General features: G+C 62.3%; 385 protein-coding genes, 3 tRNA genes, 14 pseudogenes and 1 riboswitch (1 of these 403 running past the window's edge). Of the genes and pseudogenes, 251 read left to right on the top strand and 151 right to left on the bottom strand.

Features of this window, described 5'->3' with window-relative positions; all coding sequences use genetic code 11:
- From ASF84_RS08600 to ASF84_RS08640, 9 genes are all read left to right on the top strand, one after another.
- A protein-coding gene (locus ASF84_RS08600) for a transketolase (protein ID WP_056837224.1) crosses the window boundary here: on the top strand, window positions 1-751 show its 3' portion. 122 nt of this gene lie to the left of the window's left edge; only the last 751 of its 873 coding nucleotides appear in the window; the start codon falls outside the window, past its left edge; its stop codon occupies window positions 749-751.
- Between the two features lies 1 nt (window position 752).
- Window positions 753-1,754, top strand: a complete 1,002-nt coding sequence (locus ASF84_RS08605; protein WP_056837226.1) for a transketolase family protein — start codon at window positions 753-755, stop codon at window positions 1,752-1,754.
- A 10-nt stretch (window positions 1,755-1,764) separates the two neighbouring features.
- Window positions 1,765-2,616 carry an NAD(P)-dependent oxidoreductase gene (locus ASF84_RS08610; protein ID WP_056837228.1) on the top strand — a complete coding sequence of 284 codons (852 nt, stop codon included), beginning with the start codon at window positions 1,765-1,767 and terminating at the stop codon, window positions 2,614-2,616.
- 177 nt (window positions 2,617-2,793) lie between these two features.
- Window positions 2,794-4,116, top strand: a complete 1,323-nt coding sequence (locus tag ASF84_RS08615; RefSeq protein ID WP_056837230.1) for an MFS transporter — start codon at window positions 2,794-2,796, stop codon at window positions 4,114-4,116.
- 174 nt (window positions 4,117-4,290) lie between these two features.
- The gene (locus tag ASF84_RS08620) at window positions 4,291-4,908 is read left to right on the top strand and encodes a TetR/AcrR family transcriptional regulator (RefSeq protein ID WP_056837232.1); all 618 of its coding nucleotides are present in this window, start codon (window positions 4,291-4,293) and stop codon (window positions 4,906-4,908) included.
- An 80-nt stretch (window positions 4,909-4,988) separates the two neighbouring features.
- Window positions 4,989-6,098, top strand: a complete 1,110-nt coding sequence (locus ASF84_RS08625; RefSeq protein ID WP_056837234.1) for an efflux RND transporter periplasmic adaptor subunit — start codon at window positions 4,989-4,991, stop codon at window positions 6,096-6,098.
- A complete protein-coding gene (locus tag ASF84_RS08630) occupies window positions 6,095-9,187 on the top strand; it encodes an efflux RND transporter permease subunit (protein WP_056837236.1) in 3,093 nt (1,030 codons plus the stop codon). Before ASF84_RS08625 ends, ASF84_RS08630 begins: the two co-directional genes overlap by 4 nt.
- 209 nt (window positions 9,188-9,396) lie before the next feature.
- A complete protein-coding gene (locus ASF84_RS08635; RefSeq protein ID WP_056837238.1) occupies window positions 9,397-10,179 on the top strand; it encodes a hypothetical protein in 783 nt (260 codons plus the stop codon).
- A gap of 57 nt (window positions 10,180-10,236) precedes the next feature.
- On the top strand, window positions 10,237-10,686 hold the full coding sequence (locus ASF84_RS08640; RefSeq protein ID WP_056837240.1) for a thiol-disulfide oxidoreductase DCC family protein: 450 nt from the start codon (window positions 10,237-10,239) through the stop codon (window positions 10,684-10,686).
- A gap of 14 nt (window positions 10,687-10,700) precedes the next feature.
- Here the strand turns inward: ASF84_RS08640 and ASF84_RS08645 are convergent, their stop codons facing one another.
- The 4 genes from ASF84_RS08645 to ASF84_RS08660 all read right to left on the bottom strand — a co-directional run bounded on the left by ASF84_RS08645 (window position 10,701) and on the right by ASF84_RS08660 (window position 15,440).
- Entirely contained in the window at window positions 10,701-11,432 is a 732-nt protein-coding gene (locus ASF84_RS08645) for a DUF4198 domain-containing protein (RefSeq protein WP_056837241.1), read from the bottom strand.
- Window positions 11,433-11,720: 288 nt separating this feature from the next.
- The gene (locus ASF84_RS08650; RefSeq protein WP_056837243.1) at window positions 11,721-12,452 is read right to left on the bottom strand and encodes a DUF4198 domain-containing protein; all 732 of its coding nucleotides are present in this window, start codon (window positions 12,450-12,452) and stop codon (window positions 11,721-11,723) included.
- A 23-nt stretch (window positions 12,453-12,475) separates the two neighbouring features.
- Entirely contained in the window at window positions 12,476-14,587 is a 2,112-nt protein-coding gene (locus ASF84_RS08655; RefSeq protein WP_056837245.1) for a TonB-dependent siderophore receptor, read from the bottom strand.
- A 103-nt stretch (window positions 14,588-14,690) separates the two neighbouring features.
- Entirely contained in the window at window positions 14,691-15,440 is a 750-nt protein-coding gene (locus ASF84_RS08660) for a GntR family transcriptional regulator (RefSeq protein ID WP_082481458.1), read from the bottom strand.
- Window positions 15,441-16,021: 581 nt separating this feature from the next.
- On the opposite strand from ASF84_RS08660, the gene ASF84_RS08665 reads away from it, so the two are divergent.
- The gene (locus tag ASF84_RS08665) at window positions 16,022-17,086 is read left to right on the top strand and encodes a GlxA family transcriptional regulator (RefSeq protein WP_122700914.1); all 1,065 of its coding nucleotides are present in this window, start codon (window positions 16,022-16,024) and stop codon (window positions 17,084-17,086) included.
- 139 nt (window positions 17,087-17,225) lie between these two features.
- Here the strand turns inward: ASF84_RS08665 and fabB are convergent, their stop codons facing one another.
- From fabB to ASF84_RS08680, 3 genes are all read right to left on the bottom strand, one after another.
- A complete protein-coding gene (gene fabB, locus ASF84_RS08670) occupies window positions 17,226-18,446 on the bottom strand; it encodes a beta-ketoacyl-ACP synthase I (RefSeq protein WP_056837251.1) in 1,221 nt (406 codons plus the stop codon).
- Between the two features lie 10 nt (window positions 18,447-18,456).
- Complete coding sequence (gene fabA / locus ASF84_RS08675; protein ID WP_056837253.1) at window positions 18,457-18,972, bottom strand: 3-hydroxyacyl-[acyl-carrier-protein] dehydratase FabA; 516 nt, start codon at window positions 18,970-18,972, stop codon at window positions 18,457-18,459.
- A gap of 216 nt (window positions 18,973-19,188) precedes the next feature.
- Complete coding sequence (locus ASF84_RS08680) at window positions 19,189-21,105, bottom strand: response regulator (RefSeq protein ID WP_056837255.1); 1,917 nt, start codon at window positions 21,103-21,105, stop codon at window positions 19,189-19,191.
- A 297-nt stretch (window positions 21,106-21,402) separates the two neighbouring features.
- On the opposite strand from ASF84_RS08680, the gene ASF84_RS08685 reads away from it, so the two are divergent.
- The 9 genes from ASF84_RS08685 (at window position 21,403) to ASF84_RS08725 (ending at window position 28,131) form a co-directional block, all read left to right on the top strand.
- A complete protein-coding gene (locus ASF84_RS08685) occupies window positions 21,403-22,428 on the top strand; it encodes an NAD(P)H-dependent glycerol-3-phosphate dehydrogenase (RefSeq protein WP_056837257.1) in 1,026 nt (341 codons plus the stop codon).
- Between the two features lie 49 nt (window positions 22,429-22,477).
- Window positions 22,478-22,822: a DUF4389 domain-containing protein gene (locus tag ASF84_RS08690; protein ID WP_056837259.1), complete on the top strand. Its 345-nt coding sequence runs from the start codon at window positions 22,478-22,480 to the stop codon at window positions 22,820-22,822.
- A complete protein-coding gene (sixA, locus tag ASF84_RS08695) occupies window positions 22,819-23,277 on the top strand; it encodes a phosphohistidine phosphatase SixA (RefSeq protein ID WP_056837261.1) in 459 nt (152 codons plus the stop codon). The genes ASF84_RS08690 and sixA overlap by 4 nt, the downstream gene beginning before the upstream one ends.
- 44 nt (window positions 23,278-23,321) lie before the next feature.
- Window positions 23,322-23,765 (top strand): hotdog fold thioesterase, encoded by a 444-nt coding sequence (locus tag ASF84_RS08700; protein ID WP_056837263.1) that lies wholly within the window; start codon window positions 23,322-23,324, stop codon window positions 23,763-23,765.
- A gap of 74 nt (window positions 23,766-23,839) precedes the next feature.
- Window positions 23,840-24,256 carry a hypothetical protein gene (locus ASF84_RS08705; RefSeq protein WP_177339459.1) on the top strand — a complete coding sequence of 139 codons (417 nt, stop codon included), beginning with the start codon at window positions 23,840-23,842 and terminating at the stop codon, window positions 24,254-24,256.
- A 135-nt stretch (window positions 24,257-24,391) separates the two neighbouring features.
- Entirely contained in the window at window positions 24,392-25,201 is an 810-nt protein-coding gene (locus tag ASF84_RS08710) for an alpha/beta fold hydrolase (RefSeq protein ID WP_056837268.1), read from the top strand.
- Window positions 25,198-26,049, top strand: a complete 852-nt coding sequence (locus tag ASF84_RS08715; RefSeq protein ID WP_056837270.1) for an alpha/beta hydrolase — start codon at window positions 25,198-25,200, stop codon at window positions 26,047-26,049. Before ASF84_RS08710 ends, ASF84_RS08715 begins: the two co-directional genes overlap by 4 nt.
- Window positions 26,050-26,176: 127 nt before the next feature.
- The gene (locus ASF84_RS08720) at window positions 26,177-27,004 is read left to right on the top strand and encodes a DUF4892 domain-containing protein (RefSeq protein ID WP_082481506.1); all 828 of its coding nucleotides are present in this window, start codon (window positions 26,177-26,179) and stop codon (window positions 27,002-27,004) included.
- Window positions 27,005-27,078: 74 nt separating this feature from the next.
- Window positions 27,079-28,131, top strand: coding sequence for an AI-2E family transporter (locus tag ASF84_RS08725; RefSeq protein ID WP_056837274.1), 1,053 nt, complete (start codon window positions 27,079-27,081; stop codon window positions 28,129-28,131).
- 1,010 nt (window positions 28,132-29,141) lie between these two features.
- Here ASF84_RS08725 and xopAW read toward each other — a convergent pair.
- The 3 genes from xopAW to ASF84_RS08740 form a co-directional block, all read right to left on the bottom strand.
- Window positions 29,142-29,771 (bottom strand): EF-hand domain-containing protein, encoded by a 630-nt coding sequence (xopAW, locus tag ASF84_RS08730; RefSeq protein WP_056837275.1) that lies wholly within the window; start codon window positions 29,769-29,771, stop codon window positions 29,142-29,144.
- A gap of 138 nt (window positions 29,772-29,909) precedes the next feature.
- A complete protein-coding gene (locus tag ASF84_RS08735; RefSeq protein WP_056837276.1) occupies window positions 29,910-30,935 on the bottom strand; it encodes a sensor histidine kinase in 1,026 nt (341 codons plus the stop codon).
- The gene (locus ASF84_RS08740) at window positions 30,932-31,681 is read right to left on the bottom strand and encodes a response regulator (RefSeq protein ID WP_056837278.1); all 750 of its coding nucleotides are present in this window, start codon (window positions 31,679-31,681) and stop codon (window positions 30,932-30,934) included. The genes ASF84_RS08735 and ASF84_RS08740 overlap by 4 nt, the downstream gene beginning before the upstream one ends.
- A 231-nt stretch (window positions 31,682-31,912) precedes the next feature.
- On the opposite strand from ASF84_RS08740, the gene ASF84_RS08745 reads away from it, so the two are divergent.
- The 3 genes from ASF84_RS08745 to ASF84_RS08755 all read left to right on the top strand — a co-directional run bounded on the left by ASF84_RS08745 (window position 31,913) and on the right by ASF84_RS08755 (window position 38,023).
- On the top strand, window positions 31,913-33,946 hold the full coding sequence (locus tag ASF84_RS08745; protein ID WP_056837280.1) for a hypothetical protein: 2,034 nt from the start codon (window positions 31,913-31,915) through the stop codon (window positions 33,944-33,946).
- A 287-nt stretch (window positions 33,947-34,233) separates the two neighbouring features.
- Complete coding sequence (locus ASF84_RS08750) at window positions 34,234-36,432, top strand: autotransporter outer membrane beta-barrel domain-containing protein (RefSeq protein WP_082481460.1); 2,199 nt, start codon at window positions 34,234-34,236, stop codon at window positions 36,430-36,432.
- Window positions 36,433-36,547: 115 nt separating this feature from the next.
- On the top strand, window positions 36,548-38,023 hold the full coding sequence (locus ASF84_RS08755; protein ID WP_056837284.1) for a hypothetical protein: 1,476 nt from the start codon (window positions 36,548-36,550) through the stop codon (window positions 38,021-38,023).
- A gap of 17 nt (window positions 38,024-38,040) precedes the next feature.
- On the opposite strand, the gene ASF84_RS08760 is transcribed toward ASF84_RS08755, so the two are convergent.
- From ASF84_RS08760 to ASF84_RS08780, 5 genes are all read right to left on the bottom strand, one after another.
- Window positions 38,041-39,147 carry a fimbrial protein gene (locus tag ASF84_RS08760; RefSeq protein WP_056837285.1) on the bottom strand — a complete coding sequence of 369 codons (1,107 nt, stop codon included), beginning with the start codon at window positions 39,145-39,147 and terminating at the stop codon, window positions 38,041-38,043.
- A 35-nt stretch (window positions 39,148-39,182) separates the two neighbouring features.
- Window positions 39,183-41,696 carry a fimbria/pilus outer membrane usher protein gene (locus ASF84_RS08765; protein ID WP_056837286.1) on the bottom strand — a complete coding sequence of 838 codons (2,514 nt, stop codon included), beginning with the start codon at window positions 41,694-41,696 and terminating at the stop codon, window positions 39,183-39,185.
- A gap of 35 nt (window positions 41,697-41,731) precedes the next feature.
- Window positions 41,732-42,484 (bottom strand): fimbrial biogenesis chaperone, encoded by a 753-nt coding sequence (locus tag ASF84_RS08770; RefSeq protein ID WP_056837287.1) that lies wholly within the window; start codon window positions 42,482-42,484, stop codon window positions 41,732-41,734.
- Between the two features lie 70 nt (window positions 42,485-42,554).
- Window positions 42,555-43,106 carry a fimbrial protein gene (locus tag ASF84_RS08775; protein WP_056837288.1) on the bottom strand — a complete coding sequence of 184 codons (552 nt, stop codon included), beginning with the start codon at window positions 43,104-43,106 and terminating at the stop codon, window positions 42,555-42,557.
- A gap of 323 nt (window positions 43,107-43,429) precedes the next feature.
- Window positions 43,430-48,505, bottom strand: a complete 5,076-nt coding sequence (locus ASF84_RS08780; protein ID WP_056837289.1) for an RHS repeat domain-containing protein — start codon at window positions 48,503-48,505, stop codon at window positions 43,430-43,432.
- A gap of 177 nt (window positions 48,506-48,682) precedes the next feature.
- On the opposite strand from ASF84_RS08780, the gene ASF84_RS08785 reads away from it, so the two are divergent.
- The 7 genes from ASF84_RS08785 to ASF84_RS08815 all read left to right on the top strand — a co-directional run bounded on the left by ASF84_RS08785 (window position 48,683) and on the right by ASF84_RS08815 (window position 67,830).
- On the top strand, window positions 48,683-50,503 hold the full coding sequence (locus ASF84_RS08785; RefSeq protein WP_056837290.1) for a hypothetical protein: 1,821 nt from the start codon (window positions 48,683-48,685) through the stop codon (window positions 50,501-50,503).
- Between the two features lie 30 nt (window positions 50,504-50,533).
- Window positions 50,534-52,939, top strand: coding sequence for a hypothetical protein (locus ASF84_RS08790; RefSeq protein WP_056837291.1), 2,406 nt, complete (start codon window positions 50,534-50,536; stop codon window positions 52,937-52,939).
- An 18-nt stretch (window positions 52,940-52,957) separates the two neighbouring features.
- A complete protein-coding gene (locus ASF84_RS08795) occupies window positions 52,958-55,363 on the top strand; it encodes a hypothetical protein (RefSeq protein ID WP_056837293.1) in 2,406 nt (801 codons plus the stop codon).
- 31 nt (window positions 55,364-55,394) lie between these two features.
- The gene (locus ASF84_RS08800) at window positions 55,395-57,776 is read left to right on the top strand and encodes a hypothetical protein (protein WP_156684185.1); all 2,382 of its coding nucleotides are present in this window, start codon (window positions 55,395-55,397) and stop codon (window positions 57,774-57,776) included.
- A 31-nt stretch (window positions 57,777-57,807) separates the two neighbouring features.
- Window positions 57,808-60,120 (top strand): hypothetical protein, encoded by a 2,313-nt coding sequence (locus ASF84_RS08805; RefSeq protein WP_156684186.1) that lies wholly within the window; start codon window positions 57,808-57,810, stop codon window positions 60,118-60,120.
- Between the two features lie 45 nt (window positions 60,121-60,165).
- A complete protein-coding gene (locus ASF84_RS08810) occupies window positions 60,166-63,066 on the top strand; it encodes a hypothetical protein (protein ID WP_056837300.1) in 2,901 nt (966 codons plus the stop codon).
- Window positions 63,067-63,189: 123 nt separating this feature from the next.
- Window positions 63,190-67,830 (top strand): RHS repeat domain-containing protein, encoded by a 4,641-nt coding sequence (locus ASF84_RS08815; protein ID WP_082481464.1) that lies wholly within the window; start codon window positions 63,190-63,192, stop codon window positions 67,828-67,830.
- 74 nt (window positions 67,831-67,904) lie between these two features.
- On the opposite strand, the gene ASF84_RS08820 is transcribed toward ASF84_RS08815, so the two are convergent.
- The 3 genes from ASF84_RS08820 to ASF84_RS08830 form a co-directional block, all read right to left on the bottom strand.
- Window positions 67,905-68,165: a helix-turn-helix domain-containing protein gene (locus ASF84_RS08820; protein WP_162241248.1), complete on the bottom strand. Its 261-nt coding sequence runs from the start codon at window positions 68,163-68,165 to the stop codon at window positions 67,905-67,907.
- Between the two features lie 101 nt (window positions 68,166-68,266).
- Window positions 68,267-68,533, bottom strand: coding sequence for a DUF6124 family protein (locus ASF84_RS08825; protein ID WP_056837302.1), 267 nt, complete (start codon window positions 68,531-68,533; stop codon window positions 68,267-68,269).
- A gap of 530 nt (window positions 68,534-69,063) precedes the next feature.
- A complete protein-coding gene (locus ASF84_RS08830) occupies window positions 69,064-69,522 on the bottom strand; it encodes an REP-associated tyrosine transposase (protein ID WP_056837303.1) in 459 nt (152 codons plus the stop codon).
- Window positions 69,523-69,883: 361 nt separating this feature from the next.
- On the opposite strand from ASF84_RS08830, the gene kdpA reads away from it, so the two are divergent.
- From kdpA to ASF84_RS08855, 5 genes are all read left to right on the top strand, one after another.
- Entirely contained in the window at window positions 69,884-71,578 is a 1,695-nt protein-coding gene (kdpA, locus tag ASF84_RS08835) for a potassium-transporting ATPase subunit KdpA (protein ID WP_056837306.1), read from the top strand.
- Between the two features lie 10 nt (window positions 71,579-71,588).
- Window positions 71,589-73,640, top strand: a complete 2,052-nt coding sequence (gene kdpB, locus ASF84_RS08840) for a potassium-transporting ATPase subunit KdpB (protein ID WP_056837307.1) — start codon at window positions 71,589-71,591, stop codon at window positions 73,638-73,640.
- Window positions 73,641-73,872: 232 nt separating this feature from the next.
- Window positions 73,873-74,424 carry a potassium-transporting ATPase subunit KdpC gene (kdpC, locus tag ASF84_RS08845; RefSeq protein WP_056837309.1) on the top strand — a complete coding sequence of 184 codons (552 nt, stop codon included), beginning with the start codon at window positions 73,873-73,875 and terminating at the stop codon, window positions 74,422-74,424.
- Window positions 74,425-74,438: 14 nt separating this feature from the next.
- Entirely contained in the window at window positions 74,439-77,093 is a 2,655-nt protein-coding gene (locus ASF84_RS08850; RefSeq protein WP_056837311.1) for a sensor histidine kinase, read from the top strand.
- Between the two features lie 64 nt (window positions 77,094-77,157).
- Window positions 77,158-77,844: a response regulator gene (locus ASF84_RS08855; protein WP_056837313.1), complete on the top strand. Its 687-nt coding sequence runs from the start codon at window positions 77,158-77,160 to the stop codon at window positions 77,842-77,844.
- A 157-nt stretch (window positions 77,845-78,001) separates the two neighbouring features.
- Here ASF84_RS08855 and ASF84_RS08860 read toward each other — a convergent pair whose 3' ends face one another.
- Together ASF84_RS08860 and ASF84_RS08865 are read right to left on the bottom strand one after the other, a co-directional pair.
- Window positions 78,002-78,460 carry an REP-associated tyrosine transposase gene (locus ASF84_RS08860; protein ID WP_056837315.1) on the bottom strand — a complete coding sequence of 153 codons (459 nt, stop codon included), beginning with the start codon at window positions 78,458-78,460 and terminating at the stop codon, window positions 78,002-78,004.
- Window positions 78,461-79,183: 723 nt separating this feature from the next.
- Window positions 79,184-80,233 (bottom strand): patatin-like phospholipase family protein, encoded by a 1,050-nt coding sequence (locus ASF84_RS08865; RefSeq protein WP_056837317.1) that lies wholly within the window; start codon window positions 80,231-80,233, stop codon window positions 79,184-79,186.
- A gap of 149 nt (window positions 80,234-80,382) precedes the next feature.
- Here ASF84_RS08865 and ASF84_RS08870 point away from each other — a divergent pair, with 149 nt between their 5' ends.
- The 6 genes from ASF84_RS08870 (at window position 80,383) to ASF84_RS08895 (ending at window position 86,398) form a co-directional block, all read left to right on the top strand.
- The gene (locus tag ASF84_RS08870; protein ID WP_056837319.1) at window positions 80,383-80,661 is read left to right on the top strand and encodes a hypothetical protein; all 279 of its coding nucleotides are present in this window, start codon (window positions 80,383-80,385) and stop codon (window positions 80,659-80,661) included.
- 140 nt (window positions 80,662-80,801) lie between these two features.
- Window positions 80,802-81,719: an AAA family ATPase gene (locus ASF84_RS08875; RefSeq protein ID WP_056837321.1), complete on the top strand. Its 918-nt coding sequence runs from the start codon at window positions 80,802-80,804 to the stop codon at window positions 81,717-81,719.
- Window positions 81,716-82,672, top strand: a complete 957-nt coding sequence (locus tag ASF84_RS08880; protein ID WP_056837323.1) for a DUF58 domain-containing protein — start codon at window positions 81,716-81,718, stop codon at window positions 82,670-82,672. The genes ASF84_RS08875 and ASF84_RS08880 overlap by 4 nt, the downstream gene beginning before the upstream one ends.
- Window positions 82,673-82,713: 41 nt before the next feature.
- A complete protein-coding gene (locus tag ASF84_RS08885) occupies window positions 82,714-84,717 on the top strand; it encodes a transglutaminase TgpA family protein (protein ID WP_056837970.1) in 2,004 nt (667 codons plus the stop codon).
- Window positions 84,718-84,743: 26 nt separating this feature from the next.
- Window positions 84,744-85,502 (top strand): CHAD domain-containing protein, encoded by a 759-nt coding sequence (locus ASF84_RS08890; protein ID WP_177339460.1) that lies wholly within the window; start codon window positions 84,744-84,746, stop codon window positions 85,500-85,502.
- Window positions 85,503-85,600: 98 nt separating this feature from the next.
- The gene (locus tag ASF84_RS08895) at window positions 85,601-86,398 is read left to right on the top strand and encodes an acyl-CoA thioesterase (protein ID WP_056837326.1); all 798 of its coding nucleotides are present in this window, start codon (window positions 85,601-85,603) and stop codon (window positions 86,396-86,398) included.
- A 272-nt stretch (window positions 86,399-86,670) separates the two neighbouring features.
- Here ASF84_RS08895 and ASF84_RS08900 read toward each other — a convergent pair whose 3' ends face one another.
- From ASF84_RS08900 to ASF84_RS08910, 3 genes are all read right to left on the bottom strand, one after another.
- Window positions 86,671-86,871: a hypothetical protein gene (locus ASF84_RS08900; protein ID WP_056837327.1), complete on the bottom strand. Its 201-nt coding sequence runs from the start codon at window positions 86,869-86,871 to the stop codon at window positions 86,671-86,673.
- A gap of 384 nt (window positions 86,872-87,255) precedes the next feature.
- Entirely contained in the window at window positions 87,256-88,731 is a 1,476-nt protein-coding gene (locus tag ASF84_RS08905) for a methyl-accepting chemotaxis protein (RefSeq protein ID WP_056837328.1), read from the bottom strand.
- A 66-nt stretch (window positions 88,732-88,797) separates the two neighbouring features.
- On the bottom strand, window positions 88,798-89,637 hold the full coding sequence (locus ASF84_RS08910; RefSeq protein ID WP_056837330.1) for a TatD family hydrolase: 840 nt from the start codon (window positions 89,635-89,637) through the stop codon (window positions 88,798-88,800).
- A 183-nt stretch (window positions 89,638-89,820) separates the two neighbouring features.
- Here ASF84_RS08910 and ASF84_RS08915 point away from each other — a divergent pair, with 183 nt between their 5' ends.
- The 5 genes from ASF84_RS08915 to ASF84_RS29030 all read left to right on the top strand — a co-directional run bounded on the left by ASF84_RS08915 (window position 89,821) and on the right by ASF84_RS29030 (window position 93,156).
- Window positions 89,821-91,272 carry a transglycosylase SLT domain-containing protein gene (locus ASF84_RS08915; protein ID WP_056837331.1) on the top strand — a complete coding sequence of 484 codons (1,452 nt, stop codon included), beginning with the start codon at window positions 89,821-89,823 and terminating at the stop codon, window positions 91,270-91,272.
- A gap of 103 nt (window positions 91,273-91,375) precedes the next feature.
- The gene (locus ASF84_RS08920; protein ID WP_056837333.1) at window positions 91,376-91,816 is read left to right on the top strand and encodes a DoxX family protein; all 441 of its coding nucleotides are present in this window, start codon (window positions 91,376-91,378) and stop codon (window positions 91,814-91,816) included.
- A 221-nt stretch (window positions 91,817-92,037) separates the two neighbouring features.
- On the top strand, window positions 92,038-92,361 hold the full coding sequence (locus ASF84_RS08925; protein ID WP_056837335.1) for a hypothetical protein: 324 nt from the start codon (window positions 92,038-92,040) through the stop codon (window positions 92,359-92,361).
- 151 nt (window positions 92,362-92,512) lie between these two features.
- Complete coding sequence (locus ASF84_RS08930; RefSeq protein ID WP_056837337.1) at window positions 92,513-92,932, top strand: NUDIX hydrolase; 420 nt, start codon at window positions 92,513-92,515, stop codon at window positions 92,930-92,932.
- Window positions 92,933-92,958: 26 nt separating this feature from the next.
- On the top strand, window positions 92,959-93,156 hold the full coding sequence (locus tag ASF84_RS29030) for a hypothetical protein (protein ID WP_109513615.1): 198 nt from the start codon (window positions 92,959-92,961) through the stop codon (window positions 93,154-93,156).
- A 7-nt stretch (window positions 93,157-93,163) separates the two neighbouring features.
- Here the strand turns inward: ASF84_RS29030 and ASF84_RS08935 are convergent, their stop codons facing one another.
- On the bottom strand, window positions 93,164-93,430 hold the full coding sequence (locus ASF84_RS08935; protein WP_056837339.1) for a hypothetical protein: 267 nt from the start codon (window positions 93,428-93,430) through the stop codon (window positions 93,164-93,166).
- Window positions 93,431-93,867: 437 nt separating this feature from the next.
- Between ASF84_RS08935 and ASF84_RS08940 the strand changes: the two genes are divergently transcribed.
- Window positions 93,868-95,853, top strand: coding sequence for a methyl-accepting chemotaxis protein (locus ASF84_RS08940; protein WP_056837341.1), 1,986 nt, complete (start codon window positions 93,868-93,870; stop codon window positions 95,851-95,853).
- An 18-nt stretch (window positions 95,854-95,871) separates the two neighbouring features.
- On the top strand, window positions 95,872-96,792 hold the full coding sequence (locus tag ASF84_RS08945) for a substrate-binding domain-containing protein (RefSeq protein ID WP_056837343.1): 921 nt from the start codon (window positions 95,872-95,874) through the stop codon (window positions 96,790-96,792).
- Between the two features lie 12 nt (window positions 96,793-96,804).
- Here the strand turns inward: ASF84_RS08945 and greB are convergent, their stop codons facing one another.
- Entirely contained in the window at window positions 96,805-97,281 is a 477-nt protein-coding gene (greB, locus tag ASF84_RS08950) for a transcription elongation factor GreB (RefSeq protein WP_056837345.1), read from the bottom strand.
- A 247-nt stretch (window positions 97,282-97,528) separates the two neighbouring features.
- On the opposite strand from greB, the pseudogene ASF84_RS30180 reads away from it, so the two are divergent.
- The 4 genes and pseudogenes from ASF84_RS30180 to recR form a co-directional block, all read left to right on the top strand.
- Window positions 97,529-98,560, top strand: a pseudogene (locus ASF84_RS30180) (cache domain-containing protein); the annotation flags it as partial.
- Between the two features lie 48 nt (window positions 98,561-98,608).
- Window positions 98,609-99,418, top strand: a complete 810-nt coding sequence (locus ASF84_RS30185) for a methyl-accepting chemotaxis protein (RefSeq protein WP_442963040.1) — start codon at window positions 98,609-98,611, stop codon at window positions 99,416-99,418.
- A 121-nt stretch (window positions 99,419-99,539) separates the two neighbouring features.
- The gene (locus tag ASF84_RS08960; RefSeq protein WP_056837349.1) at window positions 99,540-100,004 is read left to right on the top strand and encodes a hypothetical protein; all 465 of its coding nucleotides are present in this window, start codon (window positions 99,540-99,542) and stop codon (window positions 100,002-100,004) included.
- 43 nt (window positions 100,005-100,047) lie between these two features.
- Window positions 100,048-100,149: pseudogene (recR, locus tag ASF84_RS28430) on the top strand (recombination mediator RecR); the annotation flags it as partial.
- A gap of 115 nt (window positions 100,150-100,264) precedes the next feature.
- On the opposite strand, the gene ASF84_RS08965 reads toward recR, so the two are convergent.
- Entirely contained in the window at window positions 100,265-101,170 is a 906-nt protein-coding gene (locus ASF84_RS08965; RefSeq protein WP_056837351.1) for a polyprenyl synthetase family protein, read from the bottom strand.
- Window positions 101,171-101,384: 214 nt separating this feature from the next.
- Here ASF84_RS08965 and fni point away from each other — a divergent pair, with 214 nt between their 5' ends.
- The 5 genes from fni to ASF84_RS08990 are packed head-to-tail and all read left to right on the top strand — an operon-like array spanning window position 101,385 to window position 107,347.
- Window positions 101,385-102,440: a type 2 isopentenyl-diphosphate Delta-isomerase gene (gene fni, locus ASF84_RS08970; protein WP_056837352.1), complete on the top strand. Its 1,056-nt coding sequence runs from the start codon at window positions 101,385-101,387 to the stop codon at window positions 102,438-102,440.
- Window positions 102,437-103,714, top strand: a complete 1,278-nt coding sequence (locus ASF84_RS08975) for a glycosyltransferase (RefSeq protein WP_056837354.1) — start codon at window positions 102,437-102,439, stop codon at window positions 103,712-103,714. Before fni ends, ASF84_RS08975 begins: the two co-directional genes overlap by 4 nt.
- Complete coding sequence (crtY, locus tag ASF84_RS08980; protein WP_056837356.1) at window positions 103,711-104,877, top strand: lycopene beta-cyclase CrtY; 1,167 nt, start codon at window positions 103,711-103,713, stop codon at window positions 104,875-104,877. Before ASF84_RS08975 ends, crtY begins: the two co-directional genes overlap by 4 nt.
- On the top strand, window positions 104,874-106,364 hold the full coding sequence (locus tag ASF84_RS08985; protein WP_056837358.1) for a phytoene desaturase: 1,491 nt from the start codon (window positions 104,874-104,876) through the stop codon (window positions 106,362-106,364). The genes crtY and ASF84_RS08985 overlap by 4 nt, the downstream gene beginning before the upstream one ends.
- Window positions 106,361-107,347, top strand: a complete 987-nt coding sequence (locus ASF84_RS08990; protein WP_056837361.1) for a phytoene/squalene synthase family protein — start codon at window positions 106,361-106,363, stop codon at window positions 107,345-107,347. The genes ASF84_RS08985 and ASF84_RS08990 overlap by 4 nt, the downstream gene beginning before the upstream one ends.
- On the opposite strand, the gene ASF84_RS08995 is transcribed toward ASF84_RS08990, so the two are convergent.
- Complete coding sequence (locus tag ASF84_RS08995) at window positions 107,241-107,777, bottom strand: sterol desaturase family protein (protein WP_056837362.1); 537 nt, start codon at window positions 107,775-107,777, stop codon at window positions 107,241-107,243. The two genes, ASF84_RS08990 and ASF84_RS08995, sit on opposite strands and share 107 nt — an antisense overlap.
- 207 nt (window positions 107,778-107,984) lie before the next feature.
- Between ASF84_RS08995 and ASF84_RS09000 the strand changes: the two genes are divergently transcribed.
- The 3 genes from ASF84_RS09000 (at window position 107,985) to ASF84_RS09010 (ending at window position 109,708) form a co-directional block, all read left to right on the top strand.
- Entirely contained in the window at window positions 107,985-108,749 is a 765-nt protein-coding gene (locus ASF84_RS09000) for an OBAP family protein (RefSeq protein ID WP_056837364.1), read from the top strand.
- Between the two features lie 2 nt (window positions 108,750-108,751).
- Window positions 108,752-109,072, top strand: coding sequence for a hypothetical protein (locus tag ASF84_RS09005; RefSeq protein ID WP_056837369.1), 321 nt, complete (start codon window positions 108,752-108,754; stop codon window positions 109,070-109,072).
- A gap of 81 nt (window positions 109,073-109,153) precedes the next feature.
- The gene (locus tag ASF84_RS09010; RefSeq protein ID WP_056837371.1) at window positions 109,154-109,708 is read left to right on the top strand and encodes a DsbA family protein; all 555 of its coding nucleotides are present in this window, start codon (window positions 109,154-109,156) and stop codon (window positions 109,706-109,708) included.
- A 230-nt stretch (window positions 109,709-109,938) separates the two neighbouring features.
- Here ASF84_RS09010 and ASF84_RS09015 read toward each other — a convergent pair whose 3' ends face one another.
- Window positions 109,939-112,455, bottom strand: coding sequence for an ABC transporter permease (locus tag ASF84_RS09015; RefSeq protein WP_056837372.1), 2,517 nt, complete (start codon window positions 112,453-112,455; stop codon window positions 109,939-109,941).
- Window positions 112,455-113,138, bottom strand: coding sequence for an ABC transporter ATP-binding protein (locus ASF84_RS09020; RefSeq protein ID WP_056837373.1), 684 nt, complete (start codon window positions 113,136-113,138; stop codon window positions 112,455-112,457). The genes ASF84_RS09015 and ASF84_RS09020 overlap by 1 nt, the downstream gene beginning before the upstream one ends.
- A 10-nt stretch (window positions 113,139-113,148) precedes the next feature.
- Between ASF84_RS09020 and ASF84_RS09025 the strand changes: the two genes are divergently transcribed.
- From ASF84_RS09025 to ASF84_RS09035, 3 genes are all read left to right on the top strand, one after another.
- Entirely contained in the window at window positions 113,149-113,754 is a 606-nt protein-coding gene (locus ASF84_RS09025; protein WP_056837375.1) for an arylesterase, read from the top strand.
- 57 nt (window positions 113,755-113,811) lie between these two features.
- Complete coding sequence (locus ASF84_RS09030; RefSeq protein ID WP_056837377.1) at window positions 113,812-114,096, top strand: hypothetical protein; 285 nt, start codon at window positions 113,812-113,814, stop codon at window positions 114,094-114,096.
- Between the two features lie 87 nt (window positions 114,097-114,183).
- Entirely contained in the window at window positions 114,184-115,152 is a 969-nt protein-coding gene (locus ASF84_RS09035; RefSeq protein ID WP_056837379.1) for a L,D-transpeptidase family protein, read from the top strand.
- Between the two features lie 146 nt (window positions 115,153-115,298).
- On the opposite strand, the gene ASF84_RS09040 is transcribed toward ASF84_RS09035, so the two are convergent.
- Entirely contained in the window at window positions 115,299-115,550 is a 252-nt protein-coding gene (locus tag ASF84_RS09040) for an Lpp/OprI family alanine-zipper lipoprotein (protein WP_056837380.1), read from the bottom strand.
- Window positions 115,551-116,067: 517 nt separating this feature from the next.
- On the opposite strand from ASF84_RS09040, the gene ASF84_RS09045 reads away from it, so the two are divergent.
- Window positions 116,068-116,361, top strand: coding sequence for a GNAT family N-acetyltransferase (locus ASF84_RS09045; RefSeq protein WP_056837383.1), 294 nt, complete (start codon window positions 116,068-116,070; stop codon window positions 116,359-116,361).
- 57 nt (window positions 116,362-116,418) lie between these two features.
- Here the strand turns inward: ASF84_RS09045 and ASF84_RS09050 are convergent, their stop codons facing one another.
- On the bottom strand, window positions 116,419-117,495 hold the full coding sequence (locus ASF84_RS09050; RefSeq protein WP_056837385.1) for a 3-deoxy-7-phosphoheptulonate synthase: 1,077 nt from the start codon (window positions 117,493-117,495) through the stop codon (window positions 116,419-116,421).
- A gap of 207 nt (window positions 117,496-117,702) precedes the next feature.
- Here ASF84_RS09050 and ASF84_RS09055 point away from each other — a divergent pair, with 207 nt between their 5' ends.
- The 4 genes from ASF84_RS09055 to cysB all read left to right on the top strand — a co-directional run bounded on the left by ASF84_RS09055 (window position 117,703) and on the right by cysB (window position 120,761).
- Complete coding sequence (locus ASF84_RS09055) at window positions 117,703-118,050, top strand: hypothetical protein (protein WP_056837388.1); 348 nt, start codon at window positions 117,703-117,705, stop codon at window positions 118,048-118,050.
- A gap of 54 nt (window positions 118,051-118,104) precedes the next feature.
- The gene (locus ASF84_RS09060) at window positions 118,105-119,010 is read left to right on the top strand and encodes a 5'-nucleotidase (protein WP_056837972.1); all 906 of its coding nucleotides are present in this window, start codon (window positions 118,105-118,107) and stop codon (window positions 119,008-119,010) included.
- Between the two features lie 94 nt (window positions 119,011-119,104).
- The gene (locus tag ASF84_RS09065; protein ID WP_056837390.1) at window positions 119,105-119,602 is read left to right on the top strand and encodes a universal stress protein; all 498 of its coding nucleotides are present in this window, start codon (window positions 119,105-119,107) and stop codon (window positions 119,600-119,602) included.
- A 184-nt stretch (window positions 119,603-119,786) separates the two neighbouring features.
- Window positions 119,787-120,761 (top strand): HTH-type transcriptional regulator CysB, encoded by a 975-nt coding sequence (gene cysB / locus ASF84_RS09070; RefSeq protein WP_056837392.1) that lies wholly within the window; start codon window positions 119,787-119,789, stop codon window positions 120,759-120,761.
- 46 nt (window positions 120,762-120,807) lie between these two features.
- On the opposite strand, the gene ASF84_RS09075 is transcribed toward cysB, so the two are convergent.
- A complete protein-coding gene (locus ASF84_RS09075; RefSeq protein ID WP_056837394.1) occupies window positions 120,808-121,542 on the bottom strand; it encodes a phosphoadenylyl-sulfate reductase in 735 nt (244 codons plus the stop codon).
- Window positions 121,543-121,700: 158 nt separating this feature from the next.
- Here ASF84_RS09075 and thrH point away from each other — a divergent pair, with 158 nt between their 5' ends.
- Window positions 121,701-122,318, top strand: a complete 618-nt coding sequence (gene thrH / locus ASF84_RS09080) for a bifunctional phosphoserine phosphatase/homoserine phosphotransferase ThrH (protein WP_056837396.1) — start codon at window positions 121,701-121,703, stop codon at window positions 122,316-122,318.
- Window positions 122,319-122,412: 94 nt separating this feature from the next.
- Here the strand turns inward: thrH and pabB are convergent, their stop codons facing one another.
- The 5 genes from pabB to rloA all read right to left on the bottom strand — a co-directional run bounded on the left by pabB (window position 122,413) and on the right by rloA (window position 127,725).
- On the bottom strand, window positions 122,413-123,756 hold the full coding sequence (pabB, locus tag ASF84_RS09085) for an aminodeoxychorismate synthase component I (RefSeq protein ID WP_056837398.1): 1,344 nt from the start codon (window positions 123,754-123,756) through the stop codon (window positions 122,413-122,415).
- 165 nt (window positions 123,757-123,921) lie between these two features.
- Window positions 123,922-124,467 carry a hypothetical protein gene (locus ASF84_RS09090; protein WP_056837402.1) on the bottom strand — a complete coding sequence of 182 codons (546 nt, stop codon included), beginning with the start codon at window positions 124,465-124,467 and terminating at the stop codon, window positions 123,922-123,924.
- A gap of 210 nt (window positions 124,468-124,677) precedes the next feature.
- Entirely contained in the window at window positions 124,678-125,655 is a 978-nt protein-coding gene (locus ASF84_RS09095) for an alpha-L-glutamate ligase-like protein (protein WP_161959208.1), read from the bottom strand.
- A complete protein-coding gene (gene rloB, locus ASF84_RS09100; RefSeq protein WP_056837406.1) occupies window positions 125,655-127,190 on the bottom strand; it encodes an osmotic stress tolerance membrane protein RloB in 1,536 nt (511 codons plus the stop codon). Before rloB ends, ASF84_RS09095 begins: the two co-directional genes overlap by 1 nt.
- A gap of 4 nt (window positions 127,191-127,194) precedes the next feature.
- Complete coding sequence (rloA, locus tag ASF84_RS09105; protein WP_056837408.1) at window positions 127,195-127,725, bottom strand: retropepsin-like aspartic peptidase RloA; 531 nt, start codon at window positions 127,723-127,725, stop codon at window positions 127,195-127,197.
- 281 nt (window positions 127,726-128,006) lie between these two features.
- Here rloA and ASF84_RS09110 point away from each other — a divergent pair, with 281 nt between their 5' ends.
- The 8 genes from ASF84_RS09110 (at window position 128,007) to ASF84_RS09145 (ending at window position 139,105) form a co-directional block, all read left to right on the top strand.
- A complete protein-coding gene (locus ASF84_RS09110; RefSeq protein WP_056837410.1) occupies window positions 128,007-128,714 on the top strand; it encodes a GntR family transcriptional regulator in 708 nt (235 codons plus the stop codon).
- A complete protein-coding gene (gene prpB / locus ASF84_RS09115) occupies window positions 128,711-129,604 on the top strand; it encodes a methylisocitrate lyase (RefSeq protein WP_056837411.1) in 894 nt (297 codons plus the stop codon). Before ASF84_RS09110 ends, prpB begins: the two co-directional genes overlap by 4 nt.
- A 56-nt stretch (window positions 129,605-129,660) precedes the next feature.
- Window positions 129,661-130,788, top strand: a complete 1,128-nt coding sequence (gene prpC, locus ASF84_RS09120) for a bifunctional 2-methylcitrate synthase/citrate synthase (protein ID WP_056837414.1) — start codon at window positions 129,661-129,663, stop codon at window positions 130,786-130,788.
- Between the two features lie 97 nt (window positions 130,789-130,885).
- The gene (acnD, locus tag ASF84_RS09125; RefSeq protein ID WP_056837416.1) at window positions 130,886-133,471 is read left to right on the top strand and encodes a Fe/S-dependent 2-methylisocitrate dehydratase AcnD; all 2,586 of its coding nucleotides are present in this window, start codon (window positions 130,886-130,888) and stop codon (window positions 133,469-133,471) included.
- Window positions 133,472-133,501: 30 nt separating this feature from the next.
- The gene (gene prpF, locus ASF84_RS09130) at window positions 133,502-134,683 is read left to right on the top strand and encodes a 2-methylaconitate cis-trans isomerase PrpF (RefSeq protein ID WP_056837418.1); all 1,182 of its coding nucleotides are present in this window, start codon (window positions 133,502-133,504) and stop codon (window positions 134,681-134,683) included.
- 161 nt (window positions 134,684-134,844) lie between these two features.
- Window positions 134,845-137,232 carry a hypothetical protein gene (locus ASF84_RS09135; RefSeq protein WP_056837420.1) on the top strand — a complete coding sequence of 796 codons (2,388 nt, stop codon included), beginning with the start codon at window positions 134,845-134,847 and terminating at the stop codon, window positions 137,230-137,232.
- Window positions 137,223-138,440 carry a hypothetical protein gene (locus ASF84_RS09140; protein ID WP_056837422.1) on the top strand — a complete coding sequence of 406 codons (1,218 nt, stop codon included), beginning with the start codon at window positions 137,223-137,225 and terminating at the stop codon, window positions 138,438-138,440. Before ASF84_RS09135 ends, ASF84_RS09140 begins: the two co-directional genes overlap by 10 nt.
- The gene (locus ASF84_RS09145; RefSeq protein WP_122702783.1) at window positions 138,437-139,105 is read left to right on the top strand and encodes a DUF1266 domain-containing protein; all 669 of its coding nucleotides are present in this window, start codon (window positions 138,437-138,439) and stop codon (window positions 139,103-139,105) included. Before ASF84_RS09140 ends, ASF84_RS09145 begins: the two co-directional genes overlap by 4 nt.
- Window positions 139,106-139,123: 18 nt before the next feature.
- Here the strand turns inward: ASF84_RS09145 and yfcF are convergent, their stop codons facing one another.
- Entirely contained in the window at window positions 139,124-139,759 is a 636-nt protein-coding gene (yfcF, locus tag ASF84_RS09150; protein ID WP_056837424.1) for a glutathione transferase, read from the bottom strand.
- A gap of 133 nt (window positions 139,760-139,892) precedes the next feature.
- A complete protein-coding gene (ppsR, locus tag ASF84_RS09155; protein ID WP_056837425.1) occupies window positions 139,893-140,711 on the bottom strand; it encodes a posphoenolpyruvate synthetase regulatory kinase/phosphorylase PpsR in 819 nt (272 codons plus the stop codon).
- A 228-nt stretch (window positions 140,712-140,939) separates the two neighbouring features.
- Between ppsR and ppsA the strand changes: the two genes are divergently transcribed.
- The 8 genes from ppsA (at window position 140,940) to ASF84_RS09195 (ending at window position 149,200) form a co-directional block, all read left to right on the top strand.
- Window positions 140,940-143,315: a phosphoenolpyruvate synthase gene (gene ppsA / locus ASF84_RS09160; RefSeq protein ID WP_056837427.1), complete on the top strand. Its 2,376-nt coding sequence runs from the start codon at window positions 140,940-140,942 to the stop codon at window positions 143,313-143,315.
- Window positions 143,316-143,457: 142 nt separating this feature from the next.
- A complete protein-coding gene (locus ASF84_RS09165; protein WP_056837428.1) occupies window positions 143,458-144,459 on the top strand; it encodes an alpha/beta fold hydrolase in 1,002 nt (333 codons plus the stop codon).
- 259 nt (window positions 144,460-144,718) lie between these two features.
- Window positions 144,719-145,207: a ribonuclease E activity regulator RraA gene (rraA, locus tag ASF84_RS09170; protein WP_056837430.1), complete on the top strand. Its 489-nt coding sequence runs from the start codon at window positions 144,719-144,721 to the stop codon at window positions 145,205-145,207.
- 13 nt (window positions 145,208-145,220) lie between these two features.
- On the top strand, window positions 145,221-146,216 hold the full coding sequence (locus ASF84_RS09175) for a zinc transporter ZntB (RefSeq protein WP_056837432.1): 996 nt from the start codon (window positions 145,221-145,223) through the stop codon (window positions 146,214-146,216).
- A gap of 86 nt (window positions 146,217-146,302) precedes the next feature.
- Window positions 146,303-146,551 carry a hypothetical protein gene (locus ASF84_RS09180; RefSeq protein WP_056837434.1) on the top strand — a complete coding sequence of 83 codons (249 nt, stop codon included), beginning with the start codon at window positions 146,303-146,305 and terminating at the stop codon, window positions 146,549-146,551.
- Between the two features lie 2 nt (window positions 146,552-146,553).
- A complete protein-coding gene (locus ASF84_RS09185; protein ID WP_056837436.1) occupies window positions 146,554-147,378 on the top strand; it encodes a mechanosensitive ion channel family protein in 825 nt (274 codons plus the stop codon).
- Window positions 147,379-147,465: 87 nt separating this feature from the next.
- Entirely contained in the window at window positions 147,466-148,056 is a 591-nt protein-coding gene (sigX, locus tag ASF84_RS09190) for an RNA polymerase sigma factor SigX (protein WP_056837438.1), read from the top strand.
- A gap of 106 nt (window positions 148,057-148,162) precedes the next feature.
- Window positions 148,163-149,200 (top strand): OmpA family protein, encoded by a 1,038-nt coding sequence (locus ASF84_RS09195; protein WP_056837440.1) that lies wholly within the window; start codon window positions 148,163-148,165, stop codon window positions 149,198-149,200.
- 131 nt (window positions 149,201-149,331) lie between these two features.
- Here ASF84_RS09195 and cobA read toward each other — a convergent pair whose 3' ends face one another.
- The 7 genes and pseudogenes from cobA to ASF84_RS09230 all read right to left on the bottom strand — a co-directional run bounded on the left by cobA (window position 149,332) and on the right by ASF84_RS09230 (window position 159,553).
- A complete protein-coding gene (cobA, locus tag ASF84_RS09200; protein WP_056837442.1) occupies window positions 149,332-150,102 on the bottom strand; it encodes a uroporphyrinogen-III C-methyltransferase in 771 nt (256 codons plus the stop codon).
- Window positions 150,103-150,112: 10 nt separating this feature from the next.
- A complete protein-coding gene (locus ASF84_RS09205) occupies window positions 150,113-152,848 on the bottom strand; it encodes a nitrate reductase (RefSeq protein ID WP_056837444.1) in 2,736 nt (911 codons plus the stop codon).
- Between the two features lie 8 nt (window positions 152,849-152,856).
- A pseudogene (locus ASF84_RS09210) lies at window positions 152,857-154,062 on the bottom strand (NAD(P)/FAD-dependent oxidoreductase); the annotation flags it as partial.
- A gap of 399 nt (window positions 154,063-154,461) precedes the next feature.
- Window positions 154,462-156,117 carry a bifunctional protein-serine/threonine kinase/phosphatase gene (locus ASF84_RS09215; protein WP_056837446.1) on the bottom strand — a complete coding sequence of 552 codons (1,656 nt, stop codon included), beginning with the start codon at window positions 156,115-156,117 and terminating at the stop codon, window positions 154,462-154,464.
- A gap of 9 nt (window positions 156,118-156,126) precedes the next feature.
- Entirely contained in the window at window positions 156,127-157,338 is a 1,212-nt protein-coding gene (locus tag ASF84_RS09220) for a nitrate/nitrite transporter (RefSeq protein ID WP_056837448.1), read from the bottom strand.
- Window positions 157,339-157,752: 414 nt separating this feature from the next.
- Window positions 157,753-158,328: an ANTAR domain-containing response regulator gene (locus ASF84_RS09225; protein WP_056837976.1), complete on the bottom strand. Its 576-nt coding sequence runs from the start codon at window positions 158,326-158,328 to the stop codon at window positions 157,753-157,755.
- 13 nt (window positions 158,329-158,341) lie between these two features.
- A complete protein-coding gene (locus ASF84_RS09230) occupies window positions 158,342-159,553 on the bottom strand; it encodes a CmpA/NrtA family ABC transporter substrate-binding protein (protein ID WP_056837450.1) in 1,212 nt (403 codons plus the stop codon).
- 222 nt (window positions 159,554-159,775) lie between these two features.
- Here ASF84_RS09230 and ASF84_RS09235 point away from each other — a divergent pair, with 222 nt between their 5' ends.
- Complete coding sequence (locus tag ASF84_RS09235; RefSeq protein WP_056837452.1) at window positions 159,776-160,801, top strand: quinone-dependent dihydroorotate dehydrogenase; 1,026 nt, start codon at window positions 159,776-159,778, stop codon at window positions 160,799-160,801.
- A 147-nt stretch (window positions 160,802-160,948) separates the two neighbouring features.
- On the opposite strand, the gene rmf is transcribed toward ASF84_RS09235, so the two are convergent.
- Window positions 160,949-161,164 (bottom strand): ribosome modulation factor, encoded by a 216-nt coding sequence (rmf, locus tag ASF84_RS28435; RefSeq protein WP_082481508.1) that lies wholly within the window; start codon window positions 161,162-161,164, stop codon window positions 160,949-160,951.
- Between the two features lie 559 nt (window positions 161,165-161,723).
- Between rmf and rlmKL the strand changes: the two genes are divergently transcribed.
- Together rlmKL and ASF84_RS09245 are read left to right on the top strand one after the other, a co-directional pair.
- On the top strand, window positions 161,724-163,943 hold the full coding sequence (gene rlmKL, locus ASF84_RS09240; protein WP_056837454.1) for a bifunctional 23S rRNA (guanine(2069)-N(7))-methyltransferase RlmK/23S rRNA (guanine(2445)-N(2))-methyltransferase RlmL: 2,220 nt from the start codon (window positions 161,724-161,726) through the stop codon (window positions 163,941-163,943).
- 237 nt (window positions 163,944-164,180) lie between these two features.
- A complete protein-coding gene (locus ASF84_RS09245; RefSeq protein WP_056837455.1) occupies window positions 164,181-166,583 on the top strand; it encodes a sensor domain-containing diguanylate cyclase in 2,403 nt (800 codons plus the stop codon).
- A 13-nt stretch (window positions 166,584-166,596) separates the two neighbouring features.
- On the opposite strand, the gene dacB is transcribed toward ASF84_RS09245, so the two are convergent.
- From dacB to ASF84_RS28440, 5 genes and pseudogenes are all read right to left on the bottom strand, one after another.
- Entirely contained in the window at window positions 166,597-168,072 is a 1,476-nt protein-coding gene (gene dacB / locus ASF84_RS09250) for a D-alanyl-D-alanine carboxypeptidase/D-alanyl-D-alanine endopeptidase (RefSeq protein ID WP_056837457.1), read from the bottom strand.
- Window positions 168,073-168,439: 367 nt separating this feature from the next.
- Window positions 168,440-168,784 carry a YggL family protein gene (locus ASF84_RS09255; RefSeq protein ID WP_056837459.1) on the bottom strand — a complete coding sequence of 115 codons (345 nt, stop codon included), beginning with the start codon at window positions 168,782-168,784 and terminating at the stop codon, window positions 168,440-168,442.
- Window positions 168,785-168,843: 59 nt separating this feature from the next.
- Window positions 168,844-170,535, bottom strand: a pseudogene (locus ASF84_RS09260) (ATP-binding protein); the annotation flags it as partial.
- Window positions 170,536-170,612: 77 nt separating this feature from the next.
- The gene (locus tag ASF84_RS09265) at window positions 170,613-171,719 is read right to left on the bottom strand and encodes a phage integrase Arm DNA-binding domain-containing protein (protein ID WP_056837463.1); all 1,107 of its coding nucleotides are present in this window, start codon (window positions 171,717-171,719) and stop codon (window positions 170,613-170,615) included.
- Window positions 171,700-171,942 carry an excisionase gene (locus ASF84_RS28440; protein WP_082481468.1) on the bottom strand — a complete coding sequence of 81 codons (243 nt, stop codon included), beginning with the start codon at window positions 171,940-171,942 and terminating at the stop codon, window positions 171,700-171,702. Before ASF84_RS28440 ends, ASF84_RS09265 begins: the two co-directional genes overlap by 20 nt.
- A 95-nt stretch (window positions 171,943-172,037) precedes the next feature.
- Here ASF84_RS28440 and ASF84_RS09270 point away from each other — a divergent pair, with 95 nt between their 5' ends.
- A complete protein-coding gene (locus tag ASF84_RS09270) occupies window positions 172,038-172,274 on the top strand; it encodes a hypothetical protein (protein WP_056837465.1) in 237 nt (78 codons plus the stop codon).
- A gap of 3 nt (window positions 172,275-172,277) precedes the next feature.
- On the opposite strand, the gene ASF84_RS09275 is transcribed toward ASF84_RS09270, so the two are convergent.
- From ASF84_RS09275 to ASF84_RS09285, 3 genes are read right to left on the bottom strand one after another with little or no spacing between them, the layout of a single operon-like run.
- On the bottom strand, window positions 172,278-172,508 hold the full coding sequence (locus ASF84_RS09275; RefSeq protein WP_056837467.1) for a hypothetical protein: 231 nt from the start codon (window positions 172,506-172,508) through the stop codon (window positions 172,278-172,280).
- Window positions 172,505-172,855 carry a hypothetical protein gene (locus tag ASF84_RS09280; protein ID WP_056837469.1) on the bottom strand — a complete coding sequence of 117 codons (351 nt, stop codon included), beginning with the start codon at window positions 172,853-172,855 and terminating at the stop codon, window positions 172,505-172,507. The genes ASF84_RS09275 and ASF84_RS09280 overlap by 4 nt, the downstream gene beginning before the upstream one ends.
- The gene (locus tag ASF84_RS09285) at window positions 172,852-173,238 is read right to left on the bottom strand and encodes a hypothetical protein (RefSeq protein ID WP_236709397.1); all 387 of its coding nucleotides are present in this window, start codon (window positions 173,236-173,238) and stop codon (window positions 172,852-172,854) included. The genes ASF84_RS09280 and ASF84_RS09285 overlap by 4 nt, the downstream gene beginning before the upstream one ends.
- A gap of 189 nt (window positions 173,239-173,427) precedes the next feature.
- Between ASF84_RS09285 and ASF84_RS29035 the strand changes: the two genes are divergently transcribed.
- Window positions 173,428-173,691, top strand: coding sequence for a hypothetical protein (locus ASF84_RS29035; protein WP_156684187.1), 264 nt, complete (start codon window positions 173,428-173,430; stop codon window positions 173,689-173,691).
- A 45-nt stretch (window positions 173,692-173,736) separates the two neighbouring features.
- On the opposite strand, the gene ASF84_RS09290 is transcribed toward ASF84_RS29035, so the two are convergent.
- Entirely contained in the window at window positions 173,737-174,660 is a 924-nt protein-coding gene (locus ASF84_RS09290) for a DNA cytosine methyltransferase (RefSeq protein WP_056837472.1), read from the bottom strand.
- Window positions 174,657-174,920, bottom strand: coding sequence for a hypothetical protein (locus tag ASF84_RS09295; protein ID WP_056837474.1), 264 nt, complete (start codon window positions 174,918-174,920; stop codon window positions 174,657-174,659). The genes ASF84_RS09290 and ASF84_RS09295 overlap by 4 nt, the downstream gene beginning before the upstream one ends.
- 176 nt (window positions 174,921-175,096) lie before the next feature.
- Between ASF84_RS09295 and ASF84_RS09300 the strand changes: the two genes are divergently transcribed.
- Window positions 175,097-175,489, top strand: coding sequence for a hypothetical protein (locus tag ASF84_RS09300; RefSeq protein WP_056837477.1), 393 nt, complete (start codon window positions 175,097-175,099; stop codon window positions 175,487-175,489).
- 331 nt (window positions 175,490-175,820) lie between these two features.
- Here ASF84_RS09300 and ASF84_RS09310 read toward each other — a convergent pair whose 3' ends face one another.
- The 17 genes from ASF84_RS09310 to ASF84_RS09385 all read right to left on the bottom strand — a co-directional run bounded on the left by ASF84_RS09310 (window position 175,821) and on the right by ASF84_RS09385 (window position 185,035).
- On the bottom strand, window positions 175,821-176,531 hold the full coding sequence (locus tag ASF84_RS09310; RefSeq protein ID WP_056837481.1) for a hypothetical protein: 711 nt from the start codon (window positions 176,529-176,531) through the stop codon (window positions 175,821-175,823).
- Between the two features lie 355 nt (window positions 176,532-176,886).
- Window positions 176,887-177,210, bottom strand: coding sequence for a hypothetical protein (locus ASF84_RS09315; RefSeq protein ID WP_056837482.1), 324 nt, complete (start codon window positions 177,208-177,210; stop codon window positions 176,887-176,889).
- Entirely contained in the window at window positions 177,210-177,623 is a 414-nt protein-coding gene (locus tag ASF84_RS09320; protein ID WP_056837485.1) for a DUF7740 domain-containing protein, read from the bottom strand. The genes ASF84_RS09315 and ASF84_RS09320 overlap by 1 nt, the downstream gene beginning before the upstream one ends.
- A gap of 72 nt (window positions 177,624-177,695) precedes the next feature.
- Window positions 177,696-178,157 (bottom strand): hypothetical protein, encoded by a 462-nt coding sequence (locus ASF84_RS09325; protein ID WP_056837488.1) that lies wholly within the window; start codon window positions 178,155-178,157, stop codon window positions 177,696-177,698.
- Entirely contained in the window at window positions 178,154-178,387 is a 234-nt protein-coding gene (locus tag ASF84_RS09330) for a hypothetical protein (RefSeq protein WP_056837490.1), read from the bottom strand. The genes ASF84_RS09325 and ASF84_RS09330 overlap by 4 nt, the downstream gene beginning before the upstream one ends.
- A complete protein-coding gene (locus ASF84_RS09335) occupies window positions 178,384-179,151 on the bottom strand; it encodes a lambda exonuclease family protein (RefSeq protein WP_056837492.1) in 768 nt (255 codons plus the stop codon). Before ASF84_RS09335 ends, ASF84_RS09330 begins: the two co-directional genes overlap by 4 nt.
- Window positions 179,148-179,906, bottom strand: coding sequence for an ERF family protein (locus tag ASF84_RS09340; protein ID WP_056837495.1), 759 nt, complete (start codon window positions 179,904-179,906; stop codon window positions 179,148-179,150). The genes ASF84_RS09335 and ASF84_RS09340 overlap by 4 nt, the downstream gene beginning before the upstream one ends.
- Window positions 179,907-179,914: 8 nt before the next feature.
- Window positions 179,915-181,018 (bottom strand): hypothetical protein, encoded by a 1,104-nt coding sequence (locus tag ASF84_RS09345; RefSeq protein WP_056837497.1) that lies wholly within the window; start codon window positions 181,016-181,018, stop codon window positions 179,915-179,917.
- Window positions 181,019-181,184: 166 nt separating this feature from the next.
- A complete protein-coding gene (locus ASF84_RS09350; protein ID WP_056837499.1) occupies window positions 181,185-181,400 on the bottom strand; it encodes a hypothetical protein in 216 nt (71 codons plus the stop codon).
- Window positions 181,397-181,594, bottom strand: coding sequence for a hypothetical protein (locus ASF84_RS09355; protein WP_056837502.1), 198 nt, complete (start codon window positions 181,592-181,594; stop codon window positions 181,397-181,399). Before ASF84_RS09355 ends, ASF84_RS09350 begins: the two co-directional genes overlap by 4 nt.
- Complete coding sequence (locus tag ASF84_RS09360) at window positions 181,591-181,995, bottom strand: hypothetical protein (RefSeq protein ID WP_056837504.1); 405 nt, start codon at window positions 181,993-181,995, stop codon at window positions 181,591-181,593. Before ASF84_RS09360 ends, ASF84_RS09355 begins: the two co-directional genes overlap by 4 nt.
- A gap of 17 nt (window positions 181,996-182,012) precedes the next feature.
- On the bottom strand, window positions 182,013-182,843 hold the full coding sequence (locus ASF84_RS09365; protein WP_056837506.1) for a hypothetical protein: 831 nt from the start codon (window positions 182,841-182,843) through the stop codon (window positions 182,013-182,015).
- 172 nt (window positions 182,844-183,015) lie between these two features.
- Window positions 183,016-183,085, bottom strand: a tRNA-OTHER gene (locus ASF84_RS09370).
- Window positions 183,086-183,421: 336 nt separating this feature from the next.
- Window positions 183,422-183,784 carry a hypothetical protein gene (locus ASF84_RS09375; RefSeq protein ID WP_056837509.1) on the bottom strand — a complete coding sequence of 121 codons (363 nt, stop codon included), beginning with the start codon at window positions 183,782-183,784 and terminating at the stop codon, window positions 183,422-183,424.
- Between the two features lie 57 nt (window positions 183,785-183,841).
- The gene (locus tag ASF84_RS09380) at window positions 183,842-184,123 is read right to left on the bottom strand and encodes a hypothetical protein (RefSeq protein ID WP_056837511.1); all 282 of its coding nucleotides are present in this window, start codon (window positions 184,121-184,123) and stop codon (window positions 183,842-183,844) included.
- A gap of 64 nt (window positions 184,124-184,187) precedes the next feature.
- Window positions 184,188-184,352 (bottom strand): hypothetical protein, encoded by a 165-nt coding sequence (locus tag ASF84_RS29040; RefSeq protein WP_156684188.1) that lies wholly within the window; start codon window positions 184,350-184,352, stop codon window positions 184,188-184,190.
- Window positions 184,353-184,783: 431 nt separating this feature from the next.
- The gene (locus ASF84_RS09385) at window positions 184,784-185,035 is read right to left on the bottom strand and encodes a DUF1654 domain-containing protein (RefSeq protein ID WP_056837513.1); all 252 of its coding nucleotides are present in this window, start codon (window positions 185,033-185,035) and stop codon (window positions 184,784-184,786) included.
- A gap of 183 nt (window positions 185,036-185,218) precedes the next feature.
- On the opposite strand from ASF84_RS09385, the gene ASF84_RS09390 reads away from it, so the two are divergent.
- Window positions 185,219-185,479 (top strand): DUF1652 domain-containing protein, encoded by a 261-nt coding sequence (locus tag ASF84_RS09390; protein ID WP_056837516.1) that lies wholly within the window; start codon window positions 185,219-185,221, stop codon window positions 185,477-185,479.
- 183 nt (window positions 185,480-185,662) lie between these two features.
- Here ASF84_RS09390 and ASF84_RS09395 read toward each other — a convergent pair whose 3' ends face one another.
- The 6 genes from ASF84_RS09395 to ASF84_RS09420 all read right to left on the bottom strand — a co-directional run bounded on the left by ASF84_RS09395 (window position 185,663) and on the right by ASF84_RS09420 (window position 189,329).
- Window positions 185,663-185,989, bottom strand: coding sequence for a DUF2388 domain-containing protein (locus ASF84_RS09395; RefSeq protein WP_056837518.1), 327 nt, complete (start codon window positions 185,987-185,989; stop codon window positions 185,663-185,665).
- Between the two features lie 95 nt (window positions 185,990-186,084).
- Complete coding sequence (locus ASF84_RS09400) at window positions 186,085-186,999, bottom strand: hypothetical protein (RefSeq protein WP_056837520.1); 915 nt, start codon at window positions 186,997-186,999, stop codon at window positions 186,085-186,087.
- Window positions 186,996-187,457, bottom strand: coding sequence for a DUF6932 family protein (locus ASF84_RS09405; protein ID WP_056837522.1), 462 nt, complete (start codon window positions 187,455-187,457; stop codon window positions 186,996-186,998). The genes ASF84_RS09400 and ASF84_RS09405 overlap by 4 nt, the downstream gene beginning before the upstream one ends.
- A gap of 200 nt (window positions 187,458-187,657) precedes the next feature.
- Window positions 187,658-187,969, bottom strand: a complete 312-nt coding sequence (locus ASF84_RS09410; RefSeq protein WP_056837524.1) for a hypothetical protein — start codon at window positions 187,967-187,969, stop codon at window positions 187,658-187,660.
- A gap of 52 nt (window positions 187,970-188,021) precedes the next feature.
- Complete coding sequence (locus ASF84_RS09415) at window positions 188,022-188,513, bottom strand: hypothetical protein (protein WP_056837526.1); 492 nt, start codon at window positions 188,511-188,513, stop codon at window positions 188,022-188,024.
- Window positions 188,514-188,534: 21 nt separating this feature from the next.
- Window positions 188,535-189,329 carry a LexA family transcriptional regulator gene (locus ASF84_RS09420; protein WP_056837527.1) on the bottom strand — a complete coding sequence of 265 codons (795 nt, stop codon included), beginning with the start codon at window positions 189,327-189,329 and terminating at the stop codon, window positions 188,535-188,537.
- A 109-nt stretch (window positions 189,330-189,438) separates the two neighbouring features.
- On the opposite strand from ASF84_RS09420, the gene ASF84_RS09425 reads away from it, so the two are divergent.
- The 17 genes from ASF84_RS09425 (at window position 189,439) to ASF84_RS09505 (ending at window position 197,411) form a co-directional block, all read left to right on the top strand.
- Window positions 189,439-189,633 (top strand): Cro/CI family transcriptional regulator, encoded by a 195-nt coding sequence (locus ASF84_RS09425; protein ID WP_056837529.1) that lies wholly within the window; start codon window positions 189,439-189,441, stop codon window positions 189,631-189,633.
- Between the two features lie 29 nt (window positions 189,634-189,662).
- Window positions 189,663-189,890, top strand: a complete 228-nt coding sequence (locus tag ASF84_RS09430; RefSeq protein ID WP_056837531.1) for a plasmid mobilization protein — start codon at window positions 189,663-189,665, stop codon at window positions 189,888-189,890.
- Between the two features lie 19 nt (window positions 189,891-189,909).
- The gene (locus tag ASF84_RS09435) at window positions 189,910-190,131 is read left to right on the top strand and encodes a hypothetical protein (RefSeq protein ID WP_056837980.1); all 222 of its coding nucleotides are present in this window, start codon (window positions 189,910-189,912) and stop codon (window positions 190,129-190,131) included.
- A gap of 70 nt (window positions 190,132-190,201) precedes the next feature.
- Entirely contained in the window at window positions 190,202-190,957 is a 756-nt protein-coding gene (locus ASF84_RS09440; protein ID WP_056837982.1) for a phage antirepressor KilAC domain-containing protein, read from the top strand.
- Window positions 190,954-191,763, top strand: a complete 810-nt coding sequence (locus ASF84_RS09445) for a hypothetical protein (RefSeq protein WP_442963036.1) — start codon at window positions 190,954-190,956, stop codon at window positions 191,761-191,763. Before ASF84_RS09440 ends, ASF84_RS09445 begins: the two co-directional genes overlap by 4 nt.
- Window positions 191,744-192,532: an ATP-binding protein gene (locus ASF84_RS09450; protein ID WP_056837534.1), complete on the top strand. Its 789-nt coding sequence runs from the start codon at window positions 191,744-191,746 to the stop codon at window positions 192,530-192,532. Before ASF84_RS09445 ends, ASF84_RS09450 begins: the two co-directional genes overlap by 20 nt.
- Entirely contained in the window at window positions 192,529-192,723 is a 195-nt protein-coding gene (locus ASF84_RS09455; protein ID WP_056837536.1) for a hypothetical protein, read from the top strand. The genes ASF84_RS09450 and ASF84_RS09455 overlap by 4 nt, the downstream gene beginning before the upstream one ends.
- On the top strand, window positions 192,723-193,133 hold the full coding sequence (locus ASF84_RS09460; RefSeq protein ID WP_056837538.1) for a phage protein NinX family protein: 411 nt from the start codon (window positions 192,723-192,725) through the stop codon (window positions 193,131-193,133). The genes ASF84_RS09455 and ASF84_RS09460 overlap by 1 nt, the downstream gene beginning before the upstream one ends.
- Complete coding sequence (locus ASF84_RS09465) at window positions 193,130-193,441, top strand: hypothetical protein (RefSeq protein ID WP_056837539.1); 312 nt, start codon at window positions 193,130-193,132, stop codon at window positions 193,439-193,441. The genes ASF84_RS09460 and ASF84_RS09465 overlap by 4 nt, the downstream gene beginning before the upstream one ends.
- Window positions 193,438-193,665 (top strand): hypothetical protein, encoded by a 228-nt coding sequence (locus tag ASF84_RS09470; protein ID WP_056837541.1) that lies wholly within the window; start codon window positions 193,438-193,440, stop codon window positions 193,663-193,665. Before ASF84_RS09465 ends, ASF84_RS09470 begins: the two co-directional genes overlap by 4 nt.
- Window positions 193,662-194,438 (top strand): hypothetical protein, encoded by a 777-nt coding sequence (locus ASF84_RS09475; protein ID WP_056837543.1) that lies wholly within the window; start codon window positions 193,662-193,664, stop codon window positions 194,436-194,438. The genes ASF84_RS09470 and ASF84_RS09475 overlap by 4 nt, the downstream gene beginning before the upstream one ends.
- Window positions 194,431-194,877 (top strand): recombination protein NinB, encoded by a 447-nt coding sequence (locus ASF84_RS09480; protein ID WP_056837545.1) that lies wholly within the window; start codon window positions 194,431-194,433, stop codon window positions 194,875-194,877. The genes ASF84_RS09475 and ASF84_RS09480 overlap by 8 nt, the downstream gene beginning before the upstream one ends.
- Window positions 194,874-195,602, top strand: coding sequence for a metallophosphoesterase (locus tag ASF84_RS09485; protein ID WP_056837547.1), 729 nt, complete (start codon window positions 194,874-194,876; stop codon window positions 195,600-195,602). The genes ASF84_RS09480 and ASF84_RS09485 overlap by 4 nt, the downstream gene beginning before the upstream one ends.
- Entirely contained in the window at window positions 195,599-196,231 is a 633-nt protein-coding gene (locus tag ASF84_RS09490) for a recombination protein NinG (RefSeq protein WP_056837548.1), read from the top strand. The genes ASF84_RS09485 and ASF84_RS09490 overlap by 4 nt, the downstream gene beginning before the upstream one ends.
- Window positions 196,228-196,821: a hypothetical protein gene (locus tag ASF84_RS09495; protein ID WP_236709398.1), complete on the top strand. Its 594-nt coding sequence runs from the start codon at window positions 196,228-196,230 to the stop codon at window positions 196,819-196,821. The genes ASF84_RS09490 and ASF84_RS09495 overlap by 4 nt, the downstream gene beginning before the upstream one ends.
- A gap of 125 nt (window positions 196,822-196,946) precedes the next feature.
- The gene (locus tag ASF84_RS09500; protein ID WP_056837550.1) at window positions 196,947-197,234 is read left to right on the top strand and encodes a hypothetical protein; all 288 of its coding nucleotides are present in this window, start codon (window positions 196,947-196,949) and stop codon (window positions 197,232-197,234) included.
- Between the two features lie 103 nt (window positions 197,235-197,337).
- Window positions 197,338-197,411: transfer RNA gene (locus ASF84_RS09505), tRNA-Thr, on the top strand.
- Window positions 197,412-197,556: 145 nt separating this feature from the next.
- On the opposite strand, the gene ASF84_RS09510 is transcribed toward ASF84_RS09505, so the two are convergent.
- A complete protein-coding gene (locus tag ASF84_RS09510) occupies window positions 197,557-197,940 on the bottom strand; it encodes a hypothetical protein (RefSeq protein WP_236709399.1) in 384 nt (127 codons plus the stop codon).
- 61 nt (window positions 197,941-198,001) lie between these two features.
- On the opposite strand from ASF84_RS09510, the gene ASF84_RS09515 reads away from it, so the two are divergent.
- The 5 genes from ASF84_RS09515 to ASF84_RS09535 all read left to right on the top strand — a co-directional run bounded on the left by ASF84_RS09515 (window position 198,002) and on the right by ASF84_RS09535 (window position 200,013).
- Entirely contained in the window at window positions 198,002-198,325 is a 324-nt protein-coding gene (locus tag ASF84_RS09515; RefSeq protein WP_056837552.1) for a hypothetical protein, read from the top strand.
- Window positions 198,322-198,675: a hypothetical protein gene (locus tag ASF84_RS09520; protein WP_056837553.1), complete on the top strand. Its 354-nt coding sequence runs from the start codon at window positions 198,322-198,324 to the stop codon at window positions 198,673-198,675. The genes ASF84_RS09515 and ASF84_RS09520 overlap by 4 nt, the downstream gene beginning before the upstream one ends.
- An 85-nt stretch (window positions 198,676-198,760) precedes the next feature.
- Complete coding sequence (locus ASF84_RS09525; protein WP_056837555.1) at window positions 198,761-199,054, top strand: DUF2829 domain-containing protein; 294 nt, start codon at window positions 198,761-198,763, stop codon at window positions 199,052-199,054.
- Between the two features lie 3 nt (window positions 199,055-199,057).
- Window positions 199,058-199,432 carry a hypothetical protein gene (locus ASF84_RS09530; protein WP_156684189.1) on the top strand — a complete coding sequence of 125 codons (375 nt, stop codon included), beginning with the start codon at window positions 199,058-199,060 and terminating at the stop codon, window positions 199,430-199,432.
- A 134-nt stretch (window positions 199,433-199,566) separates the two neighbouring features.
- The gene (locus tag ASF84_RS09535) at window positions 199,567-200,013 is read left to right on the top strand and encodes a hypothetical protein (RefSeq protein ID WP_056837559.1); all 447 of its coding nucleotides are present in this window, start codon (window positions 199,567-199,569) and stop codon (window positions 200,011-200,013) included.
- Here ASF84_RS09535 and ASF84_RS09540 read toward each other — a convergent pair.
- Window positions 200,003-200,341: a hypothetical protein gene (locus ASF84_RS09540; protein WP_056837562.1), complete on the bottom strand. Its 339-nt coding sequence runs from the start codon at window positions 200,339-200,341 to the stop codon at window positions 200,003-200,005. The two genes, ASF84_RS09535 and ASF84_RS09540, sit on opposite strands and share 11 nt — an antisense overlap.
- A 92-nt stretch (window positions 200,342-200,433) precedes the next feature.
- Here ASF84_RS09540 and ASF84_RS29045 point away from each other — a divergent pair, with 92 nt between their 5' ends.
- The 10 genes from ASF84_RS29045 (at window position 200,434) to ASF84_RS09585 (ending at window position 208,364) form a co-directional block, all read left to right on the top strand.
- Complete coding sequence (locus ASF84_RS29045; RefSeq protein ID WP_156684190.1) at window positions 200,434-200,583, top strand: hypothetical protein; 150 nt, start codon at window positions 200,434-200,436, stop codon at window positions 200,581-200,583.
- A gap of 55 nt (window positions 200,584-200,638) precedes the next feature.
- Window positions 200,639-201,136 carry a YfbU family protein gene (locus ASF84_RS09545; RefSeq protein ID WP_056837564.1) on the top strand — a complete coding sequence of 166 codons (498 nt, stop codon included), beginning with the start codon at window positions 200,639-200,641 and terminating at the stop codon, window positions 201,134-201,136.
- Window positions 201,137-201,146: 10 nt separating this feature from the next.
- Window positions 201,147-201,746: a hypothetical protein gene (locus tag ASF84_RS09550; protein ID WP_056837566.1), complete on the top strand. Its 600-nt coding sequence runs from the start codon at window positions 201,147-201,149 to the stop codon at window positions 201,744-201,746.
- Between the two features lie 3 nt (window positions 201,747-201,749).
- A complete protein-coding gene (locus ASF84_RS09555) occupies window positions 201,750-203,240 on the top strand; it encodes a hypothetical protein (RefSeq protein ID WP_056837568.1) in 1,491 nt (496 codons plus the stop codon).
- Window positions 203,240-204,619 (top strand): DUF4055 domain-containing protein, encoded by a 1,380-nt coding sequence (locus ASF84_RS09560; RefSeq protein ID WP_056837570.1) that lies wholly within the window; start codon window positions 203,240-203,242, stop codon window positions 204,617-204,619. The genes ASF84_RS09555 and ASF84_RS09560 overlap by 1 nt, the downstream gene beginning before the upstream one ends.
- On the top strand, window positions 204,609-205,652 hold the full coding sequence (locus ASF84_RS09565; RefSeq protein ID WP_056837572.1) for a hypothetical protein: 1,044 nt from the start codon (window positions 204,609-204,611) through the stop codon (window positions 205,650-205,652). Before ASF84_RS09560 ends, ASF84_RS09565 begins: the two co-directional genes overlap by 11 nt.
- Before the next feature lie 86 nt (window positions 205,653-205,738).
- Window positions 205,739-206,512, top strand: a complete 774-nt coding sequence (locus ASF84_RS09570) for a hypothetical protein (protein WP_056837574.1) — start codon at window positions 205,739-205,741, stop codon at window positions 206,510-206,512.
- 3 nt (window positions 206,513-206,515) lie between these two features.
- Entirely contained in the window at window positions 206,516-207,493 is a 978-nt protein-coding gene (locus ASF84_RS09575) for a hypothetical protein (protein ID WP_056837577.1), read from the top strand.
- Between the two features lie 51 nt (window positions 207,494-207,544).
- Window positions 207,545-207,982, top strand: a complete 438-nt coding sequence (locus ASF84_RS09580) for a HeH/LEM domain-containing protein (protein WP_056837579.1) — start codon at window positions 207,545-207,547, stop codon at window positions 207,980-207,982.
- A gap of 4 nt (window positions 207,983-207,986) precedes the next feature.
- Window positions 207,987-208,364, top strand: coding sequence for a hypothetical protein (locus tag ASF84_RS09585; protein ID WP_056837581.1), 378 nt, complete (start codon window positions 207,987-207,989; stop codon window positions 208,362-208,364).
- A gap of 6 nt (window positions 208,365-208,370) precedes the next feature.
- On the opposite strand, the gene ASF84_RS09590 is transcribed toward ASF84_RS09585, so the two are convergent.
- Entirely contained in the window at window positions 208,371-208,592 is a 222-nt protein-coding gene (locus ASF84_RS09590; RefSeq protein WP_056837582.1) for a hypothetical protein, read from the bottom strand.
- 38 nt (window positions 208,593-208,630) lie between these two features.
- On the opposite strand from ASF84_RS09590, the gene ASF84_RS09595 reads away from it, so the two are divergent.
- The 6 genes from ASF84_RS09595 to ASF84_RS09620 all read left to right on the top strand — a co-directional run bounded on the left by ASF84_RS09595 (window position 208,631) and on the right by ASF84_RS09620 (window position 211,838).
- On the top strand, window positions 208,631-208,996 hold the full coding sequence (locus tag ASF84_RS09595) for a hypothetical protein (RefSeq protein ID WP_056837584.1): 366 nt from the start codon (window positions 208,631-208,633) through the stop codon (window positions 208,994-208,996).
- Window positions 208,996-209,382 carry an HK97 gp10 family phage protein gene (locus ASF84_RS09600; RefSeq protein WP_056837585.1) on the top strand — a complete coding sequence of 129 codons (387 nt, stop codon included), beginning with the start codon at window positions 208,996-208,998 and terminating at the stop codon, window positions 209,380-209,382. Before ASF84_RS09595 ends, ASF84_RS09600 begins: the two co-directional genes overlap by 1 nt.
- On the top strand, window positions 209,379-209,801 hold the full coding sequence (locus ASF84_RS09605; RefSeq protein ID WP_056837588.1) for a hypothetical protein: 423 nt from the start codon (window positions 209,379-209,381) through the stop codon (window positions 209,799-209,801). The genes ASF84_RS09600 and ASF84_RS09605 overlap by 4 nt, the downstream gene beginning before the upstream one ends.
- A 67-nt stretch (window positions 209,802-209,868) precedes the next feature.
- Window positions 209,869-211,032 (top strand): phage tail tube protein, encoded by a 1,164-nt coding sequence (locus tag ASF84_RS09610; protein WP_056837590.1) that lies wholly within the window; start codon window positions 209,869-209,871, stop codon window positions 211,030-211,032.
- A 75-nt stretch (window positions 211,033-211,107) separates the two neighbouring features.
- On the top strand, window positions 211,108-211,581 hold the full coding sequence (locus ASF84_RS09615; protein ID WP_056837592.1) for a hypothetical protein: 474 nt from the start codon (window positions 211,108-211,110) through the stop codon (window positions 211,579-211,581).
- 17 nt (window positions 211,582-211,598) lie between these two features.
- The gene (locus tag ASF84_RS09620; RefSeq protein ID WP_056837594.1) at window positions 211,599-211,838 is read left to right on the top strand and encodes a hypothetical protein; all 240 of its coding nucleotides are present in this window, start codon (window positions 211,599-211,601) and stop codon (window positions 211,836-211,838) included.
- Here ASF84_RS09620 and ASF84_RS09625 read toward each other — a convergent pair whose 3' ends face one another.
- Window positions 211,839-212,219: a hypothetical protein gene (locus ASF84_RS09625; protein ID WP_156684191.1), complete on the bottom strand. Its 381-nt coding sequence runs from the start codon at window positions 212,217-212,219 to the stop codon at window positions 211,839-211,841.
- 21 nt (window positions 212,220-212,240) lie between these two features.
- Here ASF84_RS09625 and ASF84_RS09630 point away from each other — a divergent pair, with 21 nt between their 5' ends.
- The 13 genes from ASF84_RS09630 (at window position 212,241) to ASF84_RS29050 (ending at window position 226,189) form a co-directional block, all read left to right on the top strand.
- Entirely contained in the window at window positions 212,241-212,837 is a 597-nt protein-coding gene (locus ASF84_RS09630; protein ID WP_156684192.1) for a hypothetical protein, read from the top strand.
- A 55-nt stretch (window positions 212,838-212,892) separates the two neighbouring features.
- Window positions 212,893-216,873, top strand: coding sequence for a tape measure protein (locus ASF84_RS09635; protein ID WP_056837600.1), 3,981 nt, complete (start codon window positions 212,893-212,895; stop codon window positions 216,871-216,873).
- Window positions 216,873-217,466, top strand: coding sequence for a DUF2460 domain-containing protein (locus tag ASF84_RS09640; RefSeq protein WP_056837603.1), 594 nt, complete (start codon window positions 216,873-216,875; stop codon window positions 217,464-217,466). The genes ASF84_RS09635 and ASF84_RS09640 overlap by 1 nt, the downstream gene beginning before the upstream one ends.
- Window positions 217,463-218,380 (top strand): DUF2163 domain-containing protein, encoded by a 918-nt coding sequence (locus ASF84_RS09645; RefSeq protein ID WP_056837605.1) that lies wholly within the window; start codon window positions 217,463-217,465, stop codon window positions 218,378-218,380. Before ASF84_RS09640 ends, ASF84_RS09645 begins: the two co-directional genes overlap by 4 nt.
- Window positions 218,358-218,780 (top strand): C40 family peptidase, encoded by a 423-nt coding sequence (locus ASF84_RS09650; RefSeq protein ID WP_082481470.1) that lies wholly within the window; start codon window positions 218,358-218,360, stop codon window positions 218,778-218,780. Before ASF84_RS09645 ends, ASF84_RS09650 begins: the two co-directional genes overlap by 23 nt.
- A complete protein-coding gene (locus tag ASF84_RS09655; protein WP_056837608.1) occupies window positions 218,777-219,781 on the top strand; it encodes a hypothetical protein in 1,005 nt (334 codons plus the stop codon). The genes ASF84_RS09650 and ASF84_RS09655 overlap by 4 nt, the downstream gene beginning before the upstream one ends.
- Window positions 219,778-220,704, top strand: coding sequence for a hypothetical protein (locus ASF84_RS09660; RefSeq protein WP_056837611.1), 927 nt, complete (start codon window positions 219,778-219,780; stop codon window positions 220,702-220,704). Before ASF84_RS09655 ends, ASF84_RS09660 begins: the two co-directional genes overlap by 4 nt.
- Window positions 220,704-221,282 carry a hypothetical protein gene (locus tag ASF84_RS09665; RefSeq protein WP_056837613.1) on the top strand — a complete coding sequence of 193 codons (579 nt, stop codon included), beginning with the start codon at window positions 220,704-220,706 and terminating at the stop codon, window positions 221,280-221,282. Before ASF84_RS09660 ends, ASF84_RS09665 begins: the two co-directional genes overlap by 1 nt.
- Window positions 221,279-222,859 (top strand): phage tail protein, encoded by a 1,581-nt coding sequence (locus tag ASF84_RS09670; RefSeq protein WP_056837615.1) that lies wholly within the window; start codon window positions 221,279-221,281, stop codon window positions 222,857-222,859. The genes ASF84_RS09665 and ASF84_RS09670 overlap by 4 nt, the downstream gene beginning before the upstream one ends.
- The gene (locus tag ASF84_RS09675) at window positions 222,856-224,703 is read left to right on the top strand and encodes a DUF2793 domain-containing protein (RefSeq protein WP_056837618.1); all 1,848 of its coding nucleotides are present in this window, start codon (window positions 222,856-222,858) and stop codon (window positions 224,701-224,703) included. The genes ASF84_RS09670 and ASF84_RS09675 overlap by 4 nt, the downstream gene beginning before the upstream one ends.
- A 3-nt stretch (window positions 224,704-224,706) precedes the next feature.
- Window positions 224,707-225,174: a hypothetical protein gene (locus ASF84_RS09680; protein ID WP_056837620.1), complete on the top strand. Its 468-nt coding sequence runs from the start codon at window positions 224,707-224,709 to the stop codon at window positions 225,172-225,174.
- A gap of 63 nt (window positions 225,175-225,237) precedes the next feature.
- On the top strand, window positions 225,238-225,660 hold the full coding sequence (locus tag ASF84_RS09685; RefSeq protein ID WP_056837622.1) for a hypothetical protein: 423 nt from the start codon (window positions 225,238-225,240) through the stop codon (window positions 225,658-225,660).
- Between the two features lie 319 nt (window positions 225,661-225,979).
- Window positions 225,980-226,189, top strand: a complete 210-nt coding sequence (locus ASF84_RS29050) for a hypothetical protein (protein ID WP_156684193.1) — start codon at window positions 225,980-225,982, stop codon at window positions 226,187-226,189.
- 1,171 nt (window positions 226,190-227,360) lie between these two features.
- On the opposite strand, the pseudogene ASF84_RS09690 reads toward ASF84_RS29050, so the two are convergent.
- From ASF84_RS09690 to ASF84_RS09725, 8 genes and pseudogenes are all read right to left on the bottom strand, one after another.
- Window positions 227,361-229,307, bottom strand: a pseudogene (locus tag ASF84_RS09690) (transporter substrate-binding domain-containing protein); the annotation flags it as partial.
- 42 nt (window positions 229,308-229,349) lie between these two features.
- Window positions 229,350-229,976 carry a response regulator transcription factor gene (locus ASF84_RS09695; protein ID WP_056837628.1) on the bottom strand — a complete coding sequence of 209 codons (627 nt, stop codon included), beginning with the start codon at window positions 229,974-229,976 and terminating at the stop codon, window positions 229,350-229,352.
- Between the two features lie 280 nt (window positions 229,977-230,256).
- Window positions 230,257-230,655, bottom strand: a complete 399-nt coding sequence (locus ASF84_RS09700; protein ID WP_056837629.1) for a response regulator — start codon at window positions 230,653-230,655, stop codon at window positions 230,257-230,259.
- Window positions 230,656-230,881: 226 nt separating this feature from the next.
- Entirely contained in the window at window positions 230,882-232,213 is a 1,332-nt protein-coding gene (locus tag ASF84_RS09705) for a deoxyguanosinetriphosphate triphosphohydrolase (protein ID WP_056837631.1), read from the bottom strand.
- Between the two features lie 66 nt (window positions 232,214-232,279).
- A complete protein-coding gene (locus tag ASF84_RS09710) occupies window positions 232,280-233,443 on the bottom strand; it encodes an EAL domain-containing protein (protein WP_056837633.1) in 1,164 nt (387 codons plus the stop codon).
- A gap of 127 nt (window positions 233,444-233,570) precedes the next feature.
- Entirely contained in the window at window positions 233,571-233,927 is a 357-nt protein-coding gene (locus tag ASF84_RS09715; RefSeq protein WP_056837636.1) for a hypothetical protein, read from the bottom strand.
- Complete coding sequence (locus tag ASF84_RS09720; RefSeq protein ID WP_056837639.1) at window positions 233,924-234,316, bottom strand: phage holin family protein; 393 nt, start codon at window positions 234,314-234,316, stop codon at window positions 233,924-233,926. Before ASF84_RS09720 ends, ASF84_RS09715 begins: the two co-directional genes overlap by 4 nt.
- Before the next feature lie 4 nt (window positions 234,317-234,320).
- Window positions 234,321-234,635: a DUF883 family protein gene (locus tag ASF84_RS09725; protein ID WP_056837990.1), complete on the bottom strand. Its 315-nt coding sequence runs from the start codon at window positions 234,633-234,635 to the stop codon at window positions 234,321-234,323.
- A gap of 336 nt (window positions 234,636-234,971) precedes the next feature.
- Here ASF84_RS09725 and ASF84_RS09730 point away from each other — a divergent pair, with 336 nt between their 5' ends.
- From ASF84_RS09730 to ASF84_RS09775, 13 genes and pseudogenes are all read left to right on the top strand, one after another.
- Entirely contained in the window at window positions 234,972-236,180 is a 1,209-nt protein-coding gene (locus tag ASF84_RS09730) for an ammonium transporter (RefSeq protein WP_056837641.1), read from the top strand.
- A 141-nt stretch (window positions 236,181-236,321) separates the two neighbouring features.
- The coding region (locus ASF84_RS29660; protein ID WP_236709408.1) for a hypothetical protein at window positions 236,322-236,457 on the top strand (136 nt) is incomplete at its 3' end.
- A 1-nt stretch (window position 236,458) separates the two neighbouring features.
- A pseudogene (locus ASF84_RS30190) lies at window positions 236,459-236,558 on the top strand (hypothetical protein); the annotation flags it as partial.
- Window positions 236,559-236,657: 99 nt separating this feature from the next.
- Window positions 236,658-237,914: pseudogene (benA, locus tag ASF84_RS09735) on the top strand (benzoate 1,2-dioxygenase large subunit); the annotation flags it as partial.
- Complete coding sequence (benB, locus tag ASF84_RS09740; protein WP_056837642.1) at window positions 237,911-238,399, top strand: benzoate 1,2-dioxygenase small subunit; 489 nt, start codon at window positions 237,911-237,913, stop codon at window positions 238,397-238,399. The pseudogene benA and the gene benB, both read left to right, overlap by 4 nt.
- A 10-nt stretch (window positions 238,400-238,409) precedes the next feature.
- The coding region (locus ASF84_RS29670; RefSeq protein WP_236709400.1) for a 2Fe-2S iron-sulfur cluster-binding protein at window positions 238,410-238,636 on the top strand (227 nt) is incomplete at its 3' end.
- Between the two features lies 1 nt (window position 238,637).
- Window positions 238,638-239,534 (top strand): annotated as a pseudogene (gene benC / locus ASF84_RS09745) (benzoate 1,2-dioxygenase electron transfer component BenC); the annotation flags it as partial.
- Between the two features lie 27 nt (window positions 239,535-239,561).
- Window positions 239,562-240,335 carry a 1,6-dihydroxycyclohexa-2,4-diene-1-carboxylate dehydrogenase gene (locus ASF84_RS09750; RefSeq protein ID WP_056837646.1) on the top strand — a complete coding sequence of 258 codons (774 nt, stop codon included), beginning with the start codon at window positions 239,562-239,564 and terminating at the stop codon, window positions 240,333-240,335.
- Window positions 240,336-240,393: 58 nt separating this feature from the next.
- On the top strand, window positions 240,394-241,320 hold the full coding sequence (gene catA, locus ASF84_RS09755) for a catechol 1,2-dioxygenase (protein ID WP_056837993.1): 927 nt from the start codon (window positions 240,394-240,396) through the stop codon (window positions 241,318-241,320).
- A gap of 570 nt (window positions 241,321-241,890) precedes the next feature.
- A pseudogene (locus ASF84_RS30195) lies at window positions 241,891-242,340 on the top strand (methyl-accepting chemotaxis protein); the annotation flags it as partial.
- Window positions 242,341-242,592: 252 nt separating this feature from the next.
- On the top strand, window positions 242,593-243,483 hold the full coding sequence (locus ASF84_RS09765) for an amidohydrolase family protein (RefSeq protein ID WP_056837648.1): 891 nt from the start codon (window positions 242,593-242,595) through the stop codon (window positions 243,481-243,483).
- Window positions 243,484-243,534: 51 nt separating this feature from the next.
- On the top strand, window positions 243,535-244,764 hold the full coding sequence (locus ASF84_RS09770) for an MFS transporter (RefSeq protein ID WP_056837650.1): 1,230 nt from the start codon (window positions 243,535-243,537) through the stop codon (window positions 244,762-244,764).
- 105 nt (window positions 244,765-244,869) lie between these two features.
- Window positions 244,870-246,480, top strand: coding sequence for an amidohydrolase family protein (locus ASF84_RS09775; RefSeq protein ID WP_056837652.1), 1,611 nt, complete (start codon window positions 244,870-244,872; stop codon window positions 246,478-246,480).
- Between the two features lie 48 nt (window positions 246,481-246,528).
- Here the strand turns inward: ASF84_RS09775 and ASF84_RS09780 are convergent, their stop codons facing one another.
- Complete coding sequence (locus ASF84_RS09780) at window positions 246,529-248,154, bottom strand: NADP-dependent glyceraldehyde-3-phosphate dehydrogenase (protein ID WP_056837653.1); 1,626 nt, start codon at window positions 248,152-248,154, stop codon at window positions 246,529-246,531.
- Between the two features lie 161 nt (window positions 248,155-248,315).
- Between ASF84_RS09780 and ASF84_RS09785 the strand changes: the two genes are divergently transcribed.
- Window positions 248,316-248,391 (top strand) — tRNA-Asn (locus ASF84_RS09785).
- Between the two features lie 355 nt (window positions 248,392-248,746).
- Here the strand turns inward: ASF84_RS09785 and ASF84_RS09790 are convergent.
- Window positions 248,747-249,868 carry an SMP-30/gluconolactonase/LRE family protein gene (locus tag ASF84_RS09790; RefSeq protein WP_056837655.1) on the bottom strand — a complete coding sequence of 374 codons (1,122 nt, stop codon included), beginning with the start codon at window positions 249,866-249,868 and terminating at the stop codon, window positions 248,747-248,749.
- Window positions 249,869-250,191: 323 nt separating this feature from the next.
- Here ASF84_RS09790 and ASF84_RS09795 point away from each other — a divergent pair, with 323 nt between their 5' ends.
- Entirely contained in the window at window positions 250,192-250,758 is a 567-nt protein-coding gene (locus ASF84_RS09795) for an isochorismatase family protein (RefSeq protein WP_056837997.1), read from the top strand.
- A 26-nt stretch (window positions 250,759-250,784) separates the two neighbouring features.
- On the opposite strand, the gene ASF84_RS09800 is transcribed toward ASF84_RS09795, so the two are convergent.
- Window positions 250,785-251,729, bottom strand: coding sequence for an alpha/beta hydrolase (locus tag ASF84_RS09800; protein ID WP_056837657.1), 945 nt, complete (start codon window positions 251,727-251,729; stop codon window positions 250,785-250,787).
- A gap of 119 nt (window positions 251,730-251,848) precedes the next feature.
- Here ASF84_RS09800 and ASF84_RS09805 point away from each other — a divergent pair, with 119 nt between their 5' ends.
- Entirely contained in the window at window positions 251,849-252,787 is a 939-nt protein-coding gene (locus ASF84_RS09805) for a LysR family transcriptional regulator (protein WP_056837658.1), read from the top strand.
- Window positions 252,788-252,905: 118 nt separating this feature from the next.
- Window positions 252,906-253,517, top strand: coding sequence for a LysE family translocator (locus ASF84_RS09810; protein WP_056837661.1), 612 nt, complete (start codon window positions 252,906-252,908; stop codon window positions 253,515-253,517).
- 105 nt (window positions 253,518-253,622) lie between these two features.
- On the opposite strand, the gene purU (ASF84_RS09815) is transcribed toward ASF84_RS09810, so the two are convergent.
- From purU (ASF84_RS09815) to glyA, 4 genes are all read right to left on the bottom strand, one after another.
- The gene (purU, locus tag ASF84_RS09815) at window positions 253,623-254,519 is read right to left on the bottom strand and encodes a formyltetrahydrofolate deformylase (protein WP_056837663.1); all 897 of its coding nucleotides are present in this window, start codon (window positions 254,517-254,519) and stop codon (window positions 253,623-253,625) included.
- 1 nt (window position 254,520) lies between these two features.
- Complete coding sequence (gene folD / locus ASF84_RS09820) at window positions 254,521-255,432, bottom strand: bifunctional methylenetetrahydrofolate dehydrogenase/methenyltetrahydrofolate cyclohydrolase FolD (RefSeq protein ID WP_156684195.1); 912 nt, start codon at window positions 255,430-255,432, stop codon at window positions 254,521-254,523.
- A gap of 53 nt (window positions 255,433-255,485) precedes the next feature.
- Window positions 255,486-256,817: a D-serine ammonia-lyase gene (locus ASF84_RS09825; RefSeq protein ID WP_056837671.1), complete on the bottom strand. Its 1,332-nt coding sequence runs from the start codon at window positions 256,815-256,817 to the stop codon at window positions 255,486-255,488.
- 63 nt (window positions 256,818-256,880) lie between these two features.
- The gene (gene glyA / locus ASF84_RS09830; protein WP_056837672.1) at window positions 256,881-258,152 is read right to left on the bottom strand and encodes a serine hydroxymethyltransferase; all 1,272 of its coding nucleotides are present in this window, start codon (window positions 258,150-258,152) and stop codon (window positions 256,881-256,883) included.
- A gap of 125 nt (window positions 258,153-258,277) precedes the next feature.
- Between glyA and ASF84_RS09835 the strand changes: the two genes are divergently transcribed.
- Both ASF84_RS09835 and ASF84_RS09840 read left to right on the top strand, forming a co-directional pair.
- Window positions 258,278-259,177, top strand: coding sequence for a LysR family transcriptional regulator (locus ASF84_RS09835; RefSeq protein ID WP_056837674.1), 900 nt, complete (start codon window positions 258,278-258,280; stop codon window positions 259,175-259,177).
- Window positions 259,178-259,372: 195 nt separating this feature from the next.
- The gene (locus ASF84_RS09840; RefSeq protein WP_056837675.1) at window positions 259,373-260,413 is read left to right on the top strand and encodes an amino acid ABC transporter substrate-binding protein; all 1,041 of its coding nucleotides are present in this window, start codon (window positions 259,373-259,375) and stop codon (window positions 260,411-260,413) included.
- Window positions 260,414-260,544: 131 nt separating this feature from the next.
- Here the strand turns inward: ASF84_RS09840 and ASF84_RS09845 are convergent, their stop codons facing one another.
- Entirely contained in the window at window positions 260,545-261,429 is an 885-nt protein-coding gene (locus ASF84_RS09845; protein ID WP_056837677.1) for a LysR family transcriptional regulator, read from the bottom strand.
- Between the two features lie 112 nt (window positions 261,430-261,541).
- Here ASF84_RS09845 and argC point away from each other — a divergent pair, with 112 nt between their 5' ends.
- Window positions 261,542-262,486, top strand: a complete 945-nt coding sequence (gene argC / locus ASF84_RS09850; RefSeq protein WP_056837680.1) for an N-acetyl-gamma-glutamyl-phosphate reductase — start codon at window positions 261,542-261,544, stop codon at window positions 262,484-262,486.
- 15 nt (window positions 262,487-262,501) lie between these two features.
- Here the strand turns inward: argC and ASF84_RS09855 are convergent, their stop codons facing one another.
- Window positions 262,502-263,056, bottom strand: coding sequence for a MarR family winged helix-turn-helix transcriptional regulator (locus ASF84_RS09855; RefSeq protein WP_056837682.1), 555 nt, complete (start codon window positions 263,054-263,056; stop codon window positions 262,502-262,504).
- 212 nt (window positions 263,057-263,268) lie between these two features.
- On the opposite strand from ASF84_RS09855, the gene ASF84_RS09860 reads away from it, so the two are divergent.
- The 8 genes from ASF84_RS09860 (at window position 263,269) to ASF84_RS09895 (ending at window position 270,960) form a co-directional block, all read left to right on the top strand.
- Entirely contained in the window at window positions 263,269-264,519 is a 1,251-nt protein-coding gene (locus ASF84_RS09860) for a Rieske 2Fe-2S domain-containing protein (RefSeq protein WP_082481477.1), read from the top strand.
- Window positions 264,520-264,576: 57 nt separating this feature from the next.
- On the top strand, window positions 264,577-265,533 hold the full coding sequence (locus ASF84_RS09865) for a PDR/VanB family oxidoreductase (protein ID WP_056837686.1): 957 nt from the start codon (window positions 264,577-264,579) through the stop codon (window positions 265,531-265,533).
- A 149-nt stretch (window positions 265,534-265,682) separates the two neighbouring features.
- A complete protein-coding gene (locus tag ASF84_RS09870) occupies window positions 265,683-267,002 on the top strand; it encodes an MFS transporter (RefSeq protein ID WP_082481479.1) in 1,320 nt (439 codons plus the stop codon).
- Between the two features lie 116 nt (window positions 267,003-267,118).
- On the top strand, window positions 267,119-267,964 hold the full coding sequence (locus ASF84_RS09875; RefSeq protein WP_082481481.1) for an ABC transporter substrate-binding protein: 846 nt from the start codon (window positions 267,119-267,121) through the stop codon (window positions 267,962-267,964).
- Window positions 267,965-267,983: 19 nt separating this feature from the next.
- Window positions 267,984-268,964: a fumarylacetoacetate hydrolase family protein gene (locus tag ASF84_RS09880; RefSeq protein ID WP_056837690.1), complete on the top strand. Its 981-nt coding sequence runs from the start codon at window positions 267,984-267,986 to the stop codon at window positions 268,962-268,964.
- Between the two features lie 17 nt (window positions 268,965-268,981).
- The gene (locus ASF84_RS09885) at window positions 268,982-269,437 is read left to right on the top strand and encodes a PaaI family thioesterase (RefSeq protein ID WP_056837692.1); all 456 of its coding nucleotides are present in this window, start codon (window positions 268,982-268,984) and stop codon (window positions 269,435-269,437) included.
- A 60-nt stretch (window positions 269,438-269,497) separates the two neighbouring features.
- Window positions 269,498-270,037, top strand: a complete 540-nt coding sequence (locus tag ASF84_RS09890) for a cupin domain-containing protein (RefSeq protein WP_056837693.1) — start codon at window positions 269,498-269,500, stop codon at window positions 270,035-270,037.
- Window positions 270,034-270,960, top strand: a complete 927-nt coding sequence (locus ASF84_RS09895; protein ID WP_056837696.1) for a 3-keto-5-aminohexanoate cleavage protein — start codon at window positions 270,034-270,036, stop codon at window positions 270,958-270,960. Before ASF84_RS09890 ends, ASF84_RS09895 begins: the two co-directional genes overlap by 4 nt.
- A gap of 48 nt (window positions 270,961-271,008) precedes the next feature.
- Here ASF84_RS09895 and ASF84_RS09900 read toward each other — a convergent pair whose 3' ends face one another.
- The gene (locus ASF84_RS09900; RefSeq protein ID WP_082481483.1) at window positions 271,009-271,626 is read right to left on the bottom strand and encodes a TetR/AcrR family transcriptional regulator; all 618 of its coding nucleotides are present in this window, start codon (window positions 271,624-271,626) and stop codon (window positions 271,009-271,011) included.
- A gap of 339 nt (window positions 271,627-271,965) precedes the next feature.
- Between ASF84_RS09900 and ASF84_RS09905 the strand changes: the two genes are divergently transcribed.
- From ASF84_RS09905 to ASF84_RS09915, 3 genes are all read left to right on the top strand, one after another.
- Window positions 271,966-272,898 carry a VOC family protein gene (locus tag ASF84_RS09905; protein ID WP_056837699.1) on the top strand — a complete coding sequence of 311 codons (933 nt, stop codon included), beginning with the start codon at window positions 271,966-271,968 and terminating at the stop codon, window positions 272,896-272,898.
- 8 nt (window positions 272,899-272,906) lie between these two features.
- Window positions 272,907-273,272 carry a Rieske (2Fe-2S) protein gene (locus tag ASF84_RS09910; RefSeq protein ID WP_056838003.1) on the top strand — a complete coding sequence of 122 codons (366 nt, stop codon included), beginning with the start codon at window positions 272,907-272,909 and terminating at the stop codon, window positions 273,270-273,272.
- An 84-nt stretch (window positions 273,273-273,356) separates the two neighbouring features.
- Complete coding sequence (locus ASF84_RS09915) at window positions 273,357-274,259, top strand: SphA family protein (protein ID WP_056837701.1); 903 nt, start codon at window positions 273,357-273,359, stop codon at window positions 274,257-274,259.
- Between the two features lie 165 nt (window positions 274,260-274,424).
- On the opposite strand, the gene ASF84_RS09920 is transcribed toward ASF84_RS09915, so the two are convergent.
- Genes ASF84_RS09920 through ASF84_RS09930 form a run of 3 tightly spaced genes read right to left on the bottom strand, consistent with a single transcriptional unit; the run spans window position 274,425 to window position 277,962 of the window.
- Complete coding sequence (locus ASF84_RS09920; RefSeq protein WP_201783673.1) at window positions 274,425-275,876, bottom strand: NAD-dependent succinate-semialdehyde dehydrogenase; 1,452 nt, start codon at window positions 275,874-275,876, stop codon at window positions 274,425-274,427.
- 35 nt (window positions 275,877-275,911) lie between these two features.
- Window positions 275,912-276,922: a dihydrodipicolinate synthase family protein gene (locus tag ASF84_RS09925; protein WP_056837705.1), complete on the bottom strand. Its 1,011-nt coding sequence runs from the start codon at window positions 276,920-276,922 to the stop codon at window positions 275,912-275,914.
- Window positions 276,923-276,957: 35 nt separating this feature from the next.
- Entirely contained in the window at window positions 276,958-277,962 is a 1,005-nt protein-coding gene (locus tag ASF84_RS09930) for an ornithine cyclodeaminase family protein (RefSeq protein WP_056837707.1), read from the bottom strand.
- Window positions 277,963-278,147: 185 nt separating this feature from the next.
- Here ASF84_RS09930 and ASF84_RS09935 point away from each other — a divergent pair, with 185 nt between their 5' ends.
- The 5 genes and pseudogenes from ASF84_RS09935 (at window position 278,148) to ASF84_RS30205 (ending at window position 282,412) form a co-directional block, all read left to right on the top strand.
- A complete protein-coding gene (locus ASF84_RS09935; protein ID WP_056837709.1) occupies window positions 278,148-279,146 on the top strand; it encodes a fumarylacetoacetate hydrolase family protein in 999 nt (332 codons plus the stop codon).
- 148 nt (window positions 279,147-279,294) lie between these two features.
- Window positions 279,295-280,407, top strand: a complete 1,113-nt coding sequence (locus tag ASF84_RS09940) for an FAD-dependent monooxygenase (protein WP_056837711.1) — start codon at window positions 279,295-279,297, stop codon at window positions 280,405-280,407.
- Window positions 280,408-280,475: 68 nt separating this feature from the next.
- A complete protein-coding gene (locus tag ASF84_RS09945; protein ID WP_236709401.1) occupies window positions 280,476-280,679 on the top strand; it encodes a hypothetical protein in 204 nt (67 codons plus the stop codon).
- A gap of 110 nt (window positions 280,680-280,789) precedes the next feature.
- Window positions 280,790-281,293: pseudogene (locus ASF84_RS30200) on the top strand (MCP four helix bundle domain-containing protein); the annotation flags it as partial.
- A gap of 519 nt (window positions 281,294-281,812) precedes the next feature.
- Window positions 281,813-282,412, top strand: a complete 600-nt coding sequence (locus tag ASF84_RS30205) for a methyl-accepting chemotaxis protein (RefSeq protein WP_421958016.1) — start codon at window positions 281,813-281,815, stop codon at window positions 282,410-282,412.
- A 42-nt stretch (window positions 282,413-282,454) separates the two neighbouring features.
- On the opposite strand, the gene ASF84_RS09955 is transcribed toward ASF84_RS30205, so the two are convergent.
- Window positions 282,455-282,940, bottom strand: coding sequence for an Lrp/AsnC family transcriptional regulator (locus tag ASF84_RS09955; RefSeq protein ID WP_056837717.1), 486 nt, complete (start codon window positions 282,938-282,940; stop codon window positions 282,455-282,457).
- Window positions 282,941-283,086: 146 nt separating this feature from the next.
- On the opposite strand from ASF84_RS09955, the gene ASF84_RS09960 reads away from it, so the two are divergent.
- Window positions 283,087-284,127 (top strand): zinc-dependent alcohol dehydrogenase family protein, encoded by a 1,041-nt coding sequence (locus ASF84_RS09960; RefSeq protein ID WP_056837719.1) that lies wholly within the window; start codon window positions 283,087-283,089, stop codon window positions 284,125-284,127.
- A gap of 173 nt (window positions 284,128-284,300) precedes the next feature.
- Here the strand turns inward: ASF84_RS09960 and ASF84_RS09965 are convergent, their stop codons facing one another.
- Window positions 284,301-284,981: a type 1 glutamine amidotransferase domain-containing protein gene (locus tag ASF84_RS09965; protein ID WP_056837721.1), complete on the bottom strand. Its 681-nt coding sequence runs from the start codon at window positions 284,979-284,981 to the stop codon at window positions 284,301-284,303.
- A gap of 242 nt (window positions 284,982-285,223) precedes the next feature.
- Here ASF84_RS09965 and ASF84_RS09970 point away from each other — a divergent pair, with 242 nt between their 5' ends.
- The 4 genes from ASF84_RS09970 to ggt all read left to right on the top strand — a co-directional run bounded on the left by ASF84_RS09970 (window position 285,224) and on the right by ggt (window position 290,103).
- Window positions 285,224-286,294 (top strand): catalase family peroxidase, encoded by a 1,071-nt coding sequence (locus tag ASF84_RS09970; protein ID WP_056837723.1) that lies wholly within the window; start codon window positions 285,224-285,226, stop codon window positions 286,292-286,294.
- Entirely contained in the window at window positions 286,291-286,839 is a 549-nt protein-coding gene (locus tag ASF84_RS09975; RefSeq protein WP_056837725.1) for a cytochrome b, read from the top strand. The genes ASF84_RS09970 and ASF84_RS09975 overlap by 4 nt, the downstream gene beginning before the upstream one ends.
- Before the next feature lie 152 nt (window positions 286,840-286,991).
- On the top strand, window positions 286,992-288,284 hold the full coding sequence (locus tag ASF84_RS09980; protein WP_056837727.1) for an MFS transporter: 1,293 nt from the start codon (window positions 286,992-286,994) through the stop codon (window positions 288,282-288,284).
- A 91-nt stretch (window positions 288,285-288,375) separates the two neighbouring features.
- Window positions 288,376-290,103 carry a gamma-glutamyltransferase gene (gene ggt / locus ASF84_RS09985; RefSeq protein ID WP_056837729.1) on the top strand — a complete coding sequence of 576 codons (1,728 nt, stop codon included), beginning with the start codon at window positions 288,376-288,378 and terminating at the stop codon, window positions 290,101-290,103.
- Window positions 290,104-290,530: 427 nt separating this feature from the next.
- Here the strand turns inward: ggt and ASF84_RS09990 are convergent, their stop codons facing one another.
- Window positions 290,531-291,154 (bottom strand): LuxR C-terminal-related transcriptional regulator, encoded by a 624-nt coding sequence (locus ASF84_RS09990; RefSeq protein ID WP_056837731.1) that lies wholly within the window; start codon window positions 291,152-291,154, stop codon window positions 290,531-290,533.
- Window positions 291,155-291,337: 183 nt separating this feature from the next.
- On the opposite strand from ASF84_RS09990, the gene ASF84_RS09995 reads away from it, so the two are divergent.
- From ASF84_RS09995 to ASF84_RS29680, 9 genes and pseudogenes are all read left to right on the top strand, one after another.
- Window positions 291,338-291,862 (top strand): dimethylamine monooxygenase subunit DmmA family protein, encoded by a 525-nt coding sequence (locus ASF84_RS09995; RefSeq protein ID WP_056837733.1) that lies wholly within the window; start codon window positions 291,338-291,340, stop codon window positions 291,860-291,862.
- A complete protein-coding gene (locus ASF84_RS10000) occupies window positions 291,859-292,788 on the top strand; it encodes a PDR/VanB family oxidoreductase (protein WP_056837736.1) in 930 nt (309 codons plus the stop codon). Before ASF84_RS09995 ends, ASF84_RS10000 begins: the two co-directional genes overlap by 4 nt.
- A 16-nt stretch (window positions 292,789-292,804) precedes the next feature.
- On the top strand, window positions 292,805-293,818 hold the full coding sequence (locus tag ASF84_RS10005) for a heme-dependent oxidative N-demethylase family protein (RefSeq protein WP_056837737.1): 1,014 nt from the start codon (window positions 292,805-292,807) through the stop codon (window positions 293,816-293,818).
- 28 nt (window positions 293,819-293,846) lie between these two features.
- Entirely contained in the window at window positions 293,847-294,977 is a 1,131-nt protein-coding gene (locus ASF84_RS10010) for an aminomethyltransferase family protein (protein ID WP_056837738.1), read from the top strand.
- A gap of 39 nt (window positions 294,978-295,016) precedes the next feature.
- Window positions 295,017-295,877 carry a formyltetrahydrofolate deformylase gene (purU, locus tag ASF84_RS10015; RefSeq protein ID WP_056837740.1) on the top strand — a complete coding sequence of 287 codons (861 nt, stop codon included), beginning with the start codon at window positions 295,017-295,019 and terminating at the stop codon, window positions 295,875-295,877.
- 29 nt (window positions 295,878-295,906) lie between these two features.
- Window positions 295,907-297,274, top strand: coding sequence for a flavin-containing monooxygenase (locus ASF84_RS10020; protein WP_056837742.1), 1,368 nt, complete (start codon window positions 295,907-295,909; stop codon window positions 297,272-297,274).
- A 184-nt stretch (window positions 297,275-297,458) separates the two neighbouring features.
- Complete coding sequence (locus tag ASF84_RS10025; protein WP_056837744.1) at window positions 297,459-299,804, top strand: DUF1989 domain-containing protein; 2,346 nt, start codon at window positions 297,459-297,461, stop codon at window positions 299,802-299,804.
- Window positions 299,805-300,290: 486 nt separating this feature from the next.
- Window positions 300,291-300,590: pseudogene (locus tag ASF84_RS29675) on the top strand (PAS domain-containing protein); the annotation flags it as partial.
- Window positions 300,591-300,656: 66 nt separating this feature from the next.
- A pseudogene (locus ASF84_RS29680) lies at window positions 300,657-300,866 on the top strand (methyl-accepting chemotaxis protein); the annotation flags it as partial.
- Between the two features lie 190 nt (window positions 300,867-301,056).
- On the opposite strand, the gene ASF84_RS10035 reads toward ASF84_RS29680, so the two are convergent.
- Window positions 301,057-302,376 carry an ammonium transporter gene (locus ASF84_RS10035; RefSeq protein WP_056837748.1) on the bottom strand — a complete coding sequence of 440 codons (1,320 nt, stop codon included), beginning with the start codon at window positions 302,374-302,376 and terminating at the stop codon, window positions 301,057-301,059.
- 406 nt (window positions 302,377-302,782) lie between these two features.
- Window positions 302,783-303,748, bottom strand: coding sequence for a transcriptional regulator FeaR (feaR, locus tag ASF84_RS10040; protein WP_082481488.1), 966 nt, complete (start codon window positions 303,746-303,748; stop codon window positions 302,783-302,785).
- Between the two features lie 232 nt (window positions 303,749-303,980).
- Between feaR and ASF84_RS10045 the strand changes: the two genes are divergently transcribed.
- From ASF84_RS10045 to ASF84_RS10065, 5 genes are all read left to right on the top strand, one after another.
- The gene (locus ASF84_RS10045; RefSeq protein ID WP_056837752.1) at window positions 303,981-305,402 is read left to right on the top strand and encodes an APC family permease; all 1,422 of its coding nucleotides are present in this window, start codon (window positions 303,981-303,983) and stop codon (window positions 305,400-305,402) included.
- A 33-nt stretch (window positions 305,403-305,435) separates the two neighbouring features.
- The gene (locus ASF84_RS10050) at window positions 305,436-306,737 is read left to right on the top strand and encodes an NAD(P)/FAD-dependent oxidoreductase (protein WP_056837755.1); all 1,302 of its coding nucleotides are present in this window, start codon (window positions 305,436-305,438) and stop codon (window positions 306,735-306,737) included.
- Window positions 306,738-306,805: 68 nt separating this feature from the next.
- Window positions 306,806-307,195, top strand: coding sequence for a DUF4440 domain-containing protein (locus ASF84_RS10055; protein ID WP_056837757.1), 390 nt, complete (start codon window positions 306,806-306,808; stop codon window positions 307,193-307,195).
- Between the two features lie 52 nt (window positions 307,196-307,247).
- On the top strand, window positions 307,248-308,564 hold the full coding sequence (locus ASF84_RS10060; protein ID WP_056837759.1) for a hypothetical protein: 1,317 nt from the start codon (window positions 307,248-307,250) through the stop codon (window positions 308,562-308,564).
- A 282-nt stretch (window positions 308,565-308,846) separates the two neighbouring features.
- Window positions 308,847-309,227, top strand: coding sequence for a RidA family protein (locus tag ASF84_RS10065; protein WP_056837761.1), 381 nt, complete (start codon window positions 308,847-308,849; stop codon window positions 309,225-309,227).
- Window positions 309,228-309,484: 257 nt separating this feature from the next.
- Here ASF84_RS10065 and ASF84_RS10070 read toward each other — a convergent pair whose 3' ends face one another.
- The 5 genes from ASF84_RS10070 to ASF84_RS10090 all read right to left on the bottom strand — a co-directional run bounded on the left by ASF84_RS10070 (window position 309,485) and on the right by ASF84_RS10090 (window position 316,968).
- On the bottom strand, window positions 309,485-311,842 hold the full coding sequence (locus ASF84_RS10070) for a response regulator (protein ID WP_056837763.1): 2,358 nt from the start codon (window positions 311,840-311,842) through the stop codon (window positions 309,485-309,487).
- A 55-nt stretch (window positions 311,843-311,897) separates the two neighbouring features.
- Window positions 311,898-312,359: a response regulator gene (locus ASF84_RS10075; RefSeq protein ID WP_056837765.1), complete on the bottom strand. Its 462-nt coding sequence runs from the start codon at window positions 312,357-312,359 to the stop codon at window positions 311,898-311,900.
- A 15-nt stretch (window positions 312,360-312,374) separates the two neighbouring features.
- On the bottom strand, window positions 312,375-314,624 hold the full coding sequence (locus ASF84_RS10080; RefSeq protein ID WP_056837767.1) for an ATP-binding protein: 2,250 nt from the start codon (window positions 314,622-314,624) through the stop codon (window positions 312,375-312,377).
- Window positions 314,625-314,873: 249 nt separating this feature from the next.
- Window positions 314,874-315,971, bottom strand: coding sequence for an aromatic ring-hydroxylating dioxygenase subunit alpha (locus ASF84_RS10085; RefSeq protein WP_056837768.1), 1,098 nt, complete (start codon window positions 315,969-315,971; stop codon window positions 314,874-314,876).
- A gap of 31 nt (window positions 315,972-316,002) precedes the next feature.
- Entirely contained in the window at window positions 316,003-316,968 is a 966-nt protein-coding gene (locus tag ASF84_RS10090; protein WP_056837770.1) for a PDR/VanB family oxidoreductase, read from the bottom strand.
- 176 nt (window positions 316,969-317,144) lie between these two features.
- Between ASF84_RS10090 and ASF84_RS10095 the strand changes: the two genes are divergently transcribed.
- Window positions 317,145-317,909 carry a helix-turn-helix transcriptional regulator gene (locus ASF84_RS10095; protein ID WP_056837772.1) on the top strand — a complete coding sequence of 255 codons (765 nt, stop codon included), beginning with the start codon at window positions 317,145-317,147 and terminating at the stop codon, window positions 317,907-317,909.
- Here ASF84_RS10095 and ASF84_RS10100 read toward each other — a convergent pair.
- Window positions 317,906-318,457 (bottom strand): ATP-dependent Clp protease proteolytic subunit, encoded by a 552-nt coding sequence (locus tag ASF84_RS10100; RefSeq protein WP_056838005.1) that lies wholly within the window; start codon window positions 318,455-318,457, stop codon window positions 317,906-317,908. The genes ASF84_RS10095 and ASF84_RS10100 overlap by 4 nt on opposite strands.
- A 173-nt stretch (window positions 318,458-318,630) precedes the next feature.
- On the bottom strand, window positions 318,631-319,470 hold the full coding sequence (yghU, locus tag ASF84_RS10105; protein ID WP_056837773.1) for a glutathione-dependent disulfide-bond oxidoreductase: 840 nt from the start codon (window positions 319,468-319,470) through the stop codon (window positions 318,631-318,633).
- A 349-nt stretch (window positions 319,471-319,819) separates the two neighbouring features.
- Between yghU and ASF84_RS10110 the strand changes: the two genes are divergently transcribed.
- Genes ASF84_RS10110 through ASF84_RS10125 form a run of 4 tightly spaced genes read left to right on the top strand, consistent with a single transcriptional unit; the run spans window position 319,820 to window position 323,316 of the window.
- Window positions 319,820-320,746 (top strand): metal ABC transporter substrate-binding protein, encoded by a 927-nt coding sequence (locus ASF84_RS10110; RefSeq protein WP_082481490.1) that lies wholly within the window; start codon window positions 319,820-319,822, stop codon window positions 320,744-320,746.
- Window positions 320,739-321,623, top strand: coding sequence for a manganese/iron ABC transporter ATP-binding protein (locus ASF84_RS10115; protein ID WP_056837776.1), 885 nt, complete (start codon window positions 320,739-320,741; stop codon window positions 321,621-321,623). Before ASF84_RS10110 ends, ASF84_RS10115 begins: the two co-directional genes overlap by 8 nt.
- Entirely contained in the window at window positions 321,620-322,480 is an 861-nt protein-coding gene (locus ASF84_RS10120; RefSeq protein ID WP_056837782.1) for a metal ABC transporter permease, read from the top strand. The genes ASF84_RS10115 and ASF84_RS10120 overlap by 4 nt, the downstream gene beginning before the upstream one ends.
- The gene (locus tag ASF84_RS10125; protein WP_056837784.1) at window positions 322,477-323,316 is read left to right on the top strand and encodes a metal ABC transporter permease; all 840 of its coding nucleotides are present in this window, start codon (window positions 322,477-322,479) and stop codon (window positions 323,314-323,316) included. The genes ASF84_RS10120 and ASF84_RS10125 overlap by 4 nt, the downstream gene beginning before the upstream one ends.
- Window positions 323,317-323,326: 10 nt before the next feature.
- On the opposite strand, the gene ASF84_RS10130 is transcribed toward ASF84_RS10125, so the two are convergent.
- The 8 genes from ASF84_RS10130 to ASF84_RS10165 form a co-directional block, all read right to left on the bottom strand.
- Window positions 323,327-324,226, bottom strand: coding sequence for an AEC family transporter (locus ASF84_RS10130; protein ID WP_056837786.1), 900 nt, complete (start codon window positions 324,224-324,226; stop codon window positions 323,327-323,329).
- 97 nt (window positions 324,227-324,323) lie between these two features.
- On the bottom strand, window positions 324,324-325,334 hold the full coding sequence (locus ASF84_RS10135; RefSeq protein WP_056838010.1) for a FecCD family ABC transporter permease: 1,011 nt from the start codon (window positions 325,332-325,334) through the stop codon (window positions 324,324-324,326).
- Between the two features lie 8 nt (window positions 325,335-325,342).
- Window positions 325,343-326,308: an ABC transporter substrate-binding protein gene (locus tag ASF84_RS10140; RefSeq protein ID WP_056837789.1), complete on the bottom strand. Its 966-nt coding sequence runs from the start codon at window positions 326,306-326,308 to the stop codon at window positions 325,343-325,345.
- Entirely contained in the window at window positions 326,305-327,075 is a 771-nt protein-coding gene (locus tag ASF84_RS10145) for an ABC transporter ATP-binding protein (RefSeq protein ID WP_056837792.1), read from the bottom strand. Before ASF84_RS10145 ends, ASF84_RS10140 begins: the two co-directional genes overlap by 4 nt.
- Window positions 327,076-327,122: 47 nt before the next feature.
- Window positions 327,123-329,246 carry a TonB-dependent receptor gene (locus ASF84_RS10150; RefSeq protein ID WP_056837794.1) on the bottom strand — a complete coding sequence of 708 codons (2,124 nt, stop codon included), beginning with the start codon at window positions 329,244-329,246 and terminating at the stop codon, window positions 327,123-327,125.
- A gap of 126 nt (window positions 329,247-329,372) precedes the next feature.
- Window positions 329,373-329,577: riboswitch (cobalamin riboswitch) on the bottom strand.
- 77 nt (window positions 329,578-329,654) lie between these two features.
- Window positions 329,655-330,332 (bottom strand): OmpA/MotB family protein, encoded by a 678-nt coding sequence (locus ASF84_RS10155; protein WP_056837796.1) that lies wholly within the window; start codon window positions 330,330-330,332, stop codon window positions 329,655-329,657.
- A 6-nt stretch (window positions 330,333-330,338) separates the two neighbouring features.
- Complete coding sequence (locus ASF84_RS10160; protein WP_056837798.1) at window positions 330,339-331,649, bottom strand: hypothetical protein; 1,311 nt, start codon at window positions 331,647-331,649, stop codon at window positions 330,339-330,341.
- A 477-nt stretch (window positions 331,650-332,126) separates the two neighbouring features.
- Window positions 332,127-333,428 carry an Nramp family divalent metal transporter gene (locus tag ASF84_RS10165; RefSeq protein WP_056837800.1) on the bottom strand — a complete coding sequence of 434 codons (1,302 nt, stop codon included), beginning with the start codon at window positions 333,426-333,428 and terminating at the stop codon, window positions 332,127-332,129.
- Window positions 333,429-334,036: 608 nt separating this feature from the next.
- On the opposite strand from ASF84_RS10165, the gene tssA reads away from it, so the two are divergent.
- From tssA to ASF84_RS10250, 17 genes are all read left to right on the top strand, one after another.
- Entirely contained in the window at window positions 334,037-335,602 is a 1,566-nt protein-coding gene (tssA, locus tag ASF84_RS10170) for a type VI secretion system protein TssA (protein ID WP_056837802.1), read from the top strand.
- A 31-nt stretch (window positions 335,603-335,633) separates the two neighbouring features.
- Complete coding sequence (gene tssB, locus ASF84_RS10175) at window positions 335,634-336,140, top strand: type VI secretion system contractile sheath small subunit (RefSeq protein WP_056837804.1); 507 nt, start codon at window positions 335,634-335,636, stop codon at window positions 336,138-336,140.
- Between the two features lie 24 nt (window positions 336,141-336,164).
- Window positions 336,165-337,640, top strand: a complete 1,476-nt coding sequence (gene tssC, locus ASF84_RS10180; protein WP_056837806.1) for a type VI secretion system contractile sheath large subunit — start codon at window positions 336,165-336,167, stop codon at window positions 337,638-337,640.
- 13 nt (window positions 337,641-337,653) lie between these two features.
- Window positions 337,654-338,064, top strand: a complete 411-nt coding sequence (gene tssE / locus ASF84_RS10185) for a type VI secretion system baseplate subunit TssE (RefSeq protein WP_056837808.1) — start codon at window positions 337,654-337,656, stop codon at window positions 338,062-338,064.
- Between the two features lie 31 nt (window positions 338,065-338,095).
- Window positions 338,096-339,907 (top strand): type VI secretion system baseplate subunit TssF, encoded by a 1,812-nt coding sequence (gene tssF / locus ASF84_RS10190; protein WP_056838012.1) that lies wholly within the window; start codon window positions 338,096-338,098, stop codon window positions 339,905-339,907.
- The gene (tssG, locus tag ASF84_RS10195) at window positions 339,871-340,887 is read left to right on the top strand and encodes a type VI secretion system baseplate subunit TssG (RefSeq protein ID WP_056837811.1); all 1,017 of its coding nucleotides are present in this window, start codon (window positions 339,871-339,873) and stop codon (window positions 340,885-340,887) included. Before tssF ends, tssG begins: the two co-directional genes overlap by 37 nt.
- Before the next feature lie 4 nt (window positions 340,888-340,891).
- Window positions 340,892-343,495 carry a type VI secretion system ATPase TssH gene (gene tssH / locus ASF84_RS10200; protein ID WP_056837814.1) on the top strand — a complete coding sequence of 868 codons (2,604 nt, stop codon included), beginning with the start codon at window positions 340,892-340,894 and terminating at the stop codon, window positions 343,493-343,495.
- Window position 343,496: 1 nt separating this feature from the next.
- Window positions 343,497-344,996 (top strand): sigma-54 interaction domain-containing protein, encoded by a 1,500-nt coding sequence (locus ASF84_RS10205; RefSeq protein WP_056837816.1) that lies wholly within the window; start codon window positions 343,497-343,499, stop codon window positions 344,994-344,996.
- Between the two features lie 69 nt (window positions 344,997-345,065).
- Entirely contained in the window at window positions 345,066-345,206 is a 141-nt protein-coding gene (locus tag ASF84_RS10210) for a hypothetical protein (RefSeq protein ID WP_056837818.1), read from the top strand.
- 11 nt (window positions 345,207-345,217) lie between these two features.
- Window positions 345,218-346,423: a type VI secretion system-associated FHA domain protein TagH gene (gene tagH / locus ASF84_RS10215; RefSeq protein ID WP_056837820.1), complete on the top strand. Its 1,206-nt coding sequence runs from the start codon at window positions 345,218-345,220 to the stop codon at window positions 346,421-346,423.
- Between the two features lie 4 nt (window positions 346,424-346,427).
- Window positions 346,428-346,937: a type VI secretion system lipoprotein TssJ gene (tssJ, locus tag ASF84_RS10220; protein ID WP_056837821.1), complete on the top strand. Its 510-nt coding sequence runs from the start codon at window positions 346,428-346,430 to the stop codon at window positions 346,935-346,937.
- Entirely contained in the window at window positions 346,934-348,265 is a 1,332-nt protein-coding gene (tssK, locus tag ASF84_RS10225) for a type VI secretion system baseplate subunit TssK (RefSeq protein WP_056837824.1), read from the top strand. Before tssJ ends, tssK begins: the two co-directional genes overlap by 4 nt.
- Before the next feature lie 5 nt (window positions 348,266-348,270).
- A complete protein-coding gene (icmH, locus tag ASF84_RS10230; protein ID WP_056837826.1) occupies window positions 348,271-349,140 on the top strand; it encodes a type IVB secretion system protein IcmH/DotU in 870 nt (289 codons plus the stop codon).
- Window positions 349,141-349,150: 10 nt separating this feature from the next.
- A complete protein-coding gene (tssM, locus tag ASF84_RS10235; RefSeq protein WP_056837828.1) occupies window positions 349,151-352,639 on the top strand; it encodes a type VI secretion system membrane subunit TssM in 3,489 nt (1,162 codons plus the stop codon).
- Complete coding sequence (locus ASF84_RS10240; RefSeq protein ID WP_056837830.1) at window positions 352,636-353,307, top strand: PP2C family protein-serine/threonine phosphatase; 672 nt, start codon at window positions 352,636-352,638, stop codon at window positions 353,305-353,307. The genes tssM and ASF84_RS10240 overlap by 4 nt, the downstream gene beginning before the upstream one ends.
- Entirely contained in the window at window positions 353,304-354,179 is an 876-nt protein-coding gene (locus tag ASF84_RS10245) for a serine/threonine-protein kinase (RefSeq protein WP_056837832.1), read from the top strand. The genes ASF84_RS10240 and ASF84_RS10245 overlap by 4 nt, the downstream gene beginning before the upstream one ends.
- 118 nt (window positions 354,180-354,297) lie before the next feature.
- On the top strand, window positions 354,298-355,641 hold the full coding sequence (locus ASF84_RS10250; RefSeq protein WP_056837834.1) for a DUF7256 domain-containing protein: 1,344 nt from the start codon (window positions 354,298-354,300) through the stop codon (window positions 355,639-355,641).
- 450 nt (window positions 355,642-356,091) lie between these two features.
- Here the strand turns inward: ASF84_RS10250 and ASF84_RS10255 are convergent, their stop codons facing one another.
- Window positions 356,092-356,469, bottom strand: a complete 378-nt coding sequence (locus ASF84_RS10255; protein WP_056837836.1) for a carboxymuconolactone decarboxylase family protein — start codon at window positions 356,467-356,469, stop codon at window positions 356,092-356,094.
- An 87-nt stretch (window positions 356,470-356,556) separates the two neighbouring features.
- Here ASF84_RS10255 and ASF84_RS10260 point away from each other — a divergent pair, with 87 nt between their 5' ends.
- Window positions 356,557-357,468, top strand: a complete 912-nt coding sequence (locus ASF84_RS10260; RefSeq protein ID WP_056837838.1) for a LysR family transcriptional regulator — start codon at window positions 356,557-356,559, stop codon at window positions 357,466-357,468.
- Window positions 357,469-357,501: 33 nt separating this feature from the next.
- On the opposite strand, the gene ASF84_RS10265 is transcribed toward ASF84_RS10260, so the two are convergent.
- A complete protein-coding gene (locus ASF84_RS10265) occupies window positions 357,502-358,203 on the bottom strand; it encodes a DUF3053 domain-containing protein (protein WP_056837840.1) in 702 nt (233 codons plus the stop codon).
- Between the two features lie 334 nt (window positions 358,204-358,537).
- On the opposite strand from ASF84_RS10265, the gene ASF84_RS10270 reads away from it, so the two are divergent.
- Window positions 358,538-360,178: a methyl-accepting chemotaxis protein gene (locus ASF84_RS10270; protein ID WP_056837842.1), complete on the top strand. Its 1,641-nt coding sequence runs from the start codon at window positions 358,538-358,540 to the stop codon at window positions 360,176-360,178.
- A gap of 125 nt (window positions 360,179-360,303) precedes the next feature.
- The gene (locus ASF84_RS10275; RefSeq protein WP_056837844.1) at window positions 360,304-360,996 is read left to right on the top strand and encodes a tRNA (adenine(22)-N(1))-methyltransferase; all 693 of its coding nucleotides are present in this window, start codon (window positions 360,304-360,306) and stop codon (window positions 360,994-360,996) included.
- A 13-nt stretch (window positions 360,997-361,009) separates the two neighbouring features.
- Here the strand turns inward: ASF84_RS10275 and ASF84_RS28445 are convergent.
- The 4 genes and pseudogenes from ASF84_RS28445 to ASF84_RS10290 all read right to left on the bottom strand — a co-directional run.
- Window positions 361,010-361,240 (bottom strand): annotated as a pseudogene (locus ASF84_RS28445) (type II toxin-antitoxin system RelE family toxin); the annotation flags it as partial.
- A 186-nt stretch (window positions 361,241-361,426) separates the two neighbouring features.
- Entirely contained in the window at window positions 361,427-362,770 is a 1,344-nt protein-coding gene (locus ASF84_RS10280) for an MFS transporter (RefSeq protein ID WP_056838014.1), read from the bottom strand.
- Between the two features lie 388 nt (window positions 362,771-363,158).
- Window positions 363,159-363,533, bottom strand: coding sequence for a hypothetical protein (locus ASF84_RS10285; protein ID WP_156684196.1), 375 nt, complete (start codon window positions 363,531-363,533; stop codon window positions 363,159-363,161).
- A gap of 92 nt (window positions 363,534-363,625) precedes the next feature.
- On the bottom strand, window positions 363,626-364,588 hold the full coding sequence (locus ASF84_RS10290) for an arsenic resistance protein (protein WP_056837850.1): 963 nt from the start codon (window positions 364,586-364,588) through the stop codon (window positions 363,626-363,628).
- A gap of 87 nt (window positions 364,589-364,675) precedes the next feature.
- Between ASF84_RS10290 and ASF84_RS10295 the strand changes: the two are divergent.
- A pseudogene (locus ASF84_RS10295) lies at window positions 364,676-364,996 on the top strand (LysR family transcriptional regulator); the annotation flags it as partial.
- Here the strand turns inward: ASF84_RS10295 and ASF84_RS10300 are convergent.
- Window positions 364,993-365,901: an AraC family transcriptional regulator gene (locus tag ASF84_RS10300; protein ID WP_056837852.1), complete on the bottom strand. Its 909-nt coding sequence runs from the start codon at window positions 365,899-365,901 to the stop codon at window positions 364,993-364,995. The pseudogene ASF84_RS10295 and the gene ASF84_RS10300 overlap by 4 nt on opposite strands.
- 156 nt (window positions 365,902-366,057) lie before the next feature.
- On the opposite strand from ASF84_RS10300, the gene ASF84_RS10305 reads away from it, so the two are divergent.
- A complete protein-coding gene (locus ASF84_RS10305; protein WP_056837854.1) occupies window positions 366,058-366,816 on the top strand; it encodes an SDR family NAD(P)-dependent oxidoreductase in 759 nt (252 codons plus the stop codon).
- Between the two features lie 125 nt (window positions 366,817-366,941).
- On the opposite strand, the gene ASF84_RS10310 is transcribed toward ASF84_RS10305, so the two are convergent.
- Together ASF84_RS10310 and ASF84_RS10315 are read right to left on the bottom strand one after the other, a co-directional pair.
- Window positions 366,942-367,157 carry a hypothetical protein gene (locus ASF84_RS10310; protein WP_056837857.1) on the bottom strand — a complete coding sequence of 72 codons (216 nt, stop codon included), beginning with the start codon at window positions 367,155-367,157 and terminating at the stop codon, window positions 366,942-366,944.
- A 155-nt stretch (window positions 367,158-367,312) separates the two neighbouring features.
- The gene (locus tag ASF84_RS10315; RefSeq protein ID WP_056837858.1) at window positions 367,313-368,641 is read right to left on the bottom strand and encodes an aminotransferase-like domain-containing protein; all 1,329 of its coding nucleotides are present in this window, start codon (window positions 368,639-368,641) and stop codon (window positions 367,313-367,315) included.
- Between the two features lie 127 nt (window positions 368,642-368,768).
- Here ASF84_RS10315 and ASF84_RS10320 point away from each other — a divergent pair, with 127 nt between their 5' ends.
- Both ASF84_RS10320 and ASF84_RS10325 read left to right on the top strand, forming a co-directional pair.
- On the top strand, window positions 368,769-369,179 hold the full coding sequence (locus ASF84_RS10320; RefSeq protein WP_056837860.1) for a VOC family protein: 411 nt from the start codon (window positions 368,769-368,771) through the stop codon (window positions 369,177-369,179).
- Window positions 369,173-369,802, top strand: coding sequence for a LysE family translocator (locus tag ASF84_RS10325; protein ID WP_056837862.1), 630 nt, complete (start codon window positions 369,173-369,175; stop codon window positions 369,800-369,802). The genes ASF84_RS10320 and ASF84_RS10325 overlap by 7 nt, the downstream gene beginning before the upstream one ends.
- A 112-nt stretch (window positions 369,803-369,914) precedes the next feature.
- Here ASF84_RS10325 and ASF84_RS10330 read toward each other — a convergent pair whose 3' ends face one another.
- From ASF84_RS10330 to ASF84_RS10355, 6 genes are all read right to left on the bottom strand, one after another.
- On the bottom strand, window positions 369,915-370,829 hold the full coding sequence (locus ASF84_RS10330) for an SGNH/GDSL hydrolase family protein (RefSeq protein WP_056837864.1): 915 nt from the start codon (window positions 370,827-370,829) through the stop codon (window positions 369,915-369,917).
- 367 nt (window positions 370,830-371,196) lie between these two features.
- The gene (locus tag ASF84_RS10335) at window positions 371,197-372,834 is read right to left on the bottom strand and encodes a dipeptide ABC transporter ATP-binding protein (RefSeq protein WP_056837866.1); all 1,638 of its coding nucleotides are present in this window, start codon (window positions 372,832-372,834) and stop codon (window positions 371,197-371,199) included.
- A complete protein-coding gene (locus ASF84_RS10340) occupies window positions 372,831-373,745 on the bottom strand; it encodes an ABC transporter permease (protein WP_056837868.1) in 915 nt (304 codons plus the stop codon). The genes ASF84_RS10335 and ASF84_RS10340 overlap by 4 nt, the downstream gene beginning before the upstream one ends.
- Window positions 373,746-373,747: 2 nt before the next feature.
- On the bottom strand, window positions 373,748-374,698 hold the full coding sequence (locus tag ASF84_RS10345; RefSeq protein ID WP_056837869.1) for an ABC transporter permease: 951 nt from the start codon (window positions 374,696-374,698) through the stop codon (window positions 373,748-373,750).
- Window positions 374,695-376,341, bottom strand: a complete 1,647-nt coding sequence (locus ASF84_RS10350; RefSeq protein WP_056837871.1) for an ABC transporter substrate-binding protein — start codon at window positions 376,339-376,341, stop codon at window positions 374,695-374,697. Before ASF84_RS10350 ends, ASF84_RS10345 begins: the two co-directional genes overlap by 4 nt.
- 142 nt (window positions 376,342-376,483) lie before the next feature.
- Window positions 376,484-379,027: a TonB-dependent receptor plug domain-containing protein gene (locus ASF84_RS10355; protein WP_056837874.1), complete on the bottom strand. Its 2,544-nt coding sequence runs from the start codon at window positions 379,025-379,027 to the stop codon at window positions 376,484-376,486.
- A 591-nt stretch (window positions 379,028-379,618) separates the two neighbouring features.
- Between ASF84_RS10355 and ASF84_RS10360 the strand changes: the two genes are divergently transcribed.
- Window positions 379,619-381,787 carry a TonB-dependent siderophore receptor gene (locus ASF84_RS10360; RefSeq protein WP_056837876.1) on the top strand — a complete coding sequence of 723 codons (2,169 nt, stop codon included), beginning with the start codon at window positions 379,619-379,621 and terminating at the stop codon, window positions 381,785-381,787.
- Between the two features lie 356 nt (window positions 381,788-382,143).
- Here the strand turns inward: ASF84_RS10360 and ASF84_RS10365 are convergent, their stop codons facing one another.
- Entirely contained in the window at window positions 382,144-383,010 is an 867-nt protein-coding gene (locus tag ASF84_RS10365; RefSeq protein WP_056837879.1) for a LysR family transcriptional regulator, read from the bottom strand.
- 102 nt (window positions 383,011-383,112) lie between these two features.
- On the opposite strand from ASF84_RS10365, the gene ASF84_RS10370 reads away from it, so the two are divergent.
- The 5 genes from ASF84_RS10370 (at window position 383,113) to ASF84_RS10390 (ending at window position 387,326) form a co-directional block, all read left to right on the top strand.
- Complete coding sequence (locus tag ASF84_RS10370; RefSeq protein ID WP_056837881.1) at window positions 383,113-384,237, top strand: muconate cycloisomerase family protein; 1,125 nt, start codon at window positions 383,113-383,115, stop codon at window positions 384,235-384,237.
- 24 nt (window positions 384,238-384,261) lie between these two features.
- Entirely contained in the window at window positions 384,262-384,552 is a 291-nt protein-coding gene (gene catC, locus ASF84_RS10375; protein WP_056837883.1) for a muconolactone Delta-isomerase, read from the top strand.
- A 111-nt stretch (window positions 384,553-384,663) separates the two neighbouring features.
- The gene (catA, locus tag ASF84_RS10380) at window positions 384,664-385,593 is read left to right on the top strand and encodes a catechol 1,2-dioxygenase (RefSeq protein WP_056837884.1); all 930 of its coding nucleotides are present in this window, start codon (window positions 384,664-384,666) and stop codon (window positions 385,591-385,593) included.
- A 234-nt stretch (window positions 385,594-385,827) separates the two neighbouring features.
- Complete coding sequence (locus ASF84_RS10385) at window positions 385,828-386,508, top strand: histidine phosphatase family protein (protein WP_162241250.1); 681 nt, start codon at window positions 385,828-385,830, stop codon at window positions 386,506-386,508.
- On the top strand, window positions 386,508-387,326 hold the full coding sequence (locus tag ASF84_RS10390) for a phosphatase PAP2 family protein (RefSeq protein ID WP_056837886.1): 819 nt from the start codon (window positions 386,508-386,510) through the stop codon (window positions 387,324-387,326). The genes ASF84_RS10385 and ASF84_RS10390 overlap by 1 nt, the downstream gene beginning before the upstream one ends.
- Here the strand turns inward: ASF84_RS10390 and ASF84_RS10395 are convergent.
- Together ASF84_RS10395 and ASF84_RS10400 are read right to left on the bottom strand one after the other, a co-directional pair.
- Window positions 387,310-388,944, bottom strand: coding sequence for a phosphoethanolamine transferase (locus tag ASF84_RS10395; RefSeq protein ID WP_056837888.1), 1,635 nt, complete (start codon window positions 388,942-388,944; stop codon window positions 387,310-387,312). The two genes, ASF84_RS10390 and ASF84_RS10395, sit on opposite strands and share 17 nt — an antisense overlap.
- 313 nt (window positions 388,945-389,257) lie before the next feature.
- The gene (locus tag ASF84_RS10400; protein WP_056837890.1) at window positions 389,258-389,932 is read right to left on the bottom strand and encodes a response regulator transcription factor; all 675 of its coding nucleotides are present in this window, start codon (window positions 389,930-389,932) and stop codon (window positions 389,258-389,260) included.
- Window positions 389,933-390,186: 254 nt separating this feature from the next.
- Between ASF84_RS10400 and ASF84_RS10405 the strand changes: the two genes are divergently transcribed.
- Window positions 390,187-390,894 carry a phosphatase PAP2 family protein gene (locus ASF84_RS10405; protein WP_056837892.1) on the top strand — a complete coding sequence of 236 codons (708 nt, stop codon included), beginning with the start codon at window positions 390,187-390,189 and terminating at the stop codon, window positions 390,892-390,894.
- On the opposite strand, the gene ASF84_RS10410 is transcribed toward ASF84_RS10405, so the two are convergent.
- The gene (locus tag ASF84_RS10410; protein ID WP_056838018.1) at window positions 390,888-391,805 is read right to left on the bottom strand and encodes a LysR substrate-binding domain-containing protein; all 918 of its coding nucleotides are present in this window, start codon (window positions 391,803-391,805) and stop codon (window positions 390,888-390,890) included. The two genes, ASF84_RS10405 and ASF84_RS10410, sit on opposite strands and share 7 nt — an antisense overlap.
- A 288-nt stretch (window positions 391,806-392,093) precedes the next feature.
- On the opposite strand from ASF84_RS10410, the gene ASF84_RS10415 reads away from it, so the two are divergent.
- From ASF84_RS10415 to ASF84_RS10435, 5 genes are all read left to right on the top strand, one after another.
- Window positions 392,094-392,843, top strand: a complete 750-nt coding sequence (locus ASF84_RS10415; RefSeq protein ID WP_056837894.1) for an SDR family NAD(P)-dependent oxidoreductase — start codon at window positions 392,094-392,096, stop codon at window positions 392,841-392,843.
- A 103-nt stretch (window positions 392,844-392,946) separates the two neighbouring features.
- Window positions 392,947-394,245 carry an MFS transporter gene (locus ASF84_RS10420; protein ID WP_056837896.1) on the top strand — a complete coding sequence of 433 codons (1,299 nt, stop codon included), beginning with the start codon at window positions 392,947-392,949 and terminating at the stop codon, window positions 394,243-394,245.
- Between the two features lie 18 nt (window positions 394,246-394,263).
- On the top strand, window positions 394,264-395,124 hold the full coding sequence (locus ASF84_RS10425; RefSeq protein ID WP_056837898.1) for a transketolase: 861 nt from the start codon (window positions 394,264-394,266) through the stop codon (window positions 395,122-395,124).
- A complete protein-coding gene (locus ASF84_RS10430) occupies window positions 395,121-396,134 on the top strand; it encodes a transketolase family protein (protein WP_056837900.1) in 1,014 nt (337 codons plus the stop codon). Before ASF84_RS10425 ends, ASF84_RS10430 begins: the two co-directional genes overlap by 4 nt.
- A gap of 288 nt (window positions 396,135-396,422) precedes the next feature.
- Window positions 396,423-397,637, top strand: coding sequence for an aldose 1-epimerase family protein (locus ASF84_RS10435; protein WP_056837903.1), 1,215 nt, complete (start codon window positions 396,423-396,425; stop codon window positions 397,635-397,637).
- Window positions 397,638-397,680: 43 nt separating this feature from the next.
- On the opposite strand, the gene ASF84_RS10440 is transcribed toward ASF84_RS10435, so the two are convergent.
- Together ASF84_RS10440 and ASF84_RS10445 are read right to left on the bottom strand one after the other, a co-directional pair.
- Window positions 397,681-398,766 carry an aldo/keto reductase gene (locus tag ASF84_RS10440; RefSeq protein ID WP_056837904.1) on the bottom strand — a complete coding sequence of 362 codons (1,086 nt, stop codon included), beginning with the start codon at window positions 398,764-398,766 and terminating at the stop codon, window positions 397,681-397,683.
- 206 nt (window positions 398,767-398,972) lie between these two features.
- Window positions 398,973-400,364 (bottom strand): MFS transporter, encoded by a 1,392-nt coding sequence (locus tag ASF84_RS10445; protein WP_056837906.1) that lies wholly within the window; start codon window positions 400,362-400,364, stop codon window positions 398,973-398,975.
- Between the two features lie 215 nt (window positions 400,365-400,579).
- Here ASF84_RS10445 and ASF84_RS10450 point away from each other — a divergent pair, with 215 nt between their 5' ends.
- The 5 genes from ASF84_RS10450 (at window position 400,580) to ASF84_RS10470 (ending at window position 408,811) form a co-directional block, all read left to right on the top strand.
- Window positions 400,580-401,701 (top strand): AAA family ATPase, encoded by a 1,122-nt coding sequence (locus ASF84_RS10450; RefSeq protein ID WP_056837908.1) that lies wholly within the window; start codon window positions 400,580-400,582, stop codon window positions 401,699-401,701.
- Window positions 401,698-402,150, top strand: coding sequence for a bpX5 domain-containing protein (locus ASF84_RS10455; protein ID WP_236709404.1), 453 nt, complete (start codon window positions 401,698-401,700; stop codon window positions 402,148-402,150). Before ASF84_RS10450 ends, ASF84_RS10455 begins: the two co-directional genes overlap by 4 nt.
- A complete protein-coding gene (locus ASF84_RS10460) occupies window positions 402,150-403,982 on the top strand; it encodes a hypothetical protein (protein WP_056837911.1) in 1,833 nt (610 codons plus the stop codon). The genes ASF84_RS10455 and ASF84_RS10460 overlap by 1 nt, the downstream gene beginning before the upstream one ends.
- Window positions 403,975-406,959, top strand: a complete 2,985-nt coding sequence (locus ASF84_RS10465; protein WP_056837913.1) for a bpX6 domain-containing protein — start codon at window positions 403,975-403,977, stop codon at window positions 406,957-406,959. Before ASF84_RS10460 ends, ASF84_RS10465 begins: the two co-directional genes overlap by 8 nt.
- Window positions 406,960-407,719: 760 nt before the next feature.
- Window positions 407,720-408,811, top strand: a complete 1,092-nt coding sequence (locus tag ASF84_RS10470; RefSeq protein ID WP_056837915.1) for an acyltransferase family protein — start codon at window positions 407,720-407,722, stop codon at window positions 408,809-408,811.
- Here ASF84_RS10470 and ASF84_RS10475 read toward each other — a convergent pair.
- Genes ASF84_RS10475 through ASF84_RS10495 form a run of 5 tightly spaced genes read right to left on the bottom strand, consistent with a single transcriptional unit; the run spans window position 408,786 to window position 412,408 of the window.
- Window positions 408,786-409,193, bottom strand: a complete 408-nt coding sequence (locus tag ASF84_RS10475; protein ID WP_236709405.1) for a hypothetical protein — start codon at window positions 409,191-409,193, stop codon at window positions 408,786-408,788. The two genes, ASF84_RS10470 and ASF84_RS10475, sit on opposite strands and share 26 nt — an antisense overlap.
- 11 nt (window positions 409,194-409,204) lie before the next feature.
- Window positions 409,205-410,464, bottom strand: a complete 1,260-nt coding sequence (locus tag ASF84_RS10480) for an aminotransferase class I/II-fold pyridoxal phosphate-dependent enzyme (RefSeq protein WP_056837918.1) — start codon at window positions 410,462-410,464, stop codon at window positions 409,205-409,207.
- Between the two features lies 1 nt (window position 410,465).
- Window positions 410,466-410,810, bottom strand: a complete 345-nt coding sequence (locus tag ASF84_RS10485; protein ID WP_056837920.1) for an AzlD domain-containing protein — start codon at window positions 410,808-410,810, stop codon at window positions 410,466-410,468.
- The gene (locus ASF84_RS10490) at window positions 410,807-411,541 is read right to left on the bottom strand and encodes an AzlC family ABC transporter permease (RefSeq protein ID WP_056837923.1); all 735 of its coding nucleotides are present in this window, start codon (window positions 411,539-411,541) and stop codon (window positions 410,807-410,809) included. The genes ASF84_RS10485 and ASF84_RS10490 overlap by 4 nt, the downstream gene beginning before the upstream one ends.
- A 60-nt stretch (window positions 411,542-411,601) precedes the next feature.
- On the bottom strand, window positions 411,602-412,408 hold the full coding sequence (locus tag ASF84_RS10495) for a sugar phosphate isomerase/epimerase family protein (protein WP_236709406.1): 807 nt from the start codon (window positions 412,406-412,408) through the stop codon (window positions 411,602-411,604).
- Window positions 412,409-412,839: 431 nt separating this feature from the next.
- Between ASF84_RS10495 and ASF84_RS10500 the strand changes: the two genes are divergently transcribed.
- From ASF84_RS10500 to ASF84_RS10535, 8 genes are all read left to right on the top strand, one after another.
- A complete protein-coding gene (locus tag ASF84_RS10500; protein ID WP_056837927.1) occupies window positions 412,840-413,091 on the top strand; it encodes a glutaredoxin family protein in 252 nt (83 codons plus the stop codon).
- On the top strand, window positions 413,088-414,026 hold the full coding sequence (gene pcaQ, locus ASF84_RS10505) for a pca operon transcription factor PcaQ (protein WP_056838022.1): 939 nt from the start codon (window positions 413,088-413,090) through the stop codon (window positions 414,024-414,026). The genes ASF84_RS10500 and pcaQ overlap by 4 nt, the downstream gene beginning before the upstream one ends.
- 126 nt (window positions 414,027-414,152) lie before the next feature.
- On the top strand, window positions 414,153-414,872 hold the full coding sequence (pcaH, locus tag ASF84_RS10510) for a protocatechuate 3,4-dioxygenase subunit beta (protein WP_056837929.1): 720 nt from the start codon (window positions 414,153-414,155) through the stop codon (window positions 414,870-414,872).
- Between the two features lie 10 nt (window positions 414,873-414,882).
- On the top strand, window positions 414,883-415,485 hold the full coding sequence (pcaG, locus tag ASF84_RS10515; protein WP_056837931.1) for a protocatechuate 3,4-dioxygenase subunit alpha: 603 nt from the start codon (window positions 414,883-414,885) through the stop codon (window positions 415,483-415,485).
- 74 nt (window positions 415,486-415,559) lie between these two features.
- On the top strand, window positions 415,560-416,909 hold the full coding sequence (locus ASF84_RS10520; RefSeq protein WP_056837933.1) for an MFS transporter: 1,350 nt from the start codon (window positions 415,560-415,562) through the stop codon (window positions 416,907-416,909).
- Between the two features lie 22 nt (window positions 416,910-416,931).
- Entirely contained in the window at window positions 416,932-418,296 is a 1,365-nt protein-coding gene (locus ASF84_RS10525) for a 3-carboxy-cis,cis-muconate cycloisomerase (RefSeq protein ID WP_056837935.1), read from the top strand.
- Window positions 418,297-418,299: 3 nt separating this feature from the next.
- Window positions 418,300-418,695 (top strand): 4-carboxymuconolactone decarboxylase, encoded by a 396-nt coding sequence (pcaC, locus tag ASF84_RS10530; RefSeq protein WP_056837937.1) that lies wholly within the window; start codon window positions 418,300-418,302, stop codon window positions 418,693-418,695.
- A 292-nt stretch (window positions 418,696-418,987) separates the two neighbouring features.
- The coding region (locus ASF84_RS10535; protein ID WP_156684197.1) for a Rieske 2Fe-2S domain-containing protein at window positions 418,988-419,553 on the top strand (566 nt) is incomplete at its 3' end.

Genomic DNA, 419,553 nt, shown 5'->3' on the forward strand with positions numbered 1-419,553 from the left:
CGGCCAGGCACTGGGCTGGGCCGATGTGCTGGCGGTCGCCTACTGCCATGCCATGCAGCTGGACCCCGGTGATCCCACCTGGGAGGGCCGCGACCGTTTTTTGCTGTCCCACGGGCATTACGCCATTGCCTTGTACGCGGCATTGCTCGAAGCCGGCGTGATTGCCGAGGATGAGCTGGACAGCTACGGCGCCGATGACAGCCGGCTGCCGATGTCGGGCATGGCCACCTACACCCCGGGCATGGAAATGTCCGGGGGCTCGCTGGGCCAGGGCCTGGCCATCGGCGTCGGCATGGCACTGGGCCTGCGCATGAAGGGCAATCCGGCCTGGGTGTTCAATTCGATGTCCGACGGTGAGCTGGACGAGGGGGCAACCTGGGAAGCGGCCATGTCGGCGGCGCATCACAAACTGGGCAACCTGATTGCGCTGGTCGACCTGAACAAGCAGCAGGCCGATGGCAACTCCCACGAAGTCCTGGAATTCGAACCCCTGGTCGACAAGTGGCAAGCCTTTGGCTGGCACGTGCAGCGTGTCGATGGCAACGACTTGGCGGCCGTACTGGGTGCATTCGACACCGCGATGGCGGTGGCCGAGGCCCGGCCCCGGGTCATCCTCTTCGACACCTTGATGGGCAAGGGCGTGGACTTTCTCGAAACCCGCGAGAAAAACCACTTCATCCGCGTCGAGCCACACGAGTGGCAGGCGGCGCTGACGGCGCTGGACGCCCACTACGACCAAGGAGTGCACTGACATGGGCAGCGAAACCTTGCCAACGCCACGGCTGACCACTTCGGCGATGATTGCCTCGATTGCCAGCGAAGGACAGCGCACCGAAAGTGCGCCCTTCGGTCACGCACTGGTGGCCGCCGCCGAGCGCGATTCGCGCATCGTCGGCCTCAGTGCTGACTTGTCGAAATACACCGACCTGCACATCTTCGGCCGGGAGTTTCCCGAGCGACACGTGCAGATGGGCATGGCCGAGCAACTGTTGATGGCCGCCGCCGGTGGCCTGGCCAAGGAAGGCCTGGTGCCGTTCGCCACCACCTACGCGGTGTTTGCTACCCGGCGTGCCTATGACTTCATTCATCAGGTGATCGCCGAGGAGCACCTCAATGTAAAGATCTGCGCGGCCTTGCCCGGCCTGACCACCGGCTACGGCCCCAGCCACCAGGCCACCGATGACCTGGCCTTGATGCGCGCGATTCCGGGCCTGACCGTGATCGACCCGTGCGACGCGCTGGACACCGCCCAGGCCGTGGACGCCATCGCCCGCTACAACGGCCCGGTGTACATGCGCCTGCTACGTGGCAAGGTGCCGATGGTGCTGGACGAGTACGACTATCGGTTCGAACTGGGCAAGGCCAGCCTGCTGCGCGATGGCAAGGACGTGCTGATCATCGCCAGCGGCATCATGACCATGCGTGCCCTGGAAGTGGCCAAGGTGCTTGGCGATGGCAGTGCCGACGTCGCGGTGCTGCATGTGCCGACCATCAAGCCGCTCGACGAGGCGACCATTATCGAACAGTGCCGGCGCAGCGGCCGGCTGGTGATCGTGGCGGAAAACCACAGCACCGTCGGCGGGCTGGGCGAGAGCGTGGCCCTGGCCTTGCTCAAGGCCCGGGTGGCGCCCGAGTTCCGCCAGATCGCCTTGCCCGATGCCTTCCTGGACGCTGGTGCCTTGCCGACGCTGCATGATCGCTACGGGATTTCCACGGCCATCATGGCCGCCAACATTCGCCAGTGGCTCGGTTGAGGAGCGCCTTATGAACGTTGCATTCATTGGTCTGGGCGCCATTGGCCTGCCCATGGCCCTGCAAGTGAACAAGGCCGGCCACCGGGTGATTGGCATCGAGTTGCACGAGGCGGGACGTGCCCGCGCCCAGGCCGCAGGGCTTGAGGCCAGCGGCGACTGGCGTGCGGCGCAGGATGCGGCCGTGGTCGTGGTGATGGTCGCCACGCCGGCGCAACTTGAGGCCCTGGTGACGCAGTTCAGCGAGGTCCGTCAGGGCCAGCACTGGGTGATCATGAGCACCGTAGGGCCTGCGGCTGTGCGTGAGCAAGGGGCGCGGCTGGCGGCCATGGGCGTCAAGGTGATCGATGCACCGGTAACCGGCGGGGTGGCGCGGGCCAACACCGGCAGCCTGCTGATCTTTGCCTCGGGTACGCAAGCCGATATCGATGAGGTCGGGCCAGTGCTCGGTGCCATGGGCGAAGTCAGGGTCACCGGCAGCCATGTCGGGGACGGCCAGGCTATTAAAGTCGTCAACCAGCACCTGTGCTCGGTGCACCTGGTTGCCGCCGCCGAGGCGCTGAGCCTGGCCGGTGCACTGGGCCTGGACGCGGCCCAGGTGCTGGCACTGGTCGAGCGCGGGGCAGGTGGTTCATGGATGCTCTCGGACCGGGGGCCGCGCATGCTGCAGGGCACTGATGCGCAGGTCACCAGCATGGTCGACATCTTCGTCAAGGACAGCGGCCTGGTGGCCGAGGCGGCCCAGGCGTGCAAGGCCGCCGTACCGCTGCTGGACATCGCCCACCAGCGATTTTCCAGCGCCGCCCGTGCAGGCCTCGGCGCCCGCGACGACAGCCGCGTGATCGAGACCTGGGCGCTGCCGTAACAACGGTCCGGTAGGCGATCCGTCGTCGTGGCTTTTTTGTAGGAGCGACCAGCGGTCGCGAAGCGTCTGTTCGCGACCGCTGGTCGCTCCTGCGAGGTGGATTTCATATCCGATCATGAGTCAACAGGGCAGGCCCGGTCTGCCCACCCAGACAAAAACAATAAAGGCGGGTTTTTTATGAGTCATTCAGACAGCGCGGCGACCAGACCGCACGACAAGGCTTCGAAAGTCTCTTTTGCTTCGATGGTCGGTTCGGCGGTCGAAAGCTACGACTTCTTCATCTACGGCACGGCGGCGGCCGGCTGGTTCGGCTCGGTGTTCTTCCACACCACCGAGCCGATCGTCGGCATTCTTGCGGCCTTCGCCACCATGGCCGTGGGCTTTTTCATGCGTCCGCTGGGTGGCTACCTGGCAGGTCACTATGGTGACCGTATCGGGCGCAAGTCGGTGCTGCTGTGGTCGTTGCTGCTGATGGGCGGCGCGACGGTGCTGATCGGCGCGCTCCCGACTTATGAGCAGGCCGGGGTGATCGCCCCGATCCTGTTGATTCTATTGCGCATGATCCAGGGCATCGGCTTTGGCGCCGAGTGGGGCGGGGCGGTGTTGATGGCCTGCGAGCATGCTCCGCCGCATCGGCGCGGCTTCTTCGGTGCTGTGCCGCAGATCGGCATCCCGTTGGGGCTGCTGATGGCCAACGGCGCGTTCCTGCTGTCGGCCGCGTACCTGGAAGGCGACTGGATCTGGCGGGCACCGTTCCTGGCCTCGGTAGCGATGGTCGGTGTCGGCCTGTGGATTCGCATGGGCGTCAGCGAGTCGCCCGAGTTCGAAAAAATGAAGGCCGAGAACACCCTGATCAAGCAGCCGGCCCTGACCGTGATCCGCAATGACTGGCGCAAGATCCTGCAGATCGTCGGCCTGCGCCTGGCCGAAACCGGCGGCTATTACCTGGCAACCAGCTTCATGCTCTCGTATGTGTTGCTGGCGGGTGTGGCGACCCGGGAAAACGTGCTGTGGGGCACCCTGATCGGTTCGGCCCTGGGGCTGGGCAGCCACCTGTATTTCGGTGCCCTGAGTGACCGGATCGGGCGCAAGAAGGTGTTCCTGATCGGCTCACTGTTCACCATCGCCTTCGGTATCCCGCTGTTCCTGTTGATCAACACCGGTGTGGTGGCACTGATTGTAGTGGCGGTGGCGCTGTCCTTGCTGCTCAGCCATGACCCGATCTTTGCCGTGGAAGCCAGCTGGTTTACCGAGCAGTTCCCGCCCAATGTGCGTTCTTCCGGTATCTCGCTGGGGTATAACGGCGCCTCGCTGGTGGCCGGTGTCTTGCCCTTCATCGCCACCGGCCTGTTCGCGATGGTCGGCTGGATCGGGCCGGCCTTGTTGTTCAGCGCCCTGGGGGTGATCTCGACCGCCTGTGCCTTGCGCATGCCCGAGACGGCGCCAGCGGTGGTGGGCCAGGATCTGGTTCAGCCAGGCCTGGCGACATCGCCTCGCTGACCGTTACACGCCAGGTCCTGCCTGTGCGGACCTGGCGCGCCATGAGCCTTGCAAGCCTGATACTCTGCCGGCAACGTGCATCATGCCTACAGCGATGCACGTCATGAATGTTAGTGACCAAAATTATCATCGGTCACTTGTTGCCCTTTCACGATTGCCGGTAAGCTGCACACCATGAGCCAGACAGTCCCTTCCTCCGTTCCCGCACGCGGCCCGGCCGATCATGACGTTCGCGATCAGATCGTTGCCGCCGCCACCGAGCACTTCAGCCTGTATGGCTATGAAAAGACCACCGTGTCGGAATTGGCCCGGTCCATCGATTTTTCCAAGGCCTATATCTACAAGTTCTTCGAGTCCAAGCAGGCCATCGGCGAGATGATCTGCGCCCGCTGCCTGAGCGAGATCGAGGCCGAGGTGAGGGGCGCGGTCGAGCAGGCCCATACGCCGCCGGAGAAACTGCGGCGCCTGTTCGCGTCGGTGGTCCAGGCCAGCCTCAAGCTGTTTTCCCAAGAGCGCAAACTGTACGAAATCGCCACATCGGCAGCCACCGAGCGCTGGCCGGCAGCGATGGCCTACGAGGCACGGATTCGTGACCTGCTCAAGGACATCCTGCTCGCCGGCCGCCAGAGCGGCGATTTCGAGCGCAAGACGCCACTGGATGAACTGGTCATGGCGATCTACCTGGTGATCAGGCCTTACCTCAATCCGTTGCTGTTGCAGCATGGTTTCGACTACATCGAACACGCCCCGGCGCAGCTGTCGAGCCTGGTGCTGCGCAGTCTGTCACCCTGAAATGACGCGTTAGTGACTATTGACTAAATTGGTCACTAGACCCAAAGTGAGCGCCATCATCATTTTGGGCAGGACCGATCATGGCCGGGCGTCGCTTGTTTTCACTGTTTGTTCTCGGCGTCTTGCCGCTGGTGCTGGTCGGCTGCAGCGAGCAGACCCCGCCGGATGCGCGCACTGATGCACCGCTGGTGCGGGTCGTGACGGTCGAGCCGGCCACGTCGGCACCGCGTGCCTTTACCGGTATCGTCGCGGCGCGGGTGCAGAGTGACCTGGGCTTTCGGGTGGCCGGCAAGGTGCTGGAGCGACGGGTCGATACCGGGCAGCGGGTGCAGCGCGGCCAGGTGTTGATGCGCATCGACCCTTCGGACCTGCAACTGGCCGCCCAGGCACAACGCCAGGCGGTCACGGCCGCGCAGGCGCGGGCGCGGCAAACCACAGACGATGAACTTCGCTACCGCACCTTGCGCAGCAGCGGTGCGGTGTCGGCGTCCACCTACGATCAGGCAAGGGCTGCGGCCGATGCGGCCAAGGCTGACCTCAGCGCCGCCCAGGCGCAGGCCCAGGTGGCCTTCAATGCCACCGGTTACGCCCAGTTGCTGGCCGATGCCGACGGCGTGGTCATGGACACGCCGGTGGAACCTGGGCAGGTGGTCAGTGCCGGGCAGGTGGTGGTCCGCGTGGCCCATGCCGGTCCCCGTGAAGCGGTGATCCAGCTGCCGGAAACCCTGCGCCCGGCGCTCGGCTCCAGTGCCCAGGCCGTATTGTTCGGTAAACCGGGCGTCAGCGTGACGACTCGACTGCGGCAATTGTCGGACGTTGCCGAGCGCCAGACCCGTACCTTTGAAGCGCGTTATGTCCTGGAAGGTGAGCTGGCCGACGCGCCGCTGGGCACCACCATCACCGTAAACATTCCGGCAGCGGCCGCCGAGCCGGGGTCGCAGGTGCCGATCGGCGCACTGCACGACGCCGGCAAAGGGCCGGGGGTGTGGGTTATCCAGGGCGAGCCGGCCACGGTTCGCTGGCAGCCGGTCACGGTGGCGCACCTCGACGATGAAGGCGCGCGGGTGACCGGTGCGCTCAAGCCGGGTGAGCGCATTGTTGCGCTGGGGGCGCACCTGCTGCGCGAGGGGCAGTCGGTGCGGGTGGCGGTGCCTGTGCAAGCCACGACCGTGGCCGGAGCGCAACCATGAGCGAGGGACGGTTCAACCTGTCGGCGCTGGCGGTGCGGGAGCGCTCGATCACGCTGTTTTTTATTTTGCTGATCTCCCTGGCCGGGCTGCTGGCGTTCTTCAAGCTGGGACGGGCCGAGGACCCGGCCTTCACCGTCAAGGTGATGACGGTCATCACCGCCTGGCCCGGTGCGACGGCCGAGGAAATGCAGGACCAGGTTGCCGAAAAACTGGAAAAGCGCCTGCAGGAGCTGCGCTGGTATGAGCGGGCCGAGACTTACACCCGGCCGGGCCTGGCGTTCACCACCCTGACCTTGCTCGACAGCACGCCGCCGGCCGAGGTGCCGGATGAGTTTTACCAGGCGCGCAAAAAGATCAGTGACGAAGCGGCGAACCTGCCGCAAGGCGTGATCGGGCCGATGGTCAACGATGAGTACGCCGACGTCACCTTCGCGCTGTTCGCGCTCAAGGCCAAGGGTGAGGCCCAGCGCCTGCTGGTGCGCGATGCCGAGCGGCTGCGTCAGCAATTGCTGCACGTGCCGGGGGTCAAGAAGGTCAACATTGTCGGCGAGCAGCCCGAGCGCATCTTCATCGAGTTCTCCCATGAGCGCCTGGCCACGCTCGGCATCGGCCCGCAAGAAGTGTTTGCCGCGCTCAATGACCAGAATGCCCTGACAGCCGCCGGTTCCGTGGAAACCCGTGGGCCGCAGGTGTTCATTCGCCTGGACGGAGCGTTCGATCAACTGCAGAAGATCGGTGACACGCCCATCGTGGCCCAGGGCCGCACGCTAAAGCTTTCGGATGTTGCCAGTGTCAAGCGCGGCTATGAAGACCCGGCGACGTTCATGATCCGCAACGGCGGCGAGCCGGCCCTGCTGCTGGGCATCGTCATGCGCGACGGCTGGAACGGCCTGGACCTGGGCCAGGCACTGGACCATGAAGTGGGCGCGATCAACGCAGCGCTGCCGCTGGGCCTGAGCCTGACCAAAGTCACCGACCAGGCAGTCAATATCGACTCGGCGGTCGGCGAGTTCATGGTCAAGTTCTTTGTCGCGCTGCTGGTGGTGATGCTGGTGTGCTTCATCAGCATGGGCTGGCGCGTCGGTGTCGTGGTCGCCGCTGCCGTGCCCCTGACCCTGGCGCTGGTCTTTGTGGTGATGGCGGCCACCGGCAAGAATTTCGACCGTATCACGCTGGGTTCGCTGATCCTGGCACTGGGCCTGCTGGTGGACGATGCCATCATTGCCATCGAGATGATGGTAGTGAAGATGGAGGAGGGCTACAGCCGTATCAAGGCCTCGGCCTATGCCTGGAGTCATACCGCTGCGCCGATGCTGTCGGGCACCCTGGTGACGGCGGTGGGCTTCATGCCCAACGGCTTTGCCCGCTCTACGGCCGGTGAGTACACCAGCAACATGTTCTGGATCGTGGGCATTGCCCTGATCGCTTCGTGGCTGGTGGCGGTGCTGTTCACGCCGTACCTGGGCGTGCGCATGCTGCCGGACCTCAAGCCGGTCGAAGGCGGCCACCAGGCCCTGTATGACACGCCGCGCTTCAATCGTTTTCGGCGCGTGCTGGGCCGTGTGATTGCCCTCAAGGGGTGGGTCGCGGCGGCGGTCGTGGGGCTGTTCGTGGCCGCTGTGCTGGGCATGGGCATGGTCAAGAAGCAGTTCTTTCCCATCTCTGATCGCCCCGAGGTGCTGGTCGAGGTGCAGATGCCCTATGGCACCTCGATCGCACAGACCAGCGCCGCCTCAAGCGCCGTCGAAGCCTGGCTGGCCACGCAAGCGCAGGCGCAGATCGTCACGGCCTACATCGGCCAGGGGGCGCCGCGTTTCTACATGGCCATGGGACCCGAATTGCCCGACCCCTCGTTTGCCAAGATCGTGGTGCGTACTGGCAACGAGCACGAGCGCGAAGCCTTGAAGCACCGTTTGCGCAGGGCCATTGCCGATGGCCTGGCCGGTGAGGCGCAGGTGCGAGTGACCCAACTGGTGTTCGGCCCTTATTCGCCGTTCCCGGTGGCCTACCGGGTCAGCGGCCCTGACCCGGACCGGCTGCGTGAAATCGCCGCTTCGGTGCAGAAGATCATGGACGCCAGCCCGATGATGCGCACGGTCAACAGCGACTGGGGCAGTCGCGTGCCGACCTTGCATTTCACCTTGCAGCAGGACCGCTTGCAGGCCGTGGGGCTCAGTTCCAGCAGCGTCGCGCAGCAGTTGCAGTTCTTGCTCAACGGTGTGCCGATCACCGCCGTGCGCGAAGACATCCGCACCGTGCAAGTGATGGCCCGCTCCACGGGCGAGGGGCGTTTTGACCCGGCCAGGATCATGGACTTCACTCTGGCCGGCAGCAACGGCCAGCGCATTGCGCTGGCGCAGATCGGCGAGGTTGATGTGCGCATGGAAGAGCCCATCATGCGCCGGCGCGACCGGGTGCCGACCATGACCGTGCGTGGCGATATTGCCGAAGGCCTGCAGCCACCGGATGTGTCCAAGGCCATCACCGGCCAGTTGCAGCCGATCATTGAGCAGTTGCCTGCCGGTTATCGCATCGTTGAGGCCGGTGCCATCGAGGAGTCGGGCAAGGCGATGGCGGCGATGCTGCCGCTGTTCCCGATCATGCTGGCGCTGACCCTGATCATCCTGATCCTGCAGGTGCGCTCGATGTCGGCGATGATCATGGTGTTCCTGACCAGCCCGCTGGGGCTGATTGGCGTGGTGCCGACCCTGTTGCTGTTCCAGCAGCCGTTCGGCATCAATGCGCTGGTGGGGCTGATTGCGCTGTCGGGCATCCTGATGCGCAACACGCTGATCCTGATCGGTCAGATTCACCAGAACGAACAGGCCGGGCTGGCGCCCTTTGATGCGGTGGTCGAGGCCACGGTGCAGCGTGCCCGCCCGGTGATCCTCACGGCGCTGGCGGCGATCCTGGCCTTTATCCCGCTGACGCACTCGGTATTCTGGGGCACACTGGCCTACACCTTGATCGGCGGCACCCTGGCCGGTACGGTATTGACCCTGGTGTTCCTGCCGGCGATGTATGCGATCTGGTTCCGGATCCGACCGCCGCAGGGCACGCAGACCCCTGCAAACACAGGACATCTGTAGGAGCGCGCTTGCCCGCGACCGGCTGCGTCAGCAGTCGTAAAATTGCAGTGTTTCCGAAATTTTGGATGTGTTCGCAATCAAAAAATGCAGCGTTTCACACATTTTGCGAGCGCTACGCACTCGGTCGCGGGCAAGCGCGCTCCTACACGGGGGGTGTTTTCAGTCGGGCGCATCTGTCCGGTCCTCAGGAAGTGGAGCAATGACAATCAATGGACATTCGATTCTGCGGTAACAACACCTCAGGCAACCCCGCCGAGGGTATTTGCGACGAGTACCGCCTGAGCGCGATCGAACGCTTCGACGAACTGCTCGACGCCTGGCGCAAGCTGGGCGCCGAGCACCCCGGGCATCATATTTTGCTGTCGCTCGACGACCCCGGCCAGGCGCGCTACACCTCGGGCCATGTGCGCAATAACCTGTACCTGGACGAGGTGAAGCCACAAGACCTGGTGGGGCTGCCGGCCGAGTGCTTCGAAAAGGGTGAGCACATCGGCTACCTGACCACCAAGGCTGAATTCCCCATCTGCCTGCGCAACTTCATGGCCTTGGTAGCCGACGTGTCGTTTGCCGATGCCTGCGCGTTCGGCCTGACCCTCAGTGACGAGTCCTTGCAGGAATGGATCGACTATCAGGCGCAGCCCTTGTCGTTGCTGGACCAACCGCTGTTAGCCCTGGTGGTGCCAGTCGAACACGCCAGCCAGGCGCTGGCGGCTTTTCCCAACGGTTATTTCGAACCGGATCTTGGGCCTGCGCATAACCATGCGGTGGCGCAGCGGTTTTTTCTTCAGCACGGGTATGCGCTGTTGGGGGTGGGGGCATCCTACCTTGGCTTTGTGCGTGCAGAGCCGGCCAGTCCGGCCGTGGCCCAGGCGCTGGCCGAAGACCTGTGTGCGTTGTACAACACCGACGAAGCCCAGCGTCCGGCGCGCCTGGCGGCGTTTGCCGGGGCCATTATCGGTTGCTGCCACCTGTGGCTACGCTATACCGAATAGACCACGCCCTGACGGGGGCCTGAGAGGCCGGCCAGAACTTTTTTCAGGAGCTGCAATATGTCGACTTCACTGCGACGACCCGACCCCGCACCGCTGCTGGCACCCGGCGAAACCGTGGTGCTGTTCGACGGGGTGTGCAAATTGTGCAACGGCTGGGCGAAATTCCTGATTCGTCATGACCGCCACCGGCGCATCCGCCTGGCCACTGTACAATCCCCCGAAGGCCAGGCGCTGCTGGCCTGGGCCGGCTTGCCGATGGACCGCTTCGACACCATGGCAGTGATTCGCGACCGGCACTACTGGGTGCGCTCGGACGCGTTTCTCGAAGTGGTCCGCCAGCTTCCTGCGGCCTGGCCCTGGCTGGGCCTGCTGCGGGTCTTTCCACGGGCCGTGCGGGACTGGTGCTACGACCGCGTGGCGTTCAATCGCTACCGGATTTTCGGTCGCTACGACCAGTGCCTGTTGCCGACACCGGACCATGAGCAACGCTTTCTCAAGGCCCGATAGCGTTTCCACCGCCATCAATCGTGATGTTCGGCACCGACGAAGGTCAGCGAGGTGAACAGGCCACGCTTGGTGTAGTCGGCGTTGTCCTTGACTGGCACGCTGGTCTGCGCGGCGATCACGTTCAGGCCTTCATTGCGCACCACCACGGTGGCGCGGCCGTCGGCGTCGGTCTCGGTGCTGACGTCTTCCGGTGCGCTGCGGTAATCGCCCATCAGCTTGATGCCGGCGGCCGGCTTGCCGTCGAGCAGCACCTGCACAGGCAGGGCCTTGCCGACGCCGACTTCCAGCGGGTCGGCCTGCGGCACGATGACCAGCTTCAGGTGATCCAGCGCCGGCAGCTTCACGCCATGTTCATAGATGGCCAGGCTGTACTTGCGGGTCTGGATCGACTCGCCGCCACCGGTGACCTTGCTGCGTGGTTCGTTGAGCCACTTGTTTTCCGGGTTGCGGGTCCAGATGCCCAGGTCCAGTTCGGCAGCCACCGCTGCGGCAGGGCTGGCAGGCTTGAGGCGGGCGTGGTCGGCCAGGCGCTCGATGCTGACCTCAATCGGCTTGCCGGCCTGATCCCAGGCCCAGCCGCCGGTGACCTTTTCCGGCTTGTAGGCGGTGTCTTCGGCACCTTCGCCGAACACCACTTCGATATGGCCACGCCGCTGCTCGGTCCACAGTCCATGGGCACTGGCCTGGGTGGCGAACAACGTGGTAGCGAGCAGGCTCAAGGCCAGGAAGGAGGGGTTGATGCGCATGGTCGATCCTTGTAAATCAGAGGAGAAGGGCGGTTCAGGGCGCTTGTGATCCTGCTTACAAACGCTACTGATAATTCCTCTCATTTATCCTGATGTGCGGATGGTGGCACAACCTTTCTTTTGCCGGGGTTGTAACAGTTTTATACAGGGTATGTAGGAGCGCGCTTGCCGGTATGCCGGACCACCGCGACCGGCTGCGTTAGCAGTCGTAAAATTTCAGCGTTTCACAAATTTTTGCGAGCGCTGCGCACTCGGTCGCGGGCAAGCGCGCTCCTACCGGGCACCGGGTCAGTCGTGGTGTTCGGCACCCACGAAGGTCAGGGAGGTGAACAGCCCGCGTGCTTCGATGTCGGCGTTGTCCTTGACCGGCAGGGTGACTTCAGCGGCGATGATGTTCAGGCCTTCGTTACGCACCACCACTGTGGCGCGACCTTCGGCATCGGTCTCGGCGCTGACCTTGTCCGGTTCGCTGCGGTAGTCGCCGAACAGCTTGATGCCGGCGGCCGGCTTGCCGTCGATCAGCACTTGCACCGGCAGCGGCTTGCCCGGCCCGACTTCGAGCGGGTCGACCTGCGGCACGATGACCATCTTCAGTTTATCCAGCGCCGGCAGTTTGGCTTCGTGCTCGTAGATCGCCAGGCTGTACTTGAAGGTGTGGATCGACTCGGTGCCGCCTGGCACCTTGCTGCGGCCCTCATTGATCCACTTCTTGTCGGTGTTGCGCGTCCACATGCCGTTGTCCAGCGCCACGGCCATCACGGCTACCGGCTTGATCGGCTTGAGGCGCGCATGGTCGTCCAGGCGCTCGACGGTGACCGGTATCGACTTGCCGGCCGGGTCGTAGCCCCAGGCGCCGCTGACTTTCTGCGCCTTGAAGGCGTTGTCTTCGGGGCCGTGGCCGTAGACCACTTCGATGTTGCCACGACGTTGCTCGGTCCACAGACCGTGGGCGCTGGCCTGGCCGGCCAGCAGGGCCGCGCCGATGATGCTGAGGCTCAGCAGAGTAGGGGTAATGCGCATGTTGGATCCTTTATTGTTGTGTTTCAGAGGTTCAGGATGAGGCTGACGGTGAAGTTACGAGGTTCGCCGGGCGCAATCCAGTAATTGCTGTAGGAACGATCGTAATACTTCTCATCAAGGATATTATTTAGATTCAGGCCCACCGTGACGTTGTCGGTGGCCTTGTAATGGGCCAGCAGGTCGACGGTGTGGTAGGCCGGCAATTCAAAGCCAGTGCCCGCCTCGCCGGAGCGGTCGCCGACATAGGTGAACGCGGCGCCCACGTCCGAGCCACGCAGCCGGCCTTCCTGGAATTCATACACGCCCAGCACGCTGCCACTGCGTTTGGCCACGCCCAGGATACGGCTGCCTGTGGGGATGGTGCGGTCGCCCTTGGTCACTTCGGCGTCGATGTACGCCAGGGCACCGATCACCCGAAAGGCGTCGCTCAGTTGGCCGCTCACTTGCAGGTCCAGACCCTGGCTGCGGGCTTCGCCGATGGCGCGGCTGGTGTCGGTGCCCGGGTCCAGGGCCAGGACGTTTTCCTTCTCGATATGGAAGGCCGCCAACGTGGTGCTCAGGCGTTCATCGAACAGCTCGGCCTTGATGCCGGCTTCATAGCCGGTGCCTTCTTCAGGGTCGAAGCCTTTGCCGGCCGCATCCAGCCCGTTATTGGGCTTGAACGACGTCGAGGCGTTGGCGAACAGGCCCACCTGATCGGTGAGCTGGTAAAGAAGGCCGGCGCGCTGGGTAAAGGCGTCATGGCGCTGGGTCTGGCGGCTGTCGCCGGCGTAGTTATCGATCTGCTGGTCGAAGTGCTCGTAGCGTGCGCCGATCATGCCGCGCAGCTTGTCGGTGAAGATGATCTGGTCCTGCAGATTCAGTGCGCGGCTCTCGACGTGCTCGAAAAAGTCGGTGCCCGAACGGGCGCCGGCCGGCTTGGCCTGGCCGTACACCGGGTTATAGATATCGATGGCATAGGCGCTGCCGGCAAGGGTCGTGACCCGCTCGTTCTTGCGGTAGTTCTCGTACTCGGTGCCGATCAGCACTTCATGTTGCAGGCCTGCGGTGTCGAAGAAACCACGCAGCTCCAGTTGGGTGATGCTGTCATGCCAGTTTGTGTCACGCTCGCGGTAGCGGCGGTTGACGGTGCGGCCGTCGGCATTGAGCGGGCGGGACTCGCTGGCAAAACCGGACAGCTCGCCCTGCTTGTAATGGCTGGCCAGGCGCAGTGACCAGGTGTCGTTGAATTTATGGTCCAGCGCGGCCTGGATCAGGTTGTTGTCGTTGTCAATCTTGTCGTCGGGCTCGCCCAGGAAGGTCGAGCGCGAGACGCTGCCCAGACGGTTATTGGGGGCGACGATGCCGCGGTCGAAAATCGAATCGTGGCGTACGAACTCGGTCTGCACCAGCAAGGTGGTGTCCGGGGCCATTTCCCAGCGCAGCGACGGGGCCACAAAGACCCGGTGGCTTTCGACGTGATCACGAAAGCTGTGGTTGTCTTCCACCGCCAGGTTGACCCGCGAAAGCACCTTGCCGTCGGCATCCAGCGGGGTGTTGACGTCCAGGGCGGTGCGGTAGCGATCCCAGCTGCCGGCGCTGGTCTGCAGCGTAGTGAACGCTTCGGGTTGGGGCTGCTTGGTGACGATATTGACCGTACCGCCCGGATCACCGCGACCATACAGGCTGGCAGCCGGCCCCTTGAGCACTTCGATGCGCTCGACGTTGGCCGCATCCGGGGTGGCCGGGTAGCCGCGGTTGGCGCTGAAGCCGTCCTTGTAGAACTCCGAGGTGGTAAAGCCGCGAATGCTGTATTCGTACAGCGTCAGGCCGCCGAAATTGTTCTGCTTCGACACCCCGCCGGCGTAATCAAGCGCACGTTCCACCTGGCTGGTGCCCAGGTCCTTGAGCACCGACGCCGGGACCACGCTGATCGACTGCGGGATGTCCTTGATCGCCGTGTCGGTCTTGGTCGCGGTGGCCGAACGGGTCGCCCGATAGCCGCGCACCGGGCTGCTGGCGGTCTCGAAATCCTGATCGGCGGTGACGGTCACGGTATCGAGTTCGATAGGGGCGGCCGGATCGGCGGCATAAAGCGGTGCGCCAAGGACGCTCAGGGCGAAACCGGCCAGGGATGCGATTTTGCGGGACGACATGGGAGGTGATCCTGATAGTGATGGTTACAATATAACATCACTATCGGGAATTGTTGCTATCTGCATGCGCACACACGGAAAGCGCGCTCCGGTCCGTGTACGCTCAGTACACCAGGGCCACCTCGACCCCGGCAGGGGCGGCGTATTCGGCCATGCGCCGGCGTGACAGCTCGAAATGCGCGCGGACGATTTCGGCAGCGGCGTCAGGGTCGCGGCGCTCGATGGCTTCGATCATCTGGTCGTGCTGGTCACAGGCCAGTTCCAGGTCGCGTTGCATGTCGCCGGTGGTGGGGTGGCGGTAGAACGTCTTGCCCAGGCGGGCATGGTCGATCAGCAGCCGGCGCAGGCTGGGCATGAGGTAATCGTTGTGCGCCATCTTGCCGATTTCCAGATGGAACTGATCGTTGTAGATGATGCGCTTCTCGACATCGCGATCGACCAGGGCCTGGCGAAAGTTGCGCTGAATGGCCTTGAGCCCTTCGATTTCCGCCGCGCTGGCGTGCAGGGCCGCCAACTGCGTGGTGGCGATGTAGATCAGCGGGGCCGACAGGAAAAAGCTGTGCAGCGACTCATGGCTCATCGAGGCCACGCGCGGAGCGCGGTTGGCTTCAAGCTCGATATAACCTTCGGCCGCGACCTGGCGCAGCAGCTCACGCACCGGTGGGCGTGACAGGCCGAATTCGTCACACAGGGCCAACTCGTCAACGACCGCACCGGGGGCCAGTTCCATGCTCAGGATGCGCCGGCGCAGGGTGTCGCCCAATACCGCCTTGCGGTCCAGCGAGGCATCGGTAGCAGAGTGTTCCATCTCGGGCTGCGCCTTCGGTTTCAAGGCAGTCTTTATGCGGGTCATGAGCTCTTGTCTACATTGTGTATACGAAATAGTGGGATGTGCCGGACATTCTGTCTACAGGTATTTGTGCAGTGTCTTCAGTTGGGCTCTGGCCCTCTGCTGTGTCGATGTCATTTCGATGCAGCAACAAACGCATCAAATCTAATTTTTGTATACATAAAGAATACTTTTTGATTGACCCGGCCTGACAATAACAGGCAATGTCATCGGCACAGCAATGAGCGCTGTAGGGCACCTCTAAAAACTACCTGCGTTGTCATCGCTGTGTTAAAAACAGGCTCGAGCGCGAGTCCGATCGTGCGCGATCCCGGTCAAAATGCTCATTTACAACCTGTAAAGTCGGCCGCGACTCCGACCGTTTTTCGCCTGTTTTTGTGGGGCCGCCGTCGGTATTGCGCTGACTGCCTCGCCTACGTTTTTAGAGGCACCCTGTAGTCTCATGCACAGCGTTCAGGCATCTTCAAGGCGCGTTGACTGCGGCGGTGCGGGGTATGATGCCCCACAGCATATTGCCAACAAAAATATCGGGTGGCCGGACCGTTTATCAGCGGTCCGGTTTTCTATTTGAACAACAATAAGCAATGCAGAGGCCGCGCTTGGTCGAGAGAAGACAGTTCAGTGGAGGCATGCAAGGGCAGAACCTCCGATACGTGGGCGAGAAGGGTGACGCGCCACGCCAGGCCCGGGTCGGCTTTCTGCTGCTCGAGCATTTTTCCTTGCCGGCCTTTACCCAGGCCCTCGACACCCTGGTGACCGCCAACCTGATTCGGGCCGGGGTGTTTGCCACCCGCACCTTCAGCCTGGATGGCGAGTCGGTCACCAGCGACCTGGGGCTGGTGATCTGCCCCAACTCGGCGCTGGAACCGCGCCATTTGCAGGACCTGGACCTGTTTGTGGTCTGCGCCGGCCTGCGCACGCCGTTGCGGGCCTCCCCGGCACTGACCCACTTGTTGCAAGCGGCTGCCGAGAAGGGCATCGCCCTGGCCGGCCTGTGGAGCGGAGCGTGGTTTCTCGGCCAGGCCGGCCTGCTGGACGGCTATAAATGCGCCGTGCACCCCGAGCACCGCGCGGCCCTGGCTGAAACCGCCCGGGAAAGCCAGGTCACCAGCGAAAGCTACATGGTCGACCGCGACCGCCTGACAGCGGCCAGCCCCACGGGGGCTTTCACCCTGGTCCTGGAGTGGATCAACACCTTGCACGGGCGCAGCCTGGTGGATGCCGTGGTCGATATCCTGGCCTTCGAGGAGTCGCGCTACCGCCGGGCACGACCGTCGCTGCATGAAAAGATGAGCGAGCCGTTGCGCGAAGCCATCAACCTGATGAGCGCCAATATCGAAGAACCCCTGAACCAGGATCAGCTATCAGCCTATGTCGGTCGCTCCAAGCGCCAGATCGAACGCCTGTTCAAGGAACAGTTGGGCACCACGCCAGTGCGTTATTACCTGGAATTGCGCATTACCGAAAGCCGGCGCCTGCTGCAGCATTCGGACTTGCCGATCGTCGAGGTCGGGGTGGCCTGCGGCTTTGTCTCGCCCAGCCATTTCAGCAAGTGCTACACCTCGTTCTACGGCTACCCGCCGTCGCGCGAAGTGCGCTTTGGTTGCGTCAGCGGCCTGCGCCCGGGGCGGTTGCGCGGCCCCTCGTAACGTCTGATTCACAGAAGATCGCGCTCCTACGCGCCAAGCCATACGATAGGGTTCGCAAGCCGTGCGATAGCGTAGGGTGGAAGGCAAAAAGGCCAGTCTGAGACTGGCCTTTTTGTGGTTCAGCAAACAACAGGACGAATTACTTGCCCTGCCAGCGCTTGAGTACCAGGGTCGCGTTGGTGCCGCCGAAGCCGAAGCTGTTGCTCATGACGGTGTCGATCTTGGCGTTCTCGCGGGTTTCGCGCAGGATCGGCAGGTCGGCCACGGCCGGGTCCAGTTCGTCGATGTTGGCGGAGCCGGCGATGAAGTTGCCTTCCATCATCAGCATGCAGTAGATCGCTTCGTGAACACCGGCCGCGCCCAGCGAGTGACCCGACAGGCTCTTGGTCGAGCTGATGGCCGGGGCCTTGTCGCCGAAGACTTCGCGCACGCCTTTCATTTCCGCGACGTCGCCGACCGGGGTCGAGGTGCCGTGGGTGTTCAGGTAGTCGATCGGGGTGTCGACGGTGGACAGCGCCTGCTGCATGCAGCGGATGGCACCTTCGCCGCTTGGCGCGACCATGTCGTAGCCATCGGAGGTCGCGCCGTAGCCGACGATCTCGGCGTAGATTTTCGCGCCGCGGGCCAGCGCGTGCTCCAGCTCCTCGACCACCACCATGCCGCCACCGCCGGCGATGACGAAGCCATCACGGTCGTTGTCGTAGGCGCGCGAAGCTTTTTCCGGGGTGTCGTTACGCTTGCTGGACAAGGCGCCCATCGCGTCGAACAGGAACGACTGGCTCCAGTGCTCCTCTTCACCGCCACCGGCGAACACGATGTCCTGCTTGCCCATCTGGATTTGCTCCAGCGCCGTGCCGATGCAGTGCGCGCTGGTGGCGCAGGCCGAGGCGATGGAATAGTTCAGGCCCTTGATCTTGAACGGGGTGGCCAGGCACGCCGACACCGTGCTGCTCATGGTGCGGGTCACGCGGTAAGGACCGACGCGCTTGACGCCTTTCTCGCGCAGGATGTCCAGCGCTTCCATCTGGTTCAGGGTCGAGGCGCCGCCGGAGCCGGCGATCAGGCCGGTGCGCGGGTTGGACACCTGCTCTTCGGTCAGGCCCGAGTCCTTGATGGCATCGGCCATTGCCAGGTAGGCGTAGGCAGCAGCGTGGCCGACGAAGCGGAAAATCTTGCGGTCGATCAGTTCTTCGAGGTTGAGGTCGATGGAGCCGGAAACCTGGCTGCGCAGACCCATTTCGGCATAGTCCGGGTTGAATCGGATGCCAGGGCGGCTAGCACGCAGGTTGGCGGAGACGGTCTCTTTGTCATTGCCCAGGCACGATACGATGCCCAGACCCGTGATAACGACGCGGCGCATGCGGGAACCCTTAGAAGTTTTCAGTAGAAGTGAACAGGCCGACGCGAAGACCTTCGGCGCTGTAGATTTCGCGACCATCGACGCTGACGGTGCCGTCGGCGATTGCCAGAACCAGCTTGCCGCGCATGGTGCGTTTGATATGGATATTGTAGGTGACCTTTTTCGCGGTCGGCAGCACCTGGCCGAAGAACTTCACTTCGCCCGATCCCAGTGCGCGGCCACGGCCGGGGTTACCCTGCCAGCCCAGATAGAAACCGACCAGCTGCCACATGGCATCCAGGCCCAGGCAGCCCGGCATGACCGGGTCGCCTTCGAAATGGCAGGCGAAAAACCACAGGTCAGGGTTGATATCCAGCTCGGCGACCAACTCACCCTTGCCGTACTTGCCGCCTTCTTCACTGATGTGAGTGATACGGTCGACCATCAGCATATTGGGGGCGGGCAGTTGCGCATTTCCTGGGCCGAACAGCTCGCCTCGACTGCAGCGCAGCAGGTCTTCCCGGGTAAAGGCGTGTTGTTTGGTCATGCGAGCTCCTCAAAATATTCTCTTGCGGCAATGGACCTGTCGATCCTTGCCAGTCCTGGCAGGCTGATTCGCCAGGACATTGTCCGGCAGCCTAGTCGTAGACTGTTGCGTTGTCATGAAAGTCACAGTGCAGGCAAAACGAATGTACACCTGTTCACTGAAATACGTTACTCAGCCAGCATTACCGGTCGGGCTGGCTGACAAGACTGCCGCAATTTAGCATTTATCGCCAGTCACGGATGCCTCAAAGGCCAGCCAGCGCTGCAAAACCTGCAGCAGTTGTGCATGTTTGAACGGCTTGGCCAGGTAATCGTTCATCCCCGCTTGCAGGCAGGCGTCACGGTCGCCCTGCAGCGCGTTGGCGGTCAGCGCAATGATCGGCACGCCTTCAAGCCCTTCGATCCTGCGAATGCGGCGTGTGGCCTCATAACCGTCCATGACCGGCAGCCTGCAGTCCATGAGAATCAGGGCATGATGCCCGGTACGCGCCTTGTCGACGGCCTCGGCGCCATCTACCGCGACCTCGACGGCCAGGCCCAGACTGCGCAGCATGGCCTTGACCACCGTGCGGTTGACCGGATTGTCCTCGACCAGCAGCACGCAGCGCGGGTTGTCGGTCTGTTCAAGGTCGCCAGGAGCGGGCATGTCGGGCGCCGGGTGATGAACGGCGCGTCGCAACGGCAGGTTCAGGGTAAACACCGAACCTGCACCTTCTTCGCTGTGCGCAGACAGGGTGCCGCCCATGCGCTCGGCCAGGGTCCGGGCAATCGGCAGGCCCAGCCCAGTGCCGCCATAACGCCGCGAAATGGAGCTGTCGGCCTGCTGGAAGGCATCGAACATCGATTCGAGGTGATCGACATGAATGCCGATGCCGCTGTCGTGCACGGTGCACATCAACTGCACTTGAACGTCATCGAGCGCGACCCAGCCGGCCTCGATCCTGACCCCGCCCACCTCGGTGAACTTCAGCGCATTGCCGATCAGGTTGACCAGGATCTGACGGATACGGGTCGGGTCGCCGATCACGTCCAGGGTGTCCATGCCGTCGGCCAGGTGCAGGTGCAGGTCCAGGCCACGCAACTGGGCCATGGGATTGAAGGCGTGGGTCGAGGCCTGGATCAGCTCGGCCAGGTTGAAGGTAATGCCTTCGATCTGCAGGGCATCGCGCTCAATGCGCGAGAAGTCGAGAATGTCATTGATGACCTTGAGCAGGTGCTCGGTGGATTCGGTGGCCAGCGTGGCATATTCGGCCTGCTCGCTGGTCATGGTCGTGGTTTCCATCAATTGCAGCATGCCCAGGACACCGTTCATGGGCGTGCGCAGCTCGTGGCTCATCATGGCCAGAAAGTCCGACTTGGCCTTGTTGGCCTGTTCGGCCTGCTCGCGGGTCTGGATCAACTGCGCCATCGAGTGCTGCTGCTCGATGCTGGCCTGTTCCAGATTGGCCGCCAGGTTGTTGATATGCCGGGCCAGGGCGCCCAGGTCGGCATCGTCGGTGACCGGCAAGGGCGTGCGGTAATCGCCTTTCTGGATGGCCTTGAGCGCTTCGCCCATCTGGCTGATCGGCCGCGACAGGCTCAAGGCCAGGCCGCGGGCCAGCAGAAAGGTGAACAACAGCGCGGCCAGGGCCAGCAACCCGGCCTTGAGCAGGATGCCCTGCTGGCGCTGGCTGAAGGTGTCGCTGGACATGCCGACCAGCACGCGGCCCAGATAGCCCTCGCTGTTGGCCGCAAACAGGGGAATGGCCTGATTGCCGGCTGCCGGATGCGAGGCGGTGATCGGGGCCTGGAAGATTTCCAGCTGACGCTTGGGCTGGGTGTTCTCCGGGCTTTGCTCGACATAGGTCAACAGGCTGTTGCTGCTGTCCTGAATCTCGACGTATTGCACACTGGGCATCGACAGGGTGGCGCGCATCAACGCCTTGAGCGACTCTTCATCACCGTTGAGCACGCCACGCTCGGCAGCAGGCGCCAACTGGTTGGCGATCAGTTGCCCGGTGTGATTGAGCTCTTCGCGCAGGTCCTGCAGGCGCACGAAGGTAAAGAAGCCGGTCAGCAGGACAGTCAGCAACAGGGCAGGGCCCAGGCTGATGATCTGGGTGCGGGTATGGATGTCCCAGGGGCGCAGGGTCATGCCCGGTACCTGGCAGACACGCGGACACATGCCTGAAAATCGATTGAAGCGTCCATGGGGGTGTGCGCGCGGCAGTCTCCTCTGCATACAGCCTGCAACGGCCGAAATGTCGCATTGCCAATGCCGTGGGGGCGCATGGTAACCAAGATCAAGCCGATTTTCATGGACTTGTGCATTGTCCGCAGGCCAACTTCGCCATGGCCTGCCATGCTTGGGTGCGTTTGGCGCTGGCCGAGGCGCCAGCGCTCCGTATAATGCCTGCCATTGCCAGATCGCTGGCCCCGGATGGATTGTCTTATGAGCACACTGCAACCTGTAGCGGTTCTTGGTGGCGGCAGCTTCGGCACCGCCATCGCCAACCTGCTGGCACAGAACGGCCATCAGGTCCGTCAATGGATGCGCGACCCCGAGCAAGCCCAGGCCATTCGCGACAACCGTGAAAACCCGCGCTACCTCAAGGGGATCAAGGTGCTCCCAGGTGTAGAGCCTGTCACCGAGCTGGCCGACACCCTCGACGCCTGCGAACTGATCTTTGTCGCCCTGCCGTCGAGTGCCTTGCGCTCGGTGCTGGCCGAGCACGTCGAACGCCTGAACGGCAAGATGCTGGTCAGCCTGACCAAGGGCATCGAGGCACAGACGTTCAAGCTGATGAGCCAGATTCTCGAAGAAATCGTGCCCAAGGCGCGTATCGGTGTGCTGTCCGGCCCCAACCTGGCCCGTGAAATTGCCGAGCACGCCTTGACCGCCACGGTGGTCGCCAGCGAAGACGAAGCCTTGTGCCAGACCGTCCAGGCCGCGCTGCACGGGGCCACCTTCCGGGTGTATGCCAGTGCCGACCGCTTCGGTGTCGAACTGGGGGGCGCCCTGAAAAACGTCTATGCCATTGTTTCGGGCATGGCCGTGGCGCTGGGCATGGGCGAAAACACCAAGAGCATGCTGATTACCCGTGCCCTGGCCGAAATGACCCGCTTTGCCGTCAGCCAGGGCGCCAATCCCATGACCTTCCTGGGGCTGGCCGGGGTGGGCGACCTGATCGTCACCTGCTCGTCGCCCAAGAGCCGTAACTACCAGGTCGGTTTTGCCCTGGGCGAGGGCTTGAGCCTGGAGGAGGCCGTGGCCCGCCTGGGTGAAGTGGCCGAAGGGGTCAACACCCTCAAGGTGCTCAAGGCCCGTGCCCAGGAACTGAAGGTCTACATGCCACTGGTGGCGGGCCTGCACGCCATCCTGTTCGAGGGGCGCACCCTGGCCCAGGTCATCGAAGCGCTGATGCGCGCCGAGGCCAAGACCGACGTCGACTTCATTTCCACCACCGGCTTCAATTGACACCGGCTTCAACCCACGTACTGCCCCATCGCTGATCAGGGAGAAGGTCTTGAACGATTCGAAAGTGAAATCCAGTGAATCCATCGTGCTGCGCATCCTCTGGATGCTGGTATTTTTGTTGGTCTGGCAACTGGCCGAGATTGTCCTGGCGGGCGTTGTGCTGCTGCAACTGGGCTACCGGTTGTTCTACGGCGCGCCCAGTGCCAGCCTGATGAGCTTCGGCGACAGCCTCAGCCAGTTCCTGGCCCAGATCGGCCGTTTCGGCACCTTCAACACCGAGCAAAAGCCCTGGCCTTTCGCTGATTGGCCCACCCCGCGTGCGCCTGAAGGCGAGGCACCGCATATCATTCCGGCTGCCCCGCACCCGGTGCGCGACGAGGAACCCAAGGCATGAAGCTGTGGGTCCTGCGCCACGGCCAGGCTCAGTCCCAGGCGGCCAGCGACGCTGCGCGTGAGCTGACCGACGTCGGCCGCCAACAGGTCATGACCAGTGCCGCCCACCTGCAGGGCCGGCCCCTGCAGCGTGTGCTGGTCAGCCCTTATGTGCGTGCGCAACAGACTGCCGCCGTGGTGCAAGAGGTCTTGCAGGCCGGCATCACGCAACTGACCGTCGACTGGCTGACCCCCGACAGCCCCCCCTTCGAAGTGCTGCGCCATCTCGAAGCGCTGGGGCTGGACGAAGTGCTGCTGGTCAGCCATCAGCCGCTGGTCGGCAGCCTGGTCGGGTTGCTGGCCCACGGCAGCCTGCAACATGCCCAGCCCATGGACACCGCCAGCCTGGCGGAACTGGACGGCGACTTCATGCTGGCCGGCGGGCTGAGCCTCACGGCCATCCGGCATAGCCACTAGCCGCCGTAATGGACTTCAAACAATGACAAGATCAAGGACTGCACATGACCCTATGGCGTGATACTCCCCAGATTGATCGGCTCAACGCCGCCCAGCCCAACACCATCGGCGAAATGCTCGACATTCGCTTCGAGTCGTTCACCGACGACTCGCTGACCGCCAGCATGGCCGTGGACCATCGTACCCACCAGCCGTTCGGCCTGCTGCACGGCGGCGCCTCGGTGGTACTGGCCGAGTCCCTGGGCTCGATGGCCAGCTACCTGGTGGTCGACGCCAGCAAATTCTTTTGCGTGGGCCTTGAGGTCAACGCCAACCATGTGCGCGGGGTGCGCACCGGCCGGGTGACCGGCGTGGTCCGCCCGGTGCACATTGGCCGCACCACGCATGTGTGGGACATCCGCCTGAGCAACGACGAAGGCAAGCTGTGCTGCATTTCACGCCTGACCGTGGCGGTGGTGCCGCACGGGCAGGAGCCGCCGGCGCGCTGAGTGCGGTTTGGCTATAAGTCGCGGCAGATCGGGGCTCGATTGATCGTTGTGGGGCGAGACGGACCTGGCTTAGGGTGGACCTGCGCAAGGAAGCGTTTGCTTTAATCAAGGAGCCCCCCATGACCGAGTCCGATACCCATGTCACCCCCGATGACCACGAAGAGCTTGCACAGCGTCTGCGCAGGATCTACAGCGATCAGTGGGTTACAACCCTCGAGTTTCAACAGGTGCGCGACGATGCCGATGCCTTGTTCATGGCGCTGGCCAAGCGTTTCGCCCCCCGTCCTGAAGATCCCGTCGATCAGACCAATCAATTGCTGCTGGATGTACAACTGCGGGCTGATGAGGTTGTAAAAGCCATGAAAACGATGGTTTTGAGCATCAAGAAAGCCCGGCCGCAGCCAGCAGACAAAATCCTGGTCAAGCAAGCCCTTGGCTACCAGGTGGCTTATATCAAGGCCTGCCTTGATCGCGTGACCCAAGCGCTGTAAAGCACGCACTCCTGCCAGCGCCCGATGCCTATCGAGCATGGCGGGAGTGCCCTCTGCGATGGCCTATCCAATCATTGCGGCAGACCTGTCCAGGTGCGCACAATCCCCTCTGAACTGGCTCACGGACCTGCCAACATGCCGCAACAGGTGTTTTTCGCTCATGCCAACGGCTTTCCCTCGGCCACCTACGGCAAATTGTTTGCAGCGCTGGCGCCCGAGTACCGGGTCATGCACCTGGACCAGCATGCCCACGATCCGCGATTTCCGGTCGACGACAACTGGCTGAACCTGGTCGACGAGCTGCTGCACCACCTGCACGCACTGCCCGGGCCGGTCTGGGGCGTGGGCCACTCGCTGGGCGGGTTGCTGCATTTTCACGCCGCCTTGCGCTGCCCGGCGCTGTACCGGGGCGTGGTGATGCTCGACTCGCCGGTGCTCGGGCCCGGTGACCAGTGGATGATCCGTGCGGCCAAGCGTTTTGGTTTCATCGACCGCATCACGCCGGCCGGCCGTACCCTGGGTCGGCGCGAGGCCTTCGACAGCCTGGAGACGGCGCGGGCCTATTTCGCCAGCAAGAGCCTGTTTCGCCGTTTCGATCCCGACTGTTTCGAGGCTTACCTGCAACACGGCCTGCGCGCCGAGGGCGAACACCTGCGCCTGCGCTTCGACCCGGCGACAGAAATCAGCATCTACCGCAGCATCCCGCACGCCAGGCCCCGCGCCGCACAGCCGCTGGACGTGCCGCTGGCCATGGTGCGTGGCCAGCAGAGCCGGGTGGTCATGCCGCGTCACGGCCAGCAGGCCAGGCGCCTGCGCCGTGGCGAATACCTGAGCATGCCGGGCGGGCACATGTTTCCCCTTGAACACCCCGATGAAACCGCGCAGCTGCTCAAGACCCTCTTTGCCCGCTGGGACCTGCCGGCCGACTCACAGGAGCAACCATGAACCTGGTCGAAGAAGTGCGCCTGAACCTGGGCCATATCGAGCTGGCCGCGCACCTGTATGGCCCTGAAGACGGCCTGCCGGTGATTGCCTTGCACGGCTGGCTGGACAACGCCAACAGCTTTGCCCGCCTGGCCCCGGCCCTGCGCGGGTTGCGTATCGTGGCACTGGACCTGGCCGGCCATGGCCACTCCGATCATCGACCACCCGGCACGGGTTATACGTTGGCCGACTATGCGCACGATGTGCTGCATGTGGCCGAGCAGATGGGCTGGCAGCGGTTTTCCCTGCTGGGCCATTCGTTGGGCGCAATCGTCTCGGTATTGCTCGCCGGTGCGCTGCCGGAGCGGGTCGAGCGCCTGGCGCTGATCGACGGCCTGTTGCCCCTGACCGATGAGGCCGACAACGCCCCGCAGCGCCTGGGTGAAGCCTTGCGCGCACAGTTGACCTTGGCCGACAAGCAAAAGCCGGTGTACCGCGACCCGGAGCGAGCCGTGCTGGCGCGCATGAGCGGGCGCCTGGCGGTCAGCCGCGAGGCCGCCGAACTGTTGGCCCAGCGTGGCCTGATGCCGGTGCCGGGAGGTTATACCTGGCGCAGCGACAGCCGCCTGACCGTGCCGACGGCGGTGCGCTTTACCTTGCCGCAGGCCACGGCCTTCGTGCGCCGGCTGGCCTGCCCGGGCCTGCTGATTGCCGCCGATGACGGTTTGCTGGCCCCGCACCGGGCGTTGTTGAACGAGCTGCCGATCCAGGTGCAGGCCCTGCCTGGCGGGCATCATCTGCACCTGGACGACGCGACGGGGGCGACCTCTGTTGCAGACTGTTTCAATCGCTTTTTCGCCATTTCTTGACTTGCAGCGGGCAACTGCCGAGGCTGGGCGGGTTGAAACAGGAGTCAATCATGATGGATCAACCTGCAGTCTTTAATCCCGGCCCGTGTGGCGGCCTTTTTTTCGCCCCTTGCCGGGCAGCGTGCCGATGAGGGCCGCCATGCGTTCATTCAGTGTCCCGCTTTTATCCCTGTGCCTGGCCTTGTCGACCCAGGTGCTGGCCGAAGATGTCCCTGGCAGCCGCGACCTGGAGATCCTGCCACGCCCGATCGACACAGAAATTGTCGATCACCGTCCCGAGACCGAGCAGGAGCGTATCTACCCGCTGGGCGCCATTCGCAAGATCAGCGGCCAGTTGCGCTATGACGGTCAGGTTGCTGCGCGCGGCCCGCTGCGTTCGGTGACCTATGAACTCCCCGCCGGCCACAGCGCCGACGATGCCTTTACCGCCGCCCGTGAAGCCTTGCAGGCCAAGGACGCCGAACTGCTGTTCTGGTGCCAGGCCCGTGATTGCGGTGAAAGCAGCCTGTGGGCCAACCAGGTGTTCGGCAATGCCCGCCTGTATGGTGCCGATGAGCGCCAGGCCTACCTGCTGTTGCGTCTGGCCGAGCCGGACCAGGACACGCTGGTGGCGCTGTACAGCATTACCCGGGGCAACCGGCGCGCCTACCTGCACGTCGAGCAACTGGCGGCTGCCGCACCGCTGGGCGACATCCTGCCCACCTCGAGTACCTTGCTGCGCCAGCTCAAGACCCGTGGCAAGCTGGTCCTGGCCCGGCTCAAGGGCGAGCCGCAAGACACCTGGGCCAGTGTCCTGGCCCGTAGCCTGAACCTCGACAGCAGCCTGCGCGTGACGGTCTCCGGTGCCCAGGCTGAAGCCTGGCGCGAGGCGCTGGTCGCCAAAGGCGTACGCGCCGCACGCCTGGAAACCGGCACCGCCGACAAGCCCGGCCTGGTCCTGGAAGTCATTCGTTGAGCGGGACGGGCATGACGGCTGTCATGCCCGCCCGTTATGCTTCATCTTCCTGATCCTTTGCGGTAAGCGACTCCATGTTCAATAACGATCGTCTGCTGGTGCAGATCCTGCTTCTGGCGCTGCTGGGCGCCTGTGTCTGGGTGATGGCGCCGTTCTGGTCGGCACTGGTCTGGGGCGCGGTGCTGGCCTTTGCCAGCTGGCCACTGATGCGCCTGCTGACCCACCTGTTCAAGGGCCATGAAACCATTGCCGCCTCGGTGATGTGCCTGTGCTGGCTGCTGCTGGTCGCAGCGCCCCTGGTCTGGCTGGGCTTCAACCTGGCCGACCATGTGCGCGATGCCACCAATTTCATTCGTGATGTGCAGGTCGATGGCTTGCCGGACCCACCCAGCTGGCTGGCGGGCATTCCCATCGTCGGTGAGCGGCTGGTGGGGTTCTGGAACACCATCGATGAGCAGGGTGCGGCCATGATGGCCACGGTCAAGCCCTACCTGGGGCAGGTCGGTAACTGGCTGCTGGCCCGCAGCGCACAGATCGGCGGCGGCATCCTGGAGCTGACCCTGAGCATCGTCTTTGCCTTTTTCTTCTACCGCGACGGCCCGCGCCTGGCGGCGTTCGTGCTCAGCCTGCTGGAACGGCTGATCGGTGAGCGTGCCCAGTATTACCTGGACCTGGTGGCCGGCACCGTGCAGCGGGTGGTCAACGGTGTCATCGGCACCGCTGCCGCCCAGGCGATCCTGGCGCTGATCGGCTTTCTGATTGCCGGCATTCCCGGTGCCCTGGTGCTGGGTATCCTGACCTTCCTGTTCAGCCTGATTCCCATGGGCCCGCCGCTGGTCTGGATCCCCGCGACCGCCTGGCTGGTGTGGCAGGGCGAATACGGCATGGCGATCTTTCTGGGGGTGTGGGGCACCTTCATCATCAGCGGCGTCGACAACGTGCTAAAGCCTTACCTGATCAGCCGTGGCGGCAACCTGCCGCTGGTGATCGTGCTGCTGGGGGTGTTCGGCGGGCTGCTGGCGTTCGGCTTCATCGGCCTGTTCATCGGCCCGACCCTGCTGGCGGTGGCCTACAGCCTGCTGACCGACTGGGTCCAGGAAGGCCGCAAGCGCCCTCAGCAACCCTGAAACACCCCGCTGATTGACTCAGCCTTGTAGGAGCGCGCTCTGCCCGCGACCGGCTGCGCAGCAGTCGTAAATTTGTGGCGTTTCGCAGATTTTGAATGTGTTCACAACCATAAAATTGTGGCGTTTCGCAGATTTTGAATGTGTTCACAACCGTAAAATTGTGGCGTTTCGCAGATTTTGAATGTGTTCACAACCATAAATTTTTAGCGTTTCGCAGATTTTGCGAGCGCTTCGCACTCGGTCGCGGGCAAGCGCGCTCCTNAATGTGTTCACAACCATAAATTTTTAGCGTTTCGCAGATTTTGCGAGCGCTTCGCACTCGGTCGCGGGCAAGCGCGCTCCTACCACCCGCCCGGTGTTTACAAGGTGGACGCGCGGCACCAAGGCAGGTTACGCGGCGGTATCCAGATGCCTGCCCACCGCACTCAGCCTTGTAGGAGCGCGCTTGCCGGAATGCCGGACCACCGCGACCGGCTGCGCAGCAGTCGTAAATTTGTGGCGTTTCGCAGATTTTGAATGTGTTCACAACCATAAATTTTTAGCGTTTCGCAGATTTTGCGAGCGCTTCGCACTCGGTCGCGGGCAAGCGCGNCCGCGACCGGCTGCGCAGCATTCGTAAATTTGTGGCGTTTCGCAGATTTTGAATGTGTTCACAACCATAAATTTTTAGCGTTTCGCAGATTTTGCGAGCGCTTCGCACTCGGTCGCGGGCAAGCGCGCTCCTACCACCCGCCCGGTGTTTGCAAGGTGAACGCGCGGCGCCAAGGCAGGTTACGCGGCGGTATCCAGATGCCTGCCCACCGGACTCAGCCTTGTAGGAGCGCGCTCTGCCCGCGACCGGCTGCGCAGCAGTCGTAAATTTGTGGCGTTTCGCAGATTTTGAATGTGTTCACAGTGATGAAATTGTAGCGTTTCATCAATTTTGCGAGCGCTACGCACTCGGTCGCCGGCAAGCGGGCTCCTACCACCCGTCCGGTGTTTGCAAGGTGAACGTGCGGCACCAAGGCAGGTTACGCGGCGGTATCCAGATGCCTGCCCACCGGGTGATTGCCTTCGGTGTCGTAACGCTCGCCCAGGGCGGCAATCATCTTGCTCAGCGCCTGTGCTGCGATCGGGTTGCTGTCACTCTCGCTCAAGTCTGCGGTTTGCGCCGGTGGCTCTTTCGGTTGCAGGCTGGCGGTCAGCTCTTCAAGGCTGACAGTGCCGTCTTCATTGGTGTCCAGGGCGCTGAACACCTGGCGGCTGTCGGCACTGCTGCCGGCACCGGTCAAGCCGACGCTCAGTTCGTCGCTGCTGATGCTGCCGTCGCCATCAGTGTCCAGCGCGCTCAGCAGTTCGTCGGCCAGGTCGGTGGCCGGTGGTGGCGGCGGAGGTGGTGTCAGGGCCGCCAGTTCTTCGGCATCGAGGCTGTCGTCCTCGTCGCTGTCCAGCGTACTGAACGCCTGGCTGAGGCTGACGGTGATGCTGCCCTTGCTGTCGCTGTTCAAGGCCGAACCGAGTTCTGCCTTGCTGATGCTGCCGTCTTCATCCGTGTCCAGCTTGCTCAGCAAGGCTTCCTGAAAGCGCTGTGCCTGGGTGCTGGAAGTACTGCTGGTGCTGGTGTAGCTCGAATAGCTGCTGGTGCCGATTGCGCCGATCATCGGGTTGACTCCCTGAGGTGGATGAGGCCGACGACGGTGCATCGGCGTGTGCAGAGTCAGGGGCCGGTTTGTCCAGAGGATGTGAGTTGTGTACCGCCGGCGTTACATCGAAGCGGCATGAATGGCACGTTCATGCGGTCAGGCCCGGGGCAGGCTGAGCCGCGCAGTCAGGCCACCGCCCGGCGTCTGACCCAGTTGCAGGTCGCCGCCCATGCGCCTGGCCGCCTCACGGGCAATGGTCATGCCCATGCCGACGCCCCCGGAATTGCGATTACGCGAGCCTTCCAGGCGATAGAACGGCTCGAAGACCGTCTCGTGAAATTGCGGGTCGATGCCGGGGCCGTGGTCGATGACGGCGATGCCCACGCCAGTCGGCTCGTCGAGCAGCTCGACATGGGCGCTGCCGGCATAGCGCAAGGCATTGTCGATCAGGTTGTGCAGGCACGAGCGCAGGGCCATGGGCTGGGTCTTCAAGGGCCGGCAGGTGCCTTCGTAGGTCACCGCATCGCCATTGTCCTGGGCGTTTTCGGCCAGCGACTCGATCAGCGCCTGGACATCGAACGGCTGCATGGCCTCGTTCTGGCGGTTCTGATTGAAGTAGCTGAGAGTGGCGTCGATCATGCCGATCATGTCATTGAGGTCCTGGCTCATCTGAGCGTGCAGGCGCGTGTCGTCGATCTGCTCGACGCGCAGTTTCAGGCGCGCAAGCGGCGTGCGCAGGTCATGAGACACGGCCGCCAGCATGCGCGCCCGCTGCTGCAGTTGTTCGCGGATGCGTTCCTGCATCAGGTTGAAGGTCTGTGCGGCCTGGCGAGCCTCACGGGGACCTGTGATCTCCAGTGGCGGGCTGTCGAGGTTTTCCGACAGGCGCTCGGCCGCTTCGCTCAGGCGCTGCACTGGCCGGCTCAAGGCCTTGGCACCGTACCAGGCGGCCACCACCAGGGTGATCAACTGAAAGACGAACGGCACCACCGGCCCACCCAGTAACGGCGGGCGAGGGCGCGGCGTATTGGCCTCTTGTTGTTGCGCCGCCGGTTCTTGCCGGGGCGGGGGCGGCGGCCCGTAATGGGTGAACCAGACAAACGCCAGCAGGTGCGCCAGCACAATGGCCAGCAAGGCACCGCCGAACAATCGGGCAAACAGCGTGTCGGCCGCGCGGATCAACCCAGCTCCCGGGCATCGAACAGGTAGCCTTCGCCGCGTACGGTCTTGATCAGTTGCGGGTTCCTGGGATCTTCACCCAGCTTCTGGCGCAGGCGCGAGACCAGCAGGTCGATGCTGCGGTCAAAGGCTTCGATGGAGCGCCCGCGGGCGGCATCGAGCAACTGCTCGCGGCTCAGCACCCGGTGTGGACGCTCCAGGAACACCCGCAGCAAGCGGAATTCGGCATTCGACAGCGGCACCACCAGGCCGTCCGGGGCGATCAACTGGCGCAGCACGCTGTTCAGGCGCCAGGCATCGAAACGGATCGTGGTGCGCGGGTCATTGCGGTCGTCACGCACCCGGCGCAGCACGGTCTGGATGCGTGCCACCAGCTCACGCGGCTCGAAGGGCTTGGCCATGTAGTCGTCGGCGCCCAGTTCCAGGCCGATGATGCGATCGGTGGGCTCGCAGCGCGCAGTCAGCATCAGGATCGGGATGTCCGAAGTGCTGCGCAGCCAGCGGCACAGCGACAGGCCGTCTTCACCGGGCAGCATCAGGTCCAGCACCACCACATCGAAGGTGCCCTCGGCCAGCGCCTGGCGCATCTGTACGCCGTCGGTCACGCCCCGGGCCTGGATATTGAAGCGCGCCAGGTAATCGCACAGCAGCTCGCGAATGGCCACATCGTCATCGACGATCAGGGCGCGCGTGGTCCAGCGCTGTTCATGGACCGTGTCGTCGGTCGGGCTGTCGGGGTGTGTTTGCATGTGCGTCCTGCTGCCTGGTGATGCGCGCCGTGAGCGACCGTGGGTAGGGATGCCCGGCAAGAGGCGGCACGGGCGGTGCGCAAGCTTGCCCTGGGTGAATATCCAGAGCATGTCGCCAATGTATCAGGGGGGATACAAATTGCCATCCTAGCAATTGTAGGAGTACCCGCCTGATGACCGGCGCAGTTAAATGGTGACAGGAGTCATACATTCGCCACAGGAGTGCAGGTAATGACAGCTTCGAAAACCCGACGCAACCTTGATCAAGCGCAAAGGGTGCGTGATGAGTACCGTTTGCAGAAAGCCCGGCGAATCGCCGAGGTCGGGGATGACCTTGCCGACCCGGTTGTCGATGCCACATGGTTGGCCGATCCGGCCGACGGGACGCTCAAGGGCAATCTGGTCCGGGAGCAGAATCTGCCGGTCAGCGTGCCGGCATGGTCATCGCTGCCACCGCCCACGCAGCAAGACACGGTGCGTCTGCAATGGGCGCCTGGTGCAACGCCAGCTGAAGGCGATTATCAGGAGGTTGCTTCCATCGTTGTGGAAGGACCGGTCGATCCCGCTCTTTTTCCGTTGCACCTGGAGGTGCCCAACGCCAGTCTGCAACCGGACGGCGATTATTCATTGCGCTATGTCGTGGAAGCGTGGAACGGAAGCAGGTCGAAGTCAGGCGGGGTCAATGTGATATGCGACACCCTGCCACCCTGGAGGCACGCTGAACCGGCGGCCATGAGCCTGCCGGTCCAGGAACTGACCGATGATGTTCTGGCTACTTATCCCGACGAGATACCCGGGACATTGCCGGACTATGCAGACATTCAGCGCGGCGACAAGGTGGCGTTCTACTGGGTGACCACGCCATTGCCGGATGATCCTGACCAATTGCCATTGCCTGTTGGCTACATTGATGTGCTACCGGACAAGACCGTGGCTTATCCGGTCGACATGTTGAAACAGTCTCAAGACAAGGACTACTACGCCTTCTATGTGCTGTTCGACAAGGCCGGTAATCGTTCGCCCCTTTCGAGTTATCACAAGGTCGATGTAGCCCTGGGGCCTTTACCGAGCAACCTGCAAGACCCGATCGTGCCCCTGGCGGCCGACGGCGTGCTTGATCTTCCCGACGCCCGAGAGGGCATCAGTGTGCAGATTCTGGCCTTTGATGAGTGGAAGAAAACCGACCGTATCGAGCTGACCTGGGGTGATCAGGTGTTCAACTCGTCCGAAATCGGCGTGTCGCCACGCTTTCCGCTCGATATTGCCGTGCCCTTGACGGTGCTGCGCGATGCGTATGACCGTACGGCCGGTGGCGAGCAGGCCACCAACGTCAGTTACCGGGTGCTGCGCGGCGCCAAGCCTTCCGAGGTCAAGGCCATCAGCGTCAACGTCGACTTTTCTTATATTGGCCCCGACCCTGTTCCGGACCCCGACCCGGACTGGCCTGACCCGGTCAACGGCCAGTTGACGCGCGCCCGGGTATTTGGCAAGGCCTCGAATGTGCAGGACAGTCTGGCCCGAGCCGACGCCAACCAGGCCGCCGATCTGAAATTTGAGCTCTATACGCCTTTGGCAGAAGGTGAGGAGATCGATTTCTTCTGGGCGGGCACCGAGGTCAGCGAGGCCCGGTATGTCGTCAAGGACACCGATACCAGTAACGATGAAATCAGCGTGGAAATCCCCTGGAGTTACATTGCCAACGCCGGTAACCATCCCGCGTTGCCCGTGCATTATCGTATCCATGCCCCGGGTTCGGAAAACTACCAGAGCTCACCGATGACCCTGGTGAATGTGGATGCCATTACCGTTGTACCGGAAAAGCCAGCATTCGAAGGGCTTTACAATAACTCGGTCATCAATTGCGATTCTCTGTATGCCGACCCAACCAACCCGGCGACGGGCGAGCCCGCCGTGCGCGTCAGGGTCCCGGATTTGTCCAGATACCAATTGAACGACGGTGACAAGGTCACGCTGACGTGGACGGCCGTTGAAGGATTCACCGGTGAGGTTGAGGTGCCTGGCGTCGAAAAATCCGCAGAAATAACCTTGGGCGGGGCAACACCGGTCACAGGATTCGTCTGGTTGGTAGAGCCTTACGATACCCACCTGCTGCCTATCTACACGCAAGCCGGGGATGGCCGCGGGCGGGCTTCTTATACGTTCATCGCCCCGGGCAGTGGTGAAGAACTGACGTCTGAAGTGGCTGAGGCCATTGTGGCGTTGCATGTTCCCGGCGGCGCTTGCCCACTTGTTCCGACCCCCTGATAAAAGCTGGCTGTTTGCAGTGATAAAGCCATGCACAGTTGTGTAATAAGTAAGGCGAAAGTTATCGCAAAATAATTGGCTGGAATGACAGGGTGGCATGGAATTCGGACCAAGGCCGGGTGTACTTTAGTCGAGCGAGGAATAATCCTTCACCATTGTGAGAATGTTCCTACATTTAACTAAGGTTTAGATCTGTAGTATCGCGGCCCCGTCACTTCAGGGGCCGCTTTAGTACGCGGTGCTCAGGGGCGGGGTATTACATTCCTGACTGTACTAGAGATATCAATATGGCAGTAAGTATCGAATGTTCGTTGAAGCCTCTAGCGTGTTACATCAAATTAACAGTCATGGTGCCCTTGGTGCTGTATGGCACCTCTGTTGCCGCCCGGCCTGTCAATGGTCCTGAAACCATCACTGTATCCAACCCCCTGGAAAGTTATCAGATCGGCAGCCTCGGGCATCTGACGGGCAATGCGGCTTCGACACTGGACATCACCACACAGACCGGTGCCCGGCTGACCTTGAACGCCACCACGGTGACCGCTACGGGTAACCGCGCCGCCGTTCAGTTGCTGGGTGCCGAGGCGTGGATCAATGGCGGCACCCTCACCAGTGAAACCGACGCTCTGGTGCTGGGGCATGAGGCCGACCGCCAGGTCGGCTCCAGGGCCACAGTGATCGGCGCGACCCTCTCTGGTGCCAATCGCGGCGCTCTGGTCAGCACCTTGAGCGATCTGCACCTTGAAGGCGCCACGCTTATCGGCAGTGGTGCTTCAGGGCGCGGGCTTGAGGTGATCGGTAATGGGCGTGCCACAGCGTACGGCAGTACCATCAGCGGGCAAATGAACGGTATTCGTCTGCTCGCCGACTCAGTTGGAGCCAAAGGCGATCTGACCCTGGACAGCACCCATGTCAAGGGAGTCGATGGCGCGGCCATCGCTGTGGGGATGCCGGGCCTTGCCGGCCAGGCGACCATCAAGGTCGGCAATGGCTCTACGCTGGTGGGCGGCAATGGCCGGCTCATGGAAGTCGCCACCGGCTCCACGGCTGACCTGACGGTGGACAACAGCCAGTTGACCGGCGATGTCGTTGTCGAGCAAGGCGGCGCTGCCAGCCTGACCCTGCAGAACCAGGCCAGCCTGACCGGGCGCCTGGAAAACGTCGCACAACTGGCCGTCAACAGCCAGGCACGCTGGAACATGGTGGGCGATGGACAGGTTGCCAACCTGGCGATGGACGGTGGCTCGATCAGGTTCGGCGAGGCGGCAGACTACTACCGCTTGTCGGTAGACAAGCTGTCCGGCAACGGGACTTTCGTCATGGATGTCGACTTTTCCCAGGCGCAGACCGACTTTCTCGACATCACCGGGCACGCGACCGGTGAGCACAGTGTGCTCATTGGCAGTACCGGCACCGATCCACTGGCCGATGCGCGTCTGCATGTGGTGCATGCCGGCGCTGGTGATGCCCGTTTCACCCTGGCCGGCGGGCCCGTGGACCTGGGCACCTGGTCCTATGACCTGATCAAGCAAGGTGAAAACGATTGGTTTCTCGATGCTTCCAGCCGTACGGTCAGCCCGGGTACCGCTTCGGTCATCGCCTTGTTCAACACAGCACCTACCGTCTGGTATGGCGAGATGAGCACGTTGCGCTCGCGCATGGGCGAGTTGCGCATGCACGGCGGCCAGCCGGGCGTGTGGATACGCGCCCACAGTAACCGGTTCGACCTGCAAGGTGCCGCCGGCGTCGGTTATCGCCAGAACCAGCATGGCGTGTCGCTGGGCATCGACACCGCATTGCCACTGGGCGACGGTCAGTGGCTGGCAGGCGTCATGGTCGGGCAGAGTACCTCCGACCTTGATCTGGACCGGGGTTCATCCGGCAAGGTCGACAGCTACTCCACCGGGGCCTACGCCACATGGCTCGACACCGATACAGGCTACTACTTCGATGGCGTGCTCAAGCTCAACCACTTGCGTAACAGCGCCAACGTCAACCTGAGCGACGGCACGCGTACCAAAGGCGATTATGCCAACTGGGGAGCGGGTGCCTCGGCCGAAGCCGGTCGGCATATCAAGCTGGATCAGGACTGGTTCGTCGAGCCTTATGCGCAGTTGGCGGCGGTCGTCTTCCAGGGCAAGGATTACACCCTCGACAACGGCATGCGCGCCGAGGGCGAGCGTGCCCGCTCTCTGACAGGCAAGCTTGGCGCCACCGCCGGACGCGACTTCGACCTGGGCCAGGGCCGCACTCTGCAGCCCTATGGGCGAGCCGCACTGGCCCATGAGTTCGTGAAGCACAATCAGGTTGAAGTCAACGGCAACCGCTTCGACAACAACCTGTCCGGCTCACGTGCCGAGCTGGGCGTCGGTGTCGCTTTGGGGCTCTCTGAAGCCTTGCAGGTCCACGCCGACTTCGAGTACAGCAACGGCTCACGCCTCGAGCAACCCTGGGGCGCCAATCTGGGGGTCCGCTACGCCTGGTAGAGCCTGGCCACCCCGGCGTGTGTCAACCTGACATTTGTACCAGTAGTCAGCAGGGGGTGTGCCGGTCTACTGTCGATACATATCAGTAAACATTAACCGTCACGGAGGACGGGCGATGCCAATGTTTTCGTTGATCGACTGGATCTGCATGCGCTTGCGCGGCAGCGACGGACCGCTGCCGCTGCCGCAGGTCGACGGCCTGCTTGAAAATATTGACGGCGGTGAACCGAACCTGCTGCCCGTTGCGCTGTTGTCCAATCCGCTGCGCGTGGACATACCGATGTGGCAAAACTCCAATCCGACGCCCGAGCATCCGGAAACGCTGGAGCTGTTCTGGGATGACAGGCGGATCGACAGCAAGGTCTGGGAAAACCCCATCGATCCGGGTGAGCTGTTTTTCGAGGTGCCTGTGGCGAGCCTGAGCGACGGCAGTCATCTTCTGTGCTACGTCGTGACCGGCTGGAATGGTGGTAGCTCGCCTTCCGACCCCCTGACCCTGACCATCGATAAAATCCCTCCGGTTCTGAACAACGAAGGCCCGCTGATTTTCCCGCCTGAAATCACCAGCGGCGGTGTGACCCATTCCTGGCTCGTCGCCAACGATGAGCGGCTCAGCGCCCAATTGCCTGCCTATCAGACTGCCCGGCCCGGCGATGTGATCACCTGGTACTGGAGCAATTCAGTGACCGGCCGTGAACGTGTAGACGAACGCACTCTGAGCCAGGCCGATCTTGATCAACCCATCATGATCGACTTCGACGGGTCAATCATCCGCCAGCGCGGTAACGGCCAGCGCTTTGTCACGTATATCATCAAGGACCGGGCCGGTAACACCGCGCCGGCGGCTCGTGCAGTGGAACTCAAGGTCGAGGCCAACCGGCCACCCCGGCAGTTGCCTGCACCCAAGATCAAGGATGCCAGCGGCAGCGGCAGCAACTGGACCCTGGACCCGTTCAAGGCCATCAACGGTGCCACCGTCATCATTCCCGAGGAGGCAATCCTTTATGACGACGATGAGGTGTACTTGCAATGGGCCGAGCCGGGCAGCGAGTGGTCCTTTCGCACCGACGAGCCGACCTCTCCCGGGAGCCGGCAATACCTTGTGCCCAAGGATAAGCTGGCAGCGCAGATCGGCAAGACGGATGTGCCGGTGTACTACGAGGTATTCGAAGTGCAGGTGCCTGAGTCGCATGAGTCGACAAGGAGCAAGCTGAGAGTCAACGATCTGACCGGTTTGCCCGCATTGCAGTGCGATTGCCTGACCAGCCAGCAGATCAGCCTGGCAAGAGTGCACGATAACGGCAACAAGGCCAACTTCAGCCTGTCCCGCTGGCCGTTCATGGGCACCGGCCAGCTCGTCAGCGTGTCGGCGCACGGGGTCGACGCATCGGACGCTGCCCACGACGTGGTGATCCTGAAAGACCACCCCGTCGCGTCGGTCGTCGATGTACTGCCGACGGGCGATATATCGCTCGACCAGCTTGATGACTTCAAGATCGGCGGATCAATGGAGTTCAAGGCCAAGGTCAGTTTCGATGGTGGGCAGACCTGGAAAAGCTTTGTTTCAGCCAACTGCACGCTGGTCAACTGACACGCTGCTCATGCCTGCTACTTATAGGTCAGGGTAAAGCTCAGTGCGCCCTTGGCCAGGCCAGGGCGCACGGCGTCGCTGGGCTCGGTCTGGTAGAAGCGGGCATTGAAATCCAGGGTCATGTTCCCGGAAGCAATAGGCATCAGGGGGACTTCGGTATTCAACTCCACCGGTGTACTGCCGTCGGCCTTGAGCACCTGGATGCCGACCCCTTGCGCGCTCGAATCGCTGGTCAGGCTGAACACGCCGCTGCCTGGCGGGCCGACCGGCTGCGAGCCGTTGATGCCGTCCAGCCGGATATGCGCCATGGCAAAATCGGCACTGTCCGGATCGGTTTCGCAGTTGCTCAAGGCAATCTTGAACGGCACCACCGGGGTGGTGAAGCCGGGACCGGTGAAATCAGTGGTGCTCCAGTCGCCCAGCCGCACCGGGTCAGCGCTGACCGGGTTGGCATTGACGCTGCATTGTGCCTGGACCACGGTCCCGGTGAGGCCCAGGTTGAAAATCCTGCCAAGGGTGGTGACATGGCCGCTGAACAGCTCGCTGCCGTCCAGTGAATGAGCACCGGCCGGAATCGACCCGGTCTTGACCAGGGTGAGATTGCTGATCAGGCCCGTGATGGCTATCGTCGAGAGCATTTGTATGGGGGTGCGTTCAGCCTGGTAGGGCACCACGGTATGCCCTTCGGTGGGCCAGAAGGAGTTCCGCGCGCCACCACGGAAAGGCGGGCCCAGCCTGATCCGTACACCCACCCCCGGAATATTGGTCTGCAGGATCTTGCCGGTGACATCTTCGCCGCCCACAGGGGGTAAAGTGCCTGGAAAGACCGGTGCCGTGGCCAGCGCCTGGAAGATCAGGTTTTGCACCGCATGCTCATCAGTCGTACAGTCGACCCTTGCAGCGCCTGGCGCCTGCTGGCTGTAGCGTTTGTCGATCGGCCCGATGGGCGTACCCGCCGGTGCGTCGCGTGGAACATAAAGCGTGCCCAGGTCCATGTTCAGAATCATCTGGCCGCTGCCCGAGTTCCAGTAGCAGCCGAATGACGGGCTCTGGTTTGCCCACAAGTATGGGCTGACCATGGCCAGGGCCAGCCCGGACAGCAGCGCGTGTCGAGTGCGTTTCATGCGTGGTTGGCTCCTGGCCGAAGGTTGGAAAAGGTTCAGCGACATGTCACCTCCTGCAGGCGATAGCCCTCACGCTGCGGCATGCCGGCCGGGTCGATGGACAGACGGCACTGGGGCTGGGTGTCGGTGCCCCAGCGCACCTCCAGCACTTGCGGTTCTTCCCCGGTGGCCAGCATCAGCTGACCGGCCTGGCTGACCATGCCCAGCGCCTGGCCCTTGCTGTCGCTGACCTGTGCGCCGAAAGGCAGGGGCACTCCGTCCGGGCGGCGCACGGTGAGCACCAGGCGGGTGACCTTGCGGGCATCGAACCGGGCCTTGACCACCGCGCCGCGGCTGGGGACCACCTGGCTAATGCCATTGTCGATCTCTACCTCCGGGCCCAGTTCGCCCGTATCGAGCACCAATGGATTGACGCGATAGGGGCGCAGGTGTGAAACCAGTGCGTAGCCCCGTGCGTCGGTGCGCGTGCCGATGGCGTTTTCCACGCCAGCACCGCCGATGCCCGGCACCTGCACCAGGGCATTGGTTTCGCCAAGGCTGGCACCCAGCGCCAGGCCGTCGGCATGCAGCAGCACTGCACCGCTGGCGTTGAGCGACAGGCTGCGGTGCTCGCTGCCCTGGGTCAGACCAGCCCCGAAGCTGGCATGAGGGCCTTGATAACCCATCGACAGCGAGGCTGCCTGGGTGCGGTTGAGTTCGTTGCTGACGCCGACGCGGTAGCTCAGGCGGTTCTCGTCCAGGCTGCCGCCCAGGCTGGCTCGCTGGCTGTAACGCTCGCCGTTATTGAACAGATCGAAGGTGGCGTTGCTCGAATGCCCCCAGTCCAGCGGCATGGAAATGCTCAGGCCGAACTGGCGGTCGGTACCGCGCTTGTCGCTCAGCGACTGCGAGGCATAGAAGTTATAGGTCACCTTGTCGCGCCGGGTGCTGAAGTTGAGCTGGTACTGGCGCTGGTGGTAGTCGCTGCGCCAATAGTCCTGGTTGGACAGCGTCAGGTTCAGGCTGCTGTTGCTCCCCAGGCGCTGATGCACCGAAGCTTCCAGGCGGCTGCGTCGACTGCCTTGAAACCGGGTCGAATGGTCGCGTTGCTGCACGGCTTCATCGAAGTCTCGGTAGCCTTCGGTGGAGTAGCGGTAACCGGCAAAGCGCAGCGTGGTATGGCTGGTGAACGCCTTGCCGTATTTCACGGCATAGCTCAGGCCTTGAGGGGCAGCGTCCTGGCCAGACCCGAGGGTGGCCTCGGAACGGGTGACGTCCAGCGCCAGTGCGCCGACGCTGCCCAGGTCGCGAGCCAGTCCCAGACTGGTGGCGCGGTAGAAATCACTCGCCAGAACCCCGCCATACAGGGTCGAGTTCCAGCCCAGGCCCCAGGCCCCGGTGGCTTGCCAGAACAGCGGCTCGGTGGTTTCAGTCGCGCCGTTGTAACGTCCCAGCGCGGCGCTGTATTGCCAGACACCTTCGCGCAACAGGTTGCTGATCGTCGAGTAGGGCTGGCTGAAACGGCGCACCTGGCCGTCTTCTTCGGTCAGGACGATTTCCAGTTCGCCACTGCCGACGGTGGTCAGGTCGTCGATCTCGTAGGGGCCGGCGCTGACATAGGTCGAATAGATCGGATAACCGTTCTGCAGCACTTCCAGTTTGGCACGGCTCAGCGCCACGCCGCGGATGATCGGTGCATAGCCCTGCAGGTTGTCGTCGAGCATCTCGCGATCCGATCGCACCTGCAGGCCCTTGATCGGCAGGCTGCGGAACACGTCGCCGCCGGTGAAGGTCTCGCCCAGGGTCATGGCGGCGCGAGTGCCTGGCAGGTCGCGCTGGACATAGGTATAAGCCCTTGTCCAGGTGCGTTCGCCATGCTCGTCGTGTTGCAGCGAATGGTTGCTGCGCAAGCGCCAGGCGCCCAGGTTGATGCCGGAGTTGAGGTACAGGTCATCGCTGCTGCGGTTGCCGCCACGACGGTGGGTGCTTTGCATGGCCGAGGCCTGATAGTTGATAAAGGCCGCATTGATGCCATTGTCCCACTGTGCAGGATCGACCTGCCGGGCACTGTGGCGGCGCATATGGATTTGCGGAATGGAAATTGCCAAAGCCAGGGTGCCGGCATCGAAGTCCAGGCGCGCCTCGGGAACGACATCGAGCAGTGGCAGGCAGGCGGTCGCCTCCGAGAGGGGCTCGGTCAGGCTCTGCAGGCGCAGGCCCATCTGTTCCAGCAGCGCCGGGCTCAGGCAGGGCAGCAGGCGGGCGCTGTCGGCGTGTTGTTCGAAGCTCAGTTCATGCTCGCCGAAGTACTGGCGATTGACGTGGACCTGCACCCAGTACTTGCCGGGCACCAGGTCCTGGCCACGGCCCAGGGCCATGAGCGCCTGCAGCCCGGCATCGGCGGCATGGGCCTGGCCCTGACGCATGAAGCCGCTATTGAACTCGATATCCTGGGTCGCCAGCGCCAGCCTGGCGTCAAGCAGCAAGGTGCTCCCGCCCAGGCACAGCAGATGAACCAGGCGTGGGCGCACGCGAAAGCGCCCAGGCCCGCGTCCGGGGAAAAGCATCATGGTGTGTTCCTGAAAAAGACGAGACCGCCGGGCGGTCAGGGACTGACGCGGATGGGCAGGGTTACCGGCAGGCTGCTGCCACCGTAGTCATTGATGGCGGTGTACACGACCGCAAGGCCGGTGCCGGGCCGGGTTGCACTGAGCCGATAGCGGCGCGTGGCCAGGGGTTCAAGCATGTCGGCAGCCTTGAGCTGCTCGGTCTTGCCGTGGCCCTGGACTTCCAGGCGTGCGAACGACACATGAAACGGACTGGGGTTGTGCGCCACCAGGTGGACCTGGCCGTTGACCTGCTCGATCGACCATTGCAGGTCGGGAAGGCGCGCCATGGGGCTGTCCTTGAGCGAGGCGGGGCGGTAGAACAGCTTGATGCGGGTACGCAAGGCAATATTGAGCACATTGCCGTCATCGGCGGCCTGGGGAATCTCCTGCACATTGAAGTAGAACAGCGACTCGCGGTCGTGGGGCAGGTCGTTGGGCAGGCCGTTGATCTGCACCTGCTGCTCCTTGCCGGGGTCAAGGCGAAACAGGGGCGGCGTGGCAATCAGGGGCACAGCGCTGCTGTCGTCGTCGGCGGCCGTGTTGACCCAGGTCTGTACGGCGAACGGGCGGTCACTGGGGTTGCTGACAACCAGTGCAACACTGCGTTTGTCACTGGCAAGCACTACGCGTGTGGCACTGATGGACAGCGCCGCGTGGCTGGCGCGCAGGTCGGCGATCAGCACGGCGCAGGCCAGGCACAGGGCTGCGATCCACCGGGCGCCATGAGGCTTTGTTGGCAAGGCGAACATCGAAAGGTTTCCTGCGTGCCGCTGTACGCCAGGCCATCAGGCTCGACGTACAGCGGCTGTGGGTGATGGATCAGTTGATGGCAACCACGAATTGCACGTCAGCCGAAGCGACACCCGCGCTGACAGTGGCTTCGACCGAACGGTAGTACGCGTTGAAGGCCATGTCGGTGGTGCCGTTCTCGATCAGGTCGTAGGCGGCCGATTCGTCACCAGGGGCGATGGAGACGCCGGTCTTGTCCTTGATGACAATCGCAACGCCCTTGGCGCCATCGGCCGTCGGGGTCACGCCGAAGTAGTTGCCGGTGGTGTCCGGGGTGCCGTTGAAGGTCACCCGGGCCACGTCGTCAGTGCCGGTCAGGCCACAACTGCCGTCGTCCTTGATGCGCAGGGCAAAGCGCTTGCCGCTGTATTCCTGGCCGATGCCGGTGAAGCGCGAGGCCTCGACCGAACCCATCTTTACCAGGTTGCCGACCGAACCATCGCCGGGGTTGACGACTTCGATAGGGCAGGTGGTGCTGGTGATCTGACCTTCGAAGTTGATGGTGCCAGTGGTGGCGAAGGCCGAAGTACCGGCCGCAGTAATCGCCAGCCCCAGGGCCAGGGCAGAGAAATGCTTGATCACGAGTAATCCTTGTAAATGCGTAATTAGTTGATTGTCAGCAATGGATGTAACTAATTATGTTAGTTGGAAGTTGTTTATGTGCTACGTCATGACGGGGCAGGATTCTAGAGGGCACTGGAGCATTGTGATACGCGCAAAAGAGGGGAGAGTGGCAGCAGGTTCTGTAGGATTTTTCCTATATGTAATAGCGACATTATTACAGGTGTTTTTGATCGTAAATTTTAACCAGGCAGGTCACCTGAGTATCCCTATGGCGTTGATACTCAGGTGATCTTGACCCGTTGTCGGCAATGCCGGGTTGCAGGTGTTTGGCCCTGACTTGATTAAAACCGTTTTTCTGCCCAGCCCCTGTAAGCATTAAAGTCGGGCCCACGAACGGTCTGGTTGGGTACCGCCTCTGCCGGATTTTCTGGAATGGCTGGATGTGCGGAGCCTGTCGAACCTGCAGCGCTTTCGGCTACTGATGACCTGCGACTTACCGGCAGGGAGTTAGGAAGCTCATCGGAGATTGATGAGGCGCTGGTTCGACGAGCAGGTGCATCAGGCAGATATATAGGTCTTTGACGGAGCGCATTAGCTGGTTTAGGCCTGAGGCTTTGCAGAACAGGTCCTGTGGACAGTAATGAAGAAGTGCTGCTGGTACCGTGCTTGGCTGCCCGGACTGCCGCACGGCTCGCTGTGATACCCCCCATGACATCCATAGGCATCAGCGCTAAGTCGACATATTCTGCAAGTCTTACCCACGCTGCATGGCTGCCCAGCGTTCTGGCGATTGTCGTGGTGGCGGTCAAGGCAGTAGAGGTACTTGAAATACTGGCATTTATGATCGCCGCCGTGGACCCTACCGTTGCCGCTGTACCGGCCCCGGCAGCAACGCCGGCGCCCACGCCTGCTGCGTTTGCAGCGGCGGCGATGCTGGCGGCAGTCATGGTGCCTGCCGTTGCTCCCGCTACCGAACCTGCTGTAGCCGCTGCACTGGCACCCACTGCCGAGGTGGTGCCGGCAATCGAGGCCGCTGTCGCCGGAAAGGCTGCACCCAGTGTCACGACCGTGGCGGCCACCGATAATGCGATGGTCACGGCACCAATGGCCGCGATCAGCCAGGGAAAGCCGCCTGAGCCTCTCGACTCTTCCGGCCCCACGTCATCGTGGCGGATGCGCGTACGGCTACTGGTGCTCGAAGCGAAGTGGCCTGTGGGGTCGTGCAGGGCGATGGGGTTGCCCAGGCAGTAGGTGTAGGGGTTCAGGCCGCCGCTGCCAAACGGGCTCAGGCTGTCGGGGCTGTGAAAGCGCATCAGTGCCGGGTCGTAGGCCCGGTAGCCCTTGCCCAGCAGGTACCAGCCCGTGGCGCTGTCGAGCATCTCGCCGTTGTAGCCGCTCAGGCTCAGCAGCGGCTCGTCGCTGTGTCGCTGGCCGTAGGCGCTGTACACCGCGCGGCGCTCATCACCCTGTTGATATTCGGCGCGCAGGTTGCCGTTGGCATCGGTCAGCGCCAGCAGGGTCTGGTCCGGGTCGTGGCTCTGCTGCTGCCCCAGCACGCCCTGGGGGCCGTGCAGCCATTGGCTGGCAATGCCTTGCCTGACCGCACAACTGAGGGCGTCATCCTGATAGAAGCGCAGCGTTGGCGCCTCGGCGCCCTGGGTGGCATTGACCAGATGATTGTGGCCATCGTAGCCATAAGCGGCCACTGCCTGCCCGTCCGGGTGTTCGACTGCTGTTAACCGGCCTTGCAGGTCATAGTGCAGTTGGCGGCCCAGCCGGTCATTGAGCTGGTTGCCGTCGGCATCGTAGCGGAAGGTCGGGTAGCCAGATGCCCGCGCCGGCGTGTACCTGATCTCGTTCAACTGGCAGGGCACGACAGCGTCGTACACGTACTGGGCGAGTTCAACGGCCGGCGTGCTGCCCGGTGTAAAGTTGGTGCGCACCGTCTTGAGATTGTCCAGGGCATCGAAGGTGAATATCTGCTGGGTATAGGCCCGGCCCAGGTCATCCCGGGGCAATTGCTCACCGGTGCAGGTGTGGCTACCCAGGCGCCCGCGTGAATCGTATTCGAATGTTTCGTCCAGCACGGTGAGGGTGTCCTGACGCCAGCAGCGGCTGAGCAACAGGCCGTCCGCCTGCCAGCGCTGCTCCACGGTTTGCCGGGGTTGCCCGGTCATGTCCACGGTCCGGCAGGTCTCGCGGCCGTGCGCGTCATAGGCCTGCTCCAGTACCAGGACCGTACCGGCCGCCAGATCGCGGGTGGTGGTGCGCAGGATTTGCCCCAGGGTGTTGTATTCCAGCGTGGTGCGCAGGTTACCTTGCTCGAGGTGTTCAAGCCGGCCTAGCCGGTCGTATTCATGATGGGTTTCCAGGCCTGAGCCGGCCCCCTGGATGAGTTCGGTGCGGCGCAGTGGCCGGCCCTGCAGCGAGGTCACAAACGAACTCGACCAGCGCGTGCCGTTGCTGTCGACCCAGTGCTCACCGGTCAACTGGTTGTCGAGGTTGTAGTCGTATTCGCGCTGACCTAGCTCGTTGCCGACATGGGTGAGGCGTGCACTGACCGGGTCATAGGTGAATCCGGCCTGCAGGGCGTCGTCTTCGCGCCGGGCATGGATGAGCGTCGGCTCGTCGGTCAGCTGCAGGTTGTATTCATAGTCCAGGGTGGCGCCGCCCGCGGTGAGGCGTTGACAGGCCTGGCGCCGGCCGGGTTCGTAGAAATACTGGTCTGTGCGCGGCCCTACGCTGGACTCGGTCAGGCGTTGCAGGGCGTCGAAACGCTGCGTGCCGACCGTGACGAAGGTTCCGGAAGCATCGCCGACCAGCACTTCGGTGGGGAGATCTGCGGTGCTATGGGCGGCGTAGCGGCGTTGCACCCGGGTGTTGTCAGGCAGCTGCGTCTCGATCAGGCGCGACCACGGGTCGTACTCGAAACGCGTCATGCGGTTCAGTTCGTCATGCTGCTCGACACAGCGCCCCAGCCCGTCATAGATGAAGTGCCGGGCACTGGTTTCACGGCCATCGGCGGCCAGGCTGCGGATGCGGTCCGGCTTGCCGAACAGGTTCAGCCAGGTTTCGCTCAGCTCGCTGACCAGGCCGTTTTCCCCCGGGCCCTGCAACCAGCTGCGCTGCACCGGCACGCTCGATTCGGGGGTGCCGATCGGGTCGGTTTGCAGATAATGCCCGACGCCGTCCGGGCCGGTCTCACAGCAGCGCTCGCCCCACATGTCATAGTCGTAATGGCGGGTCAGCGCCAGGGGTTGGCCGTCGAGCCAGTCGTAGTCGGTCTGCTGGCTCAGATGACCCCAGGCATCATGGCTCGCCTGCATCAACAGATGCGTGGCCGCGGGGTTGGCGCTGTCGACGTGATCACGCTCTTCGAGAATGGCCCGGCCCAGGCCGTCGAGCAGGGTATGGGTCATGACCTGGCGGGCGTCCCACACGCGTTGCCCGGCCTGGTCGCCGGCCTGGGCGCAAAGCTGGTAGGTGTAGGTGCGCCGGGCCTGGTAAGCGGTTTGCGCGGCGACCACTTCCTCGACCAACCGCCCCAGGCTGTCGTAGCGATACAGGTTCTGCACGTCGTCGATCTGCGTGCTGACCTCCTGGCCGGTCCATGACGAGTGCTGGCGGACCACGGTCCTGGCGCTGGTATCGAAATCGCTGCTGATGGTTTCGCTCGACTCGACCACCGGGATGCCGAGCAGCGGTTGCTCCAGCGTGCGCCAGAGGCTGTCGGTAAAGGTAGAAAACCCGTTGAGCGTCTCGGTGGTGCGGCTGATGCGCCCATGCTCGAAGGGGTTGCCTGGCGCATTGAGGTAGCTGAAGTGCGTGTAGTGCAGTTGCTGTTCGGTTTCATCATCAAGGTCGAGCTGCACCAGGGTTTCGCTCTCGCGGGTGACGAAGTCGGCCAGCCCGCTGCCTGCCAGGGCGGGCAGGGCCAGGTAGCGATAACGGCTGCACAGCACCGGTGCCGCCGTCGCGGCAGGCGCCGGGGTCACGGTCCTGGACTTCAAATGGCGCACGAACCCTTCAGGGTCCGGCGGGCAGCCGTCCTCGGCGCCGTCGGCCGGGTACCAGGTGCTGGTTTCCAGCACCCCATCGGGCTGGCGCTGGGTCAACAGGTTGCCATGCACGTCGAAGGTGGTTTCCACGGTCTCACTGCGTATGAGGGTCGGATCGTTGGCGAGGCGCCAGCGCGTGGTGACGGTGCGGGGGATCTGGCAGATGCTGGGCTGCTTGTCGTAGGCCACGTTTTGCAGCAGGTGATAGGTGGTTTCGGTGCTGTAGACGGCATTGCCCTGGATCGTGGTCTGCAAGGTCTGCAAGTGGAACTGATTGAACGTGCGCTCGATGCGCCGTACCGGCGCGCCTTCGATGTAAAGGCTCTCGACGCTCTGGTACGCATAGTCGCCGATGTATTTGTAGAGATTGTCCAGTCCGTCGTCGGCCCAGGTAATGTTCAGGCCGGCCCCGAGAAAGTTGGTGTTGCCATGTGACAGCTGATAGCGGTAGCGCACATCCACCGGCGCCTGGCCCGAGCCCGGATCGAGCACATGGCGGGTCACCCGTGGCAACGCAGTGCGCCCGCTGCCTGAAGGGAAAGCATGCCCGGCATCGCCGTTGTCGCCATAGGACACCGATTCATGGGCACCGGTCGGGGTCTGGACTTTGACGATACACAGGTGGTTACGGATCATCGCGTATTCGAAGCGCCAGGAGGCCTGGTTGTCAGTGGGCAATTCGATGCGCGCGACCCGGCGCGGGGTATCCCTGAGCACCATGACAAAGCGCGCCAGCGGCTCGTCGCTGGCGTAGGGCTGCACGAGCAGGGCCACTTGCGAAGACGTGTGTTCCACGCTCAGCAGGATGTTTCCGTCAGCGTCCTTGATGCTCTTGAGCATCGGGTGGCCGTCATGGGTGGTGTAGACGAGTTCGACCCAGTGCCCGGCCGGTGACTGGATCCTGGCGGGCACGTGCAAGCGGTTCTGGGTGCTGCCCTGCGGCTTGAGCCACTCAACCGTGCCGGATTTATGCACTACCCGGTAAGAGAACTCGGACGGGGTGTCCTTGAGATCATGCAGATGAAAACTGTCGAGTTTCTGTTCCTTCATCTGCAACCGGTCGCTGCTGCTACTGGTGCCGGTGACCTTGAAGGTTTCACCGGTGCTGAGCGCAATCACGTTATTGCGCGGGTTGTACTGCGTCAGCGCAAGCTCCCAGCCGGTGCCGAAGCCCAGGTCCTGATTGTTGAGCGGGTTGAAGGCCAGCGACAGCTTGACGTCCGGCCCGCGCAGATTGTTGGCGGCCATGTCGGGCAGGTTGATCGACACCGTGTACTGGCCGGTTCGCGGGTCGACGCCGTTGTCGACAAAACCCACGAAGTTGAGCGCATTGGAGTGGACGGAGTTTGACGTACTCATCGGGCTGCACCTTCCTTGGAACATAAGGGCCGAAGCCGGGGCTGGCGACCACCATACCTGTCTGGTATCGGCCTGAAACCTAGCGAATCTGTCAGTACCGGGTTGCCTGGACAGGGCGTACAACTGCCGGCATCACCCACTTGAGCGGCGGCCGCACGCCGTCGACAGGAGCGCACCATGGTCTTGCCCATGCCATCAGTCCCGGCCCTGCACCCCGTGGAAAACTGGATCGACCTGGTGCAATTGGGCACCTCTGACCTGGAGACCTACATCTACCACCCGGACATCGCCGACAGCTCTTTCTGGATCAACTGGCGCGGCTGTGACGCCCAGGGCAACGTCGTCGATGTGTTCGATATCGAATACAGCGTGATTGGCGACCCGGGTCCCGGCGGTGTGCAGGTGCTCATCGATAATGCGGACGTTCAGGCGCTGGACCAGGGCTATGTGTTCTATTCCTATCGCATCGAGAGCACGGATATGCCCGGTCAGCAGGGCGAGGAGTCGCTGCGGCGCTTCTTTTATGTGGGCACCCGCGAACGCCAGGGCGTTATCCCGGCGTTGGCGGTGGCGCAGTTCAAGCAATCCCACCAGTTGCAGATCATCCTGGACTGGATCGAGGGGGACGCTGTAGTGGTGGTGCCGCCTTACCGCGCCATGTCCACGGGCGACACCGTGACGCTCACGCTGGATCTGTATTTCATGGGCGATCCATTCGACACGCTGACGCTGCCCAAAGTGCTGGTCCCTGAAGACCTTGGCCAGCCCTTGCAATGGGCGGTGAGCAAAAGCGAGCTGGAGATTATCGAAGGCTCCTTCGTCGACGTCAGTTACAGCATTGCCTACGCCGTGCCCACGACCTCCAGCTTCAGTCCGGTGCAACGCCTGGAGGTGGTGACTCAGGAACCGATCAGTCGCCTGCCGGCCTTGATCATCAAGGATTTCAACGACAGCGCCCTGAACCCCGAAGCCTTCCCCGACGGCGTGCGCTTGCAGGTGCCGCTGTATCCGGACATTCAAGTCTGGGATACGGTGGTGATGTACGCCGACAGTGTCGCTGCCAGTCGCCAGTCCCTTGACCTGTATCAGGGCCAGGTCAAAGCCCTGCAAGTGGACATCTCGACCCTTGACAGCCAGGTACTGGAACTCACCCTGGACTATCCCTGGCTGCAGGCCAATAACGGCCGGCAGATGCAACTGGGGTACACCTACGCCCGCCTGAACGCCGCAGAAAGTGGCGACGTTCTGGCAGTCATGCTGAGCAAACCGTTGCACCTTCCGACGCCCATCGTCGAGCAAGCCACGGCCGAGGACTCCGGAGAGGGGCCACCTCGTGGCTATCTGTATGCCGATGATGTCACTGCCGGCGTGCACATCCGGATACCCGATGAGGCCGAACTGGGGCTTGACGGCCAGGTGCAGATGCATTGGCAGGGGCATGCCGGCACAGGCAGCATCATTGTCACCGAACCGATGCCCAGCCAGCCCAGGCGCTATTTCATCCCCCCCGCTGCCATACCGGCCAACATGGACAAGCGGCTGGAGGTTTTTTATCAAGTGACGACGGCCAGTGGCGAAGGTCCGTTCAAGTCCAGGGCGTTTGACCTGGCCATTCATGCCCCAACTCATGGCTGGCCGGCCATCCAGCTGACCGAGCCGCCGAGCCTGGACACGCTCTCGCTGGCGGCGGTGCCCCCCGGTGGTGCCGTGTTTATCCTGGAACGCTGGATGTTCATGGCCGCCGGACAACGGGTCAGGGTGCGCGTCGACGGGCTGGGGCGCGACGATAATCCATTGCGCATCCCGCTGCGCCAGGGCGCTGAGGAGCCGGTGACGGACGCCGAGTTCGCGGCAGAAAAACTGCAGGTCATCTTTGCACTGAGCGGCTTGCAGGCACTCAAGCTCCATAACGACTTTGTTGTCCGGGTCGAAACCAGCTTCGATGATGGCGACACCTATCTGCTCTTTGTAAGTGCCGTCATCCTGCTGACCCCCTGAGCAGAACCCCTACCGACAAGGAAGTCGATAATGGCCACCCATACCCTTGAAAGCCTGCTGCAATGGATGCGCGACCCTGACACCAATGTGATGTGGGGCTGGAACATGATTGCCGTCATGGCGCGCAACAAGACCAACCAGATCCTGATGCAGGAGTACCTGGCCCGGTACGACGCCGACAGCTACCTGCCGGCGATTACCGCCGAGGTGGTTGCAGAGGATTCAGGTTTCAAGCAGGTGATTCACGACTACCAGCTCGATGCGCCGCGCCTGTCCTTCACCCATGCCGACCTTGACGACGCCAGAGCGCAATTGGCAATGGCAGTGCTGGGCGGGGTGCAGATCGGTCTGAGAAAAAACCTCGACCTCTGGCATGTGACAAGCATCAGCGAAGCCGATCCGCTGCAAGGCCCCTGGCTGACGCTGGAGCTCAACCTTGAAGAAGTGCCCGGCACCGTGGGCGAAGACAACCGTGTGCGCCTGGATTTGCAACACAGTGACAACTTTCGGTTGACCCTCTCCGGGGATGAATATGAACAGCGCTTGAGCGGTGACGTCTTCAAGGACCTGTTCAATGAACTGCCACCACAGCAACGGGTGTTCGTGCTGGGCAGCATCGAGCCCGGTGGCGCGCAGGGGTTCAGGCCGCAAAGCTTCACTCTGCGCACCCAGAGCGCCGGCGAGCCGGCGGCCGATGCGCGTTCGGCGCAAGATCTGGACGGCGCGCTTCTGGTGTTCGTGCGCATGCAGGGCAGCGATGAGGGCGACCAGGTGGGCGCCTCGTTTCGTTACCTGATTCCCAATGATGCCGATCAGGATTTTTCGGCCACCGTGGTGTTGTCCCGCCGGTGGTTAAGGCCACTGATCGGGGCAGAGGACAAGTTGTTCGAGGCTGTTCAGAGCCTGCTCACGGGCAATAGCACGTTTGCGCGTCAGTATGACAGTGACGGTATTATCCGCTCGGCCGTCGCCCAGGACGGTGAGCTTTATTTTGCTGAATCGGGCTCTACCTTGATCCCGATGCCATTCATGAATTTCATGATCACGACCCAGATCTATTGCTCCGGTATCCGGTTGCTGGCAAACAGCACGCGCCCCTTGTCCATGCAGGCCGACGCACAAGGTCACTTCGATGTCAGTTGGGAAACCTCGGCTGAGGTGGGTTACGTACTGACTTTCGACGTTACCGGTAACAACCCGCCTGACCTGCCCACAAAAGTCTATAAATACCGGTATGACCTTTCGCTCTCGGCACGCTATGAATTTGTCGAAAGCGACAATGACCTGAGCTTCAAGGAGGTGCATTGGGACCTTGATCTGACCTCTACACAGCTGGAGTCCAACGCGTCGGCCACTTCCGAGGGGGCCGAGTGGTTGCTGTTCATATGGAAGGTGCTGCTTGAAGTCGAGAAGGTCGTCAGGCACAAGGTAGAGCCCAAGCTGAAAGACGCACTTCAAGCGTTCGGTATCAATATTCCCATAGGGGCAATGATCAAGGACTGCGTCAAGCTCAATTTCGGCCATGCCATCGAGTCACTCAAGCTGCGCAGACCCAGAGATACCGGTGTATTCGGGCGCATCAATCCGCTCACCACCACCCTGGTCGTCAGCCCGTCGCAGGTGCTGATGCCGGCCGGCGGCACCCAGCAGTTCCAGATGACCGGTGCCAGCCAGGGTATCGAATGGTCGGTCCACGAACTGGCCGGTCCTCAGCGGTCTGCCGGCAGTATCAGCCCTCAGGGCCTTTATCGCGCCCCCGCGGCAGACGCTATAGGCGGTCATTTCCAGCGTGTACGGGTGACCGCCAGCGAGCCGGCCAGCGGCAAGCGCAGCTCGGCGCTGGTCACCGTGGGGACCAACGCCCTGACAATCAACCCGCTGTATCAGGAGTGCAGCGTGGGTGAACGGGTCGAGTTACAGGCCGGGCGGCTGGGTGAGGGCAGCCTGCAGTGGTCGATCAAGAGTCCGGTGGCCGGCGAAAGTGGCACCGTGGTTCCGAGCGAACTTCCAGGCGGCGATCACACCTATTGCGCCGTTGATAAAAAGGTTCGCGGCAAACTGTTCGTGCTGGATGAAATCGAGGTGTGCGACACCATTACCGGGCAGGCGCGTTCGGCGCATGTCCTGGTATTGATGTGGCTGGTAACCCTGTCAATCACGGCGCAGGTTGTCGATGAACAGACCGCGCAACTGACAGCACTGACCGATCAGGAACTCGTCGGCCCGGTTGAATGGCAGCTGTGGCTGGGGCCGGGCGCCGTGGATGCCCAGGGAGTGTACCGCGTGAGCGAACCGGGCACCGCCCGCTTTGCCTTGATGTCTGCCAAGGCGCCCATTCCCGATGATGACTATGTCACCGGGTACATCATCGTGCCGCTGCCGCTGAGCGAGTTCGCCCGCGCCCTCGACGACGGCCCGCACAGTGCCCGCACCTGATGCCAAGGAGGCAAGCAAATGCCAACCAATACACTCCAAAGCCTGCTGGACTGGATGGCCGGGCCCGAAAGCAATGTGATGTGGGGCTGGGACGCCATCGCGGCGCTCGCCCGCGGTAAAGTCAACCTGCTGCTGGCCGGTGATGCGCTGGCCAGGCTCGACAGCGACAACCCATGGCCGGCGTTCAGCGGTGAGGTCATTGTCAGCGAGAGTCGCGCGAAAAACCTGATGCATGGCATTGCGCTGGGTGTGCCGCGCTTGTCGTTCGAGAATGCCACGGCCGACGATAGCCGGGCGCGCCTGAGCGTGCCGGTGATCGGTGGAATACGACTGAATGTGAAAAAAGCCGTGGACCGCTGGCGAGTGACCCGGATCGATGAGTTCGACCCACTGCAAGGGCCGGTGCTGTCTCTGGACCTGCAACTGGCTCAACTGCCGGGTCAGGTTCAGGGGCAAACCTGGCTGGGCCTGGATCTGCGCCTGAGCGACAACCCGCGCCTGGGACCTGAAGGGACCGACGTCGAGCAGCAAAGGGCCGGCGAGTTCTTCAAGGCACTGATCGATCAATGGCCCGAGGACCTGAGCGTGCTACAGCTTGGTGTACTTGACGGGTCGCCTGACCAGCCACTGCCGTTGCAGGCTTACCGCCTGCGCAGTCAGTTGCGCCGCGACCAAAGCCTGGCACCCAGCGCGTCAGCGGATGGCGACGGTGCACTGTTGCTGTTCATGTGCCTGGCTGGCCACGAGGAGGGCGGCAGCGTGGGGGCTTCGTTTCGCTACCTGATCCCGGATGACGAAGGTGCGGATTTTTCAGCCACGCTCTTGTTCGATCAACGGCTCAAGGGCGTTGAGATCGGTCAGCCGGGCACCGTGTCCGAACGCTGCGCCCGGTTGATCGACAGTCGCGATTTCACCGTCGAGTATGGGCAGCAGGGGCAATGGCGTTCAATGCAGGCCAACGCCGGGGTGCTGGCATTCGAGGCCGCCACCCGGACCTTGCCCGGATTCAGCTTCAAGGGCGAAGGCATGACGGCGAGCATCGCCAGTCCGGCATTGGCCTTTGCCGCGAACAGCAGCACGCCGCTGCGTATCGAGCAGCTTGAAGACCAGCAGGTCAGCATTGAGTGGGGCTCGAGCAGCACCTTGGGCAGCGCTGTAAGTTTCAGTTCGGCCAGCCGTAACGATTGGCCTGGCGCCATGATCGAAGAAGAGTATTTTTTCCATCTTTCGGCCCTTTACGCGCCCGATGAAAATGACCCTGCACGGTTGCAGTTGCGTGCCTGGCATATCGACATCGACGCGCGGCAGCAGCCGATGGCGCCATTGCCAGCCGGGGCGGACATGGAAGCGCTGGCCTGGCAGGTCTTCACCCGGTACGTCGGCCGCCAGATCGTCAGGCTGCTGGGACCGGTGATCAAAGCTGGCCTGGCCGAGGCCCTGAAGACCGGGTTCAGGTGCGAAGCTTCGTTGATGGGCCTGTTCAAGAACACTATGACGCTGGATTTCAGGCAGGCCATTCACACGGATGTAATGGCCCTGCCCCGGGATATCGGCGTTTTCGGTCGTGTCGACGCACAGCACGGCGCGCCGCAAGTCGAGCCGTTACAACCTGTGCTTGTGGCGGGCGGCACCCAGGTATTCAGCTGCCAACCGGCCAGCCAGGACCTGCAGTGGTCCGTCGCCTCGCTGCAGCCGCCTGACGGCGAGGCCGGCACTATCGACGCCCAGGGGCTGTATCGGGCGCCGACAGCCGCTGCCTTGCAGGGCCGTTTCCAGCGGCTGCGGGTTTCCGCCACCGAGGCGGCCGGTGGGCAACGCAGCGATGCGCTGGTGACCGTGGTACGTCAGGGTCTGACGGTCAACCCATTGATCAGCGAATGCAATCGGGGCGAGCAGGCCTTATTGCAGGCCGGCGTCCTTGGCGACGGTGACCTTGAATGGACAATCCTCGACCCGGTCGAGGGGCTCAGTGGTCGTCTGATCCTGCCCGAAGGCAGCAATCGCACGTGCATCTATCAGGCTACCGACCAACAGCGACCGGGCTGCACCTATGTACCGGAGCGGATCGAGGTGCGCGACAGCCTGACCGGCGCCACGGCACACCTGCTGGTACTGGTGCTGCTGGCCACTTCGAGCGTGAGCATTGACTGCGTCGAAGATCCAGTCCTGACGCCTGACCAGTTACGCCTGCAAGCGACGCTCAATGGCCAGGTGCTCTCGGGCGTGCAGTGGCGCCTGGCCCCGGGCGGGATAGGCACTATCGATGCCGAAGGCCTGTACACCCGCGATCCTGACGGGCCACTGCCCTTTGTCCTGGTGCTGGCCAGGATCGAGGGGGCCGGAATGATCTTCGAGGGGCATCTGATCGTGCCGTTGCCCTTGTCACGATTTTCCGGCGCACTGGCAGCTGTGACCCGGCACTGAGGTTCGATTCGATTGCCAGGGAGGCAACGTCATGAGTAGCAACTCAAAGGAAAGCCTGTTGCAGTGGATGGCCAATCCGCAAACCGACGTCATGTGGGGCTGGGATTGCATCGTGGCCATGGCTCGCCATGAGGCCAACCGATTATTGATGCATGAATACATCGCCCGCTTCGATTCGGGCACTTACCTACCCGTGATCAGGGGTGAGGTGCAAGACGCTGATGGACTCAAGCAGGTCATCCAGGATTTTGTGCTGGACTGGCCGCGCCTGTCGTTCGCGCACGGCGGCCTGATCGACAGCAAGGCACAGTTGACCATGGCCGTGCTGGGCGGGCTGCAGGTGACGATGAGCAAGCATGTCGACACCTGGCACGCCGTTACGATCAGCGAAATCGACCCCCTGCAAGGCCCGTGTCTGTTCCTTGACCTTGACCTTGACGAGGTGCCGGGCACGGTCGGTGAAGACGGCAGGGTGATGCTTGATCTGCGTCACAGCGACAACTTCCGCCTCAGCTTCAACCTGGATGAGAACGAACCCAACAAGGGCGGTGAATTTTTCCAGACGCTGTTCAAGGCGCTGCCCGACGAGCAAAGGATCCTGCTGCTGGGCATGATCGAACCCAACGCCGGCAGCCTGAGCCCGCAGTCGTTCAAACTGCGTACCCAGCGCGTGGCCGAGCCGACTGCAGCAGACCCGGGCGACGGCGCGATCCTGATCTTCATGCGTATGCAGGGCAGCGAGGAGGGCGGGATACCCGGCAACGCCTACCGCTTCCTGATTGCCGATGACCCTGAGCCTGGCGACTCCGCCACCGTGCTGCTCAGTGAGCAACGCACGCGCGGCCTGCCGGCCGATTACCTGCTCGACAGTTGTGCCATGCTGATTGCCAGCGATGACTTCGACAGGCAGTACGATGCCAGCGGGCAGCTGACTCAGGCACAGGCCAGGAGCGGGGCGCTGCACTTTGATGCCCGCACCGACACGCTGCTGCCGTTCGTGTACGAAGGCCAGTTTCTGCTGGTCACTCTGGAGTCTTCCAGCCTGTCATTCCCGGCGGGCGGCCAGAATCCCTTGACCATCAGGACGCTGGACGAGGGGCGCATCGCAGTCGAGTGGCACACCGAGGCTATGCGCTCCACGACATTCAGGTTCACCAAGGCCCATGGCGGCGAGCAGGTGGCGCCGGACGACATGATCGACCAGCGTTATATCCTTGACCTGTCAGCCGTCTATGGCTACGTCGAGGAGTACGGTCAAAACGTGTTCAAACCGCTCGACTGGACATTGGATGTTGCCCACCAGGACGTCAATGCCGCAGAGCAAATGAACTCTGGAGCCAATCCGGGATGGACATTGGTGGTGGTGTATGTGGTGGCTCAGTTGGTGATGTTATCGCAGCAACTGATCGACCCCTATATCCGCAGCATGCTTTATCGTGATTTCAGGTTTAGCACGCCCGTGCGTGCGTTTCTGAGCAACAGTCTCCAGTGGGTGACAGGAAAAACCATTGAGGTCGACGACTATCACCTGCCCCGCGACACCGTTGCGTTCGGCCATGTCGCTGCACGGTTCAGCGGTTTTACCGTCGAGCCTGCCGAGGTGACCCTCGGTGCCGGTGCCAGCCAGTCCTTCAGGGTCACGCCGGCCATCGAGCCATTGCAATGGTCAATGGCCGGGTTGAACACAGCCAGCACCGACCTGGGCAGCATCGATGCCAACGGCCTCTACCATGCCCCTGCGGCACCAACCCTCGACAGCCGTTGGCTACGACTACGGGTCACGGCCACTGAACCTGACAGTGGCCAGCAGCATTCGGCCCTGGTGACGGTGGTACGCGAAGCGCTGACGGTCAACCCCTTGATCCAGCAGTGCGCCAAAGGCGAACAAGTGACCCTGTATGCCGGCTGCCTGGACGATGGCCCTCTTGAATGGTCGATCCTCGACCCCGTCGACGGGCAGAGCGGCAGCCTGATCCCCGATGAGCAAGGTCTGCGTTGTACCTATAAAGCCATCGAACAGGAGGTGTCGGGCAGCGCGTATGTGCTCGAGCGAATCCAGGTACGCGACAGCCTGAGCGGCGCCAGTCAGGTCGTGTGGGTGCTGGTGATCCTCGTCCCGCCCAGCCTGAGTATCGCGCTACTGGCCGATGCCGCCTTGCCGCCCGGTCAGGTACGGCTGCAAGCCCGGCTGGACAGCTATTTTCCCGAGGGGGTGGACTGGCACCTGGCACTGAACGGGCCGGGCAGTATCGACAACGACGGCGTCTACACCAGCGACCCTGCAGCCTTGCAGCGTTTCGTACTGGTGCAGGCCAGGCTCGAGGCAATGGGCATGGTGCTCGAAGGGCATCTGACCCTGCCTCTGCCGCTTCAGCAATTCCCGGATCAACTGGCCGCCATGATCCGGCACTAGCGCTTACCACCATTGCCAGGGAGGCAATATCATGACGAACAACTCTATCGAGAGTCTATTGGCATGGATGAGCGAGGGCACTCGCACCTATGAGTGGGATGCCATCATTGCCTTGTCCGGCGACGGTGTGAACCTGGGCCTGCAGCAACAATATGCCCGACGCCTGAGCGAGGGTGAGTCCTGGCGGTTGCCGGACGCCGTGGTGCCGGTGCCCGGAACCCACGTGACTCATTACTTCCATGATGTGCAGGTCGGCCCGCCGTGTTTCACCTTTGCACAAGCCGGCCTGGACCGCTCGGATACATCCTTGCGTCTGCCCGTCCTCGGTGGCGTGGGTTTCAGGGTCGCGAACGTGGCCGGCATCCAGGAAATCACTCGTGTCGCAGCCTTCGATCCGCTCAATGGCCCGCAATTGCGCATGGACATGCAGCTCGCCAGTCAAACCAGTGGCGTAGGACTGGACCTGGCCCAGGGTGAAGACGTTGTGCTGGATTTCAGTCCTGCACCTGCCGAGCAGCGCGCGGCGGGTGACGTGTTCAAGGCCTGGCTTCAAGGGCAGGACAGCGCCCGGCGCAGTTGGCCGGTGGCCCGGTTGCCCGAAGCGGACAACCCCTTCATGACCTGCAGGCAGATCAGCTTGCGCACCCAGGCGCGCCCTGGACAAACGCAGGCGTTGCCTCACGCAGACCGAGACGGCGCACTGTTGCTGTTTGCGCGTATGGAGCACGGCATTGCCGGTGGATACCCCGGTCAGGATTCGGACTTCCGCTACCTGATCCCGGACGATGAACAGCAGCACTGTGCCGTGACCACTCTCTTGTCTTCTCACTTGCTGCACCGTGCGGCATTGGGCGAAGCCATGTCGCAACTGGCCGACGACGTCGAGTTCGAGTACCAGCCTGCCGACTCGTCCCACCAGGGCCGCATGATTGCCCGTCAGGGACACCTGCAAGTGCCCGCCAGTGCCTGGCACAACAACGGCCAGGAATTCGAGTGCGATGCGTTCACGCTCCAGGCGGCAGACGGCGCCGGAGGATTGCGTGCCGAGTTCAATCGTACCGTGGCAGTGCAAACCTTGCGGGCGCCTTGCACAGTGACCATACGCCACCGGCCCGAAGGCAGCAGTGAGGACTGGCAGAGCAGCACCGGAACCTTCAACGTTCATATCGAGTACGAGTTCTATCTGTCCGAGGAGCCTGATGAGTCCGCAGGCATGCTTGGCAATCTGTTCGCGCCCCTGCGCCATGTTGGCGAGACGTCGCGGGTGGCCGGGCTGGAGAATACCGACCCGGTGGTCCTGGCAAAGGTCGAAGGCTTTTTGGCCTATGTCGTCAAGCAGGCCCTGTTGGGGCGCTTTGCGCGCACACTGAACATCGCAGCGTCGCAGCGCTTTATCGACACGTTTCAAACCGCAGGCGGGCAGGCCCTGCAGCCTGTGCGCCGTGCGCTGCCTCATGACCATGCCGCCTTCAACGCGCTGGGCACGGCCGGGCAAGACTGGCAGTTCGTCGAACAACAACCCCGGGTGGCTGCTGGCGAAAGTCTGTTGTTGCAGACCGAACCGCCACGCAGCGGGCTCAGTTGGCGTGTGGATACGCTTGCGGGCAGCAACGGTGATCCGGGCACTATCGATCAGCAAGGGCTGTACCAGGCACCGGTGGCCGAGGCCATGGCCGGTCCGGCCAGCCAGGCGCTGGTCACGGCCAGCGAGCCGTCTTCAGGCGCCACCAGCACGGTCTTGCTGACCGTGTTCAGGCAGCCGCTGGCCATCGATCCATTGATTCAGGTGTGCAGCTTTGGCGAGCGCGTATCGTTCAGCGGCCTGGGGTTGCAGGACGGTGACCTGACATGGTCGCTGGTCAATCCGGTGCCGGGCGAAAGCGGAAGCCTGGAGCCCGACCAGGCATCTGCAGGTGCCTGTGTTTATCAGGCGGGCGCGCAATTGGCCGACCGCAACCATGTGATCGATGAAGTGCAGGTGCTCAACGCCGGCACCGGTCATGCACGCTCGGCCTGGGTACTGGTACGCCATCAGTTGCCATTGATCTTCATCGAGCCCGAAGCAATCCCGGGCGATGCGGCTGATCAATTGCAGCTGTACGCCTACAGTGCCTCCACCGGCAACTCGGTCGACGCTGTCTGGAGCCTGCCGCTGCAAGGGCCGGGGTCGATTGATGAAAACGGCCTGTACCACGCCGACCCGACCGCCAGCGAAGCATTCGTGCTGGTGGTTGCCACCCGCGATTCGGCCAGCAACCCAAGCCAGGCGTACCTCATCCTGCCGCTGCCCTTGCAGCATTTTCCGGCATTGATCGATTCCCTGAGCCGGCGGACCAGGCCTTGACCCGGGTCAGGCCAGTGCCTACAAAATTTAGCGAGTGATACCGTCATGTCCTACACATTGAAAGAACTTGAACAGATCATCGAAGCCGAGGGCGAGATCAACCAGGGCTGGGGCGCCGTTGCCGTCCTCAGCCGAACCGTGCTTAACCAGGTGCTCCAGCAACAGTTTATCCAGAATTATGCAGTGGCCGAACACGTGACGGTCGACACCGAGCTGACGCTGAGCGGCGGCGACGGGCTGGTCGCCCGGTTACATGACATCCAGCTGGGCCCGCCGCTGTTATCGTTCGAAACCGCCTCGCTGACCAATTCGCAGGCCACGCTGACAATGAGCTTCGAGAGCGGGCGCTTCAGCATACGTCGCGTATCGACCAGTGCGCCGCCCCTTGTGCACACCCTCTATAGCGTGGCCGGGCAAGGGTTCAAGCTGGTGATGACCATTGACCTGCACCAGGTGATCGGTGAAGTTGATCGCCAGGGGCGGGTCACGCTCGATGTAGGCGATGCCATCGAATACACCTGTAACCTTGCCGGTCGCGACGAAGCGGTCAACCGGCAATTGGCTGACCTGTTCAAGCGACACTTCGCCAGCCTGCAACCGCTGCGCAGAACGCTTAACCTGGCCATGCTGGAGCTGTGGAGGCTAGGCCCTCTGACGGTGCAGAGCTTTCGCATCCTGACTCAGGCCGCTCCGGGTGCCCGTGTCAAGGGAGCCAATAATTATGGTGACGGTGTCGTATTGCTGCTGATGCGCTTGCAAGCCGATGTGGGTGAGGGCACCTTTCCAGTGTCGTCTGACTTCCCTTACCTGATCCCCAGTGATACTGACTGGGATGACCAGGGCGGGTTGACCGCATCGCTGCTCATACACAGGTACCATTTCAGCCTGTACCCCACAGAGATCAGAGAGATGCTGATCCCCAGCCTGCGGTTTTCCCATGGAGGTTTTTTCCAGCCGCTCGTGGAGATTCCGAAGACAGACGATTTGTTCAATGAACACTGCTACTTCGGCCGGATCGAATCGCCTCTGATCAAGACTCGCCTGGAACCGGCATTTGTCACCGTTCAGGCCGGTGGTCGTGTGGATTTCACTCTTTATGGCCCCTCGGGGGCTGTGGTGCCGGCCAGCGAATGGCATGCAGTGAGCTTTGAAGGTCGCTTGCCTGTCAACCACGGCACCATCTCCAACGGCCGTTACCAGGCCGTGTCGCGCGCGGAGATGGGCCATGAGTTGCTGCATGTACTGGTGACTGCCGACTATGAAGTGGATAACTATGTCTACAGCACCTCTGCGCTGGTCACGGTGGTCTATGACAACCTGGCGGCGACACCGCAAGTCGGCTCTTACAGTGGCGCCTTGCTGGACCAGCCGATCGGCATGACCGGCTTTGACGCCAGCGGTGCGGACCTGCACTGGTCGTTGCGCGGTAACGCGCATGGCCGGGTGACCCAGCTTGGCGCCAATACCGCAGTGTTCGATGCGGCCGCGCATGTACGGCGCAAAAGCTTGCTGGGCCAGCAGGTCGACGTGCAAGGCGGCGCGACCACAGCCTCGACGCTGATGTTCGCCAGCGGCCAGCTCCTGCTGGCGACCGAGCCCTACCACGTTTCAAAGGTGCCCAGCGCGTCAACGGTGCAATTGCATTCCGACGCGGATGTGCTGGCAGGCTTGCCCAGGCGCTGGCGGGTCATTGGCGGGCGCGGCAATGTCAATGCTAACGGCTTGTTCACAGCACCCGACGATAGCAGCACGCTCGCAAGCGTGGTGCAGTGCGAAGTGGTCCACAACGACGTGGTGTTTGCCAACGGCTACAGCGTGATCGAACTGTATGACCAGGTGGATGAGCCTGCCTGGGAGGAACTCGTTCGCTTCGAAGTCAAGGTTGTAGGCGCTGTGGATCCGGCACACGGATCATTGCTTGCCAATGGCTACCAGCAGTTGCAGATTCTGGTCATCGTGGAAACCGCATTAGTCGATGACAAGCCGGTTCCCTTGAGCATGCAGGAGCTCAATACGATGAAACTGGTCGATACCATCTCCCATCAGGAGCTGCAACCTATCCTTGAGCTCAAGGAAGAGGACGATGGCATTCCTGAGGACGACCCTGAGCTCTGGCGTGTGCGTGATAAACCTAACCGCTTTGAACTTGCCAGCCCGTCAGGCCTGGCCCCGCCGATACTGCCGGCCAATAATGCGTCGACCAGGACCAGGACGTTTTATCTGCACACCCGTGCCCCGGCTAATCAAGCCTCCAGCTTCTATGCCAAATTCAAGGCCTCCGCTACCGAAAAAGAGTGGGATTCGTTAGAGCACAGCAACGGTACTGTCGAGATCATCCCTGCCAGGGTCCCGGTTCCGGCGGCATCGGAATACGAGTTCAAGCGCGAGCGCGTGGCCGGTGGAAGGGGCGATGGCAGCAACCCCGATGATGATTTCCATTTGCATCTGCGCACGATTGATTACTGGACCCTTAAATATCACGATCGCTCGGGCGGGTGGGTAAGGTTTGTGAGAATGGAGGTGGTGAGTCCGACTCAGTATGCAGGCAGTTACATACCGACTGCATTGATCGCCTGGGAAAGTGAGGCTGCCTGGGAAACCATGTTCAGTTGGACAGGGCTCCAGTTCCAGGACCCTGTACATCCAGCGGGAGGTGTAAATATCAGGATTGATCCTGTTCTGACGGAAAGTATTTTTGGTGACTCCGTTACCGAGGACTTACCGGAAAACCTTCCGGACCCGGAACCAGGTGCCCTGGTCATCAGTTTGCACCGCACCGACGATGTTGCCTATAAGGACCCTAAAGATCCTGAACGTTGGAAATTCCACGACCATATGAATTTCCTGCTTCGGGATGAACTCGGCAATCCCCATAAGCTCAGGATCGCGTTCGGTGCGCTCGGCAGCGCGGGTCGTCGCAACGAGCTGAAATTGACTAACCGATAAGCTGATTCACTTGCGCGCAGGACAAGGACATCGATAAAGGCGCGCCCTGCGGCAACCGGGCCGCCACACGACGATAAGTCCTGACCCTGCATGATGACCTTCAAGGATGACAGGTAAACCATCATGACGACCTCCACTTCAGTGCATTCCAATGCATTCAATTTCATGAGCTTCCTGAGCAACGGCGTCGACCCGCGCACCGGGCAGTACACGGTGTCGATCAGCCTGCCCGAGGTCAAGGCCAACGCACTGCGCGGCCCGGGACTGCCGCTGGTGCTCTCATATAACCCGCTCAACACCGTCGACAGCGGCCTGGGCCTTGGCTGGTCCTTGCAGCTGTCGCAGTACGCGCGCGACAAAAGCATCATCTCCCTGAGCAGCGGTGAAAGCTTCAAGATCACCGGCACGCAAGGCGCTGACCGGCTGGTGATGAAAGAACAGAAAATCGACAGCTTTCATTTATACAAACAAGACAGCCCCGAGCAGTACCGGGTGATGCACAAGTCCGGCCTGGTGGAAATTCTCGAGCCTCAGGGCAGCGCATTTGCCGTGCCCAAAACGATCCACGCTCCCGAAGGCCATAAGCTTACGCTGGAGTACGTGGTCTTCGATAACCAGTGGCCGTTGCTGAAGGTGATCAAGGACCAGGCCGGCGAGGAGCTGCTGAGCATCGAGCGCGCCAGCAACGAAGTCGTGCTGCTGCTGGGCCCGACGGCCGGTCCCGACGGTGGGCCGCTGGCACGTTTCAGCATGACCCTGGACGGCGACACGACCGTCAAGCGCATCACATTACCCACCGATAACCTGGCCAGCTGGCGCTTCGAGTATGACCCGATCTACGGCAAACACCCGCGCATCGTCTCGGTCGAGACACCTACCGGTGCCCACGAGCGCCTTTACTACGAGGACAGCGGGCACCCCTTTCCTGGAAGCACTGGCCGCGACAACCTGCCACGGGTAACCCGGCATGTCATCGAGCCGGGCTTTGCGCAACCGCCGCTCGATGTGAGCTACACCTACAGCCCGGAAAATTTCCTGGGTGCCGGCCTGAGCATTGGCTGGGACGAGGACGGCCTGGACAACCTGTACAAATATGTAGGGTCTTACGCCTATACCAGCACCGAAAGCCAGGTGGTCGACAGCGTGTCGCGTGCCATCACCCGCACCTTCAATCAGTTTCACCTGTTGACCCAGGAGCACACCGAGCAGGGCAATGCGGTCAAGGACATTGAGACCCGCTATGGCCTCCTGGCCGGCAAGCCTTTCTACGAGCAACCCAGCGATTGCCAGTTGCCCAAGGAAGTCGACACCCGCTGGAGCCTGAAAAACGACGCAACCCTCCAGCGCACCGAGAAAGTCATCAGCGCCTACGACGCCTACGGCAACCTCACCCGCGAGCAGCAGGCCAATGGCGTGACCGAAACCCGTACCTGGTACCCCGCCGACGGCTCGCAGGACGGTTGCCCGGCCGACCCCGAGGGCTTTGTGCGTCAACTCAAGGAACTGACGGTGACCCCGGCAGCGGGTGAGGGCTGCGCGCCGGTATTACGCACGCGCTACCGCTATGTGGCTTTGCCGGCCCTCGACGGCAGTGGCCTGGCCGACTGGCTGACCCAGGACAGCGAAACCCTGCTGCAGGTCAACGGCAGCGCCGAGCAAACGCTGCAATCCACCACCTTCAGCTACATCAATGCCCCGGCCGTGGCCTTGCTGCATGGCCAGCTGGAACAGCAGACCCTGACCCTCAACGGCCTGGATACCAGCACCCACTATGCCTACAGTGTCGAAGACAGCCCGGCCTTCGCCCAGAGCGTATTGCACACCGTCCAGACCCTGAGCGGCTTCGATGGTCAGCAAAAGGTGATTACCCTGGAGCATTCATTGCTCAATGGTGAACCCTTGTTGAACCGTGACGACAACGATGTAGAAATCCGCTACCAGTACGATGTACTGCGGCGGGTGACCCGGGAAACCGTGGCGCCGGGTACGGCATTCGAAGCCTTGCGCCAGTACACCTACACCTTGTGCGCCAACGCCGGCGAGCAAGCCGAGCAGACCGTCATCGATGTCAAGCAGGTCAAGACCACCTCACGTTTCGATGGCCTGAACCGGGTGGTCTTCGAGGCGCGCGACGATGCCGACACCCTTGGCCGCGCCAGTGAGCCGCGACAGATCTATGCCGCCGAATACGACGCCTGGGGGCAGTTGGTCGAAGAAACCGAATTCGACTGGCTCGATGATCGACAACTGGCCCTGACCCGCAGGCTTGCTTACGACGACTGGGGACAATCGTTCAGCGAGACAGGTCCGGACGGAGTGAAAACCGTCGAACAAACCGACCCCATCGGCACTGACCAGTCCCTGGGGCCGATCCAGTGCAGCTGGCGTGAAGGCAGCGATGGCAGCCTCGGCGGCAAGACCGAAACCTGGTTCAATCTGTTCGAAAAGCCAACCCGCATCGAACGCAAGGACGCGGCGGGCACACCGGTGAGTCTTGAGACAGTCACCTATGACGGCCTGGGGCGTACCCATGAAGAAACGCAAATAGTCGATGGCGTGGCGCGCATCACCCGCTTCGGCTACGACGCCTTCGACCGTCTGCTCGACAATACCCTGGCCGATGGCAGCATTGTGTCGCGCACCTACGCGGCGCACAGCACTGAAGACTTGCCGGTGAGCATCCGGGTTCAGGACGGGGTCAAGCAATCGCTGCTGGGCGAACAGGTCTTCGACGGCCTGGACCGGCGGACCCGTGCCATCACCGGTGGCCGTGAGCAAGTGTTCACTTATCTACCCGGCCAGCGCCAGCCCGAAAGCGTTACCACGGCCAGCGGCCAGGTCATTGGCTATGAATACGATCTGCAACTGAGTGAGGAGCCGCGTCTGCGGCATTTGCCTGGCAACGTGGCCGCCCTGTACGAGTACGACGAACACAACGCCCGCCTGATCAGTTGCCAGGAGCAGGGCGAAAGCCTGAGCCGCGAGTACTTCAGCACCGGCGAACTCAAGAGTGAAACCCGCCAGTCCGGCGACGGTGTCGCTTACCAGATGTTCTATCGCTACAGTCGCCTGGGGCGGCTGCTGACCTACACCGATGTGCTCGGCCAGCAACAGCTGAATGTCTATGACACTCAGGGGCGGCTGGACAACACCACCCTGGTCACCACCACGGCGCACTTCACCTACGACGTATTCGGTCGCCTGATGAAGACCGAGACCGCAGACAGCGCCAGCGGTCAATACCTGCATACCGAGCTGGAATACGACGACTTTGACCGCGAAAAACGGCGCACCTTCAACCTCAATGGTGTTGTGCAGTCCCTTGAACAGCACTGGAACGAAGCCGATGAAGTGCGCCAGCGTACCCTCATGCAAGGCGCAGATACACTGCGTAAAGAGCTTTACCAATACGACAAGCGCGGTCGTTTGAAACGGTACGACTGCGCCGGCAGCCAGCCCCCGGTAGACCCCTACGGCAATGTCATCGTCAACCAGACCTTCACCTTTGACGGGCTCGACAATTTCAAGAATGTCCTGACCCGGTTTGCCGAAGGCTCCAACATGGCCACCTATACCTACTCGGTTGACGATCCGGCGCAACTGGTCCATATCAAGAACCAGGGCGCCAATTACCCGCAAGAGATCGCACTGACCTACGATGCCGACGGTAACTTGACCCAGGACGAGGCCGAACGCACCCTGACCTACGATGCCCTCAACCGCCTGACCTCGGTCAGCGGGCCGGGCGGTGGCGGCGGCTACCGCTACGACCCACTGGACACACTCAGTGGCCAGGATGACGATCAGCGCTTCTACTGTGGCGGGCAACTGACCACCCGCGTGAGTGACGCAGGCCAGGTGTCCTACCTGCGCGGCGCCGAACAGCTGCTGGCCGAGCACGGCAGCGACGAGCCGCAATTGCTGGCGACCGATTCCAATAACAGTGTGCTGGGTCAACTCGACAGTGACGGTGTCGATGGGCATCGCTACACCGCCTATGGCCACAGCGTCCCAAAGCCTGAAGGCTCGGTGGGGTATAACGGCGAATTCACCGAGCCTGCGACCCGCTGGCAACTGCTGGGCAACGGCTACCGGGCGTATAACCCGGTGCTGATGCGCTTTCACAGCCCCGACAACCTCAGCCCGTTTGAAGAGGGCGGGGTGAATGCGTATATGTATTGTGGTGGGGATCCGGTGAATCAGGTGGATCCGAGTGGGCACAGTCCGTGGGGCGGTTTTATCAGGCTTTTCAGAAAAGTGAAAACCGTTGGTGCCATCAATCCCCCACTGCCTAAAAAACTAGCCGAGGGAGGTGACACTGCGCGGCTCAGCAAACTGACATCGGACGATGTCGGTAGTCTGCAAAGACTGGAAAACTTCAAACGCACGGCTTACGAGAATGAGACAACCCTCTACAACAAAGCCGTGAATCGCATCGGCATGACCGACGCCGATATACAGCCGTATCAACAGCGTGTTGCCGCTGCAATGGATGAATTTCAGCGCGTAGAAAGTGCGCGTAAATATGCCAGTAATAATGTGGGCAAGCAGCGCATTACCCCGCAGTCACGTCACGCATTGAGTGAAGATCTTAATTGGCACGAGGCTCAATTGGCTGAAACCAAGCGTCAGGCTCAGTTGGTCTACCAACGAGGCCGTCAAGCGAACTACCAGCGCCAGGTGGGTGACTTTGAGACTCGGAGGAATGCCTATTTGACCACGGCCAAAAACAAAGACGTCAGAGCTCAAGAAAAATATAAATAGCCTGGAGGTGAGCGATAGAGCCTGAGTTCTACCGCTCCAAAACGTGTTAACAACCGTCATGCGCGTGGTGGTGATCAGTGTATCAACACCACGCCCTGCTCAATCGCCTTCACCACCGCCGCGCGCATGCTGCACACCCCGAACTTGCGTCGAATATTGCTCAGGTGAAAGTTGATCACCGCCTCGCTGCGCCCTTGTATGCGGGCGATTTCCCAGGCGGTCTTGCCGAGCATGGCCCAGTGCAGGGTTTCGTGTTCCTTGGGGGTCAGGTGCACCGTTTCAGTGTCGGGGCAGGCGTGTGTTTCGATGTGGTTCATTACAGGTTCCTCGTCCATGAAAACCGGACTTCACCTTAACCCGTCGCGCGGCGGCTGGAACCTGACAGAAATGACACCGGGCGCAGGCGCGGCTACGGCACGCACCTGCGCCCAAGGCGCTACTCGGGGGTGGGCGGTGGCGGCGTATCGATCTGCAGGTGATCGATGATCAGGTCGATCAGGTCCTGCGCCTGGGTGATCAGGTGCGTGGTCGACAGCGCCAGGGCCCGCCGCTGGCCTTGCAGGCTGTCGGCGCATTCATAGGCGGTGGCGTAGGCACACTGCAGCAACTCCGAGGCATGGGTGAGCGGCGCTTCATAGGTGAGCAGGGACGGCGGCAGAGGGCGCCGGGGTGGAACGGGTGGGTCGGGGACGATCTTTTTCATGGTTGACTCCGTGATGTTGATTGGAGTCGCCACCACCGCGCGGCCAAACGCATTGGGTGGCAACTGCACAAGGGTTGGCCGACCGGAATATGGAGTCAAAACCCGGCACACCCGAAGGTGTCCCTTGTACAGTCGCCATAACACGCAGATGCGGAAAAACACCCGCAACGACGTCTTACGCAACTCCATATCCATAGGCGGCCAAGCCCTGCCACCGGGACAATCCCGGCGACGTCAGGCAGCCTAGTGACTGAAATGCAGAGGCGCAAGCGGCCGGGATTTTCTCGGAAATTTCCTTCAATGGAAAGAGAGGCTTCTTGCAATCACCCGTCAGAAACGTCCGAAATCCCCCGATTCCAGGTTTGCCCCTGCCACCCCACGCGCTACCTCCCGCGTAGGAGCGCGCTTGCCCGCGACCGGCTGCGTTAGCAGTCGTAAATTTTCAGCGTCTACACAATTTTTGCGAGCGCTTCGCACTCGGTCGCGGGCAAGCGCGCTCCTACCTGCCACGCCGCGCAGTCGCGGCGATATCAAAGCCAGACCGCATCCCACAACGGGTAATCACCGATGCGCTGCACCAACCCGGCCCGCAGGGGATTGGCAACGATATACCGCGCGGCGTTCTGCAGGTGTTCTTCATGCCGCAAGGCGCTGTCATGAAACCCTTTCTGCCAGATACGCGGCCTGGCCCGCCCGCTGGCCACGATGGCCCGTGAACTGCCTGCCTTGACCCGGCGCATCAAGGCGCCAAGGCTGCCGGCCTTCAATTCGACCAGCCAATGGAAATGATCCGGCATCACCACCCAGGCCAGAGAGCGAGCAAACCCGGCCTGCTCTGCCTGACGCAACTGCATCACCACCAAGCGCCCCAGCCAGAAATCCGCAAACAACGGTCGGCGCTCATGCACCACACCGGTCAACAAGTAGATTCTTCCGGGTTCCGAATACCGTCCCTTGCGCAAATCCGCACCGCGAGCATCCATGGGCATTCCATTGCCTCCGTTGAAAAGAATCACCAACGGTAGCCATGAATGGAATCTGTCGAAGCCCATCAGTAATGCGCAATGTGTCTTCCCCCGTAGGAGCGCGCTCTGCCCGCGACCGAGTGCGCAGCGCTCGCAAAAATTTCGAAAACGCTGAAAATTTACGACTGCTGACGCAGCCGGTCGCCGGCAAGCGGGCTCCTACCGTAAAACCGTAAAACCGTAAAACCGTGAACCGTAAAAGCCCTGGCTGCCAGCCAGTCTTTACACATTCTTTATGCCCCACCGCCCTCTGTGCCCTCGTTCCTTTACGCCCCCCTTGTCGACAATGGCGCCAGGCGATCAGCGCCGCACCAAGGGGAGTTCGATGCACGGATATGACTATTTATTGATCGCCACATTCTTCGGCCTGCTGCTGGTCAGCGCGCCGTGGTTGGGGCGGTTCTGGTTCAACGTGATGGAAGGCAACAGCACCTGGCTGACACCGGTGCTCGGCCCGGTCGAGCGCGTGTGCTACCGCGCCGGCGGCATCGACCCGCAGGCAGGGCAGGGCTGGAAAGCCTATGCCGTGGCCTTACTGCTGTTCAACCTGCTGGGCTTCATTGCCCTGTTCGCGCTGTTGCTGCTGCAAGGCGTGCTGCCGCTCAACCCGCAGCAACTGCCAGGGCTGGAATGGACGCTGGCGTTCAACACCGCCATGAGCTTTGTCACCAACACCAACTGGCAGGCCTACAGCGGCGAGGCCTCGTTAAGCTACCTGAGCCAGATGCTCGGCCTGACCGTGCAGAACTTCGTCAGCGCCGCCACTGGCATTGCCGTGTTGGCGGTGTTGTGCCGCGGCATCAGCCGGCGCAGCACCGAGAACCTGGGTAACTTCTGGGTCGACCTGACCCGCGCCACCCTCTACGGCCTGCTGCCGATCAGCCTGCTGCTGGCCGTGCTGCTGGTCTGGCAGGGCGTGCCGCAAAGCTTCAGCCACTACGTCGATGCCCTGACCCTGCAAGGCAGCGAGCAGAGCCTGCCGATGGGCCCGGCCGCCAGCCAGATCGCGATCAAGCAACTGGGCACCAACGGCGGCGGCTTTTTCGGCGTCAACTCGGCGCACCCGTTCGAGAACCCCACGGCGCTGAGCAACCTGTTCGAGCTGCTGTCGATCCTGCTGATCCCGGCCGCCCTGGTGTTCACCTTCGGCCACTATGTGAAAGACATGCGCCAGAGCCGGGCGATCCTGGCCTGCATGCTGCTGTTGCTCAGCCTTGGCGTGGGCGTGTCGTTGTGGGCCGAATACGCGCCCAACCCGGCGCTGGCCATCAGCGGTGTCGAGCAGGTCGCGCCCCTGGAGGGCAAGGAAACGCGCTTCGGCACCACCGCCAGCGTGCTCTGGGCCACCGCTACCACGGCGGCGTCCAACGGCTCGGTCAATGCCATGCACGACAGCCTCAACCCGCTGACCGGCCTGGTCGCGATGGTCAACATGATGGTCGGCGAAGTGATCTTCGGCGGCGTCGGCGTGGGCCTCAACGGCATGTTGCTCAACGTGCTGATCGCCGTATTCCTGGCCGGCCTGATGATCGGTCGCACCCCGGAATACCTGGGCAAGAAACTCCAGGCCCAGGAAGTCCGGCTGCTGGTGGCGACCCTGCTGGTGATGCCGGTGGGCGTGCTGGTGCTGGGCGCCATCGCCGCCAGCCTGCCGGGGCCTGCGGCGGCGGTCAGCAACCCCGGCCCGCACGGCTTCAGCCAGCTGCTGTACGCCTACACCTCGGCCACCGCCAACAACGGCTCGGCTTTCGGCGGCTTTGGTGCCAACACACCGTTCCATAACCTGATGCTCAGCCTGGCCATGTTCATCGGCCGCTTCGGCTACATCCTGCCGGTGCTGGCCCTGGCCGGCAGCCTGGCGCGCAAGCAGGCCATGCCGCAAGGCACCGACAGCTTTCCGACCCACGGGCCGTTGTTCGTCACCTTGCTGACCGTGACCATCCTGCTGGTGGGCGGCCTGACCTTTTTGCCGACCCTGGCCCTGGGGCCGATTGCCGAACACCTGAGCCTGGGCCTTTGAGGAGTCAACCATGAATACGTCCGTTGCAACCCCTGCTGCCCCCGTCACCGCCCCGGCCACCGGGCTGGCCAGCCTGTGGCGTCCGGCGCTGGCGCAGGCCTTCGTCAAGCTCGACCCGCGCCAGCTGGTGCGCTCGCCGGTGATGCTGGTGGTGGCGCTGAGCGCGCTGCTGACCACCGTGTTGTGCGTCATTCCCGATCCGCAGGTGCCCACCGCCGTGGCGGTGCAGATCACCTTGTGGCTGTGGTTCACGGTGCTGTTTGCCAACTTCGCCGAGGCCTTGGCCGAAGGGCGCGGCAAGGCCCGCGCCGACAGCCTCAAGGCCGGCAGCGAAGGGCTCCAGGCGCAACTGCGCCAAGCGGATGGCCGCTACCGCACGGTCAATGCCGCCGATTTGCGCAAGGGCGATGTGGTGCGGGTCGAGGCCGGTGAAATGATCCCCGGCGACGGCGAGGTCATCGAAGGCATCGCGGCGGTCAACGAGGCGGCCATTACCGGCGAGTCGGCCCCGGTGATCCGCGAGTCCGGCGGTGATCGTTCGGCGGTCACCGGCAACACCCGGCTGGTGTCCGACTGGCTGCTGATCCGCATCGACAGCAACCCCGGCGAGTCGACCCTGGACCGCATGATCGCGCTGGTCGAAGGCGCCAAGCGCCAGAAGACCCCCAACGAGGTGGCGCTGGACATCCTGCTGATCGGCCTGACCGCGATCTTCCTGCTGGTGGTCATCACCTTGCAGCCGTTCGCCCGCTTTGCCGGTGGCAGCCTGCCACCGGTGTTTCTGGTGGCGCTGTTGGTCACGTTGATCCCCACCACCATCGGCGGCCTGCTGTCGGCCATCGGCATCGCTGGCATGGACCGCCTGGTGCGCCTGAACGTGATCGCCAAGTCCGGGCGTGCCGTGGAGGCAGCCGGGGACGTGCATGTGCTGCTGCTGGACAAGACCGGCACCATTACCTTCGGCAACCGCCGCTGCACGGCGGTGTACGCCGCCCCCGGCGTAACCCCGCAGCAGTTGGGCCAGGGCGCCTTGCTGGCGTCGTTGACCGACGACACCGCCGAAGGCAAGTCCATCGTCGAGTACCTGCGAAACCTGCACCCCATGACCGAGCCGGCACCCAGTGAGGTGACGGGTGTGCCGTTCAGCGCTGACACGCGGCTCTCGGGCGTCGACTACCAGGGCCAGGCGTACCGCAAGGGCGCGGTGGATTCGTTGCTGGCGTTTATCGGTTTGCAGCGCGACGACCTGCCGGTGCCGCTGGCGCGTGAGATCGAGCGCATCGCCAAGACCGGCGGTACGCCCTTGCTGGTGTGCGGCGCCGGCCGGCTGCTGGGCGCCATTCACCTCAAGGACGTGGTCAAGCCCGGCATTCGCGAGCGCTTTGAAGAACTGCGCAAACTGGGCATTCGCACGGTGATGGTCACCGGCGACAACCCGTTGACCGCTGCGGCCATCGCCGCCGAGGCCGGGGTGGACGACGTGCTGGCCGAGGCCACGCCGCAGCGCAAGCTCGACCGTATTCGCCAGGAGCAGGGCGAGGGCCGGCTGGTGGCAATGTGCGGCGACGGCGCCAACGATGCCCCGGCGCTGGCCCAGGCCGACGTGGGCGTGGCGATGAACGACGGCACCCAGGCCGCCCGCGAGGCCGCCAACATGGTCGATCTGGACAGCGATCCGACCAAGCTGCTGGACGTGGTGCGGGTCGGCAAGGAACTGCTGGTGACCCGTGGCGCGCTGACCACCTTTTCTATCGCCAACGACGTGGCCAAGTACTTCGCCGTGCTGCCGGCGCTGTTCGCCGCCATCTACCCGCAGTTGGGCACCTTGAACGTGATGGGCCTGCACAGCCCGCAGAGCGCCATCGTCTCGGCCATCGTTTTCAATGCCTTGATCATCGTGGTGCTGATCCCGCTGGCCTTGCGCGGCGTGCGCGTCCAGGCCGCCAGCGCCGCGCACCTGCTGCGCCGCAACCTGCTGATCTACGGCGTGGGCGGGCTGGTGGTGCCGTTCATCGGCATCAAGCTGCTCGACCTGCTGCTGGTGGGGTTGGGGTGGGTGTAACCGATACCTGCTCAAGCCCTTGACCGTAGGAGCGCGGGGGCGGCCATCCGTCTTGCCCGCGACCGAGTGCGCAAGCAGTCGTAAATTTGTGGGGTTTCGCAGATTTTTAATGTGTTCACAGGCAAAAATCTGTGGCGTTTCTGAGATTTTACGAGCGCTGCGCACTCGGTCGCGGTGGTCCGGCATTCCGGCAAGCGCGCTCCTACAAACCTTCATCAACCAGGAATTGCTCATGTCAACTTCTCTACGTCCGGCTCTGACTCTATTGGCCCTGCTGACCCTGGTCACCGGCGTCGCCTACCCGCTGGCCGTCACTGGTGTGGCGCAACTGGCCTTTGCCGACCAGGCCAATGGCAGCCTGATCCGCGATGCCCAGGGCCGGGTGCGCGGCTCGCAACTGATTGCCCAGCCGTTCACCGGGGCACAATGGTTCCAGCCGCGGCCGTCGGCGGCCGCCTTCGCCACCGTGGCCAGCGGGGCCAGCAACCTGGCGCCGAGCAACCCGGCACTGGCCGAGCGCATTCGCGACCAGGCGCAGCAACGGGCGGTGACCGGTCAGGGCCCGGTGCCGCTGGCCTTGCTGACCACCTCGGCCAGCGGGCTCGACCCGCACTTGCCACCGGCCGCCGCCAGCTGGCAGGCTGCGCGCGTGGCGGCTGCGCGTCAGTTGCCGGTGCAACAGGTGCAGGCATTGATCGAGGCCCATACCGAGCGGCCGCTGTTCGGGCCGCCGGTGGTGAATGTGCTGGCGCTGAACCAGAGCCTGAATGCCGCCAATCCCTGATTTAGGAGCCTGCCTTGAGTGATGCCAACCGCGCCGATGCCTTGCTGGCGCAACTGCCCCGCCATGGCCGTGGCCGCCTGAAAGTCTTTCTGGGCGCCGCCCCCGGCGTGGGTAAGACCTACGCCATGCTTCAGGCCGCCCACCGGCAACTGCGCCAGGGCGTCAGGGTATTGGCCGGGATCGTCGAAACCCACGGCCGCGCCGAAACCGAGCTGCTGCTCAATGGCCTGGCCCAGCAACCGCTGTTGCGCAGCCAGTACCGGGGCATGACCCTGGAAGAAATGGACCTGGACGGCCTGCTGGCCGCCGCCCCGGCGCTGGCGCTGGTCGACGAACTGGCCCACAGCAATGCCCCCGGCAGCCGGCACGCCAAGCGCTGGCAGGACGTGCAGGAGCTGCTGGCTGCCGGCATCGACGTGTACACCACGGTCAACGTCCAGCACCTGGAAAGCCTCAACGACCGTATCCGCGGCATCACCGGCGTGCAGGTGCGCGAGACGCTGCCCGACTGGGTGCTGCAGGAGGCCTTCGAGCTGGTGCTGATCGACCTGCCGCCGCGTGAGCTGCTGGAGCGCCTGCGCGACGGCAAGGTGTACGTGCCCGAGCAGGCGCGGGCCGCCATCGATGCCTTTTTCAGCCAGACCAACCTGACTGCCCTGCGTGAGCTGGCGATGCAGACCGCCGCCGCCCAGGTCGACAGCGACCTGGCCCAGGTCTACCGCCAGCAAGGCCAGGCGGCGCCGGCCTTGCGCGGGCGCTTGCTGGTCGGGGTCGACGGCGATGCCCAGGCCGAGCGCCTGGTGCGCCATGCCAGCCAGGTGGCCGAGCGTCGGCACCTGCCCTGGAGCCTGGTGCATGTCGATGACGGCCAGGGACTGGGCGAAAAGGCCCGTGGCGAGCTGCAAAGCGCCCAGCAACTGGCCGAGCGGCTGGGCGGCGAAGTGGTCAGCCTGCGCGCCGGCGAAGTGGCCCGTACCCTGTTGCAGCACGCCGTGGAGCGCCGCGCCAGCGTGGTGCTGGTCGGCCAGTCGCGGCGCCGCAGCTGGCGGCGTCTGTTCAACGGCGGCGTGGCCCCGCGCCTGTTGCGTGAGGCCCATGGCCTGGAAATCAGCGTGCTCGACAGCCAGACCCTGCCCGAGCAGGTCCAGGCCCGGCCGCCGGCCGCACCGCGCTGGCGCGATTACGGCCTGGCGCTGGCCGCCACGCTGCTGGCCAGTGCCGTGGCCTGGGGCGTGGGCTCAGTGCTGGCGCTACCGAATATCTCGCTGATCTTTCTGATGGCCGTCCTGCTGGTGGCGGTGCGCAGCAGCATGGGGCCGGCGCTGGCGTGCGCGGTGTCGTCGTTTCTGGCTTACGACTACCTGTTCATCGCGCCGAGTTTTTCGTTGAGTATCCAGCGCGAAGAAGACGTGCTGACCCTGGTGTTCTTCCTGCTCATGGCCACCCTGACCGGCCAATTGGCCGCGCGCCAGCGGCGCCAGTTGCAGGCCTTGCGTGACACCCAGGAAGAAACCGGCGCCTTGCTCGACCTGTCACGCCGGCTGACAGCCGCCACCGACCGCCAGGCGGTGCTCAGCGTGGCCAGCCAGTACCTGGAAGGCTGGCACGGCCTGCAACTGTGTTTACTGGGGCGCGATAGCCAGGATCAAGGCCGGTGGCAAGTCGAGGTCGGCGGGCCGCTGGTGTTCAGCGAGCCGGAGCAGGCCGCCGCCGACTGGGCCTGGCAACACGACCAGGCCGCCGGCCACGGCACCGGCACCTTGCCGTCCGGGCGCTGGTGGTGGTGGCCGCTGTCGGCCGAAGACGGGCCGCTGGCGCTGCTGGGCGTCAGCGCCATGGCCGGTGCTGAAGTCACCGCCCAGCACCGCCGTCTGCTCAGCGCCCTGAGCCAGCCGCTGGCCCAGGCCCTGACCCGTGCACGCCTGGCCGAGCACCTGGAGGCGGCGCGCCTGCATGGCGAAACCGAACAGTTGCGCAGCGCCTTGCTGGCCTCGGTGTCCCATGACCTGCGCACGCCGCTGACCGCCATGCGCGGCAGTATCGACAGCCTGCTGACGCTGGACGAGGTGCTGTCGAAGGCTGACCGGCATGAGCTGCTCGAAGGCACCCGCGATGAGGCCGAGCGCCTGGACCGCTACATCCAGAACCTGCTGGACATGACCCGCCTGGGCCACGGCTCGCTGAAACTGGCCCGCGACTGGGTGGCGCCGGCTGACATCGTCGGCAGTGCGCTGAGCCGCCTGCGTGCGGTGCTGGCGCCGTTGCAGGTGCAGGTGCACGTCGCCGAACCGCTGCCGTTGCTGTATGTGCACGCCGCGCTGATCGAGCAGGCGCTGGTCAATGTGCTGGAAAACGCGGCGCGCTTTTCACCGGTCGGCGCGGTGCTGACGGTGGCGGCACAGGTGGTCGAAGGCGAGCTGTGCCTGGCGGTCGGTGACCAGGGGCCGGGCATTCCCGAGGCCGAGCGCAGCAAGATCTTCGACATGTTCTACACCGCCGCCCGTGGTGATCGTGGCGGGCAGGGCACCGGGCTGGGCCTGGCCATCTGCCAGGGCATGGTCGGTGCCCATGGTGGACGGGTCAGCGTCACCGACGGCGCAGGCGGGCAGGGCACCTGTATGACCTTGCACCTGCCGCTGCCGGCCCAGCCGCCGCAGGCGATCGAATGATGGCTCAGGCGATGATCTGGAGTAGGCTGGGCGGCATTTTTGGCGTACAGGAAAAACAGCAGGCATGAGCCAGACCGCGACCATCCTGGTTATCGACGACGAACCGCAGATTCGTAAATTCCTGCGCATCAGCCTGGCGTCCCAGGGCTACAAGGTGCTGGAAGCGGCCGACGGCGCCGAAGGCCTGAACCAGGCCGCGCTGAACCGCCCGGATGTGATCGTGCTGGACCTGGGGCTGCCGGACATGGACGGCCAGCAGGTTTTGCGCGATTTGCGCGAATGGTTGCGTGTGCCGGTCATGGTGCTGTCGGTGCGCGCCAGCGAGGCGCAGAAAGTCCAGGCGCTGGACGCCGGCGCCAACGACTACATGACCAAGCCGTTCGGCATCCAGGAATTCCTCGCCCGGGTGCGGGCCCTGCTGCGCCAGCGCCCGGAGGGCCAGCCACCGGAGGTGGCGTTGCAACTGGGGCCGCTGCGCATTGATCTGGCCGCCCGCCGGGTGCAACTGGACGGGCATGACGTGGCCCTGACCCGCAAGGAGTACGCGGTGCTGGCGCAACTGGCCCGGTACCCCGGCCGGGTCATCACCCAGCAGCACTTGCTGCGCGAAATCTGGGGCCCCACCCACGCCCATGACAGCCACTACCTGCGCATCGTCATCGGCCACCTGCGCCAGAAACTCGCCGACGACCCTACTGCCCCGAGGTTTATCGTGACCGAGGCGGGGGTGGGGTATCGGTTGGTGGAGTAGGGCCGGCTGATACATCTGCTGCGCCTGTCCTGCCGCCATCGCCGGCAAGCCGCCTCCCACAATGATCTGTGTGGTTGCCGGCATAGTGTCCTGACGCAATCCGGTGGGAGGCGGCTTGCCGGCGATGAGGCCTGTGAAGCCTGCACATCTGCCGTACTTAAACCCAGATAGCATCCCAGAGCGGATAATCACGGACACTGTTGACCAGGCCGGCCCTTATCGGATTGGCGACGATATAACGGGCAAACTTTAYAAGATCCTCTTCACGACGTACCGCCTTATCGTGAAAACCATCCTGCCAGAGCCGGCCTTGTCGCGAGGTGGCCTTGTTCACAGCAATGGCGCTTTTCGATTTGACCCTCCTGACCGCATCCGACAAAGCGCCACTGCGCAACTCAACCAGCCAGTGCCAGTGATCCGGCATGACCACCCAGGCCAGTGAACAGACCAGGCCCTGCTCTTGAACCCTGTTCAATTCCCGAGCGACCAGGCGTCCAAGTCGCCAGTCGCTGAAGATCGGTTCTCTTTGCAGTGTCGTGGKCGTGACCAGATAGATATGGCCGGTACTGGAGTACCGGCCCTTGCGAAGCTGGCTTGAACGTGACGGATCCGACATTCCCTGTCTTCCTTTCGCGAGTGCATGAAGACGGAAATTTACTGATCAGCCATGCGTTTCAGTGCCGTTTTGATTTATCAAGGTGTGTCTGGTCGTTCATCAAGCGAGGAGGCTCGGCACCGGACTGCGATCCGACGACAGTGCTCGGCACAGGGGGCTGACGCAATCCGGTGGGAGGCGGCTTGCCGGCGATGAGGCCGGCRAGATCAGCRSCYCAGCTGAATCACTTAAACCCGGATAGCCTCCCAGGGCGGGTAATCACGCAAGGCCGGTACAGCGGCTGCGTTTGTCACATGGMCATCGCCGGCAAGCCGCCTCCCACAATGATCTGTGTGGTTGCCGGCATATGTGTCTGACGCAATCCGGTGGGAGGCGGCTTGCCGGCGATGAGGCCGGCAAGATCAGCACMTYAGCTGAATCACTTGAACCCGGATAGCTTCCCAGGGCGGGTAATCACGCAAGGCCGGTACAGCGGCTGCGTTTGTCACATGGCCATCGCCGGCAAGCCGCCTCCCACAATGATCTGTGTGGTTGCCGGCATATCATCGCCGGCAGAGCCGCCTCCCACAATGATCTGTGTGGTTGCCGGCATATGTGTCTGACGCAATCCGGTGGGAGGCGGCTTGCCGGCGATGAGGCCGGCAAGATCAGCCCATCAGCTGCATCACTTAAACCCAGGGGGGGGTCAGGCCCTGACTCCAGGGCAACGTTCGGGCGACCGCTCTACTTGCCCTCATACCGGTCCAGCGTATCGCAGGCGATCTCGCGGCCCAGGGCGATCAGTTCCGGCGCCTTGTAGAATTCGAAGAACCGGCACACTCGCTTGGGCACGTTGATCAGGATGTCCGGCGGGTAGCCGGCGATCTTGTATTGCGCCAGCGATGTCTGCATCACTTCAAAACTCTGGTTGATCAGGTCCAGCAGCGAGGCGGGGCCGACGTTGTCGATGATCACCGAGCCCGTGGCTGATCGCGGTGCGCCGGGGCGTTCCGGGGCGGCAGCAGATTGCTGGCCCTGCGGGTCGGCGCTGGGTTCGCCCAGCCAGGGGTTGGCCAGGGGGGCGGCGGCCGGTTGCCCTTGCTCCTGGGTCAACAATGACCCGTCGGTTTCACCGGTCTCCAGCTTGCGCCGAAAGGGCAGGCGGGCGCCCAGCGAGTCGATCAGCAGGTCGAAACGCTTCTTGACCGCCGGCGGGCGTTCGATCACCGGCAGGCTGTAGTGCTGGGCATGGGTGGCGTTGAGGTTGACCGCGACGATCAGGTCGCAGTGGCTGGACACCACCGGCACGATGGGCAAGGGGTTGAGCAGGCCGCCATCGACCAGCATGCGCCCGTTCTGCATGACCGGAGTGAACAGGCTGGGGATCGCCGCCGAGGCGCGCATGGCCTGGTGCAGGCAGCCTTCCTGGAACCAGATTTCCTGCTGGTTGGTGAGGTCGGTGGCCACGGCCGTGTAGGGAATGGCCAGGTCTTCGATGTTGATTTCGCCGACGATCTCGCGAATCTGGCCAAAGACCTTTTCGCCGCGAATGGCCCCCAGGCGAAAGCTCACGTCCACCAGGCGCAGCACGTCCAGGTAATCGAGGCTTTCGATCCACTGTCGGTAGCGGTCCAGCTTGCCGGCGGCATAAATGCCACCGACCACCGCGCCCATGGAGCAACCGGCGATGCAGGCAATCTCATAGCCACGTCGTTCCAGTTCTTCGATCACGCCAATGTGGGCGTAACCCCGTGCACCGCCTGAGCCCAGCACCAGGGCTATTCGTTTGCTCATCAGCCGGTTCCTTGTTGAATGAATGAAGCCTGCAATACCCGTAATACAGGCGCAAAAAACAGTTACGCTTGCCGCCGGCGCTCAAGGCACTTTCGATGTCCTGGATCGTCCAACGCGCACATCCCCCCGTTACCTTGAGGAAACACCCCATGAAAGCCTGGATCTGTCTGCCATTGATGATCGTGGTTCTTGCAGGCTGCGCTGGCAAGACCAGCTATCGCGCCAGCTGCGGCAACCAGCTCGACAGCGCCTGGAAAGAGCTCGACCTGGCCAAGGCCGAGGGCTTTGCCGGTACGGTCAGCTACTCCAAGGCGCTGTCGCTGCTGACCGGGGCCAAGACCCAGCAACAGTTCGAGGCGTTCGAAGGCTGCACCGAAAAAGCCGAAAAGGCACGCTTCTATATTCGTGAGTCGCGCGCCGGCCGCTGAAAACCGTACGTTGACGCCGGGCGCGGTGCAAAGCGCTGTAATTGCAAAGCCCTCTCTGACGAAAACGCCTACGCTAAAACTACAGTGTTCATACGTGTGGCCGATTAATGGCCATCAGTCGTCGTCTGGAGAGGCTTTCTATGGGCACCAAGCTGGATGCATGCCTGAGCGCGATCAATGAGGTGGTACTGGGCAAGGAAACGCAGGTGCGCCAGGCCATGACCTGCCTGTTGGCCGGCGGCCACTTGCTGATCGAAGACTTGCCGGGGATGGGCAAGACCACCCTCAGCCACACCCTGGCCCGGGTCCTGGGCCTGAGCTACCAACGGATTCAATTCACCTCTGATCTGCTGCCGGGGGACATCCTCGGCACTTCGGTGTTCGACCGCGACACCGGGCAGTTCACCTTTCATCCGGGGCCGATCTTCGCCGAGCTGGTGCTGGCCGACGAGATCAACCGCGCCACGCCCAAAAGCCAGAGCGCCTTGCTGGAGGCGATGGAAGAAGGGCAGGTGTCCATCGAGGGCGCCACCCGGCTGCTGCCCGATCCGTTTTTCGTCATCGCCACTCAGAACCCGTTCAGCTCCGGCGGGACCTTTGCCTTGCCCGAATCGCAGCTTGACCGCTTCCTGATGCGCATCTCGATGGGCTACCCGGCGCGGGCGGCCGAAAAAGCGCTGCTCCTGGGCCAGTCGCGCCGGCAGTTGCTGCCGCAGATCAAGCCCATTCTCGACCATGCCCAGTTAGGGTTGCTGCAGGCCCAGGCGCGTCAGGTGCGGGTCAGTGATCCGCTGGTCGACTACGTGCTGCGCCTGGTCGATGCCACACGCAGCCAGGCCCAGTTCGCCTATGGCCTGTCGCCACGGGCCAGCCTGGCGATCCTGGCGGCTGCCCGGGCCTGGGCGATGTTGCTGGGACGGGACTACGTGATTCCCGAGGATGTCCAGGCCGTGCTGCCGGCGGTGGTCGGCCATCGCCTGCGTGACCGCAACGACCCCACCGGGCATGGCGGCAGTGCGCTGGTGCAAGGGCTGCTGCGCGACGTGGCGGTATTGTGATCGGCCGCTTCAAGCCGCACTGGCAGCGCTGGCTGGTACGGCGCATTCCGCCGGCGGCCAGCGTGACCCTGGATCACCGGCGCATCTTTATCCTGCCCACCCGCAGCGGTGCGGTGTTTCTGCTGGTGCTGGTGCTGATGCTGCTGGTGGCGATCAACTACCAGAACAGCCTGGCCTATGGCCTGACTTTCCTGCTGGGCTCGGTGGGCGTGCTGGGTATTCTGCACACCTATCGCAACCTCAGTGGCATGGTGATCAGCGCCGGTACGACGCGCGCGGTGTTTGTCGGCGAATCGGTCTTGCTGCGCCTGCGCCTGGAAAGCACCGGCACTGCACACCAGGCCATTGGCGTGGGCTGGGATGCGGTGCAGATGCAGCAATACGACGTCGGCGCCGCCGGCAACCGCGAAGTCGAACTGAGCCGTCCGGCCCAGGTGCGCGGCTGGTTGCGGGCACCGCGCCTGCGCATCGAAAGCGTCTTTCCGCTGGGCATCCTGCGCGCCTGGACCTGGCTGGACCTGGAGCAGACCGTGCTGATCTACCCGCGTCCCGTGCCGGGCAACATGCCCTTGCTGGCCGGGGTGCAGCCGCATGCCGAGGACGACGGCCAGGCCACCCGTGGCCAGGGCGTGGATGACTATCAGGGCCTGCGCCATTACCAGCCCGGTGACAATCGCCGGCGTGTGCACTGGAAGGCCTGGTCGCGAGGGCAGGGCCTGCTGGTCAAGGACTTCACCGACCTGAGCGGGCATGACCTGTGCCTGGACTTCATGGTGCTCGACGGCGACATCGAGGAGCGCCTGTCACGGCTGTGTTACTGGGTGCTGGAGCTGTCGCAGCGCCAGCAGCCCTTCGCCCTGCGCCTGCCCGGTCTTGAGGTGGCGATGGACAGCGGCGACGGGCACCGCGAACTGTGCCTGCGTGCGCTGGCCCTGCATGGCACCGCGCGATGAGCGAACACACCTTGAAAGCGCCGCCCGACAAGGCCGCCTCGATGAGTGAGCAGGCACGCCTGGCCCAGTCGATCCCGCGCATCTGCCTGACCTGGCTGCTGCTGGCCCAGGCACTGGTCATCGTGCCCTTTGCCCTGCATATCCCGCCGCCGCTGCTGGTGCTGTGGTTGGTGTGCTCGTTGTGGCGCATCCAGATTTTCCGCATGCGCGCACGGCTGCCGGGCACCTGGGTCAAGGCCGGGCTGCTGGTCGGCACCGCCGGTGGCGTGTACCTGGCCCGTGGCAGCCTGGTGGGGCTGGAGGCGGGCGCGGCGCTGCTGATCGCCGCATTCATTCTCAAGATGCTGGAAATGCACACGCGCCGGGATGCGCTGGTGCTGATCTTCCTGGGCTTTTTCTGCGTGGTAGTGGGCTATCTGTTCGAAGACAGCCTGCTGTGGGCGCTGTTTACCCTGCTGCCGATCGGCACCTTGCTGGCGGCATTGATCGGCCTGCAACAGGTCGATGTCGCCCGCAAGCCGGAGATGGCCCTGCGCCTGGCGCTCAAGCTGATGCTGCAGGCACTGCCGCTGATGCTGATCATGTTTCTGTTCTTTCCGCGCCTGGAGCCGCTCTGGTCGTTGCCGCAACCCAGTAACAAGGGCGTGACCGGTCTGTCCGACAGCATGGCACCGGGGGACATGGCCGAGCTGAGCCGCTCGGCAGCGCTGGTGTTTCGTGCCAGCTTCGAAGGCCCTGCGCCGGCGCGCAGCCAGCTGTACTGGCGCAGCCTGACCCTGGATCAGTTCGATGGCCGGCGTTGGTCGCAGTCGGGGCGCAGCCAGTCGGTGCAACTGGCGCAATGGAGCAAGCGCGGTGAGCCATTGCGCTACAGCATCGTGCTTGAGCCCAGCGGCCGGCCCTGGCTGCCGAGCCTGGACGTGGCCGAGACCGGCCAGGATGAAGTGCGCCTGATGAGCGACTTTCGCTTGCAGCGTCGCCGCCCGGTCAGCCAGGCGCTGCTGTACGCGGCGCAGTCCTGGCCCGAGGCACTGCGCGACCCGCAGCTCACCGACAACATCCAGCACCAGGCGCTGCAATTGCCGGCGCGTGGCAACCCGGAGGCGCGGCAGTGGGCGGCTGATCTCAAGCGCCGCTACCCGCAACCGGACCGCCTGGCCGAGGCGTTGCTGGGCTGGTTCGCCGAGCAGCCATTTCACTACACGCTCAAGCCGCCGACCCTGGGGCCGGACAGTATCGATGACTTTCTGTTTACCAGCCGCCAGGGCTTTTGTGCGCACTACGCCGGTGCCATGGTCTTTGTGCTGCGTGCCGCCGGCATCCCGGCGCGGGTGGTGGCCGGCTATCAGGGCGGCGAGTTCAATCCCGACGGCCAGTACCTGACCGTGCGCCAGTTCGATGCACATGCCTGGGTCGAGTACTGGCAGCCGGGCACGGGCTGGCGCAGCGTCGACCCCACCGCTGCGGTGGCCCCGCAACGCATCGAGCAGGGCCTGGAACAGGCGCTGTCGGCCGATGAGGCGTTTCTGGCGGATTCGCCCATGTCGGCGCTGCGCTATCGGCATGTGCCGTGGATCAATGCGGTGCGCCTGAGCTGGGATAACCTCAACTACGGCTGGCAGCGCTGGGTACTGGGCTATCAGGGCCAGCAGCAATTGCAGGTGCTGGACCGCTGGTTTGCCGGTTGGCAGGCACCGGCCTTCGTGGCCGGGCTGGCGTTGGTCCTGGCCTTGATGGCACTGTGGATCTTCAAACCCTGGCAACGTGAAAACGATGCGCAACTTCGGCTGTTTCATGCGTTCGAACGCTTGCTGGCGCGGCATGGACTGCGGCGCTTGCCGGGCGAGGGCGCACAGGCCTTCGGTGCACGCGCCATGCTGGCGCTGCCGCAGCAGGCCGAGGCCATCGAGGCGTTCATTGCGCAATTCATGGCGCTGCGCTATGCCGTCGACGGCACGTCGTTGCAAGGCTTGCGCCGCGCCTTGAAACACCTGCGGCGCGACTTGCCGTGGCGCTTGCCGACCATCAAGGACAAACATTCATAAACTGATTGGAGTACTGCATGTCATCGATGGTGGGGCATCTGATTGCCGAAATTCTGGCGCTTGAAGTCAAGCTGTTGGCCTGCCAGGCGCGCCTGGCGGTCTCGACCGACAGCGAAGCCTTGCACGATTTGCGCACCACGGTGCGTCGGCTGCGCAGCCTGCTGCGACCCTTGCGCGGGCTGGGCGGGGTCGATGCGCTGGAACAGGCCGCCCGCGAGGTCGGGCAATTGACCACGCCGCTGCGCGACCTGCAGGTGCTCAGCGCGTTCCTGCACGAGCAGGGCTGGCATGACCTGGCCCTGCCGCGCGACCAGTACCTGGAACAGGCCTGCCCGCCGGTGGCCAGCAGTGTCGAACTCAAGAGCCTGCTCAAACACCTCGAACAATTGCCGGCGTCGTTGCGCCAGCAGCAGCGCGGCGGGCAACTCAAGGGGCTGCGCAAGCGCATCGAGAAGGGCATGGACAAACAGTGGAAAAAGCTGCGCGAAGCCATGGCCGACCCGGCGCACGATCGCCATCGCCTGCGCCTGCTGATCAAGCGGGTGCGCTATGCGGCCGAAGCCTACCCGGAGCTGAGTCATCAGCCCAAGGGCATGCGCGCCCGGCTCAAGCAGGCGCAGGGTGCGCTGGGCGACTGGCATGACCACCTGCAATGGCTGGCGCTGGCCGGTCAACACGCGGACCTGGCACCCTGCATCGCCGGCTGGCAGATCGGCATCGTGCAGGCTGAGCAACAAGGTGAAGTGGCACTGGCGCGGCTTGGCAAGGCCTGTTTCGGTAAATAAGTCATTCTGGCCGCAGTTATGGCGTTTATGGCTTCAAGGTCTGCTCAGCGGGCTCGGTAAGATCGTTGCACTTCGATCCCTGGACCTATGGAGCCACCATGAACTTTGCCGAGCTGATTGCTGCGGTCAACGATAACCCGCGCTCGGTCGTGATTCCGGCGCACTGGGGGCAGGGCCGGGCCAGTTTTGGCGGCCTGGTGGCGGCCCTGCAATACCTGGCCATGCGCGCGCAGGTGGCGGATAACCGTCCGGTTCGCTCGCTGGCGATCACCTTCGTCGGGCCGGTGGCGCCGGAGGTGGCGGTGAGTTTCGAGGTCGAGATCCTGCGCGAAGGGTCGGCGGTGACCCAGGTGCTGGGACGCGCCACCCAGAACGGCCAGACCTGCGCCCTGGTGCAGGGCAGCTTTGGCGCGCCGCGCGAATCGGTGGCCCGTTATGAGCCGCCGGTGCCGGTCAGTGAGCTGAAGCCGCTGGCAGACAGTTTTACCCTGCCATTCGTCAAGGGTGCGATGCCCGATTTTCTCCAGCATATGGACGTCAAGTGGGCGCTGGGCGGCTTGCCGTTCAGCAACAGCCCGTCACCGGTGATCGGGGGTTATGTGCGCCTGCGCGACGCCGAGCAGCAGGCGTTGAGTGAAGCCCATGTGCTGGCGCTGGTGGATGCCTGGCCCAGCGGCCTGCTGACCTGGGTGAACAAGCCGACGCCTGCCAGTTCGCTGACCTGGACCATCGAGTTCGTGCACCCGCAGCCGGCGCTGACCACCCATGACTGGTGCAGCTACCGCGCCGAAATCGAACATGCCCGCGATGGCTACGGTCATTGTGCCGCGACCCTGCGAGCGCCCGATGGCGCCCTGATCGCGATCAGCCGGCAGACGGTAACGGTGTTTGGCTAGGGTCTGTTGCCGTTTCAGCACGAGCCGCGTTGCTGGGCCCAATCTCGCCAGGCCAGGCGGAGGACGCAGAAAAGGGTCACTCCCTTTTCAAGTCCTCCAACACCGCCTGGCGAGATTGGGCACGCAACCCGAAGGGCCGGGCCTGTTTTGCCGCGAGACTGCGTTACTCGCCACTCATTTGGAATGACCAAACGTCGCGGCTCCTGCCTTGCCTCGCGGCAAAACGGGCGCCGGCGCGGCCGTGATGAAACGGCAACAGACCCTAGAGCGGATCAGTGGTGACGCTGCAGGGCCACGGCGGCCACCAGGCCGATCACGCCGACGCCAATCGAGGTCAGGCTGGTCGAGACCAGCCCGTTGACCAGCAGCAGGGCACCCAGCACAAGGATCGGCGCGGCGATCAATTGCAGGGTGGTGTGCGGTTGGCTGGCGTCGGGGGCATGCCAGTGCAAGTCAGCAATTCGCTTGAGCATATGACGGTCCTCTCCAATGCATGTGTCCGCCCGTGCGGAGCAATGATTGAAGTCTAGGTCGTCGCCTGCCGACCTGCGAATCGAGCCTGGCTATCGGGTTGATAGACCGATCATCCACCGCCCAGTCGCACCGCAGAAATGGAACCGATGGTAGGAGCGCGCTCTGCCCGCGACCGGCTGCGTTAGCAGTCGTAAAATTTCAGCGTTTCACAAATTTTTCGGTCATTCGCTGCAGATTTTCAGCGTTTTGGAGATTTTGCGAGCGCTGCGCACTCGGTCGCGGTGGTCCGGCATTCCGGCAGAGCGCGCTCCTACCAGTGGTGGGTTCAATACCTGATAAAGTCAGTAAGTCATTTTGGATAAAGGGCGATCCAGCGCTTGCCGTCAGAGCCGTAACTGCCCGATCGAGCGGTTCAGTTCACCGGCCAGGGTGGCAAGATCGGTGCTGGTGCTGGCCGAGTCGAGCGTCTGCGACACGGTGCGGTCGGTCACGTCGCGGATGCTGACCACGGCGCGGTTCATTTCTTCGGCCACCTGGCTTTGCTGCTGCGCCGCCACGGCGATCTGCGTGTTGCTTTCGCGCATTTGCGCCACCGCCTGGGCAATCGCCGCCAGCGCTTCGCCGGCTTCCTGGGCCTGTTGCACGCATTCATCGGCCTTGTACGAGCTGTCCTGCATGAAGTCCACCGCATCGCGGGTGCCGGCCTGCAGGTCGGTGATCATGCCGGTGATCTCGTCGGTAGACGCCTGCACGCGCTTGGCCAGGTTGCGCACTTCGTCGGCGACCACGGCAAAGCCACGGCCCATTTCCCCGGCACGCGCGGCCTCGATGGCGGCGTTGAGAGCCAGCAGGTTGGTCTGTTCGGCGATGCTGTGGATCACGTTGACCACGCCATTGATCTTCTGGCTGTCTTCGGCCAGGCGCTGGATCATCCGTGCGGTCTGCTGCACGCCGCTGGACAGCCCGGCAATCGACACCTGCACACGATCGACCACCTGCTTGCCGCTGCCGGCCAGGGTGTCGGCGGTCTGCGACTGGTCGCGGGTGGTGCCGGCGTGCTGGGCGATGTGATAGACGGTGGCCGACATCTGGTTGATGGCCGTGGCCACCTGGTCGGTCTCGCTCTGCTGGCCGAGCATGCCCTGGCGCACCCCGCTCATGCCGGCAGCCAGGCTGGCGGCACCGACGTCCAGGCGCGCGGCGGTCTGCGACACGGTATTGACCACCCGCTGATAGCCGGCCTGCATGGCGTTGAAGGCGTTGGCCATTTGCCCGACTTCATCCTGGCTGCCCTGGGGCGCGCGGGCCGACAGGTCGCCACTGCGCTCGACGTGCAGCATCACATCCTTGAGGGCGTTGAGCTGGCTGAGCAGAAAGCGGATCAGCAACTGCGAGGCGCACAGCATCAGCACCATCAGCACGCCCACGGCCAGCGCGTACTGGGTGAAGCGCTCCAGCAGCAGTTGGCCGAAGGTGGGTGCATACGCCAGCACCGCCAGGCGCTGGCCATCGGTGCGCTCGATGACCTGGGCACCGAACAGGGTGCGGTCCTTGAGCGGCGTATCCAGATCGACCCAGCCGCGTGCCGAGGCCAGTGCCGGCACTGGCTGTCCGGCCACCAGGGGGCTAGTGCCGGCGCTGTAGACCAGGGTGTCGGTGTCGGCAGGCAGCGCCTGCGCGGCGGGCCATGCCGCCAGCAGGCGCGCCTGGCTTTGCGCCGTCTGCCGGGCGGTGTCCTGGCGCCCCTGTTGCTCAAGCTGCAACGCATAGAGCACCAGCATCAGGGTGGTGAAGAACGCGACCGTATTCACGGCCCAGAACTTGTACTTCAAGGAGAGGTTGCTAAGCCATGAGCCCATGAGTGGTCTTCTAGTCGTCTGAGGTATCGGCAAGGTGATGTCACATTGCCTTAATTCTCGGGTCGGCTATTGATCTGGGTCAAGAACGCCAGATGTTTCATCTGGCCACTGCGGCAATCCGAAAAACACCCGGGCGCAGTCAGTGGTGTGGCGGGCCAGGTCCTCGATGCGTTCACCCCGGTGCAGGGCCACTTCGCGCAGCACTTCGGTCAGGAAGGCCGGCTCGTTGCGGCCTTTTTTCGGCTTGGGTCGCAGGCTGCGCGGCAGCAGCCAGGGCGCGTCGCTTTCCAGCATCAGGCGCCCGTGCGGGATGTCGCGCATCAACGGGTGCAAATGGCTGCCCCGGCGTTCATCGCAGATCCAGCCGGTGATGCCGATGTGCAGGTCCAGGTCCAGGTAGCGATACAGCGTTTGCTGCTCACCGGTAAAGCAATGCACCACGGCGGCCGGCAGGTGGTCGCGGTAGTCGCGCAGGATGTCCAGCAGGCGCTCGCCGGCGTCGCGCTCATGCAGGAACACCGGGCGTTGCAGTTGCACAGCCAGCGCCAGGTGCGCGTGCAGCACGCGTTCCTGCTGGGGGCGTGGCGAGAAGTCACGGTTGAAGTCCAGCCCGCATTCACCCACGGCGCGCACCCGGTCCTGCTGCAGCAAGGCCTGCAAGGTGCGTTCGCTGTCGCTGTTCCAGTCGCTGGCCGAATGCGGGTGTACACCGGCGGTGGAGAACAGCCGCTGGCCGCTTTCGTCCAGCTCATGGCACAGGTTCAGGCTCTCTTCGCTGCACGCCAGGCTGGTGCCGGTCAGCACCAACTGGGCGACGCCGGCGGCGTACGCGCGCTGCAGCACCGCCGGTCGGTCGGCTGCGAAGCTGGCGTTGGTCAGGTTGACGCCGATGTCGATCAATTGCATGGTGCTACCTCTGGCTGAATGCGTCCGAGCATACCAGAGCCTGCGCAACGACCCGAAAAGGCTGTGCATTCAACCCCTTGAGCCCGACGGTTCAACGCTTTTGGCAACACCTGAAGGGATCATGGCGTCATCGCCAGGGTCCTTTTTTCTGTCTGACCACCCTGGAATACCCATGGAGAGCGAATGATCCGAGCCGCGCTTTTGTCTGTTGTCTGCCTGTCCTTGCCCCTGTCTCTGGTCGCCCCGCTGGCTGAGGCCCGTGAAGCGCGTGAAACCCGCCAGAGCGGGCCGCACGCGGTGCACAAGGCCCCCCAGGTTCGCGACCTGCCGGCCATTCGCACCAGCAGGGTGCTGCGGGTGCTGGTCAACCAGAGCCGCAACAGCTCAGGCGACGTCAAGGGCCAGGAAATCGGCGTCGAGTACCATCGCCTGCAAGCCTTCGAGCGTTACCTCAACAGCCAGGACAAGGCCGGGCAGAAGATTACGGTCAAGTTCATTCCCAAGGCCAAGGACCAGTTGCTCGGGGCCTTGTTGCGTGGTGAGGGTGACCTGGTGGCGCCCAGCGAACTGCTCGACGAGCAGGCCGTCAAGGGCGTAGTGGCCAGCCGCGCCATTGTCGCCGATGTACCACTGGTGCTGGTCGGCGCTCGCGGGCAGCGTAGCTTCAAGCAGCTTGAGCAGTTATCTGGCCGCACCCTGAGCCTGCCGGCCGGCAGCGTGGCCGATGTCGCGGTGCAGCGGCTGAACCAGCGCCTGGCGCTGCGCAAGCTGGCGCCAGTGCACATCGAGTGGGCCGATCCCAGCCTGGCCGTGGAAGATGTGATGGAGATGGTCCAGGCCGGGATCTACCCGATGACCGTGGTGGAGCAGCCGATTGCCGAACGCTGGGCGCGGGTGATGCCCAGGTTGCGGGTGGATCGCAACCTCAAGTTCGGCACCGAAGGCGACATCAGCTGGTTCGTGCGCCAGGACGCCCGGTTACTGCAGGCCGATGTCGACCGCTTTCTGAGCACCTACAAAGCGCCGGCCCAGCAGGATCAGGCGTTCGAAAAAGCCTATAAATCCCTGTACCGGGTCAACAGCCCGTTGGCCCGTAATAACCTGCAGCGCCTTGAACAACTGCGGCCGATTCTGCAGCGCCACGGTGAGGCGCAAGGTATCGACTGGCTCGACCTGGCGGCCCTGGCGTTCAAGGAGTCCAAGCTGGACCCGAGCGCCAAGGGCAGTGGCGGGGCCACCGGCTTGCTGCAGATCACGCCGTCGGCCGCCCGGCGTGTCGGGGTCAACAACATCCAGCACGCCGATGGCAATGTGCAGGCCGCGTCGCGCTACATGGCGCTGATCCAGCGCAAGTTCTTCGCCAGCCGCAAGATCAACGACCGTGAGCGCATGGCCTTCGTACTGGCGGCCTATAACCTGGGGCCGGAACGCGTCCAGAAGATGCGCCAGGAAGCGCGCAAACGTGGTTTGAACCCCGACAAATGGTTTTTCCAGACCGAGCGGGTGGCCATGGAGCAGAACGGCGCGGGCGTGGTTATGTTCGTCAATAGTGTGAACAAGTATTACCTGGCGTTTGACCGCCAGCGGGCGTCACTGGAAGGGCAGCGCCAGGCGACTTATGCGGTGCGCAAATAATCGATTAATTCGATATTTATGCGGCAATTTTTGTGATTTTCATATTGGCTGGTTCGATTAAGATGGCGCCATTCCCGCTCATCACCTTATTGGAATCACCCACATGAAAGCGCTGCTCAATACCCTTCTCTCCACCCGTGCAGGTTTCGGCCTCACCGCTGTGCGCATCATCGTCGGCATCATTTTCATTGCTCACGGCAGCCAGAAACTGTTCGGCGCCTTTGGCGGCTACGGGCTGGAAGGCACCGGGCAGTGGATGGCCAGTATCGGCCTCAATCCCGGCTACCTGATGGCGCTGTTGTCCGGCAGCGGTGAGTTCTTCGGCGGCCTGGCCCTGCTGCTCGGCCTGCTGGCGCGTCCGGCGGCTGCGGTGCTGGTCTTCCTGCTGGCGGTGGCGATTGTCTCGGTGCACTTGAGCAACGGCCTGTTCATGAGCAACAACGGTTACGAGTTTGCCCTGGCCTTGCTCGGTGGCGCCCTGGCGGTGCTGATCGAAGGTGCCGGCAAACTGTCGCTCGATGGCGCCATCGCCCGCCGTCTCTGAGGGTGACCTGCACGCATGACCTCGCCCCGGCAGCCACTGGCTGCCGGGGCGAGCTGTTTCTGGCAATTGACAAGGCGCAGGGGCGTCTCTAGGATTGCCGTCAGCGCCGATTTAACAACTACTTGCGGGGCGCCTGGCGAAAGCCGAAATACCGCTAAAACGTTGGTTCGGTGTCGCCTCCCACCGCTGCCCAGCGGAACCTGTGAGGCCGAGTATCCATCATGAGCCAATCCCTTCGCCGTTCGCTGCAACGTCCTTTGCGCCTCTCGCCCATCACCGCCTACATCGGTCGCAAGAACCCCCGTATCCTGCTCGGTGGCACCCACCAGCCCACGCTGTTGCGCTACCTCGATGGCTGGCCGCGCAAGGGCGGCAAGGCCAGTGCCTTCCTGTTGCAGTTCGTCGACACCACCCAGTCGCTGGCGGCCTACCGCAACGATGAGTTCGACCTGGCAGTGATCCATGCGCCGGATCCGGCCAGTGCCGCCAGTGTGATTCACGACCTCACGCGCATTGCGCGCCAAGGGTTGATCACGCTGGGGTAAACCTTGGCGGTGCCGACGGGCGGCGCACCCTGAACTTTCATTTCACAGCTCTGGTCATCATACCGACACCTGGGCGGCTCACTATGGGACAACAGTCTGTTGTCCGGTTTGGCTGTGCGGTTTTCGAATGGACTCAGTGAAAGGATCGAACATGGGAACAGCCAGCTCGTCGGAGAAATCCAAACACCTCAAGCGGCGTGCCACGGTGATCTATTGCCGTGACGACGAGATCCTTTTCGTGCGCAAGCGCAAGGCCAAATGGAACCTGCCTGGCGGGCGGGTCGAGCGTGGAGAAACCCCCAAGGCCGCAGCCTTGCGGGAAATGGCCGAGGAAACCGGGCTTGAGTTCAACTCGCTGACGTTCGTCTCTACCTACCGGGAGGAGGCGGTCATCCATTTCATTTTCGAAGCGCGCAGGGCGGTGCCCAAAAAGCCCCGGCCATGCAACGAGATTGATGATTGCCGGTGGCTTTCGGTCAAGGAACTGTGCAAGCGGGATATACGGGGCCCGATCCGCTCGTTGCTCAAGCGTTGTGCCTCGGACCTGGAGCGCAAGCTGACGCTTCACTAGGCTTTTCAACACTGGAGAAGATCGCCATGCCACACCGTGAACGAGCAGAAGTCGAACGGCTGGAGCAACACCTGGCCGATGCCTACACCGCGTACCGTAAACACTTCGACTCGGCACCTTATCCCTCCAGTGAGGAGGAGTGGGCCGAACTCAACCGCTATCGAAAAGCCGTCTCACAGGCCAGTGCTGCCCTGGACGCCTATTGTGCAGGGCCTGATCGATAACGTGCCGCTATGCCTTGCGCGCCTCGCTGACGCGAAAGCGGATGTTATCCAGGTAATTTGATTTGAGTTCGGCGGCCAGGGGGCCCAGCACCGGGTTGGCCTTGAAGGGGGTCATCATGTCTTCGACGATCTGCTGCACACTGGCCGTTGCCGCCGCCACGCTCGCAGGCACACGCGGATCGAATTCAATGGCCTCCATGCGCTCGTCCAGCATTTTGAGTACGGGCTCTGCGTTCCTGATTTGCGTGCGGATTACATCAACCGACGTTTCCATCCTGACCTCCATGTAGTCATGCTTGAGGGCTCTGTATGGCGGCTTTCAGGCCGGTTCTGAGCCTTCGTGATGGCGCGATTGTACCTGCCAAATGCTTCAGAATCTGGTCAGGCGGCATTATTTCTCAAGCACCTGTCCATTGCGGTCTGCAAAATGGATGGCGCGTCAGCGCTTTTTCAAGACGTGCATGATGTCCCGTTGAGACAGCCGTGCCCCATGCCCTTGCCGCTGAATCAATACGCTTATCTATCAAGGGCTTGTAAGGAGCGTCAGGCGCCTGACGCAGCAAGAGAAACGGGCGGGCAATAATAAAGTGGTCGCAAGGGCGCTGGCGTCTATCAAGGTTCCTTGCGCCGGGTCGATAGCCAAGATGGCACCTTGGTTAAAGACCAGCTTGGGTATCGAAAGCTCACGAATAAAAACCAAAGAGGGCGTCCATGACCATTTTGCAGCGAGTAATCGGCGGGTTTGCGGTATTGGTGCTATTGCTGTTGGCAATGGCGGGCCTCAGCTATCAGAACACACGGTCCATCAGCGATCGTTTGACCGTGATCACTGGCCAGTCGGCGCCCTTGAGCCGCGCCGCCAGCGAGTTGTATGTGTATATCCTGCGCGCCCACCAGGCGTTGTTGGCCAATTTGATCAACGATAACCTGGCGCAGATTGATGCCGGTCAACAACCGTTTGATGACAGTATTCGTCAATTCAACGAGTTGCTGGGACGCACCGATGCTTATATCGGCGATCGCGATGAACTGCGGGCCAGTCTCGCGCAAGAACGTCAGTCCGTCAGTGTCTACGCCGAACAGGCCAAGGCCCTGATCGTCGTGCATCGCGCGCACGTGCAACAACTGGCGTTGAACCGCTTATTGCAAAGCTACAGCACCGTGCAAGCGGCTCAATTGACCCGTTATTTGCGTGATTACATTGCCCGCGCACGCAGTGAAGACGCGGTAGCGCAAGTCGCCGCCGCCGAACAGTTGTTGCTTGAGGTCAATAAAGCCTACGACGGCCTGGCCGCGCACGCCGCCACACCCGATATCGGCGTCTTGCAGCGCGTGCTCAATCTGCAGGACGAAGTGATCAACACGCGCCTGCAGGCCATGACGGCGGTCGATCCAAGGATCGGACGGATCACCGGGGTCATGGTCAATCGCCTGCTGACGGACCTGACGGCGGCCGACGGGCTGTTTCGGGCTTATCAGGCAGAAGCGCAACTGGACGCACAAGTGCTGCAGCAACGCCAGTCAGTCGAGACCACGTTGCAATCCACCCTGGCGCAGATCGGTCAATTCGGCAGTCAGGCGCTTGAAGTGGCCAATCAGGCCAGGGATGCTGCCAATGCCACCATCAGCACCGGCCGCACCTGGTTGCTGCTCGCCTGTGTCCTGGCAATGGTGGCGGCGGTGCTTATTGGTCTCTGGGTCGCCTTCAGCCTGCGCAGGCCGCTGGCCGCCTTCCGTGAAGTCCTCAAGCAACTGACGGGCGGCGATATGCGCGTCAGCTTCGATGTCAGTCGCCGGGATGAATTTGGTGAGCTGGGCGGTTACCTGAATGAACTGACCGGGGCGTTGCGCACGATTTTTACCGAACTGATCCGCTCGGCCGACTCCCTGGCCGTCACCGCTGGAAACAACGCCCTCAACAGCGAGCAGACCACCCGCGTGGTGGATGAGCAAAAGGACAAGCTGCAATCGGCCGCCTCGGCCATGACGCAAATGGAAAGCACGGTGGAGGAGGTTGCACGGCGCGCGCAGGATACGCGCAAGGCCGTGGACGATACCCGCGACCTGACCGATGCGGTGCAAGAGCGTGTGTCTGAAACCATCGTCAATATTCGCCAGCAGGCCGAACAGGTCAACAAGGCTGCCGAAGTCACTGACGAGCTGCAACGGTATGGCCAGAGCATCGAGGGCATTGTCGTGGCGATCCGTGCCATCGCCGAGCAGACCAACCTGCTGGCCCTCAATGCCGCCATTGAAGCGGCTCGCGCCGGCGAGCAGGGTCGAGGCTTTGCCGTGGTCGCTGACGAGGTACGTTCACTGGCGGGCCGTACCCAGACCTCGACCGGGGAAATCCAGGAAGTGATCGGCAAGATGCAGGAAAAGATTCATTCGGTCGTGCAGGTGATGAACGAAAGCCAACAGCAATCGAGCCAGTGTGTGACGCTGGCCTCGGGTGCCGGGGAGCTGCTGCTGTCGATGAGCGAGGCGGTCGGCACCATCCGCGACATGAATATCCAGATTGCCGCGGCCACCGAGCAACAGAGCGCAACCGTGCAAGACACCAGCCGCATGGTCATTCAGATCAACGATTCTGCCCAGCAGGCCGCTGACGGCGCTGAGCAGTCAGCGAGCAGTAGCCAGAGCCTGTCGAAGATGGCCAGTGTGCAGCGCGAGCTGCTTCAACAATTCAAAGTTTGACCCTTGGAGGTCAGAAAAATGAAAGCAGGGTCAATGCTCATTCTGGGTTCGATGCTGTTCATCACCGGCCTGGCTCAGGCCGCTACACCGCTGCTGGGTGTCGCCATGGCCAAGTACGATGACAATTTCCAGACGCTTCTGCGCAACAGCGTGCAGCAGCACGCGACCTCGGTGAGTGCCGATGTCTTCATGGAGAACGGTCAGGACAACGCCGACTTGCAGATGAGGCAGTTTCGCAACCTGGTCGACTCTAAAGTGGACGCAATCATTGTGGCGACGGTCGACGATAAAAGTTCGGCGCAGATGATGAAGCTGGCTGACGCGGCCAGGATCCCGCTGGTCTTTGTCAACCGTAGCCCGGCGCTGGAAAAGCTGGCAGCACAAACCGCCTACGTCGGCTCCAACGAGCTGGAGTCCGGCACGCTGCAAATGGAAGAACTGGCGCGTCGTGCCGGCTACAAAGGCAACGTGGTCATAGTGGTAGGCGACCCCGGCAATGCCGCTTCGCGGATGCGCACCGAGGATGTGGAACACGTCGTCGCCAAATACCCGGGCATGAAAATCGTGCAGAAAAAGGTGGCCAACTGGGAGCGTAACCAGGCCGCCACCGTGGTGAACGACTGGGTCAAGCAAGGCCTGGACTTTTCGATCATTGCCGCCAATAACGACGAAATGGCCATTGGCGCCATCATGGGCCTGGAGAAGGCTGGCAAGCAGGCCAAAGACTACCTGGTCGGTGGCATCGATGGCACACCGGATGGATTGCAATTGATGGCCAGTGGAAAACTGGCGGTCAGCGTCTTCCAGGACGCCGCAGGCCAGGCCAGGCAAGCCGTGGATGCAGCACTTCGCCTGGCCCAGGGTCAGCCATTGGAGACCTCTTTGATCTGGGTGCCTTTCCAGCTGATCACGCCGGACAATCGGCATCAGTTCGAATGAAGCGTGTGAGTGTCATGGCGCCTCATAGTGGATGCGGGTGATGAACCAGACGGCTTCCCCTGTCGGCGTGGCGACCACCACTTCGTCGTCCTCCTGCTTTTTCAACAGCGCCCGGGCCATGGGCGAATCGATCGAGATGTAATCGTTGCGGCCGTGGATTTCGTCATAACCCACGACCCTGAATGTCTTCTGGTCGCCTTGCTCGTTTTCGATCTCGACCCAGGCGCCGAAGAACACCCGGCCTTCCTGCTCGGGTGAGTAGTCGACCACTTTCACATCTTCCAGGCGTTTGCGCAGGTAGCGCACGCGCCGGTCGATTTCCCGAAGCAGTTTCTTGTTGTACTGGTAATCGGCATTTTCGCTGCGGTCGCCCAGCGCGGCCGCCCAGCTGACTTTCTGGGTGATTTCCGGGCGGTACACCCGCCATAGATGATCCAGTTCGGCTTTAAGCTTGTCGTGGCCTGCGCGGGTAATGATATTGGTCGCCACGTCCTCTCCTTGAAATGTGTGTTGATTGATGCAGCGGCTGTGCCCGGCAATATAGCGGCCTTGAGCGAGGCAATGTGCACCAATCGCTGCGCAAAAGGCTCGATACTGCGCCTTGTGGATGACCGGCCTGTGACAGCGCACCGCAAAAACACCTCAAACGGATATAAAGCCGGCCCTCGGTTGATTTGCCCTCAGATAGCCATTACGGTGCGCGTGTAAAGATTTGTTAACCGGGCTTTGCAGGAGCATGCCGTTGAAAATCGTTCAAAAGATCAGCCTGGCGGCGGCCGGTGTGTTGTTTCTCACCACCGGCTTGTTGTCGTTCACACAAATCAGCCAGGTGCGCGATTCGCTCTACAAGCAGACATCAGCCAGCATCAGTGAGTCGAGCAGTGCGCTGGCCCGGCAGATCGAGAACTGGCTCAACGCCAAGCTCAAGCTCATGGACCTGACAGTGCAGAACATCGCCGGCAACTACAGCCCCGAACAGATCGAGCGCAGCATCAACAGCCCGGTGCTCAAGGACGAATTCATCATGATCTTCGGCTCGCAGGCCAGCGACGGCAAGACCTTGAAGAACCTCGATTCCTGGCAGCCCAAAGCCGATTACGACGGCCGTACCCGGCCCTGGTATGCGCAGGGCAAGGCGGCCAGCCAGACGGTACTGACCGAACCCTACATCGACAGCACCAGCGGTGAAAACCTGATCTCGGCGGTCACGCCACTGCGTAACGGCGGGCAGTTCACCGGCGTGCTGGGCGGCGACCTGCGCCTCAAGACCGTGGTCGATGCGGTCAATACCCTGGACTTCAACGGTGCCGGCTATGCGTTTCTGCTCAGCAAGAGCGGTAACATTATTTCCCATCCCAAGGCCGACATGAACGGCAAGAACTACAGCCAGTTGTTCGACGGCCAGCAGCCGGCCCTGACCGGCAGCCTGCAGGAGCTCAAGGTGGGCGGCGATACCTTGCTGGTGTCCTTCACACCGTTATCGCAGTTGCGCGGGGCCGAGTGGTACATCGGGGTGGTGCTGGACAAGCAGATCGTCATGGCCGAGGCCAACAGCCTGAGCTGGCGCGCCGCTCTGGCCACCTTGCTCGGGGTGATCATCAGCCTGGTGCTGCTGGGCTCGTTCATGCGTCATCTGCTCAAACCGCTGGACCTGCTGCATCGCTCGATCAAGGAAGTGAACAGCGGCGGGGGCGACCTGACCCGGCGCCTGCCAACCCACGGCAACGATGAAGTGGCGATTGTCTCCAAGGAGTTCAACGACTTTCTGCAAAGCCTGCAGAACCTGGTCAGCCAGATTCTCGGCACCTCCAACCAGGTGCGCCAGAGCACGGCCCTGACCTCGCACGAAGCCAACCAGGCCGACAGCCGATTGCAGCGTCAATTGCAGGAGCTCGATCAACTGGCCACGGCCATGCAGGAAATGTCCTCGACGGCCGAAGACGTGGCACGCAACGCCCAGGTGGCCGCGCAGGCCGCGCTGGCCGCCAACCAGGAAGCCGAGAACGGCGAGCGGGTGGTGCTGCGTTCCACCGAGGCGATCAAGCATCTGGCCGCAGAGATGGAAGATACCGGCAGCGCGGTCCTTGAGCTGGCGCGCTTGAGCAGCAACATCGAGTCGATCCTGTCGGTGATCACCAGCATTGCCGAGCAGACCAACCTGCTGGCGCTCAACGCGGCCATCGAAGCGGCGCGCGCCGGCGAGTCCGGACGCGGGTTTGCCGTGGTCGCCGACGAAGTACGCACGTTGGCGTCACGCACGCAAAAGTCGACCCAGGAAATCCGCCTGATGATCGACCAGTTGCAGTCAGGTGTACGCCAGGCTGAGTCGCGCATGCAGAAAAGCCGCGACAGCGCCAGCAAGACTGCCGAGGAGGCCGGTGCCGCCAATGAGATGCTGACGCGCATCCGCCAGGCGATCGTGCACATCAACGACATGAACACCCAGATCGCCACCGCTGCCGAAGAACAGAGCGCCACCACCGAGGAAATCAACCGCAACACCACCAACATTCGCGACATCAGCCATGAAGTGGCCGCCGGTGCCGAAGAACAGGTGCGTCAATGCGGGCTGATGGGCGAGCAGGTTCAGCAGCAGAGCCAGTTGCTGGGGCGGTTTAATGTGTAAGCGATTGTCGCTGCGGCATGTTTACCTGCACCATTGAACCCTTTTGCCGCTGCCAGGCACTAAGCTGCACTGCCCGGCAGCGGCTTTTCCCGCTGCCTGCCGATCCTGAGGATAACAACCCATGCGCCTGGCCTTTGCCGCTTTCGCCCTGCTGACTTCCATGACCGCCCTGGCCGACACACCCATACAGCCTGTGGTGCGCTGGACCCTGCTTGATCAGCATGAGCAGGCCTACACGCTGGACGACAAGGCGCAGGTGTTGCTGGTGGCGCGCAGCATGTCGGCCGCGCGCATGGTCAATGCCGCCTTCGAAGACCAGGCACCGGGGTATCTGGAGGCGCGCCAGGTGATCTACGTCGCGGACATCGAGATGATGCCTTCGCTGATGAAACCGGTGATCATCCCGGCGATGCGTTCGGCCAAGTACCGCATCCTGCTCGATCAGGACGGCCGCGTGGCCGCCCGCTATGCCGGTGACCGTGACAGCGTGCAATGGCTGAAGCTGGACAAGGGCGTGGTCACCCAGGAAAAGCATTTCACCGACGCCGAAGGCCTGGGCAAGGCCGTGGCCGAACTGGCCCGGTAACCGATCATCCGCCGCGCTGCCGCGCCTACCGCTCTTTGCGCGATCCCCTATAGCCCACAGCATTCCACTGGGTGGCGAGTGGGACCTGGTCGACGGCGGCACCCTGGCCCACTCGTTTGCCGGTCGCAAGCCTGGCGCGCTGTAGGAGCGCGCTCTGCCCGCGACCGAGTGCGAAGCGCTCGCAGAAATCTATGAAACGCTGAAAATTTACGACTGCTGACGCAGCCGGTCGCCGGCAAGCGGGCTCCTACAAGGCCGATTCAGCGGGTGGTCACCTTGTTGAAGATCATCTGCAGGTAGCGCACCAGGTGTTGCTCGCCTTCGAAGGCGGCGTCCAGGTGCGCCTGGGCGGTGTGCAGGTGCTGGTGCAGTTGCTGGGTCACCTTGTGCGGACCATAGAGGGAAATGAAGGTCGACTTGCCTTCGTCCTTGCCCTGGTCCTTGGCGTTGTCGGGGCTGTTGTCCTGCAGGTCGTCGTACAGCTGGAAGGCCTGCCCCAGTTCCATCGCAAAGCCTTGCAGGGCCGCACGCTTGTCGGCGGCGGCGTCGCTGACCATCCAGGCCATGTCCATGATGGCGCTGAACAGCACGCCGGTCTTGAGTGTGTTGGTGCAGGCGATCTGCTCGGCCGAGCGTTCGCCCTGGCCTTCACGCAGGTCCTGGAACTGTCCACGCACCAGCCCCTGCATACCCACTGCATTGGCCAGCACCTCGACCAGTTGCGTGCGCGTGGCCGCAGGCAGGTCCTGGATCCCGGCCACCACCGCAAAGGCCCGGCTCAACAACGCCACCGCCGTGAGGATCGCCACGTCCTGGCCGAACTTGAGGTGCACGGTGGGGCGCCCGCGGCGCAGCTTGGCGTCGTCCATGCACGGCATGTCGTCCAGCACCAGGGAGGCGGCGTGGACCATCTCCACGGCGCAACCCAGCTCCAGCGCCTGCCGGCCGTTCTGGCCCAGGCCTTCGGCGGCCAGCATCAGCAGGATGGGGCGCATGCGCTTGCCGGGGGCCAGGGTGCTTTCGCGCATCGCCAGCACAATCAGGTCGCGTTCGTTACCACTTTCGGGCAGCAATTCATCCAGACGCTGTTCGACGCTTGCACGCACCTTTGCCAGGTGCTCTGTAAAGCCGTTTTCTAGAGGTGTGCACGCTGGTGCTGGGGTCATGTCCGAATCCTGAATCGTGGCAGACAACCCGCTTGGGTCATCCTGGCAAAGGTTTTGTCCGCTCGCTTCTTGGGACGGAACGACTGGCGTTCCCAGGTGCCTGAAGAGCAGCATCTTGTACGTAAGTTGTGCAAAGCAGTGTACCTTGTACAACTTTGATTCACATGTAGAGACAACGCTTCATTCGAAATGATTCCAGGGACACACAACTGTCATGAGTGAACACGATTTAAGCCGGCGCAAGGATGATCATCTGAATATCGTGCTCGACAGCCTGGACGACGCCCATGGCGCCGGTTCCGGACTTGAGGCGCTGCGGTTCGAGCATTGCGCATTGCCGGAGCTGAGTCTGGACGAGATTGACCTCGGTAGCCATCTGCTTGGCATCTCTTTGCGTGCGCCCTTGTTGATCAGTTCCATGACCGGAGGGGCCCAGCGCTCCACTGCGATCAACCGGCACCTGGCCGAGGCGGCCCAGGCGCTGGGCATTGCCATGGGCGTGGGCTCGCAACGGGTCGGCCTGCAAGGTGGCAGTGACCAGGGCCTGACCGGCGAGCTGCGCCGCCTGGCGCCGGACATCCCGTTGCTGGGCAACCTGGGCGCGGCACAGTTGCTCGGTCCTGACGGCCTGGACCTGGCGCACCGCGCCGTGGACAGCCTGCAGGCCGATGCCTTGATCATTCATTTGAACCCCTTGCAGGAAGCGGTGCAGGCCGAGGGCGACCGCGACTGGCGCGGTGTGCTGGACGCCATTGCCCGCACCGTCGACAGCCTCGGGGTGCCGGTCATCGTCAAGGAAGTCGGCGCCGGTCTGTCGGCCCAGGTGGCCCGGTCGCTGGTCGAGGCCGGTGTCCAGGTGCTCGATGTGGCCGGGCAGGGCGGCACCAGCTGGGCAGCGGTCGAAGGCCATCGGGCCCGCACGCCGGCCGACCGGGAAGTGGCCATGGCCTTTGCCGGCTGGGGCATTCCGACCGCCATCAGCCTGGTCAATGTGCGCCAGGCGCTGCCGACAGTGGCGCTGATCGCGTCTGGCGGTATTCGCAATGGCGTTGACGCTGCCAAGGCCCTGCACCTGGGGGCCGATCTGGTCGGTCAGGCGGCCGGGGTCCTGCAGGCCGCCACCGTCTCGACGCAAGCGGTGGTCGATCACTTCGAGATCATGATCCGCCAGTTGCGCATCGCCTGTTTCTGCACCGGGTCGGCCAACCTCGCGGCCTTGCGCCAGGCGCGGCTGGTGGGCTCGTATCAATCGGCGCCCTATCGGTCATGAGTCACTTCGGGGTCGTGGCACCGGCCTACTACAGTCACTTCCAGGCGTTTCAGGCATTGGCCGCGACGCTCTTGGACCGTGGCCATCGGGTGACCTTTTTTCAGCAGGCCGACACCCGCGCCTGGCTGAGCGACCCCCGTATCGATTTCGTCACTCTGGGCGCGGCCAGCCATCCGCCTGGCAGCCTGGCCGCGGTCTTGCGCCGCGCCGCCCGGCCGAGCCTGCCGCTGGGCCTGCGGCGCATCATCCAGGACCTGGCGGCCAGCACTGCCATGCTGGCCGCCGAGCTGCCCGGCGCCTTGCAGCAATGCCAGATTGATGCACTGTTGTGTGACCAGATGGAGGCCGCCGGGGGCCTGGTGGCCGAAGCGCTGGGGTTGCCGTTCATATCGCTGGCCTGCGCCTTGCCGATCAATCGCGAGCCACAGTTGCCCTTGCCGGTGATGCCGTTCGCCTATGGCACCGATGAGCGCAGCCTGCGCCTGTACGAGGGCAGTCGCCAGGTGCATGACTGGCTGATGCGGCCGCTGCGCCAGGCCTTGCACGGGGTGGCGCGGCAACTGGGTGTGCCGCCGCGTGAGGGGTTGCACGAGTGTCTTTCGCCGCTGGCACAGATCAGCCAGACCCTTGAGGGGTTCGATTTTCCACGCCAGGCGCAACCGGCGCATTTTCATGCCGTCGGCCCCTTGCGCACCACGGTCAACGAGACGCCGGGCATCTGGCCGATCAAGGACCAGCGCCCGCTGGTTTTCGCCAGCCTCGGTACGCTGCAGGGCGACCGTCTGGGCATGTTCAAGCAGATGGCCATGGCCTGCCGTCACCTGGACGTGCAGTTGCTGATCGCCCATTGCGGGGCCTTGAATGCTGCCCAGGAAAGCGTGCTGCTACGCGATGGCGCCACCTGGGTGACCGATTTTGCCCCGCAACGCTGGGCACTGGAACAGGCCGATGCGGTGATCACCCATGGCGGGCTGAACACGGTGATGGATGCCATTGCGGCGCACACCCCGATGTTGGTCATGCCCATCGCCTTCGATCAACCGGGGGTGGCGGCCCGGGTCGATTACCGGCGCATTGGCCTGTCATTGAGCCGCCGCGCCAGTGCGGCGCGCATTGCCCACAGTCTGACCCAGGTGCTGCAATGGCCGGGCGAGCCCTTGCAGCGCCTGGCCACTGAACTGCAACAGGCCGGCGGCGTGCGCCGCGCCGCCGATCTCGTCGAACAGGCCATCGCGACCGGGCAGCCGGTCATTACCAAGGAGACACGTGCGTGATCTGGGATCTGATTCTGGCCGGCGCCGGACTGGCCAACGGGCTGATTGCCCTGCGCCTCAAACAGACGCGGCCCGAGCTGCGTGTGTTGTGCATCGAGCAGCACAGCGAGCCGGGCGGCAACCACACCTGGTCGTTTCACGATGGCGACCTGAGCCCGGCACAGCGGCAATGGCTGGCGCCATTGGTCGTCAAGACCTGGCCGGGTTACGACGTGCATTTTGCGCAGCGTTCGCGGCGCCTGAACAGTGGCTACGCCTCGATCACCTCCGAGCGTTTTGCCAGCGTGCTGCGCGACACACTGGGCGAGGACCTGCGCACCGGGTGCGGCATTCGCCAGCTTGGCGCTCGCCACGTGGTACTGGATACCGGCGAGTGCCTGCAGGCGCGTGCCGTGATCGACGGCCGCGGCCTGCAACCCAGCGCTCACCTGGTGCTGGGCCAGCAGGCGTTTCTCGGCCAGTTGCTGCGCCTGCGTGAGCCGCACGGGCTTGAGGTGCCGATCATCATGGACGCCCGGGTGGCGCAAGGCGACGGCTATCGTTTCGTCTATGTGCTGCCGTTCAGCGAAGACACCGTGCTGATCGAAGACACCCATTACGTCGACCGCCCGCTAGCGTCGGCGGCGCAGCTGCGGCAGAACATTGCCGAGTACGCCAGCCAGCAGGGCTGGACCGTCAGTGAATGCCTGCGCGAAGAAACCGGCGTGCTGCCCATTACCCTGGCCGGCGACTTTGCCGCCTTCAAGGCGCAGACGCTCAGGCAACCGGTGTCGGGCCTGCGCGCCGGGCTGTTCCATTGCACCACCGGCTACTCGCTGCCCCATGCGGTGCAACTGGCTGACTGGATCGCCATACAGACCGACCTTGATGCCGATGCCCTGGCGCGTGGCATCGGTCTGCTGGCGGATCACCAGTGGCAGCGCCAGGGCTTTTACCGCCTGCTCAATCGCATGTTGTTTCTGGCCGGGCGCGCCGATAATCGCTGGCAGGTCATGCAGCGTTTCTACGGCTTGCCCGAAGGGCTGATCGGCCGCTTTTATGCAGGCCGCAGCCATGTGTTCGACAAACTGCGCATCCTTTCCGGTAAACCTCCTGTCCCTGTGGGTGAGGCCATGCGCGCGGCGCTGCGCCACTTGCCCCGGCATTTCGAGAAACATTCATGACCCAGGCAAAACAAGCAGTAGTGATTGGCGCAGGTTTCGGCGGGCTGGCCCTGGCGATCCGCCTGCAGGCGGGTGGCGTGCAGACCACGTTGCTGGAAAAGCGCGACAAGCCCGGCGGCCGGGCCTACGTGTATGAAGACCAGGGGTTTGTCTTCGATGCCGGCCCCACCGTCATCACTGACCCGAGTGCGATCGAGGAGCTGTTTGCGCTGGCCAAAAAGCCCATGGCCGATTATGTCGAGCTGTTGCCGGTGTCGCCGTTCTACCGCCTGTGCTGGGAAGACGGTACGCGGTTCGACTACGTCAATGACCAGGCCGGGCTGGACCGGCAGATCCATGCGATCAATCCCAAGGATGTGGCCGGTTACCAGCGCTTCCTGGCGTATTCCAAGGCGGTGTTCGAAGAGGGTTACCTCAAGCTGGGCGCGGTGCCGTTCCTGTCGTTTCGCGACATGATCCAGGCCGGGCCGCAACTGGCGCGCCTGCAGGCCTGGCGCAGCGTGTATGGCAAGGTGGCGAGCTTTATCGAGGATGAGCGCCTGCGCCAGGCGTTTTCCTTCCATTCGTTGCTGGTGGGCGGCAACCCGTTTGCCACCTCATCGATCTATACCCTGATCCACGCGCTGGAACGCAAGTGGGGCGTATGGTTTCCCAAGGGCGGCACCGGCGCGCTGGTCAAGGGGCTGGTGAAACTGTTCGAGGACCTGGGCGGGCGGGTCGAGCTCAATGCCGATGTGGCCGGCATCGACGCCAGCGGCGGCCGGGTCACCGGGGTACGCTGCAAGGACGGTCGGCACTGGCCGGCCGACTGTGTGGCCTCCAACGCCGATGTCATGCACACCTATGCCGACCTGCTCGGCCAGCACCCGCGCGGCCAGCAGGAAGGCAAGCGCCTGGCCGGCAAGCGCTTCAGCAACTCGCTGTTTGTCATCCACTTCGGCCTCAAGCGCCCGCAGCCGCAATTGCAGCACCACACCGTGTGCTTCGGGCCGCGCTATCGCGAACTGATCAACGAGATCTTTACCGGCGACCAGTTGGCCGAGGATTTCTCGCTGTACCTGCATGCCCCGTGTGTGACCGATCCGAGCCTGGCGCCGCCGGGCTGCTCCAGCCACTACGTACTGTCGCCGGTGCCGCACCTGGGCAATGCGCCGATCGACTGGAGCGTGGAAGGGCCGCGCTACCGCGACCGCATTTTCGATTACCTGGAAAAGCACTACATGCCGGGCTTGCGTGAAGACCTGGTCACCAGCCGCATCTTCACCCCGTTCGATTTTCGCGATGAGCTCAACGCCCACCTGGGCTCGGCGTTTTCGCTGGAGCCGGTGTTGCAGCAAAGCGCCTGGTTCCGCCCGCACAATCGCGATGCCAGCCTGAGCAACCTGTATCTGGTGGGCGCCGGCACCCACCCGGGCGCCGGGGTGCCGGGGGTGATTGGCTCGGCCAAGGCCACCGCCGGCCTGATGCTTGAAGAGGTGCATGCATGAATTCAGCGGTCGACGACCAGCGCCTGCTGGACCATGCCATTCAAAGCATTGAGGTCGGCTCGAAAAGCTTCGCCGCTGCCTCGCGGCTGTTCGACCCGGCGACCCGCAGCAGTGCCGTGATGCTGTACGCCTGGTGCCGGCATTGCGACGATGTGATCGACGGCCAGGAGGCCGGGCACGATGCCGTGGTGCTCAGCGAGGAAGAAGTGCATCGGCGTCTTGAGGCGCTGGTGGCCAATACCGAGGCGGTGTATGCCGGCCTGCCGATCCAGGACCCGGCTTTTGCCGCGCTGCGCGAAGTGGTGCGCCGGCATGACCTGCGCCGTCAGTACGCGCTGGAGCACCTGGCCGGTTTCGCCATGGACGTACACGCCCGCGAATACCGGCACATTGAGGACACGCTGGAGTACTGCTATCACGTGGCCGGGGTGGTGGGCCTGATGATGGCCCAGGTGATGGGCGCCCGGGACGAAGCGACTCTGGACCGGGCCTGCGACCTGGGCATGGCCTTTCAGTTGACCAACATTGCCCGCGACATTGTCGAGGACGCCCGGGTAGGGCGCTGCTACCTGCCGCAGGACTGGCTCGATGAACTGAATATTCCACCTGCGCAACTGGCCGACCCCGCGCATCGTCAGGGCCTGGCGGTGCTGGCGCAGCGCCTGGTCGATCTGGCCGAGCCGTTCTACCAGAGCGCGCAGGCCGGCCTGACCGCCTTGCCCTGGCGTTCGGCCTGGGCGGTGGCGACGGCCAGTGGGGTCTACCGGGAAATCGGTGTCAAGGTGCGCCAGCGCGGCGCTCAGGCCTGGGACACGCGGGTGTCGACCTCCAAGGCCGACAAGCTGCGGCTGGTCGCGCTCGGTGCCTGGCGCGCGATCACTTCCCGTGGTCGGCAGTGGCCGGCGCGTTCGCAGGCGTTGTGGCAGCGTCCGCTTCAGCACGGTTCAGCGGCCCGCCATGCAGGGCCCGCAGCTGCGCCTTGAGCGTGGCGGTCGAGGGGGCATAGAGGAAGCCGAACGACACGCAGCGGTGCTGGCCGGCCACGGCATGGTGCATCAGGTGCGCCTGGTACAGGCGCTTGAGGTAACCGGAGCGCGGCACATGGCGAAACGGCCAGCGCTGGTGCACCAGGCCGTCGTGGGCGATGAAATACAGCAGGCCGTAGGCGGTCATGCCGGCGCCGATCCATTCCAGCGGGTTCCAGCCCGCCGTGCCCAGGGCAATGAGCACGATGGCAAGAATGGCGAACACCACCGCGTACAGGTCGTTCTTTTCGAACCAACCGTGGCGCGGCTCGTGGTGCGAGCGGTGCCAGCCCCAGCCCCAGCCGTGCATGATGTATTTGTGGGCGTACCAGGCAAAGGCTTCCATGCCCACCAGCGTGGCGAGAAAGACCAGTGTGTTGAGTATCATTGGGCGTGACCTGCGGTTGTTCTGTGCATGGGACTGTCGAGGTGCCTGGATGTTCTGTGCCGTTGCATCGAGGCACTGTGAAACCTTGTTGCAGGGTACAGCAACGCGTCGCTCATGGCCTGCCTGCCATCGGTGCGCAAGTCATCTTCTTTGAACCGTCCAGCGGCATGCGGGTCTTTGCTGGTAACGCTGACAATGGAGGTTCTCATGATCAAGGATGCCGTGCACAAGACCCTGGCCGTGCTGGCCTGTTCAAGCCTGCTGGCCGCCTGCGCCAGCCACAACAGCCCGTCTGCGGTGGATGCGCCGGGCGCCGCCAAGAAACCCCTGACCCAGGCCCTGGAAAGCGGTGCCGACCTCATGCAGGGGCATCCGCCCATTGCGGCGCTCAATGCCTACCTGGATGGCTTTCACTTCTACAATGGCCATCCGCAGGCGCAGATGGAAGCGCATCACTACTGCTCGATCCTCAACGAGGAGGTGATCCAGTGCGTGATCTACGACGGCAACCTCAAGGACGCCAAATTGATGGGGGTGGAATACATCATCAGCGCCCGGCTGTTTGCCGGCTTGCCCGCCGAAGAAAAGCAGCTTTGGCACAGCCATGTGCATGAGGTGAAGTCCGGGCAATTGATTGCCCCCGGCATTCCTGAGCCGGCCGAGCATGCCTTGATGCAGAAGCTGGTCGGCACCTACGGCAAGACCTGGCACACCTGGCATACCGACCAGCAGAAAACCCTGCCGCTGGGCGTGCCGCAATTGATGATGGGCTTCACTGCTGACGGTCAGATCGAACCGGGCAGGGTGGCTGAACGTGACAAGCGCTTCGGGGTCGACAGCGAGGCGAAAAAACGTGATCGCCAGGACATCCCTGCCCCGGCCATCGACCCTGGTGCCGATGCCTGGCAGCGCGGCAAGGTGTTCCAGATTCCTGACCCCACCGGCAGTCATCGCCACGGGGCAACACCCTGAGCATGCGCTACCCGACGACCCCCGACGGGCGCTATTTTGTGGTCCGGGAACGGCTGTGGCGTTGCAGCAATCCGGCGTTGCCCGGCGCGCAGCGCCAGCACTGGGTCGATGAACTGATGGCTGCCCGCCGCGACGTGCGACGGGCCAAGACTCATGAAGACCCGGCCGGCTTGCGCAAGGCGCGTGCCCAGGTCGATGCCTGCAAGGTGCATCTGGGCGAGCGGGGGGCGGTGTGGTGGACCGATGGCACACCGGATTTCAATCGCTATAAGGTCCATAACACCCCGTATGCCGACTGGTATGCCGCACTGACAGGCGATTGAGCGGCGTGCAGGGCACAGCGGCGATAGTGATCCCGGCCCCGGCGATGCTACCGTCAAACCCTTTGAACCTGAGGAGTGATCATGCAAACGTCTGCCTGGAATGCCGACCCGCTGGTATGGGGACACGGCCCACGCACCTTCGAAGTGTTTCTTGAACCGACCTGCCCGTACTCGGTCAGGGCTTTTGGCAAGCTCAAGGCCCTACTGGCGCAGGCGGGCGAGACACGCATCACCGTCAAGGTGCGCCTGCAGTCGCAGCCGTGGCACCTGTATTCAGGGGTGCTGGTGCGCTGCATCCTGGCAGCCTCCACTCTGGAAGGCGGCAAGGACACGGCCTGGACAGTGATGGCGGCGATTGCCGCGCACCGTGCTGAATTCGAGTTCGACCACCACGCCACCGGCCCTAACCGCGACGCCACGCCCAACGACATCATCGCCCGCCTGGAAGGCTACAGCGGCGTGAAGCTGAGCGAAGCATTCGACCAGCCGGAACTGGAGCACGCCATCAAATGGCACAGTAAATACGCCCGGCAGAACGGCATCCATGTGTCACCGACCTTCATGGTCGACGGCCTGGTGCAGGCCGACCTGGGCAGCGGCGACACGGTCGAACAGTGGATGGCCAAGGTCCTGTAGGAGCGCGCTTGCCGGAATGCCGGACCACCGCGACCGAGTGCGCAGCGCTCGCAAAATCTGCGAAACGCCACACAAATCTACGACTGCTAACGCAGCCGGTCGCCGGCTTGCCCGCGACCGAGTGCGCAGCGCTCGCAAAATCTGCGAAACGCYACAAATYTACGACTGCTAACGCAGCCGGTCGCCGGCAAGCGGGCTCCTACACCCCCCCAGCCCGGCGTCCTGTCCATCTATCCCTCGCGCAACACGCTCAGCGGGCTGGCGTTGAGCGCGCGGCGGGTGCCGTAGACGCCCGCGCCGCCGACCAAGAGGGCGCCGATCAGTGGCAGGACCAGCAGCCACGGGTGCGGCGACCATTGCAGGTCGAAGGCAAACCGGTACAACACAAAACTCACCAGTTCGCAGCCCAGTGCCGCCAGCAGGCCGCTGGCCGCGCCAAGCAGGCCGAACTCGATGCGCCGCGACGTGATCAGCAAGGCCCGCCGGGCCCCCAGCGCCCGCAGCAAGGCGCCCTGGCGAATACGCTCGTCCAGGGTGGCCTGCAAGCCGGAGAACAGCACCGCCACGCCCGCCGCCAGCACGAACAGCAACACGAACTGCACCGCCAGGGTTACCTGATCAAGGATGCTGCGCACCTGCGCCAGCAAGGCTTCCACGCCCAGGATGCTGATCGATGGGTAGGTCCGCGACAGCTCGACGATCTGCCGGTCGTTGCCCGGTGCCACATAGAAGCTGGTCATGAAGGTGGTCGGCAGGTCAGTCAGGGTGCCAGGCTGGAAGATGATGAAGAAGTTCGGCTGGAACGTGTCCCAGTTGACCTCACGCAAGCTGCTGACCACGGTCTCGCGGGTCAGGCCGCCTACCGTGAAACCCAGCCGGTCTCCGAGCTTGATGCCCAGGCTGTCAGCCAGCTTGGCCTCCACCGACACCCGTGGCACGGCCTCGGCAGCGGCTGGCGCTTCGCTGGCCTGCCACCACTGGCCCGCGGTGATGGTGTTGCCTTCGGGCATATCGGCCGCCCAGGTCAGGTTCAGGTCGCGACGGGTGGCGTTCTCGCCGCGCGAGTCCTTGGTCACGAACTCGTTGACCGGCTTGTCGTTGATGCTCACCAGGCGGCCCGGCACCACCGGGTACAGCGGTGCCGAGTGGCTGGACAGGCCGGTCAGGGTGCGGGCGAAGTTGTCCTTGTCGGCGGGCAACACGTTGAGCACGAAGTAGTTGGGGGCATCTTCGGGCAACTGGTTTTGCCAGGTGTCGAGCAGCTCGCCGCGCAGCAGGGCAATCAGGCCCATCGCCAGCAGGATCAGGCCGAAGGCCAGGGATTGCCCGGCGGCGGCCAGCGGGTGGCGCAGCAACTGGCCCAGGCCCAGGCGCCAGGGCAGCGGGGCGCCAGCCAGCAGGCGACGCAGGCTGTTCAGGCCGACCAGCAACAGGGCGCCGAACACCAGGGCGGCGACAATGCCGCCGCCCAGCAGGGCAAAGGTCAGCACCAGGTCCAGGCTCAGGCGCCACATGATCAGGCCCAGCGCCACGATGGCGGTGCCGTACACCAGCCAGGAACTGGCCGGCACCGGCAACATGTCGCGGCGCAGCACGCGCAAGGGCGGCACCCGACCCAGGGCGGCCAGGGGCGGCAGGGCGAAGCCGGCCAGGGCCACCAGCCCGGTGCCGATGCCCGCCAGCGCCGGCACGATACCGCCGGGCGGCACGCTGGCCGGCAACAGGTTATGCAGCAGGGCAAACAGCCCCAGTTGCGCCAGCCAGCCCAGCAGCGCACCGGCCAGGCTGGCCAGCAGGCCGATGATTGCCAGTTGCAGGCTGAACAGTACCAGCGCTTCGCGGCGTGACAGGCCCAGGCAGCGCAGCAGGGCGCTGGCATCGAAGCGGCGTGTGGCAAAGCGCGCCGCCGACATGGCCACCGCCACGCCGGCCAGCAACACGGCAACCAGGCTGGCCATGTTCAGGTAACGTTCGGCCTTGCCCAGCGCGCCGCCGATCTGCTGGCTGCCGTCGCGGGCGTCCTTGATCTCCTGGTGGGCCTGCAGGCCCGGTTCGATGGCCTTGCGATAGGCCGCCAGGGCTTCAGGCGGGCCGCTCCACATTTCGCGAAAACTCACCCGGCTGCCGGGCTGCACCACGCCGGTGGCCTCCAGGTCCTGCAGGTTGATCATCACCCGAGGGGTCAGGCTGTAGAAATTGCCGGCGCGGTCCGGTTCATAGGTGAGGATGCGTGTCAGCTTCAAGGGTTTGGCGCCGACGTCGATCATGTCGCCGACCTTGAGGTTGACCGCCGGCAGCAGGCGCGCCTCGGCCCAGGCTTCACCGGGAGCGGGGCCTGTGCTGACCTGATCGGGCTGATAGAGGTCGGCGGCGCTTTTCAGCTCGCCGCGCAGCGGATAGGCATTGTCGACCGCCTTGATACTCGATAGCTGGATACCGTCGTCGGTGGCGATCACGCTGGAAAAGATCACGATGCGGGCGTGGCCCAGTTTCAGCTGCTCACCGGCGGCGCGTTGTTCGGCGGTGGCGGGGCTTGAGCCTTCAAGAATGAGGTCGGCACCGAGGAATTCGGTGGCGCGCAACAGCATGGCGGCGTTCAGGCGCGCGCCGAAGTAGCCGATGGCGGTGCTGGCGGCCACTGCCACCAGCAAGGCGAAGAACAGGACCCGCAACTCGCCGGCGCGGGCATCGCGCTGCAGTTGGCGGGTGGCAAGGCTGAACAGGCGTGACAGAGGCATGCGGGCCATCAAGGCTCCAGAGGGGCGATCTGGCGCCCGGCTTCAAGGCGGATCAGGCGACGGCAGCGCTGCGCCAGCCGCTCGTCATGGGTGACCAGCACCAGGGTCGTGTTGCGTTCCTTGTTCAGTTCGAACAGCAGGTCGCTGATGCGCTCGCCGGTATGACTGTCGAGGTTGCCGGTCGGTTCGTCGGCGAACAGCACCGCAGGGTCGGCGGCAAAGGCGCGGGCGATGGCCACCCGTTGCTGCTCGCCACCGGACAGCTGGCGTGGGGTGTGGGTCAGGCGCTGGCCCAGGCCGACCCGCTCGAGCAGGGTGCGGGCGCGCTCGCGGGCGTCCTTGCGGCCTTCAAGCTCCATGGGCAGCATGACGTTTTCCAGGGCATTGAGGCTGTCGAGCAACTGGAACGACTGGAACACAAAGCCGACGTGCTCGGCGCGGACCCGGGCGCGTTCGTCTTCGTCCAGTTGACTGAGGGTGTTGCCTGCCAGCGTCACGTTGCCGGCGCTGGGCAGGTCCAGGCCGGCGAGCAGGCCCAGCAGGGTCGATTTGCCGGAACCCGAGGCGCCGACAATGGCCAAAGAGTCGCCCTTGTTCAGTTCCAGAGAAAGTTCGTGCAGGATGGTCAGGTCACCTTCGGTGCTGGGGACCACTTTGCTGAGGCTTTGGGCACTGAGAATACTTTCACTCATGGAGAATCCGATGCGTGCGTGGTTATTAAGTGCTGCCCTGGGTTTGCTGCTGCTGTCACAGGGCGCAATGGCGGGTACGGTATTGATCGTTGGGGATAGTATCAGCGCGGCTTTTGGGCTGGATACCCGTCAAGGCTGGGTCAGCCTGTTGCAACAGCGTCTGCAGGCACAGGGTCTGGATGACAAGGTGGTCAATGCCTCGATCAGTGGCGACACCAGTGCCGGGGGGCTGGCGCGGCTACCGGCGCTGCTTGCAGAGCATAAGCCCTCTCTGGTGGTGCTTGAGCTGGGGGGCAACGACGGCCTGCGTGGGCAGCAGCCGGCACAATTGCAACAAAATCTTGCGTCGATGATCGAGCAGTCACAAAAAGCCGGCGCCAGGGTGCTGCTGCTGGGCATGCGCATTCCGCCCAACTATGGGCCGCGCTACACCCAGGCGTTCGAGAAGGTCTACGCCAGCCTGGCCGAGGAGAAAAAGGTCCCGTTCGTGCCGTTTTTTCTTGAAGGGGTGGGCGGGGTGCCGGGCATGATGCAGGACGATGGCCTGCATCCGGCGGCCGGCGCTCAGGCGACCTTGCTGGAAAATGTCTGGCCGACGCTGAAACCGCTGCTTTGAGGCTTTTCCGGGCGCACACTTTCGGCTAAGGTGGCGCCCCCTTCACCGGAGCCCTTCATGCCGCCGCGCCCCGCCTGGTCCTTGTATGCCTACCAAATGATCGAACCGGACGATCAGCTTGACCTGTTCGCCTGTCAGGAGGTCAAGGTCCATCTGATCGCTCGCCAGCTGGTCCTGGGCGGCTCGGCCGACCGTACGCTGTGCGGCACGCTGCTGCCGGCCCAGCCGCGTCTGTTACAGGCGCAGACACCGGTATTGCAGGATGAGCGGCTGTGCCCGCTGTGCAAGGCCATTCTCGATGCCCAGCGCCGGGGCATGAAGCCGATCTGGCCTGAGCTGTAAACCGCCAGACACGCTCGCACTTCCGCCCTTGTAGTGCTGGTGTACACTGCCCATCTTATTGTCCCGTTCAGCCGAAGGATTCACCGGATGTTGTCGCGCATTCCTGTCGTTGCCCGCTGTCTGTCTCTGGTTGCACTGTGGGCAGCCGGTTCTGCCCATGCCATCGAACTGCCCTTGCCCGCGCCGGGCGAAGACATCGTCGGCCAGGAGCAGGTCATCGAAGCCCAGTACGAAGACACCTTCGCCGACCTGGGCACCCGTTATGGCCTGGGCTATCTGGAGATGATCGCCGCCAACCCCGGCGTGGACGCCTGGTTGCCTGGCGCCGGCACGAAAATCACCCTGCCGACCCGCTTCATCCTGCCGCCGGGCCCGCGCGAGGGCATTGTGATCAACCTGGCCGAATATCGCCTGTACTACTACCCCAAGGGCAAGAGCACGGTCTACACCTACGCCCTGGGCATTGGCCGCGAGGGCTGGGGTTCGCCGATCGGCAACACCAGGGTGGTGGCCAAGACGCCGAACCCGACCTGGACACCGCCCGCCTCGATCCGTGCCGAGCACGCCGCCGAGGGTGACATCCTGCCGACCGTGGTGCCGGCCGGTCCCGACAACCCGCTGGGGCCGTTCAAGTTCGGCCTGGGCATGTCGGGTTACCTGATCCATGGGTCGAACAAGAAATTCGGCATCGGCATGCGCACCAGCCACGGCTGCTTTCGCATGTACAACAACAACGTGCTGGAGCTGGCCGACCTTGCGCCGGTGGGCACCCCGGTGCGGATCATCAACGAGCCGTACAAGTTCGGCGTCAGTGGCGGCAAGGTCTGGCTGGAGGCGCACACGCCGCTGGACGAGGAGGGCAACCCGTCAGTGGTCGACAAGCACACGGCGGTGATCAATACCCTGCTCAAGCATGAAGGCCTGGCCGGCAGCATGCGCACCAACTGGGACACCGTGCGCGATGTGGTCGCTGCCGAAGAAGGCATGCCCACGGAGATTGCCGTGCCGGTGGCCAGTGTCCCCAATGCCGCGCCAGAACAGCAAGTGGTCTGGTAGGCGCGCGCTTGCCGCAATGCCCCCCACACCAGCTCCCTCACACAAGTTCCTTGCGCATAAGCTCCCGCGCACGGCAGCAGCCGGCAGGCATAAAAAAGGCCGACCCGCGCAAGCGGGTCGGCCTTTTCATAATCCCGAAGGGACTATTACTTGCGGCTTGCCTTGTCGAGCATGCGCAGAGCGCGCTCGTTGGCTTCGTCGGCAGTCTGCTGGGCTTTTTGAGCGGCAGCCAGAGCTTCGTCAGCCTTGCGATAGGCTTCGTCAGCGCGCGATTGTGCACGAGCGGCGGCGTCTTCGGTAGCGGTCAGGCGAGCTTCGGTTTCTTTCGATACGCTGCTGCAACCGGTAGCCAGAACAGCAGCCAAGGCCAGTGCAGAAAGTTTCAGAACGTTATTCATCGGGTTCCCCTTCAAGGACTTTTCTTCAAATACGTCACCTCTCGAAGTGAGAAAATGACTGGCGTACATGGTACTCATTGTTTGTAGTAAGTAAACGGACGAAGCGCAAGATACCGGTAAAATTCTTGCCTTTTAAAGTCTTCCAGCATACTTCTCAAGCGGATTGTTTAAAAACGCACCCCTTGGCTGCACCCTCCGGTCATTGCACAGTGTCATGTCCGGAACATGACAGCGAACCGCATGGCCACCGTGACTTTGCCGGCCGGCGAGCGTCTCAATGGACAACTTCCGGGGTGTCCCGGTTCAATGGGCCCTTGTTGATTCGATCATGCACGCTTTTAAGCGTGCGGGCCCTTGAGCACAGCGTACAATGGCGCCTACTATTTGCGGGTGCTGTTAAGGGTAATCGGCCATGCTGTTACCGGTGTCCAGTCAGGCACAGGTGGCGTAGAGGTTCCTTCGCCGGAAAAACATCGGTAAGGTAGGGGTCCAATTCCAAGACCCGCTAGGAGTAATGATGAGCGAGGCGTTTTCCATCCACCATGATCAGGCAGGGCATCAATTCACCATTGATATCGATGGCCATCGAGCCTACCTGACCTACATGGACCTGGGTCAGCAGACCCTGGATTTTTACCGCACGTTCGTACCCGATGCGTTGCGCGGTCGCGGCATTGCGGCGGCACTGACCGAACAGGCACTGGCGTTTGCCGACAAGGGCGGTTACACCGTGATCCCCTCGTGCTCCTATGTCGAGCGCTACATGGAGCGCCATGAACTCAGGAGCGGAGACCAGAACGTACGCGGCTGAGGCGGCGCTGCATGAAAAACGCCGGGCATTGCCCGGCGTTTTCGTGTCTGCCCTCTGTCAGCCGCGCTGGCGCGCCGGCAAGACGTCCTTGAGCTTGGCGTGCATGCTGCGCAGGGTCTTCTCGGTGGCTTGCCAGTCGATGCAGGCATCGGTGACCGAGACGCCGTATTGCAGTTCGGCCAGGTCCTTGGGAATCGATTGTGCGCCCCAGTTCAGGTGGCTTTCGACCATCAGGCCGATGATCGACTGGTTGCCTTCAAGGATCTGGTTGGCCACGTTCTCCATGACCAGAGGCTGCAGGGCCGGGTCCTTGTTGGAGTTGGCATGGCTGCAATCGACCATGATGTTGGGGACCACGCCGGCCTTGTTCAGGGCCTGCTCGCACAGCGCCACGCTGACCGAATCATAGTTGGGCTTGCCGTTGCCGCCACGCAGCACCACATGACCGTAGGCATTGCCCTTGGTGGTGACGATCGAGACGCCGCCTTCCTGGTTGATACCCAGGAAGCGGTGCGGCTTGGAGACCGATTGCAAGGCATTGATGGCCACGGTCAGGCCGCCGTCGGTGCCGTTCTTGAAGCCGACGGCCGAGGACAGGCCCGAGGCCATTTCGCGGTGAGTCTGCGATTCGGTGGTGCGCGCGCCGATAGCCGACCAGCTGATCAGGTCCTGCAGGTACTGCGGCGAGATCGGGTCCAGGGCTTCGGTGGCCGTCGGCAGGCCCATCTCGGCCAGGTCCAGCAGCAACTGGCGACCGATGTGCAGCCCGTCCTGGATCTTGAACGAGTCGTCCAGGTACGGATCGTTGATCAGGCCTTTCCAGCCGACGGTCGTGCGTGGCTTCTCGAAATACACGCGCATGACCAGATAAAGGGTGTCCGACACTTCGGCAGACAACGCCTTGAGACGCTCGGCGTACTCCTTGGCAGCCTTGAGGTCGTGGATCGAGCAAGGCCCGACCACGATGAACAGGCGGTGGTCCTTGCCATCGAGGATGTTGCGGATCACTTCACGGCCTTCACTCACGGTCCGCTGCGCCGAAGCGGTCAGGGGAATCTCGTGCTTGAGCCTGTCAGGGGTGATCAGCGTCTCGTTGGAGGCAACGTTGAGGTCGTCAATCGGTAAATCGGCCATCGGGTTACTCATCTGGTCACGGTGACTGGCCGCCGATGCAGGATGTGCGGGCGGATCCAGCGGGTTTGCGCTGTGCGGGGTGCAGAACCTTAGCGCGTTAGCGCGTGTTTCGACAAGCTGGCGATGGTTCCCGATGGTCAGCAGGGCAAGCCACCTGGCGTATAGTGCTGCCGCTGATCGATCATTCAACCCGCTACAGGTGCCCGCATGAGCGTCGTATTGGAACAGTTGCAACTCAATGACCTGGACATCGATCATCAATTGCTGGCCTTGCCAGGGCGCTCGCTGGTGCTGTTCACCGGTGAGGGTTGTGCGAGCTGCCGCTGGGCCCGCGAGCGCCTGCCGCTGATGAACCTGCCGCTGGAGCGCCTGTGCTGGGTGGATGCCGGCCGCAATGGCGGTGCCGTGCAGCGTTATGAGGTCTTTCATTTGCCGGCCTTGTTCGCGGTGCGCGACGGCCGCTTTCAGGGTGCGATACGCTCAAGCCTGGATCAGCAAGCCTTGGTTCGCGCCATTGCCCAGGCCTTTGAGCGCGAACCTGACGAGTTACCGTAAACGATCAGAAGGATGCGTATCACAATGACAGCAACCCTCCACGGCGGCACCGTCATGGCTGCAGGCAGCACCGACAAGTTGATCGTGGCCATCTCGTCACGGGCCTTGTTCGACCTTGAGGCCAGCCATGCGGTGTACTTGAGTGGCGGCGTCGAGGCGTACCGCCAGTACCAGATCGACCACGAAGATGAGCTGCTGCTGCCCGGCGAGGCGTATCACCTGACCGAGAAGCTGTTGAACCTCAATGCCCTGCTGGGCCGGGAGCGGGTCGAGGTCGTGCTGGTCTCGCGCAACAGTGCCGACACCGGCTTGCGGGTGTTCAATTCGATCCAGCACTACGGACTGGGCATCACCCGCGCCGCGTTCGTTGGCGGGCGCAGTCCGTATCCTTATCTGGCGGCGTTTGGCTGCCATCTGTTCTTGTCCACCCACGCCGAGGATGTGCGCAGCGCCCTGGACGCCGGCTTTGCCGCCGCGACTATTCTGTGTGGCGGGGCGCGGCGCGATTTTGGCAGTGAATTGCGCATTGCCTTCGACGGTGACGCGGTGCTGTTTGCCGATGACTCCGAGCGGGTCTACCAGAGCGGCGGCCTGGCCGCATTCCAGGCCAGCGAGCAGCAATCGGCCCGCGAGCCGCTGCGCGGCGGGCCGTTCAAGCCGTTCCTGGCGGCGCTGAACCTGTTGCAGAGTGAGTTCCCCGAACACGCCTGTCCGGTGCGCACAGCCTTGGTGACCGCCCGCTCGGCGCCGGCCCATGAGCGGGTCATCCGCACCTTGCGCGAGTGGAATATCCGTCTGGACGAGTCGCTGTTTCTGGGGGGCTTGCAAAAAGCGGCCTTTCTGGAGGCGTTCGGGGCCGACATGTTCTTCGACGATCAGGCCGGGCATTGCGAGCGCGCCAGGCAATTCGTGGCCACCGGTCATGTGCCGCATGGCATCAGCAACGAGCCAAAACCCTGAAACGCCCCACCGATCAGTGTCTACGGCCGTCGCACTGGCGGGCGCGCTGCTAAGCTCAGTCAATCTCCGCCAATCGGGCTGTTCGGGAGGTTGTATGGTTCGTTCGATGCTGTATGCCACAGACCTGGGTCTGTATGCGCCCTATGTGACGCAGCATGCCCTGGCACTGGCGCGAACCTTCAATGCCGGGTTGTATGTCATTCATGTGGTCGAGCCGCTGGGCGTATTCGCCGAATCGGTGCTGCAAAGCTACCTGGGCGAGACCGCGGTGCGTGAGTTGCACAGCCAGGGTGTGAGTACCTTCATGGAAGGCATAGAGCAACGGATGCTCGATGGATTCCGTGAGGAACTGGGAGAAGGGCATCAGGACCTGGCCTTGATCCGCATGGTGCGCGTCGTTCAGGGTGATCCCTGCAAGGTGATACTTGAACAGGCGCATGAACTGGCCGTCGATTTGCTGGTGCTGGGCAGTCACAGTCGCATGGTTGGCAAGGGTGCACCTGTCGGACGCACCGCTGCCCGGGTTTTGCAGCACTGTGCGGTTCCGGTTTACATGGTGCCCATGATGCAGAGCAGGGAGCGAGATCAGTAGGAGAAGAAGTCAAAATGGAGCGTGCCATTATCGTGTAAAGATGATAAAAAGTTCTAGCTTTCTTCTTCTTACCATTGATACGGTTATATACCGTCGCTGATGCCCGACTACCTGGCTGAAAAGTCGACGAACGCCACTACGTTTCGGCGCCCGGTCTCGGGTCAATCTGCCTTGAGGGATTTCTATGAAGCTTCAACAATTGCGCTACATCTGGGAAGTGGCGCACCACGACCTCAACGTTTCCGCGACGGCGCAGAGCCTGTACACCTCCCAGCCGGGTATCAGCAAGCAGATCCGCCTGCTTGAGGACGAACTGGGCGTCGAAGTCTTTGCCCGCAGCGGCAAGCACCTGACCCGCGTTACCCCGGCCGGCGAGCGCATCATTACCACCGCCGGTGAAATCCTGCGCAAGGTCGAGAGCATCAAGCAGATTGCCCAGGAATTCTCCAACGAGAAGAAGGGCACCCTGTCGATTGCCACCACGCATACCCAGGCGCGTTATGCCTTGCCGCCGATCATCAGCAGCTTCATCAAGCAGTACCCGGATGTGGCCTTGCACATGCACCAGGGCTCGCCGATGCAGATCGCCGAAATGGCCTCCGATGGCACCGTCGACTTTGCCATCGCCACCGAGGCGCTGGAGCAGTTCGGCGACCTGATCATGATGCCGTGCTATCGCTGGAACCGTTGCGTGGTGGTGCCGCAAGGCCACCCGCTGACCAAGGTGCCCAAGCTGACCCTGGAGCTGCTGGCCGAATACCCGATCGTGACATACGTATTCGGCTTTACCGGACGCTCCAAGCTCGACGAAGCCTTCAGTCATCGGGGCCTGGTGCCCAAGGTGGTATTTACCGCCGCCGACGCCGACGTGATCAAGACCTACGTGCGCTTGAACCTGGGCGTCGGCATCGTCGCTCACATGGCGGTCGACGATGAGCTGGACAACGACCTGGTGGCCCTCGATGCCAGCCATCTGTTCGAGTCGAGCGTGACCAAGATCGCCTTCCGCCGCGGGACTTTCCTGCGCGGCTTCATGTGCGACTTCATCGAAAAATTCGCCCCGCACCTGACCCGCGAGGTGATGGCCAAGGCGATTCACTGCCATAACAAGCAGGAACTCGAAGACCTGTTCGCGGACGTTGAACTGCCGGTGCATTGATCGCACTGCACGACGCTGCAGGACCGGCCGGTCCTGCGCTGCCGGTTTACCCCTTGGCAATCAGGTTGCCCGCGTGCAGGCCGCATTCCTTCTGGGTGGCTTCTTCCCACCACCAGCGGCCTTCGCGCTCGTGCTGGTTGGGCAGGACGGGGCGGGTGCAGGGCTCGCAGCCAATGCTGATGAAGCCACGCTCGTGCAGGCTGTTGTAGGGCAGTTCCAGCATGCGGATATACCCCCAGACTTCCTCGCTGCTCATCTGCGCCAGCGGGTTGAACTTGTACAGCGTGCGCTGGGGTGTCGAGAAGGCGCTGTCGATTTCCAGCGCGGCCACCTGGCTGCGGGTGCCGGGGCTCTGGTCGCGGCGCTGGCCGGTGGCCCAGGCCTTCACGGTGCTGAGCTTGCGCCGCAGCGGCTCGATCTTGCGGATGCCGCAGCATTCGCCATGGCCGTCCTTGTAGAAGCTGAACAGGCCCTTTTCCTTGACGAAGGGCTCAAGCCTTGTGTGGTCCGGCGAGACCAGTTCGATGGCGATGCCATAGGTCTCGCGCACCTGGTCGATGAAGCGGTAGGTTTCCGGGTGCAGGCGGCCGGTGTCGAGGCTGAACACCTTGACGTTCTTGTTGATCTTCCAGGCCATGTCCACCAGCACCACGTCTTCGGCGCCGCTGAAGGAGATCCACAGGTCGTCGCCAAAATGGCTGAACGCCAGCTTGAGAATGTCCTGGGGTGACTTGTTTGCATACGTGGCCGCCAATTCGGCTACGTCGAAAGGTTGGCTCATCAGGTGTGTTCCTAAATGCAGAAGGTGGCGCTTAAGCGCTCGTGGTGGCGATCATGGTAACAAAATCCGTCTGCCTGTGAGCGCATCGTCCCGGCTTGCGCAACAGCGGCCACAGCCCCTACAGTGCCGCTTCTTTTCGCCTGTTCAAGGAGTGTGCTGTGGAAATTGCCTGTCTCGACCTGGAAGGTGTACTGGTTCCGGAAATCTGGATTGCCTTTGCCGAAAAAACCGGCATCGAGTCTCTGCGTGCCACCACCCGGGATATTCCCGACTACGACGTGCTGATGAAGCAGCGCCTGCGCATTCTTGACGAGCACGGCCTGAAGCTGGGCGACATCCAGGAAGTGATCGGCACCCTCACGCCACTGGACGGCGCCATCGAGTTCGTCGACTGGCTGCGCGAGCGTTTCCAGGTGGTGATCCTGTCCGACACCTTCTATGAGTTCTCCCAGCCGTTGATGCGTCAACTGGGCTTTCCGACCCTGCTGTGCCACCGCCTGATCACTGACGAAACCGATCGGGTCATCAGCTATCAACTGCGCCAGAAGGACCCCAAGCGCCAATCGGTACTGGCCTTCAAGAGCCTGTACTACCGGGTGATCGCCGCTGGCGACTCGTACAACGACACCACCATGCTGGGTGAAGCCGACGCCGGCATTCTGTTTCATGCCCCCGAGAACGTGATTCGCGAATTCCCGCAGTTTCCGGCGGTGCACACCTTCGAAGCGCTGAAAAAGCAATTCATCAAGGCTTCGAATCGCACGCTGAGCCTGTAACAGCGCTGCAGCCGGCCTGGCCCTGCGCACGACATAACGCCTGTAGCGACCAGCGGTCGCGAATGTGCTCAGAGCAAGGCTGGCAAAGGCCGGGTCAAAGTGTTTCCAGCGTTTTCAGCAGCACGCCCACCTTGGTAAAGCACTCCTGGTACTCGGCTGCGCAGTCGGAGTCGGCGACAATGCCGCCTCCGGCCCAGCACGACACGGTTCCATCCTTGACCAGCAGGCTGCGGATGGCGATGGAGCTGTCCATCTCGCCGCGCACGTCGATGTACAGCAGCGAGCCGCAATAGATCGAGCGCCGGTACGGTTCCAGTTCGTCAATGATCTGCATGGCGCGGATCTTCGGCGCGCCGGTGATCGAGCCGCCGGGGAAGCTGCCGCCGATCAGGTCCAGCACATCGCGCCCCGGTGCCAGTTCGCCGGTGATGCTGCTGACCAGGTGGTGCACGTTAGGGTAGCTTTCCAGGGCGAACAGTTCGGGCACCTTGACCGAACCGATGCGGCAATTGCGGCCCATGTCGTTGCGCAGCAGGTCGACGATCATCAGGTTTTCGGCACGGTCCTTGGGGCTGTCGAGCAGTTCCCGAGCCAGATGGGTATCTTCAGCAGCATCCTGGCCGCGCGGCCGTGTGCCCTTGATCGGGCGGGTCTCGACCTGCCGGTCGCTGACCCTGACAAAGCGTTCCGGCGACAGGCTTACAATCGCCTCATCATTGCCCAGTGCCAGATAACCGGCAAAGGGCGTGGGGCATGCGCCCCGCAAGGCCGTGTAGGCCGTCCACGGGTCGCCGCTGCAAGGTGCCTGGAAACGCTGGGTCAGGTTGACCTGATAGCAGTCGCCGGCCTGGATATAAGCTTGCACACGGTCAAAAGCGTTGTGGTACTGCCCTGCATCGATGCTGGCGCCAAAGGCTGCCTGAAGCCTGAAGGGGCCTGCATCAGGGTGCCAGTCTGCTTCGAACAGGTGCTGCAAGCGCAGGCGCTCGAGGTCGGGCAGCGACGGATGAAACACCAGTTGGCTGGTGCGTTCCTGATGGTCGCTGACCAGTGCCCAGGCATACAGGCCCAGCTGCGCCTCGGGCAATGACAGGTCATCGCGTGCCAGTGCCGGCAATGGCTCCAGGCGCCGGCCAAAATCATAACTCAGGTAGCCGATCAGGCCGCCGGCAAAGGGCAGGGCTACGCCCTCGGGCAACCGGGCCTCGCCTAGCAAGCCCAGGCTGTCGCGCAAGCGTTGCAGGAACTGGTTGCCACTTTCATGTCTGTGAGCAGACAACTGTGCCACCGGCCAGGCGCTGAGCAGGTCATAGCGCCCGCGCTCGGCGGCTGGCCGCCCGCTGTCGAGCAGCACCGCGCCGGGTGCCTGGGCAATGCGCCCGAAATACGGGGCGGGGTCAGGTAAGTACGGCAAGGCATGCAGCGTGCAGGTTGGCATCGTTGACTACAGTGGCTACGAAATGATCGCCGATTGTAGTCAGCAATGCCCGTGCAGGACAGCCCTGCTCACGGGTCTGCTGCCATGACGAAACGGCAACAGACCTCAAGACCGCCCCTGAGGCCTGGTGAAACTCGCGACTGCCTGGGCTTGGCAACCTCAAGATTATTCGGGAATTGGAGACAGCTCCATCCTTACGCAGCTCAGTTTGCCTTCTACTTGTTCATCGCCGTGTTTGCTGAACAGCCTTACTCCGCCTGGATCCAGAATTGTACCCACTTCCTGTCCGTGTGCCGTTTTAAGGCTGTAGGGATGCTGCATGGTCGTAGGATTCCTGATGGTTTTTACATTGAAATCAAAGTTTCCTTCGTCCACATCGCAGTCTGGGTCGTCAAAGAATGATACGTGCGACGCCGAAGGTACATTTTCCAGTTTGAAAAAATAGGCCTCGTCATTTGTACAACCGTGGTCATCATCTTGAAAGTCGACTCTTTCGGTTTGGAAGTTAAACCTGCAGTTTTCCTTGAAGTCGCCATTGTCTTGTTGTTTGTCATAAATGATCACTTGCCCAACGGCTGTCTCACGGGATACAGGGCGGGTTGCTTCACCCGATTCTGCGCCGTAAACCGGCGATTTACAGCCGCCGAGCACCAGGCTCGCCACAATTGCCGCGAGCGCTGTCTTGTACAGGCGTGCGCTGAGTTTCATCATGATTCCTCCTTGAATCGCGGGCTCGCCGACTCTTTCGTCAAGCGGGTTTACTGTATTGCCAGCAGGGCTGTCTTCAGCGTGTGTTTGACCATTTTCCGGTCTGTGCGCTTTCAGGCAACTAGCGATATTGCCAGTAGCAAGATCGCTACGCCTGCTTGAAGATCAGCAGATTTGGGCGGGGAGCCAGGTCGCACCGGGCCTGGCAGGGGGTCATGCGGTATGGGGGTGGCCAAACAACTGCTGAACGAAGCGCACACGCTCGGCAGACGTTTGCTGATGGCCGTCGCGTGCCAGCGTTTCCAGGTGCGCCTCCACCGCCTGGGTGCGCAACGTCAGGCCGCAGTCGTTGGCGATCTGGATATTCAGGCCGGGGCGTGCGTTGAGTTCCAGGATCAGCGGGCCCTTTTCCTGGTCCAGCACCATGTCCACGCCGATGTAGCCCAGGCCGCACAGCTCGTAGCACTCGGCGGCCAGCTTCATGAATCCGTCCCAGTAGGGCAGTTGCACGCCGTCCACTGCGTTGGCGGTGTCGGGGTGCTTGCTGATGATGCGGTTCAGCCAGGTGCCCTTGAGGGTGATGCCGGTGGCCAGGTCGACGCCCACGCCGATGGCGCCCTGGTGCAGGTTGGCCTTGCCGCCGGACTGGCGGGTTGGCAGGCGCAGCATGGCCATCACCGGGTAGCCCATCAGCACGATGATGCGGATATCCGGTACACCCTCGTAGCTGATGCTCTTGAAGATGGTGTCGGGAATCACCCGGTATTCGATCAGCGCCCGGTCGCGGTGGCCGCCCAGCGAATACAGGCCGGTGAGGATGCTGGAAATCTGGTGCTCGATCTCCGAGCGGCTGACCAGCCGCCCGGAAATGCTGCGAAAGTTGTCCTCGAAGCGGTCGGCGATGACCATGATGCCGTCGCCGCCTGCGCCCTGGGCCGGCTTGATGACGAAGTCGTCACGGTCGCCGATGATCGCGTCGAGCTTGTCGATCTCCTTTTCCGTGGAAATCACCCCGTACATCTGCGGCACATGGATGCCGGCAGCAATGGCGCGCTCCTTGGTGATGATCTTGTCATCGACGATCGGGTACAGGCTGCGCTTGTTGTACTTGAGCACGTAATCGGCGTTGCGCCGGTTGATGCCCATGATGCCCTTGGCTTCCAGCGCCTTCCAGGTCTTCCACCAGCCGATCATTGGGCGTCTTCCTTGAGGAAGGCGCGAAAGCGCACCAGCTCGGTCAGGCGGTAGCCGCGGTAGCGACCCATGGCCAGCATGAAGCCGACCAGCACCAGCAACACGGCCGGGAAGGTGAAGACGAAATAGGTCAGTTGCGGCACGGTCATGATCAGGTAGGCCAGCGAGGCCGCGAACAACGTGCCGATGGCGACTTTCATGGCGTGGCTGGCGCCGCGCTCTTCCCAGGTGATCGACAGGCGCTCGATGGTCATGGTCAGGATCACCATCGGGAACAGCGACACCGACAGCCCGCGTTCCAGCCCCAGTTTATGGCTGAACAGGCTGATGGCGGCGATCAACACCACGACAAAGGTCAGCACCACCGACAGGCGCGGCAGCATCTGCAGCTTGAGGTGCTCCAGGTAGGAGCGCAGCGACAACCCCAGCGCGGTGATCACGGTAAACAGCAGGATGCCGAAGTCCAGCTGCGTCTCGCGAAAGGCCAGGGCGATCAGCACCGGGGTGAAGGTGCCCAAGGTCTGCAGGCCGATCAGGTTGCGCAGCACCAGGATGACCAGCACGCCGATCGGAATCATGACCATGATCATGAAGCTTTGCTGGGTCTGCAGCGGCAGGCCGTACAGCGAGTAGGACAAAAAGTCGGCGTCGGTGTTTTCGTCGGTCAGCTGCGCCAGGCGGATGGCGTTCATCTCGCTGTTGTTCAGGGTGAAGTTGACCGTGGCCTTGCGCCCGCCCTCGACGGTGATCAGCGGTTCGTCGCCGATCCACCACAGCATGCGGTCCTCAGGCAGCCCGGACTCACCGGTTTCAGGGTTGAAATACAGCCATTCCTTGCCATTGAAGCTGCGCACCCACAGCTCCGGCACCTGTGGTTGGCCGGCTTCCAGGCGAATGGTGTGGACCTTTTCCATCGGCACATGGGCAATCGACAGCAGCAGGTCGGTGACCTGGGCCTTGCGCGCCGCCGAGCTGTCGCCGCCCAGCAGCAGGCGGGCGTTGTCGTCACTGGGGTTGTTGACGCGTTTGATGGCTTCGCTGATGAAGGTCTCGACGTCGGCCGAGTGCTGGCGAATCGGCGCCAGCAAGGCATCGGCGGCGACCTTTTCGGCGCCTTCGACCGGCAGGCTGTCACGGAAGATCGGGCCCTTGGGCTTGGGCTTGTCAGCGCTGTAGCGCTTGGTCAGCACCAGGCGGTAATAGAGGGTCTGGTTGCCATTGGCGCGGCGGGCCGACCAGGTGACCTTGCGGTTGCCGTCGACGCGATTGACGCTGACACCGTAATTGTTGGAGATAAAGCTTTCATTGAGGCTGATGTAGTCCTGCGCCAGGGGCGGCACGAACATCTGCACCTTGACCGAATCCTTGGGGCTGGCGACGAATTCCACCTTGGCGTCGATGTTCCACAGGTCATCGGTCTCGTCTTCGGTCATCGGCATGCCGAGTACCAGTACCTGCCAGAGCGTGATTGCCAGGCCCAGGGTCACCAGGATGGCGATCAGTACTTTCAGATGGAGGGTAAGCGCGCGCATGGGATTACTCTGCGTTTTGAGCGATGTTGTCGGAGCAGGCGGGCTTGCCGGCGGCATATTTCAGACTGGGGTCGACCAGCGCGTTGAAGCGCTTGAGCGCGTCGGCGCCAATCAAAAGCGGGTATTGGAAAGCGCTTCGGTCGGTCAAGTTCACTTCCAGGCTGTGTAAATCTTTGCCCAGGCAGACATCCAGACGGATGACCGGGCGGGCGCTGTATTGCTGTTCGGGCGTGGCGCCCACGTCATCGGCGCGGCGCTTGATCTTGCCGACCCGCACCAGCGGCCGTTCGATGGGGTGCGCATGCGCCTGGTCGATGGCCAGGTAAAAACGCACCCATTGCTCGTCGCCACGCTGGAAATAGTCGATGTCGCGGGCGCTCAGCGAAGCGGTGCGGGCGCCGGTGTCGAGCTTGGCGGGCAGTTCCAGATCGATCTCGGGCAGGCGGGCGTATTCGTTCAGGCCGTAGACGGATTTCTCGATGGCAAGGCAGGGCAGGGAGAACAGCAGCAGGCACAGCAGGGTAAAACGTTTCATTGAGTTCTGGCGCGATGAGGGCGAATCAGAGGTGCCGCCAACCCTGGGGCTGGCGGGACGGTTCGCAAGTCAGGAAATGAATCGAGAGGGTGAAATAGGTCGGCATTCTAACATGCTGCCCTGACGAGACCAGCCATGAGGCGGGTGATCGACTGGCTGGTAAGCAATGATGTTAAAGACAAGCCGTATTAGACGATTGTCGACAATAAGGCTTTTTGCTTTGACGGATCTGGCGTGAATGACTAGATTATCGGGTATTCGCTGATCAAGGTGTCGACACTATGCTGGATGCGCTTGAACCTGCCTTGCCTGTCGGGCAAGAAACCGAAACACTTTCCGAGCACGTGTTCCGGCGTATCCAGGCGGCCATCGTCAAGGGCGAGATCGCACCGGGCAGCAAGATTTCCGAGCCGGAACTGGCGCGCACCTACGGCATCAGCCGCGGTCCGCTGCGCGAAGCCATTCACCGCCTGGAAGGCCAGCGGCTGGTGGTGCGCGTTCCGCATGTCGGTGCGCGGGTGGTGTCGATGACTCACCAGCAGATGATCGAGCTGTACCAGATCCGCGAATCGCTTGAAGGACTGGCCTGCCGCCTGGCGGCCGAACGCATGACCGCCGAACAGATCGACGAGCTGCGCCGGGTGCTCGACACCCATGAGCGCGACGCGGCGTTCCAGGCCGGCATCGGTTATTACCAGCAGGAGGGCGATTTCGACTTTCATTACCAGATCATCCAGGGCAGCGGTAACCAGACCCTGAGCCAGATGCTCTGCGGCGAGCTGTATCAACTGGTGCGCATGTATCGCATCCAGTTTTCTTCCACGCCCAATCGCCCGCGCCAGGCCTTTGCCGAGCACCACCGTATTCTGGACGCCATCGCCGAGCGCGATGGCGAACTGGCCGAACTCCTGATGCGCCGCCATATCGGCGCTTCCCGACGCAACATCGAGCGCCATTACCAGGCGACTTCCGACCGAGGTGAAGCATGAGTCATCCCCACACAACCCCCGGCCAGCGCCTGCGCGAGGCCGTTGCCAGCGAGCACCCCTTGCAGGTGGTCGGCACCATCAACGCCAACCACGCACTGCTGGCCCAGCGCGCCGGCTTCAAGGCCATCTACCTGTCGGGCGGCGGTGTGGCCGCCGGCTCCCTGGGGCTGCCGGACCTGGGCATTTCCGGGCTGGAGGACGTGCTGGTCGATGTGCGACGCATCACCGATGTCTGCGAACTTCCGCTGCTGGTGGATGCCGACACCGGCTTTGGTGCCTCGGCCTTCAACGTGGCGCGCACGGTGCGCTCGATGATCAAGGCCGGCGCGGCGGGGATTCATATCGAGGACCAGGTGGGCGCCAAGCGTTGCGGCCACCGGCCCAACAAGGAGATTGTCTCGCAGCAGGAAATGGTCGACCGCATCAAGGCGGCGGTGGATGCGCGCACCGATTCCAGCTTCGTGATCATGGCGCGCACCGACGCGCTGGCGGTCGAAGGCCTGGACGCTGCGCTGGAGCGCGCCGCCGCCTGCATCGAGGCCGGGGCCGACATGGTCTTCCCCGAAGCCATTACCGAGCTGGCCATGTACAAACAGTTCGCCCGCCGGGTCGGCGTGCCGATCCTGGCCAATATCACCGAATTCGGCGCCACGCCGCTGTTCACCGTCGAGCAACTGCGCGAGGCGGATGTGTCGTTGGTGCTGTACCCGCTGTCGGCGTTCCGGGCCATGAACAAGGCCGCCGAAAACGTCTTCACGGCCATTCGCCGCGACGGCACGCAACAGCATGTGATCGATACCATGCAGACGCGCATGGAACTGTACGACGCCATCGATTACCACCGTTTCGAGCAGAGCCTGGATGCGTTGTTTACCCAGAAAAAGGGTTGAGCGCCGTCCGATAACAATTGCCCATCCTCAGACAAAACAGAAAACCGGAGAATGCAATGGCTGAAGCAAAAGTACTGAGTGGCGCCGGCCTGCGTGGCCAGGTGGCCGGCCAGACAGCCCTGTCGACCGTCGGCCAGGCCGGCGCCGGGCTGACCTACCGGGGTTACGACGTGCGTGAACTGGCCGCCGGCGCCAGTTTCGAGGAAGTCGCCTACCTGTTGCTCGATGGCGAACTGCCAAACCAGGCGCAGTTGAGCGATTACCAGCAGCGCCTCAAGGGCCTGCGCGACCTGCCGGCTGCGCTCAAGGAAGTGCTTGAGCGCATCCCGGCCAGCACGCATCCGATGGATGTGATGCGCACCGGGGCGTCAATGCTCGGCACGCTGGAGCCCGAAGCCTCGTTCGTGCAGCAGCGCGACGCCACCGACCGCCTGCTGGCGGCCTTTCCGGCGATCATGTGCTACTGGTACCGGTTCAGCCATGACGGCGTGCGCATCGAGTGCATGACTGACGAGGCCGACATCGCCGGGCATTTCCTGCACCTGTTGCTGGATAAAAGCCCCAGCGAGTTGCACCGCAAGGTCATGAATGTTTCGCTGATTTTGTACGCCGAGCACGAATTCAACGCCTCGACCTTCACCGCACGGGTCTGCGCCTCGACGCTGTCGGACCTGTATTCGTGCATCACCGCCGCGATCGGCACCCTGCGCGGGCCGTTGCACGGCGGTGCCAACGAGGCGGCCATGGAGATGATCCAGCGCTTTGCCTCGGCCGAAGACGCGACCAAGGGCACCCTCGACATGCTGGCGCGCAAGGACAAGATCATGGGCTTTGGCCATGCGATCTACCGCGATTCGGACCCGCGCAACGAGGTGATCAAGGACTGGTCGCGGCAACTGGCCAGCGAAGCCGGCGACACCGTGTTGTTCCCGGTGTCCGAGGCCATCGACAAGGTCATGTGGGAGCAGAAGAAGCTGTTCCCCAATGCCGATTTCTACCATGCCTCGGCGTATCACTTCATGGGTATCCCGACCCAGCTGTTTACGCCCATTTTTGTCTGTTCGCGGCTGACCGGCTGGGCCGCACATGTGTTCGAGCAGCGTGCCAACAACCGCATCATCCGCCCGAGCGCCGAGTACACCGGTGTCGAGCAGCGCCCGTTCGTTGCCATCGAGCAGCGCTGAACGGCGCGCCCGAACGGGGTGCCCGAACGGGGCAGGGAGGCCAGCCACGAGCCTCTCGCCCTCCCTTGTTGTCTACCGTGAACCGAGTCTGCGAACCATGAATGTCGACTACCGCAAGAACCTGCCCGGCACTGCGCTGGATTATTTCGATGCCCGCGAGGCGGTCGAAGCCCTGGCGCCCGGTGCCTGGGCGCGGCTGCCTTACACCTCCCGGGTGCTGGCCGAAAACCTGGTCCGTCGCTGCGCACCGGGCACGCTGAACGCATCGCTCGGCCAGTTGATCGAGCGCCGCCGCGACCTGGACTTTCCGTGGTTTCCGGCGCGGGTGGTGTGCCACGACATTCTGGGCCAGACCGCACTGGTCGACCTGGCCGGGCTGCGCGATGCGATTGCCGAGCAGGGCGGGGACCCGGCGCAGGTCAATCCGGTGGTGCCGGTGCAGTTGATCGTCGACCATTCGCTGGCGGTGGAATGCGGCGGCTATGACCCGCAAGCGTTCGAAAAGAACCGCGCCATCGAAGACCGGCGCAACGAAGACCGCTTCCACTTCATCGACTGGACCAAGAAGGCCTTCAGGAATGTCGAGGTGATCCCGCCGGGCAACGGCATCATGCACCAGATCAACCTGGAGAAAATGTCGCCGGTGATCCAGGTGCTTGATGGCGTGGCCTTTCCCGACACCCTGGTTGGCACCGACAGCCACACCCCGCACGTCGATGCGCTGGGCGTGATTGCCATCGGCGTGGGCGGCCTGGAAGCCGAAAACGTGATGCTCGGTCGTGCCTCGTGGATGCGCCTGCCGGACATCATCGGCGTCGAGCTGACCGGCAGCCGCCAGCCCGGCATCACCGCCACCGACGTGGTGCTGGCGCTGACCGAGTTCCTGCGCAGGCAGAAGGTGGTCGGTGCGTGGCTGGAGTTCTTTGGTGCCGGCGCCACCAGCCTGACCCTGGGTGATCGGGCGACCATCTCCAACATGGCGCCGGAATACGGTGCCACGGCAGCGATGTTCTCCATCGACGACCAGACCCTGGAATATTTGCGACTGACCGGTCGTGAAGAGTCCCAGGTGCAACTGGTGGAACACTATGCGAAAACCCTGGGGTTGTGGTCCGACGACCTGGCCGAGGTCCGGTACGAGCGGGTCCTGAGCTTCGATCTGTCCAGTGTGGTGCGCAACATGGCCGGGCCTTCCAACCCGCACGCCCGGGTGGCCACCCGCGACCTGGCGGCCCGGGGCATTGCCGGGCCGTGGCAGGACGTGCCTGGCCAGTTGCCCGATGGCGCGGTGATCATCGCGGCCATCACCAGTTGCACCAACACCAGCAACCCGCGCAACGTCATCGCCGCCGGCCTGCTGGCACGCAATGCCAATCGCCTGGGGCTGACCCGCAAGCCGTGGGTCAAGTCGTCGCTGGCGCCTGGCTCGAAAACCGTCGCGCTTTATCTGGATGAAGCCGGCCTGACGCCTGAGCTCGAAGCGCTGGGCTTTGGCGTGGTGGCCTTTGCCTGCACCACCTGCAATGGCATGTCTGGCGCGCTGGACCCGGTGATCCAGCAGGAAATCATCGACCGTGACCTGTACGCCACCGCCGTGCTGTCGGGCAACCGCAACTTCGACGGGCGCATTCACCCCTATGCCAGGCAGGCTTTTCTGGCCTCGCCGCCGCTGGTGGTGGCCTATGCCATTGCCGGCACTATCCGCTTCGATATCGAGCAGGACGTGCTGGGCGTGGTGGATGGCCGGGAAATCCGGCTCAAGGACCTGTGGCCGTCCGACGAGGAAATCGACGCGGTGGTGCGTGCCTCGGTCAAGCCTGAGCAGTTCCGCCAGGTGTATATCCCGATGTTCGCCATTGAGGCCAATGAAGAACAGGTCGAGCCGCTGTATGCGTGGCGGCCGTCCAGTACCTATATTCGCCGCCCGCCTTACTGGGAAGGCGCGCTGGCCGGCGAGCGCACGCTCAGCGGCATGCGCCCGCTGGCGGTGCTGCCGGACAACATCACCACCGATCACTTGTCACCGTCCAATGCCATCCAGGCCAGCAGCGCCGCCGGTGAGTACCTGGCGAAAATGGGCCTGCCCGAAGAAGACTTCAACTCCTATGCCACGCACCGGGGCGATCACCTGACCGCGCAACGGGCCACCTTTGCCAACCCGCAACTGGTCAATGAAATGGCGGTGGTCGACGGCCAGGTCAAGAAGGGCTCGCTGACCCGCCTGGAGCCTGAGGGCCAGGTCACGCGCATGTGGGAAGCCATCGAAACCTATATGCAGCGCAAGCAGCCGCTGATCATCGTCGCCGGTGCCGATTACGGCCAGGGCTCATCCCGCGACTGGGCCGCCAAGGGCGTGCGCCTGGCCGGGGTCGAGGCCATTGTCGCCGAAGGTTTCGAGCGTATTCACCGCACCAACCTGGTGGGCATGGGCGTCTTGCCGCTGGAGTTCAAGCCGGGCACCACGCGCCTGACGCTGGGCATCGACGGCACCGAAGTGTTTGATGTAACCGGTGAGCGCACCCCCGGCGCGACCCTGAACCTGGTGATCCACCGCCGTAATGGCGAGCGTCTCGACGTGCCGGTGACCTGCCGCCTGGACACCGGTGAAGAAATCTCGATCTATGAGGCCGGTGGCGTGTTGCAGCGTTTCGCCCAGGATTTCCTGGCGGGCGCTGTGGTTTGACGGCCGATCCCATTTGCAAGGAACCGATCCATGACCTATCCAGCGCAACTCAGAATTCCCGCCACCTACATGCGCGGTGGCACCAGCAAAGGGGTGTTTTTCAATCGTGCTGACCTGCCTGAAGCCGCCCAGGTGCCGGGACCGGCCCGCGATGCTTTATTGCTGCGGATCATTGGCAGCCCCGACCCTTATGAAAAGCAGATCGACGGCATGGGCGGGGCGACGTCCAGCACCAGCAAGACGGTGATTCTGTCGCGCAGCGCGCGTGAGGGCTTCGATGTCGATTACCTGTTCGGCCAGGTGGCCATCGACAAGCCCTTTGTCGACTGGAGCGGCAATTGCGGCAACCTGTCGGCTGCGGTCGGCGCCTTTGCCATTGCCAGTGGCCTGGTGGCGGCCGAGCGTATTCCCCAGGAAGGCGTGGCGGTGGTGCGTATCTGGCAGGCCAATATCGGCAAGGCGATCATCGCCCATGTGCCGATCACGGCCGGGCAGGTGCAGGAAACCGGCGATTTCGAGCTGGATGGCGTGACCTTTCCGGCCGCCGAAGTGCGCCTGGAGTTTCTTGAGCCTGCGGCCGACGAGGACGGTGCAGGCAGCTCGATGTTCCCCACCGGTCACCTGGTCGATGAACTGCAGGTGCCAGGCCTGGGCGCGCTCAAGGCCACGCTGATCAATGCCGGCATTCCCACGGTGTTTATCGAGGCCGCAGACCTGGGCTACAGCGGTCGCGAATTGCAGGGCGACATCAATGGCGACCCCAAGGCCCTGGCGCTGCTGGAGCGTATCCGCGCCGAAGGGGCGCTGCGCATGGGGCTGATCAAGACCCTGGATGAAGCCGCCCTGCGCCAGCACACGCCCAAGGTCGCCTTCGTGGCGGCACCTGCCGATTATGTAGCGTCCAGTGGCAAGCCGGTGCAGGCCGGTGATATCGACCTGCTGGTGCGGGCGGTGTCCATGGGCAAGCTGCACCACGCCATGATGGGCACCGCCGCCGTGGCCATTGGCACTGCCGCCGCGATTCCCGGCACCCTGGTCAACCAGGCGGCCGGTGGTGGCACGCGCAGCAGCGTGCGTTTCGGGCACCCGTCCGGCACCTTGCGCGTCGGCGCCGAAGCGCAGCAGGTGGACGGCCAGTGGCAGGTCACCAAGGCCATCATGAGTCGCAGTGCCCGGGTGCTGATGGAGGGCTGGGTGCGGGTTCCGCAATGAAGGGGGCGGGGCTGCCGAAAGCTTCTTTCCGGTAGCCGGTGGCCATCGCCCGCCTTGGCACGCTGAATCGGTTGGGTTACCTTGCTGCCCTTTGAGCGGCGCCTGTCAAGCCGGCCCTGTGCTTGAGCGTTCGCCATAGCGCCTTAAACAAGGAAGACTTCATGGACGAACCGACGCGCCTGCATCCGGCTGGCCCTGTGCTTACCGGTATTGAACTGGAGCAACTGCTCGACCGGCTGGTTGAAGGGCTGCAGGCTGACGATGCCGACCCTGATGCGGTGCGGGCGGTGTTGCGCGAGCAACCCATGCGGGCCGACTCGCTGAACGCCATCGGGCGTTTGCATTCGCTCTGGATGAGGGTGGGCGATCCCCCTGCGGCCAGGGCCGTGCTCAAGCATGACGGTGCCACGCTGCTGGCTGCCTTGCCTGAGCGCCGGCGTCCGGAGGTGCACCTCAATCTGCTGCTCATGCGCGTGCGCGTGGCCTGGTTCCTCAATGAGGTGCCGGCCATGCTTGAGGCGCTGGAGGCGCTGCGGGCCCTGGTCCATGAGCCGGTCGAATATGACCTGGAACGCTACCGGGACGAGCGTACGCTCGCCGACCTGGAGAATGGCTGCCTTGAAGTGGCGCTCAAGTCGATTGAAGTGCGTCACGCCATGGCCTGTGCCAACCCTGAACGCTCGGCGCTGCGGGCCCGTGACGAGGCTGAGCGCTACAAGCGCGAGGCCGGCATTTTCGAGCGCCACGGTCATCCTCAGCAGGCGTGTGAGGCCGCCCTGCACGCGGTGGCGGCCCTGGCCAAGGCCGGTGACGATCAGCGCGTCGAGCTTGATGACTGGTACTGGCTGGGCCATGCGCTGATCGAAATCATGCCGGCGCACGTGGCGCAGTTCGAGCCGCCTATCATCCGGCTGACCGAGGGGTTGTCCTTGCCCCTGCGCCGCGAAGCGCAGGTGCGTATCGCTCGCCTGGCGGCGCGGGCCCTGTATGCCCAGGGCAATCTTGCCCAGGCGCTGGAGACCTGCAAGAAGGCGGCCTTCAGCCTGGATGCCGTGGGCGGCGACAGCTTTCTGGGCTGGCACCTGCCCTGGCTGATCGAGGCCGGACAGCTGGAGGCCGCCGGGCGAAGGGCCTTGCGGCAAGTCTATGAACTGGAACACCAGCTGTGGCCGGGTGTGCCGGGTATTATCGCGCAGCGTTTGCAGGACCCTGACGATCAGCAGGTCTGGTGGCCGCTGTGTGTGCTGCTGGCCAGTTCCAGTGCGCCGGTGCTGGACGCTTTTGTGGTCGCGCTGCCGGCGCGTGCTTCGTTTGTCGCGCCCCTGCACCCTTTGCTTGAGGCCCTGTATCAATATGCTGACGACCGCGCAGCACCCGGGCTGGTCTTTGCCCGGGCCCGGGCCTGGGTGCAGCAGCTGGCGCCTGGGCATCCCTGGCTCATTCGCCTGACGGCAGTGCATGACGCGGCGGCGGGGCTGATCGACCCTGCCATCGAGGTGGCCCTGCTGGAGCAGGCCATCGCCCAGGGCGCGCTGGATGACGCCCGCAGTGCCGTGAGTCTGTTCGAGGCGCGGGTCAAGGCCCAGGGGCTGATCGAAGCCCTGCAGTATCCGCTGGCGCCGCTGGCCAGCGGCATGGACGGTTATAACTATGCGGCGTCGATCAATCCCTTGGTAGAGGCGCAGGCCGAGGCCTTGAGCACTGAGGATCACGACTTGGCCTATCGCCTGCTGCGTGATGTGCAACGAACAGCATTCGAGCAAGGCCGCAAGGCCATGGAGCATTACTTTGCGACCGGGACCGGGCACGCCTTCGATGCCTGTGCGCACCTGTACTCGATGCTGTGCAATAACCTGGCGATCAATTATTGCCACTACAACGAGCAGGGCCGCTATCAGGAAGCGATCGAGCTGCACCACCTGGGCCTCGCCGCCAGCGTCCTTGCCGAGCATTACCATGGCCTGCTGACCAACCAGATCAGGCTGGCGCATGAGCCGGAACTCGTCGAGGCTGCCGAACAGCTCTGGTACTACGCCGAGCGTCATGGCTACAGCCGTCACTATCCTGATCGGTACATCATCGATGTGGCATTTGCCCTCAAGTCGCTCGGGCGCAGCAATGAAATCCTGATCTGGCTTGAACGCCTGTTCGCCTGGCAGCAGGAACAGGGCATCACTGACCAGGAACTGGATAATAAATCCTTGTATGCGCGCCTTGAAGTCGCCCGTTGCCTGTCCGATACCCACCCGGACAATGCCCTGGCCCTGTGGTCGCGTTATGCGCCACTGGTGCATGCCTCGGGCAGGGGCAACCTGCATTACAGTGCGGCCGGGATGTTCGGCGGGCTGGATCGCATTGACGACGCCATTGACTATTACCAGCGTGCCATCGCTTTGTTCAATCCCGAAGGTGAGCACTATGAACGGGACGTCGCACGGGTCCAGGCCCGGATAGCCGGGCTCACGGCGGTCGATGAAGATGAAGATGAAGATGAACCGGAGCCGGAGCCGGAGCCGGCCGTGAAAAAATGGTGGCAGGTATGGAAGTAGACACGCCGGCGCGCCGGCCGGTGTATGCCGCGCGCAATGCCCTCAATGCCGGCCAGCTCAAGGACGGTATCGTTCGGCGCAGCCTGGCGCGGGGTGATGATGAGCCGGTGCGTGACTGGCTGTGCAATCATTTCTACCGCCATCTGGTGGGCAACTTCGAGCCTGTCAGGCAGCTGCTGACCCTGGACGATGCCCGCACGGTGCTGGGCGCCGAGCCGTTGCCAGCCTGGTTGCTGCAGCGCTTTGACGAGACCGGTCAAGGCGATGACCAAGGCGCTGCGCCGCTGGTCTGGATCGACCCCGGACAGCCCCGTGTATTGGCGCTCGAGGCCCGGTTGGTGGAGTTTCTATCCTCACGCCAGGGCACCGCATTGCAAGGCAAGCTCGAACGCATCAACTGCCCGCAAGCCTTGCAGCTGTGGGAGCAGGAACACGCCAGAATACAACTTCGCCTTGGCCAGGGCTGGCGCCAGAGCCAGCCTGCGGCGCTGCGCCCGGCTGTGTCCTGTGCCAGCCACACCCTGTTCGAATTGCGCCCGGACAGTGCCCTGTTGCGGGCCGAAATGGCCTTTGAAAGCTATGTGATGCGCCACTGCCTGGGGCAGTTTGCCAATCACCAGCGCCTGTCGGGCGGCTACGGCCAGCATTATGCCGAAGGGGTCGAGCACGGCCGGTTGCGGGTGTTCAGCCTGCGTGACGCCCAGGGCCAGCCGCACATCACCATCAGCCTGATCGTGCGCAAGGACGGCGCCCTGACGGTCGACCAGGTCAAGGGCAAGCAGAACCGCCCGCCGGTTGCACGCTATTACCAGGACCTGTTGCAGTGCCTCGACGCTCTGGGCACTGACGATCATTCGCCTGACGATTGCATCGCCATCGGTATCGTGCGCACGCCGTCGGGCTGGCGCCTGCTTGAAGCCGTCAGTGATGCGGCCGACCAGACCCGTCTGGTGGCGCGTTACCCGCAACTGTTCAGGCGCCTGCAGGCGCCCAAGCCCATGGTGCAGTGGCTGGTGGCGGCCAGGCAGCCGGAGCTGGTCGCTCAGGGGCAGGGGCAGGGGCAGGTCGGTGCGGTCAGCTACGCCACACGTCATCTGTCGGCCCAGGGTGCGATCGATGGCCACTACAGCACCGAGGGCATTGCCTGGGTCGGGATGAGTCATGAGCTGGCGGCGCAGATCAAGGCCGGGCAGGGGCGTGATTCATGAACATCCTGCTGATCTGCATCGTGGTTGCCGTGTGCGGGTACTGCCTGCGGCGCAAGCGCCCGATACCGTTGCCAGGCCCGATTCTGTTCAGCCCGCGTCGCCATCGGGCCTTGAAACTGGCTGAGCCCATACTGGTCGCGACCTCGATCAGCGGTTTCTTTGAGGCCGATGTCGGCGCTCTGACCGATGAAGGCCGGGCTTATCTCAGGGCACCCCTGTTGCACCAGATCGGTTTGCGCAACGATGCCAGTGATGAGCAGGCCCTTGAGCATTTTGAAACGATGCTTGAAAGGCAGTGGTATCGCCTGGATCTGGACAAGCTCAACGCCACCGATGACCCGCGTGCCGCGATGGGGTTTGCCTGTGTGCGCGTCGCTTTCCTGGTGCGTTGTGCCTTGTTACAGGGCTGGGTCGAGCGCGATCCGGCCTGGCGGGTGCTGTTGCTCAATGCCCAGCGCGCCCAGGAGTGCTTCGACAGTTGGGAGGATTTTGGCCAGGCCTATCTGGCCGGGCGCCAGCAATGGGTGGCTGCTTTCAGGGCTGACGGCCTGGGTGGCCGCTTCGATCAGGCCGACCTGGACGGCTTGCTCAAACCGCCATCGGGCGGCTGGGCCGAGCTGCCATGGAACGCGCTGCCGGCGCTCGATCCGGTTGCCCAGCCATAGCAGGCCTGTACACGACGATCAGAGCGCTGGACGTTGCAACGCGCACCACGCTTGCACCGAGAGGCGTTGCCACTGGCGCGTGGCGTAGTCGACCAGACCCTGCGGCACCGGGTCGCCATTGAGGATCAGGCGGTTGAGCATCACCGCCAGGTCGACATCGGCAATCGACCACTGCCCGCACACATGTTCGCGACCGTCCTGCAGCAGGTGTTGTGCGGCGGCGATCAGCGTGTCGGCGGCCAGTTGACCATCGACCGACAAGGGCGCCTCGACTTTCTGGCCATAGAACACCACCAGCGTTGAGCGTTCGGCGCGGATCGCCAGCAGGTCGCTGCGTAGCCAGGCCTGTACCTGGCGGGCGCGGGCGCGTTGTTTCGGGTCTTGCGGGTACACCCGAACGTCGGGAAAAGCCTCGTCCAGGTACTCGGTAATGGCCGAGGATTCCGACAGCGCAAAGTCCTCATGGACCAGGGTCGGCACGCGGCGGGTCAATGACAGGGCTGCATAGTCTTCATGACGGTGCTCGGCCTGCTGCAGGTTGACCGGGAGCAGATCGAAGTCGAGGCCTTTTTCGCGCAGCACCACGAACGCCGACAGGGCATAGGGGCTGGTAAAACGGTCATCGACATACAGGCGCAGTGGGGCGTTGCTCATGGGTGATCTCCTTATGCTGGAGTCATCAACCTACGTGACCCACGTCATGAAATAAAATTCTGCCTGCGCATGGGCCCATTCCCTGCAGGAATACAAACGACCCGCCTACCACCCTGGCGCTTGCCGCTTGCAGTCACTTGAACCGCCGCTCGACCCCTTTCTCGACCAGCACCTTGGCCGAGATTTCCTCGACCGAGAAGTGCGTGGAGTTCAGGTGCGCGATGTTCTCGCGGCGAAACAGGCTTTCCACTTCACGCACTTCGAATTCGCACTGGGCATAGCTGGCGTAGCGGCTGTTGGGCTTGCGCTCATGGCGAATGGCGGTCAATCGGTCGGGGTCGATGGTCAGGCCGAACAGTTTGCTGCGGTGGTTCTTCAAGGCCGTGGGCAACTGCAGGCGTTCCATGTCGTCTTCGGTCAACGGGTAGTTGGCGGCGCGGATGCCGAACTGCATGGCCATGTACAGACACGTCGGCGTCTTGCCACAACGCGACACGCCGACCAGGATGATGTCGGCCTTGTCGTAATAATGAGTGCGGGCGCCATCATCGTTGTCCAGGGCAAAGTTCACCGCTTCGATGCGCTCCATATAGTTGGAGTTGTGACCAATGGAGTGGGATTTGCCCACCGAATAAGAGGAGTGTGAACTAAGCTCTTGCTCGAGTGGCGCCAGAAAGGTGGAGAAAATATCGATCATGAAGCCGTTGGAGGTGGCCAGGATCTCGCGTATTTCCTGATTGACGATGGTGTCGAAGATGATCGGTCGCACATCGTCGCGTTCGGCGGCTTGATTGATTTGTTGTACCATCGCCCGGGCTTTCTCGACGCTGTCGATGTAGGGCCGGGTAAATTTGCTGAACGCGATGTTTTCAAATTGCGCCAGCAGGCTTTGTCCGAGTGTCTCGGCGGTGATACCGGTACCATCGGAAATGAAGAACGCGGATCGTTTCATTGGCGGCCCTGGCTTTAAGCAGATGACGATTCTTGGATATGATAGGCGCGCTTGCCGGCCTCATGGCCCGCATTCTCGCTTTTTCCAGGCCCGGGCCACAAGCGCCCGGGTACCACAGGGTACTTCTGGAAACGCAGGCAAGGCAGTCAGCGATGACAACGCAGGTCGTTTTCAGAGGCACCCATGAGCTTTTCCCAACAACGAACAATAGTTAGTGGAGAGATCACCTTGGTAGAGTACGTAGTTTCCCTCGACACGCTCGGCGTCCATGATGTGGAGCACGTGGGAGGCAAGAACGCATCCCTCGGCGAAATGATCAGCAACCTGGCAGGCGCTGGCGTTTCGGTACCTGGTGGCTTTGCCACCACGGCCCAGGCCTACCGTGATTTCCTTGAGCTCAGTGGTCTGAACGATCAGATCCACGCCGCTCTGGATGCTCTGGATGTCGATGATGTCAACGCCCTGGCCAAGACCGGCGCGCAGATTCGTCAGTGGATCATGGAAGCCGAGTTTCCCGAGCGTCTCAACGCCGAGATTCGCACCGCCTTCGAGCAATTGTCGGCCGGTAACCCGAACCTGGCCGTGGCCGTGCGTTCTTCCGCCACCGCCGAAGACCTGCCCGATGCTTCCTTTGCCGGCCAGCAGGAAACCTTCCTGAACATTCGCGGCGTGGACAATGTGATCCGCGCCACCAAAGAGGTCTTTGCCTCTTTGTTCAACGACCGCGCCATTTCCTACCGCGTGCACCAGGGCTTCGACCACAAGCTGGTGGCCCTGTCGGCCGGCGTGCAGCGTATGGTGCGCTCCGAGACCGGCACCGCCGGCGTGATGTTCACCCTGGACACCGAGTCCGGTTTCCGTGACGTCGTGTTCATCACCGGTGCCTATGGCCTGGGCGAGACTGTAGTGCAGGGCGCCGTCAACCCTGACGAGTTCTATGTCCATAAAGATACCCTGACCGCCGGCCGCCCGGCCATCCTGCGCCGCAACCTGGGCAGCAAGGCGATCAAGATGATCTACGGTGACGAGGCCAAGGCCGGCAAGTCGGTCAAGGTCGTCGACGTCGAGGCCGCCGAGCGCGCCCGCTTCTGCCTGACCGACGCCGAAGTCAATGAGCTGGCCAAGCAGGCCATCATCATCGAGAAACACTACAAGGCCCCGATGGACATCGAGTGGGCCAAGGATGGCGACGACGGCAAGCTGTACATCGTCCAGGCGCGTCCTGAAACCGTGAAAAGCCGCAGCAACGCCAACGTCATGGAGCGCTACCTGCTCAAGGAAAAAGGCAGTGTGCTGGTCGAAGGCCGCGCCATCGGCCAGCGCATCGGCGCCGGCAAGGTGCGCATCATCAAGGACGTCTCGGAGATGGACAAGGTCCAGCCCGGCGACGTGCTGGTCTCGGACATGACCGACCCTGACTGGGAGCCGGTGATGAAGCGCGCCAGCGCCATCGTCACCAACCGTGGCGGGCGCACCTGCCACGCGGCGATCATCGCCCGTGAGCTGGGCATCCCGGCGGTCGTGGGTTGCGGCAACGCCACCCAGCTGCTGCGTGACGGCCAGGGCGTGACCGTCTCCTGCGCCGAAGGCGACACCGGCTACATCTTCGAAGGCGAGCTGGGCTTCGACATCAAGACCAACTCGGTCGATGCCATGCCTGACCTGCCGTTCAAGATCATGATGAACGTCGGCAACCCCGACCGTGCCTTCGATTTTGCCCAGTTGCCCAACGCCGGTGTCGGCCTGGCGCGCCTGGAGTTCATCATCAACCGCATGATCGGCGTGCACCCCAAGGCGCTGCTCAACTACGACGGCCTGCCGCCGGACATCAAGGACAGCGTCGACAAGCGTATCGCCGGCTACAGCGATCCGGTCAGCTTCTATGTCGACAAGCTGGTCGAGGGCATCAGCACCCTGGCTGCGGCCTTCACCCCGAAAAAGGTCATCGTGCGCCTCTCGGACTTCAAGTCCAACGAGTACGCCAACCTGATCGGCGGCAAGCTGTACGAGCCCGAAGAAGAGAACCCGATGCTGGGCTTCCGCGGCGCTTCGCGCTACATCAGCGAGAACTTCCGCGACTGCTTCGAGCTGGAGTGCCGTGCCCTCAAGCGCGTACGTGAAGACATGGGCCTGGCCAATGTCGAGATCATGGTGCCGTTCGTGCGCACCCTGGGCGAAGCCAGCCAGGTCATCGATCTGCTGGCGGCCAACGGCCTCAAGCGCGGCGAGAACGGCCTGCGCATCATCATGATGTGCGAGCTGCCGTCCAACGCCATCCTGGCCGAAGAGTTCCTCGAATATTTCGACGGCTTCTCGATCGGCTCCAACGACCTGACCCAGCTCACCCTGGGCCTGGACCGCGACTCGGGGGTCATTGCGCACCTGTTCGACGAGCGCAATCCTGCGGTCAAGAAGTTGCTGTCCAATGCCATCCAGGCCTGCAACAAGGCCGGCAAGTACATCGGCATCTGTGGCCAGGGTCCTTCGGACCACCCGGACCTGGCGCGCTGGCTGATGGAGCAGGGCATCGAGAGCGTTTCGCTCAACCCTGACTCGGTGCTCGAAACCTGGTTCTTCCTTGCCGAAGGCCAGGCACCCGCCTGATGTGATGCGATGACGTTCCGGGCCGTCTACACGGTTCGGGATGGTCGAGAAAGGCGGTTTCCTCCGGAGGCCGCCTTTTTTTATCCAGTCGTTTTGTGCCACTCAAGGGCCGGATGCCCTTGAACTCTTGATCAAGAACACTATGCAAAGCAGCAGCTCTCTTTTTCCCGTGGCGTTGATGAGCGCCGAACGTCGCGGCGATCTGGTCGAAGATGTCTACCGTCTCAAGCCTGGCAACAGTCCCGATGCCACTGTCGAGCTGGCCGTCACCCGTCTTGGCCTGGTCGACCAGGCCCGGCCGCGCGGTGTGCCGGTGATTCTGCTGCATGGCAGTTTTTCCAACCGCCGCTTCTGGTACTCGCCCAAGGGCATTGGTCTGGGGCCTTATCTGGCGCGCGCCGGCTTTGATGTGTGGATCGCTGAAATGCGCGGGCACGGCCTGTCGGCACGCAACGCGACCTGGCGCACCAACAAAGTGGCCGATTACGCCCGTTACGACCTGCCGGTCATCGGCGCCTTCGTCAAGGAACTGAGCGGACAGGTGCCGCACTGGATCGGCCATTCGCTGGGGGGAACCACCCTGGCAGCGGCGTTGGGCGGCCAGTATCTGGGCGAGAGCGATGCCGCTTCCGTGGCGCTGTTCGGCAGCCAGGTCAGTCGCTATTACTGGCCGCTGAAAATCCCGCCGGTGCAATGGGCAGGCCGTCTGCTGCTGCGCTCGTTCGAGCATATTTCCGGGTCGCGCTTCAAGCGCGGTCCGGAAGACGAGCCGGTCGGCGTGGCCCTGGAGAGCATGCGCTGGCATGGCCTGTTCGGACGTTTTGGCGAGCGTGACAACCATTGGTGGGCCGGCCTTGCCAATGTGCGCCTGCCGGTGCTGGCCGTGGCGGCCGAAGGCGACCATCAGGACCCGCCCTGGGCCTGCCGCCTGCTGCTTGAACGCTTTGGCTCCGGGCAGCGCCAGTTCCTGAGCCTGGGGCGCCGGCAGGGTTTCAGCGAGGATTTCGATCACGTGCGCATGCTGATCAGCACGGCGGCGCAAGAACAGGTCTGGCCCCGGGTGCTCGACTGGTTGCAGCAGCGCCCGGTCGGTGAATCGCTGCCCGCTGCCGAGCCGCCGCAGGGCGTGGCGGCCGAAACGTGAGAGGCTTGCACAATGGCCTGTGGCTGGGTACGGTCACGGTCCAGACTGTGTAAAAACTACTGCGCTCGGCCATGCTGCGTTGAAAACAGGCTCGGGCGCGAGTCCGATCAAAATGCTCATTTACAATCCGTAAACTCCGCTTTTTCGCTTGTTTGCGCCTTGCCTGGCCTTCGCTCGCTACGTTTTTACACAGCCTGGGGCGGGCCATGGCCTGAGGCCTGGCACCGGACCCTTGCCATTGACTGACAGGAGTTACCCCATGCACTACATCACCCCGGATTTGTGCGATGCCCATCCCGATTCCGTGACTGTACTGGAACCGATGTTCAGCAACTTTGGCGGTCGCGATTCGTTCGGTGGCCAGATCGTCACGGTCAAATGCTTCGAAGACAACTCACGGGTCAAGGAGCTGGTGGGGCAGGACGGCAAGGGCAAGGTGCTGGTGGTGGACGGCGGCGGCTCACTGCGCTGCGCGCTGCTGGGCGATATCCTGGCCGGACAGGCCGCCAGCAATGGCTGGGAAGGGGTGCTGGTCTACGGCTGCATCCGTGACGTCGATATCATCGCCCAGACCGACCTGGGCGTGCAGGCACTGGCCAGCCATCCGCTGCGTTCGGTGCGCCGCAATGTCGGGGATGTCGATGTGCCGGTGACCTTTGCCGGTGTGACCTTCCATCCCGGTCACTATCTGTACGCCGACAACAACGGTGTGATCATTTCCCCCACTGCCCTGAGCATGCCTGAGTAAGTGAAATTAGCGAATGTTTGACGAAGCCAACGCGCAATGGGGGCTGGTCCATGCCCTGGTACTGGATGGCAATGGGGGCGCACGGCAACTGGCCCGCACCGAACTGGGGAACTTGCACCTGCAGCCGCAGGAAAGCCTGTGGCTGCACTGGGACCGCAGCCACCCCCAGACGCATGCCTGGTTGCGCAATGACAGCGGCTTGAGCGAATTCAGCTGCACCTTGCTGCTTGAAGAAAACACCCGGCCACGCCTGCTGGCGTTGCCGGACCAGCAATTGCTGCTGTTTCTGCGCGGGGTCAACCTCAATCCGGGCGCCGAGCCTGAAGACATGGTCTCGGTGCGCATCTTTGCAGCCGCCCAGCGCATCATTTCCCTGCGCCTGCGGCCCTTGCGTGCCACCGAGGAATTGATCGGGCAACTGCTCGAGGGCCGTGGGCCCAAAACCGCTTCCGAGCTGATCCTGACCCTGTCGCAATTGCTGACCGACAAGCTCCAGGACCTGGTCGGTGATCTGACCGAGACAGTGGACGAAGAAGAAGAGCGCAACGACGCCGACGAGTGCTACAGCCCCGATCACGGCCTGTTGCTGCAGACCCGTCGTCGTGCGGCCGGGCTGCGCCGCTTCCTGGCGCCCCAGCGCGACATCTTCGCCCAGTTGTCGCGCAGTCGCCTGACGTGGTTTGTCGATGACGATGTCGACTACTGGAACGAGCTGAACAACAGCCTGACCCGTTACCTTGAAGAGCTGGAGCTGACCCGCGAGCGCCTGGGCCTGCTGCTTGAAGCCGAGGACCGCCAGTTGAGGGAGCGGATGAACCGCACCATGTACCGTTTCGGCATCATCACCGGTATTTTCCTGCCCATGACATTCCTGACCGGCCTGCTGGGCATCAATGTCGGCGGCATTCCGGGTGCCGACAGCGCGAACGGCTTCCTGATTGCGTGTGGCCTGATCGTGGCGCTGGCACTGGGGCAGTGGTGGCTGTTCCGGCGTTTGCGCTGGTTATGAAGAATGTTTCATCTTGGCAAGAAGCAGCCCGGTGTGACTCGTTGGCCTGGGGCTGCGTCTTTCTGTGACATTGCGTGAGGTGGCAGATGCACGATCCGTTTGAAGAATCCCTGCGGGACATGCTCAAGGCATCGTCCTCCATTCGGGATGATGATGCCTGTCTGGGCCGCGTCCTGAAAACCGCCAACCGGCAGGTCGGTGCCGGCGTGCTGTTCGGCCTGCTGGGCCGCTGGACGCAAGCCATGATGATTGCCGTCAATAACGGCAGCGCCCACGTTGCCCCGGTCTCGCGTCGCAGCAAGCCTGCTGTGCGCCCTGTCGATAAGGCTGATTGAACATGGAATTGGACCTCTGGACCCAGAGTCTCGTGACTGCAATGACGGCATTGTGGACCAAGATTGCAAATTTCATCCCCAGCCTGTTCGGTGCGCTGGTGGTGGTGGTACTGGGCTTCGTGGTGGCCAAGCTGCTCGATGCCCTGTTGTCCAGGCTGCTGGCCAAGCTGGGCCTGGATCGCCTGATGAACGGTACCGGGCTGACCAAGCTGATCAGCCGCGCCGGGGTCAAGGTGCCGATCTCGACCCTGATCGGCAAGATCGTGTACTGGTTTGTGCTCTTGATTTTTCTGGTTTCTGCGGCAGAATCGCTCGGCTTGCAGCGGGTCTCTGCGACTCTGGACATGCTTGCGCTGTACCTGCCCAAGGTATTTGGCGCCGCTCTGGTGCTGCTGGTCGGTGTGCTGCTGGCACAGTTGGCCAATGGCCTGGTGCGAGGTGCGGCAGAAGGTGTGGGTGTCGACTATGCTGCGGGCCTGGGGCGCGTGGCGCAGGGCCTGGTGATCATTATCAGTATCTCGGTGGCGATCAGTCAGCTGGAGGTCAAGACCGACCTGCTGAACCATGTGATCGTCATTGTGCTGATTACCGTAGGTCTGGCCGTCGCCCTGGCGATGGGGCTGGGCAGCCGGGAAATCGCCGGGCAGATCCTGGCGGGTATTTATGTACGTGAACTCTATCAGGTCGGCCAGATGGTTCAGGTCGGCGATATCGAAGGGCAGATCGAGGAAATAGGGACGGTCAAGACCACGCTGTTGACCGATGATGGGGAGTTGGTTTCGTTTTCCAACCGGATTCTTCTCGAGCAGCGTGTTAGCAGCCGTTAAGCGGCTAACCTGCTAATCTGTGCCGCCATCAAATCGCCTGTTTACAGGTGATGGCGGCCTTTGACCTGACTTTCGGCACGATTCGTTTTGAATAAACCCTCTCCGCTATCGCTGCGCTACGAACCCCATGAACTCTCTGATGAGGAGCTGGTTGCGCGCGCCCATGATGAGTTGTTTCATGTGACGCGTGCTTATGAGGAGCTGATGCGTCGCTACCAGCGCACCCTTTTTAACGTCTGCGCACGTTATTTGGGGAACGATCGCGACGCGGACGATGTCTGTCAGGAAGTGATGCTTAAGGTGCTGTACGGCCTGAAGAATTTCGAGGGTAAATCGAAATTCAAGACCTGGCTGTACAGCATCACCTATAACGAGTGCATCACTCAGTATCGAAAGGAACGGCGAAAGCGTCGCTTGATGGACGCGTTGAGCCTCGACCCGATCGAGGAAGCGACCGAAGACCGGACGCCTAAACCTGAAGAGCGGGGCGGGCTTGATCGCTGGCTTGTGCATGTGAACCCGATTGACCGGGAGATTCTGGTGCTACGTTTTGTCGCAGAGCTGGAGTTCCAGGAAATCGCAGACATCATGCACATGGGCTTGAGCGCAACGAAAATGCGCTACAAGCGGGCTTTGGATAAGCTGCGGGAGAAATTTGCAGGTAGTGCCGAAACTTAACCCGGCGCAAATACCTCTAACGAGCCGGCATGTTCTGATAGACTTGCCACCGAGTTGTCCCTGCATTTTGGGGCTGCTTTACAATCACCAGATGGGGATTTAACGGATGAAACTGAAAAACACCTTGGGCTTGGCCATTGGTACAATCGTTGCCGCCACTTCGTTCGGCGCACTGGCTCAAGGCCAAGGCGCAGTCGAAATCGAAGGCTTCGCCAAAAAAGAATATTACGACAGCGCCCGCGACTTCAAAAACGACGGCAACCTGTTCGGTGGTTCGATTGGCTACTTCCTGACCGACGACGTCGAGCTGCGTCTGGGCTACGACGAAGTTCATAACGTCCGTGGCGAAGATGGCAAGAACATCAAGGGCTCCAACACCGCCCTGGACGCTCTGTACCACTTCAACAACCCAGGCGACATGCTGCGTCCCTACGTCTCCGCTGGTTTCTCTGACCAGAGCATCGGCCAGACCGGCCGTAGCGGCCGTAACGGTTCGACCTTCGCCAACCTGGGCGGCGGTGCCAAGCTGTACTTCACTGACAACTTCTACGCCCGTGCCGGCGTTGAAGCTCAGTACAACATCGACCAGGGCGACACCGAGTGGGCGCCAAGCGTCGGTATCGGTGTGAACTTCGGTGGCGGCAGCAAGCCAGCCGCAGCACCGGCTCCAGCGCCAGTAGCTGAAGTGTGCTCCGACAGCGACAACGACGGCGTGTGCGACAACGTCGACAAGTGCCCTGACACCCCGGCCAACGTTACCGTTGACGCTGATGGCTGCCCGGCCGTTGCCGAAGTGGTTCGTGTCGAGCTGGACGTGAAGTTCGACTTCGACAAGTCGGTTGTCAAGCCTAACAGCTACGGCGACATCAAGAACCTGGCTGACTTCATGCAGCAGTACCCACAGACCACCACCACTGTTGAAGGTCACACTGACTCCGTCGGTCCTGACGCTTACAACCAGAAACTGTCCGAGCGTCGCGCAAGCGCCGTTAAACAGGTTCTGGTCAACCAGTACGGCGTTGGCGCCAACCGCGTCAACTCGGTTGGTTACGGCGAATCGCGTCCAGTTGCTGACAACGCTACCGAATCCGGTCGTGCAGTCAACCGTCGCGTAGAAGCTGAAGTAGAAGCCCAGGCCAAGTAATTAGCCTGCCTTCTGGCAGACGGGTGGCCCAGGTCACCTGATCTGCAATGAAAAATGCCCCGTACCGCAAGGTACGGGGCATTTTTTGTTATGGCGTGAGTGCAGCCGCAGCCTCCGCTTCAGGGGGCGGTTTAGCCGCCAAGGGCGCGAAGAGGGGCGTCTGTTCCCCGACCGGCACCGGTCGCACAGTCCCCGGCAGCACCCACCACCTCACCAATCACCAGCACGGCCGGGCTCTTGAGGCCGAACGACAGCGCATCACGCTGCATGTCGCACAAGGTGCTGCGGCATTCGCGCTGGTGGGGCAACGAAGCGTTTTCGATCATCGCCACCGGCATGCCTGCGCTCATGCCGCCGGCCAGCAGGCCGGCGCAGATCTCGTCCAGCCGCGCCACGCCCATGTACACCACCAGCGTGGTGCCGGTCTGTGCCAGCGCCGACCAGTTCAGGCTGCTGTCATCCTGGGTGTGGGCTGTGATCAGCGTGACGCCCCGGCTGATGCCGCGCAGGGTCAGCGAAATGTCGCACTGAGTGGCGCCGGCCAGGCCTGCAGTGATGCCGTTGACCAGTTCCACTTCGATACCGTGCTCCTTGAGCCATTGAGCTTCTTCACCGCCACGGCCGAAGATGCACGGGTCGCCGCCCTTGAGGCGCACCACGCACTTGCCCTGGCGGGCATAGCGCAGCATCAGCCGGTGAATGAAGGCCTGCGGTGTCGAGCGGCAGCCGCCGCGCTTGCCCACACGGATGACCCGTGCAGTGGGGCTGTGCTCGAGCACCGCCGGATTGACCAGGTCATCGATCATCACGATGTCAGCGCTGTGCAGGGCGCGCACCGCCTTGAGGGTCAACAGTTCGGGATCGCCGGGACCTGCGCCCACCAGCCAGACTTTTGCGTTCATGGGGTATTCCTCACTCAGTGACGGCGACAAGGTTGATCAGGCGTTTTATTTCCGGGACACAGGACCCGCATTGGGTGCCGCAGCCCAGTTGTTGTTTCAATTGGTCCAGGCACAAGCCGCGCTCGATGCCGGCGCTGATGCTGCTCTGGCTGACGTTCTTGCAATTGCACACGATGGTGTCGCGGGTCTGCAGCGCGCTTTTGCCCGGCTCGCGACTGATGGGGGCGAGCATCCAGCGGCGCAGGGGCTCGTCGGCGCGGCCTTCCAGCCACAGGTTCTGCAACCAGTGCCGGGCCAGGGTTTCCCCGGCCAGGCGTACGGCAGTGATGCGCTCCTGATCAATGCGCACGCGTTTGCCGACACCCCGGCTGGCGTCGTCGTAGGCCATGACTGGACCGTGATCCAGGCCCAGCAGGTGGTCGATCTGCGCCAGCAGGGCGGCTTCGGGCGCGTGCGGATGGGCGGCGCGAATCACCAGCGCCGGGCGTTCACGGCCCGCCAGGCTCAGGCTGGCGTAGTCGAAGGCTTCGCACAGCGGTCGCAGGGCCTGCAGATGATTCTGCACGTCGCCTTCGATCAGCGCAAAGAACTGCCAGGGCAGGTCGGCCTTTTCGACCCGCACCCCGCTGTGCTTGAGCTCTGGCTGTTTGGAGAGCGGGTCATAGGCCGGCTGGGTGAGCAGGTTGACCCCGCCCTTGAGGAAGCGATCGCCCCAGTGCATCGGCAGCCAGGCATGCCCGGCCCGCAGGCTGTCATCGCTGGCGACCGGCACCACGAGGTGGCCGCGCCGGCTGTGCAGGCGCACCAGATCGCCGCTTTCCAGGTGCTGGCGTTGCATGTCGGCCGGATTCAGGCCCAGCACCGCCTCGCTGACATGGCCGAACAGCCGGGCGGCGGTGCCGGTGCGGCTCATGCCGTGCCACTGGTCGCGCAGCCGGCCGGTATTGAGGGTCAGTGGGAAAAGCGCGTCGCGGCGTTCCTGCGGGGCCACATAGCCTTCGCAGACAAACTGCGCACGCCCCGAGGCGGTGGGGAATACGCCATCGCTGTACAAGCGTGCCGTGCCGGCGCTGGCACCTTCTGGAAACGGCCATTGTTGCGGGCCAAGCTGTTCGAGCAGGTCGCGGTTGATACCGCTCATGTCCAGGTCACGGCCGCGCGTCAGGCCTTTATATTCATCAAACAGCGACCGTGCCGTCGCAAAGTCGAACAGCGGCGCGCTGCCGGGTCGCAGGCGCTTTTGCAGGCGCCGGGCGAAATCCACGGTGATCGACCAGTCGGCCCGGGCCTGGCCCGGTGCGGGAATGGCCTTGCGCACGTTGGACAGGCGCCGCTCGGAGTTGGTCACCGTCCCTTCTTTCTCGCCCCAACTGGCGGCCGGCAGCAGCAGGTCGGCATAGTGGGCGGTTTCGGTGGTGCGAAAGGCTTCCTGCAAGACCACGAACGGGCAGTCGCTCAGTGCCTGGCGCACGGTGGCCTGGTCCGGCATTGATTGCGCCGGGTTGGTGCAGGCAATCCACAAGGCCTTGATCGTGCCGTTGCGCACCTGCTCGAACAGATCGACCGCCGACAGGCCGGGAGTGGCCGGCAGCCCGGCGACGTTCCAGTACTCGGCCACTTCGCGGCGGTGCTCGGCATTGCCCGCCTCGCGGTGCCCTGGCAGCAGGTTGGACAGGCTGCCGGTTTCCCGGCCGCCCATGGCATTGGGCTGGCCGGTCAGCGAGAAAGGGCCGGCGCCGGGGCGGCCGATCTGCCCGGTGGCCAGGTGCAGGTTGATCAGCGCACTGTTCTTGGCGCTGCCGGCGGTGGACTGGTTCAGGCCCATGCACCACAGCGACAGAAAAGCCGGTGCCTCACCGATCAGCCGGGCGCAGGTGTGCAGGTCTTCGACACGGATGCCGCACACCTGGGCGACATGCTCAGGCGTGTAGTCGTGCACCAGCGCCTTGAGTTCGCTGAAATGCTCGGTGTGGGCGTTGATAAAGGTCTCATCGGTGTACGCTTGTTCGATCAGCAGGTGCAGCAGACCATGGAACAGCGCCACATCGCTGCCGCCCTGAATCGCCAGGTGCAGGTCGGCCAGCTCGCAGGTGTCGGTGCGTCGTGGATCGACCACGATGATCTTCATGTCCGGGCGGCGGCTTTTGGCTTCTTCCAGGCGACGGAACAGCACCGGGTGGGCATAAGCCATGTTGCTGCCGACGATCAGCAGGGTGTCGGCCAGTTCGATGTCCTGGTAGTTGCACGGCGGCGCATCGGCGCCCAGGCTGCGCTTGTAGCCGACCACTGCCGAGGACATGCACAGCCGCGAATTGCTGTCGATGTTGTTGGTGCCGACCAAGGCCCTTGCCAGTTTGTTGAAGGCGTAGTAATCCTCGGTCAGCAACTGGCCGGAAATGTAGAACGCCACGCTGTCAGGACCATGCTCGGCGATGGCCTGGGCGAATACACCCGTGGCGTGCTCCAGTGCCGTGTCCCAGTCGGTGACGCTGCGTGGCAGGGCTTTGCCCAGGCGCAGTTCCGGGTACAGCGCCCGGCTGCTCAGGTCACCGGTCAAGTGCAGGCTCGAGCCCTTGCTGCACAGGCGGCCGAAGTTGGCCGGGTGGTGCGGGTCGCCGCTGACGCCATGGATGTGCAGGTCGTCGTGTTCGATCAGTACCCCGCACCCCACGCCGCAATAGCAGCACGTCGACGCTGTCGTACGCAGCGGGCCGGAAGTGGCAATGGGCAGGCTCAGGTCGGTCATGCGCTGGCCGCCTGGGCGCCGAACATCAGGTGCTCGCGGATCGCGTCGATGCGGCTGTTGGTGCGAATCTGCTCCATGTACCAACTGCCGTCGGCGGTATCGCCGTACAGGCAGGCGCCCACCAGCCTGTCGTCCTTGATCACCAGCTTCTTGTAGACGCCGCTGATGGGGTCTGAATAGGTGATGCACTCGGTGCCTTCGCCGCCCTGGAAATCACCGGCCGAAAACAGGTCGATGCCGGTGACCTTGAGCTTGGCCGAGGTCACCGAGCCCGGGTAACGGGCAAAGCCCAGTTGCGCCAGGTGGTTGGCGCAGACCCTGGCCTGCTCGAACAGCGGTGCAACCAGTCCATAGGCCACGCCGCGATGGCTGGCGCACTCACCGATGGCATAGATGCGCGGATCAAAGGTCTGCAAGGTGTCATTGACCAGAATGCCGCGATTGCACGGCAGCCCGCAGCTTTCAGCCAGGGCCGTTTCGGGACGGATGCCGGCAGCCATGACCACCAGGTCGGCGGCAATGACCTGACCGTCCTGCAGTTGCACGCCTTTTACCCGGCCCTGATCGTCACCGAACAGGGCCTGGGTATGGGCGTTCAGGCAAAAGCTCAATTGGCGCTGTTCCAGGGCCTTTTGCAGCAGGCGCCCGCAGGTTTTATCCAGTTGCCGCTCCAGCAGGCTCTGGCCGTGATGCACCACCGTCACCTGCATGCCGCGCAGCGCCAGGCCGTTGGCCGCTTCCAGGCCCAGCAGGCCGCCACCGATGATCACGGCGCGTTGATGGGTATTAGCGGTGTCGATCATTTTCCGGGTGTCGGCAATGTCGCGATAGCCGATCACACCCTCAAGGTCATTGCCCGGCACCGGCAGGATATAAGGCTTGGAGCCGGTGGCGATCAGCAGCCGGTCATAGTGGGCCTCGGTGCCGTCATCGGCGATCACCCGGCGCTGCCTGCGATCAATCTTTACCACGCGACGGCCCAGGAACAGGCGGATGTCATGGTCGCGGTACCAGTTCAGGTCGTTGAGCACGATGTCATCGAAGCCCTGTTCGCCTGCCAGCACGGGCGACAACATGATGCGGTTGTAATTGGGATGCGGTTCGGCCCCGAATACGGTGATGTCGTACAGGCCTTCGCTGAGCTTGAGCAGTTCTTCGAGGGTGCGGACCCCGGCCATGCCGTTGCCGATCATCACCAGTTTGAGTTTTTTCATGGGGTCTGCACCTATGGCCTGATTCGATACCGCATAAACAAAAAAGGCGCCCCCGCCAGTTGCCTGACGAGGACGCCTTTGTCCGCTCCCGTATCATCGGGAAGTGCCGCCTTCGCCATTGAAGACCGCACGCTATGTGTGTGTTGGGTAAAGCTGATGCAGCGGCTGTGCCAACTTGTGCGAAGCCCTGAAAACAGGGCCTTGCGTCGACGCTGGCAGGCCTTGTGTGCACCGCATTGAGGCGCGGCGCACACAAGCTGTGCGTGCAGCATTTATCCCCTGTAGCGCGCTTGCCGGAATGCCGGACTACCGCGACCGAGTGCGGAGCGCTTGCAGAAATCTGCGAAACGCTGCAAATTTACGACTGCTAACGCAGCCGGTCGCGGGCAGAGCGCGCTCCTACATCACCATCACGATGAAGGCTGTCAGATTGCCCAGCAGCGACAGCAGTGCCAGCGTGCGCCAGACCTTGATCGGCTCGCGCTCCAGCCAGGGCCGGGGGCGTGGCGTGACGCTGCGGTGCTCACCCTGCTCCAGTTCCAGCAGCCATTGTTCGGCGGTTTCGAAGCGTTGCTGCGGATCGGCCTGTAGCGCCTGGGTCAACTGATCGTTGAGCCAGTCGGGCAGGTCGGGTCGGTAGCGGCTGGCCGGAATCGGCGTCGTGAAGCGCCGGTGCTGGAAGGCTTCGATCTCGCCGTATGGGTATTGCCCGGTCAGCAGGTAATACAGCGTGACGGCCACGGCATACAGATCCTGAGCGGGCGCCGGGTCTGCACCTTGAAACGCCTCGGGCGCAATGAAACTGGGCGTGCCGGGCAAATCGCCGGGGATACGGCTGGACAGTCCCGGGCAGAATGCCAGGCCGAAATCCAGCACGCGCAGTTCGCCATCGTCACCCAGCAACAGGTTCTCCGGCTTGATGTCGCGGTGGATGATATTGCGCCGGTGCAACAGGCCGGTGGCACGCAGCAGGCGGGTTGCCAGGTCCTGCCACTGCACCAGCGGCAGCGGGCCGGTCACGGCGAACAGTTTGTCCAGCGTGCGCCCCGGATACTGGCGCATCAGGTAATACAAATGCTGGCGCTCAGGCAAGGGGGCGGCTTCGGGAAAATGCCGCCCGGCGACCCGGCGCAGGAACCATTCTTCCAATAGCAAGGCTTGCCCGGCGCCGTCTTCGTCGGCGCGACTGGCCGGCAGGGTCTTGAGCAACCAGGGCTGGCCGCTGTCGTCGCTGACCCGATAGAGCAATGACTGACGCGACTGCGCCAGCACGCTCTGCACCTGCCAGCCTTCGAAGCGCTGGCCGGGCTTGAGCGGCGGCGGCAGTGGCCATTGCTGCAACTGGCGCAGGGTATCGCCCAGGTCATCGTGGCCAACGCTGTCGACCTGTAACAGCAGGGCGCTGGCGTTGTCCTGGCTGCCGGCCAGGTGGGCGGCGCTGACCAGGGCCCTGGTGCAGGCCTGCAGGTCGTCGGTGTCGCTCAGGATCGAGCGGATGCCCGGGTCGCCGAGGGTCGCCCAGACACCGTCGCTGACCAGCAGCAGGCGTTCGCCTTCGCGCAGCTCGCCATCCAGGTAATCCATGACCACATACTGATCCAGCCCCAGCGCGCGCTTGAGCACATGGTTCATGTCTGGTTGTTCCCAGACATGGTCCTCGCTGATGCGTTGCAGGTGGCCGGCATGCCAGCGATAGACCCGGCAATCGCCGACATGCGCCAGGGTAAAGCGCCGACCGCGCAGCACCAGGGCGCTCAGCGTGGTCAACAGGCCGTTGGCCAGCAGCCAGCGGTTCTGCGCCAGCAGCAGCTTGTCCAGCGCCTGGACGATGCTCCAGGTTTCCGGGGTGGCGTAGTAATCCAGGGCCAGGGCTTGCAGGGTCGACTGCGCCGCCAGCGCGCCATCGGCGCACTGGCTGACCCCATCGGCCAGGGCAAACAGATACCCCTTGCTGGCGGCCAAAGTCGGCACTGGCGTGACCAGGCGCAGCGCATCCTGATTCTCGCTGCGCGGACCACTGGCGCTGAATTGTGCACAACTCAGTTGCAGCGTCATGTGGCCGGCTCAGACCCGGGCTGCTGTAACGGCTGCCGAGCCCCAGGTGGTGCGCCAGCGACGCTTGACGTTCAGCAGGCCGAACCAGGCCAGCACCGCCAGGCCGGCAAACAGCCACAGGCCCATCTGGTAGTCACCGGTGTGCTGCTTGATGGTGCCAAGGCCGGCCGCCAGGAAGAAACCGCCAATGCCGCCGGCCATGCCGATCAACCCGGTCATGACCCCGATTTCCTTGCGAAAACGCTGTGGCACCAACTGGAAGACCGCGCCGTTGCCGGCACCCAGGCCCAGCATGGCGGCCACGAACAGCGCCAGCGCTGCCCACGAGCTGGGCAGGTTGAAGCCGACGGCCGCAATGCCGATGGCCGCGACCATGTACATCGCGGTCAGGGTGCGGATGCCGCCGAAGCGGTCGGCCAGCGCGCCGCCCAGTGGGCGCATCAGGCTGCCACCGAATACACAGGCGGCGGTGTAATAGCCGGCGGTGATCGGACTCAGGCCGTACTGGTCGTTGAAATAACCGGGCAGGGCGCTGGCCAGGCCGATGAAGCCGCCGAAGGTCACGCTGTAGAAGAACATGAACCACCAACTGTCACGGTCGCCCAGGGCCTTGAAGTAGTCGGTCATGGACTTGGGCTTGCTGCGTTCCGGTGCGTTGCGTGCCATCAGGGTAAAGGCGATCAGGGTCAGCACCAGCGGAATCAGCGCCAGGCCGAATACGTTGCCCCAACCGAAGCTGGCCGCCAGTACCGGGGCAATCAAGGCCGCCAGCACGGTGCCAGAGTTGCCGGCGCCGGCGATGCCCATGGCCTTGCCTTGGTGCTGCGGCGGGTACCACTGCGAAGCCAGTGGCAGTGCCACGGCGAACGATGCACCGGCCATGCCCAGGAACAGGCCCAGCAGCAGCGCCTGCTCATAGGTGTGGATGCCCAGTTGCCAGGCCACGAACAGTGCCACGATAACGATGACCTGGCCGATGATGCCGGCCGTCTTGGGGGACAACTGATCGGCCAGCATGCCCATCACGAAGCGCAGCACGGCGCCCGCCAGGATCGGGGTTGCCACCATCAGGCCGCGCTGTTGGGTGGTCAATTGCAGGTCAGCGGCGATCTGCACCGCCATCGGCCCAAGCAGGTACCAGACCATGAAACTCAGGTCGAAATACAGAAAGGCTGCAAAAAGGGTCGGTCTGTGCCCGGCCTTCCAGAAACTTGTATCCATTGCACACCTCATCATCTGCCAGAAGTAGGTCGTCGGGGTCATGGCCACGACGTGGAAGTTGTCGGTTCTCGGGGTGCGCACAGGACAAGCCGGCGGCACCACCCCCTCATCGCTGAGGCCAGAACGCAAAAGACGCCGCTTCTCGAGTTCGCTGCGCAGCGAAAGGAGAGGGCGACGTCTTTGTCGTATGTGTGGGGGCAACCGCCGTTGGCTACCTGCAGTATGGATGTAGCAAGAGCCGGGCCATCTTGTGTTCAAGCCCCGCAGGGGCGGCTTCAGCCGCGAAAATACAGGCCTGGGGTGATCTGTTCCCGGCTAAAGCGGTTCGCCGCCCGGCCGGTCCTGCAGATCGAGGGACGCCTCATCAGGGCGCAATCGGCTGCTGGTGTGAGACGTTTCGGGTCATTTGCGGCGTTAGCCGAGCATTTCGCTCATGGCGATGATCTGTTCGGCCACCTGGATCAGTTTCTGCTGGCGGCTCATGGCCTGGCGACGCATGAGGGTGTAGGCCTCTTCTTCGTTGCAATGCTTCATCTTCATCAAGAGGCCCTTGGCCAGTTCAATGCGCTTGCGCTCGGCCAGTTGCTGGTCGCGGGCCACCAGTTGCGCGCGCAGGGCCTGGTCGCTTTCGAAGCGGGCCATGGCCACGTCCAGAATCGGTTGCAGGCGCTGGGCATGGATGCCTTCGACAATATAGGCACTGACCCCTGACTTGATCGCCTGGCGCATCACGCCGGGGTCATGTTCGTCGGTGAACATCACAATGGGACGCGGCAGGTCGCGGGTGACCAGCACCACCTGCTCCATCACATCGCGGCCGGGTGATTCGGTGTCGATGAGGATCACGTCCGGGCGCAGGGCTTCGACCCGTGCCGGCAGGTCGATGCTCAGGCCCGATTCGTCGATGACCTCGAAACCGGCTTCGCTCAGGGCGGCTTTCAGGCGTCCGACCTTCTTGGGGGTGTCATTGATCAGCAGGATTCGCAGCATCATCGCGTGCCTCTCAACGGGCGGCGATGGCGGGCGCGCCATCAATCCGCGAATGCAGGGAAAAACCGCGCGCGTAGCCGACAGGGTCGCTGCCGTCCCAGATGCGTCCGTCGATCAATTGACTGCTGCGCAGGGTACTTTCCGGCACCGCAATGCCCAGTGCCGCAGCAGCCTCGCGGTACAGCTCCAACTGATGAACACGACGGGCCACGGCCAGGTAGTCGGGGTCTTCACGCAACAGGCCCCAGCGGCGGAACTGGGTCATGAACCACATGCCGTCGGACAGCCACGGAAAAGTCACCTGGCCGTCATTGAACAGGCGCAGGGCGTGTGGATCCTGCCAGCTGTTGCCCAGCCCGTCCTGGTAATGCCCCAGCAGGCGCGGTTCGATGCAGTCCAGCGGGGTGTCGAGGTAATCGGCGCCACTGAGCAATTGCGCGGTGCTGCGGCGGTTTTCCGTGCTTTGCTCGATAAAGCGGCTGGCTTCGAGCACCGCCATGGTCAAGGCGCGTGCAGTGTTGGGGTTCTGTTCGACAAATTCGCGGGTGCAGCCCAGTACCTTGCCAGGATGGTCGGGCCAGATCGACTGGCTGGTGGCCAGGGTAAAGCCCAGTTTCTGCTGCACGGCGCTGGCGCCCCAGGGTTCGCCGACGCAGCAGCCATCGATGCGTCCGGCCTGCAGGTGCGCGACCATCAGCGGCGGCGGAACCACCACGCTGTCGACATCGTCAAGCGGGTGGATACCCTGGCTGGCCAGCCAGTAATTGAGCCACATGGCATGGTTGCCAGTGGGGAAGGTCTGGGCAAAGGTCAGCTTTGCACCACGATGGTGCGCAGTGCGTTCCAGTGCTTCAGGGCTGGTCACACCAGCGTCCTGCAGGCCGCGCGACAGGTTGATGCATTGACCGTTCTGGTTCAGGCCCATCAGGATGGCCATATCGGCTGCGGCGCCGCCGCTGATGCCCAATTGCATGGCGTAGATCAACCCATACAGGCTGTGCGCGGCGTGCAACTGGCCGCTGACCAGGCGATCACGCAGGTTGGCCCAAGAGGCCTGGCGCTTGAGGTTGAGGCTCAGGCCGTAGGGCTGCGCAAACCCCTGTGTGGCCGCGACCACCAGCGAGGCACAGTCGGTCAGGGCCATGAAACCTATGTCAATGCTGTTCATTTCGGGGGCATCGCTGCCCGCCACCCAGTCCAGGGCATTGCTTGATCGAGGGTTCATAGGCTTTTCATGTATCCATAAAAAAGCGCCGTCGGGCCCACTGCTTGCGCAGCGAGCCACAACGACGCCAGTGTCGGTGCCCTGCGGCGACGTTGCCGAGGGTGCTGACGCAATTGAAGCAAGGCATGTGCCACCATCCGGTCAGGGGAGTTCTCGCTTAGCAGGCCATCGACCGTCTATAATCGCCGGCTGACTTCAGCCGCTCACGAGCCTTGCCCGCCCATGTATAACCTGGCCCGCCAGTTACTGTTCAAACTTTCTCCGGAAACGTCCCACGACCTGTCCCTGGACCTGATCGGTGCCGGTGGCCGGCTGGGCCTCAATGGCCTGCTGAGCAAGGCGCCTGCGCAGTTGCCGGTCACGGTCATGGGCATCCGCTTTGCCAACCCGGTCGGCCTGGCCGCCGGCCTGGACAAGAACGGTACGGCCATCGACGGCTTTGCCCAACTCGGCTTCGGCTTTGTCGAGGTAGGCACCGTGACCCCGCGCCCGCAGCCCGGCAACCCCAAGCCGCGCCTGTTCCGCCTGCCTGAGGCCCAGGGCATCATCAACCGCATGGGCTTCAACAACCTGGGCGTCGATCACTTGCTGTCGCGGGTCAAGGCGGCGAAATACCGTGGCGTGCTGGGCATCAATATCGGCAAGAACTTCGACACCCCGGTCGAGCGTGCGGTGGACGACTACCTGATCTGCCTGGACAAGGTCTATGACCACGCCAGCTACGTGACCGTCAACGTCAGCTCGCCCAATACCCCGGGCTTGCGCAGCCTGCAGTTCGGCGATTCGCTCAAGCAATTGCTCGAGGCCCTGAGCGTGCGCCAGGAAGCGCTGACCCAGCAATACGGCAAGCGCGTGCCGTTGGCGATCAAGATCGCCCCGGACATGACCGACGAAGAAACCGTGCTGGTGGCCGGTGCCTTGCTTGAATCAGGCATGGATGCGGTGATCGCCACCAACACCACCCTGAGCCGTGAAGGCGTTGAGGGACTGTTGCACGCCAATGAGGCCGGTGGCCTGTCGGGCGCGCCGGTGCGGGAAAAGAGCACGCACACGGTCAAGGTGCTGGCCGGTGAGCTGGCCGGGCGCCTGCCGATCATTGCCGCCGGGGGCATTACCGAAGGTCGTCATGCTGCCGAGAAAATCGAAGCGGGTGCCAGTCTGGTACAGATCTATTCGGGCTTCATCTACAAGGGCCCGGAGCTGATTCGCCAGTCGGTCGATGCCATTGCGGCCTTGCCGCGTCGCTGATCAGGCCCATGCAGCGGGCATAAAAAAGGGGCTCCCTGAAAAAGGAGCCCCTGGGCCTGTGGCCCGCCGCCCGGTGGAGGCGGTGATTACGCTAATGCTAAAAGGGTCAGACAGAAACTTTGATGGACTGCTCGGAAGTTGATTACCTCATCCGACTGCGTGAAGTTCGTTGAGCCTGTGGATTCCCGCAGTGCCGGTCATACCGTCCCACTGGTCGCCGCGTCCTTCACGCCAACCATTGATCCATGCCTGACGCACCGACGGTAGAGTAAATGGGCAAAGCTCACGGGATTTACCACTAACGCCGTACTGATATCCGCGCAAAAATGCTCTTTCCAACGGATCACGCTTAAGTCTTCTCATAGGGTGTTGCCCTCGTTTGTTGACTGTAATGTCCATGGACCTCATGTCGAGGTCTGGCAGAAATCTTCTGCCATGTCTGCCCGCTGCCGGCGTCACGGGCGAGGTGCCATCACCGTTGCGGTGAAGGCCTGAGACGATTTCTAACCAATGCGCGACACGCTGTGAATGATCGATTTGTCATAAGCACGTCACATTCAGGTCTTATCGGTACTAAGGGGCAATGTGTTTCACGGATGATTCAGGTAATAACCCATGTGCCGCAAGGAGTTGCGTTGCAGGCAAAAATTTTTGGCAGGGAGCGATAATGGCTGAATGCTTCCAGTTTTAATTCGATGAAGGGTCGAGATGTGACTTCATATGTCTTAAATCTTCGGGCTCACTGGGCAATCTGTACCCTTGTGTTCAGTTACATTTACACACTGCCGCGCCGATACCTCGGATTATCGCGGTGGACCGGCACACGTTACGTGCCACGCAGGCGCTGTCTGAAAAGCGTCTGTCTTGAATCTGGTCGGGCAATGCGTTGCCCGCCGCTGACGGCTCAGGCCCTGGAATACACATGTCCGATCGCTACGAACTGTACCTCACCTGCCCCAAGGGCCTTGAAGGCCTGCTGATCGAGGAAGCCACCGGGCTGGGCCTGGAAGAGGCCCGGGAGCACACCTCGGCCATCCGCGGCCTGGCCGACATGGAGACCGCCTACCGGTTGTGCCTGTGGTCACGCCTGGCCAACCGCGTACTGCTGGTGCTCAAGCGCTTTCCGATGAGCAATGCCGAAGACCTGTATCACGGTGTGCTGGATGTCGAATGGCAGGACCATCTGGAGGCGGACGGCAGCATCGCCGTGGAATTCAGCGGCCATGGCTCGGGGATCGACAACACCCACTTTGGCGCCCTGAAGGTCAAGGACGCGATCGTCGACAAGCTGCGCACCCCTGATGGCCTGCGCCCTTCGGTGGACAAGATCAACCCGGACCTGCGCGTGCACCTGCGCCTGGACCGGGGCCAGGCGATTCTGTCGCTGGACCTGTCCGGGCACAGCCTGCACCAGCGCGGCTACCGCTTGCAGCAGGGCGCTGCGCCGTTGAAGGAAAACCTTGCCGCCGCGATCCTGATTCGCGCCGGCTGGCCGCGCATTGCCGCCGAAGGTGGCGCTCTGGCCGACCCGATGTGCGGCGTGGGCACGTTTCTGGTGGAGGCCGGCATGATCGCCGCCGACATCGCGCCCAACCTCAAACGCGAGCGCTGGGGCTTCAGTGCCTGGCTGGGGCATGTACCGGCGCTGTGGCGCAAGCTGCACGACGAGGCACTGGCGCGCGCCGAAGCGGGCCTGGCGAAAACGCCATCCTGGATCCGTGGCTACGAGGCCGACCCACGGCTGATCCAGCCGGGGCGCAACAATATCGAGCGCGCCGGCCTGAGTGACTGGATCAAGGTCTATCAGGGCGAAGTCGGCACCTTCGAGCCGCGCACCGACCAGAACCAGAAAGGCCTGGTGATCTGCAACCCGCCCTACGGCGAGCGCCTGGGTGACGAAGCCAGCCTGTTGTACCTCTATCAGAACCTTGGCGAGCGTCTGCGCCAAGCCTGTCTGGGCTGGGAGGCGGCGGTGTTCACTGGCGCGCCGGACCTGGGCAAGCGCATGGGCATTCGCAGCCACAAGCAATATGCATTCTGGAACGGCGCCTTGCCGTGCAAGCTGTTGCTGCTCAAGGTTCAGCCGGATCAGTTCGTGACCGGCGAGCGCCGTAGCCCCGAACAGCGTCAGGCAGCACTTGAAGAGCCGGTGCCTGTGCGCGACGAAAGCAAGCCGGCAGTGGTCGAGCAGGCGCGCCTGAGTGAAGGCGGGCAGATGTTCGCCAACCGCCTGCAGAAAAACCTCAAGCAACTGGGCAAGTGGGTGCGTCGCGAGGGGATCGAGTGCTACCGCGTCTATGATGCCGACATGCCCGAATATGCCGTCGCCGTCGATCTGTACGGTGACTGGGTGCATGTGCAGGAATATGCGGCACCCAAATCGATCGACCCGGCCAAGGCTTCGGCGCGGCTGTTCGATGCGCTGGCAGCCATTCCCCAGGCTCTGGGCATCGACAAGAGCCGTGTGGTGGTCAAGCGCCGCGAACGCCAGAGCGGCACGCGCCAGTACGAGCGCCAGGCCGCCCAGGGCCAGTTCATCGAAGTGGGCGAGGGCGGTTTGCGCCTGTTGGTGAACCTGACCGACTACCTCGACACCGGCCTGTTCCTCGATCATCGCCCCATGCGCATGCGGATCCAGAAAGAAGCGGCCGGCAAGCGCTTCCTCAACCTGTTCTGCTACACCGCGACGGCCACGGTGCATGCGGCCAAGGGCGGGGCGCGCAGCACCACCAGCGTCGACCTGTCGCGCACGTACCTGGACTGGGCACGCCGCAACCTGTCGCTCAATGGTTTTTCCGAGAAAAACCGCCTGGAGCAGAGCGATGTCATGGCCTGGTTGCGCGAGTGCCGCGAAGAGTACGAGTTGATCTTTATCGACCCACCGACCTTTTCCAACTCCAAGCGTATGGAAGGGGTGTTCGATGTGCAGCGCGATCAGGTCGAACTGATCGACCTCGCCATGGCGCGGCTGGCACCGGGCGGCGTGCTGTATTTCTCCAACAACTTCCGCAAATTCGTACTTGATGAGCATATCGCCCAACGCTATGTCGTCGAGGAAATCAGTGGCCAGACCATGGACCCTGATTTCTCGCGCAACGACCGGATTCACCGTGCCTGGAAAATCACCGTGCGCACGGCGTAAGACCTGAAGGCTCCGTTCAGGACCGATCGGTCTTGAACGGAGGCTGTGGCTGCGCGAATGCGTCACACTGCGATACCAAAGAGCAGGATGCTCTGGCAATCTCTTTGAAATCATTGAAGATTGCTCGATTTGTCCAAGTTATGGCTTTCATGGGCTAGGCAAATTAATGGCGAATGGCTATAACAGACGCACGGCCAGCTTGACGCTCTATCCTCGTTGGCGTCATGAGTTTTGAGTATGGCTGCGAAACAACCCAGACCCCGGATCCTCGGTTTTATCAACGAGCAGGCATCGGCGTGGCTGGTTGCCCTGCTTGCACTGATGGCCGGACTGGCGCTGACGGCCATGTTGGCCTTGACCAATTACGAGCTGTACCAGCGCCAGTTGCGCCAGCGTTTCGATTTGCTGGCCAGCGAACGCTTCATCCGCATCCAGGAACGCCTGGACAGTCAATTGAGCCGGCTTGATAGCCTGCGCCGCTATTTCGTGTATTCCGACAACGTCACCCGTGCCGATTACAATGGTTTTGCCGCACCGTTGCTGGAGGGGACACGCGCCTATTCCTGGAGCCCACGGGTCAGCGATGCCGAGCGCCCGGCGTTCGAGGCTGCGGCTCGCGCCGAAGGCATGCCTGACTACGCCATTCAGGAAAAGGGTCCTGATGGAAAAATGAGGGTCGCCGGCACGCACGAGGAGTATTACCCGGTGTTGTTCACCCAGTCGCTGAGCCGCTTGCCGCTGCCACTGGGCTGGGACATCAACTCGGAAGCCGTGCGCCGCGAGACACTGGAGCGTGCGCGAATGCTCGGTTCGATTGCCGCCACCCCGCGTATCGAACTGGTGGGCCTGGAGCAGGAGTACGCCCATGGTGTGTTGCTGGTGGCCCCGGTGTTCAATAACCGGAGCGGCGAGGGGGACGGGAACGCGCTGCTACAAGGTTATGTGATGGCGGTCATCAGCCTGGGCGAGTTGATGAGCGAAGGCCTGCCGACCCAGGACAACCTGTCGGTCACGATGCTCGACCTGGGCTCACCCGCCGAACCCCAGTTGCTGTATCAGTCGACCGTACAGGCCGCCGCTGGCGACTTGCGGGTCAGCACCTTGCTGAACCTGGCCGACCGCGATTATCTGCTGGAAGTGCGGCCCACCGAGGCTTTTCTGCAAAGCAATCAGTCCATGGCCGGCAGTGTGATTGTGCTGGGTGGCCTGCTGAGTGTGATGCTCAGCGCGCTGCTCTACAGCCTGATCGGCCAGCGCCAGCGCGCCTTGCTGCTGGTTGACCAGCGCACCGGCCAGTTGCGCCTGCGCGAGCAGCAATTGCGCATCACCCACGGCCAGTTGCGCAACGTGCTCGATGCTGCCACCGAGGTGGCGATCATTGCCACTGACCTGAACGGGGTGATCAGCACCTTCAACGTCGGCGCCCGCAAGATGCTCGAATACAGCGAAGCCGAGGTAGTAGGCAAGTTCATGCTCAAGGACCTGCACGACCCCGGCGAGCTGGCTGAGCACGCCCGGCAACTGAGCGAGCACTATCAGCGACCTGTCCCACTGGAGCAGGCCATGCTGATCGAGGCCACCGAACTGGGCAGTCATCCGGCCCGGGAATGGATATTCCGTCGCCGTGATGGCAGCACCCTGGCGGTCAACATGCTGATCACGGCGGTGCGCGACGATCAGGATCAGTGGATCGGCTATCTGGCCGTGTGCCTGGACATCACCGAGCGCAAGCGCGTCCATGAAGCCCTGGCGGCGCGGGACCGGCTGCTGGAGCGGCTGGGCTCTCAGGTGCCTGGCGGGATCTATCAGCTCCAGCGCCTGACCAGTGGCCAGGCGCGCTTCAATTACATCAGTGTCGGCATGTGTGAGCTCTATGAGCTAACCGAGGCGCAGATCGTGGCGGATATCAATAACGTGCTGGAGCGTACCCATGTCGAAGACCGTGCCCGAATGATGCGCGGAATGCGCGAAAGCAGCGATCAGTTCAAGCCGTGGCGCGAGGAGTATCGTATCGAGTTGCCCGAGCGTGGCATGCGCTGGGTGCGCGGCGAGGCGACGCCGGAACGCCTGCCGGATGGCAGCATTCTCTGGCACGGCTTCTTGAGTGACGTTACCGACATGAAGCGGGTGCAGGATGAACTGCGGGCCCTGTCGATCACCGATGTGCTCACCGGTGCCTACAACCGCCGTTATTTCCAGGAGCGCCTGCAGGTCGAGCTGCGCCGGAACGAGCGTTATGGCAGCGGGTTGTCGGTGATCATGCTCGACATCGACAACTTCAAGCGCATCAACGACCAGCACGGCCATGCTGTGGGCGATGCTGTGCTGCAGGGCGTGTCGCGCACGCTCGCTCAGCGTCTGCGCAGCGAAGATGTATTCTGCCGCCTGGGCGGTGAGGAGTTCATCATTCTGTGCCCTGGCATCGATGGCGAACAGGCCTGGACGCTGGCGATCAGCCTGTGGCAGCGCCTGCGCAGCCAGCCCATCGACCGGATCGGCCAGGTGACGGCCAGCTTCGGCATCGCCAGCTGGCGCCCTGGGGAGGGCGCCGATGCCTTGCTGTTGCGTGCCGACTCGGGTGTCTATGCGGCCAAGCAGGCGGGGCGTGATCGGGTCGAGCCCGAGCTTGAGCACCCTTGAGCGTTTACAGCGGCTACAGCTGCGGTTGAGCGATCGACAGCGTGTCGTTGTTCAGCTTGGGCTGGCGATACAGTTCGACCAATACCTCGTCGAGCACCGATGAGGCGCCAAAAGGGCGTGGGTCGTTAAGAATGGCCACTACCGCCCAGGTGTTGCCATTGCTGTCACGGCTGTAGCCGGCAATGGCGCGTACCGTGTTGAGGGTCCCGGTCTTGATATGCGCCTCGCCCAGTAGCGGCGTGCGCTTGAGGCGCTTGCGCATGGTGCCGTCCATGCCGGCCAGCGGCATTGAGCTGGTGAATTCGGCCGCATACGGGCTGCGCCAGGCCGCTTGCAGCAGAATGGCCATTTCCCGGGCACTGACCCGTTCGGCGCGTGACAGGCCCGAACCGTTCTCCATCACCAGGTGCGGTGCAGTAATGCCTTTTTTGGCCAGCCACTGACGGATGACCCGTTGCGCCGCCTTGGCGTCGTCGCCATCGGCGGTGGTGCGAAACTCCTGGCCCAGGCTCAGGAACAGCTGCTGGGCCATGGTGTTGTTGCTGTACTTGTTGATGTCGCGGATGACTTCAACCAGATCCGGGGAAAACGTGCGGGCCAGCAGCCTGGCGCCGGACGGGACGCTGGCGACCCGGTCACCGCCCTGGATGCTGCCGCCCAGTTCCTGCCAGATGGCGCGCACGGCACCGGCTGCGTAGGTCGGGTGATCCAGCAGCGACAGGTAGGTTTGCGAGTTGCAGCCCTTGGCCAGTTGGCCGCTGACCACGACGGTCATGCTGCCGTCGGCCTGGGCGACCGGGTTGTAGCGCACATCATCGCCGCATTGCTTGGCGGCACTGGCCTTGACCTGATTGTCGATGCGGATGCTGGCGATGGGCGGCTCTACCGTGACCAGTACGCGCCCATCATCGTTGCGTGTGACAAAGCGCAAGGCCTTGAGGTTGACCAGGAGCGAGTCCGGCCGTACCAGGAACGGCTTGTTGTCGTCGTTGCCATCGTCGTTGAACGCCGGCAGCACCGGTTGCACGAAATGGCTGCGGTCCAGCACCAGATCGCCGGTGACCTGCTGCACGCCATTGGCGCGCAGGTCACGCATCAGCAACCAGAGTTTTTCCATGTTCAGTTTGGGATCACCGCCGCCCTTGAGGTACAGGTTGCCCCGCAGCACGCCGTTGCTCAAGGTGCCGTCGGTGAAGAATTCGGTTTTCCATTGATGGGTCGGGCCCAGGATTTCCAGCGCCGCATAGGTGGTGACCAGTTTCATGGTCGAGGCCGGGTTGACCGAGACATCGGCGTTGAACACGGTCGGCGTGCCCTGGCCGTTGAGCGGCAGCATGACCAGTGACAGGGCATCATCGGTCAGCTTGCTGGCCTTGAGGGCCTGCTGGACCTTGGGCGGCAGCGTGGTGTTGATTGTGGCTGCCTGGGCCTGAAGCGTGACAGGCGCCAATAGCGTGACGAACAACAGAGGACGTAGAAGTCTGATCATCAATTAAAAACCTTGCAACAAAGATGAAAAACCAGAAGAGGGCAAGATGAACGCCCTCGATGACATGAAGGCGCAGAAATAATGAACTGGACGCGCCGTGACAGAGCGGCATTATGCCCCAAGCCGACGGGCCGTGCGGCATCGCAAGTGCGTTGTAGAGGGATTTTTATGGCTGTTAATTATGTAGGACAATTCTTGTGCTTTATAAAAAGCCAGTATTTTCCTGCATTGATGGCGTGCATGAATCGGTGTGATCGCTTGAGGATTCTTATCTGTCTGCCCGGTATGGGGTAAACCCCAGGCACAAAAAAGCCACTCTCAAGGAGTGGCTTTCTGGCTGGACGCTGTCAGGCGCCCCGACAGGTACTCAGACAGCCGAATTGATCGGCTTTTCCGGGTACCAGGCGTCGATCAGCGGGCTGACCTCGACCTTGGTCACTTCACTGCGGGCCTTGAGCCATGCTTCGACGATCGCACGCTGCTCTTCGGTGGCCGAACCACGCTCGGCCAGGCAGACCAGACCGTAGTCATCGCCGCCAACATAATCGAGGCCGTTGGCCTCCATGGCTTCATCGAGGAACGCATCGAGGAAGGCATCGATGTCTTCATCGGCCAGGTCTTCCTTGAATTCCAGATTGAGCTCGAAACCCAACTCCTGGAACTCATCTACACACAGCTTCTTGCGCAGACGACGGGAACGGTTAGTAGCCATGAAAAAATCCTCTTGGGTAAATACGGCGCGCAGTCTAACAGTTAAGTGATGACCAGGCGTCATAGATTACTCAGTTGCTCGTCCAGTGCCTTGTCGAGCGTAAGCATGGCGGCGTCCAGTGCTTGCTGGCAAATCGCCATTTTTTCCGGCGGTGCATGCGTGCTGCAGTGCTGTTCCAGCGCTTCGCAAGCGTTGACTACCTCGGTGGCGGTAATGATACGCGCCGCGCCCTTGATGCGATGGGCCATTTCACCCAGTGCCTGGTAATTGCCATCGGCCATCAGCTGCGCCAGGGCCTGGCGGTCCTGCCGGTTGCTGGACAGTAACTGGGCAAGCAGTCGCCGGGTCATTTCGGTGTTGGCCCCCGTCAGTTGACGAAGGCTGTCGGGGTTGAAGGGCAATCGGGTGCGGCCATCGGTGCGCAGGGCTCTGAGTGCGGCCAGGTGTTCGCTCAGCGCTGTCAGGCCGATCGGTTTGAACAGGCAGTTGTCCATGCCGGCGTCCCGGCAACGCTGCACTTCCTCTGGCAGCGCATTGGCGGTAAAGCCCCAGATGACACAGGGTGCGTGCTGCCCGGCGGCCTCGCGCGCGCGGATGGCGCGGGTCAGTTCGTAGCCGTTCATCACCGGCATGTTGCAATCGACCATGACCAGGTCGAAATCGTGCGCAAGCCATGCCTGCAGGCCTTGTTCGCCCTGCTCGGCAACTTCGCTGCGATGACCGAGAAAGCCCAGTTGCTGGCTGAGCAGCAGGCGATTGGCCGGATGGTCGTCGACCACCAGGACATACAGGCTCGTGCTGGGCGGGGCAATCGTTCGGGCTTGCGTGGCCTGGCGTTGTGGTGCATTGAGCAGCGTCAGGTCCATGACCAGCGTTGCACAGGTGCCCAGGCCGGGTTGACTGTCCAGGGTCAGGCTGCCGCCCATCATCTGGCACAGGTGCCGACAGATCACCAGCCCCAGGCCGGCACCGCTGCGGGCCATCTGCCCGGAGTTGTCGGCCTGGGCAAAGGGGGTGAACAGCCGCTGCAGGTCTGCAGCGGCAATACCGATGCCACTGTCGCACACCGTCAGGGTCAGGCGCCGTTGCCCGGCGCTGGTTCCGGGACCTGCGCGCAGGTCGATGCGCACATGGCCGGCCGGGGTGAACTTGATGGCATTGCTGATCAGGTTGGAGACCACCTGCTTGAAACGCAGCGGGTCGATGAGTACATCGGTGTCCAGGCGTGCGTCGAGGTGCAACTGCAGGTCAAGGTTCTTCTGCCGCGCCAGGCCGTCGAAGACCCGTACCACCGACTCGATCAGTGGCCGCAGGTTGGCGCGTTCCGGGGTCAGGGCCAGATGCCCGGATTCGATGCGGGCAATGTCGAGGATGTCCCCGATCAGCTCCAGCAGGTCGCTGGCCGAGCTGTAGGCGACTTCAATGGCCGGTCGGTCCAGGTGCCCCTGATCCGCCCGTTTCAGGGCCAGTTCCAGCATGCCGATCACTGCGTTCATCGGTGTGCGAATCTCATGGCTCATGGTGGCCAGGAACGTGCTTTTGGCCCGGTTGGCATTGTCTGCCTGCTCCTTGGCGGCCTGGAGTTCGTCGATCAGCTGGCGCCGTTCGCTGATGTCGATCCAGCCGCCGATGATGCCCTGGACGTCCCCCAGTGAGTCGCGAAACGGCAATATCCAGTGATAGATGGTCAGGCGCCGGTCGCCGATATGCAGGGTACGATCCAGGATCATGGGCGTGTCGGTGGCCATAACACCATAATGGGACTAAGCCATTGATTTATAAGGGCGTAGAAGGCCTCCCCAAAACTCCCCCAATACTGCTCCAAAACTCACAACGCTACGTCGATCCATCCAGTGCCGCGCCCGTCCTTATAAAGCTCTGTCATGGCTGCGCTACGATGGCCCAGGAGTTTCTGTGCGTCACGCCCTTCGGCAGCATGAAGTCGTGCAGCAAGAGAGCGCATCTCATGAAAAGTTGGCGGGCTTTCACCGAAGTTGATACCCGGCATAGTTGCAGCCTTATCTCGAGCCTCAGAGAACGCAGACGATAACGTATCAAGTTTAATTGGATCGCCTGCTTTGACCGTGGCGAAAGTCTTCGGGTGGTGAACCATGTGCTGTGACAGGACTCGATCACGGCATCGCTTGATAACTGTCGCAAGATCCAAATCGAGTGCATCAAGGCGCAAGGCGGTGCTGATCCGGATTCGCGCTCCCGTCTTGGACTGGATAACATGCAAGAAGCCATCTCGCTCATCCTTGAATAGCATAGAGCGAATATCATCCCGACGTTGCCCAGTGAGCAAAGCCAGCTCCATGGCGCGCTTCAACCATGGCCTTTCAGCCGCCTCATAAATTGCTTTCCATTGCTCCAGGCTCAAGCGTTCACGCTTTACCTTCGCTCTCGCAGCCTTTGTTGCATCAACAGGATTGGTTTCGCACCAGCCCACAGCAATGGCCTCGGTGAATACATCCCCAAGCAAAGAGCGAAGTGCTTTTGACATCTGCGCTTTGCCTTCCTTGGTGATCGCGTTAAGGAAGCCGGCGACATCCATTGTCCGAATGCTGCGCATTTCTTTGGGGCCGAAAGCATCCTCAAGCCGCTTTATCCTGCTCTTGAAGCTATGCATAGTGTGGTGGCTGAGGCCTTTGTCGGCATAAATGACTTTGTACTCGACCAGCCATTCAGAAAATGTTCGCTCTGCCGCCTTTTCAGGGGCGGCGACTCGACTGGACAGACTTGGCTTCAGTACCTCCGCAAAGTTCGCCTCGATGGCCTCGCGGATCGCAGCCTCTTTGTCCTGGCCCAAGCCGAACATGCGACCGGTCAACGGGTCGCGGTACGTGTAGTACGTCTTCCCGTTGCGCTTGTCGGTCTTGCGGTACAGGTTGGGCGGCAGGTCTTTCGACCCTGCCTTACGCGGCCTTGGAACCATTGCGTGCTCTCGCTATTCGGCTTATCAGGCTTCCGCCCAAGGGAATGCGCTCCTGTGGGTCAGGTTCGACATAGGACGCGACTGCTTCGACGTACCACCGGCGACCGTGTTTCACTGGGCGCGGATGAATGCGGCCGTCTTTGATCCAGGCCCGTAAAGTGCTCGCGCTCGGTGGCGTACGGAACTGGTCGGTTGCCCATTCTTCTAGGGTTAACTTTGGCATAAGTGCTCCTTCGCGCCGGTCCGAATGTCTTGGCGTTTCAGTAAGGATGGAGTGGAGAGGGTGTTAGGATCGCGGCCAATCACGAGGGCCAGACAATGCCGCAGCACAACATCTACGATGAGTACAAGGGCTTCAGGCTCTGGAATTACATGACGTGCGAAAAGGACGAGGAAGGCCGCGAGGTGTGGCAAATCAAAGTCGAGGTTAGGCGCGGGCGTGACGAGGTGGTCATTCCTGCCGTTGAGCCCGAGCAGACCTACATTGACCGTATGTATGCCCAGTCTGCCGGCCGTGAGCTGGGCAAGCGTTTGGTAGATGAAGCCGGCCTGTAGTGTTCAAGCCCGCCCGGTGAGCCGTTCTCGCCATGTCAGCCGGCGTGCCAGGCGCTCTTCTGGTTCGATCTCGATCACAACGTAAGCACAGCGATCAAAGGGCCGGTCGCGCTGCTCTTTAAGCCAGCAGGCCTCTTTCTCTGCATTTTCGAGGGTGTCGGCCTTTAGTTCATGGACGTTGAAGCCTTTGCTGCTGACATGCCAGCCGTGGATTACCGCGATGTAGCGCCTCATGTCGGCACCGCCTGGACCATGGCCGCGTCGATTGCCTCGTCCATGGACTGAGCCTCTACCTGCGGCCAGTTGTCTCCGGTGTGCCAGCAGACTCGATGCTGCCGGTACACGCCCCCTGCGCCAAAGTCTGCACCAACACTTGCCCAGCGTTCGCGCTTGCTCAGCCACCTATACCGCTCGGCATCCTTACGCCGGGCTTCAATCTCAGCCTCCAGCCTCTCAATGCGTGTGCAGTGCGTCAGGTGGATGTCGACCAGCTCACTGATCGCCTGCTGCTTGGATTTCCGGTTGAAGCGCTCAATCAGGCTACGGCGGTCGCCACTGCTAACAACTTCGAAAGCGCTCATAGCGTCACCACCCGGTGTGCCCACCAGCACACCGGACCATCATCCGTGTCGTGAATGGCCAGGCAGAACCAGTCGTCGCCATCAGGGCGATCAGGCTCCCAGTAACTGCAATCCGGGCCGCCTGCTTCGAAGTAGCGTTCAGAGATCGATTCATCGCTGTGGTATTCAAGCGAGATCATCTTCACCTGCAAGCCCTGCTCATCGATCCAGGCCTTGCAGCGGTCACCATCGCCCTCGTCAAAGTCGGGCAGGTCAGGGTGTTGGAAGAAACCGTTTTCATCGCGAACCACTTCCGCAGACTGGATCAACTCAATTTGTGGACTGCCAACCGAATATTTCACGATTTCGGCTTTTAATTCCGCCAGTTTACTTTCTGTCAGCATGACTTCATCCTCGCCGCCCAACGGGCAGCATCAATAGAGGGGAGAGATTATTGTTTCGTTGGTATTAGTCGCTTCGTGCCGCGATTAAAATGAGACGCTGAGCCGAATGGGAAAGGTCGAAGAAATAGGGTGTGCGGGGTGAGGTAGTCTGCACTCTGAAATCGAGAAGCCCTGAGGAGGGGCAGAAAAATGCGTATACCTACACTGGTGGCTAACGGCAATGTTCATTACATCTTGGAGATCACTCAAGACAACGGGCTATGGGTTGCGGAAATCCATTACAAGACTGTTGTTCCGGCATTAGGCGCAATCTCATGTACTGGTCTTGATGTCCTGTTCAAACATGAAGATCTTGCTGATGCTGTTCAGGCGGCTTGTCAGTTCGCCCAGGCGCAAACCCACGAGGACCCTACCGAGCTCTCTCGGCTTAATGCTGAGCGGTCTGCCTCATAGGGCCTGACGCCGATTTGAGCAGGACCAGAGGTTAGGCTTTGGGTGTCAAGCGACAGCTTGCAACGCTTCAATAATTAGCTTGCCAGCCAGCGGCGGTACCGCATTGCCTGCCATGTGCATCGTGAGTCGGTGGTTGTCAGGTCGCAGGGTGTCGAGAGGGAAGGTCTGGGCGGCCAGGGCTTCACTGGCGCTGAGCATTCGCATCTCGTCGCCGCGTACCAGGGCCCAGCGATCCAGGGTGGTGATCGTGCCGATAGGGCGCTCAGTGCAGCGCCCGGTGAGGCCTGAGCCCTTCCCGTAATAGGGCATGATGAATTGGCCGCCGAAACGCTTTCGGCCATTCTCGACACGCAGCAACGTGGCTGGCGCTCGGCCCTCTCGCACGATGGGTGACCAGCGGCCGGCGTTGAAGTCCAGGAAGGTTGAGGCCGGCACATGCTGGCGCTTGTGCAGCTCAAGCATCAAAGGCGCCCGACTGCGGGTCAGCACTATGAACAGGCGAACGCGGTGCTGTGGCACGCCCAGGTCGGCACAGTCCACGACGTGCGGCGCAGCCTGGTAGCCAAGCGCCTGCACTGCGGCCAGCCAGGCCGGATAGAGCGCCCAATCAGTGAACTCGGGTACGTTCTCGACAAGCGCCGCTTGCGGCCTGTGAAACTCCAGAGCTGACACAACCGCCCAGACCGTGGACCGGCTTGAGTCATGCTGCGGGTTGCCCGAGGCTTTGCCGCGAGCCTTCGAATGGCCTTGGCAGCATGGCGATGCCAGCAGCAGGTCGTGAGCCGGCACTTTCTCCCATTGCGCCTGGTGCAGGTCCTGGCAGATGTGCTGGGTGTCGGGGTGGTTGGCTGCGTGCCATTCAACTGCGGCCGGTGAGTGATTCGCGGCCCAGAGGACCTGGACGCCTGCGGCGCGCGCGCCGGTGCTCCATCCGCCGAGGCCGGCGAACAGGTCGATTGCTGTGGTCATGTGGCCTCCCGCATCGGCGTCTGATCAAGCACAACCCAGACCGGACCATCGCGAAAATCGCCATCCATGCGGCCATCCAAAGCCTGAATTTCTTTCTCGGTAAGATTCCGCCACTTTGCGATCAGGTAATCACCCTTGAGAATTGCGACCGGATGCATCGCGCAGGTTGAGCTGTAGCTATAACCGTTTGCGGTCAGCCACTTCTGGGCCGCATAGAGCGCAGCGAAGGTGCCTTGCTGGTCAAACTTTTTCTTGAACATAAAAGCTCCAGGCAGCCTTCGGCAGTGCCGGGCTGGCGTGATTAGTGGGGTGGTGATATTTGGATGCGTGCAGCTAGCTCAACCGAATTACGGAAGGTTTAGCCAGTTTCAGGTTAAAGGCGTAGTGCCATACAATGATGCTGAATCACAATTTCTCATCACCTCAGGGAAGTCTCATGAAGCGCAGAAAGGTTTTTACAGAAGAGGAGCTGGCTGCAGCGCTGGACGAAGGTGCTGATTTCATAGAAGTCGAAGGAGACCTAGCGAAAAAAACTTTTCGAATCCGTGCTGCAGGAACCGTGGCCTGGGCCTTGGCGATAGGCTGCATCGCCGCCGCAGTTGCCGCCGCCATTGTTGCCACCAAAATGAATGACACCAAAGTATCAGTGGTCTCCGGATTGGCGGCGGCAGGGCTTTCCGTTGCGCCTGCGGCTGCTATTGGGCCGGCCGCAGTAGCTGCAGCGATAGGTATCGCTGTAAGTGCGGGTGGAGTATCGGTGCTAAATCGCTTAAGAGAGTACGATCAGCATAGCTTCGAGGACGGTGTTTTAGTATTGCTTAAGAACTGAGACTGGTGCGTGGTGACAGATTGGTTGTAGGTGAGTTATAAGTGATGGCTGGCATAGGGCAGGACCAACGATGAGCATGATTAGCATGGAACGCAAAAGAGAAGACTTCATATATCGAAGCGTAAAAGTTCACATTACGTACTTTCTAAGCCCTTCAAATGCTGTTCCTCGGTTTGACGTGTACGCAGCACTGTCGCAAGGTGAGGAAAAGATTGGAGCGTCGATCCAAGGTTGGGACAGCGAGAGCGATGCTCTCAATGCCGCAAAAGCTTTAGCCCACGAGAAGATTGACACGTATTTTTCGGAAAGATAGCTGAAGGGCTGCGTGGGGTCAGGCTGCGGCGGATTGCTCTTTGATGGCCATAATCGCGTTGGCGGCATGCCGCACATAGAACAGACGAGCCATCAGGTTCGGGCATGGCTTGCTGATTTGGGTCTCCCAGAGGTCGCTGCCGCCGATTAGCTCCTCGTTGTTTTGGAGGAAGTCGTAGGCCAGCACCAGCTCTGCGTCCCGCCCATCTGCGAAGCTTTCGACTTCTTCGATAACGTCGGCCAGATCACTAAATGGCAGTCGTTCGTCATCGTCGGCAGCGCGCTCGCGCAACCATTCGACCAGTTGCTCGGCCTGCTTTAGCGTGGCGCCATTTGGAATGGCGGTTATCCACTCAGGTACCTGGTCAGCGTCAAACTCTTCGTCGACCCGACCCACAATACAACTGCAGACCGTCTCCCGAATGCTGTCGAAATCGATCACCTTCCGTTTGCAGTCGCCGTCCAGTTTCCCATGCAGGTAACCGTCGCTGTTGTGGCGCAGGAAGTTGATGCCGTAGCTTGACCCGACACCGAATACTAGCGAGCCGATGTCGCCCATCACACTCATGCCGAAACGGGTGACGCAGATGTCAAAGCCGTAGATGCTTGAGCCGGGCCGTGCGCAGCGCCATGCTTCGACGCCATTCTCGTTCACCAACTGGGTGTATTGGTGCTGGGCCAGATCCTCTGCTACTCGAGCAGACAGGTCGATGCGCTCTTGTTCCTTCATATGAATCTCCAGGCAGGCGCCGCCCTCCGCTGAGCAGTGGTGGCAAATTGGTTGTGGGTGGGCTATAGATGGTGGCCGGCATTGGGCCGGGTGAAAGGAGGCGTTATGGATCTAGGAAAGGTAAAACACACGATAAAGCTGAGCTCCGATTGGCAAGGCGGATGTGTCTTTTGCGGTCAGAACCTCGGGCTGTCTATGGATTGGGATATCAACCATTTTATTCAGTCTCACGACGGTGTTCTGCTTCATGTGGGGACTGAGTCCTCCAACACCGTAGACGAACCCGCTTATTACACGTCAGTTGCGCTAATTGGGTTTGCTGAGCAGCCCCCAGTCAGAGAGCCTTCCGCACGATTCAGCCCTCAGCTTCCTCCGGCGAAAAAGCCTTGATCCGCTCTCGCTGATAGGCCAGCTCAAGCTTCCGCGCCACAACTGGCGACACGGTTATTTCGTGGCGCGGCACTTCAAGTAACGGCAGTGCGCCGCCCGGCCCCAGCGCATGCAGATGGTGAATCATCAGCGTCAGTGCCTCGCCTTGCTCCTCGATGCCAGCCCACTGCATCAGCTCGATCAGAGCCTGCTTGGTGCCCGGCCTGACCCTGAGCCTCAATTCTTCCTCCTGCAGCCTGTCAGCCTTGTTTTGCCGGCGCTGGTCGCGCTCCTTCTGAGTCATGGCCATCACGCCGCCCTCAGCGCTTCAAGCATTTCAGCGTCGTACTCCTGCACCGCGGTGCGCACGATCACATGGGGTTGCTTGCTCAAGGCGCACATGGCGACGATCTTCTTGATGCCTGAGTGCTTGGCGCGCATGCCGACACTGGCCAGCACTTCCTTGAGCTTGTCGGCCGACGGGTGAATCTCGGCGGCAAGGGCCATGATCAGAAGCACATCCAGGCCGTCGAGCGGGCGCTTCTCGACACGCCACCAGCGGTGTGAGGTGCCCACTGCGCCACGTTCCCGTGACGCCTTGCCCTGTGCTTCAAGTTCGATCAGATCGGCCCGCACGGTCTTGATAGGCAGGCCAGTCGAGTCGGCCAGTTGCTGCGCCGTCATGCCGGCCGGCTGGGTCAGGAAACGCCAGATTGGAGTCATGTTTGATACCAGAGGAAGGGAGGTGGAATTGTTCGGCGCGGCGCCGGGTTCGGACTTTTGTACTGATGCGCCTCATGCCGCTTTGGCCCGCCGCCAGACGCCCATGGCTGAGAACACAGCGTTGGCCTGGGCTTCGCTCAGGGTCGTCTGGTCGGGAATGGCCAGCCATCCGGAGCCGATCACATGCTTGGGGTTCGCAGATGCACACAGTTCGGCGTGCTTCTCGATCATGAGCTGTTCGAGGTTGGCCACCAGGTGCATGCCGGCCGTAGTGAATTCGGCGCCCTTGCTGTACTGGGCGCCGCTGGGCTCTTGGCAGAACACAGCGATGTAAACGGTCCAGCGATGGGCCAGGTCGCACAGCGCATCCGCCACCGGCCGGCTGCAGATCTGCTTGCAGGTCTTCCAGTTGACCATGATCTGAATGTCAGGCGGCTCGACGTTGGCAACCGCTGCATGGTTGGTGCGCACCAGGGCCCGGCGGGCGCGGTCGATCTGTGCGCGTCGGTTGCAGGGCTTGCGGACCTTGCTCATAGCGAATCCGCCATCCGCCGCAATACCGCCCGCTCAGCCGGTGTAGGCAGGCGGCGTCTACGCTTGAGGACCGTTTCAGGGTCGACCCACGCACTACGCGGCGCCGGCACAGGCCGATCCGGAACGCCCGGGCCGATCTTTACGCGCCCGCCACGATTGAAAAAGGCGACCTTGGCCGCCTCTATCTGTGCTTGCCGCTCGCTTGCGGCGATGATGTCGTTGCTTGTCATGCTGCCTTGCTCCTGAGCTTCTTCTCGTACCCGTCTACCAGCAGCTTGAACTGCCAAAGGTCGGCTTCGAGCTTCTCGATATAGTCGTCGTCGCGCTTGAATTCGCGCAGCCAGAGTTGCCGGCCGACTGGTTTCAGCAGCGGGCAGTACATCCCGATGTGCCACCACTTGCGGCCTGTGATCCACATGCAGCCCTGCACCTGGTCAATCACGTCGCTGGCATCGTTGTCGATGTGGAATGAGCGCAGCTTGTCCGGGGCCAGGAAGCACTTGTACTCGGCGCCGCCGTCATCGTTGATAAATCCGTCAGCGCTTGCGCCGAAAGCCCCGTCATCGGTTTTTACAAGGCCGACCTGCTGGACGATGAGGCCTGTCTGGATTTCGTGCTCCATGCGCGCCTCAGGCTCAAGCTCATGGCCTCGGCGCATCTGCCAAGTCTCGAAACCGCCATCAAGAGGGGCACCGCCGATCCGCTCGACTGCAAGCTCGAAGGCGTAGGTGAGGGCGGCGTTGGATGGCTCGCCAACCGTCTCGCCGTCCAAGGCCCGCTGCACGACCTCTGCCTTCGGCCCGGCCTTGTAGCCGGCCAGATCCATCGCTTTGGATTCGCCCATGCCGGCCAGCATGGCGTCGACGTACTTCTTCTGCTGGGCATTCAGGCCATTCACCCGGGAGCGAGCAGTGCTGAACATGCTGGCTGTGATGACGCCGGCGCGACCTTGCAGCCATTCAGGCGAGCCCTGGGTGCAGTTGACGATGATCATGCTGTCACCTCGACTTCTTTGCCCTTGGCCGCTACCACTGCCTTGACCCGCTCATAACCGGCGGTGTCGCCGGCGGCGCGCAAGACCGATACGGCAGCCTTCCATACCTCTGAAAGCTCGTCCTTGTCCTTCGCCTCGCTGACCCGCTCAAGGATGTCGATGACAACTTGCTCGCGGAGGTTGCCGTCGTTTGTCGCCCCGGCACCGTCATCATCACGAACTTCGCCAGTTGTGATGTTCAGCAGCGCGCACATCACGTATCGCTTGCCATAAGTGGTTGATGATCCAACGGCCTGCACGTCATTTCGGCCAGGGCCCTTGTCCAGCGGCAGAAACATCGTGGTCTGCTCGCGGTGCCCGGCACTGTGCATCAGGATGCCTGTCACGTTGATGCCTGCCGCCGCCTGATCAACCTTGAAGGTCACTGCGAAGCCGTGGCGCCGCATGATTGGCTTGAGCGTGTGATTGATGTCGTCCAACGTGGCGTAGCTGTTCTTGGTGTGCAGGTTGACTGCGCCTTCGTAGACGGTCGGAATCTCGCACTGCATCTGCGCCATGGCAGCGTTGAATGCCTGCTCTGCAGCCTTGGCCTGCATGCGTTCGTGCATGATCAGCAGCCGCTCCATCTTTTCGGTGTCGCAGTTCGGGTCGGCGGCGACCCGGCTGATTACGGCCAGAATGCTTGAGTCGGCCTGGGCCGGCGCTATTGAAACCGCGGTGCGGCGCTCCTCCGGCAAGATGATTGCTGTACTCATGGCAGGCCTCAGTACTGAATGTTGATATTGGGGATCTTGCGCTGGGCGATCAGGGTGACCGCTTGCTTGGCGCAAGCCTCGGGCATGCCGCCGGCGATGAACGCATCCAGGGCGGCGCGGTTGATCTTGGCTTTGTGTGCCTTGTCTGCCTCGCGCAGCTCTTGCTGCCGGACGATTTCTGCTGCGGCTGCATCGGCGCGCCGGCGCTCATCAATCCGGGCCTGCTCGGCGGCTTGCTCGGCACGCTTCAATGCGGCAACACGCTCTTGCTCGGCCCGCTGCTCGGCGGCGATCCGATTGGCTTCGGACTGGGCGGCTTGGCGCTCGGCCTGTTCAGCTTGAAGTTTCAGCTCAAATTCCCGGCACTTGGCTGCGGCTTTCTCGTCGCTCACCCGCTGAGCCTCTGCCTGACGCTCGCGCTCGGCCTTCAATTCGGCTTCCTTGGTTGCGCGCTCGGCGGCTTCGCGGGCAATGGCTGCCTCTCGGTCGGCTTTCTCTCGGGCTTCGGCTTCGGCACGCAGTCGTGCCGATTCAGCCTGCTGAGCGTCGTACTCTTCTCGCTTGATCAGCCCGGCGCGCAAAGTGGTCAGCACCTTGTCTTTCTCGCGGGCCGCTTCTGCTTCGAACTCTTCCCATTGAGGGCCAAGCTCGACGCTTTCAGCCTCAGTAATGCGCGCCTTGATGTCAGCAACGGACAGTGTGACCAGCTCGTCATCGCGATTGCGCAACCAGTCGATACGGTCGGTGTGGCGGTCGCGCCGCGCCACATCAGCGGCTTCCCACTCATTCAGCGGCTGCCGCACCTGGTCACGCAGCGCATCCATTTCCTGCACGAACTCGCGCAGCTCACCCTCGACGACCTTGGGCATTTCCTTGAGGCGCTTGAGGTAATCGCGGCCCGGCTTTTCGACCGCCGTTTTGGAGCGGCTCACTTGGGCTGCCAGGCTGGCGATGCGCTCGCGGCCTTTGCGGGTGGTCAGGTCTGGCACTTCGCTCTCGACCTGCGCCTTGGTGGCGTCGATGAAGCGGCGCAGGCCGCCGGCAACGTAGATGGCCGGCGCGTTGTCGGCGCCGATGTCGTCGACCGTGATGATTTGCTGAGCTGCAGACATGATTGCTCCTTGCGCCATGCCGTCACCGGGGCGCTGCGAGTGGAATACAGGGGTTACTGAGTAATGCAGCCGGCGTAGGCGCTGAGCAGCATCCAGGCTGTTGAGATTGCAAGAACCAAGGCAGAGCCGCGCCATATGTACAGCCGCTTGGCGGCTTGGTAGCGGGTCACGCTCGCACCTCATAGCCGACCGTCCACTCGCCGCAGATGCAGGCGCGGCAGCTCCAAGCGGCGGGGTTCTCAATGAAACCATCGGCAGCGGCTTGCTGCGCCGCCTGCATGGTTGAACCCTTGAACACCAGCAGGATCCGGTCAGAGGGCAGGGCCTGCTCCGCCTCGGCAATTTGATCGTCGATCAGTGTTGGATACAGGGAAGTGCTCATGCCACCCTCCGAACTGGTCTTTGGCGAATCGCCTTCAAGTGGCGCTCACAGTAATGGTTGAACTCATCGCGGCTGATCACCTCATCCAGAAAGAAGGTGGTGATCAGTTCAAGTACGTCCTGGCCGATTGGGTCCGGGCAGCCGTAGTCGCCCAGCGCCTCAAGCGCTTTGTCGAGGAGGATGTGAGGGCTCACAGCGAATCCTCACGCTGAGCAATCAAGCCGTCGCGTGCCAGGGGCCGTAATAGGCCCTCTGCCTGATCCAGCGCAGCCTGCTTCGGGTCTTCAAGCTCCAGCGCCTCGGTAAGACCCTCGCGGGCCAGAGACATATTGCCGATCAGCACGCCGTGGAAGATCTTGCCCAGCGCTGACTGGCTGGCCTCTTTGCGTCCAAGGCGCTCCATCAGCAGTTCATCCAGGGCGATGTGGAAGCGCTCCTGTGTGATGCCCTGTGCCGGCTTGGCGAAGCGTTGAAACTGCACGTCGGCGCCCATCAACAACTGGTCGGCGGCGTTTTCGATCCACACCTGCTCAGCGGGCGAGCAGGGGATAACAGGCCGCCCGGTCAGCGGCACGATTTTGGTAGCTGCGTTCATGGTCGCCTCCGGGGCGGCTATTCGGTGGGCGGGGCGGGGAGTTCTGATTCAAGCTTTTCAAGCTCGACACGCAGCTTTTCAATTCGCTCGCGCTTGCTTTTGGTCTTCTCGGCCTCGTACTTTTCCACCACCTCCGGAGGCGTCACGATGCCCTCAATCTTTTTCCAGGTTTCGAGGCTTAGGCCTCGGTTGGTGCCTGCCAGATATTCAGCGCACTGCTTGTTGAAGTCGGCTTGCGCCCACCCAAGGGCCTGTTCGTAGCTGGTAGCAGGAAGAATCTCGGCGCTCCCGCCACTGCCGTCGCGATAGGTGTGAAGTCGGTAGGCGAGATTGCCGTCCGAGTAGCCGAACAGCGAAACAAGCTTCATCCCGTCAACCTTGACTCGGCGATTCCATGAGTCGTTATCGGTATCGAATGACTTGAGGTCGTCTGCCCACTCGAAAATCTCAGGGCTGTAGCCGGCCTTGTAGAGGTGCGTGATTTCGCCGGACAGGAACTTTTTAAGAATGTCCAACTGCGGAGCTTCGGCTTTGTTTGCAAATGCCATCAGGGCGTCGGCATGGGACTTTGCCTTCTCCTTGGCGATACCCAGGCGGCGAGATTGGGATTCAAGATCGTCCTTGAGTCTTTTTGTTTCTCGCTCATATCGCTCCTCTTGTTTTTTGAGGTCGTTCTCTTTCCAAGAGATGGCCGGGGCATCGTGCAGGCTTTTCACCACGAAGTTTTCGCCGCTCGGGATTTCCTGCCCGGCACTTACGAAAATCTCCTGAACGATGGCCTGCTCGGCATTCAGCTTGCCGATTACGGCGACCTTCTTGCCGTCGCCGGTGTATTTGATCTGCGTCATGCTTGATCCTCGTGACCGCATTGGCCGGACACCAGTACAGGCGACTAGCCATCTGCGCAGCTATAGCGCAGACCTGGTGCCCGCCGATGCGGTCGTTATGGGTTGGTTATGGTGCGGTTATGGGGTGATGCAGGGCTGCATCGGGGTGTGAACTGGCCGGGTGCGATACCGGCATCCATGGAGGGAATCGAACCCCCGGCGCGCCTTTTGCGAGGCCGCTCTACCAGCTGAGCTACATGGTCACGCTTCGGTCACCCGGCCTAGGAACCCGGTCACCCGTCACGCTTAGCGCATCGCCTGCGCATTCAGTTCACACCCCGATACAGCCCGGTCAGCGGTAAGCGTTCCAAGGTATCGGGCCCGGGGCGCGGTGTTGCAGATGCAGGGGGCCGCTTTCGCGGTGTGTACTCGTCCGCATCGGTGGTATGACTTGGCAGGGATTCGAACCCAAAAGACCTACGTCGACTTCGGCAGCGCTACCTGATCGACTGCACTCCGCACGCAGAGCGCCCCTGATCCGCCGAGGCAAACTCCAAGTCACACCACCGATGGGCACTCTTGCGAATGCCGACGGCGTGTCAGATGGTGGTATCCGCCTCACATTCAGCAGCTACGATTTGAGCTTGAACCGCTTCCAGATCACCCTTGCAGGCGACCAATGCGGCGCGCTCTTTGGCGGCCAGCAGAGCCAATGCGTCAGCAGAGAGCGCGGCAAAGTTGCGCTTGATGACCTCAGCCATTGCCGCGTTAAATTCAGCTGGCGAGTCGTGGTAGTTGGTTGCCCCGGCGTATGCCTGCCCGGCGTACTGGACCGAGAACTTCATACTCGTCAGCGAGTAGGGCTTATGGCTCTGCGAGTCGATTTTTTCTTTGTTGCCGAGCCAATCAGATGCGCGCTTTTTCTCGGCCTTGGCGACCGAATACCGTTTGTAGCTTTCCATCGTCACACCTCCTGTTGTCATCCCGCTGCACACTCATCGAATGTGCAGGAGGATGGTTCAGGCTGCCAGCTTCTGAGCCTTTTTCAGCGCACGCTCAAAGCTCTCGAAGTAGTAGGTCTTTTCAGGCTTGAACACACCGCCGACGTACAACATCGTTGCCGCCGGGTCATCTGGCCCTCGGCCGCCAACAAAGCCGCGAGGCCTTGTGTCGGCGATCAGGATTCCATCCTTCGGCAGATGCTCGCCGAAACCAAGAACGGTTACTCCAGCCGCTCTGCATGCCTCGATGCGCTCTTTCTTGAGTGCAAGCAGTCCATCGTGTCGTGTATAGAGCTTCATGCCGTGACTCCTGTGTGGTTTCCCGATGCGCCCGATCCAGGCGCATGAGTGAAGCCAACGTCGATCACAGCCCTTTCGGAAGGTGGTACACGGCCATCTTGTCCGGGCAGTTGGTGTAGCCCTTGAAGACCGGCTTGGTGTCTTCCTGAGACTTAGCAGGCTGCACCTGGGCGGCGCCGGCTTTCTTTGCAGCCATTTCAGCAGGGGTAGGGATGCGGAAAGTTTGCATGGGGTGATCCTCGGTTGGTTTTCCGGATGACCCTCTGGTGAAGGTCATCGAGAAAATCTGGTCTTGCACCGCGACCCGCTACTGGCGTCGGTCGCTGGCTTGATTCAAATGTCACTCCAGCCGCGGGCCTTTCGGCTTGTTCTCCCGCTGGATAACTGGTCTCGGCGCTTTACGCTGCACGCCCGGGGCAGTTGCCACCCCTCTGAACCGTTGAGGCCGGTTCATCGCTGCCTTTTAATCTGGGCCGGTGTCGATCCGGCAAGGTGTGTCGCTAAAGAGCGGCGGGTCTCTTGAGGCCCTGTCGAGTGGCTGTGCCGTCTCGATGGGTGAACAATACCGCCGGTATTATCATCAGGTCAATACCTCCGGTCATATATTTTCGATAGGGCCAAAAAAAGCCCGCACACCGGCGGGCAAGAAGAGGGCTTGGCTCAATCATCCTTTGGCACGATCCAGAACAACTGCACGGCGCCGTCATCGCGATGGGCAATTGTCACGTTCTCGTTTTCGCCGATCTCATCAAGGATGCGGTCCCAGTCGGCAGGGTCGTCATTGGCCGAACGCTCAAGCAATGCGGACTTTGCCGCCTGCGCCTTGGGCGTATTGATGGCCGCCTGGATTCGCGCACCCAGCAATTCGTAAGACGACGGTTGCTTTACTGCCTGGGACTTCTGCTTTGCCATAATGAAACCTCCTTGGTTGCTGTATGAATATACAGTATATGCAAGTCGGACGAACGGCAAGATGGATGTAGGAAAAGTCCAGGCGCGCGCAGATTGATCGCAAATCAGCCCGGGGTGCATGGAAAACCCTCAAGCCCCGACTAAGCTTCGTGCTGAACCAAAACCTGGGATAAGGACGTCACCATGCTTTCTCACCTTGATCTGCGACATGTAATGGAAGTCGCTTTCCGCCCAATGACGTGCAAATGCACGATCACTCCTGATGGATCTATGACAGTTGAGTTAAAAGCCCCTGACACAGATTTTGAGATACTGACAGTGACAGGAATATCAACAGCCAAGCTGAGCGGAGGTCGAGCCATTGCTGCGCTTGTGGGAGAAATCAAGGAGGAGGCCAGGCGAGTGCAGGCCGGAGAGAAGGAGGGGCTCAAGGGGCGGGGGTAGGGTTGGACCGATCAATGGATCTACAGCAGGTCTTGAGGCGGGATGCAGGGATATGGAAATAGAGCAGCGGGAGGTCCCATCAAATCGCAGGCAAAGAAAAGCCCGCGATGGGGATCAACGGGCTTAATGTCTGATAGAGCTTGATCATGCTCGGCGCGCAGTGAAAAAAGCGTGAATTTGCAGTCAATAAGCCGTTGCGATTGCCTGGGCCAGTTGCATGTCTGACATGAGCGGGGAGGCATAGGTCAAGCGATAGTGCCGCGAAGCCTGCTCAAATTCCGCACCACGAATCTCGCCGTCTGAGCCGATGAACGCTAGGGCATCGGATTTTGCCGATTTGAAGGCCTCTGGCGGCTCAGTCGTGAGAGAGGTGGTTGCTCCAATCAAAATGGTCGGCAAGGAAATTATGATAAATATTCCTGCCGCAATAGGATTGGCGCCATCACCTGACACGGCCGGCGTGCTCGCCGATATCATGGTGGCGATTGCCAGGGTTTTCCATAGGGTCATGCTTCGATGCTTCCTGCGATCAGATGGCAGCACCATAGCAGAGAGTGAGCCAGATACGAAAAGCCCGGCGCTGGGCCGGGCTTGTGGATCCTGCCTCAGTGAACAGATATCAAATGTCGTTTGAAAACATCTTTTTTCTCTACTGCATCCCAGTATTTCGATGTTTCAACATTGATTTTGGCATGAGACGCAATTTTCAGCTTTTGAACCTGAGCAGTCAATTTGAGTGGGAATCGGATTAAAACTTTGCCTTCGGCGGTGCGCAAAGCAAGTCTTCCAGTGTCCGTGATACCCGCAACGCTACCCTCTATGGTTTCCGGATACTTCTCGGGTTCGTTCACTGTAGCCAGCAACGCCCTGACGCGAGTAATTTCGTCAGGTCTGCCTATCCATTCACGCAATCCTTGAGTGGATTGCCATGAAAACTGCACAGCCATTCCTGCCTTATCAAGACCCCTCATGAATTCACCGAGCTGATTAGCGGAGCGCCCGCCAACCGCATCAACTGCATCATAGAAGTCAGCAGGGTCGGAATTTAATAGGCGAAAGGTCTGATCTAGAGTGGCCTGAAGCAGGCTATCGCCGGTCAGGTCAGGTGATGCATTTCCTGTGATGAAGATGTGGGTGGAACCTGGCGCCAAACCCGCCAGCTTAAAGTTCAAAGCGCTAACGACGTCAGCCGCAACGCCGCGCACTGCATCACGACCATATCGCAGACGATGAGCGGCAAGTTTCCACGATCTTGTCAGCGGGCCGATGGTATCTAAGAAGGCATCCAGGGGTACGGTTCCGTTTGCTCGCGGGCCGATTAGACGAACATCAAGCAATTCACCCAAGGCTGAAACCTGTTCCATGGATGCTTCCCTGAGCGCAATCTGAGCAGAGTCATGCTGATTTTTTGCCGCAAGCTGAAGGAAGAAGTTGCCTGGATCTGCATCTGCCTGGGCCTTGGTTTCGGCGGCAAATTCAACCAGCGAATTGGCGTGATCGCGAAGAAAACTGGTGCTCATAGGGCTATCTCCGCAAATCCTTTAGCTGTGACTCGATCATGGCAAAACCCTAGCATACCTCGCCAGTATGCTTCGCGATGCAATACCCGATCAGGTGCAGGGTTCTCCATATAGAAATCTAAGCTAAAAATGGTTTCTGCGTACGCACGATCCAGTAGCTTTGACACTTCAGCCTTTATCTGCGGGGTTGCATTCTTTTCGTCTACCCATGATGGGCTCCAGAAAATGCAGTCAATATCACTAGGACCGACCTTCTCTGTAAGAAATGATCCATCAAGCCACAGTCTACCGCGCACCCCCGATGCGCGCAGGGTAGCCACCCATAATTTGAGCTTTTCGTAGAGCTCGGCCCTCCGAGAGTCCTTTGGGAAAGGAGCTACAGCGAGGCCATACAGAGCCTCAATGGTCAGGGGGTGTATTCCCGGCTTAAGCAAAGCCGGGAAATCTGGTTTTTGCATCCGGCAAGATTCCATTCATTGATATAGGCATCACCGACTTCCGCCGTTGACTGAAATTTTTTGGCCTTAGGTACCGGTAATTGGCCGTGCCACCTTTAAGCCCTTCTCCTTGACTAGCCGACTTACCCCCGCTCCCGCACAACCCGCCCCACCTTCACCTCATCCGCATACTCTTTAGCTTACGGGCTCTATGCGGCCGGTTAGCGCGATCTTTCTTCCCAGAAGCCCATATCCGGTGCAGCCATCTCGGCCTGGGTGCATTTCGACAGCCTAGCTCGCTCCCTGATCGCCCATTTATATCCACCGGCCTCTTTGGGCCGCCCCTGCATGCGCTGCAAAATGTCGAAGGACTCCAGCATCTGCATCGTGCCGGCGCACTGCCTGATCCGCTCAGGCTCAGTGGTAGGCAGAGGCTTATCCATGATCAACTGGGCGCCTTCCGAAAGCTGGGGAGGCTTGCTTGCGCAGCCCGCCAGCGCAAGCAGCAACGGAGCGATATAGAGAGTTTTCATGGCTTGCCTTTCATAAGTATCCAGATTGCAAAATCTATCCCGTCATCTGCCTTCACTGCCCCATAATCGCCTTGTACCGCTTCTGGTATTCGTCATAAGGCAGGTTTTGCTGCATGAGCTGCTCTATCTGCGCCTCTTGATAGGCCTGCTTGCTGAGCGGGGCGGCAGTGGCGGGAGCGATTGGCGCGGCAGGTGCCGGGGCCTGGACTGGGGCGGCCTGCTTGAGAGGGGTCGCCTTCACTGGCCCGGAGCCTGCACGGGTATATCCGCGCACGGTGCCATCCGGCCCCAGTTTCAAAGCGGTGCTCTGCACCTTTGTGCCAATGCCGAAAAACATGCCGATCCGGGCATAGCCCCATGCCATGATCTGCGAGCCATCGGCCTCATAGGTTCGACTGGTAGGCTCGCCAATGATGCGCACCAGGTCGGCGCCAGTTGTCTTGCCGCTTTCGACCTGGGCCAGTTGCTCCTCGGTGACATAGCGACCACTCGATACGCACGCAGATACAGCCAGGCACGCGGCCAAAATTAAAAACCTGCTCATCAAGAATCCTTTCTGAAACGGTTATAGGTCGCCGCCGCGCCAGATTACCTGGCCGATGATTCGGTGCTCGTTGGTGTCGTTGCGCAGCGGCAGCCGGTCCTCGTTCTCGTCGTTGTCACTTCGAATGATCCAGATTCCCATAGGGCCCTGAATCAGCCGTTTCACGATCGCGCCCTCTGCACCGGCCAAGACGAATACCTGTTTGTCGACGGGCTCCATACGCGACCTGTCGACCAGCAGCACATCCCCATCGTTGATGGTCGGCCACATGCTGTCGCCGTCGGCATAGATGCTGATCAGGTTTTTCGGGTTGGCGCCCCTAGAGCGCAACCAATCGCGCTTGACCGCCAGAGTGGACCTGCTCTCGACATAGGCGTTCTCATACCCCAGGCCGGCTGCTGCCTTGGCGGTGAACTGAGGTATGAGGGCGCATTGCTCGTCAAGATCGAAGCCTGACTCGCCAATGATGGGCAAAGGCGTCTTGATGGCGGTCACGTCGTGATCCGTGGTCGAGCTTGTCGCCGGCGGCAGGGCTTCTGTCATATTTTTGAGGTCATTCGCCAAGCGAGGACTGAACTCATCAATAGGCACTTGGAGATGCTTGGCAAAGACGGAGGCCGCCTTGATGTTCAAGGCTGTTCGGCGATTCATGAAATGGCTGACGGCACCCTGAGAGACGCCTTCCCCTAGGTCGGCGGCGATTTTTTCTTGAGTAAACCCTAGCTCGGGTTTTTTCCTCACATAAATCGCCTTCAACAGGTCGCATTCGCGGATCTGCTCTTCGGTCAGGGGTAGTTTTCGGCTTTCTTTTTTCATGCGTCGATCTTATTACCAGCGGTATTCGGTCAACCAATATCGCCGGTATTGACTCTTAACAATACCGGCGGTCATACTTGACGTGAGTAATTACGTTGAGGACCGCGCCATGCGCCGTATCCCGCTTACCGAATTCGCCAAAGAGCACGGCCATACCAAGGCTGCGCAGATGCTCGGCTGCACTCAGGGCGCCTTGAGTAAGGCCATACGTGTGGCTCGCGACATCTTCGTGATCTGCAACGACGACGGCAGCCTTTCAGCTCAAGAGCTACGCCCGTTCCCATCCCAAAAATCAGCCGCTTAACCACCTTCAACCGCCACAAGGAGCAGCACATGTACGAGTTCGACACCCACAAGCGCAGCGAGGTGAGCAAGGTCCGCTATCGCCCGGATGAGATGAGCCAGTTGCGCCGCGAGGCTGCAATGGCCGGCATGCAACTGGCCACGTACATCAGGAAGCTTTCGATGCTTGGTCGTGAGCTGGGCGCCGCTGAAGTTATCCGCCAGATGAATGGCCTCGACGATCAGTTGCAGGAACAGGAACAGCATAAAACGGCCTGAAGGCCCTTTGGAGGGTCAAGTGCTCGAAAACTACTTCGACTGCCTGGATGTAGGGGCTCAAGAGGAGGTTCGACAGCTTGCTGTAGACCTTGGATGGAGCCTTCAAAAGGCGGCAATGGAATACCTGAAGACGTCGAAATCTCTCGCCGTCGTCAGCAGCGTTGAGCGCATGAAGCGAAAAGCCCCGGTACTGGAAATGGTGCGAGGGGGAACCCCTAAAAAGGGACTCGATAGTGCCTGACTACGAATTTCAGGCAAAAAAAAGCCGGGGTAGTGACCCGGCTCTCTTCAACATCTCTGTGGGACCGATTATGCATACCACACCCCATACAAGCAATACCTTGGCAATGGCCGCTCCACAAAATGCAATGCGCGAAAACGTGGAGCGCACGGTAACGATGAGCAGCACGGAAATTTCTGAGCTGACTGGAAAGCAGCACAAGCATGTCATCCGCGACATCCGGGAAATGCTCGACGAGCTTGAAAAAGATGGTCCAGTTTTGGGCCATGTCAGAGAAGACAAGGACGGTCGGGGCTATACCACCAATTTCCATCTGGACAAGGAGCTGACCGAGACGCTGCTGACCGGTTACAGCATTCCTTTGCGTCGGAAGGTAGTGCGCCGCCTTCATGAGCTTGAAGACAGCCTCAAGCCCCGCGTCATCGCTACTCTCCCTGACTTCTCCAACCCTGCCGCTGCTGCCCGCGCCTGGGCCGAGCAGTTCGAGCTGCAACAGGCCGCCACCCAAGCTCTGGCCATTGCCGCGCCCAAGGTTGAGTTTGTAGACAAGTACGTCGAATCCACCGGCCTCAAGGGCTTTCGCCAAACCGCCAAGCTGCTGGGTGCTAATGAGGCCCGCTTCCGCGAGTTCCTGCTGGACAAGAAGATCATGTACCGCATGGGTGGGGAGTGGCAGACCTACGCCCAGCACATCAACGCTGGACGCTTCGACGTGAAGACCGGCACCAGCGAGACCGGACACGCCTTCAACCAAACCAAATTCACGCCCAAGGGTGTCACCTGGGTGGCCGGATTGTGGGCTCAGTACAAACTGGAGGTCCAATGATGGCCCGCTCTCGGAATATCAAACCGGGGTTCTTCTCCAACGAACACCTGGCTGAGCTGGACTTTGCCACCCGCCTGCTGTTCATCGGCATGTGGACCGAAGCTGATCGGGAAGGGCGCCTGGAAGATCGCCCGCGCCGCCTGAAAATGGCCCTGTTCCCTGCTGACAATGTCGACATCAACAGCATGCTCGATGACCTGGATCATTTGGGGTTCATCAAGCGTTACACCGTGGGCGACGTGAAGGCGATTCAGGTCATCAACTGGACCAAGCACCAGAACCCGCACATGAAGGAAGCCCAAAGCACCATCCCTGAAATGCCCGTCGTAGAAGCTTCCGAGGGAAAGCCTGATGCGAGCACCATACAAGCACCAGACTCGCACAGTTCTTTCCCTGCTGATTCCCTCTCTCTTGATTCCCTTAACCTGATTCCTGATTCCCTCAACCCGTCGCCCGCGCCGGTGGATCGCGCCGAGCTGTTTGCCCGGTTCTGGAAGCTGTATCCCCGGAAGGTGGGCAAGGACAAGGCGGAGAAGGTGTGGGCAAAGCTCAAGCTCACCCAAGCCCTGTTCGACCAAATCCTGCAAGCGCTGGCCAAGCACTCGCTGACACCGGGCTGGACCAAGGACAACGGCCAGTTCATCCCGCACGCCTCGACCTGGCTCAACGGCAAGCGCTGGGAGGACGAGGTAGATCCTCCGACCAATGTTCACCCGTTCCCTGCTGCATCCCGCCACGAAGGCTTCGACAAGCGCGACTACCGCGCCGGCACCAAGGAGAACGCCAATGGCACGTTCCGTATCTGACCTGGGTGACCAGATGGACAAGAAATTTGGCGTCGTCGGTCGCACGCCGGCCAACTGCGATATCCACGGCCCGTTCGAAGCGGTCCTGCTGCGCTCCACTGGCGAGCCTTCCGGCTGCCCGATCTGCGCCCGAGACAAGCGCGAAACCGAGGAACTGGCCCGCAAGCGCTCCGATTTCAGCCGCACCCAGCGCAGCTTGGCCTGCATCCCTCAGCGCTTCGCGAGCAAGACCCTTGCCGGCTACCAGGTCGAGAATGATGGCCAGCGTGTTGCCGCAGCGGCGTGTGCCGATTACATCGACGAATTCTTCAGGCATCGCCGTGCAGGCCGCTGCATGTTGCTGCTGGGAAATGTTGGCACCGGCAAAACGCACCTGGGCTGCGCGATCGTCAACACGCTGATCGACCAGCACATGGTCAAGGCGATCTACCGCACTGTCGGGACGATCCTTGGCGATATTCGCGAAACCTTCGCCAATCAGGTTGCAGGTGCCGAGGCGTACATCATGCGTCAGCTCACCGATGCCGACCTGCTGGTTCTGGATGAGGTGGGCGCCACCAAGAAATCCGAGTTCGAGCTGGCAACCCTGTTCAGCATCATCAACGGTCGCTACGAGCAGGGCCGGCCCACGGTGATCATCAGCAATCTGGCCCCCGGCGAACTGGGCGATGCCATCGGCACCCGCTGTCTTGATCGCGTCCGGGAAAACGCTTGCATCGGTGTGGCGTTCGACTGGGAGTCGTATCGCGGCCGGGAGGCAGCCCAATGACTCAGGCCCAGCGCAACACCGTAAACCAGATGGTCGCAGACGGCTTCCACGTCGTGCTGGCGGCCAAGGACATCGTTCGCCTGAGTCGCGGTGCAGATGCTCGAATTGTCATGGCTGATGGCAGCCAGAAGCGGGCAAACCACGCAGACGGCGTTCTGCTGATGAGCAAATTTCGTAGGGGGAAGGCGTGATGGGCGAATTCGTAGAAGTGAAAACGGCTGAGTTGGTCGGTGCTGCGCTGGATTGGGCTGTGGCAAGGGTCGAGGCGGTGGAAAACCTGGTGCTGCGCAAAGGCCAACCTGCTTTTGAGCGTGATTTCGACCCTGACTGCTGGGCAGATGACCACGACATGAAGCTGTTCAAGTGCTGGCGGTTTTACACACCGTCCACCGACTGGGGCCAGGGTGGGCCGCTGATCGATAAGTTCAAGATCGGGATCACGCATGACCGCCTCGATAAGAAGGGACTGGCCTGCCAAGCAATTCCCAAAGCATCCCCGTTTCCCTCCTATGGCGGCACCACTCTGACCGCCGCATGCCGCGCCATCGTCGCCTCCAAGCTTGGCGAAACCGTATCCATCCCTCGGGAGCTGCTGCCATGACCGACACCAACAAGATGCGCGACCCAATGCGCGAGCAGTTTGAGGTGAAATTTCCAGTTCCTGCTGGTGTGGCCTGGAAGGAAAGCATCGGGATGTACGAAGTGGTTGATGTTTGGAGTTTGAAAAACATCTACACGATCGGCGAACAAAACGCCCGCTGGGAAGGCTGGCAGGCATCGCGCCAGGCGGTTGTCGTTGATCTGCCGGAGACATTCGAGCCGGGTCATGGATGGGACTTGTGCATGGAGGTGGACGAGGTAGTCGCCGCCATCGAGGCCCAGGGCCTGCGAGTGGGGGTGCGAAAATGAAGACGCACTACTGCCCGCATCCACAAGATGAGTCCGAAGAACAGGCCGTTTGCGGGACTTGGCTCGGCGAAAGCAGCAACTTGTCTGGCGATTGGTCTCGCGTGGACTGCCTTCGATGCCTCGGCGGCAAGGGGAAGATATCGCTGTCAGCCGCTGCCGAAGAGGACGCAATCGTTCGGCAGATGGGCGATATGGCGAATTTCATGCGCGAGGTGAAGCCATGACCATCGACACCAAAGAACTGCGCAAGCTGGCTGAGGCTGCAACGCCTCAGAACTTTGATACCGCTCAAGAAAAGATTGAGAACGGGTATATCGAGTGCCCTCATTGTGGCGGCTCAGGCGAGGTTCAGCTTGAGGCTGACTATTGCAATTACGACGGCGCTGCGCTCGGGGTTCAGTTCTACGGCATAGGCGGGGAGTTTGGTGCAGCGGAAGCGTTCTATCGAGCCGCCAACCCGGCCACCATCCTGGCGCTGCTGGATGAGCTGGCTGATCTGCAAGACCTCAAGGCATACGCCACCCTTCCGCTGCGCGAGCGGTGTGCCGAGAAAAAGCAACTCAAGGCCGAGAACGAAAAACTACGCAAGATCATCAGCGACTCAGCCACAGCCTGCGGTGCTGCTGTATCCGTTGAATGCAGCCTGGAGTTCATGGCCATGCTGCCGGGGGAGATTGGGCTGGTGGTTAATCGCCTCAAATCTCAAGTCACCACCTTGCAGGCCGAGCCGAACAGCTACCAGTCGGGCTTCGACGCCGGGCGCCGGTCTTCCGCCGTATATGCCCAAAGTCACCGCAATGAGGCGCTGGCCGTATCCGCGAAGAACGTCGAGTTGCGCGCGGAGAACGAGGCGCTGCGGAAAGATGCTGAGCGGTATCGGTGGCTGCGTGATTCTGAGTACGCCGGGAAGATCCTGCGCGATATGGGCGCCAAGTATCGTGAGGATGCTGACGAGAAGATTGATGCCTCCATGGCCAAGGAGGCCGGCCATGACTGACCTCATGCTCCGCAACGAAAGCGACCGTGCACGCCTGATCGGGTATCTGGCCGGCCTTGACCTGGCCAAGCCGCGCCGCCTGACCATCGTCGAGATCCGCAGCAAGCGCTCTGACGCACAGAACCGCCTGCTGTGGCAGTGGAACGGACTGATCCAGGCTCATCTGCGCGATTCGTTCGGACAGTTGGCCAGCTCAGAAGAATGGCACGAGATCCTGGTGGCCAAGCTCTGGCCGGCCGAGGTTCATCCGGTCCAGCTTCCCGACGGCACCCGCTACCGCGTCGGCCGGGCCAAGACCCGCAAGTTCACCACCCCGCAAATGACCCAGTACCTGGAACTGCTGGATGCCTACTGCGCCGAGCACCTACAACTCCTGCTGCCACACCCCGAGGATTTGATGATGGCGATTTACTGCGAGCGCCGGGGGAGGGCTGCATGACCGTCCTCAAGCGCTTCGAGCGCAACACTGTCGGCCGCGACTTCGCCGTTGGTGATATTCATGGCCATTTCACCCGCTTGCAGGCCGCTTTGGATGCTGTGGGCTTTGATCCAGCAACCGACCGGCTGTTCTCTGTCGGGGACATGGTTGATCGCGGCCCTGAGTCTGAGCAGGTCGACACCTGGCTGGCCAAGCCGTGGTTCCACGCTATTCGCGGCAACCATGAGCAAATGGCAATTGACGCGTATCGGGCAGATTCTGATGGCCGCGCCGCCGGCTTCCACCTGAGGGTTGGCGGTGCCTGGCTCTATGCCCGGTCATCGGTCGAGCAGGCCTGCTATGTCGAGCTGCTGGCCGACCTGCCACTGGTCATCGAAGTGGAGACACCTGAGGGGCTGATCGGGATCGTTCATGCCGACTGCCCATTCCCGTCGTGGACCACGCTGCAAGAGTGGGCTGGTGGTGGGTCGGGTTTCCGCAATGTGGAAGAGGCCTGCCAGTGGTCCAGAAGCAGGGTTGACTTGCAGCAAGACCACGGCGTGGCCGACATCCGGGCCGTGGTGGTGGGTCATTCCGTGGTTCGGCGCCCTGCGGTGCTGGGCAACGTTTACCACATCGACACCGGTGGCTGGATGGATGGCCGCTTCACACTGCTGGACCTGCACACGCTGCAATCACATCCACCCATTGACCCGAAGCTGTCCTGGGACTGGGGTGACGAATGAAGCGCACCGAACTGAAACGCACCGTCCCACTCAAGGCCAGCGGCATAACCCCGCGCACACCCCGCAAGAAGAAGTGCCAGCACTGCGCTGAGGCGTTCCAGCCTTCGCGTACAGGGCAAAAGGTGTGCGGACCTGCCTGCGCTATAGCTGTTGCTCCGAAAGGTCGTGAGCAGGGTCGCAAGGCTCTTGCCGAGATCGACCGCAAAGAGATCAAGGTGCGAAAAGAGGCCCTGAAAAGTCGCTCGGATCACATGCGGGAGGCGCAGATAGCGTTCAACGCATATATCCGGGCCAGGGATCAGGCAGCCGGCTACCCGTGCATATCCAGCGGCCGACCTCTGGACTGGTCCGGCAACCAGACAGATGCAGGCCACTACCGCAGCGTCGGTGCCGCACCTCATCTGCGATTCGATGAGCGCAACTGCCACGCACAAAGTAAGGCCGATAACCGATTCCTGTCAGGCAATGCCGTGGATTACCGCGTCGGTCTTATCGCCCGTATCGGCTTGGAGGCTGTCGAGGCGCTGGAGTCGGATCAGTCGGTCAAGAAGTACACCATCGAAGATTTGAAGGCCATCACGGCGCATTACAGAGCGAAGACCCGGGCAATCAAGAGGACTGCTGCATGATGAATTTGAACTCGGCCCGCGCAGCCTGGCACGACGCGCTCTACACCCCTTGGGACAGCCAGGGCGCCCACATCGAGCAGATCGGCCTGCTGGGTTGCTCAGTGCAAAAGACCGAGAAGTCCGTGAACAGCCGTCACGCCATGCACCAGTCAATGTCTGCGCGTATTCAGCACGCCATCGCCACGCTGCCAGATCACCTACAAGCGTTCGGCAATCACATGTACAGCCCTTTGGCCGGCATTGATGAGAAGGAGGAGGCCGAAGAGCGCGTGCTGCACCTGGCATACAGCCTTGGCCCGAAGATGACAGCCCGCAAATTCGAGAAGGCCCGGTATGTGGCTCAAGCCATACTGCTCAGGTATCGCCGGCTGCACCAGGGCGGGCAGAGCGAAGGCGTCGACCCGCTGCCTACCGTCGAGAAGATGCGGCTGTGGATTCTAGCTGAGTTCGGAGTGGTGCTGGTGGGTGACCAGTGGGCCAGGGACTGGGGGGACTTTGTAGAGCGCTGTTTCGATGCATGCAACCAGCTCGACAAGGCCGCTCTGGCGCCAGTTTCGCGGTCGTTGATGGTGATGAAAGAAGCTGCTTGATCTTTTGTCGGCGTTGCGGCACCATTTCGCCATCTTTACAGTTTTGCCTTCGGCAAACCTTCAGATCAACCCGGCCCTCAAAGCCGGGTTTTTTGTTGCCCCAAGAAAACCACTGAGGAAATCACATGCGTCGACTCTCCGCTTACTTGGGCTTTGCGTTCGCCGCATGCCTGTCCCTGTTCTCGTTCTCTGCCCTGGCCGAGCCGATCACCAAGGCCTACCAGACGGCCTTCGTCATCGCCGAGCCGCACGGCGTCGCGCTCACCCGCATGGAGCTGACCCTGGCCATGTGGCGAACGGGCAGTGATGAAGGGCTAGAGGCCCTGAAAAGTAACCTGCGCGCATCGAGCAACCACTTCGAAATGGTGTCGGTCACGCCATCGCCTGACCGCGATGAGCGACCGGATTGCTGATACGCCTGGAAGCAACTGAAAAAGCCCGTACATGCTGCGGGCTTTTTTGTGCTGCCGAGGAAAGCTCCTGCACTGGCGGGTGCTTTCCCGGATGCATATTTTCGCCGCCATAGCTCAGTAGGCCAGAGCGTCCGCCTTGTAAGCGGAGGGTCCAGGGTTCGAATCCTTGTGGTGGCGCTAATTTCCACGCTGGGATTCATCCATACGAGTGTGGCAATAACCGCGCGCTCCGGCGATAATCCAAGTCCGCATCGATCATCCCTCTGCAAAAGGCGGTGCGGGTTAAACCCAGCTCTCAAGGCTGGGTTTTTTATTGGGCGCGTCAGAATGATTTCTTGGTGAACGTCTCAGGTTCTGACTGGGTGCTTTCGACAGTAAGCTTCGATCCTGAAACCGAGTATGTCAGCCTGGAGTCGCCTTCGGCATACGAGCTTCTCCAACGACCCCAGTCTTGCGTGTCGTTCATGAAGCCACGCCACACTACGGTTCCATTCGAGACCTGGCATTGATACCTGAAGGTATCGCCATCACTGCGGCGATAAGATATCTCTGGATTTCCGCCTGATGCGGTGGCTTTCATGGTCTTGACGTCTCGACCCATTTCTATAGCTATGGCGGCCTTGCATATCTCAGCCTTGGTAAATTCTGCGGCCATCGTATTCATTGCGACCGCTGTCAAGGCCAATGCACCTATCGCTTTTTTCATATCCTTTCCATGGTTGGTTGCTGACCAATCCATATTCGCATGCTAAGCCTTGGAGTAGCGCATGGAGTTTCTATCCCGCCTGCTCGACAAAGCCGAGTGGGCGATTGCTGGACTGATCGGCGCTGTAGTCGCTAGCTGGTGGCACAAGGACGACCTGACCAATATCCGGGCCTGGGTCATCTTCCTGATCACTGGCGCGGCTTGTGCCCTGTACCTCACCGGCATCGTGAGCGACCACTTGGGCGTTACCGAACCCAACAACGTCGCCGGCGTCGGCTTCCTTCTCGGCACATTCGGCGGATCGCTGATGGCCGCCATTCACCGAGCGATCAAGGCTGCTGACATCTGGGCCCTGATCCGGCAGAAGTTCGGGGGTAACCCATGAGCCTGCAACTGTTGAGCACCACCTTCATCGCGCTGATCTCTGCATGGGCTTTCTGGGCAATGCTCAGCAACCGGGTGCGTGACGGGCTGATCGGCAAGGTGATCTATGCCGCCGTGATGATTGCCGGGTTCGCAATCGTGACCCGGGCGGAGTCGATCTACATCACGCCTACTGTGGCTGGTGTCACCTTCCACGCCGCCCTGGCAGCCGCTGGAATGCGCCATGTGTTCATGGTCACCTGCTGGGCCAGGGTCAAGGCTTGGCTTTGCCATTACCTGCGCTGCGAGCACTGCCTTGCCGATCCACGCTTCGGCAGTGATCCGGGCAAGGAAGACCGCCGCAAGCTGTAGCGCTCCACAAATTCGATAACGCCATTTTGTGGCGCGCACATCCACAGCCCTGGCATACGTCGGGGCTTTTGCATTGGAGAAGGGTATGACGCAGGTTCTGAATGAAGGCCTTTCGTTTGGCGATGCCATCAAGGCGCTCAAGCAAGGTCGACGTGTTGCCCGCGCTGGCTGGAATGGCAAGGGCATGTGGCTCGTTCTTGACCCAGGCTCGACAGTAGGTGAGGTGCGTCCCGGTAGCGCCTACCACAAGGCCGGCGTGACCGGCTCGTTCACCATCAACCCGCATATCGACATGAAGACCGCGACCGGCGAAATGCAGCCTGGCTGGCTCGCCTCGCAGACTGACATGCTGGCTGACGACTGGGTAATCTTGGAGTAGATCATGCTTTTTTCCCGATTGGTTCTCGAAATCGACACCACCGCCATTGACACTGCTCGGGCAAAGCTTGCCGATCTGGAAGATGCGTTGCTGCGGGCAAAGGGTGATGCCAGTGCTGTGAGCATTGAGCCTCTGCCAGCGCAGGTAGGCTGCTTCACCATTGACCCACTTGAGTCGGCCATTGATCAAGCGGTGCGACTGATCTCCGAGTGCCAAGGCAATCAGGAAGTGCGGCTGACCGATCATCTTGATCGACTGCTGGCATTGCAGCTCAAGCAACTGAGCGAGCCTGTAGTGGTCGAGCACAGCCAAGTTGGTGACCTTTCGCGCACCGAGGTCAGGTCGGGGCGGGATGGAAGCATCTGCCACAAGGCATGACCAAGAAGAACTGGACCATCACCACCCCAGGCTACAAGCCCTTCCCGATGATCCTCCTTGAAGAGGCGTTGGATCATGCGGGCGCGCTGGCCTATGCCAGGTCGATATGGCCGCGGTGCGCAGTGGAGTAATGCATGACCACCATCGCCTACAAAGACGGCGTGATCGCCTATGACAATCGCCAGACAAGAGGCGACCGGATTGTTTCCGACTCCTGCTCCAAGTGCGAGAAGGTCAACGACGTCCTGTTCTTCCTGTCTGGCGCCGTATGCGATGAGAAGGCCCTGATCGCGGCCTACTTCGGCACGCCTTCACCGGCCCCGGTCGAGTGCTCAGGCTATGTCGTCGACGCCGGCAAGTTGATGATGGTCGGCCATGCCAACAAGACGGGCATCTGGAAGCAGGAACTCGACCCGGCCAACCCTGACGCCATCGGCAGTGGCGCTGCCTATGCCATGGCAGCAATGGATATGGGCGCAAGCGCAGAGGATGCGGTGCGGGCTGCGATGAAGCGGGATATCTACACGGGTGGGAAGGTGCGTACGCTGGAACTGAGCTTGCAGTTCATTCCTACAGCCTGACCTGACCCTTTGTCCTAGCCGCCAAAAGTGCTCGCTCTTTCGAGAGCTGCTTTAGAATTCCTGGGTACCCTCCATGGTACATGTACAGGAAGTACCGCCCCGTATCGTCGAAAAGAATCCTGTAGACATCGCAGGGATTTTTGGGGCCAGTGGAGCGCCTGATAGTTTCCGTTACGACCTCGTGGGACGCTATCTGAAAAGTCTTGAGTGTGTCGATGAAGTCCTGATCCATCTCAAGGTTGGCCTGTTTCGCGTAGCGATAGTCGGCCTGTATGGAGCGGAAGAGAAAGAAGCCTATAGGCGACCACAGCAATAGAGCCAACAGCATGGCAATACCCCCTGTCCTGAGTGTAGTGAGCAATCATGGCTGGTGTTTGATGATCCCGCCAATCCACGGCTGACGAGCAGCCAGGAGCGCGCATGAGTAGGCCGATCCCGCCCGCAAGTCTGCTTGAGTCGGCATTCTTGACACTGACTCCCGCCCCCGAGGTCTGGGAATGGATATCGACCGAGATCCTTGCCGACACCTCGGGCTGCGAAAATCGTGGTGCGCTCTATCTGCCGCCTTGAAGTTGCATCAGGTTCGACTTAGGGTTTAGGGGCACTTCGCCATCTGGAGAATGACATGGATCCGTTGCAGATATTGATTCTTAAAAAGCAGTACGAAATCCTCGCCTTGCTTGATCCCGGCAATAAAGATCACGAGCTATCTCTTAAAGCGATCGACTCTGGATTCGAGCTTGAGATAGAGGCTCTTATCGAGGGCGCCTCGATTGAGCCGGTGTCCGTAGAAATCTGCAAGGAGGTTCGGAGCATCCTGGACATGTTCCGCAACTTGCAAAACAGCTTCAGGCAAAATGGTGCTGACGCCGAGTTGATCCGCGCCTCCCTTTTTCCAGGATTCGATGGAAATGAGGAGAGTGATTTCTATTCGTATGCGCTTTATCTACTTGAAGATAAGGGGCTGTGGAAGGGACTGGAAAGCAGAGACAATACTTGGAATTCGCATCATCCGACCGTTCATGGCTATCGACTAATGCTCGCTGAGTTCAAGGGTGTCGGTAAATTCCCGTACACCAATGAGGCTGTAGAGCGAGTTCTTGCTGCGCGTCTTGAAAGGTGAAAAATATCAGATGACAACCAAGCAACCCGACTGGGAGGCCATCGAACGCGCCTTCCGGGCGGGTGCGCTTTCCATTAGAACAATCGCTGATCGCCACGGCGTCAGTGACACTGCCATCCGCAAAAGGGCCAAGGCCGCAGGATGGGAGCGCGACCTATCCGAGCAGGTCCGTAAAGAGGTTCGCAACAAGTTGGTTCGCGGCGAGGTTCGCGAAGACCAATGTGCGAACCCCGAGCAAGACGCCGAGATTATTGAAGAAGCGGCCGAGGAAGGTGCGACAGTGGTTCGCAGCCACCGCCGTGATGTTCGCAAAGCCACGAACCTTGCGAACCTGTTGATGGATGACCTGCTGCTGACCATTCAGCGGCGGGAAGAAATCGAAGACGCCATCGAAGAAGAAACGAAGGGCGATCAGAACGGAATGCGCCGGGCATCTATGCTCGCCGCCGTTGGCTTGCCGAGCAATGCCAAGACCCTGTTTCAGCTGTCGTCTGCCATGAAGAACCTGCAAATCCTTGAGCGCACGGCATTCGGCCTGGACGAGAAGGAACCCTCTAAAGACTCGGATGACCTGTCCAAGCTGATGGACGAATTATCGAAGGAAGCCTGACCCATGAAGCCCGAGCACATGAAGTTGCTCAGGGATCGGTTCTGGCGCCTGAACAATCTGTACTTCATCACCGACAAAAACGGGAAGAAAGTCCGCTTCCGCATGACACAGGAGCAGATCGACTACTTCCAGGGGATGCACACACGCAACATCATCCTCAAGGCCCGGCAGTTGGGCTTTACAACCCTGGTGTGCATCGTCCAGCTGGATGCCGCGCTGTTCGAGTCGGCCAAGTGCGCCCTGATCGCGCACACGCTCAATGATGCCAAGCGCCTGTTCCGGGAAAAGGTGAAGTATGCGTACGACAACCTTCCTGCTGAGATACGGGCTGCAAACCCTGCTCGCAACGATGCTGCTGGCGAACTTGTGTTCAGCAAGGGCGGATCGCTCTACGTGTCCACATCCTTCCGGGGCGGGACTCTACGGTATCTGCACGTATCCGAGTTCGGGAAGATCTGCGCCAAGTTTCCCCACAAGGCCCGAGAGATCGTCACCGGGGCATTCGAGGCTGTCGCCGCCGATTGCTTCGTTACGATCGAGTCGACGGCGGAGGGGCGGGCGGGCTACTTCTTCGATTACTCGCAGAGCGCAGAGAAGCAGCAGCTATCTGGTGTGCCGCTGGGCCTGCTGGACTGGAAATTCTTCTTTTTCAGCTGGTGGCGCAACGCGCTGTACTGGCTGGACCCTGAAGGGGTAGCCATACCGCAACGCCTGACCGTCTACTTCGATGAGTTGTTCGGCAAGCACGGCATCTTCACCAACCCAGGCCAGCGCGCCTGGTATGCCGCCAAGGAAAAGACCCTCGGCGACGACATGAAGCGGGAATACCCGTCGATCCCCGCTGAGGCCTTCCAGCAGTCTATCGAGGGCGCCTACTACGCCAAGCAGTTCGCCAAGCTTTACGGCGCTCAGCGAATCGGCGTGCTGCCCGACAACAGCCACCAGCCCGTGCATACGTTCTGGGATATCGGAGTGGGCGACTCAACGGCGATCTGGTTTGTCCGGTTCGTTGGTGAGGAATTTCATGTCGTGGACTTCTATGAAAACAGTGGTGAAGGCCTGCGGCACTACATGAAGGTGCTCAAGGACCGTGGGTACACCTACGGTGAGCACTGGGGGCCGCATGACATCGAAAACCGCGAGTTTGGTAGCGATGGCAAGACTCGAAAGGATCTTGCGCGCGAGGGGTATGAGATCGACGGCCAGAAGTACAGCCTGAAATTCAGCGTCGTTCCAAAGCTCGGGGTCGATGAAGGTATCGAGCAAGTCCGAGAGATCCTGCCGGTGTGCGCTTTCGATGGGGCCAAGTGCGAGCTGGGCATTTCTTGTCTGGAGAGCTATCGCAAGGAGTGGGACGACAAGCGCGGCTGCTGGAAAGACAAACCCTTACATGACTGGTCGTCGCACGGCTCGGATGCATTCCGGTATTTCGCCGTGACGATGAGCAGACGCAAACGCACAGGCGGTGTCCGCCGCATTGGAGGATTGGCGTAATGCCCGTGCAATCAACGAACCCCGACTACGAAGCCCACATCGCCGAATGGCGAATGATGGACGACGCCCTGGAGGGCGAATGCGCAATCAAGCGCAATCCCCTCAACTTGCCCAAGCCAAGCGGCATGGTCGAGGCCGAGAAGCTGGACGGCCAGGGCAATGCCTACCTGTACCAGAACTACACGGCCCGAGCCCAGTACGAGCACTGGGTACGCGATGCGCTGCGCTCGATGATGGGGCTGGTGTCCAAGCTGATCCCTGAAATCAAGCTGCCGACCGGCATGAGTGGCATGGAAGACAATGCCACTGCCGATGGATTCGGGCTGACCCAGCTGTTCATGCGGGTAGTGCGCCAAGCGATCTCGCACGGCCGGGTGCCGATGGTGATCAACGTCGACGATAGCGGGCTGCCGTATTTCTCGACCTACGCCACACGAAACGCCATCAACTGGGATACGGCAGACCAGGGAGGTCGGCAAGATCTGGTGCTTGCGGTGTTCCGCGAGTTCAGGAAGAAGGCCGAGGACCGCTACAGCCACGACTGCGAAACGGTCTACCGCGAATTCTTCATGGTGGACGAGGTTTGCTATACGTCCGTGCGCAACGAGGCTGGCGAACTGGTCGAGGAAGAAAAGCCCCTCGGCACAGTGGGCGGCAACAACGAACTGGTGCGCGGCCTAGAGTACATTCCGGTCATCTATTGCGGCTCGACTGACAACTCGCCCGAGGTGGACGAGATCCCGTTGCTGACCATGGCAAGGGCAGCGCTCAAGGCCTATCAGCTCAGTGCCGATTACTTCACCGCGCTGCACCAGACCAGCCACCCGCAGCCGTGGGTGTCCGGGCTGGATGATGATATCGAGTTGAGCGTCACCGGCCCGTCGGCAGCCTGGGATCTGGGCAAGGACGGCGCATGCGGCTATCTGGAGTTCCAGGGCGCAGGCGTCGAAGCTGTCCGAACAGCCATGGAAGACCAGAAGAACGCCGCACTTGAGGCGGGGGCCAAGGTTATGGACGTGGGCGGCACCGAATCGGGCGAGGCCCGCAAGACCCGTCAGAACGACCAGCACGCCACATTGCACAGCATCGTTATCACTGCTGCGGCTGCCATCGACCAGGGTCTCCGCTATGCGGCTGAGTGGACCGGATTCAGCCCGGACGACGTCGCGTTCACGGTCAAGCCTGACTTCGTGGTGACCGAGGCAGATGCTCAGCAACTGACTGCCCTGATCCAGCTCTGGCAGAACAGGTTCATTGCCAAGAAAGACGTACGTGGCAACCTGCGCCGTGTTGCGCTGATTGCCCCTGACCGTACTGACGATCAGATCGACGATGAACTGGAGGCTGAATCACCGATAGGTGTCATCAATGAGCAGTGAGGGATATCTGGAGGATGAGGCGACCCGGCACGCCATTTATGTCGCGCTGTTTGCGATGCTCAAGGTCGACACGGTCACCACATTCATCACTCAGGCCATTGAGGCTGCACAGGATCGCGTATCAGCAGGTCTAAGCTCTTACGGAACTCAGCGGTACGAGCGTCAGATTCAAGTCCTACAGCGCGATCTGATCGGCATTTACTCGGAGATGAAGGGGCAGCTTGAGCTGGACCTGAAAGAGTTCGCAGGGGTAGAGGCGAAGTACACCGCCGACCTGCTCAAGCAGGTGGTGAAGCCGACAGTTCAACTGAACACGCCTTCGCCACAGATGGTCACGTCCGCTGCCACTTTCGACCCTATGAGTCTGGAATCACGGGCCGGCGTTCAGAAAATCAGCATTCGTGGTGCGCTGGATCAGTTCGGCACCAAAAAATCTGCCGAAATCATCAGTGAGATCAAGATCGGCGCTGCTTTGGGTGAGACAACGCCGACGATCAGCAGGCGCATCAGCAGCCTGCACCAACTCCAGCGCGACCAGGCGGTCAGTCTGGTGCGCACAGTAACGAACCACATCGCCAGCACGGCCAGGGTCGAGACACTCAAGGCGAACGACGACATCCTGGAGGGCATGCGCCGCATTGCCACCCTGGATGCGCGCACGTCGCTGTTCTGTATGGGTATCGACCAGACGATCATCCCCCTGCACGGACCAAAGCCGCCGTATCACTGGAATTGTCGAACCTCGCTGATTCCTGTGCTGAAAGCTGAGTATGCGAGGGAGATTCCTGGCTCCACTAGGCCCTCAGTAGGTCCGGACGGCGCCGCTCCAGTGGCGAGCAAGACCAGCTATCAGGATTGGCTCAAGCGACAACCTGTGGCGTTTCAGCGGGAAGTGCTTGGGCCGAGCCGCTATGCCTTGTTCAGCAAGGGTGAGCTGACGCTGGATCGGTTCGTCGACACCAATGGTAAGCGACTCAATCTGGAGCAGCTCAAGAAGCGTCAGCCGGCAGCGTTCAAGGCTGCTGGCATCTGACTTCACCAATTTCAAACAGCCCTGGCTATCGCTGGGGTTTTTTTATGCCCGTTCGGCGGGCCAATCAATCCCCAGGGGATCGCCACATGGCTTTTGAATTCGACCCGGCCGACCTCGGCCTGACGCTTGACGCAACCCAAGCCACAGCCCTCAAGGAGGCGCTCGGCGGCAAGGTTCAGGAATATCTGGACAAAGAGGTCACCGGCCTCAAGTCCAAGAACACTGAGCTGATCGGTAAAAACACCGCCTTCAAAACCGAGCTGGACAAGCTGAAAGGCCAGTTTGAAGGCCTGGACGTCGATGCGGTCAAGGCGCTGCTCAACAAGGTCGGCCAGGACGAAGAAACCAAGCTGATCGCCGAGGGCAAGCTCGACGAGGTGATCAGCCGCCGTACCGAACGCCTACGCAGCGATCTGGACAAGCAACTGGCTGCCGAAAAGGCCCGCGCTGACAAGGCCGAGGCCTTCGCTGCCAAGTACAGCGACAAGGTGCTGGCTGACTCCATTCGCGCTGCTGCCATCAAGGCCGGTGCGCTGCCCGAGGCCGCTGAAGACATCATTCTGCGCGCACGCGGCACCTTCAAGTTGGGCGAAGACGGCGAGGCGATCGCCACCAGTCGTGATGGCGAGGTCATCTACGGCAAGGACGGCAAAACGCCCCTGTCTCCCCTGGAATGGGCGGAATCACTCCGCGAAACCGCAACACACCTCTGGCCAAGGGCTCAGGGTGCCGGGCAGACCGGCGACAACGGTGGCAAGGCTACCAAAAAGTGGGGGGAGCACACCGAGCAAGAGCGCGCCGCTCTGGCCCGTGACAACCCCGAAGCATACAAGCGACTCAAAGCCACTCAAGGAACCTAATCCATGGCCACCACGCAACTCGCGGACATCTTCGTTCGTGACTATTACGCCGATCTGGCGCCGGTCAACTCGCCGGAAAAAACCGCCGTTTTCGAATCCGGCATCATCGTCAAATCCCCTGAGCTGGACGCAATCGCCTCCAATGGCCAAGGCACCGCCGAGATTGCCTACTGGCAGGATCTGGATGCCGACGAAGAGCCGAACATCTCCAACGATGACCCCGATGACCTGGGCGCTGTCGGCAAGGCCGAGATGGGCAGCATGCGCGCCCGTACCCTGTACCTCAACAAGGCCTACGGTGTGGCCGACCTCACCACTGAATTGGCCCGCACCGAGCCAATGCAGCACATCCGCAACCGCTTCGGCACCTACTGGACTCGCCGCTGGCAGCGTTACCTGCTGGGCGCAGCTCGCGGCATCATCGCCTCGAACATCGCCAACGACGCAGGCGACATGGTTGTCGATGCTGGCGCGACCATCAGTGCAGGTGCATTTCAGGATGCCGCCTTCACCTCTGGCGATGCTGCTGACGTGTTCTCCGCAATCGGCGTTCACTCCGTGGTGATGAACCAGATGGTCAAGCAGGATCTCATCGAGTACCTGCGCGACTCCGAAGGCAAGATCATCCTGGCCACCTATCTGGGCAAGCCTGTCTTCATGGACGACAGCCTGGTGTACGGCGCCGGTCGTTATCTGTCGGTGTTCTTCGGGCAGGGCGCTTTCGGCTACGGCGAGGGCGATCCTGCCAACCCGGTCGAGCTGGAACGCAAGCCTTCTGGCGGTAACGGTGGCGGTGCTGAGGTGCTCTGGGAGCGCAAAACCATGATCCTGCAGCCTGCTGGTTTCAGCTGGAAGGGCAGCGAGAACCGCAACCTCAGCCCGACCGCCACTCAGTACGCTGCCGCAGCTAACTGGGAGCGCGTCTTCGACCGCAAGCAGGTTCCATTCGCTGCCGTCATCAGCGGCACCACCACTCCGTAACTCACCAGCGGTGGGGCGCCTTCTGGCGCTCCATTCGCATGAGAGGCAATCATGAAAGTGATCTACACCGACAAGCCAGGCTCTGAGCCGGGCGTGTGCTACCGGCTGCTCAGTGAATTCTTCGGGGTGATCAGTGCGGCGACCGACGTTTTCGTTCAGGGCGACAACCCCAAGATCATAGAGGCCTACCAGCGCGCCGGCATCAAGGTTTCAGGTGCGGACGGGGATGGCCTACGCCTGGATGGCCCGACGGTTTCCGAGTTCGTCGCTGCTGGTTACAAGGCCAGCAACTATCCGCCGCAGGGCTACGCCTCCCGGAGTACTGCTGACGAAATCGAGCAGGCTCTGAAGCTCGAGCAGGAAGCGCCGGAAACCGACCCTCTGAAAATGAAGGTCCCTGAGCTGAAGGATTGGCTGACCGCCAAAGGCATCGACTTCGACGCCTCCGCCAAGAAAGAAGACCTGCAAGCCCTGATCCCCAAGGAATAAGCGCATGACCGACTTCATCACTGTGGCCGACGTCGACGCCATCCTGGGGCCGGACTGGCAGGGCAGCGGTGATGCGGTCCTTTCCGTTGCCATGGCTAATGCCTGGCTGACGGACAAGATCAAACGAGCCGTTCCAGATCCCACCCCGGATGAGATCAAGAAGGCCGGCGCCCAGGTCGCCAAGGTTGCGGCCGAGGGCAAGCTGTACAAGGCCACCGAGCGCGAGGTGCAGAGCAAGACCGTTTCGGCAACCTCGGGCACGTCCGTGAGCAAGACCTATGTGGCTGGCTCTACCGAGCTGACGCAGGGCGAGAACTTCGCCCTGGCTCTGATTGCGCCGTGGATCAAGCGGCAGGGCGTCATGATGCTCAAGAGGATCTAGTCCTATCTAATTCCGCCATCCCTGCTTGAGCTCTTGGTCAAACCATTGCTCAGCAATATCGCTTGCCGACATAACCCCCTTGAATTCCAGGTAGTGACCGTATCCGCAGTCATTGAGCCAACGCTCGAAAGAGCTAAAAGACGGGTGCCACCCTGGTGGCTGCTCCTGCGTTTTCGCCCACTCGTGAGCAAGGTGGCGAATGGCGGCTTCACATTCATCTTTCTTCATGGTCGATCTCTTTCGGGCTTGTCAGGAGTGTATTTCAAATGGGTATGCGCGACGAGATCCAGGCCGAGCTGGCTGAGGCGTTCAGCGATCCTGATGGCCTGGCGGATGCCGTGGAGGCGTTCTCAGGCGGCATCACGCTGCCGGGCGCCGTGGACCCGGTCACCGAGGAATCGACGCCCGGCGAGGTCATCGCTTACACCGGGCGCGGCGTCTTCACCGGCTACAAAATCGACTTGATCGACGGCGAAAGCATCAAGGCGTCCGACAAACTCCTGATCGCACTGACGAACGAGGTGCTCGGCGGCTTGCCTCAGGTCGGGCACAAGATCAACGGCATGAATGTGCTCAAGGTCGGTATCGATCCTGCGGGCGCCACTTACCAGATCCAACTGAGGGCAGTCTGATGGCCGGCTGGAGCATTCCCCCGACAGCATTCATTGCTCAGATCGAGAGCGACCTGAGCAAGCAGGCCCGGATCATCGCCATGGCGTTGCTGGGCGAGATCGTCATGCGCTCTCCAGTGGACACCGGGCGTTTTCGTGGCAACACCATGGTCAGTATTGGTGCGCCGGTATTCGCCAACACCGACAAGGTGGACAAGGACGGATCGGCAACCATCGGCGCCGGCCTGGCTGCGCTCACTGGGCTCAAGCCATACAGCGTCATCTACATCCAGAACAACCTTCCGTACGCGGAGCGCCTGGAAAACGGCCACTCCAAGCAGGCCCCGGGCAAGAATGCAATCTTCGGCATCTCGTTCACGGGCGTTGCAGCGGCGTACGCGCGATGACTTACGAAGAGATCCGCCGGCTCATCATTTCGCGCATGGTCGCATTCACCGGCATTGCCCAAGACCGAATCTTCTACCCGAACGCCCAGTATCCGGCGCAAAACCAAGACACCTCGGGCGTGTTCAAGCCGCCTGCGACTGGTCTCTGGTGCCGAATCAGCATTCAGCACGCCACGCCGTTCATGGCCGGCATGGCCGACAAGCCCTACACCCGCAAACCTGGACAGATCGTGATCCAGTGCTTTGCCCGGGTGCGGACCGGAATCAAGGGCCTGAACGAACTGGCCGACGCGCTGGAGGCGCACTTCTCCTACTGGAGCGAGGGCGACCTCGAATGCATCGAGACAGGCCAGATCGACGCTGGTGAGGATGGCGATTTTTATCAAGTCAACGTTGTGACCCGGTTCCGCGCCGGCTGACCCAGCACCAACCCGACCCACCCGCCGCGTGCGGGTTTTTTTATGCCCGCAGAAAGGAGACATACCCATGTCGTCTGGCGCCAAAGTCACAAGCTACCTGATTCCCGAGGCTACCCCGGGCGTCACCCCTACCACAGGCCCGTGGGATACCCTGCGCCTGACCAGCAACACCCTGTCGCCAACCCCGAACACTCAGGTCAGCGACGAGATCACTGATACCCGGCTCAGCCAGGGCTCGGTTGTGACCAGCACCGACATCCAGGGCGATCTGGTTGGCGAGCTGTCCTACGGATCGTTCGACAAGCTGCTGGAAGCTGGATTTTTCGGTGCCTGGACTGGCAACGTCCTGACGATCGGCAGCACACGCCACACCTTCACGGTCGCAAAGAACTTCGACGACGTAAGTGTATTCACCCTGTTCAAGGGCATGCACGTCAGTGTGTTCGCGCTGGATATTCCGGCAGACGGCAAGATCACTGCCACGTTCACGATGATGGGCTTGGACTTCGCCGACGGCGACACCAACACCGTCACGCCGATCAACCCGCCGACCACCACGCCGTTCATGTCGAACGCCAACGTGGGCACCATCCTGGTTGATGGCGTGTCGCTGGAAGGTTCAGCCTGCGTCTCCGCAATGACCGTCAGCCTGGACAACAGCCTGCAGGTTCAGCGCTGCCTGGGCACCTCCCGCCTGGGCCCTGGCGCCCTGATCGAGACAGAGGCGGCCATCACCGGCACTATCACGCTGGCCTGGAGCTCTCGCGCCTGGCAGTTGTGGAAGAACCAGTTCACCCGAAAAACCATCGCAGTCAGCTTCCCGCTGCTGGATAGCCAGGGCAACTCCTACACCCTCAACTTCCCAGCTATCGAAGTCGATGGCGAGCTGCCAAACGGCGGCAAGCGCGATCTGATCGAAGTCACCTTGAACTGGACCGTAGCGAAGGTCGCCCCGACCATCACCCGGTCGCCTGCACCTGCCGTGACAAGCGTTGCCGTTGCGCCAACCACTGCATCCATTGCCGTTGGTGCGACTCGCCAACTGACCGCGACCGTATCACCTGGTGGTGCGCCACAGTCCGTTACCTGGACCAGCTCCGCACCTGGCGTGGCATCGGTCAGCACTTCCGGCCTCGTCACTGGCGTGTCCGCCGGCACCGCGACCATCACCGCAACCAGCACCGTCGACGGCACGAAGACCGGCACATCCGCAATCACCGTCACCGCATAACCGATCAACCCCTTTGGTCGCCCCGGTACAACGCCGCCGGGGCGGCCTTTTTATGGCGTGGCGTGAGGATTCAACATGGCTTTGAAGCTGAAAAAGAAAGACCAGGCGAAAAACGCAGAAGCGCGCTGGTTTGATTTCGATTCGGAAACCAAGATTCTGCTTATGCCGCTGGATAATCAGGGGTATCAGATCGCCCTGGAGCGCATGCGCCGCCGCCTGGTGCGCAACGACGCTGTATTCCAGGAAGGTCAGGTCGGCATTGTTGATGGGGAGCGCACCGAGCACGAGAACCACTGCGCTCTATTGGCCAATTTCATCTTGACCGACTGGACCGGCGCTCAGGACGAGAACGGAAATCCGCTCAAGTATGATCCTGAAGCCGGCGCTGCAATGATGGAAGAGGACATCGTGCTGTTCGGCTTCGTTCTCGACAAGGCTTCGACTTTGGCCAAGGAGAACCGCGAAGAGCGTTACGAGGCCTTGGGAAAGCAATCGATCGCTACCGATGGGAAAGCGAGTGGTCAGGGAGCACAGAAAAGCGCCGACTGATCTACCAGAAGCTGCGCATGGCGGTGCCGGATGAGCCGCCGAACGACCCGATTACCGCGTCGTTGCTGAACGCCTTCCGCAATACATGCCGAGGGCGTCGATATATCGCAGGGGCTGCCGGCGCATTCCCGATGAGGCTTTCAGCCAGGGAGATCAGCGACTGGCTTGAGGCTCACCCGCTTCCGCTGCCCAGGCGCTATGTAGACGAGGTGATGTTCGCGCTAGATGACGTGGCGCTGGCCAAGGATGAGGAGTAGCTACTGGCTATTGGTAAGGAGTTGCTTGGCCTTTTCAATCCTCCGAAGAATTGCCATAGATCTTGGCCCCTCATGAACCTTTGAGGCATTGCCATGCTGCACCATGGGCTGTTCCTTATAGTCATCCGCAATCCGCTGCCATCGTTCGCAGATACGCATCTCGCCTGCGTAGTCGCCTTTCTTCCTAAGGAGGATTGCTGCGCGCTCAAAGTGGTATGGCGGAACGCAAAGCCGGCGATCTCTTGGCTGAATCCAGTACGCGCCTTCGCTTTCCTTACAGTGCAGAAGCATATGTGGAAGGCTATCTTTATCTTTGGCTGGATCTGATATATGCACGCGGCTGCTTCCTTGCTGAGCATTAGCTTCGACTGGTGTGTCCATGGGTTTTGGTGCTTCCTGCTGATGATGGTAGATTTTCATGATCAACAGGGAGGGTTTTTTGCCATGCGAATGCTTATTGGTGCTGTAGTTGCTTTTTTTCTCGCTGGCTGCGCTACCAGTCAGTCAGACTTGGAAAGGCACGGCAAGGTTGGCCTTGATGGACGAATCATAAAATCGCTCACTGTGTCTGCTGCCGGCAGAGCCTCCGCTGGCGGCTTGCCAAGATGTGTAGCGACCATTGTGAGGAATGATTCGGTCTCGTTGACCACTTCTGGCGGATTCGTCGGCGCATACACCGGGAACTACTACCCAACTTCCAGCAGTAGGGAAGTGGGCGGTGGATCCGTCATTCAGTACGCATCCCAAGACGGGGCAGAGGTTGTTGCAAGGGGCGAGACCAGATTTATGACTGCAATGGTTGAGCGCTCTTTGCGTTACACGATCAGCGCCAAGGACGCCGGTGTAGGTCGGGAATATCGGTTTACTGCAATCCAACAAGCCGGGACCGCCAATGGTTACGGTTACAACGACATAGCGGCTATGGCCGGTACTGGTGCCGAAGCCGCACTGGCAGCACTTCACAAAATCACCGATGAATTGGAAAGCTGCTTGAGGTAGCTGCCAACGCATCACACACCCGCTCCGGCGGGTTTTTTTATGCCTGGAGGAAAGCATGGCGCTCACATCCCGTCTTGCCGTTGACGTTGACAGTCGTGGCGCCGAGCAAAAGGTCCAGGATCTACGCAAAGCCCTTGAGATGCTGAATGCCGTTGGCGTTCGCACTGGGCCTATCCTGTCGGGCGCCTCGGGCAGCATGTCGAATGCAGCCAAGGAGGCGGCCGCCGCAGTTGTGAGCATCCAGAATGCGCGCAAGGCGCTCCAGGCGCTGAATGATGCTGGCGTGAAGACTGGTCCGGCGCTGAATGGCGCAGCCGGTGGCCTCAACGGCGCCGGCAGTGCTGCTGCCGCAGCCGAGGCCAAGATCGCAGCCATCCGCAAGGCGCTGGAGAGTCTGAACGATGCCGCGCTTCGCACCGGCCCGGCTATGAATGGTGCCAATAACGCAATTAATGCCGCCGGCCGAAACGCTGCAAATGCTGGCGGCCAGGTTCGCACGCTTGAGCAGCGCATGACGTCGTTGACTTCGATCGCCTCTGGCCTGCTCGGACCGCTGCTGGCAGCCTTCGGCACAGCCCAAGCAGTGAGTGCGGTTTATCGGGCGAGCGAGGCGTACACCGCCTTGAACAGCCGCATGAAGCTGGTAACCGACAGCGCCGGCGAGCTTGCTGCGGCTCAAAAGGCTGTTTTCGCTATCGCCCAGGGTGCATACCAGCCACTGAGTGCAACGGCCGAACTGTACCAAAGGATCGCTACAAACCAAAAAGAGTTGAAACTGACCGGCGAGGGCGTAGCCGGTGTGGTCGGCACCATCTCCAAAACCTTGTCGATCTCCGGCGCATCAGCATCGGCTGCAAACGCCGCGCTGATTCAACTCGGCCAAGCATTCGCCTCCGGCACATTGCGCGGCGAAGAACTGAACAGCGTGATGGAACAGGCGCCCGCGCTCGCTCAGGCCATCGCCAGAGGCATGGGCAAGACTGTTGGCGAGCTTCGGTCCTTGGGCCAAGCTGGATTGCTGACTGCCGACACCGTAGTGAAGGCGTTGCAGGCCCAGCAGGGTGCGGTAGACGAATCGTTCAACAAGACCAACGTCACCATCGGCAACAGCTTGACCGCAATGGGTAACAGCTTTACCCAGTTTGTCGGCAAGCTGGATCAGGCCAGTGGCGCAAGCGCATCCATATCGAGCAGCATTGTTTCTGTCAGTAAGTCGCTGGATTCGCTCACGTCCGGCTCTAGCGACACCGCCAAGGCGCTGCAGGTCGTTGGCGCGACCATGACAGGGATTGGCGCCGGGGCGGCCGTGCTCATGGCCGCAAAGGTTGCTCAACTGACCTATGCCATGGGGCAGTCAATCTATGCCTATTACGCAACAAGGGCGGCGACAATCGCTCAGGCTCAGGCGACCCTTAACCAATCAAATGCCGATGTTATTCGCGCCCGCACTGCTGCCTTGATGGCTCAAGCGGACCTTGCTGTTTACCGTGGGACTATTCTGCAGACGGTGGCTGTTGGGCGGCTGGCAGAGGCTCGCTTGGCGCTCGTCGGAGCCGAGACCGCCGCTCGTAACTCAGCCATCGCGCTGGCAGCAGCGCAAGGTGGACTTCTTGGCGTTATGGGTGGCCCGCTGGGTCTGGCCTTATTGGTTGGCGGCCTGGCAGCCTCCTACTACCTGTTGCGCGATAACACTGACGCAGCTACCAAGGCGCTTGATGATCAGGGCCTTTCGGTTGATGAGGTTCGGGAGAAGTTCGAGAAACTCAGCGGCGCCCAGCAGCGGGTAAAGCGCCTGCAATGGCTGGACGAGCAGCAGGACGCGCTCAAAGCCGCAGGCAGCGCTCTTGACGACTACACCTACAAGATCGAGCGTGGCATCACTCTCGGCCCACAGACCGAACAATTCAGGGCAATGATTGACGAGGTGCGGCGCGGCCAGCGCGACCTCGATAGCGTGACTACTTGGATTGAATCTCAAACCAAGCTCTATCCCGCGTTCGGAAAAGAAATTGCTGACCTGACGCTCAAGTACGACTCAAGCATTGAGCGGAATAAGCAGCTCGTGACCGTTATGGCCGGCGTGGATGCTGAAACCAAGAAGGCCGCGCTCAGCACGGAGGAGATGCGAGCAGCGCAAGACCGGGGCCGCGAGCAAACCAAGGCTCAGACCACCGAAATCGAAAAGTATCTGGCCAAGCTTCGCGAACAGCGCGACCTGTTCGGCGCGAACCGAACCGCCCAGGCTGAATTTGAAGCAGCTCGGCTTGGCGCAAACGATAAGCAGCGCGAAGCAATTGTCATCGCCTCGTCGCAGATCGACATCTTGGACAAGATTCAGGATGCCGTGCGCGAGGGTGACAAGACAAAGCAGGCGTCCCTGCGTAAAGAGCTGGAAGCCCTGTATGTCCGGCAGCAAGCAATGGAAGACGTTGCCGCTGCCGAGAAGAAGTTGCAGGAGGAGGCAGCCAGGGCTGCGACCGAGGCGGCCAACCAAAAAATCAACGAAATGCGCAGGGTGCTGGACGCAGCCAATCAGGTATTCAATGCGGCTGCGAACTTTTCCAAGAACTCCAGCTTTCTGACCGGCAAAAACATGCTGCTGGTGCCACAGCAACAGCAAAGCATCGTCGGCCGTAGCATGGTGCCACAGGGGGCTGCGACCCCGGCCGCTGGCGTTGTTCCCCGCAAGTCCCCTGGCCAACTCGCTGATGAGGCTCTGGCTCGCATACAGAGCACTACAACCCAGAACAAAGGTCGCACAGCCAAGGACAAGGCCTACACGGAGAGCGCCGGGCAGAAAATGCTCGACCAGGCGAAGCAGCAGTATGCAGTGCTCCTTCAGCAGCTTGATGGAACTGACAAGCTTGGCGCGGCTGCTCAGGCGCTGATCAAGTGGGAGCAGCAACTGGCTGACATCAAGGGTAAGAAAACCTTAACGGCCGACCAAAAATCATTGCTTGCCAATGAAAGCCAGATCACTGCCCAGCTCAGGCTGAATGCTGCCGCAGAGAAAGAAAATAAAGTCAGGGAAGAAGCCAGGAAGGTCATTGAGGATTACGACAAGCTGACCAAAAAGACTCTGACCAAGGAAGAGCAGAAGCTGCAGGTTATGCGGGAGCAGTTCGGGCTTCTCAACAAGCGCCGTGATCTGGGCGGCCTTTCTGGCGCGGATTACGACAAGACAGCGAGCCAGATCCTTGACTCGGCAACTACCGAGGCTCCGAAGTTTGCAGGGATCGACGCAAGCATTGGCGGTGCCGGCGGAGAAATGGACAAGATCAAGGAGGCGGAAAGAGAGCTGGAGGATTGGTACAAAACCCAGCTTGAACTCCTCGCCCAATTCCGTGCTGAGCACGCCGACCAGACTGCCAAGGCTGACGCCGAGGCCGAAAAGCTGAAAGCGGCTCACGAAAACAGAATGGCCATGCTTGAAAGTGCGCGGCACAGGACAGGCTTGAACATTGCTGCTGAAGCATTTAGCAATCTTGCCGTGCTGTCCCAGTCTGAAAACAAAAGGCTTGGCGCCATTGGCAAGGCCGCAGCTATTGCCAATGCAACCGTGCAGGGCTTTCTGGCAATCCAGAACGCCTTGGCTGTACCGCCTTACCCTTTGGGTGTAGCGCTTGCTGTAACTGCAGGTGTTGCAACTGCGGCCAACATAGCCTCTATCGCGGGCGTGGGATTCTCTGCTGGCGGATACACCGGCTCTGGTGCCGTCGATGAATATGCGGGGATCGTGCACAAAGGGGAGGTTGTTTGGAGTCAGGCAGACATCAGTCGCTTCGGTGGCGTGGCATCTGTAGAAGCCCTGCGCAACGGTAACGTCGCCCCGATCCAGTCAATGGCGAAATCTTCCGGGTCGCGATCTTCGGTGCCTGACACCATAGCCGGACCTTCCCAGCAGAGAGCCGGCCGCCGAGGTGAGACCGTCGTCAATCAGACGATCAATGTCTCGGGTCGCCCTGACAACCGCACGGCAAACCAGATGGCTGCAGCCAGCACCCGCAAACAACGCCAGGCATCGAGGCTCGGATAATGTTCAACGAATCGAGGCTTCTCGACTGCGTGTCTTACGGCTCGCAGTTCGGGCGGGAGTTCAACACTCGCATCACGACGCTCAAGTCCGGGCATGAGCGAAGGAACGCCAACTGGTCGATGCCCCTGGGCAGGTACAGCGTCGTTTTCGACCTGCTCAAGCCTGAGGATCACAAGAAAGTTCGCGATGCTCACATGGCCAGCCTAGGGTCGCTGATCGGGTTCCGCATGAAGGACTGGACGGACTTCCAGGCGGACAATCAGCACATCGGCACTGGCACGGGCGCAGTCAGTGGTTACGGGCTGTTGAAGAACTATTCATTTGGCCCGCTCACGCTGCAGCGCCACATTTCAAAGCCTGTCGAGGGCACGGTGACGATCTACATCGACGGCCAGCCGGCTGCCGCGCAGATCGACTACACCACCGGGGCGGTCACCATCGCGGCCCCGGCGGGCTCGCAGATTTACTGGTCAGGCGAGTTCGATGTGCCGGTGCGGTTTGAATCGGATCGGCTGGATGTTGATCCGATCGCACTGACGCAGGGCGGCTACATCCTGTCTGCCGACGTTGACCTTGTGGAGATTCGCCTATGAGGACCATGCCGGCAGCCTTGAAGGCGCACCTACAGCAGTCGGTGACCAGCACTTGCCGCCTGCTCAAGCTGATCTTGCGGGACGGCCAGGTGTTCGGCCTCACGACCCTGGACCGCAACGTCGATTACCAGGGCGTCACGTACATCGCCATCAACGGCTTCGACCCTTCCGTGATCGCTACTGACACCGGCCTGTCGGTGGACAACGCCGAGGCCAGCGCACTGCTGGCGGTCGAGGTGCCGGGGATCACCTTTGAAATGGCACTGGCCGGCGACCTCGACGACGCGAGCTGGGAGCTGATGCTGGTCAACTGGGCCGATCTGTCGATGGGTCACCTGGTGATCGATGCCGGCGATGTCGGTGAAGTTAACGTCCAGGGCACTGAAATCTATGTGCCCGAGCTGCTCAGCTACGTGATGCGGCTCAAACAAAACATCGGCCACGTCTGGTCGCGCCGGTGCCGGGCTGTGTTCGGCAGTGAAGGGCGGGGCCAGACAGGCTGTGGGGTCGACGCCTCTGGCATGTGGCGGGCCGGCGAGGTTTCGGCCGTGGGCGATGAACCGCGGGCGGTATTCGCGGCCGCTGGGCTCAGCCTTGACCAGGAGCCGGTACCGGGCCGGCTGCGCTGGATCACCGGGCCGAACCGCTCAACCACCAGGCTGTATCAGGTAGAGGCCTGGAGCGCGGTCAGCCACACCATCGCGCTGCTTGAGCCAGTACCTTTCACGATTGAGCCGGGCCACCAGTTTGAGATCCGGCGCGACTGCAACAAGTCGCCGTCGTTCTGCATCGCCTACGGCAACCTCATCAACTACAAGGGCGAACCCTTCATTCCGGTCGGTGACGGCCTGGAGACGATGACGCCCAGCGCGCAAGTATTCGGAGGCTTGAGTGGATCAGCAATCATCGATTGACGCGGCCTTGGCCAAGGCGCGCACGTACATCGGCACCAAGTGGCGGCACCGGGGGCGGAACAAGTTCGGCATCGACTGCATTGGCCTGCTGGTGGTCGCCATGACTGCCGGCGGCTTTGTGATGCGTGACCGGACCGACTACAGCCGCACCCCTCATATGGATGGCCTCGAACGAGAGATGCTCGAGCACTTCGGTGAGCCCGTCGAGGATCTGCGCCCGGGTGACGTGGTGCTGATGGCCTGGGACGGCCAGACCGAGCCGTCGCATGTCGGCCTGATCGGCAATGGCCAGCACGGCGTGACGCTGATCCACAGCTACAGCCAGATCAGCGTGACAGAGCACGGCATCGATGCCGCCTGGCGCAAACGCATCATCCGCATCTACAGGCCCTGGCCATGAGTCTGTCAGCGTCCCTGTTCGGGCGCGACAGCCTCATCTTCAAGGCCACAAACGTGCTGGGCCTGGGCCTTCCCGGGGTTCTCGACAAGGAATTTGGTCCCAAGGATCCCGACCCGCAGCGCCTGGGTGAGCTCAGTGCGCAGACCGCCAAGGAATCCGAGCCGCGGGCAATCATCTGGGGCAGGGTGCGACCCATCGGCGGCAACATCATCCACTGCCAAGAACCGATCAAGCGGATGGTCAAGGAAAGCACCCAGGGCGGCGGCAAGGGCGGTGGCGGCAAGAAGGAAACGAAGGTCGAGCACGTATTCCGCACCTACGCGATCGGCGTCTGCGAAGGCCCGATCACCTCGTTCTCCCGCATTTGGCGCAACAACAAGCTGGTCTATGACGCGCGCGGCAATGAATGGGGCGACGTGAACAACCCAGTTTTCCTGCAGGCGTACCGGCTGTACCTGGGCGGCTGGGATCAGATGCCGTCGCCCGACCTCGAGGCAATCTGGGGCGTCGGCAACGTGCCGGCCTACCGTGGCACGGCCTACATCGTCGCCATCGACGAAGACCTCACAGAAATGTCCGGCGCCGTGCCGCAGTTCCAGTTCGAGGTCGAGCGGGCCGAGGGTTTTTCGCTGACATCGCGGGTATATCCGGTCGAGGTGATCGAGGCGGTTGAGTCGACGCCGGCAAAAGCTGATGCGCCTTGGCAAGGGTTCACCGAGGCGCTGGGGTCAAGCGGGCTCAGCCTGGAGGCAGGCTCCTTGCGCGATACGCTGAAAAAATCCAGCTATCTGGAGGCGCTGGAAACAAGCGGCCTTTCCATTGAGTCCGGTGAACTTCGGCAGACGCTCAAGCAGTCTGTGGTTCCTCCAGAAGCCTTGTCATCCAGCGGCATGTCTATTCAATCGGGTGACCTTAGACGAGCCCTTATTTCGTACTTGAACTATGCGCCTGAGGGTATTTCCTCCAGCGGCGTGTCAGTCACTTCTGGAACACTGTCATGAATATTGATCTTCGCTGCGAAGTTGAAGGCTTCTACACGCTCACTATTTTCAAGGCTGACAAGAATGGCGAGATCATTCCTGATAGTGGCCGCCAACCGGTGCCGACTTTCAGGAACCTGATCACCAACGGCGGGTTGGACCGGATGGGGGCGAGCGGTGATTACACCTATGCCTGCCAGGTTGGTAGTGGGTCCACTCCGGCAACAGCAACCGATGGCTCCTTGGTTTCGAGAATTGCCGGTACGACTTCGCTACTTAGCAATATCACCGGGGCTTCTCCTTCTTCGCCCTATTATGCGCACACAACGCTCAACTACCAATTTTCCGCCGGTATTGCTACCGGGAACATTTCGGAGGTTGGCGTAGGCTGGGGCGTGACGGGCTCCCTTTTCAGTCGCGCACTGATCGTTGACGGCTCAGGCTCGCCAACCACCATCACAGTTCTGGCTGATGAGATTCTGCAAGTCAGCTACCAAATACGCTACTACGCCCCTACCGTAGATGTATCGGGTTCGCTTTCAATCAATGGCGGCACAGTCAACTGGGTTTCGCGGGCGGCAGCGGCAAATTCTGAGCAGTACTGGAGAGGCGCGGGCTATATATCCGAGGCGCTCAGCACTGACGGTTTATATGTGCGGGCATTCGACGGAGAAATAAATGCATTAACTACTGGCTCTCCGGCGGGCGCATCAGCGCAAAGAAGCTCGGTGCTCGATACTGCTTACAGTGCAGGGAGCTATGCCCGTGCTGGGACTGTGACGTGGGGGATTGCGGACGCTAACTTTGCCACTGGCATAAAATCTGTGCTGGTAAAGAAGGGTATCGGTTCTTATCAGATTGGATTTTCCACGCCGATCATGAAGACCAACACTCAAACCCTCACGCTGACTTTCACGCACTCCTGGGCCCGGAGATCGCTCTGATGATGCCTGGCAACGTGCTGTCTACCGAGCCGGTGGTGGGCCGGTTCGTCGGCGCGCGGGCTTTGGCCGTGACCAACTTCATCGATTACGAGGATGGCGGAATCGCGGTCAACGACACCAGCCAGGGCCATACGTACCAGATCTGGCGGGCCCGGCTGATCCGCGAGCAGGTAATGCTCGGCGCCCCGAACACACCGGAGTTCGTTCTGTACGAAGGCGCCGGCATCACCGAGATCTCGTTCGCCTTCGACCAGCTCATGCGCCCGGTGCTGGCCTTTATGCAGGCTGGTCAGCCGAAAATCCTCTGGTACGACTCAAGTGTTCCCGGTCAGGTGGTCACCAACCTGCCGGCCGGCACGATCACCCCTCGAGTCATCCTCGACGACAAGCGCGTCACCCAGGCCCAGGCCAGCGACGTGATCCTGGCCTACGTGCGTGGCGGCAACCTGTACTTCTGCCAGCAGCGTGAGCGATTCACGATCGAGCGCCTGCTTGCCACTGGGCTTGAGTCCGGGATTCTGCGCGTTGGGTTCAGCAACAGGCTCCGCCTGCAATTCATGATGGAGGTTCCCCCTTGAGCCAGGCTTATGACCCGCTGCTGTGCTCGTGGGCGCTGCCGTCCATTGTCGCGGAGATCTGCGACCGGGCCGGCGTGCCCTACGATCGATTCAATGTCAGCCTGCTTGAGGGCTATGTCGATGGGTTCTCCACCTCCAGCGCGCACTCGGCGGCGTCAGCCATCGAGGCGCTGGCCGGCATCTTCATGTTCGACCCGGCGAGCTACGGCGGTGAAGTCCACTTCATCCCCCGCGGCGAAGCCGCCATTGCGACGATCACCCGGGAAGACCTGGTAGACGACGGCAACGAGATCGAGCGCATCAGTCGCAAGGACAGCATCAGCATCCCGCGCGTCATCAACATGGAGTACTTCGACACGGATGGCGGCCTGACGACCGACAAGCAGACCAGCGACCGCAGCTTCGACGCACGCGCAAACTCGGAAAGCAACTCGGAAACGACAGTGATCATGCGTGCCGACGATGCCGCGCGCGCCGTAGTCATTGCGCACAAGATCGCGGCCGAGGAACAGCGCGGTGAAGTCGAGTTCTCGCTACCCGACAGCTATCTGTGGCTCACAACGTCCGACGTGATCATCTTCGACGGCGACCGGGTGCGCATCACAAGCATCGAGATCGACGATGGCCAGCAGAACTACAAGGCCACTTATGACAGGGTGAGCGCCTACAGCTCGAACATCAGCGGCGTGCCGGCGGCCATCCCGTCGACCCCGCCAGGCCTTGTAGCAGCAGAGTCGCGCATGGAGTTCATCGACTCGCACATCCTGCAGTCGGCCGACGATGCCCTGGGCTATTACATCGCGGTCAGCAGCCTGACGCTTGACTGGAACGGCGCCGTGGTCGAGTACAGCACCGACGGCGGGGCCAACTGGACCGACTCGGCCGGCACGACCTCAAACGCGACCATGGGCGCTATCACATCGGCATTCGGCGCGCACGCGGCCAGCTACCGCGACGACCGCAACACTTTCACGGTCAAGCTGCTGAGGCCGGACATGGATCTGATCCCCGCGACCATGACCGAAATGATGAACCGGGCGAACCTGGCGATCATCGGTGACGAGCTGATCAACTTCTCGACCGTCGAGCAGATCGGAGAAACCGAGTGGCGTCTGGGTGGCCTTCTGCGCGGGCGCAAAGGCTCTGCTGTTTCCGGCCACGCCCCGGGCGAGCGCTTTGTGCTGCTCGACCGCCTGGATCTGACATTCGTCGAGGCTGAACTGTTCGAGCTGAACAGGCCGCTGACATTCCGCGTGATCTCCTACAGCCGCAGCGATGGGCCCAGCACCACGGTGACATTCGTGGGCCGATCGCAGCAGGAGCGGCAGCCGGCCTACCTCAATGCGCACCGTTCGGGCGACAACCTCGTCATCAGCTGGCAGGGGGTAGGGCGCCTGGGTGGCGGCTACGGCGTAGGCATGGGCCGGTACTTCACCGGTTACCGAGTCACGCTCGGGTCGACCACCTACGACACCACAGCCATGACCCTGACAATTCCCTACGCCTCAGGCGCGCTCAGCGTGCAGCAGAACAACTCAATCACGGGCCTGGGCCCCGCAATCTCGGTGACCGTATGAGCAATACCGTAAACAACAACATCCCGTTCGTGCCTGAGAACACAATCGACCCGGCTGCTGGCCTGAACGAGTCGCTGAACATCATCGATATGATGCTGCAACTGGCGGTGCTCAGCGTCAACGCGAACACCCCGCCGGCGAGCCCGGCAGAGGGCGACCGACACATCATCGGCACGGCACCGACCGGCGCATGGGCAGGGTGGGCTGGATTCCTTGCTCGTTATCTCGACGGTTACTGGCGCTTTCTTCCGGCCCGCCTGGCATTCAACCTTGCCGATGGCGTGCTTTATGGGCGCCGGACGACCACCTGGGTATCCGTGGCCGGCTCCGGCGGCGCGGCCTGGGGCGCGATCACTGGCACGCTGTCGGCGCAGACTGACCTGGCGAATGCGCTGGCGGGCAAGGTGGCCACCACGCAACTGGGCGCGAACAGCGGCGTGGCAACCCTGGACGCCGCCGGCAAGATCCCGGTAAGCCAGTTGCCGCCGCTGGCCGTGAACGAAGTGTTCACCGTGGCCAGCCAGGCCGCCATGCTCGCGTTGACTGCAGAGCGCGGCGACGTGGCGATCCGGACGGACCAAGCCGGGCGGGCCTACATTCTCTCGGCCGACGCCCCCGGCACACTGGCCAACTGGATCAGCCTGGACCAAGCGCTGTCTGTGGCTTTGTCCGCGCTCAATGCGCTGACTCCGGCAACTGACCGTCTGCCGTACTTTGACGGAACGAGCACTGCGGCGCTGGCGGTGTTTACCGGGCAGGCTCGCACGCTGCTAGCTGCAGCAACGCAAGCGGCACAGAAGGCCGTGCTGGGACTGGATCAAGTCAACAATACATCGGATGCAAGCAAGCCGGTATCCGCTGCCCAGCAAGCAGTGTTTGATCTGAAAGCGCCATTAGTAGATCCGGCGTTCATGGGGAAGATAGGATTGGGGGGGGCGGCAGCGCCAAACACAGGCTTTGCGATGTCTTTGCCGCAAGGGGTTCTAACAGGCGTTACTCAGTACGGTATCAGATTGAGCCCTGTAGTAGATCCGTCTGTTGCCAATACCTTCATCGGCCAGCAAGTTGACCCCACCATCCCAAACTTGAGTGGCACTATCGCTGAACTGACCAGCTTTCGGGTAACGGCTCCGGTGATTTCTGGATCAACACCTCAAGTGACGCTGCTCAATGGTTTCTACGCGACTGCGGCATCCTCAGCTCAGATTGGAGAATATCGCGCGTTTCGCGGAGCTGTAAACGCGGTCTCGGGCGTTAATCGCTGGAATGCTTACATGGAGGGTACCGCACCCAACCATATGAGTGGCGACCTGCGTATCGGAACTACAACCGCTGTCGGCTCAGAGAAGGTTACCGTCGCCGGCAGTGTGGTTATCAGCGGAGGCAGCCTTGCCGTTAACGACGGTAACTTTTCCGTCGTCCGCGCAACCGGATCGCCGGTGATGATCATGGATGCGCCAGCGGGCAACCAGAAATACAGTTCGCTGCGTTCTGGCAACCTGGAGCGCTGGCGCTTCGGCTGTTCGGGAGCGGCAGAGTCGGGTAGTAACGTCGGCACTGACTTCGTCATCTCGCGCTATGACGACGCTGGGGCGGGGATCAGTACGCCGTTTTCCATCACTCGCTCTACCGGGCAAACCAACCTGGCATCCCTTAGCGTTACTGGTGCGCTCGCCGCCGGCGGCCCGGTCCTGTTCGGCCGATACACCCTGTCCGGCCTGCCCAGCGCCTCAGCCAACCAGAACGCCCTGATCATCGTCACCAACGCCACCGGCGGCGCCAAGGTCTGCTGGTCCAACGGCACAAACTGGTGCCTCCTCAACACATCCACTGTAGTGAGCTGATTTATGTCATTTGAAAAACGCAGTATCCGCAGTTCAGTCCTGATTCGCTGGCATGAAGATGGGCGCATCGGAGCGCAAGAGAGCGGCCTGGATCAGGTTCTTGAAGACGGCGCTGTCATCAGCAGCCGGGAGACAGAGCTTGTGCAACTCGGCACGGCTGACTTCCCCGGCTCTGTGCCGCTGACCCAGGTGCTGGGTGAGGCAACAACCCAGGCCCTGATCCAGGTCGAGCAATACGCGCAGCATGCCGCCGCACTGGAGCAGGAGAACCAGCAGATTGTCGAGCAGGCCAACGCTGCGCTGGCTGACCTGCAAGCGAAGGCTGACGCGTCTTCGGCCCAGGTCGAGACCCTGACGCAAAATAACCAGTCGCTCAATGAGCAACTGCAGGCCGCCCTGGCCGAGATCGAACGACTGACCCCGGCCCAATCTGTAGAGGTAGCGCCCGAGCCTGAGCCTGAGCAGGCGTAACGACTACAAATTCCGGTATCCCAGCCGCCTTGAGCGGTTTTTTTTCGTCCAAAGGAAAGTGAAATGACCACGACACGCGGCGTCCGCAATCGCAACCCAGGCAATATCGACTGGAGCAAGGCCAACGACTGGGTTGGCCAGACTGGCAAGGAGGGCGGTCCCGGTGGCCGGTTCGCCGTGTTCGACACCCCGGAGAACGGCATCCGGGCCCTGGGCAAGCTGCTGCAGACCTACTACAAGAAGCACAAGCTGCAGACCGTGCAGGCAATCATCAAGCGCTGGGCGCCGGAGGTGGAGAACGACACCGGGGCCTACATCAATGCCGTGGCAGCCCGGTGCGGCCTGAAACCCACAGAACAGATCCGCAACATCAAGGATGTCCGGGTGCTGGCCGGCCTGATGCACGCGATCATCAAGCATGAGAACGCCAATTTTGAATACCCGGAGGCGGTGTTTGCTGAAGGCTTGCGGCGGGCGCTGGCGTGATGGTGGCCGGCCTGGTCCTAGCCGTCGGGGTGCTGGTGGAGGTTGGCTATCTATCCTATGACCACGGTCGAACGGTTGAGCAAGTGGCAAAGCTTACAACCCCTATTGAGAAATTGCTTTGCCATTGAGCCTGTTCCGGTTGCTATTTTTCATAGTTATGCATCCATACCCTTCCAAAAGCATCATTTTATAAGTAAGGTGGTCTGCAGGGTTGCAGTTTTTACTTTGTATTAACCAAAAACCTTGTTTTTAGGCGGTTTTAGTACTCGTAAGTTAAAATTTTGCTCTTGATGTCGGTGCTTGGATTTGAGGAGGGATAGTGGGTACTAAAAAAGAAAATCGCGAAAGGGAAATTAAGAAAATAATTTCTGAAGCCATACTTAGTGGGTGCGTGAATGGTGACGAAACTAGGAGTGAGCTAGCTTCGAGTATCGTTGATGCGCTAAAGAAAAATAAATATGAAATCATAAAGAAAAAGAAGGAGTCAGAAGATGACTCCAATCCTTTCTTTAAAATTATAAGCATTTAGTAAGTCGTCTATAAAGTTTTATATAGACTCATAAGCAGTCTTATCTATGGATATTTAAAACCAATCCTGCGTTCACAAGCCCGTTCAGCACGGGCTTTTTTGTTCTGGGGAAAAATTATAGCTCGACTTACCACGCTCCAAACTGGCAGCGCGAGCACAAGCTGGCCAACCTGCTGCAGATCTAAGCCGCCGAGCGTGCGCAGGAAGAAAAGCAAGAGCCTGATCTGCTGGCAATGTACACGGCGGCGGGCGGGGAACTGGCGTGATTGTCCTGGCCATTGCCGGCATCCGCGGACTTTGCCTTAATGTCGGGTCTGACCGACGCGCTAGGCTGCTTGCGATTACGAGCCTTCGCTTACCTTTCTGAAACTTTCGCTGGACCCGCAAGTGAGTCTGGAGATAGGTAGCTTTCACCGCTATATGTCACCGTGATTTCGCATATCCAATACTCATTCTTAGGTCCGTCGGAACCGCATACTGGAGCTGACGTATTGGCGGCTTTCCAAGATTTTGCATGCGCGTTAAAAGTTGCTTCGAATTTGGCTCGCTGACTATGCATTGTTTCTAGTGCGCGCTCTTTGGATGTGTTTCTATAGGTTGATGTATAGGTGTGGTTGTTAGTGTATGGATAAGTCTTCCTTTCTGGGGAACTGAGGCTTTCGCTTGTATCCGGCTTTGATTGTTCTGGATGATCTATGGCCTTAGGTTGCTCAACGACACGCTCAGGCGGTGGGTTGTTAGATATTCCGCTCTTCATGGAACTGGATGGAAATTTTATAGTATGAACGATTTGTTCCGCATGCACAGTTTCAAGCCCAAATATGGAGATCGCAAGCAGCTGAAGCTTTATCGCATTCATAGTTATTTTTGCCGTAGTTATCGGGTTGATGGTTATATGAGTATAGAGGCATTTTGATATCTGCTGCTAGCACTGGTTTATTAATGGGCTTTGAGAGTCATGGGCAACGAAGGGTGTGTTTTAGTTATTTTGACGATTGCGCAACACGGATGCGCTGACCTATTCATCGTGACTAGAAGGGTGGGGTAGGGAGTGCTCACCGGAGTGACTGAAAAAACTCCCCAAAACCCAACCACAATCCCCTGATTTTGCTGGGTGCCAAACGCACAAAAAAGGCCGTGTTAAAAACGGCATTTTTCAGCTCAACATGCTGATCTGTATAGGCTTTATTGCTCCGTTCATAGGGTCTGTGGCCATGACCTGCTGGTAGTCGGCGGCGTACTCGGCCGCTTCGGCCGGATCGCTCAGAACCCCCTGGGTGACGCACTGGCCGATGACTGCTTCGCGGGTGGCCGAGAAGGTGCGCAGGTAGCTGTCGTTGCACAGCCGCAGCAGGCCTTCGCGATCACGGACATAGATCGGGTGCGGCGTGCCGTCGAGCAGCGTGTTCATGAATTGCAGTTGATCGCTCAGTGCACGTTCGGCCAGCTTGCGTTGCCGAATCTGGCGGCGCATCCAGGCGTTCCAGGCCAGCAGTCCCAGCAGCACCAGGCCTGCGCCGGACACGATGCGATAGATCAGGCGCTGATACGCGTGCCAGTTGACCCCGTTGGGGTTGTAGGTGCGCCAGCGTTCGTTGATGGCCGCCATGTCCTGCGGTGCGATGCCGGTCAGTGCCTTGTCGAGGATCGAGCGCAGTTCGGTAGCCTGTGCGGCGGTGGCCATGGCGATGAGCGCCGGCTGTTCACCCAGGGTCGCGGTAATGCGCAGGTGCTGGGCGAAGTGCCCGGAGGCCAGGAAGTAGTTGGCACTGAGCAACGAAACCGCCGCGCCGTCGACCCGCTCGTCGGCCAGTAGCTCAAGCGCTTGCAGCGGATTGTCGATGGGCACGATGACGATGTCGGGGTGCTGGCTGCGCAGCCAGGACAGCAGCGGGCTGTCCCGGGCCACGGCCAGGCGCTTGCCGCCCATCTGCAAGGGCCAGGCCGCCAGCGGGGCATTGCGACGGGTCACCAGCACAAAGGTGTTGTCCAGCCAGGGGCGGCTCAGGCCCAGTTGGGCGGCATGTTCGTCGCTGACCATCAGGGCGCCGATCATGTCGGCCTCACCCTGGTTGATCTGGCGCAGCATGTCGCGGGTGTCCGGTGAGCGCTGGACCTTGAAGCGCAGCCCGGTGCGCAGGCGTATGAGGTCGAGCAGGTCGGCGGTAATACCGCGAAACTGCCCGTCGGCATCGAAAAAGGTCAGGGGCGCATGGTTTTCATTGACCACGATGCGGACCTGCGGGTGCGCCGCGATCCAGCGTTGTTCGCTCGGGCTGAGCGACAGTGCAGGGCTGCCAGGCATGGGCTGGTCGCCGGTGCCCCAGCGCCTGGAGATTTCGAAGCGCTCGACCGGGGCAATCGCTTGCAGGGTCTGGTTGATGATTTCCAGCAACCGGGTGTTATCGCTGCGCACCGCAAAACCGAAGCCGTTGGCCTCGTGCTTGCCGAAGCTGGCCACCTGCACGTTGTTCAGATAGCCCTTGTTGATGATGTAGCGGGTGGAAACGGCATCGCCGATGAATACGTCGGCCTGATCGAAGGCCACCGCATTTATGGCACTCTGGAACGAGCGATGGACCTGCAGCGTGGCGCCCGGGTACATGGCCTGGATTTCGGCCGGTGGCAGGTAGTGATAGACCATGCTCAGGCGCATGCCCTTGAGGCCGTCGCTCAACGAGCGTGTTTCTCCGGTGCGGGTCATTAACACCGGCTGGTCAATGGCGTAGGGGGTGGACAGGCTGACATTGCGCTCTCTGGCCTCGAAGCCATTGGCGCTGCCCAGCAGGTCGATCTGACCCTGCCTCAGGGCCTCGATGGCCGCGTCGCGGCTGTCGAAGCGCTGCACCACGATCGGCACGCCCAGTGCCTGGGCAACGATGCCGGCATAGTCGGCGGTCACCCCTTCGTAGTCGCGTCCCGAAAGCGTCATGTCAAAGGGCGGGTAGTCGGGAACAGAGGTGCCAAGGACCAGTTCTTTCTGGCTGCGCACCCATTGCCATTGCGCGCGGTCGAGCCTGACCTCGATGTGCGTGGGGTGGGAGCGCCCCAGCAGGTTGAGGGGGGCGGCGGCCATGACGCTTGTGTGCAGTCCCCAGGCCAGCAGCAGACACGTCATCCGTTTAAAGCTGTTTTCAAGACACCTCGACATCCACTTTACTCACACCAATGCATTGCGTTTAGCCATCTCGATAAGTTCCACCAGCGTCTTGGTCCTGAGTTTCTGCATGAGCCGGGTCTTGTAAGTACTGACGGTCTTGTTGCTGAGAAACATGCCCTTGGCAATTTCCTTGTTGGAGCGTCCCTGGGCGAACAGTTGCAGTACCATCAATTCGCGATCATTGACCAGTTTGAACAGTTCGATTTCGCTGGGGTTGCCATTTTCGCCGGGGGGCGTATTGAGCGCCTGGCTCGGGAAGTAATTGTAGCCGGACAATACCGCCTTGACCGAGCTGAGCAGTTCGCTGAGGTCTTCCTGCTTGCACACATAGCCGGCGGCGCCCGATTGCATGCAGCGAATGGCAAAAAGATTGGGCGTCTGTGAGGTGAGGACCAGGATTTTCGAGGGCAGCCCCATGGAATTGAAGCGGGCCAGTACCTCCAGGCCATCGAGCTTGGGAATGCTGATGTCGAGAATGATCAGGTCGGGCATGCATTCACGCACCATTTGCATGGCGTCCACGCCATTATCGGTTTCGCCGACCACTTCGTAGTTTTCATTTTCAAGCAGCATGCGCACGGCCAGGCGAATAACGGGATGGTCGTCGATGATAAAAACTGAGTTCATAATTCAATCCATACAGACAGCGAAGAAAGCGCGCACATTAGCTCAGATGGTTGGCAAGTCACATGAATGAACAGGGTTGGTTGATGTATATAGGAAAGTTCCTACAGAAATTAACGTATTGGCGTACGTTAGTGCCCCGGTCCAGGGCGAATGTTTAAAGTAATGTGCGAATGGCCAGTATGTAATGGAAAGAGACAGGCGGGAGGCGTTTATTGTTTTAGAGAAAATTCCTACACGATAATGTTTGAGTTCTTACTTACAGGTCAGGCTCGCCATCGACTCAGTCTTCAGTGGCCGGTGGGCTCAGCAAGCGCAGCAGGTCAGGACCGTGCAGGGGCTTGTTCAGGCAGCCCAGCAGCGGCAGGCCACGCTGCCGGGCCGATTGTTCCAGGCCCTGCAACTGCTCATGTTCCAGACCGCTGAGCAGGATGGCCTGGCGGGCCAGCCCTTTGCGCCAGGCGTGATCAATCACTTCCAGGCCACCGATATCCGGCAGGCACTGGTCGCACAGCAGCAGGTCGTAGGGTTCGGGGCTGCGTTCAAGTGCGGCGAAGGCTTCGGCCGCGGTGAGGGCCGGGGTCAGCAGGAAGTAACCCTGGTTATTGAGCAGGATCTGGGTGGCGATCAGTTGGAAAGGGTGGTCTTCCACCAGCAGGATCCGCAGGTTGTGCTTGAACATGGGGTCTTCCGGCAGGTTCAGAGAGGAGGGCTCCGGGCATCATGGCCCGGTTTGGCAAGGCTTTGCGGGACGCGGGCAGGGCGCAGAATGGGGGGGATTATTCAGGAGCGCTTGTTCAGGCGGCGATAGGATATTTCTGACAAATGCGTAGGGTGTTTCCGAACTTGTAGCGTGCTTTGCTGCGCAACGGTGCAGGAAAACCCTGCACCGTTGCGGCTTTCAGGCTTCAGCGATGCCCCGAGCCGCCGGTCATTTCCTGTGCCATCTCGCTGGCGTAGCTGTCGGTCATGCCGGCGATGAAGTCGATCATGCGCAAAAAGGCACTGTGCAGTGGCGCCTCCGGGGCCGGTGCGCTCGTGCCCAGCAGGTCGAGGATGCGCCGGTGCTTGAATGACGGTGTCCGGCCGCCAAACTGCTCGACGGCCGCGCCACAAAAGGCATTGAGCAGTACTTCCAGGGTGGTGTAGGCACCGATCTCGTGCAGGGTCTTGCGCTTGTCCTGGAAGATTTTCTTGCGTGCCATGTCCTTGGCGCTGAGCACGCAGCGCTTGGCCGGACCGTGCATGTGCTCGACCAGATCGCCCTCCAGGCGGCCGTCGAGCAAGGCTTGCTGCTGGTTGACGAAGGCCCGGGCGGCAGCGTTGGTCAGGTGTTCGATGGCCTTGCCACGCAGGATGGCCAGCTTGCGCCGCCGCGAGTCGCCGGGACCCAGTTGGCGGTAGGTGTCGGGGACGTCATCGCCCACCAGGTCCAGCAGCAGCGCTTCGACTTCGGCGTACTGCAACAGGTCCATTTCCAGGCCGTCTTCCAGGTCGATCAGCGCATAGCAGATGTCGTCGGCGGCCTCCATCAGGTACACCAGTGGATGCCGGGCCCAGCGCTGGTCTTCGACCTGCGGGATGCCCAGCTTGTGGGCGATCTGCTCCAGTACCGGCAGTTCGCTCTGGTAGCAGCCGAACTTGTGTTTCTTGTAGCCGAGCGAGTCGGCATGCCGCGCCGTCCAGGGGTACTTGAGGTAAGTGCCCAGGGTGGCGTAGGTCAGGCGCATGCCGCCATCGAACTGGTGGTACTCCAGTTGTGTCAGTACCCGCAGGCCCTGGGCATTGCCTTCGAAGTTGAGGAAGTCGTTGCGCTCGACTTCGCTCATGCCGTCCAGCCAGCCACGGCCTGCCGCCTGCTTGAACCAGTTGCGGATCGCGTCTTCACCGGAGTGGCCGAACGGCGGGTTGCCGATATCGTGGGCCAGGCAGGCCGATTGCACGATCATGCCCAGGTCACTCGGGTCGCACCAGTCGGGCAATTGCCCGCGCAGGGTCTCCCCGACCCGCATGCCCAGCGAGCGGCCTACGCAGCTGACCTCCAGCGAATGGGTCAGGCGGGTGTGGATATGGTCGTTGCTCGACATCGGATGCACCTGGGTCTTGCGCCCCAGGCGGCGAAAGGCACCGGAAAAGATGATCCGGTCATGGTCCTTGTGAAACGGGCTGCGTCCCAGCTCTTCAGGGCTGTGCAGCGGTTTGCCGAGTCGTTCGCGGTTAAGCAGGGTCTGCCAGTCCAAGGCCTTCACTCCGTGTACTCATAAGAGGGCTAGCTTCGACGTTCACACGCCTGGCTGCAAGCGCTGTCACCACCCGGCGGCATCGATGTCGATCAGCAGCAGGCGGGTGCCGGTGGCATAGAACTGCCCGGCTGTCAGGCAGTACTGGTTGCTGGTGGCATCACGGTAAGTGTTGGACAGGATCAGCCGGCGTTCTTCCCAACCCTCGGCCAGCAGATGATAGAAATAGGGTCGCCAGGACCAGTTGTGCCCCAGGTAGCGCGCATCGGCCTGCCAGGCCCCGTTGCGCCATTCCAGGTTCGGTGTCAGTTGCGTGCCATGCTTGTCGCACTGGTAGAAGCGCAGCAGCCAGGGATAGTCCTGCGGATGGGGCAGCTCGCTGACCGGCGCATCATCCAGTGCCCAGCGTTGCAGCAGGCCCATCAGGCGGGCCAGTTGTTGGCGCAGGATCATCAGTCGTGCACGTTCGGCGACTTTTTGCAGCACATAGCGATCACGCAGCGCGGCAAAGGTGGCGACGAAGGTGTCAGCGGCAAAAAAGTGCTCTTCAGCATGGGCAAACAGGTAACCCTGAACATAACGCGCCCCGCATTCCAGGGCGAAATGCAGCTCGGCTTCGGTTTCCACGCCTTCGGCAATGATCCAGCAGCCGGTCTTCTCGGCCATCAGCGCCAGGGCACGCACCACGTCGCTGCTCGGACCGCCGCGTGCGGCCGCCTGGAACAGGCGCATGTCGAGCTTGAGGATGTCCGGCTGCAAGGCCAGTACCCGGTCCAGTTGCGAGTAGCCGGCGCCAAAGTCGTCAATGGCGATGCGGGCACCGGCCTTGCGGTAGCGATCGACCACCTCGCCCAGGCGCTGGCTGTCGCCGCCCAGCTCGGTGATCTCGAACACCACCCGCTGCGGCGCCACGCCGTGACGTTCAAGCTGTTGCAGGCTGGGCAGGGGTTCATCGGGCGTGACGCTGCTGATCCAGCGCGGCGACATGTTCAGGCTCAGGAACCAGTCTTGCGGCGCCTCGTGCAGCCGGCTCAGGGCATGGTCGCGGATGTCCCGGTCCAGTTGACGCAAGGTGTCGCCTGGCAGCACCGGATCGTTGAACAGCGGCCCGACCGACTGCAGGTTGCCCTGCGCGTCGCGCAGTCGGCCCAGGGCTTCTACACCGGCGATACGCCCCGTGGCGGTATCGATGAATGGCTGGAAGCAGGCAATGGGTTGCCCTTCGATCACAACGTGCTCCTTGAACAATTGACCGTGCACACAAAGCAGCGCCCGGGGTGTGGCCCCAGGCGCTGAGGGTGAGTGTGTTGCAAGATTGTAGCCAGAGCACGCAACAGGGCGGCAGAGCGCAGGCGGCTCAGTGTTTGCGCAGGCGGCTCTGGATGGCCAGCTTGATCAGCGGCATGAGCGTCACGCTCAGCCTGACCAGCCGGCTCAGGCCGCCCGCCCGTGCCGGTGCAACGCGCTCGCGCCCGGCGCCCTTGCCACTCAGAAAGCCCAGCAGGGCCACCGCACCGACACCCCACAGGGGCGCATGGCGAATACCCAGTGTCCCCGGCAGGTTATGCGCCATGCCACGTACCCGACGCAGGGGCTGCATCATCTGGGTGGATTCGTGGCGGATTTCCTGACGGTGCATTTCCATGCGCAGACGCACCAGTGCCTTGCGCAGTTCGCGCCGGGTATTGCCTTGATGTGATTTGGGTTCGCTCATGGCAGCAGTCGCTCACGGTCATTGGCCAGTTCTTCGAGCGTGGCACTGAACGGCGAGGATTCGTCGAAAATCGCCGCCCGCATGCGCAGGGCAAAGAACAGCAGGGCGAGGAAATAGAACACGCACAGACCGATGATGCCTACCATGCGGTAGCTGTCCCACAGCACGATCAGCACCAGGGCCGAAAGCGCGGTCAGCAGCAACAGGGCAAATACCAGGGCCAGGCCTGCAAACAGCAGCAGATGCAGCGTACGGGCCTTCTGTTCCTGCAGTTCGATGCCGAACAGTTCGATGTGACTGTGCAGCAGGCCGACGAAGGCGGCGCCCAGACGCCGTGGTGAGGGTCCTTGTGCCGCCTTTGCTGCGGCGGCTTCCGTTTCCGCACTCATGGCCTTAACGCCTGGAGGCCAGCAGGCCGATCAGGAACCCGGCACCGGCGGCGATGCCCACTGACTGCCAGGGGTTGTTCTGCACGTAGTCTTCGGTGGCAATGACGGCGGCTTCGCCGCGTTGGCGCAGGGAGTCTTCGGTCTGTTTAAGGGTTTCGCGGGCACGCAGCAGGCTGTCCTTGATCTGGTCGCGCAGCAGGTCGGCCTGTTCGCCGGCCAGGGATGCGGTGTGATCAAGCAGCTTTTCGGTATCGGCAACCAGGGTCTGGAAGTCGGCCAAGAGAATTTCCTGAGCGTTTTGAGGCGTACGACGGGCCATGATTTTCTCCATGAAGGGCATGTAGGGATTGAGAGTAGAGCGTTTCAAGGAAGGTTCACTTCGATTGCCATTCAGGGCAACAACGCACTGGTACAGCTTTTGCTTCGCGATGGTGCATGTTGTGGCGTAACTGCGCCAAACGGGCGCGGCGTTGGGCGCATACCCTACGCCAAAACTCCAAAAACCGAGAAATATCCGAAGCATTTTTCACTTCATGCCCTCGCTCGGGGCATGGCCGAAGGATCGGGTTGCCAGTGTATTGCGCCAGTTCGGTGCGCGCCGGCTGAAGAATGTATCGCTTTGGTGCTTTCAAGAACCTGCAGGTCTGCCTTTCCAATGGAAAATTTGCAAAGCGCCGTGGACACCCTGGTCCATGGATCCAACACCCTGTTTCTGCTGCTTGGCGCGGTCATGGTCCTGGCCATGCATGCCGGCTTCGCCTTTCTGGAAGTCGGCACGGTCCGGCAGAAGAACCAGGTCAATGCCCTGTCGAAGATTCTCAGTGATTTCGCAGTCTCGACCCTGGCCTATTTCTTCATTGGCTACTGGATTTCCTATGGCGTGACCTTCATGCAGCCGGCGGCGGTGCTCAATGCCGACCACGGTTATGGTCTGGTGAAGTTCTTCTTTCTGCTGACCTTTGCCGCGGCCATCCCGGCGATCATTTCCGGTGGCATTGCCGAGCGTGCGCGTTTCGTGCCACAGCTGTGCGCCACGGCGCTGATCGTGGCCTTTGTCTACCCGTTGTTCGAAGGCATGGTGTGGAATGGCAACTATGGCCTGCAAGCCTGGTTGCAGGCGCGCTTCGGGGCGGGCTTCCATGACTTTGCCGGCTCCGTGGTGGTGCACGCCATGGGCGGCTGGCTGGCACTGGCAGCAGTATTGCTGTTGGGGGCGCGCAACGGTCGTTATCGCGACGGTCGTCTGGTGGCGTATCCGCCCTCGAGCATTCCGTTCCTGGCCCTGGGCTCCTGGATCCTTATTGTCGGCTGGTTCGGCTTCAACGTCATGAGCGCCCAGACCTTGCCGGCGGTGAGCGGCCTGGTGGCGGTCAACTCGCTGATGGCCATGGTCGGCGGCACGGTGGCGGCCTTGCTGACAGGCCGTAACGACCCGGGCTTTCTGCACAATGGTCCGTTGGCCGGGCTGGTGGCGATCTGCGCCGGCTCCGACCTCATGCACCCGGTCGGTGCGCTGCTGACCGGGGTGATGGCCGGTGCGCTGTTCGTCTGGACCTTTACCGCCGCTCAAGTGCGCTGGAAGATCGACGATGTGCTGGGGGTCTGGCCCTTGCACGGCCTGTGTGGCGTCTGGGGCGGCATCGCCTGCGGCATCTTTGGCCAGCAAGCGCTGGGCGGACTGGGCGGTGTGAGCCTGATCAGCCAGTTGATCGGCACCGGCCTGGGCGTGGTGGTGGCGCTGGTCGGCGGCTTTGCCGTCTACGGCGGGCTCAAGCTGATCGTCGGCCTGCGCCTGAACCAGGAAGAGGAGTACTACGGTGCCGACCTGTCGATTCACAAGATCGGCGCGGTCAGCCAGGACTGAAAGCAGCGCGGTGTGTTGCGCACCGCGCTGCCGAAACTTTGCGAGATATGGATAGAGGTCTGCACGAACTGGATATTTCCGGCTTCCGACCTCGTCCTACCATGGCCTCAATTGCACAATAACAATTGGAGGCCACAGGTCATGTCCCTCGGATCTGATTACCTGAATTCGCAGCTTCTGGAAGACAAGGAGCAGGGCATCTACCGCTGCAAGCGGGAGATGTTCACCGATCCGCGCCTGTTCGACCTGGAGATGAAGCACATCTTCGAAGGCAACTNGGAAGACAAGGAGCAGGGCATCTACCGCTGCAAGCGGGAGATGTTCACCGATCCGCGCCTGTTCGACCTGGAGATGAAGCACATCTTCGAAGGCAACTGGATCTACCTGGCCCACGAAAGCCAGATCCCCGGCAAGAACGACTTCCTGACCACCCAGATCGGCCGTCAGCCGATCTTCATCGCCCGCAACAAGGACGGNATCTACCTGGCCCACGAAAGCCAGATCCCCGGCAAGAACGACTTCCTGACCACCCAGATCGGCCGTCAGCCGATCTTCATCGCCCGCAACAAGGACGGTGTGCTCAACGCCTTCCTCAACGCCTGCAGCCATCGCGGCGCGATGCTGTGCCGGCACAAGACCGGCAACAAGTCATCCTATACCTGTCCGTTCCATGGCTGGACCTTCAACAACAGCGGCAAGCTGCTCAAGGTCAAGGACCCGGTGGACGCCGGCTAYCCGGACAGCTTCAACTGYGAAGGCTCCCATGACCTGACCCGCGTGGCGCGTTTYGAGTCGTACCGCGGCTTTCTGTTCGGCAGCCTGAACGCCGACGTGCTGCCRCTGGTCGAGCACCTGGGCGAGTCGGCCAAGATCATCGACATGATCGTCGACCAGTCGCCCGAGGGYCTGGAAGTGCTGCGCGGCTCCAGCAGCTACATCTACGAAGGCAACTGGAAGCTGACCGCCGAAAACGGCGCCGACGGCTACCACGTCAGTGCCGTGCACTGGAACTACGCCGCGACCCAGAACCAGCGCAAGCTGCGTGAAGCCGGCGAAGAGATCAAGACCATGAGCGCCGGCAGCTGGGGCAAGACCGGGGGCGGCTTCTATTCGTTCGACAAGGGYCACYTGTTGCTGTGGACGCGCTGGGCCAACCCCGAGGACCGCCCGGCCTTCGAGCGYCGCGACGAACTGGCGCGCGACTTCGGCCAGGCSCGYGCCGACTGGATGATCCAGAACTCGCGCAACCTGTGCCTGTACCCCAACGTCTACCTGATGGACCAGTTCAGCTCGCAGATCCGCATCGCCCGGCCGATCTCGGTGAACCGKACCGAAATCACCATCTACTGCATCGCGCCCARGGGCGAGAGCGCCGAGGCGCGGGCCAGGCGCATCCGCCAGTACGAAGACTTCTTCAACGTCAGCGGCATGGCCACCCCGGACGACCTGGAAGAGTTCCGCTCGTGCCAGACCGGCTACGGCGGCGGCACCGGCTGGAACGACATGTCGCGCGGCGCCACGCACTGGATCGAAGGGGCGGACGCGGCGGCGCAGGAAATCGAGCTCAAGCCGCTGCTGTCCGGGGTGCGCACCGAGGACGAAGGCCTGTTCGTGCTGCAGCACCARTACTGGCAGCAGACCATGCTCAAGGCCCTGGCSGCCGAGCAGGCGGCCGCTGTCGACCAGACCCGACAGACGCAGCAGGCGCTGATCCCGGTGGAGGCTGTGCAATGACCMTCACCTACGAAGCGGTGCGCGACTTTCTCTACCGCGAAGCACGCCACCTGGATGACGCCGAATGGGACCAGTGGCTGGAGCTGTACGCCCCTGACGCGACCTTCTGGATGCCGGCCTGGGATGACAACGACACGCTGACCGAGAACCCGCAGACGGAAATCTCGCTGATCTGGTACGGCAAYCGCGGCGGGCTGGAAGACCGGGTRTTCCGCATCAAGACCGAGCGCTCCAGCGCGACGATCCCCGACACGCGCACCTCGCACAACCTGAGCAACATCGAGGTGCTGGAGCAGGGCGATGGCATCGCCAGGGTGCGCTTCAACTGGCACACCCTGAGTTTTCGCTACAAGACGGTCGACAGCCACTTCGGCACCAGCTTCTACACCCTGGACATCCGTGGCGAACAGCCGCTGATCAAGGCCAAGAAGGTGGTGCTCAAGAACGACTATGTGCGYCAGGTCATCGACGTCTATCACATCTGAAGGTGCACCCATGAGCTTTCATATCGCGCTCAATTTCGAAGACGGGGTGACCCGTTTCATCGAGGCCACTGGCAGCGAAACCGTCGCCGATGCGGCCTATCGCCARGGYATCAATATYCCGCTGGAYTGCCGCGACGGCGCCTGCGGCACCTGCAAGTGCTTTGCCGAGGCCGGCACCTACGACCTGGGCCAGGAATACATCGAGGATGCCCTGACCGAGGAAGAGGCCGAACAAGGNTGCCGCGACGGCGCCTGCGGCACCTGCAAGTGCTTTGCCGAGGCCGGCACCTACGACCTGGGCCAGGAATACATCGAGGATGCCCTGACCGAGGAAGAGGCCGAACAAGGTTATGTGCTGACCTGCCAGATGCGCGCCGCCAGCGATTGCGTGGTGCGCGTGCCGGCTTCATCGGATGTGTGCAAGACCCGGCAAGCGAGCTTCGATGCCGTTGTCAGTGACGTTCGCCCGCTGTCTGCCAGCACGATTGCGCTGTCGATCAAGGGCGACGCGCTGGCTCGCCTGGCATTCCTGCCGGGCCAGTACGTCAACCTGCAGATACCCGGCAGCGAGCAGACCCGCGCTTATTCGTTCAGCTCGCTGCAAAAGGGCGGCGAAGTCAGCTTTCTGGTGCGTAACGTGCCGGGCGGCCTGATGAGCCGTTACCTGACCGAGGCGGCCAAGGTTGGTGATGCCATTCGCCTGGCCGGTCCCCTGGGCAGCTTTTACCTGCGTGAGATCAAGCGACCGTTGCTGCTGCTGGCCGGCGGCACCGGCCTTGCGCCATTCACCGCGATGCTGGAAAAAATCGCCGGGCAGGGCAGTGCCCACCCGGTGCACCTGATCTACGGGGTCACCCACGACTTCGACCTGGTCGAGCTGGAAAAACTTGAAGCCTTTGCGGCACAGATTCCCGGTTTCACCTGGCGCGCCTGCGTGGCCAGCCCCGACAGCGCTCATCCGCACAAGGGCTATGTCACCCAGCACATCGAGCCGGGTCATCTCAACGACGGCGACGTGGACATCTACCTGTGTGGCCCGCCGCCAATGGTCGAGGCGGTCAGCGCCTACATGCGTGACCAGGGCCTGACACCGAGCAACTTCTACTTCGAGAAATTCGCGGCCAGCGCGGCCTGATTTCCATCCTTCTACAACGAGGTTGTCATGAGTACGAGATTTGCAGACAAGGTGGTCGTGGTGACGGGGGCCGCGCAAGGTATCGGCCGCAGCGTGGCCGAACGTCTGGTGCAGGAAGGCGCGCAGGTCGTGGCCGTCGACCGTTCCGAACTGGTCTTTGAGGTCAGCGGTGCATTGGGTGACGAGCGGGTGCTGGCGCTGACGGCCGACCTTGAACAGTACGCCGACTGCAGCCGGGTCATGGCCGCCGCCGTCGAGCGCTTCGGGCGCCTGGACGTGCTGATCAACAACGTCGGCGGCACGATCTGGGCCAAGCCTTTCGAGCACTATGCCGAGCATGAGATCGAGGCCGAGGTGCGCCGCTCGCTGTTCCCGACCCTGTGGTGCTGTCATGCGGCCTTGCCGTGGATGATCAAGCAGGGCAAGGGGGCCATCGTCAACGTGTCGTCGATTGCCACCCGCAGCATCAATCGGGTGCCCTACGGCGCGGCAAAGGGCGGTGTGAATGCCTTGACCGCCTGCCTGGCCTTCGAAAATGCCGAGCGTGGCATTCGCGTCAACGCCACCGCCCCTGGCGGCACCGAGGCACCGCCACGGCGCATCCCGCGCAACAGTGCCGAGCAGAGTCCGGACGAGAAAGTCTGGTATCAGCAGATCGTCGACCAGACCCTGCACAGCAGCCCGATGAAACGCTACGGCACCATTGATGAGCAGGTCGGCCCGATCCTGTTCCTGGCCTCTGATGAAGCGGCCTATATCACGGGCGTGACCCTGCCGGTCGGCGGTGGCGACCTGGGTTGAGCCATTGGCGTAACGGCCGCTATCACAACGCTCCACAAGAACAAGACAGGTGAACACCATGACCGTGAAGATTTCTCATACCCCGGCGCTGCAGGCATTCTTCGAAGAAGCGGCCGGCCTTGGTAACGATGACGGCAGTCCGCGGGTAAAAAGCATCGTGCTGCGGGTGTTGCAGGAACTGGCGAGCCTCATCGAGGACCTGGACATTACCGAAGACGAGTTCTGGAAAACCGTCGATTACCTCAACCGCCTGGGAGGTCGCAACGAGGCCGGCCTGCTGGTTGCAGGCCTTGGCATCGAGCATTTCCTCGACCTGTTGCAGGACGCCAAGGACGCGCAGACCGGCTTGACCGGCGGCACCCCGCGCACCATCGAAGGCCCGCTGTATGTCGCCGGCGCGCCGCTCAGTCAGGGCGAAGCCCGCCTGGATGACGGCGCTGAAAACGGCGTGGCCACGGTCATGTTTCTGGAGGGGCAGGTGTTCGACGCGGATGGCAAGCCGCTGGCGGGCGCAATCGTCGACCTGTGGCAAGCCAACACCCAGGGCACCTATTCGTTCTTCGATTCGAGCCAGTCGCCCTACAACCTGCGCCGGCGCATCGTCACTGATGCGCAGGGCCGTTACCGCGCGCGCTCCATCGTGCCGTCCGGCTACGGCTGCGATCCGCAAGGCCCGACCCAGGCGTGCCTGGACCTGCTCGGCCGCCACGGCCAGCGTCCGGCACATGTGCACTTTTTCATCTCGGCACCTGGCCATCGACACCTGACCACGCAGATCAACCTGTCGGGCGAGAAATACCTCTGGGACGACTTTGCCTACGCCACCCGTGATGGCCTGGTGGGTGAGGTGGTCTTTCTGGAGGATGGCGCGCGCGGCATCGAAGGCCGCTACGCCGAGTTGAAATTCGACTTCCAGTTACAGAAAGCCGTGGTGTCCGAGGCCGAGCAGCGCAGCGCCCGGCCACGGGCCTTGCAGGACGCCTGATCACGGCACCGATGCACTGTGTCCCTCCGGGCCCGCCTTTACAGGCCGGTCCGGTTTTTTGCGTTTCACCGTCCAATAACAATAACGAGACCACTCATGCACACACCCAACACACGTCTGCGCCTTGCCGCACTGGTCCAGGCCAGTGCACTGCTGGCTTGCCTCATGGCCGCTGTCTACCCCGACGCCCGCACAATCGGCCTGTCGATCGGCATCCTTGCGCTGCTGGCGGCCGGCTGGCTGTATCACTTCGACAAGGTCCGCACGGTCGAGGTGCGGGTCGACATTCCGGTCGAGTCTTTGCCACCACCGCCTGCGCTGCTGGTCGAGGCGGCGCGTGCGCCCGAGCCACTGCCGCTCGACCCGCGATTGCACAGCGGCCTGGCCGAACTGACCCTGGCCATCGGCGACACCGAACAGGACATGCGCCTGGCCAACCAGATGGCGCGCGAGGCGGGCGGCAAGGTCAGCGCCAGTGCCGAGAGTATTCAGGCCTCGGCCCGAATCCTCGGTGAGCTGGACCGCTCCATGGGCCAACTGGCGCATTCGTTCGACGAACTCGGTGGTCAATCGGTGCAGATCAGCGCGCTGGTCGGCAGCATCCAGGACATTGCCCGGCAGACCAATCTGCTGGCCTTGAATGCCGCCATCGAAGCCGCCCGCGCGGGCGAGCATGGCCGCGGCTTTGCCGTGGTGGCCGATGAGGTACGTCACCTGTCACGCCGTGTGACCGACTCCAGCGCGCAGATCCATCAGATCGCGCAAAGCCTGGAGCGCACCGCCGATGAAGCACGTGGCGGTATCGATCAACTGGGTGCCTCGGCCCGCAGCGGTCTGGCGCAATCGGATCAAGCCTTGCAGTCGATGCAAAGCCTGCGCGAGGCGGCGGTGGCCAGGATGGAAATTGTCGAGCGGGTCATGGGGCGGCTGGCCGCTCAACGGGCGCTGACGGCGCAGGTTGAGGGCTTGTTGATCGACCCGGCTCCGGCCTCGACGTTGTCACGCGCTCGGGGTTATTGAGCCATTAGCGGTGCCCATTAATCGAGCGTTGCGTACCCCGGCGCCTCCCTGCCCGGATCAGGGAGCGCGTACGGGCTTTGTAACCGCCTGAACAGGCAGGGTGCACGTCTCGGTTGGCGCAAGGATTGACATTCTTTGGCAGGCCATTCACCATTTGTTTCAACTTGTTGGACAACCAACAACCAACAACCAACAACTACAAGAACAGCGGTTCAGCGCTTGAAGCGTGATGGACCCTCCAGGAGAGGACTTATGCCTCATCCCCCTGACAGTGCCGAATTGCCGCCACTGTGCGCAGCACCCAGGCCGTCATTGAAAGCGCCATCCTTCAGGCTTCTGCCCGGTGCCTGCGATACCCATGCCCATGTGATCAGCGCCGATCACATTCGCTACCCATTCGTGGCCGACCGCAGCTACACCCCGGCACCGGCCCCTGAACAGGCGTACCTGCAGATGCTGCACGCCATGGGCATGCAGCGCGGTGTGTTGGTCCAGCCGAGCATCTACGGCACCGATAACCGCTACATGCTGGAGGTATTGGAACGTCATCAGGCCTGCTTGCGCGGTGTCGCTGTGGTCGACGACCAGGTCAGCGATGCGGTGCTTGAGCACATGCATCATTGCGGGGTACGCGGGGTTCGCATCAATGTGCTGTTTCGCGGCGGCGTGGACCTGGACCTGATGGAGCGCCTGGCTGCCCGGGTCGCCGAGTTCGGCTGGCATGTGCAGTTTCTGATCGATGTCCGGCACCTGGAAACGTTGCAGGCGCGCATGGCCAGGTTGCCGTGCCCTGTAGTCATTGATCATCTGGGGCATTTTCCCGCTCGCCTGGGTGTTCGGGAGCCGGGCTTTGCGTTGTTACGCCGCAACGTGGCCGAGCGTGGCTGGTGGGTCAAGCTGTCGGGCATTTACCGGCTGAGCGATGCGCCACCCGACTATGCCGACGCCGATGCCTTGGCACAGGCATTGATCGAAGCGGCGCCCGAGCGAATGGTATGGGGCAGCGACTGGCCCCATGTGGCCTTGCAGAGCACGCCTGATACGGGTGCCTTGCTGAACCGGCTGCCGCTGTGGGCGCCCGGTGAGCATCAACGCAAACAAATTCTGGTCGATAACCCGGCCGCCCTCTACGACTTCCGATAACAACAAAAGTGGCCGTTCGCCAATGACGAGCGGGCGGCGCGGAGAATAATAATGAGTTGGTTCAGCGAACTGAGTACGGTTGAAAAACGCACGTTCTATTCCGCTTTCGGCGGGTGGGCGCTGGATGCCCTGGACTTCATGGTCTTCACCTTTGTCATCGCCTCGTTGATGACCTTGTGGAACATCGACAAGGGCTCGGTCGGGCTGCTAAGTACCGTGACCTTGCTGTTTTCCGCCATTGGCGGCTGGGGCGCGGGGATCCTGGCCGACCGCTACGGACGGGTGCGTCTGTTGCAGATCAGCATCCTGTGGTTCTCGATCTGTACGGTGCTGATCGGCTTCGCGCAGAACTTCGAGCAATTGTTCGTCCTTCGCGCCCTGCAGGGGCTGGGCTTTGGCGGCGAGTGGGCCGTAGGCTCGGTGCTGATCGGCGAGATGGTGCGCGCCCAGCATCGCGGCAAGGCCGTGGGCATCGTGCAAAGCGGCTGGGCCGTGGGTTGGGGCGGGGCAGCATTGCTCTATACCGTAGCCTTCAGCGTATTGCCCGAAGACCTGGCGTGGCGCTCGTTGTTCTGGATCGGTGTCGTGCCGGCGCTGCTGGTGCTGTACATCCGCAAATATGTGCCAGAGCCGGAAGTCTTCCAGAATACCCAGAAACAGCAGCGCGAGTCGGGTGAGTCGGTGCCGTTCTGGCATATCTTCTCGCCGTCGCTGCTACGCGTCACCTTGCTGTCGGCGCTGTTGTGCATGGGCGTGCAGGGCGGTTACTACGCGATTACCACGTGGCTGCCGACCTACCTGAAGCTGGAAAAGGGCCTGTCGGTGTTCGGCACCGGCAGCTACCTGATGGTGGTGATCCTGGGATCGTTCTGCGGCTACGTGTGCGGGGCTTTCCTGGCCGACCGGCTGGGGCGGCGTCCTAACTTCATTATTTTCGCGGTGTTGTCGGCCATCAGCGTGTTCTGCTACATGCAGCTGGAACTGACCAATACGCAAATGCTGATCCTGGGCTTCCCGCTGGGCTTCACCGCTTCGGGCATCTACAGCGGCATGGGGGCGTTTCTGACCGAGCTGTACCCATCGGCGGTGCGGGCCAACGGCCAGGCGTTTTCCTATAATTTTGGTCGGGCCGTTGGCGCGCTGTTCCCGGGGCTGGTGGGCTATATCAGTGCCAAGTACAGCCTGGGCACGGCCATTGCCATGTTTGCCGGTGGTGCGTATTGCCTGGTGTTGCTGGTCACCTGCTTCCTGCCGGAAACCAAGGGCAAGCAGTTGCACTGATCGCACGGCTCTTTGTTAAAGTAACGCCCACGCATCGTACGATCCGTGGGCGCCTGGGGCCTGCGGTTTGGCAACGGGCGCCCCGACTTTCGATGACAGAGCAGCATGACTATAAAAGCCATTGGCCGACGCGACCATTTTTCAATCGAGATCTCCCGCTACCTGGAAGGTGAGATTCGCGACGGTCGATTGCGCCCCGGCGACCGTATCCCGACCGAGACCCGCCTGGCCGAATCCTTTGCGGTCAGTCGCAATGTCGTGCGTGAAGCGGTGGCCCGGCTCAAGTCCTCAGGGCTGGTGATCAGTCGTCAGGGCCTGGGCGCTTTCGTTGCCACGCAATCGAGCCAGAGCACGTTTCGCATCACCCAGGAAGAACTGGGCGACACGTCCAAGCTGCGTCAACTGTACGAGTTGCGCCTGGACCTGGAGGTGGCGGCGGCGAGCATGGCCGCCAGGCGTCGGTCCCTCAGTCAGTTGGCCAGTATTGCGGCCGCCCTCGACACCCTGCGCGCCGGTATCCACAGCGCCGAGTCCATTGTCGAGCACAGTTTGCAGTTCAAGCGCGCCATTGCCGATGCCACCGGCAACGAGTATTTCCGCAACTTCATTATTTTTCTGTGCGGCCATGTGTTCGAGGCGGCTTCGCTCGAGCGTCGCCTGGTCAGCGCCAGGGACCTGGGCGAGGTGCTGCTGGCCGAGCACCAGGCTGTCTTCGATGCCATCAAGCTGGGCGATCCTGACCTTGCCCGGCGCGCGACCTGGCAGCAGATCATCAACTCGGCCGAGCGCAACGGTTTGCGCGGCCTGCAAGGCTGGGAAGTCACGCGCATGAGTTCGCTGGGCGAGACCTATGCTCCGCAGTGCCCAGGCCCTGATCCGGCACCGCGGACCCTGCCTCGGGCATTACCTGCCGGGGCCTGTGACTGTCATTTCCATGTGTTCGGTGACGAGCACGGCCAGCCCTTCACACCGCATCGCTCGTACACGCCACCGCCGGCCTCGCTGCAGGCCTTTCGCAAGGTGCAGCAGACGCTGGGGCTGAGCCGTGGCGTGATCGTGCAGCCAAGCGTGTACGGTGCGGACAACACCACGACCCTGACCGCACTGAAAGAGGCGGGCAGCGATTTTCGTGGCGTGGTGGTGATCGACGCCGATGCCGATCCTGACGCGTTGCAGGAGATGCACCGGCTGGGCGTGCGAGGCGTGCGGGTGAACCTGATCTTCAAGAGTGGCGTAGAAGTGTCGGATGTCGCCGCCCTGGCCGAAAAGGTGGCCGTGCTCGGCTGGCATCTGCAACTGCTGATCGACATCACCGAGTTCGCTGACCTGTATGAAACCGTGAAAAGCCTGCCGGTCGATGTGGTGATCGATCATATGGGTCATATGCCGACCAGTACCGGGCTTGAGCATCCGGGCTTCATGGACCTTGTGCGTTTGCTGGAGGAGGGACGTGCCTGGGTGAAGCTCTCCGGGGCTTATCGCTTCACGGCCTGCAACGATCTTCCCTACGATGACGTGACCCCGTATGCCAGGGCGCTTATTGCGGCCAATCCGCAGCGGGTGCTGTGGGCCAGTGACTGGCCGCACCCGTGCATACCGGTGCCGATGCCCAATGATGCCGACCTGCTGGAGATGCTGTTCGACTGGGCCGATAACGATGATGCGCTGATCAAGCAGATCCTGGTGGACAATCCGGCGCAGCTCTACGGATTCTGACCGGCAACACCTGCGCCCACCCGCCGGGCGCCGGTGTTGCCGTCTCACTCAGAAAATATAATCAGTGGTCAAAAAGCTCGACTCACGATTACGAATGATCTCGCTGATCAGCGCCTTGTTGCCTTCTTGGAACTTGGTGGCCACCAGGGTCCGGATCGAAAACACCCGTAGCGCATCGTGGACCGAAAGGGTGCCTTCAGCGGAGTTCTTGCGCCCGTTGAACGGATACTGGTCCGGGCCACGCTGGCACTGGGCATTGATATTGATGCGCCCGACCTGATTGGCAAAGGCGTCCACCAGCCGGCCTACCTGCGCCGAATCGTTGCCGAAAATACTCAGTTGCTGGCCAAAGTCGGAGTCCAGCACGTAGTCGATGACCGTCTGCAGGTCACGGTAGGCCACCACCGGCACCACAGGGCCAAACTGTTCCTCGTGATAGACGCGCATGTCGGCGGTCACCGGGTACAGCACGGCCGGGTAGAAGAAGTTCTCCAGTACCTCTGCGCCGCCTTCATTGACCACGCGAGCGCCTTTTTCCACGGCATCGGCCACCAGGCCTTGCAGGTAATCGATCTTGCCCGGTTCCGGCAGCGGCGTCAGCGACACCCCTGGCTCCCACGGCATGCCGGGCTTGAGCTGCGCCAGCCGGGCCTGGAATTTTTCCAGGAACGGCTCGACCACCTCCTCATGCACGAACAGGATCTTCAGCGCCGTGCAGCGCTGGCCATTGAACGACAGGGCGCCGGTGACCGACTCGCTGACGGCATTGTCCAGGTCGACATCCGGCAGCACGATGCCAGGGTTCTTGGCATCCAGGCCCAGGGCGGCACGCAGGCGGTGCGGGCGGGGGTGCAGTTTCTTCAGGTCACTGGCGGCCTTGTTGGTGCCGATGAAGGCAAACACATCGATCTTGCCGGTGGCCATCAGGGCACTGACCGTCTCGCGGCCACGGCCGTAGATCACGTTGATCACCCCGGCCGGAAAGCTGTCGCGGAAGGCTTCGAGCAACGGCCGGATCAGCAGCACGCCGAACTTGGCCGGCTTGAACACCACGGTGTTGCCCATGATCAGCGCCGGAATCAGCGTCGTGAAGGTTTCGTTGAGCGGGTAGTTGTACGGCCCCATGCACAAGGTCACGCCCAGCGGTACACGGCGGATCTGGCCCAGGGTGTCCTGTTCCAGCTCGAAACGGCTGGAGCGCCGGTCCAGCTCCTTGAGGGCATTGATGGTGTCGACGATGTAGTCGCAGGTGCGATCGAACTCCTTCTCCGAGTCCTTGAGGTTCTTGCCGATCTCCCACATCAATAGCTTGACAACCGCCTGGCGCTGCTCGCGCATGCGCTTGAGGAACGTCTCGACGTGCTGGATACGCTCGACCACCCGCAGTGTCGGCCAGGCACCCTGGCCACGGTCATAGGCCCGCACGGCCGCATCCAGGGCGGTCATTGCGGTCTCGGCGTCCATCAGCGGCGTACTGCCCAGTATCACCGGCTCCAGCGTGTCGCCATGGCGCAAGCTGATCGGGCTGCGCACCGGGGCCAGGGCGCCTGGCCAGGACTCCAGAAGGCCATCGACCAGATACTCGCGCTGCTCGATGGCAGGGCCCGGGCGCCAGATGTCAGGAATCTGGTCGGCGTTGGGGAACAAGGATTCAAGACGATTACCCTGTGGCATGAACTCACCTCACTGTGATGGGTTGGAAAGACGGCTTTGAACACACTACGCCACCTGCCATGACCGATGAAACCTGAGGTCGTTGATTCGCCTGGGTTTTTTTCGGTTTTTTTAGGGGCGGTGCTTGACTACCGTATTTAAATCAGTAAGATAGCCCTCATTCCGCGATAGCTCAGTTGGTAGAGCAAGTGACTGTTAATCACTGGGTCCCTGGTTCGAGTCCAGGTCGTGGAGCCAGTTTTTTTAGATGTAAATCAAGGTCTTGCGCAGCTTTCACCGAAAATGAGACCAAATGACAGCGTGTACGTCATTTGGTCCTCGGAATGAGAGTAGCGCAAGGCCTTTTTTATGCCCGCTTGCAAAGGCGCATCGCCATCGTTTCAATCAAGGGCGGACTGGGCAAAACCACGGTCACACCTAATCTAGGCGCGTTCTGCGCCATCTTTGCGGGCGCTGCATGCCTGGCAATCTGCATTCGCCCTCGAACCGGGCCTAGCGCGCTGCCCGGAAGGTGAGGCGCGATGATGATGGGCGCCAGTAAAGGCGCATGACTGTCGCGCACCCTTCGATGCACGACAGGACAGCGTCATTTTTACACCGCCAACGTCGCCCCACGCGTATTCACAAACAGTGAATAAACCGAGTGGCTGCTGGCCATGAACAGTCGATTCCCTTCGCGTCCCCCAAAGCACAGGTTCGCGCAGCGTTCTGGCAGCGAGATATGCCCGATGGCTTTGCCCTGCGGATTGAACACGCGCACGCCGTCGAGTTTTTCCAGGTCGGCCCTGGCATCGCCATTACCACCCCAGCCGCACCAGATGTTGCCCGCTTCGTCGCACTTGATGCCGTCGATCGCCGCGTAGTCCAGCCCCTCGATGTGCTTGCGACGTTCGCCCAGTGTGCCGTCGTCTTTCACAGTGATCGCCCAGATCAATCGATTGGGCTTGGCACGACCTTCGACGACAAACAGCGTTTTTTCATCGAGTGAAAAACACAGCCCGTTAGGACCATTTAGATCTTCGATGACCCGGGTGACTTTCTGGGTCTCGCCGTCGATGCGGTAAACCGCGTGAGGTTGGACGGGGGTGATTTTGTGGCCTTCGTAGTTGTTGCCGGTCTGGAAGGGTGGGTCAGTGAACCAGATGGATCCGTCTTTTTTGCAGACGACATCGTTGGGCGAGTTGAAGGGCTTGCCGTCGAAGCTGTCGGCCAGCACGGTGATCGCGCCATTGTATTCGGTGCGTGTGATGCGGCGGCCTTCACGGGTTGTGGTTGAGCCTTCGCAGACGATCAGGCGCCCTTGGCGATCCCGGCACATGCCATTGGAGAAGTTGGCGTGTTCGCGGTACACCGAGAAGGTGTCGGTGATTTCGTCCCAGCGCATGATGCGATTGTTGGGGATGTCGCTGACCAGCAAATAGCGGCCATCGCCGACCCAGACCGGTCCTTCGGCCCAACGCATGCCGGTGGCCAGTTTTTCAACACTGGCGTTAAAGACACGCAACTCCAGGAAGCTGTCGTCGAGGACCTGAATCAGCGGATCCGGGTAGCGTTGACTCAAGGGCTCGGCCGCCTCGGAGAGTCGGGGCAGGGCAGCGCTGCCAACAGTCGCCAGGGTCGCGGAAACGGCGAGGGACTTCTTGAGAAAGTTGCGTCGGGTATTGCCCTCGGCCTGGTCAAGGTCTGCAGGCGCGGCGGACAGGAATGAGTTCATGTAGCGGTCTCCTTGGTCTTGTTTTTTTGAGAGACGTAGTAATACCTTGTGATAAGACATCGTACAAGATGGTTGAGTTGATGACCGCATATGAAGTCAGTCAGCCACAAGCGGCCTTGATGATTTTTCTTCTTGGCAGGTAGCACGCAACCTGAGCTGCATGATGGTGCAGTCAACCCTTGTTCTGTCGAATCAACGGTAGACAAGCTGTTCACGATCAGGCCGCTGTGCGTGTGACCCGCACTGTAATTGCACGCTGGCAGTTGCTGGCAGCGGTTCGCTTCAGCACACTGACCTTCAGCGTATCTTGAGGCGATGAAATGATGAAGGATCAATCCGGCCCCATCCCCCTGGTCATCCTTGACGTTCAGGAAGCGATTGATCAGCCGAACTGGGAGGGCAAAAGTAACCCTGGGTATCTGGCTGTGATTCAACGCCTTCTTGAACACTGGCGGTCAAACGATTGGCCGGTTATTCATGTAAAGCACAATGAGCGAACGCCTGCATCCAGTTACTACGTCCATGGCCCGTGGAACGGCATAAAGAAAGAGGTGGCCCCTGTAGCGGGAGAAATCGTTGTCAGCAAACAGGAAAACTGCGCCTTTATCGGCACTGAACTGGACGCTGCGCTCAAACACCTGCAGGCGACGCGTCTGGTGCTGACCGGGGTGGTCATTCATAACAGCATGGATGCGACGGTTCGTGCGGGCAAGGCGCTCGGCTATGGCATCATTCTTCCTTCAGATGCCACGACCGCCGTGCCCGTGTCAGGGACGAATGGAGCATCCTGGAGCGCCACGACCGTGCATGAATTGACCTTGGCGATTCTCGGTAACGAGTATGCCGATGTCATGTCATCGGAAGAAGTGATCGCACAGTTCACCATATGAAGTCAGGTGGCAGCCACTGATTGATCTCACGTGCACGCAGCCTGTGAGCGATCAGCGTCGGCCAGCCCCGCCTCAATGAAGCGCACCGAGCTTTCCATGGCCTGCTGAGCTTCTGGCAGCCGGGTGGCGTAGAAGTGCCAGGCGTGGAACATCGCCGGCCATACTTCCAGGTTGACGCGAACGCGGTTGTCAGCCAGGTGAGTGGCAAGACGCATCGCATCACTGAGCATCAACTCGTTCTCGCCGATCTGCACCAGGATCGGCGGAAGTCCAGTGACGTCTGCGAATACGGGCGAGGCCAGGGGGTGATTGGCCAAGGTGTCGCCCAGGAACGCTCTGGCAAGAATATCCAGAACAGGCTTGGCGTTCAGAGGGTCCAGGCCTTCGCGATTGCTCATGGACGCACCGGTGTGTTCAAGGTTGGCCCATGGCGAAATGGACGAGCCAACCGCAGGCAATGCCAGCCCTTGTGATTTGGCCGCCACCATCACGCTGACAACCATCGCACCACCCGCTGACTCGCCAGCGAATGCAATCCTTCTGGCTGGCACGTTCTGTTCGAGCAACCATTCATAGGCGCGCAGTGTGTCGTTGATGGAAGCCGGGAACCTGTGCTCGGGGGCAAGGCGGTAATCGGGCATGTACACCCGGGCACCCAGCCTGTTTGCATAGTTGCCGCCGATGCCATGGTAGCCATCCGGACGTCCGACGATGTAGGCGCCGCCATGGATATACATCAATACAGCGTCGGTCTTGATTATGTCCGGAGTGACCAGTGTGCCTGGCACGCCGCCCATGTCGACGGTTTCAAACCTGACACCGGCAGGCGCTGGATTCTGCGCAAGCATGTGGGCATAGGCGTCGCGGATGTCGCTCATGCGTGTGGTGGTATCGATTCCCTTGAGAACAGGCACCAGGTCGCCAAGGCTGTTGGCCCAGGCGTGTACAGCCATTTTTACTTCAATATTCATCATGATCTCAATTAGTTTGGGGTTTTTTAGTGTCTAATCGAGATAATATGCTTGTCATTGGGGAATAGGGTTCCCTATAGAAGGCGTAAAACCGCCCGAACATCGAGATCTCAAGGCTTATGGAACTCCACAACCTGAACGACATTGCAGCTTTTGTAAGCTCGGTGAATGCCGGAAGCTTCACGGCAGCGGCAAAGCAACTGGGCCTGACGCGCTCGGCGGTGGGCAAGTCGATTGTCAGGCTCGAAGCGCGTCTGCAGGTGAGACTGCTCAATCGCACCACGCGTAGCCTGAGCATGACCGATGACGGACAGGTGCTTTATGACCGCTGCGTGGGCGTCCTTCAGGATCTGGATGAGGTGGAGGAGGCCCTTGCGTTTCGGCGCGCCACGCCCAGTGGACGACTGCGTATCAGCCTGCCGGTTGCACTGGGCAGGCTCCACATCCTCCAGCATGTAGAGAGTTGTCTGAGGGAGTGGCCATCGCTCAGTATCGACATCGTCTTTTCCGACAGGCTGGTCGACCTGATTGATGAGGGATTCGACCTGGCCATACGTATCGGGCCTCCCAGGGAGGATTCCCGATTGCTGACGCGCACCGTGGCCTACCAGCAAATGATCAGTTGCGCTTCACCCAGGTATCTGGCTGAACACGCTCGGCCTGAAACACCCGAAGATCTCTCCGCTCACCAGTGCCTGCATTTTGTCAGCGGTGGAAGACTGCTTCCCTGGCATTTTCGAGTCGATGGGCGCCCCTGGCCCTTTACGCAGGGCGGCAGGCTGCAGATGGACAGTGCCGAGTCCTTGCACCAGTCAGCGGTCGCAGGCCTGGGTATCGCGACGCTGCCGTCATATGTCGTCAATGACGATTTGCGCAGCGGCAAGCTTGTGCAAGTGCTTGCAGAGTATGCAGAGGCCGCAGAGCCTGTCCGGGTAATCTATCCCAGTAAGCGGCACCTCTCGCCAAAAATTCGGCTCTTCATCGATAAGCTCGTGCAGGCCTGGTCGCCGTGTGCCCCCTGGGAACAGCCTTTGGCGCCAGGCATGTGTTCTGCCTGACCCGCAGGGCACGTGCAATGGATCAATGTCCGGCTCATGCGGCAGCACGGTACCCACTTGCCGGGTCTGCCCCTTGATGCGACGATCTGGTCTTTTCTCAAGCACAGGGAGTGTCGCCATGCTGACTCAATCGTCACTGTGGTTTTTTGTGGTTCCGTTTGCCATCGCCGCGGCCATTCCCGGACCTGCACAAGGCGCGTTACTCGGCCAGGTGGTGTCCAGGGGAGCCAGGTCGACCTTGCCATTCATCGTCGGCATGGTGCTGGGCAATGCCCTCTGGCTGCTGGTGGCGATCCTTGGCCTGGCTGCACTGGCCTTGCAGTTTGAACAGGCTTTCGTGGCAATCAAGTGGCTGGGCATTGCTTTCATCCTGTTTATCGCCTGGAACCTCTGGTCGAACAATACCGGGCAGCCTCAGGCGCCTGTCCAGCGCTCAGCCGCGCGGGGTCTGTTATCCGGTGCCCTGTTGACGCTGGGTAATCCGAAGGCCGTGGTTTTTTTTGGTGCCGTCCTGCCGCATGCATTCGATCTGACGCGTCTGAGTACTGCCGAAGTGGTGTTGATCATGGCGCTGGGTATTGGCATCGATCTGTCGATCCAAATGGTCTACTTACTCACAGCTTCGCGCATCAAACGCGTGATTCGCTCATCGGCCGCCATGAAGCAGTTGAACCGTACATCCGCTGGCGTCATGGCCGGGTGTGCCGGGTGGATGGCGATTTCGCGGTGACCGCTGGCAAGACCGTAGTGTTCTTCCGGGCCTTAGTGGCAACCGCTTCATTCTCATGGCCAGTGTCATGCACGATCAAATGATGCATGGCAGCCCGGATTTCGCTCAGCCCGGCACCTCGGCCGAATACGAATCCGGCGAAGGCGGGAACACGATGGTCTTGTTGTCGTTCATGAACACCCGCCCATGCACATACGCGTGGATGGCGCGTGCCAGTACCTGGCTCTCGACGTCGCGACCCAGGGCGACATAGTCATCGGCGCTCTGGGCATGGGTGATGCGCACGATGTCCTGCTCGATGATCGGCCCCTCGTCCAGGTCGGCGGTGACGAAGTGCGACGTGGCGCCAATCAGCTTCACGCCACGGTCAAAAGCCTGCCTGTAAGGGTTGCCGCCCTTGAAGGAGGGCAGGAACGAATGGTGGATATTGATGATGCGGCCTGACATCTGCTGGCACATCTCATCCGACAGGATTTGCATGTAGCGCGCCAGCACGATGAGTTCGGCACCGGCGGCGCGCACGATGCGCATCTGTTCGGCCTCCGCCTCGGCCTTGTTCTGCGGGGTCACGCGAATGTGGTGATAGGCGATGCCGTGGTCTTCCACGACCTTCTGGAAGTCAAGGTGGTTGGAGATCACCCCGACGATATCGATGGGCAGTGCCCCGATTTTCCAGCGATACAGCAGGTCGTTCAGGCAGTGGCCGAAGCGCGACACCATCAGGATCACTTTGCGCTGGGTGCGCTCGTCGAAAAACGCGTGGTCCATCTTGTACTTTGCCACCAGCGGCGCAAAGGCTTCTTCCAGTTCCTGCAGCGAGCGACCTTCCTCGGAGCGAAAGGTGATGCGCATGAAGTAATGCTGCGTGCTTTCATCATCGAACTGGGCGCTGTCGCGGATGTTGCAGCCGAGTCTGGACAAGAACGCCGTAATGTCAGCCGTGACGCCGCGAACCGATGGACAGGTGACGCGCAGCACGCCGTTGTGTGCAGTCTTGTTCATTTCATTCACCTTGAGCGGCAGCAATTGCCTGGAGGGTTACGGGAGGATGCTGGCGCTTGAACGCCGTGATGGTATTGGCCAGCAGGCAGGCAATGGTCATGGGGCCGACACCGCCTGGTACGGGCGTGATCGCCTGGGCGTGGCCGGCTTCATCGAAGGCGACGTCGCCGACGATTCTGGAGCGCCCGTCGCGCTCGACGCGATTGATACCGACATCGATGACCACCGCTCCCGGTTTGATCCAGTCGCCTTTTATAAGCTCCGGGCGACCGACCGCGACGATCAGAATATCGGCACTGCGACACAGCGCCGCCACGTCCCGGGTCCTGGAGTGGGCAACGGTCACGGTGCAGTGTTCGCCCATCAGCAGTTGCGCCATGGGCTTGCCGACGATGTTCGATTTACCCACGACCACGGCGTTGAGGCCGGCGAGAGTGCCCAGGCGGTCCTTGAGCAGCAGCAGGCAGCCCAAGGGCGTGCAGGGCACCAGCGCCTCTTGACCGGTGGCCAGGCGCCCGGCGTTGAGGATATGGAAGCCGTCGACATCCTTGTCCGGGTCGATCGCATTGATCACCGCATGGGTGTCCAGGTGCGCGGGCAAGGGCAACTGCACCAGAATGCCATTGACCTGCGCGTCGGCATTCAACCTGGCCAGCAATGCCATCAATTCGGCTGGCGGGGTGTCAGCCGGCAAGCGGTGCACGAACGAGTGCATTGCGCACGCCTGGGTCTGGCGATGTTTGGCACTGACATACACGCCACTGGCCGGGTCTTCACCTACCAACACCACGGCAAGCCCTGGCGTCAGTCCGGTGTGCGATGTGATGTCTTTGACTTCTTGCGCGAGCTGCTCGACAAGCCCGGCGGCGAAGCTTTTGCCGTCGATACGCTGGGCCGGCAATGGTTTATTCATCAAGCGTTACCTCAACTCTTGAACTCGCCTGCGTGCAGGCTTGGAAGGTGTCCTCAGGCGCTTTCGATCAGGGCGCCGCCACGCTTGAGAAACTGCTGGTACTGAGCCTCAGGCACGAACGCGCCGCCGGTGGTCCAGACCACATGCGTCGCCTGCGCCATTTTGTCGGCCAGCCCATGAGCCTTCAGGCAGGCCTGGCCCCGGGGGCTGTCCACGATGAAACGCGGACCGGCAAAGCCTGCGGCGGCGGAGGGTTCCAGGCGAATGGACTGGGTCTTGCCGGCCATCCACAGCCAGCGCAACAGGTCATCGTCTGCCACGGTGAACACGCCCGAGAGCAGAGGCCTCATGACCTCGGCCACGAAGGCCGACATGCGTGCGACCGCCATCCCATCGGCTTCGGTACGATTGCTCAGGCCCACGTCATAGACCGAGACCGGTTCTTTCGAACCGCTCATCATGTGCACCAGAGCGCAAGGCGACTGCACCGGCTCCACGAAAAACGCATGGGCCGCGTCGCCGAACACAGCTTTCAGGCCATAGGCCACGCCGCCCGGCGCACCGCCAATCCCGCAGGGCAGGTAGATGAACAGCGGGTGCCCTTCGTCAACCGTAATACCAGCCCTTTCCAATTGGGTAGCCAGTTCGCCCGCCGCAGCGCTGTAGCCAAAAAACAGCAACTCGGAGCGTTCGTCATCCACGAAGTACATGCTCGGGTCAGCCTCGGCGGCCAGGCGCGCCTGTTCGACGGCGGTGGTGTAGTCCGCCGGGTGCCGGACCACCTCGACACCCAGGCGCGCCAGGCGCTCGACCTTCCACGGCTTGGCATCCGCCGACATGTGTACGACGGCGCGAAAACCCAGCGCCCGTGCGGCAATCCCGACGCTCAATCCCAGGTTGCCGGTGCTGCCCACGGCAATGGTGTGGCGCGCAAACAAGGCGCGGGCCTGATCGCCGGCCAGTACGGTAATGTCACCACCGGGCGTCAGGAGGCCGCGCTGTTCGGCCATGCCTTTGGCATGCATGAACACTTCATACACGCCACCGCGTGCCTTGATCGAGCCGGCCACCGGCAGGTCACCGTCGGCCTTGACGAACACCCGGCCGTACTCGGTGCCTTCGTAGCCCAGCGCGTGACGCAGGCTGTGCGCCTCGATCAGCCGTGACTGGATGGCGCCTGCCGATTCTGCCAGTTCGGGGAAGCAGTGTTGCAGCACCGGTGCCAGTTGCTGCCAGTTCGCTTGCGCGTCCCGGACTTGGGCAGGGCGCACCGGCAGCGCAGGATCCGCGATGCCATTGGCTTGCAGGCCGGGGTTGAGCCACAGCGTCGGGCGACCGGCCAGGACCGCCTCACGCGCAGGATCGTCGGGGAGTTGAACGCTCATGGTTGTTTTCCTGAAACCTTGAAAGTGTGGCGGGGCAGGGATGCCTGACCCGCACCGGTGCGCTCAGGCATAGATCGGAAAATCGGCGCACAGCCGGGTGACGATCGCCTGGCTCTTTTCGATCACTGCGGTTCGGGTCGCTTCGTCAGCGGCCTGTGCAGCGAAGATGTCGGCGATCAGATGACCGATGGTCTCGAACGCCTTCGCGCCAAAGCCGCGCGTGGTGCCGGCCGAGGAGCCCAGGCGCAGGCCTTTCCATTCCGAGGGTCTGGCGCTGTCGAACGGAATCGGGTTCTTGTTCGAGGTGATATTGATCGTCGACAGGGCATCCTGGGCCGCCTGGCCGGTCAGGTTGATGGACGACACATCGACCAGCACCACGTGGGTGTCCGTGCCGCCGCTGACAATGCGCACGCCACGTGCTTGCAGTACCTCGGCCAGCAGGCGGGCGTTGGCCTTGACATTGGCGCCATAGGCCTTGAATTCATCGGTCAGCGCTTCGCCCAGGCAGACCGCCTTGCCGGCGATGGTGGCCAGGTGTGCGCTGCCTTGAACCCCCGGGAAGACAGCCGGTTGCAGCTTCTTGAACAAGTCCTCGCGGTTGGTCAGGATCAGGCCGCCACGCGAGCCCCGCAGGGTCTTGGTGGTGGTGCAGGTCACGATGTCGGCGTGCGGAACCGGCGTGGGGTGCACGCCGGCTGCCACCAATCCTGCAAAATGCGCCATGTCCACCAAGTAGGTCGCATTGACCGTGTTGGCGATTTCACGCATGCGTACAAAATCGATCTCGCGCGGATACGAAGAGCCGCCGGAAATGATCAGCTTGGGCCTGTGCTCAAGCGCAAGTTTTGCAACGTTGTCGTAATCGATACGACCGGTCTCGCGGTCCACGCCGTAAGACACGATGGTGAACCAGCGACCCGACTGGTTGGGCTTGGCACCATGGCTCAAATGACCTCCCGCCGCCAGGTCCAGGCTCAGGACCACATCACCCGGTTGCAGCAGCGAGAAGAACACCGCCTGGTTGGCCTGGGTGCCGGAGTGCGGTTGTACGTTGGCGTACTCGCAGCCGAACAGCGCTTTCGCCCGATCGATCGCCGCCTGCTCGACGATGTCGGCAAAATCGGCACCGCCGTGGAAGCGCTTGCCCGGGTAGCCTTCCACGGTCTTGTTGGTGATGAGCGAGCCGATGGCCTCCAGGCTGGCCTGGCTGACCGAGTTTTCGGAGGCGATCAGCTCGATCTGGCTCTGCTGGCGCTTTTTCTCGTTTTCCAGCGCATTGAAGATCAACGGGTCGCGATGTTCCAGGGGATCGTTGAAGTAGGCGTGGGTCATGGTGCAAGGCTCCGGTGCGGGTTTTTCCGTAACCTAGCCGTTGTTGAAATTTAGAAAAAGCGAATAATATTTCAATATTACATTAGCGTTGCTTACGAATAGGTGGGCGCAGCCCGGGAGGTTTCATGGACATCGGCAGATTACGCGCGCTTCGAGAACTGGCAGTCCGCAAGACCATGGCTGCGGTGGCCGAGGCGCTGCATGTGTCGCCCTCAGCGGTGTCCCAGCAAATCGCCTTGCTGGAGGAGGAGGTCGGCATCGACCTGGTCGAGCGCCGTGGCCGCGGTGTCAACCTCACCATTGCCGGGCTCAGGCTGGTCGAGCGCGCGAACCGGATCTTCGCTGAACTGGAGTCGGCCCGGGCGGATATGGCCGAGCTGAAAGAGGTGGTGGCCGGTGAATTGCGCGTGGCGGCGTTTCCCTCGGTGGCCGCAGCACTGTTGCCGAAAACCATTCGGCGCTTGCAGGCCAGCCATCCTCAGCTGGAAGTGCTGTTCGACGAAATGGAGCCGGAGGAGGGCATCAACGCCCTCAGGAGCTGGCAGACAGATATCGCCCTGATCGATGACCTGAACGTGCCACACAGTCTGCTGGACCCAAGTGTGGAGGTCATCCCGCTGATTGAAGATGTGTTCAACGTCATGATGTCGCCGGATCACCCGCTCGCCCATCGCGAAGAGGTGGCCCTGGAAGAACTCAATGGTGAGCGCTGGGTGATCGACACCGCTTCTGTGCCCTACACCCATGTCTTGACCCAGGCCTGCCAGCAAGCCGGCTACAGCCCTCATATCATTGCCCGGTGCAAAGGCTTCGAGGTCACCCTGGCGTTGATCCGCGAAGGCTGTGCCATTGCCATCTTTCCGGAACTCAGGGCTCGTTTCGATCTTCAGGATGCCCGCGTGTGCCGGCTGGTGCCGCAAATCAGACGGCGCATCTTCGTGGCTTTTCGCAAAGGTGAGAAAAAGAGTCCCGCCCTCCAGGCGCTGGTGCAGGCGCTGTTCGAGCAAGTGGCCGCATTTTCCTGAAGTTGTGCAACTGCAAGCTCATTCGTAAGTTGCGCTTACGCTATGTTGAAAAAATAGTCGCTTTTTCTGATCGGGCACGGCCTCTAGGTTAGTCCGGCACGAGCACCAATTGGTTGTTCAGCGTTCTGCCCGTACAGGTGCATCGGCATCGGGCGGCCTGGATCTACTCGTCCCGTTATCCTAGAGAGCCTCTAAATGAAACCTGAAAACAAGCCGCTCAAGTCAGGTGCCGTATTGCTCGGCATCACCCTCGCCTCGCTGTTTTCGCTCAGCGCCAGTGCGGGTTCCACACTGGACACGGTCAAGAAAAAAGGCTTTGTCCAATGTGGCGTCAGCGATGGTTTGCCGGGCTTTTCCTATGTCGATGCCAAGGGCGCGTTCATCGGCTTTGATGTGGATGTCTGCCGAGCGGTGGCAGCGGCCGTATTTGGCGATGCGAAAAAGGTCAGGTACTCACAGCTGACGGCCAAGGAGCGCTTTACCGCGTTGCAGTCCGGTGAAGTCGACATGCTGTCGCGAAGTACCACCTGGACGTCCTCACGCGATGCTTCGATGGGCATTCTGTTTACCGGCGTGGCCTATTACGACGGCCAGGGGTTTCTGGTCAACAACAAGCTGGGCGTCAAAAGCGCCAGGGAGCTGGACGGCGCCACGTTCTGCATCCAGGCCGGCACCGTGACCGAACTCAACCTGGCCGATTATTTCCGCGCCAACAACATGAAATACATGCCCATCACCTTCGACACTTCCGATGAAAGCTTCAAGGCGCTGGAATCCGGTCGCTGTGATGTGCTCACCTCCGACCAGTCACAACTCTACGGGCAGCGCTTGAAGCTGGCCACGCCGCAACATTACTCAGTGCTGCCAGAGGTGATCTCCAAGGAACCACTGACGCCCGCCGTGCGCCGTGGCGACGAAGAATGGTTCGCCATAGTGCGCTGGACACTCAATGCCATGCTCAACGCCGAAGAGCTGGGCGTGACCTCCAGAAACGTGACCGACCTGAAAAAGAACACCACCAACCCTGATGTGGCGCGCTTGCTGGGCAGCGAAGGCGCTTTGGGCAAGGACCTGAACCTGCCGGGTGACTGGGTGGTGCAGGTGGTTTCTCAGGTCGGCAATTATGGCGAGGCCTTTGATCGAAACCTGGGTGAGGGCAGCGACCTGAAGATCAAGCGCGGTTTGAACGCGCTGTGGAACCAGGGCGGTATTCAGTACGCGGCGCCAGTGCGCTGAGGGCTGTCACGCCCGACCGGGTCGGGCGTTTCCAGAGGCGTTGGCACATTCACCCCACTCGGTCTGCAGCGCCGCCAGCCCCAGGTTGGCACACACCTGTATGAATAAAGAACCTCGAAACAACCCCCGTCTCAATCGGCACTCAACTGCCACAGGACATCCAGCACATGCTGTGTCGAGCGCTCGACGTTGCCGGCGCGATGGGCAATGCCCAGTTGCCGCCAGAGGGCAGGCTGCAAGGGGCGCATGACGATACGGGTGTCGGGCAGTGGCGTATCGGCCTCATGAGGTAGCAGGGTCGCACCATAACCGGCGGCCACCAGGCTTTTGATCGCATCGTTGTAATTGAGCTGGATACGCGGTACAGGGTGCTGGCCTGCGCTGGCAAACCATTCTGAGGTCTGACGCGAAAGCCGGGTGGTGCTGTCGTTCAGAATCAGCGCCCGGTCGGCCAGCCAGCCGGGGGTGATCAGGTCCGGGCATGCCCAGCGTGCCGGCAGGAAGGCCATGACCGGATCGCGCCGCCACGCCTTGATCGTCAAGCCTTTCAACGGCGCCTGGGGCAATGCCACCAGGCCGATGTCCAGCGTGCCCTCGACCAGTTTTTTCAGGGTTTCCCGGGACGTGAGCACCGCGACCTGCACATCGATGGCCGGGTGCTCCCGCCCCAGGGTTTCCAGTGCCTGCGGCAACAGCTGCGCGATGGCTCCGGTTGAAGCGCCCAGGCGCACCCGGCCGGCCAGGCCCTGCACCTGGCGCTGTACATCCTCCAGTGCTTGCTCGGCATCGGCCAAGAGCCGCCTGGCGCGTTCGATCAGTGTGTCGCCCAGCGCGGTTGGCTGGACCCGGCCGCGGGTGCGCGACAGCAGCAACCCGCCAACCCGCGCTTCAAGATCGGTAATGTGCAGGCTGACCGTGGGCGGCGCCAGGTTCAATTCACGAGCCGCCTCGGCAAACGAACCCAGGTCGGCGATGGCCACCAGCGTGCGCAGGCGGTCCAGGCTGATTTCACGCATGGAGATTCCTCGTTCAGAAAAACTGAATAAAACCGTTTTAAAATTCAACTTTTATTATTCCATGGCGGTACGCAAGATCACAGTCACTGACTTTTCTTGCGAGCACCTTCTCATGGCAATACCCCTGGTTTTTATCGACGGCGACCAAGGTACCACCGGCTTGCAGATCCAGCAGCGGTTGCAGGGGCGTACCGATTTGCGCGTGCTTACGCTGGCACCCGAGCAGCGCAAGGATCCCAAACACCGGCGTGAGGCCATCAATGCCTGCGACATCGCGCTGCTGTGCCTGCCTGATGACGCCGCGCGCGAGGCGGTGGCGAGCATCAACAATCCGGCGGTGCGGGTGATTGATGCCAGCTCGGCCCACCGTACCCATCCAGACTGGACCTACGGGTTTGCCCAGTTGAGCGCGCAGCAGGCGCAGCGTATTGCCGGCGCACAGCGGGTCAGCAACCCCGGCTGCTACCCCACCGGCGCTGTGGGCCTGTTGCATCCGTTGCTGGAGGCGGGATTATTGCCCCGGGATTATCCGGCCAGCATTCATGCCGTGTCCGGCTATTCCGGGGGCGGTCGCGCGGCCGTCGAGGCGCATGAAGGCGCCAAGGCGTCGCAGGCGCTGGCGTTTCAGGTCTATGGATTGGGGCTGGCGCACAAGCATGTCCCGGAGATCCAGCAACACAGCGGCCTGAGCGAGCGGCCGCTGTTCGTGCCGTCCTACGGCAATTTTCGCCAAGGCATCGTGCTGACCATCCCCCTGCATATGCGTTTGCTGGCGCCCGGTGTCGATGCACAGCGGCTGCAGGCATGCCTGGAGCAGCATTACGCCGGCACCGGGACTGTGCAGGTCATGCCGATGCAGCAGGCCAAGGCCTTGACGGCCATTGACCCACAGAGCATGAACGGCACCGATGATCTGCAATTGATGGTGTTCGACAATGGCAGCCAGGTCTTGCTGGCGGCAGTGTTCGACAACCTGGGCAAGGGCGCGGCCGGGGCGGCGGTGCAGAATCTGGAACTGATGCTGGCCGGTAACCTGACTCGAAAAACAGCGTCCTGACGGGCAGTGCAGCCTTCAAGGCTCATTGCGTGCCAGCGGGTTTTTGCTGTCAGGTGTGATGCTCAGCCAGCCACCTTCAAGCACCTGCAGCAGTTCACCCAGTTGTTCGATAGCGTGCGGTTTGCCCTCAAAGCCGTGGATGGCCTCGTTGCCGGCCTGTGCCAGCCGGTCGATGGCCGCGTCCGCCAGGGCCATGCCGGACGGGCTGAGCTTGATCAATTGCCCGCGCCGGTCCAGCGGGTCAGGAATGCGCAGGACCACGCCTTTTTCGACCATCTTGTCGGCGCGGTAGGTGGCCGCGCCCGACGTCACTTTCAGCAACCGGAAGACGTCGGTAGGCCGCATGCAATAGGGCTCACCGCTGCGCCTCAGGGCGAACAGCAGCATCAGCTCCTTGTAATCAAGGCCCATGTGTTCGGCGATGTCGGTGACATGCTGATCGATCAGCAAGGCCAGGCTGCGAATACGGATCAACAGTGACAGGCCGTCATGCTCAAGATCGGGACGCTCCCGGCGCCACGCATTGGCCACGGCTTCAGGGCTGACGGAAGGGGAAAAGAGCTTGTTCATGGGCGGCTCGAGGGTGCAGAGCCTCGATCATACCTTAAGGATCCACATTCTGTAGCGACGGCAAACGGACTTACGACGATAACGTTAATAGGTTAACGGTTTGGCTTGACAGCATGATCGGGCAGGCTTAGCGTAGATATACCTTAATTGTTAAGATTCTTCTTGGTTAAGGTAAAAGCCCTGAAAGCCTGAAAAATAAAAAGGACCCGACCATGCTCACTGCTGAACAGAACCGTCTGTTAACCGATGTCTCTCCAGGCACGCCTCTGAACCGCTACTGGAAACGACAGTGGATTCCGGCGTTGCGCAGCGCCGCCCTGGAGCCGGGGGGAGCACCGGTCAAAGTCGAACTGCTGGGCGAGCACTATGTGGCTTTTCGTGGCGACAACGGTGAGGCCGGTTTTCTGCGCGAGGCGTGTCCCCATCGCGGTGTCTCGCTGGCGCTGGGGCGTAACGAGAACAATCGCCTCACCTGCATTTTTCATGGCTGGAGCTTCAATGCCGAAGGCCGTTGCGTGAAGATGCCCACCGAGAAAGACCAGGGTTTTTGCGACAAGGTAAAAGGTCAGGGTTTCCGGGTGCGAGAGGGGGGCGCGATCGTATGGGTCTATCTGGGTGAGGGTGAGCCGCCCGCGTTCACCGATTACGCCTTCACCTACCTGGGCCGCGAGCATTGCCGGCCACGAGCGTCCTACAACGAGGCCAACTGGCTGCAGAATCTCGAGACGCTGCTGGACTCGGCCCACATTGGCCTGCTGCATGCCGACACCACGGCAGACAAGCGCCTTCCTCAAGCCGGGCTGCAACTGGTGTCGGGCAATGACACGCCGAAATACACCCTGGAAAGCCGACCTTACGGCCTTCGTTCCTACTCCCTGCGCACCAGCGGCGGCGAGCAGGACTACCTGCGCGTGACCGAATTCGTGGCACCAGGCACCGCCTTCATTGGCACCACCGACGCGGAAGCCGGCTTCGTCATTATCGTCGTGCCGGTCAATAACACGCGCAGCCTGCAGTGGTACGTCTACTGGGACACTCGTCAACCGATCGACCAGAACCTGCCGGATTTCGCCTTGCTGGGCACTGATGAATCCGACGACAACTTCGCCGCTTCACGCCAGGGCACGCCGAACTATGGGCAGGACCGGGCGGCCATGCGTGCCGGTGAAAGCTGGAGCGGCATCCCTGGCGTGATTTTCGAAGACTACGCCGTGGCCGAGAGCATTCCGATTGTCGACCGTACCCGTGAGTTTCTGGGCAGTGGCGATCTGGCCATCGTGCGCCTGCGGCGTGAGTTGATGGAGCGGATACGCCTGAGCGAAGCGGGTGAGGACTGTCTAAAGGCCGAGCAGTCCGACTACCGTGCACTGCGTGCGCTGGCAGCGATGATTCCGGTACAGACCGATATCCGGGTATTTACCGACAGACAGCAAGATGAGCGTCGAAAAGCGTTCTCTGCCTGATTTGCGCTGGCGCCGGCCAGGCCGGCGCTGTTCTGTGCACTGCCGCTTGAGGTCATCATGCAAGCTTCCATGCTTTATCCGGTTTATGTGAAATCGATTACCCATGAGGCCGAACAGGTACTGGCCTTTGATCTGCGGCCAGTCTCTGGCATTGAACTGCCTCCATTTACGGCCGGTGCGCACATCGATGTGGTCATTGAAGGCATGCCGACCCGCAGTTATTCCCTGCTCAATCATCCCGACGATAAAAACCGCTATGTGATTGCCGTGGCCAGAGATCCCGCCAGTCGCGGCGGCTCAAGGTACTTGCACGAACGGTTGCGATGCGGTGCCACGTTGCAGGTTGGCGCGCCGAGAAACCTGTTTGCGCTGGACCCGGCTGCCTGCGCAACGGTATTGATCGCCGGCGGTATCGGTATCACGCCACTGTGGAGCATGGCCCAGCAACTGGAGTCGCAGGGCAAGCCGTGGACACTTTATTACTTCGCCCGTGAATCCAGGCATGCGGCATTGCTTGAGCGGATCGATGCGGCGTCGCGAAACAATGTCGAGTTGCTCTACGCCCTGACGCCCGAGCAAACGATGGCAACGCTGCGCGGGATCTTCGCTGCCGACGCCAGCCAGCGGCACTACTACTGTTGTGGTCCGGCCGGCATGCTCAAGGCCTACAAGGAGGCCGCCGCCGAGGTGGATTCCACACGCGTGCACTTTGAAAGTTTTGTGCCCACTCACGAAATGGCCAGCGAAGGGGGTTATGAGGTGCACCTGGCCCGGTCAGGGAAAACCCTTGCGGTTGACAAAGGCCAGAGCCTTCTGGAGGCGATGCTTGCCAGCGGCATCGAGGTCATGAATTCGTGCAGAGAAGGTATCTGCGGCGCGTGCGAAGTCGCTGTGCTGGAAGGCGAGCCTGACCATCGTGACTCTATCCTCAGCGATGACGAGCGCCAGGCAGGCAAGTCGATGTTCGTCTGTTGCTCCGGTAGCAAGTCCTCGCGCCTGGTACTGGATATTTAAACGTCGCATTCCAGCGATGACCACACAGGTCGTGTCCAGCGGTTCCTTTCAATGGCTGTGCAACGAGTCTTGCATGGCCACGCCCGTGGTCGCTTGAGGCGCGGGTATCAAACAAAGCCCTGATAAATCCAATAATAAGGTAGACCGGCATGTCTTTGATCGACGCCCACACACAAACAGTGAAGCCTGATAATGAGGCGTTGCCTGATCTGATTCACCGCAAGAATGCCGTCAGGCTCATTCCGCTGCTCTTTATCTGCTATCTGTTTGCGCACCTGGACCGTATCAATATCGGTTTCGCCAAAATCCAGATGAGTGCTGACTTGCAGTTCAGCAATAGTGTCTACGGGCTCGGCGCCGGGTTGTTCTTTGTGTCCTACATGCTGTTCGGTGTGCCGAGCAACATGGTGCTTGATAAAGTCGGCCCGCGTCGCTGGATTGCGTTTCTCATGGTGTCGTGGGGCTTGATGTCTGCCGGCATGATGGGGGTGGAAACGCCTCTGGCGTTTTATGTCTTGCGATTTCTTCTGGGGGTCGCAGAAGCAGGGTTCTTCCCTGGCATTCTGCTGTTTATCAATCGCTGGTTTGCCACAAACCGACGCGCTCAGGTGACCGCCTGGTTTGCCATCGCCGTCCCTATGGCAGGTGTGGTGGGCGCCCCCGTTTCTGGCTGGATTCTTGAGGCTTTTTCTGACAGCAGCACCTTGCGTGGCTGGCAATGGATGTTCCTGCTCGAGGGCTTGCCAGTGGTGTTGCTGGGGCTGGTTGTGTTGAGCGTGCTACCGGACAACTTCAACGAAGCGCGCTGGCTTGCCGAGCATGAGCGCATTGCCTTGGGGCAACTCGTGGGCGGGCAGGCATCAATCGATGAACGGGGTCGCTTCGGCACGCTGCTGCGTAACCCACAGGTCGCGTTATTGATTGTCATCTATTCGGCCGTGATGCTCGGCATGGGGGTTGTTGCCTTCTGGATGCCGACCTTGATTTCGGGTGCCGGTGTCGCTCACAGCCATCAGATCGGTGTGCTGAGTGCCGTTCCTTACCTCGTCGGCTGTTTTTGCATGGTGTTGACAGGGCGCTCTTCGGATCGTCGGCGTGAACGCCGATGGCACGTATTCATTCCTCTGCTGGCGACGGCTATCGGTATCGCGCTGACCGCCCTGGCGCCTCAAAGTCTGTTGCTTGTCATGCTGGGCATGGTGCTGGCCTGCGCGGGCGCCACGACGGCGCTTGCCATGTTCTGGCAACTGCCTGCAGGCATTATCTCGAGCCGGGATCTTGCCATAGGCATTGCCTTTGTCAGCTCATGCGGCAGCGTGGCTTCATTTCTCTCTCCGGCGCTGGTTGGCTGGATGAAAGACAGCAGTGGCAGTGCAAGTCTTGCCCTGCTTCTGCTCAGCGCCCTGATCCTGATCGGCAGCGTGGTCGTATTTGCACTGCCGAAGCACCAGGTCAATCCCGCCAGGTAATGACTGGCGATATCCGGGCCACTGCCTGCCACCCGGCAGCATTTCACTCGGTCAGACAGATTGACGATACGATACGTTCAGTATTATATTTGGTGCCACATCTGCGAGTCATAACAATGAATAACAATATGCTTCGTGTCATCTGGTTTGTACCGCCTGCCGTGTCCATTGCGGCCTCCTGGGAAGCCTCTGATCGTGTCGAACTGCAATCAAGGCAGACCCTGTCTTCCGATGAGCAGTTCGAAGCCCTGTCCAGCGGTGCAATGGACGCGGCTGTAACATCGATGGATAACGTGCTGCACTGGAACCTGCGTCCCGGGCCGCAGGACTTTGTCATTGTGGCGCAGATCGAGAGCACCACACCTTTGAGCTTGATCGGCCGATCGAAGGTACAAGCGCTTCAGGACCTGGAAGGTGCCAGCATCCTCGTCGATGCACCCGAAAATGGTTTCGTCATTGCACTCAGGGCTCTGCTGGGTGAGGCGGGCCTGGCCAGGGATGCTTATTCCCTGGTGCCTGTCGGGGGCGTCAAGGAGCGCTTTCAGGCGTTGGTCGACGGACAAGGGGACGCCACGTTATTGGGCCCGCCATTCGATTCACTCGCCCTTGCCCAAGGGCTCGTGACCATTGCCGGCATTCAAGCTGCTTACCCACTGTTTCCCGGGCAGGGCGTGGTCGTCAGGCGCACCACACTGCTCAACAATCCGGCCCTCAAAGCCTGGATCGCCTTGCTCGCGCAGGCCGTACGCGGCATCGGGGGCAACCTGAACAAGCTTGAATCGGCATTGGCCAGCCAGTCCATGCCCGCCAGCGCCGTCAAGGCGATGATCGACACCTTTCCGACGACCCTGGTGCCCAGCGTACAGGGCATCGAACTGTTGATCGCCCACAGAAAGCAACTGGGCCTGTTGGGGGCAGAGGCCTCTTACGCGTCGCTCGTCGATACCTCTCTGCTCAAGTGACTACCCCCGGAGGATATGAATGAAAACATTTGCACTCGGCACCTTTTCAACGGCCCAGGATCCCTCGCGCAAGTTTGCCGGGGTGGTGGTTGACCACAAAGTGGCCAACCTTGGCGACCTGGCAAAAGAGTATGGATTTGCAGGGCTGATCGACAAAACCGTGCTGTCGCTGCTCGATGACTGGCCGCGCAGCCTTGAAGATTTACAACAACTGGTGCACCAGGCGTCTGCGCATGACTGGACCGATGAGCGCGAGTTGCGCTTCCATTCGCCTGTGGATCTGCCGCGTCAGGTCTTTTGCACCGGCGCCAACTACCGCAAGCATGTCGTGGACCTGACCGTTGACTCCAAGGTGGGTCCTGAAGGACTCAACGACGATGAGCTGCGGGCATGGGCCGAGGACATGATGGACAAGCGCGTGGCCCATGGGGAGCCGTACGTCTTTACCAAACCGGTCTCGGCCATTTCCGGTGCCTACGACGATCTGGTACTGCCGCCCACCACCCGCAAGCCTGACTGGGAGCTCGAGCTGGCCGTGGTGATCGGTCAGGAGGCTTATAACGTCAGCGAAGCCGACGCCATGAATTACGTGGCCGGTTATACCATCGTCAACGATATTTCAGCCCGCGACCTTATCCCCAGGACAGACTACAAGATGCTGGGGACCGACTGGCTGCGCTCCAAAGGTCAGCCAGGGTTCCTGCCGATCGGTCCTTATCTGGTGCCCAGGTGCTTCATTGAAAACCCTTATGAGCTGTCGATGAAACTGACGGTTTCGGGTGCTGTGATGCAGGACGAGACGACCGCCGACATGCTGTTCAATATCGAAAAGCAGATCGCTTATATCACCCGTTATGCACGCCTGTTGCCCGGTGACATTATCTGCACCGGTTCGCCGGCCGGAAATGGCACTCACTACAATCGCTTCCTTGAAGCCGGCGATGTCATGGAGGGCACCATCACAGGCCTGGGGCATCAACGACAGAAGTGCGTTGTGTGAACGCGCCGGGGCCTGCCATGCACACACTGATCGATAACCCTGACCGCGCCTTGCTGGAGCGCCTGCTCGGCGAAGAAGCGTCCGATGTGGCGCTGGAGATGACCGAGCATCTCAGGCAACTGGATGTGCGCCTGGTGAAAGGATCGCCAGGGTATCTGGAACTCAGCTTCAGGGCATCGGGAGCAGACTTGCAAGGCAATAACGTCGTGGCGGGCGGCACGCTGATGACCATGCTCGATTACGCCATGGCCTTTGCCGTGCTCAGCCAACTGCCGGCCGGTCGTACCTGTGCCACGACCAGTATCACCGTCAATATGCAGTCCGCTGCCGGTCCTGCGCGGCTCAAGGTCATCGGGCAGGTGGACCGGGTGGGGCGGCAAGTCGCTTTTGCCCGTGCCGAGTTGCTTGACCCCGAAAGCAACAAGCGCGTGGCCAATGCGTGTGCGACCTTCGCCGTGCTGGAATGCCGATAAAAAGCCAAAAAATTTTAACTATATACTGAACGATACGTATCGTTTATATGGAGTGCTGGTATGAATATAACCGCTTCTGCGCCCTACCGTCCGGTCCGCCGGATCGTGACCGGTCATAACGCACAAGGTGAATCCATCATCGAAAGCGATGGCGTTGCACTGAATGTCGTGGCCGAGCCAGGCAAGCCGATTGCCCAGGTGCTATGGGCGACCGGACAAGGACGGGCGCCGGGCGGTGAGCCTGCACCGGCCGGGCACAAGTTTGCCTTTCACTCTGAAGGCGGGTCATTGCTGCGCATCGTGGATTTTCCGGCCGATGAAACCTACGACCAGGAAAAGCTGCTCGAATTTCTGGATCAGGAAGGCGTGCGAGACACCGCTCAGCCCAGGCACTTCTGGTTTCACAAGACGGAGTCGCTCGATTATGCCGTGGTGCTCGAAGGCGAAATCCATGCCTTGCTGGATCAGGGCGAAACCCTGATGCAGGCCGGGGACGTGCTTATCCAGCGCGCCACGAACCATAGCTGGTCCAATAAATCGGGAAAAAACTGTCGCATGCTGTTTGTGCTGATGGCCTTGCAGGAAGGAGAGGCATTATGAGAAAGGCAATTATCACTGCGGCCATTACCGGTGGTGCCCACACGCCCTCGATGTCGCCTTACTTGCCCGTCACGCCCGATGAGATCGCGCAACAGGCCATCGATGCCGTGCACGCCGGGGCGGCCATTGTCCATCTGCATGCCCGCAACCCTGAAGACGGGCGCCCGACCGGCAGCCCTGAGATGTTCAGGCAGTTCGTCAGCCGTATCAAGCAGCAGACCGATGCCATCGTGAACATCTCCACCGGCGGCGGTGGCCCCGGCATGCCGATCCATGAGCGCGCGGCCGCCGGCATCGATCTGCAGCCGGAGATGTGCTCATTGAACATGGGGTCTATCAACCTCAACCTTTCCGAGATGGCCAGGAAGGAAAGGGACTGGAAATACGACTGGGAAGTGCAACACCTGGAAGCCACCAAGGACTTGGTGTTCAAGAACACCTATGCCGACATCGAGTGGATCCTTGAAACCATTGGCAGTACCGGCACACGCTTCGAGTTTGAATGCTACGACGTCAGCCATCTGTATACGCTGAAGTACTTTCTCGATCAGGGCCTGGTGAAGCCGCCGCTGTTCATCCAGACCATTTTCGGGCTGCGCGGGGCCATTGGTTCGCATGCCGAAGACGTCCTGCATCAGAAGCGCACAGCCGACAGGCTGTTTGGCGATCAGTATCACTGGTCGGTGCTGGGCGCCGGCAAGGATCAGATTCCCCTGGCGACCCTCAGTGCGCTGCTGGGCGGCAATGTGCGGGTGGGGCTCGAAGACAGCCTTTATATCGGTCGTGGCGAGCTGGCTGTATCCAACGCTGCCCAGGTGCGCAAGATTCGCGAGATTCTCGAAGGGCTGGGCATCGAAATTGCGACCCCTGCCGAGGCGCGTGAAATGCTTGCGCTCAAAGGGCGAGACAATACTGCTTTTTGACGGGCGTGCTGCCGACCGGTTTATTGCCGGCCCTGAGGGCCGGCGCTTTCAAGCCTGTGAGTCAGGAATACCGAGCAAATGATAGACATAGGCGATATGCGACGTGGCAAATTGCTCGTCCAGCGGTGCATGGCCGAGCATGAGCCTCATGTAGACCGCGCCATAGATCACGTCCATGAGGATTTCTATGTTGGTATCGGCTGCGATCTCGCCCGTCGCTTTCCAGTCTTCGAGAATCTCACGCACCACGGCGCGGCGGCCGTAGTGAAAGCGCTCACGGAAGGCGCGCAGGATCGAAGGGTCCGACTGGCCCTCGGCAATGATCTGGGCCACCAGGCGTCCCGGCCAGCCTGCGTATTGCTCGACCAGCGAGCGAAAGTGGTAGGCCAGCGCGTCCTTGGGCGCCAGTTCACGGGGCACCGTGGTCTTGACCAGGTGGTTCTCCATGAACGCGTCGATGACAATCAGCGCCTTGGAATCCCACCATCGATAAATGGTCGCCTTGCTGACGCCGGCTTCGCGTGCGATTGCTTCGATCGAGATGGCCTGGATCGACTTTTCCTGAAGAAGCAATATGGTCGCGTCGAGTATCTGGCGACGCGTCGCTTCGCTGCGAGGACGGCCGACGGCTGATTTTTCGTTCGATGCCATCTTGTTAACCTGCATGACGGATCCTTTCACGTTGACTGTTCTGCACCTGTTCGTTACGGCAGCCTGGGGCAGGGTGCATACGAAACGTGTCGGTCAGTATATTTTCAATGCCAGAAACTTGCTATGACAGTGCCATGGGCGCTGCCAATCATTCCTGATCTGTAGGCTCTGTGGAAGAACAGAGGCGGTTGCTGAAATAAGCAACAAAAGCAGTGTAGCAAACCCCTTTACAAAACGATACGGCCCGTTTAGATTTGGTTTCAGTCTTCCCGTGCTGAGCTTCAGTGATCCAGCGCGTACCACCGGGCCGAAAACGGCACCCGGCAAGATGAACACAATAACAAAGGTGATCGAATGAATATCGTAGGTCCGGACAGGCTGGTCTTTGGTGTAGATGATGTGGCGCTTTGCGAGCGCTTCCTGGTGGATTATGGCTTGCAGGCCGTCGGCAACGGGCGCTTCGAGGCGCTCGATGGCACGGGCGTGGAAATCAGGCATCGCAACGACCCTGACTTGCCAGCGTGGGAACTGCCCACCAGCAATATGCTGCGCAAGACCGTCTATGGCGTCAGTGATGCTTCAGTGCTTGAACAGATCAAACGTGAATTCGAAGGCGAGCGTGAGGTCAAGGTGCTGGCTGACGGCTCGCTGGAGCTGGTGGACGACCTGGGTTTTGCCCTGGGCTTTCAGGTGACGGTGCGCAGACCGATCAATCTTCCTGCCGAGGCCATCAATGCGCCGGGTGACATTCGTCGTCCTGCCAACACCACCGGCGTGCCTTCGGATGTTGCCACGCCCCTGGTGGCGCGCCCGCGCACACTGTCGCACGTGGTGTATTTCGTGCCCGATTCCGAAAAGGCCGAAGCGTTCTACACCCGCCGCCTGGGCTTCAAGCTGACCGACAAGTTCGTCGGGATGGGGCCGTTCCTGCGTCCTGCCGGGACGTTCGATCATCACACGCTGTTCTTTATCCAGACCCCGCCCCACCTGCAAGGGTGCGAACATTTCACCTTCCACATGGGGGGGCCTACCGAGGTGCTCAGCGCCGGCTATGCGTTCGTCAACAAAGGCTATGAATCCTTCTGGGGCCCCGGACGCCATCGCTTTGGCTCGAACTGGTTCTGGTACTTCAATACGCCGCTGGGCTGCCATATCGAGTACGACGCCGACATGGACCAACACGATGATGAATGGACACCCCGTGTGGCCCCTGGCGTCATCGATAACTCGCAGATCTTCCTGTTCCATTGGCGTGAACAATGGGCGCCCGGTGGCAAGCCCGGCTGATCGATGCCATGCACGCATCATCGACCCGCTACAGCGTTTGCTCTATCAGCGATCTTCCAGAAGGGCAGTCAAAAGGATTCCGATTGTCTGCCTTTGGGCCGGATGACTTTTTCCTGGTCAATCAGGCCGGTGTGATCCATGGCTATCGCAACTCGTGCCCGCACTGGCCCGGCGCGACCCTGCCACTGAAAAAAGGTGACTACCTGGATGAGTCGGCTCGCTACATCGTGTGCCACGGACATAACGCCCTGTTTGAAATTGAAACAGGGCGGTGTATCAGCGGACCTTGCCTGGGCGAGCGGCTGACGCCCTTGACCATTGAAGTCGATCAGTCGGGCACTGTTTTTATTCTCACACATACTGCATCGCTCTGAATGTTCTGTCCTGCGCAGGCGCACAACCGTGTGCCGGCGCCGCTTCAACCTGCATGAAAACAAAAACAATAAAGGATGTGCCTCATGAACAATACCGGTGTCTTCAAACTCGCTGTTTGTCTCATCAGTGCAGTGGTGGCTGCTCGTGCGCAGGCCCTCGAAGGGGGAACGTCCAGTTACCCGTCGGGTGTCGTGACCGTCATGAGCGGGGCCATTGGCGCGCCCGGTGAAACCCACCTGTACAGTTACAACAAACTGATCGATATCAACTCGGTTCGCGACGGTCAGGGCGACAAGGTCTTTCCCAAGGCCAGCGGCAAGATTCACGCGCATGCGCTGCGGTTGGTGCATACCCTCGACGGGCCGCAGTTTCTGGGTGCCAATGTTTCGCTGCAGGCGGCTCTGCCCTATGTAGACGGGCATATCGACATTCCGGCGCTCGGCCCGTATGGGCGCGGCTCTTCGGACGGCATGGGCGACCCGATGTTTGGTTTTCTGCTCAGTTGGGCGTCACCGCGGTACTTGCAGAACATCGACATTGAACTTATCCAGCCATGGGGCAAGTACGATGAACATGAACTGGTCAATCCCGGCAACAATACGCGCGCACTTTATGTGGGGTACGCCTTTACCTGGTTTGCTGCCGAAAAACTGGAGCTGAGTTCCAAGATCAGTGCCAACTACAGTTTTGAGAACAAGGCCACTGACTACCAATCCGGTATCCAGGTCGTTGCCGACTACGGCCTCAACTACCGGATCGGTCAGAACTGGCTGGCGGGTATTGGCGGTTACGTGGCGACTCAATTGAACGATGATCAGTCCAATGGGCAGGACATCGGTAATCGCACCCGCTCGACCAAAATAGGTCCGCAAGTCGGGTATGGCAGTCGGGACTGGGGGTTTGTCGCGGCGTACCAGAAAGATGTGTATGCCCGTAATACCTCGGGTGGCGATACCCTGATGCTCAATGGGTTCGTCAAGTTCTAGGTTTGAACGGTCCGAAACGCCTGGCCTTATGGCCAGGCGTTTTTTGTCATGCCTGAACAATAGTGTTCCGGTGGCTCGCCATGTCCGTGTAGCAATAGGGAAGGGGGCGGCACAGAAGAAGGTGCAGCAAATGGCCCGGCAGCAGAACACTGCCGGGCCGGGAGGTCAGAGCCCTCCAAGTGCCACGTATTTGATTTCCAGGTAGTCCTCGATACCGTACAGGGAGCCTTCACGGCCCAGGCCGGACGCCTTGACGCCGCCAAAGGGAGCAACTTCCGTAGAAATGATGCCTTCATTAACGCCGATCATGCCCACTTCCAGGCCCTCGATGACGCGGAAGATGGTCCCGACATCGCGCGCATAGACATAGGCCGCCAGGCCAAAGGGCGTGTCGTTGGCCATGGTCAGCGCCTCCTGCTCTGATGTGAAGCGAAACAGCGGTGCCACCGGACCGAAGGTTTCGTCACTGAACACCAGAGCTTCGCGTGGCACATCAATCAGCACGGTCGGCTCGAAGAAACTGCCACCCAAGGCATGCCGCTGGCCGCCGGCAATGACCCGGGCGCCCTTGCTCACGGCATCGGCAATGTGTTCTTCCACCTTCAATACGGCCGCTTCATTGATCAGCGGTCCCTGCACCACGCCTTCGTGCATGCCATCGCCAACCTTGAGGGCTGCGGTGGCTTCAGCCAGCTTGCTGGCAAATGCGTCGTAAATGCCGGCCTGGACCAGGATCCGGTTGGCCGCGACACAGGCCTGGCCGGTATTGCGGTATTTGGCGGCCAGTGCGCCCTTGACGGCGGCATCGACATCGGCGTCATCGAAGACGATAAAGGGCGCGTTACCGCCCAGCTCCATGCTGGTCTTCTTGATGGTCGGCGCGCACTGGGCGAGCAACTGAGCGCCCACCTCGGTCGAACCGGTGAACGACAGCTTGCGTACGGCCGGATGGGCTGTAAGCTCGCCGCCGATCGCCTGCGCCGAGCCGGTGACCACATTACAGACGCCTGCCGGCAGACCGGCACGCTCGGCCAGCACGGCAAGTGCCAAGGCTGACAACGGGGTCTGGCTGGCCGGCTTGATCACCCCTGCGCAGCCCACGGCCCAGCCGGGACCCGCCTTGCGAGTGATCATTGCCGCCGGGAAGTTCCACGGCGTGATGGCGGCAAAGACGCCGATCGGGGCCTTCTGCACCAGAATCTGCCGGCCGTGCGCATTCTGCGGAATGATGTCGCCGTAGACCCGCTTGGCCTCTTCGGCAAACCACTCGATGAAGCCTGCGGCATAGAGGATTTCACCCCGCGACTCGACCAGGGGCTTGCCTTGCTCGGCCGTCATGATCGTGGCCAGGTCGTCCAGGTTTTCCAGCATCAGGTCGTAAAGCGTGCGCAGCACCCTGGCCCGCTCCTTGGGCAGTGTCTTGCGCCATCCCTGCATGGCGCGCTCGGCCGCTTCGATGGCCCGGCGGGTTTCGTCCGCGCCACCCTTGGGCACGCGTGCCACCAACTCGCCGGTGGCCGGGTTTCTCACTTCGAGGGTCTGGCCGCTGTCGGCCTGTACCCATTGTCCGTCGATCAGCATGGCCTGGCGCAGCAGGTCCGGGTCCTTGAGGGGCAGCGTGACTGTCTTGGTGTTGGTCATGGTCGTGGTCCTCACACCGGATGGCGGCCGACGAAAAAGGCTTCGTCGAGATCGCGGGTAGGATTCAGGCCGGCCACTTCCAGGCCTTTGCGCAGCACCGCCATGTCACGCTGGTACACGCGTTGGGTGGGGTGCGGCATGGGCCCGCCGTTGTAGCCCTGCAACCATCCCTGGTATTTCCACATCATGCGGTTGAGCAAGCCGTTGGCGGCCATCGGCAGGCTGGCGAAGGCCTTGCGCGCAGGGTCCATCTTGTACCAGAGCTGCGTGGCTTCGTCGTACTGGCCGGCGCGGATCAGGGTATGGATCTGTGGCAGCAGCGGACCGTAATAGGCCGAATAGTTAGTGCCGCAAAAGGGAATATCCATCACCTGTGCCAACGGCACGTATTCATATTCCAGCGGTGACGAGATCACCACCTCTTGATGAAACTCGCGATGCACCTCGATGGCCGACATGATGTAGGGCAGGCCGCCCTCGGCCTTGATGGCCACCACGTTGGGAATCTCATCGACCATGCGTCGCAGCACAGCCAGCGGAATGTCGGCCGGGTGCAGGCGGCTGAAGCCCCAGGCCGGCAACGGGAAAATGATCACGCCCAGCCGGGTGGCGTCGCAAATGGCCTTGGTGTAGGCGAAGACCTCTTCGTAATCCTTCGGGTAGAAATACGGCGGGTAGCCCAGCAGCACCAGGTCGGCGCCGGCCTCTTCGGCGCGCTTCACCGCTTCGATGTTGTCTTCCAGGGTGTTGAACACCGCGTGGTGAACAATCACCAGGCGGCCTGCGGCCTGGTCGGCCATGATCCGGCAGAACTCACCGTACTGTTCCTGCGTGATCGCCACTTCCGAGCAGGACAGTGAACCGACGAATCCGTGCTGGATGGCCAGCTCGACATCGTGGCGCACCGCCTTTTCATTGATGCGCCTGAAGTCCGAGGTCATGGTCGGGATGGTGACGTTGGCAACGCCCTTGAGGTGTTCGCGAGCCCATTCGCGGGCGTCTTTCTTGTTGTAATTGGCCATTTACAAGGCTCCTTGGGGGTAAGTGGGTGTACAGATCAGCGTTTTGTCTCGAATTCGATTGGCAAGGCGGTGGCGAGGCCGGCCTCAAGGGCTTTGGTCAGGATCAGCTCGGCCACCACGATGTCCTGCAGGCCGCCACCGACCGACTTGTACATCGGTGTGCGGGCCCGGGCGAGGGCCTCATCGCAGGCACCGCTCATCAGGTCCGCCAGACTGTAGGTCTTGCTGTGCACATCGATACCGGCGGCCTGGGCCGCCAGCATGTCACCGGTTTCTTCCAGCACTTCTTCGCGCATGTCGCAAATGATCAGGTCGCTACGCTCGACCACCGACACATCGATTTCCCGTTGTTCCGGGATGGTGGAGCCGATCGATACCACGGTGGCGCCAGGCTTGAGCCAGTCACCGAACAGAATGGGTTGTTCATCGCGTGAACGGGCTGCAGTCAGTACCAGGTCTGCGCCTTCGACGGCCTCCCGGGCGGTGGCTGCGCCTTTGGCCGGTATGCCCAGGTCCTGGGTGACGGCCTCGGCAAAGGCGGTCCGTTTTTCCGGGGTCGGGCTGAAGACGGTCACTTCGATGAGTTCGCGCACGCTGGCGAACGCTCGGGTGTGCATGGTCGCTTCCAGCCCGCTTCCCAGAACTGCCAGGCGCAACGGGCGCTTGGGCGCCAGGCGATCCAGTGCCGCCGCCGACGTGGCTGCGGTCCGCAGGCCGGTGACCAGATTGCCGTCGACAAAGGCTGCAATCCGGTTGGTGGTGCGATCGAACAACACAATGACGTACTCGATGCCGGGCGGTGCATCACCCATGTTCGAGCCCATCAGCTTGGCGCCGTAATAGCGGCTGCCCGGCGGAATGGCCGGCAGGTTGCGCAGCCAGGTCTTTTCCAGCACCGCCACCGTGCGCGGTGGGGTGGCCTTGGCAGGGATGTCATGGGCGTAAGCGCGCTGCAGGGCGGCAATGGCATCTTCCCAGCGAAATACAGCGCGTGCCGTATGGCTGGAAACGAAAACCGGTGAGTGAGTGTTGGCAGTCATGACGCAGGGCTCCATATCGCAAAGAAGATTCTTATAAACGATACGGAGCGTATCTAAAATCAATATTCTCTACAAGCCAGTTGAGTGAATGAAAAAATGCCTGATTTGAAAAGCAGGGATGCTTGAAATATCGAAACGATACGTATAGTTTGTTTTGTGTTCATACAGCGCCTCAGGAGAAAACAATGAAATTGGGTCGGTTTGTGGTTGAAGGGTTGGACGGTCCGGTGCAGCGCATCTGCATGGTCTTGCCTGAACAAGGTCGGGTCATTGACCTGCGTGCGGCCGAAGCACTGCGGCTGCAGTCGCAAGGTGCTACCCGCGAAGCGGCGTTGCGCTATGCCTCAACGGTCTTTCCCGAAAGCATGTCGGCAGCCATCGCCCTGGGTCAGCAATTTCTCGATACGGCACACCAGGCCGCGCACGCGTTTGGCGACGATGCCTCGCGCAGCATCGACACACTGCAATGGGGCCCCGCCTGTGATCCCTCGGTGGTCCGTGATGGCTTGACGTTCACCAAGCACATCCGCCAATTTCACGAGCGGATGAACATTACGCCCACCCCGGCCTTGCTGGATATTCCCGGCTACTTCAAGGGCTCGCCCTGGACCGTGATCGGCCACGACGCCGAAGTGCCCTGGCCTGCCAAGGGACAGCGGGTCGATTACGAGCTGGAAATCGGCTGGGTTATCGGCCAGCGCGCGCACAACATTCTTCCCGAAGACGCCCGCTCGCATATTTTCGGGCTGACCATTTTCAACGACTTCAGCGCGCGTGACCTGCAAGCCAACGAGTTCGCCATCGGCATGGGACCGACCAAGAGCAAGGACTTTGCCTATGGCATTGGTCCATGGATCACCACCATCGATGAGTTCACCAACCTCAACGACATCAAGATGTCCGTGCGCGTCAATGGCGAAACCTGGGGTGAAGGTGACTCCTCCGAAATGCTCTGGACGCCTGAAGAGCTGATTGCCTATGTCTCGATCGGCGATCATGTCCAGCCAGGCGATGTCATCGGTTCCGGCACCATGGGCAATGGCTCTGCGCTGGAGCTGGGCCGCAGCCTGAATCCGGGCGATGTCGTCGAACTGGAGGTGTCCGGCGTGGGCGTCCTGCGTAACCGTATCGGCCAGCGTCCGGCCGATGCCTGGTGGCCGGCTCGTCGCGAAGCCTTCATGTAGGCCATGTGCAGCAGGGCCTGGTAATACCGTAGCATCAGCGCGGTTGCTTACATTGCCAGGCCTTGAACGGTCGCCGGGTAGGTGATCGCACGCAACACGTGTGTTTTTGCAGCTACCACCCGCCACAGAAGCGGAGAGGAGACAAGAAATGAACGAAATCAAACGCGTCCTGATCGTCGGCAGCGGCATCGGTGGCGCCACCGCCGCCTACGCTCTGCGCAGGGTCGGCGTCGATGTCCATTGCATCGATATCAAGACTGAGACCCCTATGGTCGGGTCTGGCATCTGCATGCTGCACAATGCCATGCGGGCCATGGCCAGCCTTGACCTGGCCCAGGCCTGTCTCGACAGCGGCTATCACTTCGATGCGTTCCGCCAGTTCGACTCGGCAGGGCAACTGCTGCGCACCAACCCGGCGCCGCCCAGTTGCGGCATCCGCCGGCCTGAGCTGGCACGCATCCTGGAGACGGCCGCCGAGGGCGCCGGGGCGATCTTCGACAGAGGGCTCACGGTGCAAAGCCTGGTCAACCGGGCAGAGGGCGTCGATGTCCGCTTCTCTGATGGCCGTGAGGCCACCTACGATCTGGTCGTGGCGGCAGATGGGGTCTATTCCAGGCTGCGCCAGCAACTGTTCGGCACCGACTGCTCGCCACGTTTTGCCGGCCAGAGCGTGTGGCGCTTCAACGCCCCACGGCCTGCCGAAGTCGACGCGTTCTGCCTGTTTCGCACCGCCTCGGGCAGAACCGTGGGTTCGTTCCCGACCTCCCAGGAAAGCTGCTACATCTTTTACCTGGAAAACAGCCCGGAGCCGCTGCGTGTTCCGGAGGCGGAGGCACACCTGCTGATTCGCGAGCGATTGTCCGAGTTCACGGCACCGGCGATCCGTGCGTCGCTGGAATGCGTGACCCAGCCCAGGCAGGTCATTTTCCGGCCCCTGGACATCACCCTGGTGCCTGCTCCCTGGCACCGTGAGCGGGTTGTATTACTGGGCGATGCCGCCCATGCCCCGACGCCGCACATGACCTCGGGCGGGGGCATGGCCATCGAGGATGCCGTGGTCCTGGCCGACTGCATCGCCGCCACACAATCGGGCCAGGCGGCGCTCGAGCTGTATTCCAATCGTCGTTACGAGCGGTGCAAGACCATCTGTGACGCCTCCTTGCAGCTGTGCCGCAATGAACAGCAAGACCCCCTGGGCAATCGGGAAAAATCGGCGGCCTTGTTGTTGTCCACTTATCAGTTTCTGGGGCAGCCGATTTAAAGACGCGTTATCGACATCTCAGGGTTTTCCAATAACAACAAGAGCGATCAGCAGCTATGAACCTTACCTTGAAAGAGTCTGTAACCGCCGGCCTGATCGGCGGCGTCGTCTCGGCCATCGTGGCTTTTGTCGTGGCCTACTACCTCGTGCCCTTTCCGGGCGATGCGCTTGAAAACTCCATAGGCAATGGCATCAGCGGGCTGTTCAGTGGCTTGTTCAGCGGTTTTGTCGGTGTCTTTGTCGTGCTCAGGAAACTGCACGCGGCCCACTGACAGATAACCCGCCTGCCGATGATCTTCAGGCGAGCCATCGTTCGTGCCCGACATGAACGATGGGTCGCCTGAAAAAGAGGCAGGACCCTTCGCGTTCCCGGATGACTCTTATGCTGCGAAATCTGAAGTTGGCACCGCGCTCTGTTCTGAGCTTCGGGGCCATAGCCCTGGTCGTCGTACTGCTGGGCGGCTTTTCAGTGGTCAAGATTCAGGAAATGTCTGATCAGTCGATGGTGATCAGTGAAAAATGGCTGCCCAACATCATGCGCTTGAGCGACCTGGTCAAGGCCCAGTTGCGTAACCATGCCGTGATGGCACAGATGGCCGCCGTGGTCGATCCTGTGGCCAGGCAGGAAGGGCTGGACAACCTGCAACGCATGATTGCCGATGCGCGGGTTTTGCGTGACGCCCTGGCGCCAGGTCTGAGCGACGCCGCCGAGCGAGCCGCATTCGAGCAGTTGATAGCGGCTGACCAGGTGTATGGCGCCGAACAGCAACAGATCATCGCCCAGCTTGCAGCCGGCAACCTGAGCGACGCCGTACTTGGCCTCAAAGGCAATGCCATGGCCTACGGCATCAAGCTTGGCATGGCGACAGACCATTTGATGAAGCTCAATGTCCAGGGGTATGAGCGCGCGTCCGAAGACCTGTTCGTGGCCCGCGACAGCGCCCGCAAAGGCGTGCTGTTTGCGGTGTTGGCCGCGGCGATCATGACGATCGGCCTGGCGGTCCTGTACACCCGCAGCATCGTGCAACCATTGAGTCATGCCGTAGAAGTCCTCGATCTGGTGAGCAAGGGCGACCTGACCCGGGAAATCAGTGTGTCAGACCACGATGAACCGGCCTTGGTGCTGCGCTCGCTCAAGCTCATGCAGACGGCGCTCAGGGCCGTGATGGACGAGATCGCCGGTGCTTCGCTGCGCATTGCGACCTCGGTGCAGGCGCTGGACACGGTGTCCGAGTCCTCCACCCGCAGCATGCACCGGCAGGACGAGGAAGTGACCGGCGCTGTTTCGGTTGTGCAGGTGGCCAGCCAGGCCATTGACGAAGTCGCCCGCAACGCCGCCTGGACTGCCGAAGCCTCGCACCGTTCGGATCTCAATGTGCGGGCCGGCTGTGAGCAGGTCGAGAAAATGGTCGACGCCATCGTGGCGTTGTCCAGCGAAGTGGAACTGACCAACCAGCAGATTCATGAGCTGGCCACCAGCATTGCCTCGGTTACCCGGATCATCGAAGTCATTCGCACGGTCGCCGAGCAGACCAACCTGCTGGCGCTCAATGCGGCCATCGAAGCTGCACGCGCCGGCGAGGCCGGGCGTGGTTTTGCCGTCGTGGCCGATGAGGTAAGGGCCCTGGCGCACAGGACCAAGGATTCTACGCAGGAAATCGAAGTGCTGATCGGACGTATCCAGGCGGTGACAGGCCGTGCCGTCCAGTCCATGCAGCGCAGTTCGCAGAGCGCTACGGCCACCTTGAGTCTTGCCGGGCATGCCGACCAGGCGCTCAAGGACATCCGTGAATCGATAGAAACCATCAGTGCGCGCAGCCAGGTGATTTCCGGTGCGGCAAGCGAACAGGCCGGCATGATGAGCCATGTCAATCAGAGCCTGCAGGTGATTCAAGGACGCTTTCAGGATGCATCCGAAGGCGTCAGCCAGACACGCCAGGCCAGCCGGGACCTGGCCTCGCAGGCACAGATACTCAGTGCCCTGGTGTCGCGCTTTCAGACCTGAGCGGGACTTGCTACCGGTCATTTTCCGGTTGCTCTGGTTTTGTCATCCCATCCCCAACAACTCGCCCACCGGCAGTCGGTGGGTGGTTTTCAGCTCGCGCAGGGAAAGGTTGGAGCGGATGCTGGTAACCCCCGGCAGCTTACGCAGGACCTTTTCGACAAACCGGCTGTAGCCATCCAGATCCTTGGCGACCACTTGCAGCAAGTAGTCGGCCTCGCCTGTGGTGTTGTGGCAACTGAGCACCTGCGGGGCGGACTCGATGATGCGCTCGAAATGCGCGGTCGCCTCTTCGCCGTGTTCATGGCAGGAAATCTGCACGAACGCCATGACCCCAAGCCCGAGTTGCTTGCGGTTCAACACCGCCTGGTAGCCTTCGATGATACCGCTGTCCTCGAGTCGCTTCTGCCGGCGCCAGCAGGACGCCTCGCTGAGTGACAATTGCTCGGCGAGCTTCACGTTCGACAGCCTGCCATCACGCTGCAAGCACTCCGAAAGTGCGATGTCCAGCTTGTCCATGACCATGCTCATGAAAGAATCCTTCAGTTCAGGGTGGTTTTATGAAGCTTTATTTCACAGTGCCGAAGACGTTCCTTGCAATCTGAAAAGTAATTTCAGGCCGTTGATTCATAATTTTCACAGCGCGGTCCGTGCGTTTTCCAGACAGAGGTGACTTCATGAAAGCAGTTGTGTACGAAGCCTTTTCCCGGCCCCCCAGGCTGATGAGTGTTGAGGATCCTGCGCCCGAGCCGCATGGCGTTGTCGTCGAGGTGCTGGGCACGGGTGTGTGTCGCAGCGACTGGCATGGCTGGAAGGGGCATGATCCGGACATCCAGTTGCCGCACGTGCCAGGCCATGAACTGGCAGGCGTGGTCGCGGCTGTTGGCAGGGACGTGCGCAAGTGGAAGGTCGGGGATCGCATCACTGTGCCGTTCGTGGGCGGGTGCGGGGCTTGCCCTGAGTGCAACAGCGGCCAGCAACAGGTCTGCCACACCCAGTTTCAGCCGGGCTTCACCCATTGGGGCTCGTTTGCGCAATATGTGGGCATTCACCAGGCCGACCTGAATCTGGTGGCGCTGCCGGAACACATGGATTACGCCACGGCGGCCAGCCTGGGCTGCCGGTTTGTCACCTCGTTTCGCGCCGTGGTCGACCAGGGCCGGGTCAGCGCGGGGCAGTGGGTGGCGGTGCATGGCTGTGGTGGCGTTGGCCTGTCAGCGGTGATGATTGCCCAGGCGGTCGGTGCAAACGTGATCGCCATCGACATTGCCGAGGACAAACTGCAGCTGGCGCGTTCACTGGGGGCCGTGGCGACGGTCAATGCCAGCCAGGTCGCCAATGTGGTCGAGGCGGTGCAGGACATCACCCAGGGCGGGGCACATGTGTCTCTGGATGCGCTGGGGCACCCGACCACTTGCTTCAACTCCATCAGCAACCTGAGGCGTCGTGGCCGGCATGTGCAAGTCGGGCTGATGCTCGCCGATCACAGCACCCCGATCGTACCGATGAGCAAGGTCATTGCCCACGAACTGGAAATTGTCGGCAGTCACGGGATGCAGGCGCATCGCTATGGCGCGATGCTGGACATGATCACCTCAGGCAAGCTGGCGCCTGAAAAACTGGTGGGCAAGACCATCAGCCTGGAACAATCGATCGATGCACTGATGAACATGGACCGGTTTGAAACGGCCGGGGTGACAGTGATAACCACTTTCTGACCTGCGCGCCCCTGTGTAGGAGCGCGCTCTGCCCGCGACCGGCTGCGTTAGCAGTCGTAAATTTGCGGCGTTTCATACATCTTGAACGTTCACAATTATAAGTTTTCAGGGTTTCCGAGATTTTGCGAGCGCTGCGCACTCGGTCGCGGGCAGAGCGCGCTCCTACAAGCCATTCAGCCGCGAACCAGTTCGATCAGTGTCCTGGCCACGCCTTCGGAGCTGGCGGGGTTCTGGCCGGTGATCAGGCGGTCGTCTTCGACCACGAACGGGCCCCAGTCCGGGCCTTTTTCGTACAGCGCCCCGGCTTTTTCAAATTCGGTCTCGATCAGAAACGGCACCACGTCGGTCAGGCCCACAGCCTCTTCTTCGCTGTTGGTAAAGCCGGTGACCCGGCGGCCTTCGATCAGCAGCGCGCCATTGGCGGCCTTGACATGGCGCAGCACGCCTGGCGCATGGCAGACAAACCCGATCGGCCGACCGGTGCGCAAGTACGCTTCGATCAGGTTGATTGAGGTCTGCGATTCGGCCAGGTCCCACAACGGCCCATGACCGCCGGGATAGAACACGGTGTCAAAGTCCTCGACCTTGACGGTATCGAGCTTGACCGTATGAGCCAGGGCCTGCTGGGCCGCGTCATCGGCCTTGTAGCGCTCGGTGGCTTCGGTCTGTGCATCGGGCTCGTCGCTCTTGGGATCCAGCGGCGGCTGGCCACCGGCAGGGGAGGCCAGGACCACCTCGGCACCGGCATCCTTGAAGACGTAGTAGGGCGCTGCAAACTCTTCCAGCCAGAAGCCGGTTTTCTTGCCGGTATTGCCCAGTTGGTCGTGGGATGTCAGGACCATCAATACTTTCATGTCTCTTGCCTCGTTCCAGGGGGTTGGGCCTTTGGTGATTGGCGCCTCGGGCACATCGATGTCGTTATGACTGTTTGAGTCGCATGATGGCTCAAGTTCCCCAACAAATGTTTGCTTCTGATACAGCGGCGGTTCAGTTGCGCTGAAGTATTGAACTCCCTTGACTTGCCGATGATCTTTACCCGTCGCGCCACAGCCTGCCGCGGGCATCACGGCCTTCATCATCAGGAAGCGTTTATCTTATGCCCGACACTCGTAATACCTTCATCCGCAAGTGGTGGCCGGTGCCTGTGATCGGCGCCATTGCCGGATCGCTGCTGCTGGCCTTTGCCTGGAGCGCCGGCTGGGTCGGCGACCGGGTCACCGCCAAGGCCTTCGTCAATGCCTCGCCGACCTTCCCGCCAGGCTTTCGCCGCGCGCACGGTAAGGGGCTGTGCTATGCGGCCACCTTCCGCCCGACCGAGGCGGGCCGGGCGCTGTCCAGGGCCCGGGCCTTTTCCCAGGCCGAGGTGCCGGTGGTGGGGCGCTTTTCGGTCGGTTCGGGCAACCCGTTTGCCACCGATGACTCGAGCAAGGTCATCAGCATGGCGCTGCTGATGACCACCGACGACCAACAGCAGTGGCGCATGGCGATGAACAATCAGCCGTTCTTTGCCACCCATGACGCCGAAGGTTTCCTGGCCCTGCAAAAGGCCACCGCGCCGGATCCGGCCACCGGCAAGCCGGACCCTGAGCGTCTGGCGCAGTTTCTGACCCAGTACCCCGAAGCGAAGAAATTCCTTGAACGGGCCCGACAGGCACCAGCACCTGGCAGCTATGCCGGGGTGAACTTCAACGGCATCAATGCCTTTTACCTGACATCCGAACACGGCAACCGCGTGCCTGTGCGCTGGTCCTTGCGCGCCCACGACAGTTTTAAAGAACGTGACCCCCAGGCCGGCCCCGACTACCTGTTCCAGGACCTGAAAGACAAACTGGCCAATACGCCTTTGTACTGGGACTTTGTGCTGCAAGTGGCGCAGCCGGGCGATCCGGTTGACGACCCGTCCCAGCCCTGGCCAGAGGATCGCCAGCATGTGGTGGCCGGTACGGTTGAAGTCACGGCCGTCTCCGACCAGGCCACCGGCGCCTGCCGCGACGTCAATTTCGACCCCACGATCCTGCCGGCCGGCGTCGAGGTGTCAAACGATCCGATTCTCAGTGCCCGGTCAGCCGCCTATTCACGCTCGTTCAACCAGCGTGAGCGGGAAATCGGTTATGGCCAGGCCACCGAGGCCGTTGGCCGTCCGGTCGAACCCAGGAGCGTTCCATGAAGCCATCCAACCCTCCAGCGCCACGGCACTTCAACACCCTGGCGCGACTGCTGCACTGGCTGATGGCCTTGATGATCCTGGCCATGTTGTTTATCGGCGTGGGCATGGTCAGCTCGGTGCATCACCGCCTGTTTCTGATCGACCTGCATCGCCCGCTGGGCCTGGCCATCCTGCTGCTGGCCTTGGTCCGCCTGCTCAATCGCCTGACCCATACACCGCCGCCGTTGCCAGCCAGTGTGCCGGGCTGGCAGGCCTTCGTGGCCAAGGCCTCGCACTGGCTGCTGTACGCCTTGATGCTGGTGCTGCCCGTGCTGGGCTGGGCTTTGCTGTCGGCCGGTGGTTATCCGGTCACGGTGGTGACCGGCTGGAGCCTGCCGGCCATTGTCCCGGCCAGCCCGCAGGCCTATGCCTGGTTGCGCGATGCCCACGGCTGGCTGGCCTGGACCCTGTTCGCCACGGTGCTGGCGCACTTGTCGGCCGCGCTGCTGCATGCCTGGGTGTTGCGCGACGGGGTGTTTTCGCAGATGACCTGGCGCAAGCGCTGATCGCCATTCACCGTTCACGCGACAGGGCCGCGATTTCTTTACAGGGCTACTGGCACTGTGCCGTTTCGCTTGGGTCATAACCGTAACCCCGGCCGGCGGTGCACGGCGGCGTTGCGCAGGGGGCTTTCATTTCCTTCGTGCGGAAGCTTGCCATGTCAGCCACCCCATCCTCTGGCGCCGCTTCACGCGGCGGTCCTTCGCGCCGTACCCGTCGCGGCCTGGACGCGCTCAATTTCACCCTGGCCGATGTACGTGACGGCCTGGGGCCGTACCTGGCCATCTACCTGATTGCGGTGCGCGGCCCCGGTGAGGGCTGGAACGAGGCCACGGTCGGCTTTGTCATGACCCTGGCCGGTTTTGCCGGCCTGCTGGCGCAAACACCAATGGGCGCGCTGATCGACCGAACCCCCAACAAGCGCGCCATGATCGGCATCGCCGCGCTGGTGGTCACCCTGTGCTGCGTGGTGCTGCCACTGGTGTCGAACGTCTATATGGTTGCCGCCACGCAATCGCTGGCGCAAATCGCAGCGGCGGTCTTTGCCCCGGCACTGGCGGCCATCACCCTGGGCATCGTCGGCCCGGCGGCCTTTACCCGGCACATTGGCCGCAACGAAGGCTTCAACCATGCCGGCAATGCGTTTTCAGCGGCACTGGCGGCGATGCTAGGCTATGCCTTCGGGCCCATGGTGGTGTTCTGGCTCATGGGCATCATGGCGGTGACGTCCATTGCCGCCCTGTGGCGCGTGCCGGCCCATGAAATCGACGACAACCTGGCCCGGGGCCTGGAGAGCAACGCCGCGCCGCATGCGCATGCGCCGGTCTCGGCCTGGCAGGCGCTGCTGTCGAACCGGCACCTGATGCTGCTGGCGCTGCTGGCGGCGATCTTTCACCTGGCCAACGCGGCCATGCTGACCTCCATCGGCCAGCAACTGACCTACATCGTCGGCAAGGACAGCGCCACCTCACTGGTGGCGCTGTGTATCGTGGCGGCCCAGTGCGTGATGGTGCCGGTGGCAATCCTGACCGGCCGCAGCGCCGACCGCTTCGGGCGCAAGCCGATCTTCCTGGTGGCCTTTGCAGTGCTGGCGCTGCGCGGTGTGCTCTACACCTTTTCCGATAACCCGTACTACCTGGTGGCCGTGCAATGCCTGGACGGCGTCGGCGCCGGCATCTACGGCGCGCTGATTCCGGTGATCGTGGCCGACCTGACCCGTGGCACCGGTCGCTTCAATGTCAGCCAGGGCGCCATTGCCACCGCGCAAGGCGTGGGTGCGGCCATCAGCGCCACGATTGCAGGGCTGATCATCGTCAACTTCAGCTACGCCCACGCCTTCATGGTGCTGGCCGGCATCGCCGGCCTGGGCTTTGTGCTGTACCTGCTGCTGATGCCCGAAACCGCCAACACGTCCGTATCACAGGAGGTGTCCACCGGGTCGGCTGCCTGACCGATAGCCAAAGGCCTGGGCTGTTTGCATTTTGCCGCTATGCTCAGGCAGTGCTACACCCCTCAGACCTTTGCAAAGGATGACGTTGTCCATGATCTACAGGAAGTTGACCGCACTTGTCGTTGTCTCGTTTGCGCTGGGCGAAGCGCCCTTCGTCCACGGCGCCTCCACCGCCCCGGTTGCCGCCGAGAACGGCATGGTGGTGACCGCCCAGCACCTGGCCAGCCATGTCGGGGTGGACGTACTCAAGGCCGGCGGCAATGCCGTGGATGCGGCGGTGGCGGTGGGCTACGCGCTGGCCGTGGTCTACCCGGCAGCCGGCAACCTGGGCGGCGGCGGCTTCATGACCGTGCAGATGGCCGACGGCAAGAAAACCTTTCTCGACTTCCGCGAAAAGGCGCCTCTGGCGGCCACGGCCAACATGTACCTGGACAAGGACGGCAACGTGATCCCCGGCCTGAGTTCGCGCGGCCATCTGGCGGTGGGCGTGCCGGGCACCGTCTCGGGCATGGAATACGCCCGCGAAAAGTACGGCAGCAAGCCGCGCAGCGAACTGATCGCGCCGGCCGTCAAGCTGGCTGAAGAAGGCTTTGTGCTGGAGCAGGGCGACGTCGACCTGCTGTGGACCGCCACCGAAGACTTCAAGAAAGACATAAAGGACTCTGGTTCCATCTTTCTCTCCGATGGCAAGCCGATGCAGGTGGGCCAGAAACTGGTGCAGAAAGACCTGGCCAAAACCCTGCGTGAAATTTCCAGCAAAGGCCAGGACGGCTTCTACAAGGGCTGGGTGGCCGAGGCCATCGTCAATTCCAGCAAGGCGGGCAAGGGCATCATTGCCCAGGCCGACCTTGACCGCTACAAGACCCGTGAACTGGCTCCGGTCGAGTGCGACTACCGCGGCTACCATGTGGTGTCCGCGCCGCCGCCCAGTTCAGGCGGGGTGGTGATCTGCGAAATCCTTAACATCCTCGAAGGCTACCCGATGCAGGAACTGGGTTTCCGCTCGGCCCAGGGCATGCACTACCAGATCGAAGCCATGCGCCACGCCTATGTCGACCGCAACAGTTACCTGGGTGACCCGGACTTCGTGAAAAATCCGGTCGAGCGCCTGCTCGACAAGGGCTATGCGGACACGCTGCGCAAGGCCATCGACCCGCAGAAAGCCGCCATGTCCAAGGACCTGGCACCGGGCATCGTGCCGCATGAAGGCAACAACACCACGCATTATTCAATCGTCGACAAGTGGGGCAATGCGGTGTCGGTGACCTACACCCTCAACGACTGGTTCGGTGCCGGGGTCATGGCCAGCACCACCGGCGTACTGCTCAACGACGAAATGGACGACTTCACCGTCAAGGTCGGGGTGCCCAACATGTACGGCCTGGTGCAGGGCGAGGCCAACGCCATCGCGCCCGGCAAGACGCCGTTGTCGTCGATGAGCCCGACCATCGTCACCAAGGATGGCAAGCCGGTCATGGTGGTCGGCACCCCTGGCGGCAGCCGGATCATCACTGCCACCTTGTTGACCATGCTCAATGTCATCGACTATGGCATGAACATCCAGGAAGCCGTGGACGCGCCCAAGTTCCACCAGCAATGGCTGCCGGAAGAAACCAACCTGGAAACCTTCGCCATCAGCCCCGACACCCGCAAGATCCTCGAAGGCTGGGGGCATAAGTTCAGCGGGCCGCAAGACCCCAACCACATGGCCGCCATTCTGGTCGGCGCGCCGACGCTGAACGGCCAGCCGGTGGGCGACAACAAGTACTACGGCGCCAACGATCCGCGGCGCAACACCGGGTTGTCGCTGGGCTATTGAGCCGGTACGTGCCTGGCGAATGAGCGCCTGCATTCGCGACCGCTGGTCGCTCCCACATGAGAGGCACGACGCAACCTCCGTAGGAGCGACCGATGGTCGCGAAAGGGCCGGTGCATTCAACCTGTTCAGCGCCTGGCAGCCTGCATTCGCGACCGCTGGTCGCTCCCACATGAGAGGCACGACGCAACCTCCGTAGGAGCGACCGATGGTCGCGAAAGGGCCGTTACATTCAACCTGTTCAGTGCCTGCCAGCCTGCATTCGCGACCGTTGGTCGCTCCCACAGATCAGCGGCACGACGCAACCTCCGTAGGAGCGACCGATGGTCGCGAAAGGGCCGGTGCATTCAACCTGTTCAGCGCCTGCCAGCCTGCATTCGCGACCGCTGGTCGCTCCCACAGATCAGCGGCATGACGCAAAAACCCGGGTCTAGGCGCCCACCTCGAAGATCACCCCTTCAACGCCTACGATCTCCCCACTGTTCGAATACAGCCCCACACCCGTCTCGCAGACGTCCTTGATGCGCCCGTCGGCGCAGCAGATCCGGTACCGCAACTGAAACGGCTCATGCTTGAGCAGTGCGCATTGCACGCAGTACCAGACGTAATCGGCGTATTCCTCCAGGATCAACGAGCCAAAGCTGTGCTCGCGCATCAGTTGCTCGGCCGAGTAGCCGGTCAGGTGCAGGCAGCCTTCGCTGACGTACTGCATGCGCCAGGCGCGCACGTTGTCGCCCTTGTAGATCAGGGCCGGCAAATCGTTGACCAGCCCGCTGACACTGACAGCGGCAGGCCGCTCGGTGAGCGTTATCGGTTCATGGTCCTGCTGCTGCGCTTCATGACGATGCATCCATGACGCCAGCTCCAGGCGTGAATGCAGATCGAATTTGCGCAGCAGGTTGCGCACATAAATCTTCACGGTCGCATCACTGATGCCCAGTTCCCGGGCGATCTGCTTGTTGTTGTGCCCGGCGGTGATCAAACCCAGGGTCTGTTTTTCTCGTTCGGTCAGCGAATCAAGCGCCGACAGCGGCAAGGGTGCGGGGCGGGTCATGTGCACGTGTGTCCTCCCGTCTTATGAGTCATCAGACGCAGCAAATTCCATGCCCTGTATTGCGCACTACGCCTTTGGGAGTAGCTCGTCTGGAGGATTGAGCGTAAATGCCTGATAGGAAATTATCTTGCTCATGGAGAAACATATCCGGGCAATCCCGCCCTCGCCATTACGAGGCTCGACATGAACGACACTGCAGCGCCGCGCCATACCAGCCTGCCGTATTACGACCTGCCGTCCGGCGAGCAGCGGCCCCTTCAGCGCGTACTGGTGACGCAAGGGCAGGGCGCCGCGTTAGCCGCCACCCTGCAGGCCGGTTGCACCACCGGCCTGACGCACTTCAGCCTGCCCGGCCACCGGGACCTGGTCACCTTGCAGCAGGCCCTGGCCGCACACCTGCACCACAGCCATGTGGGTACGCACCTGCATGTGCAGGGCGACGAGGCGTTTCTCTGGGCCTTGCGCACGGTGGCGGCCGATGCCGGACTGCTGAGTGAGGAAATCACCCTGCACCTGGAAACGGCCACTGCCCGGTCGGTGTTTTGCGTGCACTGCGCGCATGTGCAATCGGCCACCGAGGCCGACCGGCACACCTGCTGCCAGTGCGCGGTGGTGCTTGAAGTACGGGCGCATTTCTCCCGGCGCCTGGGCGCTTATATCGGCGTCTGTGCCGACGCCGACCAGCCCTGTGGGGAGGTGCGTCCATGAGTCAGACCCTTGCCGTACGGGTGGCCGAAACCCATCTGCTGACGCCGGTGGTGCGCGAGTTGCTGCTGGAGCCTGTCAGCGGCGCCTTGCCGGCCTTTTCAGCCGGCAGCCATGTGCAGGTGCACCTGCCCAATGGCCGGCGCAACGCCTACTCGCTGCTCAGCGATCCGGCCCAGCCGAGTCATTACCGCATTGCGGTACGGCGTCAGCCACAGTCGCGCGGCGGTTCGCACTACATCCACGATCAGGTGCAGGTCGGTGACCGGCTAGAGATTTCACCGCCCGCGAACCTGTTCGCCCTGCACAGCCAGGCGCGCCTGCACCTGCTGATTGCCGTCGGCATCGGCATTACGCCGTTCATGGCCTATTGCGCCGAACTGCTGCGCCAGGGCCAGGCGTTCGAGCTGCACTACGCTTGCCGCCAAGGCTTCAGTGATGCCTACCTCGACACCCTGCGCGATCAACTGGGCGCACGCCTGCATGTCTACGCCAGCCCCACCCGACGCCTGGACCTGGCCACCGTGCTGGGCAATCGCCCCTTGGGCACGCATGTCTATGCCTGCGGCCCGCAAACCCTGATCGACACCCTGCGCGAACACAGCCAGGCGCTGGGCTGGCCGGCCGGCCGGGTGCACTGGGAAGCCTTCACCGCGCCGGCGCCGGGGTTGCCCTTTGCCGTGCACCTGGCGCGCAGCGGCCGGCAGGTAAAGGTCGGCGCCGAAGACAGCCTGCTCGAAGCGCTGGAGGCCGCCGGCGTCGAGGTGCCCAACCTGTGCCGCGGCGGGGTCTGCGGCCAGTGCCAGACCGCCTATGTACAAGGCGCGGTCGAGCACCGCGACCTGTTTCTGAGCGACAGCGAACGCGCCACCCACTTGATGCCCTGTGTGTCGCGCAGTTGCGGCGACGCACTGGTGCTCGATATCTGATTGCGGAGATGTGCCCATGACCCTTGCCTTCAAGACGCCGCAAACCTACTGCGACGATTTCAGCTTTCGCAACAGCCCGCAGGCCATCGCGCGCTTTCCGTTTCCGTTTCCTGAAGACCAGTACATGTACTCGGTGAACATTGAGCCTGCGCTGTCGCGTGACCCAGGCTCGATCTACGAGCACAGCTTCGACATCGACGAGCATTACCTGTCCGAGACCGCCGAGCGGGCCCGGGTGCTGGCCCGCGATCCGGGGCGCTGCCTGGTCATGCCGCACATGACCCAGGCCGCCTGGGACCTGCTGCAGGTGCTGATGGAGCACCTGTCCACCGACTACCCGCAGCACTTTCGCCTGCAGCGCGACGGTACGGCCTGGCACTGGCAGAACCTGGCCATGGGCATCGACCAGCACTTTACCTTTGGCAATGCGCAGACCCTGCCGTGCGAGCCGCTGGAGTACATCACCCGCCAGGTACAAGGCGATTTCGCCGTGCTCGACCAACGTGATGGCGACCTGTTCATGGACGCCGGCATGGTGACCTGTCCAGCCGACTGGTCACTGCGTTTCGATGCCGGCATGAGCTTCAAGCAGTGGCATGCGCCGGTGCCGATGGCACACCAGATGGGCATTTTCGACCGGGCCCTGAAATACCTGCTGAACGTGCAGGTCGGCCAGCCGGTGCGCCGGCTGAACTGGACCCTGACCCTCAACCCGCGCCTGGATTCCTCGCCGGAAACCTTTCATGAATGGGGCAGCGACCGGGGCAAGGTCACCGCCGAGAACGTCGGGCGCCTGGTGCACCTGCGTGTCGAGTTGCAACTGATGATGCGCCTGCCGCGCTCCAATGCCTTGATGTTCGGTATCCGCACCTACCTGATCAGCCTGGACGAACTGGCCACCCGACCGGCCTGGGCGCAGCGCCTGCACCGGGTGATCCGCGACCTGCCCGACGCCATCGCCGACTACAAGGGCATGACCCGCTACCGACAGACCCTGATCGACTGGTTGCGCCGTTTCGACCCTGTTTGAACGCCGACTCCCCAAGAGGATTTTTCCCATGACTCATTCATGGCGCACCCCTGCGCTTCGCGAACGCCACCTGGCCCTGGGCTCGAACCTGGAAGACTGGAACGGCATGCCCACCGCCTGGACCTACGCCAGCGACCTGGCCGATCACCATGAGGCCATTCGCACCCGCGCCGGGCTGATGGATGTCTCGGGCCTCAAGAAAGTCCATTACGTCGGTCCGCATGCCGAAAGCCTGCTGCAGCAGGCCACCACCCGCGACATCGCCAAGCTGTACCCCGGCAAATCGGTGTACGCCTGCATGCTCGACGACGACGGGCATTTTGCCGACGACTGCATTGTCTACCGCACCGGCCCCAATGCCTTCATGGTGGTCCATGGCGCCGGCAGCGGCCATGAACTGCTGGTGCGCTCGGCGCAAGGCCGGCAGGTGGCGGTGCTGTTCGACGACGACCTGCATGACCTGTCGCTGCAAGGGCCGCGGGCGGTGGATTTTCTCGCCGAGCATGTGCCTGGCATTCGCGACCTGCCTTATTTCCACCACCTGCAGACCCGGCTGTTCGACCGCCCGGTGATGATCTCGCGCACCGGCTACACCGGCGAGCGCGGCTACGAGATCTTCTGCAAGGCCGCCGACGCGCCCTTGATCTGGGACGGCATTCTGGAAAAAGGCCGGGACCTGGGGATCATCCCGTGTGCCTTCACCGCGCTGGACTGGCTGCGCGTCGAAAGTGCCTTGCTGTTCTTCCCGTACGACAATTCGCAGATGTACCCCTTCGCCGACCAGAAAGCCGGCGACAGCCTCTGGGAGCTGGGCCTGGATTTCACCGTGTCGCCCGGCAAGCAGGGGTTCCGCGGCAGCGAGGAGCATTACCGGCATCAGGGCCGCGAGCGCTTCAAGATCTTTGGCGTGCTGCTCGACGGTGAAGTGGCGGCCCAGGCAGGCGACAGCCTGTGGTTCGAAGGTCGCCAGGTCGGGCTGATCACCTGCGCCATGTTCTCGCGCCTGACCGGCCAGTCCATGGCCATTGCCCGGGTCGAGCCGTCGCTGGCCGAGCAGGGCGTGGCCCTCGAAGTGCGCGGCAGCCTGCACACCCGCGCCATCAGCCACCGCCTGCCTTTTGATGATCCCGAGAAGAAAAAGCGCACGGCCAAGGGCTGAGCGGCTTCAAGACCTGAGTGCCACAAGAGAGCCCATGCCATGACCACCCCGCATTACATCCTCAACGTCAGTTGCCCGGCCACCTCGGGCATTGTCAGCGCCGTGACCACCTACCTGGCCGGGCGTGATTGTTACCTGAGCGAGCTGGCGCAGTTCGACGACGAGCACACCGGGCGCTTTTTCATGCGCGCGGTGTTTCGCTTCAATGCCGGCGCCGCCGACGATATGCAGGCGCTGCGCCAGGGCTTCGAAGACATCGCGGTGCCCTTCGACATGCGCTGGGCGCTGCACGCCGGTGACCAGCCGCTGCGCGTGTTGTTGATGGTCAGCAAGTTCGACCATTGCCTGGCCGACCTGTTGTATCGCCATCACAAGGGCGAGCTGAACATGCACATCACCGCCATCGTCTCCAATCACCTGGACCTGCGTCCAATGGCCGAGCGCGAAGGCATCCGCTTCGTCTACCTGCCGGTGACCCGGGACACCAAGGCGCAACAGGAAGCCGAACTGATGAGCATCGTCGAGCAGACCGGCACGGACCTGGTGGTGCTGGCGCGCTACATGCAGATTCTCTCCGACGACCTGTGCCAGAAGCTGGCCGGCCGGGCGATCAATATCCATCACTCGTTCCTGCCCGGTTTCAAGGGCGCGCGGCCTTATCACCAGGCGTACGAGCGTGGTGTGAAGCTGATCGGCGCCACCGCCCATTACGTTACCGGCGACCTGGACGAAGGCCCGATCATCGAGCAGCAGGTGCAGCGGGTCGAGCATGACCACAGCCCGGACGACCTGGTCGCCATCGGTCGCGACACCGAGACCGTGGCGCTGTCGCGGGCGCTCAAGTACCACCTGGAGCACCGCGTGTTCATCAATCACGACAAGACGGTGATCTTTCGATGAGCTTCCTTTCTGACTGCGGAGAATCGAACATGAGCACACGTGTGGCCATCATTGGCGCCGGCCCTTGTGGCCTGGCGCAGCTACGGGCTTTTCAATCGGCGGGCGCGGCCGGCACCCCGATTCCCGAGTTGGTGTGCTTCGAGAAGCAGGCCGACTGGGGCGGCATGTGGAACTACACCTGGCGCACGGGCCTTGACGAGCACGGCGAGCCGGTGCACGGCAGCATGTACCGTTACCTGTGGTCCAACGGCCCCAAGGAGTGCCTGGAGTTCGCCGACTACAGTTTCGACGAGCACTTCGGCCGGCCGATTGGTTCGTATCCACCGCGCGAGGTGCTCTGGGACTACATCAAGGGCCGGGTCGAGAAGGCCGGGGTGCGCGACCACATCCGCTTCAACACCGTGGTGCGCGACGTGACCTTCGATGAAGCGCAGGCGCAGTTCACGGTCACTGTCCATGATCACGGCAAGGACCTGACCTACAGCGAAGTCTTCGACTATGTGGTGGTGGCCAGCGGGCATTTTTCCACGCCCCAGGTGCCGCACTTTCCGGGTTTCGAGACCTTTGCCGGGCGGGTGCTGCACGCCCACGATTTTCGCGATGCCCTGGAATTCAAGGACAAGGACGTGCTGATCGTCGGCAGCAGCTACTCGGCCGAAGACATCGGTTCGCAGTGCTACAAGTACGGCGCACGCTCGATCACCAGTTGCTACCGCAGCGCCCCGATGGGCTACAAATGGCCGGCCAACTGGGAAGAAAAGCCGCTGCTCACCCACGTGCAGGGCAATCGGGCGTTCTTCATCGATGGCACCAGCAAGCCGGTCGACGCGGTGATCCTGTGCACCGGCTACAAGCATCATTTTCCATTCCTGCCCGAAGCCCTGCGGCTCAAGACCGGCAACCGCTTGTGGCCGCTGAACCTGTACAAAGGCGTGTTCTGGGAAGCCAACCCGCGGCTGATCTACCTGGGCATGCAGGATCAGTGGTACAGCTTCAATATGTTCGATGCCCAGGCCTGGTACGCCCGCGACGTGATCCTGGGGCGCATTGATCTACCGGATGCCGGACGCCGGCGCGCCGAGAACCTGGCCTGGCGCCAGGAAGAAGAAACCCTGGAAACCGCGCAGCAGATGTTCGAGTTCCAGGGCGAGTACATCCGCCAGCTGATCGACGCCACCGACTACCCCAGCTTCGACATCGCCCAGGTAAACCAGACCTTCCTGCAATGGAAGAAGGACAAGTACGAGGACATCATGGGCTATCGCAACCACTGCTACCGCTCGCTGATCACCGGCACCCTGGCCACCGTGCACCACACCCCATGGCTCGATGCCCTGGACGACTCGCTGGCCGCCTACCTGGGCGACGACGGTTTCGACCGCCTCAGGTCCGCGTAGCACCGTATCGACACCCCGTGTGGGAGGGGGGTTGCCCGCGATGGCTGCAGCCCGGATGCAACAGAGGTGTCGTTTTTACGGGTCCTGTCGCGAGCAGAGCCCCCCACCTTGACTGAGGATCTCTGGCAGGTCGCGTCGGTGGGGCCAGCCAATGGACCGTTATGTATCTGCCACGAGGTTACCCATGATTGCACCTGTCACCAGCCGGCCGCTTGAGCCGGCCCTGTTTGCCCGCACGCGGGGTGTCGAGCGGCACCGGGTCGCGCCGGGCGGGCTGACGGTGGTCGCCTTGCAGGCCGGCGACCGTTTGCAGGTCATCGACCTGGAGGGCGACCAGCCCGCGCAGTTGCTGGCCTTCCTCGACGATGGCCGCGAAGCCCTGTCAGCCCTGGGCCTGCAAGGCACGCGCGGCGCGGACTTTATCGGCAAGCAACTGCGCCCGTCCAGCCGCGAAGCACGACACGTCGTCGACGGCCTGGCCCGGCGTGGCGTGGACAGTCGGCATCTACCCGATGCGGCGAGCCTGTGGCCGGCGGGCATGCCGGCCGGTTTCCGTCACGCGATGACCGCCTGTAGCGACGTGTTGGTCATCGTCGCCGCCCCGGGCGGGCGCACGGCGGTGGACGGGCAGGGCAGGGCCAGCGAGTTGCGCCTGGTGATCGAACGGGCCCATCCCACCGCGCTCTGGGTGCCACCCTTGCCGGCACCGCTGGGCGAGGTGATCGACGAGTTCACCCTCACTCCTGGCACCGCACGCGACTACAGCGTGCGCGCCGGGCAGTTCATTCAGGTGCTCGATGTTGCCGGGCGCCAGTGCTCGGACTTCATTGCCTTTGACCGGCGCGGGCTGGATGCCGGGCGCGAGATCGACCTGGACCCGACCGTAACCCGTACCCTCAACGGCAGCGCCTATCCGGGGCCGGGCCTGTTCAGCCGGTTTTACGACCGCCACATGCAGCCGATGCTGGAAGTGGTGCGCGACACGGTGGGCCGCCACGACACCTTCGCCCTGGCCTGCACCGCACGCTACTACGAGTCCCAGGGCTATTTCGGCCATGCCAACTGCAGCGACAACCTCAGCCGCGCCATGGCCGCCCATGGCGTGCAGGGTCGGCCGGGGTGGCCGGCGATCAACTTTTTCTACAACACAGGCATTGATGCCCACCAGCACCTGACCCTCGACGAGCCCTGGTCACGCCCCGGCGACTATGTGCTGATGAAAGCGCTGACCGACCTGGTGTGCGCCAACAGCAGTTGCCCGGACGACATCGACCCGGCCAATGGCTGGCAGCCCACCGATATTCACATTCGCGTGTATTCAGAAAAGGAGCGCTTCAGTATCGCCATGAGCACACGACAGACCGCCGATGCCGACCCGGTGCTGACCCGCGAAAGCGGCTTTCATCCGGCCACCTCACGCCTGACCCGGCAGTTCGTCGATTACCGCGGGTTCTGGACCCCGACCCGCTTCGATGGCTACGGCACCCTGGAGGAGTACCATGGCTGCCGCGAGCGGGTGGCGGTCATGGACTTGTCGGCCCTGCGCAAGTTCGAGGTGCTGGGCCCCGACGCCGAAGCCTTGCTCGACCATTGCCTGACCCGCGACGTGCGCAAGCTCGCCATCGGCCAGGTGGTGTATTCGGCCATGTGCTATGAGCACGGCGGCATGCTCGACGACGGTACCTTGCTGCGCCTGGGCCAGGATGCCTTTCGCTGGATCGGCGGCGAAGACCATGCCGGCATCTGGCTACGCGAGCAGGCCGAAAGGCTCGGCATGAAGGTGTGGATCAAGAGCGCCAGCGATCAGATCCACAACATCGCCGTGCAAGGCCCGTTGAGTCGCGAACTGCTCGGGCAGATGGTCTGGAGCCCCGGCACCCAGCCGGCCCTGGCCGATCTTGGCTGGTTCCGCTTTCTGACCGGGCGCCTGGACGATCACAACGGCCCGGCACTGATGGTCTCGCGCACCGGCTACACCGGTGAACTGGGCTTTGAGGTGTGGTGCCACCCCGATGACGCCGTGCAGGTCTGGGAGCGGCTCTGGCAGCTCGGCCAGCCGCTGGGGCTGGTGCCGCTGGGCCTTGAAGCCCTGGACATGCTGCGCATCGAGGCCGGGCTGGTGTTTGCCGGCTACGAGTTCGACGATCAGACCGACCCGTTCGAGGCGGGCATTGGCTTTTGTGTACCGCTCAAGAGCAAGGCGGCCGATTTCATCGGGCGTGAGGCCTTGCTGCGCCGCAGTGCCCAGCCCCGCCAGCAACTGGTGGGGCTGGTGCTGGAAGGCAACGAAGTGGCGGCGCACGGCGACTGCGTACGCATGGGGCGGGCCCAGGTCGGGGTCATCACCAGTGCCACTCGCTCGGCGGTGCTGGGCCGCAACATCGCCCTGTGCCGGCTGGACATCGCGTATTGCGCACCGGGCACGGCGCTGGAAATCGGCAAGCTCGACGGCCAGCAAAAGCGTATTCGTGCCCACGTGGCCGCCAGCACCGTGGCTTATGATCCTCAGAAGAGCCGGGTTCGCAGCTGACACCTCAGTGTCATCCACAGGCGCCTGTGCAGGACGGCATATGTCTTGCACGGCGCCTTTGTCGTTTCATGGATAGGAGATTGGCCGATGTGGTTTTCCAACGCTTCTCGTGGCCTGGCCAATGAACTTGGCCTGTGGCTGGATCGCCTGCTGGACGAACAGGGCAGCCCCGCACCGGCCGCTGCGCCGCTGCGCGAGCACCCGCACTTGCAGGGCCGCCTGCAGCGCCTGCACCAGCGCTGGGCCGAACTGCAGCACATTCGCCAGGAGGCCCAGGCGCGCCCGGCACCGCCCTGCACCGAGGCCCAGTACGCTGAGCTGCAACGCCAGGTGGCGCAAGGCCTGGCCCACATTGCTGATCTTCAGGCCCGGCAGCACAGCGACGCCGCCCGGCTGGCGCAGTTGAGCGCCGAGCAGGCCGGCTGGGAGCAGGAGCGCCAGGTCTGGGAAGTCACCCGCAGCAGCCTCACCGAAGGCTGCTGGTCGATGAACGTGGTGGATGGCAATCCGGATCATCCGCACAACGTTATTCGTTGGTCAGAGCAGTTTCGCCAGTTGATCGGCCACGACGCCCGCTCGTTTCCCGATGGCTGGGACAGCTACTTTGCCGTGGTCAACAGCGACGACCTCAAGCAGGTCATGCACGCCTTCGACACCTCGATGAAGGCGCCGGGCGGCGATGACGGTTATGTCGTCGAATACCGCATGCGCCACAAGACCCGGGGCGAGCTGTGGTTCCGCGAGCGTGGCCGCAGTCTGCGCGACAGCCAGGGGCGGCTGTTGCATGTGGCCGGCGCGGTGCGCGAAATCAGCGACGAAAAGACCGCCGCCAGCCTGCACGCACGCGAGCAGGCCGGTATCCAGGCCACCTACGAAAACATTGCGCGCATTGCGGCGGTGATTCGCGGCATCGCCGAGCAGACCAACCTGCTGGCACTCAACGCCGCCATCGAAGCGGCCCGCGCCGGTGAACAAGGCAGGGGCTTTGCCGTGGTCGCCGATGAAGTGCGCAACCTGGCCCAGCGTACCCAGGAGTCGGTGCAGCAGATCCAGTCCATGCTGCAACAGCGGTAAGCCATACCTGCCGCCAAGGCGGCACGCCGTCACGCAACAAACATGGGACCGGTGTGTAGGAGCGCGCTTGCCCGCGACCGAGTGCGTAGCGCTCGCAAAAATTGTGTAGACGCTGAAAATTTACGACTGCTAACGCAGCCGGTCGCGGGCAGTGTGCCTGATGGGCATAGTGACCCCCTCAATTGGAATACTTGTAGCCCACCTCGCCATGCGCAGACAGGTCCAGCCCGTCGACCTCGGCGTCTTCATCGACGCGCAGCCCACCGCACAGCATCGCCGTGATCTTGAACGCCACCAGGCTGCTGAGCGCCGAGAACAGGATGCTGAACAATAGCGCCCCGCCATTGACCAGCAACTGGCTGACCAGGTCGCGGCCTTCGGCAAAGCCCTGGCCACCCAGGGCGGTCATTGCGAACACCGGGGTCAGCAGCCCGCCCAGGATACCGGCCACGCCATGCACGCCAAACACATCGAAGGCGTCGTCCAGGCCCAGCATCGGCTTGAGCTTTTCCACCGACCAGACGCACAAGGGGCCTGCAATGAAGCCCAGCACGATGGCGCCCATGGGCCCGACAAAACCACACGCGGGGGTGATCGCCACCAACCCGGCAATGGAGCCCGACACCGCCCCGAACAGGCTCGGCCGGCCACGGTGTTTCCACTCCACCAGCATCCAGCCCAGCGCACCGGCGCAACTGGCCAGCATGGTGTTGACCATCACCAGCATGGCAAAGCCGTTGACCGCCAGCACGCAACCGCCACAGAAACCCAGCCAGCCGACCCACAGCAGCGAGCCGCCGGTCATGGTCATGGTCATGTTGTGCGGCGCCAGCGCCGAGGTACCGAAGCCGCGACGCCGGCCGATCAGCCAGGCGCCGACCAGCGAAGCGATGCCGACGTTCAGGTGCACCACGTTGCCCCCGGCAAAGTCCTGCACGCCCAGGTTAAACACCCAGCCGCCACCCCAGGCCATGTGCGCCATCGGGATATAGTTAAGGGTGATCCACAGCGCCATGAACACCATCACCGCGGCAAACTTCATGCGCTCGGCAAACGCTCCGACAATGATGGCCGGGGTAATGGCGGCAAACAGCAGCATGAACAGAAAGTACAAATATTCAGGAATGGTTCCCACCACGGTATGAATGGTCACGCCTTGCAAGAACACTTTATCCAGATTGCCGATCACGGCATTCATCGAACCGCCATCGCCAAACACCAGGCTGTAGCCGTATACGGCAAAGATGATCGACATCAAGGCGGCGGTGCAGAACACCTGCATCATGACCGAGAGCACATTCTTGGTCCTGGCCATGCCGCCATAGAACAGCGCAAGACCGGGCAAGGTCATCAACAACACAATCAGCGAACACAGCGCCACAAAGGCGGTGTCGCCGCTATTGATGACCGGTGCGACTTCATCGGCGTACCCTGAAGAGCAAGCCATAACAAGGGGGAGGCCGCATAGGGTGCGGCCTGGGCGTGCGAGGCGGATCATGGCTGATAATCTCCAACGGTCTGAATAGGTGCCGGTAATGCCCAGGCAGGCCAAGGCATGACGACGCGCTGAACTACGCCGGAAGGATGAAAGTATTCATTCCTTTCGGGTAATTTATTTTCCTGTTGGGAATAGCAATTAGCTTGCCAGTGTCTCTGTATAACAAGTCTGAACCGCGTGTTGTCGACGCGGGCACGCTTTGAAGCGGCGGGCAACCGATTATGTGATCAGTGCAGAAAGGCGATAGGAAGCCGCGCACTTTCAACGGCAGAAAAACATGCACTGTTAAGGCTCATTTTCCTGCCGGCAGCGCCGTTATGGTTATAGCCACTAAGGAGTATTGCCGGTGAAGTCTGACTACGCCGTGGTTGAATAAACACATATTAAAAGGCCGGTAGCAACGGGGTCATACCGCCGCCATGGCGGTTTGCAATACGCTGTGTCGATAGTCGCTGGGTGACATGCCATAGGCATTTCTGAAGGCCCGGGAAAAGTGCCCCAGGTCCTTGAAGCCCCAGCGTATGGCTATATGGCTGATTTTCAGATCGCTGTGGGCGATGGCCTGGGCGCAGCGCTGCAGGCGACGTTCAAGAATGTAGCGGCCCACGCTCATGCCGGACCGGGTAAACAGGCGGTGCAGACTGCGCACCGACGTGCCGATGGCCGAGGCGATCTGCTCCGGGCACAGGGCCTCGTCGTCGAGATGGCGCTCGATCAGTGTGCGGGCCTTGACCAGCAGGGCAGGGCTGTCAGCCGGCTCACTGCTGTCATCCGTGGCCAGGGCCGGCCTGAGCAGCGCCAGAATCGCCTCCAGCACCGCCAGGGACTCTTGTCGGGCCAGCGTCGTGTTGTTCATCAACTGGTTGACCAGCATGGCGCTCATGGCGCCGATGGACGAGGTGGCCTCGATACGCTGGTTCAGCCGCACGTGCCGGGTCTTGAAGCGCTGCAGCAGCTCATCGCGCGGCAGGATGAACGACACCTGGTCGCTCAGGCCCTGAAAGTGAAAGTCGCTGGGCCGGGCCACGTCGAGCAGCACCAGGTCACCGCGTTGTAGGCGGGTCTGGGTCTCGGACTGGCAAATGACGGCCTCGCCACCGAGCTGCATCACCAGATAGAAAAAATCCTGGTCGTCGCGGCGGATGTCGCTGGCCCGGCGATACACCTGCGAGCAGTTGCTGGTAATGCGTGCGCCTTGCAGCGCGCACGATTCGCTGTCGACAGCGGTCACCGCGCCCTGAAAGGTGGTGATGTCCGAGTGGCAAGGCGGTTCGACATGAAAGATTCCGCAGCTTGAGGCCAGGCTGCCGTGCCAGACCTCGAACCCTTCGCGCCCCAGAAAGAGCTGCTCGTGCTGCAATGCGTGATTCATGATTCACCTCGGACCGGCAATGGGTCTGGTTTTTCTTATTAGAAGTAGCGAATGGTCGTATGAGCCGAGCGCAGGCGGTTAATTTACTAACATCTTAATGTTTGTATCAAGATTATTCATCAGGGCCGCCCCATGGCACGTTGAGCCAAGCGGTTGGCGCGCTCAACAGTGGTCGGCCCGCCACACAAGGCATCTAATCGGGGCTCATATTCATTGATGTGCAGGTCCTTCCATGCAAAACAATCATTCCGATCCGCACCTGCAAAAAAACCTGCGCTGGACAGATGCCTTTGCTCTGTCGATGGCCGTGTCGGGGTCGATCTTCGCCTCGTTCGGCTTTGCCCTGGGCGTACTCGGCCCGGTGAGCGCGTTGTTGCTCTGGGTGGGGTCGGCCGCCATCGGTGCCTGCCAGAACTGGATCTTTCTCGAAGTGGCGGCCATGTTCCCCGACAAACCCGGCGGCATCGCCATGATCGCCACCCAAGGCTGGCGGCGACGCTGCACCCTGGTCGGCCCGCTGGCGTCCTTTGGCTACTGGCTGGGTTGGTCGGCGGTGCTGTCGATCGTCAGTGTCAGTGCCGGGGCGCTGATCCAGGCGCAATGGTTCGCCACCCAGACCTGGACCCTCACGCTGGGACCGTTGACCGTGGGGCTGGCGCAATTGATCGGCGCTGGCCTGCTGGTGCTGTTCTGGCAGTTCAACCGGCTGGGCGTGCACATGGCCGCCTCGGTGTCCCGCTACATGGGGGCGCTGTTGTTGGTGCCGATCCTGGTGCTGGCGGTTTCTCCATTGTTCGGCGACGGCTGGAGCCTGGCGCGCTTTCAGCACGCCTTGGTCGAGCAACCGTTGAGCCTGGACTGGAGCGCCCTGCGCACGGCGCTGGTGTGGCTGTTTCTGGTCAGCTGGAGCGCCTACGGCACTGAAATGTGTGCCGCTTTCGGCCCTGAATACCGCAGCCAGCGCGACATGCGCCTGGCGCTGCTGACCTCCGGCGGCTACACCGTGGCAGTGTTCGCGGCCGTGGCTTTCGGGTTGGGTGGCATGGTCGACCGTGAAACGGCGCTGGCCAACCCCGGTGGCTTCTACATCGACGCCTTCAACGCCGTGCTGGGCAGCGGCTTCAGCGATTTCTTCGTCGCGGCCTTGTTGGCCGGGCTGTTCATGGGCCTCAATGCCGCCCTGGCCGACGGTTCGCGAGCGCTGTATGGCATGGCCCTCGAAGGCCTGACCATCCGCCAGTTGGGCGTGCTCAACAAGCATCAGGTGCCGGGCCGCTGCATGACCGCAGCGGTGGTCCTGAATCTGGTGATGATCTTCGTCCTGTCGTCACCACTGGCCATGCTGGTCACGGCCAATATCGGCTATCTGGTGGCCATCTTCTTTGCCCTGTCGGGTTTCCTGTGGCTGCGCCACGATGCGCCGGATCACCCGCGCCCGGTGCGGCTGGGACGTGGCTGGGTGCCGGTGGCCTGGGTGCTGAGCCTGTTCACCGCGTTGGTGGTGATCGTTGGCACCCTCTCGGCCGAGCTCACCGGCTATGGCGGCTGGCGTGAAGTGGCCACCGGTATCGGCATCCTGTTGTTGTCGCTGGTGCTGTACGCCGTGCGGCGCTTTCAGGACCGTGTGCCAGGCCGCAACGCCGTTTCCCGCTGATCGCGTACTGATAATCCGTGCAAGGTAAACCTTATGTTGTCTCTTGAAACGCCCACCACGTATTACACCGCCACCCGCAAATATGACCTCAGGTTCCCGGACCTGGAGCAGGACCTTGAAGCCGAGGTCGTGGTCATCGGCGGTGGTTTTTCAGGGATCAATACCGCCCTGGAGCTGGCCGAGCGCGGGGTGACCGACATTGTCCTGCTGGAGGCCCGCTACCTGGGCTTCGGCGGCTCCGGGCGCAATGGCGGGCATGTGATGGCCGGTATTGGCCATGACCTGGAAAAGATTCGCAAGGATGTCGGTGATGCCGGCTTGCAGGCGATCTTCGAGATCAGTGACCTGGGGTCGTCGATCATCCAGTCGCGTATTGCCAGGTACGGTATCGATGCCGACTTTCGCCACGGCTATGGCTATCTGGGTTTCAACCCGCGCCAGGGCAAATTGCTGCAAGCCTGGGAAAAGGAGTTTCGGCAACTGAACCCCGAGCATGAAATCGCCTACCTCGAAGGCAGCGCAGTGCGCGATATCGTCGGCTCCGATCTCTACAGCTGTGCCTTGAAGCATATGGGTAACGGCCATCTGCACTCGCTGAACATGCTGCTGGGTTCGGCCGGGGCACTGGTCGGCCTGGGCGGGCGGATTTTTGAAGACACGCCGGTGCTGGAAGTGACTTATGGCGACACCATTCGCGTACGCACCGCCAAGGGCTCGGTGCGTGCCAAAAAGATTCTCTGGTCCTGCGGCGCCTTTCTGGATCGCCTGGAGCCTGAGCTGCACAAGAGCATGATCAACACCTATGCCTTCCAGCTGGTGACCGAGCCCTTGCCCGATTCACTGATCGAGCAGATCAGCCCGATCCGCGGTGCCTTCAGCGACATTCGCCCGGTCATCGAGTACTACCGGGTGACCAACGAGAACCGCCTGCTGTTCGGCTCGGCCACGCGCCTGCTGGAGTACATTCCGGCCGACCTCAAGGCCTGGAACCGGCAGTTGATGCTCAAGGTCTTTCCCTACCTGGCGCACGTCAAGGTCGACCTGGCCTGGGGCGGGCCGATGGAGTGCTCGGCCAACCTGTTTCCGCAGGTCGGCACCTTGCCAGGGCGGCCCAATGCCTGGTTTGTTCAGGGCTACTCCGGGTTTGGCGTCACGCCCAGCCATGTGGTCAGCCAGGTGGTGGCCGACGGCATGACCACCGGCTCCCGGCACTGGGACGTAATGAGCGCCATCCCGCGCACGCCGATCCCGGGCAAGGACCGCCTGCGCAACCTGATCTGCACCCTGGGCAAGGTGGCCCATCAACTGGCGGGCTATCGCAACGGTCGACGCTGAACCCTCCGGCTTTATTCTTTCGCCCCGCTGTGGGGCTATGACAACCCATCGATCTCAAGGATTCGATCATGACCACTGCTGCCCTGAATCTGGCGCTGCAAGCGCGCCTGGACCTGTTGCAAACCTTGTGGGCCCTTGGTGATGCCGCCGGCATCGTGGCCGAGCTGTATACCGAGCGCACCGAAATCACCGGCGCTGGCAACGACGCATTGTTTCAGGGGCCTGCAGCCTTGCAGGCCCTGATGACTGAAATGGTCGAGGGCTCGCGTGGGGCTTCGATTCGCATCGACCGGCTGCGTACACTGGGTGAATGCGCGGCATACACCTGGGTGACCTGGCACGTCCTGCCGGTCCAGGGCGAGGCCTTTGCGATGAAAAGCCTGTTTGTCTGGCAGCTCACCGAGGCGGGTTGGCGCATCGTGGCCGACATGTACGCCGAAGGGCAGATCAACCTCTGATTGACTCCGGGACCCCTCCGGGTCGTCGCTCCTACCTGCAGAGATTCTCGCGATGCAAAAACACTACTTCAAGGCATCCTGTTCAGTGTTGCTGATCGCCTCGCCCTGGGCGGGCGCTGCCGCCTTGTACGAGGACGCTCATACGAGCATCAAGGCCCGGCTGCAAGGCGCGGCGGGTGTGTTTCACAGCGGGCAAAGCTACAACCAGACGGGTGTGCGTGATCAGGGGCGTGCCGACTGGCAGGAGGCGACCTTGCAGTATGGCCTCGACCTCAAGCACCGCCTCCAGGGCGGGGGTGAGACCTATGGCGCGCTGGACTGGGTCAGCAGTGCCAGCTTCGGCGAGGGTGATGCCGCGGGCTGGAGCCTGGGTAACGAGCGCACCACCAAGATCGAAAATGCCTATGTCGGCTGGCGCTCGGGCGAGCTGTTCAGCGCCTTGGGCGAGAACGGAGTCGACCTTTCCACCGGGCGGCAGACGGTGGTGGTGGGCGACGGCTTTCTGATTGCCGGCGATGCCTTGAACATCGGCAACGGCCTGCTCGATGGCGAAACCAATCGCGGCGGCGCTTATTACCTGACCGGTCGCCGGGCGTTTGATCGCACCGCCATTCTGCGCCTGGGCGGCACCCAGGGCTGGCGTGGCGACCTGATGTGGCTCAAATCTGACAACCCGGCGCAGGCCAGCCCCGAGCTGGCCGTGGCGACCCTTGAACAGGTTGCCGAACCTGGCACGCTGGGCCTGACTTACATCAAGGTCACCGACACCGACCGTGCCCTGGCCGAGCCACTGTTCCCCGAGCGCAAGGGCATGCAGCTGTACAGCCTGCGCGCCCAGGGCAGTGCCGGCGTGGCCAACCTGTTGCTGGCTGGCGAACACGCCTGGGAGCGCAAGGACTCAGGTGCCGAAAACGCCTGGTACCTGGAAGCGGGCTGGACCTTTGCGCAATGGCCGGGAAAACCCAGCATCAATTACCGCTACAGCCGCTTTTCAGAGGGCTACGACCCACTGTTCTATGGCAACGGCCGGGCACTGGGCACCTGGTTCCAGGGCGAGGTGGCCTCCAACTACGCCGGGCCCTTCAACAGCAACACTGCCGTCAATCACATAGGGCTGAAAGCGTCGGTGACCGAGCAGTTGAAGGTGGGGGCGCTGTTCTACCAGTTCGACACCCTCGAGACCCGCCTGGGCAACCGCGATGCCCGTGAGCTGGATATCTACGCTGAATGGGCGATCGATGAGCACTGGACCGTGTTGCCACTGGTGGGGTTCTACAAGCCGCAGCACAGCGTACAGGAAGGCGGCAGCCAGATAGGCAACACGCGCACCAATACCTACGCGCAACTGCTGCTGGCGTGGACATACTAGGGGCTGTTGCCGTTTCATCACGGCCGCGCCGGCGCCCGTTTTGCCGCGAGGCAAGGCAGGCGCCGCGAAGTCTGGTCATTCCAGATGAGTGGCGAGTAACGNAGGACTTGAAAAGGGCGTTCCCCTTTTCTGCGTCCTCCGCCTGGCCTGGCGAGATTTGGCCCAGCAACGCGGCTCGTGCTGAAACGGCAACAGACCCTAGGTCTGGGGAATGCAGGTGAGGAGCGCTACACTGTCCGGCCCCAGGCCAGTGCCTGTTCATTCACCGGACACGAGATTTTCATGGCTAACCCAGACATCACCTTCATTCCCGATCCTGACGCCGATTCCATCTCTTCTGACGTTGCAGGCTTTGGCGGCCTGCTGGTGTCGACCCAGATCCCGACCCGTGCCGACGGCAGCCTGGAACTGGGCGGCATCGTCGAACAGAGCGAATGCACCTTGCAGGCGCTCAAAGTAGCCCTGGAAAAGGCCGGCAGTTCGCTGGACCGGGTCCTGCACCTGACCATCTACCTCACCGACATGGCTGACCGCGCCGCCTTCAACGAGGTGTACCAGCGCTTCTTCCGCCAGCCGTGGCCGGTGCGTGCCGCCGTAGGCGTGGCATCGCTGGCCTTCGAAGGCATGCGCGTGGAAGTGACAGCCATGGCGGCCAAAGGCTGATCCTGCGTGACGCCAGGCACCGCCTTGACGCCGCACCAGATGTAGGAGCGCGCTTGCCCGCGACCGAGTGCGTAGCGCTCGCAAAATTTGTGCAACGCCACAAATGCTGGACTGTGGACGCGTTCAAAATCTATGAAACGCCACAAATTTACGACTGCTACCCCATCCGGGATCTATGAAACGCCACAATTTTACGACTGCTAACGCAGCCGGTCGCGGGCAAGCGCGCTCCTACAAGACGTGAATCAGATGTGCGCTTACGGCAACTCCAGTAACTGGCTCAGGGCCTGGAACAGGTCCTCGGCATTTACCGGTTTCTGCAGTACCAGGCTGCCGGGCAGGTCCAGGCCCTGCAGCTCGGCGTAGCCGGTCAGGAACACCACGGGCAGGTGCGCAAAGCGTTCGCGCGCCGCATGGGCCATTTGTGCGCCGTTGAAGCCTGGCATGGCAAAATCGGTGAGCAGCAGGTCGACGTTTTCGTCGAGCATCTCCAATGCCTGCTCGCCGCTGCTGGCCTCGCGCACCTTGAAACCTTGCATCCGCAGCATGTCACCGACCAGATCGCGCACCGGATCATCGTCGTCCACCAGCAGAATGGCGCGGTCATGGCCATTGCCGGCCGGTGCCAGCGGGACGCGGCCCGAGGCCTGTGGCTGGCACTGCTGCTGCACGAGTGTTTCGGGCGTGTGTGGCACTGCCGGCAGGTAAACGCTCACTTGCGTGCCGCGCCCCGGTGCGGTGTCGATGCTCACGCCGCCGCCCGACTGCTTGGCGAAGCCAAAGACCTGGGCCAGGCCCAGGCCTGAGCCCTTGCCGATGTCCTTGGTGGTGAAAAAGGGCTCGAACACCTTGGCCAGCACGTCCTGACTCATGCCTGAGCCGGTGTCGCGAATCGACAGCACTACGTAATCGCCGCAGTCGGGATCTTCCGGGCGTTGTGGTGGGGTGTCGACATGGGTGTTGCGCGTGCACAGGGTCAGTTGCCCGCCGTTGGGCATGGCGTCGCGGGCGTTGATCGCCAGGTTGAGAATGATCATCTCGGTCTGGGTCGGGTCGGTCAGCGCCTGCCAGAGGTCCTCGGACAGGTCCAGACGCACCAGGATGTTGCCGCCCAGGGTGCGGCGCAGCAGCTCTTCCAGCCCGCGCAGGGTCTCATTGAGGTGCAATGCCACCGGTTCCAGGCGCTGGCGTCGCGAGAACGCCAGCAACTGCGAAGTGAGCTTGGCGCCACGCTCACCGGCTTCGCGAATGTGCTTGAGACGCCGGGTGGCTTTTTCCAGGTCCTGTTTGCTCAGGTCGCGCTCGAGAAAACTGGAGCCGGTGATGATCACGGTCAGCAGGTTGTTGAAGTCGTGGGCAACGCCGGCGGTCAACTGGCCGACCGCTTCCAGGCGTTGCATCTGTTGCAGCGCCGCCTCGATGCGCTCGCGCTCGGCAATCTGGTCGCGCAGGCGGGTGTTGGCTTCGGCCAGCCCCTGGGTAGCCTCGCGCTCACTGGTGATGTCGCGTGCCACCACATACAGCAGGGTGTCTTCAGGCACCACCACCCAGGACAGCCAGCGCTGGCTGCCACTGGCGTGACGAATGCGGCCGGTAAAACGCACGCTGCTGTGGTTGCGGGCCAGGATCGCCAGTTCAGCCAGGAAGGCGTCACGGTCCTCGTCGGGCAGCAGTTCCATCAACGAGGTCTGGGCCAGGGCCTGGCGGGTAAAGCCCAGGGCATTCTCCCAGGCCGGGTTGAGAGCCACCGGCGTCAGATCCTTGTTGAGCACGCCCAGCAGGTCCTGGGACAACTCCCAGGCGCGGTCGCGTTCGCGGGTGCGGCGCTCGACCCGCTCACCAAGCATTTCGTTGAGCTGCCTGAGCGCCTGGGTGGCCTGGCGTTGCTGATGGATGTCCTGCAACACCCCGGAAAAGCGCACGCACCGGCCATCGACCACCCGGGCCTGGCCGCTGCTGAGCAACCAGCGCGGTTCCTGGCCTGCGGTCACACAGCGAAACTCCATGCGGTAGCGGCCATCACTGTCGGGCGCCATGGCGCGCTCCACGGCCTGGCGCACGGTCGGCTCGTCATCGGCATGGATGCCGGCGTAGAACAGCTCGATGTGCATCTCGGTGTCTGACGGCAAACCGAACAGGGCCTTGCACCGGCCATCCCAGATCAGCAGGTCTTCTGTGGGCCGATAATCCCAGGTGCCCATGCCGGCGGCATCGATGGCGATGCGGGCGCGGGCCTCGACATCGGCCAGGGCTTCTTCGGCACGGCGCCGGCGCTGGCGTTCCTGGACCTCGGTCAGGGCGCGCTTGACGGCCTTGGGCAGCAGCGACAGATTCTTTTTCAGAATGTAGTCGGTGGCGCCCAGGCGGATCATCTCCACGGCGTGCTCTTCGCCATACACGCCGGACAGGAAGATGAACGGCGTGTCGGGCGCCAGGCACTGGGCAATGGCCAGCACATCGCTGCCCGACGAGCCGGGCAGCACGCAGTCGCACAGGATCAGGTCAAAGCGGTGTTCTTGCAGGGCCTGTTGTGCGCCGACATGGTCGTAGACCTGTCGGGCCTGGATCAGCAGATCGCCGCGTTCCAGGCGCAACAGGGTCAGCTCGGCGTCCATCGAGCTGTCTTCGACTATCAAGAGTTTTATCGGCTTGGACAACTTCCAGGCTCCGTCAGTTATTGCGTCGACGATTCAGACGCAACGACCCCGGCGGAGGTTCATTAAGCACGGCCCAGAAAATACCCAGGTCGGAAATCGCCGCCACGAACTCCTTGAACTCTACAGGCTTGACCACGTAGGCATTGACGCCCAGCTCGTAGGCGCGCAACAGGTCGGGCTCCTCGCGCGAGGAGGTCAGCATCACCGTGGGGATGCTGCGCAGCTCCGGGGTGTCGCGCACCACCTTGAGCACCTCCAGGCCATCGACCTTGGGCAGCTTGAGGTCCAGCAGCAGCACGGCCGGGTTACCGTCGTCGCGGGCGGCGAAGGCATTGCGGCGCAGCAGGTAGTCCAGGGCGTCGGCACCGTCGCGCAGCACGATGACTTCGTTGGCCAACTGGCTGCGCTCCAGCGCGACAAGCGTCAACTCCAGGTCCCTGGGGTTGTCTTCGACCAACAGAATGGGTTTGAGCATCTTCAACGGTTTCCATCAATCATGTGAAATGTGGCGGGGCAGGGCAAAGTAGAACGTCGCGCCCTGGTCGATCTGGCCTTCGGCCCAGACCCTGCCGTCGTGCCGCTCAATGATACGCCGGACACTGGCAAGGCCAATACCGGTGCCTTCGAAATCTTCCATCCGGTGCAGGCGCTGGAACACCCCGAACAGCTTGTTGGCATAGGCCATGTCGAACCCGACACCGTTGTCGCGAATGTACACCACGGTTTCATCGCGGGTCTTGTCGGCGCCGATTTCGATGCGTGCCGGGGCGCGGTCACGGGTGTACTTGATGGCATTGGCAATCAGATTCTGCAGGGCCAGGTTGATAAAGGCCGGGTCGGCGATCACTTTGGGCAGGGCGGCCACTTCCCAGACAATGTCCCGACCCTCGTAGTCGGGCTTCAGATCGAGTCGTATGGATTCGACCAGCGCATTGAGGTCGACATCGGACATGTGCAGCGCCGAACGACCCATCTGCGAAAAATTGAGCAGGTTGTCGACCAGCGTGCCGGCAAAACGTGCCGCATCTTCTATATGTTTCAAAAAGCGCAGCCCACGCTCGGACAGCGCCGAGCCTTCGATCTCGCTCAGCAGCTCGGTGTAACCGGCAATATGCCGCAGCGGTGCGCGCAGGTCGTGGGAGACGCTGTAGGAGAACGCCTCAAGCTCCTTGTTCGAACGCAACAGCTCGCCGGTCAGTTGCGCCAGCTCTTCGGCCTTGCGCAGCACGATGCCCAGCACCGCGCCGCGCAATTCGGTCGCGCCTTCGATGATCCAGGGGTGCCAGGGCGCCGAGTAGCCGCGCACTTCCTGTTGCCAGGTGTCGAAGCTGTGCCGCGGACTGAGGCTGCCCTGGGCGTTGATGTCTTTCTCGGGGCGGCCGGCCCAGTTCACCGTACGCGCCTGCTCAGGGCGGAACCACACCAGGTAGTGCGAGTGGATCTGGGAAATGGCCACCGCCAGCACACCGGCGGCGTGGCGCGCCAGCTCCGGCAGTTCTTCGATGTCGCGCTGCACATTGTCGGTGTGGAAGATCGTCTCGTCGCTGCGATGTGCCAGCCAGTGCACCAGCGCATTGACCAGAGAGGCAGGCGGGGTGCTGCCGATCAGGTCGCAGCGGTCGGCGGAAATGATCGCGGCCCCCTGGGCGTCGGCAAACGCCAGCAGCACCTGCGGCAATTGCAGCAAGCCTTCGCTGACACTGTCGTGGTCGGCCATCGAGGACAACATCTGCACGATGCGCTGACGCTGGTCGAGCAACTGCCGGGTGCTGGCATGCGATTCGTACGATTCGATCTGCAGCGACAGCACGCTGCCGAGCAATTCACACGCGGTACGGGTCTGGAAGTCGACCGGGCGTGGCTGCTCGTGGTGGCAGGAAATCAGCCCCCAGAGCTTGCCGCCGACCACGATCGACAGCGACATCGACGCCATCGTGCCCATGTTGCGCATGTATTGCAGGTGCACCGGCGAGACGCTGCGCAGCGACGTGAAGGTCATGTCCAGCGGTTTGCCGGTGTGCGGGTTGAGTGTCGGCACCAGCGGCGAGGGCTGGTAGTTGGCATCCTGGATCAGGCGAATCCGGTTGATGCGGTACAGTTCGCGCGCCTGCGCGGGGATGTCGGACGCCGGAAAGCTCAGGCCCAGGTAGTTGGGATAACCGGGATCGGCTTGCTCGGCCAGCACCAGGCCGTTGCCGTCGGCGTCGAAACGGTAGGCCTTGACCCGGCCGAAACCGGTGATGCGCTTGATCTGTTGCACCGAGCTTTGCAGCAGGGCTTCAAGACTCGAAAGCTGCTGCAGGCCGCTGACGAAAGCACGCACCAAGGGGTAGAAATCGCCACGGACAGGCCCGTGATCAGCGCGGACCGGCTCGAGCTCGACGATCAGCACCTGATCGTGGCGATGCACCAGTACGGTCAGGCGCGGCGCATCTGGCGATCCATGGCGCAGACGCACGTCACCAATATGAAAGGGATATATTTCCTGGTCGGGCAGGCGGTCCAGGTGCTGGTTCAGGTCGAAGTCTTCGCTCACCAGTTCGGCGAAATGACGCCCTGGCAGCTGGATAGCAGGCATCCCCAGCCAGTGTTCGGCATTTTCGCTGGCCTGCAGGATCTGCAGGCTGGCTTCATCGACCACCAGCACAAAGCCATGCGGCTGGATGCTGCCGGGAATCTGGATCGGTTCCTGGCTGCAACGCTCAATGGCTTGATTCAATGCGGTGTCGGCAGTAGACAAGAGAGATTCTCCTGGAGTGTCCGTTCTATCGAGGCCGGAGGCTCTGGCGCAGGATCTGTCTTGTGCACGGTATCAGAAAGTGGCCAAAAACGCTGTGTTGCGCATGCAAAAGCATTCAATCGAACGCAGAAATACTGCCTTGGCCTGCGCAGTACGGCCTGGTCGTGCGGTCACTCATGAACAGCGTGAAAAGCATGCTTCACAGGCGACAGATGAGTGCCTTTTCATGACCCGGAACGGCAGAAATTTTCAGTGGCCGTGCTGACGTTCGGCATCGGCCCGTTTTTTCAGGTAGATACGTGTGGCAACGGCGGGCGCGTCACTGGCCACGGAAATTTCGTAATGGTGCTCGTCACGCTCGCCGAGCACCGCTTCCAGGGCGCCGAGTCCCTCGACATCCTCATTGAAGGCCGCGAACAGTTGCTCGTGCATGTACTCGCCCAGGGCCTCGTCGTGCCGGGCAAAGTCGCGACCGTGGACAATGAAGTAATGCAGGCTGTTGGCGGTTTCCGGGGTCAGGATGTGTGCGGTACGAATGCGGTATTCCTGGCGCTGCCCGACGGGTTGGGCGCTGTCGTAGAAGGTCACGCTGACCCGGTGCAGGGCCGGCGATAAAAATTCCGAGGTGGCAATGCGCGCAGCACTGGCACAGCCTTCCAGACCTGTCGTCTTGCCCCATACCGGCGACAGGGTCGTGGGCACCACTTCGCGGATCAGGGTGTAGTGGCCTTCCTTGAGATCGAGTTTGTACGGTGCGCTGGCATAGTCCGGCGTGCCGATGGTGTTGGCATGCAGAAAGCTCAGGTGCGTCAGGTCCATGAGGTTTTCGTGCAAGCTGACGTAGTTGCCCGGGTGATGAAAATAGCCTGAGGAACAGGCCCAGTCCGGGTCCTCGATCCATGCCTGCTGCGGAATCTGCGTGGCATCGGCCAGGGCCTGTTCGCCCAGCCAGATCCAGAGTAACGGTCCCTGGCGCACCAAGGGATAGCGACGTACGCCAATGCCGCGCGGGCAGTTCTTCTGCGAGGGCACCTGGGCCAGGTCACCCGAGGCGTCATAGCGAAAGCCGTGGTAGCCACACACAATGGTGTCGCCCTCCAGGTGGCTGCGCGAGAGCGGGAACGAGCGATGGGCGCAGCGATCCTCCAGGGCAATCGGTTCGCCCGCCTCGGTGCGGTACATGACCACCCGGCGGTCGAGCAGGCGGCGGGCCAGCAAGTGACGGCCTACCTCGTTGTCAAAGGCGGCGACATACCATTCGTTATAGATGAACGGCGTATCGCGGTTGGCCATGGATTCGCTGGCCTTGCGGGCATGCGCAATAAGGGTGGGGGTGGGTAATGACATGAGCGGGTTCCTTCAGGGCAATTGAAACGGTTCAGAGATCCAGCACCAGGCGTTCGCTCAGGGCCCTGGAAACACAGATCATCAGGCTGCGGCCTTCGGCCTTGTCGGTTTCCGAGAGGATCAGGTCACGGTGGTCCGGTATCCCTGCGCAGACGGGCGTCTCGCAACTGCCGCAGAGGCCTGCCCGGCACGAGAACGGCAGATTGATGCCATCGGCCTCAAGGGCCTCGAGAATGCTTTGGCCGGGGGCCACCCAGAGGCTGCGGTCACTGCGCTGCAAGTGCAGGGTAAAACCGCTGTCGGCTTCAGGGCTGCCCGGCTCTGTGCCCGGTGGTGCTGCGTTGAACCGTTCGACGTGCACGCGCTCGCGGCGAGGCCCGGCCGCAGCATTCAGGGCGTCGAGCATGGGGGCCGGGCCGCAGGCGTACAGGTGCTCGTCTTCGTGCAGCGAATCAAGCAGAGCCGCAACGTCGAGATGACATCCCGCCTCGTCGGTGACGTGCAGGTGCACCCGGTCAGGGTCCAGGTCGCGCAGGACTTCGTAGAACGCGGCGCGCTGTCGGTTACGCACGCAGTACACCAGCCGCCAGTCCTTGTCGTTGGCCTGGCACCAGCGCAGCATCGCCAGGATGGGGGTAATACCGATGCCGCCGGCCACCAGGCAGTAGCGCTGCAAGCGTTCGTCCAGCGCAAAATGGTTACGTGGAAGGCTGCTGGCCAGCGTATCGCCCAGGCGCAATTGCTGATGCACAACGCGTGATCCGCCGCGGCTTTCAGGGGGCAGGCCCACGGCGATGACATAACGATCGCGTTCCCGAGGGTCGTTGAGCAGTGAATAATGCCGAGGCAAGTGGCCGGCGATGAGCAGTTCCAGGTGCGCGCCTGCAGTGAAGGGCGCAAGAGGCTGGTCATCGACTGCACGCAGTTCGATCAGCACCACGTCCTTGGCTTCAGCCGCGTAGTGGGTGACGCGCAGGTTCAAGGGATGAAGGTTCATCAGCGGTTCCGCTCATTGTTGTTGTCGGCGCCAGCTTACGGGTGAGGGCGGGGCAGGGCTGTCATCCCTGAAGTGGACAAGGCCGGGGATTGCCAGCAGACTGATGATTAACAGGTTAACTATCTGGTGGTCCGACCCTACAGGGTGCCCCATAACAATAATTGTCCGAGGGCGGCATGATCCGGCTCAGCACTCCCCAGGCATCGGCCCTGCCTCTAGACGTGCGTCTTTTCAGCGACCTGACGTGCGCTCTGGGCACCGCAAACTTTCCGGTCGCACTGCTGGAGTACCTGGGGCAATGGGCGGCCTGTCAGCATTTTTCCGTGCTGCGCATGGACGGTGCCCGGCCACAGCTTTTGGCTGCCGGCACCCGTCATCATGACCCAAGCCTGGTGCTGCGCTGCGGTCAGGCCTATATCGAGCACTACCATCGCCATGATCCCTTGTTCGAGCCCATGAAGGCCGCGCCGGGGCAGGTGGGCCATCTGCTGGCCCGGGACATCCGCCATCTGCCTTATCGCGAAGCGATTTATGTGCGCCATGACATGATTGAGCGGGTGTCGAGCATCTATCTGGATGAACAGGCCCGTCCCGTGCAGTTCAACCTCTACAGGCATCAGGATCAGGGATTCTTCAACGACCGTGAGTTGCAGATGTGCGAAGCGCTCAATCCGGCGCTGTTGCAGCTGGTGCGGGGGCACCTGGCCCTGGTCGGTCTTCAGCCGGCCAAGGATCACCGCCAGCCGTTGCTGCAGCGCTGTCCCGACCTTACCGTGCAAGAACTGAACATCTGCAGCCGTCTGCTGCAGGGCATGACCCACGCCGGGATCGCCGCCGACCTGGGCATCAAGGAAAGCACCGTGAAAACCTACCGCAACCGGGCATTCCAGCGGCTGGGGATAAACTTTCGCAGCCAACTGTTCGCCCTGTTCGCGCGTTAGTTATGAACGCAGTGACTCACATGGTCCTCCTTGAGCAGCGGCGCGTCGATGGCATGGATCACCCCGCACGCCAGGGCCTGTTGCGGGTCGAGGATGCGCGGGGCGGCCGTCAGGTACTTTTCGGTTTCAAGGGTTTCCTGCGCGCCCTGGGTGCGCTCGGCCAGGATGCGGCAGTACAGGTGCATGTCGTAGTCCAGGCTCATGGTGTATTCGGACATCCGTGAGTGGTCCACCGCGCCACTGAGGTGCCAGTGAAAGGGGTGGAACAGAAACTTGCTGTGCGGGGAGGCGGTGCGATGCTCGCCGGCCATGAAGATGACATTGCCCATCGATTCGATCGTGCCCAGGTTATGGGTGTGCACCGGCATGGGTAAGGTCAGGAGAAAGTTGTACAGGCTGAAGCCATAACTGCATTCGCCGCCCATGGTTGCCAGGTTGATCACCAGGCGGGTGGCTTGCTGTTGTGCAGCCAACGAGGCTTTTTCAATCAGTTTGCCGCAGGTGGCCGAGTTGATCGGGGCCGTGAAATTGATGATATGAACCGCCATGTCCAGCACCTCATTGTCGATGAGCGCTGACAGCAGGGTTTCAGGGGCCTGATAGGAGCGCTCCACATCGAATGTCGATATTGCTTATCCAGAGAATAGCAACGCTTTGGATGGATCGCTGCACGGTGCGCCACACGGCGTGCCCAGGCTTGAAGCCTGGGCACGCTTTGACCTCAGTCCAGGTCGGCTGCTTCGTGACGCTCGGCCACCTGGCTGGCTTCATCGCCCCAGGTGCGGTTGACCCGCTGACCGCGCTGCACGGCCGGGCGTTTGGCAATGTCCTCGGCCCAGCGCTGCACGTGGGTGTAGTCCTGCACCGACAGGAATTCGGCCGCCGAGTACAGGTGGCCACGCACCAGTTGGCCGTACCACGGCCAGACCGCAATGTCGGCAATGCTATAGGTGTCGCCGCCCAGGTACGGGCTTTCGGCCAGGCGCCGATCAAGCACATCCAGCTGGCGCTTGGCTTCCATGGCGAAGCGATTGATCGGGTACTCCAGTTTTTCGGGTGCATAGGCATAGAAATGCCCGAAGCCGCCGCCCAGGTAGGGCGCCGCGCCCATTTGCCAGAACAGCCAGTTCAGGGTTTCGGCACGGCCGGCCGGGTCCTTGGGCAGGAATTCACCGAACTTCTCTGCCAGATACAGCAGAATCGAGCCCGACTCGAACAAGCGAATCGGTGGCTCGACGCTGCGGTCCAGCAGGGCCGGAATCTTCGAATTGGGGTTGATCTCGACAAAGCCACTGGAAAACTGCTCGCCTTCACCGATGCGGATCAGCCAGGCATCGTATTCCGCGCCGGTGTGCCCCAGGGCCAACAGCTCTTCAAGCAGGATGGTCACTTTCACGCCATTGGGCGTGGCCAGCGAGTGCAGTTGCAGCGGGTGCTTGCCGACCGGCAGGGTCTTGTCATGGGTAGGGCCGGCGACTGGCCGGTTGATGCTGGCAAAGTTGCCGCCGGACGGGGCTTCGTGGGTCCATACCTTGGGCGGAACGTAAACGGGTTGGGTCATGCCGGAAAATCTCCTGGGGGTCGCCGCCGATGGCTGAGCAAGGCGCGACGGTATTCTAAGGGTCAGAATCAGGCCGTATGTCGGTCTGGACAGACGCCATCATGGCGCAGGTTGTGCCGGATGGGCAGCCCCGATGAAGCGCCTGTCGATGCATGTACATCAAGGCTATAGATAATCACCATCGGCCGTGATAGCAAAGCCGCCTTGCTGGATGCGGCATAAGAAATCATAATGAAAATCAATCCCATCAAGGTTGCCCGCTTTTGCAGGTCATTGATTTGTCTTGGCATCGCAGCGCTCGCGTGGTGATTCAATCTATCTGAGGTCTACCCGCCAAGAGGTGCTGCACATGCTCAATCGCGACAAGGGATGGACACGCCTGGCCGCCGGCGCCGTGCTCGCCGTACTGGCCCTGACCACGACGCTTGCGGCGCAGGCCCAGGACAAACTCAAGGTGGTCACCACCTTTACCGTCATTGCCGACATGGCGCGCAATGTCGCAGGCGAAGCCGCTACGGTGGAATCAATCACCAGGCCCGGTGCCGAAATCCACAACTACTCGCCCACACCGGGCGACCTGCGCCGTGCCCAGGGCGCACAACTGATCCTGTGGAACGGCCTGAACCTGGAACTGTGGTTCGAAAAATTCTTCCAGAATCTCAAGAATGTCCCCAGCGTGGTGGTGTCCCAGGGCATCGAGCCCATGAGCATCGGCGAGGGGCCGTACACCGGCAAGCCCAACCCGCATGCCTGGATGTCCTCGGCCAATGCGCTGATCTACATCGATAACATCCGCGACGCCTTCATCCAGTACGACCCGGCCAATGCCGACACCTACCGCCGCAATGCCGAGGCCTACAAGGCACGGATCCAGGCGGCGATCACGCCGTTGCGTGAACAGTTGCAACAGCTCGCGCCGGATCAGCGCTGGCTGGTCACCAGTGAAGGAGCCTTTTCTTACCTGGCCCGCGACCTGGCGCTCAAGGAACTGTACCTGTGGCCGATCAACGCCGACCAGCAAGGCACGCCGCAGCAAGTGCGCAAGGTCATCGACAAGGTCAGGGCGCAGCACATTGCCACGGTGTTCAGCGAAAGCACCGTGTCGGATAAACCGGCCCGCCAGGTTGCCCGCGAAACCGGCGCGCATTACGGTGGTGTCCTGTATGTCGACTCGCTCAGCGAGCCCGAGGGCCCGGTGCCGACCTACATCGACCTGCTGCGCGTAACCCTCGAAACCCTGGCCAAAGGCCTGCAGGCTGGACAGCCCCATGACTGATTCGACGATCGCAACCGGGCACCTGGGCGGACCCGGCATTGACGTGGCCGATGTCACGGTGACCTACCGCAATGGCCACACCGCCCTGCGCGAGGCCAGCTTCAGCATCCCGGCCGGCACCATCACCGCCCTGGTGGGTGTCAATGGCGCCGGCAAATCGACCTTGTTCAAGGCCTTGATGGGCTTTGTCGGCCTGGCCCGGGGCGACATCCGCGTGCTGGGGCTGTCGGTGCGCGAGGTGCTCAAGCGCAACCTGGTGGCCTATGTGCCGCAGGCCGAGGAGGTTGACTGGAGCTTTCCGGTGCTGGTCGAAGACGTGGTGATGATGGGCCGTTATGGCCACATGGGCATGTTGCGCATCGCCCGCAAGCAGGACCGCGAGGCCGTGGCGGCCGCGCTGGCGCGGGTGGGCATGACCGAACTGGCCAGGCGCCAGATCGGCGAACTGTCCGGTGGGCAGAAAAAGCGTGTGTTCCTCGCCCGGGCGCTGGCCCAGGACGGTCGGGTCATTCTGCTCGACGAACCGTTCACCGGGGTCGACGTCAATACCGAAGACCAGATCATCGCGCTGCTGCGTGAGTTGCGTGATGAGGGGCGGGTAATGCTGGTCTCGACCCACAACCTGGGCTCGGTGCCGGAGTTCTGCGACCGCACCGTGCTGGTGAAAAACACCGTGCTGGCCTACGGCCTGACCGAAGAGGTGTTCACCCAGGGCAACCTGGAACAGGCCTTCGGCGGCGTGCTGCGGCACTTCATGATCAACCATGCCTTGGGCGATGCCGGGCAGCGGGTCGGCATCTTCACCGACGATGAGCGGCCGCTGGTGATCCGCGACGGTGTGGCCAGCCGCCGGGGCGACGGAGCCTCGCCATCGTGATTGCCAGCCTGCTCGATCCGTTCGCTTACGAATACATGCGCAACGCCATGTGGGTCTCGGCCCTGGTCGGCGGGGTGTGCGCCTTTCTGTCGTGCTACCTGATGCTGCGCGGCTGGTCGCTGATCGGCGATGCACTGTCGCACTCGATCGTGCCCGGTGTGGCTGGTGCCTACATGCTCGGCCTGCCGTTCTCGATCGGCGCCTTTTTTTCCGGCGGGCTGGCGGCGGCGTGCATGCTGTTTCTCAACCAGCGCAGCAAGCTCAAGGAGGATGTGATCATCGGCCTGATCTTCACCTCGTTCTTTGGCCTTGGGCTGTTCATGGTCTCGCTGTCGCCCACCTCGGTGAACATCCAGACCATCGTGCAAGGCAATATCCTCGCCATCAGCCCCACCGACACGCTGCAACTGGTGATCATCGGCGTGGTGTCGCTGCTGATCCTGACCGCCAAATGGAAAGACCTGATGGTGACCTTCTTCGATGAAAGCCATGCGCGCTCCATCGGCCTGAACCCGACCCTGCTCAAGGGCGTTTTCTTTACCTTGCTGTCGGCCTGTACGGTCGCGGCCTTGCAGACCGTCGGGGCCTTTCTGGTGATCTGCATGGTCATCACGCCGGGGGCCACGGCCTACCTGCTCACCGACCGCTTCGAGCGGCTGCTGATCATTGCGGTGAGCATCGGCGCATTGACCAGTTTTTGCGGCGCCTACCTGAGCTACTTTCTCGACGGCGCCACCGGCGGCATCATTGTCGTGTTGCAGACGCTGATCTTCCTCGGCGCGTTCTTCCTGGCCCCCAAGCACGGCATGCTGGCGTCGCGCCGGCGGGGTCGCGCGGCCCTGGAGGTGACGCCATGAGCCTGCTGGAATGGCTGCTCAGTCCGTTGCAGTTCGACTTCATGGTCAATGCGCTGATCGTCGCGGTGCTGGTCTCGCTGCCGATGGCCTTGTTGTCGTGCTTTCTGGTGCTGCGCGGCTGGGCGCTGATGGGCGATGCAGTGTCCCACGCAGTGTTTCCCGGCGTGGTCATTGCCTACATCATCAACATTCCCTACGCCATCGGTGCCTTTGTCGCCGGCATGGGCTGCGCCATCGCCTCGGGTTTTCTCAAGGACAACAGCCGTATCAAACAGGACACGGTGATGGGCGTGGTGTACTCGGGCATGTTCGGCCTGGGCCTGGTGCTGTACGTGAAGATCGAGTCCAGCGTGCACCTGGACCACATCCTGTTCGGTGACATTCTGGGCGTCGGCCGGCAAGACATCCTGGGCTCGGCCGCGATTGCGGCACTGACACTGTTAATCATTGGCCTGAAATGGAAGGACCTGCTGCTGCACGCCTTCGATCCGGCCCATGCCCGGGCGGTCGGGCTGCGGGTGCGGCTGTTGCACTACGGGCTGCTCAGCCTGATCTCGCTGACCATCGTCGGTGCGCTCAAGGCCGCCGGCATCATCCTGGCGATTTCCCTGTTGATCGCCCCGGGGGCCATTGCCCTGCTGCTGACCCGTACCTTCAAGGCCATGTTGCTGATGGCCATGGCGATTGCCGTCGCAGCGGCGTTTCTGGGGGTGTACTTGGCGTTTTTCATCGACAGCGCCCCGGCGCCGACCATCGTGCTGTTGTACACGATGCTGTTCATCGGCGCGTTCATCCGTACCACCGTGCAGCAGGCACGCAGCGCCAGGGCGACCTGAAAGGGCCCGATCAAGTGATCAGGGTCACCGCCAGCGGCACTGACACCAGCGCCATCAGGGTACTGGCCATCACCGCCATCGCGGCCTTTTCCGGGTGCACGCCCAGGTTATTGGCAATCAGTACGGTGTTGCTGGCCATGGGCGTGGACAGCATCAGCGCCACCACCGCCAGGGTGGTGGTCGGCAGGTCGAGCAACAGGTAGCACACCAGCCCGCCGAACAGCGGGTAGGCCAGGTGCTTCCAGCCCAGGGCAAAGGCCATGAACTTCCAGTCGATTTCCAGCTTGCGAAAGCTCGACAGCGTGATGCCGATGGCCATCATGCCCAGCACGCTGTAGGCGCCCTTGAAAGTGTCCATGCCGCTGATCAGGATCGGGCTGATCGTGATCCCGAAGGTTTTCAGGCCCATGGCCAGTGCAGCGGCATACAGGATCGGCAGGCGGGCGATGCGCAGCAGGCATTGACGGGCGGTCATCACCCCGCGGGCGACGATGAAGTAGCCCACGGTGAATTCATACAGCGCGCAGCCAATGATGATGAAAATGCCGATGGCGATCTGCGGTGGGGCAAACAGCGCGAACAGAATCGGCAAGGCGAAATAGCCGGTGTTGCCGGTGCCGCCGGCAAAGCCCAGCAGGTTGGCGCGGGCGTCCTTCCAGAACAGCCGGGCACTGAACAGTGCCAGCACCCCGGCGCTGGAGGCCACCAGGTAGGTGCCCAGCGAATAGGTCAGGTACGACCAGTCGGCCGGCGACAGGTAGATGGCCTGGAAAATCGCCACCGGAGAAATGACATAGATCAGCAGCGTGGCCAGGTCCTGGGCCTTGATCTGCAACTGGCGACCGGCGACATAACCCAGGCCGGCAATGCCGATCTGAAACAGGACGCGGGTGAGAATCTCGAACTCCATGGGGGCTTCCATTCGGGTCATCGGGGGCAGTCTGGGGGCTGTGTGCACAGCGCCGCACACTGTGCCGCCTTGATCCAGAGCTGTCCACCGCCCGGATTCAGCGCCTGCGCAACAGCAGCACGAAAAACACCCCGCCCAATGCGGCTGTGGCAATACCGATCGGCAGGTCCTGCGGCGCGATCAGGGTACGTGCTGCCACATCGACCCAGACCAGAAACAGCGCGCCGAGCAGGGCGCTGACCGGGATCAGCCGTCGGTGCTCGGCGCCGACTAGGTAGCGCGCCATGTGCGGCAGCATCAGCCCGACAAAACCAATGGCCCCGGACAACGACACCAGCACCCCGGTCAGCAGCGAGGTGCTGATAAACACTTGCCAGCGCACCCGACGCGTGTCAAAGCCCAGGCTGACGGCGGTGTGTTCGCCGCTCATCAGGGCATTGAGCGGGCGGGCCAGGGCGAGCAGGGCGATCAGGCCCGCCAGTACACACAGCGCCGGCAGGCCAAGCATGTCCCAGCGCGCCAGGCCCAGGCCGCCGAGCATCCAGAACATCACCGAGCCGGCCGCATGCGGATCGCCGATATACAGCAGCAGGTTGACCACGGCCATCAGCACAAACGACACCGCCACGCCGGCCAGCAGCAGCCGGTCGCTTTCCAGCCGCCCCTGCCGGCTGGCCAGGCTGAGCACCAGCAGCATGCTGCCCAGCGCTCCGACGAACGCCGCCAGTGGCAGGCTCAAGGCGCCGGCGAACGCGCCCAGGTGCATCACCACCAGCACCGCACCCAGCGCCGCCCCGGCACTGACCCCCAATAAATGCGGGTCGGCCAGCGGGTTGCGGGTCACCGCCTGCAAGGCCGTGCCGACCATCGCCAGCCCGGCCCCCACCAGCGCGCCCAGCAGCACCCGGGGTGCGCGGATCAGCCAGACGATCTGCTCCTGACCCCGGCTCCAGGGACCGTCGATGGCAAAACCCAGCTGTTGCAGCACGATGCCGCCCACCTGCATCGGCGACAGGTGCGCCGGCCCAAAGCCCAGCGCCAGCAGGCATGAGAGCACCAGCAACACCAGCAGCAATAAGACCAAGGCGCCGTAGCCGCGACGACTCACCCGGCCTTTCACCGCGCGGCCTCGGCAAACCGTTCCGGATGCAGCGCCTGGGCGAGGATTTCCAAGGCCTGCGCGTTGTGCAGCGACGGCGTGGCCTGGATATAGCTCAGCACCACAAAGCGCTGATGGCGGATGGCATCGACGCTTTGCAGGGCCGGGTGCTGCAGCAGAAAGTCACGCTTGGCCTGCCAGGACGTCGGGCCGTAATCGACGATCACCATGACCTCGGGGTTACGCTCCACCACGCTTTCCCAGTTGACCGAGACCCAGCTGCCGCTGACATCGTCCATCACGTTATGCCCGCCGGCGCCCTGGATCAGCGCCTGGGGCATGCCCAGCCGGCCCGAGGTCAGTGCTCGATCCTCGCCACTGTCATACAGAAACACCCGGGGACGCACCGGGTTGTCGCCCAAGGCTGCCTGCACGCGCTGCACCCGCTGCCGGGTCTGATCGATCAGCACCTGGGCGCGGGCCTCGACGGAAAAGATCCGGCCCAGGTTGCGCAGGTCGTTGTACAGGTCGGCAAAGCGTGCCTCATGCTGTCCCATGACGAACGAACACGATTCGCTCAATTCGTACACCGCAATGCCCAACGGCGCCAGGGTCTGTGGGGTCACCGGGCCACCGACGCGCATGCCGTAGTTCCAGCCGGCCACGTACAGGTCGGCGCCGACCGCCAGCAGGTTTTCCACCGACGGGTGGCGGGGGGCGATTTCCGGCAGGCCGGCCAGTTGGGCCCGCAGCGCGGGGTCGAGGGTTTTCCAGCCGCTGATGCCGGTAAAGCCGACCATGCGTTCGCGCAGGCCCAGCGCCAGCAGCATGTCGGTCATGTTCAGGTCATGGCTGACAGCACGTTGCGGCGCCTGGGTGAAGGTCACGTCGCGCTCGCAACTGCGCACGGTCAGTGGGTAGTCGCTGGCCTCGGCGACAGCCGCACAGGCCAGCGCCAGGTACAGGAAAAGGGGACGGATCATGCGTGGGTTATCCAGGTAATGCGTGGATGAGGGGCCCGCGGGTGGGTGTCGACCAGGGCCTGCACGCCGAATACATCAAGCAACAGTTCGGCGGTCAGCACCTCGGTGGGCGTGCCGCTGGCGATCAAGCGACCGTCGCACAGCACATACAGGCGGTCGCAGAACGCCGCGGCCAGGTTCAGGTCATGAAAGCTGGCCAGGGTGGCGAGTTTCAGGCGCCGCAGCAATTGCAGCAATTGCAGTTGATAGCGCGGGTCCAGATGATTGGTCGGCTCGTCGAGAATCAACAGCTCGGGTTGCTGCACCAGGGCGCGGGCCAGCAGCACGCGTTGCTTCTCACCGCCCGACAGGCTGGCGAACAGGCGCACGCCATACTCATGCAGGCCGGTGCGCTGCAGGGCCTGCTCGACCAGCGCCAGGTCCGCCGCGCTGTGCCCTTCGAACAGACCCTTGTGCGGCGCCCGGCCCAGGTGCACGACATCCAGCACCCGCAGGCCGAAGTCCTGGGGGAACTCCTGCTGCACCACGGCCATGCGCCGCGCGCTCCAGCGGGCCGACTGCTGCCACAGGTCCTGGCCATCGAGCCGCACCTGGCCGGCGGTGGGTTGATGCAAGCGCCAGGCACAGTGCAGCAGGCTGCTCTTGCCGCTGCCATTGGGACCGATCAGGCCGACGAATTCCTGCGCACCGACCTGCAGGTCGATGTCGGCCAGCCGGAACGCCCGCCCGGCCTCCCATGCCAGCCCTTCAAGGCTCAGACGGGGCATAAACACTCCTTGTCGAGGGCGCAGGCTCAGTGCCTGCGCCATGTGCATCAGAAACGGTAGTCAGCGGTGACGAACAGCGAGCGCGGCTGGCCCATCAGCCATTGCCGGGCGCTGTTCTGCGCCGTCACCGCATAGCGCCGGTCCAGCAGGTTATACAGTTGCAGCCCCAGACTCACCTCGGGCAGCACCTGCCAGTCAAGGTTGGCGTCCACCACGGTGTAGCCCGGCACTTGGGCGGTATTGGCAGTATTGGCATAACGCGCATCGACATAACGCAGGCCCACGCCGGCGTCCAGTTCCTCGGTCAGGGCCTTGTTCAGCCACAGGTTGGCCGTGCGCCGGGGCACGTCAGTCGGCCGATTGCCGGCGCGTGACACGCTGATGCCATCGACGTTTTCGTCGAAATCATCGTATTTGGCGCGCACCACCGAGGCGTTGGCCGCCACCTGCCAGCCGTACCCCAGTTGCAGGTCGAGGCTGGCTTCCAGGCCATCGGACGACTGCTGGCCGGCCTGCTGGCTGAGGCGGCTGACCGGGTCGAAGGTCAGCACCTTGTTCTTGACGATGTGGTACGCCGCCAGGGTCCACTCACCACGGCCGTCCCGGAACGCCTGCTTCAAGCCCAGCTCGGTCTGCCTGGCCTCGGTCAAGTCCATCTGTTGCTGGCTGGGGCTGAGGGTGATCAGGTTGCTGACCCCGTCTTCGCTGGTCGAGTACTGGCCATACAACGACAGTTGATCGGTGACCGCGAACACCAGCCCGGCGCGCCAGTTGCCGCCGGTCAGGCGGCGGTCGCTACGGGTGTCGGTGCGCTTGTCGTTGCGCTCAAGCTGGTTCTGGTCACGGCGCACGCCGGTCACCAGCGACCAGCGCTCGGACAGTTGCAGGCGGTTTTCGGCAAACAGGGCCAAGGTGCGGGTCTGCGTATCGGCCAGCGGCCGGTACGGCGACTGGCTCTGGAAGTCGCTGGCGGCCGGTTGCCACGGGTCGATGTAGTCGCCGCCGACATCCGTGTACGGCGAATTGTTACCGACCGCAAAGCGGATCTTGTTGTACTCGGCGCCGACCACCGTGCGGCTGTCCAGTCCCAGCAATGAATGCTGCAACGTAAAGGTCTGGCGGTCGCCGATCTGCTCCTGGTCGTGCTTGATCTCCAGGTACTCGCCACGCAGCAACTGGCCCTGGCTGGCGCGCCAGTCATAGACCTCGGCATTGCGCCAGTGGCGGCGGCTCTTGATCCAGTACACCTGGTTGCTGGCGCTGAGCGCATCGCTGATCTGCCAGTCGGTGTTGAGACGGGTCCATTCGTCGCTGTAGCGCTGCACGGCATTGCGGATGTTGTGGTTCTTGTCACGCAGGTTGTCACGGTAATGGCCGTCGATCAGCGGTGTGCCGAACCAGGTCACCGGCTCGCTGTCGCCGCGCTCATGAGCAAGGGTGACACTCAGGTCATCGCTGGCCTGCCAGCGCAGGGCAGCGCTCAAGGCCTCGCTGCGCGAATCACCGTGAGCGACCCAGCCGTTGCTTTGCTGCTGGTTGAGGGTCAGGCGGTAGCTCAGGCGCTCGCTCAGCGAGCCGCCGCTGTCCAGGGCGGCCTGCTGGCGATCGTACGAGCCATAGCCGACGCGCAGGCGATTGCGGATCGGCCCGTCGAACGGTTTTTTCGACATCACATTGATCGTTGCACCGGTGGCGCCTTCGCCGTACAGCACGGAGGCCGGACCGTTGAGCACATCGATGTGCTCGACCATCCAGGGGTCGACCGGAAAGGTCTGGGTGCCGAACCCGGTGTAAAACCGTACGCCGTCGAACAGCGTCATCACCGACGTGTGTCCGGTAAACCCCCGCGCCGACAGCGCGGTATTGCCGTTGCCGGGCGCGACGATGCTGGAAATGCCCGGCGCGCGGCTGACTGCTTCCTGCACGCTCTGGTTGTTGCGCTGCTCGATCATCTTGCTGTCGAGACGGCTGAGACTGGCCGGGGTCTGCAAGGGCGTCAGTTCAAGCCGTGAACCGGTGGCCATGGGCGTGTTCAGGTCTGGCCGGACGTGTGCGGCGACGTCGCTGACCGAGGTGGCCGGCAGGTTCAGGGGGCCAGGGTCGGCCAGGGCTGTGCCGGAAAAGCCCAGCAAGGGCAACAGGCTCAGGTGCAAAGGGTAGAAGCGGGACATGCTATTCCAACTCGATCAGGAAAGAATGAACCCGGAGGGAATAACGCATAGGGGACCGCACGCGCAGGCGCACGGATACCGGCCTGCGCCCGCCCACCGCGGGATTGCCAACGCGTGTGGTGAGGCACCACACTGAGGTTTCAGGCCGGTCTCCGGGCTTGCGAGGATCACGATCCCTTCACCTTCCCATGCCAGGGCACAGTGGTGTGTCGAAGGGGTCGCTCGCTTACCGTTGCGGGGGCAGCGCCGGACTGATCACCAAGGTGACGCACCGGCTTCCCGTTTCACCTCATGCACGGCGGCATGAGACACCTGAAACTGGGGCGGGATAAGACCACCGATGAACGGCGGCGTCAAATACAGATGCCACAGGCCATGCGCGATCGCACGGCCCAGGCCCCGTCAGGGTTACAACTCGGCGGTCACCTGGCGGCCGACCACCAGCTGGATCTCCACCCGCCGGTTCAAGGCACTGGCCGGGTCGATCCCGGGTTTGGGGCGCGAGTCACCGTAGCCGGCCACCCCCACGCGCAAGGCCTGTTGCGCATCGAGTGCCTGAATCAGCAGCTTGCGCGCCTCGCGGGCGCGGGCCGCCGACAAGGTGTAGTTGTCGTCGTACACCGTGCAGTAGCGGGCAAAGTCAGTCACCGGACGATTGACTGCCAGGTTGTCGGTGTGGCCTTCGACCAGCACCTGTGCCTGCGCCGACTCGGTCATGAAGGTCGCCACCCGCACACTCAACTTGCCCAGCACGGCGCGTGTGGCCGGGGTGATGCAGGCGCTGCCACGGGCGAAGGCATCATCGGGCAGGGTCAGGCGCCGGTTGGCGATGTCGATCTCGACCAGTTGCGCCTCACCGGTACGCTCCAGGTCCGCCTGCATCTCGGTCAGCAGACTCTGCAAGCGCGCCTGTTGTGCGGCATTGCCCTGGCTGCGCGCCAGTTCCTGCATCTGCTGCTCGGCCTTGGCAGCGGCTTCGCCGGCCTTGTTCTGCAACACCGACACCACCAGCATCAGCATGATCACCGCCATGACGCCGGCCATCAGGTCCGAGATGGACACCCATTCATTGGGCTTTTCTTTCATCGCCTGTTACACCGGCTCGGGAGCGTCAGCGGGCTCGCTGGCATCGCGGGCCTGGGCGGTCAGACCCTCGACCTCGCTGGCCAGCCCGCCCACCGCGGTGGTGATCGTCCCGGTGGCTTGCTGCAGGTCACCGGCAATGCCGTCGACCGAGGCCTGTAACTGCGCCGCCGCCACGCTCCAGTGATGCACGCTCTGTTCGCTGCGCTCATCGAGGCTGGCCAGCGAGCGATTGCCATCGCCGGCCTGGGTGCTGAGGGTCATCAATTGCTTGATCAGAATCCCGTGATGCCCCTGGGCCTGTTGTGCCAGTTGCCGTTCCAGGTTCTGCAGCTCATCCAGTTGCGCGGTGGCGCGCTCGGCGCGGTGATCAAGGCTGTCCAGCGACAGGTTGCTTTCTTCGGTGAGGGTGGCCAGCGTTGTCAGGTGATCAATCAGCAATTGATGCTGCTCCTGCGCCTGCGGGTTCTCTTGCCCGGCCAGGGTCTTGAGCTGCTCAAGGTGCTCGCCTGCGGTCGCGGCGTGGCGGTCCAGGCTGGCCAGGCAATGATTGCCTTCGCCGATCTGGTTGCTCAGGGCGGTGAACTGCTCGACCAGCGCTTCGTGCTGGCCCTGGGCCTGTTTGGCCATCTGCATGTTCAACAGCTTGAGTCCCTTGAATTCGGCGGCCAGCAGCTGCGATTGCGCGTTGATGGACTGCACCAGCCGCTCGCCCACCTGTTCCAGCGCTTCGCGGGCCTGACGGTCACGCACGTCGCTGTAGGCGCGCAGTTCCTTGCGGCCCTGGTCCATGGCCTGCTTCATCTGCCGCACGCACCAGTCGCTGCGCCGGCTTTCGGCTGACCAGCGCGAAGACTCCCAGAGCTTGAGTACGATGAAGGCGATGATGCCCCAGGTCGAGGTTTTGAACTTCGACCCCAGGTCTTTCATCATGCCGGTCAGTTGCGCCAGCGAATCACTCATGGCATCCAGGGATTCAGCACTGCCTTGCAGCACGCCCGAGGCCTTGTCCAGCGCCATGCCCAGGCCCAGAAAGGTGCCCAGCAGGCCGAAAATCAGCAGCAGCCCTGGCATGTTGCTGACAATGCGCTCGGGCAGCGACGCCAGCGCATGGCTCAGCTCACTGATCGAGCCGTGCTCCAGATCCAGTGCGCCCTTGTGCGTACCGCCTTGCCAGTTGCGCTCCCAGGTGGCGGTACGGCCATAGCGTTCGGCGCAGATCAGCGAGGCCAGCATGCCGCCCACGATCAGGGTGAAAAATGTCAGTTCCAGCGCGCTGTCCAGCGACGGCACCAGAAAGTGGATGAACGACCCGCTCATGCGGCCACCTCAGGCGTGTTGTTGATAAGGGTGAATCGTCCCATGACCCGGCGCTCCTGTGCTCGATGGCGATTGTCTGCATGGCAGAGGATGGAGGAGGGAGGCCCCTTGAAGGCGCAACCGGCCCAAGCGGCCAGCGCGAAATCCAAGGGCTAACCTGACGCTATCGGACGCAGGGGCAGGATCTTTAGGGTCTGTTGCCGTTTCAGCACGAGCCGCGTTGCTGGGCCCAATCTCGCCAGGCCAGGCGGAGGACGCAGAAAAGGGTCACTCCCTTTTCAAGTCCAGACTGCGTTACTCGCCACTCATCTGGAATGACCAGACTTCGCGGCGCCTGCCTTGCCTCGCGGCAAGCACAGGGGCGCGCTTTCGCGCAGCAAACATGGGCCCAGGGAGCGCGCTTGCCAGCCTTTCAAGCCGGCACGAGCCTTGTGTGTCGTACAGGTGGCCCACTTGTTCACCGGCTTTTGGCCCGCCTTAACCCAGCATCTCGATCCCCAACTGGAACGCGACCCAGATGGCCAGTCCAGTGGCGAAGGCCAGGGCGATGTTCTCGAACCCGTTATTGCGGTACTCCTTGCTCAGCAGCGACTTCTGGTTGGACATGATCAGCAGGCCCAGCGAAATGATCGGCAGGCCGACGATGTTCAAGGCATTCACGCCCAGGGTCAGGGTCACGAAGTCCGGCATACCCGGCAGCGACCAGACAATGGGCGTCACCAGGATGAACAGCATGAACCACTTGTGCATCGGGTCCTTGTGGAATTCCTTGCCGTACTTCTCGCGGCGCTCGGGCCGGATGTGCTGGAACGCATCGGTGATCAGCATCGGGAATGCCGTGGTCTTGCCGGCAATGCTGGCAAACAGGGTGGCGAACACGCCGACGAAGAAGATGTACCAGCCTGCCGCACCGAAAAACAGCTCCAGCGCCTGGCCCAGGTCGCCGAGGGTGCGCACCTGCAAGCCGTTGGGCCGCAGGATTTCCACGCCTACCACCCAGATGGCCAGGTTGATCACGATGCCGACGAACACCGCAAACAGCAGGTCGTTACGCTGAATGCGCTTGTGCTCTGGCCCGGTCCAGCCCTTTTCGCGCATTACATAGGGGTGTACGAAGTTGGCCACGGACCCGGCCACCGCACCGATTACCGACACCGCTACCAGCAGCGCGCCATGCACGCCCTGGTCCGGCGGAATGCTGAAGCCGATGGTGCCCTTGACGATGCCCGCCAGGTCCGGCCCCGACATGATCGCCAGCGCCAGGAAGGCCAGGGTCATGATCGCCAGCAGAACCTTCATCACGCCCTCGATCATGCTGTAGATATTGCGTCCCACCAGCAGCCACACGGCGATTACCACCAGCAGCGAGCACAGCAGCGGCTGGTTGACATGCACCAGCATGGCCAGCGCCTCACCGGCGCCCTTGATCATGTAGGCGTTGATCAGGTGGCCCATCAGCAAGGCGTACCCAAGCATGAACCAGGCAAAGAACGGGTGCAGCTGGGCGTAGCCCTGCAGGATGGTCATGCCCTGGTTATTGCACAGCTGGAAGCGGGCAATGATGTTGACGATCAGAAAGCGCAACAACAGCGAGACCGCCAGTACCCACATCATGGCGTAGCCATAGTTGGCACCGGCCACCGACGAGGTGATCAGGTCGCCGGCACCCAGCCACGACAGCACGGCAATGATGCCGGGGCCCAGCAGTTTGGTAATGCGTCTGAAGCGGGGTTGTGCAGCGGCGGCGGTTTTATCTGCGACGGGTTGGCTGTTGGCCATGGCAGGAGTCTCCGGTTTGTTTTTGTAATCGGACGTGAATAGCTAAGCACAACATAGGATGTCGTACGACTTGCGGGGTTCCATGATCGTGAGTCCCAGGCTGCAGCGTGCATGCCGGGCTGTTGCCAAGCCTTCTGTAATGCGGGTTGAAAAGGGACTGGAGGGGAAAGGGCCGTTTGTCAGGTTATACGGTCTTTGTAGACCTACGAACCGTGTGCCGGGTGGGCAGGCACCAGCGCGTGAAGCATGGCGGTCGTTCCCGGTTACACCGGATTTGCAGGAAGGTGGTCTCATGATGGAGTAAGGAATTAAACAATAAGTGTATGAAAATATTTGATCGTCAGCGGCCATGTAGGCTTTTTGTTGAATATTCCTACAGGGTTTGTTGGTTGTCAGCGATTGAATGTTGAGTGTGGGTATGTAGGTGCTATTTTTTAAGCGGCTTGTCAGTGCGCTCTTGATGAGTCTTGTTTTATTTATCTATTTGATTTTAATTGTTTTTTTACTATTGAAATAACGGGTTACGCATAATCTTTTTTGATTTTGGATCCTCGATATATCCTGCGCGCCGCCGCTCAAGTCCTTCGTTAGTTGCCGCCGGATCACCGATGCCCTATTTCAAGAAGTTGTCCGATCATTACCTTGAAGTTGCGCTGTGCGCCATTGGCGATCCGCACTTCACGGGTGTGGACGTACGCTTTTCCAGTGAGTACGAAGCGCTTGAACAGGAGTTGGCCAAAGGCCATTCCCTGCACGTCAGTAGCACCGTCGACTGGCTGAAAGTGCTGCAAGCCAGCGAGGCCTTGTTACGCAATCAGTCCAAGGACCTGCGTGTGGCGGCCTGGATGACCTGGGCCTTGTACCAGCGCGAGTCCTTTGCCGGGCTGGTGGCCGGGCTGGGGGTCATCCTGCAGTTGTGCAGCCATCATTGGGCCGGGCTGCATCCGCGCAAACTGCGCACGCGGATGGCCGCCATGGCCTGGTTGCTGGCGCGTATCGATCCATTGCTCAACGAAAACCTGGCCATCAAGGAGCAGCTCGCACTGTTTCGCCGCCTGCTGCAACAGCTTGAAGCGCTGGACACGCTTTTCAGTGCTCATCTGGGCGATGACGCACCCTTGCTGCTGCCGTTATGCCGGCGCCTGGCCAATATGATCCGGCGTGCCCATGACGATCAGCCGTCTCCGGGCAGGGTGGAGGCCGTGGCCGCGCAGGTGCGTCAGGTCGCCACTCAGTTGCTGGCCCCGGTCACGGTCATCGACAACGACAAGGAGGCCCGCAAAACCCAGCGCCTGCTGGAGGACAACGCCCGGCCGCTGTGCGCCTGGTGGCTTAAACGCCAGGCCACCGACCTGCGTGCGCTGCGCCTGAACCGCACGCTGCTGTGGCTGCCAGTCGAGGTGTTGCCCGAGCGCAATGCCGACCAGATCACTGCCTTGCGGGCGCCGCCCGCCGACAAGCTCAAACAGTATCAGGAGCGCCTGGCCGCAGGTCATTACGCCGATTTGCTGGTCGAGCTCGAAGCCAGCCTGGCAAAGGCACCGTTCTGGTTCGACGGCCAGCGCATGGTCTGGGACTGCCTGCAACACCTCGACGCCGAGCACGCCATGCGTGAGGTCGAATTGCACTTTGCCCTGTTATTGCAGCGTCTGCCTGGCCTGGCAGAACTGCGCTTTCACGACGGCACCCCGTTTGCCGATCCGGCCACCCGTGCCTGGATCGACGCGCATGTCCTGATCCATGTGCAAGCGCCGGCCGCCGCGCCTGTGCCGGCGGTTGAAGCACAAGACGAGGTTCTGCCGGCCTGGGACCGGGCTCTTGAAGCCGCCAGGCCGGTGCTGCTCAAGGACGGCCTGAAAGCGGCTGTGCAGCAGTTCAGGTCGGGCCTGGACAGTGCGCAGGGCGGGCGCAACCGGTTTTTCTGGCAGTTGAACCTGGCCCGGCTGTGCATCGCGGCCAAGCAGTACGAACTGGCCAGGATCCAGCTTGAAAACCTTGACCAGCTGCTGCTCCAGGCCGGCCAGCAGGCCTGGGAGCCTGAGCTGCTCTTGCAGGTGCTGCGCCTGCTGCATGAGTGCTGCCAGCTGTTGCCGCAAAACCACGCCGTGCGCGAGCGCAAGGAAGAGATTTACCGCAGGTTGTGCCACCTCGATCTCGAGGTGGTACTCGAATAGGCCCAAGGGCCGTCAGTACAGGAAAAACACCATGGCCAAAGAAGGCTCGGTAGCCCCCAAGGAACGCATCAATGTCACGTTCAAACCTGCCACCGGCGGGGCGCAGGAAGAAATCGAACTGCCGCTCAAGCTGCTTGCCATTGGCGATTACACCCGTCGTCCCGATGAGCGCAAGGTCGAGGACCGCAAGCCGATCAACATCGACAAGCACGCTTTCGATGAGGTACTGGCCAAGCAGGAACTGGCGCTGACCCTGAGCGTGCCGAACCGGCTGCAGGATGGCAATGAAAGCGAGGCGCTGGCGATCGGCCTGCGTTTCAACTCGATGAAGGACTTCAACCCGGCCAGTTTGGTCGAGCAAGTGCCTGAACTGAGAAAGCTGATGGAACTGCGTGACGCGCTGGTTGCGCTCAAGGGTCCGTTGGGCAATGCGCCGGCCTTTCGCAAGGCCATCGAAGGCGCGCTGGCCGACGAACAGTCCCGCGCCCAGGTCCTGAAGGAACTGGGACTGACTGCCGCTGTGTCCACCGACGCCTGAATCCTCTGCAAAGGAAAGCCATCAATGAATACCCAAGCCGCCAGCCAGAACCCTCCGGATCACCACCAGGGCAGCATTCTTGACAGCATCATTGCCCAGACCCGCCTGAACCCCGAAGACGAAGCCTACGGCATTGCCCGGCGCGGTGTCTCGGCGTTCATCGAAGAACTGCTCAAGCCACACAACAGCGCCGAGCCGGTCAAGAAGGCGCTGGTCGACCGCATGATCGCCGAGATCGACAGTCGCCTCAGCCAGCAGATGGATGAGGTGTTGCACCACCCGGATTTCCAGGCACTGGAATCGGCCTGGCGCGGCCTCAAGCTGCTGGTCGAGCGCACCGATTTTCGCGAGAACATCAAGATCGAGCTTCTCAATGTTTCGCGTGACGACCTGCTGGACGATTTCGAAGACTCGCCCGAAGTCATGCAGTCAGGCCTGTACAAACACATTTACACCGCCGAATACGGCCAGTTCGGCGGTCAGCCGGTCGCGGCGGTCATCGCCAATTACTACCTGTCGCCCAGCGCGCCGGACGTCAAGCTGATGCAGTACGTCGCCAGCGTATCGTGCATGGCCCACGCGCCATTCATCGCTGCAGCCGCACCAGGTTTTTTCGGCCTGGAGAGCTTCACCGGGCTGCCGGACCTCAAGGACCTCAAAGATCACTTCGACGGTCCACAATTTGCCAAATGGCAAAGCCTGCGCCAATCCGAGGATGCGCGTTACCTGGGCCTGACCCTGCCACGCTTCTTGCTGCGCACCCCGTACGACCCTGAAGAAAACCCGGTCAAGTCCTTTGTCTATAAAGAGCACGTGGCGGGCAGCCATGAGCATTACCTCTGGGGCAACACGGCCTATGCCTTCGCCACGCGCCTGACCGAGAGCTTTGCCCGGTTCCGCTGGTGCCCGAACATCATCGGCCCGCAAAGCGGCGGCGCGCTGGAAGACCTGCCGTTGCACCACTTCCAGAGCATGGGCGAGATCGAGACCAAGATTCCCACTGAGGTGCTGGTCTCGGACCGGCGTGAATACGAGCTGGCCGAGGAGGGCTTCATTTCCCTGACCATGCGCAAGGGCAGTGACAACGCCGCCTTTTTCTCGGCCAGCTCCGTGCAAAAGCCCAGGCTCTTTGGCAACAGCGCCGAAGGCAAGACCGCCGAACTCAACTACAAGCTCGGCACCCAGTTGCCCTACATGATGATCGTCAACCGCCTGGCGCATTACCTCAAGGTCTTGCAGCGCGAGCAACTGGGCTCGTGGAAGGAACGCACCGACCTTGAGCTGGAACTGAACAAGTGGATCCGCCAGTACATCGCCGACCAGGAAAACCCCAGCGCCGAAGTGCGTGGCCGCCGTCCGCTGCGCGCGGCGCAGATCGTGGTCAGTGATGTCGATGGCGAGCCGGGCTGGTACCGGGTCAGCCTCAATGTACGCCCGCACTTCAAGTACATGGGCGCCGACTTCACGCTGTCGCTGGTCGGCAAGCTGGACAAAGAGTGAGGGCCTGCAGGTCATGACAGGCTACGGCAGTCTTTTCGAGCGCCTGGCCGGCGAGGCCGACCGGCGAACGGGGCTGGGCCCTGAGGCCAGCGCCACGCAGTCGGTGGCCAGGCATTTGTCGCGGATGCTCGGCACCCGCGCCGGCAGTGCACAGATCCAGGTCGACTACGGCCTGCCGGATCTCAATGACCTGCGCCTGAGCCTGCACGATGCCCTGAGCCAGACGCGCGAAGCCATCGAGCGTTTTATCACCGACTTCGAGCCGCGCCTGTCCGGGGTGCGGGTCGTGGCGCTGCCCCGCGATCACAACCCGCTGCGGCTGGCCTTCAGTATCGAAGGCCTGCTGCAGGTGCCGGGCGTGCGCTGCCAGGTGAAGTTGCATGCCAGCCTCGAGGGCGGTGGGCGCGTGCGGATCGAGTCATGAAGCCTTGCGCTTTAACCCACAGGTAAATGCCGTGTCCTTCAATCATTACTACCAAAGCGAGCTGAGTGCGCTGCGCCAGTTGGGGCAGCGCTTTGCCGAGCGTAATCCGGCCATGGCGCCTTACCTGGGCCAGACCGGGAGCGACCCGGATGTCGAGCGCCTGCTTGAGGGGTTCGCCTTCCTGACCGGTCGCTTGCGACAGAAACTCGATGACGAGTTGCCCGAGCTGACCCACTCGCTCATGCACTTGCTGTGGCCCAACTACATGCGGCCACTGCCCTCGTTCAGCCTCGTGCAATTCGAGCCACTGCAGCAGGCCGGTCCTGCCCAGTGCGTGGCACGCGATACGCCGATGGAAAGTCGGCCGCTGGAGGGGGTGCGCTGTCGTTTTCGCACCTGCTACGACACCGACCTGCTGGCCCTGGAACTGCGCGCCCTGAATTTCTCGGTCAAAGGCGAGGGCGCCTTGCTCAGCCTGCACCTGCAGATGAACTGCAGCGGCCATATCGGTCAGTTGGCGCTGACGCGGATGCGCCTGCACCTGGCCGGAGAGCGCTATGTCAGCCAGATGCTGTACCTGAGCCTGTTGCGCCACCTGGTCGGTCTCGTGCTGGTACCGCTGGGCCAGGACGGCGCGCCCCTGTGCGATGCCAGCGGGGCTGCCCTGGCGCTCAAGCTCGATGCGCAGCAGGTGCTGCCGGTCGGCTTTGCCGAAGAGCAGGCCCTGATTCCCTATCCGCTCAATACCTTTCGCGGCTACCGCTTCCTGCAGGAGTATTTCGCCTTTCAGGATAAATTCCTGTTCCTCGACATCGACGGCCTGCACGCCGTCCACCAGTTGCCGGAAGCCGTGCTGGGCGCCATGCACGGGTTCGAATTACGGTTTGATATCCGCAGCCAGACCATCCAGCGCCTGCGCCCGACACTGGACAACATCAAGCTGTACTGCACCCCCATCGTCAATCTGTTCAAGCAGGATGCCATCCCGATCCGCGTCGATGGCCGCCAGGATGAATACCTGTTGCTGCCCGGCAACCAGGGACCTGAACACTGCGCCGTATTCTCGGTGGATTCGGTGACCGGCTGGAACAGCGGGGGCATCGGGCACCGCCGCTATGTGCCGTTCGAATCCTTCGAACATGACCCCAGTTTCGATATTGCCCACAGCCAGCCGCATTACAGTCTGCGCCAGCGCCCGTCGCTGCTGCATGACGGGCTGGACAGCTGGATGAGCTTCGGCGGTGTCGACAGCCAGCCCTGCCGGCAGACCGACGAACACAGCAGCGACACGCTGTCGCTGGAATTGACATGCACCAACCAGAACCTGCCGCGCCGCTTGCAGGTCGGCCATATCGACCAGTCCTGCGAAGGCACGCCCGAGTTTGCCCGCTTTCGCAATATCGTGCCGGCCACCGCCAGTCATGCGCCGCCGATCAATCGCGGCTTCCTGTGGAAGCTGATCAGCAACATGTCGCTCAACTACCTGTCGCTGGCCAATGTCGAGGCGCTCAAGGTCATCCTCGAAACCTATGACCTGCCGCGCTACCACGACCCACATGCCGAAAAAGTCAGCAAGCGCCTGCTCGGCGGGTTGCAGTCGGTGCGCCATGAACAGGTCGACCGCTTGCACCGCGGGTTGCCGCTGCGTGGCCTGCGCACGGTGCTGGGCATCGATTCACGCCACTTCACCGGGGACGGCGACCTGTTTGTGTTCGCTTCGGTCCTCAATGAGTTCTTCGCCCTCTACGCCAGCCTCAACTCCTACCACCAGTTGCGCGTTGAAACCACACAAGGAGACGTCTACCGATGGACGCCCCGCATGGGCCAGCAGCCCCTGCTTTGAGCCGGCTGGCCGGCACGATTCGCGAGTATTCGCTGTTCCAGGCGGTGCGCCTGGTCATCGAGCGGCTGCGCGAGCACCACCCTGAGCTGGATGAAGAAACGCTCCATGACCAGTTGGAGTTCCAGGCCAATCCCGGCCTGGGCTTTCCGGGCAGCGATGTCGATCGCGTGGAGTTCTTTGAAGAGCAGGGCCGGCTGCGAGCCCGCTTGCGCCTGAACCTGATCGGCCTGGCCGGTGCCAGCTCACCGTTGCCGGCCTTTTATGTCGAGCAGGCGCTGGGCGACAGCGAGGAGGGCAATCCGACACGGGTATTTCTCGACCTGTTCCACCACCGCCTGCAACGCCTGTTATTGCCCATCTGGTCGCGTTACCGCTACCACGCCAGCTTCAGGAAGGGCGCGCTGGACAGCTTTTCCGAACAGCTGTTTGCCCTGATCGGCCTGCGTGGCGAAACCATTCGCCAGTCGCAGTCCCTGAACTGGAAACGCCTGCTGCCCTACCTGGGCCTGCTCAGCCTGCGTGCCCACTCGGCGGCGCTGATCGAAGCGGTGTTGCGTTATTACTTCAAACATCCAGGGCTGCATATCGAGCAATGCGTAAAACGGCGCGTGACCATCCTGGCGCAACAACGCAACCGCCTGGGGGTGGGCAACAGCCGGCTGGGCGAAAACCTGGTGCTGGGTGAACACGTGCCCGATTGCAGCGGCAAGTTCCGCATTCATGTCTGCCAGTTGAGCTGGCAGCGCTTTCACGAATTCTTGCCCATCGGGGCCGGTTACCGGCCGCTCTGTGCACTGGTGCGCTTCACCCTGCGCGACCCGCTGGACTACGACCTGCGTCTGCAACTGCGGCATGACGAACGACGCGCGTTGCGCCTGGGCGTGGCCAGCGAATGCCGTCTGGGCTGGACCAGCTGGCTGGGCCACGAACGTGCCGATGGCCTGGTCACGCTGGGCAGCACGCTTCATCAAGGGACTTAAAGACATGATCAATCTCGACCTGCAAAAACTCATCCAGGCGCTGGATGCCGAGACGCGCCGCGACCTGGAGTCGTGTGCCGAACGCTGTGTGATCCGCGGGGCCAGCGAGGTGCTGGTGGAGGACCTGCTGTTGTGCCTGCTGGAGCGTCCGGACGGCGTGCTCGAACGCGGTCTGCACGATGCCGGAGTCGATCCGGTCCAGTTGCGCAGCGCCTTGCAACCGTTGAGCGGGCAGAGCACTTCGCGCCATCCGGTGTTCGCCCAGGCCCTGATGCAATGGTTGCAGGAAGCCCTCCTGGCCGCCACGCTCGACCTGGGCCAGGCCCGGGTCGGCGATGCTGCGCTGTTGCTGGCCCTGCTGCGCAACCCCCTGGGGCATGCCGGCAGCCGCTACCAGCCCTTGCTGGCGACCTTGAACATCGAGCGGCTCAAGGACTTTGCCCTGTCGCGCCAGCACGGCCTCGCTGTGCCGCAATCCGTGTCGGGCGATGAGTCCATGCTGCAGCGCTTTACCCACGACCTGACCGCACAGGCGCGTGCAGGCCGGATTGATCCGGTCCTGTGCCGCGATGCCGAAATCGCCCAGATGATCGATATCCTGGCCCGGCGGCGCAAGAACAACCCCATTGTGGTGGGCGAGGCCGGGGTCGGCAAGACCGCGCTGGTCGAGGGGCTGGCCCTGCGCATTGCGGCCGGCGAGGTGCCGCCGGTATTGGGCGATGTACGGATCCTGAGCCTGGACCTTGGTCTGTTGCAGGCCGGTGCCAGCGTCAAGGGCGAATTTGAGCGACGCCTGACCGGGATCATCGACGAGGTCAAGGCCGCCCCTCAGCCGGTCATTCTGTTTATCGACGAAGCCCACACCCTGATCGGCGCCGGCGCCAATGCCGGTGGCTCGGACGCGGCCAACCTGCTCAAGCCGGCCCTGGCCCGTGGCGAGCTGCGCACCATTGCGGCCACGACCTGGGCCGAGTACAAGAAGTACTTCGAGAAAGATGCCGCCCTGGCGCGCCGCTTCCAGCCGGTGCAGGTGCATGAGCCCGGCCTGGCCCAGGCCGTGGCGATCCTGCGCGGGCTGGCGCCGGTCTATGAACAGAGTCATGGCATTTACGTGCGTGATGATGCACTGGTTGCCGCCGCCGGGCTGTCGGCCCGTTACCTGGCCGGTCGCCAGTTGCCGGACAAGGCCGTCGATGTGCTCGACACCGCCTGTGCCCGGGTGCGCATCAGCCTGGCTTGCGCGCCGCACAGCCTGGAGCAGCTGCGTGGCGAACGGGCCGAAGGGTATCGCCAGTTGCAGGCGCTGAGCCGCGACGAACAATCGGGCCTGAGCATCGACACCGCTGCCCTGGCCACACGGCAGGCACGCCTGATCGATGTCGAGCGTGAACTCGATACGCTGGACACCGAATGGCATCTCCAGCGGGGGCTGGCCGAGCGTCTGCTGGGCCTGCGCAGTCAGTTGGCCGCGGCGCGCCAGCAGAAGACCGCTGAAACCAGCGATGAGGCACCGGGCCCGGACCTTGCCAGCCTGGAAGCCGAGGCTGGTGAGCTCCGGCGCACCCTGGAACAGGCCCAGGCGGTCCATCGGCTGGTCAGCTTTGAAGTCTGCCCACGGCTGGTGGCCGAGGTGGTCGCCGCCTGGACCGGCATACCGCTGGCGCAGCTGGCCGGTGAGCACAATGCCCGCATCGCCCGCTTCGCCACCGACCTGCAAACGCGTATTCGCGGCCAGCAACAGGCCGTGCAGGCCCTGGACCGCGCCGTGCGCGCTGCGGCGGCCGGACTCAACCGGGCCGACGCGCCTGTCGGGGTGTTTCTGCTGGTCGGTCCCAGCGGTGTCGGCAAGACCGAAACCGCACGGGTGCTGGCTGACCTGCTGTACGGCGGCGAGCGGTTCCTGACCACCCTCAATATGTCGGAATTCCAGGAGAAACACAGCCTGTCACGACTGATCGGTTCGCCTCCGGGCTACGTGGGCTATGGCGAAGGCGGCGTGCTCACCGAGGCGGTCAGGCAAAAACCCTATTCGGTGGTGCTGCTTGACGAGGTCGAAAAGGCCGATCCGGATGTCCTGAACCTGTTCTATCAAGTATTTGACAAGGGCATCGCCAATGATGGCGAGGGTCGCGAGATCGACTTTCGCAACACCCTGATCGTGTTGACCTCCAACCTGGCCAGCGCACAGATCGAGGCCCTGTGCGCCCAAGGTGAGCGACCCGCTGCGCCAGTGCTCGAAGCGCACATAAGGCCGCTGCTGAGCCGGCATTTCCGCCCGGCGCTGCTGGCGCGCATGCAGGTGGTGCCGTACTACCCCGTCAGCGGTGCGGTGCTGGCGGAACTGGTCGTGCTCCGGCTTGAGCGGTTGGCCGAACGCCTGCGTCTGCGGCAACTGACGCTCAGCTATACGCCGGAACTGATCGAACACCTGGCTGACAGCTGCCAGCAAAGCCCCGGCGGGGCACGCTTCATCGATCACCTGCTCGACACCCGAGTGATGCCACCACTGGTCGATCGGTTGCTCGACGCCATGGCCGGGGGCGACGCTTTTGCGAACGTGCATGTCAGCCTCGACGGCCAGTCCCGTATCGTCTGCGGGTTCGCCTGACATGGCCGCGCTTGCCCAACACACCGATACCTTGTTGAGCCATTGCGTGCAACTGGCGCGGGCCACGTGCGAACAGACGCTGTTCGAGCGCCTGCTGCATGCCACGCAAGCGGTCAGTGGTTGCGAACTGGCCCAGGTCTACCGGCTCGACAGCGCCGGTCCCGGCCTGCGCCTGGCAGGGGAAAGCCTGGCGGGTGCACGTACGCCGCCTGAAAACAGCCGGCTGGCAGTGGACTATCAGGACCACCCCTTGCTGCAATTCATCCTGCGCCAGGGGCAGCCAATGGCCCTGTCCGGGCTGGATCCTGCCGTGCACGACACACGCTTTCTGCCCGAACCCTCACGGCCCTGGCACGCCTTGCTGTGCGTGCCGCTGCGCAATGTCGCGCAGCGGGTCATCGGCCTGCTGCTGTGCGCCACCGCTCAACGTCGCGATTTGCAACCTCTGGCCGGGCCATTGGAGCACCTGGGCGCATTGATGCAGGCGCGTCTCGAAACCCTGCACGCGCAGCCTGCCATTGCCGTATCGAGGGGGCCTGAGGCGCTGGCAACGGCCCAGGGCTATGGGCTGATCGGCAACAGTCCGGCCATCGAGCAGGTGCGCCACTTGATCGGCAAGGTGCTGCGCAGCCCTTGCACGGTGTTGCTCGAAGGTGAAACCGGCACCGGCAAGGAAGTGGTGGCGCGTGCCATTCATGACCATGGCGTCAGGCGAGGGCGACCGTTCGTGGTGCAAAACTGCGCCGCCTTTCCGGAAAGCCTGCTGGAGAGCGAGCTGTTTGGCTACCGCAAGGGAGCGTTTACCGGGGCGGCCAAAGACCGCGCCGGGCTGTTCGATGCGGCCAATGGCGGCACCTTGCTGCTCGATGAGATCGGTGACATGCCCCTGGCCTTACAGGCCAAATTGCTGCGGGTCCTGCAAGAAGGCGAAATCCGGCCCTTGGGCGCCAACAGGACCCACAGGATCGATGTGCGCATCATTGCCGCCACCCACCACGACCTGCGCAAGCAGGTCAGCACCGGGCGCTTTCGCGAAGACCTGTATTACCGGCTGGCGCAGTTCCCCCTGCACTTGCCGGCCTTGCGCCATCGTGAAGGCGATATTGCGCGCCTGGCCCGCCATTTCGCCACGCAGGCCAGCACCGGCCTGCAACGCCCGCCGCCGCAGTGGTCGGCGGCGGCGCTGCACTACCTCAATGGCCTTGACCTGCCTGGCAATGTGCGTGAACTCAAGGCGCTGGTCGAGCGTGCGGTACTGCTGTGCGATGACACGCTGCTGCGGATCGAGCATTTCACCCGCCACGGCGGTGTACAGCCGGCGCCAGGCCCGACCGTACTGCGCGAGCGCATGGAGCAGGTCGAGCGTGCCCTGTTGATCGAGAGCCTCAACAACAATGGCGGCAACCGCACCCGGACCGCCCGCGAACTGGGGGTCGCCAGGCGCACGCTGCTGTATCGCCTGCAGCGCCTGAACATCCCGTCCGATCATGGCTACGGCTAGCGCCGCACGCCATCGATGCACCTACGCGCCACACCCGGCACCGTCAATTCTTTTTATGGAGACCTCTTCATGTCTGCACGCCATTGGTACGCAGCCTTGCTGGCCCTGGCCGTTTTCGGCGGCCTGGCCGGTTGCCGCGGCAATTACACCTTCGATGACCACGAGTACCGTCCGCTGGGCGACGCCAAGGCCCTCAAGCGCGGTCTGTAAGGAGCAACAGCATGCAATTGGTACTGGAAATTCGTGATCCCGAGCAGCGTGGCTGGGCCGCCACCCCGACCAAGCGTTTCGTCGAGCGGGGCGGGGTGCTGGGGCGTCACCCGGCCTGCGACTGGATCCTGGCGGATCCGCAACGCCATGTGTCGAATCATCATGCGGTCATCGGCTATCAGGACGGCAGGTTCATATTGATCGACACCAGCCGCAACGGCACGCATGACGGCTTGACCGGTCAGCGCCTGCCCCTGGGCGTGGCGCAGGTCATCGAGCAGGGCAGCCATTTTTTATTGGGTCGCTTGCGCATTCATGCCCGCCTGGAAAACACCCGGCAAGGTATCGACACTGCCATGGGCCAGCCTGCCGCAGCGGGCCGTGTCATTCCTGACGACGCCTTTATCCAGCCTGATCCGCTCAATGCGTTACAGGACAAAACCGAAGGCCTGCTAGAGCATCTGTTGAACGCCAGGCCGCCTGAGGTGCCTGTCTCGCCTGCGGCGCTGGAAAGCCCGGGTATCGATACGGAAAACCTGACCGTACCGCGCTTGATCGCGGCCACCGCGACTTCGCCTGAAGCGCCAGCGGTGCAGGTGACCGAGGCCGTCGTCGGTCTCGATGAAGCCTTCTGGCAGGGGTTTGCCGAGGCACTGGGTGTGTCGCTGGATGACCTGGCAGCCCCCGAGCGTGAGCAACTGGCGATGACCGTGGCCACGCTGTTGCGCCAGGGGCTGGAGGGCCTGCAACACAGCCTGCGTCTTCGCAGCGAATTGAAAAACGAGCTGCGCCTGGGGTTGAGCGATGCCTTTGGCACCGGCCAGAATCCGCTTAAGCGTGATCTGGATCGTGCCGGGTGGCTGGCCCTGCTGCGCCGTCCGGGTGCCTCGGGGCAGCCGGGCGCGGCGCAGGTGGCGCTCAGCCAGGCCGTGCAGACCCTGCAAGCGCATCAAGTGGCATTGCTCAATGCCAGCCGTGCGGTCTTGCGCAGTGCGCTGGAGCAAGTGGCGCCGCAGCGTCTGATCGCGCAGATGGAGCGTGACCACCGCACCTGGCTGACTTCCGACGGCCGGCGCTGGCGCGCCTATGTTCGTCACCATCAAGCACTCAGTGGTGATGACGACTGGACCGAGCGACTGCTGGCCCGGGATTTTGCCCGTGCCTACGCCGAACAGGTCCGCCTGATTGCCCCTCTCTACAGCCCGGTTCAGGGATGACCTCATGCCCCGTTTCAAGCTTCGACCCACCTGCCGGCCATTGCTGTGGCTGGCCTGTACCCCCTTGCTGTTGGCCGGTTGCTCAGCGCTGTCGCCCTATTCCAGCCTGACCAAGCTGGACCTGACCCTGGCCGCCAGTGACCGTCTCAATCCGGACCTGCACGGCCGCCCTTCACCGATCGTGGTGCGCTTGTTCGAGTTGCACCATCCGGTGGCATTTGAAACGGCTGACTTCTTCAGCCTCTATGAACGTGCGCGCGACACCCTGGCCCCTGACCTGATTGTCAGCGAGGAGCTGGAACTGCGTCCCGGTGAAACCCGCCAGCTCAAGCTGCGCGTCGAACAAGGCCGTCATGTGGGGGTCCTGGCGGCCTACCGCGACCTCAACGAGACGCGCTGGCAGCATGTGCTGACGGTCAGCCCGGGCCAGCGCACGCAGGCGGGCCTGATTCTGGATGAAGACGGTATCACCGCCGATCGTGCGTCCCTGGCTGACGAGGAGGGTGGGCGATGAACACGCACAAGGTCATCTGGCAGGAAGGCATGCTGCTGCGCCCCCAGCACCTGCAGCACAACGACCGTTATTACGATCACCAGCTCAAGACCCGCACCCTGATGCTGGGCAGCCATCAATGGGGCTTTGTCAGCCTGGACATCGACGTGCAGTTTCTCTCCATGGGCAAGCTGGTGATCAGCCAGGCCCGTGGCATCCTGCCCGACGGCAGCCTGTTCGACCTGGCGGGTGCCCCGCACCCCCTGGCCGTGGACGTGCCGCCCAACACCACCCACACCGCCGTGTACCTGGCCTTGCCCCTGGTGACCGGCAACCATGTCGAAGCCCGGCGTGCCGAGCAGGCCGATGTCCTGGCGCGCTACACCGTCTACCAGGCCGACGTGGCCGACTCCAATGCCGGCGAGGACGCCAGCAGCCAGGTCAATTGCGGTCGTCCCGACCTGCGCCTGATGCTGGGCGAGGACTCCGGCGAACAGGCCTGGGTCAGGTTGAAGCTGTGCCAGATCCTTGAAGCCGGTGCCGGCGGGGCCATTACCCTGGCGCCGGACTTCGTGCCCAGCTTCCTGCACGTCAAGTCCTGTGCCTGGATGCTCTCGTGCCTCAAGGAAGTCATCAGCCTGCTGGCTCATCGTGGCGACACCATTGCCGGACGCATTCGCTCCAGCGGCACCGTTGGCAGTGCGCAGATCGGCGATTTCATGATGCTGCAACTGATCAATCGCAACGAACTGCTGCTGCGCCATTGCCTGGATCAGGCGCACGTCCACCCCGAGGCCTTGTATTGCCTGTTGCTGGGCCTGCTGGGTGAGCTGGCCACCTTTGGCAGCGACAGCAAGCGGCCTGCTTTCAGCGGGGCCTATCAGCACAGCGATCAAGGCGCGAGCCTGCGGCCCTTGCTTGACGAACTGCGCCAGGTGCTGTCGATGGTGCTGGAGCAGCATGCCATCGAGCTGCCGCTGGAGCTGCGTCAGTACGGGGTGCGCGTTGCCACGCTGCATGACCACACGCTGCTGGCCTCGTGCAGTTTCGTACTGGCTGTCAGTGCCCAGTGTGACGCCGAAGAACTGCGCCAGCGCCTGCCCGCGCACTTGAAGGCCGGTGCCGTGGAGCACATCCGCGACCTGGTCAACCTGCACCTGCCGGGGATCCGCCTCAAGCCTCTGCCTGTAGCACCCCGGCAGATTCCGTTTCACGCCAACAAGACCTATTTCATTCTGGAGCCCGTCCCTGACGACCTGGCTGTGCTGGAACGCTCCGGCGGCTTCGCCTTCCACCTGTCCGGTGATTTCGCCGGGCTGGAACTGACTTTCTGGGCGATCAGGAATTGAACGACATGAACACGCAAGACTTTTCCGGGCAGGTCGACACAACCGTTCTGCTCGACCATGCCGGTCTGGGCCCCGAGCAGGCACCGGTGACCGATGCCCGCGATGCACCACGCTTCGGCCTGCTTGAAGAACGCATGGTCTATGCCGCGCACGTGCCGGCCACCCCACACTTCAGCCTGGGCCTGAATGTCCTGGTGGCGGCTGCATCGCCGTTGCTGTCGAGCATCCGGCAGATCAAGTACCACACGGACGCACCGGACATCGCGCGGCTCAACGACCAGTTGCGCGGCCAGGTCCAGCAGTTTGAACACCAGGCCTTGCGCGACGGCATCGACAGCGATCAGGTGGGCATCGCGCGTTATCTACTGTGCACGGTGCTCGATGAGGCGGTGGTGACCACCGCGTGGGGCGGGCAGAGTGACTGGGCGCAGAACAGCCTGCTCAGCCGCTTTCACAACGAAACCTTTGGCGGCGAAAAATTCTTCAGCCTGCTGGAGCAACTGTCCAGGAATCCGTTGCGACACCTGCCCCTGCTGGAGCTGATGTACCTGTGCCTGGCACTGGGATTCGAAGGCAAGTATCGACGTGGCAATCGCGGCACCGTCGCGCTCGAAGAGGTCCGCGACGCACTGTACCGGCAGATCCGGCAACTGCGCGGTGAGGCCAGCAGTGAGCTGTCACCGCGTTGGCAGGGGCTGGATGATCCACGTTGCGACGTGCCGGGCATCGTGCCCTGGTGGCTGGTGGTGCTGTTTACCGCGGTCGGGCTGGCCATCCTGTATTCGGGCTTTGCCTGGGTGCTTGGCGAACAGCGCCAGACCGTTCTGCAGCCCTGGCAACAGCTCGAAACGAGCCTGATCCCGACCCGCTCGTGAGACCCCCTCCATGAACATGACGATGAAAAAAAGCCTGTCGGTGCTGGTCCAGACCTGGGTCTGGAGCCTCGCTCTGGTGCTGGCCGGCGCGGCGCTGGTGTGGTGGATCGGGCCGATGCTGGCCATCCATGAATGGCGTCCCTGGGCGCCGGTGAATGCGCGGTTGGCAACTTTCTGTGTGCTGCTTCTGCTCTGGGGGCTGGGGCTGGCGTTCGCCGGCTGGCGTGCCAGCCGTCGGCAACCGGGCGCTGAAGCACCTGAACAAGGCCAGGCCAAGGAGCACCACGACGCGCGCCTGGACACTGAGCGGCAAGGCTTGCACCAGCGTTTCAATGACGCCGTGCGCACGCTCGCCCAGTCCAGCCTGTACCGTAATCACCCCCAGCGGGTGCGTGACGAACTGCCCTGGTACCTGCTGATCGGCCCGCCGGGCAGTGGCAAGACCCGCCTGCTGGAAGGCTCAGGGCTGGAATTTCCGCTCAACCGCCCTGAATCCCTGCACACTGGGGCCGACAGCGCCACCGAGCACTGTGACTGGTATTTTGCCGAGCAGGCCGTCCTGCTCGACACGCCCGGACGCTACCTGACCCAGCCCCGGTCGAGCCTCGACGGTCAGGCGTGGATGACCTTGCTGGGCCTGTTGCGCAAACGCCGCCGGGCCTTGCCGCTCAATGGCGTGCTGGTCACGATTCCCGTCCCCCTGCTGCTTGAAGGCCAGGACGCCGAGCGCCTGGCACTGGCCAGGCAGTTGCGCGCGCGTCTGCAGGAGCTGAGCCGGGTGCTGCATGTGCAGGTGCCGGTGTACCTCATCCTGAGCCAGGCCGATAAGGTGCCGGGCTTCGAGGCATTCTTCGATGCCTTGAGTCTTGAGCAGAACCGTCAGGTGCTTGGTGCCAGCTTCAGCCGGGACAAGGCGGCCCATGAGGCGGGCGTGGTGCGCCAGGAGATTGAAGCGCTGTTGCGTCATCTCGACAGTCAGCTCATCGGCCGCCTGCACCAGGAGCGTGACACCGGTCGCCGCAGCCTGATGCTTGGTTTTCCGCACCGGTTGGGTGTGCTGGGTGGCCACCTGTGCCAGGTGATCGACAGCGTCTTCAATCATCACCGTTATCAGCGCAGCCATCGACTGCGCGGCTTTTACCTGACCTCGGCACCGCACCCTGAGCCGGTGTCTTCAGACGCGCAGGTCCAGACGCCAGGCCGGGCCCTGACAGTGACGGGTGCAAGCGGTCGGGCACGCTTCATTCATGATCTGTTCAGCCGGGTGATCTTTGCCGAAGCCGGGCTGGTCGGCCTCGATCCTCGCGAGCGCCGCCGCATTCACTGGGGCCAGCGCGCATGGCTGATCGGCGGCCTGGCCATGCTGGTGCTGGGCGGGGTGCTGTGGGCCCGTGGCTTTTCTGCCAATCACGAGCGCCTGGAAACGCTACGGGTGCTGGCAGGCCAATGGCAGCAACAGCACCAGATGCTCAATCCCGACGACGATGACATGGCCTTGCTCAAGGTGCTGCAGACCAGCGCGCAGGCCAGCCAGGTCTTCGCGCCGGCCGGCGACGTGGCCTGGCACGAGCGCAACGGGCTGTATCAGGGCCAGGCCAGCCAGCCGGTGCTGCGTGAGGCCTATGAGCGCGAACTGCTCAGCCACCTGTTGCCGCAAGTGACGCATTTGCTGGAGGCGCGAATCGCCGCCAGCCTGCATGACCGCGAAGCCTTGCTGGGCCACCTGCGCGCTTACCTGATGCTCAACCTGCCGGCCCGTCGCGATGCGTCGTGGCTCAAGGACTGGCTGGCGGCCGAGTGGTCGCGTCTGTATCAGGGTCACAACGACGTGCAGAACGACCTGAACCGGCATTTCGAGCAGTTGCTGGGCCTGACGTTCAGCCAGCCGCTCAACGACAGCCTGGTGCTGCAGGCGCGCCAGACCCTGCGCAGCGAATCGCTCGCCAGCGTGGTGTATCGCACCCTGCGCGAACAGGCCCGCAGCCTGCCCGATTACCGGCTCAGTCAGCACCTGGGGCCGCAGCGCGACCTGTTCGTCGGCGCTGACCGGGCGATTCCGGGGCTGTACACCCGTCAGGGCTACCGCCAGTTCTTCTCGGTGCAAGGCACCGCCCGCGTCAGTGAACTGCTGCGTGACAACTGGGTGCTCGGCGAGGGCAGCGACATCAGCGGTAGGGACCTGCGCCAGTTGCTGGTAGAGCTGGAGCAGTTGTACTTTCGCGACTATGCCAGCCACTGGAGCGAAGCGGTGGCGCAGCTCGGGTTGCTGCCGTTCAGCGATGCCGGCGAGGGCGCCGACCTGGCCGCAGGGCTGCTGTCGTCGGGTTCGCCGGTGGTGCAATTGCTGTTGCAGATTCGCGACAACACCCGCTTTGCGCTGCCTTCCGAGGCGCTTGAGGCGGCGACCGAATCTGGCCCTGCCCCGGCCGCCGGGCTCGGCAAGGCGGCCACGGCCGTGGCGAGCCAGGCGGTTGCCTTGCCGGATAATGCCCGCCGGGCCCTGCAGCAGCGTTTCGAGCCCTTGCACCGCTTGCTAGACGACCAGGACGCGCCGAGCGCCGACCTGGCCGTGGCCTTGCAAGGCCTGGATGCCGTGCAACAGCAACTGGCCAGCCTGGCACGGGCCAGCCAGCCCGAACAGTTCGCCTTCGACATGGCCAGGGCGCGCATGGGCGGCCAGCGCGATGCCTTGAGCCAGTTACGCAACACCGCTGCACGCCTGCCGCGCCCGGTCAGCGGCTGGTTCAACCTGATGGCGGAAGACGCCTGGCGGCTGGTGCTCGGCAATGCCTATCAGCACCTCAACCAGCGTTACCAGAGCGAGCTGTATGGCTTCTACACCAAGGCCATTGCGCAGCGCTATCCGTTCAGCGCCCACAGCACCAGCGATGTGGCGCTCAATGACTTTCGCGAGTTCTTCAAGACCCAGGGGGTTCTCGAAAGCTTTTTCGAGCAACACCTCAAGGCGTTCGTCAGCGGTCATCCGGGCAGCTACCGTCTGCGCAGCATCGACGGCCACAGCCTGCCGATGTCCCGTGCGCTGTTGGAGCAAATGAGCGCCGCCCAGCGAATCCGCCAGGGCTTTTTCGCCGAGGATCCCAACCTGCCGCAAGTGCGCTTCACGCTGGAGCCCTACAGCCTGGACAGTGCCGTCAACCGCGCCGAATTCCGCCTGGGCGAGCGCCTGCTGGAGTACCGTCACGGCCCTATTGTGCAGATGGTCTTCACCTGGCCCGACGACACCGGGCAGGGTGGTGCCAGCCTGGTGGCCGAGCGCCGGGATGGACGGCCCGTGGGCATCGAGAAAAACCTCGGGTCCTGGTCGTTGTTCCGCCTGCTCGACCTGATGCAGGTCGAACCATTGAGCGGCCGCGATGTGCTGGTGCTCAAGGCCGACCTGGGCGGCCTGCGCGCCAACTACTTGCTGACCAGCCAGCGCATGCCCAATCCGTTCGACGTCAGTGCTCTGCGCAGCTTTCGTCTGCCGGCACAGCTATGAACAAGCCTGATCCGGTGCTGGACAGCGCCGCCCGCAGCGAGTGTGGCAAGGTGCGGGCGCGCAACGAGGACGCGTTTCTCGAAGCCACCGGGCAAAGGGTGTGGGCGGTGGCCGATGGCATGGGTGGGCATCATGGCGGGCATATCGCCAGCCGCCTGATCGTCGATACCCTGGCGCAACTGCCTGCCGAGCTGCCGCTGGAGGCCCGGCTCGTGCAACTGCGCCAACGCCTGCAGGGGTTGAATCGCCAGCTTTGCCTGACCTTGACGCAAAGCCAGGGACAGCCGCCGCGCATCATCGGCAGCACCCTGGTGGCGCTCTTGTTGCAGGGCGAGCAGGGCGCCTGCTGCTGGGCAGGTGACAGCCGTTGCTACCTGTGGCGCGGCCAGCGCTTGTACCAGTTGACCCACGACCACGCGCACGCCCATGGCCTGACCCGGGCGATAGGCGCCTGTCACCCCTTGCGCCTAGAGCTGCTGCAATGGCGTGTGCAGCCGGGCGACACCTACCTGCTGTGCAGTGATGGCCTGTATCAGGCGCTGGACAGCGAGACACTGGGCCAGGGCTTGAGCCAGCCCACGGCGGCCACGGCCCTGGCCTGCGTGTTCGGCCACGCCATGCAAGGTCCGGCGACGGATAACCTGACCGGTGTGGTGGTGCGCACATGAGTGATTTGCCATCGCCGCCGCAGGTGCTGTGCGGACGCTATCGACTTGACCGCCTGCTCGGTGTCGGCGGCATGGGTCTGGTATGGCGCGCCCGTGACCTGCTGCATGAGCAGTACGGCGACCCTCAACCAGACATTGCCCTCAAAATGCTGGGCGAAGCCTTCGACCAGGTGCCGGATGCGGCGTCGCTGCTGTACGGTGAATTTGCCCTGACCCGTCATTTGCACCATCCCGGCGTGGTGCGCTGCTACAGCTTCGAGGTCGACACCCGGCGACCCTGTGCCTTCATGACCCTGGAGCTGCTGCAGGGGCTGACCCTGGATCATGTGCTGTGCGAATGCCCCACCGGCATGCCGGTGAATGAGTTGTTCGACGTGGTACTGCCTTTGCTGCAGGCCCTGGCCCACAGCCATGCCCGGGGCGTGCTGCATGGCGACCTGAAACCGGGCAATGTCATGCTCGGCGAGTGGGGGGTGCGGTTGTTTGATTTCGGTCTGGGACAGGCACAGCCCGGGATTCTGCCCGGGCTGCCGCAATTGCGGCGTGACACCTTCAAGGCCTGGACGCCGGCGTATGCCGCCCCGGAGCTGCACGAGGGCGGGGCGTTATCCGAAGCGTCGGACCTCTATGCAGTGGCGTGCCTGATCTACGAGCTGGCGTGCGGTCGACACCCGTTTCGCCGCCTGCCCGGCGACCAGGCTCGCGCAGCCCGGCTTGACCGTACACTGCAGAGGCCGGCCCGGTTGCCGCGACACGGCTGGCCGGCGTTGCGCCGGGCCTTGTCCTTCGATCCCGCCTGCCGGCCGAGTGCGGCGCAGTTGCATGAGGCCTTGCAAGCGCAAGCGGGCGGGTGGCGCCGTGTCTTCACATAATCGGTCTTGAGCGGCCGCCGGCACCCGCGTCGGAGCAGGCAAACCATGCTGGCGGGAATTTGCCCGGGATAATCGGGTCTTATTGCCACATGCATTCGATTACCAAGGAGGTCCACCGATGAACAGTGCCCGAATTGCTGCGTTGCGTCCGCTGATGCCCGTCGATGTGCTGGCCAGTATCATGGGCAAGCATTGGTCGCCGCCTGATGCGCACGGTTATGTGCCTGACACGCATAACCATGGTTTCGGAGCGCAGGTGGAGGTGGGTGGCAAACTGGGCAAGGTGGGCTTCTACAAGTCCTTTTCCGATACGCAACTGATCGAAGGCCTGCACATTGGCATGCCGCTGGAAGCCGCGCTGCACGCCCGGCCGAACTTGCAGATGTTCGAAAACGGTCCAAAGGACCCGCTGGAATGGACCCAATACCGGGACCGCACCGACGATGGCCATGACCTGATCGTGCGTTTTCGTGGCGGTGCGATCCTGGCCCTGGAAATCAGCCAGCCAGATGCGGTCTACCCCGAGCCCGACAAACTGCTGGCCGACACCCGTCTGAACACGGTCTATGACCTGCTGCGTGATCCGCAGCGTCCGCTGCCGGCAACGGGCCGCGGCGAAGAATGGGCCGGCGGCTGGAACCTTGGCCTGCCACCTGGCATCACGCCCGTACAGTGGCCCCTGAGCCCGTCGAACGGTCATCCGCTGCGCCATGCCTTTACCCTGCATGTGCCCAGCCAGTACCGCGCGCAGGGTGCGCAATTCGTGGCGTTCAGCCTGTTTGTCGATGACCAGTTCGAAGAGCTTCCTTCGAGCAGTGTCGTGGAGGCGTTCTTTGCCGCGCCTTTGTCCAGCGAGCCGCCGGCCGATGTGCATCTGCTGCCATTCTGGCAACATCGCCAGGCGCGCCACCCCCGGCAGTTCGACATGGAGGACATTCTTGGCACCCGCTACGCGGCCATCTGGTTGACCCAGGCCGAGTTCGAGGCGGCACTGTGCCCGTCCCCCGACCTGCGTGGCAATCCGTTGCTGGGCCAGGCACCCGGCTGGCTGGACAAGAGCTACCGTGAATATTACGGCTACGAGCAAGTGCGCAACCCGGGCGAGCCGGCCTATGAGTGGCTGCAAGGCGAGGGCCGCGCCGCCGGGCTCGACACGGCGTTCCCCGTGCGTGCGCAGGAACGTGAAGGTGATCCGAACGTCGGCAAGCCACCCCGTGAGTGGGAAGATGAATGCCAGGACAGCGGTTATGTCCCGGGCTTCAGTGATGAGGGCGTTGCCCTTGAGCTGGAGCGTTTCCACGGCCGCAACCACTTCGGTGGCACGATGTTCCCGGTGCAGGGTTATCCCGAGTTCGGGCCGCGCTACCTGGAATTCGAAGAAGACTTCGGCGGCTTCAATTTTGGCAGCGGCAACGGGCAGATCGACCTGGAAAAAATGGAGATGGACTGGGCATGCGGCTGATTGCGCCCAACCCACGCACTGAAGAACCCCGGTAGGAGCGCGCTTGCCGGAATGCCTGACCACCGCGACCGAGTGCGTAGCGCTCGCAAAATCTGCGAAACGTCACAGATTTACGATTGCTAACCCGTCAGGGATCTATGAAACGCCACAATTTTACGACTGCTAACGCAGCCGGTCGCGGGCAAGCGCGCTCCTACAAGGGGTCAATGTAATATCCAATGCATCAACAAGTTATTTTGTGTTTGATGAGAACCTACCCTGTTTCACTGACAACGCGCCAAAGCGGCACGCTGAAGAACCCCGGTAGGAGCGCGCTTGCCSGCGACCGAGYGCGTAGCGCTCGCAAAATCTGCGAAACGCCACAGATTTACGATTGCTAACCCGTCAGGGATCTATGAAACGCCACAATTTTACGACTGCTAACGCAGCCGGTCGCGGGCAAGCGCGCTCCTACAAGGCTTCGGCGTTGAAGACTTCTTTGGCGGCGAACAGGCCATTGAGCGCTGCGGGAAAGCCGGCATATACCGCCATCTGCATGATCACTTCCACCACCTGCTCACGCGAGCAGCCGACATTCAGGGCGCCGTGGATGTGCACTTTCAGTTGTGGCGTGGCATTGCCCATGGCGGTCAGCGCGGCCACAACCGCCAGTTCACGGGTCTGCAGGTCGAGCCCTGGTCGCGAGTAGATATCGCCAAACGGAAACTCGATCAGCAACCGGGCAAAGTCCGGGGCAATATCCTTGAGGCTGTCAATGACACGCTCCCCCGCCAGGCCATCCACTTCCTGCAGTTTTGCCCAACCCCTGATATACCGTTCGTTGTCCATGGTCTGCGCCTCGTAGTGATGGAGAAGGCGACTGTAGGCCCGGTCTCGACGGTTCAGCCAATACCCTTTTAGTGATACCTTTTCGGCATGAACGAAGCCATCGACCTGCGACAATTCCGTTATTTTCTGGCGGTGAGCGAAACGCTCAATTTCGGCCGGGCAGCGGCGCGCCTGCATATTTCCCAGCCACCCTTGAGCCGGCAGATCCGTCAGTTGGAAAACCTGTTGGGTGTCGAGCTGTTCCAGCGCACACGTACCGGGGTGACATTGACCGCGGCGGGCGCTGCATTTTTGCCGGAGGTCAGGCGCACCCTGACTCAGGCTGAAAAAGCCATCGCCGCCGCCCAGGCGGCACGCGCCGGCAAGGGCGGACACTTCTGCATTGGCTACACCACCGTGTTCGATCGCAGCGTGATCCCTGATGTGCTCGAGCCTTTAAGGCAGCGGTTTGCCGACTGCGCGATTGTCACCCAGGGCAAACACTCGATCCGCCTGGTGCGCGAGATCAATAACGGCTCGATGGACGTGGCCTTTATCGGGCTGCACACCGAGGCCAAGGGGCTCACGGTCCAGACCCTGCGGCAAGAGCCGCTACGCGTCGCCTTGCCCGCGCACCATCCACTGGCGCGCAAGCGTACGCTGGGGTTCTTTGATCTTCGCGAGCAAGTGCTGTTTCGCTTCGAACGGCGGCTCAATCCGGGCTTTCATGACCACTGCCAGGCGTTCTTCGAGCGTATCGACTTCAAGCCCCGGACACTGCCCGAGCCTGACGATCATCACATTCTGTTGGGCTTGATTGCCGAAGGGCAGGGGCTGGCGCTGATCCCGGCGTCGCTGACGCAAGTCAGGCGCAAAGGGGTGGTGTTCAGACCGCTCAAGGGGGCGGACGATGGATTGTCGAGCGGTATTGCGGTGGCGTACAGCCCGCACAATCAATCGCCGGTCCTGGCGCATTTCCTGGCCCTGGTGCAGGCCCAGCGCCCGCCAGATACCCGGTGAGCGCTGCAAGGCGCTGCACCGGGTAAACGCGGCTTACTTGCCGAGCATTACCGATTGCAAGCGAACCTGAGCCTGCTGCACGGTCTTGGCCTGTTCATTCAGGTTTTGCAGCAGGGTGTTCAGTTCTGCCTGCACTTTCGGGTCCTTGACGGTCACTACCGGACCGTTGATGTCGATCTGGTCCTTGTGGGCATTGATGTAGTCAGCCACTTTCAGGCTGCCATCCAGGGTGCCGTTGATTTGCGGCAGCACGTCGAGCAGGGTGTTGGCCGGCACGCTGACGGTCTTGTCATAAGCCTTGTCATACACGCCTTTCAGGTCATCCGGCTGCTTGAGCTGGGCATGGGCCGTGTCGGCCTTGGCTTGCTGCGCCTTGAGCTGCACGCCCATGTCGTTGAGGCCGGTCTGGATCGCCTTGATGTCGTCGCGGCGGGCAATCACATCGGCCACCGAGCGCATCGCACCTTTCTGCACCAGTTCGCCCAAGGGCTTGACCGTGGTGTCCATCGCGCCGTTGAAGTCGGTAATCACCGCGTAGTGGCGGGTGTAGTCGCCAAACGACTTGGATTCTTCCGGGGTCAGTTGCGGCACGCGCACGCCGGGTTTGTCGACGATGCGGGTCTGCAGGAACTGCGTGAACGCTGCGCGCTGTTCGGGTTCGTCGTTGCCGCAGGCGGCAAGAACCAGGGGAAGTGCGAGGGCGAGTAGCCATTGGGGGCGGAACGAGACGTTCATGTCGGCAGGGTCTCCAGAAATACATGACAAGCCCGCGACAGAGACAGCCTCTGCGCGATGCAGGCAAGGCGTCGCTGCTGCGCCGGGCAGCCAGGCAATCGCACTTGCAGGCGATAGGACGTAGCCAGGGCTATAGAGGTTCAATGACGACGGTGCATAAAGGCAGCGCGCAATCGCGACCGCGTACAAGGCCAAGGATTCATTACCAATAACTATCCCTGTGCCCTGCAATTTTAATTAGGCACTGTTGCCGGCTTCGGTTAACGTCGCCGCCAAAGCTGATGTCATTTTGATGTCGGGTGGCTTTGGCCCTCGACCCCGCCGAGTCCCGCCCATGAAAAAACCGCTTGCCCTCTCGACCCGCATCGGCCTCGGCTTTGCGGCCATCGTCTCGCTGTTGGTGCTGATCACTGCCGTCGGCATCCAGCGGGTCGGCTACATCGACAGCACGCTGGCCAACGTCAGCGACAACGCCGCCATGGTGCAGCGCTATGCCATCAACTTTCGCGGCAGCGTGCACAACCGCGCCATTGCCATCCGTGATGCCGTATTGGTCGATAATCCCCAGGACCTGACCCGGCACCTGGCCGAGATCAATCGTCTGGAAAAAGACTATGCCGATTCGGCTGCGCCCATGGACCGGTTGTTCGGTTCCCGGCAAGTGAGCGCTGAAGAGCGCACCCTGCTGGCGTCGATCAAGGACATTGAGCAACAGACGTTGGCCTCTTCAAAAACGCTGATCGACCAGCGTCAGGCGGGCGATATTGCCGGTAGCCAGGCCCTGCTGTTGCAGCGTACCTCAGGGCTGTACAGCGAATGGCTCAAGCGCATCAATGCCTTGATTGACGCCGAAGAGGCCTCGATCAAGGCCCAGCTCAACGATGTACAGGCCACCGCCAGCGCCTTTCGCGGCCTGATGCTGCTGGCCACCGGCGTGGCCTTGTTGCTGAGTATCCTGTTGGCGATGCAGATCATTCGTTTCGTCAACTCGACCCTGGGTGCCGAGCCGACCGAGGTGGCCCAGGCCATCGAGCGCCTGGCCGCCGGCGACCTGCAACAGACCCTGACCACGCGCCACCCGGCCAGTGTGATGGGCGTACTCAAGGCCGCGCTGGGGCAACTGTCGGACACCATCACCCAAGTGCGGATGGCCGCCCAGGAAGTCAGTCAGGCCTCCACGCGCCTGACCGCCACCTCGGCGCTCAATAACGAGCACATTGGTCGCCAGAGCCGCGAGGCCGAGCAAGTGGCCACGGCCATCGCGCAAATGGCCTCCACCGTCAACGAAGTGTCCGGCTACGCCCTGAAGGCCGCCGATGCCACGCAACTGGCCGACACCGAAGTGGCCAGCGGCAATCGCATGGTGGTCGAGACCTCGCAGTCGATCGAAACCCTGGCGCTCACCCTGACCCAGACCACGGCCACCGTCGAGCAGGTATCACGCGACAGCGAGCAGATCGGCACGGTGATTGATGTCATCAATTCGATTGCGGCGCAAACCAACCTGTTGGCGCTCAACGCCGCCATCGAGGCTGCCCGCGCCGGCGAACATGGTCGCGGTTTTGCAGTGGTGGCCGATGAGGTGCGCTCGCTGGCCAATCGCACCCAGCAGTCGACCCAGGAAATCCGCGACATGATCGGCACCCTGCAAAGCGGCACCGAAGCCGCTGCGCAGACCATGCGCGACAGCTGCGAGCGGGCTGCCCACACGGTGACCCAGACCCGTAATGCCCAGGCGGCGCTGGACAAGGTGCGCCACGAAGTCGGCGCCATCAACGACATGAATGCCCAGATTGCCAGCGCTTCGGTACAACAAAGCAGCGTCGCCGACGATGTGGCCAGGAACATCGGTCGCATCCATGAACTGACCGTACACACCGCCACCGGCTCGTCACAGGTGGCGGCGGCCAGCGACGAACTGGCGCAACTGGCCAGCCGCCTGAGCGACAAGGTGTCGATGTTCAAGGTTCGGTGATGAAGCGGCCAGGCTGTGCCGGCATTTGAAAGATCCGGCATGGCCCGCTACAGTCGCGCCCCGAACCAAAGTCGCGACCCGATCCGGCCACAGGCGCTGGCTGAACAAGGTGCAAAGGAGCCCAGGTGAACCCGCAGACATTGTCCCAACGCCTGGAATGTGTGGCGTCGCAGGTGCCCGCCGGGGCACGCCTGGCCGACATCGGTTCCGACCACGCCTACCTGCCGGTGGCGCTGATGCATCGAGGCTTGATCACCGCAGCCGTGGCCGGCGAACTGGCCCTGACGCCGTTCCAGGCTGCCCGGCGCACCGTGCGTGATAACGGTCTGGAGCACTGCATCACCGTGCGCCAGGCCAATGGCCTGGCCGCCATCGAAGCGGATGATGCCATCACCGCCATCAGCCTGTGCGGCATGGGCGGCGAAACCATCCGCGACATCCTCGACAGCGGCAAGCCGCGTCTGAATGGCCGTGAATGCCTGGTGCTGCAACCCAACGGCGGCGAGCCGCCGTTGCGCCAGTGGCTGATGGACAACGGCTACCGGATCACCGCCGAAGCGGTGCTGCGCGAACACCGCTTCGATTACGAAATCATCGTTGCCGAGCCCACGGGACCGGTGGTCTACAGCGCACAGGAACTGTACTTCGGCCCGCTGTTGATGCAGACCCGCAGTCCGGCCTTTGTGCTCAAGTGGCAAACCCGGTTGCGACAGAAACACAAGGTCCTGGGCACCCTGCAAAAAGCACAGGTGGTGCCTGAAGTGCAGTTGCAGACGCTTCAGCGCGAAGTGCAGTGGATCAGCAAGGTACTGGCGTGAGCGTAAACACTGTTCATTGAAGCACTATTCGTTTGCGAGCAGCTTCGTAAACGTCTGATCGTTCACGCTTGCCGACAGTGATCACAGTAACCACCAACCGGTTGTCCACTACCTGATAGACGAGGCGGTAGCCTAAAAAGCGCAGTTTGATTTTGTAGCAATCCTGCAGGCTATGTAGACGGTCCGCCTCGAATCGAGGCAGTTCGAGACATTCTTTAAGCTTCTTGGCTAACTGGAGCTGCAGTGCAGGTGACCGAGGTGGCTACCTCTGCCAGAATGTGAAATGCCATTTAGAAACTCCACTGAGTGTCATTCAGAGTGCTAATCACAAGGCAACAGCATAAGCTCAGCGATAGCGATATGAAGTCAATTTTCCAACGGGCTAACTCACCCTGGGCACGTGGCCTGGAAGGGGTAGCCAGTGACTTCTTCAAGCCTGACCGACGCGCACCTCCGTTCGCACCGCCCCCTTGGGCGTGCCTGGCTTGAGCAGCAACAACACCGCCGCCGCGAGCACAAACACACCGGCAAACACGCCATACAAGTGCAGTGGTTGCCAGCCGCCATCAAGCAGCAGGCCGGCGACTGTTGGTGACACGATCGCGCCGATGCGCCCGATGCCGATGCCCCAGCCCACGCCGGTGGCGCGTACCGAGGCGTCGTAGACGATGGGCGACAGCGCATACAGCCCGGCCACGCAGCCGTTGACGAACAGGCCGATCAGCAAGCCCAGGCCCAGCGCGATCGTCACCGAAGATGCGCCGAGCGTGAACAGCACCAGCAAGCCTGCCGAAATCAGCATGAACAGCGACAGCACCCGTGTCAGCGGCCAGCGTGAAGCCAGCGCGCCAATCAGGGCGGCGCCAAAGATGCCGCCCACGCTCAGCAGCACGCCGCCGCTGATGCCTTGCTGTGCTGAAAGCCCGGCGGCCACCAGCAGCTTCGGTGTCCAGCTCATCACGAAATAGAACCCGAACATCACCAAGAAGAACAGCAGCCAGATCAGCAGGGTGGTGCGCCGTGCTGCCGGGCTCAGCAACTGCACCAGGCGGTCGCGGTTTGAAGCCGGTGCCGTATGCACGAGCGGCAATTGAGCCAGGGTCGGCAGGGCCAGGCGCGAGGCCAGGCGGTTGACCCGTGCCAGCGCATTGACCGGACGGCGGGCAATCAGAAAATCCAGCGACTCGGGCAGCCACAGCAGCACCAGCGGAATCACCGCCAGTGTCACCGCGCCACCAAAGAGAAATACGGAACGCCAGCCGAAGCGGGTCAGCAGCCACACCGATAACAATCCGCCCAGCGTCGCGCCCAGGGCATAACCGGTCGATTGCAGACTGACCGCCAGCCCGCGCCAGCGCTGGTTGGCGTATTCACTGGCAATCACATTGCTGCTGGCCAGGATTCCGCCAATACCCAGGCCGGTAAACGCTCGCAACAGCGCCAGTTGCGTGGCCGTCTGGCTGAACGCCGACAGCAGCATGCCAATGCCTGAAAGGGTGAGGCAGAACAGAATCAAGGGCCGACGTCCGAAGCGGTCTGCCCACGGGGCGATAAACAAAGAGCCGGCGGCCATGCCGAATAGCCCGGCACTCAATAGCAAGCCAATCTGGGCGCCGTTCAGGCTCCATTCGGCCGACACCGAAGCCGCCGTGAAAGCCATCACCAGCACATCGAAGCCATCGATCATGTTCAGCACGATACAAATCCCGATGGCCAGCCACTGCATGGGCACCATGGGGCGTTGATCCACCATTGCCTTGAGATCGACATTCATGGTCGCACCTCGGCGCGGCAGGGGTTGCAGCAATGGCGGGACAGCCATACGGAGGTGGATGCACGCCGCAGCCTGCATCCGATCGAGAAGTCATTCATGACCACACCCTTGTTATTGTTTTCGACGGTCGGCACTGCATGAAACGCCGCAGTCGTCAGTCAACCAAGTTGTGGATCCAGTGGCAATCAGCAAGCGTGAAGGAAACAGGCGGATATAAGCGCTTTGAAAGCTTGTTTTTAGTAGATTTTCTATTAAAAACAAAGAGTTATATTGAGTATAGGGGCTCTTTTATTTCGTTCGATTATCGGACAAATCAAATGAAGCGCTTTTGGCTGGATCCATAAAGGCCCTCATGGATCCAGCCTTAAGTGATTGATGCTATTCAATGCTATGTCCTGGGGCACATGCCCTTGGTAACAGCATCGAACTCACGATCAAAGCTCTCCCGCTCGGCTGCACTCAGGAATCCTTGCTCTTTTACGAAGCCATCGGTCTGCGCCCGGACATCGTTGACCCGGCCTAACAATTTGCTGGCTTGTTGTTCAGTCAATCGACGGTCCAGGTGCAAGGCATTGATATCACCCACCAGCGCATCGGCGCGCACGTAAATGTGCGCTTGTCCGGGGTCGGTCACGTGCTCGTCGACCTGGCCTTGCAGCGCGCGTTGCGCGGACAAATTACAACTGGGCAGGTCCAGCGGCGGTCGCGCTGCCAGGGCGCCCAGGCTCAGGCTGGATAACAGGACAGCGGTCACGAATTTCATCGGTTCATCCTCAGGGGCGGGCAGGCGGTGCACCTGATCAGACGATGCCGATGGCCGCCGGTTCAACGGGTGCCGGTCGGCCATGCCTGTTTTCAGGACCGTCGCCACACCCAGGCCGGAATCGCCCGGATATAGACCAGTTCACTCATCAGCTCGACCAGCGTCTGAGTGATCACGGCCGCCGCCGCCAACCCGCGAATCTCCTCTGGCAACGCCAGCGCCAGGGGCAAAACCACCAGCGAATTGCGCGTCGAACTGCTGAACACCACCGACCTGGCCGGCGTTGCTGCCAATCCAAACACCTTGCTCACCAGGGCACCGGCCACCGGCGCCAGCAGCATGAACCCCAGGTAGACCGGAACGACCGGCCATAACCGGTCAAATGCCTGCACCACATACGCAATCTGCGAGCCAATCACCACCATCAGTACCGCCGCCATGGCCGGCACCGGCACCCACGTCCAGGCCTGGTTCCAGCGCTGTACCCACAAGGCTCGTTTGACCCCGGCCGAGGTCAGCACCGCCAGCACCAGAGGCAGCACGATCAGCACCAGGAAGGCCTCGACAAACGGCCCGGCCGCGATAACTACCGTACTGCTGGCATCGAGCATCAAGATCAGATACAGGGGCAGCAGCGCCAGTTGCAGCAATAACAGGACGGGTGTGGCCGCCAGCATCAGCTTCGAGTCGCCCTTGCCGATATGGGTAAATACCACCACGTAGTCGATACAGGGCGTCAGCAGCACCAGCAAGGCCCCGGCCAGAATCGCCGGATGATCGAGCAGGCCGCGTGTCAGTCCCCAGACCAGCAGCGGAATTACCACGAAATTGGCCACGAGCAAGGCGGCCATGAAGCGCTTGTTGCTTAAGCTGGCGCGCAGGTCCAGAAACGGAATCTGCAGGAACATGGCGTACATCAAGACCGCAATGGCTGGCGTGACCCAGGCGCTCAGTGCCTGAGCCGCTACGGGTGCGGTCAACCCGCCCAGCGCAGCGACACCGACCGCCGCGAAGTAAACGGGGATCTGGTTCTGTTCAAGTGTTTCTCTGTTCACGCAATGCCCCTCACACCCTGAGTTCATTTGTCGAGGCGCTAGGGTAATGGCTGGAACAGGCGTCTGCCTGCAATAGCTGAAAATCAGCCGATTGCCGTCTATGAAAGCGAAAGCCTGGCCCGACACTACGCGGTGCACTCCCTGACCCAGCAAGGACGCCAGTTCAAGGTGGTCTACAACAGTTCCAGCCTGGCGGGCCAGGTGGCCGCCGTCGAAGGCGGGCTGGCGATTGCCGCCATCACCCAGTGCAGCGTGCAGGCCTCGTTGCAGGTACTGAGCGGCGAACATGGGCTTGCCAGCATCGAACCCATGCAGGTCTCGATTCTGCGCAGCAAGGCGTCGCGTGGGTCGAAAGCGGTCAATAGCCTTCATGCGTTCATCATCAAGGCATTGAGGGCCCAGCCTTAGTCGAGGGCTGCACGGATTGGATTGCCGATCGCCTGCCGTATCTTGCGCACATCGCGCGCAGGCGGCGCCCCGAATTGCCGGGCATATTCGCGGCTGAACTGTGAGGCGCTTTCATAACCGACCGCGAACGCCACATCAGCCGCACGATGCTCGCCGGCCAGCAAAAGCTGGCGAGCCTGCTGCAACCTGAGCAGCTTCTGATACTGCACAGGGCTCAGGCCGGTCATGGCCTGGAAATGACGGTGCAGGCTGGCCCGGCTCATGCCGCTGGCCTCGCACAAGGCGTCGATACGAAGCCGGCTGTTGGCGTGATCCCTGATCCAGGCCACGGCCCGCCGGATACTGCCCAAGGCCCCCTCGGGTTGGGCAATCTGACGCAACAATCGTCCCTGCGGACCTTGCAGGAGACGATAAAGCAATTCGCGTTCGATCATCGGGCCGAGCACCGGGATGTCGACAGGGGTGTCAAGCAATGACAGTAAGCGCAACACAGTATCGCGCAGCGCAGCGGTCATCGGATTGATCGCGATGCCCACCCCCTTGGGCGCACATTCACGAACCGGCGGCATGCTCGCGGCCAATTGCGCCAGCAGGGCCGGGTCCAGTACAAGTGAGACGGCCACGTAAGGGCGCCCCCCTTCAGCATCGAGGATCTGGCCGGTCAAGGGCAGGTCGAGGGCGCTGATGAGGTAGTGCTCCCGGTCGTAACTGAGCAACTGATCGTTGATCGCAATGCGTTTGGAGCCTTGCAGGATGAAGCAGATCATCGAGCGATACAGGCAAGGCGCCTGGTTGCCAGAGCCTTGCCCGACGCAAAGGTCCATACGCGGGATCGGCGTTGCGGTCAGACCCGGTGGCGCATGGCGCAGGGCTATATCCAGGTGCTGGACAAGGTCATCGTTCATGGGCTGAGTATGTCAGCCAAAAGTCATGGCACAAGTCGATTGAGACAATCAGGCAATGAATTGAGTTGATCGGGCGTGGGTTGAATAACACCCGTTGCTTATCGTGGGCAGTTCAAGAAAACGCTGCAAAGCGCACTTCATCCAGCAGGGATAACCATGACTCACCCGATTGCACTCATCACCGGCGCCAGCCGCGGCCTTGGTCGTCACATGGCCCTTCACCTCTCCAGGCGTGGCATTCATATCATTGGCACCTACCGCAGCGGCGCGGCACAAGCGCTGGCGCTCAAACAACAGATCGAGGCACAAGGCGGCAAAGCCACGATGCTGGCACTCGACATCACTGACACCGCCAGCTTCCAGGCGTTTTCAGAAGCCGTGACGCGTACGCTGCTGACCGACTTTGGTCGCGAGCGATTCGATTTTCTCGTCAATAACGCCGGCAATGGCCTGTTTTCGAACTTTATCGATGCGACCGAGGAACAGTTTGGTTCACTCGTCGCGACGCATCTTCAAGGCCCGGTGTTTCTCACGCAAAGGCTGCTGCCACTCATGCAGGACGGCGGGCGTATCCTCAACGTTTCATCCGGCTTTGTGCGTTTCACCCTGCCGGGCTACAGCCTTTATGCCGCTGTAAAGGCGGCCGTCGAGGTCCTGACCCGGTACATGGCCGTAGAGCTGGGTTCGAGGCAGATTCGGGTAAATGCCATTGTCCCGGGCGCCATCGCCACGGACTTTGGGGGTGGTGTGGTGCGTGACAATCAGGATGTAAACGCTTTCGTCGCCCGAGGCATCGCCTTGGGGCGTGTCGGTCTGCCGGACGATATCGGCGCTGCGGTCGCCGCCATCCTGTCCGATGACATGGCCTGGGCCAACGGCACGACCTTTGACATTTCGGGCGGGCAGTTGCTATAGCGGCTGCCGCCACGCCTGCGGCTCATGATCAACAGCAAAAAAGGCGCCCGCAAGGGCGCCAAGGGTTCACCTTGACCAAAGGAGCGTGAGTGCTTCCAAAAGGTGAATCAGGTCATCGACAGGCCTCAGCCTTCCGATTTCTTCGGCTGGTCAGCACGCGGCTGCTCGTCAGCGCGAACATATTCGGCGGCGGCGTCGCGGTTTTGCTGATTGAAGCGTTCTTCCTGCGCGATGCGCATTTTCTGCGCGGCCGGACTGGCGCGCTCACTGCCGTCATGGGCCAGTGCCGATGTGGAGGACAGCGCGACGATGATCAGAACCAGCGATTTGATCGAATTCATGGGATTACCATTCAAGTGGGTGGCAGCACCTGCTGAGCCAATCGGCACCTCAAGCGTTGAAACCCACATTACGCGGCCATGGCTGACGCGAAGGTGAGGGGAGGATGACAATTCTGTTAGAAAGTGATCACGCTGATCGATACGCCAGGCGCCTGTCAGTCCTGATAACCGCAGGCCGTTCTCACTTTTTTCAAGGCCAGCTCAAGCGTTGCAACCGGTATCGACCCCAGTGCCACGCGCAGTGCATTAGGGGCATTGGAGGCCGCCGAAAAGGGTTTGGCTGTCGTTACCATGATGTTGTCGCGCCGCAATGCCGCTGCCACGCTCTCGGCCCGCATGTCTTCAGGCAACGGCAGCCACAGAAAATACGCGTTCGGATGCGCAATCAGATTGATGCCGTCGAAAATGCGCCGGGCCAGTTGTTGCCGCATGGCGGCATCCTTGCGCTTCAATGCTTCCAGCTCATCCACCACGCCGTCTTCGATCCAGCGACAGGCCAGTTCGACGGTGATCGATGGCGAACTCCATGTCGAGGCGCGCACGGCTTGTTCCAGCGCAGGAATGAGCGCTACAGGCGCGGCGATGAATCCGATTCGCAAGCCTGAGGCGACGCTTTTGGAAAGGCCGCAGACGTAGATCGTGCGATCCGGCGCGAGCATGAACAGCGGCTTGGGGGCCGGCTCGGCCAGAAACGCATAGGCGCCGTCTTCGATCAGCGCAAAGTCATGTTCTTCTGCCAGGGCGACCAGGCGCTGACGGTCGGCGGCCGGCATGATCGATCCCAAGGGGTTGTGCAGGGTTGGCATCGTATAGAACGCCCGTACCGGGCGCCGCCTGCAACTGGCCGCCAGCGCGTCGAGCCCGGTTTTGCCATCTATCAGGGGTATGGGCACAAGCTCAAGGTGATGGGCGACCGCCAGCGCTTTGATGCCTGGGTAGGTGAGCGCGTCGACCGCCAGTACATCGCCCGGTTTAAGCTGCGCCGTCAGTGCCAGTGCCAGCCCTTGCTGCGCGCCATTGACGATCAACACCTGCGAGCCGGGCACCCGAACCCCTCGATTGCGCAGGTGTTTTGCCGCGATTTCGCGCTCATGCGTCCGCCCACCATGGGGGGCGCTGTGCAGCAAGGCGTCCAGATCCCCCGACAAGGCAATGCTGCGCAGCGCCTGCCTGAGCAGCTCTGCCTGCCCTGGAACCGCTGGACTGTTGAAGGTCAGGTCAATGACTCCGGCTGCGCAGGCAGGTTGCAGGCCGAGGTCGCGTGGCAGCGACGTGTCGCGCACGAAGGTGCCGCGTCCCGTTTCACCCACCACCAGGCCCATTGATTCCAGCGTGCGGTAAACGCGAGCGGCGGTGGCAAGCGCGATGCCATGTTCGCTCATCAACGCGCGTACTGTCGGCAGCTGGGTGCCAGGGCGCAAACGCCCGCTGCGAATGTTTTCCGCGAGCTGGTCAGCAATGGTTTTGTACCGTGGCGTTGTCATTGAATGTATCTAGAACAATTCTTTGTGTGTATCAGGTGGCGAGCGTAGTCTCCGATGCCACACAAGGCAAGGAGGCGAGTTCGACGCGCAGGACGTAACCGTTCAGTGACGTCGAATCGATTGAGACATGTTCAGTCACGTTACCGTGGGATGCACCGACCTCGACAGCGCAGCGGCCTTTTATGACGCCGTGCTTGCGCCCCTTGGGCTGATCCGCCGCGTGGTGATCCCGGATGGCGGTCCCGCCTCGGCGTGCTGGGTCCACCCGACGCACACACTGCCCAGGTTCTACGTCTACTTGCCGCGCAATGGCCTTGTGGCCACGCCGGGCAATGGCAGCATGCTTGCGTTTCATGCCCAGACGCCTGACATCGTACGCGCCGCCTACGCCGCAGGAATGCTCAAGGGTGGTACGGATGAAGGCGCTCCGGGTGAGCGGCCCTGGTATGGCGAGGGCTATTACGGCGCCTACCTCCGAGACCCTGATGGCAACAAGCTGCATATCGTCCATCGCGGCGATCTGGAGCCCGTATGGTAGAGCCATCGACGCTATTGCTGTTTGCGGGAGCGGTGTTGCTGCTGCTGATGTCTCCTGGCCCCAACATGGCCTTTGTGCTTGCACACGGCGCCAGCTACGGCTGGCGTGGCGGCGTCGCGGCGGCGTTGGGTATCAGCGCCGCTGACCTGGTATTGACAGCGCTGACCGCCGCCGGTGTTACGGCCGCCATCGCACAGTGGCCACCGTCGTTCGACCTGATCCGCTGGGCCGGCGTGTTCTATCTGCTGTGGATGGCCTGGAAGGCCCTGCGGGTTCGCGCCACAGGTCCCCTGCACACCGCCCTCCAGGCCTCGCTGATGTCAGTGTTCATGCGCGCGATGCTCAACTCTCTGCTCAACCCGAAAGCGCTGCTGTTCTTCATGGTGTTCTTGCCGCAGTTTGTGGTGCCCGGCAGTTCGTCGGTCGCCCGGCAAATCGTGACGCTGGGGCTGGTGTTGACCCTGATCGCCACCTTTTTCCACATTGCGCTGGGCCTGGTGGGAGGCGTCATCCGGGGGTACGCGTCCGGCAAAGGTGAATCTGCCAAATGGCAGTCGTGGGGCCTTGCCGGCGTCTTGGTGCTGCTTGCGGTTCGCCTGGTGTTCACGTCGCGGCCCGCTTGAATGGCGGGTCGGACAGGCAAGCGCACGGGATCGACCTTGTCGCTGAGCTATCGATCAGTAACCCGACACGGGCGTGGTCAGCCCGTCCTGAGGGGGTGACGCCGAGCTGATGTCACTGACGCGCTTGCAGCGCCTTGAACATGGCATCCGCTGCCAGCGCATGCACCTTGCGCGTCGGGTGCCATTCGTCCCAGTAGTAATGCGTATCCGGGGCGCTGCACACCGGCTTGACCTGCGGGTAGGTGGCCTGGCATGGCGTGTCCAGATCCCGAAAGCCTGACGCCTGCGGTGTCGCCCGAACCGCGGTGCTGAACGCCAGGTGATCGAAATAAACGATCTTCACATCCTGCGTTTTCGCCAGCGTCTCAAGCATGGCAGGCACATCGCGTTCCAGCGCCTGCTGGAATCGGGTGGCCTGTTCAACCTGCTTGCCTTGCACCACCGCTGGTACACGGCTCAGGTCCGTGGTCCCGACCACCATGAACTGCTGTGCTCCGGCACTCGCCAGGGTCTCGACGGCCTGGCGGATATTGCCCGTGGCGGTGCTGCTCAGTTGCTCTATGGATTGGGTGTGCGAAAAATCCGCCCACTCGAAGAAATCGTTGGCTGAAACAAACAGGAAATACAGCGACTCGGGATTGGCCTTGTTGCCGGGCGTCGCTTTCAAATAAGCATCGACCTGGCCCAGTACACCGGTGTCGCGTGCGGGCAACATCCAGGTGTAGTAATTGCCGTGGCCGCTTTTCGCGCCGCCGATGGCATAGTCGGTCAAGGGCACTTTCAGCGCTAGCGCCAGGCCTTCCACAGCGGTGGGGCCGTTACTCCAGCGACCTTGCCAGTACAGCTCACCCGGCAGGGCCTGGGCCTCCTTGATGTTCTGGCTGACCAGCGTGCGGGTAAAGGCCTCACCGGCGCCGTTATCCGAGTAGCTGCCGCCGAAGGCATACAGGTGATCGTAGGTTGGCGCGGCCTGGGCGGCAGAGGCCAGAAAGGTCAGCAGTAGCGTGGTGCACGCCTGTCGAAGCATGGGCATTCTCCGGGTTGGTGCACCGAGTCTACCGAGAGCGCACGTGCCGGCGCCCGGTATTTGCGACCTTGATCTAGCCGGGCGCGCACGCTGTGTTCCCATAGCGACAGGTGCGGTAGGAGCGCGCTTGCCCGCGACCGAGTGCGAAGCGCTCGCAAAAATTTGTGAAACGCTGAAATTTTACGACTGCTAACGCAGCCGGTCGCGGGCAAGNGCGCTTGCCCGCGACCGAGTGCGAAGCGCTCGCAAAAATTTGTGAAACGCTGAAATTTTACGACTGCTAACGCAGCCGGTCGCGGGCAAGCGCGCTCCTACGAGCGGTGAGTTTGATATTCAATAAAATGAATAAGTTATTTTATAGCGTGCCTCACGCTGCCACACCCTCCATCCCACGTCCCGGAATCGCCGCAATCAGCTCTTTCGTATACTCACTCTCTGGTGCATTGAACACCCGGTCCACATCGCCCTGTTCCACCACCTGGCCATTGCGCAGCACCAGCACCTGGTGCGCGACGCTGGCCACCACTGACAAGTCGTGCGAGACCAGCACATAGGCAATCCCCAGTTCGCGCTGCAGCTCTTCCAGCAGGTCCAGAATCTGCGCTTGCACCGACACGTCCAGTGCGCTCACCGGTTCGTCCAGCAACAGCAAGTCCGGCTTCAACGCCAGGGCGCGGGCAATGGCCACGCGCTGGCGCTGGCCGCCGGACAGTTCCCGGGGCAACCGGTCCAGGTAGCTCACCGGCAGATGCACCCGTGCGATCAACTCGCGTGCCGCCTGCTCCAGCGCCTGGCCCTTGAGCAGCCCGAACGACACCAGCGGTTCCACGATGCTGTCGAAAATGGTGAAGCGTGGGTCCAGGGCAGCGAAGGGGTTTTGCTGCACCAGCTGGATACGTCGGCGCAGCGGGCGGAACTGGCGCCAGCTCAGCCCGGTGACATCCTGTTGCTCGAACAGTACCCGGCCTTGCGTAGGTTTTTCCAGGCCCAGGGCGATGCGCAGGGCGGTGCTTTTGCCCGAGCCGGATTCGCCGACGATGGCCAGGGTCTGGCCCGGATAGACTGCAAGATTCAGGTCGTGCAAGGCCACGAACTGGTGGTCTTCACCCTTGACCCGGGGCAGGTCGAAGACCTTGCCTACGCCTTGCAGGCTCAGGATCGGGCCCGGGGATGATGCGGACGGTAGCGGCAATGGCGCCTGGCGGCGCTGGCCGAACGCCGGTGCGGCGGCGAGCAGGGCGCGGGTATAGTCGTGTTGCGGGTGCCTGACAATTTGCCGGGGCGGGCCTTGTTCCACCAGTTGCCCTTGCTTCATCACCAGAATACGGTCGGCGCGGTCGGTGGCCACGCCCAGGTCGTGAGTGATGATCAGCAGTGAGATGCCGCGCTCGCGCACCAGGCCTTGCAGGTGGTCGAGGATCTTGCGTTGTACGGTCACGTCCAGGGCGCTGGTCGGTTCGTCGGCAATGATCAGGCGCGGGTTGCCGGCCAGGGCGATGGCGATCAGCACGCGCTGGCGCATGCCACCGGATAATTCGTGCGGGTACTGGCGTGCACGCAGCACCGGTTTGTCGAGGCCGACCTGTTGCAGCAGCGCCAGAATGTCGGCGTCGACCGCAGGGTAGCGGCGGCCATGAGCCAGGATCAACGCTTCGGCGATCTGCTGGCCGATGCGCTGGGTCGGGTTGAGGCTGACCATCGGGTCTTGCGGCACCAGGCCGATGGTGCGGCCGCGCAACTGGCGCTTCTGGCGCTCGCTGGCGTGGCTCAGGTCGGTGCCGTCGACCCACAGCTGGCCGCCGGTGATGCGGGCGTTGTCCGGCAGCAGGCCAAGGAGGGCATTGGCCAGGGTCGACTTGCCCGAGCCGGACTCACCGACGATAGCCACGGTCTCGCCCTGGGCGACGGTAAAGCTGACCTGATTCACCGCCTGGGTCGGCTGCGCGGCGTTGCCGTAGGTCACGGCGAGTTGGCGGACATCGATCAGGGCCGGTTGCAGGCTCATCGTGGGTTCTCCTCAAGGGTGCGGGCGATATGGTTGAGGCTGAACACCACCGCCACGACGAACAGGCCCGGCAGCAGCGACACCCAGGGGGCGGTGATCAGAAAGTGCCGGCCATTGGCGATCAGCGTGCCCCATTCGGCGGCCGGCGGCGCGGCGCCAAAACCGAGAAAGCTCAGGCCGGCCGTGGCCAGGATCGCCGCGCCAAAATCCAGGGTCGCCAACACCGCCACCGGGCCCCAGGCGTTGGGCAGAATGTGCCGCAGCAGCGTGCGGCCCCAACTGGCACCGCCCAGGCGCGCGGCTTCGACATAGGGCAGGGTCTTGACCCGCAGCACTTCGGCGCGGGTGGTGCGGGCAAAGCCTGGAATGATGCCGACACCCACGGCGATGGCCACCGGCACGGTGCCAAAGCCGATGGCGGTGACGATGGCCAGCGCCAGCAGCAGGCCGGGCAGGGCCAGCAGTACGTCGACAAAACGCATGATCAGCGCATCCACTCGCCCGCCGGCAAAGCCGGAGAGCACCCCCAGCCCCAGGCCGCCCACCAGCGCGATGCCGACCGCCAGCAAGGCGGCCTGCACCGACAGGCGGGCGCCGTACACCACACGGGTAAACAGGTCGCGGCCCAGTTCATCGGTGCCGAACCAGTGGGTCAGGTTGGGCGCGGTAAGCTTGTCGACCGGGGAGGTGGCGTAAGGGTCGAAGCCGGTCAGCCAGGCCGGCACCAGCGCCGCCACCAGCGCAAAGGCAATGATCAGCACGGCGGCGCTGAAGCCTGGGCGGCGCAGCAGCGGCAGCAGTGTGGCGCTCAGGCGTTGCAGACGGCTGCGTCGGTGCCAGGTCTGGGTTCTGGCGGCCGGTGTGAGGGTTGGCGTGTGGTCATGCAGCAAGCGGGTATCGGTGGGGATCATGGTTACGACACCTTGGGCGTGTGGGTGATTCGGGGGTCGAGGCAGGGATAGAGCAGGTCGACGATCAGGTTGACCAGCACAAAGGCGGCCGCCGACACCGCGACGATGCCCAGCACCACCGGAATGTCCTGGCGCAACACCGCTTCCTGGGCCAGGCGACCGACGCCGGAGCGAGCGAAGATGGTTTCGACCAGCACCGCGCCCGACACCGTATTGCCGACCTGCAGGCCGATCAGGGTCAGGATCGGCAGGGCGGCGTTCTTGAAGCCGTGGCGCAGTTGCACCTGGGCGCGGCTCAGGCCCTTGGCGTAGGCGGTGGCGATGTAGGGCTCGTTCCAGACACCCTGAAAGCCACGTTGCAGCACCTGCGCATACACTGCCGCGCTGGGAATCGCCAGGGTCACCGCCGGCAGGATCAGGCTGTCGAAGCCCTGGCTGCCGGTGGCCGGAAACCAGCCCAGGCTGAAGGCGAAGACCTGGATCAGCAGCAGGCCCATCCAGAACACCGGGACCGAGAAGCCCAGCGATGGCAGGCGTGCCAGGGCGACTTTCAGCGGTGCAAAGCGCACGTAGGACGTCAGGTAGGCCAGGCCCACGCCGCCGACCAGTGACAGCGCGATGGCCATGCCGGCCAGCGCCAGGGTTTGCGGCAGGCGCTCGCCCAGCAACTCGGCCACCGGGCGGTTGAGCGACAGCGACTGGCCAAAATCGCCCTGCAGCGCACGCCAGACCAGGTCGAAATACTGCTCGAAAATGCCCTTGTCCAGACCGTAGTAGGCGCGGGCGCGGGCCAGGTCTTCAGGCGACAGCGCATCGGCCTCCAGACCCGAGGCACTGAGCATGATCGACAGCGTGTCGCCCGGCAGCATGTAGAGGATGAAGTAGGTGATGGTGTAGGCCCCCCACAACACCAGCAGGGCCTGGGCGACGCGGCCGATCAGGTAGCGGTTCATGGCTTGGCGGCCTCTTTGTTGCCACCCAGTTCGATGTCGCCCAAGAGCGCGAAACCTTCGGCGGTCCAGCGGAAATTCTGCACCTTGGCCGAGGTGGCGGCCTGCCACACACGCTCGTAGACCGGCAGCGCCGAGCCTTCGTCGATCAGCAGGTCTTGCAGTTCGCCGTAGGCCTGGGCGCGCTGTGCGCTTTGTGTGGCGGTGATGCCGGCGTCGAACAGCGCCTTGGCTTTTTCCAGGGTCTGCGGCGCATAGATATTGGTGGCCAGGGCCGCGCTGTTGGCCGCACGCGGGTCAAGGATCGTCTGCAGGATGATCGGGTCGGCGCGGGTCATGTAGTTGGTGCTCAGGTCGTAGTTGCCCGCTGAGTTGTTGGCCACCCACTCGGCGCGGGTGACGACGCTGAGCTTGAGGTCAATGCCGACCTTGCGCAGTTGGTCCTGGATCAGCACGTCGCCGGCGCTTTCGGCCGGGCTGATGTTGTAGCTCAGGCTCAGGCGCTTGCCGTCCTTGTAGCGGTAGCCATCAGTGCCCTTGGCCCAGCCGGCACTGTCGAGCAGGCGCTCGGCACCGGCCGGGTCGTAGACCAGCTTGGCGCTCTGGTCCTTGAAGTACGGCGTGGTGACATCGAACAGGCCGCTGACCACCGGAAATTGCGCGTTGTAGACAGTGCTGGCGTAGCTCTTGCGGTCGATGGCCTTTTGCAGCGCCAGGCGAACCTGCTTGTCGCCGAGCAGGCGTTCGCCACGGGTATTGGGAAACAGATTGAGCGCAGGTCCCGGCAGCGAACGGCTCTGGATGGTCGCGCCCCTGGACTGGAACAGCTTGAGGTCGACTTCCGAAAACGGGTTGCGCGGCCAGAGGATGTCAGCCTTGCCTTGCAGGAACAGGCCGTTGCGCACGCTTTCTTCGGGGATGTAACTGATTTCGACCCTGTCCAGATGCGCTTCTCCCTGGTTTTTCATATTGGCCGAGGCCCAGTGATAGCCCTTGCGCTTGACCAGCCGGGCACCGGTTTCCGGGGTGTAATGCTCCAGCGTAAAGGGGCCGGTGCCGATGATTTTGCCCAGCGACCGCTCCTTGGCCGTCAGTTGGTAGGAGGCCGGCGCCAGGATCGACAGGTTGGTGGTGGAGGTGGCCTGCAAGAAGCCGGCGTTGGGCTTGTTCAGCACCAGCTTGACGGTGAAGTCGTCGACCACTTCGGCATGGTCGAAACCGGCCAGGTACGTGGCACCGAACACCGCCGGCAGCTCGGTGGCAAAGGCCTTGTTGCTGTCGAAGGCGGTCTTGACCGCCTTGGCATCGAAGCGTTCGCCGTTGCTGAAGGTCACGTCGTCGCGCAGTTTGAAGGTGTAGCTCAGGGCGTCGTCGCTGACCGTCCAGCTTTTGGCCAGCCAGGGAATGAGGGTGCCGGTTTCCGGGTCCTGGTCGGTCAGCGATTCGGCGACATTGCGCAGCAGCACCCGGTGTTCCAGCCAGTAGACCTGGAATGGGTCGACGCTGACCAGTGTGGTGTTGTCGCCCCAGAAGGCGATGTTCAGGGTCTTGCTGGCGGCCTCGTCACCCGCTGGCGAGCAACCGGCCAGGGCCAGCGTCAGGGCGAAAGAGGCCAGCAGGCGGCCGGGGAAAACAGCGTTGGTCATGGTTGTGTCCTTGTATCAAGTCTGTTTATTGAGGCAGCACAGGTCCGACAGCCACCCGCGACCCTGTGGGAGGCGGCTCTGCCGGCGATAGCGATGGCAGCGCGCTACAGTTGTATGGGCTGTATGCGCCCGTCAGGCACCCTTAAAAGTCATACGCCAGTTTGGTGTACCAGAACCCGCCGTTCGGGCTGAACGAGGGGTTGCCGTAGATGCCCTGGCCGCCGTTGGAAGGGCTGGCGACCACGCCGTTGCGTTCGGGGTAGACGTTGAAGATATTGGTGCCGCCGACGCTGGCGGTCAGGTTGTCGGTGAGCGAATAGGCGATGTCCAGGTCGGTGATCCACTTGGCATCGAAGCTGCGGTCGGCGCTGGCGTTCTGCGCCCAGGTCTCGACCTTGCCGTAGCGGGTGGTTTGCAGGTTGATCACAAAGCGATCAATGCTCCAGTTGGCGCCCAGCACCCATTTGGTCTTGGGCGAGGCGGCCACCAGGTTGCCTTCGGCGGCATGCCCGACCACCGAGATGCCTGAAGCACTGAGGTCGGCCGGGGTGTTGCGCTGGTCCTGGATCGTGGTCTTGTTCCAGTTGAAGGCCGCGCTCCAGCGCACGTCGCCAAAGCCCCCCAGCGCGGTCCTGTGGTCCAGCACCAGGTCCAGGCCCCGGGTGCGGGTGTCGTAGGCATTGGTGTAGTAGGTGACCCACGACCCTTCAGCCACGCCCAGCCCGCGCAGCGTGCTGTTGACCGCGCCATCGCCCCGGTCATAGATGTCCTGCGACAGCACGATGCGGTCATCGATGTCGACCACGTAACCGTCCAGGGTCACGCTGGTGTGCCGCGCCGGTTGCCAGGTCAAGCCCAGGCCGATGTTGCGGGTCTTTTCCGGGTCCAGTTCACTGGCACCGAAGGCCTTGGCCAGCGCACTGCCGGGGGTGGCGGTGTAGCGCAGCGCCGGCACCACCACGCCGTCGGCGTTGACCCCGGTGCGGTTGTCGGCCACCGAATAGCCCAGTTGGGTCAGCGACGGGGCGCGGAAACCGGTGCCCAGGGTGCCGCGTACCGCCACGGTGTCGGTCAGTTCATAGCGCGAGTTGAGCTTGAGGGCGAAAGTGTTCTTCTTGATGTCGTCATAGTGCTCGACCCGCCCGGCCAGGCCCACGTACCAGCGATCGCTGGGGTTCAGGCCGAAGTCCAGGTAGGCGGCATAGTTGTTGCGGTCCAGGTCCGCTTCGTCTTCCGGGCGGATCACCAATGCCGATTGCGCACCCCGGCTGGGGCCGCCGCTCAGGCCACTGTTGGTGCTCAGGGTATAGAGCGGATTACGGCTGCCGTCGGCCAGGAACTGCGGGTAAGTGTAGCTGCCCACCGTGTAGGCATCGGCGCTGCCGGCAAAGGTCTGGAAACGCTCCCAGCGATGCTCCAGGCCGGCCGAGACCTGCACGGCAAACGGCAGCAGCGGCAGGCTGTCGAAGTGACGGGTGATGTCCAGGTTATTGACCCACTGATCAAACTGCAGCGTGGCCAGGTCATTGAACGACGTGGGTGATTCCGGGCCGTAAGTGGGGTTGATGGTCAGGTCGCTGGAGTGGTGGTTCTTGTTGCGCCCGTAGGTGGTCGACAGGTCCCAGTTCCATTCGCCGATCTCGCCCTTGCCGCCGATCAGGAACTGCCAGTCGGTGTCCTTGATGTTGTTCAGCGGGTCGTAGCCGTCCGGGTACAGCTCGGGGATGGACGCGGTGCTGTAGGCCAGGCGCTTGTTGTTGTAGATCTGCGCCTTGCGCTCGCCATAGGTGGCGTAGGAGTACAGCCGGGTGCTGTCGCTGACCGGCAGCTCGGCGTTGTAGCCCAGGTTGAAGGCTTCCAGGTCCGGGTCGCCGTTTTTCAGGGCGCGGTGGTCCCAGCTGTCCTGGCGGGCATCGCCGGGCGCATAGCCACGGTAGTTGGCGTCGGCCTTGTCATACAAAAACGCCTGGTTACGCTTGCGCGCATCGCCCGACAGTTGCACAAAGCCGCCGTCGCCAATGGCGAAGCCCTTGTTGCCGGCCAGCTTGATGTTCTCGCCCTGGCCGTCGGTCAACTGGCCGTAACTGGTCTCGAAATGCCCGCCCGAAGCGCCGGATTTGAGAATCACGTTAATGACCCCGGCCACCGCATCGGAACCGTACTGCGCCGCCGCGCTGTCCTTGAGCACCTCGATACGTTCCACGGCACTGACCGGAATCAGGTCCAGGTCCACGGCGTTGGCGCCGCTGGTGTCGATATTGCCGCCCGCCGGCATCGCCCCGTTGTGCCGCCGCTTGCCGTTGACCAGCACCAGGGTGTAGGCCGGTCCCAGGCCCCGGTTGGTCAGCGGCCGGGTGGTGGACTGAAAGCCCGAGGTATTGGCGCCGAAGTTGAACGACGGCAGCAGCTTGGAGATGGCCTCCGACAACTCGGCCCGTCCGGTCTTGAGCAGTTGGTCTGCGTTGATGATGTCGATGGGCGTCGGGCTGTCGGCCACGGTCCGTTGTGCCCCGCGCACGCCGGTAGAGATCACCGTGACAGTGTCCAGGCGCGCCTCACCGTCGGTTTCGGCCTGCGCCGCCGGTGCCAGCAGGCAGGCCAGGGTCAGGCTCGACAAGGCCAGGCCGGCGCGGGCCGGGGCGGTTCGGAGCAGGGGGCGCGCAGGGCTTGAGAGCGGATGGTTCATGGGTGCATTTCCAGATGACAGCGTTGACGATACCGCTGTGTGGCGGCATGGCCTGTTTGGCTTTGGTGCCTGCCCGCTGGTATGAGCGATGCAGCGCGTGTCTGAGGGTTCTGGAGCGATGCGGTGGTGGTGAAGTCGCTCGGGTGTTGCGCACTGTCCGGCGGTGGCCGGTTAGGGGACGGGATGAACGCTTTGCAGCGTGTCCCGGTGGTCTGGATTGAATCGTATATTTATAAAAAACGTCTTGGAAATTCTTTTTAGGAATAACCTAATAGTGAAAATAAATAATTATAAAGTCATTGTTTATGCAAAAAATTGATTAAGAGGCTGGGTGATGGGTGGGGTTCTGGATAGGTCCTGGCCCGTCAGGGAGGACGGCGCGATACAAGCCCCGTGGTTTTTAATCAAAGGCATCGAAGATAAAGGCTCTGGCTCAATGGTTTCAGCGGAGGAGGGATGTCGTACAACTTGTAACGATTAATCCGAAAAGATGCGCATGTAATTGCTAATCGTTGCTATTTGCTGTTGTTAAAGGATGTTAACCTCGCCGCCTTTCGCAAGCCCTTGCACCGCTCACTGTAGGAAACCACGATGCCCCGTTCCTTCTTGCCCATGCTGCCTGGCGCCCTTGCGCTGGGCCTTTCTGCCCATGCCTTCGCCGCCCCGGCCATGACCACCGAGCCGGTGACCGGCACCGTGAACCTGGACAGCGTGAACATCAATGCGCAGGGCAGTCTCACGGGTGCTGCGACCACCGAAGGCACGCAGTCGTACACCACGGGTGCCATGAGCACGGCGACCAGGCTGCCGCTGTCGATTCGCGAAACCCCGCAGTCGGTCAGCGTGATCACCCGCCAGCGCATCGAAGACCAGGGCATGAACGACCTCAACGACCTGGTCAAGTACGCCCCCGGCATCACCTTGCGCAAGTACGGCTCGGACCGCCTGGAATACCTGTCGCGCGGCTTCAAGATCGACAACCTGATGTACGACGGCCTGCCGACCACGGTGGGCAGCTTTACCCAGGACACCATTTCCGGCGCCGACCTTGCGATGTATGACCGGGTCGAGGTGGTGCGCGGTGCCACCGGCCTGATGACCGGCGCCGGCAGCCCGGCGGCCACCCTCAACCTGGTGCGCAAGCGACCGACCGCCACGCCCCGGGTCAGCGTGACCACCAGCGCCGGCAGTTGGGACCGTTATCGCCTTGAAGTCGATGCCTCGAACAAGCTCAATGAGTCCGGCACCCTGCGTGGCCGCGTCGTGGCGGCCGGGCAGAGCGACAAGAGCTTCCAGGATGTGCGCGAGAATGACCGCCAGACCTTTTTCGGCATTGTCGAGGCCGACCTGAGCGACCGCACCACCTGGACCCTTGGCGCTTCCAAGCAGCGTGATGACAACACCTCCGACTGGGGCAGCCTGCCCAGCGGCCCGAACGGCGAAGACCTGGGCCTGTCGCGCTCGACCTTCCTGAGCAACGACTGGTCGTACTGGGACAAGGACAACTACAGCCTGTTCTCCGACATCACCCACCGCTTTGATAACGGCTGGACCGCCAAGGTGGCGGCGCAGAAGATCTGGGCCGAGGCGGATACGTTTTCCAATTACCTGTTGTACTCCGGCAGCGATCTTTCCCAGTACTCTGGCCAGTACCAGAACAACGACACCCAGACCAACATTGATGCTACGTTGTCCGGGCCTTTACAGCTGTTCGGTCGCGAACATGAGTTGGTGCTGGGCACCAGCCGCCGGCAGGAGAAATTCGACCAGGTCGGCGGCTTCTGGAACGCCGGTACGCGTATCGACCCCTACAACTTCAGCCATAGCGCAATCGGCAAGCCTTCCCTGAGCGATCGCACGCCTTACGCGACGCGTAACACCAGCACCGAGAAAAGCGTTTATGGCGCCGTGCGCCTGAACCCGATCGATCCGTTGCACGTGATCATCGGCAGCCGCCTGACCTGGTTTGACTACGAAGACCGCGTCAGCGGCGATGCCTATAAGGTCACCCAGGAAGTCACCCCCTACGCCGGCGTGATCTACGACCTGAACGACACCTACTCGGTGTACGCCAGCTACACCGAGATCTTCAAGCCGCAAAGCGAGCAGAACAGCGCCGGCTCGGTGCTCGACCCGATGACCGGCGAAAGCTACGAAATCGGTATCAAGGGCGAATACTTCAACGGTGGCCTCAACGCCTCGCTGGCCTTGTTCGATATGACCCAGGAAAACCGCGCTTATGCCTTGACCTCGCAGCCTGCCGCTTGCCAGGCGCAGAACCGCACCTGCTACGAAGCCGCTGGCGAAGTGCGCAGCCGTGGCATCGACGCCGAACTGACCGGCGCCCTGAACCCGGACTGGCAGTTTTCCGCGTCCTACACCTACGTGCTGAGCCAGTACGTCAAGGACGCCAACGAGCGTAATGAAGGCCGCCTGTTCGCGCCCAACCAGCCCAAGCACCTGTTCAAGGCCGCCACGAGCTACAACCTGAGCGGCGGCCTGGAAAAGTGGCGCGTGGGAGCCGACGTGTTTGCCCAGAGCGAAACCTTCAACGTGGTCGGCAGCGGTTACGCCACGCAGGACGCGTATGCCGTGCTGGGGCTGATGGCCGGCTACCGCTTCAACGAGCACTGGGACGGCCGTATCAATCTCAATAACGTCACCGACGAGAAATACTGGCAGGGCATTCCTACCGGTTCCGGCAGCGGCGTATATGGCGACCCGCGCAACCTGATGGTGTCACTGAAGTGGACCTTGTGATCTGAACAGTAAACAGGCGGGGTTGGCGTAGAGAAGGACTGGCCCCCAGCCCTGCCAGGCGCCACCGACCTTGTGGGAGGCGGCTTGCCGGCGATGGCGATGTGACAGATGCAGCAGGTGTGTTGGGCTTGCTCGCCTCATCGCGGGCAGAGCCCCCTCCCACAGGTTTGATGTCACTCAGGATTTTGTGCCTGGCATCTACTGTGGGAGGCGGCTTGCCGGCGATGGCGATGTGTCAGGCGCAGTAGGGTGTTGGGCTTGCTGGCCTCATCGCGGGCAGAGCCCCCTCCCACAGGTTTGATGTCACTCAGGATTTTGTGCTTGGCATCCGACTGTACCCGGCTCATGCCTGCCTGCTACATTTCCTTGACCTCGCGCAAACACTGCCTCAATAACTCTGACCCATCCCCGGCGCGCCAGCTGATCACGATCGGCGAGGTCGCGCTGCTGTCGAGCAGCTCGCTGTAGCCAATGTCATCGCGGTGCAAGCGCTGCACCGAGGCGGGCACCAGGGTGATGCCGATGCCGGCCGCCACCAGCCCGATGGCCGTCTGCAATTCATTGACCGTCTGCACCACGCGAATCTTCAGGCCCTGGCGATTGAAGATGCCCAGCACATGGTCGGCGTAGCTGGGCCGTGGGTTGCCGGGGTAGAGCACGAACGGCTCGGCGGCCAGGCGTTCCAGGCTGACCGGGCCGGCCAGCAGCGGGTGGCCGGCGGGCAGGGCGGCCACCAGTGGGTCTTCGCGCAGCACTTCCTGGGTGATGGCCGGGTCGTCGAACAGCATGCGCCCGAAGCCGATGTCGATGCGGCCGCTTTTCAGCGCTTCGACCTGCTGCAAGGTGATCAGCTCCGACAAGCCCAGTTCCACGTCGCCAAAGCCGCGCAGGCGACGGATCAGCTCCGGCAACTGGCCGTACAGGGTCGAGGGTGCAAAGCCGATGCCCAGCCAGCGCTTGCTGCCGCTGGCAACCCGGCGGGTATCGTCGCTGATGCGCTTGAGCTGCTCAAGCAACTGCGCCGAGTGCTCGTGGAAAAACCGCCCGGCCTCGGTCAGGCGCAGCGGCCTGGAGCGCTCCAGCAGTTCCACGCCCAGTTCTTCTTCCAGTTGTTGGATCTGCCGGCTCAGCGGCGGCTGGGCGATGTTTAACTGCTCGGCGGCGCGGGTGAAATTCAGGGTCTGGGCCACGACTCTGAAGTAACGCAAATGACGCAGCTCCACGATACCTCCTGGGTATGAAGCAAGACTTAATCAATATTGGACCCTGTGCGCCGGCAGCGTCAATCATGCAGCCATGATCACCCTGACGATCCGGACAGCCCCATGACCGCCGCGATAACAATAGAAAGCTTTGAAACCCTGATTGTCGACCTGCCGACCATCCGCCCGCACAAGCTGGCCATGCACACCATGCACGGCCAGACCCTGGTGATCCTGCGCATCCGTTGCAGTGACGGCATCGTCGGCGTCGGCGAGGCCACCACCATCGGCGGCCTGGCGTATGCCGGCGAAAGCCCGGAAAGCATCAAGGTCAACCTCGACACCTGGTTCGCGCCCCTGCTGATCGGCCAGGACGCCAGCAACCTCAATGCCGCCATGCAACGGGTCGACCGTGGCATTCGCTGCAATACCTTCGCCCGCAGCGCCGTGGAAACCGCCTTGCTCGATGCCTTGGGCAAACGCCTGGGCCTGCCGGTGGCCGAAGTGCTCGGCGGTCGGGTGCGTGATGGCGTCGAAGTGGCCTGGACCCTGGCCAGCGGCGACACCGAACGCGACATCGACGAAGCCGAGCAGATGCTCGACCGCCGTCGTCACCGGCACTTCAAGCTCAAGATCGGCGCTGGCGATGTCAGCCGCGACATCGCCCATGTGGCCGCGATCAAGAAAGCCCTGGGCGACCGCGCCAGCGTGCGGGTCGACATCAACCAGGCCTGGAGCGAAGCGGTGGCCATTGCCGCCAGCCGCCGCCTGGCCGACGCCGGTGTCGAGCTGATCGAACAACCGCTGTCGCGTTTTGACCGTGCCGGCATGGTGCGCCTCAACGCCCACAGCCCGATCCCGCTGATGGCCGACGAAGCCATCGAATCGGTCCAGGACAGCTTCGCCCTGGCACAACAGGGCGTCGCGCCGATCTTCGCCCTCAAGATCGCCAAGACCGGTGGCCCGCGTGCCGTCCTGCGCACCGCCGCGATTGCCGAGGCAGCCGGTATCGGCCTGTACGGCGGCACCATGCTCGAAGGCAGCATCGGCACCCTGGCCTCGGCCCATGCCTTTGCCACCCTCGACAAGCTGGAATGGCACACCGAACTGTTCGGGCCTTTACTGCTGACCGAGGACATCCTGGTCGAGTCGCCGGTGTACCGCGACTTCCAGTTGCTGATCCCGACCACACCGGGCCTGGGCCTTGAAATCGACGAACAACGCCTGGCGCGCTTTGCGCGTCGTTGAACCTGAACGAAAAGGAACCTCACCATGCTTTTTCACGTGCGCATGACCGTCAAACTGCCGGCCGACATGCCCGCCGAGCAGGCTGCCCGCCTCAAGGCCGATGAGAAGGAACTGGCCCAGCGCCTGCAGCGCGAAGGCACCTGGCGTCACCTGTGGCGCATTGCCGGGCTGTATGCCAACTTCAGTGTCTTCGACGTGCCGGACAACCAGGCGCTGCACGACACCCTGATGCAATTGCCGCTGTACCCGTACATGGACATCGAAGTCACGCCGCTGTGCCGGCATCCGTCTTCGGTCCACGACGACGACCGTTGATAAGGCTTCGTTTGCAGGAGCGGCCGGGCGGCGAACCGCGCCAGCCGCAAACCGCTCCAGCCGCGATTACGCACAACGCCTGAACAAGAATAATGACGAGGAAAAGCCATCATGACCGTACGCATTGCCCACACCGCAGAAGTGCAGAAGTTCTTCGAAAACGCTTCGGGTTTTGACCAGGAAGCCGGCAACCAGCGGATGAAAACCGTGGTTCACCGCATCCTCACCGACTCGATCAAGATCATCGAAGACCTGCAGATCACCCCGGAAGAGTTCTGGAAAGCGGTCAACTATTTCAACGAACTGGGCTCGCGCCAGGAAGCCGGCCTGCTGGTCGCCGGCCTGGGCCTGGAGCACTACCTGGACCTGCTGCTGGACGCCGAAGACGAACAGGCCGGCCATGTCGGCGGCACCCCGCGCACCATTGAAGGCCCGCTGTATGTGGCCGGCGCTCCGCTGAGCCTGCATGAAGCGCGCCTGGACGATGGCACCGACGCCGGCACCCTGCTGTTCATGCAAGGCCAGGTCCGTGACGTCAACGGCCAGCCGTTGGCCAACGCCATCGTTGACGTCTGGCACGCCAACACCGGCGGCACCTACTCGTACTTCGACCCTTCGCAGTCCGAATTCAACCTGCGCCGCCGCATCCAGACCGACGACCAGGGCCGCTATCGCTTCCAGAGCATCGTGCCGTCCGGCTACGGCTGCCCGCCGGACGGTCCGACCCAGAGCCTGCTCGATCAACTGGGCCGTCATGGCCAGCGTCCGGCGCACATCCACTTCTTCATCTCGGCACCGGGCCACCGTCACCTGACCACCCAGATCAACCTGGACGGCGACCCGTACCTGCATGACGACTTCGCCTACGCCACCCGTGATGAGCTGATTGCCAAGATCGACTTCATCGACGATGCCCAGCGCAGCGCCGCACGCGGCGTAGAAGGGCGCTTTGCCGAGATCGAGTTCGACTTCGAGCTGCAACCGACCGAGCAGACCGAAGAAGAAAGCCGCCGCGAACGGGTTCGCGCGCTGGAAGCCTGAGACCGGCAAGACGTTACAGATCGGGTAAAACCGGGCCTGCCCCTGCAGGCCCGGCATCGCAGCACGCGACACGGTGTGGCCTGGTGCCCGGGCCACCCATGAGCGCTGACCTTTTTTTCACACGCTGTTGACTGGGGTGAAACAGGGCGCGACTTAACGTGCGAACCCTCCAGCAGTGGCAAAACCACCCCCTCCCGAATCGGCCACTGTTCGCCCTTGAACAGGAGTCGTTCGATGCTCATTTCCATGGCCACCCGTGCCTTGTCTTCTTCTCCCGAGCCACGCACCTGGCGTCCCGGTCGATTTTCGCTGGCGCTGCTTGCGGCAGTCACGCTGGCGGCCGTGCTCAGTGGGTGGCTGGCCTCGACCGACGTGATCGACCTGAGCGCCGACGGTGCGGCCTGGTCAGGGCTTGAGAAACAATGGCAACAAGGTCGTGTGGTGGTGATGATCCGCCACGCCGAGCGTTGCGACCGCTCTGCCGATGCCTGTCTGGGCCCGCTCGATGGCATCACGATCAATGGCCAATACGCCGCCCAGGCGGTCGGCGCAGGCTTGCAGGCGCTGGGCCTTGACCACGCCCGCCTGCTGGCCAGCCCCATGACCCGTACACGCCAGACCGCCGACCTGATTGGCGGCCGGCATGTGGCGGCCCAGGTCTGGGTAGGCAAATGCGAGTCCGACTTCAAGGACGCTGTGCTGGTGCACAAGAAGGCCCATGAAAACCTGGTGCTCATGACCCACAGCGGTTGCATCGATCAATTCGAGCGCAAGATGGGCGTGCGTGCCGGCCAGCGCTCCAGTGACTATGCCCAGGCCGTGTTTGTGCAAGTGGACGGCGTGCATGCACCGAGCATTCTCGGTGAGCTCGATGCTGCGCAGTGGGCCCGGGTCACGGGCGGGAGCATCAACTGATGAACGTCTCTACAGCGCGCTGGGCGTTTTATCGCACGTACCTGGGGCTTGCGCTGTTGCTGGCCCTGGCAGTCTTTTTCGTCTTCGACCTGACCGCTCTGGACCGCTCCATCAGTGACCGGTTGTACGACCCGGTCAGCGGTTTTGTACTGGAACACAACCGCTTGTTTGAAAACATCACCCACCGCTGGGCCAGGATCCTGCCTGACTGGACAGGGGAGTTTGCGCTCATCGGTGCGCTGTTGTCGTTTGCCTGGCCGCGGCTTAAAGCCCACAGCAATCAATGGCCGGTGCGTGTATCAGGTACGTTGCAGTGGTTTTTCCTGCATCGACGCGACTTCCTTTTCATTGTTGTGGCCTTTGCGCTGAGCACCGGGCTCATCCATTACCTGAAAAGCCACACCAGTGTGTATTGCCCGGTCGAAACCACGCTTTATGGCGGTGCCGAGCTGCACAGGGCCTGGTTCGACAACTTCCGGTGGTTTGCAGAGGCCGGTGCCGGCCGCTGCTGGCCGGGCGGGCATGCGTCCAGCGCATTCAGTCTGTTTGCGCTGTACTTCGTGGCCCGCCGGCATCGCTGGCAACGGGCCAATACCGTGCTGGTCATCGTGATGGTGCTGGGCTGGGTGTATGGCACCACACGCGTGTTGCAAGGCTGGCACTATGTCTCGCACACGCTGTGGTCGGGGATTTTCGTCTGGCTCGGTACGCTGCTGGTGGCCTTGCTCTTTTACGGACGCCCGGCCTTGCAAGCGCCGGCCCGGCCTGCCAGCACGCAAGCCGAGCCGCTGACGGGGGTGATCAGCCCTTTGCCTTGACGTTGCGGCACTGGGCAAACATGTCCAGCGGCTGGCTGTAGACGTCGGTGGTGACGCTGAGCAACCCGAGCATCGAGTGAAAGAGGTTGTCCTGGCTCAAGGCGTCGTTGCGGGTCTTGAGCAGGCAGTCGGTGTCGATGCCGAACGACTGCCGGTAGCTGTCGGAAAACCACGCCAGCATCGGCACATGGCGCTGCTGTTCCGGCGCCAGCATGTATGGCGTGCCATGCAGGAACAGGTTGTATTCCCCCAGCGATTCCCCGTGGTCCGACAGGTACAGCATGGCCGTGTCGACCGTACCCTGGTTCTTGCGCAGGATGTCGATCAGGCTGGCCAGCACATGGTCGGTGTACAGCAACGTGTTGTCATAGGCATTGACGATGCTGTCGCGCGAGCAATCGTTCAGGGCGTTGCTCTTGCATACCGGGGTAAAGCGTTCGAACTCGCTCGGGTAGCGCTTGAAGTAGTCCGGACCGTGGCTGCCCATCTGGTGCAGCACCAGCACGGTGTCGTGCTGCAGGTGATCAATGTCGGCTTGCAGGTCACGCAGCAGAATGGCATCCCGGCATTCGTGGCCGGCGCACAGGCCGGTATCCTTCTCGTTGCTGACATCCTGCACGGTGACCCGGTCGCAGGTGCCCTTGCAGCCTGACTGGTTGTCACGCCAGATCACGTCGTAGCCGGCACGCTTGAGCACATCGAGCAACCCTTCCTGGCGGCGCGCCGTGGCCGCGTCATAGTGCTTGCGACCCATGTTGGAAAACATGCAGGGCACCGAGACGGCGGTTTCGGTGCCACACGAGTACACGTTGCCAAAGGCAATCACATCGCCCTCGCGGGCCAGCTCGGGCGTGGTATCACGGGCGTAGCCCAGCAGGCCGACGTTCTCGGCCCGTGCGCTTTCGCCGATCACCAGCACGGTCAGGGATTTGCGCGGGTGCGCCAGGGCATCGGCACTGCGCCGGGCATCGGCGCCCAGCGTGTTGAACGGTGCCTTGGCCGACACGATTTGTTCGTGGGCATAGCTGATGGCGGCGCCCACGAAATTGCTGGGTACGATCATCAGGCGCAGTTCGTGGTGATTGCGCAGCAGCGATGACAGTCCCTGGTAGTTGAGCAAGGCCACCCCGGCCATCAGCGCCGCGCAGGTGACACCGATCAGCCCCTTGCTGAGGAGCTCGGCCGGCCAGCGGCGGTAGCGGATCGGCATTTTCCACACCAGCCAGGACGGCAGTACGCCCAGCAGGCCCAGGTACATGAACAACTTGAACGAGAGCAGGTCGAGCACTTCGGTGGTGTTGGTTTCGATCAGGTTGCGAAACATGCCGGCGTCGAGCATGACACCGTACTGGTTCATGAAATAAAGCACGCCCGAGGCCAGCATGAATAACACCACCAGCACCGGTTTCAACACGTGTTTAAAGGCGACGACGGTCAACAGCAGGTTAAACACAATAAACAGCAGGGCAGCGAATACCAAGGGCAATAAATAACCGTTGCTGTCGGTGCCGGTAATACTGAGCAGGTGGTGCCACAACGTTGTATTGAAACCGGTCAGCAAAAAAAGACTGGCGAGTACGGTGACAAACTCGGGACGAACGGGCTTGATATTCAACATGATGGAATACTGCGCAAGAGGGTGGCTATGGTGTTGAACGTAGTGCGGTGTTATCAGGTTCGTACGAATGAAACATGAGCGTTAGTGCAGGTGGGGCCGGTGCCGGAATGACACCACGCTGTTGCTCCCTGTAGTAGGAGCGCGGGGGCGGCCATCCGTCTTGCCCGCGACCGGCTGCGTAGCAGTCGTAAATTTTCAGCGTTTCCGAGATTTTGCGGTCATTCGCTGTAGATTTTCAGCGTTTCCGAGATTTTGCGAGCGCTAGCGCACTCGGTCGCGGGCAGAGCGCGCTCCTACCGGTCCGTGCGATACCTCAAGCTGCACCCAGCTTGTAGCCCAGCCCGTGCACGGTGTGCAGCAGCCCGCATTCGGTCGTGCCATCCAGGGCGCGCCTCAGGATATGAATGTTGCTGCGCAGGCTGGCGCTCTTGGGACGGTCGTCGCCCCACAAGGCGTGCTCCAGTTCCTGGCGCCTGACCAGGTGCGGGCTCTTGCGCATCAGCAGTTCCAGCAGTTTCAGGTGCGAAGGGTTGAGCTTGATCGCGGTGCCGGCCCGATGCACTTCAAGGGTGTCCAGGTCCATGCGCAGGTCTGCCACCTGCAGCACGCGATGACCGCGCTGACCCAGGCGCCGGGCGACGATGGCTTCAAGCCGGGCCAGGACCTCGGTCATGGCAAACGGCTTGGTGACATAGTCATCGGCCCCCACATCGAACCCCACCAGGCGATCTTCCAGGGTGTCGCGGGCGCTGAGCATCAGGATGGCAACCTCAGAGCGTGAGTGCTGGCGCAGGCCGTGGCAGATCTTGTTGCCGTCGATGCCGGGCAACATGATATCCAGCACGATGGCGTCGAACGGCCGGGTGGCGGCCAGGTGCAATCCGCTCAAGCCATCCAGTGCGCCTTCGACTTCGTGCCCCCGGAGCTGAAAGAACTCCACGAGGTTGTCGTGAATATCACGGTTATCTTCAATCACAAGTATTTTCATTATCGTTAATGTCGTGTGCAGGCGTCGGCGAACGATCGGTCAGGCTGGAGATTAGTCAAAACGGCGTGCGGGCCGTGTCAATGAAATGTGAGAAAAATGTCATTTACTCTGGAACGGGTCTTGTCGGTCGTGCGCGGACACTTTTCTCACATCTCGTTCACTCAGGCTTCAGGATGTCATGCGTAGAGTTTGCACAGCAATCCTGAACGATGGCTGTTAAAAAATTTCCTACGCGACATTGCGGAGCTTCATGCATGACTGAAACAGTTCCGGTTACGGCTTCACGGCCTTTCAACTTTCATCTGGGGGCGGGCCTTGCCGTGGCCCTGATGGTGCTTTTGCTGATCTTTGACCCCACGGCACTGGACTTCGCGATCACCCGGCACTTCTATGTGCCGGGCCAGGGGTTTGTCGGCGCACACAGTTACTGGCTGGAAAACGTGCTGCATGACCGTGCGAAACAGGCGGTGATAGCACTGGTGCTGCTGGTGGCGCTGGGCTTTGTACTGAGCTGGCGGGTGGCGGCATTGCGCGTATGGCGTCGACCTCTGGGCTATGTGGTGCTGGCCATGGGGTTGTCGACGGCGATTGTCACCCCGCTCAAGGCCCTGACCCAGGTGCAATGCCCCTGGAGCCTGACCGAGTTCGGCGGTGTCGAGACCCACACGCCGCTGCTCAGCCCGCGGGCGCCCAGCCTCAAGCCCGGGCTGTGCTGGCCGGGCGGGCATGCGTCCACCGGGTTTTCCTTGCTGGCGCTGTTCTTCGCCCTGCGTGACCGCCATCCCCGCGCTGCACGTTGGGCCCTGGCGCTGGCCTTGGGACTGGGTGCAGTGTTTTCCTTTGGGCGCATGCTGCAAGGCGCCCACTTTCTGTCGCACAACGTCTGGACCCTGCTGTTGGACTGGCTGATCTGCCTGGCGTGCTATCGCGTGCTGCTGTACCGCCCGGCGCCGGCTCAATAACTGAAATCACCGCCCAGTTCGGTCTTCATCCATTCCAGAAAGCGCTTGACCCGCGGAAATCCGGCATGGGCCTTGGGGAACACCAGGTGGTGTGCGCTGATCGGCACGCTCAGGCGCTGCGGCTCGACCACCACCAGCTCGCCGCGCTCGATAAAGGCGCGGGCCAGCAAGGTGCTTTCCAGCGCAAAACCCAGGCCCAGGCGCGCCGCTTCCATCGACATGTACGAGCGGTCGAAGCTTAACGAGTACGGGCTGTCGGGGCGCGACAGACCATGCATGGCGAACCATTGCGGCCAGTTGATCAGCGTGGCTTCGGACAGGATCAGCGGCGAACCCAGCAGGTCGGCGGCTTCATGCACCGGGCGCCTGGCCAGTAAGGCGGGGGAGGCCATGACCGCCAGGTGCTCGTTGCGCACGCTGCGCACTTCCAGCGTCGGCCAGTTCGGCTGGCCGTGGCGGATGTCGACGTCGATCTTGTCGCGGCTGAAGTGCAGCGATTCGTAGGAGCACGACAGGTTGATCTGAATGTCCGGGTGGCTCTGGCGAAAGCTTTCGATGCGTGGCATCAGCCACATAAACCCGAAGCTGGGCGAGGCGTGCAGGCGCAGGCAGTCCAGGCTGACGTCGCTGCTGGCGCGCTCGGTGGCCACGGCAAAGCTGTGCAGGATGCCGGAAATCTCCGCCAGGTACTGCTCGCCCACCGGGGTCAGGGTTACGCCCCGGGCATTGCGCAGGAATAACTGACGACCGATCAGCGCCTCGAGATTGGCCAGTTGATGGCTGACCGCCGATGGCGTGAGGTTCAGTTGCTCGGCGGCGCGGGCGACATTGCCAAACCGCGCAGTCTGCTCGAACGCCTGGATGGCCTTGAGCGGCGGCAGGTTGAAGACGGCGTCGGAGGGGGTGGGCATGGGGGTGTTTTCCTTGTGGTTTTCATGGGCCTGCAGGACCGGCTGGGCGGCGATCCGCTTGCGCCGGGAAACAGACGCCGCTTTGTCACGGTCGCGCTTCGCGGCTAAAGCCGCTCCTGCATCAGGTTCGGTGCGAGGTGAATGATCGCCATGGCCGGGCAGCGAGTGCTGAATTTTTTTCAGCACTTGCTGAAAGGCACGATATTGCTCAGGCCTGGGGCGGGGCACAAGCTGTGTCCACGATTCGAAGCGAGTCGACCCTATAAAAACAATCGGGAGAATGCCCCCATGCTTCTGCAAGATAAAGTCGCCATCATCACCGGCGCCGCCTCGGCCCGCGGCATTGGCCGCGCCACCGCTGAAACCTTTGCCCGCCAGGGCGCCCGCGTGGTCATTCTCGACCTCGACCAGGCTGCTGCCCGCGACGCCGCCGCTTCCCTGGGCGAAGGTCACCTGGGCCTGGCCGCCAACGTCGCCGACCAGGCGCAGGTGCAGGCTGCCGTGGCCGCCGTGCTTGAACGCTTCGGGCGCATCGATGTGCTGGTCAACAATGCCGGCATCACCCAGCCGCTCAAACTGCTCGACATCGGCCACAGCGACTACGACAAGGTGCTGGACGTCAGCCTGCGCGGCACCTTGCTCATGTCCCAGGCGGTGATCCCGACCATGCGCCAGCAGCAATCGGGCAGCATCGTGTGCATGTCGTCAGTGTCGGCCCAGCGTGGCGGCGGCATTTTTGGCGGCCCGCACTACAGCGCCGCCAAGGCCGGCGTGCTGGGCCTGGGCAAGGCCATGGCGCGTGAACTGGGCCCGGACAACGTGCGGGTCAACTCCATCGCCCCCGGCCTGATCCACACCGACATCACCGGCGGCCTGATGCAGGATGAGCGCCGTCACGCGATCATCGACGGCATCCCGCTGGGTCGCCTGGGCCAGGCCCAGGATGTGGCCAATGCGGCGCTGTTCCTGGCCAGCGACCTGTCGTCATACCTGACGGGCATTACGCTGGACGTCAACGGCGGCATGTTGATCCACTGATAAGCATGAAGCTCCAGCCGTAGCCGACCGGCCCGGTGACGATTCCTGTCATACGCGCCGGCCAGGATACGGCGGTCCATAACAACAAATAGAGCAGACCCTCATGACTACCCTGTCCCTTGAAGCGGCGGCGTCCGTGCGTACCAACGCCTACCGCAAGACCGCCTGGCGGCTGATGCCGTTTCTGATGCTGTGTTACCTGTGTGCCTATCTGGACCGGGTCAACGTCGGCTTCGCCAAGCTGCAGATGATGAACGACCTGGCCCTGAGCGAGGCGGTCTACGGCCTGGGCGCCGGCATGTTCTTCATCGGTTATTTTCTGTGCGAGGTGCCCAGCAACATCATCCTGCACCGGGTCGGCGCACGCATCTGGATCGCCCGGATCATGATCACCTGGGGCCTCATTTCGGCCCTGTTCGCCTTTGTCGAAACCGCCTGGCAGTTCTATGTGCTGCGCTTTCTGCTCGGCGTTGCCGAAGCCGGCCTGGCGCCTGGCCTGTTGCTGTACCTCACCTACTGGTTCCCGTCGTATCGCCGCGCCAAGATGACCGTGCTGTGGTTTGTCGCCATTCCGCTGTCGGGCATGGTCGGCGGGCCGCTGTCGGGCTGGATCATGAACGCCTTTGCCGGCGTGCATGGCTGGGCCGGCTGGCAGTGGATGTTCGTCATCGAGGCCATTCCCACCGTGGTGGTCGGCCTGATGGTGCTGGGCTACCTCAAGGACGGCGTGCACCAGGCCACCTGGCTGACCGCCGAAGAAAAAGAGCTGGTCAACAAAGAGCTCGAAGAAGACAACCGGCAGAAGGTCACCCACGCCTCGGTCGGCGAGTTCATCCGTGATCGTCGCCTATGGTTGCTGGCCGGGATCTACTTCTGCGTGGTCATGGGCCAGTACGCCATCACCTTCTGGCTGCCGACCCTGGTGCGCAACGCCGGTGTTTCCGACCCGCTGAAGATCGGCATGCTCACCAGCCTGCCGTACATGTGCGCCATCGTCGCCATGCTGCTGGCCGGGCGCAGCGGCGACAAGCATCAGGAGCGGCGCTGGCACCTGGTGATCCCGATGATCCTGGGTGCTGCCGGCCTGAGCCTGGCGGCCGCCTTGGGCGGCAACCTGTTGTTCTCGATCATGAGCCTGTGCCTGGCTGCGGCCGGCATCCTTTCAGCGTCTTCCTTGTTCTGGATGCTGCCCACCACCTTGCTTGGCGGTGTGTCGGCCGCCGCCGGTATCGCCGCCGTCAACAGCTTTGCCAACCTGGCGGGGTTCTGCTCGCCATACCTGATCGGCTGGATTACCACCCAGACCGGCTCCAGTGCCATCGGCATGTACCTGATCACCGGTGTGCTGGTGTTCGGCGCCACGCTGGTGCTGCGGGTCCCGGCGGCGCTGGTCAATCGCTAATTCGAGGAGTTCACTGCAATGAGCGCTGAAATGTCATCCAACACCGTGGTAAGCCTGGCCGAACGGGCCCATAACATTCGCCGCCATGCCTTGCTGATGGGCCAGGTCCAGGGCCAGGGCTACGTCGGCCAGGCGCTGGGCGCCGCCGACCTGCTGGCCGTAGCCTACTTCCATGCCATGAACCTGCGCCCGCACGACCCGGAATGGGAAGGCCGCGACCGCTTTTATCTGTCCATCGGCCACTACGCCATTGCCTTATATGCGGCGCTGATCGAGGCCCGGATCATCCCCCTGGATGAGCTGGACACCTACGGTGCCGATGACAGCCGCCTGCCGATGTCGGGCATGGCCGCCTACACGCCGGGCATGGAAATCACCGGCGGCTCGCTGGGGCAGGGCCTGGGCATTGCGGTGGGGGCGTGCCTGGGGCTCAAGCGCAAGGCCAGCCATTCGTTCGTCTACAACCTGCTGTCCGATGGCGAGCTGAACGAAGGCTCGACCTGGGAGGCGGTGATGTCCGCCTCGCACTGGAAGCTCGACAACCTGATCGCCATCGTCGATGTGAATAACCAGCAGGCCGACGGTCACTCCAGCGAAGTGCTGGCCTTCGAGCCCATCGTCGACCGCTGGCAGGCGTTCGGCTGGTTCACCCAGCGGGTGGACGGCAACGACCTGGACGCTCTGGTCAAGGCCTTCGACGCCGCCCGCGACCACCCTGGCGCCCAGCCGCGGGTGATCATCTGCGACACGCGCATGGGCAAGGGCGTGCCGTTTCTGGAAAGCCGCGAGAAAACCCACTTCATCCGCGTCGACGAAAACGAATGGGACATCGCACTGGACAACCTTGATGCCGGGTTTCAAGCCGGGAGAACCGTATGAGCACCGTTAAGCACACCGCCGCCGAACCGGGCAAGAAACGCCTGACCACCTCGGCGATGATCGCCTCCATTGCCAGCGAAGGGCAGGCCACCCGTTCGGCACCGTTCGGTCATGCCCTGGCTGCGCTGGCCGAGCAGCGCCCGGAGATCGTCGGCCTGTCGGCAGACCTGTCCAAGTACACCGATCTGCACATCTTCGCCAAGGCCCATCCGGATCGCTTCTACCAGATGGGCATGGCCGAGCAACTGTTGATGAGCGCCGCTGCCGGCATGGCCCGCGAAGGCTTTGTGCCGTTCGCCACCACCTACGCGGTGTTCGCCTCACGGCGCGCCTATGACTTCATCTGCATGGCGATTGCCGAGGAGAACCTCAACGTCAAGATCGTCTGCGGCCTGCCGGGCCTGACCACCGGCTACGGCCCCAGCCACCAGGCCACCGACGACCTGGCGATCTTCCGCGCCATGCCCAACCTGATGATCGTCGACCCGTGCGATGCCCTGGAAATCGAACAGGCCGTGCCGGCCATCGCCGCCCACCAGGGCCCGGTGTACATGCGCCTGCTGCGCGGGAATGTGCCGCTGGTGCTGGACCGCTACGATTATAAGTTCCAGATCGGCAAGGCCCAGGTCATTCGCCCCGGCAACGACGTGCTGGTGATCGCCAGCGGCCTGATGACCATGCGCGCCCTGGAGGCAGCCGAGCAACTGCGCGCCGATGGCGTGGATGTCGCGGTGCTGCACGTGCCGACCATCAAGCCGCTGGACGAACAGACCATTCTGGCCGAAGCGCGCAAGTCGGGACGCCTGGTGGTCACGGCGGAAAACCACTCGATCATCGGTGGCCTGGGCGAGGCGGTGGCCGGCGTGCTGTTGCGCAGCGGCGTGACCCCGACCTTCCGCCAGATCGCCTTGCCCGACGCCTTCCTGGATGCCGGCGCCTTGCCGACCCTGCACGATCGCTACGGGATTTCCACCGAGGCGGTGTGCCGGCAGATCAAGGGCTGGTTGTAAGGCGCCCACGGGCCTGACAGGCACCCTGGACCCTGTGGGAGGCGGCTTGCCGGCGATAGCGGTGGCACATCCAGATCGAAGGCCGGTGTCGACTCAGCGGTTTGCCGGCTCAGGCCCAAAGACGCTACAGGTCTCTACAAACGAAGCCCACCGCAAGGTGGGCTTCGTTTTTGTGCCGTGAAGTGGCGTCTGCCGGCTACACCGCCGCTGAAAATGGCGCTAGACTGCTTTTTCGCTGAATCGATTCACCTTCTTCGGCAAATCATAATTCCAAGAAAGGATCCGCCCATGAAACTGCTTTCTGTTGCCTCGGCCATTGCCGCCTTTTCCCTCAGTGCTCACGCGGTTGCCTGGGACTTTGTGCTGCTCGACAGCGACAAGCCCGCCAGCGATGTGCTTATTACCAGCGAGCAGCTTGGCGTCAAGGTCGACAAACCCTTTTCAATCAGTATGCGCACCTTGCACGGCGGCCGTCAGGAAGGCGTGAGCCTGATCGATATCGATAACGGCACGATGAAACTGACACTGGTGCCGACGCGGGGCATGAACGTGCTCAGCGCCCAGGTTGGCAACGCGCGCATGGGCTGGGATTCGCCGGTCAAGGAAGTGGTCAACCCGGCGTTCATAGAACTTAACGGTCGTGGCGGCCTGGGCTGGCTTGAAGGCTTCAACGAGCTGGTGACCCGCTGTGGTTATGAGTGGGTCGGCCATCCGGGCATGGACAACGGCGAGTTGCTGACCTTGCACGGTCGCGCGGCGAACATCCCGGCCAGCAAGGTGACCGTGCATATCGACCAAACCCCGCCGTATGCCATTCATGTACGTGGCGAGCTGAAAGAGCAGGCGTTCAAGAAAGTCGATTTCAGCGTGCAAACCGAACTGGTCACCGAACCTGGGGCGGCGCGTTTTGTGCTCAATGACACATTGACCAACAACGGCGATTACTCCAAGGAATACCAGGCGCTGTACCACAGCAACTTCAGCACACCGTTTCTGGAAGAGGGCGCCCGCTTTGCGGCACCGGTCAAACAGGTGTCGCCCTTCAACGACAAGGCCAAGGCTGACCTGGGCGACTGGCAGACCTATCGCGCACCGACGCCGGACTACGATGAAACCGTCTACAACGTGGTGCCCTATGGCGACGCCAAAGGCGATACCTTGACCGTGTTGCACAACAAAGCGGCCAGCCTCGGCGTTGCAGTGGGCTTCAATGTCCAGCAGTTGCCGGTGTTCTCGTTGTGGAAAAACACCGATACGCTCGGTCAGGGCTATGTCACCGGGCTGGAGCCGGGCACCAGCTTTTCCTACAACCGCCGTTACCAGCGGCCGCTGAACCTGGTGCCGACCATTGGCCCCAAACAACAGCGTCAGTTCAGCATCAGCTACGCCTTGCTGGCCGACAAACCCGCGGTGGACAAGGCCCTGCAGCAGGTCTCATCGATTCAGGACGGGCGTGTGACAGAGGTGCGGCAAGCGCCGTTGGTGGACCTGAGCAAAGAGTGATGACCCTGCTGGCCGGTGACGTGATCGGCACCGGCCCGTTTGTTCAGGCGCGGGGTTTGTCCTTGCGTGCTTCCAGGGTCTGGCGCTGCTCATCCAGGAACGGCTGCTCGGCCGGGTCGATACGGTCCATGCCGGCGATCACCCGGTGCCAGTACGGGTACAACGGCTGGCGCCGCGACACGTTTTCAATGCGTTGGGTCTGTTCGGGCGTCAGTTGCAGGTCGGCGGCGGCCAGGCTGTCTTGCAGCTGTTGTTCATTGCGGGCACCGACGATCAGCGAGGTAATCCCCGGTCGATCCTTGAGCCAGGCCAGGCACACCCGTGCCACCGACACCCCGTGTTGCTCGCCGACCTCGGCCATCGTTTCGATGATGTCCAGCGCGCGCTCGCGGTCGTGCACGTAGGGCTCCGGCCAGTCATTGCCTTGTCGGGTGCCGGCCGGTGGCTGTTGGCCGCGGCGGGTGGAGCCGGTCAGCAGGCCTTCGCCCATCGGACCCCAGACCAGTGTACCGACTGACTGATCAATACCCAGCGGCAGCAATTCGTACTCGGCCTCGCGCGATTCGGGGGTGTAGTAGATCTGCTGGGTGATGGGCTTGACCGTGCCGTGCAGCTCGGCCTTGCCCAGCGTTTTCATCATCTGCCAGGCAGTGAAATTGCTGGTGCCGAAATAACGGATCTTGCCGGACTTGACCAGATGATCCAATGCTTCGAGGGTTTCCTCGATGGGCGTCAGGCCATCCCAGTTGTGCAATTGGTACAGGTCCAGATGGTCGGTGTTCAGCCGCTTGAGGCTGGCTTCGCAGGCACGGATCAAGTGGTAGCGCGAGGCTCCGGAGTTATTGGGGTTGTCGTCCAGCGGACTGCGCGCCTTGGACGCCAACAGAATGTCATTGCGCTTGCTGCCCAGTGCCTTGCCGGTGATTTCCTCGGCCAGGCCGTGAGAATACAGGTCAGCGGTGTCGATCAGGTTGACCCCGGCCTCGAACGCGATGTCGAACAGGCGCCTGGCCATCGGCACGTCAACGCTGCCGCATTTCTCGAAACTGTCGCGGCCCCCAAAGGGCACGGTGCCAAACACCAGTTCCGAGACCAGCAGGCCCGAGTGGCCGAGTTGTCGATAGTGCATGTTGCCTCCCGTTTGCGTGGGTTACTCAGGGTCTGAGTTGAGTGACGCGCACGGGTTCGCACTTTTTATGAAGAAAGTTTCAGGGAACGGCTGCAGGATGGGTTGATGCCCTGAAGCCGGTTTAGACATCAACCTTGTGCGGCCAATACTGGACTTGCATGGACTGAAATGGGCCCGTCGCGGGCAGTCCAGTATTAATGAGCAATTCAAGGCCGCTTCAGAATCGCTGCACCCGCCTGCGGCTCAAGGCGCAGGCTGTCATACATCGCCACCAGCGCCATGACACTCAGCAGCACGAAGGCCAGCTGGAAATCTGCTGTATCGGCCGTGCCGGCGTTGCCATGCAGCAGCATCGCGCCGCGCAGCAGCAGGGCGGCCAGGGCCACGCCCAGACCCATGCTCAGTTGAAAGATCATGCTGAACAGCGTCGAGGCATTGCTCATCTGCGGTTGCGGCACGTCGGCAAAGCCCAGGGTGTTGTAGGCGGTGAATTGCAGTGACCGCGACAGGCCGCCCAGAAACAGCAGCACCATGATCAGCCGGTGGTCCATCGCCGCCGTGAAGCTGGCGCAGACGGCAATGGCCGCCACGCCCAGCGCGCCGTTGACCAGCAGCACCTGGCGAAAGCCCCAGCGGTTGATCACCCAGGTGGTGCAGGCTTTCATGGCCAGGTTGCCGGCAAACACCGCGATCACCAGCAAGCCTGCGGTCATGGCCGGCAGCCCGAACGCCAGCTGGAACATCAGCGGCAGCAAGAATGGCAGCGCAGTGATGCAGGCGCGAAACAGCGAGGCGCCGATCAGGCTGGCCTTGTAGGTCGGGATGCCCAGCACGCTCAGGTCGAGCAACGGATGCGGACTGCGGCGCATGTGCCAGACCGAACAGACGCCCAGCAGCAGTGCGCCCAGGCACAGCAGGCTGGCTGGCCAGAAGTGCTTCAAGTCCTGACCCAGCCATTCAAAGCCATAGAGCAACGCGGCACAGGTGCTGCCCAGCAGGATGAAGCCCAGCCAGTCGAAGGGCCGGCGGCGCTCGGTGCGCTCATCGGAAATCAATGAAAATGTGGCGATAAAGGCCAGCATGCCCAGTGGCAGGTTGATGTAGAAAATCCACGGCCAGCTCGCGTAGGTCACCATCAGGCCGCCCAGTGGCGGGCCGAGCACCGGGGCGATGAGGGCGGGCGCGGTGATGTAGCCGATGGCCTTGACCAGGTCTTTTTTCTCGGTGGCGCGCAGCACCGCCAGGCGCCCGACCGGCACCATCATCGCGCCGCTGATGCCTTGCAGGACCCGTGCGGCGATAAACGCTTCAAGGCTGCTGCTCAGCCCGCACAACAACGACGCGAAGCTGAACATGGCAATGGCGCTGGCAAACACCCGGCGGGCGCCGAAGCGATCGGCCAGCCAGCCACTGATGGGAATGAACGCCGCCAGCGCGATCAGGTAACTGCTGATGGCCACATTGAGGTCGACCGCCGCCACGCCAAGACTGCGCGCCATTTCCGGCAGGGCGGTGACGATCACAGTGGCGTCGAGGTTTTCCATGAAGAAGGTGGCGGCGACCAGCAGGGCGATCTTTGTCGAGCGAGACAGGGTCATGGAACGGTTCCCAGGCGGCGGAGTGGGTCATGCCAACTTATGCTGGATAACACATCCTGAAATGTAAATGTCGGGTTTGCAGGCGCTGTATCGAGGGGGGGGCGAGTGAAGCGGCACGCTGCGGGACTGGCGTGTCAGCTCTGTTACGGATCTTTTCGGTTTTTTACCGGTCCATAAGGCCTCTTCAGAGCCACTCCCGTTCAGGAAAGGATGTTATGAACGCTCAATTGCACAGCGCGGCCGCGCAAATCCGTCAGGTCGTGCGGACCGCCACCGAGGGCCTGATCGGGCGTGAACAACTGGCCGAACTGATCGTGCTGGCCGCCGTCGCCCAGGAGCACATCCTGGTCATCGGCCCGCCCGGCACCGCCAAGAGCGCGGTGGTGCGGCGTGTGGCGCAATCGATGGGCGGGCGTTATTTCGAATACCTGCTGGGGCGTTTTACCGAGCCTTCGGAACTGTTCGGCACGGTCGACCTGAAAAAGCTGCGTGAAGGCACGGTAGAAACCGACGTCAGCGGCATGCTTCCCGAAGCCGATATCGTCTTTCTCGACGAAGTGTTCCTGGGCTCGACGGCCATTCTCAACACCTTGCTGGGTGTACTCAACGAACGGCGCTTCCGGCGCGGTCACACCCAGATCCAGTGTCCGCTGCGTGTCTGCGTCGCCGCCTCCAACGGCCTGCCCGACGACGAAGCCTTGCAGGCGTTCGGTGATCGCTTCCTGCTGCACCTGTTTGTCGACTCGGTGCCGGACAACCAGCTCGAAGCCATGCTGGCCGGTGGCTGGCAGAGCGAGCAGCGCCGCGTACAGGCGTTGCTCGACCTGGGTCAACTCGACACGCTCAGCCAGGCGCTGGGCGAGGTCGACCTTACGGTGGTGCGGCCGCTGCTGGCCCAGGCGATTCGTCGCCTGCGTGAAGCCGGCATCGCATTGTCCGACCGACGCATCGTCAAGTCGCAGCGGCTGATTGCCGCCGCCGCCTTGCTCGGTGGACGTGTCGAGGCCAGCGAGGCCGACCTGTGGCCGCTGCTGTACGTGCTGCCGACCCAGGAAACCCAGCAGCACGGGCGTGAGATCCTCGGTGAACTGCTGGCGCAGTCGAGCAACAGCCATCTGTTCAGCGCTGTGGAGGAGGCGACCCTGCAGCCGATGTCGCGGCTCAATCGCCTGCTGGAAAGCGCCCAGGCCTACCTGCAAAGCAGCGAGCCGCCTTCCAATGAACAACTGGAAAGCCTGCTGCGCGAAATCGACTCCAACTTCGACAGCCAGACGATGCCGGCGCCGTTGCAGGAGGCGCGTGGCCAATTGACCCGCCTGTTGACGTTCGCGGTATGACCGGGCAAGTCATGAGTCCGGCCCCGGCGATGGCCTGGGACTGGCAGCCGCGCCTGCACCCGGCCAAGCCTCAGGCGGCCGTGGCCTGGGGCGAGGTGGCCCGGCGTCTGCATGCCCGTCTGTTGCTGAACGCTGACGGGGCTGACCGCCGCCTGCATGCCACCGCGCATCGCGACGGGCTGATTGTTACCGGTGCGGCTGCCGACCTGCCGTGGGTCGATGGCATCGAATACGCCTGCACCGATGAGCGTGCGCCCGGCTTGTGGCTGCCGACCCGTTGGGAGCCCGTGGTGCCCGTCGATCTGCTGGGGCAGGCGCTGGCCAAGGCCCTGGCCCGCTCGCCGCTGCTGCTCTGGCATGCGCCCAGGGCGGCGGTGCCGCTGGACCGGCAGTTACCCTTGAGCGCAGCGCTGCTGCAGCGCATCGCCAGTCACTGGGCGGACCGCTGATGCAATTGCCTGAATCGCTGCACCCCTGGCGCCAATGGCTGGAATGGTTCGCGCCCGACTACCTGCCGCTGTTTGCCGACCTGCTGGGGCGCCTCAATCCCTTGCTCGGGCCGCTGCATGGCCGCCAGCAAGGCGGTGTGCCGGAACCGGACGGGCTGGGCGACCTGCAACGCCGTGGTCCTTATGAGCGCCTGCTGTCCAGCGAATGGCTGCTGGCTGAAGAACTGCCCGACGAGTTTCTGCGCCGGGCGGTGGAGGGCGAGCATGTGTTCCTGGCGCCACAGTACCGGGCCCGCCAGGCCAATCGGCTGATGGTCGTGCTGTTCGATGCCGGCCCCCTGCAACTGGGCGCGGCGCGGCTGGTGCACCTGGCGCTGTTGATGCTGCTGGCGCGCCGTGCCCGGCAGGCCGGTGCCGAGTTGCGCTGGGGCATCCTCCAGGATGCAACACCGACGCTGCATGCATTCGACAGCGTCGCGCACCTGCGTCAGTTGCTGGATGCCGCGACCTGGACGGTGGTCAATGACGGGCACTGGCAGGCCTGGCGTGCCTTTCTGGCCGACCAGCCGCAGCGCGCCGGGGAATGCTGGGGGGTGGGGCTGCGCCTGCCCAGGTCGCCGGTGGCGCCCTTTACCCACCTGGTCCAGGTGCAGCGCCACCTGGACGGCCAGCGCCTGAGTGTCGAACTGCAGGCCGGCAGTACCCGGCAGGTGACGCTGCCGATACCGGACGCGCGCCTGGCCGTGCCACTGCTCAAGGGCCAGTTCGAGGGCGAGGTGGTCAGGTCCGTGCTCAAAGGGACCGTATCGCGGGTGTCGCTGACCCTGCCGCCGGTGATTTCGATAACCGGCAAGCACATTGCCCTGCGCCTGCTCGACGAGCCAGGCATGGTGGTCATCCGCCTGCCGGCCTCGGAGCAGCAACTGAACCTGCAAGTGCACCACAGTTTCTGGAACGGGGCGCGCACGCCATTGGCCGTGACCTTCATGAGCCGTACCGTGACGGCCGTCCTGAGCGACAGCGACTGGCTGTGGTTCTGGAACGTGCGTGGTCTGAGGCCGGTCGACAAGCCCGAGCGCGAGCAGTTGCAACTGCCGCCGGGCACGGCCAACTGGTTGCCGGTGGCCTGGTTGCCGAGCCGTCAGGGTGGCCGGTTGTTTGTGCTCGACACCCAAGGGCATCTGGCGTACTGGGTCGCCCACAGCGGCAAGGCGCCAGCACCGCCGGAGGCGGGCAAGACCTGCTACCTGGCTGACAACGTGCTGGGCCTGTCGATGGTCGACCCGCACTGGATGGGCTATGTGCACAACAAGGCCGGGCATTTGTATGCCTACACGGTCACTGTCGATGGCACCACAACCTGTGTCGGCATGCTCGGCGATGCCGATGGCGTCACCGAGGTGCTGTTTGCCGCCAACCCTTTGTGGCGCAAGCATTTCGGCGGCTGTGCATTGGGCCGCGTCGACAATGGTCGCCAGAGCTGGAAGGTGGTGCCGGCCCACAGCCTGCAAATGGACAGCGAACACATTCACTTGGCCCCCGGCTGGAAAGGGCTGGGCCTGGTGTTGCAACCAGGCCGCCGCCACTACGCGCTGGTGATGATGGCGCCGGACAAACACAGCATCGGGCTCTGGAGCCAGGGTCAGCAACAGGTGCTGTTCACCACGACCCAACCGATTGCCCGCGTGAGCTTTTGCAGCCTCAGCGGCCTGGTCGCCGTGCTGACCACGGCCCGGGAGCTGCTGGTGTATTCGGTCTCGGGCCGCACCCTGGTCCTGCAGGTGATGTGCAACCAGCTCAAGGATGAACACAAGGAACGCACCGATGCCTGAGCATGACGCCACACTGATCCGCCGTCCGGTGCTGACCGGCCAGCAGCAGGTCGAGGGCCTGTGGTGGCCGGCCGAACGCTTCACCGAGCAGCAATGCGCGCGCCTGATCGTGCAGCACTGGCAGACCGGCGCCCGTGCCTTTCGCTTCGCCGACGGCCACCTGTTGTGCTGGCGCCAGCCGCTGTCGCTGCACTGCGACACCCTGGCCGGCTGGCCGTTGATCCGCCAGGGGCGCGGCTTGTGTTCAGCGCCGTTGACCGAGCAGGAGCGGGCGCACCTGCCGACCGCCGACCTGTGGCTGGTGCGCGGCAGCCAGGTCAGCGCCTTGCACCTGCGTGACGCCACGGCGCTGGCGCCGGGTGACTGGCTGGCGATCAGCGATTACCCCTTGCATGAGACCTTCGATTGCCGCAGCACCCTGCCCGAACCGGAACTGGAACCCTTGGGAATCGCCAGCGATGTACGTGACATCCTGGGCGATGCCGTGGGCCCGGCCAGCCCCGAGCGCGAAGGGGTAATGCAGGCCTTGCAGGCGCGTCAGCGCCAGGCGGTAGATAAGTCGCCGTCCGCCCAGCCTGCAACCGCTGCGCGCAGTGACCCCTGGCGTGCGCCGAGTGGCCCGTATCCCGACTGGCTGAAGATGGCCGTGTTTCTCGGGCTGGTGATGCTGATGTCCGCGCTGGCCGCGCAGTTCGATCAAGCACGTCCCTCCGGTTCCGTGAACATCGGCGCGGTGCTGATCAGCCTGCTCATCGGGGTCGTGCTGTTCACGCTGTTGCTGATGGGCCTGCGCAAACTGCTGCGCCAGCGTGACGTGCCGGTCCGCCAGGGCGGTGCACCAGGCTCGGCCAAGGCTGCACAGCAGGCCCGGCGCCAGGCCCCGCAACAGGCGGCTGCCAATGATTCGGCGCCTCCGGGCAAGGCGCCGCCGGCGCTGGCGCCACGCGCGCGTCGAGGCTGGCACAAACCGGCCACCTGGCGGCGCTGGCTGACGCGCCTGACCCGGCATTCGCGCTTGTCTGACCTGTACGGCAAGCGCCAGGCAGCCTACGTACAGCGCATGCTAGCCATGTTCGAGGACGGCGACCTGCAGGAAGCCTTGCGTCATGCCATCCCCATCGGCAGCGGGCAGGGCGCCACCGAGCAATCCTTCGGCACGCCGCAGCGCCGCGATGAACTGAAGCTCAGCCAGCACACCGGCCCCGGTCGCGCGATGCTGTTCGAAGAAGACATGGAGGCGCACCTCAAGCAGTTGTACCGCCAGGCCTTCGAGCGCCTGGACCGCGAAGGCCGGGTCGAGGAGGCCGTGTTTGTCCTGGCTGAGCTGCTCAAGGTGCGTCAGGAAGCGCTGGATTACCTGGAAAAGCACGGGCGCCATCAACAGGCGGCCGAGCTGGCGCTGGGCTGGGACATGCCGGCGGCGATGATCGTGCGCCTGCTGTGCCTGGCCGGCGACTGGCAGCGGGCCTTGCTGGTGGCCCGGCGCGACGATGCCTTTGCCGAGGCCGTGCCGATGCTGCAGGACAAGTGGCCCGAGCAGGCCGACCGCCTGCGCCTGGAGTGGGCGCAGGCCTTGATCGGCAAGGGCTTGTGGCTGCAAGCGGTGGACGTGGTCTGGCCTCTGCCGGCCGAGCGCCCGCGTGCGGCGCAATGGCTGCTCGATGCCGAGGCGGCCGGTGGACGCCTGGCCATCGGCGCGTTGGTCAAGCGCGCCATCCTGCTACCCGACACCCTGGCCAGTTATGGTACCTGGGTCGAGCAACTGCGCGATGATCCGCAGCGCTACACCGAGCGCGCCGCGCTGGCCGAGGCGTTGTTGCAGCATCAGGACCAACAGGCTGCGCTGGCCTGGCTCAGTGGTGCGACGGTCCACGCGATCCTGGCCGACCAGTCCTGCGGCCATACGCGCCTGACCCAGAGCCAGTTGCAGACGTTGATGAAAATGAGCCAGGACCCGTTGTTGCAGGCCGACCTGCCGGCCAGGCTGCTGATGCCGGCGGCCCGCACGTCGCTGGACAAGGTGGCGGACACGCTGGAATGGACCGCGCCGCAAGCGGGCAGCCGGGCGATCCTGGACGCTGCCGTGCTGGATGATGACCGTTACCTGCTGGCCTTGGGTGAGGCGGGGGCCTCGGTGATCGATGCCAGCGGCAAGACACTGTTTCATTTCTCGGTGCCGGCGCAGGAACTGGTCATTGCCCACAGCCGGCAAGTGGCCCTGGCGCTGGCCCGGCACGATGGCGTGTGGCGCATCAGCAAGCTGGACCTGGTCAATCGCACCGCCAAAGACCTGGGCGTGCTGATGTTCAATGTCCATGCCCGCTCGTTCGATGGCACGGCCTGGACCATCGGTCGCGACAAGCAGGTGCGGGTGGTGGATGTGGACCACGGCTTTGCCACGCTCTGGCATGTCAGCGACCTGCCGGGGAAGATTATCTGCCTGCGCGAGGACACAAAGCATGAGCATTGGTGGCTGTACAACCCCGATGGCGATAACCAGTTCTGGCACTACACGCTGCCCGAGCGTCGGCTGACCGGACGCGAACCGATGCCGGCGCGGATCTATGAAGACAGCGACCAGGTGTTCTGCTTCGATGGCCAGTTCCTGGAGTACCGCCTCAAGCACGTCGACACCGGGGCCCCCATCCTCTTGCTGGAGGAGGGCCGCGACCGCAAGGGCTATCGCCTCCCGGGCCTGGACGAAACCAGCGCCGAGCATGACAGCGATGCCGTTCTCCTCAAGGCCTCCACGCACTGGCTGCTGGTGGCTTATGTCAACGGCGATCGGCAGAGTGCCTGGCATATGATTCACCGCGACAGTGACCGCCTGTGTGCCCGTCTGCAATGGCCGCAGCATGACCTGTATGAGGTGATCGTGCGCAGTTGCGGGGATGACTGGTTGCTTTTTGATGGCGAGGGGCGGTTCAGTCATCTCAATATCGATGAAGGCCGCCAGCGCAACATTTCGGTCAATTGAACCGCCACGTACTGGTAATGCCGATCAGTCAGGCCGGTTTTCACCCGTTTTTGCGTCTGACACACAATTGTGGGAGGCCGCCTCCCACAGTCTGGTGCCAAGCCCGAAATTCAGGGTCACATCAAACCTGTGGGAGGCGGCTTGCCGGCGATGAGGCCAGCTAGGCAATACATCTGCTGCGTCTGTGCTGACTGGCCCTACCCCCGTAGGAGCGACCACCGGTCGCGAATGCAGGCTGTCAGGCACTGAAGAGGTTGAATCTACCGGCCCTTTCGCGACCGCTGGTCGCTCCCACAGGATTGTGTAAGGCTTGGAAATCGGCCGCTCTGGCGAATGCGGCGGTMCAGRCGCGGGGCTTGTCAGACCGTCATCGYCGGCAAGCCGCCTCCCACAACAGCGMCCTGMGTTYGAYGAAACYCAGCTAACTGACTGGCCTTATCCCGTAGGAGCGACCARCGGTCGCGAATGCAGGCTGTCAGGCACTGAAGATAGTGAATCTACCGGCCCTTTCGCGACCGCTGGTCGCTCCCACAGGATTGTGTAAGGCTTGGAAATCGGCCGCTCTGGCGAATGCGGCGGTACAGGCGCGGGGCTTGTCAGACCGTCATCGYCGGCAAGCCGCCTCCCACAACATGATCTGCGTTTGACGAAACATTCCCCGGCAGCGTTGAGTGCGGCAGGATCGTAGCCTTTGGCTATGCTCAGGGCTCATGAATCTGGCAGTACCGGCACAGCGTCGGTCAGTGATGGGGCGTGGTGCATGGAGCGACTGTTTGCCCTACAGGGGCTCAGGGGCCTGGCGGTACTGGGCGTGGTGCTGTTTCACATGACTTCGGTCGAGGCCCGATACTCAGGCGGCGACCGGCTGCTGCCGGGGTTTCTGGATTTCTTCCAGTTGGGCGTCGACCTGTTTTTCGTCATCAGCGGTTTTGTGATGGTGATCGTCAGTCGCGGCCGCTTTCAGGACAGCGTCCAGGCGCAGCGCTTTGTGTTCAACCGGGTCTCGCGCATCTACCCCACCTATTGGCTGTACTTCTTCATCACCCTGGCGGTGTACCTGGTGCAACCGGGCATGGTCAACAGCGGTCATGGTGATTCCAACTTGCTGCGCTCGTTCCTGCTGCTGCCCAGCGACAAGGTGTTGCTGGTGATGGTCGCCTGGTCACTGGTGTTCGAATTGTGGTTCTACCTGGTGTTCAGTGGCTTTCTGCCGTGGCGCGAGCGCTGGCTACCGGGCTTGCTGGCGGTCTGGGCCTTGCTGCTGCTGGTGTTCAACACCCTGCAGTCCTGGCAGGACTATTCGCCTCTGGTGCAGATCATCGTGCATCCCTATGCGCTGGAGTTCATCGGTGGCGCGGCCTTGGCGCTGTTGTTCCACAGCCCCTACAGCGCCAGGATCCCTGACCGTACCGTGTGGGCCCTGCTATGGCTGACCACACTGGTGGGCATGCCGCTGATCGGCTTTTTCCAGCTGTTCGAAGGGCATGGTTTGGCGCGCATGCTGGTGGTGGGCGTGACCTTCGGTGGCCTGGTACTGAGCCTGGCGCTGCTGGAGCGTCGTGGTCGGGTGCGGATAAGTCCGGCGCTGGTGGCGGTGGGTGACATGTCCTACACCCTTTACCTGTCGCACTTGCTGGTGCTGGGGGTGATCGGACGGGTGTGGACATGGCTGGGGCCCTGGCCTGGCAGTTACCTGGATAACCTGGTCTTTGCCGTGCTGATGATGGCTGCCGTACTGGTTTATGGCTGGGTCGGCTACCGGCTCTTTGAAAAGCCGGTGCTCGACCGGGCCAATGCCTTTTGCAAGTGGCGCTTTCGTTCAAGTGTCAGGCCGGCGGTGCATCACCGCTGAGCGGCACCTCCACAACATGTTCGGGCAACACGCGGCGTATACGTCGCTCCAAATGATAGGCCCCTTCATCGTTGTGTCGCAGGTAAAACCGGCCGCAGGTGACGCAGGTCCACACACCGCACTGATTGTAGGGGTAGTAGCGCGGGGCGATCGGTGCGTGGGGCGACCAGTAGGACGTCCCGGCCGGGTGATATTCATCAAGGGTGGACTCGTCTTTGAGCTCCTGGGCCAGGGTGCCTACCCGCATGAACTGATCTTCGTGGTAGGTGGCCGGCCAGCCACTCCAGCCGGTCAGGTCGCGTTCCAGACATACGCAAGCGAGGTTGTGCGCCAGCGGCTCCTGCGCCTCGCGGACCAGGCGTTCAGCATCGTAGACCATCATGGCGATTGACCTCAGTGTTCGGCAGCCGGGGCTGCGCAGGCAAGTTGAACGGCATGGGCAATGATTCTGGCCGCCGTCACCACCTGTTCAAGCGACAGGTGGGACGGGGCGATCCGCAAGTGACGGCCCTGTCTATCAATACCATGACAATGGGTGGCACCGGCAGGGGTCATGCTCACACCGGCCTGGCCGGCCAGCTCCACCACCTGTGCAGCGCGCCCGTGCGGCACCTGCAAGGCAATGAAATAGCCGCCACCGGGGCTTGACCAACTGACCTGTTCGATCCCGCTCAGATGCTGGTCGAAGATGCGCTCGACCTGTGCGAACTTTTCCTGCAACAGGTGCCCCTGTTGCTGCATGTGCCGGCGCACGGTGTCAGGGTCCTTGAAGAACAGCAGATGACGCACCTGATTGACCTTGTCGGGGCCGATGGTCTTGTGCGTGCGACATTCGAGCCACCAGCGCAGCATCGCCTGGCTGGCACCGAAAAAGGCAAGGCCCGCACCGGGAATCAGCATCTTCGAGGTCGAGGCAAAGGCCAGGACCCGGTCCGGGTGGCCGGCCTGTGCACAGGCTGTGTGGATAGCGCTGTTGTCGTCAGCGGGCGATGGCCCGGCAAAGTCGTGCATGGCATAGGCGTTGTCCCAGAACAGCCTGAAGTCCCTGGCTGCCGCCGGCATGGCGGCAAGGCGTGTGACCACCTGCGAGGTGTAGACGGCGCCGTTGGGGTTGGCGTGCCGGGGAACGCACCACATGCCCTTGATCGTCGGATCGCTGGCGACCAGGCGTTCGACTTCGTTCATGTCGGGCCCGTGTTCGGTCATCGCCACTGGCACCATGTCAATCCCGTAATACTCGCAGATGGAAAAGTGCCGGTCGTAGCCAGGCTCCGGACAGATGAACCGCACCCTGTCAGCCCGGCCCCAGGCGGGGCTTGCGGGAAAACCGCGTACCCAGGCGTGCCCGAGGGTCTCATGCATCAGCGCCAGGCTCGAGTTCTCACCTACCGCCACCTGCTCGCCAGGCAGGCCCAGCAGCAGCGGGCCAAACAGGTCCCGGACCTCGCGCAGCCCCTGCAGCCCGCCATAATTGAGCCAGTCCTGGCCATCGGCGGCACAGAAGGCCTGCTCGCCCGGCAGGCTGAGAAAGGGCCGTGACAGCGCCACCTGTTCGGCAGAGGGCAGGCCACGGGTCATGTTCAGCGATGGCGGTTGTGCACAGAGTGCGGCATGACGTGCGCGCAAGGTGTTCAGGCAGGTAAGGGGCGGCATATCAGACTCCTGTCAGCGCGGTGATCAGCATGAAGAACGTCAGGGACACGAACAGCGTGCGGAATACACCGCGGTAGCGGGCAGCCACGATCACGGCCACCGCCAGCGTCGCCAGGCGAATCAGGGTCGAGGCATCATCGAAATGCCCTTGCCAGTCGCTGTACCAGGCGTCTCCCAGCAGTGCCGAGTAAATGATCCCGCCCATCACGGCAAAGGCCGCATAGCTCAGAAAACGCCAGGCAAGGCTTTGCTCGGTCAGTGGAAACCGGTGAAAGAACAGGATCGGCAGCGCGCGCAGCGCATAGGAGCCCAGTGCGGCGATCAAAATCAGGGTCCAGTGGCTCATGGTGCATGCCTTGCCTTGAGCACATCGAATGCCAGCATCAGGCCGGCCAGCACAAAGGGCACCACGAAGATCTGGTACTCCTGCAGGAAGCGCCCGGCCACCGGGGTCAGGGCAAAACCGGCCATGGTGACCAGCAGGGGCTTGAGTTTTGGCCAGCTCAGCGCGGCCAGTGCCGTGAAATGCACGGGCAGGATGATGCCGATCACGGCCTTGAGGTACGGGCCCTGCTCGGTACTGATCCAGAAGCCGGCGACCGTGGCGATCACGGCCACGCTCAGGGTGCTGACCCCGCAGCCCAGGTAATAGCCGTGCAGGTTGTCGATCTTGTCTTTCTTGCCTGTGGAGAGAGTAAAGGTCGAGATCGACAGCAACTGCGCGCAGAGCAGTGATTTCCACAGCGGCACGCCCTTGAAGTGCTCTGCCAGCACCGACGACATGATGACAAAGCGGAAGTTGACCACCAGGGTCGTGAGCAGGATGGACATCACTGTCAGGCTGACGCCGTGCTGGGTCAGGAACACCTGCAAGGGCGCGGCATGTACGGTCAAGGTCATCACCATGGCCTGCAAGGCACTGAAGCCTGCTTCGCTGCTGGCGGCACCAATGGAAAAAAACAGAAACACAAAGGTCAGGCTGACCGGCGAAGCATCAATGCACCCTTCAATAAACGCCGGCCTCTTTCGGCACGTCATGGGCGTATTTATAAGTGATGTTTCAGTGTTGTCACTCATGAATAAATCCTCGGATTGCCGGCGACTATCAATCGCCGGCAATGTAATGCTTATTGAACTTTAATGGTGCGCAAGGCTGTTCAGGAAGTTCACGCTTTTAAGTAACGTGGCGCCACGTGTTTCAAAGCCGATCGTGCCGTGCCAGCCGGTGCGTTCAATCGCGGTCAGCAGCGCCGGAAAGTCGAGCGTGCCGCGACCCAGGGGAGAGTGAGCATCGCGGTCACCCTTGTTGTCGCTGAACGACATGCCCCTGACACGCGCATTGAACTTGTTGAAAAAGGACAGGGGATCGCCCTGGTTGACGTAGGCGTGGGAAACATCGAGGAACAAGTGCAGGTCAGGCACGTCAGCCAGTACCGCTTCGACTTCGTCCTCGGTGGTGCAGATGTAATAGAAAGGGTGGAACCGGGTGTAGTTGCACAGGTTCTCCAGCCAGATTTCGACCCCCCGCGCCCGGCCATAGGCGACCAGTTGTTGCAGGTTGTCGATCAGGTGGCGCAGCCCGATGCCACACGCCTCGCGCACCAGGCGTGGCTCTACGATGCCGCCACCATGGACGATCAGCGGAACGCCGCCCAGGGCCTGGCACAGGTCGACTTCCTGCTTGACGTAGTCCAGCGCGCTGCTGGCCAGGGCTTTGACATCGCTGCCCAGAGGCGCCTTGAAGTTGCCATGGTAGATGGGCTGCATGCCGGTGACCTGCATCAGCTCGATCAGGGCTGCGAGACGCTCGGTCTTGAAGTCATCGGGCCGTTCGCCCTCCAGGCTGCCATCGATGTACCAGTGGGAATAGCCTTCTTCGCGGGCCGCCAGCAGGCCGGTTTCGGCTGACAGATAGTTTTGTTGCGCGGCCGCTGTCATGAACATCGGCCAGTCTGATACAAGGGGCGAAGTTGTGAGTGCAGGGGGGGCTGTTATCGTCATCCGTTATCTCCGTTTTATTGTTGTTGACTGTCCATGGGTTTAATAACAATTCATCAAGCGTGTGCGCGTGCAGTCACTGTGTTGAAAGCGGCTGTGCAGAGTACGTGCAACAAGCAGGGGTGTAATGGGGCGTGGCGTGACGGTGTGACTTGGTGTGCAATCAAAGTATGCGCTGGATCGGCTTGTTTTCAAGCCAGGCCAGCAGGCGCAGTGTGTAGGAAAATGCCTTGTTTCAAATTCGGCCTTGAATAATGTGATCCCATTTGTTGGGCAGTGCGTAGACGTCAGGGTGTCGGGCCTCGACGCTCTACGCCACTGCGCCTAGAATGAACGGGTCACTGGCCCCATTCACCTGTTACTGCGAGCCCGTTCCCATGCCACCCGAATGCCAATTGCTCAGCAAGCCCGGCTGTCACCTGTGCGAGGTGGCCGAAGGGCTGCTGCTGCCACTGGTCGAGTACGGGTTGATGGTCGAGCTGGTTGACATCGCCGACGACCCGTTGCTGCTTGAGTATTACGACCTGCGTATCCCGGTGTTGCGCCGGGTCGACACCGGTGCCGAGCTGGACTGGCCGTTCGATGTCGATCAGGTGGCCAGTTTCCTCAGTTGGCCCTGCAGCCGTTGAATATCGATACGCGGATCAAATACCGCCACCTGGTGTGCTTTCTCGAAGTCGCGCGCCAGGGCAGCCTGGCCAAGGCCGCCGATCAGTTGGCGATCAGCCAGCCGGCCTTGTCCAAGGCGCTCAAGGAACTCGAAGGCCTGCTGGGCGCCGTACTGTTTCTGCGCGGCAAGCACGGCGCCCAATTGTCCGGGGCGGGCGTGGCCTTCATGCGCTTTGCCGGGCCCAGCGTCCAGGCCCTGCGCGAGGGCGTCAACAGCCTGCGCTCGGGTGAGCACGAGACGGCCACGGTGCGCCTTGGCGTACTGTCCACCGCCGAAAGCCTGCTGATGCCCGAGGTGCTCACCCGTCTGCATGAACGTCACCCGGCGCTGATCGTCAGCGTGATGACCGGCCCCAGTGCCTACCTGCTGGCCCAGTTGCGCGTCGGCGAAGTGGACCTGGTGGTCGGGCGCATGACCGACAGCCCGCAGATCCACGGCCTGAGCTTCGAGCATCTCTATAACGAGTCGATGACCCTGGTAGCGCGCCGTGATCATCCGTTGCTGGCCGCGCCCCTGCGCCGTGAAAGCCTGCAGGACTACCCGCTGGTGCTGCCGCTGGCCGGCACCACCATCCGCGCCTTTGCCGACAGCCTGTTCGTGCAGTACGGCATCCAGCCGCCACGCCAGCGTCTGGAAACCCTGTCGTTGACCCTCAGCCGGCGTTATGTGCAACGCAGCAACGCCATCTGGATCGCGCCGCTCGATGCAGTATTGCAAGAGGTGCAGGACGCCAGCCTGGTCGAACTCGACATGGGCATTCGCGAGCCAGGCGGCTCGGTGGGGCTGTGCAGCAACCCGGCGGTGCCCTTGTCACGGGCGGCGCTGTGGTGCGTGGATGAACTGCGCCAGGTTGGCGAAGCCTACCGCAACGGTGCCTACGGGCTTGATCCATAACCATTTGGTTATGGATGGTGGCTTTTTTTTCAATTTTAGAAAAATCCTTGGCGCGTGACACTGCGGCCAGCCCGATGCGCCGGCGGTACAGCCTGCCTCATAACAACAACGCCAAGGACCCAAGCCATGTCTGTTGCCGACAACAGCCGCTTCGTCATTCGTGATCGAAACTGGCACCCCAAAGCCCTCACGCCCGACTACAAGACCTCCGTGCTGCGCTCGCCGCGCCAGGCGCTGGTCAGCATCCCGCAGTCGATCTCGGAAACCACCGGTCCCGATTTTTCCCATCTGGTGCTGGGGCGCTTCGACAACGACCTGTTGCTCAATTTCGATCACGGTGGCCTGCCGATCGGCGAGCGTATCCTGGTGGCCGGGCGGGTCGTCGACCAGTACGGCAAGCCGGTGCCGCACACCCTGGTGGAAATGTGGCAAGCCAACGCCGGTGGCCGTTATCGCCACAAGCGTGACCAGTACCTGGCACCCATCGACCCGAACTTCGGTGGCGTAGGCCGGACCCTGACCGACCGTGACGGCAACTACAGCTTCCGCACCATCAAGCCCGGCCCGTACCCGTGGCGCAACGGCCCCAATGACTGGCGCCCGGCGCACATCCATGTATCGGTCAGCGGCCCGTCGATTGCCACGCGCCTGATCACCCAGTTGTATTTCGAAGGCGACCCGTTGATCCCGCTGTGCCCGATCGTCAAGTCGATCACCAACCCTGAGGCGGTGCAGAGCCTCATCGCGCGGCTCGACATGGGCCTGGCCAATCCGATGGATTGCCTGGCCTACCGCTTCGACATCGTTTTGCGCGGCCAGCGCCAGACCCACTTCGAAAACCGCTGAGGAGGTTGCCATGCCCGTTCAATTGCTGCCGGAAACCCCTTCACAGACAGCCGGCCCGTACGTTCATATCGGTCTTGCGCTGCAAGTGGCCGGTAACCCGACCCGCGAGCTGGAAATCTGGAACCAGATGGCCCGGCCGGGGGCTGCCGGCGAGCCCATCCTGTTGCTGGGCTCGGTCTATGACGGTAACGGCCAACTGATGCGCGACTCGTACCTGGAGTTGTGGCAGGCCGATCACCAGGGCGTTTACGACCCCACCTACGACCCGGCCCGGCCCTTCAACGGCTTCGGCCGCACCGCCACCGACGACGAGGGCGTGTGGACGGTCAAGACCGTCAAGCCCGGGGTGGTCACCAATGGCGCCGGCGTGCCGATGGCCCCGCACATCAACGTCTCGCTGTTTGCCCGGGGCATCAACATTCACCTGCACACGCGGTTGTATTTCGACGATGAAAGCGCGGCCAATGCCACTGACCCGGTGCTGAACCTGGTCGAGCAGGTCCAGCGCCGCGAGACCCTGGTCGCCAAACGCTGCACGGTGGACGGCCAGTTGGCCTATCGCTTCGACATCCGCGTACAGGGTGAAGGCGAAACGGTGTTCTTCGATTTCTAACGCTGCTGCGTGACCCAGGCCTGCGCACTGCCCGGTGCGCAGGCTTTCCTGCATAACAATAAAAGGGATAAGCCATGACGCTTTCTGCTACTGCGGCCGGGGGGCGAACCCTCGATGTGCAGCGTTTCATCAATGAACAACCGCTGTCGGCGTTTCAATGGCGTGTGGTTGCCTTGTGCTTTCTGATTGTCTTTCTCGACGGGCTGGACACCGCCGCCATGGGCTTTATCGCTCCTGCGCTGAGCCAGAAGTGGGGCATTGCCCGCGCCAGCCTGGGGCCGGTGATGAGTGCCGCGCTGATCGGCATGGTCTTTGGCGCCCTGGGCTCCGGCCCGCTGGCCGACCGTTTCGGCCGCAAGCTGGTGCTGGTGGTGGCGGTGTTTCTGTTCGGGCTGTTCAGCCTGCTGTCGGCCTGGAGTACCAGCCTGGATCAACTGTTGGTGCTGCGCCTGCTGACCGGTATCGGCCTGGGCGCGGCGATGCCCAATGCCACCACGCTGTTGTCCGAATACACCCCTGAACGCCTCAAGTCGATGCTGGTGACCAGCATGTTCTGTGGCTTCAACCTGGGCATGGCCAGCGGCGGGTTTATCTCGGCCAAGATGATCCCGGCCCTGGGCTGGGAAAGCCTGTTGCTGCTTGGCGGTGTCCTGCCGTTGGTCCTGGCCCTGGCGTTGGCGCTGTGGCTGCCCGAGTCGGCGCGCTTTCTGGTGGTGCGCAATCGCGGTGCTGCACGGGTGCGCAAGGTGCTGGAACCCATCGCCCCACAGGCGCTGGTCGGTGTCACGGATTTCAGCGTGCCCGAGCAGGCCAGCGTCGGCAGCCGCAATGTCTTGAAAGTGGTGTTTTCCGGCACCTACAGCGTCGGCACCTTGCTGCTGTGGCTGACCTACTTCATGGGCCTGGTGATTGTCTATTTGCTGACCAGCTGGCTGCCGACCCTGCTGCGCGACAGCGGCGCCAGCCTTGAGCAATCGGCGGTGATCGGCGCGCTGTTCCAGTTGGGCGGCGTGCTCAGTGCCGTGGGCGTAGGCTGGGCCATGGATCGCTACAACCCGCACTGGGTGATCGGCGGCGCCTACGCGCTGGCCGGGGCGTTTGCCTGGCTGGTCGGGCAGAGCCTGGACAACGTCATGCTGCTGGCCAGCCTGGTGCTGGTGGCCGGCATGTGCATCAATGGTGCGCAATCGGCCATGCCCTCGCTGGCGGCGCGCTTCTACCCGACCCAGGGCCGCGCCACCGGCGTGTCGTGGATGCTGGGCATCGGCCGCTTCGGTGCGATCCTCGGTGCCTGGGCCGGGGCCACCTTGCTGGGCCTGGGCTGGAGCTTCGAGCAGGTCCTGACCGCGCTGATGGTCCCGGCGGCCCTGGCGGCGCTGGCGATCCTGCTCAAGGGGCGGGTCAGCCATGCCGATGCGACATGATGCCTTCCACAGGAGCCTTTTTGTGAGTACACCCAGCAATCACCTGTTTGACGCCTATTTCACCCAGCCTGCCATGCGTCAGGTGTTCTCTGACGCCGGCCGGGTGCAAGGCATGCTCGACTTCGAGGCAGCCCTGAGCCGGGCCGAGGCGCGGGTCGGCCTGATTCCGCACGCCGTAGTGGCCGATATCGAGCAGCAGTGCCAGGCGGCCTTGTTCGACTTCGACGAACTGGCCATCGCCATCGGCAGCGCCGGCAATTCGGCGATTCCGCTGGTCAAGGCACTGGGCAAGCGCATTGCCGCGCACAACCCTGAGGCCGAGCGCTATGTGCACATGGGCGCGACCAGCCAGGACGTCATGGACTCGGGGCTGGTGCTGCAACTGCGGCAGGCCATCGTGTTGCTTGAACGTGACCTTGAGCAACTGGCCGGGCACCTGGCCGCTCAGGCGCAGCGTTATGCCGACACCCCGCTGGCCGGGCGCACCTGGCTGCAACAGGCCACGCCGGTCACGCTGGGGATGAAAATCGCCGGCTGGCTGGGCGCCGTAACCCGTCACCGCCAGCGCCTGGTCGAACTCAAGCCACGCCTGTTGAGCCTGCAGTTTGGCGGTGCGTCGGGCAGCCTGGCGGCGCTGGGCGAGCAAGCGTTCGACGTGGCCCAGGCCCTGGCCGATGAGCTTGACCTGACCCTGCCTGAACAACCCTGGCACACCCAGCGCGACCGGCTGGTGGAGTTCGCCAGCCTGCTGGGCCTGCTGGCCGGCAGCCTGGGCAAGCTGGGCCGCGACATCAGCCTGCTGATGCAGACCGAAGTGGGCGAGGTGTTCGAACCGTCGGCGCCAGGCAAGGGCGGCTCCTCGACCATGCCGCACAAGCGCAACCCGGTGGGCGCCGCCGTGCTGATCAGCGCCGCCACCCGGGCGCCGGGGCTGGTGGCGACGATGCTGGCGGCCATGCCGCAAGAGCACGAGCGCAGCCTGGGCCTGTGGCATGCCGAGTGGGAAACCCTGCCTGAGCTGTGCTGCCTGGTCTCCGGGGCCTTGCAACAGGCCTTGCTGGTGGTGCCGGGGCTGGAGGTGGACGCGCAACGCCTGCGCGCCAACCTCGAATCGACCCAGGGGCTGGTGCTGGCCGAAGCCGTAAGCATTGCCTTGTCGCGCTGTGTTGGCCGCGATGCCGCGCACCATCTGATCGAACAAAGCTGCCGTCGCGCAGTGGAGCAGGGCGCGCACCTGCGCCAGGTATTGGGCGCTAACACTCAGGTCACCGAACATTTGTCAGCCGACGAGCTGGACCGCCTGCTGGACCCGGCCCATTACCTGGGCCAGGCCCGGCGCTGGGTCGAGCGCGCCGTGGCTGAACACACCCATTTCACCCAGGAGTGATCCATGAACGAAAAAGAACGCTATGACGCCGGCATGCAGGTGCGTCGCGCCGTACTGGGCGACACCCACGTCGACAACAGCCTGAAAAAACTCACGCCGTTCAACGAAGAATTCCAGGAAATGATCACCCGCCACGCCTGGGGTGATATCTGGACCCGCCCGGGCCTGCCACGCCACACCCGCAGCCTGATCACCATCGCCATGCTGATCGGCATGAACCGCGAAGGCGAGCTGCGCCTGCACCTGCGCGCCGCGAAAAACAACGGCGTGACCCGCGACGAGATCAAGGAAGTGCTGATGCAGAGCGCGATCTACTGTGGCATCCCGGCGGCCAACGCCACCTTCCACCTGGCCGAAGACGTGTGGAACGAACTGGGGGTCGAGTCGCTGCAGGAATGAACTGAACCTTTGTAGGAGCGCGCTCTGCCCGCGACCGGCTGCGTTAGCAGTCGTAAATTTGTGGCGTTTCATAAATTTTGAGTGCGTCCACAGTTCAGCATTTGTGGCGTCTGGCAGATTTTGCGAGCGCTTCGCACTCGGTCGCGGGCAGAGCGCGCTCCTACTTGCCATCCGCAGGTGTTATTGCCCGTTTGCAAGAAACGGATAGTGATCTGCATAAAGCGGATATTGCCCGCCCCTCCATCGCCCTAACCTGACCTGGCCTGAACAATAACAATGGAGGCTCCAGGTCATGTCCCTCGGCTCTGATTATCTGAACTCGCTGCTCCAGGAAGACAAGGAGCAGGGCATCTACCGCTGCAAGCGGGAGATGTTCACCGATCCGCGCCTGTTCGACCTGGAGATGAAGCACATCTTCGAAGGCAACTGGATCTACCTGGCCCACGAAAGCCAGATCCCCGGCAAGAACGACTTCCTGACCACCCAGATCGGCCGTCAGCCGATCTTCATCGCCCGCAACAAGGACGGAGTGCTCAACGCCTTCCTCAACGCCTGCAGCCATCGCGGCGCGATGCTGTGCCGGCACAAGACCGGCAACAAGTCGTCCTACACCTGTCCGTTCCATGGCTGGACCTTCAACAACAGCGGCAAGCTGCTCAAGGTCAAGGACCCGGTGGACGCCGGCTATCCGGACAGCTTCAACTGTGAAGGCTCCCATGACCTGACCCGCGTGGCGCGTTTCGAGTCGTACCGCGGCTTTCTGTTCGGCAGCCTGAACGCCGACGTGCTGCCACTGGTCGAGCACCTGGGCGAGTCGGCCAAGATCATCGACATGATCGTCGACCAGTCGCCCGAGGG

It is taken from the genome of Pseudomonas sp. Leaf127, from assembly GCF_001423155.1.
In the GTDB taxonomy this organism is placed as follows: domain Bacteria; phylum Pseudomonadota; class Gammaproteobacteria; order Pseudomonadales; family Pseudomonadaceae; genus Aquipseudomonas; species Aquipseudomonas ovata.

Excerpts from the sequence above, each read along its gene's own strand:
- ASF84_RS08605 (WP_056837226.1), top strand. The coding sequence starts at position 753 with ATGGGCAGCGAAACCTTGCCAACGCCACGGCTGACCACTTCGGCGATG.
- ASF84_RS08610 (WP_056837228.1), top strand. The coding sequence starts at position 1,765 with ATGAACGTTGCATTCATTGGTCTGGGCGCCATTGGCCTGCCCATGGCC.
- ASF84_RS08615 (WP_056837230.1), top strand. The coding sequence starts at position 2,794 with ATGAGTCATTCAGACAGCGCGGCGACCAGACCGCACGACAAGGCTTCG.
- ASF84_RS08620 (WP_056837232.1), top strand. The coding sequence starts at position 4,291 with ATGAGCCAGACAGTCCCTTCCTCCGTTCCCGCACGCGGCCCGGCCGAT.
- ASF84_RS08625 (WP_056837234.1), top strand. The coding sequence starts at position 4,989 with ATGGCCGGGCGTCGCTTGTTTTCACTGTTTGTTCTCGGCGTCTTGCCG.
- ASF84_RS08630 (WP_056837236.1), top strand. The coding sequence starts at position 6,095 with ATGAGCGAGGGACGGTTCAACCTGTCGGCGCTGGCGGTGCGGGAGCGC.
- ASF84_RS08635 (WP_056837238.1), top strand. The coding sequence starts at position 9,397 with ATGGACATTCGATTCTGCGGTAACAACACCTCAGGCAACCCCGCCGAG.
- ASF84_RS08640 (WP_056837240.1), top strand. The coding sequence starts at position 10,237 with ATGTCGACTTCACTGCGACGACCCGACCCCGCACCGCTGCTGGCACCC.
- ASF84_RS08645 (WP_056837241.1), bottom strand. The coding sequence starts at position 11,432 with ATGCGCATCAACCCCTCCTTCCTGGCCTTGAGCCTGCTCGCTACCACG.
- ASF84_RS08650 (WP_056837243.1), bottom strand. The coding sequence starts at position 12,452 with ATGCGCATTACCCCTACTCTGCTGAGCCTCAGCATCATCGGCGCGGCC.
- ASF84_RS08655 (WP_056837245.1), bottom strand. The coding sequence starts at position 14,587 with ATGTCGTCCCGCAAAATCGCATCCCTGGCCGGTTTCGCCCTGAGCGTC.
- ASF84_RS08660 (WP_082481458.1), bottom strand. The coding sequence starts at position 15,440 with ATGACCCGCATAAAGACTGCCTTGAAACCGAAGGCGCAGCCCGAGATG.
- ASF84_RS08665 (WP_122700914.1), top strand. The coding sequence starts at position 16,022 with ATGCAGAGGCCGCGCTTGGTCGAGAGAAGACAGTTCAGTGGAGGCATG.
- fabB (WP_056837251.1), bottom strand. The coding sequence starts at position 18,446 with ATGCGCCGCGTCGTTATCACGGGTCTGGGCATCGTATCGTGCCTGGGC.
- fabA (WP_056837253.1), bottom strand. The coding sequence starts at position 18,972 with ATGACCAAACAACACGCCTTTACCCGGGAAGACCTGCTGCGCTGCAGT.
- ASF84_RS08680 (WP_056837255.1), bottom strand. The coding sequence starts at position 21,105 with ATGACCCTGCGCCCCTGGGACATCCATACCCGCACCCAGATCATCAGC.
- ASF84_RS08685 (WP_056837257.1), top strand. The coding sequence starts at position 21,403 with ATGAGCACACTGCAACCTGTAGCGGTTCTTGGTGGCGGCAGCTTCGGC.
- sixA (WP_056837261.1), top strand. The coding sequence starts at position 22,819 with ATGAAGCTGTGGGTCCTGCGCCACGGCCAGGCTCAGTCCCAGGCGGCC.
- ASF84_RS08700 (WP_056837263.1), top strand. The coding sequence starts at position 23,322 with ATGACCCTATGGCGTGATACTCCCCAGATTGATCGGCTCAACGCCGCC.
- ASF84_RS08710 (WP_056837268.1), top strand. The coding sequence starts at position 24,392 with ATGCCGCAACAGGTGTTTTTCGCTCATGCCAACGGCTTTCCCTCGGCC.
- ASF84_RS08715 (WP_056837270.1), top strand. The coding sequence starts at position 25,198 with ATGAACCTGGTCGAAGAAGTGCGCCTGAACCTGGGCCATATCGAGCTG.
- ASF84_RS08720 (WP_082481506.1), top strand. The coding sequence starts at position 26,177 with ATGAGGGCCGCCATGCGTTCATTCAGTGTCCCGCTTTTATCCCTGTGC.
- ASF84_RS08725 (WP_056837274.1), top strand. The coding sequence starts at position 27,079 with ATGTTCAATAACGATCGTCTGCTGGTGCAGATCCTGCTTCTGGCGCTG.
- xopAW (WP_056837275.1), bottom strand. The coding sequence starts at position 29,771 with ATGATCGGCGCAATCGGCACCAGCAGCTATTCGAGCTACACCAGCACC.
- ASF84_RS08740 (WP_056837278.1), bottom strand. The coding sequence starts at position 31,681 with ATGCAAACACACCCCGACAGCCCGACCGACGACACGGTCCATGAACAG.
- ASF84_RS08745 (WP_056837280.1), top strand. The coding sequence starts at position 31,913 with ATGACAGCTTCGAAAACCCGACGCAACCTTGATCAAGCGCAAAGGGTG.
- ASF84_RS08750 (WP_082481460.1), top strand. The coding sequence starts at position 34,234 with ATGGCAGTAAGTATCGAATGTTCGTTGAAGCCTCTAGCGTGTTACATC.
- ASF84_RS08755 (WP_056837284.1), top strand. The coding sequence starts at position 36,548 with ATGCCAATGTTTTCGTTGATCGACTGGATCTGCATGCGCTTGCGCGGC.
- ASF84_RS08760 (WP_056837285.1), bottom strand. The coding sequence starts at position 39,147 with ATGAAACGCACTCGACACGCGCTGCTGTCCGGGCTGGCCCTGGCCATG.
- ASF84_RS08765 (WP_056837286.1), bottom strand. The coding sequence starts at position 41,696 with ATGATGCTTTTCCCCGGACGCGGGCCTGGGCGCTTTCGCGTGCGCCCA.
- ASF84_RS08770 (WP_056837287.1), bottom strand. The coding sequence starts at position 42,484 with ATGTTCGCCTTGCCAACAAAGCCTCATGGCGCCCGGTGGATCGCAGCC.
- ASF84_RS08780 (WP_056837289.1), bottom strand. The coding sequence starts at position 48,505 with ATGAGTACGTCAAACTCCGTCCACTCCAATGCGCTCAACTTCGTGGGT.
- ASF84_RS08785 (WP_056837290.1), top strand. The coding sequence starts at position 48,683 with ATGGTCTTGCCCATGCCATCAGTCCCGGCCCTGCACCCCGTGGAAAAC.
- ASF84_RS08790 (WP_056837291.1), top strand. The coding sequence starts at position 50,534 with ATGGCCACCCATACCCTTGAAAGCCTGCTGCAATGGATGCGCGACCCT.
- ASF84_RS08795 (WP_056837293.1), top strand. The coding sequence starts at position 52,958 with ATGCCAACCAATACACTCCAAAGCCTGCTGGACTGGATGGCCGGGCCC.
- ASF84_RS08800 (WP_156684185.1), top strand. The coding sequence starts at position 55,395 with ATGAGTAGCAACTCAAAGGAAAGCCTGTTGCAGTGGATGGCCAATCCG.
- ASF84_RS08805 (WP_156684186.1), top strand. The coding sequence starts at position 57,808 with ATGACGAACAACTCTATCGAGAGTCTATTGGCATGGATGAGCGAGGGC.
- ASF84_RS08810 (WP_056837300.1), top strand. The coding sequence starts at position 60,166 with ATGTCCTACACATTGAAAGAACTTGAACAGATCATCGAAGCCGAGGGC.
- ASF84_RS08815 (WP_082481464.1), top strand. The coding sequence starts at position 63,190 with ATGACGACCTCCACTTCAGTGCATTCCAATGCATTCAATTTCATGAGC.
- ASF84_RS08820 (WP_162241248.1), bottom strand. The coding sequence starts at position 68,165 with ATGGACGAGGAACCTGTAATGAACCACATCGAAACACACGCCTGCCCC.
- ASF84_RS08825 (WP_056837302.1), bottom strand. The coding sequence starts at position 68,533 with ATGAAAAAGATCGTCCCCGACCCACCCGTTCCACCCCGGCGCCCTCTG.
- ASF84_RS08830 (WP_056837303.1), bottom strand. The coding sequence starts at position 69,522 with ATGCCCATGGATGCTCGCGGTGCGGATTTGCGCAAGGGACGGTATTCG.
- kdpA (WP_056837306.1), top strand. The coding sequence starts at position 69,884 with ATGCACGGATATGACTATTTATTGATCGCCACATTCTTCGGCCTGCTG.
- kdpB (WP_056837307.1), top strand. The coding sequence starts at position 71,589 with ATGAATACGTCCGTTGCAACCCCTGCTGCCCCCGTCACCGCCCCGGCC.
- kdpC (WP_056837309.1), top strand. The coding sequence starts at position 73,873 with ATGTCAACTTCTCTACGTCCGGCTCTGACTCTATTGGCCCTGCTGACC.
- ASF84_RS08855 (WP_056837313.1), top strand. The coding sequence starts at position 77,158 with ATGAGCCAGACCGCGACCATCCTGGTTATCGACGACGAACCGCAGATT.
- ASF84_RS08865 (WP_056837317.1), bottom strand. The coding sequence starts at position 80,233 with ATGAGCAAACGAATAGCCCTGGTGCTGGGCTCAGGCGGTGCACGGGGT.
- ASF84_RS08870 (WP_056837319.1), top strand. The coding sequence starts at position 80,383 with ATGAAAGCCTGGATCTGTCTGCCATTGATGATCGTGGTTCTTGCAGGC.
- ASF84_RS08875 (WP_056837321.1), top strand. The coding sequence starts at position 80,802 with ATGGGCACCAAGCTGGATGCATGCCTGAGCGCGATCAATGAGGTGGTA.
- ASF84_RS08885 (WP_056837970.1), top strand. The coding sequence starts at position 82,714 with ATGAGTGAGCAGGCACGCCTGGCCCAGTCGATCCCGCGCATCTGCCTG.
- ASF84_RS08890 (WP_177339460.1), top strand. The coding sequence starts at position 84,744 with ATGGTGGGGCATCTGATTGCCGAAATTCTGGCGCTTGAAGTCAAGCTG.
- ASF84_RS08895 (WP_056837326.1), top strand. The coding sequence starts at position 85,601 with ATGAACTTTGCCGAGCTGATTGCTGCGGTCAACGATAACCCGCGCTCG.
- ASF84_RS08900 (WP_056837327.1), bottom strand. The coding sequence starts at position 86,871 with ATGCTCAAGCGAATTGCTGACTTGCACTGGCATGCCCCCGACGCCAGC.
- ASF84_RS08905 (WP_056837328.1), bottom strand. The coding sequence starts at position 88,731 with ATGGGCTCATGGCTTAGCAACCTCTCCTTGAAGTACAAGTTCTGGGCC.
- ASF84_RS08910 (WP_056837330.1), bottom strand. The coding sequence starts at position 89,637 with ATGCAATTGATCGACATCGGCGTCAACCTGACCAACGCCAGCTTCGCA.
- ASF84_RS08915 (WP_056837331.1), top strand. The coding sequence starts at position 89,821 with ATGATCCGAGCCGCGCTTTTGTCTGTTGTCTGCCTGTCCTTGCCCCTG.
- ASF84_RS08920 (WP_056837333.1), top strand. The coding sequence starts at position 91,376 with ATGAAAGCGCTGCTCAATACCCTTCTCTCCACCCGTGCAGGTTTCGGC.
- ASF84_RS08925 (WP_056837335.1), top strand. The coding sequence starts at position 92,038 with ATGAGCCAATCCCTTCGCCGTTCGCTGCAACGTCCTTTGCGCCTCTCG.
- ASF84_RS08930 (WP_056837337.1), top strand. The coding sequence starts at position 92,513 with ATGGGAACAGCCAGCTCGTCGGAGAAATCCAAACACCTCAAGCGGCGT.
- ASF84_RS29030 (WP_109513615.1), top strand. The coding sequence starts at position 92,959 with ATGCCACACCGTGAACGAGCAGAAGTCGAACGGCTGGAGCAACACCTG.
- ASF84_RS08935 (WP_056837339.1), bottom strand. The coding sequence starts at position 93,430 with ATGGAAACGTCGGTTGATGTAATCCGCACGCAAATCAGGAACGCAGAG.
- ASF84_RS08940 (WP_056837341.1), top strand. The coding sequence starts at position 93,868 with ATGACCATTTTGCAGCGAGTAATCGGCGGGTTTGCGGTATTGGTGCTA.
- ASF84_RS08945 (WP_056837343.1), top strand. The coding sequence starts at position 95,872 with ATGAAAGCAGGGTCAATGCTCATTCTGGGTTCGATGCTGTTCATCACC.
- ASF84_RS08960 (WP_056837349.1), top strand. The coding sequence starts at position 99,540 with ATGCGCCTGGCCTTTGCCGCTTTCGCCCTGCTGACTTCCATGACCGCC.
- ASF84_RS08965 (WP_056837351.1), bottom strand. The coding sequence starts at position 101,170 with ATGACCCCAGCACCAGCGTGCACACCTCTAGAAAACGGCTTTACAGAG.
- fni (WP_056837352.1), top strand. The coding sequence starts at position 101,385 with ATGAGTGAACACGATTTAAGCCGGCGCAAGGATGATCATCTGAATATC.
- ASF84_RS08975 (WP_056837354.1), top strand. The coding sequence starts at position 102,437 with ATGAGTCACTTCGGGGTCGTGGCACCGGCCTACTACAGTCACTTCCAG.
- ASF84_RS08985 (WP_056837358.1), top strand. The coding sequence starts at position 104,874 with ATGACCCAGGCAAAACAAGCAGTAGTGATTGGCGCAGGTTTCGGCGGG.
- ASF84_RS08990 (WP_056837361.1), top strand. The coding sequence starts at position 106,361 with ATGAATTCAGCGGTCGACGACCAGCGCCTGCTGGACCATGCCATTCAA.
- ASF84_RS08995 (WP_056837362.1), bottom strand. The coding sequence starts at position 107,777 with ATGATACTCAACACACTGGTCTTTCTCGCCACGCTGGTGGGCATGGAA.
- ASF84_RS09000 (WP_056837364.1), top strand. The coding sequence starts at position 107,985 with ATGATCAAGGATGCCGTGCACAAGACCCTGGCCGTGCTGGCCTGTTCA.
- ASF84_RS09005 (WP_056837369.1), top strand. The coding sequence starts at position 108,752 with ATGCGCTACCCGACGACCCCCGACGGGCGCTATTTTGTGGTCCGGGAA.
- ASF84_RS09010 (WP_056837371.1), top strand. The coding sequence starts at position 109,154 with ATGCAAACGTCTGCCTGGAATGCCGACCCGCTGGTATGGGGACACGGC.
- ASF84_RS09015 (WP_056837372.1), bottom strand. The coding sequence starts at position 112,455 with ATGGCCCGCATGCCTCTGTCACGCCTGTTCAGCCTTGCCACCCGCCAA.
- ASF84_RS09020 (WP_056837373.1), bottom strand. The coding sequence starts at position 113,138 with ATGAGTGAAAGTATTCTCAGTGCCCAAAGCCTCAGCAAAGTGGTCCCC.
- ASF84_RS09025 (WP_056837375.1), top strand. The coding sequence starts at position 113,149 with ATGCGTGCGTGGTTATTAAGTGCTGCCCTGGGTTTGCTGCTGCTGTCA.
- ASF84_RS09030 (WP_056837377.1), top strand. The coding sequence starts at position 113,812 with ATGCCGCCGCGCCCCGCCTGGTCCTTGTATGCCTACCAAATGATCGAA.
- ASF84_RS09035 (WP_056837379.1), top strand. The coding sequence starts at position 114,184 with ATGTTGTCGCGCATTCCTGTCGTTGCCCGCTGTCTGTCTCTGGTTGCA.
- ASF84_RS09040 (WP_056837380.1), bottom strand. The coding sequence starts at position 115,550 with ATGAATAACGTTCTGAAACTTTCTGCACTGGCCTTGGCTGCTGTTCTG.
- ASF84_RS09045 (WP_056837383.1), top strand. The coding sequence starts at position 116,068 with ATGAGCGAGGCGTTTTCCATCCACCATGATCAGGCAGGGCATCAATTC.
- ASF84_RS09050 (WP_056837385.1), bottom strand. The coding sequence starts at position 117,495 with ATGGCCGATTTACCGATTGACGACCTCAACGTTGCCTCCAACGAGACG.
- ASF84_RS09055 (WP_056837388.1), top strand. The coding sequence starts at position 117,703 with ATGAGCGTCGTATTGGAACAGTTGCAACTCAATGACCTGGACATCGAT.
- ASF84_RS09060 (WP_056837972.1), top strand. The coding sequence starts at position 118,105 with ATGGCTGCAGGCAGCACCGACAAGTTGATCGTGGCCATCTCGTCACGG.
- ASF84_RS09065 (WP_056837390.1), top strand. The coding sequence starts at position 119,105 with ATGGTTCGTTCGATGCTGTATGCCACAGACCTGGGTCTGTATGCGCCC.
- cysB (WP_056837392.1), top strand. The coding sequence starts at position 119,787 with ATGAAGCTTCAACAATTGCGCTACATCTGGGAAGTGGCGCACCACGAC.
- ASF84_RS09075 (WP_056837394.1), bottom strand. The coding sequence starts at position 121,542 with ATGAGCCAACCTTTCGACGTAGCCGAATTGGCGGCCACGTATGCAAAC.
- pabB (WP_056837398.1), bottom strand. The coding sequence starts at position 123,756 with ATGCCAACCTGCACGCTGCATGCCTTGCCGTACTTACCTGACCCCGCC.
- ASF84_RS09090 (WP_056837402.1), bottom strand. The coding sequence starts at position 124,467 with ATGATGAAACTCAGCGCACGCCTGTACAAGACAGCGCTCGCGGCAATT.
- rloB (WP_056837406.1), bottom strand. The coding sequence starts at position 127,190 with ATGCGCGCGCTTACCCTCCATCTGAAAGTACTGATCGCCATCCTGGTG.
- rloA (WP_056837408.1), bottom strand. The coding sequence starts at position 127,725 with ATGAAACGTTTTACCCTGCTGTGCCTGCTGCTGTTCTCCCTGCCCTGC.
- ASF84_RS09110 (WP_056837410.1), top strand. The coding sequence starts at position 128,007 with ATGCTGGATGCGCTTGAACCTGCCTTGCCTGTCGGGCAAGAAACCGAA.
- prpB (WP_056837411.1), top strand. The coding sequence starts at position 128,711 with ATGAGTCATCCCCACACAACCCCCGGCCAGCGCCTGCGCGAGGCCGTT.
- prpC (WP_056837414.1), top strand. The coding sequence starts at position 129,661 with ATGGCTGAAGCAAAAGTACTGAGTGGCGCCGGCCTGCGTGGCCAGGTG.
- acnD (WP_056837416.1), top strand. The coding sequence starts at position 130,886 with ATGAATGTCGACTACCGCAAGAACCTGCCCGGCACTGCGCTGGATTAT.
- prpF (WP_056837418.1), top strand. The coding sequence starts at position 133,502 with ATGACCTATCCAGCGCAACTCAGAATTCCCGCCACCTACATGCGCGGT.
- ASF84_RS09135 (WP_056837420.1), top strand. The coding sequence starts at position 134,845 with ATGGACGAACCGACGCGCCTGCATCCGGCTGGCCCTGTGCTTACCGGT.
- ASF84_RS09140 (WP_056837422.1), top strand. The coding sequence starts at position 137,223 with ATGGAAGTAGACACGCCGGCGCGCCGGCCGGTGTATGCCGCGCGCAAT.
- ASF84_RS09145 (WP_122702783.1), top strand. The coding sequence starts at position 138,437 with ATGAACATCCTGCTGATCTGCATCGTGGTTGCCGTGTGCGGGTACTGC.
- yfcF (WP_056837424.1), bottom strand. The coding sequence starts at position 139,759 with ATGAGCAACGCCCCACTGCGCCTGTATGTCGATGACCGTTTTACCAGC.
- ppsR (WP_056837425.1), bottom strand. The coding sequence starts at position 140,711 with ATGAAACGATCCGCGTTCTTCATTTCCGATGGTACCGGTATCACCGCC.
- ASF84_RS09165 (WP_056837428.1), top strand. The coding sequence starts at position 143,458 with ATGCAAAGCAGCAGCTCTCTTTTTCCCGTGGCGTTGATGAGCGCCGAA.
- rraA (WP_056837430.1), top strand. The coding sequence starts at position 144,719 with ATGCACTACATCACCCCGGATTTGTGCGATGCCCATCCCGATTCCGTG.
- ASF84_RS09175 (WP_056837432.1), top strand. The coding sequence starts at position 145,221 with ATGTTTGACGAAGCCAACGCGCAATGGGGGCTGGTCCATGCCCTGGTA.
- ASF84_RS09180 (WP_056837434.1), top strand. The coding sequence starts at position 146,303 with ATGCACGATCCGTTTGAAGAATCCCTGCGGGACATGCTCAAGGCATCG.
- ASF84_RS09185 (WP_056837436.1), top strand. The coding sequence starts at position 146,554 with ATGGAATTGGACCTCTGGACCCAGAGTCTCGTGACTGCAATGACGGCA.
- ASF84_RS09195 (WP_056837440.1), top strand. The coding sequence starts at position 148,163 with ATGAAACTGAAAAACACCTTGGGCTTGGCCATTGGTACAATCGTTGCC.
- cobA (WP_056837442.1), bottom strand. The coding sequence starts at position 150,102 with ATGAACGCAAAAGTCTGGCTGGTGGGCGCAGGTCCCGGCGATCCCGAA.
- ASF84_RS09205 (WP_056837444.1), bottom strand. The coding sequence starts at position 152,848 with ATGACCGACCTGAGCCTGCCCATTGCCACTTCCGGCCCGCTGCGTACG.
- ASF84_RS09215 (WP_056837446.1), bottom strand. The coding sequence starts at position 156,117 with ATGACGCTGCAACTGAGTTGTGCACAATTCAGCGCCAGTGGTCCGCGC.
- ASF84_RS09220 (WP_056837448.1), bottom strand. The coding sequence starts at position 157,338 with ATGGATACAAGTTTCTGGAAGGCCGGGCACAGACCGACCCTTTTTGCA.
- ASF84_RS09225 (WP_056837976.1), bottom strand. The coding sequence starts at position 158,328 with ATGCTGCGAATCCTGCTGATCAATGACACCCCCAAGAAGGTCGGACGC.
- ASF84_RS09230 (WP_056837450.1), bottom strand. The coding sequence starts at position 159,553 with ATGAACCCTCGATCAAGCAATGCCCTGGACTGGGTGGCGGGCAGCGAT.
- ASF84_RS09235 (WP_056837452.1), top strand. The coding sequence starts at position 159,776 with ATGTATAACCTGGCCCGCCAGTTACTGTTCAAACTTTCTCCGGAAACG.
- rmf (WP_082481508.1), bottom strand. The coding sequence starts at position 161,164 with ATGAGAAGACTTAAGCGTGATCCGTTGGAAAGAGCATTTTTGCGCGGA.
- rlmKL (WP_056837454.1), top strand. The coding sequence starts at position 161,724 with ATGTCCGATCGCTACGAACTGTACCTCACCTGCCCCAAGGGCCTTGAA.
- ASF84_RS09245 (WP_056837455.1), top strand. The coding sequence starts at position 164,181 with ATGGCTGCGAAACAACCCAGACCCCGGATCCTCGGTTTTATCAACGAG.
- dacB (WP_056837457.1), bottom strand. The coding sequence starts at position 168,072 with ATGATCAGACTTCTACGTCCTCTGTTGTTCGTCACGCTATTGGCGCCT.
- ASF84_RS09255 (WP_056837459.1), bottom strand. The coding sequence starts at position 168,784 with ATGGCTACTAACCGTTCCCGTCGTCTGCGCAAGAAGCTGTGTGTAGAT.
- ASF84_RS09265 (WP_056837463.1), bottom strand. The coding sequence starts at position 171,719 with ATGGTTCCAAGGCCGCGTAAGGCAGGGTCGAAAGACCTGCCGCCCAAC.
- ASF84_RS28440 (WP_082481468.1), bottom strand. The coding sequence starts at position 171,942 with ATGCCAAAGTTAACCCTAGAAGAATGGGCAACCGACCAGTTCCGTACG.
- ASF84_RS09270 (WP_056837465.1), top strand. The coding sequence starts at position 172,038 with ATGCCGCAGCACAACATCTACGATGAGTACAAGGGCTTCAGGCTCTGG.
- ASF84_RS09275 (WP_056837467.1), bottom strand. The coding sequence starts at position 172,508 with ATGAGGCGCTACATCGCGGTAATCCACGGCTGGCATGTCAGCAGCAAA.
- ASF84_RS09280 (WP_056837469.1), bottom strand. The coding sequence starts at position 172,855 with ATGAGCGCTTTCGAAGTTGTTAGCAGTGGCGACCGCCGTAGCCTGATT.
- ASF84_RS09285 (WP_236709397.1), bottom strand. The coding sequence starts at position 173,238 with ATGCTGACAGAAAGTAAACTGGCGGAATTAAAAGCCGAAATCGTGAAA.
- ASF84_RS29035 (WP_156684187.1), top strand. The coding sequence starts at position 173,428 with ATGCGTATACCTACACTGGTGGCTAACGGCAATGTTCATTACATCTTG.
- ASF84_RS09290 (WP_056837472.1), bottom strand. The coding sequence starts at position 174,660 with ATGACCACAGCAATCGACCTGTTCGCCGGCCTCGGCGGATGGAGCACC.
- ASF84_RS09295 (WP_056837474.1), bottom strand. The coding sequence starts at position 174,920 with ATGTTCAAGAAAAAGTTTGACCAGCAAGGCACCTTCGCTGCGCTCTAT.
- ASF84_RS09300 (WP_056837477.1), top strand. The coding sequence starts at position 175,097 with ATGAAGCGCAGAAAGGTTTTTACAGAAGAGGAGCTGGCTGCAGCGCTG.
- ASF84_RS09310 (WP_056837481.1), bottom strand. The coding sequence starts at position 176,531 with ATGAAGGAACAAGAGCGCATCGACCTGTCTGCTCGAGTAGCAGAGGAT.
- ASF84_RS09315 (WP_056837482.1), bottom strand. The coding sequence starts at position 177,210 with ATGGCCATGACTCAGAAGGAGCGCGACCAGCGCCGGCAAAACAAGGCT.
- ASF84_RS09320 (WP_056837485.1), bottom strand. The coding sequence starts at position 177,623 with ATGACTCCAATCTGGCGTTTCCTGACCCAGCCGGCCGGCATGACGGCG.
- ASF84_RS09325 (WP_056837488.1), bottom strand. The coding sequence starts at position 178,157 with ATGAGCAAGGTCCGCAAGCCCTGCAACCGACGCGCACAGATCGACCGC.
- ASF84_RS09330 (WP_056837490.1), bottom strand. The coding sequence starts at position 178,387 with ATGACAAGCAACGACATCATCGCCGCAAGCGAGCGGCAAGCACAGATA.
- ASF84_RS09335 (WP_056837492.1), bottom strand. The coding sequence starts at position 179,151 with ATGATCATCGTCAACTGCACCCAGGGCTCGCCTGAATGGCTGCAAGGT.
- ASF84_RS09340 (WP_056837495.1), bottom strand. The coding sequence starts at position 179,906 with ATGAGTACAGCAATCATCTTGCCGGAGGAGCGCCGCACCGCGGTTTCA.
- ASF84_RS09345 (WP_056837497.1), bottom strand. The coding sequence starts at position 181,018 with ATGTCTGCAGCTCAGCAAATCATCACGGTCGACGACATCGGCGCCGAC.
- ASF84_RS09350 (WP_056837499.1), bottom strand. The coding sequence starts at position 181,400 with ATGAGCACTTCCCTGTATCCAACACTGATCGACGATCAAATTGCCGAG.
- ASF84_RS09360 (WP_056837504.1), bottom strand. The coding sequence starts at position 181,995 with ATGAACGCAGCTACCAAAATCGTGCCGCTGACCGGGCGGCCTGTTATC.
- ASF84_RS09365 (WP_056837506.1), bottom strand. The coding sequence starts at position 182,843 with ATGACGCAGATCAAATACACCGGCGACGGCAAGAAGGTCGCCGTAATC.
- ASF84_RS09375 (WP_056837509.1), bottom strand. The coding sequence starts at position 183,784 with ATGGAAAGCTACAAACGGTATTCGGTCGCCAAGGCCGAGAAAAAGCGC.
- ASF84_RS09380 (WP_056837511.1), bottom strand. The coding sequence starts at position 184,123 with ATGAAGCTCTATACACGACACGATGGACTGCTTGCACTCAAGAAAGAG.
- ASF84_RS29040 (WP_156684188.1), bottom strand. The coding sequence starts at position 184,352 with ATGCAAACTTTCCGCATCCCTACCCCTGCTGAAATGGCTGCAAAGAAA.
- ASF84_RS09385 (WP_056837513.1), bottom strand. The coding sequence starts at position 185,035 with ATGGCAAAGCAGAAGTCCCAGGCAGTAAAGCAACCGTCGTCTTACGAA.
- ASF84_RS09390 (WP_056837516.1), top strand. The coding sequence starts at position 185,219 with ATGCTTTCTCACCTTGATCTGCGACATGTAATGGAAGTCGCTTTCCGC.
- ASF84_RS09395 (WP_056837518.1), bottom strand. The coding sequence starts at position 185,989 with ATGACCCTATGGAAAACCCTGGCAATCGCCACCATGATATCGGCGAGC.
- ASF84_RS09400 (WP_056837520.1), bottom strand. The coding sequence starts at position 186,999 with ATGAGCACCAGTTTTCTTCGCGATCACGCCAATTCGCTGGTTGAATTT.
- ASF84_RS09405 (WP_056837522.1), bottom strand. The coding sequence starts at position 187,457 with ATGCAAAAACCAGATTTCCCGGCTTTGCTTAAGCCGGGAATACACCCC.
- ASF84_RS09410 (WP_056837524.1), bottom strand. The coding sequence starts at position 187,969 with ATGAAAACTCTCTATATCGCTCCGTTGCTGCTTGCGCTGGCGGGCTGC.
- ASF84_RS09415 (WP_056837526.1), bottom strand. The coding sequence starts at position 188,513 with ATGAGCAGGTTTTTAATTTTGGCCGCGTGCCTGGCTGTATCTGCGTGC.
- ASF84_RS09420 (WP_056837527.1), bottom strand. The coding sequence starts at position 189,329 with ATGAAAAAAGAAAGCCGAAAACTACCCCTGACCGAAGAGCAGATCCGC.
- ASF84_RS09425 (WP_056837529.1), top strand. The coding sequence starts at position 189,439 with ATGCGCCGTATCCCGCTTACCGAATTCGCCAAAGAGCACGGCCATACC.
- ASF84_RS09430 (WP_056837531.1), top strand. The coding sequence starts at position 189,663 with ATGTACGAGTTCGACACCCACAAGCGCAGCGAGGTGAGCAAGGTCCGC.
- ASF84_RS09440 (WP_056837982.1), top strand. The coding sequence starts at position 190,202 with ATGCATACCACACCCCATACAAGCAATACCTTGGCAATGGCCGCTCCA.
- ASF84_RS09445 (WP_442963036.1), top strand. The coding sequence starts at position 190,954 with ATGATGGCCCGCTCTCGGAATATCAAACCGGGGTTCTTCTCCAACGAA.
- ASF84_RS09450 (WP_056837534.1), top strand. The coding sequence starts at position 191,744 with ATGGCACGTTCCGTATCTGACCTGGGTGACCAGATGGACAAGAAATTT.
- ASF84_RS09455 (WP_056837536.1), top strand. The coding sequence starts at position 192,529 with ATGACTCAGGCCCAGCGCAACACCGTAAACCAGATGGTCGCAGACGGC.
- ASF84_RS09460 (WP_056837538.1), top strand. The coding sequence starts at position 192,723 with ATGGGCGAATTCGTAGAAGTGAAAACGGCTGAGTTGGTCGGTGCTGCG.
- ASF84_RS09465 (WP_056837539.1), top strand. The coding sequence starts at position 193,130 with ATGACCGACACCAACAAGATGCGCGACCCAATGCGCGAGCAGTTTGAG.
- ASF84_RS09470 (WP_056837541.1), top strand. The coding sequence starts at position 193,438 with ATGAAGACGCACTACTGCCCGCATCCACAAGATGAGTCCGAAGAACAG.
- ASF84_RS09475 (WP_056837543.1), top strand. The coding sequence starts at position 193,662 with ATGACCATCGACACCAAAGAACTGCGCAAGCTGGCTGAGGCTGCAACG.
- ASF84_RS09480 (WP_056837545.1), top strand. The coding sequence starts at position 194,431 with ATGACTGACCTCATGCTCCGCAACGAAAGCGACCGTGCACGCCTGATC.
- ASF84_RS09485 (WP_056837547.1), top strand. The coding sequence starts at position 194,874 with ATGACCGTCCTCAAGCGCTTCGAGCGCAACACTGTCGGCCGCGACTTC.
- ASF84_RS09490 (WP_056837548.1), top strand. The coding sequence starts at position 195,599 with ATGAAGCGCACCGAACTGAAACGCACCGTCCCACTCAAGGCCAGCGGC.
- ASF84_RS09495 (WP_236709398.1), top strand. The coding sequence starts at position 196,228 with ATGATGAATTTGAACTCGGCCCGCGCAGCCTGGCACGACGCGCTCTAC.
- ASF84_RS09500 (WP_056837550.1), top strand. The coding sequence starts at position 196,947 with ATGCGTCGACTCTCCGCTTACTTGGGCTTTGCGTTCGCCGCATGCCTG.
- ASF84_RS09510 (WP_236709399.1), bottom strand. The coding sequence starts at position 197,940 with ATGAAAAAAGCGATAGGTGCATTGGCCTTGACAGCGGTCGCAATGAAT.
- ASF84_RS09515 (WP_056837552.1), top strand. The coding sequence starts at position 198,002 with ATGGAGTTTCTATCCCGCCTGCTCGACAAAGCCGAGTGGGCGATTGCT.
- ASF84_RS09520 (WP_056837553.1), top strand. The coding sequence starts at position 198,322 with ATGAGCCTGCAACTGTTGAGCACCACCTTCATCGCGCTGATCTCTGCA.
- ASF84_RS09525 (WP_056837555.1), top strand. The coding sequence starts at position 198,761 with ATGACGCAGGTTCTGAATGAAGGCCTTTCGTTTGGCGATGCCATCAAG.
- ASF84_RS09530 (WP_156684189.1), top strand. The coding sequence starts at position 199,058 with ATGCTTTTTTCCCGATTGGTTCTCGAAATCGACACCACCGCCATTGAC.
- ASF84_RS09535 (WP_056837559.1), top strand. The coding sequence starts at position 199,567 with ATGACCACCATCGCCTACAAAGACGGCGTGATCGCCTATGACAATCGC.
- ASF84_RS09540 (WP_056837562.1), bottom strand. The coding sequence starts at position 200,341 with ATGCTGTTGGCTCTATTGCTGTGGTCGCCTATAGGCTTCTTTCTCTTC.
- ASF84_RS29045 (WP_156684190.1), top strand. The coding sequence starts at position 200,434 with ATGAGTAGGCCGATCCCGCCCGCAAGTCTGCTTGAGTCGGCATTCTTG.
- ASF84_RS09545 (WP_056837564.1), top strand. The coding sequence starts at position 200,639 with ATGGATCCGTTGCAGATATTGATTCTTAAAAAGCAGTACGAAATCCTC.
- ASF84_RS09550 (WP_056837566.1), top strand. The coding sequence starts at position 201,147 with ATGACAACCAAGCAACCCGACTGGGAGGCCATCGAACGCGCCTTCCGG.
- ASF84_RS09555 (WP_056837568.1), top strand. The coding sequence starts at position 201,750 with ATGAAGCCCGAGCACATGAAGTTGCTCAGGGATCGGTTCTGGCGCCTG.
- ASF84_RS09560 (WP_056837570.1), top strand. The coding sequence starts at position 203,240 with ATGCCCGTGCAATCAACGAACCCCGACTACGAAGCCCACATCGCCGAA.
- ASF84_RS09565 (WP_056837572.1), top strand. The coding sequence starts at position 204,609 with ATGAGCAGTGAGGGATATCTGGAGGATGAGGCGACCCGGCACGCCATT.
- ASF84_RS09570 (WP_056837574.1), top strand. The coding sequence starts at position 205,739 with ATGGCTTTTGAATTCGACCCGGCCGACCTCGGCCTGACGCTTGACGCA.
- ASF84_RS09575 (WP_056837577.1), top strand. The coding sequence starts at position 206,516 with ATGGCCACCACGCAACTCGCGGACATCTTCGTTCGTGACTATTACGCC.
- ASF84_RS09580 (WP_056837579.1), top strand. The coding sequence starts at position 207,545 with ATGAAAGTGATCTACACCGACAAGCCAGGCTCTGAGCCGGGCGTGTGC.
- ASF84_RS09585 (WP_056837581.1), top strand. The coding sequence starts at position 207,987 with ATGACCGACTTCATCACTGTGGCCGACGTCGACGCCATCCTGGGGCCG.
- ASF84_RS09590 (WP_056837582.1), bottom strand. The coding sequence starts at position 208,592 with ATGAAGAAAGATGAATGTGAAGCCGCCATTCGCCACCTTGCTCACGAG.
- ASF84_RS09595 (WP_056837584.1), top strand. The coding sequence starts at position 208,631 with ATGGGTATGCGCGACGAGATCCAGGCCGAGCTGGCTGAGGCGTTCAGC.
- ASF84_RS09600 (WP_056837585.1), top strand. The coding sequence starts at position 208,996 with ATGGCCGGCTGGAGCATTCCCCCGACAGCATTCATTGCTCAGATCGAG.
- ASF84_RS09605 (WP_056837588.1), top strand. The coding sequence starts at position 209,379 with ATGACTTACGAAGAGATCCGCCGGCTCATCATTTCGCGCATGGTCGCA.
- ASF84_RS09610 (WP_056837590.1), top strand. The coding sequence starts at position 209,869 with ATGTCGTCTGGCGCCAAAGTCACAAGCTACCTGATTCCCGAGGCTACC.
- ASF84_RS09615 (WP_056837592.1), top strand. The coding sequence starts at position 211,108 with ATGGCTTTGAAGCTGAAAAAGAAAGACCAGGCGAAAAACGCAGAAGCG.
- ASF84_RS09620 (WP_056837594.1), top strand. The coding sequence starts at position 211,599 with ATGGCGGTGCCGGATGAGCCGCCGAACGACCCGATTACCGCGTCGTTG.
- ASF84_RS09625 (WP_156684191.1), bottom strand. The coding sequence starts at position 212,219 with ATGGACACACCAGTCGAAGCTAATGCTCAGCAAGGAAGCAGCCGCGTG.
- ASF84_RS09630 (WP_156684192.1), top strand. The coding sequence starts at position 212,241 with ATGATGGTAGATTTTCATGATCAACAGGGAGGGTTTTTTGCCATGCGA.
- ASF84_RS09635 (WP_056837600.1), top strand. The coding sequence starts at position 212,893 with ATGGCGCTCACATCCCGTCTTGCCGTTGACGTTGACAGTCGTGGCGCC.
- ASF84_RS09640 (WP_056837603.1), top strand. The coding sequence starts at position 216,873 with ATGTTCAACGAATCGAGGCTTCTCGACTGCGTGTCTTACGGCTCGCAG.
- ASF84_RS09645 (WP_056837605.1), top strand. The coding sequence starts at position 217,463 with ATGAGGACCATGCCGGCAGCCTTGAAGGCGCACCTACAGCAGTCGGTG.
- ASF84_RS09655 (WP_056837608.1), top strand. The coding sequence starts at position 218,777 with ATGAGTCTGTCAGCGTCCCTGTTCGGGCGCGACAGCCTCATCTTCAAG.
- ASF84_RS09660 (WP_056837611.1), top strand. The coding sequence starts at position 219,778 with ATGAATATTGATCTTCGCTGCGAAGTTGAAGGCTTCTACACGCTCACT.
- ASF84_RS09665 (WP_056837613.1), top strand. The coding sequence starts at position 220,704 with ATGATGCCTGGCAACGTGCTGTCTACCGAGCCGGTGGTGGGCCGGTTC.
- ASF84_RS09675 (WP_056837618.1), top strand. The coding sequence starts at position 222,856 with ATGAGCAATACCGTAAACAACAACATCCCGTTCGTGCCTGAGAACACA.
- ASF84_RS09680 (WP_056837620.1), top strand. The coding sequence starts at position 224,707 with ATGTCATTTGAAAAACGCAGTATCCGCAGTTCAGTCCTGATTCGCTGG.
- ASF84_RS09685 (WP_056837622.1), top strand. The coding sequence starts at position 225,238 with ATGACCACGACACGCGGCGTCCGCAATCGCAACCCAGGCAATATCGAC.
- ASF84_RS09695 (WP_056837628.1), bottom strand. The coding sequence starts at position 229,976 with ATGAACTCAGTTTTTATCATCGACGACCATCCCGTTATTCGCCTGGCC.
- ASF84_RS09700 (WP_056837629.1), bottom strand. The coding sequence starts at position 230,655 with ATGTTCAAGCACAACCTGCGGATCCTGCTGGTGGAAGACCACCCTTTC.
- ASF84_RS09715 (WP_056837636.1), bottom strand. The coding sequence starts at position 233,927 with ATGAGCGAACCCAAATCACATCAAGGCAATACCCGGCGCGAACTGCGC.
- ASF84_RS09720 (WP_056837639.1), bottom strand. The coding sequence starts at position 234,316 with ATGAGTGCGGAAACGGAAGCCGCCGCAGCAAAGGCGGCACAAGGACCC.
- ASF84_RS09725 (WP_056837990.1), bottom strand. The coding sequence starts at position 234,635 with ATGGCCCGTCGTACGCCTCAAAACGCTCAGGAAATTCTCTTGGCCGAC.
- ASF84_RS09730 (WP_056837641.1), top strand. The coding sequence starts at position 234,972 with ATGGAAAATTTGCAAAGCGCCGTGGACACCCTGGTCCATGGATCCAAC.
- ASF84_RS09750 (WP_056837646.1), top strand. The coding sequence starts at position 239,562 with ATGAGTACGAGATTTGCAGACAAGGTGGTCGTGGTGACGGGGGCCGCG.
- catA (WP_056837993.1), top strand. The coding sequence starts at position 240,394 with ATGACCGTGAAGATTTCTCATACCCCGGCGCTGCAGGCATTCTTCGAA.
- ASF84_RS09765 (WP_056837648.1), top strand. The coding sequence starts at position 242,593 with ATGCCTCATCCCCCTGACAGTGCCGAATTGCCGCCACTGTGCGCAGCA.
- ASF84_RS09770 (WP_056837650.1), top strand. The coding sequence starts at position 243,535 with ATGAGTTGGTTCAGCGAACTGAGTACGGTTGAAAAACGCACGTTCTAT.
- ASF84_RS09775 (WP_056837652.1), top strand. The coding sequence starts at position 244,870 with ATGACTATAAAAGCCATTGGCCGACGCGACCATTTTTCAATCGAGATC.
- ASF84_RS09780 (WP_056837653.1), bottom strand. The coding sequence starts at position 248,154 with ATGCCACAGGGTAATCGTCTTGAATCCTTGTTCCCCAACGCCGACCAG.
- ASF84_RS09790 (WP_056837655.1), bottom strand. The coding sequence starts at position 249,868 with ATGAACTCATTCCTGTCCGCCGCGCCTGCAGACCTTGACCAGGCCGAG.
- ASF84_RS09795 (WP_056837997.1), top strand. The coding sequence starts at position 250,192 with ATGAAGGATCAATCCGGCCCCATCCCCCTGGTCATCCTTGACGTTCAG.
- ASF84_RS09800 (WP_056837657.1), bottom strand. The coding sequence starts at position 251,729 with ATGAATATTGAAGTAAAAATGGCTGTACACGCCTGGGCCAACAGCCTT.
- ASF84_RS09805 (WP_056837658.1), top strand. The coding sequence starts at position 251,849 with ATGGAACTCCACAACCTGAACGACATTGCAGCTTTTGTAAGCTCGGTG.
- ASF84_RS09810 (WP_056837661.1), top strand. The coding sequence starts at position 252,906 with ATGCTGACTCAATCGTCACTGTGGTTTTTTGTGGTTCCGTTTGCCATC.
- purU (WP_056837663.1), bottom strand. The coding sequence starts at position 254,519 with ATGAACAAGACTGCACACAACGGCGTGCTGCGCGTCACCTGTCCATCG.
- folD (WP_156684195.1), bottom strand. The coding sequence starts at position 255,432 with ATGAATAAACCATTGCCGGCCCAGCGTATCGACGGCAAAAGCTTCGCC.
- ASF84_RS09825 (WP_056837671.1), bottom strand. The coding sequence starts at position 256,817 with ATGAGCGTTCAACTCCCCGACGATCCTGCGCGTGAGGCGGTCCTGGCC.
- glyA (WP_056837672.1), bottom strand. The coding sequence starts at position 258,152 with ATGACCCACGCCTACTTCAACGATCCCCTGGAACATCGCGACCCGTTG.
- ASF84_RS09835 (WP_056837674.1), top strand. The coding sequence starts at position 258,278 with ATGGACATCGGCAGATTACGCGCGCTTCGAGAACTGGCAGTCCGCAAG.
- ASF84_RS09840 (WP_056837675.1), top strand. The coding sequence starts at position 259,373 with ATGAAACCTGAAAACAAGCCGCTCAAGTCAGGTGCCGTATTGCTCGGC.
- ASF84_RS09845 (WP_056837677.1), bottom strand. The coding sequence starts at position 261,429 with ATGCGTGAAATCAGCCTGGACCGCCTGCGCACGCTGGTGGCCATCGCC.
- argC (WP_056837680.1), top strand. The coding sequence starts at position 261,542 with ATGGCAATACCCCTGGTTTTTATCGACGGCGACCAAGGTACCACCGGC.
- ASF84_RS09855 (WP_056837682.1), bottom strand. The coding sequence starts at position 263,056 with ATGAACAAGCTCTTTTCCCCTTCCGTCAGCCCTGAAGCCGTGGCCAAT.
- ASF84_RS09860 (WP_082481477.1), top strand. The coding sequence starts at position 263,269 with ATGCTCACTGCTGAACAGAACCGTCTGTTAACCGATGTCTCTCCAGGC.
- ASF84_RS09865 (WP_056837686.1), top strand. The coding sequence starts at position 264,577 with ATGCAAGCTTCCATGCTTTATCCGGTTTATGTGAAATCGATTACCCAT.
- ASF84_RS09870 (WP_082481479.1), top strand. The coding sequence starts at position 265,683 with ATGTCTTTGATCGACGCCCACACACAAACAGTGAAGCCTGATAATGAG.
- ASF84_RS09875 (WP_082481481.1), top strand. The coding sequence starts at position 267,119 with ATGAATAACAATATGCTTCGTGTCATCTGGTTTGTACCGCCTGCCGTG.
- ASF84_RS09880 (WP_056837690.1), top strand. The coding sequence starts at position 267,984 with ATGAAAACATTTGCACTCGGCACCTTTTCAACGGCCCAGGATCCCTCG.
- ASF84_RS09885 (WP_056837692.1), top strand. The coding sequence starts at position 268,982 with ATGCACACACTGATCGATAACCCTGACCGCGCCTTGCTGGAGCGCCTG.
- ASF84_RS09890 (WP_056837693.1), top strand. The coding sequence starts at position 269,498 with ATGAATATAACCGCTTCTGCGCCCTACCGTCCGGTCCGCCGGATCGTG.
- ASF84_RS09895 (WP_056837696.1), top strand. The coding sequence starts at position 270,034 with ATGAGAAAGGCAATTATCACTGCGGCCATTACCGGTGGTGCCCACACG.
- ASF84_RS09900 (WP_082481483.1), bottom strand. The coding sequence starts at position 271,626 with ATGCAGGTTAACAAGATGGCATCGAACGAAAAATCAGCCGTCGGCCGT.
- ASF84_RS09905 (WP_056837699.1), top strand. The coding sequence starts at position 271,966 with ATGAATATCGTAGGTCCGGACAGGCTGGTCTTTGGTGTAGATGATGTG.
- ASF84_RS09910 (WP_056838003.1), top strand. The coding sequence starts at position 272,907 with ATGCACGCATCATCGACCCGCTACAGCGTTTGCTCTATCAGCGATCTT.
- ASF84_RS09915 (WP_056837701.1), top strand. The coding sequence starts at position 273,357 with ATGAACAATACCGGTGTCTTCAAACTCGCTGTTTGTCTCATCAGTGCA.
- ASF84_RS09925 (WP_056837705.1), bottom strand. The coding sequence starts at position 276,922 with ATGGCCAATTACAACAAGAAAGACGCCCGCGAATGGGCTCGCGAACAC.
- ASF84_RS09930 (WP_056837707.1), bottom strand. The coding sequence starts at position 277,962 with ATGACTGCCAACACTCACTCACCGGTTTTCGTTTCCAGCCATACGGCA.
- ASF84_RS09935 (WP_056837709.1), top strand. The coding sequence starts at position 278,148 with ATGAAATTGGGTCGGTTTGTGGTTGAAGGGTTGGACGGTCCGGTGCAG.
- ASF84_RS09940 (WP_056837711.1), top strand. The coding sequence starts at position 279,295 with ATGAACGAAATCAAACGCGTCCTGATCGTCGGCAGCGGCATCGGTGGC.
- ASF84_RS30205 (WP_421958016.1), top strand. The coding sequence starts at position 281,813 with ATGGTCGACGCCATCGTGGCGTTGTCCAGCGAAGTGGAACTGACCAAC.
- ASF84_RS09955 (WP_056837717.1), bottom strand. The coding sequence starts at position 282,940 with ATGAGCATGGTCATGGACAAGCTGGACATCGCACTTTCGGAGTGCTTG.
- ASF84_RS09960 (WP_056837719.1), top strand. The coding sequence starts at position 283,087 with ATGAAAGCAGTTGTGTACGAAGCCTTTTCCCGGCCCCCCAGGCTGATG.
- ASF84_RS09965 (WP_056837721.1), bottom strand. The coding sequence starts at position 284,981 with ATGAAAGTATTGATGGTCCTGACATCCCACGACCAACTGGGCAATACC.
- ASF84_RS09970 (WP_056837723.1), top strand. The coding sequence starts at position 285,224 with ATGCCCGACACTCGTAATACCTTCATCCGCAAGTGGTGGCCGGTGCCT.
- ASF84_RS09975 (WP_056837725.1), top strand. The coding sequence starts at position 286,291 with ATGAAGCCATCCAACCCTCCAGCGCCACGGCACTTCAACACCCTGGCG.
- ASF84_RS09980 (WP_056837727.1), top strand. The coding sequence starts at position 286,992 with ATGTCAGCCACCCCATCCTCTGGCGCCGCTTCACGCGGCGGTCCTTCG.
- ggt (WP_056837729.1), top strand. The coding sequence starts at position 288,376 with ATGATCTACAGGAAGTTGACCGCACTTGTCGTTGTCTCGTTTGCGCTG.
- ASF84_RS09990 (WP_056837731.1), bottom strand. The coding sequence starts at position 291,154 with ATGACCCGCCCCGCACCCTTGCCGCTGTCGGCGCTTGATTCGCTGACC.
- ASF84_RS09995 (WP_056837733.1), top strand. The coding sequence starts at position 291,338 with ATGAACGACACTGCAGCGCCGCGCCATACCAGCCTGCCGTATTACGAC.
- ASF84_RS10000 (WP_056837736.1), top strand. The coding sequence starts at position 291,859 with ATGAGTCAGACCCTTGCCGTACGGGTGGCCGAAACCCATCTGCTGACG.
- ASF84_RS10005 (WP_056837737.1), top strand. The coding sequence starts at position 292,805 with ATGACCCTTGCCTTCAAGACGCCGCAAACCTACTGCGACGATTTCAGC.
- ASF84_RS10010 (WP_056837738.1), top strand. The coding sequence starts at position 293,847 with ATGACTCATTCATGGCGCACCCCTGCGCTTCGCGAACGCCACCTGGCC.
- purU (WP_056837740.1), top strand. The coding sequence starts at position 295,017 with ATGACCACCCCGCATTACATCCTCAACGTCAGTTGCCCGGCCACCTCG.
- ASF84_RS10020 (WP_056837742.1), top strand. The coding sequence starts at position 295,907 with ATGAGCACACGTGTGGCCATCATTGGCGCCGGCCCTTGTGGCCTGGCG.
- ASF84_RS10025 (WP_056837744.1), top strand. The coding sequence starts at position 297,459 with ATGATTGCACCTGTCACCAGCCGGCCGCTTGAGCCGGCCCTGTTTGCC.
- ASF84_RS10035 (WP_056837748.1), bottom strand. The coding sequence starts at position 302,376 with ATGATCCGCCTCGCACGCCCAGGCCGCACCCTATGCGGCCTCCCCCTT.
- feaR (WP_082481488.1), bottom strand. The coding sequence starts at position 303,748 with ATGAATCACGCATTGCAGCACGAGCAGCTCTTTCTGGGGCGCGAAGGG.
- ASF84_RS10045 (WP_056837752.1), top strand. The coding sequence starts at position 303,981 with ATGCAAAACAATCATTCCGATCCGCACCTGCAAAAAAACCTGCGCTGG.
- ASF84_RS10050 (WP_056837755.1), top strand. The coding sequence starts at position 305,436 with ATGTTGTCTCTTGAAACGCCCACCACGTATTACACCGCCACCCGCAAA.
- ASF84_RS10055 (WP_056837757.1), top strand. The coding sequence starts at position 306,806 with ATGACCACTGCTGCCCTGAATCTGGCGCTGCAAGCGCGCCTGGACCTG.
- ASF84_RS10060 (WP_056837759.1), top strand. The coding sequence starts at position 307,248 with ATGCAAAAACACTACTTCAAGGCATCCTGTTCAGTGTTGCTGATCGCC.
- ASF84_RS10065 (WP_056837761.1), top strand. The coding sequence starts at position 308,847 with ATGGCTAACCCAGACATCACCTTCATTCCCGATCCTGACGCCGATTCC.
- ASF84_RS10070 (WP_056837763.1), bottom strand. The coding sequence starts at position 311,842 with ATGGACGCCGAGCTGACCCTGTTGCGCCTGGAACGCGGCGATCTGCTG.
- ASF84_RS10075 (WP_056837765.1), bottom strand. The coding sequence starts at position 312,359 with ATGCTCAAACCCATTCTGTTGGTCGAAGACAACCCCAGGGACCTGGAG.
- ASF84_RS10085 (WP_056837768.1), bottom strand. The coding sequence starts at position 315,971 with ATGTCATTACCCACCCCCACCCTTATTGCGCATGCCCGCAAGGCCAGC.
- ASF84_RS10090 (WP_056837770.1), bottom strand. The coding sequence starts at position 316,968 with ATGAACCTTCATCCCTTGAACCTGCGCGTCACCCACTACGCGGCTGAA.
- ASF84_RS10095 (WP_056837772.1), top strand. The coding sequence starts at position 317,145 with ATGATCCGGCTCAGCACTCCCCAGGCATCGGCCCTGCCTCTAGACGTG.
- ASF84_RS10100 (WP_056838005.1), bottom strand. The coding sequence starts at position 318,457 with ATGGCGGTTCATATCATCAATTTCACGGCCCCGATCAACTCGGCCACC.
- yghU (WP_056837773.1), bottom strand. The coding sequence starts at position 319,470 with ATGACCCAACCCGTTTACGTTCCGCCCAAGGTATGGACCCACGAAGCC.
- ASF84_RS10110 (WP_082481490.1), top strand. The coding sequence starts at position 319,820 with ATGCTCAATCGCGACAAGGGATGGACACGCCTGGCCGCCGGCGCCGTG.
- ASF84_RS10115 (WP_056837776.1), top strand. The coding sequence starts at position 320,739 with ATGACTGATTCGACGATCGCAACCGGGCACCTGGGCGGACCCGGCATT.
- ASF84_RS10125 (WP_056837784.1), top strand. The coding sequence starts at position 322,477 with ATGAGCCTGCTGGAATGGCTGCTCAGTCCGTTGCAGTTCGACTTCATG.
- ASF84_RS10130 (WP_056837786.1), bottom strand. The coding sequence starts at position 324,226 with ATGGAGTTCGAGATTCTCACCCGCGTCCTGTTTCAGATCGGCATTGCC.
- ASF84_RS10140 (WP_056837789.1), bottom strand. The coding sequence starts at position 326,308 with ATGATCCGTCCCCTTTTCCTGTACCTGGCGCTGGCCTGTGCGGCTGTC.
- ASF84_RS10145 (WP_056837792.1), bottom strand. The coding sequence starts at position 327,075 with ATGCCCCGTCTGAGCCTTGAAGGGCTGGCATGGGAGGCCGGGCGGGCG.
- ASF84_RS10150 (WP_056837794.1), bottom strand. The coding sequence starts at position 329,246 with ATGTCCCGCTTCTACCCTTTGCACCTGAGCCTGTTGCCCTTGCTGGGC.
- ASF84_RS10155 (WP_056837796.1), bottom strand. The coding sequence starts at position 330,332 with ATGAAAGAAAAGCCCAATGAATGGGTGTCCATCTCGGACCTGATGGCC.
- ASF84_RS10160 (WP_056837798.1), bottom strand. The coding sequence starts at position 331,649 with ATGAGCGGGTCGTTCATCCACTTTCTGGTGCCGTCGCTGGACAGCGCG.
- ASF84_RS10165 (WP_056837800.1), bottom strand. The coding sequence starts at position 333,428 with ATGGCCAACAGCCAACCCGTCGCAGATAAAACCGCCGCCGCTGCACAA.
- tssA (WP_056837802.1), top strand. The coding sequence starts at position 334,037 with ATGCCCTATTTCAAGAAGTTGTCCGATCATTACCTTGAAGTTGCGCTG.
- tssB (WP_056837804.1), top strand. The coding sequence starts at position 335,634 with ATGGCCAAAGAAGGCTCGGTAGCCCCCAAGGAACGCATCAATGTCACG.
- tssC (WP_056837806.1), top strand. The coding sequence starts at position 336,165 with ATGAATACCCAAGCCGCCAGCCAGAACCCTCCGGATCACCACCAGGGC.
- tssE (WP_056837808.1), top strand. The coding sequence starts at position 337,654 with ATGACAGGCTACGGCAGTCTTTTCGAGCGCCTGGCCGGCGAGGCCGAC.
- tssG (WP_056837811.1), top strand. The coding sequence starts at position 339,871 with ATGGACGCCCCGCATGGGCCAGCAGCCCCTGCTTTGAGCCGGCTGGCC.
- tssH (WP_056837814.1), top strand. The coding sequence starts at position 340,892 with ATGATCAATCTCGACCTGCAAAAACTCATCCAGGCGCTGGATGCCGAG.
- ASF84_RS10205 (WP_056837816.1), top strand. The coding sequence starts at position 343,497 with ATGGCCGCGCTTGCCCAACACACCGATACCTTGTTGAGCCATTGCGTG.
- ASF84_RS10210 (WP_056837818.1), top strand. The coding sequence starts at position 345,066 with ATGTCTGCACGCCATTGGTACGCAGCCTTGCTGGCCCTGGCCGTTTTC.
- tagH (WP_056837820.1), top strand. The coding sequence starts at position 345,218 with ATGCAATTGGTACTGGAAATTCGTGATCCCGAGCAGCGTGGCTGGGCC.
- tssJ (WP_056837821.1), top strand. The coding sequence starts at position 346,428 with ATGCCCCGTTTCAAGCTTCGACCCACCTGCCGGCCATTGCTGTGGCTG.
- tssK (WP_056837824.1), top strand. The coding sequence starts at position 346,934 with ATGAACACGCACAAGGTCATCTGGCAGGAAGGCATGCTGCTGCGCCCC.
- icmH (WP_056837826.1), top strand. The coding sequence starts at position 348,271 with ATGAACACGCAAGACTTTTCCGGGCAGGTCGACACAACCGTTCTGCTC.
- tssM (WP_056837828.1), top strand. The coding sequence starts at position 349,151 with ATGAACATGACGATGAAAAAAAGCCTGTCGGTGCTGGTCCAGACCTGG.
- ASF84_RS10240 (WP_056837830.1), top strand. The coding sequence starts at position 352,636 with ATGAACAAGCCTGATCCGGTGCTGGACAGCGCCGCCCGCAGCGAGTGT.
- ASF84_RS10245 (WP_056837832.1), top strand. The coding sequence starts at position 353,304 with ATGAGTGATTTGCCATCGCCGCCGCAGGTGCTGTGCGGACGCTATCGA.
- ASF84_RS10250 (WP_056837834.1), top strand. The coding sequence starts at position 354,298 with ATGAACAGTGCCCGAATTGCTGCGTTGCGTCCGCTGATGCCCGTCGAT.
- ASF84_RS10255 (WP_056837836.1), bottom strand. The coding sequence starts at position 356,469 with ATGGACAACGAACGGTATATCAGGGGTTGGGCAAAACTGCAGGAAGTG.
- ASF84_RS10260 (WP_056837838.1), top strand. The coding sequence starts at position 356,557 with ATGAACGAAGCCATCGACCTGCGACAATTCCGTTATTTTCTGGCGGTG.
- ASF84_RS10265 (WP_056837840.1), bottom strand. The coding sequence starts at position 358,203 with ATGAACGTCTCGTTCCGCCCCCAATGGCTACTCGCCCTCGCACTTCCC.
- ASF84_RS10270 (WP_056837842.1), top strand. The coding sequence starts at position 358,538 with ATGAAAAAACCGCTTGCCCTCTCGACCCGCATCGGCCTCGGCTTTGCG.
- ASF84_RS10280 (WP_056838014.1), bottom strand. The coding sequence starts at position 362,770 with ATGAATGTCGATCTCAAGGCAATGGTGGATCAACGCCCCATGGTGCCC.
- ASF84_RS10285 (WP_156684196.1), bottom strand. The coding sequence starts at position 363,533 with ATGAAATTCGTGACCGCTGTCCTGTTATCCAGCCTGAGCCTGGGCGCC.
- ASF84_RS10300 (WP_056837852.1), bottom strand. The coding sequence starts at position 365,901 with ATGAACGATGACCTTGTCCAGCACCTGGATATAGCCCTGCGCCATGCG.
- ASF84_RS10305 (WP_056837854.1), top strand. The coding sequence starts at position 366,058 with ATGACTCACCCGATTGCACTCATCACCGGCGCCAGCCGCGGCCTTGGT.
- ASF84_RS10310 (WP_056837857.1), bottom strand. The coding sequence starts at position 367,157 with ATGAATTCGATCAAATCGCTGGTTCTGATCATCGTCGCGCTGTCCTCC.
- ASF84_RS10315 (WP_056837858.1), bottom strand. The coding sequence starts at position 368,641 with ATGACAACGCCACGGTACAAAACCATTGCTGACCAGCTCGCGGAAAAC.
- ASF84_RS10320 (WP_056837860.1), top strand. The coding sequence starts at position 368,769 with ATGTTCAGTCACGTTACCGTGGGATGCACCGACCTCGACAGCGCAGCG.
- ASF84_RS10325 (WP_056837862.1), top strand. The coding sequence starts at position 369,173 with ATGGTAGAGCCATCGACGCTATTGCTGTTTGCGGGAGCGGTGTTGCTG.
- ASF84_RS10330 (WP_056837864.1), bottom strand. The coding sequence starts at position 370,829 with ATGCTTCGACAGGCGTGCACCACGCTACTGCTGACCTTTCTGGCCTCT.
- ASF84_RS10335 (WP_056837866.1), bottom strand. The coding sequence starts at position 372,834 with ATGAGCCTGCAACCGGCCCTGATCGATGTCCGCCAACTCGCCGTGACC.
- ASF84_RS10340 (WP_056837868.1), bottom strand. The coding sequence starts at position 373,745 with ATGATCCCCACCGATACCCGCTTGCTGCATGACCACACGCCAACCCTC.
- ASF84_RS10345 (WP_056837869.1), bottom strand. The coding sequence starts at position 374,698 with ATGAACCGCTACCTGATCGGCCGCGTCGCCCAGGCCCTGCTGGTGTTG.
- ASF84_RS10350 (WP_056837871.1), bottom strand. The coding sequence starts at position 376,341 with ATGACCAACGCTGTTTTCCCCGGCCGCCTGCTGGCCTCTTTCGCCCTG.
- ASF84_RS10355 (WP_056837874.1), bottom strand. The coding sequence starts at position 379,027 with ATGAACCATCCGCTCTCAAGCCCTGCGCGCCCCCTGCTCCGAACCGCC.
- ASF84_RS10360 (WP_056837876.1), top strand. The coding sequence starts at position 379,619 with ATGCCCCGTTCCTTCTTGCCCATGCTGCCTGGCGCCCTTGCGCTGGGC.
- ASF84_RS10370 (WP_056837881.1), top strand. The coding sequence starts at position 383,113 with ATGACCGCCGCGATAACAATAGAAAGCTTTGAAACCCTGATTGTCGAC.
- catC (WP_056837883.1), top strand. The coding sequence starts at position 384,262 with ATGCTTTTTCACGTGCGCATGACCGTCAAACTGCCGGCCGACATGCCC.
- catA (WP_056837884.1), top strand. The coding sequence starts at position 384,664 with ATGACCGTACGCATTGCCCACACCGCAGAAGTGCAGAAGTTCTTCGAA.
- ASF84_RS10385 (WP_162241250.1), top strand. The coding sequence starts at position 385,828 with ATGCTCATTTCCATGGCCACCCGTGCCTTGTCTTCTTCTCCCGAGCCA.
- ASF84_RS10390 (WP_056837886.1), top strand. The coding sequence starts at position 386,508 with ATGAACGTCTCTACAGCGCGCTGGGCGTTTTATCGCACGTACCTGGGG.
- ASF84_RS10395 (WP_056837888.1), bottom strand. The coding sequence starts at position 388,944 with ATGTTGAATATCAAGCCCGTTCGTCCCGAGTTTGTCACCGTACTCGCC.
- ASF84_RS10400 (WP_056837890.1), bottom strand. The coding sequence starts at position 389,932 with ATGAAAATACTTGTGATTGAAGATAACCGTGATATTCACGACAACCTC.
- ASF84_RS10405 (WP_056837892.1), top strand. The coding sequence starts at position 390,187 with ATGACTGAAACAGTTCCGGTTACGGCTTCACGGCCTTTCAACTTTCAT.
- ASF84_RS10410 (WP_056838018.1), bottom strand. The coding sequence starts at position 391,805 with ATGCCCACCCCCTCCGACGCCGTCTTCAACCTGCCGCCGCTCAAGGCC.
- ASF84_RS10415 (WP_056837894.1), top strand. The coding sequence starts at position 392,094 with ATGCTTCTGCAAGATAAAGTCGCCATCATCACCGGCGCCGCCTCGGCC.
- ASF84_RS10420 (WP_056837896.1), top strand. The coding sequence starts at position 392,947 with ATGACTACCCTGTCCCTTGAAGCGGCGGCGTCCGTGCGTACCAACGCC.
- ASF84_RS10425 (WP_056837898.1), top strand. The coding sequence starts at position 394,264 with ATGAGCGCTGAAATGTCATCCAACACCGTGGTAAGCCTGGCCGAACGG.
- ASF84_RS10430 (WP_056837900.1), top strand. The coding sequence starts at position 395,121 with ATGAGCACCGTTAAGCACACCGCCGCCGAACCGGGCAAGAAACGCCTG.
- ASF84_RS10435 (WP_056837903.1), top strand. The coding sequence starts at position 396,423 with ATGAAACTGCTTTCTGTTGCCTCGGCCATTGCCGCCTTTTCCCTCAGT.
- ASF84_RS10440 (WP_056837904.1), bottom strand. The coding sequence starts at position 398,766 with ATGCACTATCGACAACTCGGCCACTCGGGCCTGCTGGTCTCGGAACTG.
- ASF84_RS10445 (WP_056837906.1), bottom strand. The coding sequence starts at position 400,364 with ATGACCCTGTCTCGCTCGACAAAGATCGCCCTGCTGGTCGCCGCCACC.
- ASF84_RS10450 (WP_056837908.1), top strand. The coding sequence starts at position 400,580 with ATGAACGCTCAATTGCACAGCGCGGCCGCGCAAATCCGTCAGGTCGTG.
- ASF84_RS10455 (WP_236709404.1), top strand. The coding sequence starts at position 401,698 with ATGACCGGGCAAGTCATGAGTCCGGCCCCGGCGATGGCCTGGGACTGG.
- ASF84_RS10460 (WP_056837911.1), top strand. The coding sequence starts at position 402,150 with ATGCAATTGCCTGAATCGCTGCACCCCTGGCGCCAATGGCTGGAATGG.
- ASF84_RS10465 (WP_056837913.1), top strand. The coding sequence starts at position 403,975 with ATGCCTGAGCATGACGCCACACTGATCCGCCGTCCGGTGCTGACCGGC.
- ASF84_RS10470 (WP_056837915.1), top strand. The coding sequence starts at position 407,720 with ATGGAGCGACTGTTTGCCCTACAGGGGCTCAGGGGCCTGGCGGTACTG.
- ASF84_RS10475 (WP_236709405.1), bottom strand. The coding sequence starts at position 409,193 with ATGATGGTCTACGATGCTGAACGCCTGGTCCGCGAGGCGCAGGAGCCG.
- ASF84_RS10480 (WP_056837918.1), bottom strand. The coding sequence starts at position 410,464 with ATGCCGCCCCTTACCTGCCTGAACACCTTGCGCGCACGTCATGCCGCA.
- ASF84_RS10485 (WP_056837920.1), bottom strand. The coding sequence starts at position 410,810 with ATGAGCCACTGGACCCTGATTTTGATCGCCGCACTGGGCTCCTATGCG.
- ASF84_RS10490 (WP_056837923.1), bottom strand. The coding sequence starts at position 411,541 with ATGAGTGACAACACTGAAACATCACTTATAAATACGCCCATGACGTGC.
- ASF84_RS10495 (WP_236709406.1), bottom strand. The coding sequence starts at position 412,408 with ATGTTCATGACAGCGGCCGCGCAACAAAACTATCTGTCAGCCGAAACC.
- ASF84_RS10500 (WP_056837927.1), top strand. The coding sequence starts at position 412,840 with ATGCCACCCGAATGCCAATTGCTCAGCAAGCCCGGCTGTCACCTGTGC.
- pcaH (WP_056837929.1), top strand. The coding sequence starts at position 414,153 with ATGTCTGTTGCCGACAACAGCCGCTTCGTCATTCGTGATCGAAACTGG.
- pcaG (WP_056837931.1), top strand. The coding sequence starts at position 414,883 with ATGCCCGTTCAATTGCTGCCGGAAACCCCTTCACAGACAGCCGGCCCG.
- ASF84_RS10520 (WP_056837933.1), top strand. The coding sequence starts at position 415,560 with ATGACGCTTTCTGCTACTGCGGCCGGGGGGCGAACCCTCGATGTGCAG.
- pcaC (WP_056837937.1), top strand. The coding sequence starts at position 418,300 with ATGAACGAAAAAGAACGCTATGACGCCGGCATGCAGGTGCGTCGCGCC.